The following is a 453,446-nucleotide window of genomic DNA, read 5'->3' as shown; positions in this document are numbered from 1 at the left end:
CTGGGTGCCGACCTCAACCGGGTGCGGCAGCAGGTCATCCAGCTGCTCTCCGGTTACCAGGGCAAGGAGACCGCCACCGCCGGCGGCCCGGCCGAGGGCACCCCCTCGACGTCCCTGGTCCTGGACCAGTTCGGCCGGAACCTCACCCAGGCCGCCCGTGAATCCAAGCTCGACCCGGTCATCGGGCGCGAGAAGGAGATCGAGCGGGTCATGCAGGTGCTGTCCCGCCGTACCAAGAACAACCCGGTGCTGATCGGTGAGCCCGGCGTCGGCAAGACCGCCGTCGTGGAGGGCCTCGCCCAGGCCATCGTCAAGGGCGAGGTGCCCGAGACGCTGAAGGACAAGCACCTCTACACGCTGGACCTCGGCGCCCTGGTCGCCGGCTCCCGCTACCGCGGTGACTTCGAGGAGCGCCTGAAGAAGGTCCTCAAGGAGATCCGCACCCGCGGCGACATCATCCTGTTCATCGACGAGCTGCACACGCTGGTCGGTGCGGGTGCCGCCGAGGGCGCCATCGACGCGGCCTCCATCCTCAAGCCGATGCTGGCCCGCGGTGAACTCCAGACCATCGGTGCGACCACGCTGGACGAGTACCGCAAGCACCTGGAGAAGGACGCGGCCCTGGAGCGCCGCTTCCAGCCCATCCAGGTCGCCGAGCCGTCCCTGCCGCACACCATCGAGATCCTCAAGGGCCTGCGCGACCGGTACGAGGCGCACCACCGCGTCTCGATCACCGACGAGGCGCTGGTCCAGGCCGCCACCCTGGCCGACCGCTACATCTCGGACCGCTTCCTGCCGGACAAGGCCATCGACCTGATCGACGAGGCCGGCTCCCGGATGCGCATCCGCCGGATGACCGCGCCGCCGGACCTCCGCGAGTTCGACGAGAAGATCGCCGGCGTCCGCCGGGACAAGGAGTCCGCGATCGACTCGCAGGACTTCGAGAAGGCCGCCTCGCTGCGCGACAAGGAGAAGCAGCTCCTGGCCGCCAAGGCCAAGCGCGAGAAGGAGTGGAAGGCCGGCGACATGGACGTCGTCGCCGAGGTCGACGGCGAGCTGATCGCCGAGGTCCTCGCCACGGCCACCGGCATCCCGGTCTTCAAGCTGACCGAGGAGGAGTCCTCCCGCCTGCTGCGCATGGAGGACGAGCTGCACAAGCGGGTCATCGGCCAGGTCGACGCCGTCAAGGCGCTGTCCAAGGCGATCCGCCGTACGCGTGCCGGTCTGAAGGACCCGAAGCGCCCCGGTGGCTCGTTCATCTTCGCCGGCCCGTCCGGTGTCGGTAAGACCGAGCTGTCCAAGGCGCTCGCCGAGTTCCTCTTCGGCGACGAGGACGCGCTGATCTCCCTCGACATGTCGGAGTTCAGCGAGAAGCACACGGTCTCCCGTCTCTTCGGTTCGCCCCCCGGCTACGTGGGCTACGAAGAGGGCGGCCAGCTCACCGAGAAGGTGCGCCGCAAGCCGTTCTCCGTCGTCCTGTTCGACGAGGTCGAGAAGGCCCACCCGGACATCTTCAACTCGCTGCTGCAGATCCTGGAGGACGGTCGCCTGACCGACTCCCAGGGCCGGGTCGTGGACTTCAAGAACACGGTCATCATCATGACGACCAACCTCGGCACCCGGGACATCTCCAAGGGCTTCAACCTGGGCTTCGCGGCCTCGGGTGACACGAAGACCAACTACGAGCGCATGAAGAACAAGGTCCAGGACGAGCTCAAGCAGCACTTCCGGCCCGAGTTCCTCAACCGCGTCGACGACGTGGTCGTCTTCCCGCAGCTGACGCAGGAGGACATCCTGCGGATCGTCGACCTGATGATCGGCAAGGTGGACGAGCGCCTGAAGGACCGGGACATGGGCATCGAGCTCTCCCAGTCCGCCAAGGAACTGCTGTCCAAGCGGGGCTACGACCCGGTGCTGGGCGCCCGGCCGCTGCGCCGCACGATCCAGCGCGAGATCGAGGACAGCCTCTCCGAGAAGATCCTCTTCGGGGAGCTGCGCCCCGGCCACATCGTGGTCGTGGACACGGAGGGCGAGGGCGAGAACGCGACCTTCACCTTCCGCGGTGAGGAGAAGTCCGCCCTGCCGGACGCCCCCCCGATCGAACAGGCCGCCGGCGGCGGCCCGAACCTGAGCAAGGACGCGTAAGTCCGCGACGCTCCCACCTGAAGGGGCCGGTGCTTTTGGCACCGGCCCCTTTCGGCTTTTCCCGCGGCGGGTTCGGAATGGATCCGAACGAGAGGACCTAAGAGAGCTGGCCGTTGTAGTCCGGCAGCTTGAAGGTCTGGTCGGCGTGGCCGCCGGACAGGTCGGTGGGGCTGTTGCCGATGTTGGCGATGATGTCGTAGCCCTTGTTCTCGATGGCGACGCGCTGGGCCGTCTTGTAGTCGGCGACGTTCTTGAAGAGGTCGAACAGGCCGCGCACGTAGATGCCGGAGACCTGGTAGCCGTCGTACTCCAGGTTCCACTTCGTGGGCGCCTCGATGATGCCCGGGCGGGCGGTCACGAAGAAGAGGGCGACGCCGTGGTTCTGGGCGTACCGGGCGACGTCCAACACCGGCTTGTCGGCCTTCTGGGGGACCGCGAAGCCCAGGTCGGTGTCCAGCGTGGTGTTGTCGATGTCGAAGACGATGGCCTGCTTCTCGCCCGGCTTCGCGGCGGCGATGCGCTGCTCCAGGTACGGCAGGGCCTGGTCCATGACCGTCTGGCAGTCGTTCTGCCAGGTGGCGAAGTCGACCTTGCCGGTCGTGGCGCTCGCGGCCGCGGTGGTGGCCGGGGCCGCGGTGGCGTCCGCCGCTCGGGCCGGGGCGGCCACGGCGGCCAGCGCGGCCACGGAGACGGCGGTCACGGTGAGGCGGCGCGCCAGGGGGCTGGTCATCGGTGGGGGTTCCTCTCACGTCACGTACGCGGTGCCGGATGGCAGGTGCATGATCTGTGGTGCGGATGGCGTGAGGGGAACCGTAGGGTTACCGGACGGTAGGTGGATAGGGGCCTGCGTCACATTCACGGCCCCGCCGATGCGCGAAGCCGGTGACATGCCGCACAGGCGATTTGTCCCTTACTAGCCCTGATAGTGTGATCCTTCGGGTGGGTAAAGGGTGGGCAAAGGGGGCGTAGATCCTCGGTTTCCGCCGGAAACAGGCAGTTCACGGCGGGGGATGCCGGGTAGGCGCGGGGGCTGTCAAGACGATGGGTGGTTTTCGGCTCATCTACTACCGGACGCCGTAGATGCACCGCTTTCGCCCGGATGGGGCGATCGGTTACCAAGGGATGGCCGCCGCGGCGAACACCTGTCCGCCGGGCGGCCGATCTGTCCCCGAGTTCACGAGGTCTCGATGTCCAAGCGCTTCACGTTCCGTGCCACCCGTACGTCCTCGCTCCGTACCCGCGCCGCCTTCCTGGCCGCCGGTGTCGCTGTCCCGGTCGTGCTGGGCGCCGGAGTCGCGAGCGCCGCTCCGTCGGCGGCCTCCTGGGTCGACCCGGTGAAGAAGTACTCGCTCTCCGCGGGCTTCAACCAGTCCGGCGCCCACTGGGTCGCCAAGCACAGCGGCCAGGACTTCGCCGTGTCCACCGGCACCGAGGTCTTCGCCGTGCACGGCGGCACCGTCGTCAAGGCCGGCCCGAACGGCGCCGGTGACGGTCCCGCGTACGGCAACGCCATCGTGATCAAGCACGAGAACGGCGTCTACTCCCAGTACGCGCACCTGTCCCGCGTCGACGTCAAGATCGGCCAGAAGGTGAAGACCGGCCAGCACATCGCCCTGTCCGGCTCCACCGGCAACTCCACGGGTCCCCACCTGCACTTCGAGATCCGTACGACCCCGAACTACGGCTCCGCCCTCAACCCGGTGCCCTTCCTGAAGAGCAAGGGCGTCCGCGTCTGAGCCGAGCGGGCCGTACGAACCGCCGAGTGAGCTGTCCGAGCCGTCCGGGTCGAGCGAGTCGACACGGGCGGCTCAGTCGTCCGCGTGGGCGTGCTGGTGGGCCTGGGTGACCAGGTCCAGGGCGACCTCCAGCACGGCCTGGCGGCGCTTCTCCACGTCGCCCACCAGGTCCTGCATCACGAACATCCCGGCGTGCAGCGTGAACATCGCGCTGAGCGAGCGCACCTGGTCGACCAGCTCGGCGTCCGGGTCCATCAGTATGTCCCGCAGGTCGTGCATGCGGTCCTTGAAGGTCTCGCCGATGCGCAGCTCCCGCACCGTCGCCTGGTTCTCCTGCATGAAGCGGAAGAGCGGCTCCGCGTGCGAGAGCGCCTCGCTGTAGCGCCGCAGGATCTCCTGCTTCGTCTCCAGGGTGTGCGGCTGGCCGCGACCCCACTCGATCAGGCCGGCGATCGGCTGCGTCAGGTCCTCGAAGAGGCTGACGATGATCTCTTCCTTGGTCTTGAAGTGGTAGTACAGGGCCGCCTTGGTGACGTCGAGGCGCTCGGCGATCTCGCGCAGCGAGGTCTTCTCGTAGCCCTGCTCGGCGAAGAGTTCGAGCGCGACGTCCTGGATGCGCTGGCGGGTGTTGCCGCGGCGCTGCTGCTTGGTGCCGTCCATGGTGACGCCCATCCTCGTACTCCTCGCGCTCCTGCGGAAACTTACTTGACGCCCGGCTAGTTTGCCCTCTACCTTGCGCAGTGTACTAATTAGCCGGGCGGCAAGTAAGTAGTCGCCGAGGGGGAGTAGGGAAGAGATGGCGGACACAGTGGAAAGCCCCCAGGAGGGCAAGAAACAGCGGAGCGTGCGCGTCGTACTGCTCGCGCTCATGATCGCGATGATGCTCGCGATGCTCGACAACATGATCGTGGGTACGGCGATGCCCACCATCGTCGGCGAGCTGGGCGGCCTAGAGCACCTGTCCTGGGTGGTCACCGGCTACACCCTGGCCACCGCGGCCTCCACCCCGATCTGGGGCAAGCTCGGCGACATGTACGGGCGCAAGGGCGCCTTCCTCAGCTCGATCGTGATCTTCCTGATCGGCTCCGCGCTCAGCGGCATGGCCCAGAACATGGGCGAGCTGATCGGCTTCCGCGCCGTGCAGGGCCTCGGCGCCGGCGGTCTGATGGTCGGCGTCATGGCGATCATCGGTGACCTCGTGCCGCCGCGGGAGCGGGGCAAGTACCAGGGCATGATGGCCGCCGTGATGGCGCTGGCGATGATCGGCGGTCCGCTGGTCGGCGGCACCATCACCGACAACTGGGGCTGGCGCTGGTCCTTCTACATCAACCTGCCGCTCGGCGCGGTCGCGCTGGTCCTGGTCACCGCGGTGCTGCACCTGCCGCGCAAGCGGGCCAAGGCGGGCATCGACTACCTCGGGGTCGCGCTGCTGACCATCGGCATCACCTCGATCGTGCTGGTCACCACCTGGGGCGGCAGCGAGTACGCCTGGACGTCCGCGCGGATCATGGAGCTCATCGCCATCGGCGTGGTCGCGCTGGCCGGGTTCGTGTTCTGGCAGACGAAGGCCGCCGACCCGGTGCTGCCGCTGCACATCTTCCGCAGCCGCAACTTCACCCTGATGTCCGTGATCGGCTTCATCACCGGCTTCGTGATGTTCGGCGCGACGCTGTTCCTGCCGCTGTACCAGCAGGCGGTGCAGGGCGCGTCGGCGACCAACTCCGGTCTGCTGCTACTGCCGATGCTCGGCGCGATGCTGGTGACGTCGATGGTCGCGGGCCGCGTCACCACCAACACCGGCCGCTACAAGGTGTTCCCGATCGTCGGCGGCGCGCTGATGATCACGGGTCTGTACCTGCTGTCGCTGATGGACACCGGTACGAGCCGCTTCACCTCCGGCGTCTACATGGCCGTCCTCGGCCTCGGCATGGGCTGCCTGATGCAGATCACCATGCTGGTGGCGCAGAACAGCGTGGAGATGAAGGACATGGGCGTCGCGTCCTCGTCCACGACGCTGTTCCGTACGCTCGGCTCCTCGTTCGGTGTCGCCATCATGGGCGCGCTGTTCAACAACAAGGTCAAGGACGTCATGGCCGAGCGGGCCGGTGCGCTGGGCAAGGGCATCACCGAGCAGTCCGCCCAGCTGGACGCCAAGAGCCTGGCGAAGCTGCCGCCGCTGGCCCGTGAGGCCTACCAGCACGCGGTCTCCGCCGGTACGCACTCCGCGTTCCTCCTGGGCGCCGTGATCGCCGTCCTGGTGCTCGTCGGCGCGCTCTTCGTCAAGGAGGTCCCGCTGCGGGGCGGCCCGCAGGCGGCGAAGCCGGAGGTCGCACCGCTGGTCGAGGTCTGACCGAGGCCCCCGTACGACGAAGGCCCCCGGCGGGTGTCCGCCCCGGGGGCCTTCGTCACGTTCGGGGGGTGTGGTGGGGGAGTGGCGGGGGCGGGTGCGGTTCGTCGTCGGGCGCGGGCCGGTGGGGGCATTCGCGCAGTTCCCCGCGCCCCTTCGGGGCGCGCTGGTGCCGGCGTACTTCGACAGCCGACGGAAGGCAATTCCCCAGGGGCGCGGGGAACCGCGCGACCGGCCCACGACGGCCCGCAGTCGGCGACGAACCGCACCCGCCCCCCACTCTCCCCGCCGCACCCGCCCCCCACTCTCCCCGCCCCGCCGATTTCAGCCCGCGCCCCCCGACAACGGCAGCATCGGATGGCTCCCCGTGTTCGTCGGCGCGTGCTCCGGCAGCCACAGGACCGCCACCGCGCCCTCCGCCGGGAGTTCCGGCGGCAGACCCGCGGGGCGGATGTTGCGGAAGGTGAGGCGCGCGCCGAGCACGCGCGCCTGGCCCGCGGCGATGGTCAGGCCGAGCCCGTGGCCCTGCCCCGCGCGGTCCGTGCTGCCGGTGCGGAACCGGCTCGGGCCCTCCGCGAGCAGCGCCTCGGGGAAGCCGGGACCGTGGTCGCGGACCCGGATCACCCGGCCCTCGACGCTCACCTCGATCGGCGGCCGGCCGTGCCGCGCGGCATTGGCGAGCAGATTGAACAGCACCCGCTCCAGGCGGCGCGGGTCGGTCGTCACCTCCGACTCGTGCACGATCCGTACGACGATGTCCGGATCCTTCACCGCCACCCGTCGCGCGACGAACTCGCCCAGCATGATGTCCTGGAGCTCGGCCCGCTCCGAGGCGCTGTCCAGACGGGCCACCTCCAGCACGTCCTCCACCAGCGTGCGCATCGCCTTGGCCCGGTCCAGCACCAGCTCCGTGGGCCGGCCGGGCGGCAGCAGCTCGGCCGCCGTCAGCAGCCCCGTCACCGGGGTGCGCAGCTCGTGCGCGATGTCCGCGGTGACCCGCCGCTCGGCCTCCAGACGCAGCCGCAGCGCGTCCGCCATCGCGTCCACCGCCCGCGCGAGATCGTCGGTCTCGTCCCGTACGACCCCGCCGATGGCCTCCCGCACCCGTACCTCGGTCTCGCCCCGCGCGACCTGGTTCGCCGCGGCCGCGGCCTTGCGCAGCCGGCCGGACAGCTGGCCGCCGATCAGCACGCCGAGCGCGCTGCCGCCGAGGACGACCGCGATGGACCCGATGACCAGGGCCTGGTCCAGGTCCTTCATCACGTCCATGGAACGGTCCGGGAAGTGGCTGTGCAGCGAGAGCACATGCCCGTCCTTGGCCGGTACCGCCGCCCAGATGTCCGGCGGGCCCGAGCCCCGGTCGGAGACATCGCTCGCCCGGCGCCCGGCCATCACCTTCTCGCGCAGCGCCGGCGGCATCCCCGGGTCGTCGATCTTTATGTTCGGGAAGTTCGTCCGCCCGGACAACTCGTAGTTCCGCTGGGCCAGTTGGACCCGGTCATTGGCCAGATCGCGCGCGTTGTCCAGCATCGACACCCGGGCCGCGTTGTGCACGACCAGGCTCAGCGCGATCGCCACGAGACCGGCGACCAGCGCGATCGCCGCACTGAGTTTCCACCGGATGCCGGTGTGCAGGCCCACGCGCTCCATGCGCCGGACCGGGTGCCGCAAAAACCCCCGCATGCCGCTCCGTTCAGGCCTTCAGCTTGTAGCCGAAGCCGCGGACCGTCTCGATCCGGTCCTGGCCGATCTTCTGCCGCAGCCGCTGCACATGGACGTCGACCACGCGGGTGTCCCCGCCCCAGCCGTAGTCCCACACGCGCTCCAGGAGCTTGTCGCGGGAGAGCACGGTCCCGGGCGCGGAGGAGAACTCCAGCAGCAGCCGCATCTCGGTCGGGGTGAGGGCCACCGGCCGGCCGTCCCGCAGCACCTCCATGCCGTCGGTGTCGATCCGCAGATCGCCGAAGGTCAGCGTGCCGCCCTGCATCGCGGAGGCGGGCTCCTCCGGGTGCGCGGAGCCCCCGGCGTGCCCGAAGCGGCGCAGCACCGCCCGGATCCGGGCGACCAGTACCGCGCCGTCGAACGGCTTGGTCACATAGTCGTCCGCGCCCGCCTCCAGGCCGAGGACGACGTCGATGGAGTCGGCGCGCGCGGACAGCATGATCACCGGCACGGTCGACTCGTCCCGGATCCGGCGGCACAGGCTGACCCCGTCGAGACCGGGCACCATCACGTCGAGCAGGGCGATGTCGGGGCGGTTCGCCCGGAACGCCTCCAGGCCCGAGAGCCCGTCGGGCATGGCGGTGACCGCGAAGCCGTCCCGCTCCAGGGCGAGCTGTGTGGCCTCGCGGATGACGTCGTCGTCCTCGACGAACAGGACGTGGGTCTGGTCTGCCATCCCGGTGCTCTCTGTCCTCGTGTGTCGCTGGTGGTCCGGTCGAAGGGCGGTTCAGCTGTCCGGCACGGGCGTCGGGGCCTGCCCGGCCGACTTGCTGTACTCGTTGCGCACGCTCTTGCCCGGCGTGAACCGATCCGCCTTCCAGCTGTACGGCGTCACGATCTCACCGGACGGGCTGGAGATGGGATCGCCCTTCTCGTAATACTGCCTGGTCACCGACAGCCGGCCCTGATCGATCTCGGCGTAGACCGGCGACTCCTCGGTCCGGAACACGTTCTTGAACGTACCGGCGTCGTCCCGGTAGACGTACGAGCCGATCCCGACCGCGTCCGCGCACGTCAGCACGTTGATCACGACGTCGTCCACCGGAGACCCGGTCAGATCACCGTACGAGACGTCCACCGGGTACTCGCTGCCGCTGCACGGCTTCAGCTCCCGCTTGACGGCGGCGGACACCGCCGGATCGCCCTTGAGCAGCTGTACGGCGTCCACCTTCCGGTACTTCTCCGGATCGCTCGGCGAGGGCGCCGGCGCGGCCACGGCGCCGGCCCCGGCCACCGCCGAGGCGTGTGCCGGGCCCTCGTCCCGGGCACCCAGGCCGCCCGTGCCGCACGCCGCGGCGAAAAGGGCGAGGGCGGTGACCGAGGCCACCGCCGCGATCACCGCCAGCCAATTCCCACGGGCCGGTTCCGGCCCGGGCCCTGTCAGGCCGCGCAACGCTCCCGCTCCTCACGCTCCAGCGCCCGTGCGTCCAGGTCGCGGGCCTCCAGCTCCTCACGGAGCCGGGCGAGCGCCCGGTGCAGCGTGCTCTTGACCGTACCGGCCGACATGCCCAGGGCCGCGGCCGTCTCCTCGGTGGACATCTGCTCCCAGTGTCGCAGCACCACGACACTGCGCTGCTTGGGTGCGAGAACTTTCAGGATGTCCATCAGCAGGGCCCGGTCGGCGTGCTGCTCGGTGGAGTCCTCCACGCAGGCGTCCGGCAGCTGCTCGGTGGGGACCTCCTCCAGCTTGCGGGCCCGCCACCACTCGGTCCGGGTGTTGATCATGACCCGGCGCAGGTAGGCGTCGGCGAGCCGCTTGTCGGCGATGCCGTCCCAGCGGCCGTAGGTCCGCACCAGCGCCGTCTGGAGCAGGTCCTGCGCGTCCACGGGGTCCGGCACCAGCCGGCGCGCACTGCGCAGCAGCGCGTCCTGTCGTGTGCGGACGTACTCCTCGAATGCGAGCACCTCGCCCTGCGCCATGTTCAACCGCCTCCGTTCCCCGTGTGCTTCGGCCCCCGCCGAAGTCCCGCTGTCCTGCCGGCCCGTGGTCTGTCGGGCACGGAAATGAAGGTAGGCAGTCGTTGTCACGGGGCTGTGCGGACCAGCCTTCGGCTAGCAATCGGCTATCCGTCGGTTGTGTAACGGCCGTAGGGACGGGGTAAAGAGAGCGGTCTCCATGTCCAGTTATGAGGCTTTTGTCATACTCCGGTTGAGCGAGGAGCCCCGTAACAGAGGGGGTGGCGCTGTGATCTGGCTGTGTGTCAGGTCAACGGCAGCCGGTACAGACCGCCGGGCAGCGGCTCCACCAGCCCGTCGGTGACCAGCCCGTCCAGCGCGCGGGCCCGCTGCACCGGCTCGTGCCAGACCCGGTCCAGCCGCGCCTGCGGCACCGGGGTGTGCGCCTCCCGCAGCACGGCGAGCAGCTTGCCGCGCACCTGCCGGTCCGTACCGGCGTACGTCTGCCCGCGCCGCGGCGGCCCCTGGTGCTCCGGCTTGCCCGCCTGCCGCCAGGCGCACTGCGCGGCGATCGGGCAGCGCGCGCAGCCCTCGTTCTTCGCCGTGCACACCAGCGCGCCCAGCTCCATGGAGGCGGCGGCCCAGCGCGCGGCCGTCCCCTCGTCCTCGGGCAGCAGCTCCCGGGCCAGGCGCCGCTCGGCCGCGGTCGTCGCGTTCGGCGGGTACTGCACCCCCGTCACCGCGCGCGCCAGCACCCGTCGCACATTCGTGTCCAGCACCGGGTGCCGCTGCCCGTAGGCGAACGAGGCCACCGCGGCGGCCGTGTACTCGCCGATGCCGGGCAGCGCGAGCAGCTGCGCGTGTTCCGTCGGTACGTCACCGCCGTGCCGCTCCGTTATGGCGAGGGCGGCGCCGTGCAGCCGCAGCGCGCGGCGCGGATAGCCGAGCCGGCCCCAGGCGCGCACCGCCTCGCCGGGCGCCTCCTTCGCCAGGTCGGCGGGGCGCGGCCAGCGGGCCAGCCACTGCTCGTAGACGGGCAGCACCCGGTTGACCGGGGTCTGCTGAAGCATGAACTCGCTGACCATCACGCCCCACGCGCCCGCCTCCGGGCGGCGCCAGGGGAGGTCGCGGGCATGGGCGTCGAACCAGGCGATCACGGGGGCGTGGATTTTCTCGGTCATGGCCTTCCGATCCTGCCACGCCTCGGGGGGTGGTGCGGGTGACGAGGCCGTCACCCAGCGTGCTGGTCGGTGAAGAACCGTGCCTGCGAGGGCAGTTACCGGAATGATGATCCGGAAAAGTTGGTGCGGGCACGGCGGGTGGGGCAAGGCCGCGCGCCGAACTCTCGTAGAGTTCAGGCGTGGGATCTCTGCGCAATCCGGTCGGGCCGCTTCCCTCCTCCATCTACTGGCGCAGGAGGGCCGTACTGCTTTTGGTGGTCGTCGTCTCGGCGCTGCTGATCGCATGGATCGTCACGACGGGGGGCGGGGGTGGCGGCGGGAAGAAGGGCAGCAGCGCGTCCGGCGGCAAGAACCCCACGAACACGATCACTCCGGGGCCGTCGGGTTCGGGCCCCGCGTACAGCCAACACCCGGGCGGGCGGGACGAGTCGGGAGGGTCCGGCTCCGGGTCCGGCGGTTCGGCGGGGTCCTCCGGTCCGGGTTCCGGTGACGGCGGCGACGGGAACGGCGGCTCCGGCTCGGGCGGTTCCGCGGGCTCCGGCGGCGGGTCCGCGGCGGGCGGCGGGGCGGTCGTCGCGGGCGACGCGCTGCCCGGCTCCTCCGACCTGGCGAACTGCACGTCCGGCGCGGTGTCGTTGGGCCTGCGCAGCCTGCGCAACTCCTACTCGCCGGACCAGACACCGGCCTTTGAACTCACCGCGAAGAACACCTCGTCCGCCGACTGCAAGGTCGATCTCGGCCCGAGGAACGCGGTGTTGACGATCACCCCGGCCGACGGCGACAACGCCTTCTGGTCCTCCGCCGACTGCCCCGAGGGCGCGGGCAATCTGTCCTTCCGGGTCCCGGCCGGCAAGTCCATCACGTACACGGTCACGTGGGACCGCCACCCGAGCGCCGCCCACTGCGCGACGCCGTCCGGCGGCACGGCCAAGCCGGGTACGTACCTGCTGGAGGCGAGGACCCCGGGGTACGGGAAGCTTCAGGCGTCGTTCGTGCTGTCGGCGGACTAGTAGGTCACGGAGCCGTCGGCCCCGGGATCAGACGTACCGCTCCAGGATCGAGGACTCGGCCAGCCGCGAGAGTCCCTCCCGCACGCTCCTCGCCCGCGCCTCGCCCACACCGTCCACCGTCTGCAGATCGTCCACACTCGCGGCCAACAGCTTCTGCAGCCCGCCGAAGTGCTCCACCAGCCGGTCGATGATCGCCCCCGGCAGCCGCGGCACCTTGGCCAGCAGCCGGAAGCCCCGCGGGGACACCGCGGAGTCCAGGGTCTCGGGCGACCCGGTGTAGCCCAGCGCCCGCGCCACCGTGCCGACCTCGATCAGCTCGGCCTGGGTGAGCGCGTTCAGCTCGGACAGGGCCTCCTCCACCGTGCGGGAGCGCTTCGCGGTCGGCTCGGGCACATAGTCCCGTACGACCAGCTCCCGGTCCGGCTCGACCCCCGCGATCAGCTCCTCCAGCTGGAGCGCGAGCAGCCGGCCGTCGGTGCCCAGCTCCACCACGTACTCGGCGATCTCGGTGGCGATCCGGCGCACCATCTCCAGACGCTGTGCGACGGCGGACACGTCCCGCACCGTCACCAGGTCCTCGATCTCCAGCGCCGACAGCGTGCCCGCCACCTCGTCCAGGCGGAGCTTGTACCGCTCCAGCGTGGCCAGCGCCTGGTTCGCGCGGGAGAGGATCGCCGCCGAGTCCTCCAGGACGCGGCGCTGACCGTCGACGTAGAGCGCGATCAGCCGCATCGACTGGGACACGGAGACGACGGGGAAGCCGACCTGCTTGCTCACCCGGTCCGCCGTCCGGTGCCGGGTGCCCGTCTCCTCGGTGGGGATGGTCGGGTCCGGGACCAGCTGGACGCCCGCGCGCAGGATCTTCGAGAGGTCCGAGGACAGCACGATGCCGCCGTCCAGCTTGCACAGCTCCCGCAGCCGGGTCGCGGCGAACTCCACGTCCAGCACGAAGCCGCCGGTGCACATCGCCTCGACGGTCTTGTCGGAGCCGAGCACGATCAGGCCGCCGGTGTTGCCGCGCAGGATGCGCTCCAGGCCGTCCCGCATGGCCGTACCGGGTGCCACGGCGCTCAGGGCAGCGCGCATCAGGCCATCGGAACCGGCACTCCCACCGGACTTTCCGGGAGCTGCTGCCCGGTCGTTGGCTGCCACTGCACTCCTCCGGTCGGGGGTTCTCATGCGCACCCGTGCCCGCACTCGGTTCGTACGGACGGGCGAGACCTGGGCAAAGTCTACCGGCGCTGCTCCGGCTCCCGTGGGGCCTCTCGGCGACGGGAGCGGGGCAGCACCCGCAGCGCGTCGCCCATGTCCGCGACTTCCAGCACCTTCATCCCCGGCGGGGTCTTCCCCGGATCGCCCGGGACCAGCGCGTGCGTGAAGCCGAGCCGGTGCGCCTCGGCGAGCCTGCGCTGCACGCCCGTGACCCGTCTCACCTCGCCCGCGAGCCCCACCTCGCCGATGGCCACCAGGTTCTTCGGCAGCGGGGTGTCGCTCGCGGCGGAGGCCAGCGCGAGGGCGATGGCCAGGTCGGCGGCGGGCTCGGACAGCTTCACACCGCCGACCGTCGCCGAGTAGATGTCCCGCTTGCCGAGCGCGCTGATCCGGCCGCGCTGTTCGAGCACGGCCAGCATCATCGACACCCGGGAGGTCTCCAGCCCCGACGTCGTACGCCGCGGGGAGGGGATCTGGGAGTCCACCGTCAGCGCCTGCACCTCCGCCACCAGCGGGCGGCGGCCCTCCAGGGTCACGGTCAGACAGGTGCCCGGCACCGGTTCGTCGCGCCGGGTCAGGAAGAGGCCGCTGGGGTCGGCGAGACCGGTGATCCCCTCGTCGTGCAGTTCGAAGCAGCCGACCTCGTCCGTCGCGCCGTACCGGTTCTTCACGCCGCGGACCAGGCGGAGCCGGGCGTGCCGGTCGCCCTCGAAGTGCAGCACGACGTCCACCAGGTGCTCCAGCAGGCGCGGGCCCGCGATCGCGCCGTCCTTGGTGACATGGCCGACCAGCAGCGTGGACATGCCGCGCTCCTTGGAGGCCCGGATCAGCGCCCCGGCCACCTCGCGGACCTGGGCCATGCCGCCGGGCGCGCCGTCGATCTCCGGGGAGGCGACCGTCTGCACCGAGTCGAGGATCAGCAGGGAGGGCTTCACCTCGTCCAGATGCCCGAGGACGGCGGAGAGGTCGGTCTCGGCGGCCAGATACAGCTCGTCGTGCAGCGCGTTGATGCGGTCGGCGCGCAGCCGCACCTGGCTCGCCGACTCCTCGCCGGTGACATAGAGGGTGCGGTGCTCCTCGCTCGCCGCCTTGGCCGCCACGTCCAGCAGCAGGGTGGACTTGCCGACGCCCGGCTCGCCCGCGAGCAGCACCACCGCGCCCGGTACGAGCCCCCCGCCGAGCACCCGGTCCAGCTCGGGCACCCCGGTGGTGCGGGCGGTGGCCTGCCGGCCGTCGACCTGGCCGATGGGCAGCGCGGAGGTGACGACCCGGCCGGGGGCCGTGGTGCGGACCGCGGGCGCGCCGTACTCCTCGACCGTGCCCCACGCCTGGCACTCGGGGCAGCGGCCGAGCCACTTGGCCGTCTGCCAGCCGCACTCGGTGCAGCGGTAGGACGGACGGTCCTTGGTGGTCTTGGTACGGGCAGCCATGCGGAAACCGTAGCCCGCGGCACTGACAACCGGTCCGGGGGCCGCCAAGTGGGTGGACGGGTATCGGCCACCCTCGCTCGGAATCCGGCCCCGGAACAAAGGGCTCCTGTCCCCTTATGAGGGATCGTTTCACCCGTACGGATTAAAAGTGCTCAAGGCTCCAGAAGGGGCGCTCCGCCGACGCCTACGGTCGCACGGGTGATGAGCAGCAGCCCGGAGACCACCACCCGCAGCACCGGCGCGCACCGGGCGCACGGCACGGCGCGCGAAGCACGAGAGGCGCGCGAGGGGCGTGAACCGCGCGAGGGCGCGCGGATGCCTGGTGTGTTCGAGCCACGCGAGGCGTGTGAGGCGCATGAGGGCCGAGACGCCCGCGAGACACGGGATGCCCGTGAGGCGCGGGACACCCGCGAGGCGCGGGACGTCCGTGAGGCGCGGGACCGTGCCGCAGCGCGGACCATCGCCCGGCGGGCCTCGACGTGCTACGAGCCGTACCTGGACGGCCTGTTCACCTACTGCCTGTCCATCCTGTGCGACCACGACGCGGCCACCGCCGCGCTCGGCGACGCCCTCGCCCTCGCCGAGCGGCGGGCGCACCGCGTGCCGGAGACCGGCGGCGAGCGCAGGGCCTGGCTGTACGCGCTGGCCCGGTGGGCGTGTCTGCGCAAGCTGGCCGAGGCGAAGCAGAGACGTCAGGCCACGCACGCGGCGGGCCGCACGGACAAGGGCGCCGGAAGGAGCGGGCGGGGAACCGGCCCCGAGTCGCCCGACCCGGCCCTCCCCCCGGAGATCCAGGAGCGCCGGCACCGCGAACTGACCCTGCTCGCCTGGCCGGAGGCGGCCGGCACCACGCCCGAGCAGCGCGAGGCCCTGGAACTCGCCGTCCGCCACCACCTCACCGCCCCCGAGGTCGCCGCCGTGCTCGGCATGGCACCGGCCGCCGCCCGCGATCTGCTCGCCACCGCCGCCTGCGAGGTCGAGCGGACCCGGGCCGCGCTCGCCGTGGTGGAGTCCGGCGGCTGCCCGAGCGTCGCCCATCTCACCGGCGACAGCAGGCTGATCCTCAGCACCGCGCTCCGCCGTGAGCTGGTACGACACGTCGACGACTGCCCGCGCTGCCGGCGCAGCGCCGAGCGCGCGGCCCCCGGCCGCTGGCCCGGCACCTCGGTCACCCCCGCCGAACTGCCCGTCCTGGAGGCGCCCCGCGCGGCCCTCGCCGCGCGCTCCCGGGCGAGGGTCGCGGACGCGCCCCGCTTCGACCGGCGGGGCTTCCCGATGGACCCCAGGGACCGCGCGGCCCGCCGCGACCGGCTGCGCGCCCGCGCGGTGACGACGACGGTGGTGGCGACGGTGGTCGCGGCACCGGTGCTGGCCCTGTGGGCGGCGTACCGGGGCGCGCCGACGGGGGAGCCGGACGGCCGTCCCGGCACCGCGCGCGAGGACCGGGGGCCGGACGCGGTCGGCGGGACCGGCACGGGCGGGGGGTACGAGAACGCGGGCAGCGCGCGGGCGAAGCCGGGGGTGGGCAAGGACGGCAAGCCGGATGTCTCGGTGGAGGTGATGAGCCTCGCGCCCGGTACGGCGGACGGTTCGGCCGGGAGTCTGTCGGTGACCGCCGCGAACGACGGGGACACCACGCTGATCACGCTGACCGCGACGGGTCCGGACCCGGTCCGCTGGTCCGCCGCGACCGGCTCCGCCTGGCTCTACCTGAGCCGGTCCTCGGGCACGCTGGCGTCCGGTGAGAGCGTGACGCTCAAGGCGTACGTCGACCACCTCCACGAGCCCAGGGGCGCCTGGCAGGCCCGGATCTCCATCGCCCCCGCCGGCACGGTGGTCACCATCACGGGCTCCGGCCCCCTCCCCGCCCACCCGACCCCACCCCCACAGCCGACCCCCACCCCGACCACCCCACCAACGTCTCCGCCCCCCACCCAACCACCCCCTCCCCCCACCCCGACCGACCCCCCGACCTCCACATCCCCCACCCCACCCCCGACCCCGACGACCACCGAAACCCCGACGCCGTCGGGAAGCTAGGGCGTAGGGGGGCGGGGGCGGGGGGCTTCGCAGGGTCGCCGGGGGCGGGTTCTGGTCGTGGGTCGAGGCTGGGGGTGCCCGTTCTGGGCTGGGAGCCCGGCCGGGGCCCGAGCCTTCGCGGGAACGCGTCTGCCCGCCGCTGAGTCGGCTGGGCGGGTGGGCGAGCGCGAGGGATGGGGGAAGGAGAGGCGAGTGCCGTGCTGGAGGCGGGAGCCCGGCCAGGCTCCGGGCTTTCCGGGCATGCGCCAGCCTGCCGCTGAGCGGCTGGGTGAGCGAGGGGTGAGCGGGCGGGACGTGAGCCCGTGTCCGGTGGCTCGGCTTGGCGCGAGGATCTGTCGATGCGGTGGGGCCGGTTCCTGATCGTCCGTTTCGGCGGAGAGAGTCCCGGGAGGACGTCAGCCTGCTGCTGAGTCGGCTGGGCTGGTGGAGAAGTGTGCTGGTCGGCGGGTTCCGGCCGTGGCGGCACGTCCCTCGTAGCCGTCCGTTGGGCGGGTGGGGGAGCGCGGGACGAGGGGGATACGAGCCACCACCTGACCGCTCGCCCCGGCTCGGACTCCGCTGCGCGACGGGCGCCTGTTCGCGGTGTTCTGGGCGTGGCTAGGTATTCCGGGGCCCGTCGGCTCACCGAGCCGGGAGCACGGGGTGCGGCCCCCGGCCGGACCGCCCGCCCGGCGCGGAGCTTCGACGGCACAGCGCGATCGGTATCCGTTCGCCGCGTTCTGCCCGCGACAAGGCTCCGGCCGGGACAAGGCTCCCGGGGTAACCCATCGGCCGACCGAGTCGGGTGGGCGGGTGGGAGAAGGCGGTGCGGGGACCCCGCCCGGCCGCTCGGCCGACGCGGGGTCGGCGGCGGGGTGGGACCGGTTCCGGCTGCCGGGTTCCGTCCGGGACGAGGCCCCCGGGGTAACCCATCGGCCGAGCGAGTCGGGTGGGCGGGTGGGAAAGGCGGTGCGGGGACCCGCCCAGCCGCTCCGGCGGCGTGGAAGAGGTCCCCGGCAACCCGTCAGCCCACCGAGTCGGGCGGGTGGGTGGGCAAGGACGCAGGGTCAGGACGCCGGGTCCGCCGGATGCGGGGCCAGCAGGGGAAGCGCGGCGGAGAGACGCTGCTCGCAGAGCTCCGCCAGCCGGTCGTATCCCTCCTTGCCCATCAGCTCCGTCAGCTCCGCGCGGTAGGACACGTACACCGGCTCCCCCGCACCGTGCGCCGACGTGGCCGACGTGCACCACCAGTGCAGATCGTGCCCGCCCGGCCCCCAGCCCCTGCGGTCGTACTCCCCGATGGAGACCTGGAGCACCCGCGTGTCGTCGGGCCGGTCGATCCACTCGTACGTCCGCCGCACCGGCAGCTGCCAGCACACGTCCGGCTTGGTCTCCAGCGGCTCCCGGCCCTCCTTGAGCGCGAGGATGTGCAGCGAGCACCCCGCGCCGCCCGCGAACCCGGGCCGGTTCTGGAAGATGCAGGACCCCTGGAAGGGCCGCGTCTGCCGGGACCCCTCCTCGTCCTCCGAGATCCAGCCGTCCTTCGTGCCCTCGGCGTGGTGCTGCCAGATGTCCGGCGTGAGCCGCGCCACGTGCCCGGCGACCCGCTTCTCGTCGTCCTCGTCGGAGAAGTGCGCCCCCAGCGTGCAGCACCCATCCTCCGCGCGCCCCGCCTTGATGCCCTGGCAGCCGCTGCCGAAGATGCAGTTCCAGCGCGAGGTCAGCCACGTCAGGTCGCAGCGGAAGACCTGCTCGTCGTCCGCCGGGTCCGGAAACTCCACCCACGCGCGCGCGAAGTCGAGCCCCTTCTCGTCGCTCACCTTCGACCCCTTGGCAGCTTTGGCGGTCTTGCGAGCCTTGTCCGTCTTATCGGCTTTCGCGGACTTCGCCTTTTTCGTCTTTGGCACCCGTCCAGGGTAAGTGCCCCGCCCCCGGTCCGGGGACCGTGCGGCCGCGTTCTGGCAGTAGCGTTCCGTTTATGAGACTCGGTGTCCTGGACGTGGGTTCGAACACGGTGCATCTGCTGGTGGTGGACGCCCACCCCGGCGCGCGCCCGCTGCCCGCGCATTCCCACAAGGCCGACCTTCGGCTCGCCCAACTCCTCGACGACAGCGGTGCCATCGGCGACGCCGGCATCGAGAAGCTCGTCGACGTCGTACGGGACGCGCTCCAGGCCGCCGAGGACAAGGGCGTCGAGGACCTGCTCCCCTTCGCCACCTCCGCCGTCCGCGAGGCGAGCAACGCCGACGAGGTCCTCGCCCGCGTCGCCGACGAGACCGGCGTACGGCTCCAGGTCCTGTCCGGCGCCGAGGAGGCCCGCCTCACCTTCCTCGCCGTCCGCCGCTGGTTCGGCTGGTCCGCCGGGAAGCTGCTGGTCCTGGACATCGGCGGCGGCTCCCTGGAGATCGCGTTCGGCATCGACGAGGAGCCGGACGCCGCCGCCTCCCTCCCGCTCGGCGCGGGCCGCCTCACCGCCGGCTGGCTCCCCGGCGACCCGCCCGCCCCGGAGGACGTACGCGCCCTGCGCCGCCATGTCCGCGCGGAGATCGCCCGCACGGTCGGCGAGTTCGCCCGCTTCGGCGCCCCCGACCATGTCGTCGCGACCTCCAAGACCTTCAAGCAGCTGGCCCGTATCGCCGGCGCCGCCCGCAGCGCCGACGGCCTCTACGTCCAGCGCGAACTCAAACGCGAATCCCTGGAGGCGTGGGTCCCGCGCCTGTCCGGCATGACCATCGACCAGCGCGCCGAGCTGCCGGGCGTCTCCGACGGCCGGGCCGGTCAGCTCCTCGCCGGCGCCCTGGTCGCCGAGGGCGCGATGGACCTCTTCGGCGTGGAGAGCCTGGAGATATGCCCGTGGGCGCTGCGGGAGGGCGTGATCCTGCGGCGCCTCGACCACATGGGCTCCGCGTGACCCGCGCCCGCACCGCCCAAATGGCATACCTCACAACGGCGAACGGGCACCCGACACCCTCACTGTGAAACCCCTTAAGGTGACGGACGTGGCTGAACCAACGACCGTCCCCGTAGCGCTGTCGACAGCCTCCGTCTACCCGGAGTCCACGGCGACGGCCTTCGAGATCGCCGCGCGCCTCGGCTACGACGGCGTCGAGGTCATGGTCTGGACCGACCCCGTCAGCCAGGACATCGACGCGCTGCGCCGCCTCTCCGACCACCACGGCATCCCGATCCTCGCCGTGCACGCCCCGTGCCTGCTGATCACGCAGCGCGTCTGGTCCACCGACCCGTGGACCAAGCTGCGCCGGGCCCGGGCCGCCGCCGAGAAGCTGGGCGCCTCCACCGTCGTCGTGCACCCGCCGTTCCGGTGGCAGCGGCAGTACGCCCGGGACTTCGTCGCGGGCGTCTGGCGGATGGCGGACGAGACGGACGTACGGTTCGCGGTCGAGAACATGTACCCCTGGCGCTACCGCGACCGCGAGATGCTCGCCTACGCCCCCGCCTGGGACGTCACCCAGGACGACTACCGGCACTTCACGATCGACCTCAGCCATACGTCGACGGCCCGTACCGACGCCCTGGAGATGATCGGCCGCATGGGCGACCGGCTCGGCCATGTCCACCTCGCCGACGGGCGCGGCTCGGCCAAGGACGAGCACCTGGTGCCGGGGCGCGGCGACCAGCCCTGCGCCGAGCTGCTGGAGCACCTGACCGTCTCCGGTTTCGGCGGCCATGTCGTCATCGAGGTCAACACCCGGCGGGCGATGTCCGCCGCCGAGCGCGAGGCCGACCTCGCCGAGGCCCTCGCCTTCGCCCGCAAGCACCTGGCCGCCGCCGCCCGCCTCCCCCGCCGATGACCGACCCGAGCGGCCCCACCGGCCCGGACCCGGACCCGGTCCCCGGCCCCACCGGCCCGGACCCGGCCTCCGACCCCACCAGCCCCACCAGCCCCGCCCCGGTCCCCGGCCCCACCCCGGCCCCCGCCCTCACCGCGCCATCCGCCCCCGAGCCCCCCGCCCGCCGCCGCGGCCGCCCCTCCCGCGCCGAGTCCGCCGGCACCCGGGACCGCATCCTCACCGCGGCCCGCGAGGAGTTCTCCGACCGGGGGTACGACAGGACGTCCGTACGCCAGATCGCCAAGGCGGCCGGCGTGGACTCCGCGCTGGTCCACCACTACTTCGGCACCAAGGAACAGGTCTTCGCGGCGGCCGTCGAGGTCGCCTTCGCCCCCGCCCTCGCCGCCCCCGACACCCTCGCAGAGGGCCCGCCGGACGGCGTGGGGGAACGGCTGTCCCGCCACGTCCTCGGCGTCTGGGACAACCCCGCCACCCGGGCCCCGCTGCTCGCGATCCTGCGCTCGGCCGTCACCGACGACACCGCCGCCGCCGTCTTCCGCCGCCTGGTCGCCGCCCAGCTGGTGCGCCGGGTCGCGGCCCGGCTGGACCTGCCGGACGCCGAGCTGCGCGCCGAGCTGGCCGCCGCCCAGCTGGTGGGTACGGCCCTGCTGCGCTACGTCCTCAAGCTGGAGCCGCTGGCCTCGGCGGACGTGGAGGAGATCATCGCGCGCGTGTCACCCGTCGTACAGAAGCACCTCACCCAGCCCTGAAACACGGCCCGACCACGGCCGCCGGGCGGCGCCGATGAAATGTCCGTCCCGCATTCCGGACAAGCGTGTCCATTCCTTGGAGCCCCGGCGTAGGCTCGGAGAAAGCCAGAACTGTTCATCGAGGAGCGAGCGACGATGCCCGAGCTGAGGTCCCGCACAGTCACCCACGGCCGCAACATGGCGGGCGCCCGCGCCCTTATGCGTGCCTCCGGTGTACCCGGCGCGGACATCGGCCGTAAGCCGATCATCGCCGTCGCCAACTCCTTCACCGAGTTCGTGCCGGGCCACACCCACCTCCAGCCGGTCGGCCGGATCGTCGGCGAGGCGATCACCGAGGCGGGCGGCATCCCGCGCGAGTTCAACACCATCGCGGTGGACGACGGCATCGCCATGGGCCACGGCGGCATGCTGTACTCGCTGCCCTCCCGCGACCTGATCGCGGACTCCGTGGAGTACATGGTCGAGGCCCACTGCGCCGACGCCCTGGTCTGCATCTCCAACTGCGACAAGATCACCCCGGGCATGCTGATGGCCGCCCTGCGCCTGAACATCCCGACGGTCTTCGTCTCCGGCGGCCCCATGGAGGCCGGCCGCGCCACGCTGGTCGACGGCACCGTGCGCTCCCTCGACCTGATCGACGCCATCGCGGAAGCCGCCAACGACAAGGTCTCCGACGAGGACATCCTGCGCATCGAGGAGAACGCCTGCCCGACCTGCGGCAGCTGTTCCGGCATGTTCACCGCCAACTCGATGAACTGCCTGACCGAGGCCATCGGCCTCTCCCTGCCCGGCAACGGCTCGGTCCTCGCCACCCACACCGCGCGCAAGCAGCTGTACGTCGACGCCGCCCGCACAGTCATGGACATCACCCGGCGTTACTACGAGCAGGACGACGAGACCGTCCTGCCCCGCGATGTCGCCACCTTCCAGGCCTTCGAGAACGCCATGGCCCTGGACATCGCGATGGGCGGCTCCACCAACACGATCCTGCACCTGCTGGCCGCCGCCCAGGAGGCCGGCGTCACCTTCGGCCTGGAGGAGATCGACGCCGTCTCGCGCCGCGTCCCCTGCCTCGCCAAGGTCGCGCCGAACGTGGGCAAGAACCGCACGTACTACATGGAGGACGTGCACCGCGCCGGCGGCATCCCCGCCCTCCTCGGCGAACTGCACCGCGCGGGCCTGCTGAACGAGGACGTGCACGCCGTGCACAGCCCCTCCCTCGCCGACTGGCTCAAGACCTGGGACGTGCGCGGCGGCTCCCCGTCCCCCGAGGCCGTCGAGCTGTGGCACGCGGCCCCCGGCTGCGTCCGCTCCGCCGAGGCGTTCTCCCAGTCCGAGCGCTGGGAGTCCCTGGACGACGACGCCGAGGGCGGCTGCATCCGCTCCGCCGAGCACGCCTACTCCAAGGACGGCGGCCTCGCGGTGCTGCGCGGCAACCTGGCCGTGGACGGCTGCGTGGTCAAGACGGCCGGCGTCGACGAGTCGATCTGGACCTTCGAGGGCCCGGCCGTGGTCTGCGAGTCCCAGGAGGAGGCCGTCCAGCGGATCCTCACCCAGGAGGTCAAGGAGGGCGACGTCGTCGTCATCCGCTACGAGGGCCCCAAGGGCGGCCCCGGCATGCAGGAGATGCTCTACCCGACCTCGTACCTGAAGGGCCGCGGCCTCGGCAAGAGCTGCGCGCTGATCACCGACGGCCGCTTCTCCGGCGGCACCTCGGGCCTCTCCATCGGCCACGCCTCCCCGGAGGCGGCCTCGGGCGGCACCATCGCCCTGGTCGAGGACGGCGACCGGATCCGCATCGACATCCCGAACCGCTCCATCGAACTGCTGGTGGACGACGCCGAACTGGCCCGCCGCGAGCAGGCCCTGAACGGCGACTACGCCCCGAGGGACCGCGACCGCAAGGTCACCGCCGCGCTGCGCGCCTACGCCGCGATGGCGACCAGCGCGGACAAGGGCGCGGTGCGGGACGTGAGCAAGCTGGGCTGACCGCCCGTACGACAGGCCGTGACGACGCGCCTCACGACGAAGGGGCCGCTCCGGTGAGGAGCGGCCCCTCTCGCTGTCCACGGGATCGTTTCACCAGGCCGAGGGGTCCCGCCCGTCGAGCGCGGACACCGACCCGTCGGGAGCGGTGGCGAACACCTGCGGCGCCACGAGCACCGGCGCGGCCCGCAGCGCCGCGACCCCTGCCGTGCCGTCCCCCGGCCGCGCCGGCGTCTGCCCCGCGAGTCGCCCGCCGCGCGCGTCCACGGCGAGCAGCCGCCCGTCACCGGCGGAGAAGTACAGATAGCGGTCCCCGGCGACCAGCGCCGAGCCCCGGCTCACCGAGGTCTCCAGGTGCCACAGCCGCTTGCCGGCCGCGGTGTCCACGGCGTCCAGGCCGCCGTTGACGTCCAGCAGATACACCACGTCCCCGTGGGCGACGGCGTGCACGTCCGGCCGGGGCGCGGGCAGCGGCACCCGTCGTACGGCCCGGGACGCGGTGTCGTAGCGCACCACCGCGTCCGTGTCGCCGTACACCGGGTCGGCGGACACGAAGAACACGCTGCCGTCCGTGGCGCCGACCGGCCGCAGCAGCCCGGTCAGCACGGTGTCCCAGCGCACCGCGCCGCTCTCCGGGTCGAACGCGACGACCCGGGTGCGGCGGCCGTCGGCGGAGGAGGTCGACGCGTAGGCCGCGGCGCCGCCCGGAAACGTGTCGACGTTCGGCCGGCCCGCCCCGGGCAGCCGATGGCTCCAGCGGGTACGGCCCGACGCGCTGTCCACGCCCGTGACCGTGCCGTCGGCCGCGGTGATCAGCAGCGTCCCGTCCGTGTACTGCGCCCCGGCACCCGTGGGCAGGGCGTGCCGCCAGCGCGTACGGCCCGTGCCCGGGTCGAGGGCCACCACGTCCCCGGCCTCGTCGCGCACCTGCACCAGGCCGCCCGACACCGCGGGCGCCGCGCTCCAGCGCGCCCCCGCGAAGGGATGCCGCCACAGCACCCGGCCGCCGCGCGGATCGAGCGCGTACGCCTGGCCCGACCCGGCGCACAGCAGCTTGCCCGCCCCGAAGGCACACCGGGGCGCGTCGCTCTGCCCGGCGACCGGCTTCGTACGCCACCCCGCGAACCCGACCGCCGCCGTGTGCGGATCCTTCGCCGTGGGGGCGTCGTCACCGAGCCACTGCACACAGGCGAGGGCCCCGCCGACGACCAGCGCGAGCACCCCGGCCGCGACGGCGGCGAGCAGCCTCGGCCGTACCCGGCGCTTCGACGGTGCCCGCTCCGGGTGCTCCGGCGCCTTCGCCGCGGACACGTCCGCCGAACCCGCCTTGCGCTGTGCCGGTATGAACGCCTGGGTGTCGTACGACGCCGCCACCGACCGCAGCCGGCGCATCAGCTCGTCCGGCGTCGGCCGCTCGTCCGGGTCCTTGGCGAGACAGCGCTCGATGAGCGGCGCGAGACCGGCCGGCACCCCCGACAGATCGGGCTCGTCGTGGACGACCTGATAGGCGACGACGTACGGGCTGTCGGAGTCGAACGGCCCCCGCCCGGTCGCCGCGTGCACCAGCACCGAGCCCAGCGCGAAGATGTCCGCGGCGGGACCGACCTCCCGCGGCCGCCGGAACTGCTCGGGCGCCATGAACGGCGGTGTGCCGATCAACTTGCCCGTCTCCGTGCGCAGTTCGCTGTCCTTGGGCCGGGAGATGCCGAAGTCGATGACCTTCGGGCCGTCCTCGGCGAGCAGCACATTGCTCGGCTTGAGATCCCGGTGCACCACACCCACGCGGTGTATGTCGCGCAGCGCCTCGGCGAGTCCCGCCATCAGCCGCCGCAACTGCCCGGCGTCCAGCGGCCCGTGCTCCTTCACCTGCTCGGAGAGGGTCGGGCCGGGGATGTACAGGGTGGCCATCCAGGGGCGGGCCGCCTCCGGGTCGGCGTCCACCACGGGCGCGGTGAAGGCACCGCTGACCCGGCGCGCCGCCGCCACCTCCTGCCGGAACCGGCCCCGGAACTCCCGGTCCCGCGCGAACTCCGCGTGGACGACCTTCACGGCGAGGCGCAGCCCGGACGTGCTGCGGGCGAGGTGGACCACCCCCATGCCGCCGGAGCCCAGCCGCGACTCCAGGTGGTAATGCCCGGCGTACTCGGGCATATCGGCTTCCGCGCCCGCTCCCGTGCTGCGCTGTGGCGTCATCGACTGGACCGCCCCCCGTGCTCCTCGTCCGCGCGCGACGCACGGAGCCTAGTCGATGGCTCGTACGAGACCGAGGCGGCTTGCTAACCTCCGTTCGCATTCGACGATCCCCGCCTTCCGGTGGGGCTTCACGGGGGAGAAACCGCATGTCCGTCCGCTATTACTCCGTCGCCCCGGGCGTCCGCGTCAACGTCCGCAGCGGCCCCGGCACCAGCTACGGCATCACCCGCACCCTCCCCGAGGGCGCCAAGGTCCCGATCTACTGCCAGACCACGGGCACCAAGGTCATCGGCACCTACGGCACCTCCACCATCTGGGACAACATCAGCGACGGCGAGTTCGTGGCGGACGCGTACGTCCACACGGGCAGCGACGGCTTCGTGGCGGACCGCTGCGGCTGACGCCCCGCTGCCGTACCCGTGTCCGGGCCTGGACCCGTGCCCGCCGCCGTACCCGCCCGCGAGTCCTTTGCCCATCGGCGCCATAATCGTCCCGTGAGCGACGAAACCGGCGCCCCGGGCGCTCCGGAGGAACCCGTGGGCGGGCCCCGGCCCGAGCCCCTGCGCTTTTTCGGCACGTCCTGGGTGCACCACGACAACGGCTACGCGGCCCGCCGCGCCGCTGTCGCCGCCGGCTCCCTCGTCGCCGCGGTCGCCTCCTGCCTGGTGCTGCGCTTCGCCTACCAGGGCCTCCAGATCGCCGACACCGGCGCCTTCGTGACCGTCCTGGTCGTCGCCATGTTCGCCATCTGCACCGCGCTCGCCTTCGGCAACACCCTGGCCGGCTTCGGCAAGCGCCAGGACCCGCAGCGCCAGGCGTCCCTGCGCGGCCTGCTCGCCATCGGATTCGTCGGCACCCTCCTCGCCTACTTCGTCCGCTCCCTCACCGAGGCCCCGGGCGAGAAACTGCACCGCGAGGAGTACGAGAGGGCCCGCGCCGAGCACGCCGCCCGCACCACCCGCCGCTCGGGCGACCCCTCGAAGAAGAAGCGCCGCCGCTAGGGTCTTTCGTTCGGATCACGCCGGGCTCGCGGGCCCTGGTGCCTGATCCGGCCTGATCCCGACGAAAGCCCCTGGAACTCCGGGCAAAGCCGCTGTCGTGCGCGCCGCCCACCGGCGACCATGGCCGTATGACGAGCACGCGACCCGTTGACCCCGCCCGCGCCCACTCCTTCAACGCGGCCGCCGCCCAGTACGCGGCCAACCGCCCCTCCTACCCGGCCGCCCTCTTCGACACCGTCGAGAAGGCCGCGGACCGGGCCCTGACCGGCGCGCGGGTCGCGGACGTCGGCGCCGGCACCGGGATCTCCACCAGCCTGCTGCACGCCCGCGGCGCGGACGTCCTCGCGGTCGAGCCCGGCGCGGGCATGGCCGCCGAGTTCCGCCGCGGCAACCCGGACATCCCCCTGGTCCGCGGCAACGGCAACGCCCTCCCGCTCGCCGACGCCACCCTCGACTTCCTCACCTACGCCCAGTCCTGGCACTGGACCGACCCCGCCCACTCGGTGCCGGAGGCCCTGCGCGTCCTGCGGCCGGGCGGCGCGCTGGCGCTGTGGTGGAACATCAGCGCCCTGGACGTCGAGTGGATCGCGCAGTCGTCCGAGCGCGTGCGCCGCGCCGCCGGCATGGACTCCCAGCAGGCCGACCGCGAGCAGCGCGCGGCGCTCGCCGACCCCAGCGGCCGGCTCGACTTCGCCCGGCACAAGCTGCGCTGGAGCCGCCGGGTCCCCCTGGACACCCACCTCGCCAACCTCGCCAGCCACTCCCATTTCCTCGTCATGGAAGCCCCCGCCCGCGACGCCTTCCTCGCCGAGGAGCGAACCCACCTCCGGCAGGTCTTCCCCGACGGCGTGGTCGAGGAGACGTACGACGTCCTCCTCCTGGTGGCCCGGAAGCGGTGACGGGGGAGGGGACGGTGACGAGAACGGCGGACGCGGTGGCACCGGTGGCCACCGCGCCCGCCGGGAGTCCCGGTGCCGCGAGGGGCTCAGCAGGGGAAGGTGCCGCTGTAGAGGGCGTGGCCGTACGAGGAGCTTCCGGAGCCGAAGCCGTAGATGCCGTCGTCGGACCAGACCGCCTCGCGTGAGCCGTTGACGCAGGTCGAGGTGGGCGCGAGGGCGAAGCCCTCCAGGTTGTCGACCGGCATGACGGCCGGGTTCGTGTAGGTCACGTCCGGGACGATCGCCCCGGCGGCGCCGACCTTCAGGAAGGTGTGCGTCTCACCGCAGGCGTTGTCGCAGGTGGCGACGATGCGCTGGGTCCCGGCGTCGAAGGTCACGTCCACCACGGAGGCCTTGCCGGTGGAGATCGTGCCGAACGTGGTGAACGTGCCGTCGGAGTTCAGGCCGTACGCGTGCAGCGTGCCGTCCCACTCCAGACCGGCGAAGAACAGGCCCGAGCCGTGCAGCGGGTAGTTCGCCGGGTTGTAGGCGGCGCCGGTGAGCGGGTCGGTCCAGCCGTTCGCGGTCAGCCAGCTGTCCGGCACATAGGCGACGCCCTCGAAGCCCAGGTTCGCGTCGTCCTTGCTGCCCGTGTCGAGCTGCGGGAACTGCGAGGTCATGTCCCACTGGTGGACCGGCGTGAGCGTCGAGCCGGTGGCCGCCGGGTCGAACTCCATGATCGTGTCCTTGGGGACCGTGTTCTTGGTGTTGTCGCGCTCGGAGGTCACATACAGGTGCCCGTTGGCGCCGACCGTCAGCCCCTCGGAGTCCGGCTCGCCGGAACCGCCCAGGAACCGGATCTGCTTGCCGGTCGCGCTCCACGACGCGTCCGGGACCCACTTCCCGTTGCTCTTGACCAGCTTGAACAGCCAGTTCTTGTTCTTGGCGGCCCACAGCACCGACGGGTTCGCCGGGTCGAACGCCAGACCGCTCACATCACGACCCTCGGGGCCGGTGGACGTGGTGAACGCGCAGACGTTGTCGGCGATCGTGACATCGAGGCCGCCCGGCCACGCCGAGGTGCCGGCCGGGGTGGAAGCCGTACCGGTGGGTGCCTCGGGGGAGCAGCCGCTGGTGAGCGAGCCGCCGCCGCCCAGGAGCTGACCACCGCCGGTGCCACCGCCACCGCCGCCGCTGCCCGAGCAGGAGTTCGCGCCGCCGAGGGTCGCGGACGCGGAGGTCCGGAAGGTGCCGCTGCCGTTGGCACAGCGCTCGTCCGACGGCTTGGCGCCACCGGCCGCCCAGGTCACCGAGTCGACGGTGGTGCCGTTGCTGTCGATGAGGAAGACCGAGTCGTTGTCGCCCAGGCCGAGGGCCGAGGCGAACGTGGCGTAGCCGCCGGCCGGAATGCTGGTCGTGCTCGGCGAGGAGGACGAGACCGAGGCCGGGGAGTGGCTGGTGTCGTTGTCCACGTACTTCCACGAGCCGATGCTCACCGCGCTCGAACCGCCGTTGTACAGCTCCACGGTGTCCGCGCCGTCCGAGGTGACCTCGTTGATCCGCACCTGGCTCGCGGCCGGGAGCGACGCGGGGCAGCCCGGGGCGTTCGCGGCGCCGAACGTGGTCGCCGCGGTCGTGGTGACCCACGCGCCGGTGCCGTCCCCGCCGCACCGCGCCATCGCCGGCTTCGCCTTACCGGTGGCCCAGTCGACACGGTCGACCACCGTGCCGCCGGAGGTGTAGAGCACCAGCTTGTCCGAGTCGCCCAGGCCCTTGGGCGAGTCGAAGGTGACGAAACCGTGCGCCGGGACGGTACCGGCGGACGGGCTGAACGACTGCGGCGAGAAGCTGTCGTCGGACACCTTCCAGCCACTGATGCTCACCGCGCTCGAACCGGTGTTGTACAGCTCCACCGTGTCGCTGTTCGACGAGGTGACCTCGTTGATCCGGATGTTCTGGTAGCCGGCCGGGTCCGCGGCGGCCGCGGGCTGGGCGGCGACCACCCCTGTCACGAGCAGTCCTGAGAGCGTCAAGGCAGCGGCGCACACGGAGGCGACGCCGGGACGCGAGGGTGAAGTAGACACGAGGCGGGACTCTGGCGGCACCACCTTGAGACAGCGTGTACGCCGGCTGAATGCCACCTGCTGGCCACCGGAACGTCAGACGCGCCTCCCCGGCCACCGCCCCACCACCGCCCGGCCGCGGCCCACCGTGACCGTTCCGCCGACCGGACATACCCCCCTGCCGGACACCCCCGGTGCCAGACTGAGCCGCATGACCCAGAAAGTCGCAGTACTCGGCACCGGAAAGATCGGCGAAGCCCTGCTCAGCGGGATGATCCGGGGCGGCTGGGCCCCAGCCGACCTGCTCGTCACCGCTCGCCGCCCCGAGCGCGCCGAAGAGCTCCGCGCCCGTCACGGAGTCACGCCGGTCGGCAACACCGAGGCCGCCAAGACCGCCGACACCCTGATCCTCACGGTCAAGCCGCAGGACATGGGCGCCCTCCTGGACGAGCTGGCCCCGCACGTCCCCGCCGACCGCCTGGTCATCAGCGGCGCCGCGGGCATCCCGACCGCCTTCCTGGAGGAACGCCTCGCCAAGGGCACCCCGGTGGTCCGCGTCATGACGAACACCCCCGCCCTCGTCGACGAGGCCATGTCCGTCATCTCCCCGGGCACCCACGCCACCCAGGAGCATCTGGCCACCGCCGAGGGCATCTTCGGCGCCGTCGGCAAGACGCTCCGCGTGCCCGAGGGCCAGCAGGACGCCTGCACCGCCCTGTCCGGCTCCGGCCCGGCGTACTTCTTCTACCTGGTCGAGGCCATGACCGACGCCGGCATCCTCCTGGGCCTGCCCCGCGACAAGGCCCACGACCTCATCGTCCAGTCCGCCATCGGAGCCGCCGTGATGCTCCGCGACAGCGGCGAGCACCCGGTGAAGCTCCGGGAGAACGTCACCTCACCCGCCGGTACGACGATCAACGCCATCCGCGAGCTGGAGAACCACGGCGTCCGCGCGGCCCTCATCGCCGCCCTCGAAGCCGCCCGGGACCGCAGCCGCGAGCTGGCCTCCGGCACGAAGGACTGACCCTGGCCGGGAGGGACCGGCCGGTGGTTGACACACCTCGGGGGGATCCGTAAGGTACTCCGAGTTGTCCGACGTGAGCGCCGACTCCGGTCGGTCCCCGGACAGCCATTCCGTGAGCACCACCCCATCCGACACCTCGGTGTCGAACACTTTGGTGTGCGTATTTGCGAAATGAGGAATCCGCGTTCGAAAGAACGAGGCCCCCGATTAGCTCGGGAGCCGGGAATCCGCTAATGTCTCACTCGTCGGAACGGCCCAACGGCCGGGAAGACAAACCCCGCTGACTGGGGGTCAGACGCCGAAAGGATCTGATAGAGTCGGAACCGCCGGAAAGGGAAACGCGAGAGCGGAAACCTGGAAAGCACCGAGGAAATCGGATCGAAAAAAGATCTGATAGAGTCGGAAACACGAAGGGAAGCCCGGAGGAAAGCCCGAGAGGGTGAGTACAAAGGAAGCGACCGTTCCTTGAGAACTCAACAGCGTGCCAAAAGTCAACGCCAGATATGTTGATACCCCGTCTCCGGTCATCACGACCGGGACGTGGTTCCTTTGAAATAAACACAGCGAGGACGCTGTGAACGGTCGGACTATTCCTCCGACCGTTCCGCTCTTCAGTTTGTGCACCGGCTGAAATGTTTTTCGGCCGAGTAAACATTCACGGAGAGTTTGATCCTGGCTCAGGACGAACGCTGGCGGCGTGCTTAACACATGCAAGTCGAACGATGAAGCCCTTCGGGGTGGATTAGTGGCGAACGGGTGAGTAACACGTGGGCAATCTGCCCTGCACTCTGGGACAAGCCCTGGAAACGGGGTCTAATACCGGATATGACCGTCTTGGGCATCCTTGACGGTGTAAAGCTCCGGCGGTGCAGGATGAGCCCGCGGCCTATCAGCTTGTTGGTGAGGTAACGGCTCACCAAGGCGACGACGGGTAGCCGGCCTGAGAGGGCGACCGGCCACACTGGGACTGAGACACGGCCCAGACTCCTACGGGAGGCAGCAGTGGGGAATATTGCACAATGGGCGAAAGCCTGATGCAGCGACGCCGCGTGAGGGATGACGGCCTTCGGGTTGTAAACCTCTTTCAGCAGGGAAGAAGCGAAAGTGACGGTACCTGCAGAAGAAGCGCCGGCTAACTACGTGCCAGCAGCCGCGGTAATACGTAGGGCGCAAGCGTTGTCCGGAATTATTGGGCGTAAAGAGCTCGTAGGCGGCTTGTCACGTCGGTTGTGAAAGCCCGGGGCTTAACCCCGGGTCTGCAGTCGATACGGGCAGGCTAGAGTTCGGTAGGGGAGATCGGAATTCCTGGTGTAGCGGTGAAATGCGCAGATATCAGGAGGAACACCGGTGGCGAAGGCGGATCTCTGGGCCGATACTGACGCTGAGGAGCGAAAGCGTGGGGAGCGAACAGGATTAGATACCCTGGTAGTCCACGCCGTAAACGGTGGGCACTAGGTGTGGGCAACATTCCACGTTGTCCGTGCCGCAGCTAACGCATTAAGTGCCCCGCCTGGGGAGTACGGCCGCAAGGCTAAAACTCAAAGGAATTGACGGGGGCCCGCACAAGCGGCGGAGCATGTGGCTTAATTCGACGCAACGCGAAGAACCTTACCAAGGCTTGACATACACCGGAAAGCATTAGAGATAGTGCCCCCCTTGTGGTCGGTGTACAGGTGGTGCATGGCTGTCGTCAGCTCGTGTCGTGAGATGTTGGGTTAAGTCCCGCAACGAGCGCAACCCTTGTCCCGTGTTGCCAGCAGGCCCTTGTGGTGCTGGGGACTCACGGGAGACCGCCGGGGTCAACTCGGAGGAAGGTGGGGACGACGTCAAGTCATCATGCCCCTTATGTCTTGGGCTGCACACGTGCTACAATGGCCGGTACAATGAGCTGCGATACCGTGAGGTGGAGCGAATCTCAAAAAGCCGGTCTCAGTTCGGATTGGGGTCTGCAACTCGACCCCATGAAGTCGGAGTCGCTAGTAATCGCAGATCAGCATTGCTGCGGTGAATACGTTCCCGGGCCTTGTACACACCGCCCGTCACGTCACGAAAGTCGGTAACACCCGAAGCCGGTGGCCCAACCCCTTGTGGGAGGGAGCTGTCGAAGGTGGGACCAGCGATTGGGACGAAGTCGTAACAAGGTAGCCGTACCGGAAGGTGCGGCTGGATCACCTCCTTTCTAAGGAGCACTTCTTACCGGGCTCTTGCTCGGTCAGAGGCCAGTACATCAGCGCATGTCTGATGCTGGTTGCTCATGGGTGGAACGTTGACTACTCGGCCGGATGTTCGGGTCGGGGGCTGTTAGTACTGCTCTTCGGAGTGTGGAACGCATGATCCTCGGACGGGTTCTGGTCGGGCACGCTGTTGGGTGTCTGAGGGAATGATCTGATCTTCTCCTCAGTCGCCGGCCCCAGTGCACTCGGACCTGTTGATGGGTTCGGGGTGATGGGTGGCTGGTCGTTGTTTGAGAACTGCACAGTGGACGCGAGCATCTGTGGCCAAGTTTTTAAGGGCGCACGGTGGATGCCTTGGCACCAGGAACCGATGAAGGACGTGGGAGGCCGCGATAGTCCCCGGGGAGTCGTCAACCAGGCTTTGATCCGGGGGTTTCCGAATGGGGAAACCCGGCAGTCGTCATGGGCTGTCACCCTTGCCTGAACACATAGGGCAAGTGGAGGGAACGAGGGGAAGTGAAACATCTCAGTACCCTCAGGAAGAGAAAACAACCGTGATTCCGGGAGTAGTGGCGAGCGAAACCGGATGAGGCCAAACCGTATGCGTGTGATACCCGGCAGGGGTTGCGTGTGCGGGGTTGTGGGATCTCTCTTCTACGGTCTGCCGGCCGTAGGGCGAGTCAGAAACCGTTGATGTAGACGAAGGACATGCGAAAGGTCCGGCGTAGAGGGTAAGACCCCCGTAGTCGAAATGTCAGCGGCTTGCTTGAGAGACACCCAAGTAGCACGGGGCCCGAGAAATCCCGTGTGAATCTGGCGGGACCACCCGCTAAGCCTAAATATTCCCTGGTGACCGATAGCGGATAGTACCGTGAGGGAATGGTGAAAAGTACCCCGGGAGGGGAGTGAAATAGTACCTGAAACCGTGTGCCTACAAGCCGTGGGAGCGTCGGATGCAGCTTGCTGCATCTCGTGACTGCGTGCCTTTTGAAGAATGAGCCTGCGAGTTTGCGGTGTGTTGCGAGGTTAACCCGGGTGGGGAAGCCGTAGCGAAAGCGAGTCCGAACAGGGCGATTCAGTAGCACGCTCAAGACCCGAAGCGGAGTGATCTAGCCATGGGCAGGTTGAAGCGGAGGTAAGACTTCGTGGAGGACCGAACCCACCAGGGTTGAAAACCTGGGGGATGACCTGTGGTTAGGGGTGAAAGGCCAATCAAACTCCGTGATAGCTGGTTCTCCCCGAAATGCATTTAGGTGCAGCGTCGTGTGTTTCTTGCCGGAGGTAGAGCACTGGATAGGCGATGGGCCCTACCGGGTTACTGACCTTAGCCAAACTCCGAATGCCGGTAAGTGAGAGCGCGGCAGTGAGACTGTGGGGGATAAGCTCCATGGTCGAGAGGGAAACAGCCCAGAGCATCGACTAAGGCCCCTAAGCGTACGCTAAGTGGGAAAGGATGTGGAGTCGCACAGACAACCAGGAGGTTGGCTTAGAAGCAGCCACCCTTGAAAGAGTGCGTAATAGCTCACTGGTCTAGTGATTCCGCGCCGACAATGTAGCGGGGCTCAAGCGTACCGCCGAAGTCGTGTCATTGCAGCATGTAGCCCTAACGGGTGTTGTGATGGGTAGGGGAGCGTCGTCTGCCGGGTGAAGCAGCACCGGAAGGTAGTTGTGGACGGTTGACGAGTGAGAATGCAGGCATGAGTAGCGATACACACGTGAGAAACGTGTGCGCCGATTGACTAAGGGTTCCTGGGTCAAGCTGATCTGCCCAGGGTAAGTCGGGACCTAAGGCGAGGCCGACAGGCGTAGTCGATGGATAACCGGTTGATATTCCGGTACCCGCTGTGAAGCGTCAAACATCGAGCATCGTGATGCTAAGGCCGTGAAGCCGCCCTGATCTCTTCGGAGTTGAGGGGAGTGGTGGAGCCGCTGAACCGAGCGGTTAGTAGGTGAGTGATGGGGTGACGCAGGAAGGTAGTCCATCCCGGGCGGTGGTTGTCCCGGGGTAAGGGTGTAGCCCGAGTGGTAGGTAAATCCGCCACTCATGAGGGTGAGACCTGATGCCGAGCCGATTGTGGTGAAGTGGATGATCCTATGCTGTCGAGAAAAGCCTCTAGCGAGTTTCATGGCGGCCCGTACCCTAAACCGACTCAGGTGGTCAGGTAGAGAATACCGAGGCGTTCGGGTGAACTATGGTTAAGGAACTCGGCAAAATGCCCCCGTAACTTCGGGAGAAGGGGGGCCACACTCGGTGATGGGATTTACTCCTTGAGCTGGGGGTGGCCGCAGAGACCAGCGAGAAGCGACTGTTTACTAAAAACACAGGTCCGTGCGAAGCCGTAAGGCGATGTATACGGACTGACGCCTGCCCGGTGCTGGAACGTTAAGGGGACCGGTTAGCTCCATTTCGGTGGGGCGAAGCTGAGAACTTAAGCGCCAGTAAACGGCGGTGGTAACTATAACCATCCTAAGGTAGCGAAATTCCTTGTCGGGTAAGTTCCGACCTGCACGAATGGCGTAACGACTTCTCGACTGTCTCAACCATAGGCCCGGTGAAATTGCACTACGAGTAAAGATGCTCGTTTCGCGCAGCAGGACGGAAAGACCCCGGGACCTTTACTACAGTTTGATATTGGTGTTCGGTTCGGCTTGTGTAGGATAGCTGGGAGACTGTGAAGCTCATACGCCAGTGTGGGTGGAGTCGTCGTTGAAATACCAGTCTGGTCGTGCTGGATGTCTAACCTGGGTCCGTGATCCGGATCAGGGACAGTGTCTGATGGGTAGTTTAACTGGGGCGGTTGCCTCCTAAAGGGTAACGGAGGCGCCCAAAGGTTCCCTCAGCCTGGTTGGTAATCAGGTGTTGAGTGTAAGTGCACAAGGGAGCTTGACTGTGAGACCGACGGGTCGAGCAGGGACGAAAGTCGGGACTAGTGATCCGGCGGTGGCTTGTGGAAGCGCCGTCGCTCAACGGATAAAAGGTACCCCGGGGATAACAGGCTGATCTTCCCCAAGAGTCCATATCGACGGGATGGTTTGGCACCTCGATGTCGGCTCGTCGCATCCTGGGGCTGGAGTCGGTCCCAAGGGTTGGGCTGTTCGCCCATTAAAGCGGTACGCGAGCTGGGTTTAGAACGTCGTGAGACAGTTCGGTCCCTATCCGCTGTGCGCGTAGGAGTCTTGAGAAGGGCTGTCCCTAGTACGAGAGGACCGGGACGGACGAACCTCTGGTGTGCCAGTTGTTCTGCCAAGGGCATGGCTGGTTGGCTACGTTCGGGAGGGATAACCGCTGAAAGCATCTAAGCGGGAAGCCTGCTTCGAGATGAGGACTCCCACCCACTTGATGGGGTAAGGCTCCCAGTAGACGACTGGGTTGATAGGCCGGATCTGGAAGCCAGGTAACTGGTGGAGGTGACCGGTACTAATAGGCCGAGGGCTTGTCCTCAGTTGCTCGCGTCCACTGTGTTGGTTCTGAAACCACGAACAACCAAAGTGCCGGTTGATAGTTTCATAGTGTTTCGGTGGTTATAGCGTTAGGGAAACGCCCGGTTACATTCCGAACCCGGAAGCTAAGCCTTTCAGCGCCGATGGTACTGCAGGGGGGACCCTGTGGGAGAGTAGGACGCCGCCGAACAATTTTTGGGAAAACCCCCGCACCGGTTGGTGCGGGGGTTTTCTGCGTTCAAGGGACAGTTTCCAGGACAGTGTCCTCGGAAGAGTTCGGCACGTTATCAGTCCATGACGATGTCCCGTTATAAGTCCTCCGTCGAGCACCCCGAAGTCCTCGCCCTGAAAGGGCACATCGCAGCCGTCCGCACCGAGGTCACCGGTCACCCCCTCTACACGAGCTTCCACAGCCGCCGGGACGTCGCGGTGTTCATGGAGCACCACGCGTTCGCCGTATGGGACTTCATGTCGTTGCTGAAGAGCCTCCAGCGGCAGCTGACCTGCACCAGCGTGCCGTGGGTGCCCCAGGGCCCGGTCGCCTCCCGCCGGCTGATCAACGAGATCACCCTGGTGGAGGAGAGCGACGAGTGGGGCGAGGGATTCACCTCCCACTTCGAGCTGTACCGGGCCGCGATGGACGACGCCGGCGCCGACCCCGGACCACTGGACGCCTTCCTCGGCCTGCTCCGCACCGGCACCCCCGTCCCCAAGGCCCTCGTGGCCGCCGGAGCGCCGCTCCCGGTACGGGACTTCGTCGGCGCGACCTGGAACGTCATCGAGACCGCCCCGGTGCATGTCCAGGCCGCCGTGTTCGCCTTCGGGCGCGAGGACCTGATCCCGGAGATGTTCGAGCAGGTCGTCCGCATCGACGACCGCGACGGAAGCCTCGCCAGGTTCAAGGACTACCTCCACCGGCACATCGAGGTCGACGCCGACGAACACACCCCCATGGCCATGCGCATGCTGGTGGACCTGTGCGGCGACGACGCCCGGAAATGGGCGGAGTGCGCCGGCGCGGTGCGCGAGGCGCTGGGCGAGCGGGCCCGGTTCTGGGACGCCATCCTGCGGCAGCTCCGCGAAGGGGGCCTGGCCACCGGCTCTTAGGCTGGGGCCATGCGCTATGACCTGATCATCTTCGACAACGACGGCGTCCTGGTGGACAGCGAGCCGATCTCCAACCGACACCTGGCGGCCTACCTCACCGAGCTGGGGATCGAGACGTCGTACGAGGACTCCCTGCGCGACTACATGGGATCGGCGATGCACCGGGTGCACGATCTCGTCCTGGAGCGCACCGGGCGGCGGCTGCCCGCCGACTTCGACGACGTCTTCCACGCCCGGGTCTTCGCCGCGTTCGAGCGGGAGTTGGGGCCCGTGCCCGGCGCCGCCGAGGTGCTGGAGAAGCTGGCCGCGGACGGGGTGCCGTACTGCGTGGCCTCCTCCGGGAGCCATGAGCGGATCAGGGTGGGGCACCGCGCCACCGGGCTCGACCGGTGGTTCCGGGAGGAGCGGATCTTCAGCTCCCAGGACGTCGGCAAGGGCAAGCCCGAGCCCGACCTCTTCCTGTACGCGGCCGAGCGGATGGGCGTCGCCCCCGGGCGGTGCGCGGTCGTGGAGGACTCCCCGCTGGGCGTCCGCGCGGCCGTGGCGGCCGGGATGGACGTGTACGGGTTCACCGCGATGACCCCGGCCGAGCGGCTCACCGGTGCCACCCAACTGTTCGGGGACATGCGGGAGTTGCCCGACCTGCTGAAATGACCCGCGGTATGACCCGTGCCATCCGCCGGTGCCTGACATCTGTCATGCCGTCGTCCGGACGAACGTTTCTACCGGCACACCCCCGCCGGACGGGAAGCTGAGGGCATGACGAAGAACACGGGGAACCACAGCCGGAACACCCAGCAGAACCCCAGCATGCTGGACAACCTCAAGCCGCTCATCGTCGACGTGGTCGTGCCCATCGGCGCGTACTACGTCCTCAAGGACGCCCTCGGCGCGAGCACCGTCGCGGCGCTCGCCTGGAGCAGTGTGGTGCCGGCGGCGCGCACCGTGTGGGGCCTGGTGCGCGAGCGCCGGGCCAACGCGCTGGCCTGCCTGATCCTGGTGGTCAACCTCGTCTCCCTGCTGGTGAGCACGCTCGCCGGGGACCCGCGGCTGATGCTCGCCAAGGACGGCGCGGTCAGCAGCACCGTCGGCATCGGCATCCTGCTCTCGGTCCGGCTCGGCCGGCCGATGATGACCACCGCGGTGATGCCCTTCCTGGTGAAGGGCGACGCGGTCAAGGAGGCCGCCTGGGCGCGGCTGACCGGCGGCACCTCGGTCCGGTCCGCGGCCTTCAGGCAGCGGGAGCGGCTGTTCTCCGTCGTCTGGGGCGTGGCGCTGCTCGCCGAGTGCGTCGCCCGGGTCGTCGGCGCCTACACCGTCCCCGTGGACACCATGGTCTGGCTCGGCACCGTCGTCCTGATCGCCACGATGGTGGTCGCCTTCCGGGTCAGCGGGGTGCTGGCCGCGGGCCCGATGGAGAGGCTGCTGGAGGCCGAGGCCGCCAAGACCGAGACCGTCGAAGCTGAAGGAAATTCACCTTTGGCGATGTCTACCCACAAGTAAGCCGGGGCCCTACGCTCGCCGCCATGACTGAACTGCTGCGGCGAGGCAGGGCCTCTTTGGCGTTCGCCTTCTTCGCCCAGGGCGCCGCCTTCGCCCTGCTGGTGACGCGCATCCCCGCCATCCAGGACCGGTACGGCATCTCCGATGCCCTGCTACCGGTCTTTCTGGCTGCCGTGCCGGTGCTCGCGGGCGTCGGCAGCGTCACCACCGAGCAGTTGGTCAAGCGGGTCCGGCCCAGCCGGCTGCTGCGCTGGTCCCAGCCGGTGGTGCTGCTCGCGCTGCTGGCCGCCGGGGCGGGCGGACAGGGGCAGTTGGCCGCGGTGGCGGTGGCGCTCGGGGTGTTCGGGCTGGCGGTGGGGATGCTGGACGCCTCGATGAACATGCTCGGGGTCAGCCTCCAGCGGTCGTACGGCCGCAGCATCATGCTGAGCTTCCACGCCGCGTACAGCCTGGGCGGCATCGTCGGCGCCTCGCTCGCGTGGGCCGGGGCGCACTGGCAGCTCGCGCTGTGGGTGTCGTACCTGCCCGTGGTGGCGGTCCTGCTGCCGGCGACGCTCGTGGGCAGCCGGTGGTACGTCGACGGGGACGCGGCGGCGCCGGTGGCGCGGGGAAGCGGCGGAGGGGGCGTGGTCTTCCGGCTGCTGCTGCCGCTGTGCCTGGTGATGACCTTCGCGTACATCGGGGACTCGACGGTCTCCAACTGGAGCGCGAAGTACCTGAAGGACGTGCTCGGCAGCTCGGAGCAGCTGGCGACGGTGCCGTACAACGTGTACATGGTAACCACGCTGGTCGGGCGGGCCCTGGGGGACTTCGGGGTACGGCGGTTCGGCGCGGCGGCGGTCGTACGGCTCGGGGCGCTGGTGGCGGCCGGGGGGTTCGCGGTGGTGGCCGCGGCGCCCGGGGCGTGGGTGGGGATGCTCGGGTTCACGCTGCTGGGCCTCGGGCTGTGCGTGCTGGTGCCGCAGACCTTCGCGGCGGCCGGGCGGCTGTTCCCCGGGGCGTCGGACGCGGCGGTCGCGCGGCTGAACATCTTCAATTACGTCGGATTCCTGGTCGGATCGCCGTTGGTGGGCGCGGTGGGAGACGCCTGGAGCTATCGCGGGGCGATGCTGCTCCCGATGGTGTTGGTGCTGGTGACGCTCGTGTACGCCGGGTCGTTCGCGACGAGTGCGGGCCGATACGGTGGCGGGCATGAGCGGCCGCGCACAGCTGATGTGGGACGAGGCAGTAACGGGCTATGACTTCGGCCACGGGCACCCGATGGACCCGGTACGGCTGGCGCTGACCCGGAAGCTGATCGGTGCCCTGGGGGTCGACCGGGAGCTGGAGATCGTCGCGGCGAAGCCGGCCGGGGAGTCCACGCTGCGCCTCGTCCACCGGGACGACTACATCGAGGCGGTGAAGGCCGCGTCGGCGGATCCGGCGGGCGCCGACACCTCGTACGGGCTCGGGACGCCGGACGATCCCGCGTTCGCCGGGATGCACGAGGTGTCCGCGCTGATCGCGGGGCAGTCGGTGGCGGCGGCGGAGGCGGTGTGGCGCGGCGAGGCCCTGCACGCCGTGAACTTCACCGGCGGGCTGCACCACGCGATGCCGGGGGCCGCGTCCGGGTTCTGCGTGTACAACGACGCGGCGCTCGCCATCGCGCGGCTGCTGGAACTGGGCGTCGAGCGGGTCGCGTACGTGGATGTGGACGTGCACCACGGGGACGGGGTGCAGGCCGCGTTCTGGGAGGACCCGCGGGTGCTGACGATCTCGGTGCACGAGCATCCCCGCACGCTGTTCCCGCAGTCCGGGTGGCCGCAGGAGACCGGCGCCGGGGCGGGGGAGGGCGCGGCGGTGAATCTGCCGCTGCCGGCCGGGACGGGGGACGCGGGGTGGGTGCGGGCCTTCCACGCGGTGGTGCCGGAGCTGCTCGCGGACTTCCGGCCGCAGGTGCTGGTCTCCCAGCACGGGGCGGACACGCACTTCGAGGATCCGCTCGCGCATCTCGCGGTCTCGCTGGACGCGCAGCGGGCGGTGCAACTGGCGTGCCATGAGCTGGCGCACGAGTACGCCGACGGGAAGTGGGTCGCGCTGGGCGGGGGCGGTTACGCGGTGGTGGAGGTCGTGCCCCGCTCCTGGACGCATCTCGTGGCGATCGCGGCGGGGCGGCCGGTCACCCCGGAGACGGTGATCCCCGAGGGCTGGCGCCAGGAGGTCTACGCCCGCACCCGCGAGCTGGCCCCCCAGCGGATGACGGACGGCCGCTGGCCGGTCTCCTGGGCCCCGTGGGAGGGCGGTTACGATCCCGCCGACCGCCTGGACCAGTCCGTCCTGGCGACCCGCCGCTCGGCGTTCCCCCTGCGGGGCCTGCTCCCCTAGAAGAGCCCCGGAACACGGGCGGGCCCCCGGAACGCCCTACGGGACCTCTTACGCCAACCGTGCGCAAATCCCCCGGTATTTCCCTTACGGGCCCCTGCCATGGGCCACCATCGCAAGCGTGTTGGCCTACCTGTCCGCCGCCCGGCTGGCCGGGGTCGTCGAGACGCCGCGGGAGCGGAGTCTGCGGAGGTACCGTCAGTTCGCGGCCCGCGATCCCCGGGTGCTGCTCGGGATCGACCCGCAAGGGGCCTGGGGCGAGCCGGAGTTGCTCGCGTTGATGGCGCGCAGGTGTGGTGTTTCGGCCGATCCCCGGCACCGCTCGGGGCCGGATGTGATCGATCCGGTACGGACGCTCGCCGCGCTGGACGCCTTCGCGGAACGGCTCGGGGCGGCTGCGCGGCGTCACACACCGGTGCTGTTCGGCACCGGGCACCCCCGCTCGCTGCTGGGTTTCTACGCCGCCCTCGCGGACGCCCTCTCGGCGGCGGGATGTGAGGTCCTCACCCCCGCGCAGGGTCGCTGTGTCGACATATTGACCCGGTTCGGTCTACGCACGCACCGCGTCGACTACGTACGACGCGTCGCGTTGGTGCGGGAAACCGGGAGCGGGCGCCCCGGTTGTGAGCCAGGCGCGCACTGCCATTCCCCGCTGCCGGTCAGGGTCGTCCTGGAGGCCGCGGCGGTCGCCGGCACACCGCTGCCCGAGCTGGTCGTCGGCGACCACGGCTGGCTCTGCGGCGCAGGTCAGCTGGGGTTCGAGGCGATCGGTCCGGCCGACTCCGACGATCCCGCGCCGTTCGTCGGCCAGGCGCAGGGCGCCGTCCGCGTCGTCGTACCCCTGGACGACGGAGTCCGGTCTAGTCACTACCTGCCACTCACCCGCTACGTACTCAAACGCGCGTGTCTGTCACAGTAGGCCGCCGATGGGTGCACCTCTTCCCCACTCGCATCACCCGCCCCTAGTCTGGGGAGTGAGCACGCAACGACGAAGAGTCACCGGAAGGGGAAGCCGGTGGCCGTCGAGTGCGGAAGGTGCAGGTGTGTCATGGCCGCAGCTGGCGAGAGGCCTCTGAACGAGGTTCAGTTCCTGACCGTGGCGGAGGTCGCCACGGTGATGCGAGTGTCGAAGATGACCGTGTACCGCCTGGTGCACAGCGGTCATCTGCCCGCGATCCGGGTGGGGCGGTCCTTCCGTGTCCCCGAACAAGCGGTCCACGAGTACCTCCGCGACAGCTATGTGGGGGTGGAGACGGCCTGACGATCCCCTCCGGGGGATCCCCGGAGACCCTCGATTACGACCTCAGCGCTCGGTTGGGTAGGCTAGCCCCTCGTAGGTCGTGTGGGCCCATGGCGCCCAAACAACCGAGTGATGAGAAGTGAGCGAGGGTAGTCGTGGGCTCTGTTATCAAGAAGCGGCGCAAGCGGATGGCCAAGAAGAAGCACCGCAAGCTGCTCAAGCGCACGCGCGTTCAGCGCCGCAACAAGAAGTAAGCGGCGACGCGAGAGCGTGTCCTGTGGCCCCCCATCGGCAATGATGGGGGGCCACAGGCGTATCCCCGGCGACCCGGTGGTGATCCGGCCGACTCCGGCCGGGGAATTTCCGTCACCTCGCGCATCGGGCAGTCATCACAGCGCGACGTCCACCCGCTAAGTTGGCCCCCACGGGGAACGCGGAACGGGAGTAACGCGGGAAGAAAGGCGCTGATCTTGGGCAAGGTCGTGCTCGTCACCGGGGCCGCCCGGCAGCTGGGCGGCCGGTTCGTGCGGCGGATCCAGCGGGACCCGGAGGTCGAGCGGGTGATCGCGGTGGACGCGGTGCCGCCCGCGCACCAGCTGGGCGGAGCCGACTTCATCCAGGCCGACATCCGGCAGCCGAGCATGGCCCGGGTGCTCGCCGAGACCGGCGCCGACACCGTCGTACACCTCGATGTCACCGGCACCGCGCTGGGCGGCGGCAACCGCGCCACGGTGAAGGAGACCAACGTCATCGGCACCATGCAGCTGCTCGGCGCCTGCCAGAAGTCGCCGGCGGTGCAGCGGCTGGTGATCAAGTCCAGCACCAATGTGTACGGCTCCGCGCCGCGCGATCCCGCCGTGTTCACGGAGACCACCCCGGCCAAGTCGCTGCCCAGCGGCGGGTTCGCGAAGGACACCGTCGAGGTCGAGGGGTATGTGCGCGGGTTCGCCCGGCGGCGGCCCGATGTGGCCGTGTGCGTGCTGCGGTTCGCCAACATCCTCGGTCCGGCCGCGGACACCCCGCTCGCCTCGTACTTCGCGCTGCCGGTGCTGCCGACCGTGTTCGGCTACGACCCGCGGCTCCAGTTCGTGCACGAGGACGACGTGGTGGAGGTGCTGCGGCTCGCCTCGCACGAGCCGCGCCGGGGCACCCTCAACAGCGGCACGTTCAACATCGCCGGGGACGGGGTGCTGCTGCTGTCGCAGTGCTCCCGGCGGCTCGGGCGGCCCACCGTGCCGCTGCTGCTGCCCGCGGTCACCTGGGCCGGCTCCCTGGTCCGTACGCTGGGTATGACGGACTTCTCACCGGAGCAGTTCAGACTGCTGACCCATGGGCGGGTCGTGGACACCGTCCAGATGCGCGAGACGCTGGGGTTCACGCCCCGTTGTACGACGGCGGAGGCGTTCGCGGACTTCGCCCGGGGCCAGGGCGCGGGGCTGCTGCCGCCGGAGGCCGTCGCGGGAGCCGTCGACCGGATCGCCGCGCTCGCCCTGCCGGGCGGCGGCCGGCCCACGACGCAGAGCGCCGACCGAGGAGCGCGGTAACGATGGCGGACGCCAAGGTCATTCCCTTCGACGACGACCGGTCCCGGGGGAGCGGGAGCGGCAGTGGTCCGCAGCGGCCCGGGAGACGGCGGGGCGCGGGTGGCCGGCGCGGTGGTCGCGGCGACGCCGGGGCCGGTGAGCTGGGTGAGGTGCAGCGGCTGCCGGGGCGGGGGCCGACGGCGGAGGACGGCCCGGCGGGCGAGGACGAGCGGCCGGTGGAACCGTCCGTGCCCGCCGACGAGGGCGGCCTGGAGCGGCGGGTGGCGGCCGGGCTGTCGTTCCTGCGGCGCCGGCTGACCGGGGAGTACGAGGTCGACGACTTCGGGTACGACGCGGAGCTGACCGACCAGGTCCTGATGTCGCTGCTGCGCCCGGTGTACGAGAAGTACTTCCGGGTCGAGGTGAAGGGCGTCGAGAACATCCCGGACAAGGGCGGGGCGCTGATCGTCGCCAACCACTCCGGGACGCTGCCGCTGGACGGCCTGATGATGCAGGTCGCGGTGCACGACCGCCATCCCGCGGGCCGGCATCTGCGGCTGCTCGCGGCCGATCTGGTGTTCGTGCTGCCGGTGGTCAACGAGCTGGCGCGCAAGCTCGGGCACACCCTGGCGTGCGCGGAGGACGCGGAACGGCTGCTGGAGCAGGGCGAGCTGGTGGGGGTGATGCCCGAGGGGTTCAAGGGCATCGGGAAGCCCTTCAGCGAGCGGTACAAGCTCCAGCGGTTCGGGCGGGGCGGGTTCGTGTCGACGGCGATGCGGCAGGGCGTGCCGATCATTCCGTGCTCGATCGTCGGGGCGGAGGAGATCTATCCGATGATCGGCAACGCGAAGACCCTCGCGCGGGTGCTGGGCATCCCGTACTTCCCGCTGACCCCGACGTTCCCCTGGCTCGGGCCGCTGGGCGCGGTGCCGCTGCCCACGAAGTGGACGATCCAGTTCGGCGAGCCGATCCCGACGGACGGGTATCCGCCGGAGGCGGCCGAGGACCCGATGCTGATGTTCAACCTCACGGACCAGGTGCGGGAACAGATCCAGCACACCTTGTACAAGCTGCTGGTGCAGCGCCGGTCGGTCTTCTTCTGACGCGCTCCACGACGACGAGGGCGCCCCCGCTCGGGTGGGGGCGCCCTCGCTGTCGTACTCCCCTAATTCGCCTGGTCGTTGTCGATCCCCAGGCCCGGGAGCAGGCCCGGGAGGAGCGGGGGGAGGGTGACGTCGGGGGCGGTGGCCGGGGGTTTGGTGGTGGGCGGGGTGCTGCTGTCGCCGCTGGACTTCGGCGGGTCGAGCAGGCCGCCGGTGCTGCCGCCGAGCAGTCCGTCGTCGGTGCCCTCGCTGGCCGAGCCGGTCGGGTGCTCGGTGGTGGTGTGACCGGTGGACGGGGTGCTGTGGCGCGGCGTGGTGGACCGGGGGGTGCCGGGGGACGCCGGGCCGGAGCCCCGGTGCGTGCCGCCGCCCTGGGAGGGCTGCGGCGGCAGCAGGGACTGCAGCGGGGCGACTTCCTGGTCTATGGCGTCGAACACCGACGACACCTGCTGTTTGACGTCCCCGAGCTGTACCGGGAGCTTGTCGCTCAGCGCGCTCCAGGCCTCGCGGTGGGACCGGGAGAACGCGGACAGCGCCTGGATCGGGCCCAGCTGGTCCGGATCGGCCTCATAGGCCGCGTGCAGCAGCCGGTGGCCCTCGCTGACGTCGTGCTGCATCCCGGACAGGGTGCGGCGGATCTCGCCGATGGACTCGTGGTCGAGATGGCCGCCGCGGCCGCGCTCCATCAGCCGACGGGCCTCCCCGAGCCGGGTGGAGGCCTGGTCGAGGTAGACCTGGCCGCGCTGGTCCTCGCCGTTGCTCAGGTAGTCGAGCTTGAAGTTCTCGATGCCGCGTTTCAGTCCGTACAGCGAGTCGCCGGGCAGGGCGTGGGAGCTGGCGGCGGCGACCCCGCCGAAGGCTCCCGCGGCCACGCCCACGCTGAGTCCGCCGGCCGCGAGGCCCTTGGTCAGCCTGGTCCGCGGCCGGAGTTTGCCCAGCGGGCTCGCCCGGTGCGCGCCCTTGGCTTTCCGCTGACCCGGTACGGTCGGCTCCGCCCCGGTCCCCTCCTGGAGCATGGCCTCCATCGCGGCCACCAGCTGTGCGCGCTGGACGACCTTGACGTCGGGGTCGAGCTGCGGCCTGGGCAGCGCGCCGAGTCCGTCCGCGAGGGCCAGCAGACGGCCCCGCTCGGTCAGTTCCTCGGTGGTCGGCGGGGAACCCGCCGGTTCGTCGGACTGCTCGGCCGCCGTGTCCCGGTCGGGCTGCTCCTCCAGGGCCTGGGCGAAGGCGTTCGCCCGCCGGTGCGCCGATACGTTCGCGATCACTGGCGGCACCTCCTCTCGTCATGACGGTCGACTCCCCAGGGGGTCCTGAGGGTTGCACGCCCCCGGCCGATCCACCCGATCGAGCGATGGGCCGGCCGGGAGGTGACCACAGGGAGCCTGTATCCCGCACAACGACTGGCGCGGCACTTGGGTTACGGACCCCGGCCGATCCGTGCGGAAAGTCAACGCGCCTTTACGGTAGGTGAGTTGGCGGTCGCCCGGAGTGGCGGCCCGGGGGCGGGTGCTTTCAGCGGGCGTCGTCCGGCAGCAGCCGGGCGAGGGTGCGCACGGCGCGGTACTGGAGGGTCTTGATCGCGCCCTCGTTCTTGCCCATGACCCGGGCGGTCTCCGCGACCGAGAGGCCCTGGAGGAAGCGGAGCGTCACGCACTCCTGCTGCTGCGGGTTGAGGCGTCGTACGGCGTCCAGGAGGGCGGCGTTCGACAGGGACTCCAGGACGGAGTCCTCCGGTGAGCGCTCGACCTCGTTGGCGTCCAGCATCTCGCCGGTGGTGACCTCCAGCCGGAAGCGGCTGGACTTGAAGTGGTCGGCGACGAGGTTGCGGGCGATCGTCACCAGCCAGGCGCCGAAGTCGCGGCCCTGCCAGGTGAAGGTGCCGATCCGGCGCAGGGCGCGCAGAAAGGTCTCGCTGGTCAGGTCCTCGGCGGTGGCGCGGCCGCCCACCCGGTAGTAGATGTACCGGTAGACGGTGTCGCTGTACTGGTCGTACAACCGTCCGAAGGCCTCGGCCTCGCCCGCCTGGGCGCGCTCGACCAGATCCATCATCCGGGCGCTGTCGCTGTCGGCGGCCGGACGGCGGGCGGTGGTGGCGCCACCGGTGCCGCCGGTGCCCACGGCGCGGCCGCGTCTGGCGATGGCGGCACCGCCGTCGGCCAGTGCGTAGCACGGGCCCGTGGGCGCGGCGATGGCGAAGGCGGCGAAGGCAGGGACGGTGAGCGCGGTGGGGACGAGGCCGCGCAGCAGCGTCTCTTTGACCGTTGCGACAGTTGCGCGCAGCGTAGCCAGGCCCGAGGCGTCAACCCCGACGTGTGGGTACACGGGACTCCCAGAGGCAGAGCTTTCATCACGTGCAGTGCGGAACCGTTCACCCGTCGTAGCGACGGAGGGGTACCGGTTTGCGTCTGAGGAGAATAACGCTTCGTGCAGGCCCTGCTACACCGAGTTGCTCAAATCACCGATTGCGTCGCATCTGTAACCGATTGTTGCCCTATCCCGTTCCGCAACCTGATCACTTCTTGACCGAAAAAGGGCGTGTTTCGGCAAACTCCAGGACATCTTGAAATGGCCGCGGCATAATTCCGGGCGCGTGGACGTGTCCCGAAGGGGCGCGGGGAACTGTGTGACCGGCCACGACGCAACCCGCACCCGGCAGCGGACCGCACCTTCTAGGGCGAGGCCCGGTCGGCGGAGACTTATCGGCGCCGGCGACTCAAAGCGATCGCCGCCGCGGTGCCACCGGCCACCGCGCCGACGCCCGCCGCCGCCGGGATCCCCACCCTCGCCGCCTTGCGCCCCGTGCGGTAGTCCCGAAGCCGCCAGTCCTTCTCCCGCGCGTGCTTGCGCAGCTTCGCGTCCGGGTTGATGGCGTACGGGTGGCCGACGAGCGACAGCATCGGGATGTCGTTGTGGCTGTCGCTGTACGCCGCGCAGCGGGCGAGGTCGAGACCCTCCGCCGAGGCCAGCGCGCGCACCGCCTCCGCCTTGGCGGGCCCGTGCAGCGGCTCGCCGACCAGCCGGCCGGTGTAGATGCCGTCGACCGACTCCGCGACCGTCCCGAGCGCCCCGGTCAGCCCCAGCCGGCGCGCGATCACCGTGGCGATCTCCACCGGCGCCGCCGTGACCAGCCACACCTTCTGCCCGGCGTCCAGGTGCGCCTGGGCGAGCGCGCGGGTGCCCGGCCAGATGCGGTCGGCCATGTACTCGTCGTAGATCTCCTCGCCGATGGTCTGGAGCTCGACGACGCGGTGACCCTTGACGATGGACAGCGCCGAGTCGCGGGCGTCCTGCATGTGCTCGGGGTCCTCGACCCCGGCCAGCCGGAACCACGCCTGCTGCCAGGCGAAGCGTGCCAGGTCGCGGGTCTCGAAGAACTTCCGCTTGTACAGGCCGCGCCCGAAGTGGAAGATCGCGGCGCCCTGCATCACGGTGTTGTCGAGGTCGAAGAAGGCGGCCGCGCTGGTGTCGCCGATCACGGGGAAAGCAGGTTCCTCCGCGTCGGCCCGCGCGGTCTCCTGTGCCTCCTCCGAGGATTTGCGGGCGGCCTCCGCAGAAGCCTCGCCTGCCAACACGCTCCGCGCCGTGGCGGAGCGCCTACGGGGAGTGAGCCATCCGAGAGCGGCCATGTCGTGAGCATAGCCAGTCTGTTCGGTGCGTCCGGAGTCGAGAGGTTCGAAGGCCGTGAACTCCGGGTGAGGCGAGGGTCGAACCGGATGCGCGGGGGCCGCGCGCGAGAATGGCCGGTATGAGCCCACTCTTCCGACGTAACGGCGACAAGAACGCGAAAGCGGAGCCCGGCGAGCGGCTGGTCACGCTGATCCGCAAGCCCGGCTGCCATCTGTGCGACGACGCGCAGGCCGTGATCGAGAAGGTCTGCGGGGAACTCGGGGTGCCCTGGGACCAGAAGGACATCGGCGAGGACAAGGCGCTGTACGACCGGTACTGGGAGCAGATCCCCGTCGTCCTGGTCGACGGCGAACAGCACACCTTCTGGCGCGTGAACGCCGACCGGCTCCGCAAAGCACTGACCGACTAGTCCAACTGGTCCCGAAAGTCGCTTAGGATCTACGGGCGGTTTGGTCTCGGGGGCGGGATTCGTGAGGAGCGTGTGCGGTTTTGCCCCCAGTAACGAAGGCACGCCGGTGTGTGGCCGCTGGTTCCCGCCAGCGGCGCGAAAGGTGCGTGACCCCGGTCACTTCTGCCGGGCAAATCGGACACCATCTTTGTGCACGCGTTCACAAAGACATAGCCTGCTGTCGACGGGGCGGTCTGGGGACGCACGACCGCCCGCAGCCCCGCTCTACCATCAGGAGCACCGTGGCAACTGGCCGAACACACCGACCGGCGACCCGCAGCCGAGGGATTCCCGAGGCCACCGTCGCCAGGCTTCCGCTGTACCTCCGAGCCCTGACCGCGCTGTCCGAGCGCTCGGTGCCCACGGTCTCCTCCGAGGAACTGGCCGCGGCCGCGGGGGTCAACTCCGCCAAGCTGCGCAAGGACTTCTCGTACCTGGGCTCCTACGGAACGCGCGGTGTCGGCTACGACGTGGAGTATCTCGTCTACCAGATCTCCCGCGAACTCGGCCTCACCCAGGACTGGCCGGTTGTCATCGTCGGTATCGGCAACCTCGGCGCCGCCCTCGCCAACTACGGCGGGTTCGCCTCCCGCGGCTTCCGCGTGGCCGCCCTGATAGACGCGGACCCGGGCCTGACCGGCAAGCCGGTCGCGGGCATCCCGGTGCAGCACACGGACGACCTCGAAAAGATCATCAAGGACGACCGGGTCTCCATCGGCGTCATCGCCACCCCGGCCGGCGCCGCCCAGCAGGTCTGCGACCGGCTCGTGGCCGCCGGGGTCACCTCCATCCTGAACTTCGCGCCGACCGTGCTGTCCGTGCCGGACGGCGTCGACGTGCGCAAGGTCGACCTGTCGATCGAACTCCAGATCCTCGCCTTCCACGAGCAGCGCAAGTCCGGCGAGGAGACCGCGGCCGGCGACGGTGGCAAGGCCGCCGCCGTCACCCCGCGCGACGACGCCGACCAGGGGCCCGACGGGGACGTCCCCGCCGTGATGCCCGCATGAGCCTCCTCGTCGTCGGACTGAGCCACCGCAGCGCCCCGGTCAGCGTGCTGGAGCGGGCGGCGCTGAACGCGGACGCCCAGACCAAGCTGCTGCACGACACGGTCGCCGCCGAGCCCGCCACCGAGGCCGCGGTGCTCGCCACCTGCAACCGCATCGAGCTGTACGCCGACGTGGACAAGTTCCACGCGGGCGTGGCCGAGCTGTCCACGCTGCTCGCCCAGCACAGCGGCGTCGGCCTGGAGGAACTGACCCCCTACCTGTACGTCCACTACGAGGACCGGGCCGTCCACCACTTCTTCTCGGTGGCCTGCGGCCTGGACTCGATGGTCGTCGGCGAGGGCCAGATCCTCGGCCAGATCAAGGACTCCCTGGCCCGCGCCCAGGACCTGCACACCGCGGGCAAGCTGCTGAACGACCTGTTCCAGCAGGCCCTGCGGGTCGGCAAGCGCGCCCACTCCGAGACCGGCATCGACCGCGCGGGCCAGTCCCTGGTCACCTTCGGCCTGGAGCAGCTGGCCGCGGGCGGCGACGTCCAGCGGTGGGCGGCCGGCCGCCGGGCGCTGGTGATCGGCGCCGGTTCGATGTCCTCGCTGGCCGCCGCCACGCTCGCGCGGGCCGGGGTCGCCGAGATCGTCGTGGCCAACCGCACCTTCGACCGTGCCGAGCGCCTCGCCGGGATCCTCCAGGAGGCCGACGACAACGCGGTGACCGCCCGTGCGGTACGGATGAACGCCGTGCCGGACGAGCTGACACGTGCCGACGTCGTCGTCTCCTGTACCGGGGCGACCGGCCTGGTGCTCACGGCGGAGTCGGTCGCGCAGGCCGTCGAGGGCCGCACCGGGCAGCCGGCCGTCACCGAACCCGCTGTCACGGCCGTGAAGCCCGAGGCCCCGCAGCCCGCCGCGGCCGACGAGAACTGCCCCCTCGACCTGGCCGCCGCCCAGCCCGGCTTCTCCGTCCTCGGCGAGGCCGCCGTGGCCGGCATGGACGCGGCCACCCTGGAACAGCACGCGACCTGGGCCGCGGGGGGCACCACCGACCGGCGCCCGGCGAGTGGTCGTACCACCGAGACCCCCGAGGCCGACGCCGAGCTGATCACCGCGCTCGCCGCGACCGCCGCCACCGTGGGCCGGATCCCCGAGCGGCGCCGCCCCGAGCCGGTCGCCGAGCGCCCCGCGCCCGTCGTCTTCCTCCTCGACCTGGCCATGCCCCGCGACATCGACGCCGCCGTGCACCGCCTCGCCGGGGTGCGCCTGGTGGACATCGAGTCGCTCGCCGAGGCCTCCGCCGACGCGCCGATGGCGGCCGACGTGGACCAGGTGCGGCGTATCGTCTCCGACGAGGTCGCGGCCTTCGGGGCGGCCATGCGGGCGGCGCACATCACGCCCACCGTGGTCGCGCTGCGCACCATGGCCGCGGACGTCGTCGCCGCCGAGATCGCGCGGCTGCACGGCCGCCTGCCCGACCTGGACGACCGCCAGCGCGGCGAGATCCGCCAGGCCGTGCACCGGGTCGTCGACAAGCTGCTGCACGCGCCGACGGTGCGGATCAAGCAGCTCGCGGCCGAGCCCGGCGGCACCGGGTACGCGGACGCGCTGCGCACCCTGTTCGACCTCGACCCCGAGACGGTCGCCTCCGTCTCCCGGGCCGAGGACAGCACAGAAACGAAGGACCGACCGGCATGAGTGACAAGGCACTGCGACTGGGAACCAGGCGGAGCAAGCTCGCCATGGCCCAGTCCGGTCAGGTGGCGGAGGCCGTCCGCCGGGTGACCGGGCGACCGGTCGAGCTGGTCGAGATCACGACGTACGGCGACACCTCCCGCGAGCACCTCGCGCAGATCGGTGGCACCGGCGTGTTCGTCACGGCGCTGCGCGACGCGCTGACGCGCGGCGAGGTCGACTTCGCCGTTCACTCGCTCAAGGACCTCCCCACGGGCCAGCCCGAGGAACTGGTCCTGGCCGCCCTGCCGGAGCGCGAGGACCCGCGGGACGTGATCGTCGCCCGCGACGACCTGAAGTTCACCGACCTGCCGCGCGGCGCCCGCATAGGCACCGGCTCCCCGCGCCGCATGGCACAGCTGAACGCGTACGCCCGCGCCCACGGACTGGACATAGAGACGGTCCCGATACGCGGCAATGTGGACACCCGCATCCGGTACGTCCGCGACGGCGAGCTGGACGCGGTCGTCCTGGCCGCCGCCGGACTCAACCGGATCGGCCGCATCGAAGAGGTGACCGACTTCCTGTCGGTCGACACGGTTCTGCCCGCCCCCGGCCAGGGGGCCCTGGCGATCGAGTGCGCAGCCCAGCGCGCGGACCTGATCGCGGCGCTCGGCGAGCTCGACGACCCGTTCACACGGGCCGCCGTGACCGCCGAACGGTCACTGCTCGCCGCCCTGGAGGCCGGTTGCAGCGCACCTGTGGGTGCGCTGGCCGACTTGTTGGGGGGCGGCCAGTTTGTCAAGGAAATGCGCCTGCGCGCCGTCGTCGGGACCACCGACGGCGCCCGCATGGTGCAGTTGTCCACCACCGGTCCCGTGCCCCAGACGCACGAGGGTGCGCTGGCACTCGGTAGCGACCTCGCCACCGAGATGCTCGCCCAGGGCGCGGCCGGTCTGATGGGGGAGCGAGCACATTGAGCCCCACCGCCCTTCCTGCCGCCGGTCCGGAACACGGGCACGTCACCTTTCTCGGTGCCGGACCCGGGGATCCGGGACTGCTGACTCTGCGCGCCGTGGAGGCACTGTCGAACGCGGACGTCCTGATCGCCGAGCCCGAGGTGCTCGATGTGATCCGGACGCACGCGCGGCAGGGCGTCTCCGTCGTGCACACCGACGGGGACCTGTCCACGTCGCCACCGGGCACGCCGCAGCTCACGGTCGTTGACGGCACGTCAACCACCGCCGCTGCCCCGTCTCCTGCCCGGGATGCCGCTCATCTTGTCATGGAGGCCGCGCGGGGCGGCAGGCGGGTGGTGCGTGCGGTCCCGGGTGACCCCGGGCTCGACACGGACGCCGCCGAGGAGATGCTGGCGTGCGCCGCCGCCGGGGTGCCCTTCGAGGTCGTACCCGGCGTCGCGGCCGCGGTCGGTGTGCCGGCGTACGCCGGTGTGCCGCTGCGGGACGCGGACGGCGCGGACGTCCGGTTCGTGGACGCCCGTACCGCCTCCGACCGCTGCTGGACCGAGGTCGGCGCCTCCGACGGCACGGTGGTCGTCTCCACGACCCTGGACGCGGTGGCCGCCGCGGCGGGCGAGCTGGTCTCGTCCGGCCGCAAGCCGGACACCCCGCTGACGGTCACCGTCGCCGGTACGACGACGCGCCAGCGCACCTGGTCCGCGACGCTCGGCACCATCGCGCAGACGCTGAAGCAGGCGAAGGTGCTGCCCTCGCCGGACGGCGGCCGCCCGGTGATAGCCGTGGTCGGCGAGCGTTCCGCCGCCGCCCGGCGCGACCAGCTGTCCTGGTTCGAGTCCAAGCCGCTGTTCGGCTGGAAGGTGCTGGTGCCGCGCACCAAGGAGCAGTCGGCGGCGCTCTCCGACCAGCTGCGCTCCTACGGCGCGGTGCCGCACGAGGTCCCCACCATCGCGGTGGAGCCGCCGCGCACGCCCCAGCAGATGGAGCGCGCGGTCAAGGGCCTGGTCACCGGCCGCTACGAGTGGATCGCCTTCACGTCGGTCAACGCGGTGAAGGCGGTGCGGGAGAAGTTCGAGGAGTACGGCCTCGACGCTCGGGCCTTCGCGGGTATCAAGGTGGCCGCGGTGGGCGAGCAGACGGCTCGCGCGCTGATCGCCTTCGGCGTGAAGCCGGACCTGGTGCCGAGCGGTGAGCAGTCGGCCGCCGGTCTCCTGGAGGACTGGCCCCCCTACGACCCGGTCTTCGACCCGATCGACCGTGTCTTCCTGCCCCGAGCCGACATCGCCACGGAGACCCTGGTGGCCGGGCTGATCGAGCTGGGCTGGGAGGTCGACGACGTCACGGCGTACCGCACCGTGCGCGCCTCGCCCCCGCCGGCCGAGACCCGTGAGGCGATCAAGGGCGGCGGCTTCGACGCGGTCCTGTTCACCTCGTCCTCCACGGTCCGCAACCTGGTCGGCATCGCGGGCAAGCCGCACAACGTGACGGTGATCGCCTGCATCGGCCCCGCGACGGCGAAGACGGCCGAGGAACACGGCCTGCGCGTCGACGTCATGGCCCCGGAACCCTCGGTCGCCAAACTGGCCGAGGCCCTGGCCGACTTCGGCGCGAAGCGCCGGGACGCGGCGCTGGAGTCGGGCGACACGGTGACGCGCCCGAGCGAGCGGCGACCGGGGGCGCGGCGGCGTCGTTCGACCACGTGAACCGGCCCACCCGCCCACCCGAAGCTCTTGCTGACGGGTGGGCGGGTGGCTTTTACCGTCAGCGCTTCGACGCGTACGGCAGGAAGCTCGCCCAGGTGGTGGGGGTGAGGGCGAGGCGGGGGCCGGTGGGGTTCTTGGAGTCGCGGACGAGGATCTGCTCGGGAACGGCAGCTACTTCGACGCAGTCCGGTCCTTCCGGCGTGCTGTAGCTGCTCTTTATCCACTCCAGCTTCATGTCTCTCCAAGCACTTTCTCGATGAGGGCCGACGACTTTCGGGGGCTGAGAGCCTGTGCTCGGATGATTCCATAGCGCATCTCTAGGAACTGCACCTCTTTTGGGTTGGTGATCACCCGGCTGAGGTCCTGCACTTCCACATGGCCGACCGTGGTGCCGTCGTTGAGTCTGAGCAGCCTGAACGACCCGCCGAGACCTGAGTTCTCCTCCAGGCTCAGCGGAAGTACTTGTAGGTCGACGTGGGCCAACTTAGCCACCTCCAACAGCTGTTCGAGCTGTCTACGCATGACCATCCTGCCCCCGATGGGCCGACGAAGCGTCGACTCGCACTGCACGAAGCTGAAGGCAGGCCAGGGCGACGTCTCGCTGATGATCTCCTGTCGGGCCAGTCGGGCGGCGATGCGCTGCTCCAGCTCCTCCTGCGTGAATACCGGCCTACGTGCCTGGAGGCCGACCCGTGCGTACTCCTCAGTCTGCAACAACCCGTGTACTACGGAGTTGTTGTAGGCGCACAGCTCGGTCGACTCCGCCTCAAGTTTCTTCAGATCCCGTACCTTCTTGGGGTACCGGACCTCCTCCAGGTCCGTCCTCATCGCGGAGATCTTGCCCTCGGCCCGCAACGCTTCGTCCGCGGCGTCGAGATACTCGGGGCGGGGGATCCGTCGCCTTCTCTCCACCGAGGAGACCAGTTCCTCCCCGTACCCGATCAGCGTGCCGAACTCCGCCTGGGTGAGGCCCGCCGCCTCGCGCCACAGCTTCAGTTGCCGGGCCACCGTGCGAATGACGGCTCCGGCCTCCTCGTCCTCCAGTTCCGCGTCCCAGTCGCTCACGTCCGCCGCCCTCCCGTCGCTTCCTGCCGGGCCCAACCACGGACGCGCGCCTCCGGTCACGCCGTACAGCCCGGACGGATCCGGACAACTCACGGACAGGCACTGGTCGCACGGGCCACCGATATTCACAGGCTACGCAGGCGCGGCCACGCTGCGTGATGTGAATCAGGAAACTCAGCAGGCCGCGCTGGCGCAAAAGCCACCGCGCCAGTTCTCCGTACCGCTGTCCGCCACCCGCAGGGGCGCCCGCCTGGCGCGGCTCCTCGCGGTCGAGCAACTGGAGTCATGGGGCGTCCCGCTGGACCCGGCACGGCTGATCGTGGCCGAGCTGGCGGCGAACGCCGTGCTGCACGGCCGGGTCCCGGGCCGCAGCTTCCGCCTGACCCTGGCGGTACCGGCCCCGGGCCTCCTGCGCATCGAGGTCACGGACACCCGCGCGGAATCCCTCCCGGTCCGCAACCCCGCCCCCTCCGAATCCGGCTACGGCCTCCTCCTGGTCGACACCCTGTCCACCCGCTGGGGCATCCGCCGGGGCCCGGTGCCGTGCAAGACGGTGTGGGCCGAGTGCGCGTTCGCTCCGCTCGGATCGCCCGGAACGGCGTGATCAGGAAGCGATGCCGAGTTCGGCGTGGGCGCGGTCGAAGAAGTCGCGGACGGACGGCTCGCGCCGCCAGGGGGCGAGGGCGGTGCTGAACTGGCGGACGTAGTCCTTGGCCCGGGAGGACCGGACTCGGGCCAGGATGTCGACGGACCGGTTGCCCAGTTCGAGGCCGTGGTCGAGGTCGCGGGCCTGGAGGTGGGCGGTCCCGACGATCGCGAGGCGCATCCCGACCGAGCGGGTGAACACGCCGGCCGGCATGGCGGCGGCCTGCCGGTCCCAGGCGAGAGCGGCTTTGGGGATCTTCAGGTCCCGGAAGACCTCCGTGGCGTCGGCGGAGAGGCGGGCATGGCGGTAGAAGTCGATCCAGGCGGGCTCCGGTCCGCCCGCGGCATCGGCCCGGCTCAGGAGATTCTCGGAGGCCGCGAGGGCTCGCGAGGCGGCCCTGACGGCACCGTCGCGGGCGTGGGCGCGGGCCTCGATCAGCTTGGTGAAGGCCAGAACCCTCGGCGCGGCCTGCCCTTTGGCCCGCTCGAAGGCGCCCTGTGCCATGTCGATGGCCTCATTGACGAAGCCCCTCATCAGGGACTGCATGGCCATCGTGGTCAGCACATAGCAACCGAGCTGGATGTCCCCGCCCGCACGGGCCAGGCGGAGGGCCTGGATGAAATGCCGCTGGGCGGCGTCGTGTTGGCCGACGTCGAACGCGGTCCAGCCGGCCAGGCGCGACAGTTCGGCGGTGACGGAGAACAGCTCACGGCCGACGGCATCGGTGAAGGAACCTCGCAGCAGCGGGGCGGCCCGCTCCTGGAGGCAGACGGTCACGGAGTCGGCCTTCCAGCTCCCGCCGCCGTACTTGGAGTCCCAGCGCCGGGCCTCGTCCGCCGCGTCCCGGAGTTCGGCGAGGTCGGCCTGGCCGACCTGTCGGCCGCCGCGGTGATCGGCGGAGCCGTCGGCAGGAGTGACCAGCCAGCGGGTCACGGGGGTGGTGAACGCGGACGCGGCGAAGCTTGATCCGGCCAGGAAGTCTCGGCGGTTCACGGAACTCCAGAAGGCAGTGGCCTCTTGGACCGCTTCGGCACGGTCCCGTGGGAAATCCAACCCCACCCGCGCGTGCGGTGTCTCCGCCTCGGCCATGCCGATCTCGGCGAGTGCCACCGGCCGGCCGAGCCGTTCGCCGAGGGCCCCGGCGATCAGCCTGGGCACCGGCCACTTCGGGACCATCCCCCGCCGGCACCAGTTGGCGACGGAGGTGTGCGAGTAGTCCGTGGTCAGGCCGGCCCCTTGCGCAAGCTGGTTGATGCGCAGGGCAAGAGACTTGTTGCTGGCTCCGCTGGCCTCGATGAGCCGGGCCAGGTCCGCGTTCGGCGGCCGTGTCCGGCGGACGGTCGATGTCACGACCTGCTCCCTTGACCTTCGCTGAGTACGGAAGCGCACACGCGGTGCTCCCGCATCGGGTCACCGAGGGTATTGCCCCACGGGCTCGGGGCGAATCGGATCCGCGAGCTGTGAGCCCCCCTGCGAGCCCTCCCGACCGCCCCGGCCGACGGGTGTGATGAGGGTCCGGGCCGCCGCCGACCGGGAGGACCCGCCGTCGGCGGCCGCCGTCAGGCATCACGACGTCACGCTCGGGGGTGACCCAGATGTGCGGAATCGCAGGACTGGCCGGAGGCGACGCCGTCCGGCACGTGAAGACCGTGGTGGCGATGGGCGATTCGCAGCACCACCGCGGTCCCGACGGCACCATGCACACCGCCGCCGGGGACGGGCGGGCGGTGCTGGCCATGAACACCCTGCTGATCGTCGAGCCGCAGGCTGTGCCCGGTCCCTACCTGGACGGGGCCACGGGCGTCCTCCTGGCCTTCAACGGGGAGATCTACAACTGGCGGCAGCAGGCCACCGCCTGGGGCATCGAGGTCGGCGAGCGGGATTCGGACGCCCACTTCCTGCTGCGGGCCTGGGCCAAGATCGGGCCGCCCTGCCTGGACGGGCTGGACGGCATGTTCGCCCTCGCCGTCTACGACCCCCGGACCGGGGAGCTGTTCCTGGCACGCGACCGGCTCGGTGAGAAGCCGCTCTACTGGCGCCTCGACGGCGGCCGGCTGGCGTTCGCGTCCGAGGTGACCACGCTGACCGGCTACGGTCCGGCCCCCTTGGTCCTACGTCCCGAGGTCACCGCGATCGAGACCCCCGTCGGCGCCGACACCCCGTTCCAAGGCGTCCAGTTACTGGCCCCGGCCACCTTACTGTCGTTCGACGTCACCACCGGCTCCCTCGACCAGACGACCTGGTGGCGCCTGGAGAACCGAGCCCCGTTCACCGGCACCTACACGGAGGCTCTGGCCAGGTTCTCCACGATCCTGGCCGAGCAGATCCCGCTCAGGTCCCCGGCCTGCGACTTCGCCCTCCTCCTCTCCGGTGGACTGGACTCGGCGGTGCTGGCCCACCTGATGCGGCCGCCGGTCTGCGTCACCGTCCGTTACCCGGGCCACGACCGCCTGGACGAGTCCGTCACGGCCGCCGCGATCGCCCGGGATATCAAGGCCGAGCTGGTGGTGGTCGAGCCGGGCCCCGCCGACTTCGCCGCAGCTCTGCCGCACATGATGCGAGCCCTGGACTACCCCATGGGCAACGCGTCCACGTTCTCCGAGTACATGGCCTACAAGAAGGTCTCCGACCTGGGCCTTCGGGTCGTGGTCGGCGGGCTGGGGCCGGACGAGTTCCTGATGGGCTACGTCCGCCAGGCCTTGGTCCTCTTCGGTCCCGACGCCGTCCTGAACGCCGGACTGGCGGCATACCGGCCGCTGGCCGCCAAACTTATGCACACCGCGGGCGAGCCCCTGGACCCGGTGGAGGCCGTCACCCGGCTGATCCTTCGCGGGCCGGACCCGGACGGACGGGTCAGGGACCTGGCCGCCGACGCAATGGCCCGCGCGGGCGGAGACGTGGCCCGCGGCCTGACCCTGGCCGACCTCGCGACGGCCTGGCGGCCGCTGGTGATGACCAGCGACAAACTCGCGTCCGCCTTCGCGCTCGAACGCCGGTCCCCCTATCTCGCCCGTGACCTGGTCGAGTTGTCGTACCGGCTTCCCGTCGAGCACAAGATCATGGATCCGGCCCAGGGCAAACGGATCCTGCGGGACGCCGCCAAGGCCATCGGCCTGCCCCGGGAGGTCTGGGGCGGCCGGGACAAGTTCGGCTTCGCCTCCCCGGTCCCCGCCTGGCTCGACGGTGACCTCGCCGCATGGGCCGATGACCGGATCAACGCCGCCCTCGCCGACGCGCCCACAGGATTCCGGCCCCTCCTCAAGAGGGGTCTGGCCCGCGGCGGCCGGTACGAACGCACCCGTATGCAGGCACTCATGGCGGCCGCCTGGGTCCGCGACCAGACGGTGAGGTCCGCCGCCGCGTGATCCCCAACTGCCCCACTAGCGTGTCGGAATGCACTCCGACACCACCGCGAACCCGGACCCGGGCGCCGCCCGTGGCGCGGTCGCGATCCTCACCAACCGCTGCGGCGAACTCCTCCTCCACCTGCGCGACGACCTTCCGGGAGCCATCGCCTGGCCCGGCCACTGGAGCCTGCTCGGCGGCGGCTGCGACCCCGGCGAGGACCCGCTCACCGCGATCGTCCGCGAACTGGACGAGGAAGCGGGTCTGGCGGCCCTGGAGCTGACCGAGCTGTTCGAGATACGGGACGCCTGGGGCTCCGGGCAACTCATCACCTTCTTCGCCGGAAACTGGGACGGCGACGAGACCGCGCTGCCTCTCACCGAAGGTGTCAAGCTCCGGTTCTTCGCCCCCGAGCACCTCGACATCCTCACGATCCCGCCGTTCATCCGGAACGGGATCCACCGCCACCTGGCCGCCAGGCCCTGCTGAGTTCCCCGGCCCTTCGGAACGGGAGCCGAGCCGGGCTGTCGGCCGCCCCACTCGAAGGGACACCTCCCCGATGAAGATGACCGTCGTCGGCTGCGGCTACCTCGGTGCCACCCATGCCGCCTGCATGGCCGAACTCGGCCACGAGGTCCTGGGCATGGACCGCGACAGCGACAAGGTCCGCGCCCTCAACACCGGCAGGGCGCCGTTCTACGAGCGCGGCCTGGACGACCTCCTCGCCCGGCACACCGCGTCCGGCCGGCTGAAGTTCACCGCCTCCTACCAGGAAGCCGCCGACTTCGCCGACCTGCACTTCGTCGGAGTCGGCACGCCGCAGCGGCCCGACGGCCGCGGCTACGACCTGAGCCATCTCTTCGACGCCCTCACCGGACTGGCCCCTGGCCTGACCCGCCCCGCCGTCATCGCGGTCAAGTCGACCGTCCCCGTCGGTACCGCGCCCCGGGTCGCCGGACTCCTGCACGAGCATGCGCCCGCCGGGAAGGGCATCGAGGTCGCCTGGAACCCCGAGTTCCTGCGCGAATCCCGCGCGATCGAGGACACCCTGCGGCCCGACCGGCTCGTCCTCGGCTTCGGCGCCCCGCGCTCCTGGGCCGAGACGATGCTGCGCGAGGCTTTCGCGGGGATCGTCGAGACCGGGGTGCCGGTGATCGTCACCGACTGGGCCACGGCCGAACTCGCCAAGGGCGCGGCGAACTCCTTCCTCGCCACCAAGATCTCCTTCATCAACGCGATGGCCGAGGTCTGCGAGAAGTCCGGCGCCGATGCCGCCGGACTCGCCGGCATCCTCGGCCATGACATCCGTATCGGCCACCAGGGCATGCGGCCCGGCCTCGGGTTCGGCGGCGGCTGCCTGCCCAAGGACCTGCGCGGCTTCGTCGACCGGGCTGGGGAACTCGACGCCGAGCAGGCCGTCGGGATCCTGCGCGAGGCCGACGCGGTCAACGCCCGCCGCCGTCAGCGGGTCATCGATCTGGCCCGCGAGGAACTCGGCGGCGACCTGCGGGGCAAGCGGGTCACCGTCTGGGGGGCCGCCTTCAAGCCCGGGACCGACGACGTCCGGGACTCGCCCGCTCTCGCCGTCGCGCAGACCCTGTGCGACCTCGGCGCCGCCGTCACCGTGTCCGACCCGAGGGCCCTCGACAACGCCCGTAAACTCCACCCCCGACTCGACTACGCCGAGGACCCCGTCGCCGCCGCCCGGGACTGCGACCTCCTCCTGCACCTGACCGAGTGGCCCCAGTACGCCGACATCGCCCCTGAGCGACTGACCGGCTGCGCCTCCGTCCTCAAGGCCATCGACGCCCGCGGCACCCTCGACCTCGACCAGTGGCAGAACGCCGGCTGGCACATCCGAACCCTCGGCCGCGCCTGACCGGCGGGGGCATGATGAACTCCGAGGACCGACAGCTCGTCAGCCCTTTCCCCGCGCACCGGCTGGTCGACTCCGCGCTCCCTCTGTGCGCGGGGCAGTCGGAGAGCGTCGCGCGCTAGCCTGGGAATTCGACCGTCCGGCATGGTGGGCGGGCTCACGGGGAGGGGACGCGTGCGGGCTTGCCGCCGGACCTCAAGGTCATAGCCGACGGCATGATCAAGGCATCCATGCACATGGTGGACACGGTGATGGTCGGCGACGACGATGCCGGGAATGCCTTCGCGAAGGTGTACAAACCGGCGGCTGCGACCACACTGGACAAGATCAGGTTCAGCGCGTATGTGATGGGCGAAACCGGTAAGGGACTGATGCGCACGCTGCGGGAGCTCATGGCCCAGGAAAGTGCCATTGTCTCGTCCGTTCTCGGGCAGCAGTTGGCCCTCACCTAAGGCATGGGAAACCCCGCGAAGGACTGTGCCGAGAGCTTCCTCGGCCTGGGGCAGGAGCTTCCTGAGGTCACCGGTGAGACCGCTTGGTACGTGGCAGGCACCTGGCGCCGGGGAGGGGAACTCATGCTGTGGAGGGCAGGGGTGTGTCAGTCGTATGGGAACGGCCTGGACGAAGTGCGGCCCGGGTGGGGCGGTCGAGCCGTCCCGCCCGGGCCGGGCGGATGCGATCCGGTAATCGGTGTTACGCCGCCGTGCCGCCCGCGTAGTCGCTGCTGAACGTCGTCTCGATGGTCTGCGCCACCGGCTGGGCCACGCCCGCGCCGGTCATGATGATGCCCAACTCCCGGTTGTTGCTCAGGGAGTTGCTGCTGATGTTCATGGAACCGGCCTCCACCGCCTGGGTGGACAGGCCGTAGTCGGCGACCATGGCCTTGGCGTGGATGTAGAAGCCGTCCGGGTCGGAGTAGCCGACGACCGTGCCGCCCGCCGCCTTGACCGCGGAGACCTCGCCGGCGTAGCTCGCGGGGTCTTCGAGGACGACACGGACCTTCACGCCCGCCTTGGCGCGCGCCACGATCGCGTTGACGACCGCGCTGTCGCTGAACTCCAGCTCCTGCACGTCGAGCGTCTTGGTCGCGGCGTCGATGAAGGACACCAGCCGGCCGCGCGAGTCGGTGGGGGACCACAGCAGGTGGTCGCCGTCGGCGGGGGTGACCGAGGTGCCCGCGTAGTCGGCGTCGAAGACCTTCTCGATGGCGGCGACATCGCGGGTGTCGTCGGTGAAGACGCCGTAGTCCCGGCTGGTCGTGTAGTACTGCGAGGTCAGGTTGCCGGTCAGGACGAGCGACTTGGTGCCGTCCACGGTGATCGTCTTCTGGTGGGTGTAGACGTAGGACGAGGAGGACCAGACGACGCCCACGCCCGCGGCGGTCAGCGTCGTGTACGCCGCGTTGTCCTCGCTCTTGTGCTGCCGGTCCAGGACGACCCGGACGGTGACGCCCTTCTTCTCCAGCGCGACCAGGTCGTTGACGGCCGTCGTGTCCTCCAGCTCGTACATCGTCATGTCGAGCTTGCTGGTGGCCGAGTCGATGAAGTCGTAGATCGCCGGCTGGCCGCTACCGGCCCGGGAGAAGGCGAACGCCGAGTACGTCGCCGCGTTCGCGGGGACGGCGGCGGCGGCGACGGCACTGCCGGCGGCGAGGGCGACAGCGGCGCGGGTGAGGGCCTTCCGCAGCATTGCGTGACTCCTTCTGGGAGGCAGGGGGTGTGGTGTCGGGTGCATGACACCACGCGCGTAGAACGCTGGGGAGGCGCGCGGATCCAGAGATGGCCAGGGGGGCGCAAAGACTCGGTATCGGGGTTCCGGTTTGCCCCTCGATGCCGGGCGGCGGGGCCGACAGGGCGTCGGTAAGGAGGGAGAGCGGGCGGGCGTAGCGTAGAAGCCATGACGAAGTACGGATCTTTCCCCGGTACGCGTCCCCGGCGGCTGCGGACCTCGCCCGTTATGCGACGGATGGTCGCCGAGACGCGTCTGCACCCCGCCGACCTGATCCTCCCCGCGTTCATCCGTGAGGGCGTCGGTGAGCCCGTGCCGATCGCCGCGATGCCCGGCGTCGTCCAGCACACCCGCGACAGCCTGAAGAAGGCCGCGGCGGAGGCCGTCGAGGCCGGGGTCTCCGGGATCATGCTGTTCGGCGTGCCGGAGGACGGCAGCAAGGACGCCCAGGGAACGGCCGGTACCGACCCGGAGGGGATCCTCCAGGTCGCGCTGCGCGATGTACGCGCCGAGGTCGGCGACGACCTCCTCGTCATGTCCGACCTGTGCCTGGACGAGTTCACCGACCACGGGCACTGCGGGGTGCTGGACGCCGAGGGCCGGGTCGACAACGACGCCACCCTGGAGCGGTACGCCGAGATGGCCCAGGTGCAGGCCGACGCCGGCGCCCACGTCGTCGGCCCCAGCGGGATGATGGACGGCCAGATCGGCGTCATCCGCGACGCGCTGGACCAGATCGGCCGCGAGGACGTGGCGATCCTCGCGTACACCGCGAAGTACTCCTCCGCGTTCTACGGCCCCTTCCGCGAGGCCGTCGCCTCCTCGCTGCGGGGCGACCGCAAGACGTACCAGCAGGACCCCGCCAACTGGCGCGAGTCCCTGCGGGAGTTGGAGCTGGACCTCGCCGAGGGCGCGGACATGGTGATGGTCAAGCCGGCCGGGCCGTACCTCGACGTCCTCGCGCGCGTCGCGGACGCGGTGGACGTGCCGGTCGCCGCGTACCAGATCTCCGGCGAGTACTCGATGATCGAGGCCGCGGCCGAGAAGGGCTGGATCGAGCGGGACCGGGCGATCTTCGAGACCCTGACGGGGATCAAGCGGGCCGGGGCGCGGAACATCCTGACGTACTGGGCGACCGAGGTGGCGCAGAAGCTGCGCTGAATCGGGCAAGTGCGGGGCGGGCCGAGTGATAGTTGAGGAATCAATTAACTCGGTCCGCTGTTCACGGCGGTATGAAGCGCATCGGATTCCTCTCCTTCGGCCACTGGGCCGACAGCCCCCACTCGAAGACCCGCAGCGCCTCCGACACGCTGCTCCAGTCCATCGACCTCGCCGTGGCCGCCGAGGAACTGGGCGCCGACGGGGCCTACTTCCGGGTGCACCACTTCGCCCGCCAGCTGGGCTCGCCCTTCCCGCTGCTCTCCGCGATCGGCGCGAAGACCTCGCGCATCGAGATCGGCACCGGCGTGATCGACATGCGCTACGAGAACCCCATGTACATGGCCGAGGACGCCGGTGCCGCCGACCTGATCTCCGGCGGCCGGCTCCAGCTCGGCGTCAGCCGCGGGTCACCGGAGCAGGTCGTCGACGGCTGGCGGTACTTCGGCTACGCGCCCGGCGAGGGCAGGACCGACGCCGACATGGCCCGCCAGCACACCGAGGTGCTGCTGATGGTGCTCCAGGGCAAGGGCTTCGCCGAGCCGAACCCGCGCCCGATGTTCGCCAACCCGCCGGGACCGCTGCGCATCGAGCCGTACTCCGAGGGGCTGCGCGAGCGCATCTGGTGGGGCGCGGGTTCCAACGCCACCGCCGCCTGGGCCGCCGGGCTCGGCATGAACCTGATGAGCTCGACCGTCAAGGACGACGAGGGCGGCGCGCCCTTCCCTGTGCAGCAGGCGGCGCAGATCCGGGCCTTCCGCAAGGCCTGGGCCGAGGCGGGCTGGGAACGCGAGCCGCGGGTGTCCGTCTCGCGGAGCGTCTTCGCCCTCACCGACGACCGGGACCGCGCCTACTTCGGCCGCGACGGCGACAGCGGCGACAGCATCGGCTACCTCGACGCCGACACCCGGGCGATCTTCGGCCGTACGTACGCCGCCGAGCCCGACGCGCTGATCGAGCAGCTGGCCGGGGACGAGGCGATCGCCGAGGCCGACACGCTGCTGCTGACCGTGCCCAACCAGCTCGGCGTGGACTACAACAGTCACGTCCTGGAGAACATCCTCACCCATGTCGCGCCGGCGCTCGGCTGGCGCTGACCCCGGCCGGCGGGAGTCGCCGCGGGCAAGACCCTGGTCATCGGCGGGACCGGCTACACCGGCGCCGACGTCGCCGCCGAGGCCGTCGCCCGGGGCCATCAGGTGGCGCCGTACTCACGCTCGGCGCCCAGGACCCCGGTCGACGGGGTGTCGTACACCCAAGGCGCGGCCGAGGACGCGGTACGGCTCGTCCCCGGCCGGGACGCGGTGGTCGCGGCCCTGTCGCCGCGCGGCGACCTGGTGGGACGCCTGCTCGGCCTGTGCCGGGACATCGCCGCCGCGGCGGACGCCGCCGGCGCCCGGCTGATCGTGATCGGCGGCTTCTCCTCGCTGCGCCCCGCACCGGGCGAGCCCCGGTTCGCCGAGGGGGACGTCCCGGAGCGGTTCCGGTCCGAGGCACGCGAGATGGACGCGATCCGGGAGTGGCTCACCAGTGCCGCGCCTGGCTCGCTCGACTGGACCCTGGTCTCGCCCGCGGCCGGCTACGGCGCCTGGGCCGCGGGTGAGCGCACCGGCACCTACCGCGTCGGCGGGGACGTGGCCCGCTACGACGCCCGGGGCGGCTCGGAGATCTCCGGTGCCGACTCCGCGCTCGCGATCGTGGACGGGATCGAGCGCGACGCGCATCCCCGGGCGCACATCTCCATCGCTACTGGACCGCCTGACGGGCCGACGCCCCCGAGGGTCCTCCGGGGGCGTGTCCGGGTCACCAGTTGGCGATGTCGGACGCGTTCTGCTGCCAGTAGGTGACCTTCAGCGAGCTGTCGTAGTACACGCCCTTCGCGGGCAGGGTGACGTTCGCGGCGGCGCCGCCGTCGCTGTTCGGGGTCATGCCCTGGAAGTACACGGTGAGCTTGTGGCCCGTCTGGCCGCCGTCGCCGCTGCCGTCGGCGGCGGACAGCAGCACGCCCGCGTAGCCGGACTCGCCGGGCGCGAGGGTGGTGACCGCCTGCGGCTTGGTCGACTCGTCGGCGCCGGGCGCCCACTGCATCCCGCCGAAGCGGAGCACCGGGTAGTACGTCAGGTCGCAGTACTTCGAGCCGGTGTTCTTGACGGTGAGCATCATGTGGTTGAGCGGGCGGGACAGCACCTGCGCGGTGACCTTGGTGTTGGAGCCGTTGCACAGGACGCGGTTCTCCGGGTCCGACGGCTTGCCCGAGCCCTTGGAACCGACGGAGCCGCCGGAGGCGTGGGTTCCTTCGGTGCCGCCGGTGGCGCGGTGGCCGCCGGTCGAGGTCTGGGTGCCGTGGGCGACGGAGCCGGTCGACCCCTGCTGCGTGTTCGCGTCGGTGGAGGGGGCGCCGCTCACGCTCGCCGCCGGGGTGTGCCGGACGGCACCCTCGTCCTTGGTGCCCGTGCCGTTGTCGCACGCCGTCAGGGCGAGCGCGGCGAGGGCGGCTCCGGCCGCGGCGAGCAGGGGGGTACGGGTGCGGAGGGTAAGGCGGTTGCGCATGGCGCTTCTCGCTTCCGGGTCGTGGAGTGCTTGGATGTCCACAGCCTGCGGGCCGTTTTGTCCCGCCCGCCAGCCCCGGCTGCCGATCCGGGACGCTGGAACGGCCATATAGGTGTTGACCTGCAAGAACGTCCCTTCCCTGGAACGGGGGAACGGGACAGGGGAGGGAACGGATCGTGTCGGAAAGCACCGGGGGGACCGGGTTCGCCGAGCGGCTGCGGGAGTTGAAGAACCGCTCCGGGCACAGCTACGGCGTGCTCGCCAAACGGCTGCACATGAGTACGTCGACGCTGCACCGCTACTGCAACGGGGAGGCCGTACCGACGGACTACGCCCCGGTGGAGCGGATGGCGCGGCTCTGCGGAGCGTCACGGGACGAACTCGTGGCGCTGCACCGGAGTTGGGTGCTGGCGGACGCGGGGCGGGGGAAGAAGGCGGCCGAGGGGGTCGTACGGGGAGCGGTCGAGGGGGCTGCCGGGGGAGCGGCTGAGGAGACCGCCGAGGGGGCGGTGACGGATGAGGGGGCGGTGACGGATGAGGAAGCTACGGCGCCCGCGCCCGAGCCCGCGCCGACATCGGCAGCGGAACCGGACCCGGAACCCGCCCCGAAGCCGACCCCGGACCCGGCATCAACCCCGGCTCCGGAAGCCGCCGTTACCGGCCACGGCCACGGCCACGGCCCCGGCTCCCGCCCCGCCCCCCGCGCCCGCCTCCGCCGCCCCGCCCTCATCGCCGCCGTCACCGGAGCCGCCGTACTCGGCGCCGTGGCCCTCGCGTTCGGGCTGCCGGACAGCGGGAGCCACGACCAGGACGCGGCCGTCACCGGAGTCATCGCCTCCGCCCAGGACCGCACGCCCGCGACCGGTACCGGTACCGCCTCCCGGGCCGGCGGCTCACCCTCCCCGTCGGGTTCCGCCCGGCCCCACGCGCCCTCCGCCGACCGCGGAAGCACCGGGGGACCGGACGCCGCCACGAGCGGACCGCCGGGCGGGGCGACCGCCGACGGCAAGGAGTCCACGGCCGTCCCCCTCGCGATCACCACCCACCCGTACTCCTGGGAGAGTCCCTGCTTCCAGCACTACCTGATCGACCGGCCGCCCGCGGACGTGTCCCCGCCGCCCCTTGAGAACGACGCGCCCGCGTGGGTGGCCGTGCACCAGGCCGTCTCGGCGGGCGAGCAGTTCGTCACGCTCACCGTGCAGGGCAGCGGCAAGCAGACCGTGGTGCTGGAGGGGATGTCGGTACGGATGGCGGGCAAGCGCGCGCCGCTCGCCTGGAACGACTACGCCATGGGCTACCCCGGTGTCGGCTGCGGCGCCGGGGTGCCCACCCACTCCTTCACCGTCGCCCTGGACGCCCTACGGCCCGCCGTCCAGCCGGTGGCCGGGCAGCGGGGCTTCCCCCTCAGCGTGAACGAGTCGGACCCCGAGGTCTTCTACGTCACGGCGAACGCCTCGGCGTACGACGTCAGCTGGTACCTGGAGCTGGCCTGGTCCAGCGGCGGCCGGCACGGCACCCTGGAGATCGGTGACAAGGGCCGGCCCTTCCGCACCAGCGGCAGCAACGGGCGCCCCGCCTACGCCTTCCCGCTGGGCGGCGAGAAGTGGGCGCCCGCGCAGCAGTGACCGGCCGCCGTCGTCAGCGGCGGGTCAGTCCCACCAGAAGAACCAGGTGGTCTCGCCGATCAGCTCCTTCGCGTAGGCGCGCAGGGTGTCCGCCCCCTGCGTGATGTTGTCCGGGCAGAACGCGAAGTGCTCCGCCGCCACCGCCTCGGCCTCGGCCAGGTCGGCCGGCGGGGCGGCCACGGACAGCAGCAGGGCGTCGAAGCCGAGCGCGACGACCCGTATGCCGAAGCGGTCCTCCCAGGAGCGCAGGACCGCGCACAGCCGCGCCACGTCGTTCTCGTGGTTCAGCGGGCCGCTCCAGCCGATCGCGGCCGGGATGTCGGCGGAGCGGCGGGCCGGGACGAGGGCGAGGTGCGGGGCCGGGAAGACGGACTGGCCCTGATCGGCGGTCAGTTCGTCGGCGGCCCGGGCGGCGCGGGTGCCCGGGTCGGCGGTGAGCTTCTTGGCCGGGGCGAGTCCGGGCCACTGCGGTCCGAACGGCTCGACCAGATCCCCGAGTTCGTCGTCCGGCTCGGACTCCTCGTCGCCCTCCCAGTACTCGGCGAGGACCTCCTCCGGATCGTGGTCCCCCGGGTAGGACACGTCGTCCGGCATCAACTCCCAGTTCTCCGGTCCGCCTTGGGTGCCGTCGGTCTCCACCAGCACCGGCAGCAGCCCGGCGCGCGCGGCCGGGGCGCCGAGGGCGGTCCAGGTGCCGGGGCCGGCCGGTTTGTCCGCGAGCCAGAGCAGGGGCTCGTGGTGCGGGCCGTTCTCGGTCGCGTCGAGCAGCCTGCCGGGCGGCAGTTGGAGCCCCAGGCTGCGGCCGCTGGGATCGGTGGCCAGCCGGGGCAGCGGGTTGGGAAGAGTCGCCATGGGGGTGACTGTAGGGGGAGGGTCTGACAATGCGTCCCCTCGCGCGGCGCGGTGCCAGACCCCGCGGGCCCGGACTGGTCCGAACGAGAGGCGCTAGGCCAGGGTCGTGACGCAGAACGGGTGTCCGGCCGGGTCGAGGAGCACCGTCCAGCGCTTCTCGCCCGGCTGGAACTCCGGCTTGGTGGCGCCCAGTTCGAGGGCCCGCCGCTCGGCCGCCTCCAGGTCGTCCACGCCCAGCTCGACATGGGCCTGCTTGCCCTGGGCGGAGTCCGGCCAGGTGGGCGGGCGGTAGTCGGCGACACGGGTGAAGCCGAGGCCGGGGGTGCCCTCCGTGCCGAGGAGGATGAAGTCGTCGGTGGAGAAGAGGGCGCGGTAGCCGAGCAGCTCGGCGTAGAAGCGGGAGAGCGCGGCGGGGTCGGCGCAGTCGAAGGTGACGGCGGCGAAGCGGAACGCGGGAGTGGTCTGCGTGGTCATGAGGGGGACGGTACGACGTGACCAGGACAGGTACGGTCCTGGTTGTGCCGCTGTCGTCCGAGACTCCCCCCGGGACATCCCCGTGCTAGCCACGTCCGCCCGCCTGCTGGGCCTGCTGAACCTCCTGTCCGCCCGCCCCTCGTGGACCTGCGCCGAACTGGCCCGGTCCCTGAAGGTCACCGACCGCACGATCCGCCGGGACATCGCCCGCCTGCGTGAACTCGGGTACTCCGTCGACTCCGAGGCGGGCCCCTGGGGCGGCTACCGGCTGCGCGCCGGATCCCGGGTGCCCCCGCTGATCCTGGACGACGAGGAGGCGCTGGCCGTCGCGGTCGGCCTCGGCGAGGCGGCCCTGAACCGCGCCCTGGGCAGCGACCAGGCCGCCCTGTCGGCCCTGCTGAAGCTCCGTTCGGTGCTGCCGCCCCGCATCGCGGCGCGCCTGGGCGAACTGGACGCCGCCCTCGTCCTGCTCCCCGGCGCGCGCGGCTCGGGGGTCAGCCCCGGGCTGCTGCTGGAGCTGGCGGCCGTGTGCCGGCGGGGGGAGCGGGCCCGGCTGTCGTACACGGACGGCGAGGGCAGGTCCACGGTCCGGGACATCGACCCGTACCGGCTGGTCCACACGGGCAGGCTCTGGTACCTGGTGGCGCGGGACGTGGCGCGCGGCCAGTGGCGCACCTTCCGCGCGGACCGCGTCGACCGCCTCCAGCCCACCGGCCGGCCCGCCGACCTCGGCGACCCCCCGGACCCGGCGCACCTGGTCTCCCGCAACATCGCGAACGGCCCCTACCCCCTGTCCGCCACCGTCCGCCTCCCCGTCCCCCTCGACCAGGCCCTCCGGCTGGTCCCCGCGACCGTCGGCACCCACCGCCCGGACGGCCCCGACGCGACCCTGGTCGACATCGGGGGCGCCGACGCGGACGGCCTGGCGCGCTATCTGCTGGGGCTGGGGACACCGCTGCGGGTCCTGGCACCGGACGAGGTGCGTCAGGCCCTGGTACGGCGGGCACGGGAGGTGGCGGAACAGAACGCCGGCGGCTCCGGTGCGGAGGCCGCCGGCGAACCGGACACCGAGGCCCACCCGGGGCCCTGACGGGATCAGAGCTTCTCGGGGGTCTTGATGCCCAGCAGGGACATGCCCCGGTGCAGGGTGCGGGCCGTGAGGTCGACCAGGAAGAGGCGGTTCTCGACCTGGGCGGGAGTCTCGGCCTTCAGGACCGGGCACTGGTCGTAGAAGGTCGTCAGGTGCGAGGCCAGCTGGTACAGGTAGGCGGCCAGCTTGTGCGGCTCGTAGGAGGCGGCCACGTCCAGGACCGTCTCCGCGAACTGGTCCAGGTGCAGGCCCAGCGCGCGCTCCGCCGGGGCCAGTGCCAGCTCCGGGTGGGCGGCGGGGCGGGCCTCGCCGGCCTTGCGGAGGATGGACTGGATACGGGCGTAGGCGTACTGGAGGTAGACGGACGTGTCGCCGTTCAGCGAGACCATCTGGTCCAGGTCGAACTTGTAGTCCCGCACCGCCGACGTGGACAGGTCGGCGTACTTGACCGCGCCGATGCCCACGTACCGGCCGTTCTCCTCGATCTCCCGCTCGGTCAGGCCCACCTTCTCGGCCTTGTCCCGGACCACGGCCGTCGCCCGGTCGACCGCCTCGTCCAGCAGGTCCTGGAGCTTGACCGTCTCGCCCGCACGGGTCTTGAACGGCTTGCCGTCCTTGCCCAGCACCGTGCCGAAGGCCAGTTGTACGGCCGTCACGTCGTCGTTCAGCCAGCCGGCGCGGCGGGCCGTCTCGAAGACCATGCGGAAGTGCAGGGCCTGGCGGGCGTCCACCACGTACAGCAGGGTGTTCGCCTTGAGGTTGAAGACGCGGTCGCGGATGGCGGACAGGTCGGTGGCCGCGTAGCCGTAACCGCCGTCGGACTTCTGGACGATCAGCGGGACCGGGTTGCCCTCCGGGCCCAGGATGTCGTCGAAGAACACGCAGAGCGCGCCCTCGGAGCGGACCGCGACACCGGACTCCTCCAGGAGGCGGCAGGTCTCGGCCAGCATGTCGTTGTACCCGGACTCGCCGACGATGTCGGGGTCGCGGACCTCCATGTCCAGCTTCTCGAAGACGGAGAAGAAGTAGATCTTCGACTCGTCCACGAACTTCTGCCAGATGGCGAGCGTGTGCGGGTCGCCGGCCTGGAGGTCGACCACCCGGCGGCGGGCGCGGGTCTTGAACTCCTCGTCGGAGTCGAAGAGTTTGCGCGCGGTCTTGTAGAGGCGGTCCAGGTTGGACATCGCCTCCTCGCCGGAGGCCGCGGTGTCCTCGGCGGACGCCTTGTGGTCCAGCTCGTGGGGGTGCTCGTCCAGGTACTGGATGAGCATGCCGAACTGGGTGCCCCAGTCGCCGATGTGGTGGCGGCGCACCACGGTCTCGCCGGTGAACTCCAGCAGCTGGACGACGGAGTCGCCGATCACCGCGGAGCGCAGGTGGCCGACGTGCATCTCCTTGGCCACGTTCGGCTGGGCGTAGTCGATCACCGTGGTGCCCGGGTGCGCGGCGTACGGCACGCCGAGGCGGCCGGTGTCGTCCGCGTACCGCGCGGCGAGGTTGCCGGTGATCGCCCGGTCGGAGACGGTGATGTTGAGGAAGCCGGGGCCGGAGACCTCGACGTCCTGGATCACCGCACCGGTGGTCACCCGGGAGACGACCTGCGTGGCCAGCTCCCGCGGGTTCGCCTTCGCCTTCTTGGCGAGGGCCAGGATCCCGTTGGCCTGGTAGTCGGCCCGGTCGCTTCGTCGCAGCAGCGGGTCCGCGCCGGCGGCCTCCGGCAGGGTGGCCGAGAGGGCGGACGCGAGCTGCTGCTGGACGGAGTCGCTGAGGGACGTGACCGAGGCCATAGGTGAGGTGCCGTTCTCCTCGTGGGGATGGATAGTCACGCCCAGTATTCCACGGGGGGTGAAGCGAATTTTCCCGTCCACGGGTGAACGCGGGCGGCGGGAAGGGCGTCCAACGCGTTGAAAAGGCGTTTTCATGGATGCGGTCCCGCCTGGGACAATGGAGCGGTCAGCCGTGCGACCGTCACGGCTGCCCGATGGAGAAAGAAGGACGTGCCGATCGTGGCTCAGAGCACCGAGACCACCGACTGGGTCTCCCGTTTCGCGGATGAGGTCATCGAGGAGTCGGAGCGCCGGGCCCCGGGCAAACCGGTCGTCGTCGCGTCCGGCCTCTCCCCGTCGGGCCCCATCCACCTGGGCAACCTGCGCGAGGTCATGACCCCGCACCTGGTCGCCGACGAGATCCGCCGCCGCGGCCACCAGGTCCGGCACCTGATCTCCTGGGACGACTACGACCGCTACCGCAAGGTCCCCGCGGGCATCGCGGGCGTGGACGAGTCCTGGGCCGAGCACATCGGCAAGCCGCTGACCTCGGTGCCGGCCCCGAAGGGCTCGTCGTACCCGAACTGGGCGGAGCACTTCAAGGCCGCGATGGTCGCGTCGCTGGCCGAGATGGGCGTCGAGTTCGACGGCATCAGCCAGACCGCGCAGTACACCTCGGGCGTCTACCGCGAGCAGATCCTGCACGCGATGAAGCACCGCGGCGACATCGACGCGATCCTCGCCCAGTACCGCACCAAGCCCAAGGCCAAGAAGCAGCAGCAGAAGGCCGTGGACGAGGCCGAGCTGGAGGCCGAGGAGGGCTCCGGCGCGGCCGCCGAGGACGACGGCTCCGCGGGCGGCGCCGGGTACTTCCCGTACAAGCCGTACTGCGGCGGCTGCGGCAAGGACCTGACGACGGTCACCTCGTACGACGACGACACCACCGAGCTGTCGTACGTCTGCACCGAGTGCGCCTTCACCGAGACCGTCCGGCTGAGCGAGTTCAACCGCGGCAAGCTGGTCTGGAAGGTCGACTGGCCGATGCGCTGGGCCTACGAGGGCGTGATCTTCGAGCCGAGCGGTGTCGACCACTCCTCGCCGGGGTCGTCCTTCCAGGTGGGCGGGCAGATCGTCGGCATCTTCGGCGGCGCGCAGCCCATCGGCCCGATGTACGCGTTCGTCGGCATCTCCGGCATGGCCAAGATGTCGTCCTCGCGCGGCGGCGTGCCCACCCCGGCCGACGCGCTGAAGATCATGGAGCCGCAGCTGCTGCGCTGGCTGTACGCCCGCCGCCGGCCCAACCAGTCCTTCAAGATCGCCTTCGACCAGGAGATCCAGCGGCTCTACGACGAGTGGGACAAGCTCGCCGCGAAGGTCGCCGACGGGTCCGCGCTGCCGGGTGACGTGGCCGCGTACACCCGCGCGGTCGGCACGGCCGCCGCCGAGCTGCCGAAGACGCCGCGCCCGCTGCCGTACCGCACGCTCGCGTCCGTCGCCGACATCACGGCCGGGCACGAGGACCAGGCCCTGCGGATCCTCTCCGAGCTGGACCCGGACAGCCCGCTGTCCTCGCTGGCGCAGGCCCGGCCGCGCTACGACAAGGCCGAGGCCTGGATCAACACGCAGGTGCCCGCCGACCAGCGGACCATCGTGCGCGAGGAGCCGGACGCCGAGCTGCTGAAGTCGCTGGACGAGGCGTCCCGGCAGTCGCTGCGGCTGCTGCTCGACGGCCTCGCCGAGCACTGGTCGCTGGACGGCCTGACGCACCTCGTCTACGGCGTGCCGAAGGTGCAGGCCGGGTTCTCGGCGGACGCCACGCCCAAGGAGCTGCCGCCGGAGATCAAGACCGCCCAGCGGACGTTCTTCGCGCTGCTCTACCAGCTGCTGGTGGGCCGCGACACCGGCCCCCGGCTGCCCACGCTGCTGCTCGCGGTCGGGCAGGAGCGGGTGCGGGCGCTGCTCGGCCAGTGACGCGGTGACGTAGGCGCATGGGCGCATAGGCACAGAAACAGGGGCCCTCCAGCCGGAGGGCCCCTGTTTCTGTGCCCTTTTCTGCGCCCTTCCCCGTCAGGCGATGTGGTCCTCCTCCAGCTCCGCCGAGTGGCGCTGTTGGAGGCGGGCGGCGAGGGACTTCAGCTCGGCGGGGCTGAGCCGGGTGCCGTACGTCGCCTGGATGTTCTCGCCCAGGATGTGGGGCGTGGGGTAACTGCCGTCTATCGACTGCCGGAACACCTGGTAGAAGGCGTCCTCGTCCGGTTCGGCGGCGGGGAGGCCGCCGCCCTCGCCCAGTTCGCGGGTGCGGTTCGGGCCGGCCGGGATCGGGAAGCTGCCGGTCTCCTCGGGGGAGGGCTGCTGGAACCGCTCCGCGGGCTGGCCCTCGTACCAGTCCTCGTACTGCTCCTCCGGGTCGTACTGGGGGTCCGGGGGTGGCTCGAAGGAGGGGTCGTACCCGCCGTGGTACTCGACCTCGCGCGGCGACTGGAACCAGGGGCTCTGGTCGTCCTGCGGGGGGACCTGGGGGGCTTCGGGGGCCTGGGGAGCCTGGGCGTACCGGGGCGTCGGCGCGCCCGCCGGTACGGCGGCCGGGGCTTCGGCCGGTACGGCGGCCCGCGCGGCCGGGTTCGCGGTGGCGGTCGCGTCCGGGGCGGGTGCCGCGACCGGGGCGGCGGCCGGGGCAGGCGCCGCGGTGGCCGCGTCCGTCGCCGGTATCGCGTCCGTCGCCGTCGCCGTCGCTCCCGCGGTCAGTTCCGGCGTCGGGGCCGCCGGCGGCAGCAGCACCGGATCGATGCCCGCCGCCAGCAGGCCCGACGGGGCCGTCTGCGCGAGCGGGACGCCGTAGCGCGCCAGGCGCAGCGGCATCAGGGACTCCACCGGGGCCCTGCGGCGCCAGAAGCGGCCGAAGCGGGAGTGCAGCCGGGCCTGGTAGACGAGGCGCTCCTGCTCCAGCTTGATGACCTGCTCGTAGGAGCGCAGCTCCCAGAGCTTCATCCGGCGCCACAGCAGGAACGTGGGCAGCGGGGAGAGCAGCCAGCGGGTGAGCCGGACGCCCTCCATGTGCTTGTCGGCCGTGATGTCCGCGATCCGGCCGACGGCGTGCCGGGCCGCCTCGACGGCGACGACGAACAGGATCGGGATCACCGCGTGCATGCCGACGCCGAGCGGGTCGGGCCAGGCCGTCGCGCCGTTGAAGGCGATCGTCGCCGCCGTCAGCAGCCAGGCGGTCTGGCGCAGCAGCGGGAAGGGGATGCGGATCCAGGTCAGCAGCAGGTCCAGGGCCAGCAGGACGCAGATACCCGCGTCGATGCCGACCGGGAACACATAGGCGAAGTTCCCGAAGCCCTTCTTCAGGGCCAGCTCGCGGACGGCCGCGTACGAACCGGCGAAGCCGATCCCCGCGATGATCAGGGCGCCGCCCACGACCACGCCGATGAGTATCCGGTGCATCCGAGTCAGCTGCGGTGGCGCGGCCACTCGTACTCCCCTCCCGTTGCCTGTTGTTGCGCGCAACAGAGTGGCACACGTGTGCGGCACACATGGTGCCGGTCGGCGTAAGCCCGTTCGGTCAGCTCTTCTTGGAGCCGGCGGAGGGCGAGGCGCTGCCGGAGGGCTTCGTGGACGGGTCGGCGGACGAACTCCCGGACCCGCCACCGCTGTTGGCCGAGGAAACCGCGTCCACGGCCTCCTTCAGGGCCTTCGCCGCGGACTTGGCGAGGTCGTCGGGGTCGGGGGTCTTGTCGCCCGCGAGACCCGCGCCGTTGAAGTCGAGGGTGACGACGACGTTCTCGACCCGCGCCACGAGGGTCTCCTGCTTGAAGAGGCCCTCCTTCTTGCTCAGGTCGTAGCGCACGGACGTCGCCTCGTCGCCGGTGCCGGACACCGCGGCGACCTTGGCGTTCTTGGCGCCGCTCACCGACTGGGCGTCCTTGACCTGGTTGGCGAAGTACGTGTGCGCCTGGGTGTTGCCCGAGCCGCGGGTGGCGTCCGAGTCGAAGCGCAGCATGGACACGTTCAGCCAGCGGAACTGGGAGCCCTTGACACCGTTGTTGCTCAGGCTGCTCCAGGAGCAGGAGGCACGGGAGGACGGTTCGTCCGAACCGCCCTTCTTGCCCGAGGAATCGGCCTTCGGCACCATGTCGTCCAGCGTCTTGGAGGACAGCGCCTTGCAGGCGTCCGGCAGCGTCTTGTACGCCGCCGGCGCCACCGTCGGGGACGAACTGGCGGACGGCGACGTGCTGTCGCCCGCCGACTTCGTGGCGCTCGCGCCGTCGCTCTTGGGCTTGGAGTCGCCGGAGTCCGAGGAGCAGGCCGCGGTGATCAGTACCGCGGGGACCGCCGCCGCGCAGACAAGGGCACGGCGCAGCCGCCTGTTTCGCTGTTCCAGCCGGTCACGGTCGTCTCGCTTGGCTCGCTGCATGGTTCCTTCACTCATGACGCTCGGTGTTCGTGCGGGTTCCTGCGGGGCCACCGTACGCGGTGAAGGAGCTGTGCGGTTTCCCTTCGGGAGCTTCGCGGGCGGGCGCGCGCGGGGCCCCGAAGCGGATCAGCCGCCCAGCGCGTCGTCCAGCTTGGCGGCCAGATTCCGGGCCCTGTCCTGCATTTCCTCGCTGTCGGGCACGGCGCCGGCGGCCATCGGCTGTTCCTCGTACTGGATGGTGACGACGACATTGGACGTGCGGAACACCACAGTCACCGTCCGCTGCGCGTCCGTCGAGCCGGACGAGCCCAGCTTGTCGTCCAGGTACGCCTCGTCACCGAGGTCGGAGAGGGTGCGCGGCTGGAGTTCGGGGGCCGTCGCGCCCGAGGGGGAGGACGAGGCGGAGGGGGTGCCGCTCGGGGAGCCGCCGGGCGACGGGGAGCCCGAGGGGGAGGGGCCGCCGCTGCCGCTCGACGCGCTCGCCGACGGGGTGTCGCTCGCCACGGGGAGATCGGCGGCCGACTCCTTCTGCTCGAACAGCTCCCGCGCCTGGTCGTCGTCGCTGACCGTGTTGTCGTACGACACCACGCGCTCCAGGTCGACGGAGAGGCGGTCGGTGGAGTCGGCGGAGGGGACCTTCCAGCGGCAGCCGACCTTGCGGTCGGTGTCGTAGGTCAGCTCGGCCTCGCCCTGGTACGCCTTGTCCCGCTGGTCGGGGTCGGCGATCTGCTTGATGCCGGGCAGCAGCGCGTCGAGGGTGCCGTGGCTCACCGCGCCGCAGGGCTCGGGGAGGGTGCGGTAGCGGCCGGGCTGGGCCGCCGCCGCGGCGGTCCCGGCGTCGCCCGGGTTGGCGTCGTCCGCCGCGCCGCCGCCGCCCGAGCCGCCGGAGCAGCCCGCGAGCAGCGCCCCGAGCAGGGCGGCGGTGCCGGTTACGTACGCCTTCCGCTGCACGGGCGGGCTCCTTCCGACGGCTGCGCTCCGATGGATGCGCGCGATGGTCGCCTCAGTGTCCCCGCTGGTTATTCGCTTGCCGCGGCGGGGGCTGGCCTGGAGACAATGTGTATCGCACGCGCCGCCGTGGACGCCGGTCCGCGGTCCTCTTTCGACGCGCTTGGCGCTGCTTTTCCTTTTTGATGCTTTTAAGCGCTTTGTTGTCTTTTCTTGTTGCCGAGTCCGGGGGGACGAAGAAGTCATGTCGTACGTGGAGATGCCGGGCGCGCGGGTACCGATCCGGATGTGGGCCGACCCCGCGACGGTCGAGGACGGCGCCCTGCGCCAGCTCCGGAACGTCGCGACGCTGCCGTGGATCAAGGGCCTCGCCGTGATGCCGGACGTGCACTACGGCAAGGGCGCCACGGTCGGCTCGGTGATCGCGATGCGCGGCGCGGTGTGCCCGGCCGCGGTCGGCGTGGACATCGGCTGCGGGATGTCCGCGGTGAAGACCTCGCTGACCGCCGGCGACCTGCCGGGCGACCTGTCCCGGCTGCGCTCGAAGATCGAGCAGGCGATCCCGGTGGGCCGCGGCATGCATGACGACCCGATCGAGCCGGGCGGCTTCCACGGCCTGGCGACCAGCGGCTGGGACGAGTTCTGGGGGCGGTTCGACGGGGTCGCCGAGGCGGTTCGCTTCCGCCAGGGGCGGGCCACCCGGCAGATGGGCACGCTCGGCAGCGGCAACCACTTCGTGGAAGTCTGCACCGACACCACCGGCGCGGTCTGGCTGATGCTGCACTCCGGCTCCCGCAACATCGGCAAGGAGCTGGCCGAGCACCACATCGGCGTGGCCCAGAAGCTCCCGCACAACCAGGGCCTGGTCGACCGCGACCTCGCCGTGTTCGTCGCGGACACCCCGCAGATGGCGGCGTACCGCAACGACCTGTTCTGGGCGCAGGAGTACGCCAGGTACAACCGCACCCTGATGATGGCGCTCCTGAAGGACGTGATCCGCAAGGAGTTCAAGAAGGCCAGGCCGATGTTCGAGCCGGAGATCTCCTGCCACCACAACTACGTGGCCCAGGAGCGGTACGACGGGATGGACCTGCTGGTCACCCGCAAGGGCGCGATCCGGGCCGGTTCCGGTGACCTCGGCATCATCCCGGGCTCCATGGGCACGGGCTCGTACATCGTCAAGGGCCTGGGCAACGACAGCTCATTCAACTCCGCCTCGCACGGCGCGGGCCGCCGTATGAGCCGCAACGCGGCCAAGCGGCGCTACACCGCCAGGGACCTGGAGGAGCAGACACGGGGCGTGGAGTGCCGCAAGGACTCCGGTGTCGTGGACGAGATCCCGGGCGCCTACAAGTCCATCGACCAGGTCATCGACCAGCAGCGGGACCTGGTGGAGGTCGTCGCGAAGCTCAAGCAGGTCGTCTGCGTGAAGGGCTGAGGCCCGCGGCCGTCCGGCGGGGCCCGGAACCGTACCGGCCCCCGCCGCTGTCCTCAGGGTGCGGGTGCCGAGCGTGCGGCGACCGCGTGGGGAACTCTCCGGGGAGGGACGGCCGATGAACCGAGGGCGCAGAAGCGGGGCGATCCGGGCCGCGGGTCTGGTGGTGATCGTGGCGGGCCTGCTCGCGGGCTGCTCGCAGAAGTACGACGACGAGCGCGGCAAGGGCGACGCGCCCGTACAGGGCAAGGCGGGGGACAACACGCCCGCCGAGGTCTACAACATGCCCGACGGCTTCGGGAACCTGGCCACCAAATGCGTGGGGCACGGGTTTCGCGCGTATGTGACGACCAACGCCGGCGCGCCGTCGAACGTGCAGATCGTGGAGGACAAGGCGTGCGCCGGCTGAGCGCGTCCCTCGCCGTCGCGGGGGTCTGCGCGGCGCTGCTGCTCAGCGGCTGCTCCCGGCAGCACTACGAGGAGCGCGGCAAGGCGGACGCCCCGGTGGCGGGCCGCGCCGGGGAGGACTCGCCCGCCGAGGTGTACAACTTCCCCGACGGGTTCGGGAATCTCGCCACCAAGTGCGTCGGCGCGGGCAGGCGGGCCTACGCCACCACCAGGTCCGTGCGGCAGAAGGACGACGACGACACCGAGATCATCCCGGCCCACGCGGTGATCGTGGACGACCCGACGTGCCGGGTGGCCCGCTGACGCGATGCCGCTACTTGCCGTGCCGTACGGCGTAGATCATGACGAATGCCACGAGGTGGATGCCGAAGAGGAAGTAGGCGAGGAAGTACCAGACCTTGCGCTCGTCCCGCTTCTCCTGGGCGAGGCGGCGCTTGTCGAACTCCTCGGGGGTGAGCGGCACGGGTGTGCCGCCGGTCTCCTCGGTCATCACAGCTCCCGGTGGACCTTCGCATTGGACGCCTGGGCGCGCGGGCGGACGACCAGCAGGTCGATGTTGACGTGGCTGGGCCGGGTCACCGCCCAGGTGATCGTCTCCGCCACGTCGTCCGCGGTCAGCGGCTCGGCCACGCCCGCGTAGACCTTCGCGGCCTTCTCCGTGTCGCCGCCGAAGCGGGTCAGCGCGAACTCCTCGGTCCTGACCATGCCGGGCGCGATCTCCACGACGCGCACCGGGCTGCCGACGATCTCCAGGCGCAGGGTCTCGGCGAGCACATGGGCGCCGTGCTTGGCGGCGACGTAGCCCGCGCCGCCCTCGTACGTCGCGTGTCCGGCGGTGGAGGAGACGACGACCACGACGCCGTCGCCGCTCGCCTCCAGCTTGGGCAGCAGGGCCTGGGTGAGGTTCAGGGTGCCGATGACGTTCGTCTCGTACATCGTGCGCCAGTCGGCCGGGTCGCCGGTGGCCACCGGGTCGGCGCCGAGCGCGCCGCCCGCGTTGTTCACCAGGACGCCGATGGTCTGGAAGGCCGTCGCGAACTCGTCCACGGCCGCGCGGTCCGTCACGTCCAGCGGGTACGCCGTCGCCGCGTGGCCGGCCGCGTTGATCTCCTCCGCCAGGGCCTCGATACGGTCCTTGCGGCGGGCGGTGAGCACCACGCGGTAGCCGGCGGCGGCGAGCTGCCGGGCCGTCGAGGCGCCGATGCCGCTGCTCGCACCGGTGACGACGGCGATGCGGGAGGCGGCGGACGGGGCGGACGTGGCCATGGGCTGCTCCTCGGGTGTGTCGGACGGCTCCGTCCAATGTAGGCGAGGCTCAGCCGCCGTTCCTCGGGGCCCACATGATCAGCGCCATTCCGCCGAGGCAGACGAGCGCCCCGGCGATGTCCCAGCGGTCCGGCCGGTAACCGTCCGCGACCACGCCCCACAGGATCGACCCGGCGACGAAGATCCCGCCGTACGCCGCGAGGATGCGCCCGAAGTGCGCGTCCGGCTGGAAGGTCGCGACGAACCCGTACGCCCCGAGCGCGACCACCCCACCGGCCGCCCACAGCCACCCCCGGTGCTCCCGCACCCCCTGCCAGACCAGCCAGGCCCCGCCGATCTCGAAGATCGCGGCGACGACGAAGAGGGCGGCGGAACGGAGGATCGGCATGGGGGCAGCTTGGCATGGCGGCACCCCGGAATATCCCGGTGAGGGGGACCGTTGGGCGGGATGTAGTTGAATAATCAATCAAATGGAGGGTGGGCGGCCATGCAGTTCGGGATCTTCACGGTCGGTGATGTGACGACGGACCCCACCACGGGGCGGACGCCGACCGAGCGCGAGCGGATCAAGGCCATGGTCGCCATCGCGCTGAAGGCGGAGGAGGTCGGCCTGGACGTCTTCGCGACCGGCGAGCACCACAACCCGCCGTTCGTGCCGTCGTCCCCGACCACGATGCTCGGCTACCTGGCCGCGCGCACCGAGAACCTGATCCTCTCCACGTCCACCACGCTGATCACCACCAACGACCCGGTGAAGATCGCCGAGGACTTCGCGATGCTCCAGCACCTCGCCGACGGCCGCACCGACCTGATGCTGGGCCGCGGCAACACCGGCCCGGTCTACCCCTGGTTCGGCAAGGACATCCGCCGCGGCATCGACCTCGCCGTCGAGAACTACGCCCTGCTGCGCCGCCTGTGGCGCGAGGACGTCGTCGACTGGGAGGGCCGGTTCCGTACTCCGCTCCAGGGCTTCACCGCCACCCCGCGGCCCCTGGACGGCGTCGCGCCGTTCGTCTGGCACGGCTCCATCCGCTCCCCGGAGATCGCCGAGCAGGCCGCGTACTACGGCGACGGCTTCTTCCACAACAACATCTTCTGGCCGGCCGAGCACACCGGGCGGATGGTCGACCTGTACCGCTCGCGCTACGCCCACTACGGGCACGGTGCCCCCGAGCAGGCGATCGTCGGTCTCGGCGGCCAGGCGTTCATGCGCCAAAACTCGCAGGACGCGGTGCGCGAGTTCCGGCCGTACTTCGACAACGCCCCGGTGTACGGCCACGGCCCCTCGCTGGAGGACTTCACCGAGCAGACCCCGCTGACCGTGGGCTCCCCGCAGCAGGTCGTCGAGCGGACCCTGGCGTTCCGCGAGACCGTCGGCGACTACCAGCGCCAGCTGTTCCTGATGGACCACGCCGGGCTGCCGCTGAAGACCGTCCTGGAGCAGCTGGACCTGCTGGGCGAGGAGGTCGTGCCGGTGCTGCGCGAGGAGTTCGCGAAGGGCCGCCCGGCGGAGGTGCCGGACGCGCCGACGCACGGCTCGCTGCTGGCCGCGAAAGCCGCGCGGGCCACGAAGGCCACGAAGGCCGGGACGGCGGCGAAGGAAGAGAACGAGAAGCAGGAGAAGCAGGAGAGTGCCGTATGAGGCTCGTCGTCGTAGCGGCGGGACTGGTGTCCCCTCGTCCACCCGGCTGCTGGCCGACCGGCTCGCCGCCGCCGTGGCGGAGCGGACGCCCGTGGACACCGAGGTGATCGAGCTGCGGGACCTCGCCGTCGAGATCGCGCACCACCTCACCAGCGGCTTCCCGGGCAAGGCGCTCGCCGCCGCGCAGGACGCGGTGACGGGCGCCGACGGGCTGATCGTCGTCACGCCGGTGTTCAGCGCGTCGTACAGCGGGCTGTTCAAGTCTTTCTTCGACGTCCTCGACAAGGACGCGCTGACCGGCAAGCCGGTGCTGATCGCCGCGACCGGGGGCACGGCCCGGCACTCCCTGCTCCTCGACCACGCCCTGCGCCCCCTCTTCTCCCACCTGCGGGCCGTCGTCGTCCCGACCGGCGTCCACGCCGCCTCGGAGGACCGGGGCGCACAGGGCCTGCCGGACCGGATCGACCGTGCGGCACGGGAGCTGGCCGCGCTGATGCCGACGGCGGAGCGACGGGAGGAGACGCGGGTGGTGCCCTTCGCCGAACGGCTGGCCGCGCTGCAAGTGCCCTGAAGGGGCGCGGGGCGAGAGCTTGTGCGGCTCCGCCGCACCGCACCCGACGGCGAACGGGTGACCGAATCGCTCATCTGCCCAATTCGGTGAGAAGACGGTAGGCGACCCGAGGCGGTTGCCCGTGTGACGGTGAGAGCGCGGTAAAAAGGGTGATCGTAGCCCCGGCCTCCCCCGCCGAACCGCCGGCGGCCTTGGCAGACTGGGCGTGTGCCCCAGACTGTGCTCCTCGCCGAAGACGACCGCGCCATCCGCCACGCTCTCGAACGTGCCCTGACCCTGGAAGGGTACGAGGTGACGGCGGTGGCCGACGGCGTCGAGGCGCTCGCACAGGCCCACCGCACGCCGCCGGACGTCCTCCTGCTCGACGTGATGATGCCGGGCATCGACGGCCTCCAGGTCTGCCGCGTGCTGCGCGCCGAGGGCGACCGCACCCCGATCCTCATGCTCACCGCCCTGGTGGAGACCGCCGACCGGATCGCGGGCCTGGACGCCGGCGCCGACGACTACGTGGTCAAGCCCTTCGACGTCGAGGAGGTCTTCGCCCGGCTGCGCGCCCTGCTGCGCCGCACCAGCCCGGTCCCCGCGGGCCCGGCCGGCGGCGACGGCGGCGGCCGGGGCGAGCCCCAGCTCTCCGACCGGCAGGTCGAGGCCGCCGGCATCCGCATGGACCTCCAGGCCCGCCGGGCCTGGCGCGGAAAGCGGGAGCTGGAGCTGACCCGTACCGAGTTCGAGCTGCTCGAACTGCTGGTGCGCAACGCCGGGATCGTCCTCGACCACTCCACGATCTACGACCGCATCTGGGGCTACGACTTCGGCCCCGGCTCCAAGAACCTCGCCGTCTACGTCGGCTATCTGCGCCGCAAGCTGGACGAGCCCGGCGCCCCGCAGCTGATCCACACGGTGCGGGGTGTGGGTTACGTGCTGCGGGAGGACTGAGTGGGCCGCCTGCGCCGGATGCTCGCTCGGCGCCGGCCCAAGCTGGTCTCCCTGCGCACCACCTTCGCCATCTCCTTCGCCGCCGTCACCGCGGCCGTCGCGATCCTCGTCGGCATCGTGTCGTACGGCTCGGCGGCCCGGCTGGTCCGCGTCGACCAGCAGACGGTGTTCACGCAGGTCGTGCAGGACGTGAGGGACGAGGTACGGCAGCACAGGATGGGGCCGGAGGACTTCTCCTCCTCCCGGCCGGGACACGATCTGGTGCGGCCCGCCCGCACCGATGTGCAGGTGCTCGGCGCACAGGGCCAGATCGTCGACCACGGCGACCCCTCGCTGCCCGTCACCTCGCACGACAGGTCGATGGCGGTCGCACGCACGGCCGGGAAGGCGGTCGAGCACAAGGACGTCCAGGTCGGCGACGACCTCTACCGCATCGCCACCGTCTCGCTCGGCGACGGGCGGGGCGCGGTGCAGGTGGCGCAGGAGTTCAGCGATACCGAGGACCTGCTGCGCACGCTCCAGCAGCGGACGCTGATCCTGATGGCGGCCGTGGTGGTGGCGGCGGGGCTGTTCGGCTGGTGGCTGGCCCGCCGGATCACCCGGCGCCTGGTGGTGCTCACGAACGCCGCCGAGGACGTGGCCCGCACCCGGCGCCTCGGCATCGAGGTCCCGGTGGCCGGGCTCGACGAGGTGGGGCGGCTCGGGCGGGCCTTCGACCGGATGCTGGGGCGGCTCGCGCAGTCGGAGGAGGACCAGCGGCGGCTGGTCCAGGACGCGGGGCATGAGCTGCGGACGCCGCTCACCTCGCTGCGCACGAACATCTCCCTGCTGCGCCGCATCGACGAGCTGCCCCCGGCCACCCGGGACGACCTGGTCGCCGACCTCACCCAGGAGGCGCGCGAACTCACCGACCTGGTCAATGAGTTGGTGGACCTCGCCGCCGGGCAGTCGGACACCGAGCCGCCGCAGCGGGTGGATCTCGCGGACATCGCCGAGGACGTGGTGGGGCTGGCGTCGCGGCGTACCGGACGGCAGATCGTGCTGCGCGTGAGCGGCGACACGACGACCGACGGGCGGCCGGGGATGCTCCAGCGGGCGATGTCCAACCTGGTCGAGAACGCGGCCAAGTTCGACCGCGCGGGCCGGGCGCCGATCGAGGTCCACGTCATGGGCCCGGCCCGGCCGGGAACCGTCCGCGTCGAGGTCCTGGACCGGGGGCCCGGCATCGCGGAGGGCGACCTGATCCGCATCTTCGACCGCTTCTACCGGGCCGCCGACGCCCGCTCCCTGCCGGGCTCGGGGCTCGGCCTGTCCATCGTCCGTGAGGTGGCGATGGCCCACGGCGGAGCCCCGTTCGCGTACCGCCGCGAGGGCGGCGGCGCGGTGATCGGCTTCACGGTGGGCGGGGGTTAGGGGCAGTCCACGACGGGCCCACGACGGGCGGGTCCTCGCCGAGGCCGACTGCGGATCCTCGCGGAGGTCCACCGGCAACTCCCCGTCGGCCGGGACGACGTGCCCCGCGCCCCGGCCTCGTCATGGCGTCGAGGAGGACCGCGACGCTACGACCGCTCCCCGATCACCGGCAGCGTGAGGAACCCCTCCGCCCGCGCGCTCGCCAGGCCGATCCGCGGGATGTCGCTGGACTTGGCGAAGAGCAGGAACCGGGGCTCCCACACCGGGCGGTACTTCGCGTTCGCGCGGTACAGGGACTCGATCTGCCACCAGCGGGAGAAGAAGGTGAGGACCGAGCGCCACAGCCGCAGCACCGGGCCCGCGCCCAGACGCGCGCCGCGTTCGAAGACCGAGCGGAACATGGCGAAGTTCAGCGAGACCCGCTGGACACCCAAGTCACCGGCGCGCAGCAGCAGTTCGACGACCATGTACTCCATCAGGCCGTTCTCGCAGTCGCGGTCGCGGCGCATCAGGTCCAGGGAGAGGCCGTGCTCGCCCCAGGGCACGAAGCTGAGCAGGGCGCGCGGCTGGTCGTCGCCGTCGCGGCACTCCAGCATCACGCAGCGGCCGTCCCCCGGATCGCCGAGGCGGCCCAGCGCCATGGAGAAGCCGCGCTCGGTGGCGCCGTCGCGCCAGTGGTCGGCGCGGTCGATGAGGTGGGCCATCTCCTCGGCCGGGATGTCCTCGTGGCGCCGGATGCGCACGGTGTAACCGGCCCGCTTGACCCGGTTGTGGGCCTGGCGGACCACCCGCATCGGGCGTCCTTCGAGGGTGAAGTCGGCGATGTCCACGATCGCCTCGTCACCGAGTTCGAGGGCGTCCAGGCCGTGCCGCGCGTAGACGGTGCCGGCCTCCTCGCTCGCGCCCATGACCGCCGGGATCCACGCGTGCCGGCGGGCCTCGGCGAGCCAGGCGTCGATGGCGCCGGGCCATGCCTCGGGGTCGCCGATCGGGTCGCCGGAGGCGAGGGAGACGGCGCCGACCACGCGGTAGGTGATCGCGGCCTTGCCGCTGGGGGAGAAGACGGCGGCCTTGTCGCGGCGCAGCGCGAAGTAGCCGAGGGAGTCGCGGGCGCCGTGCTTGTCGAGCAGGGCGCGCAGCCGCTCCTCGTCGGCGGCGGTGAGCAGCTGCTCGCCGCGCGGGGAGCGGAAGCAGGCGTACAGGACGAGGCAGAAGGCCGCCGCGAGCAGGACGTTGACCGTGATGTCGGTCCAACGCGGCGCGTGCACATGGTCGATGCGGTCGGCGAACATGCCGACGCTGATGCCGCGCAGATAGGTGTAGACGATCTCGTCGGTGAGATCGGCGCCGGGCAGCTTGTTGGTGGCGTGCACCAGCAGGGTGCCGAGGCCGCCGGTGGCCAGCAGCCCGCCCGCGCCGACGGCCAGCGCCAGCTTCGGGTTGGAGGGGTCGCCGACCGCGTTGAACTCGCGCCTGCCGATCAGCAGGGCTGCCACGAACAGACCGGTCAGACCGGCGGAGACCCAGTTGAAGACGTGGTCCGCGTACCGGTCCTGGGTGATGAGCCCGACGGCGTACACCGCGAACAGGGGTCCGGCGAGCGCGATGTTGGTCAGCCAGGCGGCGCGCTTGCGGCGCCGCATCACCAGCATCAGGAAGATCGCGAGCGCGGCCGAGACGAGGCCGCCGGTGGCCAGGTACGGCGTGAAGAACGCGCCGACGTGGTGGTGCGGATGCTCCTGGTTGAAGAGCTTGCTGGTGTTGTGCTCGTGGACCTCCTGGCGGAACGGCAGGGAGAGCACCGCGAGGATGTTGAGCACGGCGATCAGCCGCAGGTACCACACCGTGGCCGAGGCCGCGGCGGCACGCAGCCGGGGGCCGGGCGTGAGCGGCGGGAACTCGCGGTGCGGGGCACGCTCGGCGGGGGCGTGCGCGGAGGGGACGGTCGACTGCGGAGCGGGCATGGTGACTGGTCACCTTGGTGAGGGGGGACGGGGACAGACGGGCACTACGAGTGCGACCCTACAGCGTGTAGGGGAGAGTGTTCCGGTCTGTCTATCGGGACAGGAGCGTACCGGGCCCGCTTCTTACCCGGTCCTTTCCGAGCCACGCCGGGCGGAGGCCAGCAGCCAGGCCAGGTTGCCCACCGCGGCCCCCGCGGCCACCGCCGCGACGATCACCCCGCCGGTGGCGAGGCCGTCGCTGAACAGGTGCGGGCGCCGGTCGAGGCTGTGCAGTCCGAAGCCGCACAGCTCGTACACGCCGACGGCGGCGACGAAGAGGCTGACGACGAGTACGGCGAGGGTCGGCGCGAGGCTGCGTGCGCAGACCTCACCGCTGGGCGCCGTCTCCGTGTCCTGCATGGATCCCCCGTTGACGTGGTGGAACAGGTGTATGAACGGCCTTACAGCCCTGCCCGGTCGGGAACCTACGATACGTAGGGTCCGCCGGGGTCGACGCCATCGGCCGGGGCCGCGGGCGGGGCCGCTCCATGATGGCGGAGGACGCGGACACGGCGGTGCGCGGCACGCTGGCGGCCGGTGAGGCGGGTCCGGCGGACCGGCTCCAGGGGGTCCTAGGGTCTGCTGTCGGCCCGTTGCCGGGGCAGGCCCGGTCCGCCGTGGAAGACCTGGCGGGTGTGCCAGTCGCGGTGGACGTCCGCGACGGGACGGATCCCGGGCCGGGGCCCGAGGAGGCGGCGGCCCGCGAGGGCGGTGACCTGGTCGCGGGCGGCGGGGCTGTGGCCGGCGAACCGCTGGGAGACCAGGACGCGCAGATCGTCGCCGATGCCGAGGACGCCCCGGTCGAACAGCTTGTGGTGCAGCGAGCACAGGCACAGTCCGTTCTCGATCTCGTCGGGCCCGCCGAACGCCCACCAGCGCACATGGGCCGCCTCCAGCCCGACCGGCACCGGGCCGATCCGGCCGTCGTAACCGCAGAACGCGCACCGGTACTCGTAGGCGGTCAGCACCAGTTCCCGCATCCGCGGGTCCCGCCGCCCGCGCGCCACCGCGAGCCGCTCGGTCCGCGCCCACTCGAGTTCCAGGCCCGCAGCCTCGCACAACTCGCCGTGCAGCGAGGGCGGGAAGTGCAGGTCGAGCAGCAGGCGCGCGATGTCGCCGAGGAGTTGCGGATCACGCCGCAGCGCGGCGCGCAGCTCCGGCGCGAGCCGCCCGGTGGCGCCCGTCTCCCGCAGGTCCCGCACCCCGCTGCCCGGGCTGCCGGAACCCCGGTCGGTGCGCACCTCCCACACCCCGTCGCCGACCAGGTGATGGAAGGGGTACGCGGGGGTCGTCCGGTTCGGCGGGCCGTACTCGGTCAGCAGCCGCTGAAGGTCGGCCTCGACCGCCGTGTACCGCAGCCCGCCCTCGGCGTCCTGCTGGAACCGGCCGAGCGCGTACAGCAGCAACAGCGGCTTGTGCGGGGCCCGTACCCCGCCCCTGGCCCACTGCCTGAGCCCGCCGATCCGCGCCAACCAGTCCATGCGGTCCGATCGTAGACGGCCCGCGCCGGACCCGGATCAGGCCGGGGCGGCCCCCGCCGGGCCCTTCCCGCAGCTCAGCTCGGCGAGAACCACGCCATGCCCGCCAGCAGCGCCAGCACGAACAGGCCGGTGCCGCCCAGGACGGCCAGGACGCGGGAGCGGCGGAGCAGGGGCAGGCGCGGACGGCGGTTCGCGGACCGGTGCACGCTGGTCTGCCACTCGGTGTCCCCCGCCGGGGCGTAGGCGCCCTCGGAGCGGGCCGGGGGAGCGGCGGCGCGGCGGGCGGGGGCGGCGGCGTGCCGGGTGGACCTCGGGGCGGGGGCGAGCGGCTGCTTCGAGCGGCCGTGGCCCTGGTGCGCGACCGGCATCGGCTCCGGTGCGCCGCGCCAGGATCCACGCCCGAACCAGTCGGCGACCTCCTCGGCCGTGGGCCGGCTCTCGGGCTCCTTGGCCAGCAGGCCGAGCAGATAGTTCTCGAAGGCGGGCGACAGATCGGCGCACAGCTGCCGGGGCGGGACCGGGGTGGCATCGAGGTGCTGGTGCAGCACCGCGAGCGGGCTGTCCGCCTGGAACGGCGGTCGGCCGGTGAGGAGTTGGTAGAGCACGCAGCCCAGGGAGTACACGTCGGACGGCGGGCCCGCGGTGCGGCCCAGGGCCCGCTCGGGCGCGAGGAAGAGGCTGGTGCCGACGATCTGCCCGGTCGCGGTGAGCGCGGAGTTGGGGTCGTCGAAGAAGCGGGCGATGCCGAAGTCGCCTATTTTCAGGGTGTCGTCGGCGGTCAGCAGCAGGTTGGCCGGTTTGATGTCCCGGTGCACGATGCCCTGCCGGTGCGCGAGGGCCAGCCCGACGGCGGCCTGCGCGGCGATCCGGGCCACCCGCTCGGCGGGCAGCGGCCCGGAGGCGCTGAGCAGCCCGTCGAGGCTGCCCCCGTCGACCAGCTCCATCACCAGGAACAGCCGGCCCTCGAACTCGCCGAAGTCCAGGACCCCGACGACGTTCGGATGGCTGAGGCGCCCCGCGGTCTGCGCCTCCAGCCGGAACCGCGAGGACGCGGTGGGGTCGGAGTCGTGGGGGAGCAGGAGCTTCACGGCGACCGGTCTGCCGAGCGTCTCGTCGAAGGCCCGCCAGACCTCCCCCATCGCGCCCCGCCCGATGGTGTCCCGCAGCCTGTATCGGCCCGCTATAAGCACTTGTTCTTCATCCTCATGCCCAAAGACGTCTGGATCGCCGCAGGCCGTGACTCACCGCGGGAGCGGATCAGTTGGGAAGGGTGCCGCAGCGGCCCAAGCGTATCGGCCCCGGGGGCGTCCGGGTGCGCTCAGGTGTCCGCCGTACCGGCCGGTCCGGGCGGGCGGCGCACCCGGCCCGGTGTCCGCCGGCCGGCGACTGGCCCGACGGAGGCCGGTGATGTGAGGATGACGCCATGCATCCGGGTTCGGAGATGAAGGTGCACATCACCCGTCACGAAGAGACCTTCGTGATCACATTGCGCGGTGAGGTGGACTGGGACGACGCCGAGGACTTCGAGGCCGCCCGGGAGACGGCCGAGCGCGCCGCGCTGCCCGTCACGGCGATCGACCTGTCCCGGGTCACCTTCGCCGACAGCATGCTCCTCAACGCCCTTCTGGCACTGCGGCGCCGGCACCTGTCCGACGGGCGCGACCTCGTGCTGCTCGGCCCCCTGCGCCCCGCGGTGCGGCGGCTGCTGGTCGTCAGCGGGGTCCTCGACCACTTCACGATCGCGGACACCGGCGGCACGCTCCAGGCCGGTCGGCCGGGGTCCCATGAAGACGAGGACAGCGGGTAGCCGAGAGTCGTACCCGAGAAGAATTTGTGATCAAAAGGAACTAACGCCCTATCGGAGACACTTCCATGGTCATCCCGCTCGGAATCCAGGCGATGGATGAACCCCGCTCGGCGCCCTCGCGCTACAGCGCCGCCTGGGGCGTGGCGGGGATTCCCATCGCCGACGCCCGCGGTGCCGTGCGCACCCTGCTGGCGCGCGCGGGCCACCATCCCGACCGGCAGCCGAACCAGGACGCCCAGCTCGTCGTGAGCGAGCTGGTCACCAACGCGATCCGGCACGCCCCCGGCCCCGGCGCGCTGCTGCTGGAACTCTCCGCCGACGGCGCCCGTCTGACCGTCACCGTCCGCGACAGCTCGGCCCACGAGCCCCTGCCCCGGGAACCCGACCCGCGCCGCGCCGGCGGCCACGGACTGCACCTCGTCACGCGGCTGTGCGAGCAGGTGCGGACCGTTCCGGCGGGGGAGGGCAAGCGGATCGTGGCCCGGCTGCTCCTCGACAGCGGCGCCGAAGCGGGGAGCTGAGGGCTCGCGCCCCGCTCCCCGCTTCGGTGTGTGCCGCTTCTCCGCCGCAGTGTGTCCCGCTCCCCGCTTCGGTGTGCGCCGTTCTCAGCCGGTGGTGAGCATGCCCTCGCGCAGGCGGGCCAGGCAGCGGGAGAGCAGCCGGGAGACGTGCATCTGGGAGACGCCCAGGCGCTCGCCGATCTCCGCCTGGGTGAGTTCCTCGACGAACCGCAGGTGGATGATCCGCCGGTCCCGCTCCTCCAGCCCGGCGATCAGCGGCGCCAGGGCGTGGAAGTCCTCCACCAGCTCCAGCGCGGTGTCCTCGGCGCCGATGAAGTCCCGCAGCACGGACTCGCCGTCCTCGCTGCCGTTGAGGGTGGCGTCCAGGGAGGAGGAGTTGTAGCCGTTCGAGGCCAGCCGGGCCTCGCGCACCTCGTCCTCGGGCAGGCTCATCAGCTCCGACAGCTCCTTGACCGTCGGCTCGCGGTCCAGGCGGCCGCGCAGCTCCTCCGTCGCCCGGGCGAGCTGGACCCGGGCCTCCTGGAGCCGCCGGGGCACATGCACGGCCCAGGTGGTGTCCCGGAAGAACCGCTTGATCTCACCGACGATGTAGGGGATCGCGAAGGAGGTGAACTCCGCCTCGCGGGACAGCTCGAACCGGTCGATCGCCTTGATCAGGCCGATCATGCCGACCTGGACGATGTCCTCCATCTCCTCCGGTCCCCGGCTGCGGAACCGGCCGGCCGCGTAGCGGACCAGCGACATGTTCATCTCGATCAGCGTGTTGCGGGCGTAGCTGTGCTCGGCCGTGCCCTCCTCCAGCGTCGCCAGCTGTTCGAAGAAGAGCCGGGAGAGATCGCGGGCGTCCTTGGGCGCCACCTTGGAGGGCTCGACCACATCGGGCAGGCCGGTGACCCGCGTGCCGGTTGCCATCGTGGTCATGACTGCCATGGTGTTCCCTCCCGAGACCGAAACCCGTGACCGCCTTCGGGAGCGGATCACGACGCTCCCCCGTCTACCCCGTCATCCGACCTCTACACCGGGTCTGTTCTCTGTCCCACCGGGTCCGCGCCGGTGACCGGGGCGGTGAGGTGGTCCAGGACGTTGGTGACGCGCAGCAGCCGTTCGAGGATCTCCGGCCGGTCGTCCAGGTGCAGGGTGGCGCCGAGGGCGCTGGTACGGCGGTGGATCATCAGCAGCGCGGACAGCCCGGAGGAGTCGATCCAGGTCAGCGCGCCGAAGTCCAGACGGACCGCCGCGGGCGGGGGCAGGCCGGCCGTCAGGTGCCGGACCACCTCGGCCACGAGCTCGTCGCTGGTGTCGTAGTCGAGTTCTCCGCCCACCCGCACCACGAGCGTGGCGTGCTCGCGCCGGGCGGCGACGGTGAACTCGGCCGGTGGGGTCAGGGTCATGAGAGGGCGCCGGGGACGGGGATGGGAGCGGGGCCGGGAGCAGGGCCGGGGCCGGGGCCGGAAGGGGCGGGGCGCGCACCGAGGGCGGAGGTGCCGAGCCGGGTCAGTCGCCGGGCGCGCGGAAAGTCGTGCAGCTCGTCGGCCAGCACGTCCAGGGCGACGACCAGGGAGTGCGCGGGGACGTGCCGGGCCTCCAGGATGTCGGCGGTCCAGACGAGGAACGAGGTGAAGAGGTCGGGATCGTCGACGTACAGGGCGGCGGCCAGGAAGCCGACGATGTGGGCGAGGTCCTCCGCGGTGCGCTCCCGCTGCTCGTCGCCGTAGCCCCGGACGGCGGGGAAACGGTCCTCCAGCTCGATCAGGGTCTGCTTCACGAGCCGCGCACGGGACCGCAGGACCAGCGTGTACTCCTGGTCGGCCAGGTGCGGCAGGTCGTCCACCGCCTGCCGGGCCGCCGGGACGGGCCGCGGCACGCCCGCCGCCAGCGTGGCCGCCGCGGCGCGCGCGTCGGCCGCCCAGCGGTCGGCGCCGAGCCTGCGGGCCCAGCGACCGCCGGGACCGAAGGCGCGGCCACCGACCAGCACGGGGACCCCTATGGCCCGGCACGCGGTGATGGCGGCGTGCGCGGCGGGCAGATGCGTGGGGATCGAGCCCGACAGGAGGACGGCGTCCGGGTTGGTGAGGTGCAGATGGGCGACCATGTGCGGGGTCGGGGTCTGGGCGCCGAGATAGTCCACCCGCCAGCCGCGCAGGGACAGCACCTCCGCGAGGAGCCGGGCGGGGAAGGCGTGCCATTCGCCGTCCACGCAGGAGACCGTGACCCGGCCGCGGTGCGCGGGACGGGGGCCGCGCCGGTGGGCGAGGGAGGCGACGATCCGCTCGTTGACGGCGGTGGCGGCGTGCTCCTGGGCCACGCTGATGCGGTCGGCGGCCCACTCGACACCGACCATCTCCTGCACGGGTGCGATCACCTCCAGCAGCAGCGCCTCCTCGTCCACTCCGTCGGCCAGTGCCGTGTGCACGATCCCGGCGGCCGTGTACTCGTCCGCGTCGATCGCCGCCCGCCACAGCCGCCGCACCAGAGCGGCCGGCTCGGTGCAGTGATCCACTACTCGTCCCTCTCGCTGTCCCCGTGCCCGTCCGGCCCCGCCGGCGCGCCGTTCCTCGGGGCGTTGAAGGCCACCAGGGCCATGTCGTCGTGCCGTCCGGCGCCGATCCACTGGGCGGCCAGCATCTGCACCCGCTCCACCACCGCTTCGGCCGGCATGCCCACGCACTCGGCCAGGGCCCGCCGCAGACGCCGTTCTCCGAAGAGCTCGTCACCCAGCGGGCCGCCGCGGGCCTCGGTGATGCCGTCGGTGTAGAGCAGGCAGGTCTCTCCCGGCCCGAGCACCGTGCGCACCGTGTGCGCCGTGACGTCCGGCAGCGCGCCGACCAGGGTGCCCCGGGTGGCGGCCTCCTCGACCGTGCCGTCCGCGCGGACGATCAGCGGCGGCAGGTGTCCGGCGCTGGTCAGCCGCAGCTGCACTTGGTCGGCCCGGCGGCGTACGGACGCGAGCACCAGGGTGGCGAAGCGGGTGTGGTGGGAGCTGAGCAGCGCCCCGTTGAGCAGTTCGAGGACGCGCTCATGGTCCTCGGCGAGGGGCAGCAGGGCGTGCAGGGTGTTGCGGATCTTGCCGGTGAGCACCGCCGCGTCGAGCCCCTTGCCCGCGACGTCGCCGAGCACCACCAGGGTCTCCTCGGCGGGGCCGGTGCCCGGGTGGACGTCGTAGAAGTCCCCGCCGACCCGCTCGTGGTCCCGCGACGCCCGGTAGCCGCCGGCGTACTCGACGCCGTGCACGCTGCGCAGCGTCGGCGGCAGCAGTTCGTGCATCAGCGTCGCCGTGATCGCCGCCTGCTCGGTGTACAGGCGGGCCGCGGACAGGGCGGCACCGGCGCGCGCGGCGAACAGGCGGGCGAAGACCTCCTCGCCCTCGGTGAACGCCTGCTCGGTGCTGGAACGCAGCAGGACGAGGGCTCCGGCGGGCACTCCGTGGCCGGGCAGCGGGGTAACGATCACGGAGCCCACGGGTCCGGCGAAGTTCTCCGGGATCACCCAGCCGGGAATGTCCGCGGGGTTGATCCAGCGGGCCGGTACGGGCGGGAAGCCCTGCAACGCCTCGCTGAGGCCCGGCACCTCGGCGACGTTCACCTTCTGCGCGGCCTGGGTGACCGGGCCGCCCTTGCGCGCGGAGGTCACGGGGTAGCGCTTCCCCTGGGCGGGGGCGACGAGCACGGCGGCCTCCGCGAGGTGTTCCGCGGCCATGGACGCCGCCATCTCCATGCAGCGCGGCACGTTCAGGGTGGACAGCAGCGCGCTGGACGCCTCCGAGAGGACCTCCGTACGCGTCCGGGCGTCGCTCAGCGCGGTCTCGGCCAGGCGGCGGTCGGTGTCGTCGACCAGCCACCACACGATGTCGCCCGCGCCGGCGGGCGTCGGATGCGCCTCGAAGAAACGGTCGTTGATACGGCCCGTCGTCGTCCCGCCCGGTGCACCGGGCACCCCGTCGCCGATGCGCCGGTGGGCCTGGGCGAGCCAGGACGGCACCCGCTCGTGCAGCCGGTCGCCCGCCGCCGCGTCGGGCAGGAGCTGCCGGGCCGCCTCGTTGACGCGCACGAGGCCGCCGTGCCGGTCGACGACCAGTACGGGGTAGGGAGCCTCAGGCCATGCCGTACCGGCCTGGTCGTCGTAGGAGCGGGCGGGAGAGCCGCGGGAAAGAGACACGAGTGAAGGCACGCACCGTGCGCACCTCACCACCTTCCTGTCCTCGGGAGCAGTACGGGCAACCGTCCCCCATCGACTCCACCGTTGCAACCCACCCCCCCCACGCATGGGTCCGCGATACGGGGGCACCGGAGTGTTGCCGCGACCGCGGCTCACGAACCACGAGGAGGGGTGTTCCATGAGTGCTGGCGAGAAGGCCAAGGCGAAGACCGAGCAGGCCGAGGGCAAGGCCAAGGAGACCCTGGGGAAGGCCACCGGCAACGACCGCATGGCCGCCGAGGGCAAGGCGGACCAGGCCACCGGCGACGCGCGCGAGGCCAAGGAGAAGACCAAGGACGCGTTCAAGCACTGAGAGCGCCGCCCCGTCACGTCGGCGGTGCCCCGACCGGTCGGGGCACCGCCTAGCCGCCGCGCAGCCACCACACCAGGACACTCACGGTCCCCGATCCGACGGCACCGGCGGCGCCGAGGGCCGTCTGGCGGGCGAGACGGCGCCAGAAGGCGGTGCGGGCGGTGCGCGACCGCTTGGTGGCGTCGGTCATGGTCATGGGGCGTCCTCTCGCTCTCGATCGGCGCGTGTGCTCCGGGGCCGATCGTGGCCCATCGTGGACGGCGAGGAGGCGCCGAAGAGCCCTGCGGGTGTTGCCGATCGCAGTGACAGCACCTGCGACTGTTGCCGTCCTGGATGACAACACCTCTTGTCTGTCAGTGGAGTTGGGATGCCGCGATACTGGCGTGATGTACGACGGGAAGGTGTGCGCCTCTGACGAGGTGGCCGGGTCCGCCCCGGCCCGGCAGGTGAGGCTGGCTCCGCTGAAGGACGGCCTGGCCCCCGAGAAACGGGCGCTGGCGGAGGATCTGCGCCGGATCTTCCTCGTGCTCGGGATCGGCGTGCGGCGCTACGCGGCACGCCGGTTCGTCGACGCGAGCTCGGTGACCCGCTACCTCAACGGTGAGCGGGTCCCGCCCTGGGACTTCATCGAGGGCCTCATCGCGCATGTCGAGGAGGCGAAGGCTCCGCTCACCCCGGAGGTGCGGACGGCCCTGGAGGATCTGCACCGGGCGGCGCTGAAGAGCAACCCGCACGGCAGCGAGGTGCAGGCCCTCCAGGACAAGCTGGCCGAGGCCGACGAGGAGACCCGGCGCATCACGACCCGGCAGCGGGCCCTGGAGGAGGCCCTGGAAGACCGGGAGTCCCGCCTGGCGACGGTGCGGGGCCAGTGCCGGACCCTGGAGACCCAGCTGGAGGAACAGCAACTCGCCCACCTGGGCGAAGTGGAGCTGTGGCAGGGCGAGTACGAGCGGTTGCAGGAGGAGAGCGGCGACTTGCAGGAGCAGGTCGTCTATTTGCAGGAGGCCTTGGCCGTCACCCGCGCCGAGCTGATCGCCGCCGAGGACCGGTGTCATCGGCTGGAGACCAAGCTCGAAACCCTCCAGGAACTCGGCGGGGACGGCCCGGACGACGAGGGGCCCCCTTCCCTCACGGTGATGCTGGAGGAAGCCGACCGCAGGTACTCGGTTCCCCAGCTGGTGAGAGCCGTAGGGGATCTGGAGCTGCGCACGAGAAAGGCCATGGCGAGTGAGCTGGTGCGGTCGGCCAGCCAGTCGCGCACCATCGAGGAGGTCGCGGCTCTGCTGTCCGCGTTGCGGCAGGCGGGGTTCGACGCGCACGCCCAGACGGCCCTTCCCGCCATGGTGATCGTGCGATCGGTCGACGACACCAGCGCCCTGGCCCGCGAACTGTTCCGGGAGGGCCTCGAAGAATATGTGCTGATCCTGGTGCAGGCGTCGGTGAAGTTCCACCAGCCGGAGGACGTCGCGGACCTCGCCCTCGCGTTGCACCGGGCCGGACTGCCCCAGCACGCCGAGGGCCTCCTGGGAGCGGCAGCCGTGGTCCGCCCGGTGCCCGACCTGGTGTCCGTGTCCCTCGCCCTGGCGGGCGGCGAACTCCACGACGCGGCGGTGACCGCCATGTCCGCCGCCGCCGATCAGCGCCCCGTGTCCGACCTGGTGGCGCTGAGCATCACGCTGCGCGACGCGTGGCTGATCCGGCACGCCGATGCCCTGCAACAGGCGGTGGCGGCCGGCCGGTCCGCCTCGTGCGTGGCCGAGTTCGTACGGTCACTGTCCCATCACGGCCTGGAACAGGACGCCGAGGCTGTCTTCACCCAGACGCAGAACCGTGGCGTCGGGCACCTCATCCCTCTTGTCCAGGCCTTCCGGGACGGCCGGGCCTGGGCGGTGCTGTTCCGGGCCGCGGAATGCCGTTCCGCCGAGGACATCGCCGTCCTGATCAGCGAGCTCTACCTGACAGGGCGACATCAGCTCGCGGCGGATCTGCTGGTCCTGACCGTGCGGACGAGAGCGGCGGACCAGATCGCGGAGCTGCTGGAGATCCTGGACGACATGGCCCCGGGCTCGGAGGCGGTCATGCGGGCCGCGAGCAGGGTCCTCACACCCGCGGACGCCGCCGAACTGCTCACCTGGCTCGAGCATTACGGGCTGTCCGAGCCCGCCGATGCCCTCTTCCGCTGCACGGTGCACGACGAACTCATCGGACAGGCGGGCATCTTCCTGGCGGTTCTGGCCAAGGCCGGATCGCGCTACGCCAGCCAGGACGTCCTGTGCCGGCACGCCGGCGGCATGGAGGTGACGCCGCTGGCGTCCCTGCTGCTGGCCCTCGAATCGGCCGCGCTCACGGGACATCTCCAAGCGGTCATCCACGACAGGTACGCCGAATGCCCGGTCCTGGACGTCGCCTTGCTGGCCACGCGGCTCCACTCGACCGGCGGCATCGGCCTGCGAGTCGAACGGGTGCTGAAGAGGGTCGTGAGCCACATGGTCCGGGTGCGCTCCCTCACTGATCAGGCGGCCCTGGTCGGCGCTCTGCGGTCCGTCGGACTCGCCGCGATCGCCGACTGGCTCACCGCCGAGGCGCTGTCGGCGCACGGGCGTCCGTTCAAGGATCAGCTGAAGCAGGAGCAGACCAAACACGAGCAGAAGGTCACCTCCCGCACCTTCTGGCTCCCGGACCGCCCCCGCCCCCGCCCCCGGGCCGCCCGCGACTCCGACGACTCACGCCGCTGAGGATCCCACCAAGACCCCGGCCCAGGGCCAGACCGGGCAGTACGCCCGAATGACCCGCCTCATGCAGCCGGTGGTCGAAGTCCTGCCGCTCGTGCAGCGCATGGTGACTGGAGGGCGCCGGCCTGGGATCGCGCAGGGAAATGTGCGTTGAGCTGGGAGAACTTGTTTCCGCAGTTCTCACTGGTCAACGCCGTTTCCCAGGCTCATGTGCCCTGGATGTGCCCGCACGGCCTCTCACCACAGACCTCCCTGCTCGGCCGACGGACGGGTGGTGGGCGGCGTCGCCACCAGCCTCACCCGTGTCTTGGCGTCGATGGCACGAGGTTCCGTCGACACGGTGCCTGCCTCACACAGCCATTGGACGGCCTCGATCACTTGGTCGGGTCGACGGTCGGTACCCAGGAGGGCGTGCCGCTTGAGTTCGGGGATGGTGCGCCCAGGCGTTTCGGATCGACTTGGCATTGTCACCCGGAAGCCCCGCCCGGTTCGCAAGAACCCCTGACTCAGGGCCACACCAGGCAGTACGCCTGATGCCCCGCCTCGTGCAGCCGGTGCGAGAAGTCCTGCCATTCGTGCAGGAGTTGGTACACGTTGAACGCGTCCCGCGGGCCGCCCCTGTCCGGGACCGTCGACCAGATGAAGGCCGCGGCGCCGACGGCTTCCTCGCCGATGCCGCGCAGGGGGTCGACGACGGTCATCGGGAGTCTGACGACCGCGTAGTCGGGGTGCAGGACGACCAGTTCGAGGGGCGGGACCTTGTGCAGGGGGATGCCCTCGATGCCGGTCAGGACCATCGCGGCCATCGTCTCCGGCTTGATCTTGGTGAACATGCCGTTCATGCCCAGCTCGTCGCCGCCGAGTTCCTCCGGGCGCATCGAGATGGGGACGCGGGCCGCGGTCGCGCCGTCCGGTGCGCCGAAGTACTTGTAGGTCACCCCCACCCGGCCACCACCCCCGCCGCCCGTCCCGGGGGACCCGACCCGATCGGCCCGGGGGGTACGCCGACGACCGCCCGCGCGGCCGGTCCGCCGCTCCGGCGGAGGGTCCGAGGGGAGGTCGCGGGGGAAGTCCGGCGGACCACCCGCGTCCGACGCACCGCCCGCACCCGTGCTCCGGGGAAGATCCCGAGAGACGTCACGGGGAAGGCCACGAGGGAGGTCCCGGGAGATGTCATGCGAAAAATCCCCGGGAAGGTCCCGAGGGAGGTCACGCGAGAGATCCCGGGGAAGGTCACGCGAGAGATCCCGAGGGAGGTCACGCGGAAAGTCCGACGACGGGTCCACGTTCCGCGCCGGATCCGCCGGCCGGTCCCCACGGAGATTGCCCCGCAGGTCCCTCGGAGCCTCGCGCGGAAAGTCCACCGGCCGCTCGGCCCGGGCGTCTCGCGACAAGTCCATCGTCCGGTCGGTCCGGGCGTCCCTCGGGAGGTCCATCGGCCACTCGCCCCGCAGGTCACGCGGAGTCTCGCGGGGGAAGTCCGTCGGCCGGTCGCCCCGGAGGTCTCTCGGAGTCTCGCGGGGGAAGTCCCTCGCCCTGTCGGCCGTGCGCTCCGCCTGTTGGTCGTGCAGGCGTTCGCTCTGCCGGTCGTACCGTTCGGGCTCACCCGGTGCACCCTGTGTTCTACGTGCTTCGGTCGTTTCCTCCGCTTCGCGCCGGTGCCTTCCCCGCCGGGCACGTCGAGGACCGAGGTCATCGGTCCCCTCGCCCGGTCCGCCACCGCGATGCATATCTCCACCCGACTGCTTTTCTAGGCCGCGTGACCCCCGCCGCGCAACCCGATCATCGTGTCAGTGACCTCCCCCACGGCCGCCCGCCGAAACGTGCGGTGGAACAACAGTCCACGGGGATCCGCCCGGTCCCTGATCCTTCCGTGCCCAGGAGCTGTGTGTCAGGTCTCAGTCTCGCAGATGGCGGACCGCGGCGGCGCGGAACCGCGGGCGGGCCGTCATCGCACCGGGCGGGCGGCCTACCCTGAGGAGGTCATCCCGCAACCGGAGTCCGAGAAGCCGGAGAAGCCGCACGTCATGAGCGCCCCGAGCGAAACGCCCTATCCCTACGAAGCGCCCGTCTCCCAGGCGCTCTTCGACCGTGCCTCGGCCGTCACGCCCGGGGGTGTGAACTCCCCGGTGCGCGCCTTCCACGCCGTCGGCGGCACGCCCCGCTTCATGGTGTCCGGCCGCGGTCCCTACCTCACCGACGCCGACGGCCGGGAGTACGTCGACCTCGTCTGCTCCTGGGGTCCGATGATCCTCGGGCACGCGCACCCCGAGGTCATCGCCGCCGTCCAGGACGCCGTCGCCCGAGGTACGAGCTTCGGCACGCCCGGCGAGGGCGAGGTCGCGCTCGCCGAGGAGATCGTCGCCCGGATCGAGCCCGTCGAGCAGGTCCGGCTGGTCAGCAGCGGGACCGAGGCGACGATGAGCGCCATCCGGCTCGCCCGGGGCTTCACCGGGCGGTCCAAGGTCATCAAGTTCGCCGGCTGCTACCACGGCCATGTGGACGCCCTGCTCGCCGCCGCCGGCTCCGGTGTCGCCACCTTCGCGCTGCCCGACACGCCCGGTGTCACCGGTGCCCAGGCGAGCGACACGATCGTGCTGCCGTACAACGACCTCGAAGCCGTGCAGGAGGCGTTCCACCGCCACCCCGGCGAGATCGCCTGTGTGATCACCGAGGCCTCGCCCGGCAACATGGGTGTCGTGCCGCCGGCCCCCGGCTTCAACCAGGGCCTGCGGGACGCCTGCCACAAGAACGGCGCCCTCTACATCTCCGACGAGGTCATGACCGGCTTCCGTACCAGCCGCGCCGGCTGGTACGGCGTCGACGGGGTCAAGCCCGACCTGATGACCTTCGGCAAGGTGATGGGCGGCGGCTTCCCCGCCGCCGCGTTCGGCGGCCGGGCGGACGTGATGGCGTACCTCGCGCCCGCCGGGCCCGTCTACCAGGCCGGCACCCTCTCCGGGAACCCCGTCGCCACCGCCGCCGGCATCGCCCAGCTGCGGCTGCTCGACGAGGCGGCGTACGAGAAGGTGGACGCCGTCTCCGCGCAGATCCAGTCGCTGGTCACCGAGGCGCTGAGCAAGGAGGGCGTGGCGCACCGGGTGCAGAACGCGTCCAACATGTTCTCGGTGTTCTTCACCGACCGGCAGGTGCGCACCTACGAGGACGCCAAGCGGCAGGAGTCGTACCGCTTCACCGCGTTCTTCCACTCGCTGCTGTCGAACGGCGTCTACCTGCCGCCGTCGTCCTTCGAGTCCTGGTTCGTGTCCACGGCCCACGACGAGCGGGCCGTGCAGAAGATCGCCGACGCCCTTCCGGCGGCGGCCCGTGCGGCTGCGGAGGCCACCGCGTGACCATCGGAAACAGTGTGAGCGGCAGCGACAAGGACGTCACGGTCGTCCATCTCATGCGGCACGGGGAGGTGGAGAACCCGGAGGGCGTCCTGTACGGGCGGCTGCCCGGCTACCACCTGTCCGAGCTGGGCCGGAGGATGGCCGACCGGGTCGCGGAGCACCTCGCCCCGCGCGACATCACCTATGTCTGCGCCTCCCCGCTGGAGCGGGCGCAGGAGACCGCCACCCCGATCGCCAAGGCGCAGGGCCTCGACCTGGACACCGACGCGCGGCTGATCGAGGCCGAGAACGTCTTCCAGGGCAAGACCTTCGGCGTCGGCGACGGCGCGCTGCAGCGGCCGGGGAACTGGAAGCACCTGGTCAACCCGTTCCGGCCGTCCTGGGGCGAGCCGTACGTGGACCAGGTCGTGCGGATGATGGGCGCGCTGGACGCGGCCAAGGACCGGGCGCGCGGCCATGAGGCGGTGCTGGTCAGCCATCAGCTGCCGGTGTGGATCGTACGGTCGTACGTGGAGCGGCGGCGGCTGTGGCACGACCCGCGCAAGCGGCAGTGCACCCTCGCGTCGCTGACGTCCTTCACCTACCTCGGCGACCGGATCGTGTCGGTCGGCTACAGCGAGCCCGCCATCGACCTGGTCCCCGCGCATCTGCGGGCCGGTGCCCAGCCGCAGAAGGGCGGCGGGCAGGGGAAGGCGTTCGGCGCCTGACGGTCCGTTAAGTGGCGCTTAGCATCCTTTTGCCAGGGATATTACGAAAAACATATTAATTGAAGGAACCTCCCCGTTCGTCGCGCCCTCTCTCTGGGTGACCACCATCACCACGCGCGACGAATCGGGGATCTTTCATGCGTACCGTCTCCCGGAACCTCTCCCGCCGGGGAGTGCTCGGCCTCGGCGCGGGCGCGGCGGCCGCCGCCACCCTGTCCGGCTGCGGCAGTCTCAAGTCCTCGGACGGCGACGGGCACGCGAACGGTTCCCGCCAGGTGCAGGGCGGCAAGGACCGGCCGGCCAAGCTGATCGGCGACGGCTCCACCTCCTTCACCGGCAAGCAGCCCGGCCACTCGAAGAAGCCGGAGCCGCTGGAGCCGGGACAGACCCCGCCGCAGTTCGTCGTCTTCTCCTGGGACGGCGCCGGCGAGGTCGGCAACGGCCTCTTCCCGCGCTTCCTGGACCTCGCCAAGCAGCACGAAGCGCACATGACCTTCTTCCTCTCGGGCCTCTACCTGCTGCCCGAGTCGAAGAAGCGGATGTACGAGCCCCCGAACAACGCGCGCGGCGCCTCCGACATCGGCTACCTCACCGACGAGCACATCAAGGCCACCCTCACCAACGTCAACCGGGCGTGGCTGGAGGGCCATGAGATAGGCACCCACTTCAACGGGCACTTCTGCGGCGAGGCGCACACCTCGGTGAAGTGGTGGACGCCACAGCAGTGGAAGAGCGAGATCGACCAGGCGAAGTCCTTCGTCAAGGAGTGGAAGACCAACACCGGCTGGCACGACATGCCCGCGCTTCCCTTCGACTACGACAAGGAGCTGGCCGGCGGCCGCACCCCCTGCCTGCTGGGCCAGGACAACCTGCTGCCCACCGCCCGCGAGCTGGGCTGGCGCTACGACGCCTCGTCCCCGGGCGGCCGCCAGGTCTGGCCGGTCAAGCGCCAGGGCATCTGGGACTACCCGCTCCAGGCCGTGCCGTTCCCCGGGCACAGCTTCGAGGTGCTGTCCATGGACTACAACATGCTCGCCAACCAGTCCCAGAACTCCACCAAGGCGCCCGCCTACAACTACCCGGGCTGGCGCAAGCAGTCCGCGGCGGCGTACATCGCCGGCTTCCAGCGGGCGTACGAGACGAACCGCGCGCCGTTCTTCATCGGCAACCACTTCGAGCAGTGGAACGGCGGGATCTACATGGACTCCGTCGAGGAGGCGTTCAAGCACATCGCGGCCCAGCGGGACAAGGGCGCCGACGTCCGGATGGTCTCCTTCAAGGAGTTCACGGACTGGATCGACGTCCAGAAGCCCGAGGTCCTCGACAAGCTGCGCACGCTGGACGTCGGCCACCAGCCCACGGGTGGCTGGAAGACGTTCCTCGCCTGAACCGGCCCCGGCCGACCGCCGCCCGGAATGTCCCGTGTAAATACCTCCTGAAATGCGGTTTTCCGCCCCGCAGGGGGGTGCGCGAGAACCCCGGGAACGACATGCGAAACTTTTCACATGAGTACCCGTAGCCGCGCCGTCCTGCTCGGCGCCGTGGCCGTCACCGCGGCCCTGTCCCTGTCCGCGTGCGGCAAGGGCGGCACTTCGGGCGGCGGCGGCAACACGAACTTCGTCACCGGCAACAACGGCATCGACACCGTGCCGGTGAGCAAGCGCACCGCGGCCCCGGACCTGTCCGGAAAGACGATCGACGGCAAGTCGGTGGACGTGGCCGATTACAAGGGCCAGGTCGTCGTCATCAACGTCTGGGGCTCGTGGTGCAGCCCGTGCCGCGAAGAGGCCCAGTACTTCGCCAAGGTGTCGAAGGCGTACGAGGGCAAGGGCGTGCGGTTCGTCGGGATCAACACCCGCGACACCAGCACGACCCCCGCGGTCGAGTTCGAGAAGGCGCACGGGATCACCTACCCGAGCCTGTACGACCCCACGGGCAAGCTCATGCTGCGCTTCAAGAAGGGCACGCTGAACCCCCAGCTGATCCCCTCCACGCTCATCATCGACCGGCACGGGAAGGTCGCCGCGCGCGCCCTGGAGGCGCTGGACGACACCACGCTGCTGAAGATGCTCAAGCCGGTCGTCGCGGAGAAGTGACGTGGGTACGACCGTGACGCTGGCCGCGCAGAACGAGACGGTGCTCCACGGGGCGCTGCTGGTCGCGCTGCCCGTCGCCCTGCTCGGCGGGCTCATCTCCTTCTTCTCGCCCTGCGTCCTGCCGCTGGTGCCGGGCTACCTCTCCTACGTCACCGGCGTGGTCGGCACCGACCTGGCCGAGGCCCGGCGCGGCCGCATGGTCGCCGGCGCCTCCCTGTTCGTGCTCGGCTTCAGCGCGGTGTTCGTCTCCGGCGGGGCGCTGTTCGGCTCCTTCGGCTGGACCCTCCAGGAGCACAAGGACGTCCTGTCCAAGGTGCTCGGCGTCGTCATGATCCTCATGGGCGTCTTCTTCATGGGCCTGATGCCCTGGTTCACCCAGCGCGAGTTCCGCTTCCACAAGCGGCCGTCGACCGGACTGCTCGGCGCCCCGATAGTGGGCGCGCTGTTCGGGATCGGCTGGACGCCGTGCATCGGCCCGACCCTCGCCTCCGTGAACATCCTCGCCATGCAGGAATCGAGCGCGGTACGCGGGGCGACCCTGATGATCGCCTACTGCCTGGGCCTCGGCGTGCCCTTCGTGCTGGCGGCCGTGGCCTTCCGCAAGGCCCTCGGCGCCTTCGGCTGGGTCAAGCGCCACTATGTGTGGGTGATGCGCATCGGCGGCACGATGATGATCGCGACCGGTGTGCTGCTGCTGACCGGCGCCTGGGACAGCCTGGTGCAGCAGATGCAGACCTGGTCCAACGGCTTCACTGTGGGGATCTGATCGATGAGCAAGACCGAAACCGACAAGGGCCAGGACCAGGAGGAACTCGGCGCCGCCGGGTCCCAGCTGTCCACCGCCCCGCGCGAGGAGCCGCTCACCGGCGTGCCCGCCCTTGGGGTGATCGGCTGGATCCGCTGGTTCTGGCGGCAGCTGACCTCCATGCGGATCGCGCTGCTGCTGCTCCTGATGCTGTCGCTGGCCGCGATCCCCGGCTCGCTGATCCCGCAGTCCGGCGCCGACATCAACAAGGTCGCCGACTTCCAGCAGGCCCACAAGACGCTCGCGCCCGTCTACGACAAGCTCGGCCTCTTCCACGTCTACAGCTCGGTGTGGTTCTCCGCGATCTACATCCTGCTGTTCATCTCCCTCATCGGCTGCATCGTGCCGCGCGCCTGGCAGTTCATCGGGCAGCTGCGCGGCCGGCCCCCGGGCGCGCCCAAGCGGCTGACCCGGCTGCCCGCGTACACGACCTGGCGTACGACGGCGGAGCCCGAGGAGGTCCGCGAGGCCGCGCTCAAGCTGCTCAAGCGGCGCCGCTTCCGCGCCCACGCCGAGGGTGACGCGGTCGCCGCGGAGAAGGGCTATCTGCGTGAACTGGGCAACCTGGTCTTCCACATCGCCCTGATCGTGCTCCTGGTCTCCTTTGCCTGGGGCCAGATGTACAAGTCGGACGGCACCAAGCTGATGGTGGAGGGCGACGGCTTCTCCAACGCGCTGCCGATGTACGACGACATGAAGTCCGGCAGCATGTTCCGCAGCGACGACCTGGTGCCGTTCAGCTTCGACCTGAAGAAGTTCACCGGCACCTACGAGGCCAGCGGCCCCAACCGCGGCACGCCGCGCACCTTCCAGGCGACGATCGACTACAGCGTCGGCGCCTACGGCAAGCGCAAGAAGACCACGATCAAGGTCAACGAGCCGCTGCACATCGGCGACTCCAAGGTCTACCTCGTCAGCCACGGCTACGCCCCGGTCGTCACCGTCCGCGACGGCAAGGGCAGGGTCGTCTACCAGGACGCCGTGCCGCTGCTGCCGCTCGACGGCAACGTCACCTCCAACGGTGTCGTCAAGGTGATGGACGGCTACAAGGACCCCCGGGGCAAGAGCGAGCAGCTCGGCTTCCAGGCGTTCTTCGTGCCGACCTTCGACCCGAAGTCCGGCACGATGATGTCGCAGTTCCCGGCGCTGCTGAACCCGCTGCTCGCGGTCAACGCCTACCACGGCGACCTGGGCGTGGACGCGGGCATCCCGCAGAGCGTGTACCAGCTCGACACGAGCCACATGAAGGCGTTCAAGGACGGCAAGGGCCAGCTGCTGAAGAAGCTGCTCAAGCCCGGCGACACCATGAAGCTGCCGAACGGCGCCGGTTCCATCACGTTCGAGAAGGACGTGAAGCAGTGGGCCGGCTTCGAGATCGTCCAGGAGCCGGGCAGCGTCTGGGCGCTGACCGGCGCGCTCGCCGCGATCTTCGGTCTGGCCGCGTCCCTGTTCATCCAGCGCCGCCGCGTCTGGGTGCGGGCGGTGCGCGGTGCCGACGGCGTGACCGTCGTCGAGATGGCCGGGCTCGGCCGCAGCGAGTCCGCCAAGCTGCCGGAGGAGCTGGGCGATCTCGCCGGGATCCTCTACGACCAGGCGCCGGGGGCTCCCGACCCGGACGACGCCCCCGCAACCTCCCCCGACCCTCACGTCGTACCTGCCGAAGGGGCTGAGAAGTGACTCTCGCCGCCGCAACAGAGCTGGCCACAGCGACCAACGAGCATCTCGCGAGCATGAGCAACACGCTCATCTACTCCGCGATGACCGTGTACACGCTGGCCTTCCTCGCCTACATCGCCGAGTGGATCTTCGGCAGCCGCAGCAAGGTGGCCCGTACGGCCAACGCGCTCACCGCCGAGGGCAAGCAGCAGGCGGGCCCCGCCGTCACCGTGAAGAAGGCCGGCGGCACCGCCGTACTGGAGCGCCCGAAGGTCGTGGTGCGCGCGGCGGCCGGTGCCCGGGACGTGCCGGACGGGCCCGGCGCGCACGGCGGTGACGTCCAGGGCGACATGTACGGCCGGATCGCGGTCTCGCTGACCGTGCTGGCCTTCGTGGTGCAGCTCGCCGGTGTGGTCGCCCGCGCGGCCTCGGTGCGGCGGGCGCCCTGGGGCAACATGTACGAGTTCAGCATCACGTTCACCACGGTGGCCGTGGGCCTGTACCTGGTGCTGCTGGCGCTGAAGAAGAACGTGCGCTGGCTCGGCCTGTTCCTGACCACCACGGTGCTGCTGCTCCTCGGCCTCGCCGTGACCGTGCTCTACACGGCCAGCGACCAGCTGGTCCCGGCCCTGCACTCGTACTGGCTGTACATCCACGTCTCCACCGCGATCTTCTGCGGCGCGGTGTTCTACGTCGGCGCGGTCGCCACCATCCTGTACCTGTTCAAGGACTCGTACGAGAACAAGCTGGAGGCCGGGATCAAGCCGGGCTCCTTCGCCACCTCGGTGCTGGAGCGGCTGCCCGCCTCGGCCTCTCTGGACAAGTTCGCCTACCGGGTCAACGCGGCCGTCTTCCCGCTGTGGACGTTCACGATCATCGCGGGCGCGATCTGGGCGGGCGACGCCTGGGGCCGCTACTGGAACTGGGACCCGAAGGAGACCTGGTCGTTCATCACCTGGGTCGCCTACGCCTGCTATTTGCACGCCCGCGCCACGGCCGGCTGGAAGGGCCGCAAGGCCGCCTACCTGGCCATGATCGCGTTCGCCTGCTGGCTGTTCAACTTCTACGGCGTGAACATCTTCGTCACCGGCAAGCACTCCTACGCGGGCGTGTGAGCGAGGGCTCGCCCACACTGGAGCCATGAGCGGTTCCATCGCGCAGGGCACCAGTCAGACCCACGGGAACACGCACATACTCCATTTCCTGGTGCGGCTCCCGAGGCCCATGGAAGACGTCTGGACGGCGGTGGCCACCCCCGAGGGGATCGGGGCGTGGTGCACCGCCGTCGGCGTTCTCGAACCCCGGCTCGACGGCGCGGTCTCGCTGCGCGGCCTGGGCTCGGGGCGGATCACCGCCTGGGACGTGGACCGGGTCGCCGAGTACACCCTCGACGAGGGCGGCGGCCGGCTGCGGTTCCATCTGGAACGGGACGGGACGGCGGAGTGCGTGCTGCGCTTCACCCACGAGTTCCAGGGCGAGGGGCTCTCGGACACGGACTGGCGCCATAGATTCGAACAACTGATCGCCATGCTGGGGCCGGCCTCCCGTACGTAGCCGAGCCGGTCTCACGCGGGCGGCAGGCAGTCCTTCCCCGGCGGCTTCCCCTCCGGCCAGGCCAGCTGCACGAACTGCGAGTCGCCCTCCGGGGTCAGGCGCACGATCGGTACGGCCTTGTCGTAGGGGTTGCCGTGCTCGTCCAGGCAGATCCAGCCGCTCGCCCCGGCCACCTTCAGCGAGCCCTTGACCTGCGGCCACTGGAGGCCGACGTCCGCGAGGGTCGGGATGCTCCGGCCCTCCGGCACGGCCTCGCGGATGCCGTGCACCGCGAGCTGGAGCGCGTCGTAGCCGATGATCAGCTGGCCGTCGTCCAGGGCGACCGGCCCGATCGGCCCGGCCGGCTTGTGCTCGGCGGTCTTCAGCAGCCGCTGGAGGGTCTCGTAGTCCGCCGTGGAGCCGCCGGTTTTCGGAGGGCTCTTCAGCCAGGCGTCCGGGTGGGCGAGCGAGGTGAAGAGCACGGTGAGGTTGTGCCGCAGGGCGTCGCGGTTCAGCTCCTTCTCATAGGTGAGGTAGGACGCCTCGTCGCCGGTGAGGACCTGGAAGGAGCGGTCCATGCAGCCGCGGTCGCCCAGCGCGTTCACGAACTGCCGCAGCTGGGTGTGCCGGCCCGCGAACAGGATCGTGTGGGTGTCCCGGGGGGTGTCGCACACGATGTTGGTGATCTGCCGGAAGGTGTTCGCGGTGGTGCCCTCCTGGCTGCGGTCGGCGGGCGGGGTGAACGGCTGCTCCAGGACCGGCTGGTACGGCGAGCCGTTCATCAGCGTGGTGAACGACTGCTTCAGCGAGTTCGTGTACGGGTCGCCCGGCTTGTCGTAGACCAGCATGGCCTTGTTCTCGTTGGTCCGGTTCGCCTTCGCCTTGGTGTACGAGGCGAGCGCGCGGGCCTCGTCGGTGTTGGTCGGCGCCACCCGGGCGAGCCCGGGGTAGGGGTCCGGCTTCTTGCCGCGCTGCCCGTTGGCCAGCTCGTCGGCGGTGATGGACGAGCCGATCACCGGGATGCCGAGCCTGGTCAGCGCCGCCACGGCCGCCTGGTTGGGATCGGTGCTCTGCCCTATGCCGGCGACCGCCCGCAGCCGGTCCGCGCTCCGGGTCATCCCCGCCAGCTGGTCCACCGTCGGCCGCCAGCTGTCCTCGCCCGTACCGGAGTTGGCGAGCACCAGGCGGATCTGCGGGGACTGCCCGTTGGAGTCGTGGTTGGCCGCGTACTGGGCGAGATAGGCGCCCTGGAGCTGATGCTCGATGTCGTTCAGATTGGTCACCGAGGTGGAGGTGAACGGCAGCATCAGCGCCACCGTGACGTAACTCCCGCTCCGCAGGCCCTTGTTCTCCCGGCCGATCGCCTCCACCACCTGGTGGAAGCGGGGCTGCCCGAAGTCGTACACCCCGCTCGCCACGCCCACGCACTCGTCGCTGCCCGCGGGCCGTGACACCCCCGGCGCGCACCGCCGGTCGTCGTGCATCAGGGTGCGCACCCCGAAGACGCCGCCCGCCACCAGGGCCGCCGCCAGCAGCAGGGACAGATACCGGCGCAGCGGGATCTCCCACACATGCTCGCGTGCCCAGGTCCCCACGCCCCCCGCCATCAGGCCTCCCCGCGACCGTCGTCCTCAGGATCCTCCGGGCCCTCGATCGGGCGCCCGGCCAGCGCTGCCGCAGGCCAGTCCCGGGAGGCCCGCCACAGCAGCGCGCCCGCCGCGGGGCGCACATTGGACAGCTGCTCCAGCTCGAAGCGGAGCCGGTCGCACACCTTGGGGTCCGGCAGCACCAGCGGATCCGTCAGCACCCACAGCGCGTGCAGCGACCGCCGTACCCGCAGGTGCAGTACGGGGTCCACGCCCTCAGGCAGCGGATGGCCGGCGTCCGTCACGCCGAGCGCGACCGCGGCCCGCCGGTCGCCCCGCCCGCCGAAGTCGCGGCCCTCGGCGTCGTGCGCGTGGAAGTAGGGCGCGGACGCGATGAAGCGCAGGGTGCGCAGCCACACCCGGGTGTCGGCCCCGGCGAAGTCGTCCCGCAGCCGCGCCACCGCCGACTCCGCGTCCCCGAGGGCGAGTTCGTGGTAGAGCCGGTACGGCGCCCGCTCCGGCTCCGCGTAGTGCCCGATCAGCGTCTCGTGCGCGCGCCGCCACGACGCGTGGTCCGCGTCGCGCAGATGCAGCCTCAGCAGCAGCAGCGTCCGCACGAACGGATCGCCGACGAACTGGCCCGCCACGACGGGCAGTCCCTCCTCGGCGAGCAGCGTCTGGAGGGCCCGTACGTCGGCGGGCCCGAACGTGTCCGGCAGCAGTGCCGAGGCCAGGGCGCACGCCGAGTCGTGGTCGTGGGCGGCGGCCAGCACGGTCAGCTCCTCCAGGTACGCGGCCGGCACCAGCCGGTCCAGCAGCGCCTGGTGGACCGGCGAGCCCGGCCGGTCCTCGGCCGGGCGGAACTCCGCGGTGAGCAGCTCGCCCAGCGAGGTCACCTCGGGCAGATGCTGCGCGGCCGACTCGGCGAGCAGCACCACGCCCAGCGGGCTGCCACCGGTCAACCGGTGCGCGGCGGCCGGGAGATGGGAGGGCACGGCGGTGTCCGCGCACAGCGCGCCGACGATGTGCAGGGTGTCGTCCGCGCTCAGCGGCGGCAGCGCGACCAGCAGCGCCCGCGAGGAGGGGGCCGCGTCCGGCGTCCAGCCGGTGCGCCGGGCGACCTCCGCCAGCTGTCTGCGCACGGCGCCCGGCAGCTCCGTACGGCCCTCGCCGCGCCGGGCGGCCACGAACACCACCCGGTCGCCGGTGCCCTCCGCGCGGTCGCGCAGCACGGCCGAGGTCAGCTCCGGGCCCGGGGTCGTCTGCGCGTTGTCGAGCAGCACCAGGGGCCGGCCCAGACGCTGCATCTTCGCCATGAACCCGGTGTACGCCTCGCCGAGGTCGGCCAGCAGCGCCCGCACCAGATACCGCTCGGCGTGCTCGCGCGAGCCGTCGCCGTCCCGGAAGTGCTGGGACAGCAGGATCAGCCCGCGCTCGGCGTTGCCGCCCGCGTTCGGGTACGACCGGTACCACTCGGACGCCTTCTGGTGCCGGTGGCCGCTGAACCCCTCGGCGACGGACTCCAGGGTGGCCTCGATGGCGCCCGAGACCAGCGGGCCCGCGCCGGTGGCGGCCGCGACCACCTTCGCCGCGACCTTGCCCGCCCATCTGCCCGCGAACGCGCCGATCCGCGGGCCCCGCTCGTTCAGCAGCAGGATCCGTTCGACCTCCCGGCGGATCCGCTCCGCCTCGGCGTCGCCCCAGCCGCCCGCGGCCACCGCGACCAGGCCCGACATCAGCCGCGGGAAGGTGATCCGCCCGGCGCCGGTCACCGGCTCCGCCAGCTGCTCGGCGATCACCAGCAGCGCCTGGGCCGACGGCGACCAGGAGTCGGCCGGCCGGCCCGCGGGCGGACCGGCGAACTGCGGGGCCGAGCAGTCGATCAGCGCGACCGGGGTGTGCCCCCGGTAGGCCTCCCGGAGCGCGTCGAGCACCGCGCTCTTGCCCAGCCCCCGGGCGCCGGTGAGCACCACGAAGGGCGGCTCGTCCGGGTGCTCCAGAGGATGGGCGCGATGGCGTCCGGGGACCAGGCCCACCAGGCGCGGCGCGAGTCCGGCCGGATCGGCGTCGAAGAGCGCCCCCCGCCCGTGCATACGTGTGCGCACAGCATCGCCCCCCTCAACAACAGTGTAGAAAGGGGTAGTTGCTCCGTGCCAGGGCCAGTGGTGCCCGTTTGGGTAACGATGTGTGCGCGCGGCACCGCGATGCGCTCATGACACCGCGGACAGGCTGCCGTGGCCCGCCGAGGCGATGTGGTCCCGCAGCCGCTCCACGTACAGCCGCATGTTCTTCGCGGCGACGTCGGTGTCCGGGTAGCGGCTGGCCAGCCACAGGCCCTCGTGCTGCCGGTTCACCCAGACGCACACCTGGTCGCCGTACGACACCCGCAGCAGCGCGTGCGCCCGCATGTCCGTCCAGCGGTCGGCGCCGGGCACCGTCCGGGTGTCGACGTACGAGACGATCGAGTACAGGTCCGGCGAGGTGGGCCGGAAGTCCGCGCCGAGCAGCGCCAGCACCCGGGCCAGCGGCATCCGGGCCAGCTTGCGGGCCGCGCCCAGCTCCGCCCGTACCGCCCGCAGGACGTCCGGGAAGCCGCGGGTGCCGGTCAGCGGCACCTCGATGGGGGCGCCCCCCACGTACCAGCCCACCGAGTCGGTCCAGCGCGAGCGGACCCGGGTGTGGAACGGTACGACCGTCCGGTACACCGACTGCCCGCCCAGCTCCCGCACGGTGAGCGCGGTCGCGGCCAGCACGCCGACCAGGCTCCCGCCGTAGGGCCGGCAGTACGCCTCGAACGCGGCCGCCGCCTCCGCGTCCGCGAGCGGTTCGCACAGCATCGCCTGCGGGGGCAGCGCCTCGCCGGGGGTGAGGCCGAGGTCCACCGGGAAGGTCGGCAGGGTGCCGCCGCCGCGCCGGATGAACTCCCGCCAGCGGGCCACGATGTCGTCGTCGCCGTCCAGCCGGTCCGCGTCGGCCCGCTCGATCTCGCAGAAGTCGACGTAACTGGCCGCGGGGGCGGGCCGTTCGGCGCTGCGCCCCTCGGTGAGCGCGTCGTACAGCTCGTGCACCTCGGCGGCGATCCGGGTCAGCGAGTAGGCGTCCACATTGCTGTGGTCGAAGGCCATGTAGACGCTGGTGGAGTCGTCGCGCACGACGGCGGTGTAGATGAGGTTCGGCCAGCGCAGGGCGTCGGCGACGGCGTCGAACCGGTCCTGGAGACGGGCGACGAGCCGGTCCGCGTCGGTGAACTCCCCGGCGTCCTCGCGGTGCAGGGACACATCGGCGGGATCGAGGGTGAACCGGCGCAGCTCCTCGCCCGCGAAGCGGAAGCCGCTGCGCAGCGTCTCGTGCCGCAACGTCCAGGAGCGCAGCGCCTCTTGGAGCACGTCGAGGTCGACCCGGCCGGGCAGATCGAAGGCGGTGCCGAGCCAGGTCGGCACGAACAGCCCGTCCTCCCGTACGCACTTGGCGGTCCGGATGTGCGACTCCTGGATGTAGGCCGGCGGCCGGGAGTCCTCCGGCAACCGCGTCGCCGCCGCCACGGTGGCCGGGCTCAGCGTCCACTCGACGAGCCGTCCCGGCCGTACCCCGCAGCGCTGGATGTCAGTGATTCGCACGCGTCTCCCATCGAAGAAGGGGCCCTGCTGAATAGGGCCCCCCTCCAAGGCAATGCCGTGGGAGGCGGCGGAGACATGCCCGGCGGCGCCATTTCAACGGAACGGGTGGCAGGCCGAACGGGGGACTGATTAACCGACAGTGACCATGCCGGGGGCCGGTCAGGGGCCGGCCGGGGATCAGCCGTTGATCATCCCGATGACCGCGCGCACCGCCTCCGCCACCGGCTGCCCCACCGTGCCGACCATCGACGCGATCCCCGCGACGGCCATCAGCGCCCGGTGCCGCTCCTGCGCGGGCACGGCGCCCTCGGCGGTCGCGGCCGGCGCCGACTCGTCGAGGAGCACGGCGCTGGACTCCGGCACCCGGGTGCGCAAGTCGGCGATGAGGCGCCGCAGTTCGGCGAGGGCCGCGGCCAGCGCCGGGTCCGGTGCCGGCTGCGCCGCGCCCTGGTTCTTGACGATGCCGGTGTTGCCCGCGCCGCCGTGCATGGTCACGTGGTCGCCGTAGTAGTAGCTGTCACCGCTCATGAGCTGATCCCCGTGTTTCCGCTGCCGCCGTACATGTTGACGTTGTCCCCGAAGTAGTAGTTCCTCGGCGAGACCGTGAGGCTCTGCACCGTCACCCGGAACTCGGTGTCCGGATGCTCGATGGCGTACGAGAGCTGGTCCACCAGCTGGTCCAGGTAGCGCGGGTCCGGGCTGGTGACCAGCGCGGTGGACGCGCCCGAGGTCTCCACCGCGAGGACGTGCTGGGGGCTCGCGGTCAGGACGCCGAGCATGTCGACCAGGAAGAAGATCTCGGCGCCGAGGGCGAGGAGCCACACGAGGACGACGTAACCCGCCGCGCCCGACTGCCCGTCCGACCCGCCCAGCGCCAGCGCGGGCAGGCTGGGCAGCATCACCAGCATCGCGATGGCGATGGTCCCGGCGCTGTAGCGCAGGAACCGCAGCACCGCCTCCTTGCGCCTCGGGCGCAGCACGAAGGAGTACACGCGGGCGATGTTGGCCAGCGGGTACACGGCCCGCCCGATCCACAGGATCCGCTTGCTGACCCGCAGGTCGAGCATCCTCGGCATCGGGTGCGGGGCGGGCGCGGGGATGTCCGGCATGGGCGGCGCGGCGGGCGCCGGGCCGGGCGGTGGCGCGGTCGGCGCGGGCGGTACGTCCGGCTGCGGGTGTGGTGGCTCATGGCCGTACTGCATCTTCTGTCGTCCCCCAGAGGTCGGGCAGAGTCGGCTGCTCCTCGGCCGTCCATTAACCCGACCCGCGCGCGGCACTGGCAAGTGGTTAAGCACACAGGACCAGTGGCCAAACGCACCGGACCAGTGGTCAAGCACACAGGACCCGGCCGGGACCGGGCCCGGTGACGGGGTCCGGGTGGCCCGTGGCAGATACTGGGACGCATGGCTTACGACGATCTTCGCTCCCTGCTCCGGGCCCTGGAGCGCGAGGGAGACCTCAAGCGCATCAAGGCCGAGGTCGACCCCTACCTGGAAATCGGGGAGATCGTCGACCGGGTGCAGAAGTCCGGCGGCCCCGCGCTGCTCTTCGAGAACGTCAAGGGCTCGGCGATGCCGCTGGCCATGAACGTCTTCGGCACCGACCGCCGCCTCCTGAAGGCGCTGGGCCTGAAGTCGTACGGCGACATCTCCGACAAGATCGGCGGGCTGCTGCGCCCCGAGCTGCCGCACGGCTTCGTCGGGGTGCGCGAGGCGTTCGGCAAGCTCGGCGCGATGGCGCACGTCCCGCCGCGGAAGATCAAGGAGGCGCCGGTCCAGGAGGTCGTCCTGCACGGCGACGACGTCGACCTCGACCGGCTTCCCGCGCTCTTCACCTGGCCCGAGGACGGCGGCTCCTTCTTCAACCTGGGCCTGACCCACACCAAGGACCCCGAGAGCGGCGTCCGCAACCTCGGCCTGTACCGCCTCCAGCGCCACGACCAGCGCACCATCGGCATGCACTGGCAGATCCACAAGGACAGCCGCAACCACTACCAGGTGGCCGCGCGCCGGGGCGAGCGGCTGCCGGTCGCCATCGCCTTCGGCTGCCCCCCGGCCGTCACCTACGCCTCCACCGCGCCGCTGCCCGGCGACATCGACGAGTACCTGTTCGCCGGGTTCCTCGCGGGCAAGCGGATCGAGATGGTCGACTGCAAGACCGTGCCGCTCCAGGTCCCGGCCCACGCCGAGGTCGTCCTGGAGGGCTGGCTGGAGCCCGGCGAGATGCTGCCCGAGGGCCCCTTCGGCGACCACACCGGCTTCTACACGCCGCAGGAGCCGTTCCCCGCGCTGAAGATCGACTGCGTGACGATGCGCAAGCGCCCGCTGCTCCAGTCCATCGTGGTCGGCCGCCCGCCCACCGAGGACGGTCCGCTCGGCCGCGCCACGGAACGCTTCTTCCTGCCGCTGCTGAAGATCATCGTCCCGGACATCGTGGACTACCACCTGCCCGAGGCCGGCGGTTTCCACAACTGCGCGATCGTCTCGATCGACAAGAAGTACCCGAAGCACGCGCAGAAGGTCATGCACGCGGTGTGGGGGGCGCACATGATGTCCCTCACCAAGCTGATCGTGGTCGTGGACGCCGACTGCGACGTCCACGATCTGCACGAGGTCGCCTGGCGCGCCCTCGGCAACACCGACTACGCCCGTGACCTCACGGTCGTGGAAGGCCCCGTCGACCATCTCGACCATGCCTCCTACCAGCAGTTCTGGGGCGGCAAGGCCGGGATCGACGCCACCCGGAAATGGCCGGAGGAGGGCTACACGCGCGACGGCGGGTGGCCGGAGATGGTCCTGTCGGACCCGGATACGGCCGAACGGGTGACTCGACGCTGGAAGGAATACGGACTGTGAGAGGGACGGACATGATGGTGCAGGGCAGCGCGGAGACGGGGTTTCCCCGCCTCCGCGGGGGTGATCCGGAGTACGGCCTGTGAGTACGGCCGCCGCGATGCCGCAGCCGGGACGCACCAAAGCGTTCTTGCGCCTGGTGATGATCGAGCACTCGGTCTTCGCGCTCCCCTTCGCCTACATCGCCTCCCTGACGGCGATGTACACGCTGGACAAGAACATCCACTGGACCCGGCTGCTGCTGGTCACCGTCTGCATGGTGGGCCTGCGTACCTTCGCGATGGCCGTGAACCGGATCATCGACCGGGAGATCGACGCCCGCAACCCGCGCACCGCGCACCGCGAGCTGGTGACCGGTGCCATGTCGGTACGGCACGCCTGGACCGGCGCGCTCGTCGCCCTCGTGGTCTTCCTGGGCGCCGCCGCGCTGCTGAACCCGCTCTGCCTGGCCCTCGCGCCGGTCGCGGTGATCCCGATGGTGGTCTACCCCTACGGGAAGCGGTTCACGAACTTCCCGCAGGCCATCCTGGGGATCGCCCAGGCCATGGGCCCCATCGGCGGCTGGCTCGCGATCACCGGCAGCTGGTCCTGGGACGCGGTGATCCTCGGCCTGGCCGTCGGCATCTGGATCGGCGGCTTCGACCTGATCTACGCCTGCCAGGACGTGGAGACCGACCGCGCCATCGGCGTGAAGTCGGTCCCGGCCCGCTTCGGCATCCCGGCCGCGATCCGGGGCGCCCGCGCCTGCCATACGATCACCACCGCGCTGTTCGTCTGGTACGGCCTCGCCACCCACGCCGGCGCCTTCTTCTGGCTCGGCCTGGTGATCGTGGCCGGCGCGTTCCTGTACGAGCACCGGATCGTGCGCCCTCACGACCTGTCCCGGCTCAACCGGGCGTTCTTCAGCGTCAACGGTTTCATCGGGATCGCCCTTTTCGTGTGTGCCCTGCTGGACCTGCTGGTCCGGGGTCTGACCGTCTGAGCCCGGGCCCGGCCGCCCGAACCCGGGGCGCGGGCCCGCCTCTTGCCCCCCACCCGGCCTGAGCCCGGGTGGGCGCGCCGGTACGCTCAAGGTGTGAACGCAGGAGAAACGCGGCGCGTGCCTTGGATCGTGGGGGTGTCCGGTGCTTCCGGGACGCCGTATGCGGCTGCCGTGCTGCGGGCGCTGCTGGCGGCGGGGGAGGCGGTCGACCTGGTGGTCAGCCGGGCCTCCCGGCTGACGCTGCTGGACGAGACGGGGATCTCGTTCCGGGACGCCCACTGGCAGGACGACCTGCGGGAATGGCTGGCCCGTGGGGCCGACGGAAAGCCCGGGACCTTCGCGGCGGATGTCAGCGGGGTGCGGTACTGGAACGCGGGCGATCTCGCGGCGGGCCCGTCCTCGGGGTCGTACCCGGCGAAGGGCATGCTGATCGTGCCGGCCTCCACGGCCTGTGTGGCGGGGGTCGCGCTGGGCCTGTCCAAGGATCTGCTCCAGCGCACGGCGAGCGTGACACTGAAGGAACGCCGCACCCTCGTCGTCGCCGTACGGGAGACCCCGCTGAACGGCCAGACCCTGCGGCATCTCGTCGCCCTGGACGACGCCGGCGCCGCGGTCGTCCCCGCCTCGCCCGCCTTCTACGCGGGTGCCACGCACATCCAGGATCTGGTGGACTTCGTCGCCGGGCGGGTGCTGGACGCGGCGGGCGTCGAGCACGGGCTGTACCGGCGCTGGCGGGGCGAACTGGGCGGTGGCGCGGCTCAGCCGTGACCGGCGGTCGGCCGCGGCCGGGCAGGTGCTTTACCTTTCATCACTCCGGAACTCTTCAGCGGAAGGCTTCGATCGCATGGACGCGGTGGACAGGCAGCTCATCCAGGCCCTGAGGGAGAACGGCCGGGCCTCCTACGCGGAGCTGGGGCGCCTCGTCGGACTGTCGGGACCCAGCGTCACCGACCGCATCAACCGGCTGGAGGCGGCCGGGGTCATCACCGGTTACCGCGCCACGGTCGACTCGGCCTCTCTCGGTCTCGGCGTCACCGCCCTGATCGGCATCTCGCTCTCCGACGCGGCCGACCACGAGGACGTGGCGCAGCGGCTGCGGGACCTCCAGGAGATCGAGGACTGCTGGTTCATCGCCGGTGACGACTCCTTCATGCTCAAGGCGCGCGCGGCCGATGTGGACGGCCTGGAGCGGATCATCCGGCGGCTCAGCGGGACGAAGGGCGTGTCGCGGACCCGTACCACCATCGTGCTGTCCACGAAGTGGGAGAACCGGGTCGGGGAGCTGCCCGAAGAGGTCTAGGGATACCGTAGGCCGAGCTGTCGTAGAAAGGTGTTGGCATGGACGTCGGGCTCAAGCGCGCGCTGGAGGAGAAGGTCCGCTCCGGTGAGCGGCTGACCCGCGAGGACGGCATCGCGCTGTACGAGTCGGACGACCTGGCCTGGCTCGGTGGTCTGGCGCACGAGGTGCGGACGCGCAAGAACGGCGACGTCGTGCACTTCAACGTCAACCGGCACCTGAACATGACGAACGTGTGCACGGCCTCCTGCGCGTACTGCTCCTTCCAGCGCAAGCCGGGGGAGAAGGACGCGTACACGATGCGCATCGAGGAGGCCGTCAAGCTCGCGAAGGCGATGGAGACGGAGAACCTCACCGAGCTGCACATCGTCAACGGGCTGCACCCGAACCTGCCGTGGCGCTACTACCCGCGGTCCCTGCGCGAGCTGAAGGCGGCCCTGCCGCACGTCTCCCTCAAGGCGTTCACGGCGACGGAGATCCACCACTTCGAGACGATCTCCGGTCTCACGGCGTCCGAGATCCTGGACGAGCTGATCGACGCGGGCCTGGAGTCGCTGACCGGTGGCGGCGCGGAGATCTTCGACTGGGAGGTCCGCCGGCACATCGTGGACCACCGGACGCACTGGGAGGACTGGTCCCGGATCCACCGGCTGGCGCACGAGAAGGGTCTGAAGACCCCGGCCACGATGCTGTACGGCCATATCGAGGAGCCGCGCCACCGGGTCGACCACGTGCTGCGTCTGCGCGAGTTGCAGGACGAGACCGGTGGCTTCCAGGTCTTCATCCCGCTGCGCTACCAGCACGACTTCGTGGACATGAAGGACGGCAAGGTCCGCAACAAGCTCCAGGCGCGGACCACGATGGCGACCGGCGCGGAGGCCCTGAAGACCTTCGCCGTCTCGCGTCTGCTGTTCGACAACGTCCCGCACGTCAAGGTCTTCTGGGTCATGCACGGCGTCCAGACGGCGCAGCTGGCCCTCCAGCACGGCGCGGACGACATGGACGGCTCGGTCGTCGAGTACAAGATCACTCACGACGCGGACAACTACGGCACCCCGAACAAGCTGACCCGCGAGGACCTGCTGGACCTCATCCGCGACGCGGGCTTCCGCCCCGTGGAACGCAACACGCGCTACGAGATCATCCGCGAGTACGACCCGGCGGACCCGTCCCGCAGGGACTCCCCGCAGCCGATGCGCCTCTGACAACTCCCCGGCCCACCCGCCTCGGTATGGCCGACGGGCGGGACGTTTCGGCTGGGGCGGGTGGTCCTGCCTGGGGGCGCGGGGAACTGCGCGTCGACCAGGGTCGGCCCGCGTCCGGCCGATTCGCGTGTCGGGCGGGGCGGGCCGCCGGCCTCGCGGTCGGTGGCTTTTCGGCTGGGGCGGGTGGTCCTGCCTGGGGCGCGGGGAACTGCGCGATCGACCACGGACGGCCCGCACCCGGCCGATCCAGCCCCCGGGCCCATGGTGAGCGGTCCCCGCCGCCCCGCCGTTCGCCGCGCCCACCCCCGGGTACTCGGCGGACATGCCGCCCACCCCCGAGGACGCCTACACCGCCGCCCCCTTCGTCCCCTCCCGCGGTGGGCTCGACGCCCTGCGCAAGGCGGCGGCCGACTGCCGGGGCTGTCCCCTGCACGGTCCCGCCACCGGGACCGTCTTCGGTGAGGGGGACAAGGACGCCCGGGTGATGCTGGTGGGCGAGCAGCCCGGGGATCAGGAGGACCGGCAGGGGAGGCCGTTCGTCGGGCCGGCGGGGCATCTGCTGCGCAAGGCGCTGGCGGAGGCAGGCCTGGACCCGGCGCAGGCGTACGTCACCAACGCGGTCAAGCACTTCAAGTTCGCGCGGACCGAGCCCCGTAAGCGCAGGATCCACCGCGCCCCCACCCTGCGGGAGATGTCGGCCTGCGCGCCCTGGCTGGCGAGGGAACTGGCGCTCGTCGAGCCCGAGTTGATCGTCATCCTCGGCGCCACCGCGGGCAAGGCGCTGCCCGGTTCCTCCTTCCGGGTCGGCGAAGTGCGCGGCACCGTCATCGAGCGGGACATCCACGGCCGCCCCGAGCGCCTGCTCCCCACCGTGCACCCCTCGTCCGTGCTCCGCTCCGACGACCGCGACGCCGCCTACCAGGGCTTCCTCGCCGATCTCAAAATCGCCGCACGCACCCTCGGGTAATGGATACGATGCGCCAGTGACCCTTACTTTCACCGTGGAACCCCCCATCACCCCCGCCCTGCGCGACGACCTCCTCGACCTCTGGGCGGACGTGTCGAACGCGGGCGGCGCCGTCGGCTTCGTCCCGCCGGTCCGCCGCGAGGAGATACGGCCCGAGCTGGTACGTCACTTCGTGCACATGGCGGAGGGCCGTACCCGGCTCCTCGTCGGGCAGGACGCGGACGGTACGACCGCCGCCGCCGCGTTCCTCGCCGGGAACCCGCAGCATCTGAACGCCCACTGGCTCTCGCTGTACTCCGTGATGGTCCACCCCCGCCACCAGGGCAAGGGCCACGGCCGCGACCTGCTCGCCGCCGCCGAGGACGCGGCCCGCGCGACGCCCGGCATCGAGGCGATCCGCCTGTCCTGCCGGGGCGGCCACGGCCTGGAGCACTTCTACGGCTCCTGCGGCTACAAGGAGGTCGGCCGCGTCCCCGGCGCCGTCCGCGTCGCCCCGGACGACGACCGCGACGAAATCTTCATGCTGCTGCCCCTCGGCCGGCCGTCCCGCCCCGCGGACCCCGCTGCGTGATCGCCCAGAAGACGTGCTTCACTGGACGATGACCCCTTTTGGAATCGGACGAGTGGATTGAGATGCTCCGCTACACGCTGATGCGCCTCGGTATCTTCGTGGGCTGCCTCTTGGTCGTCTGGGGAGCCGTCTACTCCGGCATCTTCCCGCGCGGCTTCGGCAACTCCAACGGCCTGTGGATCGCCCTGCTCGCCCTGGTCATCTCGGCGCCGATCAGCTGGGTGGCGCTGCGCAAGGAGCGGGACCGGGCCTCGATGCACGTCGTCGGCCGGGTCGACCGGATGAAGGCGAACCTGGAGGCGAACCGCAGCCAGGAGGACATCGCCGACGACAGCGCGCGGGCGCAGAGCCAGCCGTCGTAAGCGACCCCGTCACCCGTCACCGGCCGCGGGGACCGGCAAGATCGTCAAAGGTCGGATGACGGCCCCGGCGTCCCTCTAGTCTTGCCCCCATGGGTGGCGGCAGGACCAGACGGATGCCGAGGGCGGAGCGCGAGCGGCAGATGCTCGACGCCGCCGTGGAGATCATCGCCCGGCACGGGTACACGGCCGCGTCGATGGACGAGATAGCCGAACTGGCGGGCGTCTCCAAGCCGTTGGTCTACCTCTACCTCAACTCCAAGGACGACCTCTTCACCGCGTGCATCCGCCGCGAGGCCGCCGCCCTGACCGAGGCCGTGCGCGCGGCGGTCCGGCCCGCGCTCCCCGCCGACCGTCGGCTCTGGGACGGCGTGCGGGCGTTCTTCACATACACCGCCGAGCATCCCGACGGCTGGACCGTCCTGCACCTCCAGGCCCGCACCCACGGCCCCCGCTTCGCCGCCGAGGCCGACGCGCTGCGCGCGGAGATGACCGCCTTCGTCACCCGCCTGATCGCGACCGCCGCCCAGGAGTCCCCGCACTCCCGCGACCTCCCCGCCCGGGAGATCGAGGGCCTCGCCGCCGCCCTGGTCGGCGCCGCCGAATCCCTGGCCGACTGGACCAACACCACCCCGACCGCCACCGCCACCCAGGCCTCCACCACCCTGATGAACTTCGCCTGGACCGGCCTCGGCAACCTGCTGTCCGGCAACCGCTGGGCTCCCCCGGGAGTGGCGTCGCCGACCGCCGCGCGTCAGTGACGGGCTTCGGCCGCTGACTGGACCGGCGTGGCGGGAGCCTGAGCGGTCTCGGGAGTGTGCGGCGCGCGGCGTTGCAGCAGGACGAACCACGCCGCGCCCGCCAGTGCCACCGCCGCCGCGATGTAGAAGTTGAGGCGCAGGCCCAGGAAGTACTGGGAGTAGTCGACGCGCAGGGACTCCTCGAAGACGCGGAAGGCGGAGTAGCCGGTGACGTAGAGGGGGAACAGGCTGCCCGGGCGGAGTCGGGCGGTGCGGCCGAGGCGGATCAGGAGGGCGGCCAGGAGGAGGTTCCAGATCAGCTCGTAGAGGAAGGTGGGGTGGAAGGTCGGAGACTGGAGGTAGCCGTCGGGGCGGTGGGCCGGGTCGATCTCCAGGCCCCAGGGGAGGCTGGTCGGGCCGCCGAACAGCTCCTGGTTGAAGTAGTTGCCGATGCGCCCGACGGCCTGCGCGACCAGCAGGCAGGGGGCCAGCGCGTCCATCATCCCGGCGACCGAGGCACCCGCCCGGCGCAGCCGCCACACGCACACCACCGTGGCCAGCGCGACGCCGCCCCAGATCCCCAGACCGCCGTCCCACACCGCCAGCGGCCCCCACCAGTGCGGCGGGATCCCCTTCGGTGTGGTCAGGTCGAAGTAGATCCGGCCGCCGAGGATCCCGAACGGCACGCCCCACATCGCGACCTCGTCCACCAGCTCCGGGTCCCCGCCCGCGGCCTGCCAGCGGCGCCGGCCCAGATGGACGGCGAGGCCGATGCCCACGACGTACATCAGGCCGTAGAAGTGGATGTACAGGGGCCCCAGGTGGAAACCGTTCACGGAGGGGGAGGGGATGGCGGCTAGCAGCATGGGGACGAGCGTACGTGGGGCGCCTCTTACCGAGCCGTCCGGCGGCCTACGCCCCCTCGCCCGCCCGCCCCGACACATGCACCCGGCCGTCCCTGCCCCGCAGTTCGAACCGGCCGTCCTCCGGGGACGCCCCGTACCGCACCGTCCCCGGCAGCAGCACCGGCGCCCGGAACTCCACCCGGACCGCGTCGGCGTCCCCGTACTCCGCCAGGCAGCGTGCCGCCGTCCACATGCCGTGGGCGATCGCGCGGGGGAAGCCGAAGAGGCGGGCGGTGAGGCGGGTGAGGTGGATGGGGTTGCGGTCGCCGGAGACGGCGGCGTAGGCGCGGCCCAGACCGCCGGGCAGGTCCCAGGAAGCGAGGACCGGGAGAAGGGCTGGTAGGAGGTCCGGCGGGTCCGGGTGCGGCGCGGACGCGGGCCCGTCCGCCGTCCGGTGCCGGGACAGGTACGTGCTGCGGGACTCCCACACCAGCTCCCCGGCCCGCCGTGCCTCCGTCACCACCGTCGCCTCCGTACCGCGCCGGTGCGGGGCCAAACCCGATACGTACACCGTGAGTTCGTACGGCTCCGACACGGGCAGCGGTGCGTGCCGGACGAGTTCGACCGAGGTATGCACCAGCCCGAGCAGCGGGAGCGGGAAGTCCCGGGCGCCGAGCAGCCGCATCGTCAGCGGGAACGCGAGGACGTGGGGGTAGGGGAGGGGCAACTCCCGTGCCATGGCAGGGAATCCGCAGAGGTGCGCGTACCGCGCCAGCCGGGCCGGGTCCGCCCGCATCTCCCGCAGCACCAGTCGCGTGTCCGGGTACGACACCCCCGCCGACGGGCGTTTCCGCAGCGAGCGCACCGCGCCGGCCGCCAACTCCCGCATCAGAACAGGTGACTTGTCGAGGACGGTCGACATCAAACCCTCCGAAGGCGGGAAGAAATGCGTTACCGAGCGGTAAAGTTACCGCAGGTAAGCCCAGGTCGGCCAGTGCCGGGCGCCCCGGCGACCCCGCACAGCCCCGTCCCCGGACCACCCCCGGACCGTCCCCGGAACCGCACCAAGCCCCCACAACGGGCCCGTACGATCACTCGCCTGACCGGCGGTAACACCTCACCCCAGCTCGTTCGCCGCGCGCCCGGCCGCCGGTGAACGCCTCGCCGCCCGCCCGAGGAGCCGCTCGTGTCCCCCCTGCGCCCCCACGACCCCCCGTACCCCGCCGACTCCCCGGTCACCGCCGTCGATTACGACGGCCGCCCCCTCCTCGTCGCGCCCCACACCCGCCGCCTCGACGGGGCCGTACGGGAGGCCGTCGTACCGCCCTTCGCGGCGCCCGTGACCCATGGGTCGCTGGCCGACCTGCCGTTCGACAACGCGGCCGAGGACCCGGGCGCGGTGGTGCTCAGCCGCAAGCTCGGGAACGGCCGCTGGAAGGACCTCACCGCGGCGCGCTTCGCCGAGGAGGTGCTCGCGGTGGCGAAGGGGCTGATCGCGGAGGGGCTGGCGCCCGGGGACCGGATCGCGATCATGGCGCGTACGACGTACGAGTGGACACTGCTCGACTTCGCCGCCTGGGCCGCCGGGCTCGTCACCGTCCCCGTCTACCCCACCTCCTCCCTCTTCCAGACCCGCTGGATCCTGCACGACTCGGGCGCCGTCGCCCTCGTGACCGAGACCGGCGCCCAGGCCGCCGCGCTCGGGCCCGAGCTGCAACACCTGCCGGAACTAAGGCACTTGTGGGTCATGGAGAAGGGCCATGTGGAGCGGCTCGCCGACGCGGGCGCGCCGGTGCCGGAGGGCGAGGTCGGGGTGCGGCGCGGCATGCTCGGCCCCGCCACCCTCGCCACCCTCGTCTACACCTCCGGCACCACCGGCCGCCCCAAGGGCTGCGCCCTCTCGCACGGCAACTTCTTCGCCGAGGTCGACAACGCGATCGAACTCCTCCACCCCGTCTTCAAGCAGCACGACGACGACCCGTCCGTCCTCCTCTTCCTGCCCCTCTCCCATGTCTTCGGGCGCATGGTCGCCATCGCCTGCGTCCGCGCCCGCGTCCGCCTCGGGCACGCGCCCAGCCTCAGGGCCGAGGACCTGCTGCCGGACCTCGCCGCCTTCCGGCCCACCGCCCTGCTGACCATCCCCTACATGCTGGAGAAGATCTTCAACTCGGCCCGCGCGCAGGCCGAGTCGGGCGGCCGGGGTGCCGTCTTCGACCGCGCCGCCGCCGTCGCCCGGCGCTACGGCGAGACGGTCCAGGCGAGCCGGTCCGGCACCGGCGACGGACCCGGCCGCGTCCTGCGGACCCAGCGCGGGTTCTACGACCCCCTCGTCTACCGCCGCATCCGCGCGGCGATGGGCGGCCGGGTCAAGCACGTCATCTGCGGCGGGTCCCCGCTCGGGCGCCGCCTCGCCGCGTTCTACGCCGGTGCGGGCATCGGGATCTACGAGGGGTACGGCCTCACGGAGACCACCGGCGCCAGCACCGTCACGCCACCGCTCAAGCCCCGCCTCGGCACCGTGGGCTGGCCGCTGCCCGGCACCCGGGTGCGGATCGCCGCGGACGGGGAGATCCTGATCTCCGGCGACCACGTCCTGCGCGGCTACTGGGACCCGCAGGCCGGCGGTGTCGTCCCGATCACCCGCGACGGCTGGCTGCACACCGGGGACCTGGGCGAGCTGGACGACGACGGCTACCTCACCATCACCGGCCGCAAGAAGGAACTCCTCATCACCTCCGGCGGCAAGTCCGTCGCCCCCGCCCCGCTGGAGAACTGGCTGCGCCAGCACCCGCTGATCTCCCAGGTGATCCTGGTCGGCGACGACCGCCCGTACGTCGCGGCGCTGCTCACCCTCGACGCCGAGGGCATCGTCCACTGGCGGCAGATGAACGGGAAGCACCCGGTGCCGCCCGAACTCGTCGCCGACGACCCCGAGTTGCGGGCCGTGCTCCAGCGTGCCGTGGACGATGCCAACCGCCTCGTCTCCCGGCCCGAGTCGATCCGCCGCTTCACCGTCCTGCCGTACGACTTCACGGAGGAGGCGGGTCACCTCACGCCCTCCATGAAGCTGCGGCGCGCGCGGATCCTCGCGGACTTCGGCCGGGAGGTGGAGGGGCTGTACGACGGGGTGTGAGCGGCCCCACCAGCCCCTGATCCTGGCCGGTTTCGCCTTCGACACTCCTTTCGTAGGCGGTACTTGGCAGGAGCTTTGCTGTGAAAACCCGGATGCCGGGTGACAAGGGGACCTGTGTTGACTGCACACTGACAACCACGGGCGCACGTTTCCCCCCACTGGTGGCCGCCAGTCACGTCTGCACCGCGAGACCCGCGATAAGGAGCAGCATGTCTGCCACGATCCGCCTCACCGCAGCCACAGCCGTCGCCGCCGCCGTCCTGTCGGCCCTGGCGACCTCCCCCGCGGCCGCCGTCGCCGCGCCGGCGCTGCGCATGACCCCGGTCAGTGGTCACATCAGCAGCCACCACCTGGTCGGTGGCATCAGGAACAGCACCAGCTCCAACTGGGCCGGCTACGCCGCGACCGGTACGACGTTCACCAGCGTCTCCGCGAGCTGGGTGCAGCCGGCGGTCAGCTGCGCCAGCTCGACCACGTACTCCTCGTTCTGGATCGGCATCGACGGCGACGGCAGCAACTCCGTGGAGCAGACGGGCACCGAGGCGGACTGCTCCAGCGGCCGGGCGGTGTACTCGTCCTGGTACGAGATGTACCCGGCGTACCCGGTGAACTACAGCAACCCGGTGAGCGCGGGTGACCACTTCACCTCGACGATCTCCCGCAGCGGCACCTCGTACACGCTCACCCTGACGGACACCACCAAGGGCTGGACGAAGACCACCAAGAAGACGCAGAGCGGTCTGTCCAACGCCTCCGCCGAGGTCATAGCCGAGGCGCCGTCCAGCTCCACCGGCGTGCTGCCGCTGTCCAACTTCGGCACCGCGAACTTCACCGACGCCACCGCCAACGGCCAGGCCATCGGCAACTACTCGCCCGACAAGATCAACATGGCCTCGGGCAGCACCACCAAGGCGACCACGTCCTCGCTGAGCGGCGGCGAGAACTTCTCGGTCACCTACAACCACAGCTGACCCCCGGCTCCCGCCTCGACGGTCCGGCCCCGGGCACGCCACGGCGTCCCGGGGCCGTGCCGTGGGTGTTCGTTCAGCTCGCCCTGAGCCGTTCCAGGAACTCCGGGACGCCGTCGACCCGGCGGTACGGCTCGAAGGCGGGGGCGAGTTCGCGCACCAGGGTGACGCAGCGGGAGCGCCGATACGAGTGGCCAGGTCGAGCGATTCCCCGGTGACGGCGAGGGCCTGCTCGATGTCGCCGGCCTCCAGGCATCCCCTGGCCTGGTAGGTCAGGAAGATTCCGCGGGTCTTGTCGCGGGCGCGGGGCAGCAGGGCGATGCCCTCGGCGATCCGGGCGCGGGCCTCGGTGGTGCGGCCGAGGTCGAGCAGGCACTGCCCGGAGTCGACGGCGAGATCGGCCGGGCTCATCCACGCGCACCAGCCCGGTGCGGGATCAGCCGCCCCGGCCGCGAGGGCGGACTCGGCCGCCGACAGATCGCGGTGGCAGGCGGCGCGCTCACCCAGGGCGGCATGGGCGCGGGCCCGGCGCAGGAACAGCAGCGACCGGGCGGTGGGGTGCCGGGTACCGGACAGGGCGTGGCCGAGCTGGTCGACGGAGACCTTCGGCCGGCCCAGCCAGTTCGACTGGTAGGCGAAGTCCGAGAGCACCCCGGCCCCGTGGTCGCGGTCCCCGGCGGCGTGCGCGGACCGGAGCGCCGCTCCCCAGAGTTTGCCGGCCGCCCAGTGCCGGCCCTGGTCGAAGCGGTACCAGCCGCAGGTGGTGGCCAGATTCGCCGCGAGCAGATGAAGCCTGCGGCCGGTGTCCTCGTCGTAGCGCCCGCCCTCGATCAGCTCGGTCGTGGTGGCGAGGTGGGCGTCCAGCAGCCGGACGGTGTGCTGGCGCCGCTCGGTGGGCAGGGCCGTCAGCCGCCCGCTGGTCTCCTCCAGCCGGTCCACGAGTTCCGCGTCCACGCGCTTGCCACCGAGCGCCGAGGCGAGGCGTTCGGGTTCGACGGTGGCCCACTGTGCGGCGAGTCCGGTCAGGGAGATCGCGCTGTAGGTCAGGAAGGTGCGGCGGTCCATGAAGGCCCTCTGTGCGTCGTGGAGTGCTCGGACGGTGTAGGCGGACTTCAGCGGCAGCGGTTCGTCGCGTCCGGGAAGCCAGTACGGCCAGTCGTACGCGCCATCTCCGCGAGCGGCTTTGTCGAAGAGGCGACGAGGCCGCTCTGGGACAGGCCGTGCAGTTCACGGGCGTAGGCGAGGGGGTGCCGGATCGGGTCGTCCACGGACCAGTCCCATCATCGACGGTAATGATGAGCCTACCGTCAGCGACAGTGGGGCAATCCCGGACCATGGGCCTGGTCGCTCGACCGGTAGATGTTGTGGAGCCGTCCGAGCGCCCGTGCCGGATGCCCTCTTGTGCGGGCTCTCGCGCAGGGGCGAGGCTCGTGCGCACCCGTGCAACCGATTCGGTACAGAAGAGCCCAATGGCCCTGAAGTTCCTGGGGATTTGGCCGAACACCCCCGACGACGGATCGCCGACGATCTGGCTGGACGATACGACCGGTGACCTGATCATCCAGTCATGGACTGCCGACGACGAGACCGTTCGGCAGGCACAGGAAGTCGGTTCCGTGCCCGGCCACTCGACCGACGTTCCGGATCACGAGAGCGTGATCCGTCTGCCCGCCGACATGCTCCAGTTCATCCCCCGCCCGGACAGTGAGGCCAACGGTGGCAACAGCGGTACGTGAAGCACTCGCGAAGGCGCGGCACTCGGCCATGCACCTGGAGATGCGGGACAGCTACATGCGCGACGATCCCGAGTTCCTCCGCTGGCAGGAAGGCCACCGATACGACCCGGCGGACCGCGAGTCCTGGTGGCGCTCATGGCTGGATGTGGTGGAGGAGACGACCGGCCGGGGCGTCTCCATGCGACGGCTGCGCGTCGTCTCCGAGCCGCTGAGTGACTACGTGCGCTACGAGTACGACGGCACCTTTACGAACGTCGCAGCGGGTGAGGACGTGCGTTGGTTGCCCCGTGCCCGGTCACACGGGCTGCTGCTCCCCGTCTTGGAGGGCTGGGTGATCGACGCGGAGACCCTGATCCTCCATCACTTCAGCGGTGATGGGCAGTGGACCGGCGAGAGGATGGAAGTCCGCCACGATCCGGCGTTGGCGGAGCAGTACGCGACGGCGTACGAGGCAGCGTGGGAGAGGGCCATCACCCACGCGGAATACCGGCCTGCCTGACGATCACGCGCCATGGCTCTTTCCCCGTCATCCAGTGCTCAGCAGGCCCGGCAGGCTCTCGCGGATCGTCTCGCGGAACTCTGCCGGGATGCCGGTCTGTCCGGGCTCGACCTTGCCGAGCGCTGCGGGTGGAGTCGTTCCAAATCGTCCCGGATCATGAACGCCCGTACTTCTCCGTCCGTCGAAGACATCCGGGCATGGTGCCGCGCGTGTGGTGCCGACGAGCAGACCGAAGACCTCACGGCCATGCTGCGGACGGCGGAAGGGATGTGGGTCGGCTGGCGGCGCATGGAACGGGCCGGACTCAAGCAGGCGCAGGAAGCACGGATGCCGCTGTACGAGCGCACCCGCCGCTTTCGGTCGTACTCGTCATGGCTCGTACCAGGCATGATCCAGACCCAGCCGTACACCACGGCCGCACTCCAGGCGATTCGGAAGCGGCGCGGCCTGGTGGACGACGTGGCGGGCGCGGTGGCCGCACGCATGGAACGTCAGCGCGTCTTGTACGAGGGTGACCGACGGTTCGCGTTTCTCGTGGAGGAGTCGGTGCTGCGGGCCGGGATCGGCGGCGCTGAGGTCATGACCGGTCAGCTTGGGCACCTGCTCGCGGTTGCCTCACTTCCCCATGTCAGCTTGGGGGTTGTCGCCATGAAGCCGGATCGGGAGCGCTGGCCGGCTGAAGGGTTCTGGATCTACGACGCGGCGCAAGTCAACGTGGAGTTGGTGTCCGGCTACCTCACGATCACGCAGCCGAGCGAGGTACGCATGTACGCCGAGACGTTCGCGGAACTGGCAGCACTGGCTGTCTACGGGGCGAACGCTCGTGCGCTGATCACGGCAGCCATGGACGCCCTGGGATAACTGGCGTGCAACTTCGTGCACAGCGCTGTGGGCCGGGGCTCTCGGCTCTCTAGCTTGGTCGCCATCGATCCACGCGAGGGGACGACGGTGACCAGGACGCGGACGGCGGCAGAGAGCCGGAATCCCGGCAGGGGGGCCGTGGAAAACCGGGCGTGACCCGCACCCTTCGGCATGGGTTGAACCAGCACCGCAAGCGTTGGAGACGTTTGCCTGTCGAAGGGGTGCGCATGAAGCGAATCGTAGCCCGGGCGTGGAAACTCATTCGCGGCCCTCTGCAATGGCGCGTCCTGTGGTTCGTGCACGCCAAATTCATGATTGGCGTGACTGGCGTGGTGCGGAATGAGGCGGGGGAAGTCCTCCTTCTCAAGCACCGCATGTGGCCCGCTCATAGGCCGTGGGGGCTTCCTACCGGATATGCGATCAAGAGTGAACAATTCCCGGAGACCATCGTGCGGGAAGTCCGGGAAGAAACCGGCCTTGAAGTCGTGCCGGGGCGTCTGGTTCGAGTAACCAGTGGATACAAGCTCCGCGTGGAAATCGCCTATGAAGCGCTCCACGTGGGTGGAACTCTCAAGCTCGACGGCTTCGAGATTCTGGAGGCGAAATGGTTCAGTCTGGATGCGCTCCCGGAGGGAATGCAAGAGAGCCACGTTCAGCTCATCAAGTCGGACACCCCGACCTGACGGAACTCGCCCCGAACGAGTCGGTGAACGGCGCTAAGGCAATGGCCGGACTCGCGGCCATGCGCGCCGACGCGTCGTTGCTCACCGGAAAGCATCCGACCCACGTTTTCCGGCCCCTGTCGGAGATCCTCGACCGGTGGGCGGCTGACGGAATCGACACCACGCCGTTTCATGCCGGTGTCGAGGAAGCCAGGCGCCGGTACGCCGCTTTCGGGCTGGCGAAGATGCTTCCGCTCGACCGAGTGTTGGTCGGCTGCGAATCCCTGCGCGCCGGGGCCTTCGGTGGATTCCACCACCCGGGCCAGGGATATCGGCACCTTCACATGGTCGCTGTCATCACCATGTACGGGCCGATGGAACGCCGGAGTCCCGAGCGCCCCGCGCTGGCACTTCTCGACCTGCTCCGCGCGTACGCCCATGACTGCCTTCACTACGGGTCGCGTCGGCGGTACGTGGAAGTGGCCGGTGTGCCGGTCCGAACTCAGTACGGAATCAACTACCGGCGCACGAGTGGGCAGTCCTATTCGGCAGCCGACCCGCGCGGAAGCCACCACACCCGGAATATCGGCATCGTCATGGAAGGCGCGTGCGACATGGAAGCGCGCGCCATCACCCGGCATGCGGCGGAACGGTTTCGGGTGAGGGAACCCTCAGACGCCCTCGGCGCCCTCGCGTTCCGGGACGTGACGGGAACGCTGACCGAGGAGGACACAGGGCGCGTGGTGGACGCGCCGGAAAGTGAGGAGCAGACGCAGTACGCGGCGGCCCTCTGCGATTACGAGAAAGGCGTCAATCGGCGGTACCGGCGCTTCCTTACGGAGTTCGCCTCCGGGGAAGAGGACGAGTGCCACGCGCGTCTACTCGCGGCGATCGTCAACGGCGATGTGACAGCGCTGGGAACGTGGCTGGACGAACGGCACGGTCCCGGAACCTTCGCCGGACTGTTCCGTACATCGGGCTACTTCGGCCCTGGCTTGACCGCCTGAGCGGCCCCCACAGCTCCACGAGGTCCCGCCAGGAGCCCCACCAGTCGGGCAGGTTGGCGGGATCACCGGCATAGCGGCGCCCCCCTCGCCGGCGGGCGAACTCGGGGTCGTCCGGGCCGATCTGGTCGGGGACGCGTGCGCGGACGGTGTTGCCGGGTTCGTGGTCGGTGCCGTCGTCAGTGGTGCCGGCCGGGTCCTGTTGGTGCGGCGCAAGCCGGGGGACTCCCTGGGTGGCCTGTGGGAGCTGCCCTCCGGCAAGGTCGAGGAGGGGGAGGGGCTTCTGGAGGCCCTGTACCGGGGGACCGCCGAGGAGATCGGCCTGGCCGTCCGCCAAGTGGGCGACTCCGGGGATGACTTCGACCACGCCGTCACCGTCGAGCGGGCCGGACCCGTCGTCCTGACCGAGCACGACGCCCACCGCCGCTGACCGTCGCGGACGGACACTTTCACCTCACGGGTGCCGCGAAACGGCTGGTATTACTGGGGCATGCAGGAAGAGACCGCACGTTCCGCGATCGACACGTTCATCTCCGCCTTCAACGCCTCGAACGACAACTATGTGACCGACCTGCTCTCCCAGGCCCTGACCTCGGACGTGGTCTTCTGGGGACCGCTGGGGCGCAGCGAAGGAATCGCGGCGGTCGAGCGGTTCGTGCTGGACATCCGGCGCCACCCGGCGGGGACCGGCACGATGGTGCGCTGCTCGGCGGTGGACATGCCCGACGAATGGGCCCGGTACCAGTGGGTCTTCACCACGCCTGACGGAGGCCCCCGCCTGGCGGGTACGGATGTCGTCCATCTGCGCCGGAGCCTCATCGACCAGATCATCGTCTTCGCGGGCGAGATCGAGCCGTTCGCCTCCTGACCGGGTCGGCCCAGGGAGCGAGGCCGCAGGACCGGCCCGCAGGGCGGCGGCGCTCCAGGTGCCGCACTCGCTGTCCGACACCCGAGAGGCCACGGTCAGGAGCGGCGTCACGGACGGCTACGCCCCGGGCGGCCCGGCCAGCGGGATCTCGGCCCACACCGTCTTGCCGACGATGCGTTCGCGCACGCCCCAGGTGCGGGACAGCGCGTCCACGACGATCAGGCCCCGGCCGTGTTCGTCCCCGAAGGCGGCGCGGAGCACCTGCGGGCGCCGTTCGCCCCGGGTGTCGCTCACCTCGATGCGCAGTGTGTCCTCCTCGGGCAGCAGTGTCAGCCGCAGCTCGAAGTCGCGGCCCGGTACGCGACCGTGGGTGACGGCGTTGGCCGCCAGCTCGGAGACGAGGAGCTGGGCGGTGTTGCTCAGTGGCCCGTCGTAGGGGTAACCCCAGTTGTCGAGCGCGGTTCCGGTGAGCCTTCGGGCCAGTCGCGCGCCGCGTGGGGTGGCGCTGAGCCGCTGGATCAACTCTTTCAGGGGGGTGGAGATTTCCAGATTCACAACACCGAGCGTGGCCGGTTCTCCCTACGCTGACCAGGAGGAACTCGGCGACTCTGCGTAGTCGTACGGGTACGAGTCGGCGCGTGTACGGAGAGAGCGGAGGACGGAGTGGTAGACGAACAAGAGCGGCGGCCGGACACTCCTGGGCAGGAGAACGGGGCGGCAGGTGTCTTCGCCATGGTGGGCAAGCAGTTGAAGCTCCTGCGGGAGCGAGCGGGGCTCAGTCAGTCGGAGTTCGGGAGGCTGGTCCGCTACGGCCCGGACCACATCTCGGCCATGGAGCGGGGGGTACGGACCCCGAGGCCGGACTTCCTGGTCAAGGCCGACCCCATCCTCAACGCCAACGGGATGCTGATCGCGGTCATCCCCGACGTGGAGGACGCGATGCGGAGGGCGCGGACCCGGCATCCGGAGTGGTATCGAAGTCAGGCCGAGATGGAGAAGACGGCAGTGGAACTGCACCACTACTGCGGTCACGCCATGCACGGACTACTCCAGACCGAGGCCCACGCCCGGGCTGTGTTCGCCAAGTACCGGCCGTTCCTCAGCGAGGAGACCATCGAGAAGCGGGTAGCCGACCGACTCTCGCGCCAGCAGGTCTTCGAGCGCTGGCCCGCGCCCATCGTTAGCTACGTCCTCGAAGAGGTTGTCCTCGACCGGCCGATCGGCGGCCCGCGAGTCCACGCCGATCAGCTGCGTCGCCTGCTGGTCATCGGAGACAGGCAGAACGTCGAGATCCAGGTGATGCCGACCGGGGTGGAGGAACATCCGAACATGGACGGCGCGTTCAACCTCCTAGTGCCGAAGGGACATGAGCAGGTGGCGTACCTGGAAGTGCAGTGTCACCCCCAGCTGATCATCCACCGGGAAGACGTCCGGGAGATCGCCGATCGCTATGGGATCATGCGCGCGATGGCACTGACTCCTGAGAAAACCCGCGCTCTGATCGCGGAGAAACTGGAGAAGCTATGAGCACCGAGAGCCGGGCCTGGTTCAAGTCGAGTTACAGCGGCGGCGGGGGCGGCGACTGCGTCGAACTCTCCTACACCTGGCGCAAGTCGAGTTACAGCGGCGGCGGGGGCGGCGAGTGCGTCGAGGTCGCCGAACACCCCACGGCCATCCACATCCGCGACTCGAAACTTCCCGTCGTTCACCTCACTGTTCACCCCTCTACCTGGGCATCCTTCCTCACAGTTGCCCACGTACAGGCGAGGTGAGCGATTGACGGGTCGGCGAGGGGAGGGGACCGGTACCGTACGGGGCGTTCTGTCCGCAACCAAATGCCGGGGAACCGTCCGGGACCGGATCGGTAACGCCCGCTCGTAGCCTGCCTTTCCACCCTCGCCGACTTCGTCATCCGAGCAGAGGTATGAAAGAAGACAACGACGTCAGCCGGATCTTCCTGCTGAACCCGGATCCCCGTGTCCTCCGAGAGGCGCACCGGGCCGGTGTTCAAGTGCGGTCGGCCCAGGCAGACACGCATGACGAGTCCGCGCTGCGGCCCCTCCTGAAGGAGGCCGCGGCGGCCGGGCTGTTCGTCAATCCCGCACGCGCGCTACGGCTGCTCGCGGACCCGGACGCCGTACAGCGGCTCGTCCGGGACAACCGGCTGTCACCGGACGCCGGGGCGGTCTCCGGCGCGCCCCGGCTGACCGTGGAGACACTGAGCGTGCACGGCATGCACCAGACCGTGGGGATCACGGCCCGGATGTCGTACGGCCTGCTCTCCCCGGCCCCGCTGACGGAGGACACCGCGGCGGAGGTACGGGCCGTGGTGACCGCGCTGCTGGACCTGACCGGGTACCAGTACGGGCCCGCGCACACCGGGGTCACCCTGACCCGGCAGGGCCCGGTGATCACCGGGTGCCGGGCGGGGCTCGGGGACGATCCGATCCCCGAACTCCTCAGCGTGGCCGGGGGATTCGACCTCGCCGCCGGGGCCGTACGGGTACTGGCCGGAAAGCTCGTGGAGGTCGCGCGGCCGGAACGATTCGCCGCCGCGGCCGTGTCGAGCCGGCCACCGGGACCGGAGCAGCGGCTTCCGGGTGTCCGGTTCGTGCCGGCGCGGGGCGACTGCCCGCCGGGGCACTTCGTGGTGCACGCCGACTCGCCGGACGGCGCGGCCCAGCGGGTGACCTCGCTGGGAGAGCTGGTCGCGGGCGAGGCGAGCTGATCCGGACCGCGGGGACCGGATCGGTAACGAAACGGTAGGGAGCCGCCTCACTGTTGATACGTCGCCGGAAGAAGGACGACGACGCCAGCGACGTCAACAGGAGGCGGAGCCAGGATGCTGAAGTTCTCGATCCTCGGGGCACTACAGGTCCGTACCGTGTCCGGCCCGGCGGAGATCAGCGGCGACCTCCAGCGCACTCTCGTGCAGACGCTGCTCGTCAGCGAGGGGCAGCCGGTGTCCGGGGAGAGCCTGGTCGAGGAGATGTGGGGCGAGACCGTGCCCGACAACCAGTCCAACGCTCTCCAGGCGCATGTGAGCAGACTGCGGAGGAAGCTGAAGGCCCTGGAACCGGGGCGTCCGGTATCCAGGGTGACGATCCATCCCTCCGGTTACCGGCTGACCGTGGACGAGGGCGAGCTGGACGCCGCCGAGTTCGTACGGACCGTACGGGAGGCGGAGACGGCCTCCTCGTACGACGCGGAGGGCACCGCCCGGATGCTCGGGCAGGCGCTCGCGCTGTGGCGGGGGCCGGTGTTCGGCGGGTTCCCCGGCGGGACCCTGTGCCAGCTGGCCGGGGCCCGGTACGAGGAGTACCGGATGCGGGCCATGGAGCTGCGGTTCGACGCGGAACTGCGGCTCGGACAGCATGCGTCGGTGCTCGCCGAACTGGCCGAGGCGCATACCTACTACCCCCTGCGCGAACGGTTCTGCGAGCAGCTGATGATCGCCCTGTACTGCTCGGGACGGCAGGCGGACGCGCTCGATGTGTTCCGCCGGATGCGCCGCCAGCTCGACGAGGAACTCGGCATCCAGCCCTCGCCCGCGCTGCGCCGGGTTGAGAGCGCTATCCTGCGGCATGATCCCGCTCTCGTGAGGGATGCGCGTTCGACCCTCCTCCAGATCGCCTGAGGTGGTTAGCCTGTTCGCCAGGACCGAGGAAAACCCCAGGTAGCCGGAATCACCTCCTCCGTGTTGCTCGTTCGGGTACAACCTAGGATGGTCCCGAACATCTCGGGCCGGGCGGCGCGGCGGGGCGGAGGGGACGGGTTCGTGGAATCGGCGGCATCCGGTCGTCCTGTCGTGCGCTTCAACATCCTCGGCTCGCTCGAAGGCTGGTGCGGGGAGCGCCGGTTGAGGCTGGGCAGTCCGACCCAGGAACGGGTGCTGGTCACCCTGCTGCTCGAACCCGGCCGCATGGTGCCGATGTCCCGGCTGATCGCCGCGGCCTGGGACGACGAGCCGCCGCAGACGGCAAGTCACCAGATCCGCAAGTGCGTTGCCGCGCTGCGCACCCACATCCCGGACGGCGCGGCCCTGATCGTCACCGACGGCGCCGGGTACCGGGCCGTGCTCGGCGAACACCAGCTGGATCTCTACGAGTTCACCGAGCGGTCCAGACAGGCGCGGCAGGCGGTGGCGGCCGGACGGCCCGAGGAGGCCGTCGGGCATCTGCGTTCCTGCCTGGAGCTGTGGCGGGGCCCGGTGATGGCGGGCGCGGGCGGCTCGGTGATCAGCGGCGCCTCCGCGGCCCTCGAAGAGCGCCACATGGCGGTCGCCGAGCAGTACTTCGAACTCCAGCTGGAACTGGGCCAGTCCGCCGAACTGGTCGGTCCGCTGCGCGAGTTGGTCACCGCGCACCCGCTGCGGGAGACCCTGCGCGGCCGGCTGATGCTGGCGCTGTACCGGGCGGGCCGGCAGGCCGAGGCGCTGGAGGAGTTCGGGCGGGTGCGCGACCTGCTGGTGGAGGAGCTGGGCATCGACCCGGGCGCCGAACTCACCCGGCTCTACGAGGCGATCCTGCGCGACAGCCCCGAAGTCGCGGCCCGCGTACCGCAGTCGGTGGGCGACCGTGCCGCCCTGCTGGTCCCCGCGCCCTACACCACCCAGACCTCCGGCACCGAGCCCGCGCCCTGCACCCTGCCCTACGACCTGCCGGACTTCACCGGCCGGGACGAGGAGCTGGCCCGGCTGGTCACCGTGGGCTGCGCCCCGGCCACCGGCGGCACCCGGATCGTCGGCGTGGACGGCATGGGCGGCAGCGGCAAGACCGCGCTCGCGGTGCACGCCGCCCATCTGCTGGCCCCCGAGTATCCCGACGGGCAGCTCTTCGTGGACCTGCGCGGCTTCAGCCCCGGCGAGAAGGCCCAGGAACCCGGCGCCGTCCTGCATTCCTTACTTCACACCCTGGGCATACCGGACGACCGGATACCGGACGACCTGGAGCGTCGTACCACCTTCTGGCGAACCGTTTCCGCCCAGCGGAAACTGCTGCTCCTGCTGGACAACGCGGCCGACGCCGCCCAGGTGCGGCCGCTGCTGCCCGCCTCCGAGGACTGCCTCGCCATCGTCACCAGCCGGGTCCGGATGCTCGACCTGGACGGCTCGGAGTGGCTGTCGCTGGGGCTGCTGTCGGCCGGCGACAGCGCCACCCTGCTCACCCGGATGCTGGGCGTCGAGCGCACGGCCGCAGAGCCACGGGCCGTGGACCGGCTGGCCCGGCTGTGCGGAGGGCTGCCGCTCGCGCTGCGCATCACCACCGCGCGGCTGCGCAACCGGCCCCGCTGGACCGTGCAGTACCTGGTGGACCGGCTGGCCGACGAGACCCGGCGGCTGCGCGAACTGAGCGCCGGCGAGCGCAGCGTGGAGGCCACGCTCAGGCTGTCGTACCAGGCCATGGACGAGGACCAGCGCGCCGCCTTCCGGCTGCTCGGACTGCACCCGGGCAGCGCCATCGACGTGCCCTCCGCCGCCGCCCTGCTCGGCACCGACGGGCATGACGCGGAGGACCTCCTGGAGTGCCTCCTGGACGCGCATCTGCTGGAGCAGCACGAGGCGGGCCTGTACGGCTTCCACGACCTGGTGCGCACCTACGCGCTGAGCGTGCGCGAGGTGGAGGACGACGAGGAGTCCGCCGTCGAGCGCCTGGTGGCGTACTACATCCGGAGCACCGACCGGGCCTGCGAGACCCTCTTCCCCGGCCGCAGCCGCTACGGCGAGGCCCCGGCCACGAGCGATCCCGCGCTGCCCCGGCTGGACGACGGCGAGCAGGCGCTGCGCTGGTTCGACCGGGAGTACGAGGCGCTGCTCGCGGTGGTCGCCCAGGCCGGCACCCAGGGACTGCACCGACCGGCCGCGCTGCTCGCCCGCAATCTGCTCTTCTACCTCGATCTGCGGGGCCGCTACGAGGAGTTCCGGGTCGTCGGCCGGATCGGGGTGGCCGCCTGCCGCCAGCTGGACGACTCCGGGCTGCTCGGCATCAGCCTGTGCAACCTGGCCGTGGCGCACTGGTGGCTCGGCGACTTCCAGGACGGCATCACCACCGCCCAGGAGGGCCTGGAGCTGTCCCGGGGCAGCGCCCCGCGCTCCGAGGCGATGTGCCTGGACGTGCTCGGGCTGCTGCACGGCTCCCTCGGCAACTTCGAGCAGGCCCGCGCCTATCTGGACCAGGGCATCGGGCTGCACCGGCAGCTGGGTGTGGCCCGGATGGAGGCGGAGGCGCTGGTCAACCTCGCCACCGTGCAGATCTGGACCGGGCACTACGACGAGGCCGCCCGCAACGCGGCCCGCGCCACCGAGCTGAACCGGCGCCTGGGCGAGCGCAACAACGAGATCCACTCGCTGACCTTCCTCGCCCTCGCCCACCTCGGCACCGGCGAGGACGAACGGGCGCGCGCCTGCCTCGCCCAGGCCCTGGAGCTGTGCGACGAGTCCCGCAAGCCGGCCAACGTCGCCGTCGTCCTCGCCCACTGGGCGCGCGTCTGCCAGCGGCTCGGCGATGTGCGCTCGGCCGCGGAGCACGCCGAGCGGGCGCTCGACCTGGTCTCCGCGGAGGGCACGGCGCTGCGGCAGGCGGCGGTCTCCAACGTGGTCGGGCTGGTCCATCTGCGCAGCGGGGCCGCCGAGCGGGCCATGGAACTGCACGGCCAGGCCCATGAGCTGGCGTCCCGGCACGGCTTCAGGATCGAGATCGCGCACGCCCTGCACGGGATGGCGGAGGCCGCGCAGGCCCTGGACGACGCCGGGACGGCCGAGCGGCACCACGCTCAGGCGCGGGCGCTGTACGACGCGATGGGGGTCACGGAGGCGGGCCGGCGCCTGTAGGGCCCGGTCGGCCGCGATCCCCAACTCATCTGCCCGTCCACCGGTTTACGACGTCTCCGGGCGGATACACGAACGGCACCGGTGGGTGCGGGACCCGGCCGGTGCCGTGACGGCGCTCGTGTGGGGGGAGCGGGCTTGTTCGGGGAAGGTGGGGGGATGGCACGCTGCGGCGGCCGTACGCCGATTCGCGGGGGTCGTCAGGCGTGGACGACGCCCGGGCCGCGGCCCTCGTCGGCGCGGACGGGGTGGCTGCTGCTGGTGCTGTGCAGCCCGGTGGCGGGCAGCGCGGCGGCGGCGCCGAGGGCGAGGACGCCCACGCCCGTCAGAGCCGCCAGAACCGTCTTCGTACGCAGTGCGATGGAACGCATGTGCAACCCCTTGTGAGAGACGGACCGGGTTCCGGCCGCCGGGTTCTCCCCGGCGCCACGACCGATATTTGGGGGATGCGGTCCCAAAGCCGTCCCCGCTGGTTACCGGGGCCCGGGAGGCCGCCGGTACCCCTGATCGGCTTCGCAGGTCAGAACGGGTGTCGGGGCGGGTGTCAGACGGGTTCGACGACTTCCAGGAAGGCCTGTGCGACCCGTGCGACACCCTTGCCGAGCGTGCCGTCGGGCTCGCGGACGGCACGGAAGACGAGCGTGAACCCCGTGTCCGCCGGCAGCCGGGCCATGCCCGCAGGGCACCGCCGCCGAAAGCCGAGCGCCACCGGGTGACCCCGGGGGACGACGGTGTCGTGGAAGTCGCGGGTGGCGGTCAGGAAGTCCGGGGAGTCCTGAGTTCTGGTCATGACCCGGAACGTAGTGGTTCATGAACGGATCGCGAACCGCGGAGGAATGAGTTCCGTATGAATGCCGCGATGAATGGCGCGGCGCGGCCGAAAAGGCAGGAGCCCCGTTGCCGAAGTCGGCGCGGGGCTCCTTGGGTACTGCTCTCAGGTTCTGCGATCAGGCAGTGATCAGACGGGGGTGACGTTCTCCGCCTGCGGACCCTTCGGGCCCTGCGTCACGTCGAAGGACACCTGCTGGTTCTCCTCGAGGGAGCGGAAGCCGGTGGCGTTGATCGCGGAGTAGTGAACGAAGACGTCGGGGCCGCCGCCCTCCTGGGCGATGAAGCCAAAGCCCTTTTCGGCGTTGAACCACTTAACGGTTCCGGTAGCCATAAGCCCTCCTTGGGCTCAAAAGGGTTTGCCCTGCTCCAGAACCTGCAAGTGCGAAAACGTGCTGCACCACTGCATACGTCTGAAAACGACGAGAGCCCGCGGTCACATGCTCCGCAGGCTCTGTACTGCAAGGGAAACCAAACTGCAACTTGCGGCGAGCCTAGCATGCGGGCAGCCGGAAGCAATAGAGGGAAAGATCACTTCACTCGGATGTTTGAAAGCCGGTAACCCGTTTGACAGCGGGGCCGGTCCGAGCACCGTACCAGCCGAGGGCTAGAGTCCCGCGATGTGGACATTTCTCGCACCCGGCCGCGCGTCGGCCACATCCAGTTCCTGAACTGCCTGCCTCTGTACTGGGGGCTCGCGAGAACCGGCACGCTCCTCGACTTCCAGCTGACCAAGGACACGCCGGAGAAGCTCAGCGAGCGGTTGATCCAGGGGGAGCTCGACGTCGCCCCGGTCACCCTGGTCGAGTACCTGAAGAACTCGGACGACCTGGTCGCCTTCCCGGACATCGCCGTGGGCTGCGACGGCCCCGTGATGTCCTGCGTGATCGTCTCGCAGGTGCCGCTGGAGGAACTGGACGGCGCGAAGGTCGCCCTCGGCTCCACCTCCCGCACCTCCGTGCGCCTCGCGCAGCTGCTGCTGGGCGAGCGGTACGGCGTCCGGCCGGAGTACTACACCTGCCCGCCCGACCTCGGCCTGATGATGCGGGAGGCCGACGCCGCCGTACTGATCGGCGACGCGGCCCTGCGCGCCAACCTGCACGACGGCCCGCGCTACGGCCTCGACGTGCACGACCTGGGCACGCTGTGGAAGGAGTGGACGGGACTGCCGTTCGTCTTCGCGGTGTGGGCGGCCCGGCGGGACTACCTGGAGCGCGAGCCGCTCATCACCCACCAGGTGCACCAGGCGTTCCTGGAGTCCAAGAAGATCTCCCTGGAGGAGGTCGACAAGGTCGCCGAACAGGCCGCCCACTGGGAGGCGTTCGACGCGGAGACCCTCGCCAGGTACTTCACCACCCTGGACTTCAGCTTCGGCGACGCCCAGCTGGCCGCGGTCGCCGAGTTCGCCCGGCGCGTCGGCCCCACGATCGGTTTCCCGGCCGACGTGAAGGTGGAACTGCTCCGGCCGTGATCACCAGGCTGCCTCTGGTCCACGGGAAGGTGTCGGGGTCGGTGCGCCGCTGCGGCCGTGGGCCGGTGGCGGGCATGCCCGCGAGGCGGGCGGCGTCCCCCGCCCCTCGACCCACTCCCCGGCGACGGGCGGGGACGGCGCCCCCGGCGACGGCGAGCCCGCGCCCACCGGGAGCCCCACCACCGGCGGCGCCGTCCCCGCCCGTCACCTCGGCACCTGGGAGGGGCGGGCCACCGGACCCGGCGGCACCCTGCCCATGGGCACCTTCCGGGTCACCGTCCACCAGGCCCGCGTGGGCGAGCCCCTGGGGCGGCTGCGCCGGACCGACCGGATCGGCGCCGTCTGCACCGACCTGCTCACCCTGAAGAAGGTCACCGGGACGCGGCTCCTCGCGACCTCGGTGGGCGCGAAGGACGACCGCCCCGGCCGCGACCCCGCCCCGCACCAGATCGAACCGGCCCCGGTCGGCGACGACTTGAGGTACACCTCGGACAGCGCGCCGGAGGGCCACCCGGTGGCCGAGCTGACGAAGACCGGCTGAGAGATCTTGACCTCAAGCGAGCTTGAGGGAGGAGCCTTCCGTCATGGACACCGAAGAGCTGCGGCGCCAGGCGCGCGCCCTGACCGACCGCGCCGGGATCACCGACCTGATGGACCGCTGCCTGCTCTCCCTGGACGAGGGGGGCTTCGACGAGGAGTGGGCCCGCGCCTTCCACACCGAGGACGTCACCGCGGAGATGCCCATCGGCACCGTCCACGGCCGTGCCGCGCTGCCGGCCCATGTCCGCCGGGGAACGGCCCTGTTCGACCGGACCGTGCACCTGGGCACCGACGCCGTCGTCGAGGTGGACGGCGACCGGGCCACCGTCCGCGGCGCCCAGCTGAACACCCACGTCCTCGCGGACGGCTCGGGCGGCGTCTTCCTCTCCGCGGGCCATGCCGACACCGCACTGGTCAGGACGGCCGACGGCCGGCGGATCTCCGCCTCGGCGCTGCGCGTGGTGTGGACCCAGGGCCCCCCGCCACGGCTGCCGGACGACTTCGCCCCCGCCCTCGCGGCCCGGCACGGGGCGGGGGGAGCCGGATGAGCGAGGTGCCGGTGTGGGCCGCCGCCGCGCTCTGGGGCGCGGCGGCGGGGACCGTCCTGCCCAGGGCCGCCTTCCGGTTCGCCGTACCGGACGACGAACCCTGGCGCGAGCGGTGCGCGGACGGGCACGCGGTCCGGGGGTGGCTCGGCCGCACGGCGTGCCCCGGCTGCCCGGCCCCCGCCTCCCTCCTCCTCCCCGTCCTCACCGCCCTGGTCTGCGCCGCCCTCGCCGCCGCGACCGGCCCCCGGCCCGAACTGGTGGTCTGGCTGCTGCTCGCGCCGGTGGGGGTGCTGCTGTGCGCGGTCGACGTCCGGGTGCGGCGGCTGCCCGATGTGCTGACCCTGCCGTCCGCCGCCGCCGTCCTCGCGCTGCTGGGGCTCGCCGCGCTGCTGCCCGGGCACGCCGGGCACTGGCCGACCGCGCTGTACGGGGCCCTCGCACTCGGGGCGTCGTACACCGTGCTGCACCTGGTGAACCCGGCCGGAATGGGCTTCGGGGACGCCAAGCTGGCCCTGGCGGCGGGGGCCGCGCTCGGGTGGTACGGCTGGCCCGCGGTGCTGCTCGGCACGTTCGCCGCGGTCCTGGCCGGGGCCCTGTACGGCGGCGCGCTCGTCGTCGTACGGCGGGCCTCGCGGAGGACGGGTGTCGCGTTCGGGCCGTTCCTGCTGGGCGGGACCCTCGTCGGGGTGCTGATCGGCGCGTATACGGCGCTGTCGTAGGCTGGTCCGGTCCGTCCATCCCCTTATGAAAGGGACGCCCCGGTGACCGAGAAGGCCGACCTCCAGTCCGTCCTCGACCGTGCCGCCGCCGGCGGGCGGATCACCCCGGAAGAGGCCGTCGCCCTCTACCGCGACGCCCCGCTGCACGCGCTGGGCGCCGCCGCCGACGCGGTGCGCCGCCGTAAGTACGCGGGTATCGAGCACATCGCGACGTACATCATCGAGCGCAACATCAACTACACGAACGTGTGTGTCACGGCGTGCAGGTTCTGCGCCTTCTACGCGGCCCCCAAGGACACGGCCAAGGGCTGGACCCGTGACCTCGACGACATCCTGCGCCGCTGCGCGGAGACCGTCGAGCTGGGCGGCACCCAGATCATGTTCCAGGGCGGCCACCACCCGGACTACGGCGTCGAGTACTACGAGAAGCACTTCAAGGCCATCAAGGACGCCTTCCCCCAGCTGGTGATCCACTCGCTGGGCGCGTCCGAGGTCGAGCACATGGCCCGGATCAGCGGGGTGTCGGTCGAGGAGGCCATCACCCGGATCCACGAGGCCGGTCTCGACTCCTTCGCCGGTGCCGGCGCGGAGCTGCTGCCCGAGCGGCCGCGCAAGGCGATCGCCCCGCTCAAGGAGAGCGGTGAGCGCTGGCTGGAGATCATGGAGACCGCGCACAACCTGGGCGTGGAGTCCACCTCCACCATGCTGATGGGCACCGGCGAGACCAACGCCGAGCGCATCGAGCACCTGCGGATGATCCGCGACGTGCAGGACCGCACGGGCGGCTTCCGCGCGTTCATCCCGTACACGTACCAGCCCGAGAACAACCACCTCAAGGGCCGTACGCAGGCGACGCTCTTCGAGTACCTGCGGATGATCGCCATCGCCCGGCTGTTCCTCGACAACGTCCGGCACATCCAGGGCTCCTGGCTCACCACGGGCAAGGAGGTCGGCCAGCTGTCCCTGCACTACGGCGCGGACGACCTCGGCTCGATCATGCTGGAGGAGAACGTGGTCTCCTCGGCCGGCGCCAAGCACCGCTCCAACCGGCTGGAGATCATCGACCTCATCCGCAAGGCGGGCCGGGTGCCGGCGCAGCGCGCCACGACGTACGAGCACCTGGTCGTGCACGAGGACCCGGCGAACGACCCGGTCGACGACCGCGTGGTCTCGCACATCTCCTCCACGGCGATCGAGGGCGGCACCGCGCATCCCGAGCTGAAGCTGCTCGACGCCAACTGAGCGCGCCGTGCTGACGATTCACGCCGACTCCAGGGGGTTCGCGCTCGCCGTCGAGGGTGAGCGGGTCGTGGGCACGGGTGCGCTGGGGCAGCTGGCCGACGGGTATCCGCTGGCGCGGGTGCGGCGCTGGCCGGGGATCCTCACGCCCGGGTTCGTCAGCGTCCACGGCACGGAACTGCTGGAGGAGGCGTACCACCCGGACCCCCGGGAGGCCGGGGAGCTGGGCACCGGGCCGCTGTCCGGCGACGCGCTCGCCCGGCTCGCGCTGGACGACGTCCGGTGGGGCGGGAGCGCGCGGCGGGGGGTGCAGCGGATGCTGGCGCACGGGACGGTGGCGGTGGCGGGCGCGCTGCGCCGTCCGGCGGTGGCGGACGCGGTACGGCGCACCGGGCTCGACGTGCTGCCCCGTACGGGGCGCCCCGGCGGGGTGCCCTCTCTGGACCCCCTCGCGTGCGGGGTTCCGCCGGAGGTGCCGGCGCCCCGGGAGCGGGGTTCCGTGGCCTGCTTCGCCGTGTTCGACGTCGCGGACGAGGGGGAGTTGGCGGAGCGGGGGGCGTCGACGTGCGTGGCGACGGTCATCAAGGGGCGGCTGCTCTACCGGCGCCGGTGACTGCGTCGCTCGGGCCGTCGAGCGTCTGCGGGCCGTATACGGCTGATCGCGCAGTTCCCCGCGCCCCTTACGGGCGCTGGAGCACCGTCGGCGGTGCCGCACCCCCCGACCCGGAGCTGCTCCGCGGGACGCGGCTGCGACAATGGCCGGGTGACCCGCGCATCCCTGGACAAGCAGCCGCACGAAGTCGCCTCGATGTTCGACAACGTGGCGGAACGGTACGACCTGACCAATGACGTGCTGTCCCTGGGGCAGGACCGCCGCTGGCGCAAGGAAGTCGCGCAGGCCGTCGACGCCCGCCCCGCGCAGAAGGTCCTGGACCTCGCCGCCGGCACCGCCACCTCCTCCCTCCCCTTCGCCCGCACCGGCGCCTACGTCGTGCCCTGCGACTTCTCGCTCGGCATGCTCCAGGTCGGCAAGAAGCGCCACACCTGGCTGCCGTTCACCGCGGGCGACGCGACGAGGCTGCCGTTCAAGGACGACACCTTCGACGCCGTGACCATCTCCTTCGGCCTGCGCAACGTGCGGGACTTCGACGCCGCGCTGCGCGAGATGCACCGCGTCACCAAGCCCGGCGGGCGCGTCGTGATCTGCGAGTTCTCGCACCCGACCTGGACGCCGTTCCGGACCGTCTACACCGAGTACCTGATGCGCGCCCTGCCCCCGGTCGCCCGCGCCGTGTCCTCGAACCCGGACGCCTACGTCTACCTCGCCGAGTCCATCCGCGCGTGGCCGAACCAGCCCGGCCTCGCCGAACGGCTCCGCGAGGCCGGCTGGTCCAGGGTCGCCTGGCGCAACCTCACCGGTGGCGTCGTCGCCCTGCACCGCGGCTTCAAGGACTGAGCCTCACCGGCCGGTCATCTCGAACGCGTCCCCCGGTTCCCCCAGTTCGCGCTGGAGTCCGCCCGTCGGCGGCCGGGGGATCAGCGGTTCGCGCACACCTCCGCCGCCCTCGCCCTCCGCGAAGTCGAACCACACGTACACCACCGAGTCCGCCGGCACCTCCGCCCCGGGCGGCGGGTACTGGCGTACCACGTGGTCCACGACCGTCCGGTGGAACTCCGGGCGGTCCGGCGCGGTCAGGAACAGCCCCCGGGCCCGTGCGGTCTCGCGCGCGTCCACGGCCATCAGACCGACCAGCCGTGGCACACGCACATCGGGTGTCTTGGGTGTTATGTGCACAGATGTCACCCCCAGCGGTACTGGAAGGGTAACCCCGGTGCCCTCCGGCCGGAAGAAGCCGGTGTCGTACTGTGACAGATGGCTACCCTGCGTCACCAGCGCGGGAGCCGAGGCCGAGGCGGAAGCAGAGTGCGTCCTCCTCCAGGATCGGGTGCGGGTAGGGATCGGCGGGCCGCATACCGAGCCGCCGGGTCACCGCGACCGAACGCTCGTTGCCCGGTCGTACGATCGCCACCACGTCCGGCACCCCGGCCGCCCGGACCCGCCGCAGGGTCTCGTGTGCGGCGGCGGTGACGTACCCCTTGCCCCAGTGCGCCCGGCCGAGCCGCCAGCCGATCTCCACCTCGCCCACCGGGCCCCAGTCGCGCGGCCAGGGCTGGGCGCCGGTGAAGCCGAGGACCTCGCCGGACTCGTCCAGGACCGTCCAGAGGCAGAAGCCCCGTTCCGCGTCGTGCCGCCGCTGGCGCGCGGTGAGTTCCTCGTACACGGACAGCGCGGCGGGCTTTCCGCCGTGGAACTCCATCACCTCGGGGTCGGCGAACAGCCGGTGCCAGGCCAGGGCGTCCTCATGGGTGGGAACGCGCAGCCGCGGTGCGGGGAGAGGTCGGTTCACAGGGCAGCCCTTCAGCCGGGTGATCTATTCCGCTGAATAGACTGCCCATGTCCAGTGCCGGTCGGCACGCAGATTTCGAACTTGGGGAGATCCCGCCGTGACCGAGCCCCTCTCCGACCACTCCGCCGATGTGATCGTCGTCGGCGCGGGCCCAGCCGGCTCCGCGACCGCGTACCACCTGGCCAAGGCCGGTCTCGACGTACTGCTCCTGGAGAAGACGGAGTTCCCGCGCGAGAAGGTGTGCGGCGACGGCCTCACGCCCCGCGCGGTCAAGCAGCTCGTCGCCATGGGCATCGACATCTCCGAGGAGGCCGGCTGGCTGCGCAACAAGGGCCTGCGCATCATCGGCGGCGGCTCCCGCCTCCAGCTGGACTGGCCGGACCTCGCCGCCTACCCGAACTACGGACTCGTGCGCAAGCGCGACGACTTCGACGAGATCCTGGCCCGGAACGCGCAGAAGGCGGGCGCGCGGCTGTACGAGCGCTGCAATGTCTCCGGGCCGATCGTGGACGAGCGCACCGGCCGCATCACCGGGGTGACGGCCAAGGTCGGCGAGGAGAAGCGCGAGGTCGGCTATCACGCGCCGCTCGTCGTCGCGGCCGACGGCAACTCGACCCGGCTGTCCCTGGGGATGGGCCTGCACCGCCGCGAGGACCGGCCGATGGGCGTCGCGGTGCGCACGTACTTCACCTCGCCCCGCCACGACGACGACTACCTGGAGTCCTGGCTGGAGCTGTGGGACCGGCGCGGCTCGCAGGACCGGCTGCTGCCCGGCTACGGCTGGATCTTCGGCATGGGCGACGGCACGTCCAACGTCGGCCTCGGCGTCCTCAACACCTCCGCCGCCTTCAAGGAACTGGACTGGCGCGAGATCCTCAAGGCCTGGTGCGCGTCCATGCCCGAGGACTGGGGCTACACCCCCGAGAACATGACCGGGCCGATCCGCGGCGCCGCGCTGCCGATGGCCTTCAACCGGCAGCCGCACTACACCAAGGGCCTGCTGCTGGTCGGCGACGCCGGCGGCCTGGTGAACCCCTTCAACGGCGAGGGCATCGCCTACGCCATGGAGTCCGGCCAGATCGCCGCCGACGTCATCGTCCAGGCGCACGCGCGGGCGACGCCGGCCCAGCGGGAGATCGCCCTGCAGCGCTACCCGCGCGTCCTCAAGGACACCTACGGCGGCTACTACAACCTCGGCCGCGCCTTCGTGAAGCTCATCGGCAACCCCAAGGTCATGCAGATCGCCGCCCAGCGTGGCCTGACCCACCCGGTCCTGATGAAGTTCACCCTCAAACTCCTGGCCAACCTGACCGATCCCACGGGCGGCGACGCGATGGACCGGATCATCAACGGCCTGACGAAGGTGACCCCGAAGGCGTGAACCGTGGCCCGAAGGGGCGCGGGGAACCGCGTGAGGGGCCGTAGCGGCGCCGCACCCGGCCGCGGCGCCGCCCGGGCACTGATCTAGACCCGGCTCAACTCCCCCTCCTTGGCGGACCGGCGGGCGTAGACCTCCTCCCGCCGGTCGCCCATCTGCCGCAGCGCGTCCTTTTTCTCCCGCTTGGTCAACCGGTCGAGATAGATGTACCCGTTGGTGTGATCCGTCTCGTGCGCGAGGCACCGGGCGAAGTAACCCGTGCCCTCGATCTCCAGCGGGTTGCCGTCCCGGTCCCGGCCGCGCACGAGCGCCCGGTCGGGCCGCGGCAGCGCCATCACCGCGCCCGGCACCGACAGGCATCCCTCGCCCTCGTCCAGCAGCCGTCGCCCGTCGAGGGGTGATTCCAGCACGGGGTTGACGATGTGTCCGACATGCCGATTCCCGTCGTCGTCGGGGCAGTCGTACACGAAGAGGCGCAGATCGACCCCGACCTGATTCGCCGCGAGCCCGGCGCCCTCCGCGACGTACATCGTGCGGAACATGTCGTCGATGAGCGCCGCGAGGTCGGGCCCGAACTCCGTGACGTCCCGGCAGGGTTTGTGCAGCACCGCCTCGCCGACCTCGGTGATCCGGCGCACCGCGCCGCGCCCGGACTCGGGGGCGTACCGGGGGAACTCGGCGACAGGGGCGCCCTGTACGAACACGCGTGGCATCGCGTCTTCTCCTTCGCTCGGGGACGGAACCGCCGTACGACGGTCCGGCCCGAGCATGCCAGGGAACGCCGCAGGGCCGCTGCCCCCGAGCGGCTGCGGCCCCGCGTGAGGCGCGCGGAAGCACCTCAAGTATGCGAAACGGTACGGGATGCCTCAGAGTACGCGCACGGCGCCCGTCGGCTGGTCGTACGAGAGGGGGTGCTCGGAGACGCCGGAGGACGGGTTCTGCGCGCCGACGAACATGCCGTCGCCCACGTACACCGCGACGTGGTACGCGCTGCCCGCGCTGCCCCAGTACAGGATGTCGCCCGGCTGGAGGTCGCTCAGCGAGACCTGGGTGCCGGCGGTCGACTGGTCCTGCGAGACCCGCGGCAGGCTCACGCCGACCTGCTTGAAGGCGGTCTGCACCAGGCCCGAGCAGTCGTACGCGGAGGGGCCGGTGGCGCCGGAGACGTACGCCTTGCCCAGCTGCGACTTGACGAAGCTGATGACGGCCGCGGCGGAACCGGTGGCCGTGGAGGAGCCGGTGCCGGTGCTGGTGCCGGTGCCGGTGCCCGTGGAGGTGGAGCCGGAGGTGTCGTCGGCCGTGAGGGCCATCCGGACCGTGCTGCGCGAGGCGCGCTCGGCGGTGGCCTTGCGGGCGGCCTCCTCGGCCTTCTTCTTGGCCTCGGCGGCCTTCTGCTTGGCGTCCGCGAGGTCCGCCTTGGCCTGCTTCGCGGCCTTCGCGGCGGCGGCGTCGCGCTCGGCCTGGAGCTGGTAGTTCGCCGCGGCCTGCTGGGTGGCGTCCGCGGACTGGGCGGCCTGCGTGGCCAGGTCGGCCGTCAGGGTGGGCAGTTCGAGGGTCTGCGTCACCGGCTCGGCGGCGTTGGCCGAACCGGCGGCCCCGGCGACTGCCAGGGTGCTGAGGACGCCACCGGCAACTCCGGCCCGCATCGCGAGGGACGACGCGCTGCGGCGGGGCTTCCGGTGGCTGCGTATGTGAGCGGTGTGGGACATGGGAACAACCGGTATCAGGGGCTCCTCCATATCTTCAAGAAACGTGTGGTGCGCCACAGTTGCACGATCGAGACCTCAAACCCCGGGCGTGTCGCCCTTTATTGACGCCGTAACGGACATTGCGGGCGCCCGTGATCAAGCCCTTGATCACGGTCTTTGATCATTACGTCCGAATTGCCCCGCGCCTACCACCGGTTGATGTGGTTGGCCAACCCCGGTTCCTGGGAGACGGCTGTGGCTGTGACGGAGGTCACGGAACGCTCGCCGGGGGTGCCGGCGTCCCGCGCGTGCGGAGGGTTCGTGAACACATGCACACGCCGACGTGTGTGCGAGATCCACTATCAAGATCGGGTGCCCAGCGCCAATTTGCATGCAGGCGAACTCTCTTGATATTGAGACGACCTCTTTGGCCTGCGGCGACGGGCGAAATTGTCACTTCTAGTGATCAACTGAACGCTTCGTGTATGAAGATCAGCCATCATCCGACTTCATGATCCTTCGTCAGGTGGTGGAGATCACAAAGCTTGTGGAATACCCCGTGTCGCAGATCACAGATCGGCGGGCATAGGATGCGGAGCAGTTGGGCTTGTGACCTGCTTCACATGTTTTCGATCTTCATCGGCCCAGCGAACCGCCAGCAGTCAGTGCCGACTGAGAGGAGCGAGGAGCGGTGAACGCGTATGCGCCCATCCTCGTACTGGGAGCCCTCGGGGCAGGCTTTGCGATCTTCTCCGTGGTCATGGCCACGCTGATCGGTCCGAAGCGGTACAACCGCGCCAAGCTCGAGGCCTACGAGTGCGGCATCGAGCCGACCCCCACGCCGGCGGGCGGCGGGCGCTTCCCCATCAAGTACTACCTGACGGCGATGCTCTTCATCGTCTTCGACATCGAGATCGTCTTCCTCTACCCCTGGGCCGTCACCTTCGACGCCCTGGGGCTTTTCGGGCTCGTGGAGATGCTGCTCTTCGTGCTCACCGTCTTCGTCGCGTACGCGTACGTATGGCGGCGCGGCGGCCTGGAATGGGACTGAGGGGCCATATAAGACATGGGACTCGAAGAAAAGCTGCCGAGCGGCTTCCTGCTGACCACCGTGGAACAGGCCGCGGGCTGGGTGCGCAAGGCATCCGTCTTCCCGGCCACCTTCGGCCTGGCCTGCTGCGCCATCGAGATGATGACCACCGGCGCCGGCCGTTACGACCTCGCGCGCTTCGGCATGGAGGTCTTCCGCGGCTCACCGCGCCAGGCGGACCTGATGATCGTGGCCGGCCGGGTCAGCCAGAAGATGGCGCCGGTCCTGCGGCAGGTCTACGACCAGATGCCCAACCCCAAGTGGGTGATCTCCATGGGCGTCTGCGCCTCCTCGGGCGGCATGTTCAACAACTACGCGATCGTCCAGGGCGTCGACCACATCGTGCCGGTCGACATCTACCTCCCCGGCTGCCCGCCCCGGCCCGAGATGCTGATGGACGCGATCCTCAAGCTCCACCAGAAGATCCAGTCCACCAAGCTCGGGGTGAACGCCGAGGAGGCGGCTCGCGAGGCGGAGGAGGCGGCGCTCAAGGCCCTGCCCACCATCGAGATGAAGGGGCTGCTGCGGTGAGCGACGCGAACGGCACCCACGGCGGCGGGACGAACGGGGTGAACCCCGAGAAGGACCTCTCCGCCTCCAACCTCCCCGGCCAGCGCGGCCAGGGCGGCGAGGAGATCCGCGTCCAGCGCGGCATGTTCGGCGCCAACAACGGCGGCGACACCTCCGGCTACGGCGGCCTGGTCCGCTCGGTCCGGCTGCCCGGACCGGCGATCCGGCCCTACGGCGGCTGGTTCGACGAGGTCGCCGACGAGCTGGAGGGCGCCCTGGAGGAACAGGGCCTGCTGCCGGACAACGCCATCGAGAAGACGGTCGTGGACCGCGGCGAACTCACCTTCCACGTCGAGCGCGAGCACCTGCCGCGCGTCGCCCGCACCCTGCGCGACGACCCCGCCCTGCGCTTCGAGCTGTGCACCGGCGTCAGCGGCGTGCACTACCCGCACGACAAGGGCCGCGAGCTGCACGCCGTCTACCACCTGCGCTCGATCACCCACAACCGCCTGATCCGCCTGGAGGTCAGCGCCCCGGACGCCGACCCGCGCGTCCCGTCCCTGGTGTCCGTCTATCCCACCAACGACTGGCACGAACGCGAGGCGTACGACTTCTTCGGGATCGTCTTCGACGGCCACCCGGCCCTGACGCGGATCATGATGCCGGACGACTGGCAGGGCCACCCGCAGCGCAAGGACTACCCGCTCGGCGGCATCCCCGTCGAGTACAAGGGCGCCCAGATCCCGGCTCCGGACCAGCGGAGGTCGTACTCGTGAGCACTCAGTCCGCATCGGCACGCGAAACCACCGAGGGCACCGTCTACACGGTCACCGGTGGCGACTGGGACGAGGTCGTCCAGTCCGCGGCCCGCTCCGACGACGAGCGCATCGTCGTCAACATGGGTCCCCAGCATCCCTCCACCCACGGGGTGCTCCGGCTGATCCTGGAGATCGACGGCGAGACGGTCACCGAGGCCCGCTGCGGCATCGGCTATCTGCACACCGGCATCGAGAAGAACCTCGAATTCCGCACGTGGACGCAGGGCACCACCTTCGTCACGCGCATGGATTACCTCACGTCCTTCTTCAACGAGACCGGCTACTGCCTCGCCGTCGAGAAGCTCCTCGGCATCGAGGACGACATCACCGAACGCGCCAAGATCATCCGCGTGCTCCTGATGGAGCTGAACCGGATGTCCTCCCACCTGGTGTGCATCGCCACCGGCGGCATGGAACTGGGCGCGACCACGATCATGATCTACGGCTTCCGCGATCGTGAAATGATTCTCGATCTCTATGAACTGATCACCGGCCTGCGGATGAACCACGCGTACATCCGCCCCGGCGGACTCGCCCAGGACCTGCCGCCCGGCGCGGTCGACCAGATCCGCGAGTTCGTCAAGAAGATGCGCCGAAACCTCCCGGAGTACGACAAGCTCGCCACCGGGAACCCCATCTTCAAGGCCCGCATGGGCGACATCGGCTATCTCGACCTGGCCGGCTGCATGGCCCTCGGCGCCACCGGCCCGATCCTGCGCGCCACCGGCCTGCCGCACGACCTGCGCAAGAGCCAGCCCTACTGCGACTACGAGACGTACGACTTCGAGGTCCCGACCGCCGACAGCTGCGACGCCTACGGCCGCTTCCTGATCCGGCTGGAGGAGATGCGCCAGTCGCTCGGGATCATCGAGCAGTGCCTGGACCGGCTGGCGCCCGGACCGGTCATGGTCGCCGACAAGAAGATCGCCTGGCCCGCCCAGCTGGCCCTCGGCCCGGACGGACTCGGCAACTCCCTCGACCACATCAAGAAGATCATGGGCACCTCCATGGAGGCCCTGATCCACCACTTCAAGCTGGTCACCGAGGGCTTCCGGGTCCCGCCGGGCCAGGCGTACGCGGCCGTCGAGTCCCCCAAGGGCGAACTCGGTGTGCACGCGGTCTCCGACGGCGGCACCCGCCCCTACCGGGTCCACTTCCGCGACCCGTCCTTCACCAATCTTCAGGCCATGGCGGCGATGTGCGAGGGCGGCCAGGTCGCCGACGTGATCGTCGCCGTCGCGTCCATCGACCCCGTGATGGGAGGCGTCGACCGGTGACCACCTCTTCTTCGGAGCGGGGCGTCAGCCTGGGCATGCCCGAACCGCCCGCGCCCGCCTACCCGGACGACGTACGGGAGCGGCTGGCGGCGGACGCGCGCGAGATCGTCGCCCGCTACCCGGACTCCCGCTCCGCCCTGCTGCCGCTGCTCCACCTCGTGCAGTCCGAGGAGGGCCATGTCACGCGCACCGGAATGCGGTTCTGCGCGGAGACGCTCGGCCTGACCACCGCCGAGGTCACCGCGGTGGCCACCTTCTACACCATGTACCGGCGCCGGCCCTCCGGCGACTACCAGGTCGGGGTGTGCACCAACACCCTGTGCGCGGTGATGGGCGGCGACGCGATCTTCGAGTCCCTCCAGGAACACCTGGGCGTGGGCAACGGGGAGACCACCGAGGACGGCAAGGTCACCCTGGAGCACATCGAGTGCAACGCGGCCTGCGACTTCGCGCCGGTCGTGATGGTCAACTGGGAGTTCTTCGACAACCAGACGCCCGCCGGCGCCCGGGAACTGGTGGACGACCTGCGCGCCGGACGGGACGTGCGGCCCACCCGGGGTGCGCGCCTGTGCACCTTCAAGGAGACCGCCCGGATCCTGGCCGGCTTCCCGGACGAGCGGCCCGGAGCCGTCGAGGAGGGCGGCAGCGCCGGACCCGCCTCGCTGGTCGGACTGCGCCTGGCCAAGGGCGAGTCGGCACCCGCGCGCGTGGTCCACCCGCGCGGCGGCCCCCAGGACCCGCCGCGGGGGCCGGTGCACGAGCCGTCCCCGGCCGAGCACCCCAGCTCCCACGACGCGCCGCAGGAGACCTCGGCCTCCGATCCCGCGCATCCGGCCGGGCCCACCGCCGAGGAGGGGGAGTGATGACCGTGGCAGCCGAACTGAAGGACTCCAGCCCGGAGAAGCTGCTGGCACCCGTGCTGTCGGCCTTCTGGGACGAGGACCGCTCCTGGTCCCTGGACGTCTACCGGCGGCACGAAGGGTACGAGGGGCTGCGCAAGGCGCTCGCCATGCCACCCGACGACCTGATCGCCTACGTCAAGGAATCCGGGCTGCGCGGCCGCGGCGGCGCGGGCTTCCCGACCGGGATGAAATGGCAGTTCATCCCGCAGGGCGACGGCAAGCCGCACTATCTCGTCGTCAACGCCGACGAGTCGGAGCCGGGCACCTGCAAGGACATCCCGCTGCTGTACGCGAACCCGCACAGCCTCATCGAGGGCATCGTGATCGCGTGCTACGCCATCCGCTCCTCGCATGCCTTCATCTACCTCCGGGGTGAAGTGGTCCCGGTCCTGCGGCGGTTGCACGAGGCCGTGCGCGAGGCCTACGCGGCCGGCTACCTCGGCGAGAACATCCTCGGCAGCGGTCTGAACCTCGAACTCACCGTGCACGCCGGCGCCGGCGCGTACATCTGCGGCGAGGAGACCGCGCTGCTCGACTCGCTCGAAGGCCGCCGCGGCCAGCCGCGGCTGCGTCCCCCCTTCCCCGCCGTCGAGGGGCTCTACGCCTGCCCCACCGTGGTGAACAACGTCGAGTCCATCGCCTCGGTTCCCGCGATCCTGAAGAACGGGAAAGACTGGTTCAGGGCGATGGGCAGCGAGAAGTCCCCGGGCTTCACGCTCTACTCGCTCAGCGGGCATGTCGCGAGCCCCGGCCAGTACGAGGCACCGCTCGGCATCACCCTGCGCCAGCTCCTGGAGATGAGCGGCGGGATGCGCGCGGGCCACCGGCTGAAGTTCTGGACGCCGGGCGGCTCCTCCACCCCGATGTTCACCGCCGAACACCTCGATGTGCCGCTCGACTACGAGGGCGTCGGCGCCGCCGGCTCCATGCTCGGCACCAAGGCCCTCCAGTGCTTCGACGAGACCACCTGCGTGGTCCGCGCGGTCACCCGCTGGACCGAGTTCTACGCCCATGAGTCCTGCGGCAAGTGCACGCCCTGCCGCGAAGGGACGTACTGGCTGGTGCAGTTGCTGCGGGACATCGAGGCGGGCAAGGGCGCCAGGGGCGACCTGGACAAGCTCGCGGACATCGCCGACAACATCAACGGCAAGTCCTTCTGCGCCCTCGGCGACGGCGCGGCCTCCCCGATCTTCTCCTCGCTGAAGTACTTCCGCGAGGAGTACGAGCAGCACATCACGGGCCGGGGCTGCCCCTTCGACCCGGCCAAGTCGACGGCCTGGGCGGACCGCCCGGAGGTGAACGCATGACCGTGACCACCAACGCCCCCGCGGGCGGCGGGGAGGCGGCCCGCCCGCCGGAGGACCTCGTCTCGCTGACGATCGACGGCATCGAGATCAGCGTGCCCAAGGGCACCCTGGTCATCCGGGCCGCCGAACAGCTCGGCATCGAGATCCCCCGCTTCTGCGACCACCCGCTGCTCGACCCGGCCGGCGCCTGCCGGCAGTGCATCGTGGAGGTGGAGGGCCAGCGCAAGCCGATGGCCTCCTGCACCATCACCTGCACCGACGGCATGGTGGTGCGCACCCAGCTGACCTCCCCGGTCGCCGAGAAGGCCCAGCACGGTGTGATGGAGCTGCTGCTCATCAACCACCCGCTGGACTGCCCGGTCTGCGACAAGGGCGGCGAGTGCCCGCTGCAGAACCAGGCCATGTCGCACGGCAACGCCGAGTCCCGCTTCGAGGGCCGCAAGCGGACCTACGAGAAGCCGGTCCCGATCTCCACCCAGGTGCTGCTGGACCGCGAGCGCTGCGTGCTGTGCGCGCGCTGCACCCGGTTCTCCAACCAGATCGCGGGCGACCCGATGATCGAGCTGATCGAGCGGGGCGCGCTCCAGCAGGTCGGCACCGGCGAGGGCGACCCCTTCGAGTCGTACTTCTCCGGGAACACCATCCAGATCTGCCCCGTGGGAGCGCTCACCTCGGCGGCGTACCGCTTCCGCTCCCGCCCCTTCGACCTGGTCTCCTCGCCCACGGTGTGCGAGCACTGCGCGGGCGGCTGCGCCACCCGCACCGACCACCGGCGCGGCAAGGTCATGCGGCGGCTCGCGGCCGAGGACCCCGAGGTCAACGAGGAGTGGATCTGCGACAAGGGGCGCTTCGGCTTCCGCTACGCCCAGCTCAAGGACCGCCTCGACACACCACTGGTGCGGGGCGCCGGCGGCGTCCTGGAGCCCGCGTCCTGGCCGGAGGCACTGGAGGCCGCCGCGCGCGGTCTGACGGCCGCCCGCTCCCGGGCCGCCGTCCTGACCGGCGGCCGGCTGACCGTCGAGGACGCCTACGCGTACAGCAAGTTCGCGCGGGTCGCCCTGGACACCAACGACATCGATTTCCGCGCGCGGGTGCACAGCGCCGAGGAGGCGGCCTTCCTCGCCGCCGAGGTGGCGGGCCGCGGGCGTGATCTCTGGACGGAGTCCGGGGGAGGTACGGGGGTCACGTACTCCCTGCTGGAGAAGGCGCCCGCCGTGCTCCTCGTCGGCTTCGAGCCGGAGGACGAGGCCCCCGGCGTCTTCCTGCGACTGCGCAAGGCGTGGCGCAGGCACAAGCAGCTGGTGTTCTCGCTGGCCACGCACGCGACCCGGGGCCTGGAGAAGGCGGGCGGCACCCTGCTGCCGGCCGCGCCCGGCACCGAGACCGAGTGGCTGGACGCGCTCGCGAGCGGCGTCGGCCTGGAGGCCCCCGGCACCCGGGCCGCCGAGGCGCTGCGCGGTGAGGGCGCCGTCATCGTCGTAGGGGAGCGGCTGGCCTCGGTCAGCGGCGGGTTCACCGCCGCCGTACGGGCCGCGACCGCGACCGGCGCCCGGCTGGTGTGGATCCCGCGCCGGGCCGGGGAGCGCGGCGCCCTGGAGGTCGGCGCGCTGCCCGCGCTGCTGCCCGGCGGCCGCCCCGCGACCGACCCGCGCGCCCGCGACGAGGTGGCCGGCGTCTGGGGCCTGTCCGAACTGCCGCTGGGCTACGGCCGCGACACCGAGGGGATCGTCGAGGCCGCCGCGGCCGGCGCCCTGGCGGCCCTGGTGGTCGCGGGCGTCGAGGTCGCCGACCTGCCCGACCCGGCCCGCGCCCGCGAGGCGCTGGACCAGGTCGGCTTCCTGGTCTCGCTGGAGCTGCGGCCCAGCGAGATCACCGAACGCGCCGACGTCGTCCTGCCGGTCGCCGCGGTCGCCGAGAAGGCGGGCTCCTTCCTCGACTGGGAGGGCAGGGTGCGCTCCTTCGAGGCCGCGCTCAAGCCGGAGCAGCTGGCCCGCCGCCTGGCCCCGACCGACGCCCGGGTCCTGCACATGCTGGCCGACGCGATGGCCCGCGCCGAAGGCGCTGAGGGACGCTGTCACCTGGGGCTGCCGGACCTGCGCAGCATCCGCGCGGAGATCGACCGGCTCGGCTCCTGGGACGGGCCGTACGCCACCGAGCCCCGGGAGCCCGCGGGCGCCGTACCCCGCCCGGCCGCCGGGGAGGCCGTGCTCGCGGGCCACCGGCAGCTGCTCGACCAGGGCCTCCTCCAGGAGGGCGACGAGGCGCTGGCCGGCACCCGGCGCGCCGCCCGGGCCCGGCTGTCGGCCGCCACGGCCGCCGAGGCCGGGGTCGCGGACGGCGCTCTCCTCGCCGTCACCGGCCCCGCCGGAACCGTCGAACTCCCGCTCCGGATCAGCGAGATGCCCGACCGGGTGGTCTGGCTCCCGCTGAACTCCGTCGGCGGCGGCGTCGCCTCCGACACCGGGGCACAGCCCGGCAACCTCGTCCGCATCGGCCCCGCGGCCCCCGCCGGGGCGGCCCCCAAGGAGGTGGAGGCATGAGCCCGTACCTCGCCGCTGAAGACCTCTCGATGTTCGGCCGCGACCCCTGGTGGCTGGTCGTCGTCAAGGCGGTCTTCTGCTTCGCCTTCCTGATGGTGACCGTGCTGTTCTCCATCGTCTGGGAGCGCAAGGTCGTCGCCTGGATGCAGCTGCGCATCGGACCCAACCGGCACGGCCCCTGGGGCATGCTCCAGTCGCTCGCCGACGGCGTGAAACTGATGCTCAAGGAGGACCTGATCGTCCGCCGCGCGGACAAGGTGGTCTACGTCCTCGCGCCGATCGTGGCGGCCATCCCGGCCTTCATGGCGATCGCGGTGATCCCCTTCGGCCCCGCCGACCACGAGATCTCCGTCTTCGGCACCCGTACGACGATGCAGCTCACCGACCTGCCGATCGCGATGCTCTACATCCTCGCGGTCGCCTCGGTCGGCATCTACGGCATCGTCCTCGCGGGCTGGAGCTCCGGCTCCACGTATCCGCTGCTGGGCGGGCTGCGCTCCTGCGCGCAGATGATCTCCTACGAGATCGCCATGGGCGCCGCTTTCGCCTCGGTTTTCCTCTACTCGGGCTCCATGTCGACGTCGACCATCGTGGCCCAGCAGCACGACCGCTGGTACATCCTGCTGCTGCCGGTCTCCTTCCTCCTCTACATCGTCACCATGGTCGGCGAGACCAACCGCGCCCCCTTCGACATGCCGGAGTCCGAGGGTGACCTGGTGGGCGGCTTCAACACCGAGTACTCGTCCATCAAGTTCGCGATGTTCATGCTCGCCGAGTACGTGAACATGGTGACGGTCTCCGCCGTCTCCACCACCCTCTTCCTCGGCGGCTGGCGGGCCCCCTGGCCGATCAGTACCTTCTGGGAGGGCGCGAACCACGGCTGGTGGCCGATGCTCTGGTTCGTCATCAAGGTGCAGCTGCTGCTGTTCTTCTTCATCTGGCTGCGCGGCACCCTGCCCCGCGTCCGCTACGACCAGCTGATGAAGCTCGGCTGGAAGGTCCTGATTCCGGTCTCGGTGACCTGGCTGATGCTCGTCGCGTCCGTGCGGGCGCTGCGCAACGAGCACTACGGCTTCGCCGACATCGCCCTCTACGTGGGCGGCGGGGTGCTCGCCCTGCTGCTGATCTCCTTCGTCGTCGACATCTTCCGCGAGAAGGCGCGGGCGGCCGAGCGGTCCGCCGCGGACCAGGCCGGGTTCGACCCGATGGCGGGCGGATTCCCGGTGCCGCCGCTGCCCGGACAGGAGCTGCCGCCGGTGCCGAGGCGCCGCCCGCGGCGGGAGCGGGAGCTGATTGTCAGTGGTGGGCCCGACACTGTGAGTGACGGGACGTCAGAGGGATCTTCGGATGGAAAGGAGGCGTCCGATGGCTGAGGAATCCAAGGAGATCAAGCCCGGTTTCCAGAACCCCGTGGCCGGCTTCGGCGTGACCTTCAAGGCCATGTTCAAGAAGCGGCTCACCGAGCAGTACCCGGAGCAGAAGAAGACCACCGCTCCCCGCTTCCACGGACGGCACCAGCTCAACCGCCATCCGGACGGCCTGGAGAAGTGCGTCGGCTGCGAGCTGTGCGCCTGGGCCTGCCCCGCCGACGCCATCTATGTGGAGGGCGCCGACAACACCGACGAGGAACGCTACTCGCCGGGCGAGCGCTACGGCCGCGTCTACCAGATCAACTACGCCCGCTGCATCCTGTGCGGGCTGTGCATCGAGGCGTGCCCCACCCGCGCGCTGACGATGACCAACGAGTTCGAACTGGCCGACTCCAGCCGCGCGAACCTCATCTACACCAAGGAGCAGCTGCTGGCCGGCCTCGACGAGGGCATGGTCGAGGCGCCGCACTCCGTCTTCCCGGGCACCACCGAGGAGGACTACTACCGGGGCCTGGTCACCCAGGCGGCGCCCGGCACGGTCCGCCAGACCGCCGTCTCCAAGGGCGAGGACGCCGAGGCCGCCGACGCGGACAAGGCGGCGGACCAGGAGGTGGACGCATGAGCGCGCAGCTCGCCGCCTATACGACCTCCACGGGTGAGGCCTTCCAGTTCTGGGTCCTCGGCACCGTCGCGGTGATCGGCGCCCTGTGCACCGTCTTCATGAGGAAGGCCGTGCACAGCGCGCTCAGCCTCGCCGGGACCATGATCGTCCTGGCGGTGTTCTACCTCGCCAACGGCGCCTACTTCCTGGGCGTCGTACAGATCGTCGTCTACACCGGCGCGATCATGATGCTGTTCCTGTTCGTGGTGATGCTCGTCGGCGTCACGGCCGCGGACTCGCTGAAGGAGACCATCAGGGGCCAGCGCTGGCTGGCCCTGCTGTGCGGGGCCGGCTTCGGCGTGCTGCTGCTCGCCGGGATCGCCAACGCCTCCCTGAAGGACTTCGCGGGCACCGGCCAGGCGAACGCCAACGGCAATGTGGAGGGTCTCGCCGCCCTCATCTTCACCAAGTACGTCTTCGCCTTCGAGATCACCGGCGCCCTGCTGATCACGGCCGCCGTCGGCGCCATGGTGCTCACCCACCGCGAGCGCACCGAGCGCGCCAAGACCCAGCGCGAGCTGGCCGAACAGCGGGTCCGCGAGGGCAAGCACGTGCCGCCGCTGCCCGCCCCGGGTGTCTACGCCCGGCACAACGCGGTGGACATCGCCGGTCTGCTCCCCGACGGCACCCCCTCCGAGCTGACCGTCAGCAAGACGCTGCGCGAACGCGGCCAGATCCGGGACGTGTCCACGCAGGCCATCAACGATCTGCGGGCGCTGGAACAGCGCTCCGAGGAGCGCCTGGAGCGGACGCCGACCGAACCGGAGACGTTCAAGCGGCCCGAGGAGGCGTCGAAGTGAACCCGGTCAACTATCTGTACCTCGCGGCCCTGTTGTTCACGATCGGCGCCACCGGCGTACTGATCCGGCGCAACGCCATCGTGGTCTTCATGTGCGTCGAACTGATGCTGAACGCCTGCAACCTCGCGTTCGTCACCTTCTCCCGGCTGCACGGCAACCTCGACGGCCAGGTCATCGCCTTCTTCACGATGGTCGTGGCCGCCGCGGAGGTCGTGGTGGGCCTCGCGATCATCGTGTCGCTGTTCCGTGCCCGCCACTCGGCCTCGGTCGACGACGCCAGCCTGATGAAGCTGTAAGGGGTCGGGAGAATCGTGGAGAAACTGATCGCGCTGCTCATCGCGGCGCCCCTGCTCGGAGCGGCCGTCCTGCTGGTCGGCGGCCGGCGCCTGGACCGCGTCGGCCACTGGATCGGCACCCTGCTGTCGACCGCGTCCTTCGTCATCGGCCTGCTCCTCTTCGCCGATCTGCTCGGCAGGAACGCGGAACACCGCACGCTGACCCAGCACCTGTGGACCTGGATCCCGGTCGAGGGCTTCCAGGCGGACGTCACCTTCCGCCTCGACCAGCTGTCGATGACCTTCGTCCTGCTGATCACCGGCGTCGGCTCGCTGATCCACCTGTACTCGGTCGGGTACATGGAGCACGACGAGCGCCGCCGCCGCTTCTTCGGTTATCTGAACCTGTTCCTCGCGGCGATGCTGCTGCTCGTCCTCGCCGACAACTACCTGCTGCTGTACGTCGGCTGGGAGGGCGTCGGTCTCGCCTCCTACCTGCTGATCGGCTTCTGGCAGCACAAGCCCAGCGCCGCCACGGCCGCCAAGAAGGCGTTCCTGGTCAACCGCGTCGGCGACATGGGCCTGTCGATCGCGATCATGCTGATGTTCACCACCTTCGGCACCTTCGCCTTCGGCCCGGTCTTCGGCCATGCCGACGGCGCCTCCCAGGGCAAGCTCACCGCGATCGGCCTGATGCTGCTGCTCGCCGCGTGCGGCAAGTCCGCCCAGGTGCCGCTCCAGTCCTGGCTCGGTGACGCGATGGAGGGCCCGACCCCGGTCTCGGCCCTGATCCACGCGGCGACCATGGTGACCGCGGGCGTCTATCTGATCGTCCGCTCGGCGGCCGTCTTCAACGCGGCGCCGGACGCCCAGCTCGCCGTCACCGTGGTGGGCACGGTCACGCTGCTCTTCGGTGCGATCGTCGGTTGCGCCAAGGACGACATCAAGAAGGCGCTGGCCGGTTCGACCATGTCGCAGATCGGCTACATGGTGCTCGCCGCGGGCCTCGGCCCCATCGGCTACGTCTTCGCGATCATGCACCTGGTCACCCACGGCTTCTTCAAGGCCGGGCTGTTCCTCGGCGCGGGCTCCGTGATGCACGGCATGAACGACGAGGTCGACATGCGCAAGTTCGGCGGTCTGCGGAAGTACATGCCGATCACCTTCGTCACGTTCGGCCTCGGCTACCTCGCCATCATCGGCTTCCCGGGCCTGTCCGGCTTCTTCTCCAAGGACAAGATCATCGAGGCGGCCTTCGCCAAGGGCGGCACCGAGGGCTGGATCCTCGGCGGCGCGGCCCTGGTGGGCGCGGCCATCACCGCGTTCTACATGACGCGCGTGATGCTGATGACGTTCTTCGGCGAGGAGCGCTGGCGCGACCGGGCGACGCGTTCACCCGAGGCCCCGAGCGCCGAGCCCGCCGCCGAGCACCGCGGCGAGCACGCCGAGCCGCATCCGCACGAGTCCCCGGCCGTCATGACGATCCCGATGATCGTGCTGGCCGTCGGCTCGGTCCTCGGCGGTGCCTTCTTCAGCATCGGCGACCGCTTCCTCAAGTGGCTGGAGCCGGTCACCGGCCACAGCGAGGGCCACTCCCCGGTCAGTGCCGGGGAGGTCACGATCGCCACGATGGTCTGCCTGGTCATCGGCGTGGGCATCGCCTGGGCGCAGTACGGCCGGGGGTCCGTCCCGGTCGTCGCCCCGCGCGGCTCGCTGCTCACCCGGGCGGCCCGCCGCGACCTCCTCCAGGACGACTTCAACCATGTGGTCCTGGTGCGCGGCGGCGAACACCTCACGCGTTCCCTGGTCTACCTCGACCACAGCCTGGTCGACGGGGTCGTCAACGGTACGGCGGCCGGCTTCGGCGGGCTGTCCGGGCGGCTGCGCCGGCTCCAGAACGGCTTCGCCCGCTCCTACGCGGTCTCGATGTTCGGCGGCGCGGCACTCCTGGTCGCCGCGACCCTGCTGATGAGGGCGGTCTGATACCGATGTCCTTTCCCCTGCTGACAGCGACGGCGGCGCTCCCCGCCGTGGGAGCCGTCGCCACGGCCGCCGTACCGGCCGCGCGGCGCACCGCCGCCAAGTGGCTGGCCCTGCTCGTCTCGCTCGGCACGCTCGCGCTGGCGATCACCGTCCTGGTCCGCTTCGACCCGGGCGGCGCCCGCTACCAGCTCACCGAATCCCACTCCTGGATCCGGGACTTCGGGGTGCGCTACGAGCTGGGCGTGGACGGCATCGGGGTGGCGCTGATCGCGCTGACCGCCGTACTGATCCCGTTCATCGTCCTGGCGGGCTGGCACGACGCCGACCCGCTGGAGACCGGCAGCCGCCGCTGGCGCCCCACCCAGGGCTTCTTCGCGCTGATCCTGGCGGTCGAGGCGATGGTCCTCATCTCCTTCGAGGCCACCGACGTCTTCCTGTTCTACATCTTCTTCGAAGCCATGCTGATCCCGATGTACTTCCTCATCGGCGGCTTCGGGGACCGCGCCCACGCCCAGGGCGAGGAGGCGGCGGCCACCCAGCGCTCGTACGCGGCGGTGAAGTTCCTCCTCTACAACCTGGTCGGCGGTCTGATCATGCTGGCCGCGGTGATCGGCCTCTATGTGGTCGCCGGGAACTTCTCCCTCCAGCAGATCGCCGAGGCGCGGGCCAACGGCTCGCTGCACATGGCGACGAGCAGCGAACGCTGGCTGTTCCTCGGTTTCTTCTTCGCCTTCGCGGTGAAGGCGCCGCTGTGGCCGCTGCACACCTGGCTGCCCAACGCCATGCAGGAGTCCACCGCCCCGGTCGCCGTCCTCATCACGGCGGTGGTCGACAAGGTGGGCACCTTCGCGATGCTCCGCTTCTGCCTCGGGCTGTTCCCGGCGGCCAGCAGGTGGGCCACGCCGGTGATCCTCGTCCTGGCGCTGATCAGCATCGTCTACGGCGCGCTGCTCGCGGTCGGCCAGCGGGACATCAAGCGCCTGGTGGCGTACGCGTCGATCTCCCACTTCGGCTTCATCATCCTGGGCATCTTCGCGATGACCAGCCAGGGCCAGTCCGGCGCCACCCTCTACATGGTCAACCACGGCATCTCCACGGCCGCGTTGATGCTGGTCGCCGGATTCCTGATCTCCCGGCGCGGCTCGCGGCTCATCGCCGACTACGGCGGGGTGCAGAAGGTCGCCCCGGTGCTCGCCGGCACCTTCCTGATCGGCGGCCTGGCCACCCTGTCGCTGCCCGGCCTCGCGCCGTTCGTGAGCGAATTCCTCGTCCTGGTCGGCACGTTCGCGCGCTACCCGGTGATCGGGATCATCGCCACCCTCGGCATCGTGCTCGCCGCGCTCTACACCCTGGTGCTCTACCAGCGCACCATGACGGGCCCGGTGAAGCCCGAGGTCGCGAAGATGCCCGACCTCCGGGTGCGTGAGGTCCTGGTCGTCGCCCCGCTGATCGTGCTGCTGATCTTCCTGGGCGTCTATCCGAAGCCGGTGACGAACATCGTCAACCCGGCGGTCAAGCACACCATGTCCGACGTCCAGAAGAAGGACCCCAAGCCCGAGGTGGAGGCGGCCAAGTGAGCACCCCAGCCGTCCACAGCCTGTGGACAACCGCGGCCGACCGCATCCCCCAGATCGGCGCGCCGAAGATCGAATACGGGCAATTGTCGCCCACGCTGATCATCCTCGGCGCCGCGCTGGTCGGGGTGCTGGTCGAGGCGTTCGTGCCGCGCAGGTCCCGTTACTACGCACAGGTGTTCGTGTCGGTCGTCGCCCTGTGCGCCGCGTTCGCCGCGGTCGTCGGGCTCGCCGCCGACGGGTACGGCACCACGAAGGCGCACATCGCCGCCATGGGCGCCATCGCGGTCGACGGCCCCTCGCTGTTCCTCCAGGGCACCATCGTGCTGGCCGGTCTGGTGGGCCTGTTCACCTTCGCCGAGCGCCGCCTCGACCCGGAGGCGCATGGCAACCGGGTGGACTCCTTCGCCGCGCAGGCCGCCGCCGTACCGGGCAGCGACACCGAGAAGGCCGCGGTCAGGGCCGGGTTCACCACCACCGAGGTGTTCCCGCTGCTGCTCTTCGCGGTCGCCGGCATGCTGGTCTTCACCTCGGCGAACGACCTGCTGACGCTCTTCGTCGCGCTGGAGGTCTTCTCCCTGCCGCTCTACCTGCTGTGCGCGCTGGCCCGCCGCAAGCGGCTGATGTCGCAGGAGGCCGCGGTCAAGTACTTCCTGCTGGGCGCGTTCGCCTCCGCGTTCACCCTGTTCGGCATCGCGCTGCTGTACGGCTACGCGGGCTCGGTGTCGTACGCCCGCATCGCCCAGGTCGTGGACGGCTCGGTCACCGATGTGAACCCGGCGCTGGCGAACACCATGGGCAATGACGCGCTGCTGCTCATCGGCGCGGCCCTGCTGGTGATGGGCCTGCTGTTCAAGGTGGGCGCGGTGCCGTTCCACATGTGGACGCCCGACGTCTACCAGGGCGCGCCCACCCCGGTGACCGGCTTCATGGCGGCGGCGACCAAGGTGGCCGCGTTCGGCGCGCTGCTGCGGCTGCTGTACGTGGTGCTGCCGGGGATGCGCTGGGACTGGCGGCCGGTGATGTGGGCGGTGGCGATCGTCACCATGCTGGGCGGCGCGATCGTGGCGATCACCCAGACCGACATCAAGCGGCTGCTGGCGTACTCGTCCATCGCGCACGCCGGATTCATCCTCGCGGGTGTCATCGCGACCTCGAAGAACGGCGTGTCGTCGGTCCTGTTCTACCTGGCCGCCTACTCGTTCGTGACGATCGGCGCCTTCGCGGTGGTCACCCTGGTCCGGGACGCGGGCGGCGAGGCGACCCATCTGTCCAAGTGGGCCGGGCTCGGGCGGCGCTCCCCGCTGGTGGCGGCGGTCTTCGCGGTGTTCCTGCTGGCCTTCGCCGGTATCCCGCTGACGTCCGGCTTCGCGGGGAAGTTCGCCGTGTTCAAGGCGGCGGCGGCCGGAGGCGCGGTCCCGCTGGTCGTCATCGGTGTGCTCTCCTCGGCGATCGCGGCGTTCTTCTACATCCGCGTGATCGTGCTGATGTTCTTCAGCGAGCCGAAGCCGGAGGGGCCGACGGTGGCCGTGCCGTCCCCGCTGACGACGATGGCGATCGGGCTCGGCGTGGTGGTCACGGTGGTGCTGGGTGTGGCGCCGCAGTACTTCCTGGACCTGGCGAACCAGGCGAGCGTGTTCGTGCGCTGAGTGCGCCTGTGCCCGTGGGGAGGCCCCGGTTCCGTCTCCGGACCGGGGCCTTCGCGCTGCCGTCGTGCGTGGCGTCGTACGGCTCAGCCCGGGGCGCCCGGGTAGGGGCACCTCACATCGGGGTTCCACTCGTAGAACAGACCGTTGGGGTTGTTCTTGTAGAGCCAGGCGTGCAGCGAGTAGTGGGTCGGGATGGTCGAGTTGTGGTGCGCGGTGACCGGGCCCTCGAACTTCCGCCCGAACATCGTGGGCCGCGCGGTGTCCTTGCCGGCCTTCACGATCCACTCCACCCCGGTGAGCCTGCGCCCGCCCTTGCCGTCGTCCTCGTAGAGCAGGGCGGCGGGCCTGGCCGGGTCGAGGGAGCCGTAGTACTTGGGGTTGATGTAGTGGTACCCCATGGCGCCCATGCTGCCGTTCATGTCCATGGTGCAGGGGTTGGGCCGGTATCCGGCGGCCACGGCGAGCGGCACGGACCGGTACTTGGCGGTGGCCGACACCGTCGTCGTGAGCTGCTTCCACACGGAGGGGTCGACGGGCCCCCGGTCGGCGCGGGCGGGGGAGGCCGCGAGGCCGAGGGCGAGGCCGGCGGCGGCGAGGGCGAGGCCGGTCCTGGTCAGGTGAGCGGGCGTGGTCGGGTGAGCGGTCCTGGTCGGGTGAGCGGGCATGGTGCGGGGCTCCTTGCTCCTGGGGGAGGAGACGGGGTCGCACCGAGAAGGATGTTCCGGGGGCGGGGGTGGGGGCCATCGGGGGCGGCCATTCGAGTGACGTCGGCGCTACGTAAAGTGATGAGCGGATGTCCCGAAAGGCGCCCGGGGCTTGTCTTGCTCGCACAATTGTTCGCAACCTGTGGATAACTCCGGGGCTGTCGGTGCGGACCCCTATCGTTGAGGCAGTGGTGGGCAGAGGGCGCACGACGGCACACGGGGGACCGACGGGGGACAGGACGATGGATGCGACGGGCGGGATCAGCGAGATGCCAGTGGTGACCGAGGGACCCGGCGCGGACGCGAGCGAGGCGCTGACCACGCTGCACCGGGTCTTCGGGTACAACGCCTTCCGGGGCGAGCAGGAAGCGATCATCGAGCATGTGGTGGCGGGCGGCGACGCCCTGGTCCTCATGCCCACCGGCGGCGGCAAGTCGCTGTGCTACCAGATCCCGGCCCTGGTCCGGCCCGGCACCGGCGTGGTGGTCTCGCCGCTGATCGCGCTCATGCAGGACCAGGTGGACGCCCTGCGCGCCCTCGGTGTGCGGGCCGGGTTCGTCAACTCCACACAGGACTTCGACGAGCGGCGTACGGTCGAGGCCGAGTTCCTGGCCGGCGAGCTGGACCTGCTCTACCTGGCGCCGGAGCGGCTGCGCCTGGACAGCACCCTGGACCTGCTCTCCCGCGGCAAGATCTCCGTCTTCGCGATCGACGAGGCGCACTGCGTCTCCCAGTGGGGCCACGACTTCCGGCCCGACTACCTCTCGCTGAGCCTGCTCGGCGAGCGCTGGCCGGACGTGCCCCGGATCGCCCTGACGGCCACCGCGACCCGGGCCACCCACCAGGAGATCACCCAGCGGCTGAACCTGCCGGCGGCCCGCCACTTCGTCGCCAGCTTCGACCGGCCCAACATCCAGTACCGGATCGTGCCCAAGGCCGACCCGCGCAAGCAGCTGCTCGCCTTCCTGCGGGAGGAGCACCCGGGCGACGCGGGCATCGTGTACTGCCTCTCGCGCAACTCGGTGGAGCGCACCGCGGAGTTCCTGAGCGCCAACGGCGTCGAGGCGGTGCCGTACCACGCGGGCCTGGACGCGGGCACCCGCGCGGCGCACCAGTCCCGGTTCCTGCGCGAGGACGGCCTGGTCGTGGTGGCGACCATCGCCTTCGGCATGGGCATCGACAAGCCCGATGTCCGCTTCGTGGCCCACCTGGACCTGCCCAAGTCCATCGAGGGCTACTACCAGGAGACCGGCCGCGCGGGCCGGGACGGACTGCCGTCCACGGCCTGGATGGCGTACGGGCTCAATGACGTGGTGCAGCAGCGCAAGCTGATCCAGTCCGGCGAGGGCGACGAGGCGTTCCGCCGCCGGGCCGCCGCCCATCTCGACGCGATGCTCGCGCTGTGCGAGACGGCCGGCTGCCGGCGCGGCCAGCTGCTCGCCTACTTCGGCCAGGAGCCCGGCGCGGCGGCCTGCGGCAACTGCGACACCTGCCTGACCCCGCCGGAGACCTGGGACGGCACGGTCGCGGCCCAGAAGGTGCTGTCCACGGTGGTGCGGCTGCAGCGCGAGCGCGGCCAGAAGTTCGGCGCTCTCCAGATCGTCGACATCCTGCTCGGCAAGCGCACCGCCAAGGTGATCCAGTTCGACCACGACCAGCTGTCCGTCTTCGGCATCGGCCAGGACCTCGCCGAGGGCGAGTGGCGCGGCGCCGTCCGCCAGCTGCTGGCCCAGGGACTGCTCGCGGTCGAGGGGGAGTACGGCACGCTGGTGCTCACCGAGGAGAGCGGCACCGTGCTGCGCGGCGAGCGGGAGGTGCCGCTGCGCAAGGAGCCGAAGAAACCGGCCGTCTCCCGGTCGGCCTCGGGCTCCGGTTCCGGCCGGGGCGGTAGCAAGGCCAAGGCCGCCGTGGCCGAGCTGCCCGAGGAGCTCCAGCCCGCCTTCGAGGCGCTGCGGGTGTGGCGAACCGGGCAGGCCAAGGAGCAGGGCGTGCCGCCGTACATCATCTTCAACGACGCCACCCTGCGCGCGATCGTCTCCCGGATGCCGGGCTCCCTGCGGGAGCTGGCCGGGATCAGCGGGGTCGGCGAGAAGAAGCTCGCGACGTACGGCGAGGAGGTGCTCGCCGTGCTGGCCTCCCTGGACGGATCCGCCCCGGCCGCCACCGCCCCGGCCGCCACCGAGCCGCCCGCGCCGGGCGAGGCCCCGGAGGACGACTGGCCGGGCCCGGAGGACGAGCCGGAGCCGGACGACTGGATATAGCAGGACCCGGGACCAGCGGTGCCCACGGCGCCGCCGCTCCCGGAACCGGTGGCTCAGGACAGCGCCTTGAGCCCCGGGGCGAAGGTGATCAGCAGCGGGAGGAGCGGGACCAGCGCGGCGACCGTCGTGGTCAGGGCGCGCTGGCGGCGCAGCAGCCGAGGGGGCGGTTCCAGCAGCCGGTCCACCCGCTCGCCCAGCAGCCGGCGGCTGGAGGCGCAGGACAGGACGCCCCGGTGCTGGTTCAGCTCGATCAGCGCGAGGGCGGTGGTCAGATGGCCGCAGCGGCGGGAGGCGGCGTCGTCGGCGGCCAGTTCCACCAGGCGGTGCGTCTGGTCGCGGAAGTGGGCGAAGAGCGGCACCCGGGGAAAGCCCGTGGCGAGCGCCGTGGACAGATGCAGCAGCCAGTCGTGATGGGCGCGCGCGTGGCCGCGCTCATGGGTGAGGACGGCGTCCAGCTGGTGGCCGGTCAGACGGTGCAGCGCGCCGGTGGTGACCACCAGCTGCGGCGGATGCCCCGGCATCCACCAGGCGTCCGGGTACTCGTCCTCCAGCACCAGCATCGGGCCCCGCGCCACCGGCAGTCCGGCGGGCAGATCGGGGGCGCGTTCGCGCAGCTGGGCGCGGGCCTGGCCGCGGCTGCGGCGGGCCTCGACCAGTTCCCGGCCCAGCATCGCCGTGGTCCAGGCGGCGCCGCCGGCCAGCAGGACGGTGAGGGCGGCGGCCCACACCGGCGCGGCGGAGAGGTCGTAGGCGGCGGTGACGGCGGGCGGCGCGGGGGCGAACACATGGTCGCGCACGGTGTGGAAGACGGCCGCGGTGCCCAGCGTCAGCGCGGCCAGGCAGCACAGCAGGACGGTGGCGACCAGGCACTGCCACACCCACAGCGCGACCACGGGTTCCCGCTCGGGCCAGTCGGCCCGGGTCAGCGCGCGCGGTGCCGGCCCGGCCGCCGTCAGGGCGACGACGGTGAGCAGGAGCAGGCAGACGGTCATGCCGGGGCTCCGGTTCCTGGTCGGAGAGGGGTTCGCGGACGGGTGGCGCGAAAGGGGGCGGCGCGGGGTGGCCGCCGTGGGTGGTGCGTGCTGCCGCCAGTATGACGAAGAGGGGCGCCGCGAGTCAGGTGTCGGAGGGAACCGTCCGCTCCCGGCCCGCCCCGCGGCGCCCGCCGGATCAGGCCGAGGGCACGATCCGGCCGGTCACCTCGCCGAGGCCCACCCGGGTGCCGTCCGGCCCGGGCGCCCAGGCCGTCAGGGTCACCACGTCGCCGTCCTCCAGGAAGGCGCGCTTGCCGCCGGGCAGTTCGAGGGGGTCGCGGCCGTTCCAGGTCAGCTCCAGCAGGGAGCCGCGCTGCCGCTCCCCTGGTCCGCTCACGGTGCCGGAGCCGTACAGGTCGCCGGTGCGCAGGGAGGCGCCGTTGACGGTCATCTGCGCGAGCTGCTGGGCGGCGGTCCAGTACATGGCGGAGAAGGGCGGCTCGGAGATCACCTCGCCGTTGAGGGCCACGGAGATCCGCAGGTCGTAGCCGCCGGGCTCGATGCCGGGCGCCGCGTCGTCCAGGTAGGGCAGCAGCGGGTGGGTGCGCTCGGGCGGCGCCACCCGGGCGTGCTCCAGGGCGTCCAGCGGGGTGATCCAGGCCGACACGGAGGTCGAGAAGGACTTGCCGAGGAACGGGCCGAGGGGGACGTACTCCCAGGCCTGGATGTCGCGCGCGGACCAGTCGTTGAGCAGGAACAGCCCGAAGACGTGCTCGCGGAAGTCGCCGAGCGCGACCGGGGTCCCCAGCTCGCTCGGCACGCCCACGACGAAGCCGACCTCGGCCTCGATGTCCAGCCGGATCGAGGGGCCGAACACCGGCGCCGGGTCGGCGGGGCCCTTGCGCTGCCCCGAGGGCCGTACGACATCCGTGCCCGAGACCACGACGGTGCCGGAGCGGCCGTGGTAACCGATCGGCAGATGCTTCCAGTTGGGGGTGAGGGGGTCCGGGGCGTCCGGGCGGAAGACCTTGCCGAGGTTACGGGCGTGGTGCTCCGAGGCGTAGAAGTCGACGTAGTCCGCGACCTCGAAGGGCAGGTGCAGGCGCACCTCGGACAGCGGGTGGAACAGGGGCGCGAGCGTCTCGCGGTGCGCGGGGTCGGTGACCCAGGAGGTGAGCGCGGAGCGCACCTCGGTCCAGGTGGCACGCCCGGCCGCCAGCAACGGGTTGAGGACGGGGCGGGCGAGCAGCGCCTGGTGCGGCGAGCCGAGGGCCGCGGCCGCGGCGCCCGCGTCGAGGACCTGGTCCCCGAGCCGGACGCCCACCCTGCGCTCCGAGCTGCCGGAGGGCGAGAACACGCCATAGGGAAGGTTGTGCGGGCCGAAGGGGTCGCCCTCGGGGACGTCGAAGGGGGGCATCGGGGTACTGCCTCGCTCTCATCCAGGCCATGCATGGCGATGCGTTGCACGTGATCGAGCCACACGTTACGGCCGGGACACCGGTCTTGGGCAGTGGCTGGGGGGTTGCCCCCGTAGTGCCTCAAGAGTTCGCAATGTCCGAAAGACCCTTGTGGCAGGCGGTAGTTCCGGCTTAGCGTCCTTCGGGGGAGACGGACGGGGTGGATCCGTTCCCCTGGGGGGACACGTGGGGGGACCCGTGGCCGAAGACACCGTCGGTGTGCCCGTGGAGGTCGACCGTGAGGTGCCGGGACTGATCGTCAAGTTCGGCGCCTACCCGCTGCATCACGGCGGGGTGGGCGCGATCCGCAGCCTGGGCCGGCTCGGGGTGCCCATGTACGCGATCACCGAGGACCCGTACACACCGGCGGCCGCCTCGCGCTATCTGCGCAGGGCGTTCGTCTGGCCGACGACCGGCGCGGAGGATCCCGGACGCCTGGTCGAGGGGCTGCTGCGGATCGGCCGCCGGATCGGCCGCCCGGCCGTGCTGATCCCGACGGACGAGGAGGCGGCCGTCCTGATCGCCGAGCACCGCGACGCGCTGGCCGGACCCTTCCTCTGCCCGCGGGTGGATCCCGCGCTGCCGCGCCGGGTAGCCAGCAAGCAGGGGCTGCACGAACTGTGCGAGGAGCACGGGCAGGGGCTCGCGAGCCCGGCGGCGGCCTTCCCGCGCTCGTACGAGGAGGTCGTGGCCTTCGCCGACACCGCGAGCTTCCCGGTGGTGGCCAAGAACCGGGAGGCGTTCCTGCGGCGCAGCCGGCCCGCCGTCGGCGGCACCACGCGGATCGCCACCCGCGCGGGCCTGCTCGCCCTGGCCCGCGAGTGGGGACCGGACCCCGGGGTGATCCTGCAGGAGTACCTGCCGCGCGAGCAGGCCGAGGACTGGATCGTGCACGCCTGCTTCGACCGGGACGCGAATCCGCTCGCGCTGTTCACCGGGGTGAAGGTGCGGTCCTGGCCGCCGCACGCGGGCATGACCGCGCACGCGTACGCCGTCGACAACCCCGAACTCGCGGGCCTGGCGGCGCGGTTCGTGAAGCGGATCGGGTTCAGCGGGGTGGCCGACCTGGACCTGCGCCACGACCGGCGCGACGGGCGGTACAAGCTGCTGGACTTCAATCCCCGGATGGGCGCGCAGTTCCGGCTGTTCGAGAGCGCGGCGGGCGTGGACGTCGTACGCGCGCTGCACCTCGATCTGACCGGGCGGCCCGTGCCCGAGGGGGAGCAGCGGGCCGGGCGGCGCTACGTCGTGGAGAACATCGACCTGCCGGCCCTGCTCGCCTACCGCCGCGGCGGCTATACGACCCCGCACGCGCCGGTGCGGGCGAGCGGGACGGAGCTGGCCTGGTTCGCGGGGGACGATCCGCTGCCGTTCCTCACCATGCTCGCCCGCTTCGTGCGGCCGGGCGCGCGGCATCTGCGCCAGCTGTGGCGGGCCCGCCGCCGCGGCGTCACCGACCGGGCCGCGCGGCAGCACACCAGCTAGGTCGCGCGGCATCACCGACGAGGCCACGAGGGAACGCGTCCTGGGGAGGGACTTCGTGATCCGACCGGTTGCAGTCATCGGGGCGGGGCCGTTCGGCCTGTCCACCGCCGCTCATCTGCGGGCGCGCGGCCTGCCCGTACGGGTCTTCGGCGACCCCATGGTCAGCTGGCGCGCCCATATGCCCGAGGGCATGCTGCTGAAATCGACCCCCGCCGCCTCCAGCCTCGACTGCCCGCAGCCCGGTCACACCCTCGCCGACTACTGCGCCGCGGCCGGGATCCGCAGGCTGGCCGGCGACGAGGACGTCATCCCGGTGGAGACGTTCACCGGGTACGGCGAGTGGTTCCAGCGGCGGCTCGTGCCGGATCTCGAACGGGTGCGGGTGGTCTCCGTCGAGCCGGCCGGGCGGGACGCGGGCCGGGGCTTCGAACTCCGGCTGGACTCGGGGGAGTCGTTCACCGCGCGGGCGGTCGTGGTGGCCACCGGGCTGTCCGGTCTCGCCCATGTCCCGGCCGAGCTGCGGCGGGCGGCCGGTGCCGAGCCCGCTCCCGGGGGCCCCGTCTCGCACAGCTCCCAGCACCACGACCTCGCGCGTTTCGCCGGCGAGGAGCTGATCGTGGTCGGCGCCGGGCAGTCCGCGCTGGAGACGGCCGCGCTCGCGGCGGAGGCCGGGGCCCGGGTGCGGGTGGTGGCGCGGGGACGCGGCCGGGTCGCGTTCGGGGCGCCGCCCTGGGAGCAGCCGAGGCTGCGTCCCGAGTCGCCGTTCGGGCGGGCCTGGTCGCTGTGGGCGTTCAGCTACTGTCCGCACCCCTACCGCTTCCTGCCCGAGCCCACCCGGCACTTCCTGGTGCGCCGGGTGCTCGGGCCGCTCGGCGCGTGGTGGCTGCGGGAGCGGTTCGAGGGGGCCGTGCGGGTGACGGAGGTGGAGCGGGTGCTGGGCGCGGCGGCGGAGGACGGCGGCCCGGTGCTGACCGTGCGCACCCACGGCGGCCGCGTCGAGCGGCTCACCGCCGACCACGTCATCGCCGCGACCGGGTACCGCGTGGACATCGCCGCGATGGACTTCCTCGGCCCCACCCTGCGCACCCGCCTCACCACCAGCCGCGGCACCCCGCGCCTGGGCGCCGGCTACGTCTCCTCGGTCCCCGGCCTCTACTTCACCGGCCTGCCGGCCGCGTCCTCCTACGGCCCGGTGATGCGCTTCGTATGCGGCACGGAATTCGCTTCACCGAGGCTGGCGGGGCATTTGGCGGGGGCGCACGGGTGAGTGCGGGGGAGGGGGGCAGGCCGGGGGCGTCCCGCCGTCCGCGCTGTCCGCGTCGCCCGTGCCGCTCTCACCGACTCCCGCCTCGCCCACCCGCCCCCCGAAACCGCCGGCTGCGAGGCGGCCCACAAAGCCACCAGCCGCGCGCCGCCCGGCTGCCCACCGCCTCGTCACCCGGCGGCCACCCTCAGGCTGCCCGGTCGCCTGCCCCCCAACTGCCCAGATGCCCAGCCGTCCCGCCGCCTCGCGGCCCCGCCTCCGCCCGGCTGCCCGGCGCCCCCAGGCTGCCTCGTCGCTGGGCGCCGCGCTGCCCCGCTACTGCCCGGCTGCTCTCCGCCCCAGGCTGCTTCGCCGCCCGGCTGCCTGCCCCCAGGCTGCCCCGTTGCGCGCCCGCCCGGCTGCCCGCCCCCAGGCTGCCTCGTTGCCCGCCCCCCAGGCCGCCCGGCTCCTCGTCGCCCAGCCGTCCCGCTGCCTCGCGGCCCCGCCTCCGTCCGGCTGCCCGGCGCCCCCAGGCTGCCTCGTCGCTCGGCGCCGCGCTGCCCCGCTACTGCCCGGCTGCTCTCCGCCCCAGGCTGCCTCGCCGCCCGGCTGCCCGCCCCCAGGCTGCCCCGTTGCCCGCCCCCAGGCTGCCCCGTTGCCCCCCCCCAGGCCGCCCGGCTCCTCGTCGCCCAGCCGTCCCGCTGCCTCGCGGCCCCGCCTCCGCCCGGCTGCCCGGCGCCCCCAGGCTGCCTCGTCGCTCGGCGCCGCGCTGCCCCGCTACTGCCCGGCTGCTCTCCGCCCCAGGCTGCCTCGCCGCCCGGCTGCCCACCACCCCCAGGCTGCCTCGCCGCTCGCCGCTCGTCGCCTCGCGGCCCCGCCGCTCCCACGTCCCATCAGGACTTCCCGCCACCCCACTTGAAACCACCCCCCGCGCAAGTCCGGCCCATGACACGGGAGTCGGGGTGGGACGCGGAGGGTGGCGGAGGGGGTGGGTCCGTATTCTCGGGGCATGGCTGCCTCCCCCGCGTACGCACTGATCGCCACCGACCTGGACGGGACGCTGCTGCGCGGCGACGACACCGTCTCCGAGCGTTCGCTGGCCGCGCTCGCGCGGGCGGAGCGGGCCGGGGCCCGGCATCTGGTGGTCACCGGCCGCCCGGCCCCCAGAGTCCGCCCCCTGCTGACCGCCCTCGGCAGTACGGGCCTCGCGGTGTGCGGGCAGGGGGCGCAGGTCTACGACGCCGGGTCCGGCCGCATGCTGTGGTCGGTCCGGCTGGACCGGGAGCTGGCCGAGACCGCGCTCGGCAAGATCGAGGCGGAGGTGGGCCCGGTGTTCGCGGCCGTCGACCAGGACGGCACGGACGGGCTCACCCTGACCGAACCCGGATACCGGATGCCCCACCCGACCCTGCCCGCGGTCGGCGTGGCCCGGCGCGACGACCTGTGGCGGGCGCCGATCAGCAAGGTGCTGCTGCGCCACGCCACCCTGTCCGACGACGAGTTGGCCGCGGTGGCCCGCTCGGTGGTGGACTCCCTGGCCACGGTCACCATGTCGGGACCCGGGACCGTGGAACTCCAGCCGTGCGGGGTGACCAAGGCGACCGGGCTCGCGCTGGCCGCCGGACGGCTCGGGATCCCCGCGGAACGCGCCCTCGCCTTCGGTGACATGCCCAACGACATCCCGATGTTCCGCTGGGCGGCGCACGGCGTCGCGATGGCGAACGCCCACCCCGAGCTGAAGGCGGTCGCCGACGAGGTCACGACCGCGAACGAGGACGACGGCATCGCCGTCGTCCTCGACAGGCTGTTCCCGGCCGGATGACCGGGAACAGCCGTGGTGCCACGGGCCGTCACGACGGCCAGGCGCCGGTCAGTAGGCGCCGTTGACGTTGTCGATCGAGCCGTACCGCGCGGCCGCGTAGTTGCAGGCGGCGGTGATGTTCGCGACCGGGTCGTAGATGTTGAACGACGTTCCGGCCACGTGGTACGCGTTGAAGGTCGGGTCGATCACCTGGAGCAGACCCTTGGACGGTATGCCCTTGGCCGCGTTGGAGTCCCACAGGTTGATGGCGTTCGGGTTGCCCGAGGACTCGCGGATGATGTTGCGGTGGATGCCGTTGTAGGTGCCCGGGATGTGCTTCTCGGCCATGATCGCGAGGGACTCGCGGATCCAGCCGTCGAGGTTGTTCGGGTACCCGGCCGGCGTGGTGGCGGCGGTGGTCGTACCGGTGGTGGCGGACGCGGTCGCCGCGCCCACGAGCGGCATGGCGAGCACGGCCGTGCCGGTGCCGGCGACGGCGATCAGGCGGACGAGACGGTTGGCGCGGGTGCGGCGCGGCTGAACGGCAGCAGACATGGGGACGTTCCTCTCCTACGCCTGCGAGGTGAGCTGTCGGGTTCGGGCGGGGAGGTGCCCGGTCGCGCCCCGTGAGAGGCGTGGCTTTACCCCAAGCCGTCCCGTGCGAACACGCGGTGCGGCGCGCTGTGTCACGCGCCGCGCCACGTGAGTCGTCCGGTCCGGCGACTTACCTGGGTCCCCCGCTCCTGCCGTACGAATGAGTTCGATGGGTGTACGGGCGGCGGCAGGATTAGGCGTCCGCCCGATGGGTCGGGAACGTATGCGAGAGCACATGCCGGGAACAAGCGCTGAATTGTTATATCGCGGCATTTGACCTTGATCATCAGCCTATGGGGTACTTGATCCTTTGCGAATGCCAACGCTCAACTCGCTTACGGCGCACGGCCGGAGGGGGTGTTGGCGGGTTACCGGCGGGAAGACGGCCAGGTGACCCAATTCACGAAATGGCAAACTGTGGAAAATCGGGCATGGGGGATTCTTCCCCCGGTGGGGTCGAGGCGGTACTCCGCCCCTCTCCGGGGTCATGATGAAGTTCCCGATTACCTGTTAAGTCGATAAATGTCCGTTGTCATCATCCGAGCGGGGGTATGCCGGTCATGGATCGATACCGCCCAGGCTGGACGGGTGGGTGCGGGGTGGGCGCTATCGGTGATCGAAACCGGACCGGATACGCTGACTTGAGTGATGGCAGCGACCTATCGACAAACCGCGTAATCGGCAGCAGACACCAGCAGACAGGAGACCCCTCGTGACCGTCGTCGGGCCGTTCGGGCTGAGCGTGCGGGACCAGGCTCTCGAAGCCGATGTCCAGGCCGGATTGGCGGCTGTCGAGGAGGGCCTGCTAGAGGCCACCAAGAGCGAGGTCCCGTTCATCACGGGGGCCGCGCAGCACCTCGTACGGGCCGGCGGGAAGCGCTTCAGGCCGCTGCTCGTGATGCTCGCGGCGCAGTTCGGCGACCCCTACGCGCCCGGTGTGGTGCCGTCGGCCGTGGTCGTGGAGCTGACCCATCTGGCCACGCTCTACCACGACGACGTCATGGACGAGGCCGCCGTACGCCGGGGCGTGGACAGCGCCAACACCCGCTGGGGCAACTCCGTCGCGGTCCTCACCGGAGACTTCCTGTTCGCCCGCGCCTCCCAGATCCTCGCCGACCTCGGCCCCGAGGCGGTCCGGGTCCAGGCCCTCGCGTTCGAACGCCTGGTCACCGGCCAGATCCTGGAGACCGCCGGACCCACCGACGGCCGCGACCCGGTCGAGCACTACCTCGACGTCCTCGGCGGCAAGACCGGCTCGCTGGTCGCGGTGTCCTGCCGGTTCGGCGCGATGATGTCCGGCGCCGACGAGACGGTCGTGGACGTGCTCACCCAGTACGGCGAGCGGCTCGGCGTGGCCTTCCAGCTCGCCGACGACTACCTGGACATCGCCTCCGACTCCCACGAGTCCGGCAAGACCCCCGGCACCGATCTGCGCGAGGGCATCCCGACCCTGCCCGTGCTGCGGCTGCGCGAACGGGCCGCCCGGCTCGGCCTGCCCGAGGACCTCGCCCTGTGCGAGCTGCTGGACTCCGACCTCAGCGACGACGCCCGGCACGCCGAGGCGCTGGCCGCGCTGCGCGCCCACCCGGCCCTGGAGCAGGCCCGCCGGGACACCGTGCGCTACGCGGAGGAGGCGCGCGCCGCGCTCGCCCCGCTGCGGGAGTGCGACGCCAAGGTGGCGCTGACGGAGCTGTGCGACGCGGTGGTGCACCGGGCCGGGTGACCGCCCCGTCCGCGTCCACCCGGAGATCCCCCGATGGGCCCACCCGTTCAATGGGCCCACCCGTTCGGCGTCCACCAGGTGGCCCTGCCCGGTTTCCCGCCGCATCCTGCCCCTAGGGATATGTCCGGGATGTGTCCGGGATGTGTCCGGGATGCGTTCGAGCCCCTAGGGGTGCCCCCTACGTGTCATACCGCAGTCGTACGCCGAGTTGGCTCCGAGGGCTGACGATTCCGCGCCGCGGATTTGGTCGTATGGACACCACGGACATCACCACTCCTCACCGATTCGGGTGAGAATGGCGGCTCGGGTGGACCAGCGTGAGGGCAGCCGCCGCCGACGACGGAGGTAAGGCACACATGGCACCGTACGAATCCGACGACGCAGCGCGCGCCGAGCGGGACGAGGAGACGCGTTCGGGCCGCCGCAAGGCCGCGCGGTACGCCGTCCCGGTCGCGGTGGTCGGGGTGGCCGCGGCCACCATCGGGCTGGTTCCGGCGCTCGCCGACTCCGGCGACCCGGACCTGCCCAAGATCACCACGCAGCAGCTCATCAACAAGATCGCCAAGTCGGACGTGCAGCAACTGTCCGGCACCGTGAAGATCAGCACCGACCTGGGTCTGCCGGACCTCGGCGGCCTGGAGGACGGCCTCGCCTCCGGCATGGCCCAGGGCTCCGGCGCGGGTTCCGGCTCCGCCGCCGACCCGGGCACCCGGCTGACCGAACTCCTCTCCGGCACCCACACCCTGCGCGTCGCGGCCGACGGCCCGGACCGGCAGAAGCTCTCGCTCCTGGAGCAGGGCGCCGAGTACAGCGTCATCCACGACGGCAAGGACGTCTGGGGCTACGACAGCAAGAGCGGCCAGGTCTCCCACGGCACCGCGCCCGCCGCCGGCAAGGACCGGGCCGAGCCCCCGGCCACGCCCAAGGACTTCGCCGACGAGGCGCTGAAAGCGGTGGACGACACCACCTTGGTGACCGTCGACGGCACCGCCCAGGTCGCCGGGCGCGACGCCTACAAGCTGCAGATCAAGCCCCGCCAGTCCGGCACCACGGTCGGCGCGATCAACATCGCCGTGGACGCGAAGACCGGCATGCCGCTGAAGTTCACCCTCACCCCGAGGAGCGGCGGCGCCGCCGTGCTCGACGCGGGCTTCACCCAGGTCTCCTTCGCCCGGCCCGCCGCCGCCACGTTCGCCTTCACCCCGCCGAAGGGCGCGAAGGTCACCGAGCAGCAGGACGGCGCGCTCAAGGACGGCGTGGGCAAGGACGCCGGGAAGCCGGGCCACGGCAAGGGCCTGGAGGGCATGGACGGCGCCAAGGGCGCTCCCCGGGTGATCGGCAAGGGCTGGACCTCCATCGCCACCGTCGACACCGGCGCCAAGGGCGGCCTGCCCACCGGTGCCAAGGGCGGCGACCTCGGCGGCTTCCTCGGCTCGCTGGGCGACAAGGTGTCCGGCACGTTCGGCAAGGGCACGGTGTTCACCACCCGCCTCGTCAACGTCCTGATGACCGACGACGGCAAGGTCTACGCCGGGGCGGTCACCAAGGACGCGCTGGTGAAGGCGGCGGACGCGGGCAAGTAGGCGGACGCGGGCAAGTAGGCCGCACCGCGCCGCACCGGGAGGAGCCGACGGGGGGAGTCGTCGGGTACCGGCGGAAGCCGTCGGGTGCCGAAGGGATTCGAGGGGGGAAGCCGATGGACCCGGTACCGGCCGGGGCGGCGGACGGCGTGATCGCCACCCGCGGCCTCACCAAGCGCTACCGGGGCGGGCAACTCGCCGTGGACGGTCTCGATCTGACCGTCCCGGCGGGCAGCGTCTTCGGCTTCCTCGGCCCGAACGGCTCCGGCAAGACCACCACCATCCGCATGCTGATGGGCCTGATCGAGCCGACCTCCGGCACGGCCCGCGTCCTGGGCCTGCCCATGCCGCGGGCCGCCCGGACGGTCCTGCCGCGGGTCGGCGCGCTCATCGAGGGCCCCGCCCTGTACGGCCATCTCTCCGGCCGGGACAACCTGCTGCGCCTCGACGCGGCCGACCCGACCGCCGACCCGCGCACCCGGGACGCCCGGGCCGCCGCCGCCCTGGAACGGGTGGGACTCGCGGCGGCCGCGGGCAAGCGGGCGAAGGCGTACTCGCTCGGCATGAAGCAGCGCCTGGGCCTGGCCGCCGCGCTGCTGCGCCCGCGCCGGCTGCTGGTCCTGGACGAGCCGACCAACGGCCTCGACCCGCAGGGCATGCGCGAGATCCGCGCCCTGATCAGGGAACTCGCCGCCGACGGCACCACCGTCTTCCTCTCCTCCCACCTCCTCGACGAGATCGAGCAGGTGTGCACCCATGTCGCCGTGATGGCCCGTGGCCGGCTCCTCGCCCAACGCGCCACGGCCGACCTCGCGGCGGGGGCGCGCGACCGCCTTGTGGTGACCACCCCGGACCCGGTGGAGGCGGCCCGGGTGCTCAAGGAGCAGGGTGCCGCCGATGTCACCGCCGACGGCGACCAGGTCACCGGCGAGCCGCCCGCCCGCGACCTCGCGGAGATGAACGCGGCCCTGGTCGCGGCGGGCGTGCGGGTACGGGGGTTCACGCTCCGCCGGGCCTCCCTGGAGGACGCGTTCGTGGCACTGACCGGGGAGGGTTTCGATGTCGCGCGCTGACACAGCGGCCACGACCGCCGCCGAGCGCGGGCCCAGGCCGCTGTGGACGCTGGGCCTGCTGCGCAGCGAACTGACCACCACGCTCCGCCGCTGGCGGGCGCTGGTGCTGCTCGGGGTGCTGGCGGCGGTGCCGGTGCTGATCGGGGTCGTGGTGAAGGTCCGGGCGGGCGGCGGTCCGGCCGGCGCGGCCGGGCCCGCCTTCCTCGGCCAGGTCACCGACAACGGCCTCTTCCTGGTGTGCACGGCGCTGGCCGCGACGCTCCCGTTCTTCCTGCCGATGGCGGTCGGCGTCGTCGCGGGCGACGCGATCGCGGGCGAGGCCGACGCGGGCACCCTGCGCTACCTCCTGGTCGCCCCGGCCGGACGCACCCGCCTGCTGCTCGTCAAGTACGCGACGGTGGTGGCGTTCTGCCTGCTGGCCACGCTGGTGGTCGCCGCCTCCGCGCTGCTGACCGGCGTACTGCTCTTCCCGGTCGGCGACCTGATGACCATCTCCGGTACGACCATCAGCTTCACCGACGGTCTGGGGCGGGCCCTGCTGATCGCGCTGGCGGTGGCCGCGTCCCTGATCGGGGTCGCCTCCCTCGGCCTCTTCGTCTCCACCCTGACCAGCAGCGGCATCGCGGCGATGGCGGCCACCGTCGGCCTGGTCGTCACCGCCCAGATCCTCGACCAGTTCCCCCAGTTGCACGCCGTACGGCCGTACCTCTTCTCCCACTACTGGCTGTCCTTCGCCGACCTGATGCGCGACCCCGTCTACTGGCACGACCTCGTGCGCGGCCTCGGCCTCCAGGCCCTGTACGCGGCGGTGTTCGGCTCGGCGGCATGGGCGCGGTTCACCACCAAGGACATCAACACGTAGCCGAACCGGCCACCGCCGGCAGCAGCCCCTCCCGCCCCGGCCCCGCCACGAGCTGCAACCCCACGGGCAGCCTTCGCGGCCGAGCCCCGCGGGCAGGCTCGGCGCCGGACGCCCGCTGAGGTTGAACGCCCAGGTGAGAGCGGTGGAGTAGCGGTCGCCCGGGCCGTCGTGGCCATGGGCGGCGCAGGGCGAGCCGAGCGGGGGCCGGGTCTTCGAGGACGAGAGAGGGACCGGACAGGAGGTGGACGGCCTTCGCGTCCGCGAGCCAGCGGGCGGCGGCGTGGGCGAGCGCGACCGGTTCGGGGCCGGGGTCGGCGAAGCCGAGGTCGGGTGACCACAGGGCGGTGGGCGTGTCGCGCTCGCGGCCGCCGGGTGTTCCGGCCCGGCCGGTCCTAGCCCGCCAGTACGCCTCCGCGTCCGCGACGCACCGGGTCAGCACGCCGGGCGCCGCGAGGCCCGTGCGGTCGGCGGAGGGGAGCCGCCCGTCGGTCGCCTTCAGCCCGGCCACCCCGCACCACGCGGCCGGGATCCGCACCGACCCCGCCCCGTCGGCGCCGGTGGCCGGCGGCACCAGCCCGGCGGTCACGGCGGCGGAACCTGCGGGCGTACGGTCGTACCGCCAGGGGTTGACCGTACGGCCGTACCGCCCAAGTCCCCATGTTTGCCAGGGGGTTCCCGGTCCCGGCACGGCGGTGGCCCCCGCCGGGACGCGCCCGGCGGCGATCAGCGGCCCCGCCCCCGCGCAGCCCGTGCCGTCCCTTCGCCCCGATCGGCACCCCGGCCAGTGGCGGCCGTTCCCCCGCCGCGATCCGCTCGTCCACCGCCCGCGCGGCCCCGCAGCGCCGCCTCCTCCTCCCACACCTCCGTGAAGGCGCACAGCACCGGGTCGACGCGCTCGATCCGCGCCGGCGCGGCGGTGACCGCCTCGACGGCCGTCGTCCGGCCGGCGCGCACGGCCGCGGCGATCTCCCGAGCGCTGGTCATGGTGCCGTCTCTCCCTCCGGGTGGCGTCGTTGAACAGCACATCCGCGACCCCCGTCGCGGTTCCCGGCCGGGACCGGCGGGCCGTTGGGACGAGGCTGTGACGTCGGCGTGACGCGGAGGCGGGCATGGAACGGACACACTGGTTCGCAGGACGCGTGCGGCCGGTGCGCGGCGCGGGGGAGTGAGGGAAGGACCGATGGCTCGACTGAGCTTCGAGAAGAAGCGGGTGCCGGGACCCGTGGCGCACCCGGCGGCGGTGCCCGTCCGGGTGTACGGCGCGGGCGGCGCGTCCGTGGGCGGAGCGGCGGTCGTGGCGGCACCGGGCGAGGAGATCCAGCAGGCCGTCCTGAACCACCTCCAGCGCCTCGCCATCAGCCTCGGCGCCCCCATCCGGGCCACCGTCCAGGACGACCGCACCGGTTGCGTCGTCCCGCTGGAGGTGGCGGCGGACGGCTCCAGCCGGGTCACGGGCAAGGCGGTCCGGGTGGCTCAGCCCGAGGCACCGGAATTCCTGCGGGCCCCGAGGGGCGAGTTCGGTCCGGCGCCGGTCATGGGGGCGGGGGTACCGGGTGCGTCGGTGCCGGGTGCGTCGGTGTCGGGTGAAGGCGGGTCTGAGAGCGGGACCGGAGCTGGGGCTGGGGTCGGGCCTGTGACGGGTGTGCCCGAGGCCGCCGTGGCCTCCGCCGCGCCCGCCGCGCCCGCACCCGCGCCCGCCGCGCCCGCACTCGCGCCCGCGCCCGCCGCGCCCGCACTCGCGCCCGCGCCCGCCGCGCCCGCGCCCGCGCCCGCCGCGCCCGCGCCCGCGCCCGCCGCGCCCGCGCCCGCGCCCGCCGCGCCCGCACCCGCGCCCGCCGCGCCCGCACCCGCGCCCGCCGCGCCCGCACCCGCGCCCGCCGCGCCCGCACCCGCGCCCGCCGCGCCCGCACCCGCGCCCGCCGTGGCCGCCCCCCGGCCGCTCGGCGCCCCCCCCCCCCCCACCCCCGCGCCCGCGCCGAAGGTTTCCGAGACCACCGGCTGGCCCACCGAGTCCGTTCCCCCGACCACCGCCACCCCCACCCCGCCCCGCGGCTTCGACGCCGTGGCCGAAGAGGTGCTCGGGGACGGCCCGGTCACCGAGACGGTGGAGGGGGCCGAACTGCTCACCGAGCCGATGACGCGGATCAACGAGGCCGTGCGCGCGGGCCGGATCGAGGACGCGGCGGAACTCGTCGAGCGCACGGTCGCGGAGGCGGTCACCGTCCTCGGCGCCGGCCACGCCGAGGTGCTGCACCTGCGCGAACTCGCCGCCTACATCGCCTACCTGGCGGGCGAACCGGCCCGCGCCTGCCGGCTCTCCCTGGACCTCGCCCGGCTGCGCCGCACCGCGCGGGACGCCGAGGCGGCCTACGGCAATGTGCAGAGCGCCTCGACCGCCTGGCGTGCCGTACGGGACCCGGAGGAGGGGCTGCGGCTGGGCCGCGACCTGATAGACCTCTGGGCCGACCTCGCCGCCGAGCCGGGCCCCGCCGCCGACGACCCCCGCCCCCTGGAGTCCGCCCGCGCCCGCATGCTCCGCCTCACCGACCGGGCCTCCCGGGCCGGGCGGACGGCCGAGCACGGAGCGGCGTAACCGCCCCGCGTACGGCTGCGGAAACGATCAGGCGTCGACCGGGGACCCGCCCGGAGCCTCGGTACGGGGTGCGTCGAGCCGGGCCTGTGAGACCTTCGACTCCAAGGCGGCCAGGGTCTTCCTCGACCGGCGTGCCGAGTGCAGGGCGCTGCCCGTGAGCAGCAGCAGGGCCACCCACACCAGGGCGAAACCGGCCCAGCGCTCCGGCGGCATGTCCTCGTGGAAGTAGAGGATGCCCAGCACGAACTGGAAGACCGGGGCCAGGTACTGGAGCAGGCCCAGGGTGGACAGCGGCACGCGGATCGCCGCAGCCCCGAAGCAGACCAGCGGCAGCGCGGTGACGAGGCCGGTGGAGGCGAGCAGCGCCCCGTGGCCCACGCCCTCGGTCGTGAAGGTGGAGTGCCCCCGCGCGCCGAGCCAGAGCAGATAGCCGAGCGCGGGCAGGAACTGGATCGCGGTCTCGGCGGCCAGCGACTCGACGCCGCCGAGCCCCACCTTCTTCTTCACCAGCCCGTACGTCGCGAAGCTGAACGCGAGGCAGAGCGAGATCCACGGCGGGCGGCCGTAGCCGACGGTCAGGACGACGACCGCGGCGAACCCGGTCGCCACCGCCACCCACTGCACGGGCCGCAGCCGCTCCTTCAGCAGCAGCACACCCATGGCGATGGTGACCAGCGGGTTGATGAAGTACCCGAGGGACGCCTCCACCACATGGCCGGCGTTCACGGCCCAGATGTACACGCCCCAGTTGACGGTGATCACCGTGGCGGCCACGACCACCAGCGCCAGCCGGCGCGGGTCGCGCAGGAGTTCCCCGGCCCAGGCCCAGCGTCGTACGAACAGCAGGGCCGCGGCGACGAAGACCAGCGACCACACCATCCGGTGGGCGAGGATCTCCATCGCCCCGGCGGGCTTCATCAGCGGCCAGAACAGGGGGACCAGGCCCCACATGCCATAGGCGGCGAAACCGTTCAGCAGACCTATGCGGTGCTCACCCTTGGACGTCCCGGGCACGGGCCCTCCCTCCGCTCCTCGTGCGCCGACGCGCGCGCGGGCACGAAGGTAACGCCGCGCGCCCCCGGCTGTCATGTCCGTATCGCCATACGGTCATGACAGTCGGGGGCGGGCAGGGGAGGCGCCGGGCAGGTGCCGGTCTCGGCTGTGGTCAGGCGCGGGTCAGTCCTTGAACGCGGCCTCGACGGCGTGGGCCAGCGGGGTCGTCGGGCGCCCGGTCAGCCGGGAGAGGTCGCCGGAGTCGACCACCAGCTCGCCCCGCGAGATCGAGGTGTCCACCCCGGCGAAGACGGCGGCCAGCGGCTCGGGCAGCCCGGCGCCGGTGAGGATGCCCAGCATCACCTCTTCGGTGACCGCGTTGTAGGTGATCTCCCGGCCGGCCGCGCGGCTCAGCTCGGCCGCGTACTCGGCGAAGCTCCACGCCGTGTCGCCGCCCAGCTCGTACGTCCGGTTCTCGTGGCCCTCGCCGGTCAGCACCGCGACCGCGGCGGCCGCGTAGTCGGCGCGGGCGGCCGAGGAGACCCGGCCCTCGCCGGCCGCGGCCACGACCGCGCCGTGCTCCAGCACCGGGGCGAGCCGCTCGGTGTAGTTCTCGTGGTACCAGCCGTTGCGCAGCAGCGTGTACGGCAGACCGGAGGCGAGCAGCACCTCCTCGGTGGCCCGGTGGTCATCGGCCAGCGTGGCCTTCAGGGAACCCGGGGCGCTGGTGTACGCGAGCAGCGCGACGCCCGCCGCCTTCGCCGCCTCGATCACCACGGTGTGCTGCCGCACCCGGTCGTTGTCGAATTCGTTGCCCGAGATCAGCAGGACCTTGTCGCCCGCGGCGAACACGGTGCCGAAGGTCTCGGGCGCGTTGTAGTCGGCGACGGCCAGCTTGACGCCGCGGGCCGCGAAGTCCGCGGCCTTCTTCTCGTCGCGTACGACGGCGGTGATCTGCTCCGCCGGAACCTTCTCCAGCAGCTGCTCCACGACGTGCCGGCCGAGGTGTCCGGTGGCTCCGGTGACGACGATGCTCATGGTCTCTGACACTCCTTGTGAGGGGGGCTAGAGCACTAACCATACGGCTAGCGCTAACTAAAAGAAAGTGCAGCCCTCGGGAAAGTGCATCCTCGTCCTGACCTCGCCCGGACACGCGAAGAGGCCCGGAACGGTCGTCCCGGGCCTCGTGGAGCGGTGTACCGGTATCGGCGGGTGGTGTCAGCCGACGACCGTCCAGGTGTCGCCGCCCGCGAGCAGCGCGCCCAGGTCGCCCTTGCCCCTCCGCTCGATCGCGGTGTCCAGCTGCTCGGTCATCTGCTCGTCGTAGACCGGGCGTTCGACCGAGCGGAAGACCCCGATCGGGGTGTGGTGCAGGGTGTCCGGGTCGGCCAGGCGGGAGAGGGCGAAGGCGGTGGTCGGGGACGCGGCGTGGGCGTCGTGGACCAGCAGCTCCGCCTCGTTCTCCGGGGTCACGGTGACCACGTCCAGGTCACCGGTCCGCCGGTCGCGTACGACTCCTCGCGCGCCGCCGGCCCCGAAGCGGATGGGCTGCCCGTGCTCCAGCCGGATCAGCGCCTCCTCGGCCTGCTGCCGGTCCTTGAGGGCGTCGAACGCGCCGTCGTTGAAGATGTTGCAGTTCTGGTAGATCTCGACCAGCGCGGTGCCCGGGTGCTCGGCGGCGGCGCGCAGGACCTCGGTGAGGTGCTTGCGGTCGGAGTCGATGGTCCGGGCCACGAAGGACGCCTCCGCGCCGATCGCCAGGGACACCGGGTTGAACGGCGCGTCCAGCGAGCCCATCGGCGTCGACTTGGTGACCTTGCCGACCTCGGAGGTGGGCGAGTACTGGCCCTTGGTCAGACCGTAGATCCGGTTGTTGAACAGCAGGATCTTCAGGTTCACATTGCGCCGCAGCGCGTGGATCAGATGGTTGCCGCCGATGGAGAGCGCGTCGCCGTCACCGGTGACCACCCACACGCTCAAATCCCGCCTGCTGGTGGCGAGACCGGTGGCGATGGCCGGGGCGCGGCCGTGGATGGAGTGCATCCCGTAGGTGTTCATGTAGTACGGGAAGCGGGAGGAGCAGCCGATGCCGGAGACGAAGACGATGTTCTCCCTGGCCAGCCCCAGTTCCGGCATGAAGCCCTGCACGGCGGCGAGGATCGCGTAGTCACCGCAGCCGGGGCACCAGCGCACTTCCTGGTCCGACTTGAAGTCCTTCATCGACTGCTTGGCCTCGGCCTTGGGCACCAGCTGGAGCAGTCCGTTGCCGGAGTCAGTCATCGATGGCCTCCTTCAGCGCCGTGGCGAGCTGCTCCGCCTTGAACGGCATGCCGTTGACCTGGTTGTACGAGTGGGCGTCGACCAGGTACTTCGCCCGGATCAGGGTGGCCAGCTGCCCCAGGTTCATCTCCGGGACCACCACCTTGTCGTACCGCGCGAGCACCGCGCCGAGATTGCGCGGGAAGGGATTGAGATGGCGCAGATGCGTCTGCGCGATCGAGTCGCCGGCCGCGCGCAGCCGCCGTACCGCCGCCGTGATCGGCCCGTACGTCGAACCCCAGCCGAGGACCAGGGTCCGCGCGCCGTGCGGGTCGTCCACCTCCAGGTCCGGGACCTCGATGCCGTCGATCTTGGCCTGGCGGGTGCGGACCATGAAGTCGTGGTTGGCCGGGTCGTAGGAGATGTTGCCCGTGCCGTCCTGCTTCTCGATGCCGCCGATGCGGTGCTCCAGGCCAGGGGTGCCCGGCACCGCCCAGGGGCGGGCGAGGGTCCCGGGGTCGCGCTTGTACGGCCAGAAGACCTCGGTGCCGTCCTCCAGGGTGTGGTTCGGACCGGACGCGAACCGGACCCGCAGATCCGGCAGTTCCTCCAGGTCCGGGATGCGCCAGGGCTCGGAGCCGTTGGCCAGGTAGCCGTCCGACAGCAGCATCACCGGGGTGCGGTACGTCAGCGCGATCCGCGCCGCCTCCAGGGCCGCGTCGAAGCAGTCCGCCGGGGTTCTCGGCGCGACGATCGGCACCGGCGCCTCACCGTTGCGCCCGTACATCGCCTGGAGCAGGTCCGCCTGCTCGGTCTTGGTCGGCAGACCGGTGGACGGGCCGCCCCGCTGGATGTCCACCACCAGCAGCGGCAGCTCCAGGGAGACCGCCAGGCCGACGGTCTCGCTCTTGAGGGCGACACCGGGACCGGACGTGGTCGTCACCGCGAGCGAACCGCCGAACGCCGCGCCCAGCGCCGCGCCGATGCCCGCGATCTCGTCCTCCGCCTGGAAGGTCCGCACCCCGAAGTTCTTGTGCCTGCTCAGCTCGTGCAGGATGTCCGAGGCCGGCGTGATGGGGTACGAGCCCAGGAACAGCGGCAGGTCCGCCTGCTGGGAGGCGCTGATCAGACCGTAGGCCAGGGCGAGGTTGCCGGAGATGTTGCGGTAGGTGCCCACCGGGAAGGCCTTGGCGGCCGGGGCGACCTCGTAGGAGACCGCGAAGTCCTCGGTGGTCTCGCCGAAGTTCCAGCCCGCGCGGAACGCGGCGATGTTCGCCGCCATGATCTCCGGCTTCTTCGCGAACTTCGACCTCAGGAACTTCTCCGTGCCCTCGGTGGGCCGGTGGTACATCCAGCTCAGCAGCCCGAGGGCGAACATGTTCTTGCTGCGTTCGGCCTCCTTGCGGGAGAGGTCGAACTCCTTGAGGGCTTCCACCGTCAGGGTGGTCAGCGGCACCGGGTGCAGGCCGTAGGCGTCGAGCGAGCCGTCGTCCAGCGGCGAGGCGTCGTAGCCCACCTTCTGGAGGGCCCGCTTGGTGAACTCGTCGGTGTTCACGATGATCTCGGCGCCGCGCGGCAGATCGCCGATGTTGGCCTTCAGGGCCGCCGGGTTCATCGCGACGAGGACGTTCGGCGCGTCGCCCGGGGTGAGGATGTCGTGGTCGGCGAAGTGGAGCTGGAACGAGGAGACACCGGGCAGGGTGCCGGCGGGGGCGCGGATCTCGGCGGGGAAGTTCGGCAGGGTGGAGAGGTCGTTGCCGAAGGAGGCGGTCTCCGAGGTGAATCGGTCCCCGGTGAGCTGCATGCCGTCACCCGAGTCCCCCGCGAACCGGATGATCACCCGGTCCAGGCGGCGCACGTCCTTCGCCCCGCCCGGTTCGCGCTGCTCCCCGACGACTGATCCGTCGGCCTGCTCCGTTGGGCTGCTGACCTGGCTGGTCACTGAACTGGACCTCCTTCGAGGCGGCTGTCCGGGGCGTGGTCGTCCCACGGACCATCCCAGGATCAACCCTACGTCGGTTAGGGTCGCCTTCCCGAGGTCATCCGGAGATTCGGATGATGTTTCGAGACGGCGTGTAGCGCTGACATGTCAGGGCTTCCTTCCCCGGTTCGCCCCTCCACTCTCCTGCCGGGCACCCCTCGTTCCCACGGAAGCCGGATCCCCTGACGCGCCCCTGACGCCGGGGGCCGCCCACCGCCTCCCGAGGGGGTCCGGTCAGGAGCCCGGAGGTCAGGAGTTCAGGTAGGTCAGCACCGCGAGCACCCGCCGGTGGTCCCCGTCGCTCGGCGACAGCCCGAGCTTCAGGAAGATGTTGCTGACGTGCTTCTCCACCGCGCCGTCGCTGATGACCAGCTGCCGGGCGATCGCCGAGTTCGTACGCCCCTCCGCCATCAGCGCCAGCACCTCGCGCTCGCGCGGGGTGAGCCGGGCCAGCACGTCCTGCTTGCGGCTGCGGCCCAGCAGCTGGGTGACCACCTCCGGGTCCAGCGCCGTACCGCCCCCGGCGACCCGCACCACCGCGTCCACGAACTCCCGGACGTCCGCCACCCGGTCCTTGAGCAGATAGCCCACGCCCCGGGTGGAACCGGCCAGCAGCTCGGTGGCGTACCGCTCCTCCACATACTGCGACAGCACCAGCACCCCGAGCCCGGGATGCGCCTTGCGCAGGGACACGGCCGCCCGCACCCCCTCGTCGGTGTGCGTCGGCGGCATCCGCACATCCGCCACCACCACATCGGGCAGCGCGCCCTCGCCGGCCAGATCGGCGATGGTCTTCACCAGCGCCTCCGCGTCGCCGACCCCGGCCACCACCTCGTGTCCCCGGTCGGTCAGCAGCCGGGTCAGACCCTCCCGGAGCAGCACCGAGTCCTCGGCGATGACCACCCGCACCCTGTCCTCCACGATCCTTCGCCCCCGTCATGCGCGGTCCCGTGGCGACGCCCCTCGGGGACGCGCCTTCGTACGAGGACCAAGCATTCCAGGAATCGGCACACAGCGTGCCACGCCCTGTGGACAACTCGGTCGAGCGCCGGTGTATCCGCTGATCAGAGGCGAGTTGGCCGGTGCCCGGCCGTTGATTCGATCACTGTTCGGCCGTTGCGTGAGCGCCGGTCGGCCGCCGGCCCGGACACCGCTCAGCCGCGCCAGGGAAGTTCCGCTATCACCCGGGTCGGACCGCCCGCCGGGGAGTCCACCAGCAGGATGCCGTCCACCGCGTCCAGCCGGTCCTTGAGGCCCGCGAGACCCGAACCGGCGGAGGCGCTCGCGCCGCCCACCCCGTCGTCGGTCACCTGGAGCATCAGCCGGTCCTCCGAGCGCCATACATCGACCGAGGCGGAGCGTGCGCGGCTGTGCTTGGCGACGTTCTGGAGCAGCTCGCAGACCGTGAAGTAGGCGATGCCCTCGATGGCCGGGGCCGGACGGGAGGGCAGGTCGGCCTCCACCCGGACCGGCACCGTGCACCGGGACGCCACCGCCGACAGGGCCGCGTCCAGACCACGGTCGGTCAGCACCGCCGGGTGGATGCCCCGGGCCAGATCGCGCAGCTCCTGGAGCGCCGTCTTCACCTCGCCGTGCGCGTCCTCCACCATGCGCGCGGCCGCCTGCGGGTCCTCCCGCATCTTCTCCTTCGCCAGCCCCAGGTCCATCGCCAGACCGACCAGCCGGGCCTGCGCGCCGTCGTGCAGATCGCGCTCGATGCGGCGCAGGTCGGCGGCGGCCGTGTCCACCACGACGCCCCGGTCCGACTCCAGCTCCACCACCCTCTCCGACAGCAGGGAAGGGCCGAGCAGCCCGCGCACCAGCAGCCCGTCCACCGTCGTCAGGGCCCGCACCAGCCAGGGCGTGGCCAGCGCGAACAGCAGCCCGACCAGCGCGGTCACGGTGATCTCGAAGGGGTTGTCCAGGTAGATGCGGTGGTGCTCGTCGCCGTACAGCTGAAAGCCGCCCTCTCCCGCGTACGTCGGGAAGACCCAGAACCACAGGGGGTAGGTCAGCAGGGTCAGGCTCAGCGCCCACAGGGTGACCGCGACCGTGAAGGTGAAGATCGCCCAGGGGAGCTGGACCAGGGAGTACAGCAGGCTCCGCCAGGAGGCGCCGCTCTTGAGGACCGCGCCCATCCAGGCCAGCGCGCCCGGCTTGCGCACTCGCAGCGGCTCCGGGCCGGGCACGTCCACGCCCAGCAGCGCCCGCGCCCGCACCCGCTCCAGCGCGCCGAAGCCCCGGGCGCCGGCCAGCGCGGCGGCGAGGACGGGAACGCCGAGGAAGGTCACCAGCAGGCCCGCGCCCAGCGACACCATCGTCACCGTCCAGGTGAACAGCGCGATCGAGACCGGCAGGCTCAGCAGGACGTAGCCCAGTTCCCGCCAGGTGCGGCCCTCGAACGGCGCCCGCAGCGCGGCGGGGAGCCGGGGGCGGCGGCCGGGGCGCGGGCCGTATCCGTACCGCCCCTCGTCGTCGTCCATGTCGTACCTCTGGCCGTACCCGCCGTGTCCGTACTGAGTGGCCATCGATCTCGTTCCGTTCTCCTCGTCCCAACGGCGGTTCAGCCGTACCTCAAGAGTCGTGTGCCGAGGCCCTCGGGACCATGGAGTCCGTCGGCGTCCTGAACCGGGGGTTTTCCCCACCCCCGGTCGGCCCGGGGGTGTCACCGGCCGTGCCGCGCGGCTACTTCTCCCGGTCCCGCCACGGCAGTTCGGCCGTGACCTCCGTCGGGCCGCCGGCCGGGGAGTCGACCACGAACAGGCCGTCCACCGCGCCCAGCCGGTCCGCCAGCCCCCGCATCCCGGTGCCGCCGTCCAGCCTGGCGCCGCCCCGGCCGTCGTCCTGGACCTGGATCAGCAGCCGGTCCGTGCTGCGCCACACGTCCACCGACGCCGAGCGGGCCCCGCTGTGCTTGCTGACGTTCTGGAGCAGTTCGGAGACGGTGAAGTAGGCGATGCCCTCGATGGCCGCGGCGGGGCGGTCCGTGAGGTCCACGGTCACCTTGACCGGCACCGTGCAGCGGGCGGCGACCGAGGACAGGGCGGCGTCCAGGCCGCGGTCGGTGAGGACCGCCGGGTGGATGCCCCGGGCCAGGTCGCGCAGCTCCTGGAGGGCCAGTTTCACCTCGCCGTGCGCCTCCGCCACCATCTCCGCCGCGGTGTCCGGGTCCTCCAGCAGCTTCTCCTTGGCCAGGCCGAGGCCCATGGCCAGATTGACCAGCCGGGCCTGCGCGCCGTCGTGCAGATCGCGCTCGATGCGGCGCAGGTCGGCGGCGGCCGTGTCCACCACGACACCGCGGTCCGACTCCAGCTCCGCTATGCGGCGCTCCAGTTCGTCCGAGGGGGAGAGCAGGCCGCGCACCATCGCCCGGTCCGCGTTGGTCAGTCCGCGGGCGAGGTAGGGCAGCACGGGCCACAGCACGAACAGCGAGGCCAGCACCGTGCAGAACGTGAGGACGCCCCAGGGCAGGCGGATCGCTTCGTACAGCAGAGTGCGCCAGCCCACCGGGTCCTTCAGGGCCATCCACGCCCGCTGGAGCATGCCCTCACCACGGGCGAGCGGCAGCGGCGACGGCTCCTCCACCCGGACCCCGAGCAGCGCCCTGGCCCGCGCCCGCTCCAGCTTCCCCAGCTGCCGGGCGCCCAGCAGGGACAGCGCCAGCAGCGGCAGACCCACCACGGTGACGCTGAGGGAGCCGCCGACGGACAGCGCGGTGATCGCGTAGACGAAGCCGAACACCGCCGTCGGCAGATTCAGCAGGAGGTGCGCGATCTCCTTCCAGGTGCGGATGTCGTAGGCCGGCCTCGGGGGCGGGAGGCGGTCGGTGCCGCCGGACCCACCAAATATGCCGGGCCGGTCGGGGCCGTCGTACCGATCAGGGCCTTCGTGCGGGCCGGCGGCGGAGCTGGGAGCGGTCATACCGGACAGCCTGCCGAATGCGGCACCTTCCGCGCCATGCGGTACACCGCCCTCCGCCCACGGGGGAAAACCCCACCCCCGGCCTCCACCCCGGCCCTACCCAGACCCCACCCCGGCCCCCGCTCCCGGCTCTCCGGGACGTCCGCTCCCGGCTCTCCGGGACGTCTCGGGGTGTGACTGCCTGCTTACCGCTTCTTTATCAGGGCCTAGACTCCCGTGCGTACAGGTCATGAGGTCAGGGAGTGAGGGACGGACGGTGCGGGAGACGCTGGGGGACTCGACCATCGCCGCGACACACGTCGTCACCGCGGCCGGACATGTCGGCACCGGGGCCGGTTATTTCCGGTCCTACTCGGCCGTGGGGCTGCTCGCCGTCGTCGGCGTGCTGTTCGTCGCGGTCGCGTTCGGCGCCGGACGGCTGCTGCGCCCCGTAGTGCCCACCCCGGAGAAACTCCTGACCTACGAGTGCGGCGTCGACCCCGTCGGCGAGGGCTGGGCCCACACCCAGGTCCGCTACTACGTCTACGCCTTCCTGTACGTGATCTTCGCGGTCGACTCCGTCTTCCTGTTCCCCTGGGCGACGGTCTTCGCCGCCCCCGGCTACGGCGCGACGACCCTCGTGGAGATGTTCATCTTCCTCGGCTTCCTCGCCGTCGGCCTGCTGTACGCATACAAGAAGGGCGTCCTGGCATGGACGTGACCCCGGACCCCGTACTCCTCCCCGAGCCCAAGCGGCTGGGCGCGCTGGCCAGGCTGGCGCCCGAGCCCATGAAGGTGGTCCTCAACTGGGGCCGCCGCTACTCGCTCTGGGTCTTCAACTTCGGCCTCGCCTGCTGCGCGATCGAGTTCATCGCCGCGTCGATGGCCCGGCACGACTTCATCCGGCTCGGCGTCATCCCCTTCGCGCCCGGGCCCCGCCAGGCCGACCTGATGGTGGTCTCGGGCACGGTCACGGACAAGATGGCCCCCGCCGTCAAGCGCCTGTACGAACAGATGCCCGAGCCGAAGTACGTCATCTCCTTCGGAGCCTGCTCCAACTGCGGCGGCCCCTACTGGGACTCGTACTCCGTCACCAAGGGCGTCGACCAGATCATCCCCGTGGACGTCTACGTGCCCGGCTGCCCGCCGCGCCCCGAGGCTCTGCTCCAGGGCATCCTCAAGCTCCAGGAGAAGATCGCCGCCGAGTCGCTGGGGGAGCGGTACGGCCACGGCGGTGCCCGCCCGTCCGCCGCCGCGCTCCAGAGCGGTCTGGTCCGGCCGCCCGCCCCGTCCGGCGAGGAGGGCGCGCGATGAGCACGGCCGGCTGGCTGCCCGCCCCCGTCGAAGAACTGTTCGGCGCGGACGCGGTGGCGGAGGAGTCGTACGAGGTTCTGACGGTGGACGTCCCGCCGTCCGCCTGGCTCACCGCGCTCAAGACCGCCCGTACGACGCTGACCTGCACCTATTTCGACTGGCTCAGCGCGGTCGACGAACCGGGCGCCGGCTTCCGGGTGTCCGCCCACGTCGTGGCCCTGAACCCGGTCCGCCGCCTCCTCGTCCGTACGACGGTGCCGCACGCGGCGCCGGTGCTGCCGACCGCCGTCGGGGTGTACGCCGGCGCGGCCTGGCACGAACGCGAGACCTACGAGATGTTCGGGGTGACCTTCGAGGACCACCCGGGACTCGAACACCTGCTCCTGCCCGAGAACTTCGAGGGCCACCCGCTGCGCAAGGACTTCGTCCTCGCCGCCCGCGTCGCCAAGGCGTGGCCCGGCGCGAAGGAGCCCGGCGAGTCCGAGCACGGCGGCCCCAAGCGCCGCCAGATGCTCCCGCCCGGCGTCCCCGACCCCAACGAGTGGGGCCCCCTCAAGGGACAGCTCCCCGCCGCCCCGGCCCGCCCGGCCCGCGGCGCCGGGGACCGTCCGGTACGGCGCACCCGCACGGCCGCGGAAGGTTCGACCGGTCAGCAGGGTCCGGCGGAGGCCGCCGCTCCGGCCCGCCCCCGGCGGACCCGGAGCGCGAGCGAGGGTTCCGCGAGCCAGGCGGTGGAGGAGAGCGCGGCCGGTGCGCCGGCTCGGCCGCGGCGGACGCGGAGCGCGAGCGAGGGCTCGGCAAGTCAGGTGGCGGGGGAGCCGAAGGAGCCGACGGCCGAGGACGGCGCGGCCGGTGCCGAGCCGGGTCCCGCCGCCGGTGGACCGGCTCGGCCGCGGCGGGTGCGCGGTGCGGGCGAGGATTCGGTGAGCCAGGCGGCGGAGGCGGCGGAGGCGGAGGGCGGCGCAGCGCAGGGTGATACCGCGCGGACCGCGGCCGAGGGCGAAACCGCGCAGAACGCGGCGGAGGGTCCGGCGGCGTCCGGGCTTGCCCCGGCACCGGCCGGTCCCCGTCGTGCCCGCAGCGCGTCGGGGGGCTCCGCCTCCCAGCGCGCTCCGGAGCCCCCGGCCTCGGCGACCGAGTCGTCGGCGGCCGAGTCGGTCGCCGCGCCCGCGAGTCCCGGCAACGCCGACCGCCCGGCCGGCCGTACGGCCCCGCGCAGCTCGGACGCCCCCTGGCACCACGCCCGCCCGGCGTTCGACGAGCCCGGGCAGGCCACCGAGCCGGGGCAGCCCGCTGAGGCCGGGCAGTCCGCCGAAACGGAGGCCGCCCAGACGGAGCCCGGAGAGGGGGCCGCGCGAGGAGCCGTACAACCGCACGAGTCGGCCGAGTCGGCCGAGCCGCAGCCCGCCGAACCCACCGCGCCACAGCCCGCACCCGAGCCACCACGACCTGCCGAGCCTTCGGAACCTGCGGAGCCTTCGGAACTGACCGAGCCCTCCGAGCGCTCGGAACTGACCGAGCCCTCCGAGCGCTCGGAACTGACCGAGCCCTCCGAGCGCTCGGAACTGACCGAGCCCTCCGAGCGCTCGGAACCGGCCAAGCGCTCGCAACCGGAAGAGCCCTCGCAGACGGGCGAGCCGTCGGACCCGGCCGAGCCCTCGGACCCGGCCGGTACTGCCGAGCCCTCGGACCCGGCCGGTTCGCAGTCCGCGCCCGGCCAACCCCCCGTCGACCCCGATTCCCCCCCGACCGACCCCCCAGGAGGCCCGCAGTGAACGGCGCACTCGACGTCGCCCTGCGGCTCGTGGCCGTGTTCGTCGTCTTCCTCGTCTTCCCGCTGGTCGTGGGGCAGACCGAGCACAAGGTGATGGCCCATATGCAGGGGCGGCTCGGGCCGATGTACGCGGGCGGGTTCCACGGGTGGGCCCAGCTGGTCGCCGACGGCGTGAAGTTCGCGCAGAAGGAGGACGTGGTGCCGGCGCAGGCCGACCGCCGGGTCTTCCAGCTCGCGCCGGCCGTCGCCCTGCTGCCCTACCTGCTCGTCCTGCTCGTCATCCCGATCGGACCGAGCGAGGGCGCCGTCGGACAGGCCCTGGACGCGGGCGTGTTCTTCGCGCTCGCGGTGATGGGCGTCGGCGTGCTCGGCTCGCTCATGGCGGGCTGGGCGAGCGCCAACAAGTTCTCCCTGCTCGGCGGCCTGCGCACCGCCGCCCAGCTGCTGGCCTACGAACTGCCGATGCTGCTCGCCGCGGCCTCCGTCGCGATGGCGGCCGGCACGGTCTCCCTGCCGGGCATCCTGCACGCCTTCCACTGGTGGTGGCTGCCCTGGCAGCTCATCGGCGCGGTCGTCTTCTTCGTCGCCGGGCTCGCCGAGCTGCAACGCCCGCCGTTCGACATGCCGGTGGCCGACTCGGAGATCATCTTCGGCGCGTACACCGAGTACACCGGGCTGCGCTTCGCCCTGTTCCTGCTCGCCGAGTACGCCGGCATCGTCGTGCTGTGCGGCCTGACCACCGTGCTCTTCCTGGGCGGCTGGCACGGCCCCTGGGGCGCCGACGGGCTCGGCTGGGTCTGGACGCTGCTGAAGGCGGCCATCCTCGCCTTCGTCGTCATCTGGCTCCGCGTCACCTACCCGCGGCTGCGCGAGGACCAGCTCCAGAAGCTCTCCTGGACCCTCCTCGTCCCCCTCTCCCTCGCCCAGATCGCCCTCACCGGCATCGTCAAGGTGGTGATCTCCTGATGGCCGCGTCGCGCCCGCCCACCCGGTCCCGCATCCCCGGCTCCGGCCTCGCCAAGGGCCTCGCCGTCACCCTGCGCACGATGACGCGCAGGCACGGCACCGAGCAGTACCCGGACACGCTGCCCGAACTGCCGCCCCGCACCCGGGGCGTGATCGGCCTGTTCGAGGAGAACTGCACGGTCTGCATGCTGTGCGCCCGCGAGTGCCCGGACTGGTGCATCTACATCGACTCCCACAAGGAGACGGTCCCGCCCGCCGCCCCCGGCGGCCGTGAGCGCAGCCGCAACGTCCTCGACCGGTTCGCCATCGACTTCTCCCTGTGCATGTACTGCGGTATCTGCATCGAGGTCTGCCCCTTCGACGCGCTGTTCTGGTCCCCGGAGTTCGAGTACGCCGAGACCGACATCCACGAACTCACCCACGAGCGCGACAAGCTCCGCGAGTGGATGTGGACCGTGCCGGCCCCGCCCGCGCTCGACCCGGGTGCGGAGGAGCCGAAGGAGATCGCCGCCGCCCGCAAGAGCGCCGAGAAGCTGGCCGAAGCCGCGCAGGCCGAAGCCGCGGAGGCCGAAGCCGCGCGCACCGACACCGCGCGCACCGACCCCGAGGAGGGCGACGCATGAGCCCCGCCCCCGCCCTGAGCCTCGCCGCCACCCCACACGGCTCCCTCGCCGCCGCCTCGCACGGCTCCCTCGCCGCGGCCCCCCACGGCTTCCTCTCCCCGACCGGCGTCGAGATCGCCTTCCTCCTCGTCGGCCTGGTCACCTTCGGCGCCGCGCTGATCACCGTCACCACCCGGCAGCTGGTGCACGCCGCCCTGTGGCTGGTGGTCGCGCTCGGCGGCCTCGCCGTGGAGTACCTGCTGCTCACGGCCGAGTTCATCGCCTGGGTGCAGGTCCTGATCTACGTCGGCTCCGTCGTCGTACTCCTGCTGTTCGGGCTGATGCTCACCAGGGCCCCCATCGGCCGCTCCCCGGACGCCGACTCCGGCAACCGCTGGGCCGCCCTCGCGGTCGCGGTCGCCGCCGCCGTCGCCCTGGTGTGGGTGGTCACCGACGCCTTCCGTACGACGTGGATCGACCTGACCGGGCCGGCCGCCGGCACCACCCGGGTCACCGGCGCGAGTCTGTTCCGGTACTGGGTGCTGCCCTTCGAGGCCCTGTCCGTGCTGCTCCTCGCGGCCCTGGTCGGCGCGATCGTCCTGTCCCGCAAGGCCAAGGCCGAAGCAGATGCCGATGCCGACGCCGGTGACGAGCCGGAAGCCCGTACGCCGACCCCCGTCCCCGCCCAGAAGGACGGCGCCCGCTGATGCACCTCGTCTACCCCGCCGTACTCTCCGCCCTCCTCTTCTGCACCGGCCTGTACGGCGTCCTCGCCCGCCGCAACGCGATCCTGGTCCTGATGTCGGTCGAGCTGATGCTCAACGCCGTCAACCTCAACCTGGTCGCCTTCGACGTCTGGCTCAGCCGCGCCGCCCGCGACACCCTGCACTCCGGCCAGGCACTGACCCTGTTCACCATCGCCGTCGCCGCCGCCGAGATCGGCATCGGCCTGGCGATCGTGCTCGCCGTGTACCGCAACAGCGGCACCTCCGACATCGACAAGCTCCGCGACACCGCCGAAGGCCGGGGCGACGCGGAACCGGGTGCCGCCGCGGCACGGAAGACCGAGGCCACCGCGTGACCACGACCACCCTCGCCGTACTCGTCCCCCTGCTGCCGTTCCTCGGTGCCGCGGCCGGACTGCTGCTCGGCCGCACCGCGCCCGGCTTCGTGCGCCCGCTCGCCGTGCTGCCGCCGCTGGCCTCGCTGGTGCTGGCCGCACTGGTCGCCGTCCGCCAGGGCGGCGGGCCCGCCGTGGACGCGCACACGGAGCTGACCCCCACCGGCTCGGTGCCCGTCGAACTGGCCCTGCACCTCGACGGCTTCGCCGCGCTCGTCGCGATCCTGGTCGCCTTCGTCGCGACCTGCGTGCAGATCTACTCCACCGGCTACCTGCGCGACGACCCGCGCTACCCCTCGTACGCCGCCCTCGTCTCCCTGTTCACCTCCGCGATGCTGCTCGTCGTGTACTCCGGCGACCTGATCGTGCTGCTGGTCGGCTGGGAGGTCATGGGCATCTGCTCCTACTTCCTGGTCGGCCACTACTGGGAGACCCCCGAGGCCCGCGCCGCCTCCCTCAAGGCGTTCCTCGTCACCAAGCTCGGCGATGTGCCGTTCCTGATCGGCCTGTTCGCGCTCGCCACCGACGCCGGCTCCTTCCGCATCACCCGCGTCCTCGGCACCGTCGCGAGCGGCGGCCTGCACCATCCGACCCTCGTCGCCCTGCTGCTGCTCGCGGGCGTGGCCGGAAAGTCCGCGCAGTTCCCGCTGCACACCTGGCTCCCGGACGCCATGGCCGGCCCGACGCCGGTCTCGGCGCTGATCCACGCCGCCACGATGGTCGCCGCCGGTGTCTACTTCGTCGCCCGTCTCCTCCCGGTGTTCGAAACATCCGGTGCCGCGATGCTGGTCCTGGCCGTGATGGCCGCCGTGACCATGGCCGGCTCCGGCCTCGCCGCGCTCGCCCAGGACGACATCAAACGCGTCCTCGCCTACTCGACCATCGGCCAGCTCGGCTACATGACCGGCGCCCTCGCCGTCGGCGACCGCGGTGCCGCCGTCTTCCACCTCCTGTCCCACGGCGCCTTCAAGGCGCTGCTGTTCCTCGCCGCCGGTGTGATCATCCACGCCGCCGGCACCAACTCGCTGGCCGCCATGTCCCGCATGCGCGGCCTGCGCGAACGGGTCCCGGACGCCTACTGGACGATGACCGTGGCCCTGCTCGCACTGGCCGCGATCCCGCCGTTCAGCGGCTTCTTCTCCAAGGAGTCCGTCCTCGGCGCCGCCGAACACGCGGCGCACGGGGACACCGCGCACGTGCCCGGCGCGGCCGGCTGGCTCGTCCTCGTCGCCGGTCTGGTGACCGCCGTACTGACCGCCGCCTACGCCACCCGGCTGTGGCTGCTGGCCTTCCACGGCCGGGGCGCCGAGGCCCCCGACCACGGCCGCCAGCCGCTGACCATGACCCTGGTCCTGTGGGTCCTCGCGGTGCCCTCCCTGGCCTTCGGCGGGCTCGCCTACCGGGTGCTGCCCGGCTGGTTCGACGGCGCCTCGCTCACCCCGACCCCGCTCACCTCCATCCTCGGCACGGGTCTCGCCGTGGTCGGCGCCCTCCTCACCTACGGCGTCTGGCAGCGCACCACCCGAAGCCTCGTCGGCTCCCCGCTCGGCGCGGTCGCCGCCCACCCCGAGGGCGACGCGGGACTGGTCGAGGCCGAGGCCATCGCCAGCCACACCCCGGCCTACGGCGACATCGCCTACGCCCCCGACCCGGCGGACCCCGGACGGGCGCTGCTCGGCCCGCTGCACCGGCACGCGGCCGCCGGCTTCCACCTCGACGCCGTCTGCACCGCGCTGTTCGTCCGCCCGGTGCTGGCCGCGGCGAGCCTCGTCCGCTTCCTCGACCGCGAGGTCGTGGACACCTACGTCGGCGCCGCCGGCGCGCTGCCCCGGTTGCTCGGGGCCGCCGTACGCCGCGCCCAGACCGGCAATGTGCAGACCTATGTGAGCGCGCTGCTCGCCGGCACCGTCGTCCTGGCGGTCGCCGTCGTCCTCGTCGCCACGGGAGCGTGAGCAGGCGTGATCGATATCAACGAGTCCGTGATGCGGGTCCTTCTCGCATTGATCGTCGTCGGCCCGCTCATCGGCGCCGTCGCCGCCCTCCTGCCGGCCCCGCCCGGACTGAAGGGGAAGTCGCCCGAGCGGTCCGTGCTGCGCCACGGCGTCACCGTGACCGGGGTGATCCTCGCCGCCGCGATCCTGCTCGCGCTCGGCTTCGACCACCACCATCCGTCGAGGATGCAGGCCACGACCGACATCAGCTGGATCCCCGCGCTCGACGTGCGGATCCACCTCGGCGTCGACGGCATTTCCCTCCCCCTCGTCGTACTGACCGCGCTGCTGACCTTCCTGTGCGCGCTCCACTCCTACTTCAAGCCGCCCGCGGGCCCGTCCCCGAAGGCGTTCGTCGCCCTGCTGCTCCTGCTGGAGACCGGCACGCTCGCGACCTTCGCCGTGCTCGATCTGCTGCTGTTCTTCCTCGCGTTCGAGACCGTGCTGATCCCGATGTACTTCCTCATCGCCCGCTGGGGCGGCGAGGGGCGGACCCGGGCCGCGTGGAAGTTCATCCTGTTCACGCTGCTCGGCTCCGTCGTCATGCTGCTCGGCCTGCTCCTGATCGGAATCAAGGCGGGCACGTTCGACATGGTGGCACTCGCCACTGACAACGGCCGGTCCCTGACCGCGTCCGTGCAGGTCATCGCCGTTCTGGCGATCGGTCTCGGGCTCGCCGTCAAGACCCCGATGTGGCCGCTGCACAGCTGGCTGCCCGACGCCCACACCTCCGCGCCGACCGTCGGCTCGGTGCTGCTGGCCGGTGTCCTGCTGAAGATGGGTACGTACGGTTTCGTCCGGATCCTGCTGCCGGTCGCGCCGCACGGATTCCACACCTTCGCGCCGTACCTCGCCGCGTTCGCCGTGGTCGGGATCATCTACGGGTCCCTCGCCTGCCTGGCGCTCGCGAGGCGGGGCGCGAAGGGCGACCTCAAGCGGCTGATCGCCTACTCCTCCGTCGGCCACATGGGCTTCGTCCTCCTGGGCATCGCCACCATGACCCCGACCGGCGTGAACGGCGCCCTGTTCGCCAACATCGCCCACGGCCTCGTCACCGGCCTGCTGTTCTTCCTGGTCGGCGCCCTCAAGGACCGCACCGGCAGCACCGACCTCGACACACTCTCCGAGAAGACCGGCCTCGCCCTGTACGGCAAGGCGCCCCGCCTCGGCGGCCTGCTCGCCTTCGGCGCCGTGGCCTCCCTCGGGCTGCCCGGACTCGCCGGGTTCTGGGGCGAGATGCTCTCTCTGTTCGGCGCGTTCAAACCCGCGGCGGACCTCAGCCGCCCCGCGTTCCTCACCTTCATGGCGATCGGCGCGTTCGGCACCCTGCTGACGGCCGCGTACATGCTGATCGTGGTCCGCCGGGTGTGCATGGGCGGCGCCGAGCGCGAGGCCCCGAAGCTCGCCGACGTCCAGGGCTACGAGTTCGCGGCCTGGACCCCGCTCGTCGCCCTGACCGTCGTCGCCGGACTGTGGCCGCGGGCCCTGCTCGGCCTGACCGACCCGGCCGTGCACCAGCTGCTCGCAGGAGGCACCCGATGAGCGCCCAGCCCTTCGCCCAGCCGCTCACCGAGGCCGCCGCGTCCGCCGCGCCGCTGGTCCACCCCCTCGCCCAGCCGCTCGGACAGCCCCTGGCCGCGTCCGCCGCCTCGCTGGTCCAGTCCGTCGACTGGCTCGCCGTCGCCCCGCCCCTGATCGCCGCCGTCGTGGCGCTCGGCGTGCTCGTCGCCGACCTCTTCCTGCCCGAGGGCCGCAAGAACGTCCTCGGCTGGATCTCGGTCGCCGGGCTCGCCGCCGCCGCGCTGATGCTGCTGCCGCTCCTGGACGGCGACCGCGCCACCTTCTGCCTGACCGGCACCGGCGCGGGTCCCGGAACCGGCGCCCCGCGCGCGTGCAGTTACACCGCCGACCACTTCACCCTCGTCATCCAGCTCCTGGTCCTCGGCGGCGCCCTGCTCGCGGCCCTGCTGTCGATCACCACCCTGGACGACGACCGGCGGCGCGTCCCGTCGGGCGAGTTCTGGTTCCTGCTGCTGTCCGCCACGGCCGGCGCCGCCCTGCTGCCCGCCGCCCGCGACCTGGCCACCCTGATCGTGGCCCTGGAGGTCGCCTCCCTGCCCGCCTTCGCCCTGGTCGGCATCCGGCACGGCGACCGGCGGTCCGCCGAGGCCGCCCTGAAGTTCTTCCTGTCCTCGGTCACCGCCACCGCAATCAGCCTGATGGGCGTCAGCTTCGTCTACGCCTCCACCGGAACCCTCTACCTCACCCAGGTGGCGCAACGGCTTCCGGACACTCCCGGCCAGCTGCACACCCTGGCCCAGACGGGCGTCGTCCTCACCCTGATCGGCTTCGCCTTCAAGACGGCCGCCGTGCCCTTCCACTTCTGGGTGCCCGACACCTACGTGGGCGCGCCGCTGCCCGTCGCCGCCTACCTGTCGGTCGTCGGCAAGGCGGTCGGCTTCTCCGGCCTGATCCTCGTCACCGTGGTGGCGTTCCCCTCGTACGCCGACGTCTGGGGGCCCGCGCTCGCCGTCCTGGCCGCGCTCACCATGACCGTCGGCAACGTCGGCGCGCTGCGCCAGCAGGCCACGCGCGCCCGTAGTGCCGTACGACTGCTCGCCTGGTCCTCCGTCGGCCAGGCCGGCTATCTCCTCGTACCGATCGCGGCGGCCGGGTACGTCAAAGACGGGCAGAAGGTGATCGGTTCCACCGTCGCGTACGCCCTCATGTACGCCGCCGTGAACCTCGGCGCGTTCGCGGTCGCCGCCCTGGTGGGCCGGGGCCGCGCCGGGAACCGGATCTCCGACTACCGGGGGCTGTACGCCACCAATCCCGTGACCGCCCTCCTGATGGCCTTCTTCCTGCTCTGCCTGGCGGGCCTGCCGCCCGGGATCATCGGCCTGTTCGCCAAGGTCACCGTGTTCTCGGCGGCCGTCGACGCGGGCCTCGGCTGGCTCGCGGTCGTCATGGCCGTCAACGTGGTGACCGCCCTCTTCTACTACCTCCAGTGGACGGCCCTGCTGTTCCGCGCCCCCGAGGGCGAGACCGCCCGGCACCGGATCCCGGCCCCGCTCACGGCCGCGATCACCCTCGCCGGGGTGGCGGGCGTCGCCCTGTCCGGGGCACCCCAGCTGGTCCTGCGGTTCGCGGCCACCGGGCTCTTCTGAGAGGGACCGGCGGGCCCCTCCGAGGCGGCCCGCCACCCGCTCCTATGACGGCCCACCGCGCGCTCCTACGACAGCCCACCGGCCGCCCCCACAACGGCTCGCCACCCGCTCTTACGACGGCCCACCGCCCTCACCCACGACGGCCCGCCGCCCTCTCCCACGACGCCCCACCGGGCCCCCGCGAGCCCGCGCGGGGGCCCCTTCACTCGTACGGCCGCCGCGCCCGCCCCCGCCCACCTGGGAACTTGTGACCGCCACCTGGCGTTGACCAGAGCGGAAGGGTCCACTGGACCGAAGGACTGGACCGAAGGGTTCCTCGCAGTACCACTTGGAGGGCGTACCGTGCACCGCCGGCACAACGGGCTCAGGACCGCAGTACTCCTCGGGGGACTGTCGGCGCTCATCATCGTCATCGGCAGCTTCTTCGGCCGCACCGGCCTGATCGTGGCGGTCCTGATCGCCCTGGGTACGAACGCGTACGCGTACTGGAACAGCGACAAGCTGGCCCTGCGCGCGATGCGGGCCCGCCCGGTGAGCGAGTTCGAGGCCCCGGCGCTGTACCGCATGGTCCGCGAGCTGTCCACGCAGGCCCGCCAGCCCATGCCCCGGCTCTACATCTCCCCGACCGAGGCCCCGAACGCCTTCGCCACGGGCCGCAATCCGCGCAACGCGGCGGTGTGCTGCACCGAGGGCATCATGCGCCTGCTGGACGAGCGCGAGCTGCGCGGCGTCATCGGGCACGAACTGAGCCATGTCTACAACCGGGACATCCTGATCTCCTCGGTGGCCGGCGCGCTCGCCTCGGTGATCATGTTCCTGGTGAACTTCGCCTGGCTGATCCCGATCGGCCGTTCGGACGACGACGAGGGCCCCGGCCTGCTCGGCATGCTCCTGATCATGATCCTGGGCCCGCTCGCCGCCACGCTGATCCAGCTGGCCATCAGCCGCTCCCGGGAGTACGAGGCGGACGCCTCGGGCGCCCAGCTCACCGGTGACCCGCTGGCGCTCGCGAGCGCCCTGCGCAAGCTGGAGCTCGGCACCCAGCAGCTGCCGCTGCCGCCCGAGCCGCGGATCGAGACCGCGAGCCACATGATGATCGCGAACCCGTTCCGCGCCGGACAGGGCCTGTCGAAGATGTTCTCCACGCACCCGCCGATGGCGGAGCGGATCCAGCGCCTGGAGGGCATGGCGGGCCACAGGCGCTGACCCGGTCCGTTGGGGGCCGGCCCTTGTCGGTGGGGCCCGTCCGCGTGCGGCGCCCCTCACAAGACCACCTCACAGGGCCAGCGCGAGCGCCGCCCCCAGACCGCCGAGCAGGAGGGCGACGGCCGCCTGGGGCCAGCCGCCGTTTCTCCACGGGAAGAGGCGGTCCAGGGCGAGCCGTCCGGGCCCGATGGCCGCGACCGCGAGGGCGACGACGGCGATGCAGATGTTGTACTCCACCCCGCCCTTGTCCACCCACACCCCATGGGCGGCGCTCACCGTGACCATGGCGTTGATCATCACGCCCACGATCGCGGCGGCCGCGAGCGGTACCAACAGCCCGGCGGCGAGGCCGAGGCCGCCGAGGAACTCGGAGAGTCCGCCGATCGCGGCGAAGAGCTTGCCGGGGCGGTAGCCGAGCGACTCGAACCCCTTGCTGGTGGCGGTCAGCCCCGGTCCGCCGAACAGCCCGAAGAGCTTCTGGGACCCGTGGCCCGCGAGAAACAGCCCGAAGGTCAGCCGGAGCAGCAGCAGTCCGCAGTCCGCCGCGCTCACCCCCGTACGGCCGGCCCCCCGCCGGGTGGCCGACGGCGCGGTGGCGCTCGTCGGGCCGATGTGATTCCTGGGCATCTGAGAACTCCGTACGGATGCCGGGATGTGCGCTTCCCCCAAGCCTGGACAGGCGCCTGTGCCCCCGTTGTCGCCGCCCCTGTAGCGATGATTCCGGAAGTACGGCGCCCCCGCACATCGATCAGCGGCCGCCGAACCCCTGGTCCGAGCGGACGACCTCGCGGCCCAGCGGCATCAGCGAGATCGGGATGAGCTTCAGGTTGGCCCAGCCGAAGGGGATGCCGATGATCGACAGGAACAGCGGGATGCTGGTGATCAGGTGCCCCAGGGCGAGCCACCAGCCCGCGAAGATGACCCAGATGACGTTGCCGACGACCGATCCGGCACCGGCGCCCGGCCGTTCCACGGTGGTCCGGCCGAACGGCCAGAGCACGAACCCGGCGATGCGCAGGGAGGCGACGCCGAACGGGATCGTGATGATCAGGACGAAGCAGACCAGCGCGGCGATCAGATAGCCGATCGACAGCCAGATGCCGCAGAAGAGCAGCCACAGGATGTTGAGCAGCAGGTTGAACACCTTCATGATCGGTACCTCTCAGGTCACTGCGCCGGGTTTCCCTGCTGCCACAAGTATCAGCCGATCACACCTTCGAGCGGGCACGGGGGCGTCCCTGTAGCGAGATCGGGAACGATCCGGGACGAACCCCCGACCCGGCGGCGGCAACCGGGCGGAGGTTTGCCGGCGTCCTGTTCACCAAGACGGCACGAACATGCGCACGGCGGACCGCTCATCCTCACCGAGATCTCACGGGCGAGGCTGTGCGCACCGGGCGCGAAAGGGCAGGGTTGGCGCTATGGGCATCATCGCTTGGATCATTCTGGGGCTGCTGGCCGGAGCCATAGCCAAGTTCCTGCTGCCGGGACGCGACCCCGGCGGCCTCCTGGGCACGACCGTCATCGGCATCCTGGGCGCGTTCGTCGGTGGCTGGATCTCGTCCCGCTGGCTCGACCACCCCGTCAGCAAGCACTTCTTCGACGGCGCCACCTGGGTCGCGGCCATCGGCGGTTCGCTGGTGCTGCTGATCGCCTACCGGCTGGTCTTCGGCAACTCCCGCCGCGGCTGAGCACCGCCCCGGCAGCACGGAAGGGTGGGCGCCCCCGGGGCCCCACCCTTCTCTCCGTTCTCCTGCCGGTTCCTACCGGTAGTTCACGAACTGGAGCGCGAAGTCGAAGTCCTTGCCCTTCAGGAGGGCGATCACGGCCTGGAGGTCGTCGCGGCTCTTGGAGCTGACGCGCAGCTCGTCGCCCTGGACCTGGGCCTTGATGCCCTTGGGGCCCTCATCGCGGATGATCTTCGCCACCTTCTTGGCGTTCTCCTGGGAGATGCCCTCCTCGATGGAGGCGAAGATCTTGTACTCCTTGCCGGACAGCTGGGGCTCACCCGCGTCCAGCGCCTTCAGCGAGATGCCCCGCTTGATCAGCTTGGACTGGAAGACGTCGAGGACGGCCTTCACCCGCTCCTCGGAATTCGCCTCCATGAGGATCTTCTCCCCGGACCACGCGATCGAGGCGCCGACGCCCTTGAAGTCGTAGCGCTGGGAGATCTCCTTGGCGGCCTGGTTGAGGGCGTTGTCGACCTCCTGCCGCTCGACCTTCGAGACGATGTCGAAACTGGAGTCGGCCATGTCCTGTGGCTCCTTGTATCGGGGTGTGTGTCGGTGCGTGCCGGCGTGCGCGGCGGCGGCCGCCGGGCCCGGCATCCTGCCGGGCCGCATCCGCCCCAGCCTAGTCACCCCGGGACCCGAGAGCTGGAGATCAACCGGGTGGCGAAGCACCCCCGTGGATCGGGTATTGTTTACGTCGTTGCCGGGGAACGCCGCCGAAAGCGGGTTCGATTGGCGGCAAACTTGGCGGTGTGCCCGAGCGGCCAAAGGGAGCAGACTGTAAATCTGCCGGCTCAGCCTTCCCAGGTTCGAATCCTGGCGCCGCCACAGTGAGAGAAACCCCCTCTGATCGAGTTGATTGCTCGATCAGAGGGGGTTTCTCGTTGTCGCCGCGAGGCTGCGGCTTTCGAGGTGCCGGCCCCCGGGACATTGCCGGGAGCCGGGCGCCCTCGACCGGTCCGAGCGGCGGCAGCGGGGCCGGTTCAGTGCCAGTTGGTGTCGTGGGTGAGCCGGTGGTGGTGGTTGTCGTACTGGTCGACGACGGCGATGGTCTGCCCGTCGGGGACGGGCGCGGCCCAGGCGCGGTAGCTGGTGCCCGGCACGGTGACGGTCCTGGCCTTGATCTGGGTGCCGTCGGTGAGGGTCACGACGCCGTAGGCGACCTCGGGTTCGGGGTTGGCGACCATGAGGCGGGTGCCGTCGGCGCCCTTGTCGTGGAGGCCCCAGAGGCCCATCTCGCCCGCCGGGCCGGGGTCGTTCGTGCCGGTGACCGGCTGGCAGTCGGACCAGGGGCCGCCCTGGTGGTCGACGCGGACGCCGCCGATGTACATCCGCTGGCACAGCAGGGACGTACCGGGGCCGCCGTGAGGGGGCGGGGCGTAGCCCTTGGGCAGGGTCGGGTGGAACTCCAGCGCCACCGACCAGCGCTTCCCGTCCGTCTTCCCCCCGCCGACCCGGACACCGACCGTGCGGGGAGTGGGGGTGGCTGCGGGGGAGCTCGCGGGCGGTGAGGGACGGCGCGCGGGCGCGACGGAAGCGGGCGGTGGCGTGAGGTACGTGACCGACAAGCCGATGCCGACGACGCAGGCGGCACTCGCCACGGCGGCCGCGACACGGCGGCGCTTCCGGCGGGCGCGGGCGACGGTCAGGATCCGGTCGACGGGTGCCCGGGACGAGCGATACGCCTCGCGCGACCGGGCGAAGGCCGCCCGTGCCCAGTCTTCTTGGCCGTGGTCTGGAGTCATCGTGCCTCTGCGGGGCGGCTGCCCGGGTAGGTGCGGGTGAGGGACGACCGGCTGCGCAGCTTGGCCAGGGCCCGGGACGCCTGGCTCTTCACCGTGCCCACCGAGCAGCCGAGGACGTCCGCCACTTCCTCGACGGACAGGTCCTCGCAATAGCGCAGCACGACGACCGCCCGCTGCCGCTCGGGCAGGCCGGCGAGTTCGCGCGCGAGGGCGTCGTACACGTCCGCGCCGCCGGCACCGGCCCCGTCGTCGTGGACGGAACCGGTGTCGGGCAGCGACGGGAGAAGGAGATGAGTGATCCTGCGACGGCGGTACCGGCTGCGGTTGGCGTTCACCAGGGCGCGGCGCACATAGTGTTCGGCGCGCTCCGGATCCAGCCGCCGCCAGTGCGGGTACACCTTCGCCAGCGTCGTCTGCACCAGGTCCTCCGCTTCATGGAAGTCGCCGGTGAGCAGGTACGCGGTGTGGGTCAGGGCCCGCCAACGCGCGGCGACGAACCGGGTGAACTCCCCGTCCGGTCCGCTGTCCGCGGCCTTGCGGTCACTTGGCTGCACAGCAGGAGGTGCCCGTCCTTCGTCCGGTTGGTCAGCGCCAGTTGGTGTCGTGGGTGAGTCGGTTGTTGTGGTTGTCGTACTGGTCGACGACGGCGATGGTCTGCCCGTCGGGGACGGCTGCGGCCCAGGCGCGGTAGGTGGTGCCGGGGACGGTGACGGTCGTGGCCTTGATCCGGTGGCCGTCGGCGAGGGTGATCAGGCCGTAGGCGACGCCGGGTTCGGGGTCGGCGACCATGAGGCGGCTGCCGTCGATTCCCTTGTCGTGCAGGCCCCACAGGCCCGTCTCGCCTGCGGGACGTGGGTCGTTGGTGCCGGTGACGGGCTGGCAGTCGGACCAGGGGCCGCCCTGGTGGTCGACGCGGACGCCGCCGATGTACATCCGCTGGCACAGCAGGGACGTACCGGGCGTCGTCGTGCCGTCGGGGAGGGTGGGCAGGGTGTAGCCCTTGGGCAGGGTCCGGTGGAACTCCAGCGCCACCGACCAGCGGTGCCCGTCCATCCGCCCCTTGCCGATCACCTGCGTGACCACCCGCGGCGTCTGCCGGTGGGCGGAAACGGACCCCTTGGCGACGGCGGAGGCGAACGTGGGCATGGGCGCGGGCGCGGATGCCGTGCGGCCGGCCGTGCCCGAGGCCGCCACGCTCGCGGACGCGCCGAAGAACGAGACCCCACCGAGCGCGGCGACCGCGACGGCCGCCATGGCTGCCTTCCTGGCAGTACTGAGAACCACGGAGCACTTCTCCTTCAAAGCCGCCGCCCGGCGCCGTGCCGGGCGGTCCTCGACGGCCGGCGCGCCGGGCCCGCGCGCCGGCCTGCGGCGGCCACCGGAAGAGGTGGCCGCCGCTCGGACGTCCGCCCGTAGGTACTCCCGAACACGCCCGGCGGGTTGCACGCCGACGGCATCACTTCGCGGCATCTCCGCCGAGGCCCGATCCGCTCCCGGAAATGCCACTAGAATCGAACGAGTGAGCGAATATCGATCGACGGAACCAGGGACAGGGCCGGGACCGGAACCGGATCCCGGTGCGGATGCGGCCGCTTCCGGGCCGGATGATGCTGGAGGCATGGCCGGAAAGCGACCCATCGTCGTCCAGTTGCCCTCGCCGAGCGGTGGGCGGCGGGTCCGGGTGGACGGGGAGATCCTGGGGCTCGCGCACAATGTGCGGGACCTGGTGGAGTTCCTGCGACGGGCCGGCCTGGAGATCGAGCCGGAGCAGGTCGCGGACTCGCCGCTGATCGACTGGCGCGGGATCGGCCCCGAGTGCTGGGAGGCGCCGTCGCGCACCTGAGGCCGCGCGATCCGGCACCTGAAGCGGGTGCGATCGGTCGGCGCTCCTGAGCAGGCACACTGGCGGTATGTCCGCCCGCCGCAGAACCTGCCCCGTGTGCCACCGCGAGATCGCCGTCGTGGCCGGCCGCTTCGCGCGGCACGATCCGCCCGGAACCCAGGAGGGCGCGCGGCTCGTCTCCTGCGAGGGATCCCGGCGGCAGGCCCGGCTCGGGGCCGCGCAGCCGACGCTGGACGGATACGTCGTACCCGAGTTCCCCGGTCAGCTGCCGCTGTTCTGAGGCGTGCTCAACTCCCGCCGCCCAGGAGTCAGTTCCCGGCCACCGACTTCACCGCGACCGACACCGGCGTCGAACCGCCCGTCAGTTCCAGCGTCAGACCGGCCGTCGCCGAGGTGTCCACCAGCTCCGCGAGTACGGCGGCCACGTCGTCGCGCGGGACCATGCCGCGCCCGGTGTGCGCCTCCAGGCGGACCAGGCCGGTCCCGGCGTCGTTGGTGAGCGATCCGGGCCGCAGGACCGTCCAGTCCAGGTCCTTCTGACGGGTGACGTACGCGTCGGCCTCGCCCTTGGCGCGCAGATAGATGTCAAACACCTCGTCGCCCTGGTGCGCGGGGTCCGCGCCCATCGAGGACACCACCACGAACCGGCGTACGCCCGCGCGCACCGCCGCGTCCGCGAACAGCACCGCCGCGCCCCGGTCCACCGTCTCCTTGCGGTCCGTACTGCTGCCCGGACCCGCGCCCGCCGCGAACACCGCCGCGTCCGCGCCCCGCAGCAGCTCCGCGACGTCCTCCACGGCGGCGGACTCCAGATCGAGCACCACCGGCTCGGCCCCGGCCGACCGCAGATCGTCGCTCTGTTCCGGCTTGCGGATGATCCCCGCGACCTCGTACCCACGCGCGGCGAGCAGCCGTTCCAGCCGCAGCGCGATCTGACCGTGACCACCAGCGATGACAATGCGCATGCTTTAGACCGTACGCCCGAAAATCCCCGCCTGCCGCACGGGTTGACCCCGGGCACACCGGGTTCCGGGCGGCCCTACGGCACCTCGCCCCGCCCCTGCCGCGGCAGCCCCGGCTCCGTGGCCGCCGCCGAGTTGCAGTACTCCCGGACCGCGCTCGTACGGGCCACCACCCGCGCGCGATGGATCACGATCCGGCTGTACGCCAGGGAGAGCGCGCCCGGCAGATGGTCGCCGCGCACGGCCAGGAGCTCGGCCGGGAACCCCGCCTCCACCCGGACCCGGGGCAGGCCCAGCGTGGCGCGGGCCGTCGCGCTCACGGTGTCGTACGCGTCCTCGGGGCGCAGCCCGTGGGCGGAGGCGAGCAGGTAGGCGGCCTCCAGGGGGTCGCCGCGGCCCACGGGGTTCGACACGTCCCGAAGCGCGCCGCTGCCGGCCGCCAGCCGCACCCCGGCCGCGCGCAGCAGCCGTACCGGAGCCGTGCCCCGCCGGTCGGTGCCGCCGCAGCCGCCCTGGGGCAGGCACACGACCGTCACCCCGGCCGCCGCGAGCTGGTCCGCGGCGCGGGAGGCGGCCTCGGCGGGCAGGCGCGCGAGACCGGCGCACGGGCCGATCGTCACGCCGGGGCGCATGCCGCCCGCCATCGCCGCGAGCCGGGACAGCCGGGCCGAGTCGGCGGCGTCCGTGTGCAGGTCCACCGGCAGGCCGTGCTCCGCCGCCACCTCCAGGACCGCCTCCACGTACCCCGTGGGATCCGGGTCCAGGTCCGGGCAGCCGCCCACCGCGGCGGCGCCCATCTTCGCCGCGTCCCGCAGCATCGCCAGCCCGTCCGCCCCGGCCACCCCCGTCAGCAGCCGGGGCATCGCCACCGCGGTCAGCTCCGCGAGCCCCCGCACCGCCCGCCTGGCCTGGAGTACGGCGTTCAGCGCGCCGAGGCCCTGTACGTCGCCCACGCGCACGTGCGCCCGTACGGCGGTCGCCCCGTGCCCCAGCTGGAGCAGCGTCGCCTCCGTGGCCCGGCGCCGGACGTCCTCGGGGGCGCAGGAGGCCGGGCCGGGCCCCTCGGCGGACAGGGCGGTGTCGCCGTGCGCGTGCGGCTCCGCCGGGGCGGGCAGCAGCAGGTAGCCGGTGAGGTCCACCCGCTGGGCGCCCGCGCGGGCCGGCCCCTGCGCCAGGCTGCCCGCGGTCCCCACGGCCTCGATCCGCCCGCCGCCCAGCCGTACGTCCACGGTCCGGCCGTCGGTCAGCCGCGCCCCGCACAGCAGCAGACCGCCCGACGGATTCGGCGAGTTCGACGGCAGGTGCGGCTGCGGCTGGCTGTCGGGCATCGCGCTCCAAGGTCGAGGGGGGTCGGAGTCGGGGGAGGGGCATGAGGGGGCCTGTGACACGGTGTGACCGGCGACCGGGGCTCGGGGCGACCCAAGATCACACAGGGCGTGTCGAGCCTAGGGTGACGAACGGCACAGGTCGCGGAGGAGCGAAATAGTCGTACCGGCGTGGTTCACGGCGGGCCTGGCCTTCGGCCTCCGCACCGGGTCGCGGCCGCCACACCGCCGCTCCCAGGAGCGGCCCACGCAGCCGCCGCGACGCGGCCCGCTCGGCGCCGATCGGCGTGCTCCGCGCGGCCGTACAGCGATCACTTGGAGTCATCCGCGCGCCCCCGGAAGCTCGTAGCCACGGCCGTACGACCCTCCCAGCCCACCGGCGCGCTCCGGGTGTGACGGCGGTCTCATCGGCCACTGAGTGCGGACTGTACGGCCTGCCTGCGGCGGCTCGGCTCCCGTGACGGTAACTCTCTGTGGCGATCTGCCCGGCCCGACCCGTCCGCCCGAGCCTCCCAGCCCGTTCCGCTTCGGCGTACCGCCGCCCCGCACCTGACTCCGTACCCGACCCCCGGGCCCCCTCCGCCGCCTCCCGAAGCTCCTCACAGCCACCCCGCGCGGCCTCCGGAGGCACACCCGTCAGGCCCGTCGACAGGCGTCCCGGCCCTGCGTGGATATGGATTTGGGTGAACGGCGGCGGACCGTGTAATGTCTTCATCGCTCGCCCCAATAGCTCAGTCGGCAGAGCGTCTCCATGGTAAGGAGAAGGTCAACGGTTCGATTCCGTTTTGGGGCTCTGGTGTGAGAGGTTCCCGTCGCAAGACGGGTTCCGATCTCATCAAAGCGGTGTAGCTCAGTCGGTAGAGCAAGCGGCTCATAATCGCTGTGTCACCGGTTCAAGTCCGGTCACCGCTACTGACAGTAGCCGATTGTGGGGTCGGTCCTTCAATCGGCTACTCTTTCTTGCGTTGAATAAGCCCATCCGTTCGTCTTAGGAGCACTCACGTGGCTGCCACCGACGTCCGCCCGAAGATCACGCTGGCCTGCGTGGAGTGCAAGGAGCGGAACTACATCACCAAGAAGAACCGGCGTAACAACCCGGATCGACTGGAGATGAAGAAGCACTGCCCGCGTTGCAATGCGCACACCGCGCACCGCGAAACGCGATAAATAGGCTCGTCCGCGAGGCCGTCCCCTTTCGAGGGGGCGGCCTCGCGGCGTTTTCACGGTCGGGCCTCCGGCCGGTTCCGGGCCCCGGCTAGTTTGGGACCCTCACATCCAGACATCAGGAGGTGCCGGGCCATGGCGCTCGACCAGTCCTTCGTGGGACGGACCTACCCGCCCACCGCGCCCTACGAGGTGGGCCGGGAGAAGATCCGCGAGTTCGCCGAGGCCGTGGGGGAGACCAACCCGGCGTTCACGGACCCCGAGGCCGCCAAGGCGCTCGGGCACCCCGATGTGATCGCCCCCCCGACCTTCGTGTTCTCGATCACGTTCCGCGCCGCCGGCCAGGTGATCGAGGACCCGCAGCTCGGCCTGGACTACGACCGGGTCGTGCACGGCGACCAGAAGTTCGCCTACCGCCGCCCGGTCCACGCCGGCGACCGGCTCACGGTCACCTCCACCATCGAGGCGATCAAGTCCCTCGCGGGCAACGACATCGTGGACATCCGCGGTGAGGTGCACGACGAGGCGGGCGAGCACGTCGTGACCGCCTGGACCAAGCTCGTGGCCCGCGCGGCCGAGGGGGTTTGAGCAGCTGATGACGGCGAAGATCGGCTACGACGATGTCGAGGTCGGCACCGAACTCCCGGCGCAGACCTTCCCCGTGACGCGCGCCACGCTCGTGCGCTACGCGGGTGCCTCCGGTGACTTCAACCCCATCCACTGGAACGAGAAGTTCGCCAAGGAGGTGGGCCTGCCGGACGTCATCGCGCACGGCATGTTCACCATGGCCGAGGCGATCCGCGTGGTCACCGACTGGCTCGGCGACCCGGGCGCGGTCGTGGAGTACGGCGTCCGCTTCACCAAGCCGGTCGTCGTGCCCAACGACGACCAGGGCGCCCTGATCGAGGTCAGCGCCAAGGTCGCGGCCAAGCTGGACGACAACACGGTCCGCGTGGACCTCACCGCGACCAGCGCCGGCCAGAAGGTGCTGGGGATGTCACGGGCGGTCGTACGGCTCGCCTGACAGTGGGTAAGGGGCGTTCTCCATGGCGAGGCGCCCCTTACGCGTACCCGGGGCTTCTCACGCCGAGGGCTCCTTGCCTCCAGGACTCCTTGCGTAAATTAGTAATTGAGTACTAACTTACTTTCCATGGCCAGGATGAGTGCAGAAGAGCGGCGCGAGAGCGTCGTCCGCGCGGCGATGGAGGAGTTCGGCAGGGGTGGCTACTACGGCACCTCCACCGAGGCCATCGCCAAGCGGGTCGGCGTGTCGCAGCCGTACCTCTTCCGGCTCTTCCCCGGCAAGCGGGCGATCTTCCTCGCGGCGGCCGAACGCTGTGTGGAGGACACCCTCCGCATGTTCGTCGAGGCGACCGAGGGCCTGGAGGGGGAAGAGGCCCTGCACGCCATGGCCGCGGCCTACACCACGGCGATCGTCGAGCAGCCCTCGCGGCTGATGATGCAGATGCAGATGTTCCTGGCCGTCGCCGCCGCCGAGGAGGAGGGCGACCGGGAGTTCGGCGAGAACGTACGGGCCGGCTGGATGCGGCTGTGGGACGCGGTCGATCTGCCGCTCGGCACATGCGTGGAGAACACGACCGAGTTCATGGCCTACGGAATGCTCATCAACTGCCTGGTGGCCATGGGCTTCCCGCGCGGGCACCGCGTGTGGGAGGGCCTGGACACGCTCCCGTTCGAACGGGAGACGGCCGAGCCGGACGCGTAGGCGCGGCCCGCGGGCACGGCGGGGCGCGGCCACTCGTGGGCGAACGTGTGCCCGCGAAAGTTAGTCATCGATTACTAACCAAACGTGAGACGACTGGGAAGCCATTTCCCCGGGGGAGCGATGTCACAGCAGACCGAACAGGCCCACGAGGCCCGGCAGAACCGCCGGAGCGCCGTCTGGGCCCTCCTCGTCACCAGCGTCGCCGGCTTCATGGCGGCCCTGGACAACCTCGTCGTCACCACCGCCCTGCCCGCCATCCGCAAGGATCTCGGCGGGGCGCTGGACGACCTGGAGTGGACCGTGAGCGCGTACACGCTCACCTTCGCCTGCCTGCTGATGTTCGGCGCCGCGCTCGGCGACCGGTTCGGCCGCAGGCGGCTGTTCATCGCCGGGCTCACGGTCTTCACCGGCGCCTCCGCCGCCGCGGCCATGGCCCCCGGCATCGACTCCCTGATCGCCGCCCGCGCGGTGCAGGGCGTGGGCGCGGCCGTGATGATGCCGCTGACGCTGACCCTGCTGACGGCGGCCGTGCCCGCCGCCAAACGGGGGACCGTGTACGGCATCTGGGGCGCCGTCAACGGCCTGGCCGTGGCCTCCGGGCCGCTCATCGGCGGCAGCCTCACCGAACATGTGTCCTGGCACTGGATCTTCTGGCTGAACGTTCCGCTCGGCCTGATCACGCTGCCCTTCGCCCGCCTCCGCCTCGCCGAGTCGCACGGCGCCGGAGCCCGCCTGGACGTCCCCGGCACCCTGCTCGCCAGCGGCGGCCTCTTCGGGATCGTCTACGGCCTGGTCCGCGGCCCCTCCGACGGCTGGACGGACCCGGTGGTCCTGACCGCCCTGTCGGCCGGCGGCGCGCTGCTGCTCGCCTTCGTGGTCTACGGCTCCCGCGCCGCCAACCCCATGCTGCCGATGCGGCTGTTCCGCTCCCGCGCCTTCTCCGGGATCAACGCGGCGAGCATGCTGATGTTCGTCGGCATGTTCGGCTCGATCTTCCTGCTCAGCCAGTACATGCAGGGCGTTCTCGGCTACTCGCCCACCGAGGCGGGGCTGCGGATGCTGCCGTGGACCGGTATGCCGATGCTCGTCGCGCCCATAGCGGGAGTCCTCTCCGACCGGGTGGGCGGCCGCCCGGTCGTCGCGGCCGGCCTGCTCCTCCAGGCCGCCGGTCTCGGCTACATGGCCTACGTGGTCACCGCCCACGCCTCCTACGAGGTCCAGCTGCCCGCCCTGATCCTCAGCGGCATCGGCATGGCCCTCTACTTCGCCCCGGCCGCCAACCTCGTGATGTCCAGCGTCCGCCCGCACGAGCAGGGCATCGCCTCCGGCGCGAACAACGCCCTGCGCGAGGTCGGCGGGGCGCTCGGCATCGCGGTCATGTCGTCGATCTTCTCCGCGTACGGCGGCTACACCTCCGCCCAGTCCTTCGTGGACGGTCTGCGCCCCGCCCTGGTCACCGGTGCCGCCGTGGTCGCCCTCGCGGCCCTGTCGAGCCTGGCCATCCCGGGCCGGTCCCGCACCGGCGGCCCGAAGCCCCTGCCCGAGACCTCGTCCGCACCGGCCCTGGAGACCGCGTCCGGCTGATCAGCCGAGCGAGCACTCCGCCCACACCGTCTTGCACGGAAACCGGTCCTCCCGCACACCCCAGCGGTCCGCCAGAGCGTCCACGAGGAGCAGGCCACGGCCCGACTCCGCGTCCGCGGCGGGCCGCTGGCGCGTGGGGAGCCGTTCACCGCGGGTGTCCGTGACCTCGATCCGCAGCGTGTCGCCGGTCAGGCGCAGCGTCAGCCGGAAGTCCCGCCCCGGCACCCGGCCGTGCGTCACGGCGTTGGCCGCCAGCTCGGCCACGAGATGACTCGCGGTCTCCGTAGGCAGCCCCCAGCGCCGCAGCTGCGCCTCCGTGAGCAGCCGGGCCAGCCGGGCCCCTCGGCGGGTGGACGACAACAGCAGGCTGAAGTCCGTGAAGGGCGTGGGGGATTGGGCCGCGACCTCGGCGATTTCCTGGTTCATGCCTCCCAGCGTGGCCGGAAATGCCTACCGTGAGGAGTGATCGAGCGGTTGCGTGCGGTGACTGTCGGCTGGTTGTCCGGTGCTGTCCAGGCTGTCGGGATCGTTGCTCCGGGTAGTGCGACGCGGTACGCGCGCGGGACGACGGAGGGGTTCGGATGTCGGTGGACGGCGAGGCGGTAGGGCCCGACGGAGAGGTGGACGAGCCGGGCTGGGAGGTCGATCCGGACGACGAGTGGGGTGTCGCCGTGATCACGATGGTGGGCCGGCAGCTGAAGCTGCTGCGCGAGGCGGCGGGGTTGCGCGCCGCGGAGTTCGGGGCGCTGGTGGGGTACGGCGAGGACCTGGTCTACAAGGTCGAGGCGGGCAAGCGGATTCCCCGGCGGGAGTATCTGGTCGACGCGGACCGGGTGTTGAACGCGAACGGGGTCATCGAGGCGACGTGGGAGGACGTCAAGAAGGTCAGGTACCCGAAGAAGATCCGAGAACTGGGGAAGCTGGAGGCCAAGGCGATCGAGATCGGCGTCTTCGAGTGCAACATCATCGCCGGGCTGTTGCAGACTTCCGAACATGCCCGGGAGCTGATCCAGGCTCGACAACCGCCGTATTCACCGGACGATGTGGAGCGCATGGTGGCGGCCCGTCTGGCCCGGCAGTCGGTCTTCGAACGGGATCCGTCCCCGTCGCTTCATTTCGTGCTGGAAGAAGCTCCACTGCATCGGCAGGTTGGGGGCACAATGGTGTGGCGAAAGCAGCTCGAACGCCTGCTGGAGCTAGGGCGGTTGCACAACGTCACGCTTCAGGTCATGCCGACGAACACCGATGCTCACCCAGGGCTGGACGGCAGGATCGAGCTGATGAAGTTCCCGGATGGTACGGCGGTGGGACGTTCCGACGGCGCGTTCGGCGGGCGTCCGATCACCGATCCGAAGCAGCTACGCATCCTTGAGCTGCGGTATGGCACTATCCGGGCTCAGGCGCTCACTCCAAGGGCGTCGCTGGCCTTCATCGAGCAACTGCTGGGAGAAACATGATCCGCAAGACCACTGCCGGGGACGCCTCCGAGCTGGCGTGGTTCAAGAGCAGTTACAGCGGCGGCACTGACGGAGAGTCCTGCGTCGAGCTTGCCGTCACCCCCGGCACTGTCCACGTCCGTGACTCCAAGAACATCGAGGGCCCCCGGCTGGCGCTCAACCCCAGCGCGTGGGCGAACTTCGTGCCATACGCCTCGGAGGTCTGACGAACATGCTGACGTGGTTCAAGAGCAGCTACAGCAGCGGTAACGACGGCAACTCCTGCGTCGAACTCGCCGTCACCCCCGACACGATCCACGTCCGCGACTCCAAGAACACCGACGGCCCCCGCCTCACGCTCACGCCGGAGGCCTGGGCGAACTTCGTGCCGTACGCCTCGTACGCCTGACCTCCCCGTCGCACGCCGCCTGCCCCGCTCACCACCAGGGGCGGGCGGCAGTTAACACGATGGTGTGAGGCGGCCCCGTTTCACGGCATGCCGTTCCGGTCGCACCCCTACTCTGACGGGCCCCGCCGCCGACAGAGGGACTGCGTCACATGCGTCCGGAACGCTTCCAGGACTGGCTGATCGACACCACGAAGAACACCCCCGGCGTGAGCCGCGTCCAGTCCTGCGCGGAGGCCGGCGAGGCCAAGCTCCCCTTCGGCGTCGTCCTCACCCGCGGGGACCGTGAGGAGCGGTGGCAGATCACGCATCAGCTCGCCGACGGGGAGAAGCACGAGCACGCGGAGCAGCCGACCACGGACACCCCGTTCTCGACCCCCGCCCCGGAGCCCGGTGACGCGGCGGATGTCTGGCTCGCCGGAGCGATCGGCGTCGCCGAGTGCCCCGAGATCGCCCGCGTCGAACGCTGGGCCACCCGCCCCGAGGGCTCCTCGCAGACCGGGCTCACCGTGTTCCACCACAACGGCAGCCGCAACTTCGTCCGGCCCCTGTAGCCGGGCCTCGCTGGGTAGGGGTGACCGGCCCCGCCGTACCGTTCTCGTAGGCTTTCCCCCGTGCACCTACTCCACGACGCCCCCCTCGCCCCGCTGACCACGTTCCGCCTGGGCGGGCCCGCGCTGCGGCTGGTGACCGCAGAGACGGATGCCGAGGTGATCGACGCCGTCCGGGAGGCGGACGACAGCGGGACCCCGTTGTTGGTCGTCGGCGGCGGGTCGAACCTCGTCATCGGGGACAAGGGATTCCAGGGGACCGCGCTGCGGATCGCCACCCGGGGGGTCGAGCTGCGGGGGACCACCCTGGAGCTGGCGGCCGGGGAAGTATGGAGCGACGCCGTCGCGCGCAGCGTGGAGGCAGGGCTGGCCGGGATCGAGTGCCTCGCCGGGATCCCCGGGTCCGCGGGGGCCACGCCGATCCAGAACGTGGGGGCGTACGGCCAGGAGGTCTCGGCCACCATCTCCGAGGTGATCGCCTACGACCGGCGCTCCGGCGAGACGGTCACGCTGAGCAACGAGGAGTGCGACTTCTCGTACCGCCACAGCCGCTTCAAGGCCGACCCGGAGCGGTATGTCGTCCTGCGGGTGCGGTTCGAACTGGAGGACGCGGGCGGGATGTCCGCGCCGGTCAAGTACGCCGAGACGGCCCGCGCGCTCGGTGTCGAGCCGGGGGACCGCGTGCCGCTGGCCCGGGCCCGCGAGACCGTGCTGAAGCTGCGCGCCGGCAAGGGCATGGTGCTCGACGCCGACGATCACGACACCTGGTCGGCCGGTTCCTTCTTCACCAACCCGATCCTCGGCGAGGAGCAGTTCGCCGCGTTCCGGGAGCGGGTGCGCGAGCGGCTCGGGGAGGACGTCGAACCGCCCGCGTACCCGGCGGGCGAGGGCCGTAGGAAGACGTCGGCCGCCTGGCTCATCGACAAGGCCGGCTACACCAAGGGGTACGGCACCGGGCCCGCCCGCATCTCCACCAAGCACACCCTCGCCCTCACCAACCGCGGCGAGGCCACCACCGAGGACCTCCTCACCCTGGCCCGCGAGGTCGTCGCCGGGGTGCGCGAGGCCTTCGGGATCACCCTCGTCAACGAGCCCGTCATGGTGGGCGTCGGTCTCTGAAACCTCCGGAACCCCGACAGGCCCTACGACGTCAGCCAGGCGTCCACGCCCGCCAGCAGCCGCGCCTTGGCGTCCTCCGGGGCGGCCGAGCCGCGGATGGACTGGCGGGCCAGCTCGGCCAGTTCGGGGTCGGTGAAGCCATGGACACGGCGGGCGATCTCGTACTGGGCGGCGAGCCGGGAGCCGAACAGCAGGGGGTCGTCGGCGCCCAGGGCCATCGGGACGCCCGCGTCGAAGAAGGTGCGCAGCGGCACGTCCTCGGGCTTCTCGTAGACACCGAGGGCCACATTGGACGCCGGGCACACCTCGCACGTCACCTGGCGGTCGGCCAGCCGCTTCAGCAGCCGGGGGTCCTCCGCCGCGCGCACCCCGTGCCCGATCCGCCCCGCGTGCAGATCGTCCAGGCAGTCCCGCACCGAGGCCGGGCCGGTCAGCTCGCCGCCGTGCGGGGCCGACAGCAGGCCGCCCTCGCGCGCGATGGCGAAGGCCCGGTCGAAGTCCCGCGCCATGCCGCGCCGCTCGTCGTTCGAGAGGCCGAAGCCCACCACGCCCCGGTCCGCGTAGCGCACCGCGAGCCGGGCCAGCGTGCGGGCGTCCAGCGGGTGCTTCATACGGTTGGCGGCCACCAGGACCCGGATGCCGAGCCCGGTCTCCCGGGACGTGCTGTCCACCGCGTCCAGGATGATCTCCAGCGTCGGGATCAGACCGCCGAGCCGGGGCGCGTACGACGTCGGGTCCACCTGGATCTCCAGCCAGCCCGAGCCGTCCCGCAGATCCTCCAGCGCGGCCTCCCGCACCAGGCGCCGGATGTCGTCCGGCTCGCGCACACAGGAGCGCGCCGCGTCGTACAGCCGCTGGAAACGGAACCAGCCCCGCTCGTCGGTCGCCTTGAGTTTCGGCGGCTCGCCGCTGGTAAGGGCCTCCGTCAGCATCTCCGGCAGGTGCACGCCGTACTTGTCGGCCAGCTCCAGTACGGTGTCCGGCCGCATCGAGCCGGTGAAGTGCAGGTGCAGATGGGCTTTCGGCAGCTCAGAGAGATCACGTACACGCTCCATTCCCAGATCCTGCCGCACACCTCCGGTTTCCCGGTAGCCGTTTCCCCATTCGTGGTCTTGCCCGAACATACGAACGGCGCGCCAACCTACTCACGTGAGTAGGTTGGCGCGCCGTTCGCGATGTTTCAGTCCCTGGCCTCCGCCAAGAGCTTCTGGATCCGGCTCACGCCCTCCACCAGGTCCTCGTCGCCCAGCGCGTACGACAGCCGCAGGTACCCGGGCGTGCCGAACGCCTCACCCGGGACGACCGCGACCTCGGCCTCCTCCAGGATCAGCGCGGCCAGTTCGACCGAGTCCTGCGGGCGCCTGCCGCGGATCTCCTTGCCGAGCAGGGCCTTGACCGACGGGTACGCGTAGAACGCGCCCTCGGGCTCCGGGCAGACCACGCCGTCGATCTCGTTGAGCATCCGCACGATCGTCTTGCGGCGGCGGTCGAAGGCCTCACGCATCTTCGCCACGGCCTCCAGGTCACCGGAGACGGCGGCCAGGGCGGCGGCCTGCGCCACGTTGGACACGTTCGAGGTGGCGTGCGACTGGAGGTTGGTCGCGGCCTTGACGACGTCCTTGGGGCCGATGACCCAGCCCACCCGCCAGCCGGTCATGGCGTACGTCTTCGCCACGCCGTTGACCACGATGCACTTGTCGCGCAGCTCCGGCAGCAGGGCGGGCAGCGAGACGGAGACCGCGTCGCCGTAGACCAGGTGCTCGTAGATCTCGTCCGTGAGCACCCACAGGCCGTGCTCCAGGGCCCAGCGGCCGATCGCCTCGGTCTCGGCCTCCGAGTACACCGCGCCGGTCGGGTTGGACGGCGAGACGAAGAGCACGACCTTCGTCTTCTTGGTGCGCGCGGCCTCCAGCTGCTCGACGGAGACCCGGTAGCCGGTGGTCTCGTCGGCCACGACCTCCACCGGGACACCGCCCGCGAGGCGGATCGACTCCGGGTAGGTGGTCCAGTACGGCGCCGGGACGATGACCTCGTCGCCCGGGTCGAGGATCGCGGCGAACGCCTCGTAGATGGCCTGCTTGCCGCCGTTGGTGACCAGGACCTGGGAGACGTCGGGCTCCCAGCCGGAGTCGCGCAGCGTCTTCGCGGCGATCGCGGCCTTCAGCTCGGGCAGTCCGCCGGCCGGCGTGTAGCGGTGGAACTTCGGGTTCTTGCAGGCCTCGATCGCGGCCTCGACGATGTAGTCCGGGGTGGGGAAGTCGGGCTCACCGGCGCCGAAGCCGATCACCGGTCGCCCGGCGGCCTTCAGGGCCTTGGCCTTGGCGTCCACGGCGAGGGTGGCGGACTCGGAGATCGCGCCGACTCGGGCGGAGACCCGGCGCTCGGTGGGAGGGGTTGCAGCGCTCATGGAGCCCATGCTTCCAGACCGGAAATGTCCCGGGCACACGGGTTTCACAGTCTGAACGGCATCGGGTCGAGTCGTGAACACCTATCCGAATACCCGTTCCGGCCTGGACGATCTTCGCTCCGGAGCGCACGGACCGACACTTTCTGTTCGACGCCGGGCCCCGGACCACGTACACTCTCACCTCGTTGGCCTCCAGCGGCCCGTCGCGATCGGTGCCACCGAGCACTCGGTCGGATGCGGTACGTTGGGGACACACAAAGGGTCGTAGCTCAATTGGTAGAGCACCGGTCTCCAAAACCGGCGGTTGGGGGTTCAAGTCCCTCCGGCCCTGCTACACACACCGCCAGGATGTGTGCGCTTGTACGTACAGCAATGCACCGCCGTGCGGCTCAGTAACCGGGCGCGGCACGGCCACGACCCGGGATCAGGTGAGGATTATGACGGACGCCGTGGGCTCCATCGATACGCCTGATGCCCAGGACGAAGTGTCTGAGGCCAAGAAGGCCCGCAAGGGCGGCAAGCGCGCCAAGAAGGGTCCGCTGAAGCGTCTGGCGACCTTCTACCGCCAGATCATCGCGGAACTCCGCAAGGTCGTCTGGCCCTCGCGCAACCAGCTGACGTCGTACACCACCGTGGTGATCTTCTTCGTCGCCATCATGATCGCGCTGGTGACCGTGATTGACTATGGGCTCAACCACGCGGCCAAGTACGTCTTCGGCTGAGCCAAGAGCGAAGGGCGCCGTGGCACCGGCGCCCGTTTTCGCATGTTCCACCCCTATGTAACCAGGAAGAAGCAGCCATCGTGTCTGACCCGAACCTGAACGACGACGCCACCGAGCCTCGCGGGAACGCTGCCGAGCTGGTGGACGACGAGCTCGACATCGTCGAGGGCGCGGACGAGCAGGACGAGTTCGAGGCTGCCGAGGCCGAGGCGGGCGAGCCGGCCGAGGAGGCCGCGCTGCACACCGAGGACGCGGACGACGAGGAGGCCCCCGAGGCCGCCGACGACGCCGAGGACGAGGACGCCGAGGAGGGCGACGAGGACGCCGCCGCCGAGGCCGTCGAGGAGGAGCCGGCCGCTCCGGTCGACCCCGTCCAGGCCCTGCGCGAGGAACTGCGCACCCTGCCCGGCGAGTGGTACGTCATCCACACGTACGCCGGCTACGAGAACCGCGTGAAGACCAACCTGGAGCAGCGCGCCGTCTCGCTGAACGTCGAGGACTACATCTTCCAGGCCGAGGTGCCGCAGGAAGAGGTCGTCCAGATCAAGAACGGCGACCGCAAGACGATCAAGCAGAACAAGCTGCCGGGTTACGTCCTGGTCCGCATGGACCTGACCAACGAGTCCTGGGGCGTCGTCCGCAACACGCCGGGCGTCACCGGCTTCGTGGGCAACGCGTACGACCCGTACCCGCTGACCCTGGACGAGATCGTCAAGATGCTCGCCCCGGAGGCCGAGGAGAAGGCCGCCCGCGAGGCCGCCGAGGCCGAGGGCAAGCCCGCGCCGCAGCGCAAGGTCGAGGTCCAGGTGCTGGACTTCGAGGTCGGCGACTCGGTCACCGTCACCGACGGCCCCTTCGCCACCCTCCAGGCGACGATCAACGAGATCAACGCCGACTCCAAGAAGGTCAAGGGCCTGGTGGAGATCTTCGGCCGCGAGACGCCGGTCGAGCTCTCCTTCGACCAGATCCAGAAGAACTAGTCCCGCACCAGTCCCTTCTGGACCACCGCTTCCGAACAGGTCGGACGAGCTGATCGCAGCCCGTCTGACCTGCTCGGTTTTTGGCCGCGCATCTATACCCGTTATCGTTGTGCGGTATGCCTGCGTCCGGGTTGTCCCCGGAGGCGGGCAGGACCCGAACCGAAAGGACCCGGAGAGCTATGCCTCCCAAGAAGAAGAAGGTCACGGGGCTCATCAAGCTCCAGATCCAGGCCGGTGCCGCCAACCCGGCTCCGCCGGTCGGCCCGGCGCTGGGTCAGCACGGCGTCAACATCATGGAGTTCTGCAAGGCCTACAACGCCGCGACCGAGTCGCAGCGTGGCTGGGTCATCCCGGTGGAGATCACGGTCTACGAGGACCGCTCCTTCACCTTCGTCACCAAGACGCCGCCGGCCGCCAAGATGATCCTCAAGGCCGCGGGTGTGGAGAAGGGCTCCGGCGAGCCGCACAAGACCAAGGTCGCCAAGATCACCGAGGCGCAGGTCCGCGAGATCGCCACGACCAAGATGCCCGACCTGAACGCGAACGACCTGGACGCCGCGGCGAAGATCATCGCCGGTACCGCGCGCTCCATGGGCGTCACGGTCGAGGGCTGACCACCACCAGCAGGTAATGCGGCCGTGGCCGGTCGCACGTGGCAGGGCCTGCTCGGCCCGGATACCACGACTCCTTTCAGAACACACAGGAGCAAGTTGTGAGCAAGCGCAGCAAGGCTCTCCGCGCTGCGGACGCCAAGATCGACCGGGAGAAGCTGTACGCCCCGCTCGAGGCCGTCCGTCTCGCCAAGGAGACCTCCACGACCAAGTTCGACGGCACCGTCGAGGTCGCCTTCCGCCTGGGTGTCGACCCGCGCAAGGCCGACCAGATGGTCCGTGGCACCGTGAACCTTCCGCACGGCACCGGCAAGACCGCCCGGGTCCTGGTCTTCGCGACCGGTGACCGTGCCGAGGCCGCGCGTGCCGCGGGCGCCGACATCGTCGGTGCCGACGAGCTGATCGACGAGGTCTCGAAGGGCCGCCTGGACTTCGACGCCGTCGTCGCCACCCCGGACCTCATGGGCAAGGTCGGCCGCCTCGGCCGCGTCCTCGGCCCCCGTGGTCTGATGCCGAACCCGAAGACCGGCACCGTCACCCCCGACGTGGCCAAGGCCGTCACGGACATCAAGGGCGGCAAGATCGAGTTCCGCGTCGACAAGCACTCGAACCTGCACTTCATCATCGGCAAGGTGTCCTTCGACGACACCAAGCTGGTGGAGAACTACGGCGCCGCGCTGGAGGAGATCCTCCGTCTGAAGCCGTCCGCCGCCAAGGGCCGCTACATCAAGAAGGCCGCCATCACCACCACGATGGGCCCCGGCATCCAGCTCGACCCGAACCGCACCCGCAACCTCCTCGTCGAGGAGGACCCGGCCGCCGTCTGAGCCCCGCGCTCACCCCGGTAGCCGCGTCCGGTACGCGTGACTGAAGGGCGGGCCCCGCAACCTTTGAGGTGCGGGGCCCGTCCTTTCTGTGTACGACCTGTTCGTCGTACGAGTGTCAGTGGCCCGCACTAGGCTGCGCGCAGACGATTCGCAGGGGGTAGGACAAGATGAAGAGCACGACGACCGTTCGCCGGGTGACCCTTTCCGTGGCCGTGGTGGCAGCGCTGACCGGGGTGGCCGCCTGCGGCTCCTCGGACTCCGGGAAGGGCGACGGCAAGGCGTCGGGTGCCGGCACGGTCCACCTGAGCCCCGTCGCGGCCGTGCTGCGCGATGTCGAGCAGTCCACGGACAAGGCCGAGTCGGCCAAGGTGCGCTCCACCACGTCCATGGGCGACATCATGTCGATGGACGCCGACGGCACGCTCGCGTGGGGTGACGGCCTCAAGGGCAACATGACCGTCACGTACACCGGCGGCACGATGGCCGACGCGATGCGCAAGGCCGGCACCGCGCGCATGGAGGCCCGCTATCTGCCGGACGCCTTCTACGCGAAGATGAGCGACGCGTTCGCCCAGCAGACCGGCGGCAAGCACTGGGTCAAGTACGACTACGACTACCTGGCCAAGGCCGGCGGCGCCTCCGGCGCGTACATGAAGGACCAGCTCCAGACCGCGACGCCGAACCAGTCGGTGAAGATGCTGCTGGCCTCCGGGGACGTCAAGAAGGTCGGCACGGAGACCGTCGACGGGCAGCACACCACGCACTACGCGGGCACCATGGACGTCGCCGCCCTCGCGGGCAAGGGCGGCAACCTCAGCGCCGCCCAGCTCACCGCCCTCAAGCAGCAGCTGAAGCAGTCCGGCATCACCACGGACGCCATCGACATCTGGGTCAACGACCAGAACCTGCTGGTCAAGAAGACCGAGAAGGCGGCCACCGCCAACGGCACGCTGAACAGCACCGCCCACTACAGCGACTACGGCGTGGCGGTCTCCGCCGAGGCGCCGCCGGCCGCCGACACGATGGACATCGCCGACATGATGAAGTCCGGCGGCGCCAACAGCCCCTCGGGCGGCACCACGGCCGGCGGCACCGGCCTCACCTCCTGATCCCACCGGGACCGGGGCGCCGCGGGGCTCGATTTGCCCCGCGGCGCCCCGGTCCCGTACTGTCATCCCCGAAGCCAAAGACCGCTGGTCGTTGCCGCGCGCTCGTAGAGGGCGCGGTGGCCGAAGGATCCACTGAAAAGTGGACGACCCGCGCAGGTGTCAGTGGAAGAACTCCCGGAGTGCGCGCGCCGAGCGCGTGTGCGGCCGGTCGAGTCCGCCCCGAGCGCCTGCGCCGGGGCGTTTGTTTTACCCAGTCCTCCTTCGGGTCCGCGCGGTCCGAATCACCCGGAAGGAGGCCGAGGCTCTATGGCGAGGCCCGACAAGGCTGCCGCGGTTGCGGAGCTGACGGACAAGTTCCGCAGCTCCAACGCCGCCGTGCTGACCGAGTACCGCGGTCTCACCGTGGCGCAGCTCAAGACGCTGCGCCGGTCGCTCGGTGAGAACGCCCAGTACGCCGTGGTGAAGAACACGCTGACCAAGATTGCGGCCAACGAGGCCGGGATCGCGCTGGACGACCAGCTCTTCGCTGGTCCGACGGCCGTCGCCTTCGTCACCGGTGACCCGGTGGAGTCGGCGAAGGGTCTCCGTGACTTCGCCAAGGACAACCCGAATCTCGTCATCAAGGGCGGCGTCCTTGACGGCAAGGCGATGTCTGCCGACGAGATCAAGAAGCTTGCGGACCTCGAGTCCCGCGAGGTTCTGCTCAGCAAGCTGGCCGGTGCCTTCAAGGGGAAGCAGTCCCAGGCTGCCTCCCTCTTCCAGGCGCTGCCGTCGAAGCTCGTCCGCACCGTGGACGCGCTGCGCGCCAAGCAGGCCGAGCAGGGCGGTGCCGAGTAATTCGGCTCGCTTTCTGACCCGCACCAACCGGCGCGGGTCGCAGCGGGCCGACGTACGCCCGCCTTACCCAGTACATCCGGCACCTGCCGATTGAGTGGAAGGACCGCCATCATGGCGAAGCTCACCCAGGACGAGCTGCTTGCCCAGTTCGAGGAGATGACCCTCATCGAGCTCTCCGAGTTCGTGAAGGCCTTCGAGGAGAAGTTCGACGTCACCGCCGCCGCTGCCGCGCCGGTCGTCGTCGCCGGTGGTGCCGCTGGCGGCGCCGCCGAGGCCGTCGAGGAGAAGGACGAGTTCGACGTCATCCTCACCGGTGCCGGCGAGAAGAAGATCCAGGTCATCAAGGTCGTGCGCGAGCTCACCTCCCTCGGCCTCAAGGAGGCCAAGGACCTGGTGGACGGCACCCCGAAGCCCGTCCTCGAGAAGGTCAACAAGGAGGCCGCGGAGAAGGCCGCCGAGTCCCTCAAGGGCGCCGGCGCCTCCGTCGAGGTCAAGTAACACCTCACGGGTCCGCAGGACTCGAACGCGCGCTGAAATCGGCCCTGTAGGGCTGTAACGCGGACGCACCGAAGAGCGATCATCCATCCGGGTGGTCGCTCTTCGGCGTATCCGGAGGGCGACCGCGGTTGCCTTGCACTCGCCGTGGCGGGAGGTATGGTGATCTTCGTCGTGTCTCCCGGACGGCCCGGTTCCGGTGGGGGGCTCTTGACGAACCGCACGCAGCGCGCAATTCTCAGGACGCGTCGTCACAAGGATCCGAATCCGAGGCATGGATCGACGGCGAAGAGGGCAGTATCAACGTGCGTTGAAGGGCAGCATGCCGAGGGCGTTGACAAGAGCGGTGAGCACAGCGAGGGTCTCGAAAAACCCGCACTGGACATCAGTGTGCCAAGTGGCTACACTGACCCTTTGCGCTGCCTGTTAGCTGTCCCCTGCCCGTCACCAGGGGTCTGCCCTCACTTGAGCATCGATGACCGAAGCCCCCCTGACCTGGGGTTTCCGCCTCCGTGTTTGAGGGAGGGGCCGGTACGCGCGTAGTGAGTCCGAGCCCTCGGAAGGACCCCCTCTTGGCCGCCTCGCGCAACGCCTCGACCGCGAATACGAACAACGGCGCAAGCACCGCCCCGCTGCGCATTTCCTTTGCAAAGATCAAGGAGCCTCTCGAGGTTCCGAACCTGCTCGCGCTGCAGACCGAGAGCTTTGACTGGCTGCTCGGCAACACCGCCTGGCAGAGTCGGGTCGAGGAGGCTCTGGAGAACGGTCAGGACGTCCCCACCAAGTCCGGTCTGGAGGAGATCTTCGAGGAGATCTCCCCGATCGAGGACTTCTCCGGGTCGATGTCCCTGACGTTCCGGGACCACCGCTTCGAGCCGCCGAAGAACTCCATCGACGAGTGCAAGGAGCGCGACTTCACGTACGCCGCCCCGCTCTTCGTCACCGCCGAGTTCACCAACAACGAGACCGGTGAGATCAAGTCCCAGACGGTCTTCATGGGCGACTTCCCGCTCATGACGAACAAGGGCACCTTCGTCATCAACGGCACCGAGCGTGTCGTGGTGTCTCAGCTGGTCCGTTCCCCCGGTGTCTACTTCGACTCCTCCATCGACAAGACGTCCGACAAGGACATCTTCTCCGCCAAGATCATCCCGTCCCGGGGTGCCTGGCTGGAGATGGAGATCGACAAGCGCGACATGGTCGGTGTGCGTATCGACCGCAAGCGCAAGCAGTCGGTCACCGTCCTTCTGAAGGCTCTCGGCTGGACCACCGAGCAGATCCTCGAAGAGTTCGGCGACTACGAGTCGATGCGCGCCACCCTGGAGAAGGACCACACCCAGGGCCAGGACGACGCGCTGCTCGACATCTACCGCAAGCTGCGTCCGGGCGAGCCCCCCACGCGTGAGGCCGCGCAGACGCTGCTGGAGAACCTCTACTTCAACCCGAAGCGCTACGACCTCGCCAAGGTCGGCCGCTACAAGGTCAACAAGAAGCTGGGCGCCGACGCCCCGCTGGACGCGGGCATCCTGACCGTCGAGGACATCATCTCGACGATCAAGTACCTGGTGCAGCTGCACGCCGGCGAGACCGAGACCACGGGTGACAACGGCGACACGATCGTCGTCGAGACCGACGACATCGACCACTTCGGCAACCGTCGTCTGCGCAGCGTCGGCGAGCTCATCCAGAACCAGGTCCGCACGGGTCTGGCTCGTATGGAGCGCGTCGTGCGCGAGCGCATGACCACCCAGGACGTCGAGGCGATCACGCCGCAGACCCTGATCAACATCCGGCCGGTCGTCGCCTCCATCAAGGAGTTCTTCGGCACCAGCCAGCTGTCGCAGTTCATGGACCAGAACAACCCGCTGTCGGGTCTCACCCACAAGCGCCGTCTGTCGGCTCTTGGCCCGGGTGGTCTCTCCCGTGAGCGGGCCGGCTTCGAGGTCCGCGACGTGCACCCCTCGCACTACGGCCGCATGTGCCCGATCGAGACGCCCGAAGGCCCGAACATCGGTCTGATCGGCTCGCTCGCCTCCTACGGCCGGGTCAACGCGTTCGGTTTCGTCGAGACCCCGTACCGCAAGGTCATCGACGGCCAGGTCACCGACGAGGTCGACTACCTGACCGCCGACGAGGAGGACCGCTTCGTCATCGCGCAGGCCAACGCCCCGCTGACGGACGAGCTCCGCTTCGCCGAGGCCCGCGTGCTGGTCCGCCGCCGCGGCGGCGAGGTCGACTACGTCGGCGGCGAGGACGTGGACTACATGGACGTCTCGCCGCGCCAGATGGTGTCGGTCGCGACCGCCATGATCCCCTTCCTGGAGCACGACGACGCCAACCGTGCCCTCATGGGCGCGAACATGATGCGTCAGGCCGTCCCGCTGATTAAGTCGGAGGCCCCGCTCGTCGGTACCGGCATGGAGTACCGCTCCGCCGTCGACGCCGGCGACGTGGTCAAGGCCGAGAAGGCGGGTGTGGTCCAGGAGGTCTCCGCGGACTACATCACCACGGCGAACGACGACGGCACGTACATCACGTACCGCCTGCACAAGTTCTCCCGCTCCAACCAGGGCACCTCGGTCAACCAGAAGGTCATCGTCAACGAGGGTGACCGGATCATCGAGGGCCAGGTCCTCGCCGACGGTCCGGCCACCGAGAACGGTGAGATGGCCCTGGGCAAGAACCTGCTCGTGGCGTTCATGCCGTGGGAGGGTCACAACTACGAGGACGCGATCATCCTGTCGCAGCGCCTCGTGCAGGACGACGTCCTCTCCTCGATCCACATCGAGGAGCACGAGGTCGACGCCCGTGACACCAAGCTCGGCCCCGAGGAGATCACCCGGGACATCCCGAACGTCTCCGAGGAGGTCCTCGCCGACCTCGACGAGCGCGGCATCATCCGCATCGGCGCCGAGGTCATCGCCGGCGACATCCTCGTCGGCAAGGTCACGCCCAAGGGTGAGACCGAGCTGACCCCGGAGGAGCGCCTGCTGCGCGCCATCTTCGGTGAGAAGGCCCGTGAGGTCCGCGACACCTCGCTGAAGGTGCCGCACGGCGAGACCGGCAAGGTCATCGGCGTGCGCGTCTTCGACCGCGAGGAGGGCGACGAGCTGCCGCCGGGCGTGAACCAGCTGGTCCGCGTCTACGTCGCGCAGAAGCGCAAGATCACCGACGGTGACAAGCTCGCCGGCCGCCACGGCAACAAGGGTGTCATCTCCAAGATCCTGCCGATCGAGGACATGCCGTTCCTGGAGGACGGCACCCCGGTCGACATCATCCTGAACCCGCTGGGTGTGCCGTCCCGAATGAACCCGGGACAGGTCCTGGAGATCCACCTCGGCTGGCTCGCCAGCCGCGGCTGGGACGTCTCCGGCCTCGCCGACGACTGGGCCCAGCGCCTCCAGGCCATCGGCGCCGACCAGGTCGCCCCGCGCACCAACGTCGCCACCCCGGTGTTCGACGGTGCCCGCGAGGACGAGCTGGCGGGTCTGCTCCAGCACACCATCCCGAACCGCGACGGCGAGCGCATGGTGCTCCCGTCCGGCAAGGCGCGGCTGTTCGACGGCCGTAGCGGTGAGCCGTTCCCGGACCCGATCTCGGTCGGCTACATGTACATCCTGAAGCTGCACCACCTGGTCGACGACAAGCTGCACGCGCGTTCGACCGGCCCGTACTCGATGATCACCCAGCAGCCGCTGGGTGGTAAGGCGCAGTTCGGTGGCCAGCGCTTCGGCGAGATGGAGGTGTGGGCCCTTGAGGCCTACGGCGCCGCGTACGCCCTCCAGGAGCTGCTGACCATCAAGTCCGACGACGTCACCGGCCGCGTGAAGGTCTACGAGGCCATCGTCAAGGGCGAGAACATCCCCGAGCCCGGCATCCCCGAGTCCTTCAAGGTGCTCATCAAGGAGATGCAGTCGCTCTGCCTGAACGTGGAGGTGCTGTCCAGCGACGGCATGTCCATCGAGATGCGTGACACCGACGAGGATGTCTTCCGCGCTGCGGAGGAGCTCGGCATCGACCTGTCCCGGCGCGAGCCGAGCAGCGTCGAAGAGGTCTGACGGGAGTCCGGCGGGGCCCTCACCCACAGGGCCCCGCCGACCCCCAGGCCCCCGTTTCAGACCACAGACTTACGACCCTGAGAGGGATTGACGCATAGTGCTCGACGTCAACTTCTTCGACGAGCTCCGGATCGGCCTGGCCACCGCTGACGACATCCGTCAGTGGAGCCACGGCGAGGTCAAGAAGCCCGAGACGATCAACTACCGCACCCTGAAGCCGGAAAAGGACGGGCTCTTCTGCGAGAAGATCTTCGGTCCCACCCGGGACTGGGAGTGCTACTGCGGCAAGTACAAGCGTGTCCGCTTCAAGGGCATCATCTGCGAGCGCTGTGGCGTCGAGGTCACGCGCGCCAAGGTGCGCCGTGAGCGGATGGGCCACATCGAGCTGGCCGCTCCCGTCACCCACATCTGGTACTTCAAGGGCGTCCCGTCCCGCCTGGGCTACCTGCTGGACCTCGCCCCGAAGGACCTGGAGAAGGTCATCTACTTCGCGGCGTACATGATCACGTACGTCGACGAGGAGCGTCGCACCCGCGACCTGCCCTCCCTGGAGGCGCACGTCTCGGTCGAGCGTCAGCACATCGAGAACCGCCGCGACTCCGACCTGGAGGCCCGCGCCAAGAAGCTCGAGACCGACCTGGCCGAGCTGGAGGCCGAGGGCGCCAAGGCCGATGTGCGCCGCAAGGTGCGCGAGGGTGCCGAGCGCGAGATGAAGCAGCTGCGCGACCGCGCGCAGCGCGAGATCGACCGCCTCGACGAGGTGTGGAACCGGTTCAAGAACCTCAAGGTCCAGGACCTGGAGGGCGACGAGCTGCTCTACCGCGAGCTGCGCGACCGCTTCGGCACGTACTTCGACGGCTCGATGGGTGCCGCGGCGCTGCAGAAGCGCCTGGAGTCCTTCGACCTCGACGAGGAGGCCGAGAAGCTCCGCGAGATCATCCGCACCGGCAAGGGCCAGAAGAAGACCCGTGCCCTCAAGCGGCTGAAGGTCGTCTCCGCGTTCCTGCAGACCTCCAACAGCCCCAAGGGCATGGTCCTGGACTGCGTCCCGGTCATCCCGCCGGACCTGCGTCCGATGGTGCAGCTGGACGGTGGCCGCTTCGCGACCTCCGACCTGAACGACCTGTACCGCCGTGTCATCAACCGCAACAACCGCCTGAAGCGGCTTCTCGACCTCGGCGCGCCCGAGATCATCGTGAACAACGAGAAGCGCATGCTCCAGGAGGCGGTCGACGCCCTCTTCGACAACGGCCGTCGCGGCCGCCCGGTGACGGGCCCCGGCAACCGTCCGCTGAAGTCCCTCAGCGACATGCTGAAGGGCAAGCAGGGTCGATTCCGTCAGAACCTGCTCGGCAAGCGTGTCGACTACTCGGCGCGTTCCGTCATCGTCGTCGGCCCGCAGCTCAAGCTGCACCAGTGCGGTCTGCCCAAGGCGATGGCGCTCGAGCTGTTCAAGCCGTTCGTGATGAAGCGCCTGGTCGACCTGAACCACGCGCAGAACATCAAGTCGGCCAAGCGCATGGTCGAGCGCGGCCGCACCGTGGTGTACGACGTCCTCGAAGAGGTCATCGCCGAGCACCCGGTGCTGCTGAACCGTGCGCCCACCCTGCACCGCCTCGGCATCCAGGCCTTCGAGCCGCAGCTGGTCGAGGGCAAGGCCATCCAGATCCACCCGCTCGTCTGCACCGCGTTCAACGCGGACTTCGACGGTGACCAGATGGCCGTGCACCTGCCGCTGTCCGCGGAGGCGCAGGCCGAGGCCCGCATCCTGATGCTGTCCTCGAACAACATCCTCAAGCCGGCCGACGGCCGCCCGGTGACGATGCCGACCCAGGACATGGTCCTCGGTCTGTTCTTCCTCACCACCGACGGCGAGCTGCGGGACGTCAAGGGCGAGGGCCGCGCGTTCGGCTCCACGGCCGAGGCGACCATGGCGTTCGACGCCGGCGAGCTCTCGCTCCAGTCGCCGGTCGACATCCGCTTCCCGGTGGGCACCATCCCGCCGCGCGGCTGGACCCCGCCGGCCCGCGAGGAGGGCGAGCCCGAGTGGCAGCAGGGGGACTCGTTCCGCCTGCGCACCACCCTGGGCCGCGCGCTCTTCAACGAGCTGCTGCCCGAGGACTACCCGTTCGTCGACTACTCGGTGGGCAAGAAGCAGCTCGGCGAGATCGTCAACGACCTGGCGGAGCGCTACCCCAAGGTGATCGTGGCGGCGACGCTCGACAACCTGAAGGCGGCCGGCTTCTACTGGGGTACCCGCTCGGGTGTCACCGTGGCCATCTCCGACGTCGTCGTGCCCGAGGCCAAGAAGGCCATCGTCGCGGGCTACGAGGCCCAGGACGAGAAGGTCCAGAAGCAGTACGAGCGCGGTCTGATCACCAAGGAAGAGCGCACTCAGGAGCTCATCGCGATCTGGACCAAGGCGACCAACGAGGTCGCCGAGGCGATGAACGAGAACTTCCCCAAGACGAACCCCATCTTCATGATGGTTGACTCGGGTGCCCGAGGAAACATGATGCAGATGCGGCAGATCGCCGGTATGCGTGGTCTGGTGTCGAACGCGAAGAACGAGACCATCCCGCGTCCGATCAAGGCCTCGTTCCGTGAGGGCCTGTCCGTGCTGGAGTACTTCATCTCCACCCACGGTGCCCGTAAGGGTCTGGCGGACACCGCTCTGCGTACCGCCGACTCGGGTTACCTCACCCGTCGTCTGGTCGACGTCTCCCAGGACGTCATCATCCGCGAGGAGGACTGCGGCACCGAGCGCGGCCTCAAGCTGGCGATCGCCGAGCGCGGCGAGGACGGTGTCCTGCGCAAGACGGGCAACGTCGAGACGTCCGTGTACGCGCGCTGCCTCGCCGAGGACATCGTGGTCGACGGCAAGGTGCTGGCCCCGGCCGGTACCGACCTCGGCGACGTGCTCATCGACGAGCTGGTCAAGCACGGTGTGGAGACGGTCAAGACCCGCTCGGTCCTGACCTGTGAGTCCGCCGTCGGCACCTGCGCGATGTGCTACGGCCGTTCGCTGGCCACCGGCAAGCTGGTCGACATCGGTGAGGCGGTCGGCATCATCGCCGCCCAGTCCATCGGTGAGCCCGGTACCCAGCTGACGATGCGTACCTTCCACACCGGTGGTGTGGCCGGTGACGACATCACCCAGGGTCTGCCGCGTGTCGTCGAGCTCTTCGAGGCCCGTACCCCGAAGGGTGTCGCCCCGATCTCCGAGGCCTCCGGCCGCGTGCGGATCGAGGAGACCGAGAAGACCAAGAAGCTCGTCGTGACCCCGGACGACGGCAGCGACGAGACGGCGTTCCCGATCTCGAAGCGCGCCAAGGTCCTGGTCCGCGAGGGCGAGCACGTCGAGGTGGGCCAGCAGCTCACCGTGGGTGCCACCAACCCGCACGACGTGCTGCGCATCCTGGGTCAGCGTGCCGTCCAGGTCCACCTGGTCGGCGAGGTCCAGAAGGTCTACAACTCGCAGGGTGTGTCGATCCACGACAAGCACATCGAGATCATCATCCGGCAGATGCTGCGCCGGGTGACGATCATCGAGTCGGGCGACGCGGAGCTGCTGCCCGGCGAGCTGGTCGAGCGTTCGAAGTTCGAGACCGAGAACCGTCGTGTGGTCCAGGAGGGCGGTCACCCCGCCTCCGGCCGTCCGCAGCTGATGGGTATCACCAAGGCCTCGCTGGCGACGGAGTCCTGGCTGTCGGCCGCCTCCTTCCAGGAGACGACCCGAGTCCTAACGGATGCGGCGATCAACGCCAAGTCCGACAGCCTCATCGGCCTCAAGGAGAACGTCATCATCGGTAAGCTCATCCCGGCCGGTACGGGCCTGTCCCGCTACCGCAACATCCGGGTGGAGCCGACCGAGGAGGCCAAGGCCGCGATGTACTCGGCCGTCGGCTACGACGACATCGACTACTCGCCGTTCGGCACGGGCTCCGGCCAGGCCGTTCCGCTGGAGGACTACGACTACGGTCCGTACAACCAGTAAGCGAGCAGTCTGAAGGGCGGCCGCTCCCCATGGGGGGTGGCCGCCCTTCGGCGTGTCCGCCACCATGACCCGCACCGGCCATGTGGCGGACGAGGGGCGGGCATGGGGGAGATCTGCCGCAGACGGCTCCGGCAGCCCTCGCTGTGCGCCTCTGGAGTGCCTGTGCCGGCCGTGCTCGTCTCCGCACCGGCTCGTCGCGGTTCTGGTGGCGGGCCCCGGCGAAGGCCGCGACAGCACCCGTGCGGGGCGCGACAGCGGCATCAGGGGATGCCGCTGTCCCTTCTCCGTGAGGTGCTGACCTGGAAGGAGAGGCTGGGCAGGCAGAGGGAACTGGATGATGCCAAGCTGATCCGTGAGTACCTGACTCACTCGAATGAGTGAACGTGACGCTTGTCAAGCCCCGGCGTGTCGGGGGCAGCTTCATTTGTTTTGACCGCAGCGAATGAGCTAGGTACCCTCAGACCTTGTGCCTGGGGTGTGCCCTGGCTGCTGTGCGTGCCTTGAAACCGTATGGCGAGCCACAACTGGCCACCGTGATTCGCGCCCTTCTCGCCTTGCGGGGGAAGCCTTGCGGATTCGACACACCCGACCGCGTGGGTCGGAGGCGTTCCAGGTTAGCTTTACCTATTCGGCACACAGAAACCGGAGAAGTAGTGCCTACGATCCAGCAGCTGGTCCGTAAGGGCCGGCAGGACAAGGTCGAGAAGAACAAGACGCCCGCACTCGAGGGTTCGCCCCAGCGTCGTGGCGTCTGCACGCGTGTGTTCACGACCACCCCGAAGAAGCCGAACTCGGCCCTGCGTAAGGTCGCGCGTGTGCGTCTGACCAGTGGGATCGAGGTCACCGCTTACATTCCGGGTGAGGGCCACAACCTGCAGGAGCACTCCATCGTGCTCGTGCGCGGCGGCCGTGTGAAGGACCTGCCGGGTGTCCGCTACAAGATCATCCGCGGCTCCCTCGACACCCAGGGTGTCAAGAACCGCAAGCAGGCCCGCAGCCGCTACGGCGCCAAGAAGGAGAAGTAAGAATGCCTCGTAAGGGCCCCGCCCCGAAGCGCCCGGTCATCATCGACCCGGTGTACGGCTCTCCTCTGGTGACCTCCCTCATCAACAAGGTGCTGCTGAACGGCAAGCGCTCCACCGCCGAGCGCATCGTGTACGGCGCCATGGAGGGTCTGCGTGAGAAGACGGGCAACGACCCGATCATCACGCTGAAGCGCGCGCTTGAGAACATCAAGCCCACCCTTGAGGTCAAGTCCCGCCGTGTCGGTGGTGCGACGTACCAGGTTCCGATCGAGGTCAAGCCCGGTCGTGCCAACACGCTCGCGCTGCGCTGGCTCGTCGGCTACTCCCGCGCCCGTCGCGAGAAGACCATGACCGAGCGCCTGCTCAACGAGCTTCTCGACGCGTCCAACGGCCTCGGCGCCGCTGTGAAGAAGCGCGAGGACACCCACAAGATGGCCGAGTCCAACAAGGCCTTCGCGCACTACCGCTGGTAGTCGCTACCCACATCGAGACCGAGAGAAGACTGAAGCCTTATGGCTACCACTTCACTTGACCTGGCCAAGGTCCGCAACATCGGGATCATGGCCCACATCGACGCGGGCAAGACGACCACCACCGAGCGGATCCTGTTCTACACCGGTGTGTCCTACAAGATCGGTGAGGTCCACGACGGCGCTGCCACCATGGACTGGATGGAGCAGGAGCAGGAGCGTGGCATCACGATCACCTCTGCTGCCACCACCTGTCACTGGCCGCTGGAAGACGTCGACCACACCATCAACATCATCGACACCCCGGGCCACGTCGACTTCACCGTCGAGGTGGAGCGCTCCCTGCGCGTGCTCGACGGTGCCGTGACGGTGTTCGACGGCGTCGCCGGCGTTGAGCCCCAGTCCGAGACGGTGTGGCGTCAGGCGGACCGCTACGGCGTTCCGCGTATCTGCTTCGTCAACAAGCTCGACCGCACCGGTGCCGAGTTCCACCGCTGTGTCGACATGATCGTCGACCGCCTGGGCGCCCAGCCGCTGGTCATGCAGCTGCCGATCGGTGCCGAGGCGGACTTCAAGGGCGTCGTCGACCTGGTGACGATGAAGGCCTTCGTGTGGTCCGCCGAGGCCACCAAGGGCGAGATGTACGACGTCGTCGACATCCCGGACACGCACACCGAGGCTGCCGAGGAGTACCGCGGCAAGCTGCTGGAGGCCGTGGCCGAGAACGACGAAGAGATCATGGAGCTGTACCTGGAGGGCGAGGAGCCTTCCGTGGAGCAGCTGTACGCCGCGATCCGTCGTATCACCATCGCGTCCGGCAAGAGCGAGGGCACCACGGTCACCCCGGTGTTCTGTGGCACCGCGTTCAAGAACAAGGGCGTCCAGCCCCTGCTCGACGCGGTCGTGCGCTACCTGCCCTCGCCGGTCGACATCGAGGCCATCGAGGGCCACGACGTCAAGGACCCCGAGGTCGTCGTCAAGCGCAGGCCGTCCGACGACGAGCCGCTGTCCGCGCTGGCGTTCAAGATCATGAGCGACCCGCACCTCGGCAAGCTCACCTTCGTCCGGGTTTACTCGGGCCGCCTGGAGTCCGGCTCTTCGGTGCTGAACTCCGTCAAGGGCAAGAAGGAGCGCATCGGCAAGATCTACCGCATGCACGCCAACAAGCGTGAGGAGATCGAGTCGGTGGGCGCCGGTGACATCGTCGCCGTCATGGGCCTGAAGCAGACCACCACCGGTGAGACGCTGTCCGACGACAAGAACCCGGTCATCCTGGAGTCCATGGACTTCCCGGCGCCGGTCATCCAGGTCGCCATCGAGCCCAAGTCGAAGGGCGACCAGGAGAAGCTCGGCGTCGCGATCCAGCGCCTGGCCGAGGAGGACCCGTCCTTCCAGGTCCACTCGGACGAGGAGACCGGCCAGACCATCATCGGTGGTATGGGCGAGCTGCACCTCGAGGTGCTGGTCGACCGTATGCGCCGTGAGTTCAAGGTCGAGGCCAACGTCGGCAAGCCGCAGGTGGCGTACCGCGAGACGATCCGCAAGGCCGTCGAGCGCGTCGACTACACCCACAAGAAGCAGACCGGTGGTACCGGTCAGTTCGCGAAGGTGCAGATCGGCATCGAGCCGCTCGAGGGTGGCGACACCTCGTACGAGTTCGTGAACAAGGTCACCGGTGGCCGTATCCCGAAGGAGTACATCCCTTCGGTCGACGCCGGTGCGCAGGAGGCCATGCAGTTCGGCATCCTGGCCGGCTACGAGATGACCGGTGTCCGTGTCATCCTCCACGACGGTGCCTACCACGAGGTCGACTCCTCCGAGCTCGCCTTCAAGATCGCCGGCTCGCAGGCCTTCAAGGAGGCCGCGCGCAAGGCTTCGCCCGTGCTCCTCGAGCCGATGATGGCCGTCGAGGTCACCACGCCCGAGGACTACATGGGTGAGGTCATCGGCGACATCAACTCCCGCCGTGGCCAGATCCAGGCCATGGAGGAGCGGGCTGGTGCCCGCGTCGTGAAGGGCCTCGTGCCCCTCTCGGAGATGTTCGGCTACGTCGGCGACCTCCGCAGCAAGACGTCGGGTCGCGCAAGCTACTCGATGCAGTTCGACTCCTACGCCGAGGTTCCGCGGAACGTCGCCGAGGAGATCATCGCGAAGGCCAAGGGCGAGTAACGCACCGCGTTCGCACGCTTTAGGCTTGACTCCGGAGCCTCAAGGGGCATTCAGCCGAATACCAGGATGAATGCCCCGGGTTCCGGGCTATCCAGCAAAGATCACCTGGCGCCGATGAAGTAAGGCGTACAGAACCACTCCACAGGAGGACCCCAGTGGCGAAGGCGAAGTTCGAGCGGACTAAGCCGCACGTCAACATCGGCACCATCGGTCACATCGACCACGGTAAGACGACCCTCACGGCCGCCATTACCAAGGTGCTGCACGACGCGTACCCGGAGCTGAACGAGGCCACCCCGTTCGACAACATCGACAAGGCGCCCGAGGAGCGTCAGCGCGGTATCACCATCTCCATCGCGCACGTCGAGTACCAGACCGAGGCGCGTCACTACGCCCACGTCGACTGCCCGGGTCACGCGGACTACATCAAGAACATGATCACCGGTGCCGCGCAGATGGACGGCGCGATCCTGGTGGTCGCCGCCACCGACGGCCCGATGCCGCAGACCAAGGAGCACGTGCTCCTGGCCCGCCAGGTCGGCGTTCCGTACATCGTCGTCGCCCTGAACAAGGCCGACATGGTGGACGACGAGGAGATCATGGAGCTCGTCGAGCTCGAGGTCCGTGAGCTTCTCTCGGAGTACGAGTTCCCGGGCGACGACCTGCCGGTCGTCCGTGTCTCCGCGCTGAAGGCCCTTGAGGGCGACGCGCAGTGGACCCAGTCCGTCCTGGACCTCATGAACGCCGTCGACACCGCGATTCCGGAGCCGGAGCGCGACGTCGACAAGCCGTTCCTGATGCCGATCGAGGACGTCTTCACGATCACCGGTCGCGGTACGGTCGTCACCGGCCGTATCGAGCGTGGTGTCCTGAAGGTCAACGAGACCGTCGACATCATCGGCATCAAGACCGAGAAGACCACCACCACGGTCACCGGTATCGAGATGTTCCGCAAGCTGCTCGACGAGGGCCAGGCCGGTGAGAACGTCGGTCTGCTGCTCCGCGGCATCAAGCGCGAGGACGTCGAGCGCGGCCAGGTCATCATCAAGCCGGGTTCGGTCACCCCGCACACCGAGTTCGAGGCGCAGGCGTACATCCTGTCCAAGGACGAGGGCGGCCGTCACACGCCGTTCTTCAACAACTACCGTCCGCAGTTCTACTTCCGTACGACGGACGTGACGGGCGTTGTGACCCTCCCCGAGGGCACCGAGATGGTCATGCCGGGCGACAACACCGAGATGACTGTCTCGCTGATCCAGCCCGTCGCCATGGAGGAGGGCCTGAAGTTCGCCATCCGTGAGGGTGGTCGCACTGTGGGCGCCGGCCAGGTCACCAAGATCGTCAAGTAAGTTCCGCTTGCTTGAAGGTCGCTGATTGACCTTTGGAGAGGCCCGTACGACTTCGGTCGTACGGGCCTCTTCGTCGTACCCTGCGCCCGTGACCAGCGCCCCCGTCCGCGCGCCGGGCCGCCGTGCCGGGTGCCTCCAGGTCGGCGAGCGGGGCGCCGGGGGAGAGGTGGAAGGGGTGCCGCCGTCCTTCGACATGACGACCGAGGCCGCGAGCATGGGCTCCTCGGGGAAACCTGGCTGGGGGACTGCCCGGCAGGCCGGCGGCCAGGCGGCGCCCGTCTCGTACACCGGTTCCCGGTTCGGCGGCACGGCCGGCTCGACCAGGCCGCCGTAGACGTCCCGCAGCCAGGCGGCGCCGCGCACCCAGGGATCGTCCGCCCGCGGCGCCTGCCCCGCCCGCATCGCCAGATGGGCCCCCGGTGTCCAGGTGTTCCCGGAAGCCGAAGCGGACCGCCAAGGCGTACGGGTGCCACGCGGCCGTCTCCGGCTGCATCACGGCGGACTCCGCGCGCTCCGGGTACGCCGTCGTCCGCAGCCACCGCCCGGCCGCCGCCACGGCTTTCTCCCGGGTGTCCACCCGTCCCCCTCCTCTACGATGCGGCGTCATGTCCATACCCAATACCTGGGGCGCACCGTACGGCGGCCACGGCGCCCCGCCGCCCCCTGCGAAGGCCCTGCGGCCCCGGCGCGTCTGGTACGTCGTGGCGGCACTGCTCGGCCTCGTCCTGGCCGGCGCCGGCATCACGTTCGGCGTGCTGGCGGTCAAGGACACGGTGCACGCGGTCGACACGGCGCACACGTTCACCGGCGGCGAGCAGCGCACGTTCAGCTTCACGCGGGGCAGGACCCGGGCGATCTACGTCTCCCGGTCCGCGCCGGGCCACGTCGACTGCCGCGTCCCGCGTACGCTCGCCGACTCCCTGACCCAGCCGCCCGGCACCTTCCGCATCACCCTCGGCGCCCGCTCCTGGGAACGAGTCTTCGAGTTCACCCCGAAGACCACCGGCGACTTCCCCGTCGTCTGCACCTCGGACCTCCCGGCCGCCGACTTCGCCCTCGGCGACAAGCCGCAGGTGCGGGGCATGGCCGTCGGCATCCTCGCGGCCGTCGGCTGCTTCCTCACGGCGGCCCTGGCGGTCCCGGCCATCTGCGTCGTGACCGCGATCCGCCGCGGCCGCCACCGCCGCCGGCTCATGGCTCCGCCGATGCCACCGGCGTGGGGGCCGCCGCCGATGGGCCCGCGGGTCTGAGGGCGCGGGCGAGTCAGTCACCCGCCGGGACGGTGATCTCCGCCCACACGGTCTTGCGCGGCACGGTGTCCGAGGACACGCCCCAGCGGTCGGCCAGCGCCTCCACGATGATCAGCCCGCGCCCCGACTCCTCCTCCGCGCCGGGGTGTCGGGCCTCGGGCAGGCGTTCGCGGCGGGTGTCGGTCACCTCGATACGGAGCGTGTCGCCGACGACGTCCAGCGTGAGCTGGAAGTTCCGGCCCGGCACCCGGCCATGGGTCGCCGCGTTCGCGGCCAGCTCGGCGATCACGTGCGCGGCCGCGTCCGAGAGGATTCCCCAGCTGCGCAGCTGCTCCGTGGAGAGCAGCCGGGCGAGCCGGGCGCCGCGTGGGGTGGGGGACAGCAGCAGCCTGAAGTGGCGGGTGGGGCGGGGGAGTTCGGCCGGAGCCGCGACGGTTTCCTGATTCACGTCACTCAGCGTGGCGGAGGGTGGTTCGCTACGTAAGCGATAGCGCCTGTACGTACGGTGACCGTCTCGACTTTGTCTCGGCTGTCTCGGCTGTCTCGGGCGTTGTCACGAGTACGAGCCAGCACGCGCCGGAGGAGGAGCCGTGAGCGAGGGTGTGGACGAGGCGGGTTGGGACGTCGAGCCGGGCGACGAGATCGAGTCGATCGTGCAAGCGGTGGGGCGCCTGCTCAAAGTATGCCGGGAAGCGGCCGGGGTGACCGTACCCGAGTTGGCCGAGGCCATGGGGTACGGCGAGGACATGATCCGCAAGATCGAACGGGGAGCGCGCATCCCTCGGCCGGAGTTCCTCGACAAGGTAGACACGCTCCTGAAGGCGCAGGGGCATCTTCGGGCCTTCATGGAGGACATGAGGAAGGCGCGGTATCCGAAGAAGGTCCGGGAGCTGGCGGACCTGGAGGGGCGTGCCGTGGAGATGCTGCTGTACGGCAGCCACAACCTGCACGGGCTGTTGCAGACGCCGGAGTATGCGCGAGCGCTGTTCGAGATGTGGCAACCCCCCTACTCCAAGGACGCGATCGAGCGGGGTGTCGCGGCGCGAGTTGGGCGCAAGTCCGTCTTCGACCGGGATCCGGCCCCGGTTCTCAGCTTCGTCCAGGAACAGGTGACACTCGAACGTCCCTACGGTGGGAAAATGGTGTTGCGTCGGCAGCTCGAACACCTCTTGGAGGTATCGCAGTTGAGGAATGTCACGCTTCAGGTCATGCCGACCAACCGAGAGGAACACGCCGGAGCGACAGGCGTGATCCAGGTGCTGAAGTTCGCCGACGGAACGGCGATCGGACGTTCGAGCGGCGCGTTCAACGGCCGCCCGGTCTCAGGCCCCAAAGACCTCCGCATCCTTGAGCTGCGCTATGGCATGATCCGGGCGCAGGCCCTCCCGCCGAGGGAGTCGCAGTCCTTCATCGAGCAAGCTCTGGGGAGACTATGAGCACCGCCGAACTCCACTGGTTCAAGAGCAGCTACAGCGACAGCAGCGATATCAACGACTGCGTCGAGTTCGCCCCCACCCCCACCACCATCCACATCCGCGACTCCAAGAACACCGAGGGCCCCTGCCTCACCGTCGCCCCCGGCACCTGGACCGCGTTCGTCACGTACTCGGCCCGGACGCAATGAGTACCGGTACTCAACTGCCCTAGTTCCCGTGGCGGATGTGGCGTCAGTGACGCGTTGTTAACTTAGGAGGCTCATAAGGAGTTCATACCCCGCTCACAAGGTGGGGTGCGGGGGAGGACCACGGGCATGTCCTGGGCCGAATGGGAGCAGCTGAAGGCGGATGCCGCCACACGTTCCGGTCCCGCTCGGATGCGGCTGAACCACGTGCCGGACGCCGGTGGTGACGGGGACCCGCTGAAGTCGGACCGGAAGATCTGGTCGGCCGCCGGCGGCGACGTCACGGGGCTGCGGACCGATGTGAGCACGGCGCTGGGGAAGCTGGAGCACGGGCAGTCGGGGCTGGGGGACGGCGCCGGGTGCGAGTCGGCCGCGGCGCAGAAGGAGCTCTACGACTCCTGGAAGAAGTACGTCGGTGAGGTGAGCGGCCGCTGCGGGAAGCTGGGCGGTCTGCTGGAGCGCGCGGGGCGCGATCTGTCGATGACCGACGGGGATGTCCGGGACGGCTTGCAGAAGATCAAGACGGAGTACCAGGACACCGAGGCCGTCGGCGGCCGGGCGAAGGGCGAGTGAGCGGGTCATGGATCTTGCCGCGTTGAAGGCCCTCAAGCCGTCCGAGTACCAGGACGCCGCCGACGGCTACCGCGCCACGAGCGAGATGGCGGGCAAGGCCGGGGAGGCGTTGGACAGCCGGATCTCCGCGGGGATCCGCAACCAGCTCTCCGGCGAGACCGCGAAGGCCGCCCTGCGCGAACTGAAGGAGCTGTCCAAGGACTTCCGCTATGCCGAGGCCGAGTGCGCCCTGGCGAGCGCCGCGCTGGACGGCTTCGCCTTCGACATGACCGCGGCCAAGCGGAAACTGGAGGCCGCGCTGGAGGACGCCCGGGCGGCGGGCTGCACGGTCGGCGCGGACGGCTCGGTGACCTTCCCGGCCGGGGGCGAGGAGGTCGACGGCAAGGTGCCGGAGGGCGGCACGGTGCGGGTGAGCACCAGTCCGACGGACCCGACGTCGGCCGCGCTGGAGCGCCAGGCCGTCCATATGCATCCGAACCCGAATTTCGGCAAGGCCGTCGGTTTCGCCGACCGCGTCGGCGACGCCCTGAAAGAGGCCACGGAGGCCGACACCAAGTGGGCCCCGAAGCTGCGTGCCCTGAAGGCCGACGACGACCTGGTGGTCTCCGACAAGGACTGGACCGACGTCAAGTCGGACACGGACGGGGTACGCGACGCGGGCAAGGACTATTTCGGCTCCCTGCCCCAGCCGCCCAAGAACGAGAGTCCGAAGGACAACGCCGCCTGGTGGAAGGGCCTCACCGACGAGCAGCGATCGGACTACCTGGCCGTGCGCCCCGACTCGGTCGGCGCGCTCGACGGGCTTCCCGCCACCGCACGGGACCAGGCCAACCGCACCGTGCTCGACGAGGCGCATGCGAAGGCTCGACTGCATTACGACACCTGGCTGAAGGAGCACCCCGAGCCCGAGCGGTATCAGCCCTATATCGACCCGTACACCGGGTCCATGCCGAAGGGCCTCAGCGTCGAGAGCCAGGAGTGGAAGGACTGGGAGGAGGCGCGGAAGAACGCGCGCAAGTCCCTCGATGGCATGGACGCGATCCAGACACGTTTCGACGCGACGGGAGTGAACGGGCTGCCCGAGGCGTACCTGCTGGGATTCAGCACGGACGGGGACGGCCGCGCCATCATCGCCAACGGCAACCCGGACACCGCGGACCACCAGGCGGTCTATGTGCCCGGTACAGGGTCGGAGCTGGGGAACATCGGCGGAGGCATCGACCGGATGACCAAGGTCTGGCACGCGGCCAGCGACGAGGCCGACGGGAAGTCCGTCTCCACGATCACCTGGCTCGGCTACGACGCGCCGGACAGCGTCTGGAAGGACGCGCCGTTCGAGCACTACGCGTACGACGGGGCGCCGGCGTTCGACACGTTCCTCGCCGGGCTCGACACCTCCCACACCGGGGACACGGATCCGCACCGTACGGTCATCGCCCACTCGTACGGGACGACGCTCGTCGGCGCCGCGGCCCAGAAGGGGCATGTCAGCGCCGACGACCTCGTCTTCGCGGGCAGTCCCGGGGTCAAGGTGTCCGATGCCGACGAGCTGGACGTGCCCAAGGGGCATGTGTGGAACGAGGAGGCCGACGGAGACCTGGTCCCGGACATCGGCCGCTGGGGGCACGGCGGGGACGGCTTCATCATCCCCAGTGATCCGCACTTCGGCGCCAACCAGATGACCACGGACACCGAAGGGCACAGCGGCTACTGGGACGAGACGTCCCACGGGCCCTCGCAGAGCCTGAAGAACCAGGCCCTGGTCGTCGTCGGGAAGGGCGACGACGTGGCGCTGAAGCCGCCGCCGAACGAGTGGGCGCATGTGAAGTAGCTACGACGACGTAAGGCTCGCCGACGTGAAGACCAGACTGAGCGCCTGTGTGCTCGCCCTGCCCCTTGTAATGACCACCCTCACTGGATGCGGCATGACCGACAAAGACTCCGGCACGACTCCGTCCGCCGGTACGAGCACCTCGCGTGAAGCCTCCGACGCGATGGTGAAGCTGTCCAGCGGCATCTACGACCTGATCGGCGTCAAGGGGAAGACCTCGGACAGTCATCCGTTCGTCGCCGAATGTCCGGGCAAGGACACGAAGACCTACTTCCGGATCTTCCACTGGTGGAGCTTCTACCCGGCGTCGGCGAAGGACCTCGATGTGGCGATGGAACGGCTCAGGACCGAGCTGCCCCGGCACGGCTGGAAGATCGTCACGTACGGGCCGGACACCAGCAGGAACAGGAACGTCAACCTGACCGCCGACAACGATCAGCGGAAGGCCGGCGTCAACATCGTCCAGATGGCCAAGAACGACCCGCCGAAGCTGAGCCTCCATGTCGTCTCCGGCTGCTACAAGGTCCCGGACGGCCAGGAGGTCGAACATTTCTGAGCGGCGCACCCGTCGGATCGGGACGGCGACGGTCCTCGCCGTCCTCACCGCGTCCGTCGCGTCGACGGGCTGCTCCGGCGGCGGGACAGGGCAGCCGCGGGTCACCATGAACGAGCAGCAGGCAACCGAGCGCGCCGAGGACATCGTCCACCAGGCGGTGGACGGCATGTCCCCCAAGCCGACCCTCAAGCGCACCGGGCTGAACCCCGTCGGTGCCTGCCTGGCCGACGATCACAGTGCCGGGGAGCGTCGGCAGGTCACGCTCTCGTACCAGCTCACGGGGGTTCCGGGCACCGAGGCGAAGAAGCTGGTGCGCCAGGCCAGGGACGCCTGGGTGCGGCGCGGCTACACGTTCCAGAGCTCGGACGCCGACTGGTCGGACCCCTTCCCTACGGTGAACATGCGCACGGTTCCCGACGACTTCTGGATGACCGCGCTCACCGGCGTCGTCGACAAGGCCAGGGGCGAGGGGCTCGCCGCCATCACCGTCACGTCCCCGTGCTTCAACGCGGACGGCTCAGGCACGGCCGCCTCCTCCTCGTTCCGTCGGACCACCAGTGACGAGCAGGCCTACCGCCTCGCCACCTATCAGGAGGGCGAGGAGCGATACGCCCACCACTCCTGGTCGACCGAGCCGCTCACCGAGGACGCCACTGCTCAGGTGCTGACACGGGCACGGGCGAATTTCCAGGGCCTGGTGGCTCGCGCCGACGGCAGACGGGGTGCTTCGTGTGGCGATGACCACACCCGCGTTGCCCCCCCGAGATCACGCGGCGCGCCCCGGGGACGGCATCGGTTTGACCTACGTCACTCCCGGGGTAATCTCTTCGGCTCGATTGGCGGAGCCCCCCGCCCGTATGGCAGACTGTCCGAGTTGCTCGGTCGAGTGTTGATGCTGCGCGCCTCCCGCCGGGAGGACCGGAAGCGAGTCCCACAGTACTCGTCGCCCTAACTGCCCTCGGGCAGCACTGGGGCGGACGTACGGGAATCTTCCGGGAAGTGTGGGCGCGACACCGGCCAGGCGCCCGGTGGACCCGAGGTCCCCGGTCCGCGGTTTCCGGAAGGGCCGTGTGCATTTCCCGGCAGGGATGTTCGGACAAGGGACATTCATGTCAGCGGAAGCGCGACACGCCCGACCGCGTGGGTCGGAGAAAGCGGGTACCGGAAACCACCGGGTCCCAGAGCGTTAGAAGAGACAGGACTACTGAGTAGCCATGGCGGGACAGAAGATCCGCATCCGGCTCAAGGCCTACGACCACGAGGTCATCGACTCCTCGGCGAAGAAGATCGTCGAGACGGTGACCCGCACTGGTGCGTCGGTCGCGGGCCCGGTGCCGCTGCCCACTGAGAAGAACGTGTACTGCGTCATCAAGTCGCCGCACAAGTACAAGGACTCGCGCGAGCACTTCGAGATGCGCACGCACAAGCGCCTGATCGACATCCTCGACCCGACCCCCAAGACCGTTGACTCTCTGATGCGACTCGACCTCCCGGCCGGTGTCGACATCGAGATCAAGCTCTGAGGGCTGGTGATCTGAGAATGGCTAAGCAGATCAAGGGCATCCTGGGCGAGAAGCTCGGCATGACGCAGGTGTGGGACGAGAACAACCGCGTCGTCCCGGTCACCGTCGTCAAGGCCGGCCCCAACGTCGTCACCCAGGTCCGCACGAACGACGTCGACGGCTACGAGTCCGTCCAGATCGCGTTCGGCGAGATCGACCCGCGCAAGGTGAACAAGCCCCTCAAGGGCCACTTCGCCAAGGCCGACGTCACCCCCCGCCGCCACCTCGTCGAGATCCGCACCGCGGACGCCTCCGAGTACACGCTGGGCCAGGAGATCTCCGCAGAGGTCTTCGAGGCGGGCGTCAAGGTGGACGTGACCGGCAAGAGCAAGGGCAAGGGCTTCGCCGGTGTCATGAAGCGTCACAACTTCAAGGGCCTCGGCGCCGGACACGGCACCCAGCGCAAGCACCGCTCGCCCGGTTCCATCGGTGGCTGCGCCACCCCGGGCCGCGTGTTCAAGGGCCTCCGCATGGCGGGTCGTATGGGCAACGAGCGGGTCACCACCCAGAACCTGACCGTCCACGCCGTTGACGCGGAGAAGGGTCTGCTGCTCATCAAGGGCGCGGTTCCCGGTCCGAACGGCGGCCTCGTCCTGGTCCGCACCGCGGCCAAGGGGGCCTGAGGTAACCGATGAGCACTGTTGACATCCTTTCGCCGGCGGGCGAGAAGGCCGGTTCCGTCGAGCTCCCCGCGGAGATCTTCGACGCCAAGGTCAGCGTCCCGCTGATCCACCAGGTCGTCGTCGCGCAGCTGGCCGCGGCCCGTCAGGGCACGCACAAGACCAAGACGCGTGGCGAGGTCCGCGGCGGTGGCAAGAAGCCGTACCGCCAGAAGGGCACCGGTCGCGCCCGCCAGGGTTCGACCCGCGCGCCGCAGTTCGCCGGTGGTGGCGTCGTGCACGGTCCCGTGCCGCGTGACTACTCGCAGCGCACCCCGAAGAAGATGAAGGCCGCCGCCCTGCGCGGTGCCCTCACCGACCGGGCGCGTCACAACCGCATCCACGTCGTCGCCGGCGTGGTCGAGGGCCAGGTCTCCACCAAGGCCGCGAAGAGCCTGCTCGGCAAGATCTCGGAGCGCAAGAACCTGCTCCTGGTCGCCGACCGCTCCGACGAGGCCGCGTGGCTGTCCGCCCGCAACCTGCCCCAGGTCCACATCCTGGAGCCGGGCCAGCTGAACACGTACGACGTTCTCGTCTCGGACGACGTGGTCTTCACCCAGGCCGCTTTCGAGTCCTTCGTGTCTGGCCCCAAGGCCGCTGACACCGAAGGGAGCGAGGCCTGATGGCTATCCGTCACCCCGCTATTGCCTCGAAGGCCGCCAAGGCCGCCAAGGCCGCGCGCGTCGCCAAGGCGCGTCGCCACGCCGCCGAGGGCAAGAACACCGTCGAGACGCCGCTGAGCAAGTCGTACACGGACCCCCGTGACGTCCTGCTGAAGCCGGTCGTCTCGGAGAAGAGCTACGCGCTCCTCGACGACAACAAGTACACGTTCATCGTCGACCCGAACGCCAACAAGACCCAGATCAAGCAGGCCGTCCAGGCGGTCTTCGACGTCAAGGTCACCGGGGTCAACACGATCAACCGCCAGGGCAAGCGCAAGCGCACGAAGACCGGCTTCGGTCAGCGTGCCGCCACCAAGCGCGCGATCGTGACCCTCGCCGAGGGCGACCGTATCGACATCTTCGGCGGTCCGACCGCCTGAGGGCGGTCCGGATCGTCCGATATCGGACGAGGACTGAGAAATGGGAATCCGCAAGTACAAGCCGACTACGCCGGGCCGTCGTGGCGCCAGCGTCGCCGACTTCGTCGAGGTCACGCGGTCCACGCCGGAGAAGTCGCTGGTCCGTCCCCTGCACAGCAAGGGCGGCCGTAACAACGCCGGTCGTGTGACCGTTCGCCACCAGGGTGGCGGACACAAGCGCGCCTACCGTGTGATCGACTTCCGTCGTCACGACAAGGACGGCGTGCCGGCGAAGGTCGCGCACATCGAGTACGACCCCAACCGCACCGCGCGCATCGCGCTGCTGCACTACGCCGACGGCGAGAAGCGCTACATCCTCGCCCCGCGCAACCTGCAGCAGGGTGACCGCGTCGAGAACGGTCCCGGGGCCGACATCAAGCCGGGCAACAACCTGGCCCTCCGCAACATCCCGGTCGGTACCACGATCCACGCGATCGAGCTCCGTCCCGGTGGCGGTGCCAAGTTCGCCCGTTCCGCCGGTGCCTCCGTGCAGCTGCTCGCGAAGGAGGGCTCCATGGCCCACCTGCGCATGCCGTCCGGCGAGATCCGCCTGGTCGACGTCCGCTGCCGCGCCACCGTCGGTGAGGTCGGCAACGCCGAGCAGAGCAACATCAACTGGGGCAAGGCCGGCCGTAAGCGGTGGCTGGGCGTTCGCCCGACCGTCCGTGGTGTCGTCATGAACCCGGTCGACCACCCGCACGGTGGTGGCGAGGGCCGGACCTCCGGTGGCCGTCACCCCGTGTCCCCGTGGGGCAAGAAGGAAGGCCGTACTCGTTCGCCCAAGAAGGCGTCGAACAAGTACATCGTCCGCCGCCGCAAGACGAACAAGAAGCGCTAAGGACGGGTTGAGATGCCTCGTAGCTTGAAGAAGGGGCCCTTCGTCGACGACCACCTGATCAAGAAGGTGGACACGCAGAACGAAGCCGGCACCAAGAACGTCATCAAGACCTGGTCCCGTCGCTCGATGATCGTCCCGGCCATGCTCGGCCACACGATCGCGGTGCACAACGGCAAGACCCACATCCCGGTGTTCGTCACCGAGTCGATGGTCGGCCACAAGCTCGGCGAGTTCTCGCCGACGCGCACCTTCCGCGGCCACGTCAAGGACGACCGGAAGTCGAAGCGCCGCTAATCGCGGATCGCATTCAGACAAGTAAGTAACTCTGAAGGGACAACCATGGAAGCCAGGGCCCAGGCGCGGTACATCCGCGTCACGCCCATGAAGGCCCGCCGTGTGGTGGACCTCATCCGTGGCATGGACGCCACGGAGGCCCAGGCTGTTCTGCGATTCGCCCCGCAGGCAGCCTCGGTTCCGGTCGGCAAGGTGCTGGACAGCGCCATTGCCAATGCCGCGCACAACTACGACCACACCGATGTCGACAGCCTGGTCATCTCCGAGGCCTACGTCGACGAGGGCCCGACCCTGAAGCGGTTCCGTCCGCGCGCCCAGGGCCGTGCCTACCGGATCCGCAAGCGGACCAGCCACATCACCGTGGTCGTCAGCAGCAAGGAAGGAACCCGGTAATGGGCCAGAAGGTTAACCCGCATGGGTTCCGGCTCGGTGTCACGACCGACTTCAAGTCGCGTTGGTACGCCGACAAGCTGTACAAGGACTACGTCAAGGAAGACGTCGCCATCCGTCGGATGATGACGTCCGGCATGGAGCGCGCCGGCATCTCGAAGGTTGAGATCGAGCGCACCCGTGACCGTGTCCGCGTGGACATCCACACCGCTCGTCCGGGCATCGTCATCGGCCGCCGCGGCGCCGAGGCCGACCGCATCCGCGGTGACCTGGAGAAGCTGACCGGCAAGCAGGTCCAGCTCAACATCCTCGAGGTCAAGAACCCGGAGACGGACGCTCAGCTGGTGGCCCAGGCCGTCGCCGAGCAGCTCTCCTCCCGTGTCTCCTTCCGCCGTGCCATGCGCAAGAGCATGCAGTCGGCGATGAAGGCGGGCGCCAAGGGCATCAAGATCCAGTGCGGTGGCCGCCTCGGTGGCGCCGAGATGTCCCGCTCGGAGTTCTACCGCGAGGGCCGTGTGCCCCTGCACACGCTCCGCGCGAACGTGGACTACGGCTTCTTCGAGGCCAAGACGACCTTCGGCCGCATCGGTGTGAAGGTCTGGATCTACAAGGGCGACGTCAAGAACATCGCCGAGGTCCGCGCCGAGAACGCTGCGGCCCGTGCGGGTAACCGCCCGGCCCGCGGTGGTGCCGACCGCCCGGCCCGTGGTGGCCGCGGTGGCGAGCGGCGCGGTCGCAAGCCGCAGCAGGCTGCCGGCGCCGAGGCCCCCAAGGCCGAGGCTCCCGCCGCCGCTCCGGCTGAGAGCACCGGAACGGAGGCCTGACCGACATGCTGATCCCCCGTAGGGTCAAGCACCGCAAGCAGCACCACCCGAAGCGTGACGGCATGTCCAAGGGTGGCACGCAGGTTGCGTTCGGCGAGTACGGCATCCAGGCGCTGACCCCGGCCTACGTCACGAACCGCCAGATCGAGGCGGCTCGTATCGCGATGACCCGCCACATCAAGCGTGGCGGCAAGGTCTGGATCAACATCTACCCGGACCGTCCCCTCACCAAGAAGCCCGCCGAGACCCGCATGGGTTCCGGTAAGGGTTCTCCGGAGTGGTGGATCGCCAACGTCAAGCCCGGACGCGTCATGTTCGAGCTGTCGTACCCCAACGAGAAGATCGCCCGTGAGGCGCTGACTCGTGCGGCCCACAAGCTGCCGATGAAGTGCCGGATCGTCAAGCGCGAGGCAGGTGAAGCGTGATGTCGGCCGGTACCAAGGCGTCCGAGCTGCGCGAGCTGGGCAACGAGGAGCTTCTCGCGAAGCTCCGCGAGGCCAAGGAAGAGCTGTTCAACCTCCGCTTCCAGGCGGCGACGGGGCAGCTCGAGAACCATGGCCGTCTGAAGGCGGTCCGCAAGGACATCGCGCGGATCTACACCCTGATGCGCGAGCGTGAGCTGGGCATCGAAACGGTGGAGAACGCCTGATGAGCGAGAAGAACGTGACTGAGAACGCAGAGGCCCGCGGCTTCCGCAAGACCCGTGAGGGTCTCGTCGTCAGCGACAAGATGGACAAGACCGTCGTCGTCGCCGTCGAGGACCGCGTGAAGCACGCGCTGTACGGCAAGGTCATCCGCCGTACGAACAAGCTCAAGGCGCACGACGAGCAGAACGCCGCGGGTGTCGGCGACCGTGTCCTCCTCATGGAGACCCGGCCGCTGTCCGCGACGAAGCGCTGGCGCGTCGTCGAGATCCTCGAGAAGGCCAAGTAGGCAATTCCCGCAAGGGAATTCCACAAGTAGGTTCCTGCGGGGCGCCCCTCGCAGGACAGTTCCGCCAGGCTCCGGGAGCCGCTCGACCGAGCGGCTCCCGGGGAACCGGCAGACATTCAGGAGATAGACGTGATCCAGCAGGAGTCGCGACTGCGTGTCGCCGACAACACTGGTGCGAAGGAGATCCTTTGCATCCGTGTGCTCGGTGGCTCCGGTCGCCGCTACGCGGGCATCGGTGACGTCATCGTCGCCACCGTCAAGGACGCGATCCCCGGTGGCAACGTGAAGAAGGGTGACGTCGTCAAGGCGGTCATCGTTCGCACCGTCAAGGAGCGCCGCCGTCCGGACGGCTCGTACATCCGCTTCGACGAGAACGCCGCCGTCATTCTGAAGAACGACGGCGACCCTCGCGGCACCCGTATCTTCGGCCCGGTCGGCCGTGAGCTGCGCGAGAAGAAGTTCATGAAGATCATCTCGCTCGCGCCGGAGGTGCTGTAAGCATGAAGATCAAGAAGGGCGACCTGGTCCAGGTCATCACCGGTAAGGACAAGGGCAAGCAGGGCAAGGTCATTGCCGCTTACCCGCGCGACGAGCGTGTCCTGGTCGAGGGTGTCAACCGGGTCAAGAAGCACACGAAGGCCGGTCCGACCGCCAGTGGCTCCCAGGCCGGCGGCATCGTGACCACCGAGGCGCCGATCCACGTCTCCAACGTCCAGCTGGTCGTGGAGAAGGACGGCGAGAAGGTCGTCACTCGTGTCGGCTACCGCTTCGACGAAGAGGGCAACAAGATCCGCGTTGCCAAGCGGACGGGTGAGGACATCTGATGGCTACCACCACCACTCCGCGTCTGAAGCAGAAGTACCGCGACGAGATCGCGGGCAAGCTGCGTGACGAGTTCAAGTACGAGAACGTCATGCAGATCCCCGGCCTCGTCAAGATCGTGGTCAACATGGGTGTGGGCGACGCCGCCCGCGACTCCAAGCTGATCGAGGGCGCCATCCGCGACCTCACCACGATCACCGGTCAGAAGCCGGCCGTCACCAAGGCCCGGAAGTCCATCGCGCAGTTCAAGCTGCGTGAGGGTCAGCCGATCGGTGCCCACGTCACGCTCCGTGGCGACCGCATGTGGGAGTTCCTGGACCGCACCCTGTCGCTGGCGCTCCCGCGCATCCGCGACTTCCGCGGCCTGTCCCCCAAGCAGTTCGACGGCCGTGGCAACTACACCTTCGGTCTCACGGAGCAGGTCATGTTCCACGAGATCGACCAGGACAAGATCGACCGCGTCCGGGGTATGGACATCACCGTGGTCACCACGGCGACCAACGACGCTGAGGGCCGCGCGCTCCTTCGTCACCTCGGCTTCCCGTTCAAGGAGGCGTGAGCGAGATGGCGAAGAAGGCTCTGATCGCTAAGGCTGCTCGCAAGCCCAAGTTCGGTGTGCGTGGCTACACCCGCTGCCAGCGCTGCGGCCGCCCCCACTCCGTGTACCGCAAGTTCGGCCTGTGCCGCGTGTGCCTTCGTGAGATGGCTCACCGTGGCGAGCTGCCGGGCGTGACCAAGAGCTCCTGGTAATCCCTGCTTTTAGGGATTCCTGGACCTCTCGGTAAGCAACCGGGACGGCAGGGGTGCCGACTCTCATGGCTTAGGCTAGGAGGGTTGGGCCTCTGCCGCCCTGACGACTTACTACGCCGTAGGTCCCCGCGCCGCACCCGTCCCGTCCCAGTACGGGGAGAGGGATGGCGCATATAGGAAACCCCGGCGAGAAAGGCCACAGGCCAATTCATGACCATGACTGATCCGATCGCAGACATGCTTACGCGTCTGCGGAACGCGAACTCGGCTTACCACGACTCGGTGTCGATGCCGCACTCCAAGATCAAGTCGCACATCGCGGAGATCCTCCAGCAGGAGGGCTTCATCACGGGCTGGAAGACCGAGGACGCCGAGGTCGGCAAGAACCTCGTCCTCGAGCTGAAGTTCGGCCCGAACCGTGAGCGCTCCATCGCGGGCATCAAGCGGATCTCCAAGCCCGGTCTCCGGGTGTACGCGAAGTCCACCAACCTGCCCAAGGTGCTGGGTGGCCTCGGCGTGGCGATCATCTCCACGTCGCACGGGCTCCTCACCGACAAGCAGGCCGGCAAGAAGGGCGTGGGTGGGGAAGTCCTCGCCTACGTCTGGTAGCAGAAGGGAACGGAGGAAACAGCTATGTCGCGTATCGGCAAGCTCCCCATCGCGGTTCCCGCCGGCGTGGACGTCACCATCGACGGCCGTACGGTCAAGGTCAAGGGCCCCAAGGGCGAGCTGACCCACACCGTCGTGGCACCGATCGACATCGCCAAGGGCGAGGACGGCACCCTGCAGGTGACCCGCCCCAACGACGAGCGTCAGAACAAGGCCCTGCACGGCCTGTCCCGCACGCTGGTGGCGAACATGATCACCGGCGTGACCCAGGGTTACGTGAAGAAGCTCGAGATCAGCGGTGTCGGTTACCGAGTGACCGCCAAGGGTTCCAACCTGGAGTTCGCTCTCGGTTACAGCCACCCGATCCTGGTCGAGGCGCCTGAAGGCATCGCCTTCAAGGTGGAGACCCCGACCCGTTTCTCGGTCGAGGGCATCGACAAGCAGAAGGTCGGCGAGGTTGCGGCCAACATCCGCAAGCTGCGCAAGCCTGACCCGTACAAGGCCAAGGGCGTCAAGTACGAGGGCGAAGTCATCCGCCGCAAGGTCGGAAAGGCGGGTAAGTAAGCCATGGCATACGGGCAGAAGATCCTCAAGGGCGACGCCTACAAGCGCGCCGCGATCAAGCGCCGTCACATCCGGATCCGCAAGCGGATCGCCGGTACGGCGGAGCGCCCCCGTCTGGTCGTGACCCGCTCCAACCGCCACATCGTGGCTCAGGTGATCGACGACCTGAAGGGTCACACCCTCGCGTCGGCGTCCACTCTGGACACCTCGATCCGCGGTGGCGAGGGCGACAAGTCCGCGCAGGCCAAGCAGGTCGGCGCTCTGGTCGCCGAGCGTGCCAAGGCCGCGGGCGTCGAGGCCGTCGTGTTCGACCGTGGTGGCAACCAGTACGCCGGGCGCATCGCCGCCCTGGCGGACGCCGCCCGCGAGGCCGGGCTCAAGTTCTGAGCCGCTTGTAGCTAGCGGAAAGAGAGAGGTAATCCAATGGCTGGACCCCAGCGCCGCGGAGGCGGTGCCGGTGGCGGCGAGCGGCGGGACCGGAAGGGCCGTGACGGCGGCGCTGCTGCCGCCGAGAAGACCGCGTACGTCGAGCGCGTCGTCGCGATCAACCGTGTCGCCAAGGTTGTGAAGGGTGGTCGTCGCTTCAGCTTCACCGCGCTGGTCGTGGTGGGCGACGGTGACGGCACCGTGGGTGTCGGTTACGGCAAGGCCAAGGAGGTGCCGGCCGCCATCGCCAAGGGTGTTGAGGAGGCCAAGAAGCACTTCTTCAAGGTCCCCCGTATCCAGGGCACCATCCCCCACCCCATCCAGGGTGAGAAGGCTGCCGGCGTCGTGCTGCTCAAGCCCGCGTCCCCGGGTACCGGTGTTATCGCCGGTGGTCCGGTGCGTGCCGTGCTCGAGTGCGCCGGTATCCACGACATCCTGTCGAAGTCGCTCGGCTCCGACAACGCGATCAACATCGTGCACGCGACCGTGGCGGCCCTGAAGGGCCTGCAGCGTCCGGAGGAGGTCGCGGCTCGCCGTGGTCTGCCTCTTGAGGACGTCGCTCCCGCGGCTCTGCTGCGTGCGCGTGCCGGGGCGGGTGCGTGATGGCGCAGCTCAAGATCACGCAGGTCAAGTCCTACATCGGCAGCAAGCAGAACCACCGCGACACCCTGCGTTCCCTTGGTCTCAAGGGCATCAACACGCAGGTCGTCAAGGAGGACCGCCCCGAGTTCCGCGGCATGGTGCACACCGTCCGCCACCTCGTGACGGTCGAGGAGGTCGACTGATCATGGCGGAGCAGAACCCGCTCAAGATCCACAACCTCCGTCCCGCCCCGGGCGCCAAGACCGCGAAGACCCGTGTCGGTCGTGGTGAGGCGTCGAAGGGTAAGACGGCCGGTCGTGGTACCAAGGGCACCAAGGCCCGTTACCAGGTTCCGGAGCGCTTCGAGGGTGGCCAGATGCCCCTCCACATGCGTCTCCCGAAGCTCAAGGGCTTCAAGAACCCGTTCAAGACCGAGTACCAGGTCGTGAACCTGGACAAGCTGGCCGCGCTCTACCCGCAGGGTGGAGAGGTCACCGTCCAGGACCTCGTCGACAAGGGCGCCGTTCGCAAGAACAGCCTCGTCAAGGTCCTCGGCCAGGGCGAGATCTCCGTGGCGCTGCAGGTGACGGTCGACGCCGTCTCCGGCTCCGCCAAGGAGAAGATCACCGCCGCCGGCGGTACGGTCACCGAGCTCGTCTGAGTCCTTCGGACGACGCCTCGATGACGTAAACGATCCCGACCGGGGATACCTCACAATGAGGTATCCCCGGTTGGTCGTTCCAAGGGGGGCATGGTCGCCGGTAAGGTGGCCAGCACTGTTCTCATTCGTATTCGTCGAACCTCAGACCGTCACCCTTGACGCAGTTGCGCGGGGGTCGCAGGAGGCACCGTGCTCACCGCGTTCGCCCGGGCGTTCAAGACGCCCGACCTGCGCAAGAAGCTGCTCTTCACGCTGGGCATCATCGTCGCCTACCGCGTCGGTACCCACATCCCGATCCCCGGCGTCAACTACAAGGCCGTCCAGCAGTGCGTGAGCGAGGCCGGGGCCAACCAGGGCCTGTTCGGTCTCGTGAACATGTTCAGCGGCGGTGCGCTGCTGCAGATCACGGTCTTCGCGCTCGGCATCATGCCGTACATCACGGCCAGCATCATTCTCCAGCTGCTGACCGTGGTCATCCCGCGCCTCGAAGCCCTCAAGAAGGAGGGCCAGGCCGGCACCACGAAGATCACGCAGTACACCCGATACCTCACCCTCGCCCTGGCGATCCTCCAGGGCACCGGCCTGGTCGCCACGGCGCGCAGCGGCGCGCTGTTCAGCGGCTGCTCGGTGGCCACCAGCATCGTTCCGGACCAGGCGATCTTCACGACCATCACCATGGTCATCTGCATGACCGCCGGCACCACGGTGGTGATGTGGCTCGGCGAGCTGATCACCGACCGCGGCATCGGCAACGGCATGTCGATCCTGATGTTCATCTCGATCGCCGCGACGTTCCCGTCCGCGCTGTGGGCCATCAAGAAGCAGGGCACCCTGGCCGGCGGCTGGATCGAGTTCGGCACCGTGATCCTGGTCGGCCTGGTCATGGTCGCGCTGGTGGTCTTCGTCGAGCAGGCCCAGCGCCGCATCCCGGTCCAGTACGCGAAGCGGATGATCGGACGCCGGTCCTACGGCGGCACGTCCACGTACATCCCGCTCAAGGTGAACCAGGCGGGTGTGATCCCGGTCATCTTCGCCTCGTCCCTCCTGTACATCCCGGCCCTGGTCGCCCAGTTCGCGGGCGGCAACTCGGGCTGGAAGCAGTGGGTGCAGACGAACCTCACCAAGGGCGATCACCCGATCTACATCACCCTGTACTTCTTGCTCATCGTGTTCTTCGCGTTCTTCTACGTGGCGATCTCCTTCAACCCCGAAGAAGTCGCCGACAACATGAAGAAGTATGGTGGCTTCATCCCGGGCATCCGGGCTGGCCGACCGACCGCTGAGTACCTGTCGTACGTGCTCAACCGGATCACCTGGCCGGGTTCGCTGTATCTGGGTCTGATCGCTCTCGTACCGACAATGGCGTTGGTCGGCTTCGGCGCAAGCCAGAACTTCCCCTTCGGCGGCACCAGCATCCTCATCATCGTGGGTGTCGGTCTCGAGACGGTGAAGCAGATCGAGAGCCAGCTCCAGCAGCGCAATTACGAAGGGTTCCTCCGCTGATGCGTATCGTCCTCGTCGGGCCGCCCGGTGCCGGTAAGGGAACGCAGGCCGTCCGGCTCGCAGAGAAGCTGGCCGTCCCGCACATCTCCACGGGCGACCTGTTCCGGGCCAACATCAGCCGGCAGACCGAGCTGGGCAAGCTCGCGAAGTCCTACATGGACGCCGGCAACCTCGTTCCCGACGAGGTCACCATCGCCATGGCCAAGGACCGCATGGAGCAGCCGGACGCCGAGAACGGCTTCCTGCTCGACGGCTTCCCGCGGAACGTCGCACAGGCCGAGGCGCTGGACGAGCTGCTGCGCACCGAGCGGATGACGCTGGACGCGGTGCTGGACCTGGAGGCCCCCGAGGACGAGGTGGTCAAGCGCATCGCCGGCCGCCGGACCTGCCGCAAGGACTCCTCGCACGTCTTCCACGTGGCGTACAACGCGCCGCAGCAGGAAGGCGTCTGCGACATCTGCGGCGGCGAGCTGTACCAGCGCCCGGACGACTCCGAGGACACGGTGCGCACGCGCCTGGAGGTCTACCACACGCAGACCGAGCCCATCATCGACTACTACAAGTCGCAGGGCCTGGTCCGCACGATCTCCGCGACGGGCCCGGTGGACGAGGTCACCGAGCGCGCGCTGGAGGCGCTGAAGAGCGAGCAGGCCGAGAGCCACTGAGCCCGGCCGCCTTCCGGCCGCGGTGCCCTTACGGGGGCGCCGCGGCCGTAGTGTTGTACAGGTACACCCAGCCGACGTGAGTGACGGAGAGCGCAGGCCCCCCATGGTGCAGATCAAGACGCCCGAGCAGATCGCCAAAATGCGTGCGGCGGGCCTGGTCGTCGCCGCGATCCACGCGGCCACCCGCGAGGCCGCGGTGCCCGGCGCCTCCACGAAGGACCTGGACGAGGTCGCGCGCAAGGTGCTCGCCGAGCACGGCGCCACGTCGAACTTCCTGGGGTACGGCGGCTTCCCCGCGACCATCTGCACGTCCGTGAACGACGTGGTCGTGCACGGCATCCCCGCCGCCGACGTCGTCCTCAAGGACGGCGACATCATCTCCATCGACTGCGGCGCGATCGTGGACGGCTGGCACGGCGACGCGGCGTACACCGCCTTCGTCGGCTCCGGCCACGCCCCCGAGCTGGTCGAGCTGTCCCGGGTGACCGAGGGCTCGATGTGGGCCGGCATCGCCGCGATGAAGCTGGGCAACCGGCTGGTGGACATCTCCCGCGCCATCGAGACGTACATCCGCCGCCAGCCCAAGCCCGGCGGCGGCAAGTACGGGATCATCGAGGACTACGGCGGCCACGGCATCGGCACCGAGATGCACATGGACCCGCATCTGCTGAACTACGTCGAGCGGCGCCGGGGCAAGGGCCCCAAGCTGGTCCCCGGTTTCTGCCTGGCGATCGAGCCGATGGTCTCGCTCGGCACCCCGCGCACCGAGGTGCTGGAGGACGACTGGACGGTCATCACGACCGACGGCACCTGGTCCTCGCACTGGGAGCACTCGGTCGCGCTGACCGAGGAGGGCCCGCTGGTGCTCACCGCGGTCGACGGCGGCAAGGCGAAGCTGGCGGAGTTCGGCATCACGGCCGCCCCCGACCCCCTGGCGTAGTGAACAGAGCTCGCATAGGGGGCGCCTCTATGGGGAAGACTGACTCGATTCGCGTTTCGGGATCCCCCGACGTAGACTGACTCGTCGGCTCTCGTGCACCCGCATGTCCGCATGCGCCCGTAAGGGAAAAGCAGGGGAGTCGATCAAGGTAGTCGATTCGAAGGGCGAAGCGTGGCCAAGAAGCAAGGTGCCATCGAGATCGAGGGCACTGTCGTCGAGTCTCTGCCGAACGCCATGTTCAGGGTCGAGCTCCAGAACGGCCACCAGGTCCTGGCACACATCAGCGGCAAGATGCGTATGCACTACATCCGCATCCTCCCTGACGACCGGGTCGTGGTGGAGCTGTCTCCGTACGACCTGACGCGTGGCCGGATCGTCTACCGGTACAAGTAGATCTTGCCCGCGCATCGGGCCCGCCCGGTGCGATGGCACTGACCCGGAGAACCTCACCCCATGAAGGTCAAGCCGAGCGTCAAGAAGATCTGCGACAAGTGCAGGGTGATCCGCCGTCACGGCCGGGTCATGGTCATTTGCGAGAACCCGCGCCACAAGCAGCGCCAGGGCTGACGCACGACCACCCTCTCTGCACCTCTATCGCAGAGTCTTCGCGCGACGCGAGCTGAATTGTTCATACGCAGATCCCGAGCCCCTGGGCTCGACACCCCCGGCTCGGAGGCCGGGGACCCGGTTCGTACCTCGTACGGCGGCCGGGAGCCGGTTCTGCGGAAGACCTCCGAAGATTCACCAGGAGCCATTGAATGGCACGCGTTTCCGGTGTTGACATCCCGCGCGAAAAGCGCGTGGAGGTCGCCCTCACCTACGTGTTCGGCATCGGCCGGACCCTCTCGAAGGAGACGCTGGCTGCGACCGGCGTCGACCCGAACACCCGTGTTCGTGACCTGAGCGAAGAGCAGCTGGTCGCGATCCGCGAGTACGTCGACAGCAACATCAAGACCGAGGGTGACCTCCGTCGCGAGATCCAGGCCGACATCCGCCGCAAGGTCGAGATCGGTTGCTACCAGGGTCTCCGTCACCGTCGCGGTCTGCCCGTCCGCGGTCAGCGCACCAGCACCAACGCCCGCACCCGCAAGGGCCCGCGTCGCGCCATCGCCGGCAAGAAGAAGCCGGGCAAGAAGTAGTCCGCAGCGGACCACATTCCACGGTCTTCGCTGTAGGACCGACCACCTCCCTCTAGGAGTTTGTAGATGCCCCCCAAGGGTCGTCAGGGCGCTGCCAAGAAGGTGCGCCGCAAGGAAAAGAAGAACGTCGCTCACGGCCACGCGCACATCAAGAGCACGTTCAACAACACGATCGTCTCGATCACCGACCCCTCGGGCAACGTGATCTCCTGGGCCTCCGCCGGCCACGTCGGCTTCAAGGGCTCCCGGAAGTCCACGCCGTTCGCCGCGCAGATGGCCGCCGAGTCGGCTGCCCGCCGCGCCCAGGAGCACGGCATGCGCAAGGTCGACGTGTTCGTCAAGGGCCCGGGTTCCGGCCGTGAGACCGCGATCCGCTCCCTGCAGGCCACGGGCCTGGAGGTCGGCTCCATCCAGGACGTCACCCCGACCCCGCACAACGGCTGCCGCCCGCCGAAGCGCCGCCGCGTCTGACGCGCAGCGCTCCGCTGGTTCCGCGGTTCCGGGCGGTACGGCTTCCTCGCTGAGGCCGTGCCGCCCGTACCCTTGCAGTACAGAGTCGGGCGTCAAATAGCGGGCGCCCCTGACTGAAGGATTCATCCATGCTGATCGCTCAGCGTCCCTCGTTGACCGAAGAGGTCGTCGACGAGTTCCGCTCCCGGTTCGTGATCGAGCCGCTGGAGCCGGGCTTCGGCTACACCCTCGGCAACTCCCTCCGCCGTACCCTCCTGTCCTCGATCCCCGGTGCCGCTGTCACCAGCATCCGGATCGACGGCGTCCTGCACGAGTTCACCACCGTGCCGGGCGTCAAGGAGGACGTCACCGACCTGATCCTCAACATCAAGCAGCTGGTCGTCTCCTCGGAGCACGACGAGCCGGTCGTGATGTACCTGCGCAAGCAGGGCCCGGGTCTGGTCACCGCCGCCGACATCGCGCCCCCGGCCGGTGTCGAGGTGCACAACCCCGACCTGGTCCTCGCCACGCTCAACGGCAAGGGCAAGCTGGAGATGGAGCTGACCGTCGAGCGCGGTCGCGGCTACGTCTCCGCCGTGCAGAACAAGCAGGTGGGCCAGGAGATCGGCCGTATCCCGGTCGACTCCATCTACTCGCCGGTTCTCAAGGTCACGTACAAGGTCGAGGCCACGCGTGTCGAGCAGCGCACCGACTTCGACAAGCTGATCGTGGATGTCGAGACCAAGCAGGCGATGCGTCCGCGTGACGCCATGGCCTCCGCCGGTAAGACCCTGGTCGAGCTGTTCGGTCTCGCGCGCGAGCTGAACATCGACGCCGAGGGCATCGACATGGGTCCGTCCCCGACGGACGCCGCGCTCGCCGCGGACCTGGCTCTGCCGATCGAGGAGCTGGAGCTCACGGTCCGCTCCTACAACTGCCTCAAGCGCGAGGGCATCCACTCCGTGGGTGAGCTCGTGGCCCGTTCCGAGGCGGACCTGCTGGACATCCGCAACTTCGGTGCGAAGTCCATCGACGAGGTCAAGGCGAAGCTGGCCGGCATGGGCCTGGCGCTCAAGGACAGCCCGCCCGGATTCGACCCGACCGCCGCCGCGGACGCCTTCGGCGCCGACGACGACGCGGACGCCGGGTTCGTGGAGACCGAGCAGTACTGAGAACTCGGGCCGCACGGTCCGTGTTCGGGTGCGGGTGCGCTGTGCTTGATCGCGCAGTTCCCCGCGCCCCCTCCGGGAGCCACCCTTCGGGACTGCTCCCGGATCTCCGACGAGCAACCGCTCGCTCGGATACTGACCCCGGTACCTGACACGGCCGGGGCAGACACACAGGAGAAGAACTATGCCGAAGCCCACCAAGGGTGCCCGTCTGGGCGGCAGCGCCGCGCACGAGAAGCTGCTCCTCGCGAACCTCGCGAAGAGCCTCTTCGAGCACGGCCGCATCACCACCACCGAGGCGAAGGCGCGCCGTCTGCGCCCGTACGCCGAGCGTCTGGTCACCAAGGCGAAGAAGGGCGACCTTCACAACCGCCGCCAGGTGCTCCAGGTCATCACGGACAAGAGCATCGTGCACACGCTCTTCACCGAGATCGGCCCGCGGTACGAGAACCGTCCCGGTGGCTACACCCGCATCACCAAGATCGGTAACCGTCGTGGCGACAACGCGCCCATGGCTGTCATCGAGCTGGTCGAGGCGCTGACGGTGCAGCAGAAGGCTGTCGGCGAGGCCGAGGCCGCGACGAAGCGCTCCGCCAAGGACGCCGAAGAGGCTCAGGCTCCGGCCGAGGCTGCTGCCGAGGAGTCGAAGGACGCGTAAGCGTTCTGCCGGGGGACCGCGCGTCCGCGGCTGCGGCGCTCGTCGTGGCTGGTCGCGCAGTTCCCCGCGCCCCTTCGGGGCGCGTTTTGTGGGCCCGTTCCCTTCCGAGGGGCGGGCCCGCTTTTTTGTGGCTGAGAGGATCTGTGTGTGAGTGACGAAGCGCTGCCCGGACATGTACGTATCCGTCTCGACCTCTCCTACGACGGCACCGATTTCCACGGCTGGGCCAAGCAGGCCGGCGGGAAGCGGACCGTGCAGGGGGAGATCGAGGACGCGCTGCGCACGGTGACGCGGTCGAAGGAGACGTACGAGCTGACCGTGGCCGGGCGCACCGACGCCGGGGTGCACGCGCGCGGGCAGGTGGCGCACGTCGATCTGCCGGCCGAGCTGTGGGCGGAACACCGCGAGAAGCTGCTCAAGCGGCTCGCCGGACGGCTCTCGAAGGACGTGCGGATCTGGCGGCTGACCGAGGCGCCGGAGGGCTTCAACGCCCGGTTCTCGGCGATCTGGCGGCGGTACGCGTACCGGGTCACCGACAACCCCGGCGGCGTCGACCCGCTGCTGCGCGGCCATGTGCTCTGGCACGACTGGCCGCTCGACGTGGACGCCATGAACGAGGCAGCCCGGGCGCTGCTCGGCGAGCACGACTTCGCGGCGTACTGCAAGAAGCGGGAGGGCGCCACCACCATCCGCACGCTCCAGGACCTGAGCCTGGTGCGGGGCGCGGACGGGGTGATCACGGCGACGGTCCGGGCCGACGCCTTCTGCCACAACATGGTGCGCTCGCTGATCGGCGCGCTGCTGTTCGTCGGCGACGGGCACCGGGACCCTCGGTGGCCCGGGAAGGTGCTGGCCGCCGGGGTGCGCGACTCCGCCGTCCATGTCGTACGACCGCACGGGCTGACCCTCGAAGAGGTCGGCTACCCCGCCGACGAGCTGCTGGCCGCCCGGAACAAGGAGGCCCGCAACAAGCGCTCGCTGCCGTCGGCGGGGTGCTGCTGAGCTACCGGTTCGCCGCCGCCGACGCCTGGGCCTGACCGCGGCGGTGGATCTGCTGGAAGGTGAACTCCGCCACGTCGTCGCCGGCCCGGAAGACCGCGGTGTCCTTGGTGGTGACGTTCTTGCCGGAGGTGAAGCCGGCGAGGGTGAAGTAGGCGTAGCGGCCGTAGGCGTTGCGGGTCGAGCGGCAGGTCGCGCCGTCGCAGAAGGCGGCGACGCCCTTGCCGGGCAGCGCGCGCACGATGCTGTGGTCGTCCGTCTGCCGCCGGGCCTTCGCGGCCTGGGCCTCGGTGTCGAACAGGGCGACGCCGACGGTGACCGCGATGTCGCCGTTGGTGTACGTGGCGCGCATCACGCGGGTGCACCCGTCGGCGGTGAGGATGTTCGGCAGCGAGCCGCCGGCCGCCGTCGCGCAGCCGGTGGTGTCGCCGGTGGCGCCCTTCTTGTACACCGTGCTGCCCATGGTGAGCCGCGTGCCCGGGAAGAGGGTGGCGGGGCTCAGCGGGGCGGTGTCCTTCTTGGCGCTGGATATGAAGACCTTCGGGTCCAGCGGCGGCGGGGCGCTGGTGGGCGCGAAGGACGGCGCGGTGGGGGAGCCGCCGGGCAGCGAGGCGCTGGGCACCCGCGTGGGGTGCCCCGAGGCGCTGTCGTGGCCGCCCGCGGAGACGACGGCCACGGCGACCGCGGCGCCGATGGCGACCGTCGCGAGCGCGCCGCCGGCGATGAACAGCAGCTTGCGCCGCCTGCCGCGGGACTCCGAGGCGTCCGCGAGCGCGGCCCAGTCGGGTGTCCCCTCGTCGCCGCCGCCGCTCCAGGGCTGCTGAGGCTGCTGCCGGGGCTGCTGCGATTGCGGTTTCCAGGGATCCCACTGAGACTGGGGTCCCCCCTGCCCATTACTCATGGGGCGCATCTTAGACGCGGGGGATCACGGCGAGTACCGAGCGGCGGCCCGCCGGGCGGCCTGCCTCGTTTTGACCCGTCCGGGGGCCGCCAGGTAACCTGCTTCTTCGTTGTGTATTGGCTTGCTCATTCTCACGGGACGGGCCCTTACACCGGTCCACCGGGCCGATGACCAGCGATCAGCACGCGGTTTGCGTCACCGCGGTGCGGTCGAGGCTGTCGTGATCGTTTCGGTGACCTGTTCAGGACCATTCACTCGAAGCGAAGGCTACGAACCGTGCGTACGTACAGCCCCAAGCCCGGCGATGTGACGCGCCAGTGGCACGTCATCGACGCTCAGGACGTCGTCCTGGGTCGTCTCGCCACCACTGCCGCGTCCCTGCTCCGGGGCAAGCACAAGGCGATCTACGCGCCTCACGTCGACACCGGTGACTTCGTCATCATCATCAACGCCGACAAGGTGCACCTGTCCGGCAACAAGCGGACCCAGAAGATGGCGTACCGCCACTCCGGCTACCCGGGTGGTCTGCGCGCGGTCCGCTACGACGACCTGCTGGCGAACAACCCCGAGAAGGCCGTCGAGAAGGCCGTCAAGGGCATGCTCCCCAAGAACACTCTGGGCCGTCAGATGCTCTCGAAGCTGAAGGTCTACAAGGGTGACCAGCACCCGCACGCTGCCCAGCAGCCGGTGCCGTTCGAGATCACCCAGGTCGCGCAGTAATTCCGGCCACCCCCAAAGCTGAAGAGAATCTGAGGAGAATCGTGGCCGAGACCACTGCCGAGCAGCCGCTCGAAGAGCTTGACATCGACAGCTACACCACCGAGTCCGAGGTCCCCGTCGAGGGTGAGTACACCTCGGAGTCCATGGCCTCCCGCTTCGGCGAGCCCCAGCCGGCCGCCGGCCTGGGCCGTCGCAAGAACGCCATTGCCCGCGTCCGGATCGTCCCGGGCACCGGCAAGTGGAAGATCAACGGCCGCACCCTCGAGGACTACTTCCCGAACAAGGTGCACCAGCAGGAGGTCAACGAGCCCTTCAAGGTGCTGGAGCTCGAGGGCCGTTACGACGTCATCGCCCGCATCGCCGGTGGCGGTGTCTCCGGTCAGGCCGGTGCGCTCCGTCTCGGTGTCGCCCGTGCGCTGAACGAGGCGGACGTCGACAACAACCGTGGTGCCCTGAAGAAGGCCGGCTTCCTGCGCCGCGACGACCGCGCGGTCGAGCGGAAGAAGGCCGGTCTGAAGAAGGCCCGCAAGGCTCCGCAGTACAGCAAGCGCTAAACAGCGGGAGCTGCTGCTCGTACTCCGAACGCCCCGGCGGCACGCCACATGTGCCGTCGGGGCGTTCGTTTATCCCAGCCAAGGGCGTATAACGACACAAGACGCTCAAAGGCTTGTGTGATCGGATGGCGAGGCGCCCCCATCGACGCGGCGCCCGTCCGCTTACGCCATCGACGCTTCCTCAGGAGGACAAGTGGGACGACTCTTCGGCACGGACGGCGTGCGCGGTGTCGCCAACGCGGATCTGACCGCGGAGATGGCCCTCGGCCTCTCCGTGGCCGCGGCGCATGTGCTGGCCGAGGCGGGTACCTTCGCGGGCCACCGGCCGAAGGCCGTGGTCGGTCGGGACCCGCGCGCGTCCGGGGAGTTCCTTCAGGCCGCGGTGGCGGCGGGCCTGGCGAGCGCGGGCGTGGACGTCCTGCTGGTCGGCGTGCTGCCGACGCCGGCGGTGGCCCATCTCACCGGCGCGCTCGGCGCCGACCTCGGCGTGATGCTCTCCGCGAGCCACAACGCCATGCCGGACAACGGCATCAAGTTCTTCGCCCGTGGCGGTCACAAGCTCGCCGACGAGCTGGAGGACCGGATCGAGGCGGTCTACGAGTCCCACCGGCACGGCGAGCCCTGGGAGCGGCCGACGGGCGCCGGGGTGGGGCGGCTGCGGTCGTACGACGAGGGTTTCGAGCAGTACGTCGGCCATCTGCTGTCGGTGCTGCCCAACCGGCTCGACGGGCTGAAGATCGTCCTGGACGAGGCGCACGGCGCGGCCTCGGGGGTCTCGCCGGAGGTGTTCACCCGGGCCGGTGCCGAGGTCGTCACGATCGGCGCGGAGCCGGACGGTCTCAACATCAACGACGGCTGCGGCTCGACCCATCTCGGGCTGCTGAAGGCGGCCGTGGTCGAGCACGGCGCGGATCTCGGTATCGCGCACGACGGTGACGCCGACCGGTGCCTCGCGGTGGACCACACCGGCGAGGAGGTCGACGGCGACCAGATCCTCGCGGTGCTGGCGCTGGCGATGCGGGAGCGCTCCGCGCTGCGGGCGGACACCGTGGTGGCGACCGTGATGTCCAACCTCGGCTTCAAGCTGGCGATGGAGAAGGCCGGGATCCAGCTGGTGCAGACGGCGGTCGGGGACCGCTATGTGCTGGAGGAGATGAAGCAGCACGGGTACGCGCTCGGCGGCGAGCAGTCCGGGCATGTGATCATCCTCGACCACGCGACGACGGGTGACGGGACGCTGACGGGGCTGCTGCTGGCGGCGCGGGTGGCGCAGAGCGGCCGTAGCCTGCGGGAACTGGCGTCCGTGATGGAGCGGTTGCCGCAGGTGCTCGTCAATGTGCCGGACGTGGACAAGTCGCGGGTGCGGACGTCTGCGGATCTCGCTGCCGCCGTCTCGGAGGCCGAGCGCGAACTCGGTGAGACGGGGCGGGTGTTGCTGCGGCCGTCCGGGACCGAGCCGCTGGTGCGGGTGATGGTCGAGGCGGCGGACATCGAGCAGGCGAGGTCGGTCGCGTCGCGTCTTGCCGATGCGGTGAAGTCGGCCCTGGGGTAGGGGTTTCGCGGGTTCGGGGCGCGGGGGACCGTGCGTCGCGGGCCGCGGCTTTCGTCGTGGCTCGTCGCGCGGTTCCCCGCGCCCCTTCGAGGCGCTTCTACAGCTTGCGCAGGCGCAGGCGCTGGACCTTGTGGTCCGGGCCCTTGCGGAGGATCAGGGTGGCGCGGCCCCTGGTCGGGGCGATGTTCTCGGTCAGGTTGGGCTTGTTGATCGTGCGCCACAGGGTGCGGGCGTAGTCCAGGGCCTCCTCCTCGGAGACCTGGGTGTACTTGGTGAAGTACGAGTCGGGGTCCTGGAAGGCCGTCTGGCGCAGCTTGCGGAAGCGGTTGAGGTACCAGCGCTCGATGTCCTCGCCGCTGGCGTCGACGTACACACTGAAGTCGAAGTAGTCGGCGAGGCCCACGCGGGTGCGGCCGTCCTTGCCGGGCAGGGCGGGCTGGAGGACGTTCAGGCCCTCCACGATCAGGATGTCGGGGCGGCGGACCGTGAGTTTCTGGTCCGGGACGATGTCGTAGATGAGGTGCGAGTAGACCGGGGCCGTCACCTCGCTCTTGCCGGCCTTGATGTCGGCGACGAAGCGGGTCAGCGCGCGGCGGTCGTAGGACTCGGGGAAGCCCTTGCGGGACATCAGGCCGCGGGCCTCCAGCTCCCTCGTCGGCAGCAGGAAGCCGTCGGTGGTGACCAGCTCCACGCGCGGGTGCTCGGGCCAGCGGGACAGCAGGGCCTGGAGGAGACGGGCGACGGTGGACTTGCCGACGGCGACCGAGCCGGCGACGCCTATCACGAACGGCGTGCCGGACTGGGAGCCCTGCTCACCGAGGAAGGTGTTCAGCGCGCCTCTGAGGCCGTCGGTCGCGCCGACGTAGAGGTTCAGCAGGCGCGACAGCGGGAGGTAGATGTCGCGCACCTCGTCCAGGTCGATCACATCGCCCAGACCGCGCAGCTTCTCCACCTCCTCGGCGGTGAGCGGCAGCGGCGTCTTGTCGCGCAGCGCGCTCCACTCGGCTCGGGTGAGGTCGACGTAGGGAGTCGCCTCCGGCCTGTGCCGGTGGGCGCTCCGGGGCATCGAGGGGACCGGTGAGATCACATTCCATTGTTAACGGAGTTTGAACGGGGTGGTGGGGTGGGGTACGTCACGCCGACGGTGGCGTGCGTCACGCGGACGCCCCCACTCCGCACCGGCCGGTGCCTCAGGTGTTGGCGTTGATCAGGGACACCTGGCGGGAGTTCTGGAGGACGCTGCCGAACTGCGGGATGGCGTAGAGGATCTCCATCCCGACCTGACCGGGCTTGATCCGCTGGGCCCCCGTCGTGCCGATCCGCCGCCGGCCGTCCGCCGCGATGCCGGAGGGCAGCACGGTGACGGTGCCGTCGCCGTTGTCCGCCCAGGGGGTGCCGGCGATCAGGTCGGCGCCGCCGTCGTGGTCGAGGTCGGTGAGCAGCACGGCCGTACCGAAGTTGCCCTCGGGCCGGCCGGGGACGTCGTGGTCGCCCGGGTAGAAGTACTGCGGGGCGGCGCTGGTGTCGACGCCCGCCTTCGAGCCGTACAGCACGGTGACGGTGCCCAGGTTGTAGTACATGTGCCCCCACAGCCGCATGTTCTCCCGGGGGGCGCCGATGGCCAGGTCGAGCAGGCCGTCGCCGTCGATGTCGCCGAGGGCGACCGACTGGCCGAACTTGTCCCAGTTCTCGGAGTCGCCGGGGACGGTGCCGGACTCCTGCGTGATGGTCTGGACGCGGTGGGAGGGGCCCGAGGCGGAGCCGTAGGTGACGACGACCTTGCCGCCGATCGGGCCGTTCGCGGTGTTCCTGCCCCAGTGGACGCCGGTGACGATGTCGCCGCGGCCGTCGCCGTCGAGGTCGCCGATCGCCCCCGCGACACCGCCGGGCATCTTCTTGGCGCTGGTGGCCGAGGGTCCGGTGGCGGTGCCCGGCACGAAGTAGTTGACGTCGTAGTACGTGCCGTCGGCGCCCTTGGTGGGGTTCAGGCCGTTGACCATCAGGTCCGCGCGGCCGTCGCCGGTGACGTCCCCGGCCGTGAGGTTGATGATCCCGGCCTCCGGCGCGGAGCGCAGCGGCAGGGCGCGGGTGCCGAGCGCGCCGGCCTTGCCGCTCCGGGAGATGCCCTTGCGGAAGGTGTGGAGGGCGGACCCGTCGGTGCCGACGGCCAGGTCGGTGCGGCCGTCGCCGTCGAAGTCGCCGGCCGCGAGCGAGGCGCCGAAGCGGTCGTGGGCGGCCGGGGCCGGGTCGGGGACCGTGGTGGCCGAGGTCAGGCCCTTCGCGGAGCCCCACATGATCTGCACCAGGCCGCCGTTGACGTCCGTGCCCACGTCCTCCAGCGGGGTGCCGACGGCGAGGTCGGTGTAGCCGTCGTCGTCGAAGTCGCCCGCGGTGGTCGCCGCGCCGAACAGGTCGCCGTTCTCGGCCGCGCCCGGCAGCCAGGAGGTGTCCTGGGTGATGGTGGTGCGCCGGTCGGCCGAGACGCCCTGGGCGGAGCCGTAGAGGACGGTGACCGCGCCCACCCGCCACTTGCCGTTCAGCCGGGCGGCCGGGGCGGTGACGGCGAAGTCGCCGTACCCGTCACCGTTGAAGTCGGTCAGGGACCGCTTCGCGGCCGCCACGCCCGATCCGGCCGCCACGCCCGATCCGGCCGCCACGCCCGATCCGGCCGCCACGCCCGATCCGGCCGCCACGCCCGATCCGGCCGTCACGCCCGATCCGGCCGTCACGCCCGATCCGGCCGTCACGCCCGATCCGGCCGTCACGCCCGATCCGGCCGTCACGCCCGATCCGGCCGCGGTGGCGGGCCCGGTCAGCCCGACGGTCAGGCCCCCGGCCAGCGTCGCGGCGACGGCCGTGGCCAGGACGGTGCGATGTCCACGCTTCACCTGTGTGTCTCCCGGTGTTCGCTGGTGACGTTCAGCCGGTAGACCTCCGACCCGGTCGCACGGTTGTGCGGGGGCATGGACGCGGCCCGGATGCGCCGCGAACGCGCCACGGATGTGCTCTGAACGGGCCCGGGATTTCCGAAATCGGGCACGCGGCGCCACTTTTGACGGCCGATCGGCCCGTAGGCTGCGGCACATGTGCGGAATCGTGGGATACGTAGGGTCGCAGTCGGCGCTCGATGTCGTGATGGCCGGGCTGAAGCGACTGGAGTACCGGGGGTACGACTCGGCGGGCGTCGCCCTGCTGGCGGACGGCGGTCTGGCCGCCGCGAAGAAGGCCGGGAAACTGGTCAACCTGGAGAAGGAACTGGTCGAACGGCCGCTGCCGGCCGGTTCGACGGGCATCGGACACACGCGCTGGGCCACCCATGGCGGCCCCACGAACGACAACGCGCACCCGCACCTGGACAACGCGGGCCGGGTCGCCGTCGTCCACAACGGCATCATCGAGAACTTCGCGCTGCTGCGCGCCGAACTCGCCGAGCGCGGCCATGAGCTGAACTCCGAGACGGACACCGAGGTCGTCGCGCATCTGCTGGCCGAGGAGTACTCGGTGACCGGCGATCTCGCGGAGGCGATGCGGCTGGTGTGCCGGCGTCTGGAGGGCGCGTTCACGCTGGTCGCGGTGCACGCGGACGCCCCGGACGTGGTGGTCGGCGCGCGCCGCAACTCCCCGCTGGTGGTCGGCGTCGGCGAGGGCGAGGCGTTCCTCGCCTCCGACGTCGCCGCGTTCATCGCGCACACCCGCTCGGCGATCGAGCTGGGCCAGGACCAGGTGGTGGAGCTGCGCCGCGACGGCGTGACCGTGACCGGCTTCGACGGCCTGCCCGCCGAGGTGCACTCGTACCACGTGGACTGGGACGCCTCGGCCGCCGAGAAGGACGGCTACGACTACTTCATGCTCAAGGAGATCGCCGAGCAGCCCAAGGCGGTCGCCGACACCCTGCTCGGCCGGATCGACCCGTCCGGCTCGCTCACCCTGGACGAGCTGCGGATCACCCCCGCCGATCTGCGCCAGATCGACAAGGTCGTGATCGTGGCCTGCGGTACGGCCTTCCACGCGGGGCTGATCGCCAAGTACGCCATCGAGCACTGGACGCGGATCCCCTGCGAGGTGGAGCTGGCCAGCGAGTTCCGCTACCGGGACCCGATCCTCGGCGGCCGCTCCCTGGTGATCGCGATCTCCCAGTCCGGCGAGACCATGGACACCCTGATGGCGCTGCGGCACGCCCGTGAGCAGGGCTCCAAGGTGCTGGCCATCTGCAACACCAACGGCTCCACGATCCCGCGCGAGTCGGACGCGGTGCTGTACACGCACGCCGGGCCCGAGGTCGCGGTCGCCTCCACCAAGGCGTTCCTGACCCAGCTGGTCGCCTGCTACCTGGTTGCCCTGTACCTGTGCCAGGTGCGCGGCACCAAGTGGGGCGACGAGATCCAGGCGGTGATCAAGGACCTGTCCAGGATCTCGGACGAGGTCGAGCGTGTCCTGGAGACCATGGAGCCGGTACGGGCGCTGGCGCGCACCCTGGCCGGCAAGGACACGGTGCTCTTCCTCGGCCGGCACGTCGGCTACCCGGTCGCCCTCGAAGGCGCGCTCAAGCTCAAGGAACTCGCCTACATGCACGCCGAGGGCTTCGCGGCGGGCGAGCTGAAGCACGGGCCGATCGCGCTGGTCGAGGAGGACATGCCGGTGGTGGTCGTCGTACCGTCGCCGCGCGGCCGGTCCCTGCTGCACGACAAGATCGTCTCCAACATCCAGGAGATCCGGGCGCGCGGGGCGCGCACCATCGTGATCGCGGAGGAGGGCGACGAGGCGGTCGTCCCGTACGCCGACCACCTGATCCGCATCCCGGTCACGCCGACCCTGCTCCAGCCGGTGGTGGCCACGGTGCCGCTCCAGGTCTTCGCCTGCGAGCTGGCCGCGGCCCGGGGCAACGAGGTGGACCAGCCGCGGAACCTGGCGAAGTCGGTGACCGTGGAATGACGCCCCTGCCCCGGGCGCCCCTGTCCTAGTGGACCGAGAAGCCTCCGTCGACGTGGATCGACTGGCCCGTGACGTAGGCGGAGGCGCGGCTCGCGAGGAAGACGGCGGCGCCCGCGAAGTCCTCGGCGAGGCCGTTGCGCCCGGTCAGGGTGCGCGCGGCCAGTGCCGCGACCTTCTCGGGGTCGGCGGACAGCCGCGCGTTGAGCGGGGTCGTCACGAAGCCCGGCACCAGGGTGTTGCAGGTGACCCCGTAGGGCGACCACGCCTCCGCCTGCGAGCGGGCGAGCGACTCCAGCGCGCCCTTGGAGACGCCGTACGCGCCGCTGCTCACGAAGGCCCGGTGCGCCTGCTGGGAGCTGATGTGGATGATCCGGCCGAAGCCGCGCTCCGCCATGCCGGGTCCGAACCGCTGCCCCAGCAGGAAGGGCGCCTCCAGGTTCACGGCCATGGTGGCGTCCCAGACGTCCTCGCCCAGTTCGCCCATCGGGGGCCGCAGATTGATCCCGGCGGAGTTCACCAGGATGTCCGGCTCCCCGAACACCTCCGCCGCCGCCTCGGCAGCCGCCCGGACGCCCGCCCGGCTGGCGAGGTCCCCGGCGACCCCGGCCGCCCGGCACCCCAGCGTCGTCAACTCTTCGACGGTGGCCGCCCGTTGCTCCTCGCCCCGGGCCACGACCACCACGCTCGCCCCGGCCCGCGCCAGCGCCCCGGCGACGGCCCGGCCGATGCCGGAACTGCCCCCGGTCACCACGGCGACCCGGCCGTCCAGCGAGAACAGGTCGGCGAGGTAGGTCTGTCGGGGCGTGGCGCTCGTCATGCCGGAAGCGTAGAGGGGATGCGGGCGCCGCCTCCCGCCTAGGGTGCTGCCCATGAGCATCATCGGAGTCGGGATCGACGTGGCGGAGATCGACCGCTTCCGGGCGTCCCTGGAGCGGACCCCGCAGCTGGCCGACCGGCTGTTCGTGGAAGCGGAGTTGCTGCTGCCCAGCGGGGAGCGGCGCGGTGTCGCCTCGCTGGCGGCCCGGTTCGCGGCGAAGGAGGCGCTGGCCAAGGCGCTCGGGGCACCGCCGGGACTGCTGTGGACGGACGCCGAGGTGTACGTCGAGGACAGCGGGCGGCCACGGCTGCGGGTGCGGGGCACGGTCGCCGCGCGCGCCGCCGAGCTGGGGGTGCGGTCCTGGCACCTCTCCCTCAGCCATGACGCGGGCGTCGCCTCGGCCGTGGTGGTCGCCGAGGGCTGACCGGCCCGGCGGGTGTGGGCGGTGGGGGTTACGGGGCAGACTCGGAGCCATGCGGAGTGCGTACAGCGTGGAGACGGTGCGGGCGGCCGAGCGGGCCCTGATGGCGCGGCTGCCCGAGGGGGCGCTGATGCAGCGGGCGGCCGCCGGACTGAGCGCCGCCTGCGCCGAACTGCTGGGCCGGGTGTACGGCAGCCGGGTGGTCCTGCTCGTCGGCAGCGGTGACAACGGCGGCGACGCCCTGTACGCCGGTGCCCGGCTGGCGCGACGGGGGGCCGGAGTGACGGCCGTGCTCCTGTCGCCCGAGCGGGCGCACGCCCAGGGGCTGGCAGCGCTGCGGCGGGCCGGGGGCGTGAGCGTCGTACCCGAGGCGGCCGGCGAGGCGATCGGGCGGGCCGACCTCGTGGTGGACGGCATCGTCGGGATCGGCGGCAAGGGCGGGCTGCGGCCCGACGCCGAGCGGCTGGTGGCGGCCGTCGAGCGGACCCGGGCCGCGGTGGTCGCGGTGGACCTGCCCAGCGGGATCGAGGCGGACAGCGGGGAGGTGCGGGGCGCGGCCGTACGGGCCGACCTCACCGTCACCTTCGGCACGTACAAGCCCGGACTGCTGGTGGACCCGGCGCGGGAGTACACCGGGGTCGTACGGCTGGTCGACATCGGCCTCGAACTGCCCGCCGAGCCCGAGCTGGAGGCGCTGCAACACGCGGACGTGGAGCGCCTGCTGCCGCACCCGGCCGCCGAGAGCGACAAGTACCGGCGGGGCGTGGTCGGCGTCGCGGCCGGCTCCGGGCGCTACCCGGGCGCCGCGGTGCTCGCCGTCTCCGGGGCGCTGCGCGGCGGCGCGGGGGCGGTGCGCTACGTCGGCCCGGCCGCGGACGCGGTCATCGCCCGCTTCCCCGAGACCCTGGTCTCCGACCGGGGCCCGGCCGAGGCGGGCCGCGTGCAGGCCTGGGTCACCGGTCCCGGCGCGGGCGACGACGCGGCGACCGTCGCCGAGGTGCTGGCCGCAGAGGTGCCGGTGCTGCTGGACGCGGACGGGCTGCGGCTCGCCGACCGGGACGCCGTACGGGGGCGTACCGCGCCCACCCTGATGACACCGCACGCGGGCGAGGCCGCGGCCCTGCTCGGCGTGGCGCGCGAGGAGGTCGAGGGCGCCCGGCTGGCCGCGGTGCGTGAACTGGCCGCGGTGTACCGGGCGACGGTGCTGCTCAAGGGCTCCACCACGCTGGTCGCGGACGCGGCGGGCGGCGCGGTCCGGGTGAACGCCACCGGCACCCCCTGGCTGGCCACCGCGGGCAGCGGCGACGTGCTGTCCGGCCTCGGCGGCTCGCTGCTGGCCGCGGGCCTGTCCGCCCTGGACGCGGGCAGCGTCGCCGCGTATCTGCACGGCCTCGCGGGCCGGTTCGCGGCGCAGGGCGCGCCGGCCGGTGCGCACGACGTGGCGGAGTGCGTGCCTCAGGCATGGCGGGACGTACTGGACTGAAGGGGCGGGCGGCTGGGCGCACGTGCTGGACCGAGGGGGCGGGCGGCTGGGCGCACGAGGAGGGCCGCGCCGCCGCGCCCGTTCGATGTCGGCTCACGCGTCCCGGAGTTGGTGCCCTTCGGCGCCCACGGCCCGCCCGGTCCCGGCACCGCGCCGGGGGCCGGTGGCGCGCTCTGAGAGACTGGGGGCGCCATGACTGAGACTGCAGCTGTGCCGACCGCCCCCCTGCGCGCCCGTGCCGAGATCGATCTGGGCGCGCTGCGCGCCAATGTGCGCACCCTGCGCGCCCGCGTGGGGGACGCGGCCGTGATGGCCGTCGTCAAGGCCGACGGATACGGCCACGGCGCGCTGCGCTGCGCCCGCGCCGCCGTCGAGGCCGGGGCCACCTGGATCGGCACCGCCACGCCCGAGGAGGCCCTCGCGCTGCGCGCGGCCGGGCTGACCCAGCGTGTCCTGTGCTGGCTGTGGGTGCCCGGCGGGCCCTGGCGGCAGGCGATCGAGGCCGACATCGACGTGTCCCTCAGCGGGATGTGGGCGCTGCGCGAGGTCGCCGGGGCGGCCCGCGCCGCCGGACGGACCGCGCGCGTCCAGCTCAAGGCCGACACCGGGCTCGGCCGCAACGGCTGCCAGCCCGGGGCCGACTGGGAGGAGCTGGTCGCCGCCGCGCTGCGCGCCGAGGCCGAGGGACTGGTCCGGGTCACCGGACTGTGGTCGCACTTCGCCTGCGCCGACGAGCCCGGCCACCCCTCCATCGGCGCCCAGCTCACCCGCTTCCGCGAGATGGTGGCGTACGCCGAGGAGCAGGGGGTGCGCCCCGAGGTGCGGCACATCGCCAACTCGCCCGCCACGCTCACCCTTCCGGAGACCCACTTCGACCTGGTCCGCCCCGGTATCGCCATGTACGGCCTGTCGCCCAGCCCCGAGGTCGGCACCCCGGCGGACTTCGGACTGCGCCCGGTGATGACGCTCAGCGCCTCGCTGGCCCTGGTCAAGCGGGTGCCGGGCGGACACGGGGTCAGTTACGGCCACCACTACGTCACCCCCGGCGACACCACGCTCGGCCTGGTGCCGCTCGGCTACGGCGACGGCGTCCCGCGGCACGCCTCCGGAGCCGGGCCCGTGCTGGTCGACGGCAAGTGGCGGACGGCCGCCGGGCGGGTCGCCATGGACCAGTTCGTGGTGGACCTCGGCGGCGACGAACCGCCCGTCGGCGCCGAGGCCGTGCTCTTCGGCCCCGGCGACCGGGGCGAGCCCACCGCCGAGGACTGGGCGACGGCCTGCGGCACGATCGTGTACGAGATCGTCACGCGCATCGGATCCCGGGTGCCGCGCGTCTATGCCGATGACGTCGACGAGGACGTGCGGGGGTGACCCGTCCGAGGACGGCTGCGACCGGCTGCCCACGTCACGTGTAACAACCGTCACATTCGCACACCTGGTCGCACCCGTCTCGGCGAACATCGGTACGGCACATCGGCACGGCGAGTCGGCAGGGCGAGTCGGTACGACGGCGAGGAGGAGCGGCACGTGAGCGACAGCAGGGCGGAGACCGTGACGGACGCCGTCGCCTCGGCGGCCGGGAACTGGCGCAGGGCGACCGGTATCGCCGGTGCCGCGATAGGCGTCCTCGCCGCGGGCGCGGCGGCCGGTGTCGCCGTCGAGCGGATGACGGTGGGCCGCGCGGTGCGCCGCAAGGCGCGTCTCGCCCTGGACTCCGCGGGGCCCTACGGCACCCTGCGCGGCACCCCGGGCAAGGCGTACGCCGACGACGGCACCGAGCTGTACTACGAGGTCGACGAGGTGGAGCCGGACGCGGACGCCGCGCCCTCGGCGCGCCGGCGCAGGCTCTTCGGCCGCAAGGCGCCCGCCCCGGCCACGGTCGTCTTCTGCCACGGCTACTGCCTCAACCAGGACTCCTGGCACTTCCAGCGGGCGGCCCTGCGCGGGGTCGTGCGCACGGTGCACTGGGACCAGCGCAGCCACGGCCGCTCCGGGCGGGGCGTGGCGCAGAGCCGGGACCGTGAGCCGCTGACCATCGACCAGCTCGGCCGCGATCTGAAGGCCGTCATCGACGCGGCCGTGCCCGAGGGGCCGATCGTGCTGGTCGGGCACTCGATGGGCGGGATGACCGTGATGGCGCTCGCCGCGCAGTACCCGGAGCTGATCGCGGAGCGGGTGGTCGCCACCGCGTTCGTGGGCACGTCCCCGGGGCGGCTCGGCGAGGTGAACTTCGGGCTGCCGGTGGCCGGTGTCAACGCGATACGCCGGATCCTGCCGGGGGTGCTCAGGGCGCTCGGGCAGCAGGCGGAGCTGGTGGAGAAGGGGCGCCGGGCGACGGCGGAGCTGTTCGCCGGGATCATCAAGCGGTACTCGTTCGCCGGGCGGGACATCGACCCGGCGGTGGAGCGGTTCGCCGAGCGGATGATCGAGTCCACGCCGATCGATGTCGTCGCCGAGTTCTATCCGGCCTTCACCGACCACGACAAGACGGCCGCGCTGGCCTGCTTCCGGCAGATGCCGGTGCTGGTGCTGGCGGGTGTGCAGGACCTGGTGACGCCGAGCGCGCACAGCGAGGCCATAGCCGACGAGCTGCCCGACGCCGAGCTGGTGCTGGTGCCGGACGCCGGGCATCTGGTGATGCTGGAGCACCCGGAGGTGGTGATAGACCGCCTCGCCGATCTGCTCACCCGCGCGGGGGCGGTGCCCGCAGCGGCTACCGTAAGTTCCTATGGAACGTCCAGCAGCAGCACCGTACGACCCCGCTGAGCACGACCCGGCCGGGACCCGGCTGACGATCACCTCGCCCGAGCAGATGCGCGAGCTGGGCCGGCGCCTCGCCAAGCTGCTGCGCGCCGGGGACCTGGTGATGCTCTCCGGGGAACTGGGCGCGGGCAAGACCACGCTGACCCGGGGCCTGGGGGAGGGGCTCGGGGTGCGGGGCGCGGTCACCTCGCCGACCTTCGTGATCGCCCGGGTGCATCCGTCCCTCGTCGACGGCCCGCCGCTCGTGCATGTGGACGCGTACCGGCTCGGCGGCGGTCTGGACGAGATGGAGGACCTGGACCTCGATGTCTCGCTGTCCGACTCGGTGATCGTCGTGGAGTGGGGCGAGGGCAAGGTCGAGGAGCTGACCGAGGACCGGCTCCAGCTCGTCATCCACCGCGCGGTCGGCGACACCGCGGACGAGGTGCGGCACGTGATCCTCACGGGGCTCGGCGCGCGCTGGGCCGACGCGGGCCTGGAGACCCTCACGGCCTGACCCGGGCCGGTTTTCCGACAGGCCGTCGGCAAGATGTTGCGCGGTCAACCCGGGCGTGATGACATGGGGTCCAGCCCGTAGTCAGGCATGCCTAACTACGCCGCCGCACCTCAGGAGGCGCCCATGCCCGCCCCCCGCCCCCCGAAGGCCCCCGCCCCGGTCCCCATGCACGTCCTCCTGGCGTCCTGCGCCGCCGCGGCGACCCTCTCCAGCCCACCACGCCCTCCGGAGCCCCGGGCCCCTCACCGGGCCGACCACCCGAAACGAGCGGCGTAAGCCTCGGGGAACCGCGCGGGTCCGTCCGTCCGGGCCGCGAGAGCCGGTTCCGGCGCGCTCGGCCGCCTGCGGAGGGCCGGAGTGCGGCGGGGCCGTGCCTTGCCGGCTTCCGGCCCGGCTCACCTGCCCGCCGGGCGGAGTCCGCTCCCCGCTCTCCGCCGCGCCGCCACCTCCGGCCCCGAGTGGATGGGCCTGCCGTGCTCGCGGGGCTGTCCGGTCCCCGGGTCTGCCGTCTCTTGCGGAGGTGCCCGGCCCTCAGTCGCCGTCCCCTCCGCAGGTCGCCCGAGCCTCAGGGCCACCGCCGGACTCGCGGGGTCGCCCGGCCCTCAGGCCCTCCGGACCGCGAGGTCACCTGATCTCCAGCTCACCCGACATCCAGCCCACCATCCAGCGACGCTCCTGGTCGCCGGCGCGCCCGCTTCGCAGGGCTGCCGGTCCCCCGGGGCGGCCGGTTCCCCAGGTGTCGATCCCAGGCGGAGCCCTCAGCGGATCACCAGGATCCGTTCGCCGATCGTCGCGAAGTTCCACATCGCCTCGCCGTCCGCGCGGGTCTCGCGGATGCCGCCCGTCCTGGTGCCCGCGTCGGGGGCCGGGACGGCGTCGGGGGTGGTGGGGGCGGAGAAGCCGATGGTGACGCCGTCGACCGTGGTGAAGCGGACCACGTGTTCGATGGGGATGCCGTCCGTGCCGGTGACGGCGTGGGAGCGGGAGGTCACCCAGTACGTGCCGAGGGGCGGATCCACCGTGCCGGGCCGGACGCGGAAGGTGCGCAGCACCCGGTCGCCGGCCTCGACCAGCCAGACCCGGTCGTCGTCCACCGAGTACACCACCCGTTCACCCTTGCCGGACCCGCTCGGCAGGGCGGTCGGGTGGAGCCGGTCCCGGGGCGCCTTCGTGGCCTGCCCGCCGGGCGAGCCGTTCGCCGCCGGACGGGCGCCCAGCCCCGCCGGCACCGTCGCGTACGCCTCGTAGGCCAGGAAGCCGACCACGCCGACGGCCGCCGCGGTGAGGCCGGCCACGATTCCCGAGCTGGTCCCTGCCACCTGCTTCCACCTCCGCCGTGCGCGATATGTCGTACTTCGTACAGACCGTAGCAGCCGGTGACCGTCCGCCCCGGGCGGCCGTGCGCGAGGCGCGGGCGCCGTAGGCTGTTCGCGTGCTCTTGCTCGCTCTGGATACCGCAACGCCCGCCGTCACCGTCGCCCTGCACGACGGCACGGACGTCATCGCCTCGTCGAAGCAGGTGGACGCGCGCCGGCACGGGGAGCTGCTGCTGCCGGCCGTCGACCGGGTCCTCACCGAGGCCGGCCTCACGCTGGAGGCGGTCACCGGGATCGTCGTCGGCACCGGCCCCGGCCCCTACACCGGACTGCGCGTCGGCCTGATGACCGCCGACACCTTCGGCCTGGCCCTCGGCGTCCCCGTGTACGGCGTGTGCACCCTGGACGGCCTCGCCTACGCCGCCGACATCGAGAAGGGCCCCTTCGTCGTGGCGACCGACGCCCGGCGCAAGGAGGTCTACTGGGCGACGTACGCCGACTCCCGCACCCGGCTGACCGGCCCGGCCGTCGACCGCCCGGCCGACATCGCCGAGCAGGTCGCCGGGCTCCCGGCGGCCGGCGCGGGCGCCCTGCTCTACCCGGACATGTTCCCGAGCGCCCACGAGCCCGAGCACGTGTCCGCCGCCGCGCTGGCCGCGCTCGCCGCCGAGCGGCTGGCCGCCGGGGAGGAACTGCCCGCGCCGAGGCCGCTGTACCTGCGCCGCCCGGACGCCCAGGTCCCCAAGAACTACAAGGTGGTCACCCCGAAGTGACCGTCGAACTGCGCGAGATGCGCTGGTGGGACATCGACCCGGTCCTGGAGCTGGAGAAGGACCTGTTCCCGGAGGACGCCTGGTCCCGGGGCATGTTCTGGTCCGAACTGGCCCATTCCCGGGGCGCCGAGGCCACCCGCCGCTATGTCGTGGCCGAGGACGGCACCGGCCGGGTGGTCGGCTACGCGGGCCTCGCCGCCTCCGGCGACCTCGCCGACATCCAGACCATCGCCGTCGCCCGCGACCTCCAGGGCTCGGGGCTCGGCGGCCGGCTGCTGACCGATCTGCTGCGGGCGGCGACCGCGTTCGAGTGCCACGAGGTGATGCTCGAAGTCCGGGTGGACAACATCCGCGCGCAGAAGCTGTACGAGCGCTTCGGCTTCGCCCCCATCGGGTTCCGGCGCGGCTACTACCAGCCGGGGAACGTGGACGCCCTGGTGATGCGCCTGACCGACCCTTCCGCATCTGTTCAAGGAACCGAGATCAATGGCTGACGAACCCCTCGTCCTCGGCATCGAGACCTCCTGCGACGAGACCGGCGTCGGCATCGTGCGCGGCACCACCCTGCTGGCCGACGCCGTCGCCTCCAGCGTGGACGAGCACGCCCGCTTCGGCGGCGTCGTCCCCGAGGTGGCGTCCCGCGCCCACCTGGAGGCGATGGTCCCGACCATCGACCGCGCCCTGAAGGAGGCCGGGGTCAGCGCCAGGGACCTCGACGGCATCTCGGTCACCGCGGGCCCCGGACTCGCGGGCGCCCTCCTGGTCGGCGTCTCCGCCGCCAAGGCGTACGCCTACGCGCTCGGCAAGCCCCTCTACGGCGTCAACCACCTCGCCTCCCACATCTGCGTGGACCAGCTGGAGCACGGCCCGCTGCCCGAGCCGACGATGGCGCTGCTGGTCTCCGGCGGCCACTCCTCGCTGCTGCTGTCCTCCGACATCACCTCCGACGTCCGGCCGATGGGCGCGACCATCGACGACGCGGCCGGCGAGGCCTTCGACAAGATCGCCCGCGTGCTGAACCTGGGCTTCCCCGGCGGCCCGGTCATCGACCGGTACGCCAAGGAGGGCGACCCGGCCGCGATCAGCTTCCCGCGCGGTCTGACCGGCCCGCGCGACCCCGCGTACGACTTCTCCTTCTCCGGCCTGAAGACCGCCGTGGCCCGCTGGATCGAGGCGAAGCGCGCGGCCGGCGAGGAGGTCCCGGTGCGCGATGTGGCCGCTTCCTTCCAGGAGGCCGTGGTGGACGTGCTCACCCGCAAGGCCGTGCGCGCCTGCAAGGACGAGGGTGTCGACCATCTGATGATCGGCGGCGGGGTGGCGGCCAACTCCCGGCTGCGCGCCCTCGCCCAGGAGCGCTGCGAGGCGGCCGGCATCCGGCTGCGCGTGCCGCGCCCCAAGCTGTGCACGGACAACGGCGCGATGGTGGCCGCGCTCGGCGCCGAGATGGTCGCCCGGGGCCGGGCCGCCTCCAGCTGGGACCTGTCCGCCGACTCCTCCCTGCCGGTCACCGACCCGCATGTGCCGGGCCACCACGACCATGTGCACGAGGTCAGCAAGGAGAACCTGTACTCATGACGGTCGCGCTGATGTGGGAGGCACGCGCGGCCGAGGGCCGGGGCGGGGACCTCCTCGACTGGGCCCGCGCCCAGCGGCTCGACCGGGAGCCGCTGCGCCGCGAGACCTTCCGCGCGCCGGGCGACCGGGTGCTGGTCATCACCTGGTGGGCCGACGCGTACGACGCGACGCTGCCGGAACTCCCCGAACCGGACCCGCGGTTGGTGACGCGGGCCGTGCACCGCTGGCGTTTCGAGGCGGTCGCGTCCGAGTAGGGGCGGCTGAGTCCCGTTTGTTCCGGGCGAGTTTGCGGCCGCCGTCTCCCTCGGTCTATGATCATCACACAGCGAACGGGCCGGAAAGCCGGTACGAACGCAGTGCGTTGGTGGTCCAAGGAAAGACGTCCCGCTTCCTGCGGGGAGATGCAGGTGCAAGGCCTGCCCGGCGCTCCACTCACACCCCGTCTCCGGGTCTCCGGAGGCGGGGTGTTGGCGTATGCCCCGGCCGCTCAGGTCCCCGTGACCGCCGCCGGGCAGCGCAGCTCCCGCCCGGTGCCCACCGTCCGCACCGGCCCCGTCGGCCGCAGCCGCGCCCGGTGCCGTACGTGCGTGCTCGACGCGGCCAGCCGCAGCTCCAGCTCGCCCGGCTCCACGACCGGGTGCCCGTGCGGTCCGGGAAGGAGGCGAGGCCGGTGTGGAAGCGGAAGGTGAGGCGGCGGGCCTCGCCGGGGGCCAGCTCCACCCGCCGGTGGCCGCAGCCGGATGTCCGGGCGGGTCACCGAGGCCACCGGGTCGTGCAGACACAGCTGGACGACCTCGGCGCCCGCGCGCCCACCCGTGTTGCGGACGGTGACCGACAGGTCGTACCCGCCGTCCGTCGGGATCTCCGCCTCGGATCCCGCGAAGTCCTCCCGGGCGAACGCGGTCGCTGATCGTGGCCGGGGACTTCCACCGCGACGCCGGCCACCGGCTGGGCATGGAGCTGCTGCGCCGCCCGGACCGGCCGTCCGCGGTCTTCGCGGGCAACGACCTCCAGGCCGTGGGCCTGCACGAGGCCGCGCGCGAGCGGGGGCTGCGCATCCCGGAGGACCTCAGCGTGGTCGGCTTCGACGATCTGCCGGTGGCCCGCTGGGTGGGCCCGCCGCTGACGACCGTACGGCAGCCGCTGACCGAGATGGCCGAGGCCGCGGCCCGCCCGGTGCTCGAACCGGGCGGCGCGCACGAGGAACGCGCCGCCACCCGGCTGGAGCCGGCGACCACTCTGGTGGTGCGTTCCAGCACGGCGGTGCCGCGCCGGCCGTCCGCGTGACCGAAACTTTCGAGGACGCGTCAACGGCCCCCGGCCGATGAGATTTTCCGAAGAAAACCCCTCTGTGTGGCTTCCGCTAACAGTCCCCTAATAATTCGGACTTACGTTCCTGCCGTGACGCGACACGAGGAGCACGGCCGGCGTTCGCGAGTGCTGCGGATCGCCGGACTCACCCTGGCGGCGGCCCTGGTGCTGGGGGTGGCCACGGCCGGATACGCCTACTGGCATCTGGACCACAACATCAAGGGCGTCGACATCGACAGCGCGCTCGGCGACGACCGCCCCGCGCACGCGATGCTCGCGCCCTCCCCGAGCGCCCCCACGGCCGCGGCCGCCCCGCTGCCGGCCGGGTCGCTCAACATCCTGGTGCTGGGCTCGGACTCGCGCAGCGGCAAGGCCGACAAGGAGCTGGGCGGCGGCGACAGTTCGGGCGCCCGCTCGGACACCGCGATGGTGGTGCACCTCGACGCGGGCCGCACCCGCGCCACCGTGGTCAGCATCCCGCGCGACACCCTCGTCACCCGCCCCTCCTGCCCGCTGCCCGGCGGGGGTTCGACGGCGGTGGCGTACGGCTCCATGTTCAACAGCGCCTTCTCGGTGGGCGGTCCGGTGTGCGCGGTCAAGACGGCCGAGTCGATCACCGGCGTGCGCATGGACCACTTCATCGAGATCGACTTCTCCGGCTTCGCCAAACTGGTCGACGCGCTCGGCGGGGTCGACGTCACCACGGCCCAGGACATCGACGACGACAAGAGCCACCTCCATCTGGCGGCCGGGACCCATCACCTCGACGGCAAGCAGGCGCTGGCCCTCGCCCGCACCCGGCACGGCATCGGCGACGGCAGCGACCTCGGCCGCATAGGACTCCAGCAGCTGCTGGTGAAGGCCCTGCTGGAACGGATGTCCGGTACGAACCTGCTCACCGACCCGGCCAAGCTGTACACGGTCGCCGACGCGGTCACCAAGAGCCTCACCACCGACACCGGACTCGACTCCCTGACCGGGCTGACCGAGTTGGGCAAGAGCCTGAAGGGGCTGAGCGCGGACCAGGTGCGGACCGTGATGATGCCGGTCGTCACGGCGCCCTCGGACCCCAACCGGGTGATCGCGAAGGAGCCGGCCGCCGAGACCCTGTGGGCGACCCTGCGCTGACCGCCGGTCAGGGGCCCTCGGGCGGCCGGGCGGGCCCGCCGACCAGCATCGTCGGCGCCCCCGCGACCCGGGTGAGGAACACGGTCGCCGCGTTCGGACCCTGCGGCTTGACCTTGCGCCGCAACTCCTCCGGCTCGACCGCCGAGCCGCGCTTCTTCACGGTCAGCGTCCCGACCTCACGCTCACGCAGCAGCGCCTTCAACTTCTTCAGATTGAAGGGGAGTTGGTCGGTGATCTCGTAGGGGGCCGCGTACGGGGTCGGGTGCAGCTCGTCGGCGGTGACGTACGCGATGGTCGCGTCGACCAGCCCGCCGCCGACCTCCTCGGCCACCTCGGCGACCAGATGCGCGCGGATCACGGCGCCGTCCGGCTCGTACAAGTACCGCCCCACCGGCCGCACTCCGGGATCCGGCAGGCCCCGCCCGAGCAGGGTGCGCGGGCCCGGCAGCAGGGTGGCGCGCACCGCGCCCGGCGCCCCGGTCCCGAACCAGAGCACCGCCTCCTTCACATCGCCGCCGTCCGAGATCCACTCAGCCTCGGCCTCCGGCGGCACCGCCTCGTGGGGAATGCCGGGCGCGATCTTCAGCGCGGCGTGCGGTGCCCGGCGGGCGGCCTCCACGGCCCAGGACAGCGGCGGCGAGTACGCCTCGGGATCGAAGACGCGGCCCCGGCCTCCCCTGCGCGCCGGATCCACGAACACGGCGTCGTACCCGGCGGTGTCCACCTCCGCGACATCCGCCTCCCGCACCTGCATCAGGCCGGTGAGCCCCAGCGCCTCCGCGTTCGCCCGCGCCACGGCCGCCGTCAGCGGGTCCCGGTCCACGGCGAGCACCCGGATCCCGGCCCGCGCCAGCGCGATGGCGTCCCCGCCGATCCCGCAGCACAGGTCCGCCACCGAGGTCACCCCGAGATCGGTCAGCCGCCGCGCCCGGTACGCCGCCACGCTCGCCCGCGTCGACTGCTCGACCCCGTTCGGCGTGAAGAACATCCGCTCCGCGTCCGCCGCCGCGAACTTGGCCGCCGCGCGCTGCCGCAGCCGGGCCTGGCCGAGCGCGGCCGACACGAGGTCGGAGGGGTGGTCGCGGCGCAGCCGGGTGGCGACGGCGAGTTCATCGGCCGGGGCGGTGCCGCGGACCTCTTCGAGGAGGGCCCGGCCTTCGGGGGTGAGGAGAGGAGCGAGGTCGTTCACCGGGTCATTGTGGGCCAGTCGGTGGATGGTGCGCGTCAGGGCGGCGTTGTCGCCCGGGGAGCGGGGGTGGGGCCTGCGAAGATCCAGCACCATGCGACTAGTAGTACAAAATGACAAAAGTCGGGCACGTCGGCGTGGGGCCGCCCCCGGTGGCCGGAAACACGCGATGGCCCTCGGCTGCGGCGCCGCCGTCCTCGCCTCGACCGCCCTCGTCACCGGCTGCTCCGGATCCGGATCCGGCTCCGACCCGGGCACCGCCCGCCCGGCGGCCGGCCGGGGCGCGACCGGGCACGCCGCCCCCGACCCCCGCGCCGCCGAGGCCGCGGAACACACCCGTATGGCCGCCGCCGCGAAACGCTGGGGCCTGGACGAGGTCCCGATCGCGCCCCCGGCGCCGCCCAAGGTGAAGCCGCACATCACCGCGCGCGCCGGCTTCGAGGTGGACCACCAGGAGGACTGGGGCCTGCCACCGGTCTTCACCACGGTCCCGACCCGGAACAAGGTCGTCTTCCTCACCATCGACGACGGCTCGGAGAAGGACCCCCGGTTCCTCCAGATGATGCGGGACCTGAAGATCCCGTACACCGCCTTCCTCAGCAACTACCTGGTCAAGGACGACTACGGCTACTTCCGCAAGGCCCAGTCCTACGGCAACACCCTCAACAACCACACCCTCACCCACCCCTACCTGCCGGGGCTGTCCTACGAGGAGCAGAAGCACGAGATCTGCGACATGCAGGACATCATGCGGAAGCAGTTCGGCAAGCGCCCGACCGTGCTGCGCCCGCCCTACGGCAACTACAACCAGGACACCCTGGTCGCCGCCAAGTCCTGCGGCATCAAGTACGCCCCGATCTGGAACGAGGAGGTGTACGTCGACCACTGGGAGTTCCGCGAGGACGACCAGCAGCTGCGCCGGGGCGACATCGTCCTCACCCACTTCCGGGGCCGCAGCGACTGGGACGGCACGATGGTCGACGACATGCGCCGCTTCCTCAACAAGGTGACGCGCGAGGGGTACGCGGTGGCACGGCTGGAGGACTACCTGTGAGTCGGCCGCGGCGGTCGCGTCGGCCGCGGGGGGTGCGGTGAGGTGTCCGGCGGGGCGTCGGTGAGGCGGCGTGCGCGAGGCGCGGCCCCGGTGGCTGCCGGGGTCCTCGCCGCGGCACTGCTGCTCGCCGGGTGCGCCCAGCCCGTCGTACCCATCGAACGCCTCGGCAGGAAGGCGGCGGAGGGGGTGCGGCCGCACCTCCGGCCGCTCGCCGCGCCGCCGTCCCGCCGGCCCCTGCCCCCGGTCGTGGACCACGTCCCCACCCACGACCGGGTCGTCTTCCTCACCTACGACGCCACCGGCCGCGACCCCCGCCGCACCGCCGCGCCCCGCGGACTCCGCGTCCCGGTGACCCGGTTCACCCCCGGACTCCGGCCCCTGGCGGGGAAGCCGTACGCCGCCCAGCGCGCCGCGCTCTGCGCCCGCCGCACCCGGCTCCTGCGCCCGCCCCGGGGCTCGTACGACGCGACGACCCTGCGCGCGGCCGCCGACTGCGGCACCACGGCCGTCGTCCTGTGGCGCGCCACCCTCACCCCGACGGGCCTCATCTACCCCCGGGGCCCGCACCACCTCCGCCCGGGTGACATCGTCCGCCTCCTCCCGGAGACCCCCACGGCCCGCCTCCTGGACGCCATCCACGGACGAAACCTGACGGCGGCGAGGCTGGAGGACTACCTGTAGTCGATCCAGCCCGTCCGGCATCTGAAGACGGAGGCCGCAGGCCGACAGCGGGGCTCCGGGGGCGCCCAGCCCCTGGTACGGCACGCCCGGCACCGCCCGCCGACCCACGCTGCCGCACCTGCGATTTCGGCCGACGCGCCGCACGGCATTGGCACTCCGCTTGACCGAGTGCTAATCCCGGTCATAGTCTCGGCTCTGGCACTCCCCACTGGAGAGTGCCAACAAAGCGACGGGCAGATCCGGCACCCGCGACGACGGATCGACCTGGTCGCCACCTCAGACAGTTAACCCCGTGAGATCTCCGAAGGGGGAGGTCGGATCGTGACGACCGCCAGCTCCAAGGTTGCCATCAAGCCGCTCGAGGACCGCATCGTGGTCCAGCCGCTGGACGCCGAGCAGACCACGGCCTCTGGCCTGGTCATCCCGGACACCGCGAAGGAGAAGCCCCAGGAGGGCGCCGTCCTCGCCGTCGGTCCGGGTCGCTTCGAGAACGGCGAGCGCCTGCCGCTCGACGTCAAGGTCGGCGACGTCGTGCTGTACAGCAAGTACGGCGGCACCGAGGTGAAGTACAACGGCGAGGAGTTCCTCGTCCTCTCGGCTCGCGACGTGCTCGCGATCATCGAGAAGTAATTCACCCCGGGCAAACCTTTGCTCTGAGCTGCGCCCCTGGCCCCCGCGACCGATAACGAAGCCGGGCGTCCGGGGCGCAGTTCGTCTTTTACCCACAAGATTCCGAGAGGGCTCCCGCTGTCATGGCGAAGATCCTGAAGTTCGACGAGGACGCCCGTCGCGCCCTCGAGCGCGGCGTCAACAAGCTGGCCGACACGGTGAAGGTGACGATCGGCCCCAAGGGTCGCAACGTCGTCATCGACAAGAAGTTCGGCGCCCCGACCATCACCAACGACGGTGTCACGATCGCCCGCGAGGTCGAGATCGAGGACCCGTACGAGAACCTCGGCGCGCAGCTGGTGAAGGAGGTGGCGACCAAGACCAACGACATCGCGGGTGACGGCACCACCACCGCCACCGTGCTCGCCCAGGCGCTGGTCCGCGAGGGCCTGCGCAATGTCGCCGCCGGTGCCTCCCCGGCCGCCCTGAAGAAGGGCATCGACGCCGCCGTCAAGGCGATCTCCGAGGACCTGCTCGCCACGGCCCGCCCGATCGACGAGAAGTCCGACATCGCCGCCGTGGCCGCGCTGTCCGCCCAGGACCAGCAGGTCGGCGAGCTGATCGCCGAGGCCATGGACAAGGTCGGCAAGGACGGTGTCATCACCGTCGAGGAGTCCAACACCTTCGGTCTGGAGCTGGACTTCACCGAGGGCATGGCCTTCGACAAGGGCTACCTGTCCCCGTACTTCGTGACCGACCAGGAGCGTATGGAGGCCGTCCTCGACGACCCGTACATCCTGATCCACCAGGGCAAGATCTCCGCCATCGCGGACCTGCTGCCGCTCCTGGAGAAGGTCATCCAGTCCGGCTCCAAGCCGCTGCTGATCATCGCCGAGGACGTCGACGGCGAGGCCCTGTCGACCCTGGTCGTCAACAAGATCCGCGGCACCTTCAACGCCGTCGCGGTGAAGGCCCCCGGCTTCGGCGACCGCCGCAAGGCGATGCTCCAGGACATGGCCGTCCTCACCGGCGCCACCGTCATCTCCGAAGAGGTCGGCCTCAAGGTCGACCAGGTCGGCATCGACGTGCTCGGCTCCGCCCGCCGCGTCACCGTCACCAAGGACGACACCACGATCGTCGAGGGTGCGGGCAAGTCGGAGGACCTGAACGGCCGCGTCGCGCAGATCAAGGCCGAGATCGAGAACACCGACTCCGACTGGGACCGCGAGAAGCTCCAGGAGCGCCTCGCGAAGCTGGCCGGCGGCGTGTGCGTGATCAAGGTCGGCGCCGCCACCGAGGTGGAGCTGAAGGAGAAGAAGCACCGTCTGGAGGACGCCATCTCCGCGACCCGCGCCGCGGTCGAGGAGGGCATCGTCTCCGGTGGTGGCTCCGCCCTGGTGCACGCCTCCAAGGTCCTCGAGGGCAACCTCGACAAGACCGGCGACGAGGCCACCGGTGTCGCCGTGGTCCGCAACGCGGTCGTCGAGCCGCTGCGCTGGATCGGCGAGAACGCCGGCCAGGAGGGCTACGTCATCGTCTCCAAGGTCAAGGACCTGGAGAAGGGTCAGGGCTACAACGCCGCCACCGGTGAGTACGGCGACCTGGTCAAGGCCGGCGTCATCGACCCGGTCAAGGTGACCCGCTCCGCCCTGGAGAACGCCGCCTCCATCGCCTCCCTGCTGCTCACGACCGAGACCCTGGTCGTCGAGAAGAAGGAAGAGGAGCCGGAGGCCGCCGCGGGCCACGGCCACAGCCACGGCCACGCCCACTGAGCCCCACCGCTCCGACCGAAGGCCCGGCACCCCTCAGGGGGCGCCGGGCCTTCGCGCTGCCGTACGCCGTCAGCCGCGCCCGGCGCCCTCCCCGGCTCCATCCCCGGTCCCGGTGCCCGCGGAACGCCGCACCGAAGAACCCCCCCTGCTCTTCCCCCCGGCCACCCCGGGCCGGTGCTCGAACAGAGCTCCCCGCGAAAACCGCGAGGCCGCAGGCTGTCCGCCGTACGCACCGGAGCCTCCCGGCCGGGCGGCCCCGGCCCCCCTAGTTCTCCAACTCGTCCAGCGCGCCCAGCTGTTGCATCAGGCCCAGGTGGTCGCGCTGCCACCAGGTCTCGGTGATCCTGCCGTCGGGGGCGAGCCGGAAGACGGTCGCGCCGGTCATGGCGACGTCGCGGCCGGTCGCCGGGATGCCGAGGAAGTCGCCCTTGTGGGTGGCCCGCCAGGTCCAGCGGGCGCAGGCGCGGTCGTCCTGGACGAGGACGTCCTCGACGGTGAAGGCGCCGTCGAAGGCGGAACGCCACATGCGGTACTCGGCGCGCGCGTGGTCCAGGCCGAGGGTGTCCTGCGGGTTCACCGGGTCGTGGCTGTGCACGTCCTCGGCCAGCAGATCGTTGAGCGGGGCCAGTTCGCCGGGGGCCGTGAGGGTGGTGAAGAAGCGCCGTACGGTGTCCTCGGCCGGCCGGTCGGCCCGTACGACGTCGAGGTCCATGAGCACCGGCGTCTCGTCGCACAGGGCGGCCATCTCCCGGAGGACCCGGTCGCTCTCCGGCCGGCCGGAGCCGCGCACCGCGTCCTCGTACGACGGGAACTCCACGACCTCCACCAGGTGCGCGGCGTCCGAGCGGTCCCGGCCGACCAGGGTGTGCGTCGCCGTCCGCCGCCCCCTGGCCCGCGCGGCCCAGTCGTCCATGAGCCGGTTCATCTCGTCCGGCCGGCTCGTCCTGCACTCGATGAGCTGTACGAAGGTCATGGTGCCGCCTCCGGCCCCCCTGATCCGGTCGTCTCCTCCCATTTTCCCACCGGATCGCCGACGACACCCGTCCGCGGCCCGCGCCTACTGCGGGCCGTACTTGCGCCCGGTGCGGGAGGTGACCCCGCCGAGGAGCCCGCGCGGGGTGATCTTCACCAGGCCCATCAGCGCCTTGTAACGGGGGTCCGGGACCGACAGCGACCTGCCGCGCGCCAGGTCGGCGAGGGCCGCCGCGACCAGCTTGTCGGCGTCCAGCCACATCCAGCCGGGGATGTTGTCCGTGCCCATCCCGGCCCGCTGGTGGAACTCGGTGCGCACGAACCCGGGGCACAGCACCATCAGCCGCACCCCGGTGCCCGCCAGGTCCCGCGCCGCGCCCTGGGTGAACTGCACGACCCACGCCTTGGACGCGCCATAGGTGCCCCGGGGCACGAAGGCCGCCACCGAGGCGACATTGACCACCCCGCCCCGGCCGCGCTCGCGCATCGCCTCGGCCGCCGCCGAGGTCAGCCGCAGCACCGCCTCGCAGTGCACCTTGAGCATCGTCAGCTCGTCCGCCATGGAGACGTCCAGATAGCGGCCCTTGTTGCCGAAACCGGCGTTGTTGATCAGCAGGTCGACCGGGTTCTTGCGGTCGCCGAGCCGGTCGGCGACGGTCTCGATGCCCTTGTCCTCGGAGAGGTCGGCGGGCAGCACCTCCGCCTCGATGCCGTGCCGGTCGTGCAACTCGGTCGCCTGCTCGCGCAGCCGCTTGGCGTCCCGTGCCACCAGGACGAGGTCATGCCCGTCAGCCGCCAGCCGCCGCGCGAAGGCGGCGCCGATCCCCGCGGTCGATCCCGTAATCAGAGCCGTTGTCATGACCCAAGGTTAGTGAGCGCGGGCGATCCGGACCCGCGGTGTCCGCCATGCGGTGACGGGTCCTCAGCGGGCCTGCGCGGCGACATACTTGCGGGCCGCCGCCAGCGCCTCCGGATGCAGGTCGCCGGCCGCTGCGAGCAGCCGGGGCAGCAGTTCCCGCTCGGTGGTGGTCGCCCGGAACTCCATCGCCGCCGTCACCCCGTGGCCGGGGCGGTGCAGGATCTCGACCGGGTCGCCCGCGCGGATCTCACCGGGCTCGATCACCCGGAGGTAGGCACCCGTCGCCGCCTTCCGGGTGAACCTGCGGATCCAGCCAGGCTCGCCCAGATGGCCCTGGAAGGTGCGGCACGGGACACGGCCCGAGGTCACCTGGAGCACCACCGCCGGACCGATCCGCCAGCGCTCGCCGATCAGCGCCCCGGAGACGTCGAGCCCGTCGGTCGTGATGTTCTCCCCGAAGCAGCCGTTGGCCAGGGTGCGGCCCAGCTCGCGCTCCCACTCGTCCAGGTCCTCGCGGGCGAACGCGTACACCGCCTGGTCGTCGCCGCCGTGATGCCTCAGGTCGCACACCGCGTCCCCGGCCAGCCCGCTGCCGGCGGTCCCCTTCGGACCCGGCGCGGACACCCTCACGGGCCCCTCGACCGGCCGCTTGTCGATGCCCGTCAGACCGTCCGCCTGGCTCGTGTACGGCACCGGGCGGGCCTGCCCGACGTTGACGGAGAGAAGCTTCATGCCCGCACCGTACGGGATCGTTACTCAAAGCGTCGAGCGGATTTCGGACGCCGAACCCAAGGCGGCCTTATGCTTGAGGGGTGATCGAGGCCCGTCATCTCCGTGTCCTGCGCGCCGTCGCCGCCACCGGCTCCTTCTCGGCGGCAGGGCGCGAACTGGGCTGCACCCAGCCCGCCGTCAGCCAGCAGATGAAGGCCCTGGAGACCTCCGTCGGCACCCCGCTGCTGATCCGCGCGGGCCGCGAGATGCGGCTGACCCAGGCCGGGGAGGCCCTGGTCAGGCACGCCTCCGGCATCCTCGCCGGGCTCACCGCCGCCGAGGAGGAGGTCGCCGCCATCGCGGGCCTGCGGGCCGGCCGGGTGCGCCTGGTCTCCTTCCCGAGCGGCAGCTCCACCCTGGTCCCCACCGCCCTCGCCGCCCTGCGCGCCGCGCACCCCGGCACCCGGGTCTCCCTGGAGGAGGCCGAGCCCCCGCGCTCCGTCGAACTGCTGCGCGAGGGCGACTGCGATCTCGCCCTGGCCTTCCGCTACGAGGGCGCGGCCGTCACCGAGGACTGGGACGACCTGGTCGTACGACCCCTGCTGTCCGACCGCCTGGTGGCCCTGGTGCCCGAGCGGCACCGGCTCGCGCGCGCCGAGGCCGTGGCCATCGGGGAACTGGCCGAGGAGCCCTGGATCGCGGGCTGCCCGCGCTGCCGGGGCCAGCTGGTGGAGGTCTGCCAGGGCGCCGGGTTCGCGCCGCGCATCGACTTCGCCACCGACGACTACCCGGCGGTCGCCGGTCTGGTGGGCGCGGGTCTGGGCGTGGCCGTACTGCCGCAGCTCGCGGTGGAGTCGGTCCGGCCGCGCGGGGTGCGCACGGTGCGCCTGGAGCCGGCGGTGCGGCGGGAGATCGTCGCGCTCACCCTGCCCGATCTGGCACAGGTGCCGGCGGTGGCGGCGACGCTGGAGCAGCTGGCGCGGGCGGCCGGGCGCGCGGTGTGACACCGCGTCGCGAAGAAAGCCGGGCAGAAGAAGCCCGGTAAGGGACTCCGGGCGGCGCCGGGGCATGAAGCCGCGCGGAGTCGCGGGCACACGCGCGGCGTGCCCGAGGGGTGGGGGTGTCGGCTGCACCCGACGGGTTCAGGTGCAGAAACGTTCCTTCAGTGACTCTGGGCGGCGTCGCCGCTGGTGGTGGAGGCCGCCACCAGGCGGTTGCGTGCCCGCCCCATCAGCTCCTCGCGCTCGTCCTCGGTCAGGCCGCCCCAGACGCCGTACGGCTCGCGCACGGCAAGCGCGTGCGCCGCGCACTCCGCACGGACCGGGCACCTCATGCAGACCTCCTTGGCCGAGTTCTCGCGAGCGCTCCGAGCCGCCCCGCGCTCGCCCTCCGGGTGGAAGAAGAGCGAGCTGTCCACCCCGCGGCAAGCAGCCAGCAGCTGCCAGTCCCACAGGTCCGCGTTCGGTCCGGGAAGGCGGGAGAAATCTGCCATTACGTGACCCCTTGTAGCCGTTCTGGGCGGATACGGTGCCAACGACCGTACATCTCCGGTCTAAGGAGATGTAAATATGACTCATTGCGAATCTAGCCCCGAACACTACGAAACGGGAAGAAAAGCAGCTGAATGGGGCATAGGTTGTGATGAAAAGTTGAGGGTCCGTTGGGCATGTCTGCACCGTGTCGGTGCCCTCACGTAGAGTGCCGATGACGGCGTGCAGCCCCGTAACTCTTTCGAGTGACCGTCGTTGAGAGTGCGGAGGCGGTTGAAAACACAAGCGCTCGGGCAGGCGTCCGAGACGGTCGACCGCACAGGTGAGATTCCGTACCAGCCTGGAGGCTCAAGGTGACGCGCATCAGCTGCGGAGGGCGGTCATGACATCCGTCCTCGTCTGCGACGACTCCCCGCTTGCCCGAGAAGCGCTCCGCCGCGCGGTCGCGACCGTGCCCGGTGTCGAGCGTGTGACGACGGCGGCCAACGGCGAGGAAGTCCTCCGCCGCTGGGGCGCCGACCGCTCCGACCTGATTCTGATGGATGTCCGCATGCCCGGCCTGGGCGGCGTCGAGACGGTGCGCCGATTGCTCTCGGCCGATCCCGGCGCGCGCATCATCATGCTGACCGTCGCCGAGGACCTGGACGGCGTGGCCCTCGCGGTCGCCGCCGGTGCCCGGGGCTATCTGCACAAGGACGCCTCGCGCGCCGAACTGCGGGCCACGGTGACACAGGCCCTCGCCGACCCGACCTGGCGGCTGGCCCCGCGCCGGCTGCGCTCGGCCGAGATGGGCGCCGCGCCCACGCTCACCGCGCGTGAGATCCAGGTCCTGGAGGGCATGAGCCACGGCCGCTCGAACGCCGAGATCGGCCGTGAGCTGTTCCTCTCCGAGGACACCGTCAAGACCCACGCCCGGCGCCTGTTCAAGAAGCTCGGCGCCTCGGACCGTGCCCACGCGGTGGCCCTCGGCTTCCGCTGGGGCCTGGTCAGGTAGACCCGGCGGGCCCCGCGCGCACGCCGCGCGGGGCCGGGCAGATCCTGGCCGTCGGGGGCCGTCGTGAAGCCGCCCCCGGTGCCCGGGATTCCTCGGCCGCCCGGCGGGCCGATCCGCGGCGGACCCCCGTGTCCGCGCGGCGCGCCTTGCTCCCGGCGGTGCCGTCCGTGCCGTAGGCCCGGGGCGGTTCTCGCCCCTCGGTGTCCGGCCCGGCGGGTTTCCGGGGGCCGGTGTCCGGCGCGGCCGGCCGGAAGGTACCGCGTACGCTCCGCCGGGACGTGCCGTACGGCGGCATGCGAGGCGGCCCACCGGACGGGCGCTGCTCGTTTCGGCGCGGATGCCGCATCCTTGAGGGTGTGGAGTCTCTCGGGGACGAGTCGGTCGAGCGGAAGGGGAGGGCGCAGGGGATGAGTGCCGGCGCACCTGCTCATAACGCTTCGGTGCACAACCATCAGCACGATGCGACGGACCGGACGGCCACAGGGCACCATGGACCGATGCGCGAGGACGAGGCGGGCACGGCCCAGGGGTCGATCGGTGCCCTCGTGCTTCGTGCCGTCGACGGGGACGAACAGGCCACCCATGACCTGCTCGCACACGTCCATCCGCTGGCGCTGCGCTACTGCCGCACCCGCCTGTCGCGGCTGCCCGGCGACGCGCGCCACTTCGTGGAGGATCTCGCCCAGGAGGTCTGCGTCGCCGTCCTGCTCGCGCTGCCCCGCTACCGGGACACCGGGCGCCCCTTCGAGGCGTTCGTCTTCGCCATCGCCTCGCACAAGGTCGCCGACCTCCAGCGCGCCGCGATGCGCCACCCGGGTTCCACCGCCGTGCCCTCGGACGAGATGCCGGAGCGGCCCGACGACTCGCTCGGCCCCGAGGAGCGCGCCCTGCTCAGCAGCGACGCCGAGTGGGCCAAGAAACTGCTGGCCAACCTCCCCGAGAACCAGCGCGAACTGCTGCTGCTGCGCATCGCGGTGGGCCTCACGGCGGAGGAAACCGGACAGATGTTGGGAATGTCACCCGGAGCGGTCCGAGTCGCCCAGCACCGGGCCCTGAGCCGTCTGCGGGCGCTCGCCGAGCAGTAGCGGCACGCCGAGCGGAAGCGGCGACGACGCCCGGCGCCTTCGCGAACACCGTTGAACAACCGTATGAACATACGAAGCCGAAGGTGATCTTCCGCCGTGGAATTTGCTGGCCACGCCTGCCGTTAGCATGGACATCCGCACCGAGCAAGGCCATTTGGGGAAGGTGTCATGACTGCCAACGTCGACGGAGTGCCCGGAAAATTCGCGACACTCGGGCTGACCTACGACGACGTGCTGCTGCTGCCGGGGGCCTCCGAGGTGCTCCCCAACGCGGTCGACACCTCGTCCCGCATCTCCCGCAACGTCCGGGTGAACATTCCGATGCTCTCGGCGGCGATGGACAAGGTGACCGAGTCGCGCATGGCCATCGCCATGGCCCGCCTCGGCGGCGTCGGCGTCCTGCACCGCAACCTCTCCGTCGAGGACCAGGTCAACCAGGTCGACCTGGTGAAGCGGTCCGAGTCCGGCATGGTCACCGACCCGATCACGGTGCACCCGGAGGCCACGCTCGCCGAGGCCGACGCGCTGTGCGCCAAGTTCCGCATCAGCGGTGTCCCGGTCACCGACCCGGCCGGCAAGCTGCTCGGCATCGTGACCAACCGCGACATGGCCTTCGAGAGCGACCGCAGCCGCCGCGTGCACGAGGTCATGACCCCGATGCCGCTGGTCACCGGCAAGGTCGGCACCTCCGGCCCGGAGGCCATGGAGCTGCTGCGCAAGCACAAGATCGAGAAGCTGCCGCTGGTCGACGACGCGGGCGTCCTCAAGGGCCTCATCACCGTCAAGGACTTCGTCAAGGCCGAGCAGTACCCGAACGCCGCCAAGGACGCCGAGGGCCGCCTGCTCGTCGGTGCCGCCGTCGGCGCGAGCCCCGAGGCGCTGGAGCGCGCCCAGGCGCTCGCCGAGGCCGGCGCGGACTTCCTGGTCGTCGACACCTCGCACGGCCACAACAGCAACGCCCTCAGCTGGATGGCGAAGATCAAGGCCGGCGTGGGCGTGGACGTGATCGGCGGCAATGTCGCCACCCGCGACGGCGCCCAGGCGCTCATCGACGCCGGTGTCGACGGCATCAAGGTGGGCGTCGGCCCGGGCTCGATCTGCACCACCCGCGTGGTCGCCGGTATCGGCGTCCCGCAGGTCACGGCCATCTACGAGGCGTCCCGCGCCGCCCGCCAGGCGGGCATCCCGCTGATCGGCGACGGCGGCCTGCAGTACTCCGGCGACATCGGCAAGGCCCTCGCGGCCGGCGCCGACACCGTGATGCTGGGCAGCCTGCTGGCCGGCTGCGAGGAGTCGCCGGGCGAGCTGCTGTTCATCAACGGCAAGCAGTTCAAGTCGTACCGCGGCATGGGCTCGCTGGGCGCCATGCAGTCCCGTGGCCAGGGCCGGTCGTACTCCAAGGACCGCTACTTCCAGGCCGAGGTGGCGTCCGACGACAAGCTGGTGCCCGAGGGCGTCGAGGGCCAGGTGCCCTACCGCGGCCCGCTCGCCAACGTGCTGCACCAGCTGGTCGGCGGTCTGCGCCAGACCATGGGCTACGTGGGCGCGGCCACCATCGAGGAGATGGAGTCCAAGGGCCGCTTCGTGCGGATCACCTCGGCGGGCCTCAAGGAGAGCCACCCGCACGACATCCAGATGACGGTCGAGGCGCCGAACTACAGCGCCAAGTAGTCACCACAGCGCTCCGAAGGCGGCCCCGGGAACATCCGGGGCCGCCTTTGCCGTACCCGTCGGCGATACTGGAAGGCGCTGAAACGCAACAGGAAAGGCCACAGACGTGACTGAGATCGAGATCGGGCGCGGCAAGCGCGGCCGCCGGGCGTACGCCTTCGACGACATCGCCGTCGTCCCCAGCCGCCGTACGCGGGACCCGAAGGAGGTCTCGATCGCCTGGCAGATCGACGCCTACCGCTTCGAGCTGCCCTTCCTGGCGGCTCCCATGGACTCCGTGGTCTCCCCGGCCACCGCGATCCGCATCGGCGAGCTGGGCGGCCTCGGCGTGCTCAACCTCGAGGGCCTGTGGACGCGGTACGAGGACCCGCAGCCGCTGCTGGACGAGATCACCGAGCTGCCGGCCGAGCGCGCCACCCGCCGCCTCCAGGAGATCTACGCGGCGCCCATCAAGGAGGAGCTGATCGGCGCCCGCATCAAGGAGGTGCGCGACTCCGGTGTGGTCACGGCGGCGGCGCTCTCCCCGCAGCGCACCGCCCAGTTCTCCAAGGCGGTCGTGGACGCGGGCGTGGACATCTTCGTCATCCGCGGTACGACGGTCTCCGCCGAGCACGTGTCCTCCTCGCACGAGCCGCTGAACCTGAAGCAGTTCATCTACGAGCTGGACGTCCCGGTGATCGTGGGCGGCTGCGCCACCTACACCGCCGCCCTGCACCTGATGCGCACCGGCGCGGCCGGTGTCCTGGTCGGCTTCGGCGGCGGCGCCGCGCACACCACGCGCAATGTGCTGGGCATCCAGGTCCCGATGGCCACCGCCGTCGCCGACGTGGCCGCGGCCCGCCGCGACTACATGGACGAGTCCGGCGGCCGCTATGTGCACGTGATCGCGGACGGCGGCGTGGGCTGGTCCGGCGACCTGCCCAAGGCGATCGCCTGCGGCGCCGACGCGGTGATGATGGGCTCCCCGCTGGCCCGTGCCACGGACGCGCCCGGCAAGGGCCACCACTGGGGCATGGAGGCGGTCAACGAGGAGCTGCCGCGCGGCAAGAAGGTCGACCTCGGCACCGTCGGCACCATCGAGGAGGTCCTCACCGGCCCGTCCCACACCCCGGACGGCTCGATGAACCTCTTCGGCGCCCTGCGCCGCGCCATGTCCACCACCGGCTACAGCGAGCTCAAGGAGTTCCAGCGGGTCGAGGTGACGGTCGCGGACAGCCAGCACAAGCGCTGACCCGCCGGTACGAAGGCCTCACGGGAGGCTCCGTACGACGCGAAGGGGCCCGGCCACCGATGCGGTGGCCGGGCCCCTTCGCACGCGGGCACGTCCTACCGGGCGGCCTTCCTGGCGGCCGAGAACGCGGCGAAACCGGCGATCGCGAAGAACAGGAAGGTCAGCGGGTCGGCGTCCTCCTTCCAGGCCTTCTGCACCACGTCGAAGTGGTCGAAGAAGACCTGGGAGAAGCCCAGACCGGTCGCCTTGGCGCCGATCATCGCCTCGCCCACCAGCTGGCCGAAGTACACCGAGACCAGCGCGAGCACCACGGAGGCGATCGGCAGGACGGCGTTGCGGCCGCCCGCCTTGCCCGCCGCGAGGCCGACGACGAAGCCGACGCCCACGGCCGCGTAGCCGATCTCGTGCTTGGTGGCGCCGATGATCAGGCCGTAGAGCCCGGCGGCGACGACGGCGGCGACCACCGCGGCGACCAGGCCGAGGGCCGGGTTGCCGCGGACCGGCGCGGGCGCGACGGGGGCCATCGGCATGCCGCCGGGGGCGCCCGGCTGCGGCGGGTACGGCAGACCGGCCGGCGCCTGCTGGGCGTACGGGCCGGCGCCGACCGGGCCGGGCTGCGGCTGCGGCTGCGGCGGTGGTGCTGACTGGCTCATGACAGGAATCCCCCCGTGCTGTGGCACAAACTGGATGAGGCGGAACGGAAGACCACGCGCACCTGTGTGCGGTAAGTCCGGGGGAGACTAACAGGCAGGGCCGACAGCGCCCCGGTCGTTTTCCTGTCGTGACCTGGTGCGGGGTTTCGGGCGGGGTGGCCCTCAGAGCCGGTGCGCGGCTCCCGTGGGGGTCGCTCCTCGGGTGTCCAGGAGGAGTTGGGCCTTCACCGACAGGCCCTGGAGGTCGTACGTGCGGTGCTGCTGGAGCAGGATCGTCAGGTCGGCGGCCGCGGCGGCCTCGTAGAGGGAGTCGACGCGCGGGACGGGGCGGTCCAGGACGCTCCAGGCGGGCACATAGGGGTCGTGGTAGCTCACGGACGCGCCGAGTTCCATCAGGCGTCCGGCGATCTCCCGGGCCGGGGCGCCCTGCTGGTCGGAGAGGTCCGCCTTGTAGGTCACGCCGAGCAGCAGCACGCGCGCCCCCCGGGCGGACTTGCCGTGCTCGTTGAGCAGGGCCGCGGCGCGCTGTACGACGTACCGGGGCATCCGGTTGTTGACCTGCTGGGCCAGTTCCACCATGCGCAGGGCGCGGTTCGCGTGCCCGGTGAGGTCCTGCGGGACGGCGTGGCCGCCGACGCCGGGGCCCGGCCGGAACGCCTGGAAGCCGAACGGCTTGGTCTCGGCGCAGCGGATGACGTCCCACAGGTCGACGCCGAGTTCGTGGCAGAGCACGGCCATCTCGTTGACCAGCGCGATGTTGACGTGCCGGAAGTTGGTCTCCAGGAGCTGCACCGCCTCCGCCTCGCGCAGCCCGCGCGCGCGGACCACCTTGTCGGTGAGCCGGCCGTAGAAGGCGGCGGCCGACTCGGTGCAGGCGGGGGTGAGGCCGCCGATGACCTTGGGGGTGCCGGCCGGGGGGTGCGTGCGGTCGCCGGGGTCGACCCGGCTGGGGGAGTAGGCGAGATGGAAGTCGCGGCCCGCGCGCAGCCCGGAGCCCTCCTCCAGGAGCGGGCACAGGAATTCCTCGGTGGTGCCCGGCAGTACGGGCGACTCCAGGATGACCGTGGTGTTCGGGCGCAGCCGCCCGGCCAGGGTGCGGGCGGCGGCCTCCACCTGGCCGAGGTCGAGGCCGCCGTCGGCGCCGCGCGGGGTGGGCGCGCAGATCACCGCGGTGCGCACCCGGCCGAGCTGGGCCGGGTCGGTGGCGCGCCGGAACCCGGTCGCGTGCATCCGGCGCAGCTCGGCGGGGCTCAGCGGCCCCTCCTCGGGGCCGGTGGCATAGCCGAGCGTGGGGATGCCGGCGGCCACCGCGGCCTGGGCGAGCGGCAAACCGTAGGGGCCGAGTCCGATGACGGCGAGGTCTGCGGGCATGGCGTGGGCCGTCCTTCCCAGTAACCGAAGCGGAACGGATGCGCAACCGCTGTGGACAGGATGAGCGAGCGCACTGTCACACTAGGAGTAAATATGACCGTTATGTGGGATTCTGTTCGTGTGTCTCGCGGGGGATGTGCGCCGGGTTGTCCACAGGGTGCGGGCGCGTGGTGGCTGAAGTCGGGCATGCCGGTCAGAATTTGGGCATGAGGTGGTGGTGAACCGGGCCTCGCCCTCCGGGTGCGGCCGACGCGAGCGAGTCAGCGACAGCGGGAGGCAGCGGTGAGGACAGCGACTCTGGGCCCGGTGCAGCGTGCCGAGGCACTGGCGGCGATGGCCGAGCACGAGCTGGACGTACTGGTGATCGGCGGCGGGGTGGTCGGCGCGGGCACCGCGCTGGACGCCGTCACCCGCGGCCTGTCCACCGGCCTGGTCGAGGCCCGGGACTGGGCGTCCGGCACCTCCAGCCGCTCCAGCAAGCTCATCCACGGCGGACTGCGCTATCTGGAGATGCTCGACTTCGCGCTGGTCCGCGAGGCGTTGAAGGAGCGCGGCCTGCTCCTGGAGCGGCTCGCCCCGCACCTGGTCAAACCGGTGCCGTTCCTCTACCCCCTCCAGCACCGCGGCTGGGAGCGGCTGTACGCGGGTTCCGGCGTGGCGCTCTACGACGCGATGTCCATGGCCCGCGGTCACGGCCGTGGCCTGCCCGTGCACCGCCACCTGAGCCGCGGTCAGGCCCTGCGCGTGGCCCCCTGCCTGCGCAAGGACGCCCTGGTCGGCGCCCTCCAGTACTACGACGCCCAGGTGGACGACGCCCGCCTCGTGGCCACCCTGGTGCGCACGGCGGCGTCGTACGGCGCGCGGGTCGCCAACCGGGCGCGCGTCACCGGATTCATACGCGAGGGCGAGCGGGTCGTCGGCGCCCGGGTGCAGGACGTCGAGGGCGGCGGGGAGTACGAGGTGCGCGCCCAGCAGATCGTCAACGCCACCGGGGTGTGGACCGACGACACCCAGGCCATGGTCGGCGAGCGCGGCCAGTTCCACGTCCGCGCCTCCAAGGGCATCCACCTCGTCGTGCCCAAGGACCGCATCCACTCCACCAGCGGGCTGATCCTGCGCACCGAGAAGTCCGTCCTCTTCGTCATCCCCTGGGGCCGGCACTGGATCGTCGGCACCACCGACACCGAATGGGACCTCGACAAGGCCCACCCGGCCGCCTCCAGCGCCGACATCGACTACCTGCTGGAGCACGTCAACTCGGTGCTGGCCGTGCCGCTGCGCCGCGACGACGTGCAGGGGGTGTACGCGGGGCTGCGGCCGCTGCTGGCCGGCGAGTCCGACGCCACCAGCAAGCTCTCCCGCGAGCACACGGTCGCCCACCCGGCGCCGGGCCTGGTGGTCGTGGCGGGCGGCAAGTACACCACCTACCGGGTGATGGCGAAGGACGCCGTCGACGAGGCGGTGCACGGCCTGGACCGGCGCGTCGCCGACTGCGTCACCGAGGAGACCCCGCTGCTCGGCGCGGAGGGCTACCACGCGCTGTGGAACGCGCGAGCCCGCATAGCCGCCCGCACCGGACTGCACACGGTCCGGGTGGAACACCTGCTGAACCGGTACGGCTCGATGGCCGAGGAGATCTTCGACCTCGTCGAGGCGGACCCCTCGCTCGGCGAACCGCTGCGCGCCGCCGACGACTATCTGCGCGCCGAGGTCGTCTACGCCGCCTCGCACGAGGGCGCCCGCCACCTGGACGACGTCCTCACCCGGCGCACCCGCATCTCCATCGAGACCTTCGACCGCGGCACCCGCAGCGCCCGCGAGGCAGCCGAGCTGATGGCACCGGTCCTCGGCTGGGACAAGGACCAGATCGAACGCGAGGTCGAACACTACGAGAAGCGGGTCGAGGCCGAACGCGAGTCCCAGATCCAGCCCGACGACCAGACGGCGGACGCGGCGCGGCTGGGCGCGCCGGACATCGTGCCGCTCGGCTGAAGTAGTGCCGCAGGGGGCCCGGCGCAGGGGGTTTGACCGGGTGTGACCGAAGGGTCGGCACCGCGGGTCGCCGGGGTCTCACGGGCCGTCATGCCGACGCGCGCAAGGGGGCCTTCGGGGAGCTGCGCGGCGGCCCGGGGAGGGGCCCCAGGGCGTGGAGCACTTGTCGGGTGAGAGACAATGGAGGCTCTGTCAGGGCGGGTTGCATGAGGGGACGCATGTCGGAGGCGGAGCGGGCGGGGACATCTCGTCAGGAGACTCGGCAGGGCAAGAGCGGACGGCGTCTCCTCGCCGGGCGGTACCGGCTGGGAGACGTGCTGGGCCGCGGCGGCATGGGCACGGTCTGGCGCGCCGAGGACGAGACCCTCGGCCGCACCGTCGCCGTCAAGGAGCTGCGGTTCCCGACGAACATCGACGAGGAGGAGAAGCGGCGCCTGATCACGCGCACCCTGCGTGAGGCCAAGGCGATCGCCCGGATCCGCAACAACAGCGCGGTGACGGTCTTCGACGTGGTCGACGAGGACGACCGGCCGTGGATCGTCATGGAGCTGGTGGAGGGCAAGTCCCTCGCCGAGGTCATCCGCGAGGACGGCGTGCTGGAGCCGCGGCGCGCCGCCGAGGTCGGCCTCGCCGTCCTCGACGTGCTGCGCTCCGCCCACCGCGAGGGCATCCTGCACCGGGACGTGAAGCCGTCCAACGTGCTCATCGCGGACGACGGCCGTGTCGTCCTCACCGACTTCGGCATCGCGCAGGTCGAGGGCGACCCGTCCATCACCTCGACCGGCATGCTCGTCGGCGCCCCCTCCTACATCTCCCCGGAGCGCGCCCGCGGCCACAAGCCGGGGCCCGCGGCCGACCTGTGGTCGCTCGGCGGGCTGCTGTACGCGGCGGTCGAGGGGGTGCCGCCGTACGACAAGGGCTCGGCGATCGCCACCCTCACCGCGGTGATGACCGAGCAACTGGACGAGCCCAAGAACGCGGGCCCGCTGCGGGACGTCATCTACGGCCTGCTCACCAAGGACCCGGCCGAGCGGCTCGACGACGCCGGGGCGCGGGTGCTGCTCGACAAGGTCATCCACGCGCGCGAGCCGGAACCCCTGGACGCCACCCGGGTCGTACCGCTGCCCGCGCCGCCGGGCGAGGGCAAGCGCGGCGAGGAGGCCGCGGAGAAGCTGCGCGGCGCGCTGCGTTCGGTGCGCAAGGCGGCGGCGGGGGCCGCGGCCGGTACCGGTGCGGCGGCGGACGCGGCGAAGAGCGGTGGTTCCGCGCCGGCCTCCGGTGGCCCCGGCAAGGGCCCGGGTGCGGCCGCCGCGTCGAACTCCGCCGGGACCCCCGCCGGGCCTCCCGCCAGGAACAAGGCGGGCAACGCCGGTTCGGCGAAGCCGAGTTCGGGCTGGCCCGTGATGCCGCCGCCGGATCTGGACCTGTCGCCCAGGCCCGTGCCGAAGGCCTCGCTCACGGACGTGGTGCCCAGGCGCACACTGGTGATCGTGGCCGTGGTGGTGGCCCTCGCGGTGATCGGCACCGTGCTGGCCGTCGCCCTCGGCGGCGGTGACGACAAGGACGACAAGGGCGCCGCCCGGGTCACGGCCGGCGCGAGCGCGTCCACCGGGACGGGCCGGAGCAAGGGCCCGGCCACCGGTACCCGTACGGACGGCGGGAGTTCGGCGCCCACCGCAGCGGGGTCCGGAACCGGGACCGGCAAGGACGTCAGCGCGAGCGCGTCCGCCGACGCCGGGAGCGCGCACGCCGTCTCCACCCGCAAGGGCGGCCAGGGCTACTCGATCGGGCTGCCCGAGGGATGGTCGTACCAGTCGCACGGATCGGCCGGTGACCGCTACACCGGCCCCGACGGGCAGAAGCTGCTCGTGGCCTGGACCGGCACGCCCAAGGACGACCCGGTGGCGGACTGGAAGAGCCAGGAGCACTACATGGTGCGCTCCCAGTACCACCGGATCCGGATCGAGGAGGCGGACTACCGGGACTGGAACACGGCCGACTGGGAGTTCACCTACGTCGACGGCGGCACCGGGTACCGCACCATCGACCGCGGCTTCGTGGTGAACGACCACCTCGGGTACGCGCTGATGTACACCGCGAAGGCCGGTGACTGGGACGGCGACCTGCGCAAGGGCACCTGGAAGACGCTGACGGCCTCCTTCAGGCCCAAGTCCTAGCGACCGGCGGGCGGTTCAGGGCACCGGAATCGGGCAACCGCGCGGTGCGGGTTGCCTCCGGCACGTATCGTGAATGGTTGAGGACCGTACGGAGCCGGACGCGGGTGCGAAACGGGCCACGGAGCGAACGGATGTGACCGAACCGGGCGGCCGGGGGAGGGGACGGCGGAATGGACGACTACGCGGGCCGGGTGCTGGCCGACCGCTACCGTCTGCCGCTGCCGCCGTCCGACGCGTACGAACCGGCCGTCACCCGCGCCTTCGACACCTACAGCGGCCAGGAGGTGCTGGTCCGTCAGGTACCGCTGCCCGAGGTCGTCGAGGCCGAGGTGCTCGACGCGGACGGACTGCCCGAGGGGTTCACCGCGCGCGGGCGCGCGGCGCGTGCCGTACCGGCCGCGCCGGCCGCGACCCGGCGGCCCGCCGAGCCCGCGGTGCGGCGCGCCGTGGAGGCCGCGCAGGCCGCGGCCCGGATCCCCGACCATCCGCGCCTGGACCAGGTCTTCGACGTCTTCGCCGAGGGCGGCTCGCTGTGGATCGTCAGCGAGTGGGTCGCCGCCCGCCCGCTGTCCGCGCTCCTCGCCGAGCGCCCCCTCACGCCCTACCGCGCCGCCGAGGTCGCCTCCGACGTCCTGATGGCCCTGCGCGTCCTGCACGCCCATGGCTGGGTCCACCGCAATGTCACCGCCCGCACGGTCCTCGTCTGCGACGACGGCCGCGTCCTGCTGACCGGCCTCGCCGCCGGTGCCGCGGAGGAGGCGCTGTGCGGGTACGACCCGGTGCCGGGGGCGGAGGACGAGGACGAGGCCCCGCCGGGTGCCGCGCGGCCCGATGACATCGTTGTGCCGGACGCCGTGGACCCCGAGGCCGCGCGGCGGGCCGCCATCCAGGCACGGGCGGCCGGCGCGCCGGGGGTACCGGGAGCACCGGGGGTTCCGGGGGCGAACGGCGTGTCCGGCAGGCCCGAGGTGCCCGGTGGGTCGCAGGCGTCCGGTACGGCGGGACAGCGGGCGCCGGAGAGCGGCGCCGACATCCGTGCCGCGCGGGCCGGGGCCATCGCCGCGTACCGGGCGGGCGCCCGCGCCGCGGCCCGGGTGCAGGAGGCCCAGCAGGGCGAACGCGCCGCGCTGCCCGGCGCCCGGCGCCCCACCGAGGGTGACACGGACGCAGACCGGGCTGCCGGGGGCGGGGGCCCGGGGGAGGGCGGGAACGAGGGTACGGCGCGGTCGGCGTCGTATCCCCAGGGGTCTCCGTATCCCCAGGGGCCGCCGTATCCGCCGGGCCCGGCGTACGCCCAAGGGGCGCCGCGCCCCCAGCAGCCGTACCCGCGACAGCCGTACCCGCAAGGCACCCCGTACCCCCGGGACCCGGCCTCCCACCCCGCGGACCCCACCTCCGCCGACCCGTCCGCCGAGGGCACCGGCGCGGCGCGGCCGTCGTACCCGCCGGGGCAGGCGCCGTACCCCTCGGCACCGGCGCCCCACCGCCCCCCGTCGGACGCGCCGTACCCCGCCGTACCCGCCCCCCGCCCCGACGTCCCCCCGCTCCCGCCCGGCTACGGGACGCACGGCGCGCCGGGGTCCGGGCCGCGCGGTCTCGAACCCGCGCGGCACGACGCCCCGGCCGCCGCCGTACCGCCGCAGGGGCAGGCCCGTTGGGACGAGCCCGCTTCCGCCACCGGCGCGCGGCGGCCCGCCGGGGCGCTCGCGGCCGAGCGGGCGCGGCAGGCGCGGATGGCCGTGGTGGGGCCGGTGACCGAGCGGTGGGCGCCGGAACAGGCCGGGCCCGTGCACGAGAACTGGCAGCTGGCGGCGCCCGTCGGCCCCGCCACCGACCTCTGGGCGCTGGGCGCGCTGCTGTTCCGCGCGGTCCAGGGGCACGCCCCCTATCCCGAGGAATCCACCGCCGAACTGGTGCAGTTGGTGTGCGCGGAGCCGCCCGCCTACGCCGAGGAGTGCGGGCCGCTGCGGCCGGTGGTGGAGTCCCTGCTGCGTCAGGACCCCACCGAGCGGCCGGACTTCGAGGAACTGGGCGGCTGGCTGCGCTCGCTGGTGCGGTCCGCGCCCGAGCCCGAGGCCGGTACCCGGGTGGTGCCGGTGCCGCCCGACCCCCGGCGGCTGCCGATCGTCCGGCGCCGGGGCGAACTGGTGCGGCGGCGCCGCGCCGGGCTGCCCGACGCGCACGCCCGGCACAAGCGGGACCGGGAGGAGGGGAGTTCACCGAGCCGGCTCGGCCGGACGCTGCTCGTGCTGATCCTCCTGCTGCTGGCCGGGGCGGTCGCGTACGCGATGCTGTTCATGCCGAAGCAGCACGCGACGCACGGGCGGAGCGGGACCGGCGCGACCCCTTCGGCCGGTCCGGCGAGCCCCGGACCGTCCCGCTCCCAGCACAGCCCCTCCGCCTCCGACACCCAGGCCGGCGGCACCTCCTCCGTGCCCGCCGGGTTCACCCTGCGCAAGGACCCCGAGGGCTTCGACATCGCCGTCGCCAAGGGCTGGACGCGCACCCCGAAGAACGGCAGCGGCGAAGTCGTCTACGCGCACGGCGACTTCGAGCTGATGGTCGTACCCGGCCGGGACGCCGCGTCGGCGTACGGCAGCGATCCGATGGCCTATCAGCGGGACAAGGAGCGCGAGCTCCAGCCGTACCGGGACTCCAGCTGGGCCACCGCCACCGGGCTGCGCACCATCGAGGTGGGCGGACGGACCATGGCCGAGGGGCAGTTCACCTGGACCGACGGGCAGGGCCGCGATCTTTACGTACGCAACATGGCGATCCTGCTGAACGGTCGGTACCACATCCTCCAGGTCCGCGGCCCGGACGCCGACCGGGACGAGGTGAGCAGACTGTACGAGGAAGCTACCGCGACGTACCGCTACACCGGTTGAGCACGGCGTACACAACGGGCCCCGCCCGGCGCGCCGGTTCCCGTTCTCACGCGGAAATGACCATCGTCACAGTGCGGTTTCCTTGGGACCCCGCTTGTTCCCTGCGAACGGGCCGGTCCTTAGTCTGACCCTGACAAGAGCATTGCGGGGCAACGTGAATCAGATGCAGGGCCTGCTCATAGCGGGCCGCTACCGGCTTGCCGAATCCATCGGCAGCGGCGGCATGGGCCGGGTGTGGCGCGCGCACGACGAGGTGCTGCACCGCACTGTCGCCGTCAAGGAGTTGACCGCCGCGCTCTATGTCTCCGACAGCGACCAGGCCGTCCTGCTGGCCCGCACCCGGGCCGAGGCGCGGGCCGCGGCGCGCATCAACCACTCCGCGGTCGTCACCGTGCACGACGTCCTCGACCACGACGGCCGCCCCTGGATCGTGATGGAGCTGGTCGAGGGCAACTCGCTGGCCGACGCGGTCAAGGAGCAGGGGCGCATCGAGCCCCGGGAGGCCGCGCGGATCGGGCTGTGGGTGCTGCGGGCGCTGCGCGCCGCGCACTCCGCCGGTGTGCTGCACCGCGATGTGAAGCCCGGCAACGTTCTCCTCGGCCGCGACGGACGGGTGCTGCTCACCGACTTCGGCATCGCCCAGATCGAGGGCGACTCCACCATCACCCGCACCGGAGAGGTCGTCGGCTCGGTCGACTACCTCGCGCCCGAGCGGGTGCGCGGCCACGACCCCGGCCCCTCCTCCGACCTGTGGGCGCTCGGCGCGACGCTGTACACGGCGGTGGAGGGGCGTTCGCCGTTCCGCCGCACCTCGCCGCTGAGCACCATGCAGGCGGTCGTCGAGGAGGAGGTCGAACAGCCGGGCAACGCCGGGCCGCTGGGCCCGGTCATCTCCGCGCTGCTGCGCAAGGAGCCGGAGCGGCGGCCGGGCGCGGAGGAGGCCGAGCAGATGCTCGCCGAGGCCGCGGAGGGCCGCCGGCCCAGCGCCGCGCAGGCGTACGTGCCGACCCGGACCTCAAGTCTGCGCGGCCCGGGGGACACCGGCGGCCACGGCATGCCGGGCGCGGCGGACCGGTCCATGACCGGCGTGTCCGCGACCGGCCCGGCCGGATCCGGCACCCGTCCGGGCGGTCCGCCGGCCGTCGGGCCCACCGCCGTGGGTACGGTGCCGGGCGGGCCCGGCGCCGGGCGCCCGGTCCGGCCCCGGCGCAGGCTGCGCACGCTCGCGCTCGTCGTCGCCGCCGCGGCCGTGCTCGGCGGCGGCGCCGCGGTGGGCTTCCAGGAGTGGAACAACGCGCGCCACGACAGCGCGGCGCACGACGGCACGAACCCCGGTCCGGCCTCCTCGGCGAGCCCCGGCGGCGACCAGGACACCGGCACGGTCCCGGACAGCTGGGAGATCCACCACGACCCGCTGGGCTTCAGCCTCTCCCTGCCCAAGGGCTGGAAGCGCCAGGTCTACGGCATCAACGGCCCCCTGAAGCAGATCGACTACACCCCCGACGACGGCAAGCACCTCGTCCGGATATCCGTCGACACCTCGCCGGACTTCGCCAACGCCTACGAACACCAGAAGGACCTCGAACAGCAGCTCCAGCGGCTCGTCGGCTACCAGCGGGTGACCCTCAAGCAGAACGTCTACCGCGACCGCGACGGCTCGCTGTGGGAGTACACCTGGAACGCGCTGAAGAAGGACCCGCCGTACGTGGCGGGGCCGCGGCACGCCATCGAGGAGACGTACTTCTCGCGCGACGGCGCCGAGTACGCCATCTACATGTCCGGGCCCGCCGCCGACTGGCCGAAGACCGCGAAGCAGTTCAAGTGGATGCTCCAGAGCTGGCAGCAGCCGGGTGTGACGAGATGACCGGCGCTGAGCCGAACGGGTGCGCTTTGCGACTGAAACGGCTGAAAACGAGTCACTGAACGGTGCGGCTTGGCCGATCGGAGCCCCGGAGCGGATGGGCCCGTTGCGGCATGATGGGCCCATGGGGACCGAGGGCGCCGACTTCCGGGTGATCGCCGGCCGTTACCGCCTCCAGGCGCGTATCGGGCGCGGCGGCATGGGCGTCGTATGGCGGGCGAGCGACGAGCTGCTGGGCCGGCTCGTCGCGGTCAAGGAGATCCTCGCGGACGACGCGCTCCCGGAGGACGACGCGCGCCGCCGCCGCGACCGTACGTTCCGGGAGGCGCGCGCGGTCGCGCAGCTGCGGCACCCGCACATCATCGTCGTGCACGACGTGGTCGAGCAGGACGAACGGCCGTACCTGGTCATGGAGCTGATCGACGGCAGCTCGCTGGACGACCGGATCGCCCGGCACGGCCCGGTGACCCCGGCCGAGGCCGCCCGGATCGGCATCGCCCTGCTCAGCGCGCTGGACACCGCGCACGAGGCGGGGGTGCTGCACCGGGACATCAAGCCCGCGAACGTCCTGATCGAGTCCGGCACCGAGCGGGTCGTGCTCACCGACTTCGGTATCGCGCAGGTCGCGGGCGCCACCACGCTGACCGAGACCGGCTCCTTCGTCGGCTCGCCCGAGTACACCGCGCCCGAGCGGATGTCCGGGGTGCGCACCGGCCCGGAGTCCGACCTGTGGTCGCTGGGCGCGCTGCTGTGCACGGTGCTCAGCGGCGAGTCGCCGTTCCGCCGCGACTCGCTCGGCGGCATCCTGCACGCCGTGGTCGCGGCCGAGATCCGCCCGCCCGTCGAGGCCGAGCCGCTGGGGCCCGTCGTACGGGGGCTGCTGGAGCGCGATCCGGACCGGCGGCTCGGCGCGGCACAGGCCGAGCGGATGCTGCGGGTCTATCTGGAGACCGGGCACACCCCCGAGACGCCGGACACGCCGGGCACCGCGCGCGGGCACCGGCTCGCGGGCCGCCCGCCGCGGGCGGTACCGCTGCCGCCCCTGCCGCCGGGCGTGTCCGAGCCGTTGTCCGCCGTGCCCCCGCTCACCGCGGAGGTGCCGCCCGGGCGCTCCTCGACGCGCTCGGTGCTGGTGGCGGCCCTGCTGATCGCGGCGCTCGCGGCGGCGGGCGGGTCGGCCGCGACCCTGCTGATCAACCGGAACGACAGCGGGGGCGGCGGGAGCCCCGGGGGCACGGCGACGACACCGGCGACCGGGGGCACGGGCGGTACACGGCACGGCCCGTCGCCCTCGGCCACGACCCCGGCCCCGTCCCGGTCGCCCTCCCCGCCGATGGGCCCCGGCACCGCGCCCTCCGGCTACCGCACCGCCCGCGACCCGGCCGGGTTCTCGCTCGCCGTGCCCGACGACTTCACCCGCAGCCCGCAGGGTGAGCGGGTGTTCTACCTCTCGCCACAGGGGACGTACCGCCTCGGCGTCAGGATCGGCGCCCCCCAGCCCGGCGGACCGCAGGCCGTGATGAAGGGGCAGGCGGCCGACGGGTCGGTGTCGAACCCCGGTTACCGCGACGGCCGGGTCACCCGCACCACCCACGCCGGACACCCCGCCGCGCTCTGGGAGTTCACCTGGAACGGCTACAGCGCGGCGGAGGGACCGCGCCACACGTACGACCTGTGCTGGGAGGAGTCCGGGCGGCTGTACGACGTGTGGGTGTCGGCGCCGGTCGGGAAGGTGCGGGAGGCGCGGGAGTACTTCGACGTCGCGCTGGACACGTTCTCGGCGTCGGCGTCCTGACCGTATCGCGTCGGCGCGGCGCGTCACGGGTTCGTGACCGGTACCGCTTCCGGGTGGATCGGGTGCGCGGTGGCGCGATATGGATGGCGCATGAGCAGTGACGGGGGAGCGGGCCGGGCGGCCGACGACACGACGAGTTTCGTCCCTAAGCCGCCGCGGCCGCGCACACGACGGGACCCGGTCGCGGTCCCCGGTCCGGCCACCGGCGACGAGCCCTGACAGCGGGCCGTCACCGGCTGACGGGCAGGCTGGGCCGGGGCGGCATGGGCACGGGGTGGCGGGCCCGGGACGAGACGGTGGGCCGCGAGGTCGCCGTCAAGGAGCCCCGGATACCGGACCACCTTCCCGAACGGGAACGCGCCAACGCCTGCGAGCGCATGCGCCGCGAGGCCCGCGCCGCCGCCCGCCTGGACCATCCGGCCGTGGTCAGTGTGTACGACGTCGCGGTGGTCGACGGCCGCCCCTGGCTGGTGCTGGAGCTGCTGCACGGCCGCACGCTGGGCGATGTGCTCGACGAGGGCACCCTGGACGCGCGCGAGGCCGCCCGGATCGGCCTGGAGGTGCTCGGCGCGCTGGAGGCGGCGCACGCGGCGGGCGTCCTGCACCGGGACGTGAAGCCCGACAACGTGCTGCCGGGACGGCACGGCCGGGTCGTCCTCACCGACTTCGGCATCGCGCGGATCGGGGGCGACACCCGGCTCACGGACACCGGCGGCTTCGTCGGCTCGCCCGAATACGTCGCGCCGGAACGGGTGTCGGGGCAGCTCCCGGGGCCCGCGAGCGACCTGTGGTCCCTCGGCGTACTGCTGTACACCGCGACCGAGGGCGTCTCGCCGTTCCGGCGCGGCAGCACCCCGGCGGCCCTCCAGTCCGTCCTCGACGCCACCCCGGCCCCGCCCTCGGCGGCCCGGGGCCCGCTGGCCGAGGCCATCGACGGGCTGCTGCGCAAGGACCCGGCACGGCGGCCGTCCGCGCGGCGGGTGCGCGAGCTGCTGACGGAGGCGGTCCGGCCACCGGCGCAGCAGCCGCGGCCCACCGGGCCCCCGGCCCCGCCCTCGCGGGTCGCCCCGCCGCCGGTCCCGTCGGCGCAGGTCGCCCCGCCGTCCGCGCGCCGCCGGTGTCCCGGTCGTATCGCCTGGCTGGGCGCGGGCGGGGCGGTGGTGGCGCTCGCGGTGGGGGCGTTTCTCGTGCCGGCCGATCCCTTCGCGGACCCGCTCCCCGACGGGTGGGCGATGCGGCCCGAGGGCAGGCTGGGCGCGAGCCTCGCCGTACCCGCCGGGTACCAGGTGTCCCGGCCGGAATCGGACGACACCGACAAGAACTGGGTGGCGTACACCGACTGGAGCGCCGCCGTCTCGATCACGCTCGACCTGGCCCGCGCGTCGGAGGACGACTCCGGGGAGATCAAGAACTCGGCGCGGGCCCAGATGTACGCGGACGACGAGGAGTTCCGCGTCCAGGGCGAGTACTCCCTCGGCATGCCCAAGGGCGCGCGGACGCGTCCGGACGACACCGCGACGTACCGGGGCCGGGAGGGCTTCCAGGGGGTCCGGGTGTCAGGAGGCCGCCGTCGCGCGGTTCCGGTAGCGGCCCGGGGTGATCCCGAACTCCCGGGTGAAGGCGTGCGAGAGGGCGTACGGGCTGCCGTACCCCGTCTCGCGCGCCACCGTCGCGAGCGGCGCGTCGGACGCGCGCAGCCGGGCCGCCGCCAGCGTCAGCCGCCACCAGGTCAGGTACGCCATCGGGGAGCGGCCGACCAGGGCGGTGAAGCGGCGCGCGAGGGTGGCCCGGGAGACCCCCGCCTCGGCGGCCAGCCGCTCGGCGGTCCAGGGCGCCGCCGGTTCGGAGTGCAGCGCCCGCAACGCGGCCGTGGTCACGGGGTCGTTCAGCACCGCGGGCCACGCCCCGGTGTGCGCCCGGCCCATCCAGGCGCGCACCATGTAGACCAGCAGCAGGTCCAGCAGGCTCGGCAGCGCGAGGCAGCCACCCGGCCGCTGCTCCTCCAGCTCCCGCGCCAACAGGTCCACGGCGGCCCGCAGTTCGGCCTGCTCGCCGACCCGGTGCGGCAGATGCACCACCTGCGGCAGCTCCGCCATCAAGGGGTGCGTGCGACTGCGGTCCAGCCGGTACTTGCCGCACAGCAGCTCGACCTCGCCGCCGTCCCCGGTGCTCGTCAGCGCGTGCCCCGCGCCGTGCGGCAGCAGCGCCACGTCACCCGGCCCCAGCACCACCGACTCGCCGTCGCCGTTGCCGTCGTCGCCGTCCCGCAGCAGTCGGCAGGTGCCGCCGAGGACGACATGGAAGCCCGCCCCCTCGTACGGCGGCAGCAGCTGCGCCCACCGGCCGCTCACCCGGAGCCGGTCCGAGGAGGGGCTGCCCACCCGGACCGCGGAGATCGCGTCGCTCACCACGTCCATGCCTCCATCATGCCTCTGCCCCGCCGCCATGAGACGGCGGCGTATCCGGATGAGCGGGAAGAGCATTGGAGCGCTCACCCACGGCTCCTAGAGTCGGAGGCATGGCGGACGAACAGGACGTACGGACATTCACCGTCGGCGATGTCGAGGTGCTGCGGATCGTGGAGCGACAGGGGCCCCTCGTGCCGGCGAAGCGGCTGGTGCCCGGGGCCGGGGCGGAGGTGTGGCGGGAGCACGCGGCGGAGCTGGTGCCCCGGTACTGGGATCCCGAGCGGGACATGGCGATGCTGGCGGTGCAGACCTGGGTGGTGCGCAGCGGCGGGCGGACCGTGCTGGTGGACACCGGGGTGGGGCGGGACCGCGAGCGGCCGGGCAATCCGCTCTTCCACCGGCAGCCGGGGGACCTGCCGGGGCTGCTGCGGCGGGCCGGGGTGGATCCGGCGGAGGTCGACGTCGTCGTGAACACGCACATCCACGGCGATCACGTCGGCTGGAACACCCATGACGAGAACGGGGAATGGGCGCCCACCTTCCCCCGCGCCCGCTATCTGCTCCCGGCCGCCGACGACCGCTACTTCGGCCCCGAGGGCGGCTACGGGGGCGGGGCGCGGGTGGACGACCGGCTGCTGTACGAGGACAGCATCGCGCCCGTGCACCGGGCGGGGCAGGCCGTCGTATGGGAGGACGGGTACCGCATCGACGAGCATCTCCGCCTGGAGTCCGCGCCCGGGCACACCCCGGGATCGTCGGTGCTGCGGGTCTCCTCGCGGGGCGAACACGCCCTGTTCGTCGGCGATGTGCTGCACAGCCCGGTGCAGATCCTGCGGCCCGAGTGCGGCAGCTGCTTCTGCCTCGATCCGGCGGGGGCGGCCGCGACCAGGCAGCGGCTGCTCCAACAGGCGGCGGACGAGCGGGCGTTGGTGGTCCCGGCGCACTTCGCGGGCACGGGTGTCGTCGAAGTGCGGGAGGAGAACGGCGGGTTCGGACTGCGCCGGTGGGCCGTCTGAACCGCCCGCTTCGACAACGGCGCGGTGCGCGCGGTACTGATGGGACATGGCTGACGACGGCGAACACCCGCTCGGCGCACATCCGAACGGCACGCGTCTGATCGGCGGGCGCTACCGGCTGACCGAGCGCCTCGGCACCGGACCCACCGGAACCGTCTGGCGCGCCGAGGACGAGGGCGGCGAGGGGCGCGGCCGGGTCGCCGTCAAGGAGCCGTCGCTGCCCGGCGATCCGGCCGCGGACGAGGAGAGCCGGCGGCTCGCCCACCGGCTCTACCGGGAGGCCCGCGCCGCGACCCGGGTGCGGCATCCGTCCGCCGTCACGGTGTACGACGTCGTCACCGAGGCGGGCGTCCCCTGGATCGTGATGGAGCTGGTGGCGGGCGAGTCCCTGGGCGAGGCGCTGCGCCGGGGTCCGCTGCCGCCCGCCGAGGCCGCGCGCATCGGCCTCGCCGTCCTCGGCGCCCTGCGCGCCGCGCACGCGGTCGGCATCGTGCACCGCGACCTCAAACCGGCCAACGTGCTGCTGGAATCGGGCACGGGGCGGGTCGTCCTCACCGACTTCGGGATCGGGGACGGGCCGGGCGGGGGTGGATCCGGTGGTGCCGGGGGTGGTGAGGGCGTGCTCGGTGGTGCCGGGTTCACTGGGGCTGGGGCTGGGGCTGGGGCTGGGGCTGGGGCTGGGGCTGGGGCTGGGGCTGGGGCTCAGGCCGGTTCCGGGTTCGGTCGCGCCGGGGACGGGGCCGGCCGTGGCGGTGGGGCCGGGCCCGGGGCCGGGCCCGCCTCCGATCTGTGGTCCCTGGGCGCCCTGCTGCGCGCCGCCCTCGGCGACACGGACCCCGGCCCGCTCGGCCCCCTCCTGGAGCGGCTGCGCGCGGAGCGCCCCGAGGCCCGGCCGGACGCGGCGCGGGTGGCGGCGGAGCTGCGCGCGTACCTGGGCGTGACGGACGTACCGGAACCGGCCGGCGTACGAGACAGGCGGGACCCCGGCGCCGTACCGGACGAGCGGCCGCGGCCCGGCGCGCAGCCGCAGGCAGGCCCCGGGCGGCCGGACCCCGAGTCGCAGCCCGGACCCGCACCCCGTCGCCGTACCCCCTTCACCACCCTCACCCTCCTCCTGGCCAAAAAACCCGCAGGCGACTGATCGGGCGGGTGTTCGAGCCGGCAACCGGCTGATCAGGCCATTCGTTGCCAGTGATCACTGGCAGGGTGTGAGCGCTCGGTGAATCCCCGTTACCGACGGGTACACAAAGCGTTCGGCGCGGCATACCCTGCGCCTCATGACGGACACGCAGGCCCCGGACACGCAGGCCCCGGACACGCAGGTCCCGGCCATCGCCGGTACCAACCCCCTCGCGCCCTCCCCCGAGGGCGTCCGCACCGCCGCCGACGTGGTCACCCCGGAACTGGTGGCCCGGCTGGCCAAGGGCGTCACCGGTTCCGGCCGGACCGCCAACCACATGCCGTTCACCGGCGAGAAGCTGGCCGACCTGCCCGAGTCCACCCCCGAGGACGTGCTCAAGGCCTTCGAGGCGGCGCGTGCCGCGCAGGCCGTCTGGGAGCGCACCCCGGTACGGCAGCGGGCCGCCGTCCTGCTCCGCTTCCACGATCTGATCCTCGAACGCCAGGCCGAGGTCCTCGACCTGGTGCAGCTGGAGACCGGCAAGGCCCGGCTGCACGCGCACGAGGAGGTGCTGGCCGTCGCCATCGCGGCCCGCCACTACGGCCGCAAGGCCCCCGCCTATCTGCGCGCGAAGCGGCACACCGGCGCCGTGCCGACCCTGACCAAGGTCACCGAACTGCGCCACCCGCGCGGGGCGGTGGGCCAGATCGCGCCCTGGAACTACCCGCTGGAGCTGTCCGTCGGCGACGCGCTGCCCGCCTTCGTCGCGGGCAACGCGGTCGTGATGAAGCCGGACACCGAGACCTGCCTCACCGCCCTGTGGGCCCGCGACCTGCTGATCGAGGCCGGGCTGCCCGAGGGCGTCTTCCAGGTCGTCCTCGGCGAAGGCCCGGTCGTGGGGCCCGAGTTGGTCAAGCACGCCGACTACGTCTCCTTCACCGGCTCCACCCGCACCGGCCGCGAGGTCGCCCAGGGCGCCGCCGCCCGGCTGATCGGCGTCTCCCTCGAACTCGGCGGCAAGAACGCCATGCTGGTGCTGGACGACGCCGACATCGAGAAGGCCGCCGCCGGTGCCGTGCGCGCCTGCTTCTCCTCGGCCGGCCAACTCTGCATCTCCATCGAGCGGTTGTACGTCCACGAGTCGGTCGCCGACGACTTCCTGGAGCGCTTCGCCGCCCGCACCAGGGCCATGCGGCTCGGCAACTCCCTCGCCTACGGCGCCGACATGGGCTCCCTGGTCGGCGAACGCCAGCTGGAGACCGTGGAACGGCATGTGCGCGAGGCCGTCGACAAGGGCGCCACGGTGCTCGCGGGCGGCGTGGCCCGGCCCGACATCGGCCCCTACTTCTTCGAGCCCACCATCCTCGACGGCGTCGAGGGCTCCATGGCGGTCTGCGAGGAGGAGACCTTCGGCCCGGTCGTCTCCGTCTACCGCTTCTCCGACGTGGACGAGGCCGTCGAGCGCGCCAACGCCACGCCGTACGGCCTCAACGCCTCGGTCTGGACGACCAGTTCGAGCCGCGGCCGGGACATCGCCGCCCGGCTGCGCACCGGCACGGTCAACGTCAACGAGGGCTACGCCCCCGCCTACGGCAGCGTCCAGTCCCCGATGGGCGGCATGAAGGACTCCGGACTCGGCCGCCGCCACGGCTCCGAGGGCATCCTCAAGTACACCGAGGCCCAGACGGTCGCCCAGCAGCGGCTGCTGCCGATGGCGCCCTCGCTGGGCATGTCGGACGAGGGCTACGCCCGCTTCATGACCACGAGCCTGCGCGTGCTGAAGGCGCTCCGGTTCAGGTGAGCCGCTGGGGGCGCGGGAACCGCGCGCGACACCACGGACGGCCCGCACCCGACACACAACGAGGAGAGACCCGTGCCCCAGGACTCCTACGACTACGACGTCATCGTGGTCGGCTCCGGCTTCGGCGGGTCCGTGTCCGCCCTGCGCCTGACCGAGAAGGGCTACCGGGTCGGCGTCCTCGAAGCCGGGCGCCGCTTCACCCGTCAGTCCCTGCCGAAGAACTCCTGGGACCTGAAGAACTACCTCTGGGCCCCCAAGCTCGGCATGTACGGCATCCAGCGCATCCATCTGCTGGGCAATGTGATGGTGCTGGCCGGCGCGGGCGTCGGCGGCGGCTCGCTCAACTACGCCAACACCCTCTACGTACCGCCGAAGGCGTTCTTCGAGGACCCCCAGTGGAAGGACATCACCGACTGGCAGGAGGAGTTGCAGCCGTACTACGACCAGGCCAAGCGGATGCTCGGCGTGCGGCTCAACCCGACGATGACCCCCTCGGACGTCCATCTGAAGGCGGCCGCCGAGCGGATGGGCGTCGGCGACACCTTCCACTTCGCGCCGGTCGGCGTCTTCTTCGGTGACGGCGAGGACGCCGACGGCACGGCGAAGGCGGCCCCGGGGCAGCCGGTGCCCGACCCGTACTTCGGCGGGGCCGGACCGCGGCGCAACGCCTGCACCGAGTGCGGCGAGTGCATGACCGGCTGCCGGCACGGCGCCAAGAACACGCTGAACGAGAACTACCTCCACCTCGCCGAGAAGGCGGGCGCCGTGGTCCACCCCATGACCACGGTGGTGTCCGTCACCGACGACTCGCGCGGCGGCTACGCGGTGGCCACCCTGCCGACGGACCGCGGGAAGAAGGGCGCGGGACGGTTGTTCACCGCGCGCCGGGTCGTGATCGCCGCCGGTACGTACGGCACCCAGACCCTGCTGCACCGCATGAAGGCGAACGGCCAACTGCCGTATCTCTCGCCCCGGTTGGGTGTGCTGACCCGCACCAACTCGGAGGCGCTGGTCGGCGCGCAGACCGACAACCACCGCTACCGCAAGGCGCACGGCACCCCGCGGGCCGACTTCACCCGGGGTGTCGCGATCACCTCCTCGATCCACCCGGACGAGAACACCCACATCGAGCCGGTCCGCTACGGCAAGGGCTCCAACGCGATGGGCGGCCTGTCCATCCTCCAGGTGCCGTACACCGAGGGCTCCTCGCGGGCGCTGGCCTGGCTGGCGAACGCGGCCAGGCACCCCACCCTGGTACTGCGCTCGCTGTCCAACCGCCGCTGGTCCGAGCGGAGCATCATCGGCCTGGTGATGCAGTCCCTGGACAACTCGCTGACGACGTACCTGAAGCCGGGCGGCGTCGGCAGGGGCCTGCTCACCGCGCGCCAGGGGCACGGCGCGCCCAACCCCAAGCAGATCAGGGCCGCCTCCGAGGCCGCCGCCGCGCTCGCCGCCGAGATCAACGGCTTCCCGGGCAGCAATGTCGGCGAGCTGATGGGCACCCCGCTCACCGCGCACTTCCTCGGCGGCTGCCCCATCGGCGACTCGGCCGACACCGGGGTGATCGACCCGTACCACCGGCTGTACGGCCACCCCGGCATCTCGGTCGTGGATGGCGCCGCGGTCTCGGCGAACCTGGGCGTCAATCCGTCGCTGACGATCACCGCGCAGGCCGAGCGTGCCATGTCGTTCTGGCCGAACAAGGGCGAGGAGGATCCGCGGCCGGCGCCCGGGGCGTCGTACGAGCGGCTGAAGCCGGTGGAGCCGCGGTCGCCCGCGGTCCCGGCGGAGGCGTTCGGCGCGCTGCGGCTGCCGTTCCTGGGGATGCCGACGGTGCGGGCGAAGGCCGAGTAGCCCCGGTCCATGTGGCCCAGATCACCTGAAGATCTCGGCTCCCGGCACAACCCTCCTCCGCCGTCGCCGATCAAACCTGCTACCGGATTCGAGAAGACGGTGGAGAGGGACCTGCCTTCGGAGGGGGATGCAGGTCCCTCTTCTCATGCGCCGACGGTGTCTTCGGCGGGGGTGCCGTGGTCTGTGCGGGGACGGGGACCGGTGTGTTCCGCCGGTCGGCTCCGGGCGTCCCCGGAGCCGACCGTTCTCTTGGTGACCGGGCTGCTGTCCCCTGCCGTCCGGTCACTTCCCTGGAGCGAGGTCCCACGGCGTACGGCACGACCCGTACGCCTCATCGCCCCAGCGAGCCACGCGTGGTTCTGTCGGGCCCGCCCCTGGCTGGCACGGACACCCCGCTAACGAAGCCGCCCGCGGGGCGGTCACGGCGCCGTACGGGTGAGACGGGGGACGAACTCACGTCGGATAATCAGCTGACTCGGGGGCCCGGAGGCTCAGACGCGGCCCCGGCACAGCTCCAGCAGGGTCATGGCGAGCGAGGTGCCGGGCTTGCCCAGCGCCTCGCGGTAGTGGCCGAGGATCTCCATCTCGCGGGAGAGGCTGACCCGCCGGCCGCCGGCGGAGATCCGGGTCTGCTGGACCACGGCGGAGACGGCCGTCCGCTCCTGGATGAGGCCGATGATCCGGTCGTCGATCGCGTCGATGCGCTCCCGCGCGGCGGCGATGGTCGCCTCCGGCGTCGCGGCGGTCTCTTCGGGGGTGGTGGTGCTCGTGCTCATGTCGGGGCTCCTGATCGTTTCGTGCGGGTGCGGATGCCCTGGAACGGCGTGACCCGGAGAAACGACAGGCGCCCCGGGCCTTGTCGGCCCGGGGCGCCTGGGATGTCGCTTAAGCGTTCGGCTAAGCAGCACGACCATGGCAACCGGCGGGCCGGATGCCATAGGTAAAGACGAAGGTCGTGTGCTGATGCATGCGGCCAGTATGCCACGGCGCCCGTACGGCGGGCCCCCGCGCGGTGCGGCGGGCCCGTCCTCGCGGGCCTCCGGCGCGGCGGAGCGCTTCGCGCCCGCACCGTTAGACTCGTAGTACAGACCCCCGCCCGGACCACCAGAAGGCACCCCGTGTCATCAGCGACTCCCACTGCCCCCGACACCGTCCTGGTCGTCGACTTCGGTGCGCAGTACGCCCAGCTCATCGCCCGTCGCGTCCGCGAGGCGCGGGTCTACAGCGAGATCGTGCCGAGCACCATGCCGGTCAAGGAGATGCTCGCCAAGAAGCCCGCGGCGATCATCCTCTCCGGCGGCCCCTCGTCGGTGTACGAGGAGGGCGCGCCCCGGCTCGACCGCGAGATCTTCGAGGCCGGCGTCCCCGTCTTCGGCATGTGCTACGGCTTCCAGCTGATGGCGCTCACCCTCGGCGGCTCCGTCGACAACAACGGCGCCCGTGAGTACGGCCGCACCGACCTGCACGTCTCCAAGCCCTCCTCCACCCTCTTCGAGGGCACCCCGGACGAGCAGCAGGTCTGGATGTCGCACGGCGACGCCTGCTCCGCCGCCCCCGAGGGCTTCGCGGTCACCGCGTCCACCGACCTGGTCCCGGTCGCCGCGTTCGAGAACGACGAGAAGAAGCTCTACGGCGTCCAGCACCACCCCGAGGTCATGCACTCCACGCACGGCCAGCAGGTCCTGGAGCACTTCCTGTACCGAGGCGCGGGCCTGGAGCCGACCTGGACCACGGGCAATGTGATCGAGGAGCAGGTCGAGGCCATCCGCGAGATGGTCGGCGACAAGCGCGCGATCTGCGGTCTGTCCGGCGGCGTGGACTCCGCCGTGGCCGCCGCCCTGGTGCAGAAGGCCATCGGCTCCCAGCTGACCTGCGTCTACGTCGACCACGGTCTGATGCGCAAGGGCGAGACCGAGCAGGTCGAGAAGGACTTCGTCGCGGCCACCGGCGTCCAGCTGAAGGTCGTCGACGCCGAGGAGCGCTTCCTGAAGGCCCTCGCCGGGGTCAGCGACCCCGAGGAGAAGCGCAAGATCATCGGCCGGGAGTTCATCCGCGTCTTCGAGCAGGCGCAGGCCGAGATCATCGCCGACGCGGGCCCGGCCGTGGAGTTCCTGGTCCAGGGCACCCTCTACCCGGACGTGGTCGAGTCCGGCGGCGGCACCGGCACCGCCAACATCAAGTCGCACCACAACGTCGGCGGCCTGCCCGAGGACCTTGAGTTCCAGCTGATCGAGCCGCTGCGCAAGCTGTTCAAGGACGAGGTCCGGATGGTCGGCCAGGAGCTGGGCCTGCCGGACGAGATCGTCCAGCGCCAGCCGTTCCCCGGCCCGGGCCTCGGCATCCGCATCGTCGGCGAGGTCACCAAGGAGCGCCTGGACCTGCTGCGCGACGCCGACGCCATCGCCCGCGAGGAGCTGACCGCGGCCGGCCTCGACCGCGAGATCTGGCAGTGCCCGGTGGTCCTGCTCGCCGACGTCCGCAGCGTGGGCGTCCAGGGCGACGGCCGCACCTACGGTCACCCGATCGTGCTGCGCCCCGTCTCCTCCGAGGACGCCATGACCGCCGACTGGTCCCGGCTGCCCTACGACGTCCTCGCCCGCATCTCGACCCGCATCACCAACGAGGTCCGGGACGTCAACCGCGTCGTCGTCGACGTCACCTCGAAGCCGCCGGGCACCATCGAGTGGGAGTAGGCCCGAGGGGGAGCAGGGCTCCCCTGAGGCTCAGGTCCGCCTGAGAGCCCGCACCGGCTCTCCGGGCTTCCAGACCTGGACGACCAGACAACGGTCGTCCTCGACACAGGTCCGCACGACCTCCGTCAACTCGGTGCGGAAGAGGTGGAACGGCCCCGGCGGTTCCACCTCTTCCCCGTATCCGGCCTTCACCTCCCCGTCCCCGACCTCGTAGGCCCGCCCGCCGATCCGCATGTCGCCCTCGGCCATCGCGGTGCCGTCGCCCGGATTGGAGTGGAGCGCGAACCGCGGGTCGCGCAGCAGGTCGCGGGCCTTCACTGAGCCCGGCATCATGCCGAGCCACAGCTCGCCGCCGAGGAAGCGCACCTCCAGCCCCGAGGGACGGGGCGAGCCGTCCCGGCGCAGGGTGACGAGGACGTGGTGCCGGAAGGCGCCGAAGCGCCGCTCGACGGCCGCAGCGAAGTCCGGTTCGGCCGTGGTGAAGTCTGCCCAGTTCATACCGGCCGAGTGTGCTCGCCCAACCCGACACCTCCTGTCGCCTTTCCCGTCCGAACCCTCGTCCGTCCCCGCCCGCTCTCCATCTGCGCGCCATCTTTACGGCACAGCCCTGCCTTTTTGGGCCGACCGGCGGTAACTTCCGGCCCGTACCGCCTACCAGCGCTGGAGGACCTATGTCCGGGCCCACCCCGCCGCTGCCGCTGTCCACCGACCAGCTGCAGTTCGCCATGCCGCCGATGCACGACTCGGTCGAGGACGAGCGCCGGCACCGCAAGGAACGGCTCGCCGGAGCCCTGCGGATCTTCGGGCGGAACGGCTTCGAGGACGGCGTCTCCGGCCACATCACCGCCCGCGACCCGGAGTTCAGCGACTGCTTCTGGGTCAACCCCTTCGGCATGCCCTTCCGGCACGTCACCGTCGGCGACCTCGTCCTCGTCAACCAGGACGGACAGGTCATCGAGGGCCGCTACCACGTCAACCAGGCCGCCTTCACCGTGCACGCCCAGGTGCACGCCGCCCGCCCGGACGTCGTCGCCGTCGCCCACTGCCACTCCGTGCACGGCCGTGCCCTCGCCGCCCTCGGCGACCTCATCGACCCCCTCACCCAGGAGAGCTGCGCCTTCTACGAGGACGCCGCCCTCTACGACGCCTACACCGGTGTCACCGTCGACGCCCGGGAGGGCCGCCGCATCGCCGCCGCGCTCGGCTCCCGCAAGGCGCTGGTGCTGCGCAACCACGGACTGCTCACCGTCGGCGGCTCCGTGGACGCCGCCGCCTGGTGGTTCCTGTCCATGGACCGCTCCTGCCAGGTGCAGCTGCTGGCCCGCGCGGCCGGCCGCCCGGTCCTCATCGAGCACAAGCTCGCCGTCGCCACCCGCGAACAACTCGGCGGCGACCTCGTGGCCTGGATCAACTACCAGCCCCTCTGGCAGGAGATCACCCGCAGCGAACCCGACCTGCTCGGCTGAGCCCCGGGTGCGGTGGGGGGTGGGCCAGAGGCGAGTGGGGACTTCTGCGGGCGGTCGCGTCAAGACGTCGCCCGGCAGTTCACTCTCCAGGATCATGTCGGCGGCCCCCTACCGGCCCCGGTAGGGCACAATTCGCTGTTGACGTACGGGAGTTGCACGGCGACGGAACGGCTCACCGAGGGGCCGGCGGCCGTGCCGCGAGGTCGCGGGGAAGGCGGGCGTCGGACGTGGCGGTGCAGGAGGCGAGAGAGGACGCGGACGCCGAGGGCGTCCACGAGGGCGGCTGCGGCTGCGGGGACTGTCCGCACGGCGCACGCGAGGGACACCGGCGGGCCGTCGCCGCGTTCCTGCGGCGCCGCGACGAGTTCGCCGCCGGTCAGGGCCTGCCCGCCGCCGTGGCCTACTCTCCCTCGGCCTCCCGCCAGTGGATCTCCGAGGAACTGACCCAGCGCGCCGAGGCCGTCGCCGAACGCGGGCGCGCCGAGGGCGAGATGTGGCTCACCCGCCTGTGGCTGCGCACCCTGTGCACGGTGTGGGGCGCGGTCGTCGCCCTGCTGCTCGGCGAGGCGCTGACCGCGATCGGCGCCGGCTGGACCACCGCCCGCACCGCGGCCCTGCTCGCCGCCCTCGTCGTGGCCGGCACGCTGTCCGCCGCCTGCTGGTTCCACCGGGCGCGCGGTGGCGCTCTCGCCCCGGTGATCGGCGAGGACCATCGCATGTCCACCTCCCGTTCCGTCGCCGTCTGCTGGGTCCTGTTCATCGGCTACGCCGTCCTGCTGCTCGCCGCCCGCCTCGCCGCCGCCTCCGGCCACGCCGAACGCGACGCGCTCATCTCGGGCCTCGACCTCGCCCGCGGCGCCGGCGTGGTGACCGTCCTCGCCGTGGTCTGCGGCATCGCCGTCCTGGTCCGCCGGGTGGTGGGCCTGCGCATCCTCGCCCAACGGCTCCAGAAGGTCCCGGCCCACCGCCCGCGCGCCGCCGACCTGCTCACCGACGACTCCGGCCGGGGCGCCTTCACCGACATCCAGTACGTCGCCATCAGCGCCGTCGCCCTGGTCTTCGCCGCCGTCCGGCTCGCCCGCCGCCCCGACCAGCTGCCCGACCTGCCCTGGGGACTCGCGGTCGTCGTCCTGATCTCGGCCGCCACCTATCTGGCGGGCAAGTACGCGGAGGGCGGCCGCGCGGTCATCCTCTCCGTGGTCCGCGCCCGCGAACCCGGCGACCTGGACGGCCCGATCCGTACCGGCGACGACATCGAGATCCGCGGCACCGGCTTCGTCCCGCCCGGCGCCCGGACCGCCGAACGGCTCTCCCGCATGGTCGTCCGCATCGGCGCCGTCGACGTCCACGTCCCGCTGGTCCCGGTCACCGGCGGCTTCCGCAACCCCACGGACACCGTCCTGACCGTCCCCGTCCCGGCCGACGTCGAGCCCGGCTCGGTGGAGGTCCAGGTGGTGACCGCGGCCGGAGTGCCGACCAACCGCTGCACGGTCCAGATCACCGAGTGAGCGTCCGCCACTCGCGATCCTCCTCTCATACGAACGCCTGAAATCCGGAAAAACCCGTGGGCGATGATTGAGCGTCCCCTCCTTGTCATACATATGGTCGGGAGAGCGGGCAGGTACGGCAGGACAGCGGGCGAGAGGCGGCAGGCAGGATGACCGGTATTCGGATGGACACGCGCACCACCCGGCTGAACAGCCACAGCGGCTGGCGGGACACCGCCGCCCACTACGCCCTGCTGCCCCTGCGCGTCTTCCTCGGCGTCACCTTCCTCTACGCGGGCCTCGACAAGCTCACCGACAGCACCTTCATGAAGGCCGCCGGCGCCGGCTCGATCGGCGACACCATGCACGCGGCCCGCGGCACCGCCGCCCTCCCCGCCCTGATCGACCTCGCCCTGAAGAGCCCGGTCGGCTTCGGCTACGCCATCGCCCTCGGCGAACTGGCCGTCGGCATCGCCACCCTCCTCGGGCTGCTCGGCCGCCTCGCCGCACTGGGCGGCGCGCTGATCTCCCTCAGCCTGTGGCTGACCATGAGCTGGGCCACGACCCCCTACTACTACGGCAACGACCTCGCCTACCTGATGGCCTGGCTGCCCCTGATCCTCGCCGGCGCGCCCTACCTCTCCCTGGACGCCGCATGGCGCGCCCGGGGGCGGCAGCGGTCGCTCGGGTATCTGTAGGGCGGTCGAGGGGGAGGCGTCTGGTACGGGTACCAACGGGTCGGCAGGCTGGGTGCTGGGTGCTGTCGTGTCGCCGCCGTCACGCCGTCACGCCGCGGTGTCGTGCCGTCGGAGCGTCGGAGTGCCGGAGCGGTTGGGCCGTCCGGACCGTCGGGCACGGTAGCGGCTCGCCGCCGTGTGCCCCTGGCCGGTCGGTGTCCCCGGCAAGATCCGAAAGAGAGCCCTAGCCCCGCTCGGTCCCGCCCCGCCCCCGTATCACCCGGTCGAGCGTCGCCGTGGCGCCGGCCAGGCACAGGCCGCCGATCACCAGCGGGACGATCGCGAACCAGGGGGCCTTCCACAGGCCGCCCGCGTCCCCGGCGTACACCACCCCGGCGGCGATGAGGAACAACCCGGCGACCAGCTTCCCCGGCCGGAACTCATGGCGCAGCACGGTCCACCTCCACCTCTCCGGCCCCGACCCCGAGGGTGAGGTCCAGGGTGCCGCTGTCCTTGCCGCCCCTGAGCGGTGTCAGGGTCACGTCCCTGTGCCGTTGCGGCAGCACGTCCACGTCCTCTCCGTTCTTCTCGCCCGGCAACTTGATGTCGCCCACGCCCACATCGATGTTCATCCGCACGGTCGCGTCGGCCGGCACGATCACCTTCAGCCGGCCCGCCCCGACGTGCGCGTCCGTGCTGACGGTCTGCCCCTCGGCCGGGTGTACCCGGGTCAGGTCGAGGGTGCCCCGGCCCGTGCCCAGCTCGTACGACGGCCGGACCTGTGCCGAGGCGCCGGGTATCCAGGCCGTGTCCCGCCAGTGCGTGGTGATGTCCCGGGGCATCGCCGCCGCCCCGCCGAGCAGGGCCGCCGTGACGATCGCGAGGAACACCGTCCCGGCACCGGTGCGGCCCAGGAACGAGCTGACCGCGATGCCCAGGCCGAAGACGGCCAGCGCGCAGGCGAGCCCGGTCTGAAGGCTGCCGCCCAGCGTGTGGGTGTGCCACGTCAGCCCGGAGCCCAGGCCGCCCGCCAGCAGTGCCAGCAGGAACACCGGGCCGCCTATCCAGCGCGGTCCGCGCGACTTCGGGGGCGCGGGGTCCGGCGGCTGCTTCGCGGCGGCGCCGGGATGGGTCCAGGGGGTGGCGAGGCGGACGTCGACGACCGAGAGCAGGTCTCCGTCCCGGATCCGCGCGTCGCCGGGCCCCCACAGATAGCCGGTGCCGCCGACATGGCCGCCGTCCTTGACGATCGGGTCCCGCCACCACGAGGGGTAGCTGGTGACGACCGGCGGCGCCTGTGCCTCCGGCGGTGCGTCGGCGGCGGCCTGTGCGGCCAGCGGGTCGGGGTCGGGGGCGTCACGGCGCCGTGACCAGTACCCGGCGCCGGCGAGCATCAGCGAGAGCACCGCGGCGAAGGCCAGGGCCCCACCGTTTCTCAGCATGGTCAGGAAGGTGCCGCAGCCGACCAGGGCGAACAGCACGGCGGCCAGCGCCTGGCCGTCGACCCGGCCGGTCAGCAGCTTGCGCAGCTCGTTCTCCTCCTCGTCCTCGTACGGCACCAGCAGCCATACGAAGCCGTAGAAGATGAGACCAAAGCCACCGGTCGCGGACAGGACGGCCAGGGTGATGCGGAATATCACCGGGTCCATGTCGGCCTGCCGGCCGAGCCCCGCGCACACGCCCGCGATCATCTTGTACCGGCGCCCGCGCCGGAACCGGTCGGGTGCGTCCTCGGCGGGGCCCGGCTGCCGCGGGGGCTCCTGCGGCTGCCCCTCTTTCTGCGCCCGGCCCTGTTCCTGCTCCTGCTCCTGTTCCTGCTGCTGTTCCGGCCCGGGTCCCTGTCCCGGCTCTTGCGCGCCGGTGTGGGCGCGGGGGCCCCCGCCCGTGCTGTCCGTCTTCTCCGCGTCGCCCGTCTTCTCTGTGCCTTTCGCGCGAGGGGCGGAGCCGTCGAAGGCCGCGCCCGCTCCCTCCGTCGCGGCGGGCGCGGCATCCGTCGGCCCGGTGCCCGGGGCCGGGCGCGGGCCGCCGAGTCCCGGACCCGTCGCGGCGTGCTCGTGATCCGTCATGAGTCCATGGTGACGGCCGGGGCGGCGCGGCGGCAGTCGGGACAACCCTGGGCGAACCCTGAGATCCGCCCTGAGGCGGGCCGGGGGAAGCGTTCGAACCGCGTGGACCGGCCGGAACCGGTGCGGGAGCGAGGCCCCCGACCCGGCCCCGGGGAAGATCAGGGGCGTCTCGGGGACGGACCCTGATGCCCCGCCCCGGCCGGCCGTGTGACCATCGATGCCATGCCGGAAGCCGCAAGCCTGCCACTCGACGACCCGCGGCCGCCGCGCAAGCTCTACCGCAGCGGCGACGGACGCTGGCTCGGCGGAGTGGCGCGGGGCCTCGCCGGGCACCTCGGGCTGCCCGTCGTCTGGGTCCGGCTCGCGTTCGCCGGCCTGTTCATGGCCAACGGCCTGGGCGCGCTGCTGTACGCGGCGTTCTGGTTCTTCGTCCCGCTCGGCGTCGGTGGCGTCGGGGGACAGAAGACGTCCCCGGTCACCGCCGAGACCACGCCCGGCGGCCGCAGAAGACTCGTGGCCCGCAAGCCGGACCGCGGTCAGATGGTCGCGCTGCTCCTCATGGTCATCGTGTCCACGGTCTTCGTGGGCAGCGTCAATCCGACCGGCGCGGCCAAGGCGTATCTGGTGCCCGCCGTGCTCGTCGCGGCAGGTGTCGCCCTCGTCTGGCGCCAGGCGGACAACGCCCGCCGGGCCCGCTGGGTCGAGGTCGGCCGGCACCGCCGCACCCTGACCCTGGTGCGCGCGGCCGCCGGTGTCCTGCTGGTCACGGCCGGCGTCTCGGCGATCTTCGTCCTCCAGGGTTCGGCCGCCCACCTCGGCGCCGTCCTCCAGGCCGCGCTCGCCGTCCTCGTCGGGATCACCCTGCTCGCCGGTCCGTATCTGGTCCGGATGACCCAGGACCTCTCCGAGGAGCGGCTGATGCGCATCCGCGCCCAGGAGCGGGCCGAGGTCGCCGCGCATGTCCATGACTCCGTGCTGCACACCCTCACCCTGATCCAGCGCAACGCGGACAACGCGGGCGAGGTCCGCCGCCTCGCCCGCGCCCAGGAGCGCGATCTGCGCACCTGGCTCTACAAGCCGGAAGGCACCGGCAAGGACGAGGCCGACGAGCCGGACACGGTCGCCGAGGCGGTGCGGCGCAATGCGGCCGAGATCGAGGACAAGCACGGTGTGCCCATAGAGGTGGTCGTCGTCGGCGACTGCCCGTTGGACGAGCGGATCGGCGCGCAGATGCAGGCCGCGCGCGAAGCGATGGTGAACGCCGCCAAGTACGGTGGCGACGGCGGCGCCGTGCAGGTCTACGCCGAGGTCGAGGGCAGCACGGTGTTCGTGTCCGTGCGCGACCGCGGCCCGGGCTTCGACTTCGACTCGATACCCGCCGACCGGATGGGCGTCAGGGAATCGATCATCGGACGCATGGAGCGCAACGGCGGCACGGCCCGGCTACGGGCGGTGCCGGGGGGCGGCACGGAGGTCGAGCTGGAGATGGAGAGGGCGGAGAAGGCGGCATGAGCGACGCGACCGAGGCGAACGGCACGGCGGAGGCGGCGGAGGTGCCCGCGATCGGCGGGCTCGCCGAAGGCGGTGCGGGCGGGCGGCACGTCCGGGTGGTGCTGGTGGACGACCACCGGATGTTCCGTACCGGCGTACAGGCGGAGATCGGCCGGACCGCCACGACCGGTGTCGAGGTGGTGGGCGAGGCCGCGGACGTCGACCAGGCGGTCACCGTCATCACCGCGACCCGGCCCGAGGTGGTCCTCCTCGACGTCCATCTGCCGGGCGGCGGCGGGGTCGAGGTGCTGCGCCGGTGCGCGGCGCTGATGGCGGACGCCGAGCAGCCGGTGCGCTTCCTCGCGCTGTCCGTGTCGGACGCGGCGGAGGACGTGATCGGGGTGATCCGCGGCGGCGCCCGCGGCTATGTCACCAAGACCATCACCGGCACCGACCTGGTGGACTCGATCTTCCGGGTGCAGGAAGGGGACGCGGTCTTCTCGCCGCGCCTGGCCGGGTTCGTCCTGGACGCCTTCGCCTCCACCGACGCCCCGCCCGTGGACGAGGACCTGGACCGCCTCACCCAGCGCGAACGGGAGGTGCTGCGCCTGATCGCCCGGGGCTACGCGTACAAGGAGATCGCCAAGCAGCTCTTCATCTCGGTGAAGACGGTCGAGTCCCACGTCTCGGCGGTCCTGCGCAAGCTCCAGCTGTCCAACCGGCATGAGCTGACGCGGTGGGCGACGGCGCGGCGGCTGGTCTGACCCCGGCGGGGCGGACCCCCGGCCAGCGGTCCGGGGCCATCTACAGGGCCTCACACCTACAGTCGCAGGCCCCTCACACCACCCTCGTCGCCCCCGCGAACGGCATCTGGTCGATCGGGGCCACCCGGACCGGGGCCGAGGGGTTGGGGGCGTGGATCATGCGGCCGTTGCCGATGTAGAGGCCGACGTGGCTGATGCCGGAGTAGAAGAACACCAGGTCGCCGGGGCGCAGTTCGGAACGGGAGACACGGCGGCCCGCGTCGATCTGGGCGTAGGTGGTGCGGGGGAGGGACACCCCGGCGGAGCGGTAGGCGGCCTGGACCAGGCCCGAGCAGTCGAAGGAGTGGGGGCCGGTCGCGCCCCACACATAGGGGCTGCCGAGTTTGGCGAAGGCGTAGGCGACGGCCGCCGCGGCGCGGGAGTCGGGGGCGGCGACGGCCCCGGCCTGTGCCTGCCCGGCGTCGCCGGCTGCCCGGGCGGCGTGTCCCGGGGTGGTGCCGCCGGTGTCGTCGGCGCCGGTCACCTGGTCGCGTTGCGACGGGGTCAGCTCGGCCAGCAGCCGTCGGGCCTCGGTCAGCTTGCCCGTGACGGACGCCTTCTGCCGCCGTAGTTCGTCCTGGTGGGACTTCAGGGTCTTCAGCTCGACGCGGGCGGCGCCGCGCAGCCGCTCGATCTCCTGGAGCTGTCGGCGCACCTGGGAGACGTCGGCGGCCTGCCGGTCGCCGGCGCGTTCGGCGAGAGCGGCGTCGTCCAGGTAGCGGTTCGGGTCGCTGGACAGGGCGAGCTGCCAGGCGGGAGCGATGTCACCGGAGCGGTACTGCGCGGCGGCGAAGGTACCGAGCGCGTCCCGGGCGGAGTTGAGCTTCCGCGTCTTGCGGGCGGCCTCGTCGCGCAGCGCGTTCAGCCGGCGTTCGCCCGCGTCCGCCTGCTCCTTGGCGCCGTCGTACTTCTGCGTGGCGGTCTCCGCCTCCCGGTACAAGGTGTCCACCTCGGTCTTCACCTGCGTGGGCGTCAGCCGGGGCTCCGCTTGTCCGGTGCCCTCGAAGCCCGTCGCGGTGGCCGCCCCCGCCAAGGCGAGGATGGCCGCCGTCCGGGCCGTACGCCCCCCGAACGGGTGCTGCCGTGGCCTGCGGTGCGCTGCCACCTGTGCCGTCACGTCCTTTCGTACGACTGATGCCGGTCGATGCGACCGATACGTCCGATGCGGGCCCGGCGCTCGGGGCCGGGTGCCTGGAGGAGGACGCTAAGCCGGACGGTGACGAGTTGGTAACGCAGTGTGCGGAAAAGGCTTCGATGGGGCGGTACGTGTCCGTATGCGATCGAGTCGGAAGGGTCGAGATGTCTCCTTTGTGCAGCGAGGTGACCGAAGGGCGAGAAGTGACGAAGGAGAGAGCGGCGGGGTGCTATGGGCCGCATTCGTGCGGGATGCGGCCGATGACCGGGGGCGGTGACGGGAGGTCGCGGGGCGCTGGTTAGGCTCCCGCTCCATGGACGTACTCATCCATCTCTTCGTCGGCCTGCACATCATCGGCATCGCCGCGTTGCTCGGTGGTTTCCTCACGCAGATGAAGGCGATGGGCCAGGGCACGGCGCGGTTCGTGCCCGGGATGCTGCACGGGGCGCTGACCATGCTGGTCACCGGTGTGGCCCTGGTCGGGCTCAATCAGGCGCAGGGCGCTCAGATCAACACCGTCAAGATCGGCATCAAGCTGGCGCTGCTGATCGTGATCCTCGGCCTCGTCTACGTCAAGCGGGACGAGGAGCGGATCGACAAGGCGCAGTTCGGGCTGGTCGGCGCGCTGACCGCGACGAACATCTTCATCGCGGTGCTCTGGACCTGACCTCGCCGGACCCGGCGCGGGCCGTGCGCACCGCGTCGGTGACCGTGCCCGCGGCCACCCGGAGCCACCCGGCCACCGCCACCCGGAGCCACCTGGCCACCGCCACCCGGAGCCACCTGGCCACCGCCGCCCAGACCAGCACGTGTGCCGGGCCCTCTGAGTCAGGGGACGCCCACGGCGGTCGCGACGGACAGTGTCGCCGCGGCCGTCATGCCCAGCGGGAAGACCGTCGCCCACCGGCGCTCGTCGTAGCGGAGCCGGCGGCGGACCGCCTCGGCGCCGATGCCAGGCAGGGCCCTGGGCCGGGCGACGCGGGCACGCGCGCGCGGGGGTGCGGGGGCGCGAAAAGATCCGAACGGGACGAGGTCAGGGACGGCACCCGTGATTTCCCCGGCTTTACCCTCAGGTTTCCGGGAGCGGGACCGGTTGTCGGTGGGGCGCCCTAGACTCGGAAGGCGATGAGCAGCCTCTTTGACGACAGCTTCCTGGCGGATCTCCAGGCCCCGCGTGGGCACGAGGAGGAACATGCGCCGCCCCCCGAGGACGATCACACTCCGGAGCCGATTCCGGAGGATCTGTTCGGCGGGAAGTTCGACGTGCCGCCGGACCGGGACACCCACTACCGCGACGGCGCCCCGCGCCCCCCGCTGGACGCGGCGGCCCTGCTGGAGGGGCTGAACGAGAACCAGCGCGCCGCCGTCGCGCACGCCGGTTCCCCGCTGCTCATCGTGGCCGGCGCCGGTTCCGGCAAGACCCGTGTGCTCACCCACCGGATCGCCCACCTGCTCGCCGAGCGCCATGTGCACCCGGGGCAGATCCTCGCGATCACCTTCACCAACAAGGCCGCGGGCGAGATGAAGGAGCGTGTCGAGCAGCTCGTCGGCCTGCGGGCCAACGCCATGTGGGTGATGACCTTCCACAGCGCGTGCGTGCGCATCCTGCGCCGGGAGAGCAAGAAGCTCGGCTTCACGTCGTCGTTCTCGATCTACGACGCCGCCGACAGCAAGCGCCTGATGGCCCTGGTCTGCCGCGACCTGGACCTCGACCCCAAGCGCTTCCCGCCCAAGTCCTTCAGCGCCAAGATCAGCAATCTGAAGAACGAGCTGATCGACGAGGAGGACTTCGCGGCCCAGGCAGCCGACGGTTTCGAGAAGACCCTGGCCCAGGCGTACGCGCTCTACCAGTCGCGGCTGCGCGAGGCCAACGCGCTCGACTTCGACGACCTGATCATGACGACGGTCCATCTGCTGCGCGCCTTCCCGGACGTCGCCGAGCACTACCGCCGCCGCTTCCGGCATGTCCTGGTCGACGAGTACCAGGACACCAACCACGCCCAGTACGCGCTGGTCCGCGAGCTGGTCGGCACCGGCGCGCACGACACGGACGTACCGCCCGGCGAGCAGGACCTCCCGCCCGCCGAACTGTGCGTCGTGGGTGACGCGGACCAGTCGATCTACGCCTTCCGCGGCGCGACCATCCGCAACATCCTCCAGTTCGAGGAGGACTACCCGAACGCGACGACGATCCTGCTGGAGCAGAACTACCGCTCCACGCAGACCATCCTGTCCGCCGCCAACGCGGTCATCGAGCGCAACGAGTCCCGCCGCCCGAAGAACCTGTGGACCAACGCCGGACAGGGCGCGCGGATCACCGGCTATGTCGCCGACACCGAGCACGACGAGGCCCAGTTCGTCGCCGACGAGATAGACCGCCTCACGGACGCGGGCGAGGCGCGCGCCGGTGACGTCGCCGTCTTCTACCGGACCAACGCCCAGTCCCGTGTCTTCGAAGAGATCTTCATCCGCGTCGGTCTGCCCTACAAGGTCGTCGGCGGGGTCCGCTTCTACGAGCGCAAGGAGGTCCGGGACGTCCTCGCCTACCTGCGCGTTCTCGCCAACCCCGAGGACTCGGTGCCGCTGCGCCGCATCCTCAACGTGCCCAAGCGGGGCATCGGCGAGCGCGCCGAGGCGATGATCGACGCCCTCGCCCAGCGCGAGAAGATCAGCTTCCCGCAGGCGCTCAAGCGGGTGGACGAGGCGTACGGCATGGCCGCGCGCTCCACCAACGCGGTCAAGCGCTTCAACACGCTGATGGAGGACCTGCGCACCATCGTGGAGTCCGGCGCCGGACCGGCCACGGTCCTGGAGGCCATACTCGAACGCACCGGCTATCTCGCCGAGTTGCAGAACTCCACCGACCCGCAGGACGAGACCCGCATCGAGAACCTCCAGGAACTCGCCGCCGTCGCCCTGGAGTTCGAACAGGAGCGCGGCGAGGGCGAGGCGGCACCGGACGCCCCCGCGGCGGGCGGCACACTGGCCGACTTCCTGGAGCAGGTCGCCCTGGTCGCCGACTCCGACCAGATCCCCGACGAGGAGGACGGCGACGGCGTCATCACCCTGATGACCCTGCACACCGCCAAGGGCCTGGAGTTCCCGGTCGTCTTCCTGACCGGCATGGAGGACGGCGTCTTCCCGCACATGCGCGCCCTCGGGCAGGTCAAGGAGCTGGAGGAGGAGCGGCGCCTGGCGTACGTGGGCATCACCCGCGCGCGGGAGCGGCTGTACCTCACGCGGGCCGCGATGCGCAGCGCCTGGGGGCAGCCGTCGTACAACCCGCCCTCCCGCTTCCTGGAGGAGATCCCGGCCACCCATGTGGACTGGAAGCGCACGGGGGCGACGGCGCCGCTGTCCTCCGGGCCCGCGTCCGGGGTGGCGGCCTCGCTGTCCTCCTCGCGTTCGCGTTCCTCGGCCTCGGGCGCGTCCGGCTTCGCCACGCGGCGCACCGCGGAGAAGCCGGTGGTCGGGCTGTCCGTCGGGGACCGGGTCACCCACGACCAGTTCGGTCTCGGCACGGTCGTCGGAGTCAAGGGCACGGGCGCGAACGCGGAGGCGACGATCGACTTCGGCGACACCAAGCCGAAGCGGCTGCTGCTGCGGTACGCGCCGGTGGAGAAGCTGTAGGCAGGCAGACACGAGAAGGGGCCCTCGCCGACCGGCGGGGGCCCCTTTCGTCAAGGCGTCACTACGTGGGGTCGAGCCCGTGGCTGCGCAGCCACGGCAGCGGGTCGATCGCCGCCCCGCCCCCGGGCCGTACCTCGAAGTGCAGATGCGGGCCGGTGGAGTTGCCGGAGTTGCCGGAGTCGGCGATCGGCTGGCCCGCCTTGACGGTCGTACCGGGCGCGACGACATAGCGGGAGAGGTGGCAGTACCAGGTCTCCGTGCCGTCCTTCGCGGTCAGGATCAGCATGTTGCCGTAGGCGCTGTTCCACTTGGTGGCGACGGTGCCGTCGGTCGCGGCCCGCACCGTGGTGCCGTAGGCGACGGGGAAGTCGATGCCGGTGTGCACGGACATCCAGTTGACGCCGGCCTGGCCGAAGTAGGCGCTGAGGCCCTTCTGGAGGACCGGCAGCATGAACTTGGGCCGCAGCCGTTCCTTCAGCGCGGCCTCCGCGGCCGCCTTCTTCTTCTCCTGGTCCTGCTGCTGCTTGAGGTCGATCCGCTCCTGGGTGCGGCTCGCCCGGTCGGCGAAGTCGTCGGCGCCGGCCGACAGCCCCTTGAGCTGGGTGTCCAGCTTGCTGTTGGCGACCGACGGCTGGACCGCGTGCGCGTCCGAGGCGGAGGCGGTGGTCTCGGTGGAACCGCCGTCGTGCAGGGCGCCGACGGAGGCCGCGGCGATCCCGGCGACCCCCATCACACAGGCCGAGGGAACGGCGACGGTCAGCAGCGCGGAGCGCTTCGCGGGCGTACGACGCCGGGAACGCGCCCCGGCCCGCGCACCCGCGCGCCCACCCGAGGGGACCGGAGCCGGTGCGGGCTCCTGCTGCTCCTCCAACAGGTGCGTTACGGCGCCGAGTTCACCGGTGCCGTCCGGTTCGGCGAACCCCTCGAAGGTCGCGGTCTCCTGCTGGTCGAACGGCACGGTGTCCGGTTCGTACGGCACGCCGTCCGGTTCGTACGACACGCCGTCCGGTTCGTACGACACGTCGTCCTGCTGGTACGGCATGCCGTCCTGCCCGTACGGAGCCGCCTCCTGCTCGTACGGCGCGGCCTCCCGCTCATCGCCCGCCGTCGAGGCCGGGCCGCCGGAGTTCCACTGCGTGGCGTCGTACGCGCCCGTGTCGAAGGTCTGGGTGCCCCAGTCCCACTGCTGCGTGGCGTCCGGGGTGCCGGACTGCTCGGGGTGCAGCCAGGCACCCGTGTCCCACTGGCCGCTCACCTCGTTGCCGGTGGCCTGCGAGGGGACGGTCCAGGCGGTGCTGTCGTAGGCACCCGTGTCGTAACCGGCCTCGTGCTGGGCCGCGTAGGCGCCGTAGGCCGGGGTCTGGACGGTGCCGGTGTGCCATGGGCCGGTGGCATATTCACCCGCGGTGTCGCCGGGGAAGTGCCCGAAGAGCGGGTCCGGGCCGACGCCGGTGGCGGAACCACTGGTGAAACCGGTGGTGTCGTAGCCGCCGTACGTGGTGAAGTCGTCGTAAGGGACTTCCGGAGTGCCGTACGACGCCGGGGGCGCCTCGGAGGCGTCGGAAGCCGGGGCCGGGGTGGTCAGGGTCCCCGACGGGTGACGGTCGTTCACCAACTTCTCTTTCGCCTCGACAACAGGGGCTGCCAGAGCAGTGCGGCGACTGTACCCGGCGGTATGCGGGCGCGACAATCTTCGACCGGTTTCGCTGAGCCGGAAACGGGCATTCGGCGTTGTTTCGGGGGGCGCTCGACCCGAGTTTGGCTTTCTGTTCGATGTGTGTTCGATGTCAGGCCGCTGTGCGGCGGTGTCGTACGGCCCTCACGGCCCGCTCGGACGGCCTCACGCCACGGTCAGGCCGTTCGCGGGCCGCTCCTTGGCGTCGGCGAAGTCCAGCGCCTCGCGTATCCCGGCCGCCACTGCGGGGTGCACCGGCAGGGCGAGATGGCCGATGCCGGTCACCCGGATGTTGCGCGCGTCGAGGTCGGGGTGGTCGATGCAGGCCGTCTCCAGCGGGTCCATCAGCGGGTCCAGGTCGCTCCAGAAGCTGACGAACCGGGTGCGGCAGCCGGGCGCGGGACGGCCCAGCTCCTCGATGACCTGCGAACCGGGCCGCATCTGGCGCACGATGGGATGAGCGTCGGCCAACGGCGCGACCCGGGTGCCGGAGTGCGGGGTGCCGAGGGTGACCAGTGTGCGTACGCGCAGGTCACCGCCCATGCACTGCACGTAGTACCGCGCGATCAGACCGCCGAGGCTGTGCCCCACGATGTCCACCCGGTCGCTGCCGGTGCGCTCGCAGATCCCCTCCACATGCCGGCCGAACAACTCGGCGGCGGTGCGGATGTCGCAGGTCAGCGGGGAGTAGTTGAGCGATTCCACGTGCTGTCCGCCGTGCTGGGCGAGGCTGCGTCGCAACAGTACGAACACCGAGCGGTTGTCGATGAAGCCGTGCAGCAGCACGACCGGGGGACCGGGGCGGACGGGCAGCCGGGCGGTGCCGTCGGGCGCGGCCACGGCCGCGAGGCGCTCCTGGAAGAGGCCGGTCGGATACAGCAGGACGTGTCCGGCCAGGATGGCGGCGTCCAGGGCGGTCGCCTTCAGCAGCGTCACCGACAGTCCGGCCGGTCTGTGGGGCCACAGCCGACGGCAGTACGTGTACGGGGAGAAGAGTGGCACTACTCCGGTGACCTTCATGGCCGACCTCCCGTCGGCACACCGGAGGACGGCTCCATCCCCCGTGTGCCTTTATGTCCCACTCAAAGAATTCCCCGTCGTCGCGCTCCGTAAAACAGCTGGGCGCGGGATGCTGGAGACAACGTCCGTTCGTCCCGCGACGGGTGGCGGGGCGTGCCGGAGGTGCGGTACTTGTCGGAAGGCGGTGTGGTCGTGTGAGGGAGGCAGTGATGAGTGTGGCAGCAGGTCCGATCCGTGTGGTGGTCGCCAAGCCGGGCCTCGACGGCCACGACCGGGGGGCCAAGGTCATCGCGCGCGCCCTGCGGGACGCCGGGATGGAGGTCATCTACACCGGGCTGCACCAGACGCCCGAGCAGATCGTGGACACCGCGATCCAGGAGGACGCCGACGCGATCGGCCTGTCCATCCTGTCGGGCGCGCACAACACGCTGTTCGCCGCGGTCATCGACCTGCTCAGGGAGCGCGACGCCGAGGACATCCTCGTCTTCGGCGGCGGCATCATCCCGGAGGAGGACATCCCGCCGCTGAAGGAGAAGGGCGTCGCGGAGATCTTCACCCCGGGCGCGACGACCGCGTCGATCGTGGAGTGGGTCAGGGAGAACGCGCGTCAGCCGGCGGCGTCCGGGGGGTGAGGCGCTGCGGCGGGCGGGCCCGTCGCTCTGCCGGGCGGGACGGCGTGGTCCCGCCGTGTGCCCCAGCATGCCCGTGTGCCCCAGCATGGCCGCGTTCCCCCAGCATGCCCGTGTGCCCGTGTGCCAGCATGCCCGTGTGCCCGTGTGCCCGTGTGCCCGTGTGCCCGTGTGCCGGTGGGTCCGCCGGTCGGTCCGTCGTCGGGTCCGTGGTGCGCGCCACCCGCCCCCGTACCGCCCCAGCGGCGCCCGCCCGCCTGTCGGTCTCCCGCGCCCGCGTGCCACCCCCGCTCGCTCTCCCCGTGCCGTCCCGGCCCTCCCCGCGCCGCCCCCGCCCTCCCCGTGCCGTCCCGGCCCCCCCCCGTGCCCTTCCGGCGCCCGCCTGCCGGTCCCGCGCCCGCATGCCGCCCCCGGTCCCCCGTGCCGCCCCCTCCCCGTGTGCCGCCCCTGCCCCCGTACCGATGGCCCCCGCCCCGGCCCCCGATGTCACCCCACGCCCATGCCCTGCGTCGGTCTCAGCTCCTCGGCCATCGCCGCCCGCAGCCGCAGCGTCGTGACGAGCCGCTGGAACGCCTCCGCCCAGTAGCCCCCGGCGCCCGGCGCGGCGTCCTCGCGTTCGTCGGGTACCGCCAGCAGCGACTGGAGCCGGGCCACCTCGGCCGGGACCAGGCAGCGTTCCGCGAGGCCCATCACCCCGCTGAAGCTCCAGGGGTAACTCCCCGCGTCCCGGGCGATGTTGAGGGCGTCCACGACAGCCCGGCCCAGCGGCGCCGACCACGGCACCGCGCACACGCCGAGCAGCTGGAACGCCTCCGACAGACCGTGGGCCGCGATGAACCCGGCGACCCACTCGGCGCGCTCCGCCGGTTCCAGCGTGGCCAGCAGCTTGGCGCGCTCGGCCAGGGACACCGCCCCCGGGCCGCCCGCCTCCGGTGCCGACGGGGCGCCGAGCAGCGCCCGCGACCAGCGCGCGTCCCGCTGCCGCACCGCCGCCCGGCACCAGGCCGCGTGCAGCTCGCCCTGCCAGCCGTCCGCCACCGGCAGCGCCACGATCTCCCGCGCGTCGCGCCCGCCGAGCCGGTCCGGCCAGCCGCCGAGCGGTGCGGCCTCCACCAACTGGCCGAGCCACCAGGACCGTTCGCCCCGGCCGGCGGGCGGGGTGGCCACCACGCCGTCCCGCTCCATGCCGGAGTCGCATTCGTGCGGCGCCTCCACCACGATCAGCGGCCCGTCCCCCGAACGGTCCAGGGCCACACACGCCGTGGCCCGTACGGCCATCCGGGCGGCCAGCGCCGAACCCGGCAGCGCGGACAGCAGTTCCGCCGCCGTGGCCCGGACGTTGCGGCTGCGGTCGCCCAGTGCCTTCTCCAGGAACGGCTCGTCCGCCGCGGACAGGCCCGAGCGCAGCGAGTCCAGGAACATCAGCCGGTCCTCCGCCCGCTCCGTCGGCCAGGTTCCGGCCAGCAACGCACGGGCCAGGTCGGGGGAGCGGGCCCGCAGCGCGCCCAGCAGGGCCACCCGCTCGGCGAACAGGCCCTCCTCCCACAGCCGTCGTACCGCCTCCGTGTCCCCGGGATCCGGGAGCGCCGCGCCGCCGCCGGGGGCCGAGCGCAGGGCGAACCGCCAGTCCGGGTTGAACCGGGCCAGCCACAGCGCCCGGGGCCCGGCGAAGGCCAGCGCCGCCGGGCGCAGGTCCGTACGGCCCCGGGCCGCGTCCAGCAGCGCGGGGAGCGCCTGCGCGGGGGCCGCGTACCCGTGTCCGTTGGCCGCCGCGAGCCATTGCGGGAGCAGCTCCATCAGGTCGGGGGAACTGCCCCGCCGCCCGCCGCCGGTGCCACCCGGACGGTCGGCCAGCAGCGCCGTCAGCCGCCCGGCCGCGGCCGGGGGCAGCGCCGGGCGGGGATCCTCGGGCGCCCGCTCCGGCCGCCGCCCGGCCCGCGCGGCCCGCAGTCCGGCCCGCCGTCGTACGGTCGCCTCGGCGGCCGCGTCCAGCAGGGCGACGGGGGCGGGGCGGCCGGGCGCGAGCCGCGCGGGCGGGCGCCGGTCGGTGCCGAGGAGGGCGGTGGTGACCAGGTCCTCCCAGTCGCTCGCGGCGTCCGGGTGGGATGCGCTGCCGTTCATCGCGTTGCCTTTCCTTCGGGTGGAGTGGGGCGGGGCGGTCAGCACAGCGGCACCGCCTCCCCGCCGCCCTCCGGCCATGCGGTGAGCGGGGTGAAGCCCCGGTGGCCGCACTCGCCGAAGACCGTGACCGGGGCGCCGCCGGACAGCGCGAGCAGGCGCCACAGGCCGGGGCGGGAGCGGGCCGCGCGGGTCAGGGGCAGGGCCGAGTCCGCGCCGGCGTCGGCCAGTTGCCACTGTTCGCCGTCCGGGACCGGGACGACCCGCTCCAGGACCGCCGGGACCGACTCCAGCCAGGGATCCTCGCGCAGGGCGGTGCCGTACCGGGCCACCGCCTCGCCCGTGGTGACACCCGGTGGACGCGGACCGGCCGGGGCGGGCGCCGCGAACCGCTCGCCCAGCGCGGCCCGGAGCTGACCGGCGCCCGGATACGCGGTCAACTCGGCGTCCAGGGCGAGACCCACCGGCAGGGACAGCTCCGGGGCCCGGCCGCCCGCGCCGTAGGACAGCAGCAGCCGGATGCGGTGCGACGCGGTGCCGTACAGCCATATCCGGCGGGTCGTGAGCTTGGCGTCCGCCGTGTCGTACTGGGCGAGGACCAGCCAGCGGTCCCGCTCGGGCGGCCCGTCGGCCGGGGCGGGCAGGCCGAGCCGGGAGCGGATCGTGGCCGCGAGGGGCTCCGGCAGCAGATCGCGGCGCAGCCAGCCCTGGTCCAGCAGATGCACCAGCGCGCACTCCTCCAGCAGCCGGGCCGGCCAGCCCGCGCCGGACGCCGGTATCGCCCCCAACTCCCGCACCCGCGCGGCCAGTCCGGGTGCCTGGGCGTCGACCATGCGGGCCGCGGTCTCCTCCCACAGTCCGTACCCCGCCTGTTCGGCCGCGGCGAGGCCGCCGCGCAGCAGGTCGGCCAGCCGCTGCTCCAGCTCGGCCGCGCCCGCGGTGACCCGCTCGGCCCGGCGCTCCGCGCGGCGCCGCGCCGCCTCCGGATCGGCGGCCCCACCGCCGCCGTCCGGCCCCTTGTCCGCCGCGCGCTCGCGTCTGCCCGAGAGCCACTGCTCGGCCCAGTCCGGCGGCTCGGCGCGGGCCGGCACGGAACCGTCGTCCCCCGCCCACAGCAGAAGCAGCCCGAGCGCGTGCTTGCACGGGAACTTACGGCTCGGACAACTGCACCTGTACGCGGGCCCGGTGAGGTCGACCACCGCTTGGTACGGCCTGCTGCCGCTGCCCTTGCACAGCCCCCACACCGACTCCTTCCCGCTCCCCGCCTCGGACCACGGACCGGCCGTGCCGAGCCTGCCGCCCGCCTTGCGTGACGCGGCGTCAGGCGCCAGTGCCAGCACCTGGTCCGCGGTCCAGCGCACCCCCTGCTCAGTCATGTCCCCGACGGTAGATCCCCCCACTGACAATCGGCTTCGAGCGGACGTTCGTGCTGGTCAGAGCGATTGTCAGTGGGGTGGTCCATCGTTGGTGGCAGATCCGAACCGGCCGAGCTGGAGGGGGCCTCAGCCATGTCAGCCAACCTTGCGTCCACGCCATCGAAGACCGCCGCACCGCACCCGGGCGAGAGCACGGCGGCCCTGCGGCCGCACGCCGAGGACGCGTTCGCATCCGAACTCGCCGCGCTGGCCGCGCAGGACGACCGGCCGCGCCCGGCCCGCTGGAATCTGTCGCCGTGGGCGGTGGCCACGTACCTGCTCGGCGGCACCCTGCCGGACGGCACGGTGATCTCGCCGAAGTACGTGGGCCCGCGCCGGATCGTCGAGGTCGCCGTCACCACGCTCGCCACCGACCGCGCCCTGCTGCTGCTCGGGGTGCCCGGCACCGCCAAGACCTGGGTGTCGGAGCATCTGGCCGCCGCCGTCAGCGGCGACTCGACCCTGCTGGTCCAGGGCACCGCCGGCACCCCCGAGGAGGCCATCCGCTACGGCTGGAACTACGCGCGGCTGCTCGCCCACGGCCCCAGCCGCGACGCCCTCGTGCCCAGCCCCGTCATGCGCGCCATGGCCGAGGGCATGACCGCCCGGGTCGAGGAGCTGACCCGGATACCGGCCGACGTGCAGGACACGCTGATCACCATCCTGTCCGAGAAGACCCTGCCCGTCCCGGAGCTGGGGGAGGAGGTCCAGGCGGTCCGCGGCTTCAACCTCATCGCCACCGCCAACGACCGCGACCGGGGGGTCAACGACCTCTCCAGCGCGCTGCGCCGCCGCTTCAACACCGTCGTGCTGCCGCTGCCGGAGAGCGCCGAGGCCGAGGTGGAGATCGTCAGCCGCCGCGTCGAACAGCTCGGCCGCTCCCTCGACCTGCCGGCCGCGCCCGACGGGATGGCGGAGATCCGCCGCGTCGTGACCGTCTTCCGCGAACTGCGCGACGGCCTGACCGACGACGGCCGTACGAAGGTGAAGTCGCCCAGCGGCACCCTCTCCACGGCCGAGGCGATCTCCGTCGTCACCGGCGGACTCGCGCTCGCCGCCCACTTCGGCGACGGGGTGCTGCGCCCGTCCGATGTCGCCGCCGGCATCCTCGGCGCCGTCGTCCGCGATCCGGCGGCCGACCGGGTCGTCTGGCAGGAGTACCTGGAGACGGTCGTGCGCGAGCGGGAGGGCTGGACGGACTTCTACCGCGCCTGCCGGGAGGTGAGCGCATGACCGGCGCCGGTCCGCTGCTGCTGGGGGTGCGGCACCACGGGCCCGGCTCCGCCCGCGCGGTGCGGGCCGCGCTGGACGCCGCCCGGCCCGCCGGCGTCCTGATCGAGGGGCCGCCCGAGGCCGACGCGCTGATCCCGTTGGCCGCCGACCCGGAGCTGCGGCCGCCGGTCGCCCTGCTCGCCCATGCCGTGGACGAGCCCGGCCGCTCCGCGTTCTGGCCGTTCGCCGCCTTCAGCCCGGAGTGGGTGGCCCTGCGCTGGGCGCTGGAGCACGGCGTCCCGGCCCGCTTCATCGACCTGCCGGCCGCCCACACCCTCGCCTGGGACACCGGACTCCCGCCTGCGAAAGGGGAGGAGGGTCAGGCGGGCGAGGAGGAGCAGGTCCGCGTCGACCCGCTCGCCGCCCTCGCCGAGGCCGCCGGGTACGACGACCCCGAGCGCTGGTGGGAGGACGTCGTGGAGCACCGGGGGCCGGGGGAGCAGGACCCCTTCGCCCCGTTCGAGGCGCTGGCCGAGGCCATGGGCGCGCTGCGCGAGCGGTACGGCGCGGGCGGGCGCCCCCGGGACCTGGTGCGCGAGGCGCAGATGCGGCTCCACCTGCGCGCCGCGCGCAAGGAGTTCGGGGACGCGGTGGCCGTGGTGTGCGGGGCCTGGCACGTGCCCGCGCTGCGTGAGAGGACGACGGTCGCCGCCGACCGGGCGCTGCTGAAGGGGCTGCCCAAGGTCAAGGCCGACCTGACCTGGGTGCCCTGGACGCACCGCAGGCTGGCCCGGTCGAGCGGCTACGGCGCGGGCGTCGACTCGCCCGGCTGGTACGGCCATCTCTTCCACGCCCCCGACCGGCCGGTGGAGCGCTGGCTGACCAAGGTGGCCGGGCTGCTGCGGGAGGAGGACCGGATCGTCTCCTCCGCGCATGTCATCGAGGCCGTACGGCTCGCCGACACCCTCGCCGCCGTGCGCGGACGCCCGCTGCCCGGCCTGGGCGAGACCACCGACGCGGTGCGCGCGGTGATGTGCGACGGCTCGGACGTGCCGCTCGCGCTGGTGCACGACCGGCTGGTGGTCGGGGACGTCCTCGGGGAGGTGCCGGAGTCGGCCCCCGCCGTGCCGTTGCAGCGCGACCTGGTGCGGCGGCAGCGTTCGCTGCGGCTCAGGCCGGAGGCGCTGGAGCGCGAGCTGGAGCTGGATCTGCGGGGGGACACGGACGCGGGCCGCAGCAGACTGCTGCACCGGCTGCGGCTGCTCGGGATCGGCTGGGGGGAGCCGGGCCCCTCGCGGGGGAGCACGGGCACGTTCCGGGAGACCTGGCGGCTGCGCTGGGAGCCGGAGCTGTCGGTGCGGGTCGCGGAGGCGGGCGTGTGGGGGACCACCGTGGCCGCGGCGGCGCGGGCCCGGGCGGAGGCGGATGCGGCGGCCGCGGGGACCCTCGCCGACGTCACGGCACTCGCCGAGCGGTGCCTGCTCGCCGGTCTGCCCGACGCCCTGCCCGCGGTCATGCGCGCGCTCGCCGACCGCGCGGCCCTGGACACGGACGTCGGCCACCTCGCCCAGGCCCTGCCCGCCCTCGTCCGCTCCCTGCGCTACGGCGACGTCCGCGGCACCGACACCCACGCGCTCTCCGAGGTCGCCGCCGCCCTCGCCGAACGCACCTTCATCGGCCTGCCCCCGGCGTGCACCGCCCTCGACAGCGAGGCGGCGGAGCGGATGAGGGGGCATGTGGACGCGGTGCACACGGCGGTGGGGCTGCTGGGGGAGACGGCCGCCGCGGGTGCCTCCGCCGATACGAGCACGGCGACCACCGGCTCCGGTGAAGGCGCGGTCCCGGTCACCGGTGACGCCGACCGCGGCCCGGGTCTCGGGGGGCTGCGGCGGCGGTGGCGCGGCGTGCTCCGGGGGCTCGCGGGGCGGGAGGGCGTGGCCGGGGTGGTCCGGGGGCGGGCGGCGCGGTTGCTGCTGGACGAGGGGGAGCTGGGGGGCGGCGAGGCGGCGCGATTGATGGGGGTCGCGTTGTCGCGGGGGACACCGCCCGTGGAGGCCGCCGCCTGGATCGAGGGCTTCGTCGGCGGGGGCAGCGGCATGCTGCTGGTGCACGACGAGCGGCTGCTCGGCCTGGTCGACACCTGGCTGACCGGGGTGCCGGCGGAGGCGTTCACGGACGTACTGCCGCTGCTGCGGCGCACGTTCGCGGCGTACGACCCGGGGGTGCGCAGAACCCTCGGCGAGCTGGTGCGGCGCGGACCGGGGGAGCGGGGCGGCCCCGTGGCCCGGAGACTCACCGCACCGGGCTTCGGCGCCGATGCGGATGCCGGGCGCGCCGACGCCGTACTGCCCGTGCTGCGGCTGCTGCTCGGGACGACAACCGACGAAAAGAGCCTCACGGGGGTGGGCGCATGACGACCGGGACGGCACCGACGGAGCGGCTGCGGCGCTGGCGGCTCGTGCTCGGCGGGGAGCAGGCGGACGGCACCGGATGCGCGCTGTCCGGGCGGGACGCGGGGATGGACGGGACGCTGGCCGCGCTCTACGGCAAGGGGGACAAGCCGCGGTCCGGCCGCGAGCGCACGGCCGGGCTCGGGGCGTCGGCACCGTCCGTGGCCCGCTGGCTCGGCGACATCCGCACCTACTTCCCGTCCTCCGTCGTCCAGGTCATGCAGCGCGACGCCATCGACCGGCTCGGACTCTCCGCCCTGCTCCTGGAGCCGGAGATGCTGGAGGCGGTGGAGGCCGATGTGCACCTGGTCGGCACGCTGCTCTCGCTCAACAAGGCGATGCCGGAGACGACGAAGGAGACGGCGCGGGCGGTCGTGCGCAAGGTGGTGGACGACCTGGAGAAGCGGCTCGCGACCCGCACCCGGGCCACCCTGACCGGCGCCCTGGACCGCAGCGCGCGGGTCGGCCGGCCCCGCCACCACGACATCGACTGGAACCGCACCATCGCGGCCAACCTCAAGCACTACCTGCCCGAGTACCGCACGGTCGTACCGGAGCGGCTCATCGGCTACGGCCGCGCCTCGCGGTCGGTGAAGAAGGAGGTGATCCTCTGCGTCGACCAGTCCGGCTCGATGGCGGCGTCCGTGGTCTACGCGTCCGTCTTCGGCGCGGTCCTCGCCTCCATGCGGTCGATCAGCACCCGCCTGGTCGTCTTCGACACGGAGGTGGCCGACCTCACCGACCAGCTGGACGACCCGGTGGACGTCCTCTTCGGCACCCAGCTCGGCGGCGGCACGGACATCAACCGGGCGCTCGCCTACTGCCAGGCGCACATCACCCGGCCCGCCGAGACCGTCGTCGTGCTGATCAGCGACCTCTACGAGGGCGGGATCCGCGACGAGATGCTCAAACGGGTGGCGGCGATGAAGGCGTCCGGGGTGCGGTTCGTGACCCTGCTCGCGCTGTCCGACGAGGGCGCGCCCGCCTACGACCGGGAGCACGCGGCCGCGCTCGGCGCGCTCGGCGCCCCCGCCTTCGCCTGCACCCCCGACCTGTTCCCGGAGGTGATGGCGGCGGCACTGGAGAAGCGGCCGCTGCCGATACCGGAGACGGCGTAACGAAGGGGGGAAACGGGGAACCCGGGCGGCGTACGGGGCGTCGGAGGGGGCATCGGGTGGCTGGCACATCAGCTCGTCGCCCGGCCACCTCGCTCCGCGGGGCGGCCGCACCCGGTCGGCCGAACGCCATCGGACCGGACCGGGCGGAGCCTCGCGGATGGGGCGGGTGGTCCCCATTGGGGTGGGGATCAACCGTTCCGGCCCCGGCGCCATCGGGGCGGTCCGGGGGCCTCACCGGGTCGACCCCAGCCCGGTGAGGCCTCGTACCCGTCGGTAGGGTGAGGATGTTGCGGCACGGCGTGCCAGGGAACCCGGCATCATGTGACAGGTATCACCGCTCGCGTGTGACCCTCGATTTAGGGAGCCCCCGCAAGCGGCGATAACCTGCGAGACGGACATGCCGCGCGCTCGGACACCGTGTGCGCCCCCCTAGTGACAAGCGGACGTCACGTTGCCCTTCGCGGCACGCCCACGCATCCAACGAACCGCGAGATCACTGATAGGGACGGAAGCGCGTGGACCTGTTCGAGTACCAGGCGAGGGACCTCTTCGCCAAGCACGATGTACCGGTGCTGGCCGGTGAAGTCATCGACACGCCTGAGGCGGCGCGCGAGATCACCGAGCGTCTGGGCGGCAAGTCCGTCGTCAAGGCGCAGGTGAAGGTCGGTGGTCGTGGCAAGGCCGGCGGCGTCAAGCTGGCCGCCTCCGCGGACGAGGCCGTCGCCCGTGCGACGGACATCCTCGGCATGGACATCAAGGGCCACACGGTCCACAAGGTGATGATCGCCGAGACCGCCCCGGAGATCGTCGAGGAGTACTACGTCTCCTTCCTCCTCGACCGTGCGAACCGCACCTTCCTCTCCATCGCCTCCGTCGAGGGCGGCATGGAGATCGAGGAGGTGGCGGCCACCCGCCCCGAGGCCGTCGCCAAGACGCCGATCGACGCGATCGACGGCGTGACCCCCGAGAAGGCCCGCGAGATCGTCGCGGCCGCCAAGTTCCCGGCCGAGGTCGCCGACCAGGTCGCGAACGTCCTGGTCAAGCTGTGGGACACCTTCATCAAGGAGGACGCCCTCCTGGTCGAGGTCAACCCGCTGGCCAAGGTCGCCTCGGGTGACGTCATCGCCCTGGACGGCAAGGTCTCCCTGGACGACAACGCCGAGTTCCGTCACCCGGACTTCGAGGCGCTGCACGACAAGGCCGCGGCCAACCCGCTGGAGGCCGCCGCCAAGGAGAAGAACCTCAACTACGTCAAGCTCGACGGTGAGGTCGGCATCATCGGCAACGGCGCGGGTCTCGTCATGAGCACCCTGGACGTCGTCGCGTACGCCGGTGAGAACCACGGTGGCGTGAAGCCCGCCAACTTCCTGGACATCGGTGGCGGCGCCTCCGCCCAGGTGATGGCGAACGGCCTGGAGATCATCCTGGGCGACCCGGACGTCAAGTCCGTCTTCGTGAACGTCTTCGGTGGCATCACCGCCTGCGACGAGGTCGCCAACGGCATCGTGCAGGCCCTGAAGCTCCTGGAGGACCGCGGCGAGAAGGTCGAGAAGCCGCTCGTCGTCCGCCTCGACGGCAACAACGCCGAGCTGGGCCGGAAGATCCTCACGGACGCCGCCCACCCGCTGGTGCAGCGCGTCGACACCATGGACGGCGCGGCCGCGAAGGCCGCCGAGCTGGCCGCCGCCAAGTAAGCACGAGGACGAGGACACCGACACACCATGGCTATCTGGCTCAACAAGGACAGCAAGGTCATCGTCCAGGGCATGACCGGCGCCACCGGCATGAAGCACACCAAGCTCATGCTCGGTGACGGCACGAACGTCGTGGGCGGCGTGAACCCGCGCAAGGCGGGTCAGACCGTGGACTTCGACGGCACCGAGGTACCCGTCTTCGGCACCGTCAAGGAGGCCATCGAGAAGACCGGCGCCAACGTCTCCGTCATCTTCGTGCCGGAGAAGTTCACGAAGGACGCGGTCGTCGAGGCCATCGACGCCGAGATCGAGCTGGCCGTCGTGATCACCGAGGGCATCGCCGTGCACGACTCGGCGGCGTTCTGGGCGTACGCCGGCAAGAAGGGCAACAAGACCCGGATCATCGGCCCGAACTGCCCCGGCATCATCACCCCGGGTCAGTCGAACGTCGGCATCATCCCGGGCGACATCACCAAGCCGGGCCGCATCGGCCTGGTCTCGAAGTCCGGCACGCTGACGTACCAGATGATGTACGAGCTGCGTGACATCGGCTTCTCGACCGCCGTCGGCATCGGTGGCGACCCGATCATCGGCACCACGCACATCGACGCGCTCGCGGCGTTCCAGGAGGACCCCGAGACCGAGCTCATCGTGATGATCGGTGAGATCGGTGGTGACGCCGAGGAGCGTGCCGCCGCGTTCATCAAGGAGAACGTGACGAAGCCGGTCGTCGGTTACGTCGCGGGCTTCACCGCGCCGGAGGGCAAGACCATGGGTCACGCCGGCGCGATCGTCTCCGGTTCCTCCGGTACCGCGCAGGCGAAGAAGGAGGCCCTGGAGGCCGCGGGCGTCAAGGTCGGCAAGACCCCGACCGAGACGGCGAAGCTCGCCCGCGAGATCCTGGGCGCGTGATCTTCTCGGCAGAGCTGGGCTTTTCGACGAGCTGAGCCTCCGACCCGAACGCCGGTAGGCCTGTCCCGTTCCCCGGGGCGGGCCTACCGGCGTTTTCGCTCGTCGTGTGTCACCTCGGCGTCGGCTCGATCCGTTCGCCGCCCGACGACGCCTCCCCGCGGAGCTTCGCCCGCAGGGCCAGTTCGTCGCGGGACAAGGGGCCCATCGGGACCGCGCGGGGGACGCCCTCGACGGCCTGGGCGGGGGCGATCGGGGGTTCGTAGTGGGTGGGAGCGGTGCGCAGCGTGAGCGCCGTCGCGCCGATGATCGTCACCGTGAAGGCGATCGCCGCCCGGGTCCAGAAGACGTTGCGGCGTTCGCCGAGCGTGCGCACCGTCGGGGGGCGGGACGCGCGCAGGCGTTCGCGGGAGGACAGTTCCGTCAGCCGGCGGTGCAGCAGCGCCGTGTCCGCCAGCTCGGGGACCCACGCGGCCATCGCCGCCCGCGCGTGCGTCAGCCGGTTCGCCGCCGCCGGCGTGCTCGCCTCCGTCTCCGCCGCCGTCTCCGGGAGGTCGAGGCCGACCCCGTCGTACAGCACGAGCGTGCGCCGGTACGACGGCGGCAGCTTGAGCAGCGCGCCCAGCAGATCCCGGTCCGCCGGGTCGGCCGGTGGCGGTTCCGGGTGCCGGTAGCAGGGGCGGAACCGGTGCCAGGGCGAGAGCGCGCAGTCGTACGCCACCGCCCTCACCCACCCGGCCGGGTCCCGGTCCCTGGCCACCTCGGGCCAGCGCTGCCAGGCCAGCTGGAAGGCGCGCTCCACCGCCTCCCGGGCCAGTTCGCGGCGCCCGCACAGCAGATAGGTCTGGCGTACGAGCGCCGGGGCGCAGAAGGCGTAGAGCGCGTCGAAGGCCTGAGCGGGCGTCAGCGGCTCGGGTTTTCCGGGGCCCATGGTGCCGGGGCCCGCCTCTTCGGACGGATCGTCAGGAGCCGCCGATGGCGTGAACGCGGCGAGGAACTCGGCGTACGCCCGCCCCTCGGCACCGGTCGGCGCCCGGCGCCCCGACTCCCAGGCGCGCACCGTGGCGCGGGCCACCCCGAGCTGCGCGGCCAGCTGAGCCTGGGTCAGGGAGCGGGACTGGCGCAGGCGTCGGCGTTCCTTCGGCGGCGGCAACGGGCTTGCGGAGATCTGCGTGCTCACCGTGCACCCTTTCGTACGATAAGTGACATAAACATATATTGAGCGACACTACGGTGCTTCACCTGTTACGCCGGGAAAGCGCGTGTCGTTGGGACCATGGCCGGGTGACCCAGATGACCGCGCGCCGACCGTCGCTCACCCCCCTGTCCACCCGGCTGCGCGACCGTTCGCCCGGCCTGTCCGCGAGCCTGCTGAACGGCGTGGTCGCGGCCGGACTCGGCCTCGGCGCGCTGACCGTGCTGGTCCTCGGCCTGTGGATCAGCTCGCCGTACCCCGACAGCGGGCCGAGCGGCGCGCTGCACATCGCCGCCGCGCTGTGGCTGCTGGCGCACGGCGTCGAACTGGTCCGCACCGACACCCTCTCGGGCGCGCCCCTCCCGGTGGGCGTCACCCCGCTGCTGCTGCTCGCGCTGCCCGCGTGGCTGCTGTACCGGGCGGGCCGGTACGCCACGGACGCCTCCGGCGAGCCCGACGGACCGCCCCCGGTCCCCGTGCGCACGGCCTGGCTCGGTGTGGTCCTCGGCTACCTCGCCGTCGGCACCGCCACCGCGCTGTACTGCTCGGGCGGTGAACTGCGGCCGTCCTGGGGCTGGTTGGTGATGTCCCTGCCCCTGGTCGCGACGGCCGGGGCGGGGGCCGGGGTCTGGTCGGCGCACGGCTGGCCGCCCGGACCGCTGCTGGTCGTGCTGCGGGCGGTGCCGGGTCCGGTACGGCGGCTGGTGTTCGGCGCGGACGCGCGGGCCCGGGTGGACACGGCCGTACGGGCCGCCGGGGCGTCGACCGCCGTGCTGGTCGGCGGCGGGGCGCTGCTCGTGGCCGCCTCGACGGTGTGGCACGGGGACGTGGCACGGGCGTCGTTCCTCCAGCTGACGGAGGGGTGGACGGGGCGGTTCGCGGTGCTGCTGCTCGGCATGGCGCTGGTCCCCAACGCCTCCGTGTGGGCCGCGTCCTACGCCCTCGGCCCCGGTTTCGTCCTCGGCGCCGGGCACCCGGTGCACCCGCTGGCCTCCGACCCGGCCCCGCTGCTGCCGCCGTTCCCGCTGCTCGCGGCGGTTCCGGACGCGGGCCCCGGCACCCGTCTGAACTGGGCGGCCGCGCTGGTGGCGGTGGCGGCCGGGGTGGTGGCCGGGTGGTTCGTGGCCCGCGCGGCGGTACGACGCCCAGGGCGCGGGGAGCCGCCCCGGGTGCGCTGGTCGGCGGCCCGTACCACCGGTGTGACCCTGCTGACGGCCTTCGTCTGCACCCTGCTGCTGGCCCTGCTCGCCGACTTCTCCGGCGGTCCGCTGGGTGTCGGCGCGCTCTCCCGCTTCGGCCCCCTGTGGTGGCAGACCGGCCCGGCGGCGGGCGCCTGGACCGCGCTGCTCGGCATGCCGACGGCCCTCGTCGTACGGGCCTGGCGGCTGCGGGGCGCGGGGGCCCCGAGGTCGGCGACCGATTCAGGGAAACCGGCGGGCGGGCAGAAGCCCAGGGACCCGGAGCGGACGAAGGGTTCCGGAAAAGCGAAGGACCCGGGCAAGGCGAAGGACCCGGGCAAGGCCAAGAACTCCGGAAAGGCCGACGGCAGGGCCAAGCGCGAGGACGGCCTCTCCGAGGAGGACGCCTACGACATCCTCCCGGCCGAGCCCCCGGCGGAACTCCGTATCGAACTGCCCACCAAGGCCCCGGCCAAGGCCCTGACCGAGGCCCCCGCCACGGAGCCCACGAAGCCCGCGAAAACCACTGAGCCCGCGAAAACCGCTGAGCCCACGAAAACCGCTGAGCCCACGGAACCCACGGAATCCGCCGAAACCACGGATCCCGCCGCGACCAAGGAAACCCCCGGAACTCCCGGAACCCCCGAGACCCCCGGGACTCCCGAAACCCCCTGACCCCGCCCCCGTCCTACTCGTTCGCCGACCCGAGCACGCTCCTCAACTGCTCCGGCAGCAGCGTCTGGCACGACTGCTTCGCCTCGTGCGTGAGCGCGTCGTCCACGCACGTGAAGTAGTCGCGGTAGACGAACTGGACCGTGAACGTCGAGGCGACCAGCACCAGGGCCAGGGACGCCGTGACCAGACCGCCGACGGCCGCCGTCGTCTGGGGGCGGCCGGCTGCCGGGGCCGGCCTGTCCGGGTCGGCGGCGCGGGGCTCGGCGCGCAGCGCGCTGATGCCCCAGTACAGCGCCAGCGCGCCCAGCAGCAGCGAGACGTACGGCCAGCTGAACAGCACGAAGAAGACGGCCCACATGCCGGACAGCAGCGCGTAGCGCGCCCGGCGCTGGACCGGGTCCGTGGGGTCCCAGCGCATGCCCGCGCCGGGGCCGCCCTGACCGCCTCCCTGGCCCCCGCCCTGGCCGGCGGGCCGCTGGGGACCCGCGCCGGGACGCTCGCCGAAGCCGCCGGGGGACCGGCCGGGCTGCCGGTCGCTCCACTGGCTGCCCCAGGAACCGCCGCCGTGACCACCACCGGGACCGCCGTGGCCGCCCTGGCCGCCACCGGAACCGGAGGGGCCGGACGCACCGCCCGGGTGCCGCGGCTGCCACGGCCGGTCCGGCGTGCCCTCCGGCGGCGGCGCGAACGGATTGTCCTGCTGCCGTCCGCCCTCGTCACCCCGGCCGTCCCGCCCGGGGCCACCGCTCTGCCCCTCACCGGACCCACCCGGTCCACCCGGTCCACCGAACCCACCAGTTCCGCCGGACCCACCGGACCCGTCGGATCCACCGGCCCCGCCCCGCGGGGCGTCGGGCGGCGTCGAAGGCCGCTCGCGCAGCAGCACTCCGTCGCGCTCCCCTCCCTGGGCCGGCGCTGGCGGGAACGTGAGGAGTCGCAGGCTGCGGACGGGCATCAAAAGAGCGTCTTCCCCTAGATCAACACGGCTGGTCGTCGTGAGCTTCCACCCCGTCAACGCGCCGCACGACGACCGCGTTCCCGGGACTGCTCCTGTCGATTCCCTGCGAACGCTACCTCCCGGCCACGCACCCGTCCCGTGGGGGCCGTCCGCGGTGCCGGTATCGTTGCTGGCGGTCGGCCGCTTCGTAGGGTTCCCCGTATCCGGGGGCGCGAAGCATTCGTACGAATGTACAAAGCGCCGACGGTACAGACCGTTTCTTGAGAAAGGGCCCCACCGTGGCCGCCAACCCCGTGGCCAAGCGCCTCGTCGTGCTGGTCTCCGGATCCGGCACCAACCTCCAGGCGCTGCTGGACGAGATCGAGCGCACCGGAGCCGAGGCGTACGGCGCGCGGATCGTCGCCGTCGGGGCCGACCGCGACGGCATCGAGGGGCTCGCCCGCGCCGAGCGCGCCGGGCTGCCGGTCTTCGTGTGCCGGGTGAAGGACCACGCGAGCCGCGCGGAGTGGGACGCCGCCCTCGCCGCCGCGGTCGCGGCGTACGAGCCCGATCTCGTGATCTCCGCCGGGTTCATGAAGATCGTGGGCAAGGAGTTCCTCGCGCGCTTCGGCGGGCGGTTCGTGAACACCCACCCGGCGCTGCTGCCCAGTTTTCCCGGCGCCCACGGCGTCCGCGACGCGCTCGCGTACGGCGCCCGGGTCACCGGCTGCACCGTCCACTTCGTCGACGACGGCGTCGACACCGGGCCGATCATCGCGCAGGGCGTGGTGGAGATCCGGGACGAGGACGACGAGAGCGCGCTGCACGAGCGCATCAAGGAAGTCGAGCGAAGGCTGCTCGTCGAGGTCGTGGGGCGGCTCGCCCGCAACGGCTATCGCATCGAGGGACGAAAGGTAGTTATCCAGTGACCGCCGAGAGCAACAAGCGGCCCCTTCGCAGGGCGCTCGTCAGCGTCTACGACAAGACCGGCCTGGAAGAGCTGGCGCGCGGGCTGCACGAGGCCGGGGTCGAGCTGGTGTCGACCGGTTCCACCGCCTCCCGCATCGCCGCCGCCGGCGTCCCGGTCACGAAGGTCGAGGAGCTGACCGGCTTCCCCGAGTGCCTGGACGGCCGGGTCAAGACCCTGCACCCGAAGGTGCACGCGGGCATCCTCGCCGACCTGCGCCTGGACAGCCACCGCGCGCAGCTCGACGAGCTGGGCGTGGCGCCGTTCGACCTGGTCGTCGTGAACCTCTACCCGTTCCGCGAGACCGTCGCCTCCGGTGCCTCGGCCGACGAGTGCGTGGAGCAGATCGACATCGGCGGCCCCTCGATGGTCCGCGCCGCCGCCAAGAACCACCCCTCGGTCGCCGTGGTCACCAGCCCCGCCCGGTACGCGGACGTCCTCGCGGCCGTCAAGGACGGCGGCTTCGACCTGGCCGCCCGCAAGCGGCTGGCCGCCGAGGCGTTCAAGCACACCGCCGCCTACGACGTGGCCGTCGCCTCCTGGTTCGCCGCCGACTACGCCCCCGTGGACGACTCGGCCTTCCCGGACTTCACCGGCGCCACCTACGAGCGCAAGAACACCCTGCGCTACGGCGAGAACCCGCACCAGGGCGCCGCGCTGTACGTCGACGGCACGGGCGGCCTGGCCGAGGCGGAGCAGCTGCAAGGCAAGGAGATGTCGTACAACAACTACACGGACACGGACGCCGCGCGCCGTGCCGCGTACGACCACGCCGAGCCCTGCGTCGCGATCATCAAGCACGCGAACCCCTGCGGCATCGCGGTCGGCGCGGACGTCGCCGAGGCGCACCGCAAGGCGCACGCCTGCGACCCGCTGTCCGCGTTCGGCGGCGTCATCGCCGTGAACCGGCCGGTCAGCAAGGAGATGGCCGAGCAGGTCGCGGAGATCTTCACCGAGGTCATCGTCGCCCCGGACTACGAGGAGGGGGCCCTGGAGGCCCTCACCAAGAAGAAGAACATCCGGGTGCTGAAGGCCGAGGGCGGCCCCGCCAACGCGGTCGAGGCCAAGCCGGTCGACGGCGGTCTGCTGCTCCAGGCCGCCGACCGGCTCCAGGCCGAGGGCGACGACCCCGCGCACTGGACGCTGGCCACCGGTGAGGCGCTGTCCGCCGAGGAGCTGAAGGACCTCGCGTTCGCCTGGAAGGCGTGCCGCGCGGTGAAGTCCAACGCGATCCTGCTCGCCAAGGACGGCGCCTCGGTCGGCGTCGGCATGGGCCAGGTCAACCGCGTCGACTCCTGCAAGCTCGCGGTCGAGCGGGCCGGCGAGGAGCGCGCCCGGGGTTCCTACGCGGCCTCCGACGCCTTCTTCCCGTTCCCCGACGGCCCGCAGATCCTGATCGACGCGGGTGTCCGCGCGATCGTCCAGCCCGGCGGTTCCGTCCGGGACGAGCTGGCCGTCGAGGCGGCCCAGAAGGCGGGCGTGACCATGTACTTCACGGGCACGCGCCACTTCTTCCACTGAGCCGCGTCTGAGCTGCGTCTGAGCCGTGTCGCCCTGAGCGGGCACGCGTACGGCGGCCTCCGGCCCTCCCCCGAGGGGGCCGGAGGCCGCCGCGCCGTGTGCCGGATCAGCAGGGACGCAGGGAGAAGATCGGGTTCCAGGTGGCGGTGCCGGCCTGGTACGCGGTCGAGGTCCAGCGGACGCTGCCGTCCTGGTTGAAGAACCGGGCGACCGTGCCGGGCGTCTGGTTGTTGGTGAACGGGCCGTCGCCGGTCCAGTTGCTCACCGTCCAGGTCTGGCACTTGTAGAAGTCGAACTTGGTGCCCTTGACGACCATGCAGAGGTGGCCGTACGCGCAGGCCAGGTCCTTGGCGGCGAGCTTGCCCGCCGGGGCCTTCGTGAGGGTGAGGCCGTCGTAGCGGACCTGGTCCCCCGTCACCTCCAGCGCGGCCGGGTGGCCCGGCAGCATCTGGTCGGCGGTGCGCTGGACGGCGGTGACCCGGGTGCCGTCCGGGGCGGCGGCGGTGGCCGCGGCCGTGGAGCCGGCGAGCAGGGCGGTGGCCGCGACGAGCAGCGCGGCGGGCTTGGCGATATTCACTGTTCCCCCATGTGAACGAGCGAGGTGGTCGCTCCGCCGTGGCGGAGTGGTTCCACCGTCCCAGCCGGGCCCCGCGACCGGTACCTCGGAAGTCTCAGGGTGTGTACTCCGCGAGCCCCCGGGCGACCCGCGCGCAGTACGCGCGGTACACCGCCGGGATCCCGCCCGCGGCGTCGACCTTCTTGTACGACGTCCGGTACGCGGCCGCGTCCAGCAGCCGCCGGTCACCGGGCAGGTCCGCCTTCAGGTGGGCGTCGATGAAGCACAGATAGCGGCCCATGGCCGGGATGGACACGGCCGGGGTCAGCGGGGGCGTGGGCGTCGCGGCGGCGGGGATGCCGTCGTCCCGCATCCACCAGCGCAGCACGGACGGGGTCCAGCGGGCGATGCCGTACTCCTGGGCGCCCGGGTCGGCGAGGCCCGCGTCGAAGCCGCTCTCGGCCCTCAGCATGGCCGCGATCAGCGCCGGGCTGACGTTCGGGCGGCGGCAGCCGTGGGCGGCGTCCACGATCAGCCGCCGGTAGCGCACCGGTACGCCCCGGTCGGTGCGCAGTTCGGCCGCACCGTAGCGGGCCAGGGCCTTCTCGTCGCCGGTGTGCCGGTGGTCGAGGCCGTACCCGAGGAGGGCGGCGAGGGCGGCGGCGGCCGCGAGGACCAGGACGGTCGCACGACGGCGCCGGCCGGGGCGCGTGAGGCGGGGCAGCCGGGGCGCGCGGCCGGTGCCCGCGGCGGCCGTGACACGGCGCAGCAGTGCCCCGGTGCCGATCCGGTCGGCGTGCGTACGGGCCAGGCAGTCCCGCACGATCTCCCGCCAGGCGCCCGGGAGTTCGGCCGACAGACGCAGCTCCTCGGTGCCGCGCGCGTAGGCGACGGCGGCGTCCCGGCGGGCCGAGGGGGTACCGCCGGGCAGCGGGAAGGAGCCGGTGAGCAGGAGGTGGGCGAGCACGCCGAAGGCCCAGATGTCGGCCGACGGGCGGATCGGGCGCCCGCGTTCGCCGATCTCCGCCCACAGCAGCTCGGGCGGGGTGTAGTCGGGGGTGGAGAAGGCGGGCGTGTAGCCGTGGGTGCCCTCCAGTTCGGCGGCCATGTTGAAGTCGGCGAGCCGCGCCGAACCGTCCGCCATCAGCAGCACGTTGGCCGGTTTGAGGTCGCCGTGCACCCAGCCCGCCCGGTGCAACTGGGCCAGCCCCTCGGCGACTTGGGCCAGCAGCACCGGCCCGGCGGCCGGCCGGGGACCGGCGGCGAGCAGCGCGGCCAGGGAGCCCCGAGCGCGTTCCAGTACGAGGACGGTGGCGCCGTCGAGGGCGGGGCGCCCGGGGTCGTCGACGACGAGGGTCTCGTACATCCGGATCAGGCGCGGCTGCCGCAGCCGCCGTAACAACGCGACCTCGCGCTCGACCAGTTCGCGCAGGTGGGCGAGCTGGCGGGGGGTGCCGGTGCCGGTGGGGAGGAACTTCAGGGCGGCGGTGCGGGGGAGCGGGCCGTCCTGTCCGCCGGCCCGCCGGGCGGCGTACACGCTCCCGAACGCGCCGGTCGCGAGCGGTTCGCGGACCTCCCAGTCGCCGACCCGGTAGCCCCTGGGCACCGGGACGGCGTACGGCTCGGTCACCGGACGGTCCGGCGCGCGGCCCCGGTTCCGGTGCCGGCCCCCGGCTCCCTGCCGGCCCCCGGCTCCGTGCCGGTCCTCAGCTCCCTGTCGGGCCCCGGTCCGGTGCCGGACAGCACGATCAGGTCGTCCTCGCGCACCAGGTCGAAGCGGAGCGCCAGCGAGACCAGGGACTCCTTCTTGCCGTTCAGGCGCGGGCCCGGATCCGCCGTGTCCGGGCCGGGTTTGAGCCGCAGCTTCACCGCGAGATAGTCGATGTTCCACTGCACCGAGGTGCGCGAGGCGGCCGGCCAGGAGGGCGCCAGCCGGGCCACGACCTGGTCGACGGTGGGCAGCGGGGCGTGCGGATCACCGCGCAGCCGGGGCTCGCACAGGGCGGCCAGCACGGCGAAGTAGCGCTTGGCGCGGTCGACGGAGAAGGCCGGGGCGGTGGTGTCGCCGTCGGTTCCGCAGCCGTCGCGCAGATAGTCGTGGCGCGGCGCCCACACCTCGACGGCGAGCAGATCACCGCCCGCGGGCAGCACGATCCGGGAGAACTCGAACGGCACCGGAGCGTCGAGCCGGCCCGGCCCGACCTTGATGTGCTCGCCCGCGCCCTCCGGGTTCTCCACGACGTACGTCTGGTGCGCGGACAGGTTGCTCAGCGTCCAGAACGCGCCCTGGGCGCCGAGTTCACCGGCCCGGCGCGAGACTCCCTCGTGCGGGATCGGCAGATCGTTCCCGGGCGCCCGCCCGAAGCGGAGGCGCTCGCCGGGGGCGAGGCGGATCTGGCCGCGCTGCTGCCGGTCCCCCGTGGTCGGCGGAGGTACGACGATGATGCTGTACAAGGTGCGTCTCCCCGTGCCTGACGGCTTCTCCCAGAGTAGGGCGACGCACGGGGGCCGTGTCCCCCCTTCAAGGGTGAGACACGGCCCCGGACGACGAATGGCGCGAAGTGTTCCTCGATCGCGCGGTCGGCTCAGTAGCGCGGGCGGCCGAACCAGGCCTTGCCGTCGGCACCGCCGACGAAGCAGGCGATCAGGATGCCCATCACGATGTGGAAGATGCCCACGACGACGAGGAACGGGTAGACGCCGAGCACCGCGGTCAGGATGCCGAACACCAGCGTCGTGACGCGCAGGTTGTTGCCGCCGGAGGAGAACTTCGTGGCCAGCACGACCGCCCACACCAGCCAGGCGAGCGCGAGCACCACGATGGCCCACAGCACGCCCACCGGGTAGTCGGCGAGGCCCGGCACGGAGTTGTCGTGCTTGGCCTTGTTGACGGCCACGGCGGAGAAGGTGAAGAGACCCACGCCGATGACCTGGAGGGCGACGATCACCCACAGCATCACGCGGGCCGCGTTGACCTTGCCCGGCATGACGGTCATCGGGGCGGCGCCGCCGTACGGCTGCTGGACCGGCGGCGCGGCGGGGTAGCCGTATCCGGGCTGCTGCGGCTGGCCCTGCGGGTTGCCGTAGGGGTTGTTCGGGTCGCCGTAGCTCATGGCTGGTGTTCCTCCGTGGTGTCGAGCGAGTGCGGGGACGAGGCGCGGCACCGCACGGAGGAGCGTTCTACAGATGCGGTCCGTCCCCCCGATGAGCTGCCCGCTGCACTGCGCTGTTCATGGTTCTTGACCGGATACTGACTTGTCCAGCCGTAATCTCCGGGTGTTGTGCAAGTGCAACATCAGTGATCACCCCCACCGGTGCCCGGACCCCGGTGGGGACCCTGATCCGGCCCCGGATTGGAACCCTGGGGCGGTCATCCTGGAGGATGGGGGTATGACCGCCCAGATTCTCGATGGCAAGGCCACCGCAGCCGCGATCAAGTCCGATCTGACCGCCCGCGTGGCGGCGCTGAAGGAGAAGGGCATCACGCCCGGCCTCGGCACGATCCTGGTCGGGGAGGACCCCGGCAGCCGCAAGTACGTCGCGGGCAAGCACCGCGACTGCGCCGAGGTGGGCCTCGCCTCCATCCAGCGGGAGCTGCCGGCCACGGCCACCCAGGAGGAGATCGAGGCGGTCGTCCGCGAGCTGAACGAGGACCCGGCCTGCACCGGCTACATCGTCCAGCTGCCGCTGCCCAAGGGCATCGACGAGAACCGCATCCTGGAGCTGATGGACCCGGCCAAGGACGCGGACGGCCTGCACCCGATGAACCTCGGGCGCCTCGTCCTCAACGAGCCCGCCCCGCTGCCCTGCACCCCCAACGGCATCCTCACCCTGCTGCGCCGCTACGGCGTGGAGATCAAGGGCGCCGAGGTCGTGGTCGTCGGCCGGGGTGTCACCATCGGGCGCCCGATGCCGCTGCTGCTCACCCGTCGCAGCGAGAACGCCACCGTCACCCAGTGCCACACCGGCACCCGCGATCTGTCCGCCCACCTCAAGCGGGCCGACATCGTGATCGCGGCGGCCGGCTCCCCGCACCTGATCCGCGCCGAGGACATCAAGCCGGGCGCGGCCGTCCTGGACGTGGGCGTCTCCCGCAACGCCGAGGGCCGGATCGTCGGCGACGTCCACCCGGACGTGACCGGGGTGGCCGGCTTCATCTCCCCCAACCCCGGCGGTGTCGGCCCGATGACCCGGGCCCAGCTGCTGGTCAACGTGGTCGAGGCGGCGGAGCGCAGTGCCGGCTGAGGACACGCGGGACGGCGAGGAGACCGTCCGCGACGCGATCAGCGCCCCCGACGCCGAGGGGCGCCCGCGGCGGGTCACCCGCCGCTTCCCGCTGTTCACGCGGGACACCGCACGCCCGGAGGGCGGTGGCCGGGCCGCGCCCCGCGACGCGCCCGCCCCCGCCCGGCAGTGGCCCCTGCTGGTGGTCCTGGGCACGGTCGCGCTCGGCCTGCTGCTGACCGCGTTCGACGCGTTCCGGGTGGGCACCCTGCTGATCGGCGCCGCGCTGCTGGCGGGCGCGGTACTGCGCTGGATGCTGCCCGGCGTCGGCATGCTCGCGGTCCGCTCCCGCTTCACCGACATCAGCACCTACGGCGTCCTCGGACTGGCGATCGTCCTGCTGGCCCTGATGGCCCAGCCGCATCCTTTGCTGGAGATCCCGTTCGTGAGCAACACGCTGCACTTCACGATGACCAAGTAAGGCCGGTGATGCGGCGGTTCGTCCCCACCCCCGATGAGGGACGAACCGCCGCCCGACACACCCTGGCTCCCGGCCGAGGGCCTGATCAACGGCTGTCTTCGCGCTGTGGCACGGAAGTGACCGTTCCGCAGAACGGTGACCGTCCGGTACGAACATGGGGATGAGGGGGGAGACGATGCCTCGTTGGCAGACCTTGCCGAACGAACTCGACCCGGAGATCAAGGAGTTCGTCAGCCAGCTGCGGTGGCTCGTGGACCTCGGCGGGCTCGGCGGCGCGGCCCTGGCCGACCGCACGGGCTACGGCAGGGCGTCCTGGGAGGACTACCTCGCCGGACGGCGCCTCGCCCCCAAGGGCGCGGCCGTCGCGCTGGCCGAGGCGGCGGGGACCAGCCCGGTGCCGATCATCACGATGTGGGAGCTGGCCGAACGGGCTTGGAGCCGGGCCGAGTTGGGGCATGAGCACGCGGCGCCGGGACACCGGACCGAGGGTGGAACCGACGGCGGGGCGCTCGGTGTCCCGAGGATTCCCGCGCAGCCGACGGCCCCGGCGGGGGAGCGGCGCGGGGCCGAGGAGCGTCCGGGCGCCGGGGGTACGGCGGCGGACTCGTCCGGCGGCAACTCGTGGGGGCTGGCCGGGTACCAGGGGCCGTCGCGGGCGAGCGGACGGCCGGGAGCGCGGCCGGATCCGGTACGGGTACCCGGTGCGCCGGAGCCGGGGAGTCCCCGGAGCCCTCAGAGCCCTCAGAGTCCCCAGAGCACCCAACGTTCTGATGCCGTACGGCCCGCCGCTCCCGCTCCCATGCCCGCTCCCGACCCCGACGCCAGGCCCGGGTACCGGCAGCCGGTGCTGATGTTCCTCGGCGGGTTCGTGACGGTGCTGCTGATCATCCTCGGCGTCTTCCACTTCACCGGTGACCACGGCGGCAGGCACGAGGCGGCGGCCGGGCGGGCCGCCCGGAGCGCGAGTCCGAGGGCGAGCCTGCCGCCCGGGGTGAAGTGCTCGGGCTCGGACTGCGTGGGCAAGGACGCCGAGTCGATGGGGTGCAGCGGCGACCAGGTGACCACCGCCCAGACCGTCACCCTCGGCACCACCACCCTGGAGGTCCGCTACAGCAAGGTCTGCGGTGCCGCGTGGGGCCGCATCACCGGCGCGGTGCCCGGCGACAAGGTGCGGGTCACCGGGGCGCGGGGCAAGGCCCGCGAGAGCGGGGAGGCCACCGAGGCGGGCGACACCATCGCCTACACCCCGATGATCGCCGTCACGGATCCGGCGCAGGCGACGGCGTGCGCCACCCTCGCGTCGGGCCGTACGGGCTGCACGAGATGACGCCGAACGAATGAATTCGGGACCGGCAGGCATGCCCGGCCGGATCCTGGGCACGCGAACGGATACCCCCCACGGGAGACCGGTGCGCCGGTACCCCCACCGGCGGCCGTCTCCGTCCACCCTCTCCGGACGGACGGCCGCCTTTCACATCCCCTTCCAACCCCTCGCGATCTTCTGTGGGCTGAGCCACAGGGCCCCGCACGTCTCGCATGCCGGATGCGCGATAGCCTGACCGCTGGATCTCTCTTGATGCCAAGAGATCGATCATCCGCCCGGGGCAGGGACGCCCCACCGCCAGCTGTCATACGGAGAACGCCATGACCCGCACTCCCGTGAACGTCACCGTCACCGGCGCGGCCGGCCAGATCGGTTACGCCCTGCTCTTCCGCATCGCCTCCGGCCAGCTGCTCGGCGCGGACGTGCCGGTCCGCCTGCGCCTCCTGGAGATCACCCCGGCGCTCAAGGCCGCCGAGGGCACGGCCATGGAGCTGGACGACTGCGCCTTCCCGCTGCTCCAGGGCATCGACATCTCCGACGACCCGAACGTCGCCTTCGACGGTGCCAACGTGGCCCTGCTGGTCGGCGCCCGCCCGCGCACCAAGGGCATGGAGCGCGGTGACCTGCTGGAGGCCAACGGCGGCATCTTCAAGCCGCAGGGCAAGGCCATCAACGACCACGCCGCGGACGACATCAAGGTCCTGGTCGTCGGCAACCCGGCCAACACGAACGCGCTGATCGCGCAGGCGGCGGCGCCGGACGTACCGGCCGAGCGGTTCACCGCGATGACCCGTCTGGACCACAACCGGGCGCTGACGCAGCTGGCGAAGAAGACGGGCTCGACCGTCGCCGACATCAAGCGGCTGACGATCTGGGGCAACCACTCCGCCACGCAGTACCCGGACATCTTCCACGCGACGGTCGGCGGCAAGAACGCGGCGGAGGTCGTGTCCGACGAGAAGTGGCTGGCCGAGGACTTCATCCCGACCGTGGCCAAGCGCGGTGCGGCGATCATCGAGGCGCGTGGCGCGTCGTCGGCGGCGTCCGCCGCGAACGCCGCGATCGACCACGTGTACACCTGGGTCAACGGCACGGCCGAGGGCGACTGGACGTCCATGGGCATCCCGTCCGACGGTTCGTACGGTGTGCCGGAGGGTCTGATCTCCTCCTTCCCCGTCACCACGAAGGACGGCACGTACGAGATCGTGCAGGGCCTGGAGATCAACGAGTTCTCCCGCGCCCGCATCGACGCGTCGGTCCAGGAGCTCGCGGAGGAGCGTGACGCCGTCCGCGGGCTCGGCCTGATCTAAGGCTGGTTCCCGGCGACGGCCCCGCTCCGATTCCTCAGGAGCGGGGCCGTCGCATGTGCGGGAGCGTCGTGGCCGGTCGCGCGGTTCCCCGCGCCCCTAGGGGGTTGCCGCTGACGTCGGCCGTGAGGTCAACGGCCCGCGCTCGCCGTACCCCCGCACCACCAACCCCGTGGCCACCAGCACCACCACCCCCACCACCCGCAACGCCGGCCCCATTCCCCGGAGCAGGTCGGCATGGCCGGACAGCACCGTGCCGGTCACGGCGACGCCGAGGGCCGCGCCCGTCTCGCGGGCCGTCGTGCCGAGGCCCGAGCCCAGGCCCGCCCGGTGCGCGGGCAGGGAGGTGACGACGCCCAGGGTGAGCGGCGGCATGGACAGGCCCGCGCCGGCGGAGATGACCAGGAGCCAGCAGACGAAGAGCCCGTACGGCGTGGCTCCGGACGCCGTGGACGCGCCGAGCAGGCCGAGGCCGATGAGGGCGAGCCCGGTGCCGACGAGGGCGCGGGGATGGTCGAACCAGCGCTTGGCCAGGATCTGCGCGGCGGACATCCCGGCCACCAGCGGCATGATCGCCACCCCGGTGACGGCGGGGCCGTACCCCTTGACCTCCTGGAGGTACTGCGAGTTGACGTAGAAGAGGGAGAACAGGCCGAAGAAGGCCGTGGCCGTGCCGAGGGACGCCGCCCGCAGCCGGGGCGAGGCGAAGACCCGCGGGTCGAACAGCGGGCCCCGGGCGCGCAGCGCGTGCACCGTGAACGCCGCCACCAGCAGTGCCCCCGTGCCGAAGGCGCCGAGGATCCGCGCCGACAGCCAGCCGTACGACGGCCCCTCGATGATCCCGAACAGCACGGCCACCAGCCCCGCGATCAGCAGCACCGCGCCGAGCGGATCGGTGTGGCCCGAGGCCGAGCGCTCCGTGCGCGGGACGACGCGTGCCACCACCGCGATCAGCAGCGCCGCGAGCGGCACCATGGCCCAGAACAGCGCCCGCCAGCCGAGGAACTGACCCGCGAGCCCGCCGCCGAGATTGCCCGCGGCCCCGCCGAGGCCGATCGACAGCGTCCACGCGGCCATCGCGCCGAGCCGCCGCGCGGGCGCCGCCAGCTGCATCACCAGGGACAGCGTGGCCGGGGTGATCAGCGCCGCGCCCGCGCCGGACAGCCCCCGGCCCAGGATCAGCACGAGCGGCGCCCCCGCCAGCGCACTGGTCGCGGCGCCCGCCGCGAACAGCACGAGCCCGGCGAGCAGCGCGCCCTTGCGCCCGTGCCGGTCCCCGAGCGCCCCGGCGGGGATCAGCAGCCCGGCGAAGACGATGACATAGGCGTCGACCGTCCACAGGACCTCGGCGTGCGAGGGATGCAGCGCGGACGAACTCAGCTGCGGTATCAGCAGGTTGATCGCCGCCACCATGCTCTGCGCGACCAGGACACAGGCGCACAGGGCGAGCAGGGCGGGGCGTTTCAGGGCGTGCGAGGGCACGGCTCCTCCCGGGGAGCTGGACGGTGGAAGGGGATGCACGCTCACCGTAGGCTCAGCCTTGACCTGCACTCCAGTGCAACTTATGCAAGGAATGAATGCGTATGACGCAATCCACGGGCCTCGACCTGAATCTGCTGGTCGCGCTGGACGTGCTGCTGGAGGAGCAGAGCGTGCGGGGTGCCGCGCGCCGGCTGCATCTGTCCGAACCGGCCATGAGCCGCACCCTCGGCCGCATCCGCAAGGCGCTCGGCGACCCCGTCCTCGTGCGGGCCGGCCGCCGGATGGTGCCGACCCCGCACGCGCTGGCCCTGCGCGCCGAGGTGGGCGCCGTGGTGGAGCGGGCCCGCGCCCTGTTCGCGCCCGGCCGGGACACCGACCTGCGCACGGTGAGCCGTACCTTCACGATCCTCGGCCACGACGCCATCGCCGCCACCCATGGCGCGGCCCTCCTCGCCCGCGCCGCACGCGAGGCCCCCGGCATCCGGCTGCGCTTCCTGTCCGAGAGCCATGTCGACGCTCCCTTCCTGCGCCAGGGCACCGCCGACCTGGAGATCGGGGTGATCGACACCACCGCCCCCGAGGTGCGCCAGGAGACGGTCTACGAGGACCGCATGCTCGGCGTCGTACGCTCCGGACACCCCTTGCTGGAGGGCGAGTTGACGCCCGAGCGGTTCGCCTCGGCGGCCGGTCACCTCATCGTGTCCCGGCGCGGCCGGCTGCGCGGACCGGTCGACGAGGCGCTGGCCGAGCTGGGGCTGAGCAGACGGGTGGTGGCCGGCGTCGGCACCTACCCGGCGTCGCTGTTCGTGCTGCGCGCGACCGATCTCATCGGCCTGATCAGCCCCTGGGCCCGCCCGCTCGCCGAGCCCCTCGGACTGACCCTCTTCGAGATCCCGCTGCGCCTCCCCGCCGCCCCGGTCGGCTTCGCCTGGCACCCCCGTCACGACGCCGACCCGGCCCACGCCTGGCTGCGCGACCGGGTCCGCGAGCTGATGGAACAGGGCGCCGGTCCCGCCGCCACGGGCTGTACCGGGCCCATGGACTCAACGCAGCGCCCCGGATAGGCGCCCACGTCCCTTTTCCGCCGTCTTTTCAGTGACGCCGCGCACTTTCGGCGCCCGATTCCGCATGCAAACGGAGGTCCGGGGCAGGGGGCCACGGTCCCTGAGCCGGCCCTTTGCGTGACACAGGGGCGCCGAACAGTAACGGAAGGCAACACCGATCATGGCGGAAAGCACGGCACGACAGACGAAGGCGACCATCCACGCGGGAGGCGAGTGGCTGACGGCGATCTCCGGGGCGACCCGGGAGATCCTCGATCCCGCGGACGCCCGACCGTTCGCCGTGGTCGCGGAGGGGGACGAGAAGGACGCCGAGCGCGCCGTGGCCGCGGCCCGGCAGGCGTTCGACCACGGCCCCTGGCCGGGCACCCCCGTCGCCGAGCGCGCCGCCCTGCTGCGCCGCGTCGCCGACCTCCTCGTACGCGATCGCGAAGCGCTCGGCCGTCTGGAGGCCCAGGACGCGGGCAAGACCGTGGCAGAGGGCCGGGTCGACATCGACTGTGTCGCCGACGCCTTCCGCTACTTCGCCGACCTGGTGGCCGCCGAGGCCCCCGGCCGCGTCGTGGACGCCGGCTCGCCCGACATCCACAGCGTCGTCGTGCACGAGCCGGTCGGTGTCTGCGCCCTGATCACCCCCTGGAACTACCCGCTGCTCCAGGCCAGCTGGAAGATCGCCCCGGCGCTCGCGGCCGGCAACACCTTCGTGATCAAGCCCAGCGAGATCACCCCGATGACCACCGTCGCGCTGATCGAACTGCTGGTGGAGGCCGGACTGCCCGCGGGCGTCGCCAACATCGTCACCGGCCCCGGCCACACCGTCGGCGCCCGGTTCGCCGAGCACCCGGACGTCGACCTCATCTCCTTCACCGGCGGACTGGTCAGCGGCACCAAGGTCGCCCAGGCCGCCGCGCCCAGCGTGAAGAAGGTCGCCCTCGAACTCGGCGGCAAGAACCCCAACGTGGTCTTCGCCGACGCCTGCGCCACCGAGGAGGGCTTCGACACCGCCGTCGACCAGGCGCTGAACGCGGCCTTCATCCACAGCGGCCAGGTCTGCTCGGCCGGCGGCCGGCTCATCGTCGAGGAGCCGGTGCGCGAACGCTTCGTCGCCGAACTCGCCCGCCGCGCCCAGAAGATCAGGATCGGCCGGGGCACCGAGGACGGCGTCGAGGTCGGCCCGCTCGTCTCCGAGCAGCAGCGCGCCAAGACCGAGGCGTACGTCGCCTCCGCGCTCGCCGAGGGCGCGATCCTGCGCTGCGGCGGCAAGCGGCCCGAACCCGCCCCCGAGCGCCCCGGGTCCGGCTACTTCTACGAGCCGACCGTCCTCGACGGCTGCCACCGGGAGATGAAGGTCGTCCGCGAGGAGGTCTTCGGACCCGTCCTCACCGTCGAGACCTTCACCACCGAGGACGAGGCCGTCCGCCTCGCCAACGACACCGAGTACGGCCTCGCCGGCGCCGTGTGGACCACCGACCCCGGCAGGGCCCGGCGCGTCGCGGCCCGGCTGCGCCACGGCACCGTCTGGATCAACGACTTCCACCCCTACCTGCCGCAGGCGGAGTGGGGCGGCTTCGGCAAGAGCGGCACCGGCCGCGAGCTGGGCCCCGCCGGGCTCGCCGAGTACCGGGAGACCAAGCACGTCTACCAGAACCTCGCGCCGAAGCCGGTGCGCTGGTTCGCCGGCTGAGTCGACTCCGTTCAGGAAAGCCCGGGTCCGGGCCCCGGGACCACTCGACATCCCCTGGAGCAGCACCCCATGTCCCACACCCCCCACGTCTACGACTACGTCGTCATCGGCGGCGGCACCGCGGGCTCGGTGATCGCCTCCCGCCTCACCGAGGACCCCGACGTCACCGTCGCCGTCATCGAGGGCGGCCCCAGCGACATCGACCGCGAGGACGTCCTCACCCTGCGCCGCTGGCTGGGCCTGCTCGGCGGTGATCTCGACTACGAGTACACCACCGTCGAGCAGCCGAACGGCAATTCCCACATCCTGCACAGCCGCGCCAGGGTCCTCGGCGGCTGCTCCTCGCACAACACCCTGATCTCCTTCAAGCCGCTGCCCTCCGACTGGGACGAGTGGGAGCGGGCCGGCGCCGAGGGCTGGGGCGCGGTGCCGATGGAGGCGTACTACGCCCGGCTGCGCAACAACATCGTGCGCGTCGCCGACAAGGACCAGAACGCCATCGCCAAGGACTGGATCGACGCGACGAAGACCGCGATCGGCGTCCCCGAGGTGATCGGCTTCAACGACAAGCCCTTCCACGAGGGCGTCGGCTTCCTCGACCTCGCCTACCACCCGGAGAACAACAAGCGCTCCTCCGCCTCCGTCGCCTACCTCCACCCGCACCTGGAGGCCGGCGACCGCCCCAACCTCACGCTGTTCCTGGAGACCTGGGCGTACCGGCTGGAGCTGGACGGCAAGCGCGCCACCGGCGTCCACGTCCGCACCAAGGACGGCGCCGAGCAGCTGATCAGCGCCCGCCAGGAGGTCGTCGTCTGCGCCGGCGCCGTCGACTCCCCGCGGCTGCTGCTGCTGTCCGGCATCGGCCCGAAGCGGGACCTCGAAGAGCTGGGCATCCCGGTCGCGCACGACCTGCCGGGCGTCGGCGAGAACCTCCAGGACCACCCCGAGTCGGTGATCGTCTGGGAGACCAACCGGCCGCTGCCGGAGAACTCCGCGATGGACTCCGACGCCGCGCTGTTCGTGCGCCGGGACGCCTCGCTGGACGCCCCCGACCTGATGTTCCACTTCTACCAGATCCCCTTCACCGACAACCCCGAACGCCTCGGCTACGAACGCCCCGAGCACGGCGTGTCGATGACCCCGAACATCCCCAAGTCCCGCGCCCGCGGCCGCCTCTACCTCACCAGCGCCGACCCCGAGGCCAAGCCCGCCCTCGACTTCCGGTACTTCACCGACGAGGACGGCTACGACGCGCGGACCCTCGTCGACGGCGTGAAGATAGCCCGCGAGATAGCCAGGACCGAGCCGTTCGCGGGCTGGCTGAAGCGCGAGGTCTTCCCCGGCCCCGAGGTCACCGACGACGAGCAGCTCAGCGAGCTGCTGCGCAAGGCCCACCACACCGTCTACCACCCCGCCGGCACCTGCCGGATGGGCGCGGCCGACGACGAACTCGCCGTAGTGGACCCGGAGCTGAAGATCCGTGGTCTCGACGGCATTCGCGTCGCGGACGCGTCCGTCTTCCCGACCGTTCCCGCCGTCAACCCGATGATCGGGGTGCTGATGGTCGGGGAGAAGGCCGTCGATCTGATCGGAGGCGATCGCCGATGAGTACCACCACTCCCGCCGTGCCCACCCGCAAGCCCCCCACCGCCCAGGACCGCGCCCCCGTCTTCTCGGTCTCCGGGCTGTGGAAGGTCTTCGGCCCCAAGCCCGAGCGCGTCCCCGCCGACCCCGGACTCGGCGCCCTCGACGCGGCCGAGCTGCGCGCCCGCACCGGCTGCACCGCCGCCGTCCGCGACGTCTCCTTCGACGTCCGAAAGGGCGAGGTCTTCGTGGTGATGGGCCTGTCCGGCTCCGGCAAGTCCACCCTCGTGCGCTGCCTGACCCGGCTGATCGAGCCGACCGCGGGCACCATCGCCATCGACGGCGAGGACGTACGCGCCATGGACCGGTCCCGGCTGCGCGAACTGCGCCGGCACCGCGCCGCGATGGTCTTCCAGCACTTCGGCCTGCTCCCGCACCGCACCGTGCTCGACAACGTCGCCTACGGCCTGGAGATCCAGGGCGTCGGCAGGGCCGAGCGCCGCGAGCGCGCCGCCGAGATCGTCGCCAAGGTCGGCCTCGAAGGCATGGAGCACCGCCGCCCCGGCCAGCTCTCCGGCGGCCAGCGCCAGCGCGTCGGCCTCGCCCGCGCACTCGCCGTCGATCCCGAAGTGCTGCTCTTCGACGAGCCGTTCAGCGCCCTCGACCCCCTCATCCGCCGCGACATGCAGGACGAGGTCGCCCGCCTCCACGAGGAGGAGGGCCGCACGATGGTCTTCATCACCCACGACCTCAGCGAGGCCCTCAAGCTCGGCGACCGCATCGCCCTGATGCGCGACGGCCGGGTCGTCCAGCTCGGCACCCCCGAGGAGATCGTCGGCTCCCCGGCCGACGACTACGTCCGCGAGTTCGTCCGGGACGTGCCGCGCGAGCAGGTCGTCACCTGCCGTACGGCCATGCGCCCGGCGACCTCCGACGAGTCCGCCGAGGGGCCCGCCCTCACCCCGGACGCCACGGTCTCGGAGGCCATCGAGGCCGTCGCCCGCACCGGTGAACCGGCCCGCGTGATGGACCACGGCAAGTGCCTGGGCGTCGTCGACTCCGAGCAGCTGCTGAGCGTCGTCGCGGGTGTGGAGAACCCGCCCGCCGCCACGAGCGGCCGTACCGCCGCGGGCCCGGCGCGGGCGGGCACGGCCACCGCGACCCGCGAGCGCGCGCAGGCGAAGAAGCCGGCGGCCTCCACCCCGGCGGCCTCCACGGCCTCCACCCCGGAGGCCGTCTGATGGCCACCCTCACCGTCCCCGCCCTGCGCACCAGGACCCCCGCCGTCCTGCGCAACAGAGCCGTCGGCAAGCTCCTCCTGCTCGCCCTGATCACGGCCGTCCTGCTCCCGCTGCTGCACGGCCGCGCCTGGCCGCACCACCTCACGGTCAGCCTCACCGGGCCGCTGACCCACGCCAGCGACTGGATCATCGACAACCGCGACACCCACCCCCTCTTCCTCTACTTCTTCGGCTACATCAGCAACGCCGTCGTCCTCGCCGTCCGCGCGGTCTACGTCACCCTCCTCGCCCTCGGCTGGCCGGGCGTCACCGCGCTCGGCGCCCTCGTCGCCTGGCGGGTGGCGGGCCCCCGCCTCGCCGCCGGCACCGCCGTCGCGTTCCTCGCCTGCGGTGTGCTCGGCATGTGGGAACCGACGATGCAGACCCTCGCGCTGATGGTCGCCGCCGTCCTCGCCTCGGTGCTCGTCGGCGCCGCCCTCGGCCTCGCCGGCGGTCTGTCCGCGCGCCTCGACCGCGCCCTGCGCCCGGTCCTGGACACGATGCAGGTCCTCCCGGCCTTCGCCTACCTCCTCCCCGTCGTCCTGGTCTTCGGCATCGGCGTCCCCGCGGCCGTCCTCGCCACCGTCGTCTACGCCGCCCCGCCCATGGCCCGCCTCACCGCGCTGGGCCTGCGCGGCGCCGACCCCGAGGTCCTGGAGGCCGTGGAGTCGCTCGGTGCCACCCGCCGCCAGCGGCTGCTGACCGCCCGTATCCCGCTGGCCCGCAAGGAACTGCTGCTGGGCCTCAACCAGACGATCATGATGGCCCTCTCCATGGCCGTCATCGCCTCCGTCATCGGCGCCGGCGGCCTCGGTGACCGCGTCTACCAGGCCCTGTCCACCGTCGACGTCGGCCAGGCCCTCGCCGCCGGCATCCCGATCGTGCTGCTCGCCGTGGTCCTGGACCGGGTGACCGGCGCGGCCGGCGCCGACGGGGCGAAGGGGTCCCGGACGATCGGCTGGCCGTACGCCCTCGCCGTCACCGTCGCCGCCGCCCTCGCCGCCCGGCTGCTCGGCGCCCTCGACTGGCCGAACGGCTGGAGCGTGCAGATCGCCGCCCCGGTCAACCGCGCCGTCGACTGGATGACCTCCCATCTCTACTCCGGCGTCCCGGTCGTCGGCGGCACCGCCGACTGGGCGGCCCACTTCACCACCTGGGTCCTGGACCCGATCCGCGACGGACTCCAGTGGCTGCCCTGGTGGTCGCTGCTGCTGATCGTCGCCGCCCTCGCCTGGGTGATCGGCACCTGGCGCACCGCGCTGACCGCCGTGCTCGCCATGGCCGCGATCGGTGTGCTCGGCGTGTGGGACCCCGCCCTCGACACCCTCTCCCAGGTGCTGGCCGCCGTCGCCGTCACCCTGGTGCTCGGCCTCGCCACCGGCATCGCCGCCGCCCGCAGCGACCGCGTCGAGCGCGCCCTGCGCCCGGTCCTGGACGTCTTCCAGACGATGCCGCAGTTCGTGTACCTGATCCCGGTCGTCGCCCTGTTCGGCGTCGGCCGCGCCCCCGCCGTCGCCGCGGCCGTCGTCTACGCGCTGCCCGCCGTCGTCCGCATCACCACGCAGGGCCTGCGCCAGGTCGACCCGGCCGCGCTGGAGTCGGCGCGCTCGCTCGGCGCGACCGGGCGGCAGCAGCTGTGGCAGATCCAACTGCCGCTCGCCCGCCGCGCGTTGCTGCTCGCCGTCAACCAGGGCGTGGTCCTGGTCCTCGCGGTCGTCATCATCGGCGGTCTGGTCGGCGGCGGCGCCCTCGGCTACAACGTCGCCTTCGGCCTCGCCCAGGGCGACCTGGCGACCGGTCTGGTGGCCGGTGCCGCCATCGTCTGCCTGGGCCTGATGCTGGACCGGGTGACCCAGCCCACCGAACGCCGCCCGGGGAAGGGAGCCTGACATGCGGATCCGACTGCGTACGACGATCCCCGTCGCGCTCGCCGTGCTGGGGCTGACCACCGGCTGCGGCGCCGCCGACATGACCAGGCAGGCCAGCCCGTTCGCGCACACCGGCGGCGGCAAGAGCGTCACGCTGTCCGTGCAGTCCTGGGTGGGCGCCGAGTCCAATGTGGCCGTCGCCCAGTACCTGCTGGAGCACAAGCTGGGCTACCGCGTCGACACCGTGCAGGTGGACGAGGTGCCCGCGTGGGACGCGCTGAGCCAGGGCCGGGTGGACGCCCTCCTGGAGGACTGGGGCCACCCCGACCAGGAGAAGCGCTACGTCGAGGACAAGAAGACGATCGCCCGGGCCGGCGATCTCGGGGTGACCGGTCACATCGGCTGGTTCGTGCCGACGTACCTCGTCAAGCAGCACCCCGACATCACCGACTGGCACAACCTGAACAAGTACGCCTCGCTCTTCCGCACGGCGGAGAGCGGCGGCAAGGGCCAGCTGATGGACGGCTCCCCGTCCTATGTCACCAACGACAAGGCCCTGGTGAAGAACCTGAAGCTGAACTACCAGGTCGTCTTCGCCGGTTCCGAGGCCGCGCAGATCACCCAGATGAAGCAGTTCGCCAAGGAGAAGAAGCCCTTCCTGACGTACTGGTACTCACCGCAGTGGCTGTTCAAGAAGGTCCCGATGACGGAGGTGAAGCTGCCGCCGTACAAGGACGGCTGCGACGCGGACGCGGCGAAGACCGCCTGCGCCTACCCGCGCACCCCGCTCCAGAAGTACCTCAACGCGGACTTCGCGAAGACGGGCGGCAAGGCAGCGGAATTCCTGAAGAAGTTCCGCTGGACCACCGACGACCAGAACGAGGTCTCCCTGCTGATCGCCCAGGACAAGATGTCCCCGGAGGCGGCCGCGAAGAAGTGGGTGGACAGCCACCCGTCCGTCTGGAAGAAGTGGCTGTCCTGAGCCGCTAGTGACGCAGCCCGGCGGCGAGTTCGGCCGCCGCGGCCGCGGCCCTGCGCTGGAACTGCGGGCCGAACGTGATCCGGGTGGCCCCGAGTTCGCCGAGCGCGGCGGGCGAGGGGCCGTCCGGGGCCAGCGGGGCCAGCACGTTCAGCGGGCCCTCGATACCGGACCGCAGCAGGGGCAGTACGTCCACCGGGGCCAGGATCGGGTACACGCACTCGGCACCCGCCGCGACGTACGACGCGGCCCGTTCGACGGTCGCTCCGACGGCCCGCTCGGGGTTCCCGTCGCCGTGCACGAAGGTGTCGACGCGGGCGTTGAGGAAGATCCGGCCCGCGGCGGCCGCGCGGAACTCGGCCAGATAGTCGGCGTGCTCCCGGGGGTCCTTGAGCGCACCCCCGCTGGAGTCCTCGATGTTGCAGCCGACGGCGCCCGCCTCCAGCAGCCGCTCCACCAGCTCCTTGGGCGCGAGCCCGTACCCGCCCTCGACGTCCGCCGTGACCGGCACGTCCACCGCGCGGGTGATCCGGGCGAGTGCCGCGAACATCTCGTCCGCCGGGGTCTCGCCGTCCGCGTACCCGAGCGCGGCGGCGATCCCCGCGCTCGGCGTGGCCAGCGCCTCGAACCCCGCCTCCGCGAGGGCCCGCGCGCTGGCCGCGTCCCAGGGGCCGGGCAGGATCAGCGGGTCACCCTGCGGGCGCCCCCGGTGCAGCGCGCGGAGCGCCTCCACGGTGCCGGTCACGCGTGCTGTCCGGGCTGGTAGTGGCCCGGGGTCATCCGGGCGGTGACGCCGAACCGGTTCCAGGCGTTGATCACCGTGATCGCGGCGATCAGCCGGGTCAGCTCGGGCTCCTCGAACTGCTTCGCGGCCCGCTCGTACACCTCGTCCGGCACGAAGCCGTCGGTGAGGACGGTGATCGCCTCGGTCAGCTCGATCGCCGCCAGCTCCTTCTCCGTGTAGAAGTGCCGCGACTCCTCCCACGCGCCGAGCTGGATGATCCGCTCCACGCTCTCCCCGGCCGCGAGCGCGTCCTTGGTGTGCATGTCCAGGCAGAACGCGCAGTGGTTGAGCTGCGAGGCGCGGATCTTCACCAGTTCGAGCAGCTTCGGGTCCAGCCCCTGCCGGGCCGCGATGTCCAGCCGCACCATCGCCTTGTACACGTCCGGAGCGTGCTCGCTCCAGTTCAGACGGGGGGCGTGCTCGGTGGCGTACTCGGTGTTCTCGTCCGTGTCCATGCCTCCACGGTAGGAGCGAGGCAGCCCAGGAGTATGGTCCATTTCCATGGCGGAATCCTGGGCCACTTCGGGCGTCGACCTGCATCTGGAACCGGCCGGCCCGGGCGGGCTGCGCCGGGGGCTGACCGACGCCCTGCGCGACGCGGTCCGCACCGGCCGGCTCGCCCCCGGCACCCGGCTGCCCTCCTCCCGGGCCCTCGCCGCCGACCTCGGCATCGCCCGCAACACGGTCGGCGAGGCGTACGCCGACCTGGTCGCGGAGGGCTGGCTCACCGCCCGGCAGGGCTCCGGCACCCGGGTCGCCGAACGCACCGTGGTCCCGCCGAGCGGGCCCGCCCGCCGGCCCCGCGTCCCGGCCCGGCCCACCCACAGCCTGGTCCCCGGCACCCCCGACCTCGCCGCGTTCCCGCGCGCCGAGTGGGCCAGGGCCGCCCGCCGCGCCCTGACCGCCGCCCCCAACGACGCCCTCGGCTACGGCGACCCGCGCGGCCGCGTCGAACTGCGCACCGCCCTCGCCGGGTACCTCGCCCGCGTCCGGGGCGTCCGCGCCGACCCCGAGAACCTGGTCGTCACGGCCGGCTTCTCGCACGCCCTGCGCATCCTCGGCCAGGTGCTGCGCGCCCGCGGGGCACGCTCGGTGGCCGTCGAGTCGTACGGCCTCGACATCTACTGGAGCCTCCTCAAGGCCGCCTCCCTCGCCACCCCCGCCCTGCCCTGGGACGAACTCGGCACCGACCCGGGCCCGTTGACCACCGAGGGCGCCGTACTCCTCACCCCCGCCCACCAGTTCCCCATGGGCCTGCCCCTGCACCCCGACCGGCGCGCGGCCGTCGTCGACTGGGCCCGGCGCACCGACTCCTTCGTCCTGGAGGACGATTACGACGGCGAATTCCGCTACGACCGCCAGTCCGTCGGCGCCCTCCAGGGCCTCGACCCCGACCGCGTCGTCTACCTCGGCACCGCCAGCAAGTCCCTCGCCCCCGGCATCCGGCTGGGCTGGATGGTGCTGCCCCCGGCCCTCGCCGCCGAGGTGATCGCGGCCAAGGGCCACGCCGACACCGTGGGCGTACTCGAACAGCTCACCCTCGCCGAGTTCCTCACCTCGGGGGCGTACGACCGGCAGGTCCGCGCCGCGCGGCTGCGCTACCGGCGCCGCCGCGACGCCCTCGCCGCGGCCGTCGCCGAACGCGCCCCCGGCGTCCGTGTCACCGGGGTCGCCGCCGGTCTGCACATGCTGCTGCGGCTGCCCCCGGGCACCGAGTCCTCCGTCGTCCAGGCCGCCGCCTGGCAGGGTCTCGCCCTGCACGGCCTCTCCTACCACCGCCACCCCGAGGCCGTCGCCGAGCCGCTGGACGCCCTGGTGGTGGGGTACGGGACGCCGCCGGACAGCGCGTGGGCGGGGGCACTGGAGGCGCTGTGCAGGGTGCTGCCCTAGGGCCTCTCGTCAGCCGGTGAGCGGGTGGAAGACCAGGAAGAAGAACCGGGCGCCCGGTGAGCCCAGCGGCTGCGCGGCGCACAGGGTCACCAGGCCCCGCGCGGCGGGGGTGTGCTTCTCGCAGCACCGGTCGTCCGCGGCGGCGGCGAGTCCCGCGTGCCGCACCGGCCGGGTGTCGCCGTCCTGCTGCACATAGGTGATGTCGTGCCGGCGGTAGACGGGCCCCACCACGGGGTCGTCGTTCACCTCCGCGTCCAGCTGCCGCAGATCGGTGTTGTCCGGGTGGGCCGCCACCGCCGCCCGCAGCTGGGCCGCGACCGGCGCCGCCCACCGCTCCGCCCAGTCCAGCAGATGGTGCTCGCGCGCCTCCTCGCGCAGCAGCATCCAGCGCATCACGTTCCGCTCGGGCAACTCGGGCTCCGCGCCCTCGGGGCGGGGGAACATGCGCAGGAAGTCGTCGTTCCAGGCGAGGAGGTTCCAGGCCACGTCGTTGACGTAGCAGGGCACGCCGGACACGCCCTGGACGGCCGTGAACCAGGCCGGGTCCACCCGGGTGCCGGCCTCGGGGTTCATGGGGACCGGCGGTTCATGGCCCAGCGCGTAGACGTACAGCGCGCCGCGCTCCGGCTCGGCCATGCGCAGCACGGTGGAGACCGCGTCGAGGAACTCGGGCGCGGGGGAGGACATGTCGCCCCGTTCCAGCTGCGCGTACGTGCGCTCGGAGACGTACAGCGCGTGCGCCACCTGGGCCTGGGAGAGCCCGGCGGACCGCCGGCCGCGACCGGTGCGGCGGGGCCAGCCCAGCTCGACGGGGTCGATCAGCGAGCGCTTGTGCCGCAGCAGCGACCGCAGGGCTTCCCTGTCCATCCCCGACTCCCTCCCGGCGCAGCGCGCCTCACCGGCCCGGCAAATATCGGAAGTCCACGTTCCTGAAAATCCGGTTCCGGAAAATGGAGTTCCTGGTCACGGGTCCGCGCTCGGCGCAGGATGGTGCGCGGACCGGTTGCGCTGCGGGGGGCGCAGCCGGTCCGTCGCTTCTCCGGGCCCCGCGCGAAGGGCTCCGCCGCCGGCCGGGGGCTGTTGTGCGGCCTACTCGGCGTCTTCCGTCGGCTGCTCCGCCGTCTCCGCCTCCGGGGCCTCGCCGAAGCGGGCCAGGGCCAGGGCGCCCGCCACGGCCACCGCGAAGCCGAGGACGGCCAGCCAGGCCATGCCCTCGCGGGTGCGGTCGCCGAGCCAGACGACGCCGACCGCCGCGGGGCCGAGCGTCTCGCCGAGCACCATCCCGGCCGTCGCCGTCGTGACCGAGCCCCGCTGGAGGGCCGAGGTCAGCAGGATGAAGGCGGCGCCGCCACCGATCAGCAGGGCGTACGTCGCGGGGTTGGTGAGCAGCGTGGCCGGCGCGAGGCTGTCGATCAGCCGGACCGTCACCTCGACCACCCCGAAGCCGCACCCGGCGCCGAGCCCCAGCACCAGCCCCCGCGCCGGACCGGACAGCCGCCCGCCCGCGAGCCCGAGCAGCAGCAGCCCGACCGCCACCGCGAGCATCACCCACCGCAGCGTGTCCGGCCCCGCCGTGCCGCCCTCCGGCCCGGAGGCGAGGCCCAGCATCGCGAGCCCGGCGCACACCACGCCCACCGCGCCCCACTCCACACCGCGCAGCCGCACGTCCAGCAGCCGCGCCGCGACCACCGCCGTCACCGCGAGGCTGGCCGCGAGGGCGGCGCCGACCGCGTAGATCGGCAGCGAACGCAGCGCCACGATCTGGAACAGGAACCCCAGCCCGTCCAGCCCGAGCCCGGCGAGGTACCGCCACTGCCGCAACGCCCGCAGCAGCAGCGCCGCCTCACCGCCACCACCGGTACCGGCCTGCCGCGCCGCCACCGCCTGCAACACCGTCGCGGTACCGAAACAGACCGCCGCGCCAAGGGCGCACACCATTCCAAAGAGCACAAAGGGACTCTAAGGGAGCCCCGCCACCGCCCTGTCATGCTCACCCCCCTTGGCCGGTTCTCATACCGGTCTCTAGGCTTGCCGCACCGCACATCGCACACGGGGGAGACACGAACATGGCCGAAACCAGGCGACGGCTGCGCTCCGGCACGGTGGTCCTCGGCGGCGTCGGCCTGCTGGCCGCCGCGCTCACCGCCTGCTCGTCCCAGCCGGACAAGCGCTGCGTGGACCAGAGCAGCTACACCTACGCCAAGGGCTACAAGGTCGTCTCCGACAAGAACTGCAAGACGGTCAAGTCGGCGGTCGACGGCGCCTGGTACTACGGCGGCAAGAAGAAGGGCTCCTGGGTGAGCGGCGGTTCCTTCACCAAGCCCCGCCGCGGCTCCGGGCACTCCACCAGCCACTCCACCAACCACTCCTCGACGCACTACGGCTCCGGCTCCGGCGGGGTGCACCGCGGCGGCTTCGGCGGCGGCTCGCACAGCTCCGGCGGCTGACCGGGACCGCCGTATGGAACGCCGTACCATCACCCCCCGCCCCGACTGGCAGCGCACCGTCGAGGAGCAGGGCCTGATCTACCCGCTCACCCGCCACCCCGACGGGAGCCTGCGCCCCTACTGGGACGAGAGCGCGTACTACGTCTTCTCGCTGCCCGAGGTCGAGGCGCTGGAGGAGACGGTCGCCGAACTGCACGCCATGTGCCTGGCGGCGGCCGGCCACCTCGTGGAGCGGGGCCGCCTCGCCGACCTCGGCATCACCGACCCCGCCGTTGCCGCCGCGGTCACCGAGTCCTGGCGGCGCCGGGCCGAACTCCCCTCCTTCTACGGCCGGTTCGACCTGCGCTACGACGGCACGGGCCCCGCCAAGCTGCTGGAGTACAACGCCGACACCCCCACCTCCCTGGTGGAGGCCGCCTCCCCGCAGTGGTTCTGGATGGAGGACCGCTTCCCCGGCGCCGACCAGTGGAACTCGCTGCACGAACGCCTGGTGGAGTCCTGGCGCAGGCAGTCCGCGCTGCTCCCGCCCGGGAGCCTCCTGCACTTCGCGCACTCCGCCGCCGACGAGCTGGGCGAGGACCTGATGACGGTCGCCTATCTGAAGGAGACCGCGGAGCAGGCGGGCCTTGCGACCGACTGGCTCGCCATGGAGGAGATCGGCTGGGACACCCTCTCCGGCCGGTTCGTGGACAACCGGCTGCGGTTCATCCGCGCCCTCTTCAAGCTCTACCCCTGGGAATGGCTCACCACCGACGCCTTCGGCGGGCACGTCCTGGACACCCTGGACAACGGCGGCGGCACCGGCAGCACCCTGTGGATCGAGCCCGCCTGGAAGATGCTCCTGAGCAACAAGGCCCTGCTGGCCGTCCTGTGGGAGCTGTACCCCGGCCACCCCAACCTCCTGCCCTCCTACCTCGACGGCCCCCGCGAGCTCGCCGCCACCACCGGCTACGCCGCCAAGCCCCTCCTGGGCCGCGAGGGCGAGGGCATCACCCTGCACCCGCCGGGCCTCCCCGCCGCCGTCCGCCCCGAGCCCTGCTGCTACCAGCGGCTCGCGCCGCCGCCCGCCTTCGACGGCAACCATGTCGTCCTCGGCGCCTGGGTCATCGACGGCGAGCCCGCGGGCCTCGGCATCCGCGAGTCGGCGGGCCCCGTCACCGACGGGTACGCGCGCTTCCTGCCGCACGTCATCCTCTGAGCCGAGCGGCCCGCGTCCTGTGGGCGGAGCGGTCCGCGTCCTCGCCCGCATGGTGGACGCCGGATCTCCGACCCGGGGGCAGGCCGGTACGCTGAGCCACGGGCCGTGACTGGCGCGCTGGGATGGGACGGACCATCGGGGAGCGGCCTTGCTGGACACAGTGCCGTGCGCCTGGGCCGAACGTGAACGCCGAAACGCACCCCGTCCGGAGGTCCCCATGCCAGAGCAGCCCCTGTCCACCGAGTCCACCGCCTTCCGCGCCGCCCTCGACGTGATCCGCGCCGTGGAGCCGCGGGTCGCCGACGCCATCGGCCAGGAGGTCACCGACCAGCGCGCGATGCTCAAGCTGATCGCCTCCGAGAACTACGCCTCCCCGGCGACCCTCCTCGCGATGGGCAACTGGTTCAGCGACAAGTACGCCGAGGGCACCGTCGGCCGCCGCTTCTACGCCGGCTGCCGCAACGTGGACACCGTGGAGTCCCTGGCCGCCGAGCACGCCCGCGAGCTGTTCGGCGCCCGGCACGCCTACGTCCAGCCGCACTCCGGCATCGACGCCAACCTCGTCGCCTTCTGGGCCGTACTCGCCGACCGCGTCGAGGTCCCCTTCCTGGAGAAGACCGGCGCCCGCCAGGTCAACGACCTCTCCGACGCGGACTGGGCCGAGCTGCGCCGGGCCTTCGGCAACCAGCGGATGCTCGGCATGTCCCTGGACGCGGGCGGCCACCTCACCCACGGCTTCCGCCCGAACATCTCCGGCAAGATGTTCGACCAGCGCTCCTACGGCACCGACCCCGTGACCGGCCTGATCGACTACGACGCGCTGCGCGCCCAGGCCCGCGCGTTCAAGCCGCTGATCATCGTGGCGGGCTACTCGGCGTACCCCCGTCTGGTGAACTTCCGGACCATGCGCGAGATCGCGGACGAGGTCGGCGCGACCCTCATGGTCGACATGGCACACTTCGCCGGTCTCGTCGCGGGCAAGGTCCTCACCGGCGACTTCGACCCGGTGCCGCACGCCCAGATCGTCACCACCACCACCCACAAGTCGCTGCGCGGCCCGCGCGGCGGCATGGTGCTGTGCGACGACTCCCTCAAGGACCAGGTCGACCGGGGCTGCCCGATGGTCCTCGGCGGCCCGCTGCCGCACGTCATGGCGGCCAAGGCGGTCGCCCTGGCCGAGGCCCGGCAGCCCGCGTTCCAGGACTACGCGCAGCGCATCGTGGACAACTCCCGGGCGCTGGCCGAGGGCCTGACGCGCCGGGGCGCGACCCTGGTCACCGGCGGCACCGACAACCACCTCAACCTGATCGACGTCGCCGGCTCCTACGGCCTCACCGGCCGTCAGGCCGAGGCCGCCCTCCTCGACTCCGGCATCGTCACCAACCGCAACGCCATCCCGGCCGACCCCAACGGCGCCTGGTACACCTCCGGCATCCGCGTCGGCACCCCGGCCCTGACCACCCGCGGCCTCGGCACGGCGGAGATGGACGAGGTGGCCGGCCTGATCGACCGCGTCCTGACCACCACCGAACCGGGCACCACCAAGTCCGGCGCCCCGAGCAAGGCCTCGCACGTCCTGGACGAGAAGGTCTCCGAGGAGATCGCGCAGCGCGCCACCGACCTGGTCGCGGGCTTCCCGCTGTATCCCGAGGTCGACCTGGGCTGACGAACGCCCCGAGAGCCGGCCGACCCAGAGGCGCGGGGCCGTGTCCGGTACGCGGCCCCGCACCGCCCCCCGCCTCCCGGGCCGATCCCACCCCCGGCCGATGAGAGAATGGGCGACATGGCCCCCGCTGAAAAGCCCCGCGTGCTCTCCGGTATCCAGCCCACCGCCGGCTCGTTCCACCTCGGCAACTACCTCGGCGCCGTCCGCCAGTGGGTGTCCCTCCAGGAGACCCACGACGCCTTCTACATGGTCGTCGACCTGCACGCGATCACCGTGCCCCAGGACCCCAAGGAGCTGCGGGCCAACACCCGCCTGGCCGCCGCCCAGCTCCTCGCCGCCGGTCTGGACCCGGAGCGCTGCACCCTGTTCGTGCAGAGCCATGTGCCCGAGCACGCCGAGCTGGCCTGGGTGATGAACTGCCTCACCGGCTTCGGCGAGGCCGGCCGCATGACCCAGTTCAAGGACAAGTCCGTCAAGCAGGGCGCCGAGCGCGCCTCGGTCGGCCTGTTCACGTACCCGATCCTCCAGGTCGCGGACATCCTGCTGTACCAGGCCCACCAGGTGCCGGTCGGCGAGGACCAGCGCCAGCACATCGAGCTGACCCGGGACCTGGCCGAGCGCTTCAACGGCCGCTTCGGTCAGACGTTCACGATCCCGGCGCCGTACATCCTCAAGGAGACGGCGAAGATCTACGACCTCCAGGACCCGTCGGTCAAGATGAGCAAGTCGGCGTCCACGCCGAAGGGCCTGATCAACCTCCTGGACGAGCCGAAGACCACCGCCAAGAAGGTCAAGAGCGCGGTCACCGACACCGACACGGTCATCCGCTACGACGCGCAGGCCAAGCCGGGCGTCTCCAACCTGCTCACCATCTACTCCGTCCTCACCGGCACGTCGATCGCCGAGCTGGAGCGGGAGTACGAGGGCAAGATGTACGGCGCGCTCAAGACCGACCTCGCCGAGGTCATGGTCGAGTTCGTGACGCCGTTCCGGGAGCGCACCCAGCAGTACCTGGACGACGCCGAGACCCTCGACTCGATCCTCGCCAAGGGCGCCGAGAAGGCCCGCGCCGTCGCCGCCGAGACCCTCGCGCAGGCGTACGACCGCGTCGGCTTCCTGCCGGCGAAGCGCTGACCGGAGCACCGGACGGCACGGCCCGCGCCGAGAGGCACGGAACCGGCGCGAAGGCGCACGGCCGTTCGCACGTCCCTGCGGGCAGAGCGCTGCACATCACTTCCGTTGCGCCTGCCCACAGGACACCCATGGCCGTACAGTCGATGCCGAAGGCCCGTACGAGTCGGCCGAGCACACGACGGACGCGACGACAGGAGACGACGTGGGGACCGTAACGATCGGCGTGTCGATCGCGGTTCCGGAGCCTCACGGCAGCCTGCTCCAGGAGCGGCGCGCGGGCTTCGGCGACGCCGCGGCCCATGGCATCCCCACCCACGTCACGCTGCTGCCGCCGACCGAGGTGGACCGCGCCGCGCTGCCCGCCGTACAGGCCCACCTCCGCAAGGTGGCCGCCGCCGGGCGCCCGTTCCCGATGCGGCTGCACGGCACCGGCACCTTCCGGCCCGTCTCCCCGGTGGTCTACGTCCGGGTCGTGCGCGGCGCCGAGGAGTGCGGCCGGCTCCAGCAGCGGCTCCGGGAGAGCGCCGGGCCCTGCGCCCGCGAGCTCCAGTTCCCGTACCACCCGCATGTCACCGTGGCGCACGGCATCGAGGAGGCGGCGATGGACCGCGCCTTCGCCGAACTGGCCGACTTCGAGGCCGAATGGCCGTGCACCGGGTTCGCGCTGTACGAACAGGGCGCGGACGGGGTGTGGCGCAAGCTGCGCGAGTACACCTTCGGCGGCCCCGTCGTACCGCCCCAGGCGGGCCCCGCCGACATCGGCCGCGGCACCATCGCCAGCCGGTAGGCCCGTCGCCCTAGAGGGGCAGCCTGCGGAACAGCGCCCGCGGCGCGTGCCGCAGCGCGGCCGTCACCAGCCGCAGCACCCCCGGCACCCACACCGTCTCCGCGCCCCGGCGCAGGCCCAGTTCGATCGCGGTGGCGACCTCCGCCGGGGTGGTGGCGAACGGCTCGCGGGGCCGGTCCGCCGTCGCCCGCGTCCGCACGAACCCGGGGCGTACGACCATCACCCGCACCCCGGTGCCGTACAGCGCGTCGCCGAGGCCCTGGGCGAAGGTGTCCAGACCCGCCTTGCTGGAGCCGTAGATGAAGTCGACGCGGCGGGCGCGTTCGGCGGCGGTGGCGGACAGGACGACGAACGAGCCGTGGCCCTGGGCCTGGAGGGCGCTCGCGGCGACGAGGCCGGCGGAGACCGCCCCGGTGTAGTTGGTCTGCGCGACGTGCACGGCGCGCAGCGGCGCCCGCTCGTCATGGGCCTGGTCGCCGAGGACGCCGAAGGCGAGCAGCACCAGGTCGACGGCGTCCTCGGCGAACACCTTGCCGAGCGCGCTCTCGTGGGAGGCGGGGTCGAGGGCGTCGAAGTCGACCGTACGGGTGTCCGCGCCGAGCGCGCGCAGACTCTCGGCGGCCTGCTCCAGCGCGGGCGAGGGGCGGCCGGCCAGCCATACGGTGCGGGCGCCGCGGGCGATCAGCCGGCGGGCGGTGGCGAGCCCGATCTCGGAGGTGCCGCCGAGGACGAGCAGGGACTGGGGCAGGGCGAGAGCGTCCTTCACAGGCATGCTCGTGACCGTATCGCCCTGAAGTGGGCGCTTCGTCCATGAACGTCACCTTGTAGGGTCGAAGATCACTCGAAGGTGGGATGGGCGGGCGTCGGTCCGCAAACCGTTGCGGGTACCCGGACATGGGACGTCGCACACAGGGCAGGGACGGATCATGGACTGGCTGAAGAGACTGCCCGTCATCGGGCCGCTGGTGACCTGGCTGACGGCCACTCACGTATGGCGGGCGTACGAGCGGCTCGACCGGGTGAAGTGGTCCCGGCTGGCGGCGGCGATGACGTTCGTCAGCTTCCTGGCGCTGTTCCCGCTGCTCACCGTGGCCGCGGCGATCACCGCCGCCACGCTCAGCCCGGCCCAGCAGCGGAACGTGGAGCACAAGGTCGCCGAGCAGTTCCCGGGGGTCGTCTCCCAGCAACTGGACATCACCACGCTGGTCCACAACGCGGGCACCGTCGGTGTCATCGCGGGTGCCCTGCTGCTGTTCACCGGCGTCGGCTGGGTCGGCCAGGTGCGGGACTGCCTGCGCGCGGTCTGGGAGTTGGCGGACCAGGAGCAGAACCCGCTGGTCGCCAAGGCGAAGGACGCCGGGATCCTGATCGGCTTCGGCGGCGCCCTGCTGGTCACCCTCGCCGCGTCCACGCTCGCCTCGGCGGCCGTCGGCCGGGTCTCCGACCAGCTGGGGCTCGCCGAGCACGGCTGGGGCACCGCGCTGCTGCGCGTCGTCGCCTTCGCCGTCGCCGTGCTCGCCGACTTCCTCGTCCTGCTCTACGTGCTGACCCTGCTGCCCGGGGTGGAGCCGCCGCGCCGCCGCCTGGTGATCGCGGCGCTGCTCGGCGCGGTCGGCTTCGAACTGCTGAAACTGCTGCTCAGCGGCTATATCCAGGGAGTCGCGGCGAAGAGCATGTACGGCGCGTTCGGGGTCCCCGTCGCGCTGCTGCTGTGGATCAACTTCACCGCGAAACTGGTCCTGTTCTGCGCCGCCTGGACGGCCACCCCGAGCGCGACGGCGAGGGTCACGGCCGTGGCCGACGGCGCATCAGGTCCGGCAGCGGCCACCGGCGGTTGACCAGGAACACCCCGCCCGCCAGCAGCACCAGCAGCCCGCCCGCGACGGCGAGCGCGGTGCCGATCCCCCGAGAACCGGTCGTCCCTGCACCCACCGGCCGGGAACCGGCCTGCCCGGCGGGCGCCGAGGCCTTCGGCGAGCCGCTCGGCGCCGTGCCGGCGGCACTCCTCGGCCCCACCAGATCGCCCACCGGCTTTACCTTGCCGGCCGCCTGGAAGCCCCAGTCGAACAGCTTCGCCGTCTCCTTGTAGACCTCGTTGTGCTCCTGCTTCTGCGGGTTCATCACGGTGACGAGCAGCACCTGCCCGCCGCGCTGGGCGACCCCGGTGAAGGTGGCGCCCGCGTGCGTGGTGTTGCCGTTCTTCACGCCCGCGATGCCCTGGTAGACCGGCACATCGGTGTCGCCGCTGAGCAGCCGGTTGGTGTTGCGGATCTGCTCGCCCCCGAAGTCGGCGCTCACCGTGGAGCAGTAGTCCCGGAAGTCCTTCTTCTGGAGCCCGGAGCGGGCGATCAGGGTGAGGTCGTACGCCGAGGACACCTGGTGCGGCGCGTCGTAGCCGTCGGGGGAGACCACATGGGTGTCCAGGGCCTGGAGTTCGTCCGCGTGCCGCTGCATGTCCTGGACGGTCTGGGCGACGCCGCCGTTCATCGCGGACAGCACGTGCACCGCGTCGTTGCCCGAGCGCAGGAACACCCCGAGCCACAGGTCGTGCACGCTGTAGGTGCTGCCCGGCTTTATGCCGACCACGCTGGAGCCCTCACCCATCCCGGCGAGGTCCTTCGCGGCCACCTTGTGCTCGGTGGTGCGCGGGAAACGGGGCAGCAGGGTGTCCGCGAACAGCATCTTCATCGTGGACGCCGGGGGCAGCGCCCAATGAGCGTTGTGCGCGGCCAGCACCTCGCCGCTCTGGGCGTCGGAGACGATCCAGGAGCGCGCGGTCAGGTCCTTGGGCAGTACCGGGACACCGGGCGCGAGGTTCACCTGGGTGCCGGGCTGTCCGAGCCGGGCGCCGCCGAGCGTCGACATACGGGCCGGGGGCGCGGCGGCCGGGGTCTTGCCGGTGGCCGGGGCGGCGAGGGCGGCGGGCGCGGTGACGGCGAGGGACAGCAGCGCCGCGGCGCCGATCAGCAGGGACCGCCGGGCGGTGTTCGGGGGAGCGGGCACGACCGGGACCGTACCCGTAGCGGTCCGGGAGGACCCGCCCCAGCCCCGGTCCCGAAAGCGCACCCCGGATACTGGGGGTATGAAACTCAGCCGCCCGGTCTCCTGGTTCCTGCTCGCCTTCGGGGTGTGGAGCTGGTTCATCTGGATCACTTTCGTAAAGAACCTGGTCAAGGACGGCAGCGGTCTCGCCTTCCATGACGGCCGGCCGACCGCCTACTTCTGGGTGCACCTGGTGCTGGCGATCGTCTCCTTCGTATTGGGGACGGTCATCGGGGGCATCGGGTTGCGCGGTCTGCGGGCCCTGCGCCGGGAGCCGTCGCCCATGTGACCGGAATCTCCTCCACCACCTGTGGAGAAACTGTGAAGTCACGGCGAACGCCCGGCGGAGACAACGGCTTGGGCAAGTTCTTCCACAACTGGTCAGAAAGCCCTTCACACGCCGAAACACGTGTGATTGGGTGAGCCGCGTCACTCAGGGGAGTGGCGGGATTTGTGCTGACCAGGGGTAGGACCTCACAAGGGTCTGGGGAGGGCACCACCGTGCGATCTGTTCGCATGCGGATTGTCGTGACATTGCTCGTGCTGGCGATCGTGGGCATCGGCGGCTGGAAACTGCTGCCGTCACAGGAGAACAAGAACAGGACCATCACGGTCGGGACCACGGACGCGGTCACCTCGCTCGACCCGGCCGGCGCGTACGACGCGGGGTCCTGGGCCCTGTTCAGCAACGTGTTCCAGACACTGATGACCTTCGAGCCGGACGGTGTGCAGCCGGTGCCGGACGCGGCCAAGAGCTGCGCCTTCGTCGGCAGCGACACGAAGACGTACCGGTGCACCCTGCGCTCGGGGATCACCTTCCCCAGCGGGCGGGCGATGACGGCCGAGGACGTGAAGTTCTCCTTCGACCGGGTCAAGCGGATCAACTCCGACGTCGGCCCCTCCTCGCTGCTCGCCGACCTCTCCTCGGTGACCGCCGACGACACGCGCACCGTCACCTTCCACCTCTCGGAGCCGGACGCCACCTTCCCGCTGAAGGTCGCCACCGGCGCGGGCGCGATCGTGGACCGGGACACCTATCCGGCGAACGCGCTGCGCAAGGACTCCTCGGTCGACGGCACCGGCCCCTACCGGCTCACCTCGTACACCAAGGACGAGCAGGCCAGGCTCGCGCCGAACCCGGCGTACAAGGGCTACCTCGGCTCCACCGGCCGCCCGGTCGAGCTGCGTTACTACAGCGACTCCGCGAAGCTGGACGCCGCGTGGAAGGCGAAGGACGTGGACGTGGCGTCGCGGACGCTGCCGCCGGACGTGCTCGCCGGGCTGAACCCGAGCGATCCCAAGGAGCGGGTGACCGAGTCCGACTCGTCCGAGACCCGCAACCTGTACCTCAACACCCGGGCCGGCTCCCCGCTGCACGACGTACGGGTGCGGCAGGCGGTCGCCTGGCTGGTCGACCAGGAGCAGCTGGCGGCCACGGTCTACCAGGGCACGGTCGACCCGCTGTACTCCCTGATCCCGACCGGCATCACCGGCCACACCACGTCGTTCTTCGACGCCTACCCGACGCAGAGCGCGAAGAAGGCGCGCGCCCTGCTCACCCAGGCCGGGGTGAGCCTGCCGGTCCACTTCACCTTCGCCTACGGCAAGGGCCAGGGCCCCGGTGAGCAGGAGGCCGCGGCGCTGAAGAAGCAGCTGGAGGCGGGCGGCCTGTTCAAGGTCGACGTCAAGGGTTACGAGTGGACAAACTTCCAGGAGCGGATGGCCGCGGGCAAGCTGGACGCCTGGGCCGTCGGCTGGGTCGCGGACTACCCCGACGCCGACACCTTCGGCCAGCCGCTGGTCGGCACCGGCTCCACCATGGCCACGGGCTACAGCAACAAGACGGTCGACCAGCTCATCCGCAACAGCCAGCAGTTCGCCGACCGCGGCCGTGCCGCCTCCGACTTCCAGCAGATCCAGTCCACCATCGCCCAGGACGTCCCCCTGATCCCCCTGTGGCAGCGCAAGGAATACACGGTCACCACGGAGGACGTGGGCGGCGGCCAGTACCTGATGGACGGCACGGGCGTGTACCGCCTGTGGCGGCTGGACTGGATCTGACCTGCTGCCTCGGTTCTGCCCGGTCCGGATGATCTGCTCGACGTCGAGGGTGACCTTGGCACCGAGCGAGTCGGGAAGCGCGACGGTCTCGCCGGGGGCATGCACGCGATGGTTCGCGTACTCGCTCCCGGTCGGCTCGGTGAGCACGTGGAGCCGCTGGTGCTTGCGGTCGACGATGACGTAGACCGGGACCTTGGCCTCCGCGTAGGCGTTCACCTTGGTACGCAGCTCGGTCCGGTGGTTCCTGGAGGTGACCTCCTGCCACCATGAAAGGTGCCATCAAGTCGGTCAGGACATCGGCGTGTGGGCCGTCAGCGGGCGGGGACACGATGATCTGGTCTCCGATGATCTCGACGCGATAGCCCGGGAAGCGCTCCATGATTCGGTCGGCGTCCGCGATCAGCGGACGGTCGTGACTCGCTCGACGGCTGCTGCGGACATCTGGTGCCCCCCAAGGGCCGGTATCGAGAACAGCGTGGTGGGCAGGCCGACGGCCGGGCGTCCTTCCCCGCGCCTTCACCCGAAAGTGATCACTCGGCCGGGTTTCGTCCCGGAGCGGGCAGCAGTCTCGTCATTCCCGGCAGGAAGTCCGTGAACAGTTCGTGGACCTCCAGGACCAGGGGGCGCAGGACGCGGAAGCGGGAGAGGGTGACGCCGCGGGTGGTGAGGCGGGCGCCGCGGCGGGCCAGGCGGTAGCTGCGGTCGCGGTTCTCGGTGCGGTCGAAGATCCAGTACATGATGAGGCCCATCTGGGACAGCCACATCAACTCCGGCAGTACGTCCTGGAGTTCGGCCGGGACCTTGGCCTTGGAGCCGGCCAGCACCTCCCGGTGCACCTGGATCGCCTGCTCGCGCGCGTGCTCGCTCTCCTGGGAGAAGGGGCTCAGCGGACTGTCCGGGTCGGCCGCGTTCTTGAAGAACTGCACCGCGAACTCGTGGTACGGCCGCGCGATGTCCAGCCAGGTGGTGAGGACGCCCGCGAGCCGCGTCTCCAGGTCCGTCTCCCGCTCCAGGATTCCCCGGACCGCCTGCCGGTGCTCGGCCGCGATCCGGTCGTAGAAGCCCTGGATCAGGTGTTCCTTGCCCTCGAAGTAGTAGTACGCGTTGCCGACGGAGACGCCCGCCTCCTGGGCGATCGCCCGCATGGTGGTCTTGTCGTACCCCCGCTCCCGGAACAGCCGCAGGGCCGTCTCCAGGATCAGCGCGCGGGTCTGCTCGGACTTGCTGCTGGGGGTACCGGCCGCCTCGGGACCGTCGTTCTTCGCGGGCACGCCACGAAGCCTAACGAGTGCCGTGCGGGCGCTCGGCTCAGCCTCGGCGCCCCAGTTCCGGGCGCCGGGTGTAGTCCGTCAGACCGAGCACATTGCCCCAGGGGTCCGCGATCTCCACCGTCCAGCCGGTCGCCGTCTGGAACACCTCGTCCACCGGCTCGATGCCCACGGCGGAGAGCCGCCGCGCCGCCGCCCGCGCGTCCGGCACCTCCAGCCACAGCCGCGGCGAGGGCCACGGTGGACTGCGATGGCCCAGCGCCTCCTCCACCCGCAGCAGGACACCCGGCGTCTCCTTGCCCGCCGTGAGCAGCGCGATCCCGGCCTCGTCGAACCGGAACCCCACCCCGAACCCGGCCCGCTCGTAGAACCCGACGGCCTCCGCGAGGTCCCCGACGGGAAGCAGTACGTTGTCGAACCCGAGCAGTTCGTACGACTCTTCGCCTGACATGTCGTCAGATTAGAGCGCGGGCCGCCGGGATCCCGTGATTGCCGGGCCGTCGGCTCGCGTGCGTCACATGCTGCTCAGTGAGCGGGCGTAGTTGATCTGCCCCATGACCGCCGGGAACGTCTCCGGACCGAGCGCCGGCACCATCGTCTGGTGGTGCCGCCCCCCGCTGGTCACGGTGACCTGGATGTAGCCCGTGCTCCGCTTCTCCTTCATCAGCAGGAAGAGCAGCCCGAGCAGGCGGAGGAGGGCGAACACGACCGTGAGGACGATCGCGTGCGCCGGTATCTTCTCCTCGGTGCGCGACATGTCCGTCGCGTTCCACACCGCACCGCGTAGCGGCAGCTGCCCCGCCGGCGTGATGATCTGATCGCCCATCACCGTGATGTCACCGATGGAGATCAGGGGAGCGCCGCCCATCGGCAGCGTGCCCGGGGGCTGCTGCGGATGGCCGTACCCCTGCGCGGGCGCACCCGCGCCCGGGTACCCGTACCCCGGCGGCGGTGTGTCGGACGGCCCGGGAGGATGTCCGGGGCCCCAGTCGCCGGCGCCGCTCTGGTACGGGTTCTGCTCGGTCACGCTGGTGCCCGCGGTAAGTCGTGAAAGACGTGGACAAGATACGAGGGCCGTTCCCCCGAACGGGGGGAACGGCCCTCGTATTGTGCCAGGCGTGGCGTCAGTAGCGGCGGGTGATCAGCGCCCGCTTGACTTCCTGGATCGCCTTGGTGACCTCGATGCCACGCGGGCACGCGTCGGTGCAGTTGAAGGTCGTACGGCAGCGCCACACGCCGTCACGGTCGTTCAGCACCTCCAGACGCTGCTCCCCGGCCTCGTCACGCGAGTCGAAGATGAAGCGGTGGGCGTTGACGATCGCGGCCGGGCCGAAGTACTGGCCGTCGTTCCAGAACACCGGGCAGGACGACGTGCACGCGGCGCACAGGATGCACTTGGTGGTGTCGTCGAAGCGCGCCCGGTCCTCGGCGGACTGCAGACGCTCGCGCGTCGGCTCGTTCGTCTCCTTGGTGATCAGGAACGGCATCACGTCCCGGTACGCCTGGAAGAACGGCTCCATGTCCACGACCAGGTCCTTGAGGACCGTCAGGCCCTTGATGGGCTCGACCGTGATCGGCTTCTCGGGGTTGATGTCCTTGATCAGCGTCTTGCAGGCAAGGCGGTTCTTGCCGTTGATCCGCATGGCGTCCGAGCCGCAGATGCCGTGCGCGCAGGAGCGGCGGAACGTGAGGGTGCCGTCGATGTCCCACTTGATCTTGTGGAGACCGTCGAGGACACGCTCCTTCGGGTCGATCTCCAGCTGGAAGTCTTCCCAGACGGCCTCCCCGGAGACCTCCGGGTTGAACCGGCGGATCCGGAAGGTGACCGTGATGTAGGGGGAGTCGGCGAAGCCGGGCTCGGGCTGGCCGGCCGCGTCCGCCTTGTCCAGAACAGGGGTAGCCATCAGTACTTACGCTCCATCGGCTGGTAGCGGGTCTGGACGACCGGCTTGTAGTCGAGACGGATGGACTCGGTGCCGTCGTCGCCCACCTCGCGGTACGCCATGGTGTGGCGCATGAAGTTGACGTCGTCGCGGTTCGGGTAGTCCTCGCGGTAGTGACCGCCGCGGGACTCCTTGCGGGCCAGGGCCGACGTGGCCATGACCTCGGCCAGGTCGAGCAGGTTGCCCAGCTCGATGGCCTCCAGCAGGTCCGTGTTGAACCGCTTGCCCTTGTCCTGGATGGACACGTTCTTGTAGCGCTCGCGCAGCTCGGCGATCTTCTCGACCGCCGTCTTGATCGTCTGCTCGGTGCGGAACACCATGACGTTGGCGTCCATGGTCTCCTGCAGCTCGCGGCGCAGCGTGGCCACCCGCTCGTTGCCGGTGGAGTTGCGCAGCCGCTCGATCTGCTCGACGACCAGGGACTCCGGGTTCTCCGGCAGCGCGACGAAGTCGGCCGTGTGGGAGTACTCGGCGGCGGCGATGCCCGCGCGGCGCCCGAAGACGTTGATGTCGAGCAGCGAGTTGGTGCCCAGGCGGTTGGCGCCGTGCACCGACACGCAGGCGACCTCGCCGGCCGCGTACAGACCCGGCACGACGGTGGTGTTGTCCGCCAGGACCTCACCCTCGACGTTGGTCGGGATGCCGCCCATCGCGTAGTGCGCGGTCGGCTGGATCGGGATCGGGTCCGTGTACGGCTCGATACCGAGGTAGGTGCGCGCGAACTCGGTGATGTCCGGGAGCTTGGCGTCCAGCTGCTCCGGCGGCAGGTGGGTGAGGTCCAGGTACACGTGGTCGCCCTCGGGACCGCAGCCGCGGCCCTCGCGGATCTCCGTGTAGATGGAGCGGGACACGACGTCACGGGACGCCAGGTCCTTCATGACGGGAGCGTACTTCTCCATGAAGCGCTCGCCGTCCTTGTTGCGCAGGATGCCGCCCTCGCCGCGGGCGCCCTCGGTGAGCAGGATGCCCATGCGCCAGATGCCGGTCGGGTGGAACTGGAAGAACTCCATGTCCTCCAGCGGCAGACCCCGGCGGTAGCAGGCGGCCTGGCCGTCACCGGTGAGGGTGTGCGCGTTGGAGGTCACCTTGAAGAACTTGCCGGTGCCGCCGGACGCGTAGATGACCGACTTCGCCTGGAAGACGTGGATCTCGCCGGTCGCCAGCTCGTAGGCCACCACACCGGCGGACTTCTTGACGCCGTCGACCTCGGTGATCAGCTGGTCCAGGACGTAGAACTCGTTGAAGAACTCCACGCCCTCCTTGACGCAGTTCTGGTACAGCGTCTGGAGGATCATGTGACCGGTGCGGTCGGCCGCGTAGCAGGCACGGCGGACCGGGGCCTCGCCGTGGTTGCGGGAGTGACCGCCGAAGCGGCGCTGGTCGATCTCACCCTTGGGCGTCCGGTTGAACGGCAGGCCCATCTTCTCCAGGTCGAGGACCGCGTCGATGGCCTCCTTCGCCAGGATCTCGGCGGCGTCCTGGTCGACCAGGTAGTCGCCGCCCTTGATCGTGTCGAAGGTGTGCCACTCCCAGTTGTCCTCCTCCACGTTGGCGAGCGCGGCGGCCATACCGCCCTGCGCGGCGCCCGTGTGGGAGCGGGTGGGGTAGAGCTTGGTCAGGACCGCGGTGCGGCTGCGCTTCGTCGCCTCGATGGCGGCACGCATGCCCGCGCCACCGGCGCCGACGATGACGGTGTCGTACTTGTGGATCTTCATGATTCTCGCAGCCCCGTGCCTAGCGGATGTTCGGGTCGAAGGTGAAGATCACCAGCGTGCCCAGCAGGATGGTCCACACCGTGGCGGTGTACAGCAGGGCCTTCAGCCACATGCGGGACGCGGCCCGCTCGGCGTAGTCGTTGATGACCGTGCGCAGGCCGTTGGCGCCGTGCAGCATCGCGAGCCACAGCATGGCCAGGTCCCAGATCTGCCACCAGGGGGAGGCCCAGCGGCCGGCGACGAAGGCGAAGCCGACCTTGGAGACGCCGCCGTCCAGGACCAGCTGGATGACCAGGTGGCCGATGACGAGGACGACCAGCACGATGCCGGACAGGCGCATGAACAGCCACGCCGCCAGCTCGAAGTTGCCGCGGGTGGACTTCGGGGTCTTCTTGGTCCGCTTGCGCGGCGCCTCGATCAGCGGGGCCGGGTTGTCCACGTTGTAGACGGCGGCACCCTCGACGGGGCCGACCCCGGAGGCGGTGGTCTCAGTGGTAGACATCGGCGTCAGCTCCCGAACAGAACACGAGCGGCGTGGCCGAGCACGGGGTAGATCGCGCCGAGCATGAGCACGATCCAGACACCCATCACGGTCCAGAACATCTGCTTCTGGTAGCGCGGGCCCTTCGACCAGAAGTCGACGGCGATGACGCGCAGACCGTTGAGCGCGTGGAAGAGGATTGCGGCGACGAGGCCGTATTCCAGCAGCGCGACGATCGGCGTCTTGTACGTGGCCACGACCTTGTCGTAGGCCTCGGGGGAGACACGCACGAGAGCGGTGTCGAGCACGTGAACGAACAGGAAGAAGAAAATGAGGACGCCGGTGACTCGGTGAGCCACCCAGGACCACATTCCTTCCCGGCCGCGGTACAGCGTTCCAGCCGGCACGGAAGAACCCTCCGGGAGCGGGGATTAGGGCCGCGCCGGCTTCACTGTCGGTCGGGCCCGGCCGGGTACGGTCCACCGGCCCCCAGCATGGTATCCGTGTGGCGGGGCGAGGCTTACGGGGGGCCTACCTGTGTGATCAAACTGGCACGCGGTTGGGCTAGCGGGGGGCGGATCCGGGGGCGGTCCGTCCCGTTATCGGCCGGGTGCGGGTGCGTTCGGGCTGGTCGCGCAGGTCCCCGCGCCCCGCAGACACGTGCCCAGTCGGCCCCTTGCCAGGCGGCGGAGTTCGTCCGCGGCCGTCGCGCGCTCCTCGTCGGGATCGTTCGCCGATCGTGACCGGATGGCTTCCAGGATGCGGTCGGCGGTCTCGCTCGGCGCCGTGTCCCCCAGATAGATGACGAACACGTGTCCGAATCGTGCCTCGTACGCCGCGTGTGCCGCGTCCAGCGCCATGTGCGCGGCCGAGTACGTGTCCTGTGGCAGCTCCGGCAGGGACTCGTGGGAGAGGGCCTCGGAGATGTCGGCGGGGGACAGGTCGTACGCCGCCTCGTCCGCCGCGGCCAGGAGGGCGTCCAGGTCGGGGTAGGGGCGGTGGGCCGCGACGCGATGGGACCAGCGGGGGCTGTGCAGGCAGCGCAGGAGGAGGGCCCGGACCTCGGTGGCACACGCCGCGTTGAAGGCGTCGAGGGGCCGGGGCAGATGTGGGGGCTGGTGGGCGGGCAGCGTGGGTCCTCGCGTCACAGATCGTGTGTGGCAGGGGAGTGCTGTGAAAGGTGTGTCGTCAGGTTATCGAGAGTGGTAACTCTGTGTCCGTCCGATGCCTGAAATTCACCCGGACGGGAGAGTTTGCGAACGCTCGGGTGACCGTTCGAGCGGCGAGGAGCCTTACGTTGGGCGCGTGACCCAGCACAGGCGCCATGCGTCGGCGCAACAGGTGAAGCGGAAGCGGACGGCGGTGGCCGCCGCGGTGGCGGGGACCGTGGCCCTCGGTACGGGGATCGGGGTGTGGGCCGCCTCGGGCGGTGGCGGCGACCAGGGCTCCGCCGGGCAGGCGACCGTCGCCGAGACGAGTCCCTCGCCCACCCGGTCGTACCCGATGTCCACGGCGCCGCGGACGATCCCGGCGGTCCGCTCCCACACCCCGGCGCGCGGGCCCGGCTGGCGTCCGCGGCCGGGCGACCGCGTGGTGATCGGCGACGCGGGCCTCGCCGACGAGGGCAGGCTGATAGCCGGCGAGCTGGGGATGAGCTACGCGGGCCGGAAGAACGACACCAGGGCGGGCGACCTGCGGCTGTCCCTCGGCGGCGGGGGCGGCGGCCAGGAGTCGTACACCATGACCGTCCGGGGCGGCCGGGTCGACATCAGCGGGCCGGGCCGGGCGGGGGTCTTCTACGGCACCCGGACCCTGAAGCAGGAGGTGCACGGGGGCGGTACGGCGCCGGAGGGCGTCGTGCGCGACGAGCCGGCCAAGCCGGTGCGCGGCTTCATGCTGGACATCGCGCGCAAGCCGTACTCCGAGTCCTGGATAGAGGACCGGATACGGGAGCTGGGGGACCTGAAGTACAACGAGCTGGGGCTGCACTTCTCCGACGACCAGGCCTTCCGGATCGAGTCCAGCACCCACCCGGAGATCGTCTCCCCGGACCATCTCACCAAGGCGCAGGTCAAACGGATCGTGGCGCTGGCGGACAGCCGGCACATCACCGTCGTACCGGAGATCGACTCGCCCGGACACCTCGGCGCGGTCCTCGCCGCCCATCCCGATCTCGAACTGCGCAACGGCAACGGCGTGGTGACCAAGGGCGCGATCGACATCTCCGAGCCCGGCTCCGCCCAGCTGATCGACGACCTGCTGAACGAGTACGCGGGGCTGTTCACCGGCGGCCGGTGGAACCTCGGCGGCGACGAGTACCAGGCGCTGATGGCGCGCAACCCCCAGACCGCCTATCCGCAGCTGGCCGCGGCCGCCCGGCAGAAGTTCGGCGCGAACGGCAATGTCGCCGACCTCACCACCCAGTGGCTGGACGACCGCGCCGCCACCGTCCGCGCCCACGGCAGGACCATGCGCGCCTGGAACGACGGCTTCTACCGCAGCGCCACCGCCGTGCGGCCCGCGGACGATCTCCAGGTCGCCTACTGGACCGGCAAGGAGATCGGCGCCCGGCAGCCGCAGGAGTATCTGAGCGCCGGCCGCGAACTCGTCAACTACAACGACGAGTTCCTCTACTACGTGCTCGGCCAGCCGCAGACCTTCGTCTACCCGACCGGCCGGCGGATCTACGAGCAGTGGAACCCGCGGGTGGTGCGCGGCACCACCGCCGTCCCGGCGCGGTACGACGATCAGATCCTCGGCGGCGTCTTCGCGGTGTGGGGCGACCTCCCCGGCGCGCAGACGCCGGAGCAGGTCGCGGCCGGCATCCGGATGCCGCTGCGGGCCACCGTCCAGAAGCTGTGGGACCCGGGCACGCCCGCGCTGTCCTGGACGGACTTCACGTCCCTGGCGGACCGGCTGGGCTGATCCCCGGCGGACCGGCTGGATCGATCCTGGTGGACCGGCCGGGCCGAGGGGCGCCGGTGACGGCGGGGCCGGGGCGCCCGGAGCGGGCGAGGCTGTGGGAACCCTGTGGACGCGGGGTGATCTTCGGACGTATCTTCCGGTGTTCATATTTCCGGCGGGCGTGTGCATGTCGTACACGGCCCGCCGGTCGCCGTTTCTCACCCCGGGGGAATCCACACCGTGGCCACGCCCATGCCCGTCCCGCCCCAGCCCGCGCCGCCCCTGGCGCCTCCGCCCGGCGCCCGGCCGCGCTCGCCCGCCGGGCTCGGCCTGGCCGCGGCCGTCCTGCTGGGGCTGGTCGTCGCCGCCGACCTGTTCGCCTGCTTCGCGGACCAGATGCAGGCGAGCGTCGCCCAGGACCTGCTCCACGGCGGCGTCGACGCGAGCCTGGTCCACCGGGCCCACCGCGCCGACACGCTCTACAACGCGGCGAGCGTCACCCAGGGGTTCACCCTGGTGGCCACGGTCGCCGTCTACCTGTGCTGGCTGTGGCGGGTGCGGGTGAACGCCGAGGTGTTCGAACCGCACGGGCACCGCATGAAGCGCGGCTGGGCCATCGGGGGCTGGTTCGTGCCGATCGGCAATCTGTGGCTGCCGCGCCGGGTCGTCGTGGACGTCTGGACGGCCAGCGTCCCGCCGGGCACCCGGGTGCGGACCACCCCGGTCAACGCCTGGTGGACGCTGTGGGTCCTCACCCTTCTCGTGGGCCGGACCGCCTCCCGGCAGTACGACGCCGCCCACGGCGCCGACCAACTCGCCGACGCCGCGCGGCTGATGCTGTTCTCCGACGCGCTGGACGCCGCGGCCGCGATCCTCGCCGTCGTGGTCGTCGTCCACCTGACCCGGATGCAGCGCGCCAGGATCCTCGCGGCCCCCGCTGTGATGCCCGCCTTTGGCTGAAACCCGACTGCTGTGACACTTCCGCCCGGTTGCACGCAGTAAGGGGAAGTGCGGGCTCCGTGCCGGTCGGCGCCCAGACCAGGGAGGCTTCATGAGCCTTGAGGAACGGATCGCGCGGGCCGACGAGCGGGGGCTCGCCGCAAGCGGGTTGGCCTGTTTGGATCGGTGCCTGCCGCTGCTCGACGGCGACGAGGAACTGCTGCGCCCGCTGTGGGGGAGCCTCGCCGACGGATCGGACTGGGGCGCCCCCCTGGACAAGGCGCGGGGCGCGCTGCTCGGTCTCGGCGAGGGGGAGCGAGCGGGAGCGGGGGAGGCGGCGCGGCTCGTCGCCCACATGCTCGACACCGCCCCGGCCGAGCGCACCGCCGAGGCCGTACGGCCCTGGGCCGAGTCCTGTTCCGAGGTCTCCCTGCGCGTCCACTGGCTGCTCGACCCCGCGGCCGGGGGCGCCCCGGACCCCGCCGGGGCCGCGGACCTGCCACCGCTCGTCGCCGCCGAGCTGCGCCGCCAGATCACCGTGCTCGAACTCCTCGAAGGCCACGGCGCGCAGGGCCTGCGGCGCGCGCTCGATGTGTCGGGCGAGGGGCGCCGGGTGCTGCGCGCGGTGGTCTCGCGGCGGGCGCGGGGGAGCGCGGAGAGCGGGGTGTGACGGTCGTGCGGCGGCCGTGGGGCGGTCCTGCGACGGTTGGCGAAACGGCTCCTCGGAGGGTGACGAAAGCTCCGCCCCGCTCGCTCTTCCTTATGTGAACGCCTATGTGAATGCCCATGTGAACGCCTGCGCGACGGCCCATGTGACGGCCGACGCGACGGGCGATGCGACCGCTGCCGCGACCGCCCCCGACAGGTCGGCCGGGCAGGAGACCAGGCCCCGCACCGCCGCGAAGCCCGTGCGCTGGGCGGCGGACGCGGTCGCCACCATGCGCGAGGGCGCCCGGGTGCGGCTCGACTACTCGGTGCGGAGCCTGTGGCGCGTGGACCGCGTGATCGAGGAGATACGGCGCGAGGGGGTCCCCCTCGCCGCGGTCGACAGCGTGCTGCGCGGCTTCGGCGCGTACGCGGGCGAGGTGGTCGTCCGCCGTACCGGCGCCGAGTGGTGGGCGACCGGCGGCGAACACTGGGTACGCACTCCCGACGGCCGGCTCTGGGACCCGATCGAGGAGGCCCGCCGCTCCTTCCTCGGCCATGGCTCGCTGCGGCTGCTGTGCCGGGACGCGACGACGGGCGCTTGAGGGGGCGGCGGGGTCTTCACCCGACGGCACCTGACGGGTCGTTCGCTGGGGCGCGTCCACCGGATCGTTCGCTGCGATACGTCCACCGGGGCATTCGCTGTGACACTTCGGTCAGGGCCTGGACCACCTGCGCCACCGCCGCGCTCGGCCCCCCCCACCATTGCGCTCGACCAGGAGCGCTGGACCGGGTGGCCCCGCACAGCACCCACGAGCAGGCCCTGGGGCCCGCCTCGGCACGTCTCCACGACGACTGGCGTCCTGCCCCCACCCTGGGCGGCGCCGCCCAGGGCAGCGATCAACACATCCGGAAGCCATCACCACGCCGACTGCGCGGGCGACCACGCGCACCCAACTCCACCCCGGCAATCCGACCAGTTCCCGGTGGCACAGGGTTATTGATGGCGAAATCTTGAATTAAAGAAACCCGTGATGCGAGTGCATCGGGGGATGTCGATGGGGGCGTTGAGAAATCAGGAACACCTAAACGCAAACATTCTTCACCCGATTGGATGATCCGAGTTCCAGTTAAGTGTTTGGATCTCTCCCGGTCGCCATGCTCAGCTGCGAAGGGGTGGAAACGGTTTAGGGGGGTTAGTCGTGGTGAATGTCTTCGATCGCATTGAGTGGAAGGTTCGGGAGATTTTCGGGGAGGGCCCGATCTGCGTACATGTGGGAGATATCAAGGAGTGTGATATCAAGCGGCACCCGACTTACTCCAAGTTTCGCGATGAGGTGATCTCGGCGGGAATCAGGTCGGCCGCGAGCTCCCGTCTGTGGGAATCCCTGATCGCGATGGGGAGGCTGTCCGACATGGACGGCGACGACACATGGCGGATGGTAGTTCTCGACTGCATCGTACCCTGTTTTCGGGGGGTGTCCGCGAGAATCTCCCGAGATTTTCGGGTAGAGCTCGAAGAAGTTCAGTCTGCCATGGTGTTGGCCGCACTGGAGGTGTGGAGGGACACCGAGCACGGTGTTCCCCCGCGCCACGTCAGGGACAAAATGGTCAAAGCGGCCTTCGATGTCGCCTTCCGCTGCGGGAATGGCGCATTGGCGGAGTGGTCGTCCGATGAAATCGAATTGCTCTTCCAGTCGGAAATGTTCGCGCAGGAGTCCGTACTCAAGGCGTCGTCGATCATCAACATCAATGGTATTCGTGACGTGGATGTCGCGGAACAACTCCGAGGGGAGCGAATCGGGGCACTGTTTCAGCTGCTGGGCCACTTCGGTGTCGTTCGTGAATTTCACGACGACCTTCGTGCCGGTCGTCGTTCCGGTTCGGTACGACAAACGATGACGACGTCGATGCTGCTTCGGTCTCGGATTTCAGGACCGCATCTTTACTACTACACGTCCGATCTCTACCCCTCATACATCGGACTCCGAGAGGCCGCAGCCGTCATGGGGGTTCCCGAATCTGCTGCACATCGCCTTATCAGGGTTGGACAATTCCCCTTCCCCGCGGCAAGAGCGGGGCGGAGTTACAAGGTCTCCGTGAAGGCCCTCATGCATTTCAAGGATATTCCGGACGTCATCGTGCACGTCGATGACGTCGAGAACGGCGCCCTGCACGCGAGCGGCGCTCTGTAGGGGCGTCACGAGTCGGGCGGGCCGCCTAGGGCAACGGCCGGGGCCGCCACCCCCCACAGGAGAGGCCCCGACCGTCGCTCTGAGGGCCGCTGGGCGACCCGTACTCTCTTCAGCGTCGGGGGTGCGTTTTCTGTCACACCTCGGGCGGGTTCCGTGCTCACCCTGCGCATACCCGCACCCGGTCACGAGTTAGTTGCATCTTCTACGGACATGGACGGAGCAAGGTTTCAGGCCGTAACGTGCCATTCGCGCCGACCAGAAGACAGGCGTATAGGGAGTGCGGTGCTGGGGGACGACGCGGAGCTGACCGCCGCGGTGCGTGCGGCACAGGACGGTGACGAGAGCGCGTTCCGCGCGGTGTACCGCGCGGTGCACCCACGGCTGCTCGGGTACGTGCGCACGCTCGTCGGCGATCCCGACGCCGAGGACGTGGCCTCCGAGGCATGGCTGCAGATCGCCCGCGACCTCGACCGGTTCAGCGGTGACGCCGACCGGTTCCGCGGCTGGGCCGCCCGGATCGCCCGCAACCGTGCCCTGGACCACATCCGGATGCGCGGCCGCCGCCCCGCGATCGGCGGCGACGAGACCGAACTGACCGGCCGCGCCGCCGAGTCCGACACCGCCGGCGAGGCCATCGAGGCGCTCACCACCGGCAGCACCCTCTCCCTCATCGCCCGGCTCCCGCAGGACCAGGCCGAGGCGGTCGTCCTGCGCGTGGTCGTCGGCCTCGACGCCAAGACCGCCGCCGAGACCCTCGGCAAACGCGCCGGCGCCGTCCGCACCGCCGCGCACCGCGGCCTGAAACGGCTCGCCGAACTGCTCGCTGACGACGCGGAGACGGCGGGTGTCCTCGACGCGCTGCCACCCCAGCGGGACCCCGAGCAGACACCCCGGCCGGGATCGGGGCGAGCCACCCAGCAGGACCCCGAGCGAGAACCGCGTGGACGCGCGGTGACGTCCGCCACTGTGACGCATACGCGCGCGCGGACGCAGAAGGACATGTGATGGCCGACGAGCAGGACACGTGGCTCAACCCGGAGACGGCGGAACGCCTGTTGGCCGGGGAGCCCCTGGAAGCCGTCGACCCCGCCGCCCGTGACCAGGCCGAACGCCTCGTCCGGGTGCTCGGCGCCCTGTCCGGGCAGGCCGCCCCGGCCGCCTTCGAACTCCCCGGTGAGCAGGGCGCCCTGGCCGCGTTCCGCAAGGCCCGCGAGGCCGCCGCCGACGAGCGCACCGCCGCGCTCGCCGCGACCGCTCCCGACCACCGGACCGGCACCGGCACCCCCGGACACGGCACCGGCACCCCCGGACACGGCGCGGGCGCCCGCGGCCATGACGCGGGGCTCGTCCGCATCGCCGCCCCCGCCCGGACCGCCGCCCCCACCCGGACCGGCGCCGCCGCCCGCCGCCCGCGCTGGGGCCGCCCGGTGCGGCTCGCGCTGGCCGCCGTGGTGGCCGCCGGCACCCTCGGCGGGGTCGCCATGGCCGCCGGCGGAGTGCTGCCCACGCCGTTCGACGTGCGGAAGCCGGGCCCCGCGGCCACCGCCACCGCCACCACGGACAACTCCGCCCGCCCGCCCGCCTCGGCCACCCCGCAGGCGTCCGGCGGCCTCACCGCTCCCGGCGGCGGAGGCGGAGGCGGCGGCGCGGACCCGGGGCCGGGCGACGCCACCGACCACGCCGGCGCGACGGACGGCCGTACGGATACGAGCGCCCACCCCGGCACCTCCGCCTCCCCGGGCGCCGGCCGCTGGAAAGCCGCCGTCACCGCCTGCCGCGACCTGCGCTCCGGCGGCGGGCTGAACACCGACCGCCGCCGCGTCCTGGAGAGCCTCGCGGGCGGCTCCGCCCGGCTCGCCCAGTACTGCACGTTCGTGCTGGCCGCGGGCGACCACCTCGTCGGCAACCCCGGCCAGGGCAAGGGCCGCGACCACGGCGGCCAGGGCTCGGACCAGGGCCGGGGCAGGGGTCCCGGCCAGGGCGGCAACGGCCGGGGCGGTGACGGAAAGGGCGACGACGAGAGCCACCCCGGCACGGGCCACGGCAGAGGCCACGGCATGGGCCACGGCCGCGGCAAGGGCGGCGGTGACCCCTTCGGCAAGGTGCGCGTCCGGCATCGCGGCGCGGGCACCCCGGCGCCCGTGCCACCGCACGCCCCCGGGCACATCCCGCCGCATACTCCGCCGCACATCCCGCACGGCCACGGCCGGTCCTCCTCCACCACCGCGCCTCGGCCGGCCCCCACCCCCGCCCCCTGAGCGATCTTGATCGTCCACACCCTTGTGACCTGGCACTTTCAGAAGTCGCGAAACTTTTTCCGCGCAGGGTGTGACACTTTCGGCTCCCTCGGCGCAGTACTGAGTGAGCCGACTGGTCATCGGCCGTAGCACTGAGCCGGGGTTCCCCCCGTACCTGCGGCTCGTGCACCTGGCGCGGGCGGGACATGTTCCCCCGGTCCCGCCCGCGCCCCAAAACCCAGCCCGAAGCCCAGCCCAGAGTTCCTGTGCCCGGCTACTCGGCCGCCCGTCGGCCTCACCGGTACACGACGACCTCGTCGCCCACCCGCACCTCGGCGAACACCTGGGCGATCACCCCCTCGTCCCGTACGTTCACACACCCGTGCGAGCCCCCGGCATAACCGCGCGCGGCGAAGTCGTACGAGTAGTGCACCGCCTCACCGCCGCTGAAGAACATCGCGTACGGCATCGGCGAGTCGTACAGGGTCGACACATGGTGGCGGGACTTCCAGTACACGTGGAAGGTGCCCTCCCGGGTCGGGCTGCGCAGCGTGCCGAAGCGCACGGCCGTCTCGGAGACGGTCCGCCCGTCGATCATCCAGCGCAGTGTCCGGCTGGTCTTGCTGATGCACAGCACCCGCCCGGTCAGGCAGCGCGGATCGGGCGCGGCGGCGGGCTGGCCGCCCATCAGATACAGGTCCCACTCGCCCGGCGGACGGCTCATCGCCACCAGCCGCCGCCAGGTCGCGGCGTCCGTGACGCCGGTGACCGGCAGTCCGCGCTTGCCCTGGAAGCCCCGTACGGCCCGTTCGGTGAGATCGTCGTACGAACCCGTGGGCCCGTCGAACAGCCAGTCCAGCTGCCGCAGCCGCGCCTGGAGTTCCCGTACGCCCGCTCCGGTGTCGCCCGGCCGCAAGGGCGCCCCCGAGCCCACCGCGGACACCGGGCCCCCGTCCAGCGGCCGGCCGTCGGCGCCCAGCGGCCGGACGGTGCAGCCGCAGAGCGCGGCGAGGGCGGCCAGCACTCCGAGCACGGCGAAAGTCCTGCCCCTGGTCCTCATCCCCGGATGCTTCCCCACGTGACCCCCGCCGAACTACGAGGCATGGTGAGGAGGTACGGAACGTACTGCGGAGGCACCCATGGCGCGTGAGTCGGAGTCGGGCCTGCCGATCGAGCCGGTCTACGGGCCGGACGCGCTGTCCGGCTGGGACCCGGCCGAGCGGCTCGGGGAACCGGGGTCGTACCCCTTCACCCGCGGGGTCTACCCGAGCATGTACACCGGACGCCCCTGGACGATGCGCCAGTACGCCGGTTTCGGCACGGCGGCGGAGTCCAACGCCCGCTACCGGGAGCTGATCGCCCACGGCACCACCGGGCTGTCCGTCGCCTTCGACCTGCCCACCCAGATGGGCCACGACTCCGACGCGCCCCTCGCGCACGGCGAGGTCGGCAAGGTCGGCGTGGCGATCGACTCGATCGAGGACATGCGGGTGCTGTTCGACGGCATCCCGCTGGACCAGGTCTCCACGTCCATGACGATCAACGCCCCGGCCGCCCTCCTCCTGCTCCTGTACCAGCTGGTGGCGGAGGAACAGGGCGTGCCGGCCGACCGGCTGACCGGCACGATCCAGAACGACGTGCTCAAGGAGTACATCGCCCGCGGCACCTACATCTTCCCGCCGGGGCCCTCGCTGCGGCTGACGGCGGACATCTTCCGGTACTGCACCGCCGAGATCCCCCGGTGGAACACGATCTCGATCTCCGGCTACCACATGGCCGAGGCGGGCGCCTCGCCCGTGCAGGAGATCGCCTTCACCCTCGCCGACGGCATCGAGTACGTGCGCACGGCGGTCGCCGCCGGGATGGACGTGGACGACTTCGCGCCGCGCCTGTCCTTCTTCTTCGTGGCCCGTACGACGTTCCTGGAGGAGGTCGCCAAGTTCCGTGCCGCGCGCCGGATCTGGGCGCGGGTGATGCGGGAGGAGTTCGGCGCGAGGAACCCCAAGTCGCTGATGCTGCGCTTCCACACCCAGACCGCCGGGGTCCAGCTCACCGCGCAGCAGCCGCAGGTGAACCTGGTCCGGGTCGCCGTCCAGGCCCTCGGCGCGGTCCTCGGCGGCACCCAGTCCCTGCACACCAACTCCTTCGACGAGGCGCTCGCGCTGCCCACCGCCGCCTCCGCGCGGCTCGCCCTGCGCACCCAGCAGGTGCTGGCGTACGAGACGGACGTGACCGCGACCGTGGACCCCTTCGCCGGGTCCTACGCGGTGGAGCGGATGACCGACGACGTCGAGGCGGCGGCCGTCGGGCTGATGGACCGGGTCGAGGAGATGGGCGGCGCGGAGGCGGCGATCGAACAGGGCTTCCAGAAGGCCGAGATCGAGCGCAACGCCTACCGCGTCGCCCAGGAGACCGACTCCGGGGAGCGGGTGGTCGTCGGCGTCAACCGGTTCCGGCTGGACGAGGAGGAGCCGTACGAGCCGCTGCGCGTGGACCCGGCCATCGAGGCCCGCCAGTGCGAACGTCTCGCCGCCCTGCGCGCCGGACGCGACCGGCGCGCGGTCGACGCCGCCCTGGCCGCGCTGAAGAAGGCCGCCGGGGGCGAGGACAACGTCCTGTATCCCATGAAGGAGGCGCTGCGGGCGCGGGCCACGGTGGGTGAGGTGTGCGGGGCGTTGCGGGAGGTGTGGGGGAGGTACGTGCCGACCGACGCCTTCTGACCGGGCGCGCGTCGGCCGACCCGGGTGCCCCTCGGCCGACCTGGATGGTCGTCGTTCGCCCCGGGTGCCCGTCGGGCCGCCGTCCACCCGGCCCGGACCCGTTGTCGTACCCCCGTGCGACACTCCTTTCCATGTTCGGTGTCATCCATCTCCCCACGTATCTCGCGGGTGTGGCCCTGATCGTGCTGCTCCCCGGGCCCAACTCGCTCTACGTCCTGTCCGTCGCCGCCCGCCGCGGGGTGCGGGCCGGGTACACCGCGGCCGCCGGGGTGTTCTGCGGGGACACCGTGCTCATGACCCTGTCCGCCGCCGGGGTCGCCTCGCTGCTCCAGGCCAACGCGCTGCTGTTCGGGATCGTGAAGTACGCCGGTGCCGGCTATCTGACCTGGCTGGCGATCGGCATGATGCGCTCCGCCCGGCAGCTGTGGCGGACCCGGCGGGAGCGGGCGGCCGAGGAGACGGCCGCGGGCGCGGGCGTCGCGGCCGAGGAGCGCCCCTACCGGCGCGCCTTCGTGATCAGCCTCTTCAACCCGAAGGCGATCCTGTTCTTCGTCGCCTTCTTCGTGCAGTTCGTGGACCCGGGCTATGCCTACCCGGCCCTCTCCTTCGTCGTGCTCGGGGTCTTCGCCCAGATAGCCAGCCTGCTCTACCTGAGCGCCCTGATATTCGGCGGCACCCGCCTCGCCGCGGCCTTCCGGCGCCGCAAGCGCCTGTCCGCGACGGCCACTTCGGCGGCCGGTGCGCTCTTCCTCGGGTTCGCGGTGAAGCTGTCGCTGGCCTCGTAGTCCGGCCCCCGGGGCCCGGCGGGGGCGGGGTTCAGCGGACGCCGGCGCCGTCGAGGTAGGCCGCCAGGTCCTGTGTCGCCGTCTCGCCCGCCCAGCCGACGTAGCCGTCGGGGCGGATCAAAAAGACGCCGGGCCCGTAGGACTCGGGGGCGGACGGCAGGGTCCGTACGCCCGCGCGCGGGGCGGCGGTCGCGCCCAGCAGGGTCCAGTGCGGGCCCCGGAGGAGGTCGAAGAGGCGCCCGCCGGACACCTCGGCGTCGGGTGCCCGGTCGCCCGCGCGCACCGGCCCCGGCTCGGTCCGGGTCTCGGCGCTGAGCGACGACTCCCGGTAGCCGACGCCGAGTTGGACGGTGGCCCGGCCCCGCTGGACCTCGCCGCGGTGCACGCCGGTGGACAGCTCCAGCATGGCCGCCGCGTTCGCCCGCCGCTCCTCCTCGTACGTCTCCAGCAGGGTCCCGGGGGCGCCCTCCAGGACCGCCGCCAGCTTCCAGCCGAGGTTGTAGGCGTCCTGGACGCTGGTGTTCAGGCCCTGGCCACCGGCCGGCGAGTGCACATGCGCGGCGTCGCCCGCGAGGAACACCCGGCCCACCCGGAACCGGTCCGCGAGCGCCGCCCGGGGCCGGAACTCCGAGGCCCATCGCACCTCGGTCACGTCCTCGGCGGCCAGGTGGGTGTACCGGGCGACCAGCTCGCGCACGCCGTCGGCGGTCACATCCGGCTCCGCGCCCTCCGGCAGCCGCGCGGCCAGCTGGAACTCCTCGGTGTGGGCCAGCGGGCACAGCCCGAGGACGCTGCCGTCCGCCGCCGGGAAGGCGTGCCAGTACACCCGGTCCAGGCCCCGCAGCCGCAGGTCGGCCACCACGAACGGCGCCGGGTCCACGGTCTCGCCGGTCATGCCGACGCCGAGGGCCCGCCGGATCCCCGAGCGTCCGCCGTCGGCGCCCACCACGTAGCGCGCGCGGACCGTCGTACCGTCGGCGAAGGCCACGTCCACGCCGTCCGCGTCCTGGGTCAGGCCCGTGACCTCGCGGCCGAAGTCGGCCTTGCCGCCCAGCTCCAGGAGCCGCGCGTACAGGATCTCCTGGGTGCGCCACTGCGGGATCATCCGCGGCGCGGGATAGGGCGTGCCCGCGTCCGGCTCGAACCGCTCGAACATCGACTCCTCGCCGACCCGCTCGCCGTCCCGCCACACCATCCGGTCGGGGTAGGGACCGCTCGACGCGAGGACCGCGTCGATGACGCCCAGGTCGTCGAAGACCTCCTGGGTGCGGGGCTGGATCCCCTTGCCGCGCGAGCCCGGGAACAGGGCGTCGGCGCGCTCCACGAGCCGGGCCGCGACGCCGCGCCGGGCGAGGTCGATGCCGAGGGCGAGTCCGGTGGGGCCCGCGCCCACGATCAGGACATCCGTCGTATCCATGGCCACATCTCCTTAACGTTGTTAAGTGCCATCGAGCACGAGGGTGCCCTTAACGCTGTTAAGCTGTCAAGTGTGAGTGCGGAACGACGATCGCCCCTGGACCGTGCGCGGGTCGCCGAGACGGCGCTGCGGCTGCTGAACGAGGTCGGCCTCGACGGGCTGACCCTGCGCGCCATCGCCAAGGAGCTGGACGTCAAGGCGCCCGCCCTGTACTGGCACTTCAAGGACAAGCAGGCGCTGCTGGACGAGATGGCGACGCAGATGTACCGGCGGATGGTGGCCGGCACGGAGCTGGAGCCCGGCGACACCTGGCAGGAGCGCCTGCTGAAGATCAACCGCGGTCTGCGCACCGCGCTGCTCGACTACCGCGACGGCGCCCGGGTCTTCAGCGGCTCACTGTTCACCGGCACCGACCACGCCCCCGCCCTGGAGGCCAACCTCCGCCTGCTGCTGGACGCCGGGATGACCCTCGTCCAGGCCGTCGACGCGGGCCGCACGGCCCACGCCTACACCATCGGCTTCGTCACCGAGGAACAGGGCATGCACCCCCTGCCGAGCGACGAGAAGGCCCGCGCCGACATCACCGACCGCGCCCGCCGGATGGCCGACCACCCCCTCGCGGCCGCCGCCGGTGAACTCCTCTTCGACGACTACGACCGCCAGTTCGAGGAAGGTCTGGCGGTCGTCGTCGCGGGGATCGGGGCGCGGTACAAGGTGGCGTCCTAGGCGCCGGAGAGGTTCCGCACCTTCAGCGCCCGCCGGAGCCGGGGGCCGAATGGTTTCTCCACCAGGCGGTGGATGAGCCAGGCCAGGGTCAGCATGATCAGGATCGTCGCCCCGAGCGTCGCCGCCGAGGGCAGGCCGAGGAAGCGGTGCAGGACGCGGATCACGAACCAGCCCAGGTGTTCGTGGACCAGGTAGAAGGGGTACGTCAGCGCGCCGGCCGTGGTCAGCCAGCGCCAGGAGGCCCAGCGGGTCCAGCCCAGGGCGACCGCGGCGACGACGGCGAAGGAGAGGGTGACGATCAGGACCACCACATAGGGGTCGCGGTGCAGGCCGGAGTGGCCGGCGCGGTGCCACAGGCCGCGCGTGGCCTCGCTCTGGCCGAGCAGCAGGGACACCGCGACGATGCCCCACAGCATCAGATCGCCGCCGAAGCGGTGGACCAGGTAGAGCGCGAGGCCGCCGATGAAGAAGGGCGCGTACTCGGGCATCAGCACCTGGTCGGTCAGCGCGTTGCCGGTCGTGCGGCAGAGCACCAGCGCCAGGGTCCACACGGCGCAGAAGAGCACCACACGCCGGTAGGTCACCCCCCGCACCACGACGAACAGGGCGAACAGCGCGTAGAAGCGGACCTCCGCCCACAGCGTCCAGCACACCCCGAGCACCCGGGTGGCGCCCATCGGCTGCTGGAGCATCGTCAGGTTGACCAGGAACTCGTCCAGCCGGACCGGCGCGACGACGGCGGGCAGCACCAGGGACGCCCCGGTGACCAGGACCAGCGCGACCCAGTAGGCGGGGTAGAGCCGGGACACCCGGGAGCGGAAGAAGTCCCCCAGGGTGCGGCCCCAGCTGCTCATGCAGATCACGAACCCGCTGATCACGAAGAACAGCTGCACGCCCAGACAGCCGTAGACGGCCGCCCGGGACAGGGTCGGGAAGACCACGGACGGGCTCTGGTGCCAGGACGCGGAGACCGTGCCGCCGCGCCCGGTGTAGTGGTAGAGGCAGACCATCAGCGCGGCCACCAGCCGCAGCCCGTCGAGGGCGAGGAGACGGCCGCGGCGTCCGGTGGGCGCGGGCGCCGCGGTCCCCTCCGGGGCGGGTATCGGTATGTCGCCGAGCGCGGGGGAGGAGGTGGTCATGGCGCTCAGCTCCGTACCGTCCTGCGCAGGCTGCGCGCCTTCTTCGCCACCCTGCGCACGGTCGCGTTGCGCGGGATGAACGCCAGCTGCGCGGGGATCCCGCCGGGCAGCGCCAGCGAGGTGAGCCGGCGGCGCTTGAAGTAACGGGACGTCCCCGGACCGAAGTTCGCCGCGAGCCACGCCTCCGTCTCCGCGCGCAGTCCCGGCAGGATCTTCGGCTGCATCGCGAAGCCCACCGCCCGCACCAGCGCCCCCAGCCGCGCCACGTCCATGCCCGGCCGCCGCGCGGTGACCGCGGCCCCGTCCGCCAGATCGGGCAGCAGCGCGTCCACGACGGTCACCGGGATCCGGTTGCTGTTCTCGTACGGCGCGAGCCGCTCCAGCAGCAGCTCCGTGCCCACCCGGGCGACCGGCAGGCCGTAGAGCGCGGAGGCGGTCAGCAGGGCCGTGGAGAAGCAGCCCACGACCAGCGCGGGACGCGTCCGCTGGTACAGCACCTCGGCGAGCACCGGCGTGGCCACGACGGTCAGTTCGACACCGAGCCGCTCCGCCTCCCGCTCCAGCGAGCGGGTGTAGCGGGCCGGCGCGGTGGGGTGCGGCTTGAACACGACCTGGGTGTGGCCCAGTTCGGCCACGCCCTTCAGCATCCGCACATGCAGGTCCTCCTCCTGCTCGGGAGTGAGGATGTCCAGCGCCGACAGGTACTGCCCCAGCAGCAGCGCGGGCTCCTCGACCGCGGGCAATTCCTCGGCCACCGAGGCGAGTTCCGCGAGCACCTTGGTGAAGGCGGAGGTCGGCACCAGCTCGCCGGGCACCCCGAACTCGGTCAGCAGCAGCGGTGCGAGGCCGGGCACCAGGTCCAGGTGGAGCACCCGGTCGACGCGGGTGCCGACCAGCGGGTCGATCTTGTTGCGCGTCGGGCCGTAGGACATCAGGCCGTCGGCGTAGACCGTGACGGGCGCGCCGTTGAAGATCTGTCCGAGCGCGAGTGCCGGGTTGACCTGGATCGACTCCACGGCCAACTCGACGTCGTCCGAGCCGAGCCGCCATTCGTGCCGCAGGAAGCGTTCCCACAGCGGCATGTCGTCGCCCCGGGGGGCCCAGCCGCCCGGGTGGAACGGGAAGATCGTCTCGTTGTACGAGATCACCTCGTCGAACCGGTCGCGCAGCCGCTCGAACCCGGGCATCTCGTCCGGACCCGGCGTGGTCTCGGGCGTCGCCGCGTTGTTGCAGACCAGCAGGATCCGCCGGTCGGCGGAGTCGAAGCAGCCGGAGTCCAGGGCGGCGGCGAGGGTGGCGATGCCGTACAGCGTGGACGCCTGGAAGAGCTGGGTGGTCATGCGGCGGCCCCCGTGGCGGCGGGGCGGCGGCGCAGCCGGCGCAGCTTGGTGGCGCGCAGGAGGTCCATGGAGTCCAGCGCGTCGTCCAGCACGTCCTGCGGCATGCGGCGCAGCGCGGCGGCACTCAGGGATTTCAGTTTTTTCGCCACCGCCGGCTCGAACCTTTCGATGGATCCCAGATGATGGGAAATGATGGCGCAATATGTGCGGACCGCCTTCGGCAGCAGCGCGTCCGCGTCCCGGTCCTTCGCGGTTTCCGCGATCACCTGATCGAATGCCCGAATGAAATCGAGCTGACGCACATCGCCGATCTGGGTGAGCGAGGAGGCGACCCCGCGCCGGTAGAACACACCGAGCAGGCTCACCGCGGCGAAGGATTCCGCCTCCCGGTGCAGCTTCCAGATCCACGGCCGGTCCTCGGCCGTGCGCAGCCCGTCGGTGAAGTGCAGCAGGCCCCGGTCGACCAGCCTGCGGTGGTAGGCGCCCGCCCAGGCGAACGCGTAGTCCACCGAGGTGGAGCGGTCCGCGGGCAGGATCGCCGCCCGCGGGCTGAGCACCCGGCCGCGCCGGCCGACCGGCACGCGCTGCACCTGACGGGCCCGCGCGGTGCACTGCACATGGTCGGTGCGGATGAAGTCGACGCCCAACTCTTCTATGGCGCCGACGAGTTGGGAGAAGTAACCCGGGGCGAGCCAGTCGTCGCCGTCCAGGAACGTCAGGTACTCGCCGCGCGCCCGGTCGATACCGGTGTTGCGCGCGGTCGCCAGACCTCCGTTCTGCTCGTGCCGGACGAGGACCGCTCCGGGCAGCTCGCGCTCCGCGCGCGCGAGAATCTCGGGTGTCCCGTCGCGGGAACAGTCGTCGACGAGAATGAATTCGAAGTCGTCACGCGCGTTCGCCTTCAGGCTCCTGAGCGTGTCGGGTGCGTATTGCTGCACGTTGTAGAACGGCACGATGACGGAGAGCTTGACCACGTCAGGGACGTTAGGGGGGATGCCCGTCATTCGTCTTGACGCCTTGCTTGATACTGGGTGAATGGCACGTGGCGAAGCTGTGAACCGGGCCTTTTCCGGGGCCCGCCAGGGCCCGATTCGTCATTCGGCGATGTGCTGTTAACCGTTTGTTGCATTCGGGTTGGGCGGAACGGCGGAATCGCTTCCTAGCGTCTTGGACGTGCCAGCAAGTGCAACGAAGTCCCTGCGGATCGCCGTCCTCGCGGACTCCGACACCCGATGGAAGTGGGGCGCGCTCACCGCGCGGCGACTCACTCCGGCGGCTGCCGAGGTCCGGCTCGACGGCTACCTCCTGCGCGGACGAGCCACCCCGACCGCCCGCCAGCTCCAGGAGGTCGGCGTCCACGCCGACTCCCTCGGCGAGGTCACCGGCGTCGAGTTCCTGCGCACGATGAGCCGAGAGCCGTACGACATCCTGGTGCTGGCGCTCGTCGGCGGCGGAGTGCAGGCCATGCTGCACGGCCTGCGCGACGCGTGGGGCCCCGGCCCCCGGCCCGTCGTCGTCACCGGCTACGTCGGCGTCGTCTACGAGAAGCTCACCGACGGCCTGCTGCTGCGGCACGGCGCCGACCTGGTCCTCGCCAACTCCCGCCACGACGCGGACCGGTTCCGTGCCGTGTACGAGGGGGTCGGCGCGGACGCCTCCTCGGTCACCGAGGTCGCGCTGCCCTTCCTCGGCGGGGCGCCCTACTCCGGTGAACACGAGCCCTACACCGTGGTGTTCGCGGCCCAGCCGTCCGTCCCGGACAACCGCCGCGACCGCACCTACCTCCTCGACCGCCTCATCCGGCACGCCCGTGCGCACCCCGAGCGCGAGGTGCTGCTCAAGCTCCGCTCCAAGCCCGGCGAACACACCACCCACATCGAGGAGCTGCCCTACCAGAAGCTGGTCCAGGGCAAGGACGTACCCGGCAACTTCCGCCTGGTGTACGGCCACATGGGCGAGGTCCTCGACCGCACCGACCTGCTGGTCACGGTCAGCTCCACGGCCGCCCTGGAGTCCCTGCACCGCCGGGTCCCCACGGTCGTACTGACCGACCTCGGGGTGCGCGAGGCGCTCGGCAACCACCACTTCACCGGCTCCGGCTGCCTCGCCTCCTGGGACCAGCTCGACGCCGGACACCGGCCCGACCCGGACGAGGCGTGGGTGGCCCGGCAGGGGGTCGCCGCCGAAGGTTCGTACGAGACCGCCTTCGACGCGGCCCGCGAGCGCATCGCCGAACTGCTCGACCGCGCGGGCGCCCTGCCGCCCCTGACCCCCTACTACACCCCCGAGACCGCGCCCGGCTATCTGCCCGGCATCCTCGCCCGCCACCACCTCGGCCCCGACGGCGCCCCGCTGCCCGGCGCGCCCACCGCCGACCGGGCCCCCGGACCCGTGCGCCAGATCGTGCGCCGGGCCGCGCGCGGCGCCTACCGGCACGGCGTCCAGCGGGTCGCCCCGGTGATCCGGCGGATGGGGGAGCTGTGACCTCTCAAGGAGATCGGATGTCCCACCCGCAAGCGAGCCAGGGCGCGACGGTGCGCCGGGTGCTCGCGGTGATCCCCGCCCGCGGCGGCTCCAAGGGCGTGCCCGCGAAGAACCTCGCCCCGGTCGGCGGCGTCCCGCTGGTCGCCCGCGCGGTGCGCGAGTGCCGCGCCGCCCGCCTGGTGACCGATGTCGTGGTCTCCACCGACGACCAGGCCATCGCCGCCGCCGCCCGCGAGGCCGGCGCCGAGGTGGTGCTCCGCCCGGCCGCCATCGCCGGGGACACCGCCACCTCCGAGGCCGCCGTGCTGCACGCCATGGAGGCCCACGAGGCCCTGCACGGCGCGGCCGTCGACGTCGTCCTCCTCGTCCAGTGCACCAGCCCCTTCATCGTCCGCGAGGACATCGACGGGGTGGCCGGCGCGGTCGCCGAGAACGGCGCGGACACCGCGGTGACGGTGGCGCCCTTCCACGGCTTCGTCTGGCGCGAGAGCGACGCGGAGGGCGGGAGCGGGGCCGAGAGCGGGAGCGGGGCCCAGGGCGGCACCGAGGACGGGGGCGGTGTCGGGGTGAACCACGACAAGTCGTACCGCCCCCGCCGCCAGGACCGCCCCCAGGACTTCCTGGAGACCGGCACCGCCTACGCCATGGACGCGGCGGGCTTCCGCGAGCACGGCCACCGCTTCTTCGGCCGCACCGAACTGGTGCGCACCGACCCCGCGCGGGTCCTGGAGATCGACGACCCGCACGACCTCGCCCGGGCCCGTGCCCTGGCCCCCCTCTTCGACGCGGACCTCCCCCACTCTCGGCTCCGCTCGAGCGGGGGGACCCCCATCGGTTCGCTCCCCACGACCGACGACATCGACGCGGTCGTACTCGACTTCGACGGCACCCAGACCGACGACCGGGTGCTGATCGACTCCGAAGGACGGGAACTCGTCTCCGTGCACCGCGGCGACGGACTCGGCATCGCCGCGCTGCGCAGGAGCGGCCTGCGGATGCTGATCCTGTCCACGGAACAGAACCCTGTGGTCGCCGCCCGCGCCCGGAAGCTGAAGCTCCCCGTGCTGCACGGCATCGACCGCAAGGACCTCGCCCTCAAGCAGTGGTGCGAGGAGCAGGGCATCGCGCCGGAGCGCGTGCTCTACGTCGGCAACGACGTCAACGACCTCCCGTGCTTCGCCCTCGTGGGCTGGCCCGTGGCGGTCGCGAGCGCTCATGACGTCGTACGCGGCGCCGCACGCGCGGTCACCGGCCTGCCCGGCGGTGACGGCGCGATCCGAGAGATCGCCAGCTGGATCCTCGGCCCCTCTCTCGACTCCCTCCCCAAGTAAGGAACCCCCTGATGAGCACCAACTCCCGTCTGCGTACGTTCGGTTCGCGCGAGGTCGGCCCCGGTCGTCCCGTCTACATCTGCGGCGAGATCGGCATCAACCACAACGGTGAGCTGGAGAACGCCTTCAAGCTGATCGACGTCGCCGCCGAGGCCGGCTGCGACGCCGTCAAGTTCCAGAAGCGCACCCCCGAGATCTGCACCCCGCGCGACCAGTGGGACATCGAGCGCGACACCCCCTGGGGCCGGATGACCTACATCGACTACCGCCACCGCGTGGAGTTCGGCGAGGACGAGTACCGCCAGATCGACGCGTACTGCAAGGAGAAGGGGATCGACTGGTTCGCCTCCCCGTGGGACACCGAGGCCGTCGCCTTCCTGGAGAAGTTCGACGTGCCCGCCCACAAGGTGGCGAGCGCCTCCCTGACCGACGACGAGCTGCTGCGCGCCCTGCGCGGCACCGGCCGCTCCGTCATCCTCTCCACCGGCATGTCCACCCCGAAGCAGATCCGCCACGCGGTCGAGGTCCTCGGCTCGGACAACATCCTGATGTGCCACGCCACCTCCACCTACCCGGCGAAGGCCGAGGAGCTGAACCTCCGCGTGATCAACACGCTGGAGAAGGAGTTCCCGAACGTCCCGATCGGCTACTCCGGCCACGAGACGGGCCTGCAGACCACGCTGGCCGCCGTCGCCCTCGGCGCCACCTTCGTCGAGCGCCACATCACCCTCGACCGCGCCATGTGGGGCTCCGACCAGGCCGCCTCCGTCGAGCCGGGGGGCCTGACCCGCCTGGTGCGCGACATCCGCACCATCGAGTCCTCCCTCGGCGACGGCGTCAAGAAGGTCTACGACTCCGAGCTCGGCCCGATGAAGAAGCTGCGCCGCGTCGCCGGTGTCGTCGCCGAGGCGGAGATCGCGGCCGCCGCCGGCGAGCCGGTCACGGTGTGAATCCAGGTCACTGACGACGGGACGGTCGCACCCCGATGAGCCCCCGCACCGGCCGCACCGGCCACCCCACCCGCACGCTCGCCTTCGTGGAGAGCCCCGTCCAGCTGCTCAACGTGCTGGAGTGGGCGCATCTGCACGGGCTGCGCGGCGCGGACCCCGATCCGGGACCGGGTGGGCGCGCCCGGCCGGGGGGCGGGGCACCAGGGGGTACGACCGCCCTGCCGGACTCCTCCGGCCCGCCGCGGCCCGGCCCGTCGCAGCTGCCCGCGGTGGCCCCCGGCCCGTCGCAGCTGCCCGCAGTCGCCCCCGGCCCGCCGCAGGCGCCCGTAGCGGCGGCCCCCGGTCCTTCGCAGGCGCCCGTACCGGCCGCCGGCCCGCTCTCCTCCGTCCCCGCGCAGGTACGGCGGACGGTGGCTGAGGCCGGGGCCACGGCCTCAGCCTCGGCCCCGGCCGAGGCGGAGCTGACGGTCGTCGTCCTCGCCCCGACCGACCCCATGACCCGGGGCCAGCTGCGCCGCATGGCCGACCTGGCCCGGGACGAGGGCCACCGGGTGCGCTGGGAGGAGGCCCGCGGCGGCCCGACCGCGCCCTTCGCCACCATCGGCGGCCTCAGCGGCCGGCTGCGCCGCGCCGATCGCGTGGTCATGGGCGACCCCTTCTCCCGCTACGTCCAGCTGCTGCTGACCATCACCCGGGCGCGGGACCTGGTGGTGGTGGACGACGGCACCGCGACGATGGAGTTCGTCGCCCAACTCGCCCGTGGCGAACGCCTGGTGCGCTGGCACCGCAAGGGCGGCCGCCCCGGCCCGCGCGATCTGCTCTTCGCGCCGGTGTCCTCCTCGGCCCGCCGCCGGCTGACGCCCAGCGCGCGCCGCCGGGTGGAGGTCTTCTCCTCGATGCCGGTGCGCGAGACCCCCGACGGCGTCACGGTCACGGCCAACGACTTCTCCTGGACCCGGGCCCGCTTCGGCCCGCCGCGCATCACCAAGGGCGCCGACATGGTGGGCACGTCCCTGGTGGAGACGGGCGTGGTCGACGGCGACTGCTACGTGGAGGCCGTCCGCACCCTGGCCAAGGCCCACGGCACCACCCGCTACTTCGCCCACCGCCGCGAGAGCACGGAGAAACTCCACCGCCTGGCCCGGGAGACCGGCCTGGAGATCGTCCGCCCGGACCTCCCCCTGGAACTGATCGCCCGCCGCGGCCCCATCGGCCGTACGATCCTCAGCTTCCCCTCCACCGTCGTCCACACCCTCCCCCTGGCCCTGGCCGGCACCGGCGTCCGCGTCGCGGTCTGCGACATCGACCCCACCTGGCTGACGGACAACGCCTCCCCCCGCGCCCAGGGCTTCCTGTCCGGCGTGACCGGAACGGCCCGCGACATCCACCGCCTGACCTCGGTGAGCCCGGCGTAGCCCCCCGAGGTGAGCAGGGCGGGGAGCGGGCCTCCATGACCGAGGTCACGGTGGTCTCCGACTGCTTCCGCGGCCGGCCGTGAGCCCAGCGGGCGGGTGGGTCTACGGCGGTTCCTCGTCCGCCTCGGCCGTCTCGTCCTCTTCCTCCGCCGCCGCCATGATCGCCGTCTCGTAGCTGTCGAGGACCTGTTCCACGGTGCGGTTCGTGTGCTGGGCCAGGTCGACGACGGCCGAGACCGCCCAGTTGGCCAGGGACAGGGCGAAGGCCATCAGCTCGTCGTCGCCGCGGCCCTCCTTGACCGCCATCAGGTAGGTCAGGTTCAGGTAGGGCACGAGGTCGGGTTCCGAGGCGTGGGCCGCGTTGCTGCGGAGCATGCCGATCGTGGTCCGCGTGGCCTGCGAGCGCAGCGGCAACAGGCGGTCCCGTTCCGCGTGCACTTCCATGAGCCACTGCCGGCGTTCGTCCTTGTCGTCCACGCCGTACCCCTACCCACCGCCTCGCCCCCTTACAGCCGCCTGCTCAGGATGAACGTCCTCGCCCGTCGCGGTCAGGGCCGGGCCCGCGTCCGTCAGCAGGGCGGCGACCCGGTCGGCGGTGCGCCAGTAGTGGTCGAGGGTGATCTCGCGGGCGAAGCGCTCCGCGAGGCGGAGGCGGGGGGTCGGCTCGTCGGGGAGGAGAGGGCCAGGATGCCGCCGAGGGACGCGGAAGGGATGTCCAGGGACGTCATCGAGCCCGTGTCGAAGCGCAGTTGAGGGTGGGCCTCGCGGGCCGGTGCCACCATCTCGGGGGAGAGGCCGACACCGAACGCCGGCACCCCCAGCTCGTGCAGCAGCCCGGTGACACCGCCGGGCCGGTCCAGCGGATGCAGCAGGCTGGAGGGGTGCCGCGCCGCGTGGTCCGCGGCGATCGCGTCGTAGGAGCCGCGCGTCGCACGGAGGAAGTCCTCGCCCGTCCCGGCTGCGGATCGCGACCCTAGTGGCTGCGGGCCGAGTGGAGGTCCGGTTCGTGGACATGGCGAGCGTGACCCGGCCAAGGCGTGGTATGCGTGGAAGAAGAAAAAAAGTGGTTTTACCCATCACAGTCCACAGTCATGCGTCCAGCGGTCAGATTTTCTTCCCCTAACGGGCTGAACTTTTGTTGATCCAGGGGCAGTTGACCACCCGGGCGTCCTACCCTTCAGAGGGTGAAGCAATTGATGTCCCTAGAGTCCGAGTCCGGCCTCGCGGGGGATGCGCTCCCCGGCGTGCTGAGCGAGTCCCTGCACGCCGAACTCGTCGCGTTCCGCCGCGACTTGCACATGCACCCCGAGCTGGGCAACCAGGAGTTCCGTACGACCGCCGCGATCAAGGAGCGGCTGGAGAAGGCCGGGCTGCGCCCCCGCGTCCTCACCACCGGAACCGGGCTCGTGTGCGACATCGGCGGGAAAGAGGGCGAGCGCCCCGCCGTACCGGTGCTGGCGCTGCGGGCCGACATCGACGCGCTGCCCATCCCGGACACCAAGGCCGACTGCCCGTACCGCTCCACCGTGCCCGACCGCGCGCACGCCTGCGGCCACGACATGCACACCACCGTGGTGCTCGGCACCGGCCTCGTCCTCGCCGACCTGCACGCGAAGGGGCTGCTCACCCGCCCCGTACGGCTGATCTTCCAGCCCGCCGAGGAGGTGCTGCCCGGCGGCGCCCTCGCCGCCATCGCGGACGGCGTGCTGGACGGCGTCGGGCGGATCCTCGCCGTGCACTGCGACCCCCGCGTCGACGCCGGCCGCGTCGGACTGCGGCACGGGCCCATCACCAGCGCCTGCGACCGGCTGGAGGTCCTCCTGGACGGCCCCGGCGGCCACACCGCCCGCCCGCACCTGACCACCGACCTGGTCACCGCCGCCGCCCGGGTCGCCGTCGACGTCCCCGCGCTGATCGCCCGCCGCGTCGACACCCGCGTCGGCCTCGCCCTCACCTGGGGCCGTATCGAGTCGGGCCACGCCCCGAACGTCGTACCGCAGCACGCCGAGCTGTCCGGCACCGTGCGCTGCCTGGACCTGGAGGCCTGGCGGCAGGCGCCCGACATCGTGCACGCGGCCATCGACGAGGTCGCCACCATGCACCGGGCCAAGTCGGAGATCAACTACGTGCGAGGGGTCCCGCCCGTCGTCAACGACAAGGGCTCCGCCGAACTGCTGCGCCGCGCGATGGCCGCCCGCCGGGGCCGGGACTCCGTGGAGAGCACCGAGCAGAGCCTCGGCGGCGAGGACTTCTCCTGGTATCTGGAGCACGTGCCCGGCGCCATGGCCCGCCTCGGCGTCCGCCGCCCCGGCGAGCGCACGGTGCGCGATCTGCACCAGGGCGACTTCGACGCCGACGAGCACGCCATCACGGTCGGTGTGGAGATGTTCACCGCCGCCGCGTTCCTGGAGGACAGCGTCGGCTGACGCGGTCCGCGGCGGCGCAGTCGCGTGGGCGGGCGCTCCTTCGGGGGCGCCCGCCCAGCACCTCACCCACGCCCGCGCAACACCCTCGCAAGCCAATCGTGCACTGTGCGCGACAGCCGGGTGAGAGGACTCGGAGAACGAGTTCAGATGCTGTTTGCCTCGAATCGATAACGGCTTCGAGAGAGGGTTTTTTGCGACATCTACGCGCGTTACGATGCCGCGAAGCCGACGCCGCCGGGGTGTTCGGCTCAAGCGCCGACATGGCGCTCAGGTCAGGTGAAGGAGCCTTCCCGTGCGCCGGGTAGCCAAGCTTTCCGCTGCGTGTCTCGCCACCGCAGCCCTCGCCCTTTCCGCCACCGCGTGTGGCAAGACGTCCTCCCAGGAGGACAGCTCTTCCCCCTCCTCGAGCGGCGGCAAGGGCGGCATCAAGATCGGTCTCGCCTACGACGTCGGCGGCCGTGGTGACCGGTCCTTCAACGACTCCGCCGCGCGCGGTGCCGACAAGGCCGAGAAGCAGTTCGGCGGTTCCATCAAGGAGCTGACCGCGAAGACCTCGGACACCCCCGCGGACCGGGTGCAGCGTCTCACGGACCTGGCCCAGGCCGGTTACAGCCCGATCATCGCCGTCGGTTACACCTACGCGCCCGCCGTGCAGCAGGTGGCGAAGCAGTTCCCGAAGACCTCCTTCGGCCTCATCGACTCCGTGGTGGACGGCAAGAACGTCAACAGCATCACGTTCACCGAGGAGCAGGGCTCCTACCTGGCCGGTGTCGCCGCCGCGCTGAAGACCAAGAAGGACCACGTCGGCTTCATCGGCGGTGTCGACAGCCCGCTGATCAAGAAGTTCCAGGCGGGTTACGTGCAGGGTGTGCACGACACCAACGCGAAGATCAAGGTCGACGTCCAGTACCTGAGCCACGGCACGGACACCTCCGGCTTCTCCAGCCCGGACAAGGGCCAGCAGGCCGCCCAGGGCATGCTCGACAACGGCGCCGACGTCATCTACAGCGCGGCCGGCTCCTCCGGCACGGGTGCCATCGAGGCCGTGAACGGCGTCAAGGGCGCCTGGGCGATCGGCGTGGACTCGGACCAGTACAACATCCCGGGTCTGGCGAAGTACAAGAGCTCCATCCTGACCTCCGTGGTCAAGAACGTCGACGTCGGCGTCTTCGACTTCGTCCAGTCCGTCAAGAACGGCAAGCCGCTCGCGGGCAACAACGTGTACTCCCTCGCCAAGGGCGGTGTCTCCCTGGCCACCAGCGGTGGCTACCTGAAGGACATCCAGTCCAAGCTGGACGCCGCGAAGCAGAACATCGTCGACGGCAAGATCAAGGTCAAGACCACCCCTTGACCGGACCTCGGCCTCAGGTGACCGACCTGAGCGACAGGTACCTGAGCAGCAGGTAAGGGTCCGGTTCCGCCGGACCCCGGCTCGGCGCGGGGAGCCGTTCTCGCTCCCTTCGCCGGGCCATAACAATGTGTCAACTCTACGCGTGTAGCTAGGAGTTGCCGCGCTAGCGTCGCCGACGCCTGCCCTCCCTCCCCTTACGCAGCCCCTTTCCCCGAGGAGAGTGCGCCATCAACGCGTCCAGCCCTCCCGCTGCCGTCGAACTGCGCGGCATCACCAAGCGTTTCCCCGGCGTCGTCGCCAACCGCGACATCGACATCACCGTCGCCAAGGGCACCGTCCATGCCCTGTGCGGTGAGAACGGCGCCGGCAAGTCCACCCTGATGAAGATCCTCTACGGCATGCAGCAGCCGGACGAGGGCACCATCACCATCGACGGCGAGCAGGCCGTCCTGAACAACCCCGGCGACGCCATCGCCCGCGGCATCGGCATGGTGCACCAGCACTTCATGCTCGCCGACAACCTCACCGTCCTGGAGAACGTCGTCCTCGGCGCCGAGAAGCTCCACGGCATCGGCGGCAGGGCCCGCGCGAAGATCAAGGAGATCTCCGACGCGTACGGCCTGAACGTGCGCCCCGACGTCCTCGTGGAGGCACTGGGCGTCGCCGACCGCCAGCGCGTGGAGATCCTCAAGGTCCTCTACCGCGGCGCCCGGACGCTGATCCTCGACGAGCCGACCGCCGTGCTCGTGCCGCAGGAGGTCGACGCCCTCTTCGACAACCTGCGCGAGCTGAAGGCCGAGGGCCTCACGGTCATCTTCATCTCTCACAAGCTGGGCGAGGTGCTGTCCGTCGCCGACGAGATCACCGTCATCCGGCGCGGTACGACGGTCGGCACGGCCGAGCCCGCCTCCACCACCCCCCGCCAGCTCGCGGAGATGATGGTCGGCAGCGAGCTGCCCACCCCGGAGACCGAGGAGTCCACGGTCACCGACGTCCCGATGCTCACCATCGAGGGCCTGCACCTGGGCCAGACCGACCTCGACGGCATCGAGCGCGTCATCCTCGACAAGGTCTCGCTGACCATCCACAAGGGCGAGGTCCTCGGCATCGCCGGGGTGGAGGGCAACGGCCAGTCCGAGCTGGTCGAGGCCATCATGGGCATGCGCCACCCGGACGCCGGGACCATCACCCTCGACGGCACCGACATCTCGCAGCGCGCCACCCGGCAGCGCCGCGAGGCCGGCATCGGCTACATCCCCGAGGACCGCCACCGCCACGGCCTGCTCCTGGAAGCCCCGCTGTGGGAGAACCGCATCCTCGGCCACGTCACCGAGAAGCCCAACTCCCGCGGCGTCCTGCTCGACAACAAGGCCGCCCGTGCCGACACCGAGCGGATCGTGGCGTCGTACGACGTCCGCACCCCCGGTATCGACGTCACCGCGGCCTCGCTGTCCGGCGGCAACCAGCAGAAGCTGATCGTCGGCCGCGAGATGAGCCACGCCCCCAAGCTGCTGATCGCCGCCCACCCCACCCGCGGAGTGGACGTCGGCGCGCAGGCGGCCATCTGGGACCACATCCGCGAGGCCCGCCGCGAGGGCCTGGCCGTGCTGCTGATCTCCGCAGACCTGGACGAGCTGATCGGCCTGTCCGACACCCTGCGGGTGATGTACCGCGGCCGCCTGGTCGCCGACGCCGACCCCGCCACCATCACCCCCGAGGAGCTGGGCTCCGCCATGACGGGTGCGGCCACCGGCCACCTGGAGCACGCAGAGGACGACGCCCGATGAACAAGCTGACCTCACGGATCGACAAGGAGCGGCTGCTCCTCGGCATCGCGGCCCCGCTGCTCGCGATCGTCGCCGCGCTCGTCATCACCGCCCTGGTGATCCTCGCGACCGGCAAGAACCCCGGCCCCGCCTTCAGCGACATGATGACCTACGGCTTCGCCAGCGACAGCCAGGTCTACATCCTCAACAAGGCGACCACGTACTACCTCGCGGGCGTCTCGGTGGCCATCGGCTTCCGGATGAACCTGTTCAACATCGGTGTCGACGGCCAGTACCGGCTCGCCGCGTTCTTCGCCGCCGTCCTCGGCGGGGCGCTGACCCTGCCGGGCTGGCTCTCCATGCTGCTCATCCTCATCTGCGCCATGGCCACCGGCGCGGTGTGGGCGGCCATCGCCGGTGTCCTCAAGGTGACCCGGGGCGTCAGCGAGGTCATCTCGACGATCATGCTGAACTCGATCGCCACCGCGATCATCGGCTACCTGCTCCAGCCCGGCAAGCTCGCCCACCTCTACCAGGGCGGCACCGTCGTCGCGACCAAGCCGCTCCCGTCGGCCTCGCACTTCTTCCTGATCGACACCGGCCCGGGCGGCGACCTGGACGGCTTCATCGTCGTCGCCGTGCTCGTCGGCATCGCCTACTGGTTCGTCCTCGGCCGCACCCGCTTCGGCTACGACCTGCGCACCGTCGGCCAGTCCGAGAGCGCGGCCACCGCGAGCGGTGTGTCGGTGAAGAAGATGGTCGTCACCAGCATGATCATCTCGGGTGCGGCGGCCGGTCTGATCGGCATGCCCACCCTGCTCAACGAGAGCTACCAGTTCAGCAGCGACTTCCCGACCGGCATCGCCTTCACCGGCATCGCCATCGCGCTGCTCGGCCGCAACAACCCGATCGGCATCGCGCTCGGCGCCCTGCTCTGGGGCTTCCTGGAGCGCACCACCAACCACCTGGAGTTCCAGGGCTACGACAAGGAGATCCTCGGCGTGATCCAGGGCGTCATCGTCCTGTGCGTCGTGATCGCCTACGAGGTCGTGCGCCGCTACGGCCTCAAGCGCCAGCAGCAGAAGGTCGGCGCCGAACTCGCCGCCCAGGCCGCCGCCCCGACGAAGAAGCTGGAGGTGGCGTGATGACTGCCACGATGACCGACGCGCCGCCGCCGGCGGCGCCCAAGGCCCCGGGCGCCGGGACGCCCAAGGGTTCGAGCCGCTCCCTCGGCCAGATCCTGGTGCTCGTCGCGGGCGGGCTGCTGCTCCTGGCCGCGGTCCGGATGATCACCGGCTCGCAGGACCTGGACTCCGCCGGTCAGGTCAGCGCCGCCCTCGGGCTCGCCGTGCCGATCGGCCTCGCCGGTCTGGCCGGTCTGTGGTCGGAGCGGGCCGGCGTGGTCAACATCGGCCTCGAAGGCATGATGATCCTCGGCACCTTCGGCGCCGGCTGGGCCGGCTGGCAGTCCAGCCCCTGGCTCGGCCTGCTGTGCGGCATCGGCTTCGGTGTCCTCGGCGGTCTGGTGCACGCGGTCGCCACCATCACCTTCGGCGTCGACCACATCGTCTCCGGTGTCGCGCTCAACCTGCTCGCGCTCGGTGCCACCCAGTACCTCGCCAAGCTGAGCTTCACCGGCGGCGCCGCGGCCAACGCGGGCGGCAACCCCAAGCAGTCCCCGCCCGTGGACGCCCTGCCGGACATCACGATCCCCGGTCTGTCCGACGGCCTCCAGACGCTGGAGCAGCACCACTGGTTCCTGGTCTCCGACCTCGCCGGCGTCCTCGGCGGCCTGGTCACCCACCTGTCCGTGGTGACCGTCCTGGCCGCGGCGCTGTTCGTGGGCAGCTGGTGGCTGCTGTGGCGCACCCCCTTCGGGCTGCGGCTGCGCTCCTGCGGCGAGAACCCGGTCGCGGCGGAGTCGCTCGGCGTCAACGTCTACACCTACAAGTACGCGGCCGTGGCCGTCTCCGGCGGCCTCGCCGGTCTCGGCGGCGCCTTCCTCGCGCTGGTCACCTCGCACACCTACCTGGAGGGCCAGACCGGCGGCCGCGGCTACATCGGTCTCGCCGCGATGATCTTCGGCAACTGGCGGCCGGGCGGCCTCGCGATGGGCGCGGGCCTGTTCGGCTACTCCGACGCCCTCCAGCTGCGCAACGGCGGCACGACCGTGCACGCGCTGCTGCTCCTGCTGGTCGTCCTGCTCGTCGCCCTGGCGGCCTGGAAGATCTACCGCAAGGCCACCTGGCACGGCGCGATCAGCCTGATCGTGGCGGCGGTCGTCCTGGTCTGGTACCTGTTCACCGACGAGGTGCCGAGCGACTTCGTGGGCGCCACGCCGTACGTCGTCACGCTGCTGGTGCTGTCGCTGTCCGCGCAGCGCCTGCGGATGCCGAAGGCGGACGGCATGCGGTACCGGAAGGGCCAGGGCAAGTGACCGAGAACGCGGCCGGATTCGACTGGGAGGCGCTGCGCGCCGAGGCCCGGGAGGCGATGGCACACGCCTACGCCCCCTACTCCGGCTACCCGGTCGGCGTGGCGGCCCTGGTCGACGACGGCCGCACCGTCACCGGCTGCAATGTCGAGAACGCCTCGTACGGCCTCGGTCTGTGCGCCGAGTGCGGCCTGGTGTCGCAGCTCCAGCGCACCGGCGGCGGCCGCCTGACGCACTTCACCTGCGTGGACGGCGAGGGCGCACTGCTCGTGCCGTGCGGGCGCTGCCGTCAGCTGCTGTACGAGTTCGGCGGCCCGGACCTGCTCCTGGACACCCCCGAGGGCGTCCTGCCGCTGTCCGAGATGCTGCCCCAGGCCTTCGGCCCGGGCCATCTCACCAAGTAACTCCCGTACGGCCCTCCTGCCGCACCCGCGCGCAGGAGGGCCGTACTCCTTGCACCTCCCGGAAGGAAGCCACCAGCCATGGCCATGGACGCCATCTCCGTCATCCGCACCAAGCGGGACCGCGGCGAGCTGACCGACGCGCAGATCGACTGGGTCATCGACGCGTACACGCGCGGCGAGGTCGCCGACGAGCAGATGTCCGCGCTCGCCATGGCGATCCTGCTCAACGGCATGAACCGGCGTGAGATCGCCCGCTGGACGGCGGCCATGATCGCCTCCGGCGAGCGCATGGACTTCTCCACGCTGTCCCGCCCGACCGCCGACAAGCACTCCACCGGCGGCGTCGGCGACAAGATCACCCTGCCGCTCGCCCCGCTGGTCGCCGCCTGCGGCGCGGCCGTGCCGCAGCTGTCCGGCCGGGGTCTCGGCCACACCGGCGGCACCCTGGACAAGCTGGAGTCCATCCCCGGCTGGCGCGCGCTGCTCTCCAACGAGGAGATGCTGAACGTGCTCGACGGCGTCGGCGCGGTGATCTGCGCGGCGGGCGACGGCCTCGCCCCCGCGGACAAGAAGCTCTACGCCCTGCGTGACGTCACCGCCACCGTCGAGGCGATCCCGCTGATCGCCTCCTCCATCATGTCCAAGAAGATCGCCGAGGGCACGGGCTCGCTGGTGCTGGACGTGAAGGTCGGCACCGGCGCCTTCATGAAGAACCTGGCGGACGCCCGCGAGCTGGCCTCCACCATGGTGGGCCTGGGCACCGACCACGGTGTGCGCACGGTCGCCCTCCTCACCGACATGTCCACCCCGCTCGGCCTCACCGCGGGCAACGCGCTGGAGGTCCGTGAGTCGGTGGAGGTCCTCGCGGGCGGCGGCCCGGCGGACGTCGTCGAGCTGACCCTCGCCCTGGCCCGGGAGATGCTGGACGCGGCGGGCCTGAAGGACGCAGACCCGGCGAAGGCGCTGGCCGACGGCTCGGCGATGGACGCCTGGCGCCGGATGATCGCGGCCCAGGGCGGCGACCCGGACGCGCCGCTGCCCACCTCCCGTGAACAGCACGTGGTCACGGCCCCCTCCTCGGGCGTCCTGACCCGCCTGGACGCCTACGACATCGGCATCGGCGCCTGGCGCCTCGGCGCCGGCCGCGCCCGCAAGGAGGACCCGGTGCAGGCCGCCGCCGGCATCGAACTCCACGCCAAGCCGGGCGACACCGTGACCGCCGGCCAGCCCCTGCTGACCCTCCACACGGACACCCCGGAGCGCTTCGACTACGCCCTGGAGGCCGTGTCCGGCTCCTACGACATCGCCGCCCCGGGCACCGAGTTCTCGGCGACCCCGGTGGTGCTGGAACGTATCGCCTGACCTGCGATTCCCTCATAAGGGCGAACGGGACCGGTGGACCTGCACCGGTCCCGTTCGGCATGCTGGGATCGGTGACGCACCGATAAGGAGACCCGCCATGAGCGCACTCACCGTGAGCCAGGACCCCGACCAGTACTGGGACGACCTCGTCCGGTACTGGGAGGAGATGGAATGGCCCGAGGGCAGCAAGGTGGAGATCATCGAGGGGATCATCACCGTGTCACCTTCTCCCACGTTCCGCCACAATGTGATTGCCGAACGTATCCAGCGTCGCCTCTACTCCGCCATCCCTGAGGACTGGGCCATCTTCCAGACCCAGTCGATCTCCGTACCGGCACGGCTGGGCATGCTCATCCCGGACCTGCTGGTGATGCCGGTGCAGGAGCACCTGGAGGAGGACTCCCACGTCCCCGCCGCCCTCGCCGAACTCGTCGTCGAGGTGACCTCCAAGTCCAACGCCCGCCACGACCGGGTCAGCAAGGCCGCGGCCTACGCCACCGCGAAGATCCCGCTCTACCTCCTCATCGACCGCTGGGCGCCCGGCGGCCCCACCGTCACCCTTTACGGGGAGCCGAAGGACGATGTCTATCGGGTCCTCAGCGCGGTGAAGTTCGGCGATCCCCTCAAGCTCCCGGCGCCGTTCGACGTCGTGATCGACACCGGCGAGTTCCCCGTCGACTGACCTTCCCCCAGCACCGCCGCCACCCCCACCAGTGCCCCCGTCACGCCCCAACCCTCCAGCTTGGGGGAGGAGTTGGTCAATGTGATGCGGGTGCGGCGATGAGTCGAGGCCGCGGCGGCCGTCTATCCCCGCGTGGACACCGAGGACCCCCCCGCACTGGTGCTGCCCGCAGCCGTCGGCCGTGACGGGGCACCGGCGCTCTGCGACGCCGTACGGTCCGCGCTGGAGGGCGGGGGCGCCCGGGTCGTCGTCTGCGACACGGGCGCGTTCGGGCCGCCGGACCTCGCCCACGTGGAGCTGCTGGCCCGGCTCGAACTCGCCGCCCGCCGCTCGGGCGGGCGGATCCGGCTGCGCGCCCCCGCCCCCGCGCTACTCGCGCTCCTGGCCGGCGTCGGACTCCGCTTCCAGATGGAGGGGCAGCCCGAAGAGGGGGAACCAGCGCCGGGTGTCGAGGAAGCAGTGGAAACCGGTGATCCGCCCCGCTGACAGCTCCAGCACCTGCACCGCCCAGGGGCTGAACCCGCCGTGCTCCGGGTCCGGCTTGTAGTGCGCGAAGGCGGGCAGTCCGTTCGCCCGCACCGGCACCAGCCGGGAGTCGGCGCAGGACGCCCCGATCGTGCTCATGAAACCGGTGATGTCGGCCGGGCCGCGCAGCCACAGGTCGAACGGCGGCATCGTCATCACCGCGTCCTCGTGCAGCAGCGCCGTCAGCGCCGCCATGTCGTACCCCTCGAACGCCCTCACATAGCGCTCCAGCAGCTTGCGCTGCTCCTCGTCCAGCGGATCGGACACCTCGCCCTCGAAGCCCGCGGCCGCCCGCTCGGCGAGGGTGGCCCGCGCCCGCTGCAACGCGCTGTTGACCGAGGCCACCGAGGTGTCCAGCAGCTCGGCGACCTCGCTCGCCTTCCACGCCAGCACCTCGCGCAGGATCAGCACCGCCCGCTGCTTGGGCGGCAGCCGCTGGAGCGCCGCCATGAACGCCAGCCGGACCGACTCCTTGGCGACGGCCGCCTCCGCCGGGTCCTCCACCGCGGGCAGCACCCGCGCGTCCGGCACCGGCTCCAGCCAGGTGTGGTCCGGCCGCGGGGACAGCGCCGCCCGCGCCAGCGGGGTCGCGTCGGTCAGATCCATCGGCCGGGCCCGCTTGCCGCCCGCCGCCAGCATGTCCAGGCACACGTTCGTCGCGATCCGGTACAGCCACGAGCGCAGCGAGGACCGCCCCTCGAACCTCTCGTGCCCCCGCCAGGCCCGCACCAGGGTGTCCTGCACCGCGTCCTCCGCCTCGAAGGAGGAGCCGAGCATCCGGTAGCAGTACCCGGTCAGCTCGGTCCGGTGCTTCTCCAGCGCGACGTCGATCCCCGCCGTCGCCGTGTCCTCACCCATCGCCCACCCACCCCTGTGGCCGTCCCCTGCACACCTTCACGCCCAGCACTTCGCAAGCTACCGCAGCCCACTGACAACGACCGCCGGAGCGAGAAGAAGCAAGAAAGCGACCAGACAGGACCGGTTGCGACTGGTTCCGGACGCGCGCGAGGGGCACGGGGCCGTACGGCCCGTACCCCTCACGTGATCGGGAAGTCTCAGTGCGCCGCGACCGGCTCCCGCCGTGCCGACACCCGCGCCGCCCGGGACCCCAGCACCGTGATGGTGACGACGCCGAGGATCGCGAGGAGGCCGACGCTCACCGTGCCGGGCCAGCCGTCGGCGTGGAAGGCCAGGGCGCCGACCGTGCTGCCGACGCTGGAGCCGATGTAGTAGGCGGACTGGTAGAGCGCGGAGGCCTGGGCGCGGCCGTGGGTGGCGGTCTTGCTGACGGCCGAGGAGGCGACCGCGTGGCCCGCGAAGAAGCCCGCGGTGATCAGCACCAGGCCGAGCAGGACGAGGGGGAGGGACGCGGCGAGGGAGAGCAGCAGGCCCGCCGCCGTCGTACCGCCCGCCAGATACAGCGCGCCCCGGCGGCCGAGCCGGCCCACCAGGCGGCCCGCCGTGGACGCCGAGACCGTGCCCACCAGGTAGACCAGGAAGATCGAGCCCACGATGCCCTGCGGCAGCCCGAACGGCGCGCCCGTCAGCCGGTAGCCGATCACCGTGTACACCCCGCCGAACACCGTCATGAACAGCGCGCCGATCGCGTACAGACGGCGCAGCAGCGGGTCGGAGAGGTGCGCGCGGACCGTGCCGAGCAGCACGCGCGGGCGCAGCGAGCCCGCCTTGAAATGCCGGGGCGCGGGCAGCAGCAGCCGGAACGCCACCGCGCACCCGACCGCGATCACGCCGATCACAGCGACCGACACCCGCCAGCCCCACATCTGCGCCACCCAGCCGGTGATCACCCGGCCGCTCATGCCGCCGACGCTGTTGCCCGCCACGAACAGGCCGATCGCCGTGACCAGTGCGCGCGGGCGCACCTCCTCGGCCAGATACGCCTGCGCCGAGGCGGGCAGTCCGGCGAGGGCCGCGCCCTGCACCGCGCGCAGCGCGACCAGCGCGCCGATCGACGGCGCGAAGGGCACCACCAGGCCGACGGCCACCGCGACCGCGAGCGAAGCCGTCATCACCGCACGCCGCCCGAAGCGCTCCGACAGGGCGCTCATCGGCAGCACGAACAGCGCGAGCCCGCCGGTCGCGGCCGCCACCGTCCAGCTCGCCTCGCTCGCCGCGACCCCGAAGTCGTCGGAGATCAGCGGCAGCAGGGCCTGGGTGGAGTAGAGGAGGGCGAAGGTCGCGACCCCGGCGAGGAAGAGGGCGAAGCTCATCCGGCGGTAGCCGGGGCCGCCCGGGGTCAGCCGGGTGTCGGAGGAGGGGGTGCTGACAGGGGACGCGGCGTCCAGGGTGGCGGACGCCCCGGTACTGGCGGGAGACATGCTTCGACCGTAAGGACACGCCTCTCATCCGTCCAATGCATGGAATCGTCATAATCGTTCCCATGGAGCATCAACAGAGGTCAGGGGCCCGCCTGTCACCATCCGGTGACACAGAAGACATGGCGCTGTTGCTGGCGCCCCGCCTCGCCTACTTCGCCGGCGTGGCCCGCAACGAGCACGTCACCCGCGCCGCCCAGGAACTGAACGTCCCCCAGTCGACCCTCTCCCGCGCGATGGCCCGCCTGGAGCAGGACCTGGGGGTGGAGCTGTTCGCCCGGCGCGGTCGCACCCTCGTCCTCACCACCGCGGGCCGCACCTTCCTCGCCTCCGTCGAACGAGCCCTCGGCGAGGTGGAACGCGCCGCCGAGGAGGTCCGCGCCGACGCCGACCCCGCCACCGGCAAGGTCGCCTTCGGGTTCCTGCACACCATGGGCGCCGAGACCGTACCGGGCCTGCTGGGCGCCTTCCGTGCCGAGCACCCGCGCATCCGCTTCAGCCTCGTCCAGAACTACGGCGAGGCCATGCTGGAGGGCATGCGCGCGGGCCGCCTCGACCTCTGCCTGACCTCGCCCGTCCCGGACGCCCCCGACCTCGTCGTGCGCCGCCTGGACGAACAGAAACTCCGCCTCGTCGTCCCCGCCGAACACCGGCTCGCGGGCCGCCGCCGGATCCGGCTGGCCGAGGCGGCCGAGGAGAACTTCGTGACCCTGGAGCCCGGCTACGGCCTGCGGCGCATCACCGACGCCCTGTGCCGGGAGGCCGGGTTCGCGCCCCGGATCGCCTTCGAGGGGGAGGAGGCCGAGACGCTGCGGGGCCTGGTCGCGGCCGGGCTCGGGGTCGCGCTGCTGCCGCCGCCGACGGTGCCGAGACCGGGCGTGGTGGAACTGACCGTCACCGCGCCCCGCGCCGTCCGCGAGATCGGCGTCGCCTGGCCGGCCGGCCGCCCGGACACCCCGCCGGTCGCCGCCTTCAAGAAGTTCCTGCTGTCGAGAAGGGGAAACCTGCTTCCTTCCTGAACGGGGGGGAAGGGAGCTTGCTGCCTTCCTTAACGGGGGAACCTGCTCCCTTCCTGAACCCCCTCATGGAGTGCGGTGGTTCACCGCCGCCGCAGCGACTTGCCGAACCCCGCCGCCAGCGGCATCCGCAGCCCGATCGGCGGCGGCGCCGCCAGCGCGTCCTCGACCGGCCGGGACACCGGATGCCCGAACAGCGCGCCCCGCATGAAGTCGGCGGCCAGGCACTCCACTTCGTCCCGGTGCCCGTGCAGCCGGTGCCCGTCGGAGTGCACCTCGAACCGGCACACCTCCCGGTTCACCTTCTTCGCCCGCGCCGCGAACCGGAACGACAGCTCCGGGTCGCTGCGCTCGTCGTTCGTGCCGTGCACGATCAGCACCCGCCGCCCCACCAGCTGCTTCACCGGCTCGGCGGGCGCCGCCATGTCCTCCTCGGGCAGCCAAGGGGCGAGCGCCACCACCGAGTTGACGGCCTCGTGCCCGCCCGCCCGCAGCGCCGCCCGGCCGCCCATCCCGACGCCGACCAGGCACACCGGGACATCGCCGTACCGTCGTACGACCTCGTCCGCCGCCCATTCCGCGTCGGCGGCCAGATGCGCCTCGCCGCCGTTCCAACCCCGGTACCGGTAGCGGACGGTGTGCACGGCCAGGCCCTCGCCCTTTCCGGCACGGACGAACCGCCGGCCCAGCGAGCGCACGAACGCCGTCGCCCCCACCGGGGACGGCCTGCGCGCGGAGACCTCCGCCCCACCGGGCAGCAGCAGCACCGCCCCGCACACCGAGTCCGGTACCGCCCCGACCGCCCTGCCCAGCCCGGCCGTTCGGACCGGCGTCGCTTGCTGTCCCATGGCAGAACAGTGTCAGAAGCGACGGTGTACGAAACCCGTCCATGCGGTCACCGTTGGGTCTCGGCGTAAAGGAGGCGGAAAGCAGACGGAAAACGGGTGGCCGTGTCCGGATGCGCGGCCGGAGCTTTCTACGCGCGTAGGCAGTACAGTGCGGAAATGACGAGCCAGACTGCACCGAAGGGGACCGTTCCGGCGAATGTGCCGGGCCATGTACCGACGCGGGACCAGATCCGCCGGGCGCCCAAGGTTCTGCTGCACGATCATCTGGACGGCGGGCTGCGGCCCGGCACCGTCGTCGAACTCGCCCGGGACGGCAGGTACACGGAGCTTCCCGAGACCGATCCCGACAAGCTGGGGATCTGGTTCCACGAGGCCGCCGACTCCGGGTCGCTGGAACGCTATCTGGAGACCTTCCGGCACACCGTCGGCGTGATGCAGACCCGGGAGGCCCTCGTCCGGGTCGCCCGGGAGTGCGCCGAGGACCTCGCCGAGGACGGGGTGGTCTACGCCGAGGTGCGGTACGCGCCCGAGCAGCACCTGGAGCGGGGGCTGACCCTGGAGGAGGTCGTCGAGGCGGTCGACGAGGGGTTCCGGCAGGGCGAGCGGCTCGCCCGGGAGAGCGGGCACCGGATCCGGGTCGGCGCCCTGCTCACCGCGATGCGGCACGCGGCCCGCTCCCTGGAGATCGCCGAACTCGCCAACCGCTACGGGGACTCCGGCGTCGTCGGCTTCGACATCGCCGGCGCCGAGGCCGGGCACCCGCCCACCCGGCACCTGGACGCCTTCGAGTACCTCAAGCGCGAGAACAACCACTTCACCATCCACGCCGGAGAAGCCTTCGGGCTGCCCTCCATCTGGCAGGCGTTGCAGTGGTGCGGTGCCGACCGGCTCGGGCACGGGGTGCGGATCATCGACGACATCGAGGTCCGGCCGGACGGGTCGGTACGGCTCGGGCGGCTCGCGTCGTACGTCCGGGACAAGCGGATCCCGCTGGAGCTGTGCCCCAGTTCCAATCTCCAGACGGGCGCCGCGACCTCCTACGCCGAGCATCCGATCGGGCTGCTGCGCAAGCTTCTGTTCCGGGCCACGGTTAACACCGACAATCGTCTTATGTCGCACACCAGCATGAGCCAGGAGTTCGAGCGCCTTGTCGACGCGTTCGGTTATACGCTCGACGACCTCCAGTGGTTCTCCGTCAATGGGATGAAATCAGCGTTCATTCCTTTCGATGAACGCCTTGCGATGATCAATGACGTCATCAAGCCCGGATATGCCGAACTGAAATCCGAATGGCTGTTTCAGCGGACGCCTCCCACCAGCGGTTCTGTGGAATCCGAGGGGTAAGTGGCCGCCTCTCGCGGCGCGGAATGCGGACACGCTTTCACCAGGTGTCCGCATTTTGGTGTTTGCGGGTCCGGGTGCGGCGCGTTTACGGTCATGGACCGCTCCTGAAGTTTTCCGTCTCCGCATTCAAGGACGCACTCACCATGAAGCAGTCTGCCGTCAAGACCCTCGGTGTCGCCGCCCTCGGTGCCGCCTTCGCCGCCGTCGGCGCGGGCGCCGCCAACGCGGCCCCCGCCGCCCCCGACGCCACCCAGGTCGCCAAGGCGCTGCCGGGGACCGTCGAGGCGCTCACCCAGGGGCAGGGCGCCGTGGCCTCCGGTGTGGCCGCCGCGAAGCCGGCCGTGCAGCGGGTGCTCGCGCAGGGGCCGACCGGGCTGCTCGGCGGACTGCCGCTCGGCAGCACGGGCCTGCCCACCCACGGCATGGGTGTCAACGGCATCCCGCTCGGCTGACACCGCCGCCACCCCGACGCCGCCGGGGCGTTCCGGATCCGACCGGAGCGCTCCGGCGGCGCGGTGTCACCAGCTGGAGGCGCGGGCCTTGTCCTCGGACGGCAGCAGGATCCACAGGGCTATGTAGAGCAGGAACTGAGGACCCGGCAGCAGACAGGACAGCACGAAGATCACGCGCATCGTGGCGGCGGAGGTGCCGAAGCGGCGGGCCAGGCCCGCGCACACTCCGCCGATCATGCGGCCGTGGGTGGGTCGGGCAAGGGCGGTCATGACATCCTCCGTGGTCGTCGGTCGACTCGATCAGCTGTCTACGACGATACGGACACGAAGGGGACGAAGCGTCACCCTAAGGAGCGATTCCGACCCTGGGAATCGTCGGGGTCCGCCCCTGAGAAAGCCCCTCCTGAAGGGTGGCCGGCTCCGCCGCCGGGCGCTCGTGCAGCCGCTCCCACCTGCGCAGACGCGCACGGCCGACCGGGACGACGAGCAGGTGGGCCGCTATCGCCCCGGCCGTGTTCAGCAGCAGCGAGTCGACGTCCACCACCCGGCCCGGCACCCCGGTCTGCAGCAGGGCGATGCCGAGCGAGATCAGGCAGGCCGCGGCGGCGGTACGCAGCAGCGAGGCGAGCGGGGAGACGGTGAGCCGGCCGTGTGCCATCGGCAGCAGCACCCCGAGCGGCGCGAGCAGCCCGAGCCCCTCGCCGAGCGGCTTCACCGCGGCCGGCCAGCCGAGCGCCAGGTCGGCGCGGATACCGGCCAGCGGGCGCAGGTTGGGCGGCGTCACCCAGGGCACGTCCAGTGGCCGCAGCATCAGCCAGGCGACGAAGGCGATGTGGGCGAGGAGGAGGATGCCCCCTGCCGTCCGGACGCGGATGGCGGCGATGCCGCCGAAGTCCCCTTGACCCTGCACGTCCCCCAAGACGCGTGTGTTCGTACGATCGGTTCCGCATCGGGATGTGAGCTGGCCGTCGAACGTCTGGTCGATCAGCTTGAGGCGGGAGGCATGTCCTGAGCCGGGAGGCGTGTCCTGAAGGGGCCGGTGGGGACCGCGCGGCCGTGGACCGAAGGACTGCCCGTGTCCCGGCGGCTGCCCCGACCGACACCGCCTGCGTCTTCGACCGGACCGTCACCGCACCGGCGCACCGGCGCCGCGGCCTCGGAACGGTGATGATGGGCACGCTCACCGGCGCGGCCGTCGGGAGCGGGGTGCCCACAGGCGTTCTGGGTGCGACCGTTCAGGGTCGGACGCTGTACGAAGCGCTCGGCTGGGAGGTCCTCTCGGCGCTGAGCGGGTTCGTCTGCAAGCCCGTCGCCGCGTGAGCGATGAACGCACCCACACCGACGCCCCGACCACCGGCACGGGGCCGTCGCCCACCTTGCTGTCGTCGACGGGCACGACACAGGGGACGCCGTCTGGCGACCGACGCCGCCCCCGCCCGCCGCCGGAAGCCCGCTAGCCCATCCCCTCCGGCACGTCGCTCGTCGGTGGTGCCGTCGTGCTCGGGTGGTTGCGGACGTCGTCCGTGCAGGCGTAGCGGCGCAGGGGGGCGGGGGCGGGGCCGCCCAGGATGACGGAGCCGTCGCCCTCCGTCGCGGCGGAGTCCGAGAGGGTGCAGACCAGTTGGGCCAGGGCGGCGGAGGGGAGGTGGGCGGGGGTGGCGCTCAGGCGGAGGGTGTCCTCGGGGTCGTGCGGGGCGGGTCCGGAGACGGTCAGGCCGCCCGGCACGTACGTGGTGTAGCCCGCGGAGCGCTCCGCCGACGAGGGGGCCGTGGCCAGCTGGTCCAGGAGGCCCTGGGCCACCATCACGCGGCGGCGGGCGTCGGGGGTGCCCTCCGGGACTCGTACCGTACGGTCCACCGTCACCAGGGACGCCCCGCACAGCAGGAAGACCTGGACGGGGACGCCCTGCTGCGCCGCCTGGCCCGAGCCCGTCAGGGAGCACGGGACCCGGGAGGGCGCGGGGCCGAAGTCGGTCGGTACCTGGGTGGCGCGGATGCCGCAGCCGGTGAGCAGGGCGCCCAGGAGGGGCAGGGCGAGCCAGCGGCGCCCGTGCCGTGGTCGGTGTCGTACCGTCGTCATCGCCCCTCCTTCCCCTGCGTCGTGTCGGCGTCGCCGTCCTTCTTCTCGGTGCTCCCGTCCGGTTCCTCGGTCAGTTCCGAGGCGTCCCGGGGCAATCGGAGCGTGAACACCGCGCCGCCCTCAAGGGAGTTGGCCGCGGTGATCTCGCCGCCGTGGATGTGCGCGTTCTCCATCGCGATGGACAGGCCGAGGCCGCTGCCCTCCGAACGGGGGCGGGAGGCGCTGGCCTTGTAGAAGCGGTCGAAGACGTGCGGGAGGACGTCCTCGGGGATGCCGGGGCCGTGGTCGCGGACCTGGATGACCACCGAGTCGGACTCCTCGCGCACCGCGACCCGGACCGGCGAGCCGCCGTGCTTGAGGGCGTTGCCGATCAGGTTGGCGAGGATCACGTCGAGGCGGCGCGGGTCGAGGCGGGCGTGGATGCCGCGCTCGGCGTCCAGCTCCACCGCGTCCAGCCAGGCGCGGGCGTCGATGCACGCGGTGATCTGGTCGGCGACGTCCACGTCGTCCAGGACCAGCCGGGCGGTGCCCGCGTCGAAGCGGGTGACCTCCATGAGGTTCTCGACCAGGGTGTTCAGGCGGCGGGTCTCGCTGACGACCAGGCGGACGGCCGGCTCGATCATCGGGTCCATGCTGCCCGCGTCCGCGTCCAGCTCCTCCTCCAGCACCTCCGTGACGGCGGTGATGGCGGTCAGCGGCGTACGCAGCTCATGGCTCATGTCGGCGACGAAGCGCCGGGAGGCGTCGTCCCGCGCCGCCATGTCCGCGACCCGCTTCTCCAGCGCCTCCGCCGCGTTGTTGAACGTCCGGGAGAGATCAGCGAGTTCGTCCGTCCCGGACACGCGCAGCCGGGTGTCCAGCTTGCCCTCGCCGAGGCGCCGGGCGGCGACGCCGAGGCGGTGCACCGGCTTCAGTACGGTCGTGGCGGCGGCCTGCGCGAGCAGCGCGGCGCCGATCAGCGCGAGACCGGTGGCGATCCCCAACGACCAGGCCAGCGAGTCGAGATCCTTCGCCTCCGGCTCCAGGGACTTCGCCATGTAGCCGGTCGGACCGCCGCCGATCACCCGCGTACCGGCGACCAGATACGGCGTGCCGTGGTCCACGACACGCTGCCAGTACAGGTGGTACGGCTGCTTGTTGGCGTCGCTGATCTCCTGCTGCCGGCCCACCGCCTCACGCAGCGACTTGGGCACGTCCTCCAGGGAGAACCCGTTGATGCCACCGGAGTTGCCGTACACCGTCTTGCCCTGTGTGTCCTGGCCGACCAGGAGCACGCTGAAGCTCTGGCTGCTGGACGCCATCTGCCCCGCGGTGCGCTGGAGTTCGTCCTGGGTCGGGTGGGCGGGCAGCGCGCCCGCGCGGTTCTGCATCTCCTGGCGGAAGTCGCGCAGCACCGCGTCCTGGGCGCGGGTGAGCACCGCCTCACGGTTCAGCCAGTAGGCGATGCCCGACGCCGACACCGCGGCGGTGAGCGCGACCAGGCCGAAGACGACGACGAGCCGCAGCCGCAGACTGGTGAACCTGAGCCGGGACAGACCCCCCTTGCGCCCCGCGGACCAGCCGCGCAGCCCCCCTCGCGTATCGCTCACTGAGGACTGTCCAGGCGGTAGCCGACACCACGGACCGTGCGGATCAGGGTCGGGGACGAGGGCACGTCCTCCACCTTGGCGCGCAGCCGCTGCACACACGCGTCCACCAGGCGGGAGTCGCCCAGGTAGTCGTGCTCCCACACCAGCCGCAGCAGTTGCTGGCGGGACAGCGCCTGGCCGGGCCGCCGGCTCAGCTCCAGGAGCAGCCGCAGCTCGGTCGGGGTGAGCTGGAGGTCCTCGCCGTTCTTCGTCACGGTCATCGCCGAGCGGTCGATGACCAGGCTGCCGAAGCTCGCCGAGTCGCTGGACTCGCGCTCGCCGCGCCGCAGCACGGCGCGGATCCGGGCGTCCAGCACCCGGCCCTGGACCGGTTTGACCACATAGTCGTCGGCACCGGACTCCAGTCCGACGACCACGTCGATGTCGTCGCTGCGCGCGGTCAGCAGGATGATCGGCAACTGGTCCGTGCGCCGGATGCGCCGGCACACCTCGAACCCGTCGATGCCGGGCAGCATCACATCCAGCACGATCAGGTCCGGCCGCTGTTCGCGCAGCAGCTTCAGACCGTCCTCGCCGCTGGCAGCGGTGGCCACACGGTGTCCCTGGCGCGTCAGTGAGAGCTCCAGGGCCGTACGGATGGCGTCGTCGTCCTCGATCAGCAACAGGGAAGGCACCCGTTCATTCTGGCCCATGGACGGGGTGTCGTACGACCTGTCGGCCACAGCCCCGCAGTATCCCCACGAGCCGCTCCGCGCTAGCGCCACCTGCTGTGCACTTCCTGTGACGGCGCCGACGGCCGAGGGCCCTGTGACAGGTCTGTGACAGTCGGGGGACACACCGATGAAGTCACCCCGGCAGGCTTTTCGTCACGGGCACGGCGAGCAGCCGGATCCGGCCGAACTGGCCGGAACAGCCCGGAGTACGACCGGGCGAGGCCCGGAGCAGGACAGAAGCACCGGAAGTCCACGACGGGGAGCGCGAGATGAACACGCTGCACAGCATCAGCACCAGCGCAGTGGTCACGCGTCTGCACGACGTGCACCGGGGTTCGGAGAAGTCCGGTGCTGATGGGGGTACCTCCCGCGCGAGTGTGTTCGAGCGTGGGGGAGGGCGGGGGTGCGCGCGCGGCACCGGGCGTCAGCACGGCGGGTACGGGCAGCAGCCCTACATGTCCGTGATCGACGCGCGTACGGGGGACACGCAGGGGGGAAGCGCGTACAAGGAGGGCACGGGGGAGCGCCGCTCGCTGACGGAGGCGGAGTTCACCGCCTACGTCCAGGAGCGCCGCGCCTCCCTGTACGCCACCGCCTACCACCTGACCGGCGACCGTTTCGAGGCCGAGGACCTGCTCCAGAGCGCGCTGTTCTCGACCTACCGGGCGTGGGAGCGGATCAGCGACAAGGCGGCCGTCGGCGGCTACCTGCGGCGCACGATGACGAACCTGCACATCAGCGCCTGGCGGCGCCGCAAGCTCAACGAGTACCCGACCGAGGAACTGCCCGAGACGCCCGGCGAGACGGACGCGATGCGCGGCACCGAGCTGCGCGCGGTCCTGTGGCAGGCGCTGGCCCGGCTGCCCGAGCTGCAGCGCACCATGCTGGTCCTGCGCTACTACGAGGGCCGTACGGACCCGGAGATCGCGGACATACTCAACATCAGTGTCGGCACGGTGAAGTCCAGCATCTGGCGCTCGCTGCGCCGGCTGCGCGAGGACGAGGTCCTCAGCTTCGGCCGTGACGAGGAGAACGCCTTCGGCGAGCTGGTCGCCTGAGGTACGGGGGAGACACGGGGGAACCTCGGGGGAACGGGGGCCGGGCCGCTGGGGGGCGGTCCGGAAAGCACGGGGGAGTGACGGGGGCGACGGGGAACACGGGACAGCCGCTGTGGGGGTGGTGGCCCGTGGGCCCGTCGGCCGTCGGCTCATGGGGGAGGGGCAACGGGGGAGCGGGGGACACGGGGTACGGGGGAGGAATCGGAGAGGGGCCGGCCGGACCATCAGGTCCGGCTCGGCCCCTCTCCGTCGTTCCGCCCGTCCTACCGCTCCGCCTCCCGGTGCCGCCGTCCGGCGGTGGTGTACTTGCCGGCCCACTCGGCGATCGTGAGCCGGCGCAGGGCCTCGTCCCGGTCGCACGGGTACGCGCCCAGCGCGACCTGGCGGGCGACGATCGTGCGCTCCGCGCGCATCAGCCGCCAGCCGCGGCGCAGCAGGAACGGCACCGACTTGCGGCCCTCCTTCAGATCGCGCACGAAGCGCCGCCGGAAGGTGGTGACCGCGCCCCGGTTCAGGCAGAGCGCGTCGGCGAGGACGCCGAGGTCCCGGCAGCGTCCGACGATCTCCGCGGCGAAGATGCCCTCCGCGATGAACAGGGGCGTACGGTCCAGCCGCAGCGTCTCCTCGCCGGTACGGGCGCTGAGCGAGATGTCGTACACCGGCACCGGCGTCGAACCCGTGGCGCACAGGCGGCTGATGGCGTCGAGGGCGACCTGCGCGTCCCATGAGTCCGGGTGGTCCCAGTCGATGTCCGAACTCCCCTCCACCAGGGGCAGAGTCGGGTCGTCGGCCTCTTTGTAGAAGTCGTCCAGGCGCAGGACGGGCAGCCCGGAACGGGCGGCGACCAGGGACTTGCCCGAACCCGAGGGGCCGCACAGCAGCACGACACGGGCGGGGGACGGGGGATGAATGCTCACGGAACACCAGTTTGACGCATGGCGTGGCGCCTGCCGACCCCGCGGTTCGCTTTTGAAGCGCGGGCCATCTCTCAACTACCCTGTGTCGCGACATCATTACCCTGCGCACCAGAAGGTGGCACCAGCGATGGCCCGACACAGCAAGCCCCAGCACCCCACCGCGCGCCGTGCCCTGTTCGCCCTCGTGACCGCCGGTGCGGCGCTGGGCGCGGGCGCGGCGACGGCCCACGCGGACACGGACGCGCCCCTGGTGCACGTGCCGTGGCGGCCGACCTCCCTGGGCAACATCGACCCCCAGGCCGGCCTCACGGTCCTCACCGGCACGGTCGGCTACGTCACCGGCCCGGTCGCCGGCCTCAAGCCCAACCCCCTCGCGGGCACCGGCGTCGACCCCCTCGACAACGGAGTGGGCACCCAGGTCGCCGACTTCAAGCCGGTGGGCTCCCAGATGCTGACCGCCCCGATCGCCGAGGCCCAGTCCCTGGGGAGCCTGCCGGTGGTGGGGCAGGTGCTGGCGGGGCTGAGCCACTAGGAGCGCCCCGAAAGGGCGCGCGCGAGGAGCCGCGCGGTCAACCGGGTACGACCCGCGGGTACGGGCCGCACCCGGCCGACGGCAGTGGTTCCCCGCCCGAGCCCCGTCAGTAGGACGAACCCGCCGCGCCCAGTGCCCCCGTCGTGTGCCACACGGTCTTCGTCTCCAGGAAGGCCGTCAGGCGCTCGGTGCCGGGGGCCTGGGTGAAGTCGACGTCCTGGGGGCGCAGGACGCGCTTCAGGTTGTCGGCGGCGGCGATCTCCAGCTCCTTGGCCAACTCCTCGTCCGCGCCCGCGAGATCGATCGCGTTCACGTCCTGGTGCGCGGCCAGCGAGGGCGCGATCTCGCAGGGGCGGCCGGAGAGGATGTTCACCACGCCGCCCGGGACGTCGGACGTGGCCAGCACCTCGGCGAGGGAGAGGGCCGGGAGCGGGGCCTTCTCGGAGGCGATGACGACGGCCGTGTTGCCGGTGGCGATCACCGGGGCGAGGACCGAGACCAGGCCCAGGAAGGACGAGTCCTGGGGCGCGAGTACGGCGACCACGCCCGTCGGCTCCGGCGAGGAGAGGTTGAAGAACGGGCCCGCGACCGGGTTCGCGCCGCCGACCACCTGGGCGATCTTGTCGGTCCAGCCGGCGTACCAGACCCAGCGGTCGATCGCGGCGTCCACGACGGCCGCGGCCTTGGACTTCGACAGGCCCTCCGCCTCGGTCACCTCGCGCACGAACTGCTCGCGGCGGCCCTCCAGCATCTCCGCGACCCGGTACAGGACCTGGCCGCGGTTGTAGGCGGTCGCGCCGGACCAGCCGCCGAACGCCTTGCGGGCCGCGACCACCGCGTCCCGGGCGTCCTTGCGGGAGGACAGCGGGGCGTTGGCCAGCCAGTTGTTCTTCGCGTCCGTCACCTCGTACACCCGGCCGCTCTCGGAACGCGGGAACTTGCCGCCCACGTACAGCTTGTAGGTCTTGAAGACGGAAAGTCGTGCGTCAGACATCGAGGTACGCCTCCAGGCCGTGGCGGCCGCCCTCGCGGCCGAAGCCCGACTCCTTGTAGCCGCCGAACGGCGAGGTGGGGTCGAACTTGTTGAACGTGTTGGACCAGACGACACCGGCGCGCAGCTTGCTCGCGACGGCCAGGATGCGGGAGCCCTTCTCGGACCAGATGCCCGCCGACAGGCCGTACTGCGTGTTGTTCGCCTTGGCGACCGCCTCGTCCGGGGTGCGGAAGGAGAGGACCGACAGCACCGGGCCGAAGATCTCCTCGCGGGCGATGGTGTGGGCCTGGGTGACGTTCGTGAAGAGCGTCGGCGCGAACCAGTAACCGGCGTCCGGCAGTTCGCAGGCGGGGGACCAGCGCTCGGCGCCCTCCGCCTCGCCCGCGTCGGCCAGCGCGGTGATCCGGGCCAGCTGCTCCGCGGAGTTGATCGCGCCGATGTCGGTGTTCTTGTCCAGGGGGTCGCCCAGGCGCAGTGTGGACAGGCGGCGCTTGAGCGCGTCCAGCAGCTCGTCCTGGATCGACTCCTGGACGATCAGCCGCGAGCCGGCGCAGCAGACCTGGCCCTGGTTGAAGAAGATGCCGTTCACGATGCCCTCGACGGCCTGGTCGATCGGGGCGTCGTCGAAGACGATGTTCGCGCCCTTGCCGCCGAGTTCGAGGGTGAGCTTCTTGCGCGTGCCGGCCACGGTCCGCGCGATCGCCTTGCCGACCGCCGTCGAACCCGTGAACGCGACCTTGTTCACGTCCGGGTGCGCGACCAGGGCGGCGCCGGCGCGCCCGTCACCGGTCACGATGTTGACGACACCCTTGGGCAGGCCCGCCTGGCGGCAGATGTCCGCGAAGAACAGGGCGGACAACGGGGTGGTCTCGGCGGGCTTCAGCACGACCGTGTTGCCGGTCGCGAGCGCCGGGGCGATCTTCCAGGCCAGCATCAGCAGCGGGAAGTTCCACGGGATGACCTGGCCGGCCACGCCCAGCGGCCGCGGCTCGGCGCCGAAGCCCGCGTGGTCGAGCTTGTCCGCCCAGCCCGCGTAGTAGAAGAAGTGGGCCGCGATCAGCGGGAGGTCCGCGTCGCGGGTCTCCTTGATCGGCTTGCCGTTGTCCAGCGTCTCCAGGACGGCCAGTTCGCGGCTGCGCTCCTGGATGATCCGGGCGATGCGGAACAGGTACTTGGCGCGCTCGGCGCCGGGCAGTGCGGACCACCTCTCGAAGGCCTTGCGGGCGGCCTTCACGGCGCGGTCGACGTCCTCCTCGGAGGCCTCGGCGACCTCCGACAGCACCTCCTCGGTGGACGGCGAGACGGTCTTGAAGACCTTGCCGCCGGTCGCGTCGGTGAACTCGCCGTCGATGAACAGGCCGTAGGAGGGCGCGATGTCGACGACGGAGCGGGACTCGGGCGCCGGTGCGTACTCGAATGCGGATGCGGATGCCATGGTGATCAGTCCACCGTCACGTAGTCGGGGCCGGAGTAACGGCCGGTGGCCAGCTTCTGACGCTGCATCAGCAGATCGTTGAGCAGCGAGGAGGCGCCGAAGCGGAACCAGTGGTTGTCCAGCCAGTCCTGGCCCGCCGTCTCGTTGACCAGGACGAGGAACTTGATGGCGTCCTTGCTGGTGCGGATGCCGCCGGCCGGCTTCACGCCGACCTGGATGCCGGTCTGGGCGCGGAAGTCGCGCACCGCCTCCAGCATCAGAAGGGTGTTGGCGGGCGTCGCGTTGACGGCGACCTTGCCCGTCGAGGTCTTGATGAAGTCGGCGCCGGCGATCATGCCGAGCCAGGAGGCGCGGCGGATGTTGTCGTACGTCGACAGCTCGCCGGTCTCGAAGATGACCTTCAGCCGGGCGCTCGTCCCGCAGGCTTCCTTGACGGCGACGATCTCGTCGTACACCTTCAGGTACTTGCCCGCGAGGAACGCGCCGCGGTCGATGACCATGTCGATCTCGTCGGCGCCCGCGGCGACGGCGTCCCGCACGTCGGCCAGCTTCACGTCGAGGGCGGCGCGGCCGGCCGGGAAGGCGGTGGCGACCGAGGCGACCTTGACGCCGGAACCGGCGACGGCCTCCTTGGCGACGGCCACCATGTCCGGGTAGACGCAGACCGCGGCCGTGGTCGGGGCGGTGCGGTCGGTCGGATCGGGGTGGACGGCCTTGGCGCCGAGCGCCCGGACCTTGCCCGGGGTGTCCGCGCCTTCCAGCGTCGTCAGGTCGACCATCGAGATGGCGAGGTCGATGGCGTACGCCTTCGCGGTGGTCTTGATGGAACGGGTGCCGAGCGACGTGGCGCGCGCCTCCAGGCCGACCGTGTCGACGCCGGGCAGCCCGTGCAGGAAGCGGCGCAGCGTGCTGTCGGACGCGGTGACGTCGGCGAGCGCATGTGCGGGGGGTGCAGTGGTGGGCATGGTCACCAGACGAGCATATCTACGCGCGTAGCGGCTGTACACCCCCGGACCGGTTTCCGGACCGGTTCCAGGGTTGATCCCGGGTCGGTTCCAGGGTTGGTCTCCGGGTCGGTTCCGGGGTTGGTCTCCGGGTCGGTTCCGGGGACGGTCTCCGGGTCCTCGCGGTGCGTGAGGACCGTGGGAGATCACGGATGGATACGGGTGCCGGGGCACATGGCGGCGCCCGCCGCGGCGTCATGCACAATCGGGCCATGACGACCCCGGACAACAAGCCACCCGCGTCGCAGCCTCCGGTGCCCGCCGTGAAGGACCGGATCTACCGCTCGCCGATGGGGCTCGCGGGCGGCCTGCTGCTGCTCGCGGTCGTCGCCTGGCTGGGCTGCGACGCGCTGTTCAACGGCCACGGCCGCACCCCGTGGCTCGCGCTGGCCACGATGATCCTGGTGCTGCCGCTGGTGATCGCCTTCACGCTGCGCCCGGCCGTGTTCGCCAACGAGGAACGGCTGCGGATCCGCAACCCGTACCGGGTGATCACCGTGCCGTGGACCGAGGTCGAGGCGCTGCGCTCCAGTTTCACCAACGAGGTGCGCACCAAGTCCGGCGCCAAGTACCAGCTGTGGGCCGTCCCCGTGTCGCTGCGCGGCCGCAAGAAGGCCGAGCGGCGGGCGGCGTCCGCGGCACGGCGGTCGGCGACGGGCAGCGCGGGGCTCGGCGGCGGGATCGGCGCCAGGGGCGTCGGCTTCGGCGGGCTCGCCGCCCGCGGCGCCGACGTCGGGCCGAGCCGCGCGGAGGGCGACAAGGTCATGGACGACCTGCGCGACCTCCTGGACCGGCGCGGGAACGAGGAGCCCGCCCAGGGCGGTACGACGATCCGCTGGGCCTACGAGGTGGCTGCGCCGACGCTGGCGGGCGCCGTGCTGCTGGTGATCCTGCTGGCGACCGGCGGCTGAGGAGAGGGCGAGCGAGCCGTACGCGGCCGGTGCGCGGCGCCGGTACGCACGAGGGGCACCCCTGGGATCGGGATCCGGGGGTGCCCCTTGCTTTTCCGGTGCCTCGCGTGTTTTCCGTCGGCTCCGGCGGTTTCAGATGCCGGCGGCCGCGGAGAGGTCGCGCTTGACGGCCTCCAGGAGTTCCTTCGCGCGGGCGTGCGCTGCCGGGAGGCCGGCCCGGTCCGGAACCGGTACGACGACCTCCAGATAGCACTTCAGCTTCGGCTCGGTGCCGCTGGGCCGGACGATGACACGGGCGCCGTCCAGGGTGTAGCGCAGGCCGTCCGTCGGCGGCAGCGTCTCCGTGCCCCGGGTCAGGTCCTCCGCCCGGGTGATGGCCAGGCCCGCCAGCCGCGTCGGGGGCTGCTCGCGCAGGCGGCGCATCGCGTCGGCGATCAGGGAGAGGTCCTGCACGCGCACGGACAGCTGGTCGGTGGCGTGCAGACCGTGCTCGACGGCGAGGTCGTCCAGAAGGTCGAGGAGGGTGCGGCCCTCCTCCTTCAGCCCGGACGCCAGTTCGGTGATCAGCAGGGCCGCGGTGATGCCGTCCTTGTCGCGCACACCCTCGGGGTCCACGCAGTAGCCGAGGGCCTCCTCGTAGCCGTAGCGCAGACCGTCGACGCGGGCGATCCACTTGAAGCCGGTGAGCGTCTCCTCGTACGGCAGCCCCGCCTTGCCGGCGATCCGGCCGAGCAGGGAGGAGGAGACGATCGACTCCGCGAAGGTGCCCTGGACGCCCCGGCGCACCAGGTGGGCGGCGAGCAGCGCGCCGACCTCGTCGCCGCGCAGCATCCGCCACTCGCCGCCGTCCTTGACGGCCACGGCGCAGCGGTCGGCGTCCGGGTCGTTGGCGATGACCAGGTCGGGGTCGGTCGCGCGGGCCCGGCCGAACGCCAGGCCCATCGCGCCCGGCTCCTCCGGGTTGGGGAAGGCGACCGTCGGGAAGTCCGGGTCGGGCTCGGCCTGTTCGGGGACCAGCACGGGCTCCGGGAAGCCGGCGCGGGCGAAGGCGGCGAGGAGGACGTCCTTGCCGACGCCGTGCATGGCGGTGTAGACGGTGCGGGCGGAACGGGGGGAGCCGGGGGCCAGTACGGCGTCGGTACGGGCGAGATAGGCGTCCAGGACCGCGTCGTCCAGGGTCTGCCAGCCGGACTCCGGGCGAGGTACGTCGTTCAGGGAGGCGATCGCGTCGATCTCGGCGGCGATGCCCGCGTCGGCCGGGGGCACGATCTGGGAGCCGTCGCCCAGGTACACCTTGTAGCCGTTGTCCCGGGGCGGGTTGTGGCTGGCGGTGACCTCCACGCCCGCGACCGCGCCCAGGTGCCGGATCGCGAAGGCGAGCACGGGGGTGGGCAGCGGGCGGGGGAGTACGGCGGCACGCAGACCGGCGCCGGTCATCACGGCGGCGGTGTCGCGGGCGAAGTCGGCGGACTTGTGACGGGCGTCGTAGCCGATGACGACCAGGCCGGCGTCGGGGCCCCCGTGGGGGGTGCCGTTCTTCTTCAGGTACGCGGCGAGGCCGGCGGCGGCGCGGATGACGACATTGCGGTTCATGCGCATCGGACCGGCACCGAGTTCACCGCGCAGGCCGGCGGTGCCGAACTGGAGGGTGCCGGCGAAACGTGCCGCCAGCTCCTTCTCGTCGCCGGCCTCGATCAGCTCGGCGAGTTCGGCGCGGGTGTCCGGGTCGGGGTCCTCGGCGAGCCATGCGCTGGCCCGCGCGATCAGATCGTGCACCTTGGGATCAACCTCTCCTGTATTTGCCGATGCCTCGCCCGTCCGCCCACCGACTCGTTCGGCCGGGAGGTGAACGGGTGAGGGCGGGGCGGCTTGGGTCTCAATTGTTCGGGGCCGCGCATGCTGTCCGCCGTCTGTCCGGGGGCCGCGCCCGCTGTCCGCCCGTCCGGGGACCGCGCCCGCTGTCCGCCCGTCCGGGGGCCGCGCCCGCTGTCCGCCGTCGGCGACCGGGACGCTCATGCCCCGGCGCCCGGCTATGCGGCTCGTGCCCCCCGGGTCCGGCTGGACGGTCCCGAGCCACCGGGCATCCGGCCGGATGGTCCGTGCCACCCGAGGCCCGGCTGGACGGCCCGAGCCCCCCCGGCGCCCGGCCGGATGGTCCGTGCCACCCGGCGCCCGGCCGGACGGCCCGAGCCACCGGGCATCCGGCATCCGGCTGGACGGTCCGAGCCCCCCCGGCACCCGTCCGGATCGCGCGCACCCCCTGGGCCACCGGCCGGGACATGCGCGTCACCCGCCCCACGGCCCGGGACACCCGCGCCCCCGGCACCGGCCGGGCGCGTGCGGGACCCGGCACCGCCAGAGACGCGCACGCCCCGACCCTCACCTGAGTCCCCGGAAGCCCCCGTGCTCCCGGGGCGCGGCCAGGTCCCCCGGTGTCCAGGCCGCCCGATGCCCGGGCCCCGGTGTCCGGAGGGTCGCCCGGACTACAGCTTCTGCAGCACCTGGGCCAGCAGCGTCCCCATGCGGGCGGCCGAGTCGCGGCCGGCCTGGAGGACTTCCTCGTGGTTGAGGGGCTCGCCGGTCATGCCCGCGGCCAGGTTGGTGACCAGGGAGATGCCCAGGACCTCGGCGCCGGCCTCGCGCGCGGCGATGGCCTCCAGGACCGTGGACATGCCGACCAGGTCCGCGCCGATGACGCGGGCCATGCGGATCTCGGCCGGAGTCTCGTAGTGCGGGCCGGGGAACTGCGCGTAGACACCCTCCTCGAGGCTGGGGTCGACCTCCTTGCACAGGGCGCGCAGCCGCGGCGAGTACAGGTCGGTCAGGTCCACGAAGTTCGCGCCCACGATCGGCGAGGTCGCCGTGAGGTTGATGTGGTCGCTGATCAGCACCGGCTGGCCGGGGCGCATGCCCTCGCGCAGACCGCCGCAGCCGTTGGTGAGCACGATGGTCTTGCAGCCGGCGGCGACGGCCGTACGGACGCCGTGCGAGACGGCGGCGACGCCACGGCCCTCGTAGTAATGGGTACGGCCCAGGAAGACGAGGGCGCGCTTGTCGCCGAAGGTGTACGAGCGGATCTTGCCGCCGTGCCCCTCGACGGCCGGCGGCGGGAAGCCGGGCAGCTCGGTGACCTGGAACTCCGCGTCGGGAGCGCCGAGGGCGTCGACGGCTGGAGCCCAG

425 protein-coding genes, 4 tRNA genes, 3 rRNA genes, 7 pseudogenes and 2 riboswitches (2 of these 441 only partly in view) are annotated in these 453,446 nt (G+C 71.5%); of the genes and pseudogenes, 295 read left to right on the top strand and 144 right to left on the bottom strand.

Annotated elements, in window-relative coordinates:
- Window positions 1–2,145, top strand: the 3' portion of a protein-coding gene (locus QHG49_RS15870) for an ATP-dependent Clp protease ATP-binding subunit (protein WP_145487935.1). Its footprint begins 378 nt before the window's first position; only the last 2,145 of its 2,523 coding nucleotides appear in the window; the start codon falls outside the window, past its left edge; its stop codon occupies window positions 2,143–2,145.
- Between the two features lie 97 nt (window positions 2,146–2,242).
- On the opposite strand, the gene QHG49_RS15865 is transcribed toward QHG49_RS15870, so the two are convergent.
- Window positions 2,243–2,875: an HAD family acid phosphatase gene (locus QHG49_RS15865; RefSeq protein WP_159703730.1), complete on the bottom strand. Its 633-nt coding sequence runs from the start codon at window positions 2,873–2,875 to the stop codon at window positions 2,243–2,245.
- Between the two features lie 457 nt (window positions 2,876–3,332).
- Here QHG49_RS15865 and QHG49_RS15860 point away from each other — a divergent pair, with 457 nt between their 5' ends.
- A complete protein-coding gene (locus QHG49_RS15860) occupies window positions 3,333–3,881 on the top strand; it encodes a M23 family metallopeptidase (RefSeq protein WP_145487932.1) in 549 nt (182 codons plus the stop codon).
- A 72-nt stretch (window positions 3,882–3,953) separates the two neighbouring features.
- On the opposite strand, the gene QHG49_RS15855 is transcribed toward QHG49_RS15860, so the two are convergent.
- Window positions 3,954–4,553 carry a TetR/AcrR family transcriptional regulator gene (locus tag QHG49_RS15855; RefSeq protein WP_145487930.1) on the bottom strand — a complete coding sequence of 200 codons (600 nt, stop codon included), beginning with the start codon at window positions 4,551–4,553 and terminating at the stop codon, window positions 3,954–3,956.
- A 124-nt stretch (window positions 4,554–4,677) separates the two neighbouring features.
- Between QHG49_RS15855 and QHG49_RS15850 the strand changes: the two genes are divergently transcribed.
- Window positions 4,678–6,231, top strand: coding sequence for an MDR family MFS transporter (locus QHG49_RS15850; RefSeq protein ID WP_145487929.1), 1,554 nt, complete (start codon window positions 4,678–4,680; stop codon window positions 6,229–6,231).
- 321 nt (window positions 6,232–6,552) lie between these two features.
- Here the strand turns inward: QHG49_RS15850 and cseC are convergent, their stop codons facing one another.
- The 5 genes from cseC to QHG49_RS15825 all read right to left on the bottom strand — a co-directional run bounded on the left by cseC (window position 6,553) and on the right by QHG49_RS15825 (window position 11,027).
- Window positions 6,553–7,911: a two-component system sensor histidine kinase CseC gene (gene cseC, locus QHG49_RS15845; RefSeq protein WP_145487927.1), complete on the bottom strand. Its 1,359-nt coding sequence runs from the start codon at window positions 7,909–7,911 to the stop codon at window positions 6,553–6,555.
- A gap of 10 nt (window positions 7,912–7,921) precedes the next feature.
- Window positions 7,922–8,626, bottom strand: a complete 705-nt coding sequence (gene cseB / locus QHG49_RS15840) for a two-component system response regulator CseB (protein ID WP_159703736.1) — start codon at window positions 8,624–8,626, stop codon at window positions 7,922–7,924.
- 51 nt (window positions 8,627–8,677) lie between these two features.
- Window positions 8,678–9,289, bottom strand: a complete 612-nt coding sequence (locus QHG49_RS15835) for a hypothetical protein (RefSeq protein ID WP_159708427.1) — start codon at window positions 9,287–9,289, stop codon at window positions 8,678–8,680.
- Between the two features lie 41 nt (window positions 9,290–9,330).
- A complete protein-coding gene (locus tag QHG49_RS15830) occupies window positions 9,331–9,870 on the bottom strand; it encodes a SigE family RNA polymerase sigma factor (protein ID WP_037660309.1) in 540 nt (179 codons plus the stop codon).
- A 281-nt stretch (window positions 9,871–10,151) separates the two neighbouring features.
- On the bottom strand, window positions 10,152–11,027 hold the full coding sequence (locus QHG49_RS15825; protein WP_145487924.1) for an A/G-specific adenine glycosylase: 876 nt from the start codon (window positions 11,025–11,027) through the stop codon (window positions 10,152–10,154).
- 179 nt (window positions 11,028–11,206) lie between these two features.
- Between QHG49_RS15825 and QHG49_RS15820 the strand changes: the two genes are divergently transcribed.
- Complete coding sequence (locus QHG49_RS15820; protein WP_301490089.1) at window positions 11,207–12,037, top strand: hypothetical protein; 831 nt, start codon at window positions 11,207–11,209, stop codon at window positions 12,035–12,037.
- 27 nt (window positions 12,038–12,064) lie between these two features.
- Here QHG49_RS15820 and disA read toward each other — a convergent pair whose 3' ends face one another.
- A complete protein-coding gene (gene disA / locus QHG49_RS15815; RefSeq protein ID WP_037660305.1) occupies window positions 12,065–13,189 on the bottom strand; it encodes a DNA integrity scanning diadenylate cyclase DisA in 1,125 nt (374 codons plus the stop codon).
- Between the two features lie 80 nt (window positions 13,190–13,269).
- A complete protein-coding gene (radA, locus tag QHG49_RS15810; protein ID WP_145487922.1) occupies window positions 13,270–14,679 on the bottom strand; it encodes a DNA repair protein RadA in 1,410 nt (469 codons plus the stop codon).
- A 198-nt stretch (window positions 14,680–14,877) separates the two neighbouring features.
- Here radA and QHG49_RS15805 point away from each other — a divergent pair, with 198 nt between their 5' ends.
- Complete coding sequence (locus tag QHG49_RS15805) at window positions 14,878–16,719, top strand: hypothetical protein (protein WP_370530468.1); 1,842 nt, start codon at window positions 14,878–14,880, stop codon at window positions 16,717–16,719.
- A 1,046-nt stretch (window positions 16,720–17,765) separates the two neighbouring features.
- Here the strand turns inward: QHG49_RS15805 and QHG49_RS15800 are convergent.
- Window positions 17,766–18,605: a hypothetical protein gene (locus tag QHG49_RS15800; RefSeq protein WP_145487921.1), complete on the bottom strand. Its 840-nt coding sequence runs from the start codon at window positions 18,603–18,605 to the stop codon at window positions 17,766–17,768.
- 71 nt (window positions 18,606–18,676) lie between these two features.
- On the opposite strand from QHG49_RS15800, the gene QHG49_RS15795 reads away from it, so the two are divergent.
- The 4 genes from QHG49_RS15795 to ilvD all read left to right on the top strand — a co-directional run bounded on the left by QHG49_RS15795 (window position 18,677) and on the right by ilvD (window position 23,248).
- Entirely contained in the window at window positions 18,677–19,609 is a 933-nt protein-coding gene (locus tag QHG49_RS15795) for a Ppx/GppA phosphatase family protein (protein ID WP_145487919.1), read from the top strand.
- 88 nt (window positions 19,610–19,697) lie between these two features.
- Entirely contained in the window at window positions 19,698–20,510 is an 813-nt protein-coding gene (locus QHG49_RS15790; RefSeq protein ID WP_145487917.1) for a sugar phosphate isomerase/epimerase, read from the top strand.
- On the top strand, window positions 20,507–21,259 hold the full coding sequence (locus tag QHG49_RS15785; protein WP_301490087.1) for a TetR family transcriptional regulator: 753 nt from the start codon (window positions 20,507–20,509) through the stop codon (window positions 21,257–21,259). The genes QHG49_RS15790 and QHG49_RS15785 overlap by 4 nt, the downstream gene beginning before the upstream one ends.
- 135 nt (window positions 21,260–21,394) lie before the next feature.
- Window positions 21,395–23,248, top strand: coding sequence for a dihydroxy-acid dehydratase (gene ilvD / locus QHG49_RS15780; RefSeq protein WP_301490086.1), 1,854 nt, complete (start codon window positions 21,395–21,397; stop codon window positions 23,246–23,248).
- 90 nt (window positions 23,249–23,338) lie between these two features.
- Here ilvD and QHG49_RS15775 read toward each other — a convergent pair whose 3' ends face one another.
- Window positions 23,339–25,438 (bottom strand): serine/threonine-protein kinase, encoded by a 2,100-nt coding sequence (locus QHG49_RS15775; protein ID WP_301490085.1) that lies wholly within the window; start codon window positions 25,436–25,438, stop codon window positions 23,339–23,341.
- Between the two features lie 146 nt (window positions 25,439–25,584).
- Between QHG49_RS15775 and QHG49_RS15770 the strand changes: the two genes are divergently transcribed.
- From QHG49_RS15770 to QHG49_RS15760, 3 genes are all read left to right on the top strand, one after another.
- Window positions 25,585–25,839 (top strand): SH3 domain-containing protein, encoded by a 255-nt coding sequence (locus QHG49_RS15770; RefSeq protein WP_145487911.1) that lies wholly within the window; start codon window positions 25,585–25,587, stop codon window positions 25,837–25,839.
- A 93-nt stretch (window positions 25,840–25,932) separates the two neighbouring features.
- Complete coding sequence (locus QHG49_RS15765; protein WP_301490084.1) at window positions 25,933–26,439, top strand: EamA/RhaT family transporter; 507 nt, start codon at window positions 25,933–25,935, stop codon at window positions 26,437–26,439.
- Between the two features lie 128 nt (window positions 26,440–26,567).
- The gene (locus QHG49_RS15760; RefSeq protein ID WP_145487907.1) at window positions 26,568–27,338 is read left to right on the top strand and encodes a class I SAM-dependent methyltransferase; all 771 of its coding nucleotides are present in this window, start codon (window positions 26,568–26,570) and stop codon (window positions 27,336–27,338) included.
- Window positions 27,339–27,424: 86 nt separating this feature from the next.
- Here QHG49_RS15760 and QHG49_RS15755 read toward each other — a convergent pair whose 3' ends face one another.
- Window positions 27,425–29,329, bottom strand: coding sequence for a lamin tail domain-containing protein (locus QHG49_RS15755; protein WP_301490083.1), 1,905 nt, complete (start codon window positions 29,327–29,329; stop codon window positions 27,425–27,427).
- A 262-nt stretch (window positions 29,330–29,591) separates the two neighbouring features.
- On the opposite strand from QHG49_RS15755, the gene proC reads away from it, so the two are divergent.
- The 14 genes from proC (at window position 29,592) to QHG49_RS15685 (ending at window position 44,856) form a co-directional block, all read left to right on the top strand.
- The gene (gene proC / locus QHG49_RS15750; RefSeq protein WP_159703752.1) at window positions 29,592–30,404 is read left to right on the top strand and encodes a pyrroline-5-carboxylate reductase; all 813 of its coding nucleotides are present in this window, start codon (window positions 29,592–29,594) and stop codon (window positions 30,402–30,404) included.
- Window positions 30,405–31,058: 654 nt separating this feature from the next.
- Window positions 31,059–32,583: ribosomal RNA gene (locus QHG49_RS15745) — 16S ribosomal RNA — on the top strand.
- A 317-nt stretch (window positions 32,584–32,900) separates the two neighbouring features.
- Window positions 32,901–36,020 (top strand): 23S ribosomal RNA (locus QHG49_RS15740).
- A 72-nt stretch (window positions 36,021–36,092) separates the two neighbouring features.
- Window positions 36,093–36,209 (top strand): 5S ribosomal RNA (gene rrf / locus QHG49_RS15735).
- The 16S, 23S and 5S rRNA genes sit together here, the layout of an rRNA operon.
- 104 nt (window positions 36,210–36,313) lie before the next feature.
- On the top strand, window positions 36,314–37,126 hold the full coding sequence (locus QHG49_RS15730; RefSeq protein ID WP_301490082.1) for a DUF3050 domain-containing protein: 813 nt from the start codon (window positions 36,314–36,316) through the stop codon (window positions 37,124–37,126).
- 9 nt (window positions 37,127–37,135) lie between these two features.
- On the top strand, window positions 37,136–37,780 hold the full coding sequence (locus QHG49_RS15725; protein ID WP_159703755.1) for an HAD family phosphatase: 645 nt from the start codon (window positions 37,136–37,138) through the stop codon (window positions 37,778–37,780).
- Between the two features lie 105 nt (window positions 37,781–37,885).
- A complete protein-coding gene (locus QHG49_RS15720; protein ID WP_159703758.1) occupies window positions 37,886–38,629 on the top strand; it encodes a VC0807 family protein in 744 nt (247 codons plus the stop codon).
- A 23-nt stretch (window positions 38,630–38,652) separates the two neighbouring features.
- Window positions 38,653–39,870 carry an MFS transporter gene (locus QHG49_RS15715; protein ID WP_159703761.1) on the top strand — a complete coding sequence of 406 codons (1,218 nt, stop codon included), beginning with the start codon at window positions 38,653–38,655 and terminating at the stop codon, window positions 39,868–39,870.
- Complete coding sequence (locus tag QHG49_RS15710; protein ID WP_301490081.1) at window positions 39,821–40,993, top strand: acetoin utilization protein AcuC; 1,173 nt, start codon at window positions 39,821–39,823, stop codon at window positions 40,991–40,993. The genes QHG49_RS15715 and QHG49_RS15710 overlap by 50 nt, the downstream gene beginning before the upstream one ends.
- Before the next feature lie 109 nt (window positions 40,994–41,102).
- Complete coding sequence (locus tag QHG49_RS15705) at window positions 41,103–41,909, top strand: phosphatase (protein ID WP_301492798.1); 807 nt, start codon at window positions 41,103–41,105, stop codon at window positions 41,907–41,909.
- Between the two features lie 129 nt (window positions 41,910–42,038).
- Window positions 42,039–42,251: a helix-turn-helix domain-containing protein gene (locus tag QHG49_RS15700; RefSeq protein WP_046417307.1), complete on the top strand. Its 213-nt coding sequence runs from the start codon at window positions 42,039–42,041 to the stop codon at window positions 42,249–42,251.
- A gap of 134 nt (window positions 42,252–42,385) precedes the next feature.
- Window positions 42,386–42,484, top strand: a complete 99-nt coding sequence (locus tag QHG49_RS15695; RefSeq protein WP_003948845.1) for a 30S ribosomal protein bS22 — start codon at window positions 42,386–42,388, stop codon at window positions 42,482–42,484.
- Window positions 42,485–42,700: 216 nt separating this feature from the next.
- Window positions 42,701–43,774, top strand: a complete 1,074-nt coding sequence (locus QHG49_RS15690; protein ID WP_145492309.1) for an NAD-dependent epimerase/dehydratase family protein — start codon at window positions 42,701–42,703, stop codon at window positions 43,772–43,774.
- A 2-nt stretch (window positions 43,775–43,776) separates the two neighbouring features.
- The gene (locus QHG49_RS15685; protein WP_301490080.1) at window positions 43,777–44,856 is read left to right on the top strand and encodes a lysophospholipid acyltransferase family protein; all 1,080 of its coding nucleotides are present in this window, start codon (window positions 43,777–43,779) and stop codon (window positions 44,854–44,856) included.
- Between the two features lie 62 nt (window positions 44,857–44,918).
- On the opposite strand, the gene QHG49_RS15680 is transcribed toward QHG49_RS15685, so the two are convergent.
- The 3 genes from QHG49_RS15680 to QHG49_RS15670 all read right to left on the bottom strand — a co-directional run bounded on the left by QHG49_RS15680 (window position 44,919) and on the right by QHG49_RS15670 (window position 48,482).
- Window positions 44,919–46,121: a DUF5667 domain-containing protein gene (locus QHG49_RS15680; protein ID WP_301490079.1), complete on the bottom strand. Its 1,203-nt coding sequence runs from the start codon at window positions 46,119–46,121 to the stop codon at window positions 44,919–44,921.
- A gap of 247 nt (window positions 46,122–46,368) precedes the next feature.
- Window positions 46,369–47,178 carry an ECF subfamily RNA polymerase sigma factor, BldN family gene (locus QHG49_RS15675; RefSeq protein WP_145492304.1) on the bottom strand — a complete coding sequence of 270 codons (810 nt, stop codon included), beginning with the start codon at window positions 47,176–47,178 and terminating at the stop codon, window positions 46,369–46,371.
- Window positions 47,179–47,552: 374 nt separating this feature from the next.
- Window positions 47,553–48,482, bottom strand: a complete 930-nt coding sequence (locus tag QHG49_RS15670) for an HAD family phosphatase (protein ID WP_145492301.1) — start codon at window positions 48,480–48,482, stop codon at window positions 47,553–47,555.
- A 110-nt stretch (window positions 48,483–48,592) separates the two neighbouring features.
- Between QHG49_RS15670 and QHG49_RS15665 the strand changes: the two genes are divergently transcribed.
- The 5 genes from QHG49_RS15665 (at window position 48,593) to QHG49_RS15645 (ending at window position 54,279) form a co-directional block, all read left to right on the top strand.
- A complete protein-coding gene (locus QHG49_RS15665; protein WP_186337985.1) occupies window positions 48,593–48,892 on the top strand; it encodes a glutaredoxin family protein in 300 nt (99 codons plus the stop codon).
- Between the two features lie 281 nt (window positions 48,893–49,173).
- On the top strand, window positions 49,174–49,938 hold the full coding sequence (locus QHG49_RS15660) for a redox-sensing transcriptional repressor Rex (protein WP_037663401.1): 765 nt from the start codon (window positions 49,174–49,176) through the stop codon (window positions 49,936–49,938).
- Complete coding sequence (locus QHG49_RS15655; protein ID WP_301490078.1) at window positions 49,935–51,623, top strand: glutamyl-tRNA reductase; 1,689 nt, start codon at window positions 49,935–49,937, stop codon at window positions 51,621–51,623. The genes QHG49_RS15660 and QHG49_RS15655 overlap by 4 nt, the downstream gene beginning before the upstream one ends.
- Entirely contained in the window at window positions 51,620–52,579 is a 960-nt protein-coding gene (gene hemC, locus QHG49_RS15650) for a hydroxymethylbilane synthase (protein WP_159703773.1), read from the top strand. The genes QHG49_RS15655 and hemC overlap by 4 nt, the downstream gene beginning before the upstream one ends.
- Complete coding sequence (locus QHG49_RS15645) at window positions 52,576–54,279, top strand: bifunctional uroporphyrinogen-III C-methyltransferase/uroporphyrinogen-III synthase (protein ID WP_159703776.1); 1,704 nt, start codon at window positions 52,576–52,578, stop codon at window positions 54,277–54,279. Before hemC ends, QHG49_RS15645 begins: the two co-directional genes overlap by 4 nt.
- A 58-nt stretch (window positions 54,280–54,337) precedes the next feature.
- Here QHG49_RS15645 and QHG49_RS15640 read toward each other — a convergent pair whose 3' ends face one another.
- Entirely contained in the window at window positions 54,338–54,514 is a 177-nt protein-coding gene (locus QHG49_RS15640) for a DUF397 domain-containing protein (RefSeq protein WP_301490077.1), read from the bottom strand.
- Window positions 54,511–55,344, bottom strand: coding sequence for a DUF5753 domain-containing protein (locus QHG49_RS15635; protein ID WP_301490076.1), 834 nt, complete (start codon window positions 55,342–55,344; stop codon window positions 54,511–54,513). The genes QHG49_RS15640 and QHG49_RS15635 overlap by 4 nt, the downstream gene beginning before the upstream one ends.
- A gap of 151 nt (window positions 55,345–55,495) precedes the next feature.
- Here QHG49_RS15635 and QHG49_RS15630 point away from each other — a divergent pair, with 151 nt between their 5' ends.
- The gene (locus QHG49_RS15630) at window positions 55,496–55,948 is read left to right on the top strand and encodes an ATP-binding protein (protein WP_301492796.1); all 453 of its coding nucleotides are present in this window, start codon (window positions 55,496–55,498) and stop codon (window positions 55,946–55,948) included.
- Here the strand turns inward: QHG49_RS15630 and QHG49_RS15625 are convergent, their stop codons facing one another.
- Window positions 55,949–57,340, bottom strand: coding sequence for a sporulation protein (locus QHG49_RS15625; protein WP_301490075.1), 1,392 nt, complete (start codon window positions 57,338–57,340; stop codon window positions 55,949–55,951).
- A gap of 245 nt (window positions 57,341–57,585) precedes the next feature.
- Between QHG49_RS15625 and QHG49_RS15620 the strand changes: the two genes are divergently transcribed.
- The 4 genes from QHG49_RS15620 to QHG49_RS15605 all read left to right on the top strand — a co-directional run bounded on the left by QHG49_RS15620 (window position 57,586) and on the right by QHG49_RS15605 (window position 61,663).
- Complete coding sequence (locus QHG49_RS15620) at window positions 57,586–59,355, top strand: asparagine synthetase B (protein WP_301490074.1); 1,770 nt, start codon at window positions 57,586–57,588, stop codon at window positions 59,353–59,355.
- A 28-nt stretch (window positions 59,356–59,383) separates the two neighbouring features.
- On the top strand, window positions 59,384–59,824 hold the full coding sequence (locus QHG49_RS15615) for an NUDIX domain-containing protein (RefSeq protein ID WP_301490073.1): 441 nt from the start codon (window positions 59,384–59,386) through the stop codon (window positions 59,822–59,824).
- A gap of 70 nt (window positions 59,825–59,894) precedes the next feature.
- Window positions 59,895–61,214, top strand: coding sequence for a UDP-glucose/GDP-mannose dehydrogenase family protein (locus QHG49_RS15610; RefSeq protein ID WP_301490072.1), 1,320 nt, complete (start codon window positions 59,895–59,897; stop codon window positions 61,212–61,214).
- Between the two features lie 212 nt (window positions 61,215–61,426).
- A complete protein-coding gene (locus tag QHG49_RS15605; protein ID WP_301490071.1) occupies window positions 61,427–61,663 on the top strand; it encodes a hypothetical protein in 237 nt (78 codons plus the stop codon).
- 241 nt (window positions 61,664–61,904) lie between these two features.
- On the opposite strand, the gene QHG49_RS15600 is transcribed toward QHG49_RS15605, so the two are convergent.
- Entirely contained in the window at window positions 61,905–62,900 is a 996-nt protein-coding gene (locus QHG49_RS15600) for a phospholipase D-like domain-containing protein (protein ID WP_301490070.1), read from the bottom strand.
- A 207-nt stretch (window positions 62,901–63,107) separates the two neighbouring features.
- Here QHG49_RS15600 and hemB point away from each other — a divergent pair, with 207 nt between their 5' ends.
- From hemB to QHG49_RS15585, 3 genes are all read left to right on the top strand, one after another.
- The gene (gene hemB, locus QHG49_RS15595) at window positions 63,108–64,100 is read left to right on the top strand and encodes a porphobilinogen synthase (RefSeq protein WP_145492284.1); all 993 of its coding nucleotides are present in this window, start codon (window positions 63,108–63,110) and stop codon (window positions 64,098–64,100) included.
- 71 nt (window positions 64,101–64,171) lie between these two features.
- Entirely contained in the window at window positions 64,172–65,194 is a 1,023-nt protein-coding gene (locus QHG49_RS15590; protein ID WP_159703800.1) for an LLM class flavin-dependent oxidoreductase, read from the top strand.
- 33 nt (window positions 65,195–65,227) lie between these two features.
- Window positions 65,228–65,944 carry an NAD(P)-dependent oxidoreductase gene (locus QHG49_RS15585; protein WP_370530577.1) on the top strand — a complete coding sequence of 239 codons (717 nt, stop codon included), beginning with the start codon at window positions 65,228–65,230 and terminating at the stop codon, window positions 65,942–65,944.
- Here the strand turns inward: QHG49_RS15585 and QHG49_RS15580 are convergent.
- Entirely contained in the window at window positions 65,901–66,647 is a 747-nt protein-coding gene (locus QHG49_RS15580; protein WP_301490069.1) for a DUF4232 domain-containing protein, read from the bottom strand. The two genes, QHG49_RS15585 and QHG49_RS15580, sit on opposite strands and share 44 nt — an antisense overlap.
- Before the next feature lie 176 nt (window positions 66,648–66,823).
- Between QHG49_RS15580 and QHG49_RS15575 the strand changes: the two genes are divergently transcribed.
- Window positions 66,824–68,272, top strand: a complete 1,449-nt coding sequence (locus tag QHG49_RS15575) for a transcriptional regulator (RefSeq protein WP_301490068.1) — start codon at window positions 66,824–66,826, stop codon at window positions 68,270–68,272.
- 24 nt (window positions 68,273–68,296) lie between these two features.
- Here QHG49_RS15575 and QHG49_RS15570 read toward each other — a convergent pair whose 3' ends face one another.
- Window positions 68,297–69,124, bottom strand: coding sequence for a DUF4253 domain-containing protein (locus QHG49_RS15570; protein ID WP_159703804.1), 828 nt, complete (start codon window positions 69,122–69,124; stop codon window positions 68,297–68,299).
- Between the two features lie 93 nt (window positions 69,125–69,217).
- Window positions 69,218–69,598, bottom strand: a complete 381-nt coding sequence (locus QHG49_RS15565) for a VOC family protein (RefSeq protein WP_301490067.1) — start codon at window positions 69,596–69,598, stop codon at window positions 69,218–69,220.
- A gap of 82 nt (window positions 69,599–69,680) precedes the next feature.
- Here QHG49_RS15565 and QHG49_RS15560 point away from each other — a divergent pair, with 82 nt between their 5' ends.
- The gene (locus QHG49_RS15560; RefSeq protein WP_301490066.1) at window positions 69,681–70,688 is read left to right on the top strand and encodes a YafY family protein; all 1,008 of its coding nucleotides are present in this window, start codon (window positions 69,681–69,683) and stop codon (window positions 70,686–70,688) included.
- Window positions 70,689–70,693: 5 nt separating this feature from the next.
- Here the strand turns inward: QHG49_RS15560 and argS are convergent, their stop codons facing one another.
- Complete coding sequence (argS, locus tag QHG49_RS15555; protein WP_301492793.1) at window positions 70,694–72,475, bottom strand: arginine--tRNA ligase; 1,782 nt, start codon at window positions 72,473–72,475, stop codon at window positions 70,694–70,696.
- Between the two features lie 210 nt (window positions 72,476–72,685).
- On the opposite strand from argS, the gene lysS reads away from it, so the two are divergent.
- Complete coding sequence (gene lysS, locus QHG49_RS15550; protein ID WP_159703810.1) at window positions 72,686–74,425, top strand: lysine--tRNA ligase; 1,740 nt, start codon at window positions 72,686–72,688, stop codon at window positions 74,423–74,425.
- A gap of 96 nt (window positions 74,426–74,521) precedes the next feature.
- Here the strand turns inward: lysS and QHG49_RS15545 are convergent, their stop codons facing one another.
- The 3 genes from QHG49_RS15545 to QHG49_RS15535 form a co-directional block, all read right to left on the bottom strand.
- Window positions 74,522–75,898, bottom strand: coding sequence for a DUF2637 domain-containing protein (locus QHG49_RS15545; RefSeq protein WP_301490065.1), 1,377 nt, complete (start codon window positions 75,896–75,898; stop codon window positions 74,522–74,524).
- A gap of 118 nt (window positions 75,899–76,016) precedes the next feature.
- A complete protein-coding gene (locus QHG49_RS15540) occupies window positions 76,017–76,868 on the bottom strand; it encodes a DUF3558 domain-containing protein (protein WP_236576408.1) in 852 nt (283 codons plus the stop codon).
- Between the two features lie 126 nt (window positions 76,869–76,994).
- Window positions 76,995–77,819, bottom strand: a complete 825-nt coding sequence (locus QHG49_RS15535) for a DUF3558 domain-containing protein (protein ID WP_301490064.1) — start codon at window positions 77,817–77,819, stop codon at window positions 76,995–76,997.
- Window positions 77,820–78,060: 241 nt separating this feature from the next.
- On the opposite strand from QHG49_RS15535, the gene QHG49_RS15530 reads away from it, so the two are divergent.
- The 3 genes from QHG49_RS15530 to QHG49_RS15520 all read left to right on the top strand — a co-directional run bounded on the left by QHG49_RS15530 (window position 78,061) and on the right by QHG49_RS15520 (window position 79,962).
- Entirely contained in the window at window positions 78,061–79,254 is a 1,194-nt protein-coding gene (locus tag QHG49_RS15530; RefSeq protein ID WP_159703816.1) for an RtcB family protein, read from the top strand.
- Window positions 79,255–79,369: 115 nt separating this feature from the next.
- Entirely contained in the window at window positions 79,370–79,660 is a 291-nt protein-coding gene (locus QHG49_RS15525) for a hypothetical protein (protein ID WP_301490063.1), read from the top strand.
- On the top strand, window positions 79,648–79,962 hold the full coding sequence (locus tag QHG49_RS15520) for a hypothetical protein (protein ID WP_201300638.1): 315 nt from the start codon (window positions 79,648–79,650) through the stop codon (window positions 79,960–79,962). The genes QHG49_RS15525 and QHG49_RS15520 overlap by 13 nt, the downstream gene beginning before the upstream one ends.
- A gap of 10 nt (window positions 79,963–79,972) precedes the next feature.
- On the opposite strand, the gene QHG49_RS15515 is transcribed toward QHG49_RS15520, so the two are convergent.
- Genes QHG49_RS15515 through QHG49_RS15505 form a run of 3 tightly spaced genes read right to left on the bottom strand, consistent with a single transcriptional unit; the run spans window position 79,973 to window position 81,313 of the window.
- Window positions 79,973–80,149 (bottom strand): hypothetical protein, encoded by a 177-nt coding sequence (locus QHG49_RS15515; RefSeq protein WP_167532463.1) that lies wholly within the window; start codon window positions 80,147–80,149, stop codon window positions 79,973–79,975.
- The gene (locus QHG49_RS15510) at window positions 80,149–80,925 is read right to left on the bottom strand and encodes an SDR family NAD(P)-dependent oxidoreductase (RefSeq protein ID WP_145492268.1); all 777 of its coding nucleotides are present in this window, start codon (window positions 80,923–80,925) and stop codon (window positions 80,149–80,151) included. The genes QHG49_RS15515 and QHG49_RS15510 overlap by 1 nt, the downstream gene beginning before the upstream one ends.
- Before the next feature lie 49 nt (window positions 80,926–80,974).
- Entirely contained in the window at window positions 80,975–81,313 is a 339-nt protein-coding gene (locus tag QHG49_RS15505) for a YnfA family protein (RefSeq protein ID WP_037663453.1), read from the bottom strand.
- A gap of 99 nt (window positions 81,314–81,412) precedes the next feature.
- Between QHG49_RS15505 and QHG49_RS15500 the strand changes: the two genes are divergently transcribed.
- The 4 genes and pseudogenes from QHG49_RS15500 (at window position 81,413) to QHG49_RS15485 (ending at window position 85,487) form a co-directional block, all read left to right on the top strand.
- Window positions 81,413–82,567 (top strand): LLM class flavin-dependent oxidoreductase, encoded by a 1,155-nt coding sequence (locus QHG49_RS15500; protein ID WP_301490062.1) that lies wholly within the window; start codon window positions 81,413–81,415, stop codon window positions 82,565–82,567.
- A pseudogene (locus QHG49_RS15495) lies at window positions 82,564–83,138 on the top strand (FMN reductase). The gene QHG49_RS15500 and the pseudogene QHG49_RS15495 overlap by 4 nt, the downstream one beginning before the upstream one ends.
- Before the next feature lie 219 nt (window positions 83,139–83,357).
- Window positions 83,358–84,074, top strand: coding sequence for a response regulator transcription factor (locus tag QHG49_RS15490; RefSeq protein ID WP_145492323.1), 717 nt, complete (start codon window positions 83,358–83,360; stop codon window positions 84,072–84,074).
- Window positions 84,075–84,092: 18 nt separating this feature from the next.
- Complete coding sequence (locus tag QHG49_RS15485; protein ID WP_370530576.1) at window positions 84,093–85,487, top strand: ATP-binding protein; 1,395 nt, start codon at window positions 84,093–84,095, stop codon at window positions 85,485–85,487.
- Between the two features lie 146 nt (window positions 85,488–85,633).
- On the opposite strand, the gene QHG49_RS15480 is transcribed toward QHG49_RS15485, so the two are convergent.
- The 4 genes from QHG49_RS15480 to QHG49_RS15465 form a co-directional block, all read right to left on the bottom strand.
- The gene (locus QHG49_RS15480) at window positions 85,634–87,451 is read right to left on the bottom strand and encodes a phosphatidylglycerol lysyltransferase domain-containing protein (RefSeq protein ID WP_145492263.1); all 1,818 of its coding nucleotides are present in this window, start codon (window positions 87,449–87,451) and stop codon (window positions 85,634–85,636) included.
- A gap of 123 nt (window positions 87,452–87,574) precedes the next feature.
- Window positions 87,575–87,850 (bottom strand): hypothetical protein, encoded by a 276-nt coding sequence (locus QHG49_RS15475; protein WP_111587017.1) that lies wholly within the window; start codon window positions 87,848–87,850, stop codon window positions 87,575–87,577.
- 212 nt (window positions 87,851–88,062) lie between these two features.
- Complete coding sequence (locus tag QHG49_RS15470; RefSeq protein WP_301490061.1) at window positions 88,063–88,971, bottom strand: phosphorothioated DNA-binding restriction endonuclease; 909 nt, start codon at window positions 88,969–88,971, stop codon at window positions 88,063–88,065.
- A gap of 74 nt (window positions 88,972–89,045) precedes the next feature.
- Window positions 89,046–90,161, bottom strand: coding sequence for a serine/threonine-protein kinase (locus tag QHG49_RS15465; RefSeq protein ID WP_145492261.1), 1,116 nt, complete (start codon window positions 90,159–90,161; stop codon window positions 89,046–89,048).
- Window positions 90,162–90,394: 233 nt separating this feature from the next.
- Between QHG49_RS15465 and QHG49_RS15460 the strand changes: the two genes are divergently transcribed.
- Both QHG49_RS15460 and QHG49_RS15455 read left to right on the top strand, forming a co-directional pair.
- The gene (locus tag QHG49_RS15460; RefSeq protein ID WP_236576409.1) at window positions 90,395–90,778 is read left to right on the top strand and encodes an STAS domain-containing protein; all 384 of its coding nucleotides are present in this window, start codon (window positions 90,395–90,397) and stop codon (window positions 90,776–90,778) included.
- Between the two features lie 92 nt (window positions 90,779–90,870).
- The gene (locus QHG49_RS15455; RefSeq protein WP_301490060.1) at window positions 90,871–91,299 is read left to right on the top strand and encodes an ATP-binding protein; all 429 of its coding nucleotides are present in this window, start codon (window positions 90,871–90,873) and stop codon (window positions 91,297–91,299) included.
- An 84-nt stretch (window positions 91,300–91,383) separates the two neighbouring features.
- On the opposite strand, the gene QHG49_RS15450 is transcribed toward QHG49_RS15455, so the two are convergent.
- The 4 genes from QHG49_RS15450 to QHG49_RS15435 all read right to left on the bottom strand — a co-directional run bounded on the left by QHG49_RS15450 (window position 91,384) and on the right by QHG49_RS15435 (window position 95,454).
- On the bottom strand, window positions 91,384–92,220 hold the full coding sequence (locus QHG49_RS15450) for an RNA polymerase sigma factor SigF (RefSeq protein WP_236576411.1): 837 nt from the start codon (window positions 92,218–92,220) through the stop codon (window positions 91,384–91,386).
- A 92-nt stretch (window positions 92,221–92,312) separates the two neighbouring features.
- Window positions 92,313–92,690, bottom strand: a complete 378-nt coding sequence (locus tag QHG49_RS15445; RefSeq protein WP_301490059.1) for an STAS domain-containing protein — start codon at window positions 92,688–92,690, stop codon at window positions 92,313–92,315.
- The gene (locus QHG49_RS15440; RefSeq protein ID WP_301490058.1) at window positions 92,687–93,799 is read right to left on the bottom strand and encodes a B12-binding domain-containing protein; all 1,113 of its coding nucleotides are present in this window, start codon (window positions 93,797–93,799) and stop codon (window positions 92,687–92,689) included. The genes QHG49_RS15445 and QHG49_RS15440 overlap by 4 nt, the downstream gene beginning before the upstream one ends.
- The gene (locus QHG49_RS15435; RefSeq protein ID WP_301490057.1) at window positions 93,799–95,454 is read right to left on the bottom strand and encodes a PP2C family protein-serine/threonine phosphatase; all 1,656 of its coding nucleotides are present in this window, start codon (window positions 95,452–95,454) and stop codon (window positions 93,799–93,801) included. The genes QHG49_RS15440 and QHG49_RS15435 overlap by 1 nt, the downstream gene beginning before the upstream one ends.
- A gap of 178 nt (window positions 95,455–95,632) precedes the next feature.
- Here QHG49_RS15435 and QHG49_RS15430 point away from each other — a divergent pair, with 178 nt between their 5' ends.
- A complete protein-coding gene (locus tag QHG49_RS15430; protein ID WP_159703840.1) occupies window positions 95,633–95,806 on the top strand; it encodes a CsbD family protein in 174 nt (57 codons plus the stop codon).
- A 49-nt stretch (window positions 95,807–95,855) separates the two neighbouring features.
- On the opposite strand, the gene QHG49_RS15425 is transcribed toward QHG49_RS15430, so the two are convergent.
- On the bottom strand, window positions 95,856–96,002 hold the full coding sequence (locus QHG49_RS15425; RefSeq protein WP_159703843.1) for a hypothetical protein: 147 nt from the start codon (window positions 96,000–96,002) through the stop codon (window positions 95,856–95,858).
- A gap of 190 nt (window positions 96,003–96,192) precedes the next feature.
- Between QHG49_RS15425 and QHG49_RS15420 the strand changes: the two genes are divergently transcribed.
- Window positions 96,193–98,541: an ATP/GTP-binding protein gene (locus QHG49_RS15420; RefSeq protein WP_301490056.1), complete on the top strand. Its 2,349-nt coding sequence runs from the start codon at window positions 96,193–96,195 to the stop codon at window positions 98,539–98,541.
- A 503-nt stretch (window positions 98,542–99,044) separates the two neighbouring features.
- Here the strand turns inward: QHG49_RS15420 and QHG49_RS15415 are convergent.
- Entirely contained in the window at window positions 99,045–99,482 is a 438-nt protein-coding gene (locus QHG49_RS15415) for a hypothetical protein (protein WP_145492763.1), read from the bottom strand.
- 1,083 nt (window positions 99,483–100,565) lie between these two features.
- On the opposite strand from QHG49_RS15415, the gene hemL reads away from it, so the two are divergent.
- The 8 genes from hemL to QHG49_RS15375 all read left to right on the top strand — a co-directional run bounded on the left by hemL (window position 100,566) and on the right by QHG49_RS15375 (window position 108,709).
- Window positions 100,566–101,891, top strand: coding sequence for a glutamate-1-semialdehyde 2,1-aminomutase (gene hemL, locus QHG49_RS15410; RefSeq protein ID WP_145492761.1), 1,326 nt, complete (start codon window positions 100,566–100,568; stop codon window positions 101,889–101,891).
- Between the two features lie 53 nt (window positions 101,892–101,944).
- Window positions 101,945–102,598, top strand: a complete 654-nt coding sequence (locus tag QHG49_RS15405; protein WP_145492778.1) for a histidine phosphatase family protein — start codon at window positions 101,945–101,947, stop codon at window positions 102,596–102,598.
- Window positions 102,599–102,735: 137 nt separating this feature from the next.
- The gene (locus QHG49_RS15400; protein ID WP_145492759.1) at window positions 102,736–103,986 is read left to right on the top strand and encodes a hypothetical protein; all 1,251 of its coding nucleotides are present in this window, start codon (window positions 102,736–102,738) and stop codon (window positions 103,984–103,986) included.
- Window positions 103,987–104,103: 117 nt separating this feature from the next.
- The gene (locus QHG49_RS15395) at window positions 104,104–104,694 is read left to right on the top strand and encodes a TlpA disulfide reductase family protein (RefSeq protein WP_167408669.1); all 591 of its coding nucleotides are present in this window, start codon (window positions 104,104–104,106) and stop codon (window positions 104,692–104,694) included.
- Between the two features lies 1 nt (window position 104,695).
- The gene (locus QHG49_RS15390; RefSeq protein WP_301490055.1) at window positions 104,696–105,460 is read left to right on the top strand and encodes a cytochrome c biogenesis CcdA family protein; all 765 of its coding nucleotides are present in this window, start codon (window positions 104,696–104,698) and stop codon (window positions 105,458–105,460) included.
- 3 nt (window positions 105,461–105,463) lie between these two features.
- Window positions 105,464–107,176, top strand: a complete 1,713-nt coding sequence (locus tag QHG49_RS15385; protein WP_159703849.1) for a cytochrome c biogenesis protein ResB — start codon at window positions 105,464–105,466, stop codon at window positions 107,174–107,176.
- Window positions 107,173–108,270 (top strand): c-type cytochrome biogenesis protein CcsB, encoded by a 1,098-nt coding sequence (gene ccsB / locus QHG49_RS15380; RefSeq protein ID WP_145492756.1) that lies wholly within the window; start codon window positions 107,173–107,175, stop codon window positions 108,268–108,270. The genes QHG49_RS15385 and ccsB overlap by 4 nt, the downstream gene beginning before the upstream one ends.
- A 25-nt stretch (window positions 108,271–108,295) precedes the next feature.
- On the top strand, window positions 108,296–108,709 hold the full coding sequence (locus tag QHG49_RS15375) for a hypothetical protein (protein WP_145492754.1): 414 nt from the start codon (window positions 108,296–108,298) through the stop codon (window positions 108,707–108,709).
- A gap of 11 nt (window positions 108,710–108,720) precedes the next feature.
- Here QHG49_RS15375 and QHG49_RS15370 read toward each other — a convergent pair whose 3' ends face one another.
- The 5 genes from QHG49_RS15370 to QHG49_RS15350 form a co-directional block, all read right to left on the bottom strand.
- Complete coding sequence (locus tag QHG49_RS15370) at window positions 108,721–110,295, bottom strand: hypothetical protein (RefSeq protein WP_301490054.1); 1,575 nt, start codon at window positions 110,293–110,295, stop codon at window positions 108,721–108,723.
- Window positions 110,295–112,367 carry a hypothetical protein gene (locus QHG49_RS15365; protein WP_301492792.1) on the bottom strand — a complete coding sequence of 691 codons (2,073 nt, stop codon included), beginning with the start codon at window positions 112,365–112,367 and terminating at the stop codon, window positions 110,295–110,297. Before QHG49_RS15365 ends, QHG49_RS15370 begins: the two co-directional genes overlap by 1 nt.
- 117 nt (window positions 112,368–112,484) lie before the next feature.
- Window positions 112,485–113,891, bottom strand: coding sequence for a condensation domain-containing protein (locus tag QHG49_RS15360; RefSeq protein ID WP_301490053.1), 1,407 nt, complete (start codon window positions 113,889–113,891; stop codon window positions 112,485–112,487).
- Window positions 113,892–114,068: 177 nt separating this feature from the next.
- Window positions 114,069–114,419 carry a hypothetical protein gene (locus tag QHG49_RS15355; RefSeq protein WP_301490052.1) on the bottom strand — a complete coding sequence of 117 codons (351 nt, stop codon included), beginning with the start codon at window positions 114,417–114,419 and terminating at the stop codon, window positions 114,069–114,071.
- Window positions 114,416–115,093 (bottom strand): DUF6232 family protein, encoded by a 678-nt coding sequence (locus QHG49_RS15350; protein ID WP_236576414.1) that lies wholly within the window; start codon window positions 115,091–115,093, stop codon window positions 114,416–114,418. Before QHG49_RS15350 ends, QHG49_RS15355 begins: the two co-directional genes overlap by 4 nt.
- A 201-nt stretch (window positions 115,094–115,294) precedes the next feature.
- On the opposite strand from QHG49_RS15350, the gene QHG49_RS15345 reads away from it, so the two are divergent.
- From QHG49_RS15345 to QHG49_RS15305, 9 genes are all read left to right on the top strand, one after another.
- The gene (locus QHG49_RS15345; RefSeq protein ID WP_159703864.1) at window positions 115,295–116,746 is read left to right on the top strand and encodes a menaquinone biosynthesis decarboxylase; all 1,452 of its coding nucleotides are present in this window, start codon (window positions 115,295–115,297) and stop codon (window positions 116,744–116,746) included.
- A gap of 97 nt (window positions 116,747–116,843) precedes the next feature.
- On the top strand, window positions 116,844–117,725 hold the full coding sequence (mqnP, locus tag QHG49_RS15340; protein ID WP_159708461.1) for a menaquinone biosynthesis prenyltransferase MqnP: 882 nt from the start codon (window positions 116,844–116,846) through the stop codon (window positions 117,723–117,725).
- 117 nt (window positions 117,726–117,842) lie between these two features.
- The gene (locus QHG49_RS15335; protein ID WP_301490051.1) at window positions 117,843–118,493 is read left to right on the top strand and encodes a UbiX family flavin prenyltransferase; all 651 of its coding nucleotides are present in this window, start codon (window positions 117,843–117,845) and stop codon (window positions 118,491–118,493) included.
- Window positions 118,494–118,569: 76 nt separating this feature from the next.
- A complete protein-coding gene (locus tag QHG49_RS15330; RefSeq protein ID WP_145492743.1) occupies window positions 118,570–119,025 on the top strand; it encodes an Lrp/AsnC family transcriptional regulator in 456 nt (151 codons plus the stop codon).
- Between the two features lie 38 nt (window positions 119,026–119,063).
- The gene (mqnE, locus tag QHG49_RS15325; RefSeq protein WP_145492742.1) at window positions 119,064–120,227 is read left to right on the top strand and encodes an aminofutalosine synthase MqnE; all 1,164 of its coding nucleotides are present in this window, start codon (window positions 119,064–119,066) and stop codon (window positions 120,225–120,227) included.
- Between the two features lie 322 nt (window positions 120,228–120,549).
- On the top strand, window positions 120,550–121,194 hold the full coding sequence (locus tag QHG49_RS15320) for a UdgX family uracil-DNA binding protein (protein WP_301490050.1): 645 nt from the start codon (window positions 120,550–120,552) through the stop codon (window positions 121,192–121,194).
- A gap of 16 nt (window positions 121,195–121,210) precedes the next feature.
- Window positions 121,211–121,765 carry a GNAT family N-acetyltransferase gene (locus tag QHG49_RS15315; protein ID WP_301490049.1) on the top strand — a complete coding sequence of 185 codons (555 nt, stop codon included), beginning with the start codon at window positions 121,211–121,213 and terminating at the stop codon, window positions 121,763–121,765.
- A gap of 62 nt (window positions 121,766–121,827) precedes the next feature.
- Window positions 121,828–122,127 carry a DUF4229 domain-containing protein gene (locus tag QHG49_RS15310; RefSeq protein WP_145492737.1) on the top strand — a complete coding sequence of 100 codons (300 nt, stop codon included), beginning with the start codon at window positions 121,828–121,830 and terminating at the stop codon, window positions 122,125–122,127.
- Between the two features lie 89 nt (window positions 122,128–122,216).
- Window positions 122,217–122,885 (top strand): TetR/AcrR family transcriptional regulator, encoded by a 669-nt coding sequence (locus QHG49_RS15305; protein WP_301490048.1) that lies wholly within the window; start codon window positions 122,217–122,219, stop codon window positions 122,883–122,885.
- Here QHG49_RS15305 and lgt read toward each other — a convergent pair.
- Together lgt and QHG49_RS15295 are read right to left on the bottom strand one after the other, a co-directional pair.
- Complete coding sequence (gene lgt, locus QHG49_RS15300; RefSeq protein WP_301490047.1) at window positions 122,879–123,730, bottom strand: prolipoprotein diacylglyceryl transferase; 852 nt, start codon at window positions 123,728–123,730, stop codon at window positions 122,879–122,881. The genes QHG49_RS15305 and lgt overlap by 7 nt on opposite strands.
- 46 nt (window positions 123,731–123,776) lie before the next feature.
- A complete protein-coding gene (locus QHG49_RS15295) occupies window positions 123,777–124,631 on the bottom strand; it encodes a MaoC/PaaZ C-terminal domain-containing protein (protein ID WP_301490046.1) in 855 nt (284 codons plus the stop codon).
- A 273-nt stretch (window positions 124,632–124,904) separates the two neighbouring features.
- On the opposite strand from QHG49_RS15295, the gene QHG49_RS15290 reads away from it, so the two are divergent.
- Complete coding sequence (locus tag QHG49_RS15290) at window positions 124,905–126,842, top strand: long-chain fatty acid--CoA ligase (protein WP_301492789.1); 1,938 nt, start codon at window positions 124,905–124,907, stop codon at window positions 126,840–126,842.
- 209 nt (window positions 126,843–127,051) lie between these two features.
- On the top strand, window positions 127,052–127,813 hold the full coding sequence (locus tag QHG49_RS15285) for a G1 family glutamic endopeptidase (protein WP_145482509.1): 762 nt from the start codon (window positions 127,052–127,054) through the stop codon (window positions 127,811–127,813).
- 1,109 nt (window positions 127,814–128,922) lie between these two features.
- Here QHG49_RS15285 and QHG49_RS15280 read toward each other — a convergent pair.
- Window positions 128,923–129,078, bottom strand: a complete 156-nt coding sequence (locus QHG49_RS15280; protein ID WP_159703909.1) for a hypothetical protein — start codon at window positions 129,076–129,078, stop codon at window positions 128,923–128,925.
- 201 nt (window positions 129,079–129,279) lie between these two features.
- On the opposite strand from QHG49_RS15280, the gene QHG49_RS15275 reads away from it, so the two are divergent.
- From QHG49_RS15275 to QHG49_RS15245, 7 genes are all read left to right on the top strand, one after another.
- Window positions 129,280–129,546 carry a hypothetical protein gene (locus tag QHG49_RS15275; RefSeq protein WP_159703911.1) on the top strand — a complete coding sequence of 89 codons (267 nt, stop codon included), beginning with the start codon at window positions 129,280–129,282 and terminating at the stop codon, window positions 129,544–129,546.
- Entirely contained in the window at window positions 129,527–130,045 is a 519-nt protein-coding gene (locus QHG49_RS15270; RefSeq protein ID WP_370530467.1) for a DUF6879 family protein, read from the top strand. The genes QHG49_RS15275 and QHG49_RS15270 overlap by 20 nt, the downstream gene beginning before the upstream one ends.
- 12 nt (window positions 130,046–130,057) lie before the next feature.
- Entirely contained in the window at window positions 130,058–130,906 is an 849-nt protein-coding gene (locus QHG49_RS15265; RefSeq protein ID WP_301490045.1) for a helix-turn-helix transcriptional regulator, read from the top strand.
- Window positions 130,907–131,133: 227 nt separating this feature from the next.
- Window positions 131,134–131,589, top strand: a complete 456-nt coding sequence (locus QHG49_RS15260) for an NUDIX domain-containing protein (protein ID WP_159708463.1) — start codon at window positions 131,134–131,136, stop codon at window positions 131,587–131,589.
- A gap of 41 nt (window positions 131,590–131,630) precedes the next feature.
- Entirely contained in the window at window positions 131,631–132,575 is a 945-nt protein-coding gene (locus QHG49_RS15255; RefSeq protein WP_301490044.1) for a hypothetical protein, read from the top strand.
- A 160-nt stretch (window positions 132,576–132,735) separates the two neighbouring features.
- Window positions 132,736–133,002: an NUDIX domain-containing protein gene (locus QHG49_RS15250; protein WP_301490043.1), complete on the top strand. Its 267-nt coding sequence runs from the start codon at window positions 132,736–132,738 to the stop codon at window positions 133,000–133,002.
- Between the two features lie 60 nt (window positions 133,003–133,062).
- Window positions 133,063–133,440, top strand: coding sequence for a nuclear transport factor 2 family protein (locus QHG49_RS15245; protein ID WP_301490042.1), 378 nt, complete (start codon window positions 133,063–133,065; stop codon window positions 133,438–133,440).
- Window positions 133,441–133,557: 117 nt separating this feature from the next.
- Here the strand turns inward: QHG49_RS15245 and QHG49_RS15240 are convergent, their stop codons facing one another.
- The gene (locus QHG49_RS15240; protein WP_301490041.1) at window positions 133,558–133,995 is read right to left on the bottom strand and encodes an ATP-binding protein; all 438 of its coding nucleotides are present in this window, start codon (window positions 133,993–133,995) and stop codon (window positions 133,558–133,560) included.
- 177 nt (window positions 133,996–134,172) lie between these two features.
- Between QHG49_RS15240 and QHG49_RS15235 the strand changes: the two genes are divergently transcribed.
- The 5 genes from QHG49_RS15235 (at window position 134,173) to QHG49_RS15215 (ending at window position 140,269) form a co-directional block, all read left to right on the top strand.
- A complete protein-coding gene (locus QHG49_RS15235) occupies window positions 134,173–134,967 on the top strand; it encodes a helix-turn-helix transcriptional regulator (protein ID WP_301490040.1) in 795 nt (264 codons plus the stop codon).
- Window positions 134,964–135,212: a DUF397 domain-containing protein gene (locus tag QHG49_RS15230; RefSeq protein WP_301490039.1), complete on the top strand. Its 249-nt coding sequence runs from the start codon at window positions 134,964–134,966 to the stop codon at window positions 135,210–135,212. The genes QHG49_RS15235 and QHG49_RS15230 overlap by 4 nt, the downstream gene beginning before the upstream one ends.
- Window positions 135,213–135,364: 152 nt before the next feature.
- Window positions 135,365–136,168, top strand: coding sequence for a hypothetical protein (locus QHG49_RS15225; RefSeq protein ID WP_159703925.1), 804 nt, complete (start codon window positions 135,365–135,367; stop codon window positions 136,166–136,168).
- Window positions 136,169–136,282: 114 nt separating this feature from the next.
- Window positions 136,283–137,077, top strand: coding sequence for an AfsR/SARP family transcriptional regulator (locus tag QHG49_RS15220; RefSeq protein ID WP_145482533.1), 795 nt, complete (start codon window positions 136,283–136,285; stop codon window positions 137,075–137,077).
- A 171-nt stretch (window positions 137,078–137,248) separates the two neighbouring features.
- Entirely contained in the window at window positions 137,249–140,269 is a 3,021-nt protein-coding gene (locus QHG49_RS15215; RefSeq protein ID WP_301490038.1) for a BTAD domain-containing putative transcriptional regulator, read from the top strand.
- A gap of 197 nt (window positions 140,270–140,466) precedes the next feature.
- Here QHG49_RS15215 and QHG49_RS15210 read toward each other — a convergent pair whose 3' ends face one another.
- From QHG49_RS15210 to QHG49_RS15200, 3 genes are all read right to left on the bottom strand, one after another.
- A complete protein-coding gene (locus QHG49_RS15210; RefSeq protein WP_159703929.1) occupies window positions 140,467–140,637 on the bottom strand; it encodes a hypothetical protein in 171 nt (56 codons plus the stop codon).
- A 173-nt stretch (window positions 140,638–140,810) separates the two neighbouring features.
- Window positions 140,811–141,056 carry a hypothetical protein gene (locus tag QHG49_RS15205; RefSeq protein WP_301490037.1) on the bottom strand — a complete coding sequence of 82 codons (246 nt, stop codon included), beginning with the start codon at window positions 141,054–141,056 and terminating at the stop codon, window positions 140,811–140,813.
- A 168-nt stretch (window positions 141,057–141,224) separates the two neighbouring features.
- Window positions 141,225–141,428 carry a cold-shock protein gene (locus tag QHG49_RS15200; protein WP_004984723.1) on the bottom strand — a complete coding sequence of 68 codons (204 nt, stop codon included), beginning with the start codon at window positions 141,426–141,428 and terminating at the stop codon, window positions 141,225–141,227.
- A gap of 288 nt (window positions 141,429–141,716) precedes the next feature.
- On the opposite strand from QHG49_RS15200, the gene QHG49_RS15195 reads away from it, so the two are divergent.
- The 7 genes from QHG49_RS15195 (at window position 141,717) to QHG49_RS15165 (ending at window position 147,067) form a co-directional block, all read left to right on the top strand.
- Window positions 141,717–142,565 (top strand): menaquinone biosynthetic enzyme MqnA/MqnD family protein, encoded by an 849-nt coding sequence (locus tag QHG49_RS15195; RefSeq protein WP_301490036.1) that lies wholly within the window; start codon window positions 141,717–141,719, stop codon window positions 142,563–142,565.
- A 256-nt stretch (window positions 142,566–142,821) separates the two neighbouring features.
- Entirely contained in the window at window positions 142,822–143,106 is a 285-nt protein-coding gene (locus tag QHG49_RS15190; RefSeq protein ID WP_301490035.1) for a hypothetical protein, read from the top strand.
- A 43-nt stretch (window positions 143,107–143,149) separates the two neighbouring features.
- The gene (locus tag QHG49_RS15185) at window positions 143,150–143,653 is read left to right on the top strand and encodes a nuclear transport factor 2 family protein (RefSeq protein ID WP_301490034.1); all 504 of its coding nucleotides are present in this window, start codon (window positions 143,150–143,152) and stop codon (window positions 143,651–143,653) included.
- Window positions 143,650–144,372, top strand: a complete 723-nt coding sequence (locus QHG49_RS15180; RefSeq protein ID WP_301490033.1) for an A24 family peptidase — start codon at window positions 143,650–143,652, stop codon at window positions 144,370–144,372. The genes QHG49_RS15185 and QHG49_RS15180 overlap by 4 nt, the downstream gene beginning before the upstream one ends.
- A 42-nt stretch (window positions 144,373–144,414) precedes the next feature.
- The gene (gene mqnC, locus QHG49_RS15175; protein WP_301490032.1) at window positions 144,415–145,614 is read left to right on the top strand and encodes a cyclic dehypoxanthinyl futalosine synthase; all 1,200 of its coding nucleotides are present in this window, start codon (window positions 144,415–144,417) and stop codon (window positions 145,612–145,614) included.
- Between the two features lie 7 nt (window positions 145,615–145,621).
- Window positions 145,622–146,224, top strand: a complete 603-nt coding sequence (locus QHG49_RS15170; RefSeq protein ID WP_301490031.1) for a hypothetical protein — start codon at window positions 145,622–145,624, stop codon at window positions 146,222–146,224.
- Window positions 146,225–146,374: 150 nt separating this feature from the next.
- Window positions 146,375–147,067, top strand: coding sequence for a demethylmenaquinone methyltransferase (locus QHG49_RS15165; RefSeq protein WP_145482557.1), 693 nt, complete (start codon window positions 146,375–146,377; stop codon window positions 147,065–147,067).
- Window positions 147,068–147,070: 3 nt separating this feature from the next.
- On the opposite strand, the gene QHG49_RS15160 is transcribed toward QHG49_RS15165, so the two are convergent.
- Together QHG49_RS15160 and QHG49_RS15155 are read right to left on the bottom strand one after the other, a co-directional pair.
- A complete protein-coding gene (locus tag QHG49_RS15160) occupies window positions 147,071–147,379 on the bottom strand; it encodes a PASTA domain-containing protein (RefSeq protein WP_145482561.1) in 309 nt (102 codons plus the stop codon).
- Window positions 147,380–147,488: 109 nt separating this feature from the next.
- On the bottom strand, window positions 147,489–148,019 hold the full coding sequence (locus QHG49_RS15155) for a GNAT family N-acetyltransferase (RefSeq protein ID WP_159703945.1): 531 nt from the start codon (window positions 148,017–148,019) through the stop codon (window positions 147,489–147,491).
- A 97-nt stretch (window positions 148,020–148,116) separates the two neighbouring features.
- Here QHG49_RS15155 and QHG49_RS15150 point away from each other — a divergent pair, with 97 nt between their 5' ends.
- Window positions 148,117–149,400: a geranylgeranyl reductase family protein gene (locus tag QHG49_RS15150; protein WP_145482567.1), complete on the top strand. Its 1,284-nt coding sequence runs from the start codon at window positions 148,117–148,119 to the stop codon at window positions 149,398–149,400.
- Window positions 149,401–149,483: 83 nt separating this feature from the next.
- Here QHG49_RS15150 and def read toward each other — a convergent pair whose 3' ends face one another.
- Together def and QHG49_RS15140 are read right to left on the bottom strand one after the other, a co-directional pair.
- Window positions 149,484–150,110, bottom strand: a complete 627-nt coding sequence (def, locus tag QHG49_RS15145) for a peptide deformylase (RefSeq protein ID WP_145482569.1) — start codon at window positions 150,108–150,110, stop codon at window positions 149,484–149,486.
- Window positions 150,111–150,263: 153 nt separating this feature from the next.
- Complete coding sequence (locus tag QHG49_RS15140) at window positions 150,264–151,106, bottom strand: C40 family peptidase (protein WP_159703948.1); 843 nt, start codon at window positions 151,104–151,106, stop codon at window positions 150,264–150,266.
- A gap of 670 nt (window positions 151,107–151,776) precedes the next feature.
- Here QHG49_RS15140 and QHG49_RS15135 point away from each other — a divergent pair.
- The 14 genes from QHG49_RS15135 to nuoN are packed head-to-tail and all read left to right on the top strand — an operon-like array spanning window position 151,777 to window position 167,841.
- Complete coding sequence (locus tag QHG49_RS15135) at window positions 151,777–152,136, top strand: NADH-quinone oxidoreductase subunit A (protein WP_030494815.1); 360 nt, start codon at window positions 151,777–151,779, stop codon at window positions 152,134–152,136.
- A gap of 15 nt (window positions 152,137–152,151) precedes the next feature.
- The gene (locus QHG49_RS15130) at window positions 152,152–152,706 is read left to right on the top strand and encodes an NADH-quinone oxidoreductase subunit B family protein (RefSeq protein ID WP_009190037.1); all 555 of its coding nucleotides are present in this window, start codon (window positions 152,152–152,154) and stop codon (window positions 152,704–152,706) included.
- Entirely contained in the window at window positions 152,703–153,461 is a 759-nt protein-coding gene (locus QHG49_RS15125; protein ID WP_145482574.1) for an NADH-quinone oxidoreductase subunit C, read from the top strand. Before QHG49_RS15130 ends, QHG49_RS15125 begins: the two co-directional genes overlap by 4 nt.
- Window positions 153,458–154,780 (top strand): NADH-quinone oxidoreductase subunit D, encoded by a 1,323-nt coding sequence (locus tag QHG49_RS15120; protein WP_145482577.1) that lies wholly within the window; start codon window positions 153,458–153,460, stop codon window positions 154,778–154,780. The genes QHG49_RS15125 and QHG49_RS15120 overlap by 4 nt, the downstream gene beginning before the upstream one ends.
- The gene (gene nuoE / locus QHG49_RS15115) at window positions 154,777–155,643 is read left to right on the top strand and encodes an NADH-quinone oxidoreductase subunit NuoE (RefSeq protein ID WP_159703951.1); all 867 of its coding nucleotides are present in this window, start codon (window positions 154,777–154,779) and stop codon (window positions 155,641–155,643) included. The genes QHG49_RS15120 and nuoE overlap by 4 nt, the downstream gene beginning before the upstream one ends.
- Window positions 155,640–156,989: an NADH-quinone oxidoreductase subunit NuoF gene (nuoF, locus tag QHG49_RS15110; protein ID WP_186337720.1), complete on the top strand. Its 1,350-nt coding sequence runs from the start codon at window positions 155,640–155,642 to the stop codon at window positions 156,987–156,989. Before nuoE ends, nuoF begins: the two co-directional genes overlap by 4 nt.
- Entirely contained in the window at window positions 156,986–159,529 is a 2,544-nt protein-coding gene (locus QHG49_RS15105; protein ID WP_145482585.1) for an NADH-quinone oxidoreductase subunit G, read from the top strand. The genes nuoF and QHG49_RS15105 overlap by 4 nt, the downstream gene beginning before the upstream one ends.
- Window positions 159,526–160,902: an NADH-quinone oxidoreductase subunit NuoH gene (gene nuoH, locus QHG49_RS15100; protein WP_145482587.1), complete on the top strand. Its 1,377-nt coding sequence runs from the start codon at window positions 159,526–159,528 to the stop codon at window positions 160,900–160,902. Before QHG49_RS15105 ends, nuoH begins: the two co-directional genes overlap by 4 nt.
- Window positions 160,895–161,521 (top strand): NADH-quinone oxidoreductase subunit NuoI, encoded by a 627-nt coding sequence (nuoI, locus tag QHG49_RS15095; RefSeq protein ID WP_159703959.1) that lies wholly within the window; start codon window positions 160,895–160,897, stop codon window positions 161,519–161,521. Before nuoH ends, nuoI begins: the two co-directional genes overlap by 8 nt.
- The gene (locus QHG49_RS15090) at window positions 161,518–162,360 is read left to right on the top strand and encodes an NADH-quinone oxidoreductase subunit J (RefSeq protein WP_159703961.1); all 843 of its coding nucleotides are present in this window, start codon (window positions 161,518–161,520) and stop codon (window positions 162,358–162,360) included. Before nuoI ends, QHG49_RS15090 begins: the two co-directional genes overlap by 4 nt.
- A complete protein-coding gene (nuoK, locus tag QHG49_RS15085; RefSeq protein ID WP_145482596.1) occupies window positions 162,357–162,656 on the top strand; it encodes an NADH-quinone oxidoreductase subunit NuoK in 300 nt (99 codons plus the stop codon). Before QHG49_RS15090 ends, nuoK (QHG49_RS15085) begins: the two co-directional genes overlap by 4 nt.
- A 15-nt stretch (window positions 162,657–162,671) precedes the next feature.
- Window positions 162,672–164,618 carry an NADH-quinone oxidoreductase subunit L gene (nuoL, locus tag QHG49_RS15080; protein WP_159703963.1) on the top strand — a complete coding sequence of 649 codons (1,947 nt, stop codon included), beginning with the start codon at window positions 162,672–162,674 and terminating at the stop codon, window positions 164,616–164,618.
- 5 nt (window positions 164,619–164,623) lie between these two features.
- Window positions 164,624–166,195 carry an NADH-quinone oxidoreductase subunit M gene (locus QHG49_RS15075; RefSeq protein ID WP_301490030.1) on the top strand — a complete coding sequence of 524 codons (1,572 nt, stop codon included), beginning with the start codon at window positions 164,624–164,626 and terminating at the stop codon, window positions 166,193–166,195.
- Window positions 166,192–167,841, top strand: coding sequence for an NADH-quinone oxidoreductase subunit NuoN (gene nuoN / locus QHG49_RS15070; protein ID WP_301490029.1), 1,650 nt, complete (start codon window positions 166,192–166,194; stop codon window positions 167,839–167,841). Before QHG49_RS15075 ends, nuoN begins: the two co-directional genes overlap by 4 nt.
- Before the next feature lie 83 nt (window positions 167,842–167,924).
- On the opposite strand, the gene QHG49_RS15065 is transcribed toward nuoN, so the two are convergent.
- On the bottom strand, window positions 167,925–168,506 hold the full coding sequence (locus QHG49_RS15065; protein ID WP_159703969.1) for a hypothetical protein: 582 nt from the start codon (window positions 168,504–168,506) through the stop codon (window positions 167,925–167,927).
- A 281-nt stretch (window positions 168,507–168,787) separates the two neighbouring features.
- Here QHG49_RS15065 and recQ point away from each other — a divergent pair, with 281 nt between their 5' ends.
- Window positions 168,788–170,806, top strand: a complete 2,019-nt coding sequence (gene recQ / locus QHG49_RS15060) for a DNA helicase RecQ (protein WP_201300644.1) — start codon at window positions 168,788–168,790, stop codon at window positions 170,804–170,806.
- 53 nt (window positions 170,807–170,859) lie between these two features.
- Here recQ and QHG49_RS15055 read toward each other — a convergent pair whose 3' ends face one another.
- Both QHG49_RS15055 and fahA read right to left on the bottom strand, forming a co-directional pair.
- Window positions 170,860–171,798 carry a M56 family metallopeptidase gene (locus QHG49_RS15055; protein WP_145482611.1) on the bottom strand — a complete coding sequence of 313 codons (939 nt, stop codon included), beginning with the start codon at window positions 171,796–171,798 and terminating at the stop codon, window positions 170,860–170,862.
- Between the two features lie 178 nt (window positions 171,799–171,976).
- Window positions 171,977–173,197 (bottom strand): fumarylacetoacetase, encoded by a 1,221-nt coding sequence (fahA, locus tag QHG49_RS15050; protein WP_159703973.1) that lies wholly within the window; start codon window positions 173,195–173,197, stop codon window positions 171,977–171,979.
- A gap of 259 nt (window positions 173,198–173,456) precedes the next feature.
- On the opposite strand from fahA, the gene QHG49_RS15045 reads away from it, so the two are divergent.
- The 3 genes from QHG49_RS15045 to QHG49_RS15035 all read left to right on the top strand — a co-directional run bounded on the left by QHG49_RS15045 (window position 173,457) and on the right by QHG49_RS15035 (window position 177,787).
- Window positions 173,457–174,722, top strand: a complete 1,266-nt coding sequence (locus QHG49_RS15045; protein ID WP_159708467.1) for an ATP-grasp domain-containing protein — start codon at window positions 173,457–173,459, stop codon at window positions 174,720–174,722.
- A 55-nt stretch (window positions 174,723–174,777) separates the two neighbouring features.
- Window positions 174,778–175,989: an FAD-dependent oxidoreductase gene (locus QHG49_RS15040; RefSeq protein ID WP_301490028.1), complete on the top strand. Its 1,212-nt coding sequence runs from the start codon at window positions 174,778–174,780 to the stop codon at window positions 175,987–175,989.
- A 985-nt stretch (window positions 175,990–176,974) separates the two neighbouring features.
- Complete coding sequence (locus tag QHG49_RS15035; protein ID WP_145482620.1) at window positions 176,975–177,787, top strand: HAD family hydrolase; 813 nt, start codon at window positions 176,975–176,977, stop codon at window positions 177,785–177,787.
- 48 nt (window positions 177,788–177,835) lie between these two features.
- Here the strand turns inward: QHG49_RS15035 and QHG49_RS15030 are convergent, their stop codons facing one another.
- A complete protein-coding gene (locus tag QHG49_RS15030; protein ID WP_301490027.1) occupies window positions 177,836–178,321 on the bottom strand; it encodes a transglycosylase SLT domain-containing protein in 486 nt (161 codons plus the stop codon).
- 3 nt (window positions 178,322–178,324) lie between these two features.
- Window positions 178,325–178,455, bottom strand: a riboswitch (cyclic di-AMP (ydaO/yuaA leader).
- A 617-nt stretch (window positions 178,456–179,072) separates the two neighbouring features.
- On the opposite strand from QHG49_RS15030, the gene QHG49_RS15025 reads away from it, so the two are divergent.
- The 4 genes from QHG49_RS15025 to QHG49_RS15010 all read left to right on the top strand — a co-directional run bounded on the left by QHG49_RS15025 (window position 179,073) and on the right by QHG49_RS15010 (window position 183,598).
- Complete coding sequence (locus tag QHG49_RS15025) at window positions 179,073–180,083, top strand: polyprenyl synthetase family protein (protein ID WP_046417150.1); 1,011 nt, start codon at window positions 179,073–179,075, stop codon at window positions 180,081–180,083.
- A gap of 356 nt (window positions 180,084–180,439) precedes the next feature.
- Window positions 180,440–181,666: a DUF2092 domain-containing protein gene (locus QHG49_RS15020; RefSeq protein ID WP_301490026.1), complete on the top strand. Its 1,227-nt coding sequence runs from the start codon at window positions 180,440–180,442 to the stop codon at window positions 181,664–181,666.
- Window positions 181,667–181,779: 113 nt separating this feature from the next.
- The gene (locus QHG49_RS15015; protein WP_301490025.1) at window positions 181,780–182,736 is read left to right on the top strand and encodes an ABC transporter ATP-binding protein; all 957 of its coding nucleotides are present in this window, start codon (window positions 181,780–181,782) and stop codon (window positions 182,734–182,736) included.
- Window positions 182,723–183,598: an ABC transporter permease gene (locus QHG49_RS15010; protein WP_301490024.1), complete on the top strand. Its 876-nt coding sequence runs from the start codon at window positions 182,723–182,725 to the stop codon at window positions 183,596–183,598. Before QHG49_RS15015 ends, QHG49_RS15010 begins: the two co-directional genes overlap by 14 nt.
- On the opposite strand, the pseudogene QHG49_RS15005 reads toward QHG49_RS15010, so the two are convergent.
- Window positions 183,588–184,582: pseudogene (locus QHG49_RS15005) on the bottom strand (amidase family protein). The gene QHG49_RS15010 and the pseudogene QHG49_RS15005 overlap by 11 nt on opposite strands.
- A 196-nt stretch (window positions 184,583–184,778) precedes the next feature.
- On the opposite strand from QHG49_RS15005, the gene QHG49_RS15000 reads away from it, so the two are divergent.
- A complete protein-coding gene (locus QHG49_RS15000) occupies window positions 184,779–186,191 on the top strand; it encodes a tetratricopeptide repeat protein (RefSeq protein ID WP_301490023.1) in 1,413 nt (470 codons plus the stop codon).
- Window positions 186,192–186,218: 27 nt separating this feature from the next.
- Here QHG49_RS15000 and rarD read toward each other — a convergent pair whose 3' ends face one another.
- The 7 genes from rarD to QHG49_RS14965 all read right to left on the bottom strand — a co-directional run bounded on the left by rarD (window position 186,219) and on the right by QHG49_RS14965 (window position 195,345).
- Window positions 186,219–187,205: an EamA family transporter RarD gene (gene rarD / locus QHG49_RS14995; RefSeq protein ID WP_145482637.1), complete on the bottom strand. Its 987-nt coding sequence runs from the start codon at window positions 187,203–187,205 to the stop codon at window positions 186,219–186,221.
- A 162-nt stretch (window positions 187,206–187,367) separates the two neighbouring features.
- Window positions 187,368–188,222, bottom strand: coding sequence for an SDR family oxidoreductase (locus QHG49_RS14990; RefSeq protein ID WP_145482640.1), 855 nt, complete (start codon window positions 188,220–188,222; stop codon window positions 187,368–187,370).
- Window positions 188,223–188,402: 180 nt separating this feature from the next.
- Window positions 188,403–189,464: a 2-oxoacid:ferredoxin oxidoreductase subunit beta gene (locus tag QHG49_RS14985; RefSeq protein ID WP_145482643.1), complete on the bottom strand. Its 1,062-nt coding sequence runs from the start codon at window positions 189,462–189,464 to the stop codon at window positions 188,403–188,405.
- A complete protein-coding gene (locus tag QHG49_RS14980) occupies window positions 189,457–191,385 on the bottom strand; it encodes a 2-oxoacid:acceptor oxidoreductase subunit alpha (protein WP_145482646.1) in 1,929 nt (642 codons plus the stop codon). Before QHG49_RS14980 ends, QHG49_RS14985 begins: the two co-directional genes overlap by 8 nt.
- Before the next feature lie 288 nt (window positions 191,386–191,673).
- Window positions 191,674–192,333: a response regulator transcription factor gene (locus QHG49_RS14975; protein ID WP_301492787.1), complete on the bottom strand. Its 660-nt coding sequence runs from the start codon at window positions 192,331–192,333 to the stop codon at window positions 191,674–191,676.
- A gap of 245 nt (window positions 192,334–192,578) precedes the next feature.
- A complete protein-coding gene (locus QHG49_RS14970) occupies window positions 192,579–193,952 on the bottom strand; it encodes a sensor histidine kinase (protein ID WP_370530466.1) in 1,374 nt (457 codons plus the stop codon).
- A 157-nt stretch (window positions 193,953–194,109) separates the two neighbouring features.
- Complete coding sequence (locus QHG49_RS14965) at window positions 194,110–195,345, bottom strand: sensor histidine kinase (RefSeq protein ID WP_301490022.1); 1,236 nt, start codon at window positions 195,343–195,345, stop codon at window positions 194,110–194,112.
- A gap of 283 nt (window positions 195,346–195,628) precedes the next feature.
- Here QHG49_RS14965 and QHG49_RS14960 point away from each other — a divergent pair, with 283 nt between their 5' ends.
- The 11 genes from QHG49_RS14960 to htpX all read left to right on the top strand — a co-directional run bounded on the left by QHG49_RS14960 (window position 195,629) and on the right by htpX (window position 207,464).
- Window positions 195,629–196,045: an NADH-quinone oxidoreductase subunit A gene (locus tag QHG49_RS14960; protein WP_167532155.1), complete on the top strand. Its 417-nt coding sequence runs from the start codon at window positions 195,629–195,631 to the stop codon at window positions 196,043–196,045.
- Window positions 196,036–196,638, top strand: coding sequence for an NADH-quinone oxidoreductase subunit B (locus QHG49_RS14955; protein WP_046425874.1), 603 nt, complete (start codon window positions 196,036–196,038; stop codon window positions 196,636–196,638). The genes QHG49_RS14960 and QHG49_RS14955 overlap by 10 nt, the downstream gene beginning before the upstream one ends.
- Entirely contained in the window at window positions 196,635–198,413 is a 1,779-nt protein-coding gene (locus tag QHG49_RS14950; protein ID WP_301490021.1) for an NADH-quinone oxidoreductase subunit C, read from the top strand. The genes QHG49_RS14955 and QHG49_RS14950 overlap by 4 nt, the downstream gene beginning before the upstream one ends.
- Entirely contained in the window at window positions 198,410–199,378 is a 969-nt protein-coding gene (locus tag QHG49_RS14945; RefSeq protein WP_145482666.1) for a complex I subunit 1 family protein, read from the top strand. The genes QHG49_RS14950 and QHG49_RS14945 overlap by 4 nt, the downstream gene beginning before the upstream one ends.
- Entirely contained in the window at window positions 199,378–200,001 is a 624-nt protein-coding gene (locus QHG49_RS14940; RefSeq protein WP_301490020.1) for an NADH-quinone oxidoreductase subunit I, read from the top strand. The genes QHG49_RS14945 and QHG49_RS14940 overlap by 1 nt, the downstream gene beginning before the upstream one ends.
- The gene (locus QHG49_RS14935; RefSeq protein ID WP_370530465.1) at window positions 199,998–200,687 is read left to right on the top strand and encodes an NADH-quinone oxidoreductase subunit J; all 690 of its coding nucleotides are present in this window, start codon (window positions 199,998–200,000) and stop codon (window positions 200,685–200,687) included. The genes QHG49_RS14940 and QHG49_RS14935 overlap by 4 nt, the downstream gene beginning before the upstream one ends.
- Complete coding sequence (nuoK, locus tag QHG49_RS14930; RefSeq protein WP_145482672.1) at window positions 200,687–201,061, top strand: NADH-quinone oxidoreductase subunit NuoK; 375 nt, start codon at window positions 200,687–200,689, stop codon at window positions 201,059–201,061. The genes QHG49_RS14935 and nuoK (QHG49_RS14930) overlap by 1 nt, the downstream gene beginning before the upstream one ends.
- A complete protein-coding gene (locus QHG49_RS14925; protein ID WP_301490019.1) occupies window positions 201,058–203,052 on the top strand; it encodes an NADH-quinone oxidoreductase subunit L in 1,995 nt (664 codons plus the stop codon). Before nuoK (QHG49_RS14930) ends, QHG49_RS14925 begins: the two co-directional genes overlap by 4 nt.
- Window positions 203,053–203,058: 6 nt before the next feature.
- Window positions 203,059–204,633 carry an NADH-quinone oxidoreductase subunit M gene (locus tag QHG49_RS14920; protein ID WP_301490018.1) on the top strand — a complete coding sequence of 525 codons (1,575 nt, stop codon included), beginning with the start codon at window positions 203,059–203,061 and terminating at the stop codon, window positions 204,631–204,633.
- Window positions 204,630–206,258 (top strand): NADH-quinone oxidoreductase subunit N, encoded by a 1,629-nt coding sequence (locus tag QHG49_RS14915; protein ID WP_301490017.1) that lies wholly within the window; start codon window positions 204,630–204,632, stop codon window positions 206,256–206,258. The genes QHG49_RS14920 and QHG49_RS14915 overlap by 4 nt, the downstream gene beginning before the upstream one ends.
- Before the next feature lie 342 nt (window positions 206,259–206,600).
- Entirely contained in the window at window positions 206,601–207,464 is an 864-nt protein-coding gene (htpX, locus tag QHG49_RS14910; RefSeq protein WP_301490016.1) for a zinc metalloprotease HtpX, read from the top strand.
- A 69-nt stretch (window positions 207,465–207,533) separates the two neighbouring features.
- On the opposite strand, the gene QHG49_RS14905 is transcribed toward htpX, so the two are convergent.
- Together QHG49_RS14905 and QHG49_RS14900 are read right to left on the bottom strand one after the other, a co-directional pair.
- On the bottom strand, window positions 207,534–208,091 hold the full coding sequence (locus QHG49_RS14905) for a DoxX family protein (RefSeq protein ID WP_301490015.1): 558 nt from the start codon (window positions 208,089–208,091) through the stop codon (window positions 207,534–207,536).
- 121 nt (window positions 208,092–208,212) lie between these two features.
- Window positions 208,213–208,614: a YccF domain-containing protein gene (locus QHG49_RS14900; protein WP_145482689.1), complete on the bottom strand. Its 402-nt coding sequence runs from the start codon at window positions 208,612–208,614 to the stop codon at window positions 208,213–208,215.
- A 271-nt stretch (window positions 208,615–208,885) separates the two neighbouring features.
- Between QHG49_RS14900 and QHG49_RS14895 the strand changes: the two genes are divergently transcribed.
- Complete coding sequence (locus QHG49_RS14895; protein WP_145482692.1) at window positions 208,886–209,155, top strand: GlsB/YeaQ/YmgE family stress response membrane protein; 270 nt, start codon at window positions 208,886–208,888, stop codon at window positions 209,153–209,155.
- Window positions 209,156–209,227: 72 nt separating this feature from the next.
- On the opposite strand, the gene QHG49_RS14890 is transcribed toward QHG49_RS14895, so the two are convergent.
- Window positions 209,228–209,716 (bottom strand): YajQ family cyclic di-GMP-binding protein, encoded by a 489-nt coding sequence (locus tag QHG49_RS14890; RefSeq protein WP_037663331.1) that lies wholly within the window; start codon window positions 209,714–209,716, stop codon window positions 209,228–209,230.
- A 224-nt stretch (window positions 209,717–209,940) separates the two neighbouring features.
- Between QHG49_RS14890 and QHG49_RS14885 the strand changes: the two genes are divergently transcribed.
- Window positions 209,941–210,022: transfer RNA gene (locus QHG49_RS14885), tRNA-Tyr, on the top strand.
- Between the two features lie 155 nt (window positions 210,023–210,177).
- On the opposite strand, the gene QHG49_RS14880 is transcribed toward QHG49_RS14885, so the two are convergent.
- From QHG49_RS14880 to QHG49_RS14870, 3 genes are read right to left on the bottom strand one after another with little or no spacing between them, the layout of a single operon-like run.
- Entirely contained in the window at window positions 210,178–210,939 is a 762-nt protein-coding gene (locus QHG49_RS14880) for a hypothetical protein (protein WP_301490014.1), read from the bottom strand.
- A complete protein-coding gene (locus QHG49_RS14875) occupies window positions 210,936–211,493 on the bottom strand; it encodes a SigE family RNA polymerase sigma factor (RefSeq protein ID WP_301490013.1) in 558 nt (185 codons plus the stop codon). The genes QHG49_RS14880 and QHG49_RS14875 overlap by 4 nt, the downstream gene beginning before the upstream one ends.
- Before the next feature lie 31 nt (window positions 211,494–211,524).
- Window positions 211,525–212,223 carry a hypothetical protein gene (locus QHG49_RS14870; RefSeq protein ID WP_301490012.1) on the bottom strand — a complete coding sequence of 233 codons (699 nt, stop codon included), beginning with the start codon at window positions 212,221–212,223 and terminating at the stop codon, window positions 211,525–211,527.
- A gap of 334 nt (window positions 212,224–212,557) precedes the next feature.
- Here QHG49_RS14870 and QHG49_RS14865 point away from each other — a divergent pair, with 334 nt between their 5' ends.
- Together QHG49_RS14865 and QHG49_RS14860 are read left to right on the top strand one after the other, a co-directional pair.
- Window positions 212,558–212,782 carry a hypothetical protein gene (locus tag QHG49_RS14865; RefSeq protein WP_159704075.1) on the top strand — a complete coding sequence of 75 codons (225 nt, stop codon included), beginning with the start codon at window positions 212,558–212,560 and terminating at the stop codon, window positions 212,780–212,782.
- Window positions 212,783–212,849: 67 nt separating this feature from the next.
- Window positions 212,850–213,062, top strand: a complete 213-nt coding sequence (locus QHG49_RS14860) for a hypothetical protein (RefSeq protein WP_301490011.1) — start codon at window positions 212,850–212,852, stop codon at window positions 213,060–213,062.
- A gap of 28 nt (window positions 213,063–213,090) precedes the next feature.
- Here the strand turns inward: QHG49_RS14860 and QHG49_RS14855 are convergent, their stop codons facing one another.
- Window positions 213,091–213,747, bottom strand: coding sequence for an SDR family oxidoreductase (locus QHG49_RS14855; RefSeq protein ID WP_301490010.1), 657 nt, complete (start codon window positions 213,745–213,747; stop codon window positions 213,091–213,093).
- 74 nt (window positions 213,748–213,821) lie between these two features.
- The gene (locus tag QHG49_RS14850; RefSeq protein ID WP_301490009.1) at window positions 213,822–215,072 is read right to left on the bottom strand and encodes a hydrolase; all 1,251 of its coding nucleotides are present in this window, start codon (window positions 215,070–215,072) and stop codon (window positions 213,822–213,824) included.
- Window positions 215,073–215,789: 717 nt separating this feature from the next.
- Here QHG49_RS14850 and QHG49_RS14845 point away from each other — a divergent pair.
- From QHG49_RS14845 to QHG49_RS14815, 7 genes are all read left to right on the top strand, one after another.
- Window positions 215,790–215,862: transfer RNA gene (locus QHG49_RS14845), tRNA-Thr, on the top strand.
- Window positions 215,863–215,908: 46 nt separating this feature from the next.
- Window positions 215,909–215,981, top strand: a tRNA-Met gene (locus QHG49_RS14840).
- A gap of 90 nt (window positions 215,982–216,071) precedes the next feature.
- On the top strand, window positions 216,072–216,236 hold the full coding sequence (gene rpmG, locus QHG49_RS14835) for a 50S ribosomal protein L33 (RefSeq protein ID WP_003948671.1): 165 nt from the start codon (window positions 216,072–216,074) through the stop codon (window positions 216,234–216,236).
- A gap of 132 nt (window positions 216,237–216,368) precedes the next feature.
- Window positions 216,369–216,821 (top strand): MaoC family dehydratase N-terminal domain-containing protein, encoded by a 453-nt coding sequence (locus QHG49_RS14830; protein ID WP_145482751.1) that lies wholly within the window; start codon window positions 216,369–216,371, stop codon window positions 216,819–216,821.
- A 7-nt stretch (window positions 216,822–216,828) separates the two neighbouring features.
- On the top strand, window positions 216,829–217,257 hold the full coding sequence (locus tag QHG49_RS14825) for a MaoC family dehydratase (RefSeq protein WP_037663347.1): 429 nt from the start codon (window positions 216,829–216,831) through the stop codon (window positions 217,255–217,257).
- A 126-nt stretch (window positions 217,258–217,383) separates the two neighbouring features.
- Window positions 217,384–217,959, top strand: coding sequence for a TetR/AcrR family transcriptional regulator (locus tag QHG49_RS14820; protein WP_201300647.1), 576 nt, complete (start codon window positions 217,384–217,386; stop codon window positions 217,957–217,959).
- A gap of 120 nt (window positions 217,960–218,079) precedes the next feature.
- Window positions 218,080–219,543, top strand: coding sequence for a DHA2 family efflux MFS transporter permease subunit (locus QHG49_RS14815; protein ID WP_301490008.1), 1,464 nt, complete (start codon window positions 218,080–218,082; stop codon window positions 219,541–219,543).
- On the opposite strand, the gene QHG49_RS14810 is transcribed toward QHG49_RS14815, so the two are convergent.
- Entirely contained in the window at window positions 219,544–219,969 is a 426-nt protein-coding gene (locus QHG49_RS14810) for an ATP-binding protein (RefSeq protein ID WP_301490007.1), read from the bottom strand.
- A 155-nt stretch (window positions 219,970–220,124) separates the two neighbouring features.
- On the opposite strand from QHG49_RS14810, the gene QHG49_RS14805 reads away from it, so the two are divergent.
- The 5 genes from QHG49_RS14805 (at window position 220,125) to QHG49_RS14785 (ending at window position 223,055) form a co-directional block, all read left to right on the top strand.
- The gene (locus QHG49_RS14805; protein WP_301490006.1) at window positions 220,125–221,000 is read left to right on the top strand and encodes a helix-turn-helix transcriptional regulator; all 876 of its coding nucleotides are present in this window, start codon (window positions 220,125–220,127) and stop codon (window positions 220,998–221,000) included.
- Complete coding sequence (locus QHG49_RS14800; protein WP_301490005.1) at window positions 220,997–221,206, top strand: DUF397 domain-containing protein; 210 nt, start codon at window positions 220,997–220,999, stop codon at window positions 221,204–221,206. The genes QHG49_RS14805 and QHG49_RS14800 overlap by 4 nt, the downstream gene beginning before the upstream one ends.
- 5 nt (window positions 221,207–221,211) lie before the next feature.
- Window positions 221,212–221,388 carry a DUF397 domain-containing protein gene (locus QHG49_RS14795; protein WP_159704130.1) on the top strand — a complete coding sequence of 59 codons (177 nt, stop codon included), beginning with the start codon at window positions 221,212–221,214 and terminating at the stop codon, window positions 221,386–221,388.
- 149 nt (window positions 221,389–221,537) lie between these two features.
- Window positions 221,538–221,939, top strand: coding sequence for a hypothetical protein (locus QHG49_RS14790; protein ID WP_232987456.1), 402 nt, complete (start codon window positions 221,538–221,540; stop codon window positions 221,937–221,939).
- A 60-nt stretch (window positions 221,940–221,999) separates the two neighbouring features.
- Window positions 222,000–223,055 carry a UDP-N-acetylmuramate dehydrogenase gene (locus tag QHG49_RS14785; protein ID WP_301490004.1) on the top strand — a complete coding sequence of 352 codons (1,056 nt, stop codon included), beginning with the start codon at window positions 222,000–222,002 and terminating at the stop codon, window positions 223,053–223,055.
- Between the two features lie 23 nt (window positions 223,056–223,078).
- Here QHG49_RS14785 and QHG49_RS14780 read toward each other — a convergent pair whose 3' ends face one another.
- Entirely contained in the window at window positions 223,079–224,110 is a 1,032-nt protein-coding gene (locus QHG49_RS14780; RefSeq protein WP_301490003.1) for an adenosine deaminase, read from the bottom strand.
- A gap of 125 nt (window positions 224,111–224,235) precedes the next feature.
- On the bottom strand, window positions 224,236–225,462 hold the full coding sequence (locus QHG49_RS14775) for a pyridoxal phosphate-dependent aminotransferase (protein ID WP_145482776.1): 1,227 nt from the start codon (window positions 225,460–225,462) through the stop codon (window positions 224,236–224,238).
- Between the two features lie 258 nt (window positions 225,463–225,720).
- Between QHG49_RS14775 and QHG49_RS14770 the strand changes: the two genes are divergently transcribed.
- From QHG49_RS14770 to QHG49_RS14695, 16 genes are all read left to right on the top strand, one after another.
- Window positions 225,721–225,793: transfer RNA gene (locus tag QHG49_RS14770), tRNA-Trp, on the top strand.
- A 154-nt stretch (window positions 225,794–225,947) separates the two neighbouring features.
- Window positions 225,948–226,184, top strand: coding sequence for a preprotein translocase subunit SecE (gene secE / locus QHG49_RS14765; protein ID WP_167532137.1), 237 nt, complete (start codon window positions 225,948–225,950; stop codon window positions 226,182–226,184).
- A gap of 80 nt (window positions 226,185–226,264) precedes the next feature.
- On the top strand, window positions 226,265–227,164 hold the full coding sequence (gene nusG, locus QHG49_RS14760) for a transcription termination/antitermination protein NusG (protein ID WP_301490002.1): 900 nt from the start codon (window positions 226,265–226,267) through the stop codon (window positions 227,162–227,164).
- Between the two features lie 179 nt (window positions 227,165–227,343).
- Window positions 227,344–227,778 (top strand): 50S ribosomal protein L11, encoded by a 435-nt coding sequence (rplK, locus tag QHG49_RS14755; protein ID WP_046419431.1) that lies wholly within the window; start codon window positions 227,344–227,346, stop codon window positions 227,776–227,778.
- Between the two features lie 98 nt (window positions 227,779–227,876).
- Complete coding sequence (gene rplA / locus QHG49_RS14750) at window positions 227,877–228,602, top strand: 50S ribosomal protein L1 (RefSeq protein WP_145482786.1); 726 nt, start codon at window positions 227,877–227,879, stop codon at window positions 228,600–228,602.
- Window positions 228,603–228,769: 167 nt separating this feature from the next.
- Window positions 228,770–229,711 carry a hypothetical protein gene (locus tag QHG49_RS14745; RefSeq protein ID WP_301490001.1) on the top strand — a complete coding sequence of 314 codons (942 nt, stop codon included), beginning with the start codon at window positions 228,770–228,772 and terminating at the stop codon, window positions 229,709–229,711.
- A 306-nt stretch (window positions 229,712–230,017) separates the two neighbouring features.
- Window positions 230,018–230,548, top strand: coding sequence for a 50S ribosomal protein L10 (gene rplJ, locus QHG49_RS14740; RefSeq protein WP_046419436.1), 531 nt, complete (start codon window positions 230,018–230,020; stop codon window positions 230,546–230,548).
- A gap of 111 nt (window positions 230,549–230,659) precedes the next feature.
- Window positions 230,660–231,046: a 50S ribosomal protein L7/L12 gene (gene rplL / locus QHG49_RS14735; protein WP_145482792.1), complete on the top strand. Its 387-nt coding sequence runs from the start codon at window positions 230,660–230,662 to the stop codon at window positions 231,044–231,046.
- 569 nt (window positions 231,047–231,615) lie between these two features.
- Complete coding sequence (gene rpoB, locus QHG49_RS14730; protein WP_145482795.1) at window positions 231,616–235,101, top strand: DNA-directed RNA polymerase subunit beta; 3,486 nt, start codon at window positions 231,616–231,618, stop codon at window positions 235,099–235,101.
- A gap of 97 nt (window positions 235,102–235,198) precedes the next feature.
- Complete coding sequence (locus tag QHG49_RS14725) at window positions 235,199–239,098, top strand: DNA-directed RNA polymerase subunit beta' (protein WP_037657538.1); 3,900 nt, start codon at window positions 235,199–235,201, stop codon at window positions 239,096–239,098.
- A gap of 653 nt (window positions 239,099–239,751) precedes the next feature.
- Window positions 239,752–240,123 (top strand): 30S ribosomal protein S12, encoded by a 372-nt coding sequence (gene rpsL, locus QHG49_RS14720; RefSeq protein WP_003948652.1) that lies wholly within the window; start codon window positions 239,752–239,754, stop codon window positions 240,121–240,123.
- Window positions 240,124–240,125: 2 nt separating this feature from the next.
- Window positions 240,126–240,596 (top strand): 30S ribosomal protein S7, encoded by a 471-nt coding sequence (rpsG, locus tag QHG49_RS14715; protein ID WP_003992340.1) that lies wholly within the window; start codon window positions 240,126–240,128, stop codon window positions 240,594–240,596.
- A gap of 39 nt (window positions 240,597–240,635) precedes the next feature.
- The gene (fusA, locus tag QHG49_RS14710; protein WP_111586070.1) at window positions 240,636–242,762 is read left to right on the top strand and encodes an elongation factor G; all 2,127 of its coding nucleotides are present in this window, start codon (window positions 240,636–240,638) and stop codon (window positions 242,760–242,762) included.
- A gap of 155 nt (window positions 242,763–242,917) precedes the next feature.
- Window positions 242,918–244,111 (top strand): elongation factor Tu, encoded by a 1,194-nt coding sequence (gene tuf, locus QHG49_RS14705; RefSeq protein ID WP_037657541.1) that lies wholly within the window; start codon window positions 242,918–242,920, stop codon window positions 244,109–244,111.
- Window positions 244,112–244,199: 88 nt separating this feature from the next.
- A complete protein-coding gene (locus QHG49_RS14700) occupies window positions 244,200–244,445 on the top strand; it encodes a hypothetical protein (RefSeq protein WP_301490000.1) in 246 nt (81 codons plus the stop codon).
- A gap of 271 nt (window positions 244,446–244,716) precedes the next feature.
- The gene (locus QHG49_RS14695) at window positions 244,717–245,361 is read left to right on the top strand and encodes a serine/arginine repetitive matrix protein 2 (protein ID WP_301489999.1); all 645 of its coding nucleotides are present in this window, start codon (window positions 244,717–244,719) and stop codon (window positions 245,359–245,361) included.
- 13 nt (window positions 245,362–245,374) lie between these two features.
- Here QHG49_RS14695 and QHG49_RS14690 read toward each other — a convergent pair whose 3' ends face one another.
- Window positions 245,375–245,809 carry an ATP-binding protein gene (locus QHG49_RS14690; RefSeq protein WP_159704151.1) on the bottom strand — a complete coding sequence of 145 codons (435 nt, stop codon included), beginning with the start codon at window positions 245,807–245,809 and terminating at the stop codon, window positions 245,375–245,377.
- 142 nt (window positions 245,810–245,951) lie between these two features.
- Here QHG49_RS14690 and QHG49_RS14685 point away from each other — a divergent pair, with 142 nt between their 5' ends.
- The 37 genes from QHG49_RS14685 to truA all read left to right on the top strand — a co-directional run bounded on the left by QHG49_RS14685 (window position 245,952) and on the right by truA (window position 268,463).
- The gene (locus tag QHG49_RS14685) at window positions 245,952–246,797 is read left to right on the top strand and encodes a helix-turn-helix transcriptional regulator (RefSeq protein WP_159704154.1); all 846 of its coding nucleotides are present in this window, start codon (window positions 245,952–245,954) and stop codon (window positions 246,795–246,797) included.
- Complete coding sequence (locus QHG49_RS14680) at window positions 246,794–246,985, top strand: DUF397 domain-containing protein (protein WP_159704157.1); 192 nt, start codon at window positions 246,794–246,796, stop codon at window positions 246,983–246,985. Before QHG49_RS14685 ends, QHG49_RS14680 begins: the two co-directional genes overlap by 4 nt.
- 126 nt (window positions 246,986–247,111) lie before the next feature.
- Window positions 247,112–247,555: a hypothetical protein gene (locus QHG49_RS14675; RefSeq protein WP_159704160.1), complete on the top strand. Its 444-nt coding sequence runs from the start codon at window positions 247,112–247,114 to the stop codon at window positions 247,553–247,555.
- Window positions 247,556–247,562: 7 nt separating this feature from the next.
- A complete protein-coding gene (locus QHG49_RS14670) occupies window positions 247,563–249,386 on the top strand; it encodes an alpha/beta hydrolase (RefSeq protein WP_301489998.1) in 1,824 nt (607 codons plus the stop codon).
- 94 nt (window positions 249,387–249,480) lie between these two features.
- Window positions 249,481–249,942, top strand: coding sequence for a hypothetical protein (locus QHG49_RS14665; protein ID WP_244319772.1), 462 nt, complete (start codon window positions 249,481–249,483; stop codon window positions 249,940–249,942).
- 106 nt (window positions 249,943–250,048) lie between these two features.
- The gene (locus QHG49_RS14660) at window positions 250,049–250,894 is read left to right on the top strand and encodes a hypothetical protein (protein WP_301489997.1); all 846 of its coding nucleotides are present in this window, start codon (window positions 250,049–250,051) and stop codon (window positions 250,892–250,894) included.
- Between the two features lie 262 nt (window positions 250,895–251,156).
- The gene (gene rpsJ, locus QHG49_RS14655) at window positions 251,157–251,465 is read left to right on the top strand and encodes a 30S ribosomal protein S10 (RefSeq protein WP_003948644.1); all 309 of its coding nucleotides are present in this window, start codon (window positions 251,157–251,159) and stop codon (window positions 251,463–251,465) included.
- A gap of 17 nt (window positions 251,466–251,482) precedes the next feature.
- Window positions 251,483–252,127: a 50S ribosomal protein L3 gene (rplC, locus tag QHG49_RS14650; RefSeq protein ID WP_005481233.1), complete on the top strand. Its 645-nt coding sequence runs from the start codon at window positions 251,483–251,485 to the stop codon at window positions 252,125–252,127.
- Between the two features lie 8 nt (window positions 252,128–252,135).
- Window positions 252,136–252,786, top strand: coding sequence for a 50S ribosomal protein L4 (rplD, locus tag QHG49_RS14645; RefSeq protein WP_128791312.1), 651 nt, complete (start codon window positions 252,136–252,138; stop codon window positions 252,784–252,786).
- Window positions 252,786–253,205, top strand: a complete 420-nt coding sequence (gene rplW, locus QHG49_RS14640) for a 50S ribosomal protein L23 (RefSeq protein ID WP_145482819.1) — start codon at window positions 252,786–252,788, stop codon at window positions 253,203–253,205. The genes rplD and rplW overlap by 1 nt, the downstream gene beginning before the upstream one ends.
- Before the next feature lie 40 nt (window positions 253,206–253,245).
- Window positions 253,246–254,082, top strand: coding sequence for a 50S ribosomal protein L2 (gene rplB / locus QHG49_RS14635; protein WP_030811669.1), 837 nt, complete (start codon window positions 253,246–253,248; stop codon window positions 254,080–254,082).
- A 12-nt stretch (window positions 254,083–254,094) separates the two neighbouring features.
- Complete coding sequence (gene rpsS, locus QHG49_RS14630; RefSeq protein ID WP_003974263.1) at window positions 254,095–254,376, top strand: 30S ribosomal protein S19; 282 nt, start codon at window positions 254,095–254,097, stop codon at window positions 254,374–254,376.
- A 45-nt stretch (window positions 254,377–254,421) separates the two neighbouring features.
- The gene (gene rplV / locus QHG49_RS14625) at window positions 254,422–254,769 is read left to right on the top strand and encodes a 50S ribosomal protein L22 (RefSeq protein WP_026252021.1); all 348 of its coding nucleotides are present in this window, start codon (window positions 254,422–254,424) and stop codon (window positions 254,767–254,769) included.
- Window positions 254,769–255,590, top strand: a complete 822-nt coding sequence (gene rpsC, locus QHG49_RS14620; protein WP_014674374.1) for a 30S ribosomal protein S3 — start codon at window positions 254,769–254,771, stop codon at window positions 255,588–255,590. Before rplV ends, rpsC begins: the two co-directional genes overlap by 1 nt.
- Before the next feature lie 5 nt (window positions 255,591–255,595).
- A complete protein-coding gene (rplP, locus tag QHG49_RS14615; RefSeq protein ID WP_046418010.1) occupies window positions 255,596–256,015 on the top strand; it encodes a 50S ribosomal protein L16 in 420 nt (139 codons plus the stop codon).
- Window positions 256,015–256,239, top strand: coding sequence for a 50S ribosomal protein L29 (gene rpmC, locus QHG49_RS14610; RefSeq protein WP_007494763.1), 225 nt, complete (start codon window positions 256,015–256,017; stop codon window positions 256,237–256,239). Before rplP ends, rpmC begins: the two co-directional genes overlap by 1 nt.
- Window positions 256,239–256,523 (top strand): 30S ribosomal protein S17, encoded by a 285-nt coding sequence (rpsQ, locus tag QHG49_RS14605; protein ID WP_018543912.1) that lies wholly within the window; start codon window positions 256,239–256,241, stop codon window positions 256,521–256,523. Before rpmC ends, rpsQ begins: the two co-directional genes overlap by 1 nt.
- A gap of 129 nt (window positions 256,524–256,652) precedes the next feature.
- Complete coding sequence (gene rplN, locus QHG49_RS14600; RefSeq protein ID WP_003998823.1) at window positions 256,653–257,021, top strand: 50S ribosomal protein L14; 369 nt, start codon at window positions 256,653–256,655, stop codon at window positions 257,019–257,021.
- Window positions 257,022–257,023: 2 nt separating this feature from the next.
- Complete coding sequence (gene rplX, locus QHG49_RS14595) at window positions 257,024–257,347, top strand: 50S ribosomal protein L24 (protein WP_037657560.1); 324 nt, start codon at window positions 257,024–257,026, stop codon at window positions 257,345–257,347.
- A complete protein-coding gene (rplE, locus tag QHG49_RS14590) occupies window positions 257,347–257,904 on the top strand; it encodes a 50S ribosomal protein L5 (RefSeq protein ID WP_037657562.1) in 558 nt (185 codons plus the stop codon). Before rplX ends, rplE begins: the two co-directional genes overlap by 1 nt.
- Before the next feature lie 5 nt (window positions 257,905–257,909).
- Window positions 257,910–258,095 carry a type Z 30S ribosomal protein S14 gene (locus QHG49_RS14585; protein ID WP_003948630.1) on the top strand — a complete coding sequence of 62 codons (186 nt, stop codon included), beginning with the start codon at window positions 257,910–257,912 and terminating at the stop codon, window positions 258,093–258,095.
- 210 nt (window positions 258,096–258,305) lie between these two features.
- Complete coding sequence (gene rpsH / locus QHG49_RS14580; protein ID WP_037657563.1) at window positions 258,306–258,704, top strand: 30S ribosomal protein S8; 399 nt, start codon at window positions 258,306–258,308, stop codon at window positions 258,702–258,704.
- A gap of 24 nt (window positions 258,705–258,728) precedes the next feature.
- Window positions 258,729–259,268, top strand: a complete 540-nt coding sequence (gene rplF, locus QHG49_RS14575) for a 50S ribosomal protein L6 (protein ID WP_046418025.1) — start codon at window positions 258,729–258,731, stop codon at window positions 259,266–259,268.
- Window positions 259,269–259,271: 3 nt separating this feature from the next.
- On the top strand, window positions 259,272–259,655 hold the full coding sequence (gene rplR / locus QHG49_RS14570) for a 50S ribosomal protein L18 (RefSeq protein ID WP_030174556.1): 384 nt from the start codon (window positions 259,272–259,274) through the stop codon (window positions 259,653–259,655).
- Window positions 259,656–259,691: 36 nt separating this feature from the next.
- Entirely contained in the window at window positions 259,692–260,297 is a 606-nt protein-coding gene (gene rpsE, locus QHG49_RS14565) for a 30S ribosomal protein S5 (RefSeq protein WP_007494753.1), read from the top strand.
- Window positions 260,297–260,479 (top strand): 50S ribosomal protein L30, encoded by a 183-nt coding sequence (gene rpmD, locus QHG49_RS14560; RefSeq protein ID WP_003974250.1) that lies wholly within the window; start codon window positions 260,297–260,299, stop codon window positions 260,477–260,479. Before rpsE ends, rpmD begins: the two co-directional genes overlap by 1 nt.
- Window positions 260,480–260,481: 2 nt before the next feature.
- Window positions 260,482–260,937 carry a 50S ribosomal protein L15 gene (gene rplO, locus QHG49_RS14555; RefSeq protein WP_037657572.1) on the top strand — a complete coding sequence of 152 codons (456 nt, stop codon included), beginning with the start codon at window positions 260,482–260,484 and terminating at the stop codon, window positions 260,935–260,937.
- A gap of 189 nt (window positions 260,938–261,126) precedes the next feature.
- Window positions 261,127–262,440: a preprotein translocase subunit SecY gene (gene secY, locus QHG49_RS14550; protein WP_145482821.1), complete on the top strand. Its 1,314-nt coding sequence runs from the start codon at window positions 261,127–261,129 to the stop codon at window positions 262,438–262,440.
- The gene (locus tag QHG49_RS14545) at window positions 262,440–263,105 is read left to right on the top strand and encodes an adenylate kinase (protein WP_145482824.1); all 666 of its coding nucleotides are present in this window, start codon (window positions 262,440–262,442) and stop codon (window positions 263,103–263,105) included. Before secY ends, QHG49_RS14545 begins: the two co-directional genes overlap by 1 nt.
- A gap of 103 nt (window positions 263,106–263,208) precedes the next feature.
- Window positions 263,209–264,045, top strand: coding sequence for a type I methionyl aminopeptidase (gene map / locus QHG49_RS14540; RefSeq protein ID WP_301492778.1), 837 nt, complete (start codon window positions 263,209–263,211; stop codon window positions 264,043–264,045).
- A gap of 171 nt (window positions 264,046–264,216) precedes the next feature.
- Window positions 264,217–264,438, top strand: a complete 222-nt coding sequence (gene infA, locus QHG49_RS14535; protein ID WP_004927214.1) for a translation initiation factor IF-1 — start codon at window positions 264,217–264,219, stop codon at window positions 264,436–264,438.
- 60 nt (window positions 264,439–264,498) lie between these two features.
- Window positions 264,499–264,612, top strand: coding sequence for a 50S ribosomal protein L36 (rpmJ, locus tag QHG49_RS14530; protein WP_003998809.1), 114 nt, complete (start codon window positions 264,499–264,501; stop codon window positions 264,610–264,612).
- A 191-nt stretch (window positions 264,613–264,803) separates the two neighbouring features.
- On the top strand, window positions 264,804–265,184 hold the full coding sequence (gene rpsM, locus QHG49_RS14525; protein ID WP_037657579.1) for a 30S ribosomal protein S13: 381 nt from the start codon (window positions 264,804–264,806) through the stop codon (window positions 265,182–265,184).
- A gap of 66 nt (window positions 265,185–265,250) precedes the next feature.
- Window positions 265,251–265,655: a 30S ribosomal protein S11 gene (rpsK, locus tag QHG49_RS14520; RefSeq protein WP_003956432.1), complete on the top strand. Its 405-nt coding sequence runs from the start codon at window positions 265,251–265,253 to the stop codon at window positions 265,653–265,655.
- Between the two features lie 128 nt (window positions 265,656–265,783).
- Window positions 265,784–266,806: a DNA-directed RNA polymerase subunit alpha gene (locus tag QHG49_RS14515; protein WP_003966937.1), complete on the top strand. Its 1,023-nt coding sequence runs from the start codon at window positions 265,784–265,786 to the stop codon at window positions 266,804–266,806.
- Window positions 266,807–266,987: 181 nt separating this feature from the next.
- Complete coding sequence (gene rplQ / locus QHG49_RS14510; protein ID WP_145482827.1) at window positions 266,988–267,461, top strand: 50S ribosomal protein L17; 474 nt, start codon at window positions 266,988–266,990, stop codon at window positions 267,459–267,461.
- Between the two features lie 147 nt (window positions 267,462–267,608).
- Window positions 267,609–268,463, top strand: coding sequence for a tRNA pseudouridine(38-40) synthase TruA (gene truA, locus QHG49_RS14505; protein WP_159704166.1), 855 nt, complete (start codon window positions 267,609–267,611; stop codon window positions 268,461–268,463).
- Window position 268,464: 1 nt separating this feature from the next.
- Here truA and QHG49_RS14500 read toward each other — a convergent pair whose 3' ends face one another.
- Window positions 268,465–269,361: a hypothetical protein gene (locus QHG49_RS14500; protein WP_301489996.1), complete on the bottom strand. Its 897-nt coding sequence runs from the start codon at window positions 269,359–269,361 to the stop codon at window positions 268,465–268,467.
- 276 nt (window positions 269,362–269,637) lie between these two features.
- Here QHG49_RS14500 and rplM point away from each other — a divergent pair, with 276 nt between their 5' ends.
- From rplM to glmM, 3 genes are all read left to right on the top strand, one after another.
- Window positions 269,638–270,081, top strand: a complete 444-nt coding sequence (gene rplM / locus QHG49_RS14495) for a 50S ribosomal protein L13 (protein WP_037657589.1) — start codon at window positions 269,638–269,640, stop codon at window positions 270,079–270,081.
- 41 nt (window positions 270,082–270,122) lie between these two features.
- The gene (gene rpsI / locus QHG49_RS14490; RefSeq protein WP_010036632.1) at window positions 270,123–270,635 is read left to right on the top strand and encodes a 30S ribosomal protein S9; all 513 of its coding nucleotides are present in this window, start codon (window positions 270,123–270,125) and stop codon (window positions 270,633–270,635) included.
- A gap of 193 nt (window positions 270,636–270,828) precedes the next feature.
- Window positions 270,829–272,187, top strand: coding sequence for a phosphoglucosamine mutase (gene glmM / locus QHG49_RS14485; protein WP_159704172.1), 1,359 nt, complete (start codon window positions 270,829–270,831; stop codon window positions 272,185–272,187).
- 97 nt (window positions 272,188–272,284) lie between these two features.
- Here glmM and coaA read toward each other — a convergent pair whose 3' ends face one another.
- Window positions 272,285–273,253, bottom strand: coding sequence for a type I pantothenate kinase (gene coaA, locus QHG49_RS14480; RefSeq protein WP_167532156.1), 969 nt, complete (start codon window positions 273,251–273,253; stop codon window positions 272,285–272,287).
- A 124-nt stretch (window positions 273,254–273,377) separates the two neighbouring features.
- The gene (locus QHG49_RS14475) at window positions 273,378–275,075 is read right to left on the bottom strand and encodes an FG-GAP-like repeat-containing protein (RefSeq protein ID WP_301489995.1); all 1,698 of its coding nucleotides are present in this window, start codon (window positions 275,073–275,075) and stop codon (window positions 273,378–273,380) included.
- Window positions 275,076–275,271: 196 nt separating this feature from the next.
- Here QHG49_RS14475 and glmS point away from each other — a divergent pair, with 196 nt between their 5' ends.
- Window positions 275,272–277,119 (top strand): glutamine--fructose-6-phosphate transaminase (isomerizing), encoded by a 1,848-nt coding sequence (glmS, locus tag QHG49_RS14470; RefSeq protein ID WP_159704178.1) that lies wholly within the window; start codon window positions 275,272–275,274, stop codon window positions 277,117–277,119.
- Window positions 277,120–277,144: 25 nt separating this feature from the next.
- Here the strand turns inward: glmS and QHG49_RS14465 are convergent, their stop codons facing one another.
- On the bottom strand, window positions 277,145–277,936 hold the full coding sequence (locus QHG49_RS14465; RefSeq protein WP_301489994.1) for an SDR family NAD(P)-dependent oxidoreductase: 792 nt from the start codon (window positions 277,934–277,936) through the stop codon (window positions 277,145–277,147).
- A 52-nt stretch (window positions 277,937–277,988) separates the two neighbouring features.
- Here QHG49_RS14465 and QHG49_RS14460 point away from each other — a divergent pair, with 52 nt between their 5' ends.
- The 5 genes from QHG49_RS14460 (at window position 277,989) to tsaE (ending at window position 283,099) form a co-directional block, all read left to right on the top strand.
- Window positions 277,989–278,360 (top strand): holo-ACP synthase, encoded by a 372-nt coding sequence (locus QHG49_RS14460; RefSeq protein ID WP_159704184.1) that lies wholly within the window; start codon window positions 277,989–277,991, stop codon window positions 278,358–278,360.
- A gap of 49 nt (window positions 278,361–278,409) precedes the next feature.
- Window positions 278,410–279,840, top strand: coding sequence for an NAD(P)H-hydrate dehydratase (locus tag QHG49_RS14455; protein ID WP_201300648.1), 1,431 nt, complete (start codon window positions 278,410–278,412; stop codon window positions 279,838–279,840).
- A 192-nt stretch (window positions 279,841–280,032) separates the two neighbouring features.
- Window positions 280,033–281,211, top strand: a complete 1,179-nt coding sequence (gene alr, locus QHG49_RS14450) for an alanine racemase (protein WP_301489993.1) — start codon at window positions 280,033–280,035, stop codon at window positions 281,209–281,211.
- Between the two features lie 156 nt (window positions 281,212–281,367).
- Complete coding sequence (locus QHG49_RS14445) at window positions 281,368–282,606, top strand: alpha/beta fold hydrolase (protein WP_159704190.1); 1,239 nt, start codon at window positions 281,368–281,370, stop codon at window positions 282,604–282,606.
- Complete coding sequence (tsaE, locus tag QHG49_RS14440; protein ID WP_145482858.1) at window positions 282,569–283,099, top strand: tRNA (adenosine(37)-N6)-threonylcarbamoyltransferase complex ATPase subunit type 1 TsaE; 531 nt, start codon at window positions 282,569–282,571, stop codon at window positions 283,097–283,099. The genes QHG49_RS14445 and tsaE overlap by 38 nt, the downstream gene beginning before the upstream one ends.
- Window positions 283,100–283,857: 758 nt before the next feature.
- Here the strand turns inward: tsaE and QHG49_RS14435 are convergent.
- On the bottom strand, window positions 283,858–284,418 hold the full coding sequence (locus QHG49_RS14435) for a hypothetical protein (RefSeq protein WP_145482861.1): 561 nt from the start codon (window positions 284,416–284,418) through the stop codon (window positions 283,858–283,860).
- Between the two features lie 113 nt (window positions 284,419–284,531).
- On the opposite strand from QHG49_RS14435, the gene tsaB reads away from it, so the two are divergent.
- The 4 genes from tsaB to QHG49_RS14415 are packed head-to-tail and all read left to right on the top strand — an operon-like array spanning window position 284,532 to window position 287,017.
- Entirely contained in the window at window positions 284,532–285,188 is a 657-nt protein-coding gene (gene tsaB / locus QHG49_RS14430) for a tRNA (adenosine(37)-N6)-threonylcarbamoyltransferase complex dimerization subunit type 1 TsaB (protein ID WP_301489992.1), read from the top strand.
- 17 nt (window positions 285,189–285,205) lie between these two features.
- Window positions 285,206–285,682 (top strand): ribosomal protein S18-alanine N-acetyltransferase, encoded by a 477-nt coding sequence (rimI, locus tag QHG49_RS14425; protein ID WP_145484059.1) that lies wholly within the window; start codon window positions 285,206–285,208, stop codon window positions 285,680–285,682.
- Complete coding sequence (tsaD, locus tag QHG49_RS14420) at window positions 285,675–286,763, top strand: tRNA (adenosine(37)-N6)-threonylcarbamoyltransferase complex transferase subunit TsaD (protein ID WP_145482865.1); 1,089 nt, start codon at window positions 285,675–285,677, stop codon at window positions 286,761–286,763. Before rimI ends, tsaD begins: the two co-directional genes overlap by 8 nt.
- A complete protein-coding gene (locus tag QHG49_RS14415; protein WP_159704193.1) occupies window positions 286,760–287,017 on the top strand; it encodes a hypothetical protein in 258 nt (85 codons plus the stop codon). Before tsaD ends, QHG49_RS14415 begins: the two co-directional genes overlap by 4 nt.
- Before the next feature lie 233 nt (window positions 287,018–287,250).
- Here QHG49_RS14415 and QHG49_RS14410 read toward each other — a convergent pair.
- Window positions 287,251–287,676: pseudogene (locus tag QHG49_RS14410) on the bottom strand (fibronectin type III-like domain-contianing protein); the annotation flags it as partial.
- Here QHG49_RS14410 and QHG49_RS14405 point away from each other — a divergent pair.
- Window positions 287,667–288,050: pseudogene (locus tag QHG49_RS14405) on the top strand (substrate-binding domain-containing protein); the annotation flags it as partial. The pseudogenes QHG49_RS14410 and QHG49_RS14405 overlap by 10 nt on opposite strands.
- Window positions 288,051–288,200: 150 nt before the next feature.
- Window positions 288,201–289,202 (top strand): LCP family protein, encoded by a 1,002-nt coding sequence (locus QHG49_RS14400; protein ID WP_201300816.1) that lies wholly within the window; start codon window positions 288,201–288,203, stop codon window positions 289,200–289,202.
- A gap of 7 nt (window positions 289,203–289,209) precedes the next feature.
- Here the strand turns inward: QHG49_RS14400 and QHG49_RS14395 are convergent, their stop codons facing one another.
- On the bottom strand, window positions 289,210–290,391 hold the full coding sequence (locus QHG49_RS14395) for a methyltransferase domain-containing protein (RefSeq protein ID WP_301492776.1): 1,182 nt from the start codon (window positions 290,389–290,391) through the stop codon (window positions 289,210–289,212).
- Window positions 290,392–290,482: 91 nt separating this feature from the next.
- Between QHG49_RS14395 and QHG49_RS14390 the strand changes: the two genes are divergently transcribed.
- The 4 genes from QHG49_RS14390 to groL all read left to right on the top strand — a co-directional run bounded on the left by QHG49_RS14390 (window position 290,483) and on the right by groL (window position 294,504).
- Window positions 290,483–291,442 (top strand): polysaccharide deacetylase family protein, encoded by a 960-nt coding sequence (locus tag QHG49_RS14390; protein ID WP_301489991.1) that lies wholly within the window; start codon window positions 290,483–290,485, stop codon window positions 291,440–291,442.
- Window positions 291,443–291,502: 60 nt separating this feature from the next.
- Window positions 291,503–292,123: a hypothetical protein gene (locus QHG49_RS14385; protein WP_370530464.1), complete on the top strand. Its 621-nt coding sequence runs from the start codon at window positions 291,503–291,505 to the stop codon at window positions 292,121–292,123.
- 321 nt (window positions 292,124–292,444) lie between these two features.
- Window positions 292,445–292,753, top strand: a complete 309-nt coding sequence (gene groES / locus QHG49_RS14380; protein ID WP_046426823.1) for a co-chaperone GroES — start codon at window positions 292,445–292,447, stop codon at window positions 292,751–292,753.
- A 122-nt stretch (window positions 292,754–292,875) separates the two neighbouring features.
- Entirely contained in the window at window positions 292,876–294,504 is a 1,629-nt protein-coding gene (groL, locus tag QHG49_RS14375) for a chaperonin GroEL (RefSeq protein WP_145482878.1), read from the top strand.
- Between the two features lie 265 nt (window positions 294,505–294,769).
- On the opposite strand, the gene QHG49_RS14370 is transcribed toward groL, so the two are convergent.
- The 3 genes from QHG49_RS14370 to QHG49_RS14360 form a co-directional block, all read right to left on the bottom strand.
- Entirely contained in the window at window positions 294,770–295,477 is a 708-nt protein-coding gene (locus QHG49_RS14370) for an ester cyclase (protein WP_159704202.1), read from the bottom strand.
- Window positions 295,478–295,561: 84 nt separating this feature from the next.
- On the bottom strand, window positions 295,562–296,335 hold the full coding sequence (locus QHG49_RS14365; protein WP_145482884.1) for an SDR family oxidoreductase: 774 nt from the start codon (window positions 296,333–296,335) through the stop codon (window positions 295,562–295,564).
- A gap of 63 nt (window positions 296,336–296,398) precedes the next feature.
- Window positions 296,399–297,067 (bottom strand): MOSC domain-containing protein, encoded by a 669-nt coding sequence (locus tag QHG49_RS14360; RefSeq protein ID WP_301489989.1) that lies wholly within the window; start codon window positions 297,065–297,067, stop codon window positions 296,399–296,401.
- A gap of 80 nt (window positions 297,068–297,147) precedes the next feature.
- Between QHG49_RS14360 and QHG49_RS14355 the strand changes: the two genes are divergently transcribed.
- Complete coding sequence (locus QHG49_RS14355; protein ID WP_145482889.1) at window positions 297,148–298,050, top strand: LysR family transcriptional regulator; 903 nt, start codon at window positions 297,148–297,150, stop codon at window positions 298,048–298,050.
- A 158-nt stretch (window positions 298,051–298,208) separates the two neighbouring features.
- Here the strand turns inward: QHG49_RS14355 and QHG49_RS14350 are convergent, their stop codons facing one another.
- The gene (locus QHG49_RS14350) at window positions 298,209–298,538 is read right to left on the bottom strand and encodes a WhiB family transcriptional regulator (RefSeq protein WP_145482892.1); all 330 of its coding nucleotides are present in this window, start codon (window positions 298,536–298,538) and stop codon (window positions 298,209–298,211) included.
- Between the two features lie 380 nt (window positions 298,539–298,918).
- On the opposite strand from QHG49_RS14350, the gene QHG49_RS14345 reads away from it, so the two are divergent.
- The 4 genes from QHG49_RS14345 to QHG49_RS14330 all read left to right on the top strand — a co-directional run bounded on the left by QHG49_RS14345 (window position 298,919) and on the right by QHG49_RS14330 (window position 303,517).
- The gene (locus tag QHG49_RS14345) at window positions 298,919–299,530 is read left to right on the top strand and encodes a response regulator transcription factor (protein ID WP_003948568.1); all 612 of its coding nucleotides are present in this window, start codon (window positions 298,919–298,921) and stop codon (window positions 299,528–299,530) included.
- Between the two features lie 497 nt (window positions 299,531–300,027).
- Complete coding sequence (locus QHG49_RS14340) at window positions 300,028–300,615, top strand: sigma-70 family RNA polymerase sigma factor (protein ID WP_145482894.1); 588 nt, start codon at window positions 300,028–300,030, stop codon at window positions 300,613–300,615.
- A gap of 168 nt (window positions 300,616–300,783) precedes the next feature.
- Window positions 300,784–302,286, top strand: a complete 1,503-nt coding sequence (guaB, locus tag QHG49_RS14335; RefSeq protein ID WP_159704208.1) for an IMP dehydrogenase — start codon at window positions 300,784–300,786, stop codon at window positions 302,284–302,286.
- Between the two features lie 106 nt (window positions 302,287–302,392).
- Window positions 302,393–303,517 carry a GuaB3 family IMP dehydrogenase-related protein gene (locus QHG49_RS14330; RefSeq protein WP_037657642.1) on the top strand — a complete coding sequence of 375 codons (1,125 nt, stop codon included), beginning with the start codon at window positions 302,393–302,395 and terminating at the stop codon, window positions 303,515–303,517.
- Window positions 303,518–303,612: 95 nt separating this feature from the next.
- On the opposite strand, the gene QHG49_RS14325 is transcribed toward QHG49_RS14330, so the two are convergent.
- Both QHG49_RS14325 and QHG49_RS14320 read right to left on the bottom strand, forming a co-directional pair.
- Window positions 303,613–304,170: a hypothetical protein gene (locus QHG49_RS14325; RefSeq protein WP_301489988.1), complete on the bottom strand. Its 558-nt coding sequence runs from the start codon at window positions 304,168–304,170 to the stop codon at window positions 303,613–303,615.
- A gap of 162 nt (window positions 304,171–304,332) precedes the next feature.
- Complete coding sequence (locus QHG49_RS14320) at window positions 304,333–305,541, bottom strand: nucleotide sugar dehydrogenase (RefSeq protein ID WP_145482903.1); 1,209 nt, start codon at window positions 305,539–305,541, stop codon at window positions 304,333–304,335.
- Between the two features lie 282 nt (window positions 305,542–305,823).
- On the opposite strand from QHG49_RS14320, the gene QHG49_RS14315 reads away from it, so the two are divergent.
- The 6 genes and pseudogenes from QHG49_RS14315 to QHG49_RS14290 form a co-directional block, all read left to right on the top strand.
- Window positions 305,824–307,533: a glycerol-3-phosphate dehydrogenase/oxidase gene (locus tag QHG49_RS14315; RefSeq protein ID WP_145482907.1), complete on the top strand. Its 1,710-nt coding sequence runs from the start codon at window positions 305,824–305,826 to the stop codon at window positions 307,531–307,533.
- 218 nt (window positions 307,534–307,751) lie between these two features.
- A complete protein-coding gene (locus QHG49_RS14310) occupies window positions 307,752–309,710 on the top strand; it encodes a serine/threonine-protein kinase (RefSeq protein WP_301489987.1) in 1,959 nt (652 codons plus the stop codon).
- Between the two features lie 170 nt (window positions 309,711–309,880).
- Complete coding sequence (locus tag QHG49_RS14305; RefSeq protein WP_301489986.1) at window positions 309,881–312,598, top strand: protein kinase; 2,718 nt, start codon at window positions 309,881–309,883, stop codon at window positions 312,596–312,598.
- A 163-nt stretch (window positions 312,599–312,761) separates the two neighbouring features.
- Window positions 312,762–314,462: a serine/threonine-protein kinase gene (locus QHG49_RS14300; protein WP_301489985.1), complete on the top strand. Its 1,701-nt coding sequence runs from the start codon at window positions 312,762–312,764 to the stop codon at window positions 314,460–314,462.
- A gap of 121 nt (window positions 314,463–314,583) precedes the next feature.
- The gene (locus QHG49_RS14295; protein ID WP_301489984.1) at window positions 314,584–316,254 is read left to right on the top strand and encodes a serine/threonine-protein kinase; all 1,671 of its coding nucleotides are present in this window, start codon (window positions 314,584–314,586) and stop codon (window positions 316,252–316,254) included.
- Window positions 316,255–316,344: 90 nt separating this feature from the next.
- Window positions 316,345–317,789: pseudogene (locus QHG49_RS14290) on the top strand (protein kinase); the annotation flags it as partial.
- A gap of 21 nt (window positions 317,790–317,810) precedes the next feature.
- Here the strand turns inward: QHG49_RS14290 and QHG49_RS14285 are convergent.
- A complete protein-coding gene (locus tag QHG49_RS14285) occupies window positions 317,811–318,671 on the bottom strand; it encodes an AraC family transcriptional regulator (protein ID WP_301489983.1) in 861 nt (286 codons plus the stop codon).
- 101 nt (window positions 318,672–318,772) lie between these two features.
- On the opposite strand from QHG49_RS14285, the gene QHG49_RS14280 reads away from it, so the two are divergent.
- From QHG49_RS14280 to QHG49_RS14265, 4 genes are all read left to right on the top strand, one after another.
- Window positions 318,773–319,678, top strand: coding sequence for an MBL fold metallo-hydrolase (locus QHG49_RS14280; RefSeq protein WP_159704229.1), 906 nt, complete (start codon window positions 318,773–318,775; stop codon window positions 319,676–319,678).
- Between the two features lie 46 nt (window positions 319,679–319,724).
- The gene (locus QHG49_RS14275) at window positions 319,725–320,819 is read left to right on the top strand and encodes a serine/threonine-protein kinase (protein ID WP_301489982.1); all 1,095 of its coding nucleotides are present in this window, start codon (window positions 319,725–319,727) and stop codon (window positions 320,817–320,819) included.
- A gap of 136 nt (window positions 320,820–320,955) precedes the next feature.
- Window positions 320,956–322,599 (top strand): succinic semialdehyde dehydrogenase, encoded by a 1,644-nt coding sequence (locus tag QHG49_RS14270; protein ID WP_301489981.1) that lies wholly within the window; start codon window positions 320,956–320,958, stop codon window positions 322,597–322,599.
- 72 nt (window positions 322,600–322,671) lie between these two features.
- Entirely contained in the window at window positions 322,672–324,453 is a 1,782-nt protein-coding gene (locus QHG49_RS14265) for a GMC family oxidoreductase (protein ID WP_301489980.1), read from the top strand.
- Between the two features lie 491 nt (window positions 324,454–324,944).
- Here QHG49_RS14265 and QHG49_RS14260 read toward each other — a convergent pair whose 3' ends face one another.
- Window positions 324,945–325,229 carry a chorismate mutase gene (locus QHG49_RS14260; protein ID WP_145482926.1) on the bottom strand — a complete coding sequence of 95 codons (285 nt, stop codon included), beginning with the start codon at window positions 325,227–325,229 and terminating at the stop codon, window positions 324,945–324,947.
- 342 nt (window positions 325,230–325,571) lie between these two features.
- Between QHG49_RS14260 and guaA the strand changes: the two genes are divergently transcribed.
- On the top strand, window positions 325,572–327,146 hold the full coding sequence (gene guaA, locus QHG49_RS14255; RefSeq protein ID WP_145482929.1) for a glutamine-hydrolyzing GMP synthase: 1,575 nt from the start codon (window positions 325,572–325,574) through the stop codon (window positions 327,144–327,146).
- Between the two features lie 30 nt (window positions 327,147–327,176).
- Here the strand turns inward: guaA and QHG49_RS14250 are convergent, their stop codons facing one another.
- Complete coding sequence (locus QHG49_RS14250; RefSeq protein WP_159704241.1) at window positions 327,177–327,644, bottom strand: pyridoxamine 5'-phosphate oxidase family protein; 468 nt, start codon at window positions 327,642–327,644, stop codon at window positions 327,177–327,179.
- Window positions 327,645–327,817: 173 nt separating this feature from the next.
- Here QHG49_RS14250 and QHG49_RS14245 point away from each other — a divergent pair, with 173 nt between their 5' ends.
- From QHG49_RS14245 to QHG49_RS14235, 3 genes are all read left to right on the top strand, one after another.
- A complete protein-coding gene (locus tag QHG49_RS14245) occupies window positions 327,818–328,612 on the top strand; it encodes a class II aldolase/adducin family protein (protein WP_301489979.1) in 795 nt (264 codons plus the stop codon).
- Between the two features lie 227 nt (window positions 328,613–328,839).
- Window positions 328,840–330,120, top strand: a complete 1,281-nt coding sequence (locus tag QHG49_RS14240) for a hypothetical protein (RefSeq protein WP_145482937.1) — start codon at window positions 328,840–328,842, stop codon at window positions 330,118–330,120.
- Window positions 330,121–330,269: 149 nt separating this feature from the next.
- On the top strand, window positions 330,270–330,797 hold the full coding sequence (locus QHG49_RS14235; RefSeq protein WP_301489978.1) for a DoxX family membrane protein: 528 nt from the start codon (window positions 330,270–330,272) through the stop codon (window positions 330,795–330,797).
- Between the two features lie 223 nt (window positions 330,798–331,020).
- Here QHG49_RS14235 and QHG49_RS14230 read toward each other — a convergent pair whose 3' ends face one another.
- Window positions 331,021–331,230 carry a hypothetical protein gene (locus tag QHG49_RS14230; protein WP_145482943.1) on the bottom strand — a complete coding sequence of 70 codons (210 nt, stop codon included), beginning with the start codon at window positions 331,228–331,230 and terminating at the stop codon, window positions 331,021–331,023.
- Window positions 331,217–332,842, bottom strand: coding sequence for a PspC domain-containing protein (locus QHG49_RS14225; protein ID WP_301489977.1), 1,626 nt, complete (start codon window positions 332,840–332,842; stop codon window positions 331,217–331,219). The genes QHG49_RS14230 and QHG49_RS14225 overlap by 14 nt, the downstream gene beginning before the upstream one ends.
- A 222-nt stretch (window positions 332,843–333,064) precedes the next feature.
- On the opposite strand from QHG49_RS14225, the gene QHG49_RS14220 reads away from it, so the two are divergent.
- Complete coding sequence (locus QHG49_RS14220; RefSeq protein WP_301489976.1) at window positions 333,065–334,354, top strand: ATP-binding protein; 1,290 nt, start codon at window positions 333,065–333,067, stop codon at window positions 334,352–334,354.
- Window positions 334,351–335,097: a response regulator transcription factor gene (locus tag QHG49_RS14215; protein ID WP_159704254.1), complete on the top strand. Its 747-nt coding sequence runs from the start codon at window positions 334,351–334,353 to the stop codon at window positions 335,095–335,097. The genes QHG49_RS14220 and QHG49_RS14215 overlap by 4 nt, the downstream gene beginning before the upstream one ends.
- Before the next feature lie 73 nt (window positions 335,098–335,170).
- Here the strand turns inward: QHG49_RS14215 and QHG49_RS14210 are convergent, their stop codons facing one another.
- Window positions 335,171–336,241: an NlpC/P60 family protein gene (locus tag QHG49_RS14210; protein WP_301492775.1), complete on the bottom strand. Its 1,071-nt coding sequence runs from the start codon at window positions 336,239–336,241 to the stop codon at window positions 335,171–335,173.
- Between the two features lie 343 nt (window positions 336,242–336,584).
- On the opposite strand from QHG49_RS14210, the gene QHG49_RS14205 reads away from it, so the two are divergent.
- A complete protein-coding gene (locus tag QHG49_RS14205) occupies window positions 336,585–336,938 on the top strand; it encodes a hypothetical protein (protein WP_159704256.1) in 354 nt (117 codons plus the stop codon).
- A 458-nt stretch (window positions 336,939–337,396) separates the two neighbouring features.
- Window positions 337,397–339,901, top strand: a complete 2,505-nt coding sequence (gene pcrA, locus QHG49_RS14195; protein ID WP_301489975.1) for a DNA helicase PcrA — start codon at window positions 337,397–337,399, stop codon at window positions 339,899–339,901.
- 61 nt (window positions 339,902–339,962) lie between these two features.
- Here pcrA and QHG49_RS14190 read toward each other — a convergent pair whose 3' ends face one another.
- Both QHG49_RS14190 and QHG49_RS14185 read right to left on the bottom strand, forming a co-directional pair.
- Entirely contained in the window at window positions 339,963–341,513 is a 1,551-nt protein-coding gene (locus QHG49_RS14190) for a M23 family metallopeptidase (protein ID WP_301489974.1), read from the bottom strand.
- A 228-nt stretch (window positions 341,514–341,741) separates the two neighbouring features.
- The gene (locus QHG49_RS14185) at window positions 341,742–342,596 is read right to left on the bottom strand and encodes a triacylglycerol lipase (RefSeq protein ID WP_145482965.1); all 855 of its coding nucleotides are present in this window, start codon (window positions 342,594–342,596) and stop codon (window positions 341,742–341,744) included.
- 209 nt (window positions 342,597–342,805) lie between these two features.
- On the opposite strand from QHG49_RS14185, the gene QHG49_RS14180 reads away from it, so the two are divergent.
- Window positions 342,806–343,228 carry a cobalamin B12-binding domain-containing protein gene (locus QHG49_RS14180; protein ID WP_301489973.1) on the top strand — a complete coding sequence of 141 codons (423 nt, stop codon included), beginning with the start codon at window positions 342,806–342,808 and terminating at the stop codon, window positions 343,226–343,228.
- A 483-nt stretch (window positions 343,229–343,711) separates the two neighbouring features.
- Here QHG49_RS14180 and QHG49_RS14175 read toward each other — a convergent pair whose 3' ends face one another.
- Together QHG49_RS14175 and QHG49_RS14170 are read right to left on the bottom strand one after the other, a co-directional pair.
- A complete protein-coding gene (locus QHG49_RS14175) occupies window positions 343,712–345,346 on the bottom strand; it encodes a DUF5691 domain-containing protein (RefSeq protein WP_301489972.1) in 1,635 nt (544 codons plus the stop codon).
- 38 nt (window positions 345,347–345,384) lie between these two features.
- Entirely contained in the window at window positions 345,385–346,719 is a 1,335-nt protein-coding gene (locus QHG49_RS14170) for an SWIM zinc finger family protein (RefSeq protein WP_301489971.1), read from the bottom strand.
- Window positions 346,720–346,851: 132 nt separating this feature from the next.
- Between QHG49_RS14170 and QHG49_RS14165 the strand changes: the two genes are divergently transcribed.
- The 5 genes from QHG49_RS14165 (at window position 346,852) to sucD (ending at window position 354,144) form a co-directional block, all read left to right on the top strand.
- Window positions 346,852–347,991 (top strand): AAA family ATPase, encoded by a 1,140-nt coding sequence (locus QHG49_RS14165; protein ID WP_159704268.1) that lies wholly within the window; start codon window positions 346,852–346,854, stop codon window positions 347,989–347,991.
- Window positions 347,988–350,384, top strand: coding sequence for a DUF5682 family protein (locus tag QHG49_RS14160; protein WP_301489970.1), 2,397 nt, complete (start codon window positions 347,988–347,990; stop codon window positions 350,382–350,384). Before QHG49_RS14165 ends, QHG49_RS14160 begins: the two co-directional genes overlap by 4 nt.
- Window positions 350,381–351,538, top strand: a complete 1,158-nt coding sequence (locus tag QHG49_RS14155; protein WP_159704272.1) for a VWA domain-containing protein — start codon at window positions 350,381–350,383, stop codon at window positions 351,536–351,538. The genes QHG49_RS14160 and QHG49_RS14155 overlap by 4 nt, the downstream gene beginning before the upstream one ends.
- Before the next feature lie 515 nt (window positions 351,539–352,053).
- Window positions 352,054–353,232 (top strand): ADP-forming succinate--CoA ligase subunit beta, encoded by a 1,179-nt coding sequence (gene sucC, locus QHG49_RS14150; RefSeq protein WP_145482985.1) that lies wholly within the window; start codon window positions 352,054–352,056, stop codon window positions 353,230–353,232.
- 27 nt (window positions 353,233–353,259) lie between these two features.
- Complete coding sequence (sucD, locus tag QHG49_RS14145; RefSeq protein WP_145482987.1) at window positions 353,260–354,144, top strand: succinate--CoA ligase subunit alpha; 885 nt, start codon at window positions 353,260–353,262, stop codon at window positions 354,142–354,144.
- 109 nt (window positions 354,145–354,253) lie between these two features.
- On the opposite strand, the gene QHG49_RS14140 is transcribed toward sucD, so the two are convergent.
- On the bottom strand, window positions 354,254–355,321 hold the full coding sequence (locus QHG49_RS14140) for a helix-turn-helix domain-containing protein (protein ID WP_301489969.1): 1,068 nt from the start codon (window positions 355,319–355,321) through the stop codon (window positions 354,254–354,256).
- A 113-nt stretch (window positions 355,322–355,434) separates the two neighbouring features.
- Here QHG49_RS14140 and QHG49_RS14135 point away from each other — a divergent pair, with 113 nt between their 5' ends.
- A complete protein-coding gene (locus QHG49_RS14135) occupies window positions 355,435–357,189 on the top strand; it encodes a DUF6350 family protein (protein ID WP_301492774.1) in 1,755 nt (584 codons plus the stop codon).
- Between the two features lie 13 nt (window positions 357,190–357,202).
- On the opposite strand, the gene QHG49_RS14130 is transcribed toward QHG49_RS14135, so the two are convergent.
- A complete protein-coding gene (locus QHG49_RS14130) occupies window positions 357,203–358,144 on the bottom strand; it encodes a hypothetical protein (protein ID WP_301489968.1) in 942 nt (313 codons plus the stop codon).
- Between the two features lie 281 nt (window positions 358,145–358,425).
- Here QHG49_RS14130 and purN point away from each other — a divergent pair, with 281 nt between their 5' ends.
- Window positions 358,426–359,055: a phosphoribosylglycinamide formyltransferase gene (purN, locus tag QHG49_RS14125; RefSeq protein WP_145482997.1), complete on the top strand. Its 630-nt coding sequence runs from the start codon at window positions 358,426–358,428 to the stop codon at window positions 359,053–359,055.
- Window positions 359,052–360,614 carry a bifunctional phosphoribosylaminoimidazolecarboxamide formyltransferase/IMP cyclohydrolase gene (gene purH / locus QHG49_RS14120; protein WP_301489967.1) on the top strand — a complete coding sequence of 521 codons (1,563 nt, stop codon included), beginning with the start codon at window positions 359,052–359,054 and terminating at the stop codon, window positions 360,612–360,614. The genes purN and purH overlap by 4 nt, the downstream gene beginning before the upstream one ends.
- A 106-nt stretch (window positions 360,615–360,720) precedes the next feature.
- On the opposite strand, the gene QHG49_RS14115 is transcribed toward purH, so the two are convergent.
- The 4 genes from QHG49_RS14115 to QHG49_RS14100 form a co-directional block, all read right to left on the bottom strand.
- The gene (locus tag QHG49_RS14115) at window positions 360,721–361,191 is read right to left on the bottom strand and encodes a hypothetical protein (RefSeq protein WP_159704282.1); all 471 of its coding nucleotides are present in this window, start codon (window positions 361,189–361,191) and stop codon (window positions 360,721–360,723) included.
- A gap of 94 nt (window positions 361,192–361,285) precedes the next feature.
- Window positions 361,286–362,800, bottom strand: coding sequence for a protein kinase (locus QHG49_RS14110; RefSeq protein WP_301489966.1), 1,515 nt, complete (start codon window positions 362,798–362,800; stop codon window positions 361,286–361,288).
- A complete protein-coding gene (locus QHG49_RS14105) occupies window positions 362,797–363,624 on the bottom strand; it encodes an FHA domain-containing protein (RefSeq protein ID WP_301489965.1) in 828 nt (275 codons plus the stop codon). The genes QHG49_RS14110 and QHG49_RS14105 overlap by 4 nt, the downstream gene beginning before the upstream one ends.
- A gap of 131 nt (window positions 363,625–363,755) precedes the next feature.
- Window positions 363,756–364,283, bottom strand: a complete 528-nt coding sequence (locus QHG49_RS14100) for a hypothetical protein (RefSeq protein WP_301489964.1) — start codon at window positions 364,281–364,283, stop codon at window positions 363,756–363,758.
- Between the two features lie 277 nt (window positions 364,284–364,560).
- On the opposite strand from QHG49_RS14100, the gene QHG49_RS14095 reads away from it, so the two are divergent.
- From QHG49_RS14095 to QHG49_RS14080, 4 genes are all read left to right on the top strand, one after another.
- Window positions 364,561–365,415, top strand: a complete 855-nt coding sequence (locus QHG49_RS14095) for a bifunctional methylenetetrahydrofolate dehydrogenase/methenyltetrahydrofolate cyclohydrolase (protein WP_159704288.1) — start codon at window positions 364,561–364,563, stop codon at window positions 365,413–365,415.
- The gene (locus tag QHG49_RS14090; protein WP_145483013.1) at window positions 365,405–365,875 is read left to right on the top strand and encodes a DUF3017 domain-containing protein; all 471 of its coding nucleotides are present in this window, start codon (window positions 365,405–365,407) and stop codon (window positions 365,873–365,875) included. The genes QHG49_RS14095 and QHG49_RS14090 overlap by 11 nt, the downstream gene beginning before the upstream one ends.
- A 175-nt stretch (window positions 365,876–366,050) precedes the next feature.
- The gene (locus QHG49_RS14085; protein ID WP_301489963.1) at window positions 366,051–367,202 is read left to right on the top strand and encodes a DUF2690 domain-containing protein; all 1,152 of its coding nucleotides are present in this window, start codon (window positions 366,051–366,053) and stop codon (window positions 367,200–367,202) included.
- 317 nt (window positions 367,203–367,519) lie between these two features.
- Window positions 367,520–368,509 (top strand): malate dehydrogenase, encoded by a 990-nt coding sequence (locus QHG49_RS14080; RefSeq protein WP_145483019.1) that lies wholly within the window; start codon window positions 367,520–367,522, stop codon window positions 368,507–368,509.
- Between the two features lie 96 nt (window positions 368,510–368,605).
- Here QHG49_RS14080 and QHG49_RS14075 read toward each other — a convergent pair whose 3' ends face one another.
- Window positions 368,606–369,988 carry an MFS transporter gene (locus QHG49_RS14075; protein WP_145483021.1) on the bottom strand — a complete coding sequence of 461 codons (1,383 nt, stop codon included), beginning with the start codon at window positions 369,986–369,988 and terminating at the stop codon, window positions 368,606–368,608.
- A 95-nt stretch (window positions 369,989–370,083) separates the two neighbouring features.
- Between QHG49_RS14075 and QHG49_RS14070 the strand changes: the two genes are divergently transcribed.
- The 6 genes from QHG49_RS14070 to QHG49_RS14045 all read left to right on the top strand — a co-directional run bounded on the left by QHG49_RS14070 (window position 370,084) and on the right by QHG49_RS14045 (window position 378,447).
- A complete protein-coding gene (locus tag QHG49_RS14070) occupies window positions 370,084–371,052 on the top strand; it encodes a LysR family transcriptional regulator (RefSeq protein WP_159704297.1) in 969 nt (322 codons plus the stop codon).
- 160 nt (window positions 371,053–371,212) lie between these two features.
- Entirely contained in the window at window positions 371,213–372,733 is a 1,521-nt protein-coding gene (locus QHG49_RS14065) for an aldehyde dehydrogenase family protein (RefSeq protein ID WP_301489962.1), read from the top strand.
- A 69-nt stretch (window positions 372,734–372,802) separates the two neighbouring features.
- Window positions 372,803–374,341: a GMC family oxidoreductase gene (locus QHG49_RS14060; RefSeq protein ID WP_159704303.1), complete on the top strand. Its 1,539-nt coding sequence runs from the start codon at window positions 372,803–372,805 to the stop codon at window positions 374,339–374,341.
- Window positions 374,338–375,558: a glycine betaine/L-proline ABC transporter ATP-binding protein gene (locus QHG49_RS14055; protein ID WP_159704306.1), complete on the top strand. Its 1,221-nt coding sequence runs from the start codon at window positions 374,338–374,340 to the stop codon at window positions 375,556–375,558. Before QHG49_RS14060 ends, QHG49_RS14055 begins: the two co-directional genes overlap by 4 nt.
- Window positions 375,558–377,486 (top strand): proline/glycine betaine ABC transporter permease, encoded by a 1,929-nt coding sequence (locus QHG49_RS14050; protein WP_159704309.1) that lies wholly within the window; start codon window positions 375,558–375,560, stop codon window positions 377,484–377,486. The genes QHG49_RS14055 and QHG49_RS14050 overlap by 1 nt, the downstream gene beginning before the upstream one ends.
- Window positions 377,487–377,493: 7 nt before the next feature.
- Complete coding sequence (locus QHG49_RS14045) at window positions 377,494–378,447, top strand: ABC transporter substrate-binding protein (protein WP_370530575.1); 954 nt, start codon at window positions 377,494–377,496, stop codon at window positions 378,445–378,447.
- Between the two features lie 4 nt (window positions 378,448–378,451).
- Here the strand turns inward: QHG49_RS14045 and QHG49_RS14040 are convergent, their stop codons facing one another.
- Window positions 378,452–379,189 carry an isocitrate lyase/phosphoenolpyruvate mutase family protein gene (locus QHG49_RS14040; protein ID WP_301489961.1) on the bottom strand — a complete coding sequence of 246 codons (738 nt, stop codon included), beginning with the start codon at window positions 379,187–379,189 and terminating at the stop codon, window positions 378,452–378,454.
- Entirely contained in the window at window positions 379,186–379,683 is a 498-nt protein-coding gene (locus QHG49_RS14035) for a carboxymuconolactone decarboxylase family protein (protein WP_159704315.1), read from the bottom strand. Before QHG49_RS14035 ends, QHG49_RS14040 begins: the two co-directional genes overlap by 4 nt.
- A 46-nt stretch (window positions 379,684–379,729) precedes the next feature.
- Here QHG49_RS14035 and QHG49_RS14030 point away from each other — a divergent pair, with 46 nt between their 5' ends.
- Complete coding sequence (locus tag QHG49_RS14030) at window positions 379,730–381,118, top strand: PLP-dependent aminotransferase family protein (RefSeq protein ID WP_145483044.1); 1,389 nt, start codon at window positions 379,730–379,732, stop codon at window positions 381,116–381,118.
- A 9-nt stretch (window positions 381,119–381,127) separates the two neighbouring features.
- On the opposite strand, the gene QHG49_RS14025 is transcribed toward QHG49_RS14030, so the two are convergent.
- Both QHG49_RS14025 and QHG49_RS14020 read right to left on the bottom strand, forming a co-directional pair.
- Window positions 381,128–381,985: a helix-turn-helix domain-containing protein gene (locus tag QHG49_RS14025; RefSeq protein WP_145483046.1), complete on the bottom strand. Its 858-nt coding sequence runs from the start codon at window positions 381,983–381,985 to the stop codon at window positions 381,128–381,130.
- 222 nt (window positions 381,986–382,207) lie between these two features.
- Window positions 382,208–383,056: a DMT family transporter gene (locus QHG49_RS14020; protein ID WP_145484069.1), complete on the bottom strand. Its 849-nt coding sequence runs from the start codon at window positions 383,054–383,056 to the stop codon at window positions 382,208–382,210.
- 128 nt (window positions 383,057–383,184) lie between these two features.
- Here QHG49_RS14020 and QHG49_RS14015 point away from each other — a divergent pair, with 128 nt between their 5' ends.
- The 5 genes and pseudogenes from QHG49_RS14015 to QHG49_RS13995 form a co-directional block, all read left to right on the top strand.
- Complete coding sequence (locus QHG49_RS14015; RefSeq protein WP_145483049.1) at window positions 383,185–383,565, top strand: hypothetical protein; 381 nt, start codon at window positions 383,185–383,187, stop codon at window positions 383,563–383,565.
- Between the two features lie 13 nt (window positions 383,566–383,578).
- Window positions 383,579–384,763 (top strand): glutathionylspermidine synthase family protein, encoded by a 1,185-nt coding sequence (locus QHG49_RS14010; RefSeq protein ID WP_301489960.1) that lies wholly within the window; start codon window positions 383,579–383,581, stop codon window positions 384,761–384,763.
- Window positions 384,764–384,858: 95 nt separating this feature from the next.
- A riboswitch (ZMP/ZTP riboswitch) is annotated at window positions 384,859–384,947 on the top strand.
- A gap of 33 nt (window positions 384,948–384,980) precedes the next feature.
- The gene (locus tag QHG49_RS14005) at window positions 384,981–386,429 is read left to right on the top strand and encodes a glycine hydroxymethyltransferase (protein ID WP_145483053.1); all 1,449 of its coding nucleotides are present in this window, start codon (window positions 384,981–384,983) and stop codon (window positions 386,427–386,429) included.
- A 117-nt stretch (window positions 386,430–386,546) separates the two neighbouring features.
- Window positions 386,547–387,563, top strand: a complete 1,017-nt coding sequence (gene trpS, locus QHG49_RS14000; RefSeq protein ID WP_370530463.1) for a tryptophan--tRNA ligase — start codon at window positions 386,547–386,549, stop codon at window positions 387,561–387,563.
- Between the two features lie 202 nt (window positions 387,564–387,765).
- Window positions 387,766–388,188, top strand: a pseudogene (locus QHG49_RS13995) (2'-5' RNA ligase family protein); the annotation flags it as partial.
- 172 nt (window positions 388,189–388,360) lie between these two features.
- On the opposite strand, the gene QHG49_RS13990 reads toward QHG49_RS13995, so the two are convergent.
- Window positions 388,361–389,116 (bottom strand): decaprenylphospho-beta-D-erythro-pentofuranosid-2-ulose 2-reductase, encoded by a 756-nt coding sequence (locus tag QHG49_RS13990; protein ID WP_145484073.1) that lies wholly within the window; start codon window positions 389,114–389,116, stop codon window positions 388,361–388,363.
- Window positions 389,117–389,276: 160 nt separating this feature from the next.
- On the opposite strand from QHG49_RS13990, the gene QHG49_RS13985 reads away from it, so the two are divergent.
- On the top strand, window positions 389,277–390,188 hold the full coding sequence (locus tag QHG49_RS13985) for a YihY/virulence factor BrkB family protein (RefSeq protein ID WP_145483060.1): 912 nt from the start codon (window positions 389,277–389,279) through the stop codon (window positions 390,186–390,188).
- Here QHG49_RS13985 and QHG49_RS13980 read toward each other — a convergent pair.
- Window positions 390,136–391,353: a D-alanyl-D-alanine carboxypeptidase family protein gene (locus tag QHG49_RS13980; RefSeq protein ID WP_301489958.1), complete on the bottom strand. Its 1,218-nt coding sequence runs from the start codon at window positions 391,351–391,353 to the stop codon at window positions 390,136–390,138. The two genes, QHG49_RS13985 and QHG49_RS13980, sit on opposite strands and share 53 nt — an antisense overlap.
- A 79-nt stretch (window positions 391,354–391,432) precedes the next feature.
- On the opposite strand from QHG49_RS13980, the gene QHG49_RS13975 reads away from it, so the two are divergent.
- Both QHG49_RS13975 and QHG49_RS13970 read left to right on the top strand, forming a co-directional pair.
- A complete protein-coding gene (locus tag QHG49_RS13975) occupies window positions 391,433–391,681 on the top strand; it encodes an SCO4848 family membrane protein (protein ID WP_159704337.1) in 249 nt (82 codons plus the stop codon).
- Window positions 391,682–391,908: 227 nt separating this feature from the next.
- Window positions 391,909–393,453: an ABC transporter substrate-binding protein gene (locus tag QHG49_RS13970; protein ID WP_159704340.1), complete on the top strand. Its 1,545-nt coding sequence runs from the start codon at window positions 391,909–391,911 to the stop codon at window positions 393,451–393,453.
- 9 nt (window positions 393,454–393,462) lie between these two features.
- On the opposite strand, the pseudogene QHG49_RS13965 reads toward QHG49_RS13970, so the two are convergent.
- The 9 genes and pseudogenes from QHG49_RS13965 to QHG49_RS13925 form a co-directional block, all read right to left on the bottom strand.
- A pseudogene (locus QHG49_RS13965) lies at window positions 393,463–393,894 on the bottom strand (Uma2 family endonuclease); the annotation flags it as partial.
- Between the two features lie 89 nt (window positions 393,895–393,983).
- Window positions 393,984–394,724, bottom strand: a complete 741-nt coding sequence (locus QHG49_RS13960) for a TetR/AcrR family transcriptional regulator (protein ID WP_159704343.1) — start codon at window positions 394,722–394,724, stop codon at window positions 393,984–393,986.
- 37 nt (window positions 394,725–394,761) lie between these two features.
- The gene (locus QHG49_RS13955) at window positions 394,762–395,172 is read right to left on the bottom strand and encodes a VOC family protein (RefSeq protein ID WP_145483073.1); all 411 of its coding nucleotides are present in this window, start codon (window positions 395,170–395,172) and stop codon (window positions 394,762–394,764) included.
- Window positions 395,173–395,235: 63 nt separating this feature from the next.
- Complete coding sequence (locus QHG49_RS13950; protein WP_301489957.1) at window positions 395,236–395,748, bottom strand: hypothetical protein; 513 nt, start codon at window positions 395,746–395,748, stop codon at window positions 395,236–395,238.
- A gap of 97 nt (window positions 395,749–395,845) precedes the next feature.
- Complete coding sequence (locus tag QHG49_RS13945; protein WP_145483078.1) at window positions 395,846–396,625, bottom strand: succinate dehydrogenase iron-sulfur subunit; 780 nt, start codon at window positions 396,623–396,625, stop codon at window positions 395,846–395,848.
- Entirely contained in the window at window positions 396,625–398,379 is a 1,755-nt protein-coding gene (gene sdhA, locus QHG49_RS13940) for a succinate dehydrogenase flavoprotein subunit (RefSeq protein WP_145483081.1), read from the bottom strand. Before sdhA ends, QHG49_RS13945 begins: the two co-directional genes overlap by 1 nt.
- A gap of 19 nt (window positions 398,380–398,398) precedes the next feature.
- Window positions 398,399–398,881, bottom strand: coding sequence for a succinate dehydrogenase hydrophobic membrane anchor subunit (locus tag QHG49_RS13935; RefSeq protein WP_037656035.1), 483 nt, complete (start codon window positions 398,879–398,881; stop codon window positions 398,399–398,401).
- Between the two features lie 5 nt (window positions 398,882–398,886).
- Window positions 398,887–399,267 (bottom strand): succinate dehydrogenase, cytochrome b556 subunit, encoded by a 381-nt coding sequence (gene sdhC / locus QHG49_RS13930; RefSeq protein ID WP_145483083.1) that lies wholly within the window; start codon window positions 399,265–399,267, stop codon window positions 398,887–398,889.
- A gap of 192 nt (window positions 399,268–399,459) precedes the next feature.
- Window positions 399,460–400,008, bottom strand: coding sequence for a 2-oxo-4-hydroxy-4-carboxy-5-ureidoimidazoline decarboxylase (locus QHG49_RS13925; RefSeq protein ID WP_159704346.1), 549 nt, complete (start codon window positions 400,006–400,008; stop codon window positions 399,460–399,462).
- A gap of 76 nt (window positions 400,009–400,084) precedes the next feature.
- Between QHG49_RS13925 and QHG49_RS13920 the strand changes: the two genes are divergently transcribed.
- From QHG49_RS13920 to QHG49_RS13890, 7 genes are all read left to right on the top strand, one after another.
- Complete coding sequence (locus QHG49_RS13920; protein ID WP_370530462.1) at window positions 400,085–401,785, top strand: glycoside hydrolase family 20 protein; 1,701 nt, start codon at window positions 400,085–400,087, stop codon at window positions 401,783–401,785.
- 219 nt (window positions 401,786–402,004) lie between these two features.
- Window positions 402,005–402,724, top strand: coding sequence for a DUF4328 domain-containing protein (locus tag QHG49_RS13915; protein WP_301489953.1), 720 nt, complete (start codon window positions 402,005–402,007; stop codon window positions 402,722–402,724).
- A 91-nt stretch (window positions 402,725–402,815) separates the two neighbouring features.
- Complete coding sequence (locus tag QHG49_RS13910; protein ID WP_301489951.1) at window positions 402,816–403,373, top strand: hypothetical protein; 558 nt, start codon at window positions 402,816–402,818, stop codon at window positions 403,371–403,373.
- A 238-nt stretch (window positions 403,374–403,611) separates the two neighbouring features.
- Window positions 403,612–403,953, top strand: coding sequence for a hypothetical protein (locus QHG49_RS13905; protein WP_145484086.1), 342 nt, complete (start codon window positions 403,612–403,614; stop codon window positions 403,951–403,953).
- Between the two features lie 597 nt (window positions 403,954–404,550).
- A complete protein-coding gene (locus QHG49_RS13900) occupies window positions 404,551–405,543 on the top strand; it encodes a hypothetical protein (protein ID WP_301489949.1) in 993 nt (330 codons plus the stop codon).
- Window positions 405,544–405,825: 282 nt separating this feature from the next.
- On the top strand, window positions 405,826–406,548 hold the full coding sequence (locus QHG49_RS13895; protein ID WP_145483101.1) for an RNA polymerase sigma factor: 723 nt from the start codon (window positions 405,826–405,828) through the stop codon (window positions 406,546–406,548).
- The gene (locus QHG49_RS13890; RefSeq protein ID WP_301489946.1) at window positions 406,548–407,801 is read left to right on the top strand and encodes a hypothetical protein; all 1,254 of its coding nucleotides are present in this window, start codon (window positions 406,548–406,550) and stop codon (window positions 407,799–407,801) included. The genes QHG49_RS13895 and QHG49_RS13890 overlap by 1 nt, the downstream gene beginning before the upstream one ends.
- A gap of 274 nt (window positions 407,802–408,075) precedes the next feature.
- Here QHG49_RS13890 and QHG49_RS13885 read toward each other — a convergent pair whose 3' ends face one another.
- Window positions 408,076–408,840, bottom strand: coding sequence for a L,D-transpeptidase family protein (locus QHG49_RS13885; RefSeq protein WP_159704364.1), 765 nt, complete (start codon window positions 408,838–408,840; stop codon window positions 408,076–408,078).
- Window positions 408,841–408,919: 79 nt separating this feature from the next.
- Here QHG49_RS13885 and QHG49_RS13880 point away from each other — a divergent pair, with 79 nt between their 5' ends.
- Entirely contained in the window at window positions 408,920–410,500 is a 1,581-nt protein-coding gene (locus QHG49_RS13880) for a methylmalonyl-CoA mutase (protein ID WP_301489942.1), read from the top strand.
- A gap of 131 nt (window positions 410,501–410,631) precedes the next feature.
- On the top strand, window positions 410,632–411,285 hold the full coding sequence (leuE, locus tag QHG49_RS13875; protein WP_301489940.1) for a leucine efflux protein LeuE: 654 nt from the start codon (window positions 410,632–410,634) through the stop codon (window positions 411,283–411,285).
- A 31-nt stretch (window positions 411,286–411,316) separates the two neighbouring features.
- Here leuE and QHG49_RS13870 read toward each other — a convergent pair whose 3' ends face one another.
- The gene (locus QHG49_RS13870; protein WP_301489938.1) at window positions 411,317–412,702 is read right to left on the bottom strand and encodes an FAD-dependent monooxygenase; all 1,386 of its coding nucleotides are present in this window, start codon (window positions 412,700–412,702) and stop codon (window positions 411,317–411,319) included.
- 72 nt (window positions 412,703–412,774) lie between these two features.
- On the opposite strand from QHG49_RS13870, the gene QHG49_RS13865 reads away from it, so the two are divergent.
- Window positions 412,775–413,428 (top strand): TetR/AcrR family transcriptional regulator C-terminal domain-containing protein, encoded by a 654-nt coding sequence (locus QHG49_RS13865; protein ID WP_301489936.1) that lies wholly within the window; start codon window positions 412,775–412,777, stop codon window positions 413,426–413,428.
- Here QHG49_RS13865 and QHG49_RS13860 read toward each other — a convergent pair.
- From QHG49_RS13860 to QHG49_RS13850, 3 genes are read right to left on the bottom strand one after another with little or no spacing between them, the layout of a single operon-like run.
- Window positions 413,425–414,567, bottom strand: a complete 1,143-nt coding sequence (locus QHG49_RS13860) for an acyltransferase (RefSeq protein WP_159704377.1) — start codon at window positions 414,565–414,567, stop codon at window positions 413,425–413,427. The genes QHG49_RS13865 and QHG49_RS13860 overlap by 4 nt on opposite strands.
- 5 nt (window positions 414,568–414,572) lie before the next feature.
- Complete coding sequence (locus QHG49_RS13855; protein WP_301489932.1) at window positions 414,573–415,907, bottom strand: polysialyltransferase family glycosyltransferase; 1,335 nt, start codon at window positions 415,905–415,907, stop codon at window positions 414,573–414,575.
- Entirely contained in the window at window positions 415,904–416,881 is a 978-nt protein-coding gene (locus tag QHG49_RS13850) for a glycosyltransferase family 2 protein (RefSeq protein ID WP_159708501.1), read from the bottom strand. The genes QHG49_RS13855 and QHG49_RS13850 overlap by 4 nt, the downstream gene beginning before the upstream one ends.
- A 199-nt stretch (window positions 416,882–417,080) precedes the next feature.
- Here QHG49_RS13850 and QHG49_RS13845 point away from each other — a divergent pair, with 199 nt between their 5' ends.
- From QHG49_RS13845 to QHG49_RS13830, 4 genes are read left to right on the top strand one after another with little or no spacing between them, the layout of a single operon-like run.
- On the top strand, window positions 417,081–418,391 hold the full coding sequence (locus tag QHG49_RS13845) for a DUF6716 putative glycosyltransferase (RefSeq protein WP_301489928.1): 1,311 nt from the start codon (window positions 417,081–417,083) through the stop codon (window positions 418,389–418,391).
- Window positions 418,392–418,408: 17 nt separating this feature from the next.
- On the top strand, window positions 418,409–419,722 hold the full coding sequence (locus QHG49_RS13840) for an N-acylneuraminate cytidylyltransferase (RefSeq protein WP_301489926.1): 1,314 nt from the start codon (window positions 418,409–418,411) through the stop codon (window positions 419,720–419,722).
- 11 nt (window positions 419,723–419,733) lie between these two features.
- Window positions 419,734–420,672, top strand: coding sequence for an N-acetylneuraminate synthase family protein (locus tag QHG49_RS13835; RefSeq protein WP_145483134.1), 939 nt, complete (start codon window positions 419,734–419,736; stop codon window positions 420,670–420,672).
- A gap of 35 nt (window positions 420,673–420,707) precedes the next feature.
- On the top strand, window positions 420,708–422,087 hold the full coding sequence (locus QHG49_RS13830; protein ID WP_159704387.1) for a hypothetical protein: 1,380 nt from the start codon (window positions 420,708–420,710) through the stop codon (window positions 422,085–422,087).
- Window positions 422,088–422,189: 102 nt separating this feature from the next.
- On the opposite strand, the gene QHG49_RS13825 is transcribed toward QHG49_RS13830, so the two are convergent.
- Window positions 422,190–422,564 (bottom strand): hypothetical protein, encoded by a 375-nt coding sequence (locus QHG49_RS13825; RefSeq protein WP_236576434.1) that lies wholly within the window; start codon window positions 422,562–422,564, stop codon window positions 422,190–422,192.
- A 719-nt stretch (window positions 422,565–423,283) separates the two neighbouring features.
- Between QHG49_RS13825 and QHG49_RS13820 the strand changes: the two genes are divergently transcribed.
- The 9 genes from QHG49_RS13820 (at window position 423,284) to QHG49_RS13780 (ending at window position 432,998) form a co-directional block, all read left to right on the top strand.
- Window positions 423,284–424,513 (top strand): amidohydrolase, encoded by a 1,230-nt coding sequence (locus tag QHG49_RS13820; protein WP_186337727.1) that lies wholly within the window; start codon window positions 423,284–423,286, stop codon window positions 424,511–424,513.
- A gap of 292 nt (window positions 424,514–424,805) precedes the next feature.
- On the top strand, window positions 424,806–425,864 hold the full coding sequence (locus QHG49_RS13815) for a BMP family protein (protein WP_145483139.1): 1,059 nt from the start codon (window positions 424,806–424,808) through the stop codon (window positions 425,862–425,864).
- A 227-nt stretch (window positions 425,865–426,091) separates the two neighbouring features.
- Window positions 426,092–427,651, top strand: coding sequence for an ABC transporter ATP-binding protein (locus tag QHG49_RS13810; RefSeq protein WP_370530574.1), 1,560 nt, complete (start codon window positions 426,092–426,094; stop codon window positions 427,649–427,651).
- Window positions 427,648–428,775, top strand: coding sequence for an ABC transporter permease (locus QHG49_RS13805; protein WP_145483144.1), 1,128 nt, complete (start codon window positions 427,648–427,650; stop codon window positions 428,773–428,775). Before QHG49_RS13810 ends, QHG49_RS13805 begins: the two co-directional genes overlap by 4 nt.
- Window positions 428,775–430,067 (top strand): ABC transporter permease, encoded by a 1,293-nt coding sequence (locus tag QHG49_RS13800; protein ID WP_145483146.1) that lies wholly within the window; start codon window positions 428,775–428,777, stop codon window positions 430,065–430,067. Before QHG49_RS13805 ends, QHG49_RS13800 begins: the two co-directional genes overlap by 1 nt.
- A complete protein-coding gene (locus QHG49_RS13795; protein ID WP_145483149.1) occupies window positions 430,064–430,468 on the top strand; it encodes a cytidine deaminase in 405 nt (134 codons plus the stop codon). Before QHG49_RS13800 ends, QHG49_RS13795 begins: the two co-directional genes overlap by 4 nt.
- A 78-nt stretch (window positions 430,469–430,546) precedes the next feature.
- Window positions 430,547–431,830 carry a thymidine phosphorylase gene (locus tag QHG49_RS13790; RefSeq protein WP_145483151.1) on the top strand — a complete coding sequence of 428 codons (1,284 nt, stop codon included), beginning with the start codon at window positions 430,547–430,549 and terminating at the stop codon, window positions 431,828–431,830.
- 97 nt (window positions 431,831–431,927) lie between these two features.
- Window positions 431,928–432,512 carry a Uma2 family endonuclease gene (locus QHG49_RS13785; RefSeq protein ID WP_301489916.1) on the top strand — a complete coding sequence of 195 codons (585 nt, stop codon included), beginning with the start codon at window positions 431,928–431,930 and terminating at the stop codon, window positions 432,510–432,512.
- A gap of 132 nt (window positions 432,513–432,644) precedes the next feature.
- Entirely contained in the window at window positions 432,645–432,998 is a 354-nt protein-coding gene (locus QHG49_RS13780; protein WP_301489914.1) for an STAS domain-containing protein, read from the top strand.
- On the opposite strand, the gene QHG49_RS13775 is transcribed toward QHG49_RS13780, so the two are convergent.
- Together QHG49_RS13775 and QHG49_RS13770 are read right to left on the bottom strand one after the other, a co-directional pair.
- Window positions 432,882–433,895: a sigma-70 family RNA polymerase sigma factor gene (locus tag QHG49_RS13775; RefSeq protein ID WP_301489912.1), complete on the bottom strand. Its 1,014-nt coding sequence runs from the start codon at window positions 433,893–433,895 to the stop codon at window positions 432,882–432,884. The genes QHG49_RS13780 and QHG49_RS13775 overlap by 117 nt on opposite strands.
- Window positions 433,896–434,092: 197 nt before the next feature.
- The gene (locus QHG49_RS13770; protein ID WP_159704398.1) at window positions 434,093–435,376 is read right to left on the bottom strand and encodes an MFS transporter; all 1,284 of its coding nucleotides are present in this window, start codon (window positions 435,374–435,376) and stop codon (window positions 434,093–434,095) included.
- Between the two features lie 62 nt (window positions 435,377–435,438).
- On the opposite strand from QHG49_RS13770, the gene QHG49_RS13765 reads away from it, so the two are divergent.
- On the top strand, window positions 435,439–436,392 hold the full coding sequence (locus tag QHG49_RS13765) for a LysR family transcriptional regulator (RefSeq protein ID WP_159704401.1): 954 nt from the start codon (window positions 435,439–435,441) through the stop codon (window positions 436,390–436,392).
- An 80-nt stretch (window positions 436,393–436,472) separates the two neighbouring features.
- Here QHG49_RS13765 and QHG49_RS13760 read toward each other — a convergent pair whose 3' ends face one another.
- Complete coding sequence (locus QHG49_RS13760) at window positions 436,473–437,237, bottom strand: alpha/beta hydrolase (RefSeq protein WP_159704404.1); 765 nt, start codon at window positions 437,235–437,237, stop codon at window positions 436,473–436,475.
- Between the two features lie 156 nt (window positions 437,238–437,393).
- Between QHG49_RS13760 and QHG49_RS13755 the strand changes: the two genes are divergently transcribed.
- Together QHG49_RS13755 and QHG49_RS13750 are read left to right on the top strand one after the other, a co-directional pair.
- Window positions 437,394–438,581 (top strand): adenosine deaminase, encoded by a 1,188-nt coding sequence (locus QHG49_RS13755; RefSeq protein WP_301489909.1) that lies wholly within the window; start codon window positions 437,394–437,396, stop codon window positions 438,579–438,581.
- 143 nt (window positions 438,582–438,724) lie between these two features.
- Window positions 438,725–439,033 carry a hypothetical protein gene (locus QHG49_RS13750; RefSeq protein ID WP_037656097.1) on the top strand — a complete coding sequence of 103 codons (309 nt, stop codon included), beginning with the start codon at window positions 438,725–438,727 and terminating at the stop codon, window positions 439,031–439,033.
- Window positions 439,034–439,099: 66 nt separating this feature from the next.
- On the opposite strand, the gene QHG49_RS13745 is transcribed toward QHG49_RS13750, so the two are convergent.
- Both QHG49_RS13745 and QHG49_RS13740 read right to left on the bottom strand, forming a co-directional pair.
- Window positions 439,100–439,303 carry a PspC domain-containing protein gene (locus QHG49_RS13745; protein WP_145483173.1) on the bottom strand — a complete coding sequence of 68 codons (204 nt, stop codon included), beginning with the start codon at window positions 439,301–439,303 and terminating at the stop codon, window positions 439,100–439,102.
- A gap of 76 nt (window positions 439,304–439,379) precedes the next feature.
- Entirely contained in the window at window positions 439,380–439,943 is a 564-nt protein-coding gene (locus QHG49_RS13740) for a VanZ family protein (RefSeq protein WP_159704410.1), read from the bottom strand.
- Window positions 439,944–440,089: 146 nt separating this feature from the next.
- Between QHG49_RS13740 and QHG49_RS13735 the strand changes: the two genes are divergently transcribed.
- Complete coding sequence (locus QHG49_RS13735) at window positions 440,090–440,353, top strand: GNAT family N-acetyltransferase (RefSeq protein WP_301489903.1); 264 nt, start codon at window positions 440,090–440,092, stop codon at window positions 440,351–440,353.
- 133 nt (window positions 440,354–440,486) lie between these two features.
- Here the strand turns inward: QHG49_RS13735 and QHG49_RS13730 are convergent, their stop codons facing one another.
- Genes QHG49_RS13730 through afsQ1 form a run of 3 tightly spaced genes read right to left on the bottom strand, consistent with a single transcriptional unit; the run spans window position 440,487 to window position 443,376 of the window.
- Window positions 440,487–441,113, bottom strand: a complete 627-nt coding sequence (locus QHG49_RS13730) for a hypothetical protein (protein WP_159704413.1) — start codon at window positions 441,111–441,113, stop codon at window positions 440,487–440,489.
- Window positions 441,110–442,702 carry a HAMP domain-containing sensor histidine kinase gene (locus tag QHG49_RS13725; protein ID WP_301489900.1) on the bottom strand — a complete coding sequence of 531 codons (1,593 nt, stop codon included), beginning with the start codon at window positions 442,700–442,702 and terminating at the stop codon, window positions 441,110–441,112. The genes QHG49_RS13730 and QHG49_RS13725 overlap by 4 nt, the downstream gene beginning before the upstream one ends.
- Entirely contained in the window at window positions 442,699–443,376 is a 678-nt protein-coding gene (gene afsQ1, locus QHG49_RS13720; RefSeq protein ID WP_145483186.1) for a two-component system response regulator AfsQ1, read from the bottom strand. The genes QHG49_RS13725 and afsQ1 overlap by 4 nt, the downstream gene beginning before the upstream one ends.
- A 308-nt stretch (window positions 443,377–443,684) precedes the next feature.
- Between afsQ1 and QHG49_RS13715 the strand changes: the two genes are divergently transcribed.
- The gene (locus QHG49_RS13715; RefSeq protein WP_145483189.1) at window positions 443,685–444,473 is read left to right on the top strand and encodes a SigE family RNA polymerase sigma factor; all 789 of its coding nucleotides are present in this window, start codon (window positions 443,685–443,687) and stop codon (window positions 444,471–444,473) included.
- 263 nt (window positions 444,474–444,736) lie between these two features.
- Here QHG49_RS13715 and QHG49_RS13710 read toward each other — a convergent pair whose 3' ends face one another.
- Window positions 444,737–445,390 (bottom strand): uridine kinase, encoded by a 654-nt coding sequence (locus QHG49_RS13710; protein ID WP_301489896.1) that lies wholly within the window; start codon window positions 445,388–445,390, stop codon window positions 444,737–444,739.
- A gap of 127 nt (window positions 445,391–445,517) precedes the next feature.
- On the opposite strand from QHG49_RS13710, the gene QHG49_RS13705 reads away from it, so the two are divergent.
- Window positions 445,518–445,922 (top strand): hypothetical protein, encoded by a 405-nt coding sequence (locus QHG49_RS13705; protein WP_145483192.1) that lies wholly within the window; start codon window positions 445,518–445,520, stop codon window positions 445,920–445,922.
- 106 nt (window positions 445,923–446,028) lie between these two features.
- On the opposite strand, the gene QHG49_RS13700 is transcribed toward QHG49_RS13705, so the two are convergent.
- Genes QHG49_RS13700 through deoC form a run of 3 tightly spaced genes read right to left on the bottom strand, consistent with a single transcriptional unit; the run spans window position 446,029 to window position 449,316 of the window.
- On the bottom strand, window positions 446,029–446,916 hold the full coding sequence (locus QHG49_RS13700) for an aldehyde dehydrogenase family protein (protein ID WP_301489893.1): 888 nt from the start codon (window positions 446,914–446,916) through the stop codon (window positions 446,029–446,031).
- Window positions 446,909–448,351 carry an aldehyde dehydrogenase family protein gene (locus QHG49_RS13695; protein WP_301489892.1) on the bottom strand — a complete coding sequence of 481 codons (1,443 nt, stop codon included), beginning with the start codon at window positions 448,349–448,351 and terminating at the stop codon, window positions 446,909–446,911. The genes QHG49_RS13700 and QHG49_RS13695 overlap by 8 nt, the downstream gene beginning before the upstream one ends.
- Before the next feature lie 5 nt (window positions 448,352–448,356).
- The gene (deoC, locus tag QHG49_RS13690) at window positions 448,357–449,316 is read right to left on the bottom strand and encodes a deoxyribose-phosphate aldolase (protein WP_037656117.1); all 960 of its coding nucleotides are present in this window, start codon (window positions 449,314–449,316) and stop codon (window positions 448,357–448,359) included.
- 251 nt (window positions 449,317–449,567) lie between these two features.
- Here deoC and QHG49_RS13685 point away from each other — a divergent pair, with 251 nt between their 5' ends.
- Window positions 449,568–450,266: a PH domain-containing protein gene (locus QHG49_RS13685; RefSeq protein ID WP_159704425.1), complete on the top strand. Its 699-nt coding sequence runs from the start codon at window positions 449,568–449,570 to the stop codon at window positions 450,264–450,266.
- A gap of 132 nt (window positions 450,267–450,398) precedes the next feature.
- Here QHG49_RS13685 and QHG49_RS13680 read toward each other — a convergent pair whose 3' ends face one another.
- Window positions 450,399–452,042, bottom strand: a complete 1,644-nt coding sequence (locus QHG49_RS13680; RefSeq protein ID WP_301489890.1) for a phospho-sugar mutase — start codon at window positions 452,040–452,042, stop codon at window positions 450,399–450,401.
- Between the two features lie 707 nt (window positions 452,043–452,749).
- Window positions 452,750–453,446, bottom strand: partial view of a purine-nucleoside phosphorylase gene (locus QHG49_RS13675; protein ID WP_145483206.1) — the 3' portion only. 128 nt of this gene lie beyond the right edge of the window; only the last 697 of its 825 coding nucleotides appear in the window; its start codon lies off the right edge, out of view; its stop codon occupies window positions 452,750–452,752.

This window comes from Streptomyces sp. WP-1 (assembly GCF_030450125.1).
GTDB classification, from domain to species: domain Bacteria; phylum Actinomycetota; class Actinomycetes; order Streptomycetales; family Streptomycetaceae; genus Streptomyces; species Streptomyces incarnatus.
This window is presented reverse-complemented; position numbering and strand designations above follow the sequence as displayed.

Coding starts and splice junctions, on each gene's coding strand:
- QHG49_RS13770 (WP_159704398.1), bottom strand. CDS start 435,376: ATGTCTCCCGCCAGTACCGGGGCGTCCGCCACCCTGGACGCCGCGTCC.
- QHG49_RS14660 (WP_301489997.1), top strand. CDS start 250,049: ATGAACGAGCAGCAGGCAACCGAGCGCGCCGAGGACATCGTCCACCAG.
- cseB (WP_159703736.1), bottom strand. CDS start 8,626: ATGGCAGACCAGACCCACGTCCTGTTCGTCGAGGACGACGACGTCATC.
- QHG49_RS14055 (WP_159704306.1), top strand. CDS start 374,338: ATGAGTACCACCACTCCCGCCGTGCCCACCCGCAAGCCCCCCACCGCC.
- QHG49_RS14185 (WP_145482965.1), bottom strand. CDS start 342,596: ATGAAGGTCACCGGAGTAGTGCCACTCTTCTCCCCGTACACGTACTGC.
- QHG49_RS13885 (WP_159704364.1), bottom strand. CDS start 408,840: ATGAGGACCAGGGGCAGGACTTTCGCCGTGCTCGGAGTGCTGGCCGCC.
- QHG49_RS13830 (WP_159704387.1), top strand. CDS start 420,708: ATGAGCCCCCGCACCGGCCGCACCGGCCACCCCACCCGCACGCTCGCC.
- QHG49_RS15480 (WP_145492263.1), bottom strand. CDS start 87,451: ATGCCCGCTCCGCAGTCGACCGTCCCCTCCGCGCACGCCCCCGCCGAG.
- QHG49_RS14160 (WP_301489970.1), top strand. CDS start 347,988: ATGACCGGCGCCGGTCCGCTGCTGCTGGGGGTGCGGCACCACGGGCCC.
- QHG49_RS14460 (WP_159704184.1), top strand. CDS start 277,989: ATGAGCATCATCGGAGTCGGGATCGACGTGGCGGAGATCGACCGCTTC.
- rimI (WP_145484059.1), top strand. CDS start 285,206: ATGCGCTGGTGGGACATCGACCCGGTCCTGGAGCTGGAGAAGGACCTG.
- QHG49_RS14985 (WP_145482643.1), bottom strand. CDS start 189,464: ATGACTGACTCCGGCAACGGACTGCTCCAGCTGGTGCCCAAGGCCGAG.
- QHG49_RS15500 (WP_301490062.1), top strand. CDS start 81,413: ATGCAGTTCGGGATCTTCACGGTCGGTGATGTGACGACGGACCCCACC.
- map (WP_301492778.1), top strand. CDS start 263,209: ATGGTGCAGATCAAGACGCCCGAGCAGATCGCCAAAATGCGTGCGGCG.
- QHG49_RS14390 (WP_301489991.1), top strand. CDS start 290,483: ATGCGACTAGTAGTACAAAATGACAAAAGTCGGGCACGTCGGCGTGGG.
- QHG49_RS14135 (WP_301492774.1), top strand. CDS start 355,435: ATGACCGCGCGCCGACCGTCGCTCACCCCCCTGTCCACCCGGCTGCGC.
- rplX (WP_037657560.1), top strand. CDS start 257,024: ATGAAGATCAAGAAGGGCGACCTGGTCCAGGTCATCACCGGTAAGGAC.
- hemB (WP_145492284.1), top strand. CDS start 63,108: ATGACGAAGTACGGATCTTTCCCCGGTACGCGTCCCCGGCGGCTGCGG.
- QHG49_RS15225 (WP_159703925.1), top strand. CDS start 135,365: ATGAAAGAAGACAACGACGTCAGCCGGATCTTCCTGCTGAACCCGGAT.
- QHG49_RS14880 (WP_301490014.1), bottom strand. CDS start 210,939: ATGACTCCAGACCACGGCCAAGAAGACTGGGCACGGGCGGCCTTCGCC.
- QHG49_RS15020 (WP_301490026.1), top strand. CDS start 180,440: ATGGCACCGTACGAATCCGACGACGCAGCGCGCGCCGAGCGGGACGAG.
- QHG49_RS15785 (WP_301490087.1), top strand. CDS start 20,507: ATGACCGACCCGAGCGGCCCCACCGGCCCGGACCCGGACCCGGTCCCC.
- QHG49_RS15485 (WP_370530576.1), top strand. CDS start 84,093: ATGCTCGCTCGGCGCCGGCCCAAGCTGGTCTCCCTGCGCACCACCTTC.
- QHG49_RS15605 (WP_301490071.1), top strand. CDS start 61,427: ATGATCAAGGCATCCATGCACATGGTGGACACGGTGATGGTCGGCGAC.
- QHG49_RS14005 (WP_145483053.1), top strand. CDS start 384,981: ATGCCAGAGCAGCCCCTGTCCACCGAGTCCACCGCCTTCCGCGCCGCC.
- hemL (WP_145492761.1), top strand. CDS start 100,566: ATGAGCGCCCCGAGCGAAACGCCCTATCCCTACGAAGCGCCCGTCTCC.
- QHG49_RS14340 (WP_145482894.1), top strand. CDS start 300,028: ATGCGCGAGGACGAGGCGGGCACGGCCCAGGGGTCGATCGGTGCCCTC.
- QHG49_RS13700 (WP_301489893.1), bottom strand. CDS start 446,916: ATGTCTGACGCACGACTTTCCGTCTTCAAGACCTACAAGCTGTACGTG.
- QHG49_RS15640 (WP_301490077.1), bottom strand. CDS start 54,514: ATGAAGCTGGAGTGGATAAAGAGCAGCTACAGCACGCCGGAAGGACCG.
- QHG49_RS13880 (WP_301489942.1), top strand. CDS start 408,920: ATGGCGCGTGAGTCGGAGTCGGGCCTGCCGATCGAGCCGGTCTACGGG.
- QHG49_RS15265 (WP_301490045.1), top strand. CDS start 130,058: ATGGCTCTTTCCCCGTCATCCAGTGCTCAGCAGGCCCGGCAGGCTCTC.
- sdhA (WP_145483081.1), bottom strand. CDS start 398,379: ATGAAGATCCACAAGTACGACACCGTCATCGTCGGCGCCGGTGGCGCG.
- QHG49_RS14250 (WP_159704241.1), bottom strand. CDS start 327,644: ATGAACTGGGCAGACTTCACCACGGCCGAACCGGACTTCGCTGCGGCC.
- QHG49_RS13695 (WP_301489892.1), bottom strand. CDS start 448,351: ATGGCATCCGCATCCGCATTCGAGTACGCACCGGCGCCCGAGTCCCGC.
- QHG49_RS14780 (WP_301490003.1), bottom strand. CDS start 224,110: ATGGAGCGTGTACGTGATCTCTCTGAGCTGCCGAAAGCCCATCTGCAC.
- QHG49_RS15190 (WP_301490035.1), top strand. CDS start 142,822: ATGGGCACCTTCCGGGTCACCGTCCACCAGGCCCGCGTGGGCGAGCCC.
- recQ (WP_201300644.1), top strand. CDS start 168,788: ATGGATGCGACGGGCGGGATCAGCGAGATGCCAGTGGTGACCGAGGGA.
- QHG49_RS15030 (WP_301490027.1), bottom strand. CDS start 178,321: ATGTCTGCTGCCGTTCAGCCGCGCCGCACCCGCGCCAACCGTCTCGTC.
- QHG49_RS15200 (WP_004984723.1), bottom strand. CDS start 141,428: ATGGCTACCGGAACCGTTAAGTGGTTCAACGCCGAAAAGGGCTTTGGC.
- QHG49_RS14155 (WP_159704272.1), top strand. CDS start 350,381: ATGACGACCGGGACGGCACCGACGGAGCGGCTGCGGCGCTGGCGGCTC.
- rpsE (WP_007494753.1), top strand. CDS start 259,692: ATGGCTGGACCCCAGCGCCGCGGAGGCGGTGCCGGTGGCGGCGAGCGG.
- radA (WP_145487922.1), bottom strand. CDS start 14,679: ATGGCTGCCCGTACCAAGACCACCAAGGACCGTCCGTCCTACCGCTGC.
- glmS (WP_159704178.1), top strand. CDS start 275,272: ATGTGCGGAATCGTGGGATACGTAGGGTCGCAGTCGGCGCTCGATGTC.
- rplV (WP_026252021.1), top strand. CDS start 254,422: ATGGAAGCCAGGGCCCAGGCGCGGTACATCCGCGTCACGCCCATGAAG.
- QHG49_RS14895 (WP_145482692.1), top strand. CDS start 208,886: ATGGGCATCATCGCTTGGATCATTCTGGGGCTGCTGGCCGGAGCCATA.
- QHG49_RS14830 (WP_145482751.1), top strand. CDS start 216,369: ATGGCGCTCGACCAGTCCTTCGTGGGACGGACCTACCCGCCCACCGCG.
- QHG49_RS13785 (WP_301489916.1), top strand. CDS start 431,928: ATGAGCGCACTCACCGTGAGCCAGGACCCCGACCAGTACTGGGACGAC.
- QHG49_RS14010 (WP_301489960.1), top strand. CDS start 383,579: ATGGAACGCCGTACCATCACCCCCCGCCCCGACTGGCAGCGCACCGTC.
- rpmC (WP_007494763.1), top strand. CDS start 256,015: ATGTCGGCCGGTACCAAGGCGTCCGAGCTGCGCGAGCTGGGCAACGAG.
- QHG49_RS14280 (WP_159704229.1), top strand. CDS start 318,773: ATGGCGGACGAACAGGACGTACGGACATTCACCGTCGGCGATGTCGAG.
- rplR (WP_030174556.1), top strand. CDS start 259,272: ATGGCATACGGGCAGAAGATCCTCAAGGGCGACGCCTACAAGCGCGCC.
- QHG49_RS14095 (WP_159704288.1), top strand. CDS start 364,561: ATGACCGCCCAGATTCTCGATGGCAAGGCCACCGCAGCCGCGATCAAG.
- QHG49_RS14285 (WP_301489983.1), bottom strand. CDS start 318,671: ATGGACGTGGTGAGCGACGCGATCTCCGCGGTCCGGGTGGGCAGCCCC.
- QHG49_RS15615 (WP_301490073.1), top strand. CDS start 59,384: ATGCACTCCGACACCACCGCGAACCCGGACCCGGGCGCCGCCCGTGGC.
- QHG49_RS15565 (WP_301490067.1), bottom strand. CDS start 69,598: ATGACCACGCAGACCACTCCCGCGTTCCGCTTCGCCGCCGTCACCTTC.
- QHG49_RS13985 (WP_145483060.1), top strand. CDS start 389,277: ATGGACTGGCTGAAGAGACTGCCCGTCATCGGGCCGCTGGTGACCTGG.
- QHG49_RS15525 (WP_301490063.1), top strand. CDS start 79,370: ATGAACCGAGGGCGCAGAAGCGGGGCGATCCGGGCCGCGGGTCTGGTG.
- QHG49_RS14305 (WP_301489986.1), top strand. CDS start 309,881: ATGGACGACTACGCGGGCCGGGTGCTGGCCGACCGCTACCGTCTGCCG.
- QHG49_RS15655 (WP_301490078.1), top strand. CDS start 49,935: ATGAGCCTCCTCGTCGTCGGACTGAGCCACCGCAGCGCCCCGGTCAGC.
- QHG49_RS14310 (WP_301489987.1), top strand. CDS start 307,752: ATGTCGGAGGCGGAGCGGGCGGGGACATCTCGTCAGGAGACTCGGCAG.
- QHG49_RS15730 (WP_301490082.1), top strand. CDS start 36,314: ATGACGATGTCCCGTTATAAGTCCTCCGTCGAGCACCCCGAAGTCCTC.
- QHG49_RS15455 (WP_301490060.1), top strand. CDS start 90,871: ATGGATGAACCCCGCTCGGCGCCCTCGCGCTACAGCGCCGCCTGGGGC.
- QHG49_RS14015 (WP_145483049.1), top strand. CDS start 383,185: ATGGCCGAAACCAGGCGACGGCTGCGCTCCGGCACGGTGGTCCTCGGC.
- QHG49_RS13935 (WP_037656035.1), bottom strand. CDS start 398,881: ATGTCTACCACTGAGACCACCGCCTCCGGGGTCGGCCCCGTCGAGGGT.
- QHG49_RS13775 (WP_301489912.1), bottom strand. CDS start 433,895: ATGGGTGAGGACACGGCGACGGCGGGGATCGACGTCGCGCTGGAGAAG.
- QHG49_RS15310 (WP_145492737.1), top strand. CDS start 121,828: ATGCTCCGCTACACGCTGATGCGCCTCGGTATCTTCGTGGGCTGCCTC.
- QHG49_RS15720 (WP_159703758.1), top strand. CDS start 37,886: ATGACGAAGAACACGGGGAACCACAGCCGGAACACCCAGCAGAACCCC.
- QHG49_RS14165 (WP_159704268.1), top strand. CDS start 346,852: ATGTCAGCCAACCTTGCGTCCACGCCATCGAAGACCGCCGCACCGCAC.
- QHG49_RS14665 (WP_244319772.1), top strand. CDS start 249,481: ATGACCGACAAAGACTCCGGCACGACTCCGTCCGCCGGTACGAGCACC.
- QHG49_RS14320 (WP_145482903.1), bottom strand. CDS start 305,541: ATGCCCGCAGACCTCGCCGTCATCGGACTCGGCCCCTACGGTTTGCCG.
- QHG49_RS15130 (WP_009190037.1), top strand. CDS start 152,152: ATGGGACTCGAAGAAAAGCTGCCGAGCGGCTTCCTGCTGACCACCGTG.
- QHG49_RS14825 (WP_037663347.1), top strand. CDS start 216,829: ATGACGGCGAAGATCGGCTACGACGATGTCGAGGTCGGCACCGAACTC.
- QHG49_RS14295 (WP_301489984.1), top strand. CDS start 314,584: ATGGGGACCGAGGGCGCCGACTTCCGGGTGATCGCCGGCCGTTACCGC.
- QHG49_RS15540 (WP_236576408.1), bottom strand. CDS start 76,868: ATGCAGCGAGCCAAGCGAGACGACCGTGACCGGCTGGAACAGCGAAAC.
- QHG49_RS14035 (WP_159704315.1), bottom strand. CDS start 379,683: ATGGACACGGACGAGAACACCGAGTACGCCACCGAGCACGCCCCCCGT.
- QHG49_RS14795 (WP_159704130.1), top strand. CDS start 221,212: ATGCTGACGTGGTTCAAGAGCAGCTACAGCAGCGGTAACGACGGCAAC.
- rplJ (WP_046419436.1), top strand. CDS start 230,018: ATGGCGAGGCCCGACAAGGCTGCCGCGGTTGCGGAGCTGACGGACAAG.
- deoC (WP_037656117.1), bottom strand. CDS start 449,316: ATGCCCACCACTGCACCCCCCGCACATGCGCTCGCCGACGTCACCGCG.
- QHG49_RS15255 (WP_301490044.1), top strand. CDS start 131,631: ATGGCCGGACTCGCGGCCATGCGCGCCGACGCGTCGTTGCTCACCGGA.
- QHG49_RS13910 (WP_301489951.1), top strand. CDS start 402,816: ATGAGCCTTGAGGAACGGATCGCGCGGGCCGACGAGCGGGGGCTCGCC.
- QHG49_RS15710 (WP_301490081.1), top strand. CDS start 39,821: ATGAGCGGCCGCGCACAGCTGATGTGGGACGAGGCAGTAACGGGCTAT.
- QHG49_RS14060 (WP_159704303.1), top strand. CDS start 372,803: ATGTCCCACACCCCCCACGTCTACGACTACGTCGTCATCGGCGGCGGC.
- QHG49_RS15600 (WP_301490070.1), bottom strand. CDS start 62,900: ATGCTGCGGAAGGCCCTCACCCGCGCCGCTGTCGCCCTCGCCGCCGGC.
- QHG49_RS14130 (WP_301489968.1), bottom strand. CDS start 358,144: ATGCCCGTCCGCAGCCTGCGACTCCTCACGTTCCCGCCAGCGCCGGCC.
- QHG49_RS15285 (WP_145482509.1), top strand. CDS start 127,052: ATGTCTGCCACGATCCGCCTCACCGCAGCCACAGCCGTCGCCGCCGCC.
- nuoH (WP_145482587.1), top strand. CDS start 159,526: ATGAGCCCGTACCTCGCCGCTGAAGACCTCTCGATGTTCGGCCGCGAC.
- rpmJ (WP_003998809.1), top strand. CDS start 264,499: ATGAAGGTCAAGCCGAGCGTCAAGAAGATCTGCGACAAGTGCAGGGTG.
- QHG49_RS14855 (WP_301490010.1), bottom strand. CDS start 213,747: ATGCGCATTGTCATCGCTGGTGGTCACGGTCAGATCGCGCTGCGGCTG.
- QHG49_RS15090 (WP_159703961.1), top strand. CDS start 161,518: ATGAGCGCGCAGCTCGCCGCCTATACGACCTCCACGGGTGAGGCCTTC.
- rplP (WP_046418010.1), top strand. CDS start 255,596: ATGCTGATCCCCCGTAGGGTCAAGCACCGCAAGCAGCACCACCCGAAG.
- QHG49_RS13715 (WP_145483189.1), top strand. CDS start 443,685: ATGAACACGCTGCACAGCATCAGCACCAGCGCAGTGGTCACGCGTCTG.
- QHG49_RS15665 (WP_186337985.1), top strand. CDS start 48,593: ATGGCCGGTATGAGCCCACTCTTCCGACGTAACGGCGACAAGAACGCG.
- guaB (WP_159704208.1), top strand. CDS start 300,784: ATGACTGCCAACGTCGACGGAGTGCCCGGAAAATTCGCGACACTCGGG.
- rplL (WP_145482792.1), top strand. CDS start 230,660: ATGGCGAAGCTCACCCAGGACGAGCTGCTTGCCCAGTTCGAGGAGATG.
- QHG49_RS15470 (WP_301490061.1), bottom strand. CDS start 88,971: ATGGACTGGTTGGCGCGGATCGGCGGGCTCAGGCAGTGGGCCAGGGGC.
- QHG49_RS14235 (WP_301489978.1), top strand. CDS start 330,270: ATGACCGGTATTCGGATGGACACGCGCACCACCCGGCTGAACAGCCAC.
- QHG49_RS15425 (WP_159703843.1), bottom strand. CDS start 96,002: ATGACCATGACCGACGCCACCAAGCGGTCGCGCACCGCCCGCACCGCC.
- QHG49_RS14360 (WP_301489989.1), bottom strand. CDS start 297,067: ATGAAGCTTCTCTCCGTCAACGTCGGGCAGGCCCGCCCGGTGCCGTAC.
- pcrA (WP_301489975.1), top strand. CDS start 337,397: ATGAGCAGCCTCTTTGACGACAGCTTCCTGGCGGATCTCCAGGCCCCG.
- fusA (WP_111586070.1), top strand. CDS start 240,636: ATGGCTACCACTTCACTTGACCTGGCCAAGGTCCGCAACATCGGGATC.
- QHG49_RS13890 (WP_301489946.1), top strand. CDS start 406,548: ATGGCCGACGAGCAGGACACGTGGCTCAACCCGGAGACGGCGGAACGC.
- QHG49_RS14585 (WP_003948630.1), top strand. CDS start 257,910: ATGGCGAAGAAGGCTCTGATCGCTAAGGCTGCTCGCAAGCCCAAGTTC.
- QHG49_RS14455 (WP_201300648.1), top strand. CDS start 278,410: ATGCGGAGTGCGTACAGCGTGGAGACGGTGCGGGCGGCCGAGCGGGCC.
- QHG49_RS15545 (WP_301490065.1), bottom strand. CDS start 75,898: ATGCACCGGATACTCATCGGCGTGGTCGTGGGCGGCGCCCTGATCATC.
- QHG49_RS14800 (WP_301490005.1), top strand. CDS start 220,997: ATGATCCGCAAGACCACTGCCGGGGACGCCTCCGAGCTGGCGTGGTTC.
- QHG49_RS14205 (WP_159704256.1), top strand. CDS start 336,585: ATGGACGTACTCATCCATCTCTTCGTCGGCCTGCACATCATCGGCATC.
- rplB (WP_030811669.1), top strand. CDS start 253,246: ATGGGAATCCGCAAGTACAAGCCGACTACGCCGGGCCGTCGTGGCGCC.
- groL (WP_145482878.1), top strand. CDS start 292,876: ATGGCGAAGATCCTGAAGTTCGACGAGGACGCCCGTCGCGCCCTCGAG.
- QHG49_RS13855 (WP_301489932.1), bottom strand. CDS start 415,907: ATGACCACCCAGCTCTTCCAGGCGTCCACGCTGTACGGCATCGCCACC.
- QHG49_RS15105 (WP_145482585.1), top strand. CDS start 156,986: ATGACCGTGACCACCAACGCCCCCGCGGGCGGCGGGGAGGCGGCCCGC.
- QHG49_RS14275 (WP_301489982.1), top strand. CDS start 319,725: ATGGCTGACGACGGCGAACACCCGCTCGGCGCACATCCGAACGGCACG.
- QHG49_RS15330 (WP_145492743.1), top strand. CDS start 118,570: ATGGACGCGGTGGACAGGCAGCTCATCCAGGCCCTGAGGGAGAACGGC.
- QHG49_RS15430 (WP_159703840.1), top strand. CDS start 95,633: ATGAGTGCTGGCGAGAAGGCCAAGGCGAAGACCGAGCAGGCCGAGGGC.
- rpsG (WP_003992340.1), top strand. CDS start 240,126: ATGCCTCGTAAGGGCCCCGCCCCGAAGCGCCCGGTCATCATCGACCCG.
- rplD (WP_128791312.1), top strand. CDS start 252,136: ATGAGCACTGTTGACATCCTTTCGCCGGCGGGCGAGAAGGCCGGTTCC.
- hemC (WP_159703773.1), top strand. CDS start 51,620: ATGAGTGACAAGGCACTGCGACTGGGAACCAGGCGGAGCAAGCTCGCC.
- QHG49_RS15610 (WP_301490072.1), top strand. CDS start 59,895: ATGAAGATGACCGTCGTCGGCTGCGGCTACCTCGGTGCCACCCATGCC.
- QHG49_RS15795 (WP_145487919.1), top strand. CDS start 18,677: ATGAGACTCGGTGTCCTGGACGTGGGTTCGAACACGGTGCATCTGCTG.
- QHG49_RS13730 (WP_159704413.1), bottom strand. CDS start 441,113: ATGACGACGGTACGACACCGACCACGGCACGGGCGCCGCTGGCTCGCC.
- rplW (WP_145482819.1), top strand. CDS start 252,786: ATGGCTATCCGTCACCCCGCTATTGCCTCGAAGGCCGCCAAGGCCGCC.
- QHG49_RS14865 (WP_159704075.1), top strand. CDS start 212,558: ATGGCCGGAAAGCGACCCATCGTCGTCCAGTTGCCCTCGCCGAGCGGT.
- QHG49_RS15700 (WP_046417307.1), top strand. CDS start 42,039: ATGGCCGCAGCTGGCGAGAGGCCTCTGAACGAGGTTCAGTTCCTGACC.
- QHG49_RS15140 (WP_159703948.1), bottom strand. CDS start 151,106: ATGTCCCACACCGCTCACATACGCAGCCACCGGAAGCCCCGCCGCAGC.
- QHG49_RS13870 (WP_301489938.1), bottom strand. CDS start 412,702: ATGGATACGACGGATGTCCTGATCGTGGGCGCGGGCCCCACCGGACTC.
- QHG49_RS14270 (WP_301489981.1), top strand. CDS start 320,956: ATGACGGACACGCAGGCCCCGGACACGCAGGCCCCGGACACGCAGGTC.
- QHG49_RS15350 (WP_236576414.1), bottom strand. CDS start 115,093: ATGCAGTACGGCCATGAGCCACCACACCCGCAGCCGGACGTACCGCCC.
- QHG49_RS13805 (WP_145483144.1), top strand. CDS start 427,648: ATGAACAAGCTGACCTCACGGATCGACAAGGAGCGGCTGCTCCTCGGC.
- QHG49_RS15760 (WP_145487907.1), top strand. CDS start 26,568: ATGACGAGCACGCGACCCGTTGACCCCGCCCGCGCCCACTCCTTCAAC.
- QHG49_RS14070 (WP_159704297.1), top strand. CDS start 370,084: ATGCGTATGACGCAATCCACGGGCCTCGACCTGAATCTGCTGGTCGCG.
- QHG49_RS13790 (WP_145483151.1), top strand. CDS start 430,547: ATGGCCATGGACGCCATCTCCGTCATCCGCACCAAGCGGGACCGCGGC.
- QHG49_RS14325 (WP_301489988.1), bottom strand. CDS start 304,170: ATGAGCCAGTCAGCACCACCGCCGCAGCCGCAGCCGCAGCCCGGCCCG.
- QHG49_RS14345 (WP_003948568.1), top strand. CDS start 298,919: ATGACATCCGTCCTCGTCTGCGACGACTCCCCGCTTGCCCGAGAAGCG.
- QHG49_RS13760 (WP_159704404.1), bottom strand. CDS start 437,237: ATGGGACAGCAAGCGACGCCGGTCCGAACGGCCGGGCTGGGCAGGGCG.
- QHG49_RS13755 (WP_301489909.1), top strand. CDS start 437,394: ATGACGAGCCAGACTGCACCGAAGGGGACCGTTCCGGCGAATGTGCCG.
- QHG49_RS15230 (WP_301490039.1), top strand. CDS start 134,964: ATGAGCACCGAGAGCCGGGCCTGGTTCAAGTCGAGTTACAGCGGCGGC.
- QHG49_RS15850 (WP_145487929.1), top strand. CDS start 4,678: ATGGCGGACACAGTGGAAAGCCCCCAGGAGGGCAAGAAACAGCGGAGC.
- QHG49_RS14245 (WP_301489979.1), top strand. CDS start 327,818: ATGTCCGGGCCCACCCCGCCGCTGCCGCTGTCCACCGACCAGCTGCAG.
- QHG49_RS14860 (WP_301490011.1), top strand. CDS start 212,850: ATGTCCGCCCGCCGCAGAACCTGCCCCGTGTGCCACCGCGAGATCGCC.
- QHG49_RS14350 (WP_145482892.1), bottom strand. CDS start 298,538: ATGGCAGATTTCTCCCGCCTTCCCGGACCGAACGCGGACCTGTGGGAC.
- QHG49_RS13765 (WP_159704401.1), top strand. CDS start 435,439: ATGGAGCATCAACAGAGGTCAGGGGCCCGCCTGTCACCATCCGGTGAC.
- leuE (WP_301489940.1), top strand. CDS start 410,632: ATGTTCGGTGTCATCCATCTCCCCACGTATCTCGCGGGTGTGGCCCTG.
- fahA (WP_159703973.1), bottom strand. CDS start 173,197: ATGCCCCCCTTCGACGTCCCCGAGGGCGACCCCTTCGGCCCGCACAAC.
- nuoI (WP_159703959.1), top strand. CDS start 160,895: ATGGCTGAGGAATCCAAGGAGATCAAGCCCGGTTTCCAGAACCCCGTG.
- QHG49_RS15830 (WP_037660309.1), bottom strand. CDS start 9,870: ATGGCGCAGGGCGAGGTGCTCGCATTCGAGGAGTACGTCCGCACACGA.
- QHG49_RS14085 (WP_301489963.1), top strand. CDS start 366,051: ATGCCTCGTTGGCAGACCTTGCCGAACGAACTCGACCCGGAGATCAAG.
- QHG49_RS14680 (WP_159704157.1), top strand. CDS start 246,794: ATGAGCACCGCCGAACTCCACTGGTTCAAGAGCAGCTACAGCGACAGC.
- QHG49_RS15510 (WP_145492268.1), bottom strand. CDS start 80,925: ATGGCCACGTCCGCCCCGTCCGCCGCCTCCCGCATCGCCGTCGTCACC.
- QHG49_RS14180 (WP_301489973.1), top strand. CDS start 342,806: ATGAGTGTGGCAGCAGGTCCGATCCGTGTGGTGGTCGCCAAGCCGGGC.
- QHG49_RS15210 (WP_159703929.1), bottom strand. CDS start 140,637: ATGCGTTCCATCGCACTGCGTACGAAGACGGTTCTGGCGGCTCTGACG.
- QHG49_RS14545 (WP_145482824.1), top strand. CDS start 262,440: ATGCGTATCGTCCTCGTCGGGCCGCCCGGTGCCGGTAAGGGAACGCAG.
- QHG49_RS15420 (WP_301490056.1), top strand. CDS start 96,193: ATGTACGACGGGAAGGTGTGCGCCTCTGACGAGGTGGCCGGGTCCGCC.
- QHG49_RS15355 (WP_301490052.1), bottom strand. CDS start 114,419: ATGAGCGGTGACAGCTACTACTACGGCGACCACGTGACCATGCACGGC.
- trpS (WP_370530463.1), top strand. CDS start 386,547: ATGGCCCCCGCTGAAAAGCCCCGCGTGCTCTCCGGTATCCAGCCCACC.
- QHG49_RS15405 (WP_145492778.1), top strand. CDS start 101,945: ATGCGGCACGGGGAGGTGGAGAACCCGGAGGGCGTCCTGTACGGGCGG.
- QHG49_RS13835 (WP_145483134.1), top strand. CDS start 419,734: ATGAGCACCAACTCCCGTCTGCGTACGTTCGGTTCGCGCGAGGTCGGC.
- QHG49_RS14950 (WP_301490021.1), top strand. CDS start 196,635: ATGAGCACGGCCGGCTGGCTGCCCGCCCCCGTCGAAGAACTGTTCGGC.
- ilvD (WP_301490086.1), top strand. CDS start 21,395: ATGCCCGAGCTGAGGTCCCGCACAGTCACCCACGGCCGCAACATGGCG.
- QHG49_RS14815 (WP_301490008.1), top strand. CDS start 218,080: ATGTCACAGCAGACCGAACAGGCCCACGAGGCCCGGCAGAACCGCCGG.
- QHG49_RS15530 (WP_159703816.1), top strand. CDS start 78,061: ATGTCGTACGTGGAGATGCCGGGCGCGCGGGTACCGATCCGGATGTGG.
- rpsM (WP_037657579.1), top strand. CDS start 264,804: ATGGCACGCGTTTCCGGTGTTGACATCCCGCGCGAAAAGCGCGTGGAG.
- rpsK (WP_003956432.1), top strand. CDS start 265,251: ATGCCCCCCAAGGGTCGTCAGGGCGCTGCCAAGAAGGTGCGCCGCAAG.
- QHG49_RS15670 (WP_145492301.1), bottom strand. CDS start 48,482: ATGGCCGCTCTCGGATGGCTCACTCCCCGTAGGCGCTCCGCCACGGCG.
- QHG49_RS14370 (WP_159704202.1), bottom strand. CDS start 295,477: ATGACCTTCGTACAGCTCATCGAGTGCAGGACGAGCCGGCCGGACGAG.
- QHG49_RS14170 (WP_301489971.1), bottom strand. CDS start 346,719: ATGACTGAGCAGGGGGTGCGCTGGACCGCGGACCAGGTGCTGGCACTG.
- QHG49_RS15180 (WP_301490033.1), top strand. CDS start 143,650: ATGAGCGAGGTGCCGGTGTGGGCCGCCGCCGCGCTCTGGGGCGCGGCG.
- QHG49_RS14940 (WP_301490020.1), top strand. CDS start 199,378: ATGGCCGCGTCGCGCCCGCCCACCCGGTCCCGCATCCCCGGCTCCGGC.
- QHG49_RS14025 (WP_145483046.1), bottom strand. CDS start 381,985: ATGGACAGGGAAGCCCTGCGGTCGCTGCTGCGGCACAAGCGCTCGCTG.
- rpsJ (WP_003948644.1), top strand. CDS start 251,157: ATGGCGGGACAGAAGATCCGCATCCGGCTCAAGGCCTACGACCACGAG.
- QHG49_RS14260 (WP_145482926.1), bottom strand. CDS start 325,229: ATGAGCACGAGCACCACCACCCCCGAAGAGACCGCCGCGACGCCGGAG.
- QHG49_RS14050 (WP_159704309.1), top strand. CDS start 375,558: ATGGCCACCCTCACCGTCCCCGCCCTGCGCACCAGGACCCCCGCCGTC.
- QHG49_RS14220 (WP_301489976.1), top strand. CDS start 333,065: ATGCCGGAAGCCGCAAGCCTGCCACTCGACGACCCGCGGCCGCCGCGC.
- proC (WP_159703752.1), top strand. CDS start 29,592: ATGACCCAGAAAGTCGCAGTACTCGGCACCGGAAAGATCGGCGAAGCC.
- mqnE (WP_145492742.1), top strand. CDS start 119,064: ATGGACGTCGGGCTCAAGCGCGCGCTGGAGGAGAAGGTCCGCTCCGGT.
- QHG49_RS15245 (WP_301490042.1), top strand. CDS start 133,063: ATGCAGGAAGAGACCGCACGTTCCGCGATCGACACGTTCATCTCCGCC.
- QHG49_RS13840 (WP_301489926.1), top strand. CDS start 418,409: ATGTCCCACCCGCAAGCGAGCCAGGGCGCGACGGTGCGCCGGGTGCTC.
- coaA (WP_167532156.1), bottom strand. CDS start 273,253: ATGCCCCGGAGCGCCCACCGGCACAGGCCGGAGGCGACTCCCTACGTC.
- tsaE (WP_145482858.1), top strand. CDS start 282,569: ATGGAACGTCCAGCAGCAGCACCGTACGACCCCGCTGAGCACGACCCG.
- QHG49_RS15775 (WP_301490085.1), bottom strand. CDS start 25,438: ATGACGCCACAGCGCAGCACGGGAGCGGGCGCGGAAGCCGATATGCCC.
- QHG49_RS15235 (WP_301490040.1), top strand. CDS start 134,173: ATGGTGGGCAAGCAGTTGAAGCTCCTGCGGGAGCGAGCGGGGCTCAGT.
- rplC (WP_005481233.1), top strand. CDS start 251,483: ATGGCTAAGCAGATCAAGGGCATCCTGGGCGAGAAGCTCGGCATGACG.
- QHG49_RS15860 (WP_145487932.1), top strand. CDS start 3,333: ATGTCCAAGCGCTTCACGTTCCGTGCCACCCGTACGTCCTCGCTCCGT.
- QHG49_RS13945 (WP_145483078.1), bottom strand. CDS start 396,625: ATGGCTACCCCTGTTCTGGACAAGGCGGACGCGGCCGGCCAGCCCGAG.
- QHG49_RS15185 (WP_301490034.1), top strand. CDS start 143,150: ATGGACACCGAAGAGCTGCGGCGCCAGGCGCGCGCCCTGACCGACCGC.
- QHG49_RS15385 (WP_159703849.1), top strand. CDS start 105,464: ATGAGCAAGACCGAAACCGACAAGGGCCAGGACCAGGAGGAACTCGGC.
- QHG49_RS13800 (WP_145483146.1), top strand. CDS start 428,775: ATGACTGCCACGATGACCGACGCGCCGCCGCCGGCGGCGCCCAAGGCC.
- alr (WP_301489993.1), top strand. CDS start 280,033: ATGACTGAGACTGCAGCTGTGCCGACCGCCCCCCTGCGCGCCCGTGCC.
- QHG49_RS15320 (WP_301490050.1), top strand. CDS start 120,550: ATGCCGCCCACCCCCGAGGACGCCTACACCGCCGCCCCCTTCGTCCCC.
- QHG49_RS15580 (WP_301490069.1), bottom strand. CDS start 66,647: ATGCGCAACCGCCTTACCCTCCGCACCCGTACCCCCCTGCTCGCCGCG.
- QHG49_RS13820 (WP_186337727.1), top strand. CDS start 423,284: ATGTCCCTAGAGTCCGAGTCCGGCCTCGCGGGGGATGCGCTCCCCGGC.
- QHG49_RS15375 (WP_145492754.1), top strand. CDS start 108,296: ATGAGCGGTTCCATCGCGCAGGGCACCAGTCAGACCCACGGGAACACG.
- rplF (WP_046418025.1), top strand. CDS start 258,729: ATGTCGCGTATCGGCAAGCTCCCCATCGCGGTTCCCGCCGGCGTGGAC.
- argS (WP_301492793.1), bottom strand. CDS start 72,475: ATGGCCTCGGTCACGTCCCTCAGCGACTCCGTCCAGCAGCAGCTCGCG.
- QHG49_RS14465 (WP_301489994.1), bottom strand. CDS start 277,936: ATGACGAGCGCCACGCCCCGACAGACCTACCTCGCCGACCTGTTCTCG.
- QHG49_RS15445 (WP_301490059.1), bottom strand. CDS start 92,690: ATGACCCTGACCCCACCGGCCGAGTTCACCGTCGCCGCCCGGCGCGAG.
- QHG49_RS14775 (WP_145482776.1), bottom strand. CDS start 225,462: ATGAGCGCTGCAACCCCTCCCACCGAGCGCCGGGTCTCCGCCCGAGTC.
- rpsH (WP_037657563.1), top strand. CDS start 258,306: ATGACCATGACTGATCCGATCGCAGACATGCTTACGCGTCTGCGGAAC.
- QHG49_RS15515 (WP_167532463.1), bottom strand. CDS start 80,149: ATGACCGAGGAGACCGGCGGCACACCCGTGCCGCTCACCCCCGAGGAG.
- sucD (WP_145482987.1), top strand. CDS start 353,260: ATGGCTATCTGGCTCAACAAGGACAGCAAGGTCATCGTCCAGGGCATG.
- tsaD (WP_145482865.1), top strand. CDS start 285,675: ATGGCTGACGAACCCCTCGTCCTCGGCATCGAGACCTCCTGCGACGAG.
- QHG49_RS15055 (WP_145482611.1), bottom strand. CDS start 171,798: ATGACCGTCTGCCTGCTCCTGCTCACCGTCGTCGCCCTGACGGCGGCC.
- QHG49_RS14300 (WP_301489985.1), top strand. CDS start 312,762: ATGCAGGGCCTGCTCATAGCGGGCCGCTACCGGCTTGCCGAATCCATC.
- rpsQ (WP_018543912.1), top strand. CDS start 256,239: ATGAGCGAGAAGAACGTGACTGAGAACGCAGAGGCCCGCGGCTTCCGC.
- QHG49_RS14020 (WP_145484069.1), bottom strand. CDS start 383,056: ATGGTGTGCGCCCTTGGCGCGGCGGTCTGTTTCGGTACCGCGACGGTG.
- QHG49_RS15715 (WP_159703761.1), top strand. CDS start 38,653: ATGACTGAACTGCTGCGGCGAGGCAGGGCCTCTTTGGCGTTCGCCTTC.
- QHG49_RS14970 (WP_370530466.1), bottom strand. CDS start 193,952: ATGGCCACTCAGTACGGACACGGCGGGTACGGCCAGAGGTACGACATG.
- QHG49_RS15010 (WP_301490024.1), top strand. CDS start 182,723: ATGTCGCGCGCTGACACAGCGGCCACGACCGCCGCCGAGCGCGGGCCC.
- QHG49_RS15590 (WP_159703800.1), top strand. CDS start 64,172: ATGAAGCGCATCGGATTCCTCTCCTTCGGCCACTGGGCCGACAGCCCC.
- QHG49_RS14955 (WP_046425874.1), top strand. CDS start 196,036: ATGGACGTGACCCCGGACCCCGTACTCCTCCCCGAGCCCAAGCGGCTG.
- rplO (WP_037657572.1), top strand. CDS start 260,482: ATGGCGGAGCAGAACCCGCTCAAGATCCACAACCTCCGTCCCGCCCCG.
- QHG49_RS14805 (WP_301490006.1), top strand. CDS start 220,125: ATGTCGGTGGACGGCGAGGCGGTAGGGCCCGACGGAGAGGTGGACGAG.
- QHG49_RS15220 (WP_145482533.1), top strand. CDS start 136,283: ATGCTGAAGTTCTCGATCCTCGGGGCACTACAGGTCCGTACCGTGTCC.
- QHG49_RS15075 (WP_301490030.1), top strand. CDS start 164,624: ATGTCCTTTCCCCTGCTGACAGCGACGGCGGCGCTCCCCGCCGTGGGA.
- QHG49_RS14415 (WP_159704193.1), top strand. CDS start 286,760: ATGACGGTCGCGCTGATGTGGGAGGCACGCGCGGCCGAGGGCCGGGGC.
- QHG49_RS14965 (WP_301490022.1), bottom strand. CDS start 195,345: ATGACCGCTCCCAGCTCCGCCGCCGGCCCGCACGAAGGCCCTGATCGG.
- QHG49_RS14670 (WP_301489998.1), top strand. CDS start 247,563: ATGGATCTTGCCGCGTTGAAGGCCCTCAAGCCGTCCGAGTACCAGGAC.
- QHG49_RS13750 (WP_037656097.1), top strand. CDS start 438,725: ATGAAGCAGTCTGCCGTCAAGACCCTCGGTGTCGCCGCCCTCGGTGCC.
- QHG49_RS13975 (WP_159704337.1), top strand. CDS start 391,433: ATGAAACTCAGCCGCCCGGTCTCCTGGTTCCTGCTCGCCTTCGGGGTG.
- QHG49_RS15505 (WP_037663453.1), bottom strand. CDS start 81,313: ATGCCGATCCTCCGTTCCGCCGCCCTCTTCGTCGTCGCCGCGATCTTC.
- QHG49_RS15770 (WP_145487911.1), top strand. CDS start 25,585: ATGTCCGTCCGCTATTACTCCGTCGCCCCGGGCGTCCGCGTCAACGTC.
- QHG49_RS15365 (WP_301492792.1), bottom strand. CDS start 112,367: ATGCACGGGCGGGGGGCGCTCTTCGACGCCGATCCGGCCGGACTCGCG.
- QHG49_RS14905 (WP_301490015.1), bottom strand. CDS start 208,091: ATGCCCAGGAATCACATCGGCCCGACGAGCGCCACCGCGCCGTCGGCC.
- rplE (WP_037657562.1), top strand. CDS start 257,347: ATGGCTACCACCACCACTCCGCGTCTGAAGCAGAAGTACCGCGACGAG.
- QHG49_RS15400 (WP_145492759.1), top strand. CDS start 102,736: ATGCGTACCGTCTCCCGGAACCTCTCCCGCCGGGGAGTGCTCGGCCTC.
- QHG49_RS14175 (WP_301489972.1), bottom strand. CDS start 345,346: ATGAACGGCAGCGCATCCCACCCGGACGCCGCGAGCGACTGGGAGGAC.
- QHG49_RS13685 (WP_159704425.1), top strand. CDS start 449,568: ATGACGACCCCGGACAACAAGCCACCCGCGTCGCAGCCTCCGGTGCCC.
- QHG49_RS14030 (WP_145483044.1), top strand. CDS start 379,730: ATGGCGGAATCCTGGGCCACTTCGGGCGTCGACCTGCATCTGGAACCG.
- rpmD (WP_003974250.1), top strand. CDS start 260,297: ATGGCGCAGCTCAAGATCACGCAGGTCAAGTCCTACATCGGCAGCAAG.
- rplQ (WP_145482827.1), top strand. CDS start 266,988: ATGCCGAAGCCCACCAAGGGTGCCCGTCTGGGCGGCAGCGCCGCGCAC.
- QHG49_RS14790 (WP_232987456.1), top strand. CDS start 221,538: ATGCGTCCGGAACGCTTCCAGGACTGGCTGATCGACACCACGAAGAAC.
- QHG49_RS15370 (WP_301490054.1), bottom strand. CDS start 110,295: ATGGCGGGGGGCGTGGGGACCTGGGCACGCGAGCATGTGTGGGAGATC.
- QHG49_RS14675 (WP_159704160.1), top strand. CDS start 247,112: ATGTCCTGGGCCGAATGGGAGCAGCTGAAGGCGGATGCCGCCACACGT.
- QHG49_RS14695 (WP_301489999.1), top strand. CDS start 244,717: ATGTCCATACCCAATACCTGGGGCGCACCGTACGGCGGCCACGGCGCC.
- QHG49_RS15000 (WP_301490023.1), top strand. CDS start 184,779: ATGGCTCGACTGAGCTTCGAGAAGAAGCGGGTGCCGGGACCCGTGGCG.
- QHG49_RS15065 (WP_159703969.1), bottom strand. CDS start 168,506: ATGCCCGCTCACCCGACCAGGACCGCTCACCCGACCACGCCCGCTCAC.
- QHG49_RS14065 (WP_301489962.1), top strand. CDS start 371,213: ATGGCGGAAAGCACGGCACGACAGACGAAGGCGACCATCCACGCGGGA.
- QHG49_RS15395 (WP_167408669.1), top strand. CDS start 104,104: ATGAGTACCCGTAGCCGCGCCGTCCTGCTCGGCGCCGTGGCCGTCACC.
- QHG49_RS15855 (WP_145487930.1), bottom strand. CDS start 4,553: ATGGGCGTCACCATGGACGGCACCAAGCAGCAGCGCCGCGGCAACACC.
- QHG49_RS15275 (WP_159703911.1), top strand. CDS start 129,280: ATGGCCCTGAAGTTCCTGGGGATTTGGCCGAACACCCCCGACGACGGA.
- QHG49_RS15205 (WP_301490037.1), bottom strand. CDS start 141,056: ATGACCAGAACTCAGGACTCCCCGGACTTCCTGACCGCCACCCGCGAC.
- QHG49_RS14900 (WP_145482689.1), bottom strand. CDS start 208,614: ATGAAGGTGTTCAACCTGCTGCTCAACATCCTGTGGCTGCTCTTCTGC.
- QHG49_RS15345 (WP_159703864.1), top strand. CDS start 115,295: ATGGCTTACGACGATCTTCGCTCCCTGCTCCGGGCCCTGGAGCGCGAG.
- QHG49_RS14810 (WP_301490007.1), bottom strand. CDS start 219,969: ATGAACCAGGAAATCGCCGAGGTCGCGGCCCAATCCCCCACGCCCTTC.
- QHG49_RS14990 (WP_145482640.1), bottom strand. CDS start 188,222: ATGAGCATCGTCGTCACCGGAGCCACCGGACACCTCGGCCGGCACGTC.
- QHG49_RS15865 (WP_159703730.1), bottom strand. CDS start 2,875: ATGACCAGCCCCCTGGCGCGCCGCCTCACCGTGACCGCCGTCTCCGTG.
- QHG49_RS15295 (WP_301490046.1), bottom strand. CDS start 124,631: ATGTCGACCGTCCTCGACAAGTCACCTGTTCTGATGCGGGAGTTGGCG.
- QHG49_RS14515 (WP_003966937.1), top strand. CDS start 265,784: ATGCTGATCGCTCAGCGTCCCTCGTTGACCGAAGAGGTCGTCGACGAG.
- QHG49_RS14820 (WP_201300647.1), top strand. CDS start 217,384: ATGGCCAGGATGAGTGCAGAAGAGCGGCGCGAGAGCGTCGTCCGCGCG.
- QHG49_RS14500 (WP_301489996.1), bottom strand. CDS start 269,361: ATGAGTAATGGGCAGGGGGGACCCCAGTCTCAGTGGGATCCCTGGAAA.
- QHG49_RS13705 (WP_145483192.1), top strand. CDS start 445,518: ATGGCCCGACACAGCAAGCCCCAGCACCCCACCGCGCGCCGTGCCCTG.
- QHG49_RS15570 (WP_159703804.1), bottom strand. CDS start 69,124: ATGGCGACTCTTCCCAACCCGCTGCCCCGGCTGGCCACCGATCCCAGC.
- QHG49_RS14890 (WP_037663331.1), bottom strand. CDS start 209,716: ATGGCCGACTCCAGTTTCGACATCGTCTCGAAGGTCGAGCGGCAGGAG.
- QHG49_RS13860 (WP_159704377.1), bottom strand. CDS start 414,567: ATGACCACCTCCTCCCCCGCGCTCGGCGACATACCGATACCCGCCCCG.
- QHG49_RS15475 (WP_111587017.1), bottom strand. CDS start 87,850: ATGCAGGACACGGAGACGGCGCCCAGCGGTGAGGTCTGCGCACGCAGC.
- QHG49_RS15725 (WP_159703755.1), top strand. CDS start 37,136: ATGCGCTATGACCTGATCATCTTCGACAACGACGGCGTCCTGGTGGAC.
- rpsS (WP_003974263.1), top strand. CDS start 254,095: ATGCCTCGTAGCTTGAAGAAGGGGCCCTTCGTCGACGACCACCTGATC.
- QHG49_RS15305 (WP_301490048.1), top strand. CDS start 122,217: ATGGGTGGCGGCAGGACCAGACGGATGCCGAGGGCGGAGCGCGAGCGG.
- QHG49_RS14215 (WP_159704254.1), top strand. CDS start 334,351: ATGAGCGACGCGACCGAGGCGAACGGCACGGCGGAGGCGGCGGAGGTG.
- QHG49_RS15035 (WP_145482620.1), top strand. CDS start 176,975: ATGGCTGCCTCCCCCGCGTACGCACTGATCGCCACCGACCTGGACGGG.
- QHG49_RS15015 (WP_301490025.1), top strand. CDS start 181,780: ATGGACCCGGTACCGGCCGGGGCGGCGGACGGCGTGATCGCCACCCGC.
- lgt (WP_301490047.1), bottom strand. CDS start 123,730: ATGCTGCTAGCCGCCATCCCCTCCCCCTCCGTGAACGGTTTCCACCTG.
- QHG49_RS14100 (WP_301489964.1), bottom strand. CDS start 364,283: ATGAGCTACGGCGACCCGAACAACCCCTACGGCAACCCGCAGGGCCAG.
- QHG49_RS13970 (WP_159704340.1), top strand. CDS start 391,909: ATGCGGATTGTCGTGACATTGCTCGTGCTGGCGATCGTGGGCATCGGC.
- QHG49_RS15450 (WP_236576411.1), bottom strand. CDS start 92,220: ATGACCACGATGGCAACCGGCACGCGGGTCACCGGCCTGCCCGATGTG.
- QHG49_RS13920 (WP_370530462.1), top strand. CDS start 400,085: ATGCCTGAAATTCACCCGGACGGGAGAGTTTGCGAACGCTCGGGTGAC.
- cseC (WP_145487927.1), bottom strand. CDS start 7,911: ATGCGGGGGTTTTTGCGGCACCCGGTCCGGCGCATGGAGCGCGTGGGC.
- QHG49_RS13955 (WP_145483073.1), bottom strand. CDS start 395,172: ATGTCAGGCGAAGAGTCGTACGAACTGCTCGGGTTCGACAACGTACTG.
- QHG49_RS15260 (WP_159708463.1), top strand. CDS start 131,134: ATGAAGCGAATCGTAGCCCGGGCGTGGAAACTCATTCGCGGCCCTCTG.
- QHG49_RS14745 (WP_301490001.1), top strand. CDS start 228,770: ATGAAGAGCACGACGACCGTTCGCCGGGTGACCCTTTCCGTGGCCGTG.
- QHG49_RS15460 (WP_236576409.1), top strand. CDS start 90,395: ATGCATCCGGGTTCGGAGATGAAGGTGCACATCACCCGTCACGAAGAG.
- def (WP_145482569.1), bottom strand. CDS start 150,110: ATGCCACGCGTGTTCGTACAGGGCGCCCCTGTCGCCGAGTTCCCCCGG.
- QHG49_RS14080 (WP_145483019.1), top strand. CDS start 367,520: ATGACCCGCACTCCCGTGAACGTCACCGTCACCGGCGCGGCCGGCCAG.
- QHG49_RS15620 (WP_301490074.1), top strand. CDS start 57,586: ATGTGCGGAATCGCAGGACTGGCCGGAGGCGACGCCGTCCGGCACGTG.
- QHG49_RS13745 (WP_145483173.1), bottom strand. CDS start 439,303: ATGACCGCCCTTGCCCGACCCACCCACGGCCGCATGATCGGCGGAGTG.
- QHG49_RS15825 (WP_145487924.1), bottom strand. CDS start 11,027: ATGACCGAGAAAATCCACGCCCCCGTGATCGCCTGGTTCGACGCCCAT.
- QHG49_RS15685 (WP_301490080.1), top strand. CDS start 43,777: ATGGCGGACGCCAAGGTCATTCCCTTCGACGACGACCGGTCCCGGGGG.
- QHG49_RS14225 (WP_301489977.1), bottom strand. CDS start 332,842: ATGACGGATCACGAGCACGCCGCGACGGGTCCGGGACTCGGCGGCCCG.
- QHG49_RS14915 (WP_301490017.1), top strand. CDS start 204,630: ATGAGCGCCCAGCCCTTCGCCCAGCCGCTCACCGAGGCCGCCGCGTCC.
- QHG49_RS14935 (WP_370530465.1), top strand. CDS start 199,998: ATGAGCCCCGCCCCCGCCCTGAGCCTCGCCGCCACCCCACACGGCTCC.
- rpsC (WP_014674374.1), top strand. CDS start 254,769: ATGGGCCAGAAGGTTAACCCGCATGGGTTCCGGCTCGGTGTCACGACC.
- nuoK (WP_145482672.1), top strand. CDS start 200,687: ATGCACCTCGTCTACCCCGCCGTACTCTCCGCCCTCCTCTTCTGCACC.
- mqnP (WP_159708461.1), top strand. CDS start 116,844: ATGCCGCAGCCGGGACGCACCAAAGCGTTCTTGCGCCTGGTGATGATC.
- QHG49_RS14850 (WP_301490009.1), bottom strand. CDS start 215,072: ATGCCCGACAGCCAGCCGCAGCCGCACCTGCCGTCGAACTCGCCGAAT.
- QHG49_RS14365 (WP_145482884.1), bottom strand. CDS start 296,335: ATGACAACGGCTCTGATTACGGGATCGACCGCGGGGATCGGCGCCGCC.
- rplK (WP_046419431.1), top strand. CDS start 227,344: ATGCCTCCCAAGAAGAAGAAGGTCACGGGGCTCATCAAGCTCCAGATC.